Origin of the sequence: Actinomadura pelletieri DSM 43383 (assembly GCF_003634705.1) — a bacterium.
In the GTDB taxonomy this organism is placed as follows: Bacteria; Actinomycetota; Actinomycetes; order Streptosporangiales; family Streptosporangiaceae; genus Spirillospora; species Spirillospora pelletieri.
This window is the reverse complement of sequence record NZ_RBWU01000003.1, coordinates 570259-914577: the sequence shown is the minus strand read 5'-3', so window position 1 is coordinate 914577 and position 344319 is coordinate 570259. Positions and strand designations below refer to the sequence as shown.

Annotated in this window: 306 protein-coding genes, 2 tRNA genes and 5 pseudogenes (1 of these 313 only partly in view); 183 read left to right on the top strand and 130 right to left on the bottom strand. The window is 70.9% G+C overall.

All coding sequences use genetic code 11. The features are described 5' to 3' along the window. Positions 1-233: 233 nt before the first annotated feature. The 9 genes from smc to ffh all read left to right on the top strand — a co-directional run bounded on the left by smc (position 234) and on the right by ffh (position 15388). On the top strand, positions 234-3890 hold the full coding sequence (gene smc / locus BZB76_RS17395) for a chromosome segregation protein SMC (RefSeq protein WP_121435559.1): 3657 nt from the start codon (positions 234-236) through the stop codon (positions 3888-3890). A gap of 862 nt (positions 3891-4752) precedes the next feature. Next, on the top strand, positions 4753-5124 hold the full coding sequence (locus BZB76_RS17390; protein ID WP_246007030.1) for a globin domain-containing protein: 372 nt from the start codon (positions 4753-4755) through the stop codon (positions 5122-5124). Positions 5125-5130: 6 nt separating this feature from the next. Beyond that, positions 5131-6333, top strand: coding sequence for a globin domain-containing protein (locus BZB76_RS17385; protein WP_121435362.1), 1203 nt, complete (start codon positions 5131-5133; stop codon positions 6331-6333). A gap of 5 nt (positions 6334-6338) precedes the next feature. Continuing rightward, a complete protein-coding gene (locus BZB76_RS17380) occupies positions 6339-7013 on the top strand; it encodes a DivIVA domain-containing protein (RefSeq protein WP_170180658.1) in 675 nt (224 codons plus the stop codon). Between the two features lie 1412 nt (positions 7014-8425). Next, entirely contained in the window at positions 8426-9577 is a 1152-nt protein-coding gene (gene ftsY, locus BZB76_RS17375; protein ID WP_121435360.1) for a signal recognition particle-docking protein FtsY, read from the top strand. A gap of 149 nt (positions 9578-9726) precedes the next feature. Then, positions 9727-11052 carry an ammonium transporter gene (locus tag BZB76_RS17370; RefSeq protein ID WP_121435359.1) on the top strand — a complete coding sequence of 442 codons (1326 nt, stop codon included), beginning with the start codon at positions 9727-9729 and terminating at the stop codon, positions 11050-11052. Then, positions 11049-11387 (top strand): P-II family nitrogen regulator, encoded by a 339-nt coding sequence (locus tag BZB76_RS17365; RefSeq protein WP_121435358.1) that lies wholly within the window; start codon positions 11049-11051, stop codon positions 11385-11387. Before BZB76_RS17370 ends, BZB76_RS17365 begins: the two co-directional genes overlap by 4 nt. Before the next feature lie 9 nt (positions 11388-11396). Next, positions 11397-13658, top strand: coding sequence for a [protein-PII] uridylyltransferase (locus BZB76_RS17360; RefSeq protein ID WP_121435357.1), 2262 nt, complete (start codon positions 11397-11399; stop codon positions 13656-13658). Between the two features lie 146 nt (positions 13659-13804). Continuing rightward, on the top strand, positions 13805-15388 hold the full coding sequence (gene ffh / locus BZB76_RS17355; RefSeq protein ID WP_121435356.1) for a signal recognition particle protein: 1584 nt from the start codon (positions 13805-13807) through the stop codon (positions 15386-15388). A 71-nt stretch (positions 15389-15459) separates the two neighbouring features. On the opposite strand, the gene BZB76_RS34815 is transcribed toward ffh, so the two are convergent. Beyond that, entirely contained in the window at positions 15460-15633 is a 174-nt protein-coding gene (locus BZB76_RS34815) for a hypothetical protein (RefSeq protein WP_170180626.1), read from the bottom strand. Positions 15634-16446: 813 nt separating this feature from the next. Between BZB76_RS34815 and rpsP the strand changes: the two genes are divergently transcribed. From rpsP to BZB76_RS17310, 8 genes are all read left to right on the top strand, one after another. Continuing rightward, entirely contained in the window at positions 16447-16896 is a 450-nt protein-coding gene (gene rpsP, locus BZB76_RS17345) for a 30S ribosomal protein S16 (protein WP_121435354.1), read from the top strand. A 1-nt stretch (position 16897) separates the two neighbouring features. Further along, complete coding sequence (locus BZB76_RS17340; protein WP_117399600.1) at positions 16898-17140, top strand: RNA-binding protein; 243 nt, start codon at positions 16898-16900, stop codon at positions 17138-17140. A gap of 11 nt (positions 17141-17151) precedes the next feature. Then, positions 17152-17664: a ribosome maturation factor RimM gene (gene rimM, locus BZB76_RS17335; protein ID WP_121435353.1), complete on the top strand. Its 513-nt coding sequence runs from the start codon at positions 17152-17154 to the stop codon at positions 17662-17664. Next, positions 17661-18449: a tRNA (guanosine(37)-N1)-methyltransferase TrmD gene (gene trmD / locus BZB76_RS17330; protein ID WP_121435352.1), complete on the top strand. Its 789-nt coding sequence runs from the start codon at positions 17661-17663 to the stop codon at positions 18447-18449. The genes rimM and trmD overlap by 4 nt, the downstream gene beginning before the upstream one ends. A gap of 118 nt (positions 18450-18567) precedes the next feature. After that, positions 18568-18918, top strand: coding sequence for a 50S ribosomal protein L19 (gene rplS, locus BZB76_RS17325; RefSeq protein WP_089312872.1), 351 nt, complete (start codon positions 18568-18570; stop codon positions 18916-18918). Positions 18919-19080: 162 nt separating this feature from the next. After that, positions 19081-19989: a signal peptidase I gene (gene lepB / locus BZB76_RS17320; protein WP_121435351.1), complete on the top strand. Its 909-nt coding sequence runs from the start codon at positions 19081-19083 to the stop codon at positions 19987-19989. A 1087-nt stretch (positions 19990-21076) separates the two neighbouring features. Beyond that, positions 21077-21802, top strand: a complete 726-nt coding sequence (locus BZB76_RS17315) for a ribonuclease HII (protein WP_121435350.1) — start codon at positions 21077-21079, stop codon at positions 21800-21802. Further along, the gene (locus BZB76_RS17310) at positions 21799-22113 is read left to right on the top strand and encodes a DUF2469 domain-containing protein (protein WP_121435349.1); all 315 of its coding nucleotides are present in this window, start codon (positions 21799-21801) and stop codon (positions 22111-22113) included. Before BZB76_RS17315 ends, BZB76_RS17310 begins: the two co-directional genes overlap by 4 nt. A gap of 905 nt (positions 22114-23018) precedes the next feature. Here BZB76_RS17310 and dprA read toward each other — a convergent pair. Genes dprA through BZB76_RS17295 form a run of 3 tightly spaced genes read right to left on the bottom strand, consistent with a single transcriptional unit; the run spans position 23019 to position 26094 of the window. Beyond that, positions 23019-24191 carry a DNA-processing protein DprA gene (gene dprA / locus BZB76_RS17305; RefSeq protein WP_121435558.1) on the bottom strand — a complete coding sequence of 391 codons (1173 nt, stop codon included), beginning with the start codon at positions 24189-24191 and terminating at the stop codon, positions 23019-23021. Further along, positions 24188-25741, bottom strand: a complete 1554-nt coding sequence (locus tag BZB76_RS17300; RefSeq protein WP_121435557.1) for a YifB family Mg chelatase-like AAA ATPase — start codon at positions 25739-25741, stop codon at positions 24188-24190. The genes dprA and BZB76_RS17300 overlap by 4 nt, the downstream gene beginning before the upstream one ends. Beyond that, a complete protein-coding gene (locus BZB76_RS17295) occupies positions 25741-26094 on the bottom strand; it encodes a YraN family protein (RefSeq protein WP_420534786.1) in 354 nt (117 codons plus the stop codon). The genes BZB76_RS17300 and BZB76_RS17295 overlap by 1 nt, the downstream gene beginning before the upstream one ends. 155 nt (positions 26095-26249) lie before the next feature. Between BZB76_RS17295 and BZB76_RS17290 the strand changes: the two genes are divergently transcribed. Continuing rightward, on the top strand, positions 26250-27164 hold the full coding sequence (locus BZB76_RS17290; protein WP_337959756.1) for a tyrosine recombinase XerC: 915 nt from the start codon (positions 26250-26252) through the stop codon (positions 27162-27164). Between the two features lie 1211 nt (positions 27165-28375). On the opposite strand, the gene BZB76_RS17285 is transcribed toward BZB76_RS17290, so the two are convergent. Then, a complete protein-coding gene (locus BZB76_RS17285; protein WP_121435347.1) occupies positions 28376-29077 on the bottom strand; it encodes a M23 family metallopeptidase in 702 nt (233 codons plus the stop codon). Between the two features lie 386 nt (positions 29078-29463). Here BZB76_RS17285 and rpsB point away from each other — a divergent pair, with 386 nt between their 5' ends. The 5 genes from rpsB to BZB76_RS17260 all read left to right on the top strand — a co-directional run bounded on the left by rpsB (position 29464) and on the right by BZB76_RS17260 (position 34083). Further along, on the top strand, positions 29464-30414 hold the full coding sequence (gene rpsB, locus BZB76_RS17280) for a 30S ribosomal protein S2 (protein ID WP_121435346.1): 951 nt from the start codon (positions 29464-29466) through the stop codon (positions 30412-30414). Positions 30415-30499: 85 nt separating this feature from the next. Continuing rightward, a complete protein-coding gene (gene tsf / locus BZB76_RS17275) occupies positions 30500-31336 on the top strand; it encodes a translation elongation factor Ts (protein WP_121435345.1) in 837 nt (278 codons plus the stop codon). A gap of 255 nt (positions 31337-31591) precedes the next feature. Next, positions 31592-32290 (top strand): UMP kinase, encoded by a 699-nt coding sequence (gene pyrH, locus BZB76_RS17270; protein ID WP_121435555.1) that lies wholly within the window; start codon positions 31592-31594, stop codon positions 32288-32290. Positions 32291-32380: 90 nt separating this feature from the next. After that, positions 32381-32938, top strand: coding sequence for a ribosome recycling factor (gene frr / locus BZB76_RS17265; RefSeq protein ID WP_121435554.1), 558 nt, complete (start codon positions 32381-32383; stop codon positions 32936-32938). Continuing rightward, positions 32938-34083: a phosphatidate cytidylyltransferase gene (locus BZB76_RS17260; RefSeq protein ID WP_246007006.1), complete on the top strand. Its 1146-nt coding sequence runs from the start codon at positions 32938-32940 to the stop codon at positions 34081-34083. The genes frr and BZB76_RS17260 overlap by 1 nt, the downstream gene beginning before the upstream one ends. 51 nt (positions 34084-34134) lie before the next feature. On the opposite strand, the gene BZB76_RS17255 is transcribed toward BZB76_RS17260, so the two are convergent. Next, positions 34135-35280: a suppressor of fused domain protein gene (locus BZB76_RS17255; protein ID WP_121435344.1), complete on the bottom strand. Its 1146-nt coding sequence runs from the start codon at positions 35278-35280 to the stop codon at positions 34135-34137. A gap of 114 nt (positions 35281-35394) precedes the next feature. On the opposite strand from BZB76_RS17255, the gene rlmN reads away from it, so the two are divergent. The 4 genes from rlmN to BZB76_RS17235 all read left to right on the top strand — a co-directional run bounded on the left by rlmN (position 35395) and on the right by BZB76_RS17235 (position 39132). Next, positions 35395-36540, top strand: coding sequence for a dual-specificity RNA methyltransferase RlmN (gene rlmN, locus BZB76_RS17250; RefSeq protein WP_121435343.1), 1146 nt, complete (start codon positions 35395-35397; stop codon positions 36538-36540). A gap of 168 nt (positions 36541-36708) precedes the next feature. Next, on the top strand, positions 36709-37110 hold the full coding sequence (locus tag BZB76_RS17245; protein ID WP_121435552.1) for a DivIVA domain-containing protein: 402 nt from the start codon (positions 36709-36711) through the stop codon (positions 37108-37110). 63 nt (positions 37111-37173) lie between these two features. Further along, a complete protein-coding gene (locus BZB76_RS17240; protein ID WP_170180657.1) occupies positions 37174-38001 on the top strand; it encodes a DUF1963 domain-containing protein in 828 nt (275 codons plus the stop codon). A 729-nt stretch (positions 38002-38730) separates the two neighbouring features. Further along, entirely contained in the window at positions 38731-39132 is a 402-nt protein-coding gene (locus BZB76_RS17235; RefSeq protein WP_246007005.1) for an HIT family protein, read from the top strand. On the opposite strand, the gene BZB76_RS17230 is transcribed toward BZB76_RS17235, so the two are convergent. After that, positions 39133-39390, bottom strand: coding sequence for a type II toxin -antitoxin system TacA 1-like antitoxin (locus BZB76_RS17230; protein ID WP_170180656.1), 258 nt, complete (start codon positions 39388-39390; stop codon positions 39133-39135). Positions 39391-39821: 431 nt separating this feature from the next. After that, on the bottom strand, positions 39822-40340 hold the full coding sequence (locus BZB76_RS17225) for a PH domain-containing protein (protein WP_246007004.1): 519 nt from the start codon (positions 40338-40340) through the stop codon (positions 39822-39824). Between the two features lie 81 nt (positions 40341-40421). Here BZB76_RS17225 and BZB76_RS17220 point away from each other — a divergent pair, with 81 nt between their 5' ends. After that, a complete protein-coding gene (locus tag BZB76_RS17220) occupies positions 40422-41030 on the top strand; it encodes a hypothetical protein (protein WP_246007003.1) in 609 nt (202 codons plus the stop codon). Positions 41031-41107: 77 nt separating this feature from the next. On the opposite strand, the gene BZB76_RS17215 is transcribed toward BZB76_RS17220, so the two are convergent. The 8 genes from BZB76_RS17215 to BZB76_RS17180 all read right to left on the bottom strand — a co-directional run bounded on the left by BZB76_RS17215 (position 41108) and on the right by BZB76_RS17180 (position 51784). Continuing rightward, positions 41108-42247: a hypothetical protein gene (locus BZB76_RS17215; RefSeq protein ID WP_121435340.1), complete on the bottom strand. Its 1140-nt coding sequence runs from the start codon at positions 42245-42247 to the stop codon at positions 41108-41110. Between the two features lie 162 nt (positions 42248-42409). After that, positions 42410-43249 carry a glutamate ABC transporter substrate-binding protein gene (locus BZB76_RS17210; RefSeq protein ID WP_121435339.1) on the bottom strand — a complete coding sequence of 280 codons (840 nt, stop codon included), beginning with the start codon at positions 43247-43249 and terminating at the stop codon, positions 42410-42412. Then, on the bottom strand, positions 43237-44781 hold the full coding sequence (locus BZB76_RS17205) for a hypothetical protein (protein WP_246007002.1): 1545 nt from the start codon (positions 44779-44781) through the stop codon (positions 43237-43239). The genes BZB76_RS17210 and BZB76_RS17205 overlap by 13 nt, the downstream gene beginning before the upstream one ends. Next, the gene (locus BZB76_RS17200; RefSeq protein WP_121435338.1) at positions 44778-45578 is read right to left on the bottom strand and encodes an FHA domain-containing protein; all 801 of its coding nucleotides are present in this window, start codon (positions 45576-45578) and stop codon (positions 44778-44780) included. The genes BZB76_RS17205 and BZB76_RS17200 overlap by 4 nt, the downstream gene beginning before the upstream one ends. A gap of 2 nt (positions 45579-45580) precedes the next feature. After that, a complete protein-coding gene (locus BZB76_RS17195) occupies positions 45581-46918 on the bottom strand; it encodes a vWA domain-containing protein (protein ID WP_121435337.1) in 1338 nt (445 codons plus the stop codon). Next, entirely contained in the window at positions 46915-48150 is a 1236-nt protein-coding gene (locus BZB76_RS17190; protein WP_121435336.1) for a PP2C family protein-serine/threonine phosphatase, read from the bottom strand. The genes BZB76_RS17195 and BZB76_RS17190 overlap by 4 nt, the downstream gene beginning before the upstream one ends. Beyond that, entirely contained in the window at positions 48147-50582 is a 2436-nt protein-coding gene (locus BZB76_RS17185; RefSeq protein ID WP_121435335.1) for a serine/threonine-protein kinase, read from the bottom strand. Before BZB76_RS17185 ends, BZB76_RS17190 begins: the two co-directional genes overlap by 4 nt. Beyond that, entirely contained in the window at positions 50579-51784 is a 1206-nt protein-coding gene (locus BZB76_RS17180) for a hypothetical protein (protein WP_121435334.1), read from the bottom strand. The genes BZB76_RS17185 and BZB76_RS17180 overlap by 4 nt, the downstream gene beginning before the upstream one ends. Positions 51785-52004: 220 nt before the next feature. Here BZB76_RS17180 and BZB76_RS17175 point away from each other — a divergent pair, with 220 nt between their 5' ends. Next, positions 52005-52493, top strand: coding sequence for a helix-turn-helix transcriptional regulator (locus tag BZB76_RS17175; RefSeq protein WP_121435333.1), 489 nt, complete (start codon positions 52005-52007; stop codon positions 52491-52493). Positions 52494-52562: 69 nt separating this feature from the next. Here the strand turns inward: BZB76_RS17175 and BZB76_RS17170 are convergent, their stop codons facing one another. From BZB76_RS17170 to BZB76_RS17160, 3 genes are all read right to left on the bottom strand, one after another. Continuing rightward, positions 52563-53693: a glutamate--cysteine ligase gene (locus BZB76_RS17170; RefSeq protein WP_211343032.1), complete on the bottom strand. Its 1131-nt coding sequence runs from the start codon at positions 53691-53693 to the stop codon at positions 52563-52565. A 201-nt stretch (positions 53694-53894) separates the two neighbouring features. Then, positions 53895-54554 carry a Uma2 family endonuclease gene (locus BZB76_RS17165; RefSeq protein WP_246007001.1) on the bottom strand — a complete coding sequence of 220 codons (660 nt, stop codon included), beginning with the start codon at positions 54552-54554 and terminating at the stop codon, positions 53895-53897. Between the two features lie 113 nt (positions 54555-54667). Then, positions 54668-56284 carry a PucR family transcriptional regulator gene (locus BZB76_RS17160; RefSeq protein ID WP_121435331.1) on the bottom strand — a complete coding sequence of 539 codons (1617 nt, stop codon included), beginning with the start codon at positions 56282-56284 and terminating at the stop codon, positions 54668-54670. A 146-nt stretch (positions 56285-56430) separates the two neighbouring features. Between BZB76_RS17160 and BZB76_RS17155 the strand changes: the two genes are divergently transcribed. The 15 genes and pseudogenes from BZB76_RS17155 to BZB76_RS17085 all read left to right on the top strand — a co-directional run bounded on the left by BZB76_RS17155 (position 56431) and on the right by BZB76_RS17085 (position 76427). Then, complete coding sequence (locus BZB76_RS17155) at positions 56431-57735, top strand: aspartate aminotransferase family protein (RefSeq protein ID WP_121435330.1); 1305 nt, start codon at positions 56431-56433, stop codon at positions 57733-57735. Further along, on the top strand, positions 57735-59234 hold the full coding sequence (locus BZB76_RS17150) for a CoA-acylating methylmalonate-semialdehyde dehydrogenase (protein WP_121435329.1): 1500 nt from the start codon (positions 57735-57737) through the stop codon (positions 59232-59234). Before BZB76_RS17155 ends, BZB76_RS17150 begins: the two co-directional genes overlap by 1 nt. Positions 59235-59452: 218 nt before the next feature. After that, positions 59453-59815: a hypothetical protein gene (locus BZB76_RS17145; RefSeq protein ID WP_121435328.1), complete on the top strand. Its 363-nt coding sequence runs from the start codon at positions 59453-59455 to the stop codon at positions 59813-59815. A 524-nt stretch (positions 59816-60339) separates the two neighbouring features. After that, positions 60340-61560 carry an ABC transporter substrate-binding protein gene (locus BZB76_RS17140; protein ID WP_121435327.1) on the top strand — a complete coding sequence of 407 codons (1221 nt, stop codon included), beginning with the start codon at positions 60340-60342 and terminating at the stop codon, positions 61558-61560. 608 nt (positions 61561-62168) lie between these two features. Further along, positions 62169-62834 (top strand): annotated as a pseudogene (locus BZB76_RS36830) (histidine kinase dimerization/phospho-acceptor domain-containing protein); the annotation flags it as partial. 138 nt (positions 62835-62972) lie between these two features. Continuing rightward, positions 62973-63290 (top strand): annotated as a pseudogene (locus BZB76_RS36825) (sensor histidine kinase); the annotation flags it as partial. Between the two features lie 426 nt (positions 63291-63716). Then, on the top strand, positions 63717-64949 hold the full coding sequence (gene dxr / locus BZB76_RS17125) for a 1-deoxy-D-xylulose-5-phosphate reductoisomerase (RefSeq protein ID WP_246007000.1): 1233 nt from the start codon (positions 63717-63719) through the stop codon (positions 64947-64949). A 42-nt stretch (positions 64950-64991) separates the two neighbouring features. After that, positions 64992-66194, top strand: coding sequence for a M50 family metallopeptidase (locus BZB76_RS17120; protein WP_121435323.1), 1203 nt, complete (start codon positions 64992-64994; stop codon positions 66192-66194). A 115-nt stretch (positions 66195-66309) separates the two neighbouring features. Continuing rightward, positions 66310-67497: a flavodoxin-dependent (E)-4-hydroxy-3-methylbut-2-enyl-diphosphate synthase gene (ispG, locus tag BZB76_RS17115; RefSeq protein ID WP_420534785.1), complete on the top strand. Its 1188-nt coding sequence runs from the start codon at positions 66310-66312 to the stop codon at positions 67495-67497. A 240-nt stretch (positions 67498-67737) separates the two neighbouring features. Then, on the top strand, positions 67738-69399 hold the full coding sequence (locus BZB76_RS17110; RefSeq protein WP_170180654.1) for an alpha/beta fold hydrolase: 1662 nt from the start codon (positions 67738-67740) through the stop codon (positions 69397-69399). A 263-nt stretch (positions 69400-69662) separates the two neighbouring features. Continuing rightward, entirely contained in the window at positions 69663-71264 is a 1602-nt protein-coding gene (locus tag BZB76_RS17105; protein ID WP_246006999.1) for an alpha/beta fold hydrolase, read from the top strand. Between the two features lie 171 nt (positions 71265-71435). Then, a complete protein-coding gene (locus BZB76_RS17100; protein ID WP_121435320.1) occupies positions 71436-73028 on the top strand; it encodes an alpha/beta hydrolase in 1593 nt (530 codons plus the stop codon). Positions 73029-73220: 192 nt separating this feature from the next. After that, positions 73221-74063 carry a GNAT family N-acetyltransferase gene (locus BZB76_RS17095; protein WP_121435319.1) on the top strand — a complete coding sequence of 281 codons (843 nt, stop codon included), beginning with the start codon at positions 73221-73223 and terminating at the stop codon, positions 74061-74063. A gap of 91 nt (positions 74064-74154) precedes the next feature. Beyond that, entirely contained in the window at positions 74155-75270 is a 1116-nt protein-coding gene (locus tag BZB76_RS17090) for a helix-turn-helix domain-containing protein (protein WP_121435318.1), read from the top strand. Positions 75271-75518: 248 nt separating this feature from the next. Beyond that, positions 75519-76427: a hypothetical protein gene (locus BZB76_RS17085; RefSeq protein WP_147449456.1), complete on the top strand. Its 909-nt coding sequence runs from the start codon at positions 75519-75521 to the stop codon at positions 76425-76427. Between the two features lie 45 nt (positions 76428-76472). Here the strand turns inward: BZB76_RS17085 and BZB76_RS17080 are convergent, their stop codons facing one another. Together BZB76_RS17080 and BZB76_RS17075 are read right to left on the bottom strand one after the other, a co-directional pair. Beyond that, a complete protein-coding gene (locus tag BZB76_RS17080; RefSeq protein ID WP_121435316.1) occupies positions 76473-76874 on the bottom strand; it encodes a DUF3037 domain-containing protein in 402 nt (133 codons plus the stop codon). Further along, on the bottom strand, positions 76871-77698 hold the full coding sequence (locus BZB76_RS17075; RefSeq protein WP_121435315.1) for a HipA family kinase: 828 nt from the start codon (positions 77696-77698) through the stop codon (positions 76871-76873). Before BZB76_RS17075 ends, BZB76_RS17080 begins: the two co-directional genes overlap by 4 nt. Before the next feature lie 43 nt (positions 77699-77741). Here BZB76_RS17075 and BZB76_RS17070 point away from each other — a divergent pair, with 43 nt between their 5' ends. Together BZB76_RS17070 and BZB76_RS17065 are read left to right on the top strand one after the other, a co-directional pair. Next, positions 77742-78440, top strand: a complete 699-nt coding sequence (locus BZB76_RS17070; RefSeq protein ID WP_337959755.1) for a cyclase family protein — start codon at positions 77742-77744, stop codon at positions 78438-78440. A 93-nt stretch (positions 78441-78533) separates the two neighbouring features. After that, entirely contained in the window at positions 78534-79325 is a 792-nt protein-coding gene (locus BZB76_RS17065; protein ID WP_147449455.1) for a hypothetical protein, read from the top strand. A 4-nt stretch (positions 79326-79329) separates the two neighbouring features. Here BZB76_RS17065 and BZB76_RS35905 read toward each other — a convergent pair whose 3' ends face one another. Continuing rightward, positions 79330-79794, bottom strand: a complete 465-nt coding sequence (locus tag BZB76_RS35905) for a DUF4870 domain-containing protein (protein WP_246006998.1) — start codon at positions 79792-79794, stop codon at positions 79330-79332. Between the two features lie 406 nt (positions 79795-80200). Between BZB76_RS35905 and BZB76_RS17055 the strand changes: the two genes are divergently transcribed. After that, positions 80201-81190, top strand: a complete 990-nt coding sequence (locus tag BZB76_RS17055; RefSeq protein WP_121435312.1) for a DUF8017 domain-containing protein — start codon at positions 80201-80203, stop codon at positions 81188-81190. A gap of 108 nt (positions 81191-81298) precedes the next feature. Continuing rightward, complete coding sequence (locus BZB76_RS17050) at positions 81299-81967, top strand: PaaI family thioesterase (RefSeq protein ID WP_170180653.1); 669 nt, start codon at positions 81299-81301, stop codon at positions 81965-81967. Here BZB76_RS17050 and BZB76_RS17045 read toward each other — a convergent pair. Beyond that, the gene (locus tag BZB76_RS17045) at positions 81955-82461 is read right to left on the bottom strand and encodes a hypothetical protein (protein WP_147449454.1); all 507 of its coding nucleotides are present in this window, start codon (positions 82459-82461) and stop codon (positions 81955-81957) included. The genes BZB76_RS17050 and BZB76_RS17045 overlap by 13 nt on opposite strands. Positions 82462-82488: 27 nt before the next feature. On the opposite strand from BZB76_RS17045, the gene BZB76_RS17040 reads away from it, so the two are divergent. After that, positions 82489-83175: a response regulator transcription factor gene (locus BZB76_RS17040; protein WP_117399553.1), complete on the top strand. Its 687-nt coding sequence runs from the start codon at positions 82489-82491 to the stop codon at positions 83173-83175. Further along, positions 83172-84509 carry a sensor histidine kinase gene (locus BZB76_RS17035; protein WP_121435309.1) on the top strand — a complete coding sequence of 446 codons (1338 nt, stop codon included), beginning with the start codon at positions 83172-83174 and terminating at the stop codon, positions 84507-84509. The genes BZB76_RS17040 and BZB76_RS17035 overlap by 4 nt, the downstream gene beginning before the upstream one ends. A gap of 24 nt (positions 84510-84533) precedes the next feature. Here the strand turns inward: BZB76_RS17035 and BZB76_RS17030 are convergent, their stop codons facing one another. The 4 genes from BZB76_RS17030 to nfi all read right to left on the bottom strand — a co-directional run bounded on the left by BZB76_RS17030 (position 84534) and on the right by nfi (position 88263). Then, complete coding sequence (locus tag BZB76_RS17030) at positions 84534-85913, bottom strand: MFS transporter (RefSeq protein WP_246006997.1); 1380 nt, start codon at positions 85911-85913, stop codon at positions 84534-84536. A 31-nt stretch (positions 85914-85944) separates the two neighbouring features. Then, positions 85945-86163 (bottom strand): hypothetical protein, encoded by a 219-nt coding sequence (locus BZB76_RS34240; protein ID WP_147449453.1) that lies wholly within the window; start codon positions 86161-86163, stop codon positions 85945-85947. A gap of 740 nt (positions 86164-86903) precedes the next feature. After that, positions 86904-87500 (bottom strand): TetR/AcrR family transcriptional regulator, encoded by a 597-nt coding sequence (locus BZB76_RS17020; protein ID WP_211343030.1) that lies wholly within the window; start codon positions 87498-87500, stop codon positions 86904-86906. Positions 87501-87582: 82 nt separating this feature from the next. Further along, positions 87583-88263, bottom strand: coding sequence for a deoxyribonuclease V (nfi, locus tag BZB76_RS17015; protein ID WP_121435307.1), 681 nt, complete (start codon positions 88261-88263; stop codon positions 87583-87585). A gap of 202 nt (positions 88264-88465) precedes the next feature. Here nfi and BZB76_RS17010 point away from each other — a divergent pair, with 202 nt between their 5' ends. The 3 genes and pseudogenes from BZB76_RS17010 to BZB76_RS36685 form a co-directional block, all read left to right on the top strand. Further along, the gene (locus BZB76_RS17010; RefSeq protein WP_121435306.1) at positions 88466-88921 is read left to right on the top strand and encodes a flavodoxin family protein; all 456 of its coding nucleotides are present in this window, start codon (positions 88466-88468) and stop codon (positions 88919-88921) included. 16 nt (positions 88922-88937) lie between these two features. Further along, complete coding sequence (locus tag BZB76_RS17005; RefSeq protein ID WP_121435305.1) at positions 88938-89237, top strand: Dabb family protein; 300 nt, start codon at positions 88938-88940, stop codon at positions 89235-89237. A gap of 327 nt (positions 89238-89564) precedes the next feature. Then, positions 89565-89741 (top strand): annotated as a pseudogene (locus BZB76_RS36685) (helix-turn-helix domain-containing protein); the annotation flags it as partial. Here BZB76_RS36685 and BZB76_RS16995 read toward each other — a convergent pair. Beyond that, on the bottom strand, positions 89716-89946 hold the full coding sequence (locus BZB76_RS16995) for a hypothetical protein (RefSeq protein ID WP_121435304.1): 231 nt from the start codon (positions 89944-89946) through the stop codon (positions 89716-89718). The pseudogene BZB76_RS36685 and the gene BZB76_RS16995 sit on opposite strands and share 26 nt — an antisense overlap. 406 nt (positions 89947-90352) lie before the next feature. Here BZB76_RS16995 and BZB76_RS16990 point away from each other — a divergent pair, with 406 nt between their 5' ends. From BZB76_RS16990 to BZB76_RS34235, 5 genes are all read left to right on the top strand, one after another. Then, positions 90353-92488, top strand: coding sequence for an MMPL family transporter (locus tag BZB76_RS16990; RefSeq protein ID WP_121435303.1), 2136 nt, complete (start codon positions 90353-90355; stop codon positions 92486-92488). 94 nt (positions 92489-92582) lie between these two features. Further along, a complete protein-coding gene (locus BZB76_RS16985) occupies positions 92583-93167 on the top strand; it encodes an HAD family hydrolase (protein ID WP_121435302.1) in 585 nt (194 codons plus the stop codon). Between the two features lie 816 nt (positions 93168-93983). Further along, on the top strand, positions 93984-94298 hold the full coding sequence (locus BZB76_RS16975) for a type VII secretion target (protein ID WP_170180652.1): 315 nt from the start codon (positions 93984-93986) through the stop codon (positions 94296-94298). Positions 94299-94319: 21 nt separating this feature from the next. Beyond that, positions 94320-95042: a hypothetical protein gene (locus BZB76_RS16970; protein WP_121435299.1), complete on the top strand. Its 723-nt coding sequence runs from the start codon at positions 94320-94322 to the stop codon at positions 95040-95042. A gap of 155 nt (positions 95043-95197) precedes the next feature. Continuing rightward, positions 95198-95449: a hypothetical protein gene (locus tag BZB76_RS34235; RefSeq protein WP_147449452.1), complete on the top strand. Its 252-nt coding sequence runs from the start codon at positions 95198-95200 to the stop codon at positions 95447-95449. Here BZB76_RS34235 and BZB76_RS16960 read toward each other — a convergent pair. Further along, positions 95446-96516, bottom strand: coding sequence for a hypothetical protein (locus BZB76_RS16960; RefSeq protein ID WP_121435297.1), 1071 nt, complete (start codon positions 96514-96516; stop codon positions 95446-95448). The two genes, BZB76_RS34235 and BZB76_RS16960, sit on opposite strands and share 4 nt — an antisense overlap. Before the next feature lie 155 nt (positions 96517-96671). Here BZB76_RS16960 and BZB76_RS16955 point away from each other — a divergent pair, with 155 nt between their 5' ends. Then, on the top strand, positions 96672-97346 hold the full coding sequence (locus tag BZB76_RS16955) for an aminoacyl-tRNA hydrolase (protein ID WP_121435296.1): 675 nt from the start codon (positions 96672-96674) through the stop codon (positions 97344-97346). Positions 97347-97383: 37 nt separating this feature from the next. On the opposite strand, the gene BZB76_RS16950 is transcribed toward BZB76_RS16955, so the two are convergent. Next, the gene (locus BZB76_RS16950) at positions 97384-99900 is read right to left on the bottom strand and encodes a M14 family zinc carboxypeptidase (RefSeq protein WP_121435295.1); all 2517 of its coding nucleotides are present in this window, start codon (positions 99898-99900) and stop codon (positions 97384-97386) included. Positions 99901-99954: 54 nt separating this feature from the next. Further along, on the bottom strand, positions 99955-100587 hold the full coding sequence (locus BZB76_RS16945) for a hypothetical protein (RefSeq protein WP_147449451.1): 633 nt from the start codon (positions 100585-100587) through the stop codon (positions 99955-99957). A 182-nt stretch (positions 100588-100769) separates the two neighbouring features. Here BZB76_RS16945 and BZB76_RS16940 point away from each other — a divergent pair, with 182 nt between their 5' ends. The 6 genes from BZB76_RS16940 to BZB76_RS16910 all read left to right on the top strand — a co-directional run bounded on the left by BZB76_RS16940 (position 100770) and on the right by BZB76_RS16910 (position 107125). Continuing rightward, a complete protein-coding gene (locus BZB76_RS16940; RefSeq protein ID WP_121435293.1) occupies positions 100770-101066 on the top strand; it encodes a hypothetical protein in 297 nt (98 codons plus the stop codon). A gap of 737 nt (positions 101067-101803) precedes the next feature. Beyond that, positions 101804-102880, top strand: coding sequence for a sugar ABC transporter substrate-binding protein (locus BZB76_RS16930; protein ID WP_121435291.1), 1077 nt, complete (start codon positions 101804-101806; stop codon positions 102878-102880). Between the two features lie 14 nt (positions 102881-102894). Beyond that, positions 102895-103674, top strand: coding sequence for an ATP-binding cassette domain-containing protein (locus BZB76_RS16925; RefSeq protein ID WP_246006996.1), 780 nt, complete (start codon positions 102895-102897; stop codon positions 103672-103674). 10 nt (positions 103675-103684) lie between these two features. Next, positions 103685-104968, top strand: a complete 1284-nt coding sequence (locus BZB76_RS16920; protein WP_246006995.1) for a sugar ABC transporter permease — start codon at positions 103685-103687, stop codon at positions 104966-104968. 172 nt (positions 104969-105140) lie between these two features. Continuing rightward, entirely contained in the window at positions 105141-105899 is a 759-nt protein-coding gene (locus tag BZB76_RS16915) for an ATP-binding cassette domain-containing protein (RefSeq protein WP_121435541.1), read from the top strand. Beyond that, entirely contained in the window at positions 105899-107125 is a 1227-nt protein-coding gene (locus BZB76_RS16910; RefSeq protein ID WP_121435289.1) for an ROK family transcriptional regulator, read from the top strand. The genes BZB76_RS16915 and BZB76_RS16910 overlap by 1 nt, the downstream gene beginning before the upstream one ends. Before the next feature lie 12 nt (positions 107126-107137). On the opposite strand, the gene BZB76_RS16905 is transcribed toward BZB76_RS16910, so the two are convergent. Next, positions 107138-107410 (bottom strand): hypothetical protein, encoded by a 273-nt coding sequence (locus tag BZB76_RS16905; RefSeq protein ID WP_121435288.1) that lies wholly within the window; start codon positions 107408-107410, stop codon positions 107138-107140. Between the two features lie 105 nt (positions 107411-107515). Between BZB76_RS16905 and BZB76_RS16900 the strand changes: the two genes are divergently transcribed. After that, positions 107516-108217, top strand: a complete 702-nt coding sequence (locus tag BZB76_RS16900; protein ID WP_121435287.1) for an HAD family hydrolase — start codon at positions 107516-107518, stop codon at positions 108215-108217. 11 nt (positions 108218-108228) lie between these two features. On the opposite strand, the gene BZB76_RS16895 is transcribed toward BZB76_RS16900, so the two are convergent. The 3 genes from BZB76_RS16895 to BZB76_RS35900 form a co-directional block, all read right to left on the bottom strand. Next, positions 108229-109302 carry a TRM11 family SAM-dependent methyltransferase gene (locus tag BZB76_RS16895; protein WP_121435286.1) on the bottom strand — a complete coding sequence of 358 codons (1074 nt, stop codon included), beginning with the start codon at positions 109300-109302 and terminating at the stop codon, positions 108229-108231. A 203-nt stretch (positions 109303-109505) separates the two neighbouring features. Continuing rightward, positions 109506-109808: a hypothetical protein gene (locus BZB76_RS16890; RefSeq protein WP_121435285.1), complete on the bottom strand. Its 303-nt coding sequence runs from the start codon at positions 109806-109808 to the stop codon at positions 109506-109508. Positions 109809-109903: 95 nt separating this feature from the next. After that, complete coding sequence (locus BZB76_RS35900) at positions 109904-110902, bottom strand: ferritin-like domain-containing protein (RefSeq protein ID WP_246006994.1); 999 nt, start codon at positions 110900-110902, stop codon at positions 109904-109906. A 214-nt stretch (positions 110903-111116) separates the two neighbouring features. Here BZB76_RS35900 and rimP point away from each other — a divergent pair, with 214 nt between their 5' ends. The 15 genes from rimP (at position 111117) to dapB (ending at position 128565) form a co-directional block, all read left to right on the top strand. Continuing rightward, positions 111117-111830: a ribosome maturation factor RimP gene (rimP, locus tag BZB76_RS16875; RefSeq protein ID WP_121435284.1), complete on the top strand. Its 714-nt coding sequence runs from the start codon at positions 111117-111119 to the stop codon at positions 111828-111830. A 25-nt stretch (positions 111831-111855) separates the two neighbouring features. Beyond that, on the top strand, positions 111856-112977 hold the full coding sequence (nusA, locus tag BZB76_RS16870) for a transcription termination factor NusA (protein ID WP_246007028.1): 1122 nt from the start codon (positions 111856-111858) through the stop codon (positions 112975-112977). Next, positions 112943-113284 (top strand): YlxR family protein, encoded by a 342-nt coding sequence (locus BZB76_RS16865; RefSeq protein ID WP_337959754.1) that lies wholly within the window; start codon positions 112943-112945, stop codon positions 113282-113284. The genes nusA and BZB76_RS16865 overlap by 35 nt, the downstream gene beginning before the upstream one ends. A gap of 109 nt (positions 113285-113393) precedes the next feature. Further along, positions 113394-116426, top strand: a complete 3033-nt coding sequence (gene infB / locus BZB76_RS16860) for a translation initiation factor IF-2 (protein WP_121435281.1) — start codon at positions 113394-113396, stop codon at positions 116424-116426. Positions 116427-116741: 315 nt separating this feature from the next. After that, entirely contained in the window at positions 116742-117050 is a 309-nt protein-coding gene (locus BZB76_RS16855; RefSeq protein ID WP_233525981.1) for a DUF503 domain-containing protein, read from the top strand. A gap of 81 nt (positions 117051-117131) precedes the next feature. Then, positions 117132-117671 (top strand): 30S ribosome-binding factor RbfA, encoded by a 540-nt coding sequence (gene rbfA / locus BZB76_RS16850; protein WP_121435280.1) that lies wholly within the window; start codon positions 117132-117134, stop codon positions 117669-117671. Further along, positions 117668-118873, top strand: a complete 1206-nt coding sequence (locus BZB76_RS16845; protein WP_246006993.1) for a DHH family phosphoesterase — start codon at positions 117668-117670, stop codon at positions 118871-118873. Before rbfA ends, BZB76_RS16845 begins: the two co-directional genes overlap by 4 nt. Positions 118874-118890: 17 nt before the next feature. Further along, a complete protein-coding gene (gene truB, locus BZB76_RS16840; RefSeq protein ID WP_121435279.1) occupies positions 118891-119763 on the top strand; it encodes a tRNA pseudouridine(55) synthase TruB in 873 nt (290 codons plus the stop codon). 130 nt (positions 119764-119893) lie between these two features. Continuing rightward, positions 119894-120562, top strand: coding sequence for a PAQR family membrane homeostasis protein TrhA (gene trhA / locus BZB76_RS16835; RefSeq protein ID WP_246006992.1), 669 nt, complete (start codon positions 119894-119896; stop codon positions 120560-120562). 87 nt (positions 120563-120649) lie between these two features. Then, positions 120650-121594: a bifunctional riboflavin kinase/FAD synthetase gene (locus BZB76_RS16830; protein WP_121435537.1), complete on the top strand. Its 945-nt coding sequence runs from the start codon at positions 120650-120652 to the stop codon at positions 121592-121594. 211 nt (positions 121595-121805) lie between these two features. Next, positions 121806-122075, top strand: coding sequence for a 30S ribosomal protein S15 (gene rpsO, locus BZB76_RS16825; RefSeq protein ID WP_117399522.1), 270 nt, complete (start codon positions 121806-121808; stop codon positions 122073-122075). Between the two features lie 373 nt (positions 122076-122448). Continuing rightward, complete coding sequence (locus tag BZB76_RS16820) at positions 122449-124773, top strand: polyribonucleotide nucleotidyltransferase (RefSeq protein WP_121435536.1); 2325 nt, start codon at positions 122449-122451, stop codon at positions 124771-124773. 73 nt (positions 124774-124846) lie between these two features. Further along, positions 124847-126151 carry a M16 family metallopeptidase gene (locus tag BZB76_RS16815; protein ID WP_121435278.1) on the top strand — a complete coding sequence of 435 codons (1305 nt, stop codon included), beginning with the start codon at positions 124847-124849 and terminating at the stop codon, positions 126149-126151. Between the two features lie 1013 nt (positions 126152-127164). Further along, complete coding sequence (locus BZB76_RS16810; RefSeq protein ID WP_121435277.1) at positions 127165-127788, top strand: FMN-dependent NADH-azoreductase; 624 nt, start codon at positions 127165-127167, stop codon at positions 127786-127788. A gap of 39 nt (positions 127789-127827) precedes the next feature. After that, entirely contained in the window at positions 127828-128565 is a 738-nt protein-coding gene (dapB, locus tag BZB76_RS16805) for a 4-hydroxy-tetrahydrodipicolinate reductase (protein WP_121435276.1), read from the top strand. A 6-nt stretch (positions 128566-128571) separates the two neighbouring features. Here dapB and sigJ read toward each other — a convergent pair whose 3' ends face one another. The 3 genes from sigJ to modA form a co-directional block, all read right to left on the bottom strand. After that, positions 128572-129444, bottom strand: a complete 873-nt coding sequence (sigJ, locus tag BZB76_RS16800) for an RNA polymerase sigma factor SigJ (RefSeq protein ID WP_121435275.1) — start codon at positions 129442-129444, stop codon at positions 128572-128574. Between the two features lie 75 nt (positions 129445-129519). Next, a complete protein-coding gene (locus BZB76_RS16795; protein WP_121435274.1) occupies positions 129520-130203 on the bottom strand; it encodes a Uma2 family endonuclease in 684 nt (227 codons plus the stop codon). A 76-nt stretch (positions 130204-130279) separates the two neighbouring features. Continuing rightward, positions 130280-131059, bottom strand: a complete 780-nt coding sequence (gene modA / locus BZB76_RS16790) for a molybdate ABC transporter substrate-binding protein (protein WP_121435273.1) — start codon at positions 131057-131059, stop codon at positions 130280-130282. Positions 131060-131174: 115 nt separating this feature from the next. On the opposite strand from modA, the gene BZB76_RS16785 reads away from it, so the two are divergent. Together BZB76_RS16785 and BZB76_RS16780 are read left to right on the top strand one after the other, a co-directional pair. Beyond that, positions 131175-131867, top strand: a complete 693-nt coding sequence (locus tag BZB76_RS16785; protein WP_121435272.1) for a uracil-DNA glycosylase — start codon at positions 131175-131177, stop codon at positions 131865-131867. A 91-nt stretch (positions 131868-131958) separates the two neighbouring features. Next, positions 131959-132981, top strand: coding sequence for a hypothetical protein (locus BZB76_RS16780; protein WP_147449449.1), 1023 nt, complete (start codon positions 131959-131961; stop codon positions 132979-132981). On the opposite strand, the gene BZB76_RS16775 is transcribed toward BZB76_RS16780, so the two are convergent. The 5 genes from BZB76_RS16775 to BZB76_RS16755 all read right to left on the bottom strand — a co-directional run bounded on the left by BZB76_RS16775 (position 132945) and on the right by BZB76_RS16755 (position 138147). After that, on the bottom strand, positions 132945-133811 hold the full coding sequence (locus BZB76_RS16775; RefSeq protein WP_121435270.1) for a 1,4-dihydroxy-2-naphthoate polyprenyltransferase: 867 nt from the start codon (positions 133809-133811) through the stop codon (positions 132945-132947). The genes BZB76_RS16780 and BZB76_RS16775 overlap by 37 nt on opposite strands. A 2-nt stretch (positions 133812-133813) precedes the next feature. Further along, complete coding sequence (locus BZB76_RS16770) at positions 133814-135502, bottom strand: MFS transporter (RefSeq protein WP_246006991.1); 1689 nt, start codon at positions 135500-135502, stop codon at positions 133814-133816. 48 nt (positions 135503-135550) lie between these two features. Continuing rightward, complete coding sequence (locus tag BZB76_RS16765; RefSeq protein WP_121435268.1) at positions 135551-136090, bottom strand: GNAT family N-acetyltransferase; 540 nt, start codon at positions 136088-136090, stop codon at positions 135551-135553. 77 nt (positions 136091-136167) lie between these two features. Next, positions 136168-136722: a CGNR zinc finger domain-containing protein gene (locus BZB76_RS16760; RefSeq protein WP_121435267.1), complete on the bottom strand. Its 555-nt coding sequence runs from the start codon at positions 136720-136722 to the stop codon at positions 136168-136170. A 24-nt stretch (positions 136723-136746) separates the two neighbouring features. After that, positions 136747-138147 carry an aminotransferase-like domain-containing protein gene (locus tag BZB76_RS16755; protein WP_121435266.1) on the bottom strand — a complete coding sequence of 467 codons (1401 nt, stop codon included), beginning with the start codon at positions 138145-138147 and terminating at the stop codon, positions 136747-136749. Here BZB76_RS16755 and BZB76_RS16750 point away from each other — a divergent pair. Continuing rightward, on the top strand, positions 138146-139246 hold the full coding sequence (locus BZB76_RS16750; RefSeq protein WP_121435265.1) for a DMT family transporter: 1101 nt from the start codon (positions 138146-138148) through the stop codon (positions 139244-139246). The genes BZB76_RS16755 and BZB76_RS16750 overlap by 2 nt on opposite strands. On the opposite strand, the gene BZB76_RS34810 is transcribed toward BZB76_RS16750, so the two are convergent. Next, the gene (locus BZB76_RS34810) at positions 139215-139391 is read right to left on the bottom strand and encodes a hypothetical protein (protein WP_170180651.1); all 177 of its coding nucleotides are present in this window, start codon (positions 139389-139391) and stop codon (positions 139215-139217) included. The two genes, BZB76_RS16750 and BZB76_RS34810, sit on opposite strands and share 32 nt — an antisense overlap. 221 nt (positions 139392-139612) lie before the next feature. Between BZB76_RS34810 and BZB76_RS16745 the strand changes: the two genes are divergently transcribed. The 11 genes from BZB76_RS16745 to BZB76_RS16695 all read left to right on the top strand — a co-directional run bounded on the left by BZB76_RS16745 (position 139613) and on the right by BZB76_RS16695 (position 152868). Next, positions 139613-140644, top strand: coding sequence for a glycoside hydrolase family 18 protein (locus BZB76_RS16745; protein ID WP_246006990.1), 1032 nt, complete (start codon positions 139613-139615; stop codon positions 140642-140644). 235 nt (positions 140645-140879) lie between these two features. Further along, on the top strand, positions 140880-141818 hold the full coding sequence (gene dapA, locus BZB76_RS16740) for a 4-hydroxy-tetrahydrodipicolinate synthase (protein ID WP_121435264.1): 939 nt from the start codon (positions 140880-140882) through the stop codon (positions 141816-141818). Further along, positions 141815-143500, top strand: coding sequence for a ribonuclease J (locus BZB76_RS16735; RefSeq protein WP_121435263.1), 1686 nt, complete (start codon positions 141815-141817; stop codon positions 143498-143500). The genes dapA and BZB76_RS16735 overlap by 4 nt, the downstream gene beginning before the upstream one ends. A gap of 93 nt (positions 143501-143593) precedes the next feature. Further along, positions 143594-146278 carry a DNA translocase FtsK gene (locus BZB76_RS16730; RefSeq protein ID WP_121435534.1) on the top strand — a complete coding sequence of 895 codons (2685 nt, stop codon included), beginning with the start codon at positions 143594-143596 and terminating at the stop codon, positions 146276-146278. Positions 146279-146454: 176 nt separating this feature from the next. Continuing rightward, a complete protein-coding gene (locus tag BZB76_RS16725) occupies positions 146455-147210 on the top strand; it encodes a helix-turn-helix domain-containing protein (RefSeq protein ID WP_121435262.1) in 756 nt (251 codons plus the stop codon). A gap of 93 nt (positions 147211-147303) precedes the next feature. Then, the gene (rimO, locus tag BZB76_RS16720; RefSeq protein WP_121435261.1) at positions 147304-148734 is read left to right on the top strand and encodes a 30S ribosomal protein S12 methylthiotransferase RimO; all 1431 of its coding nucleotides are present in this window, start codon (positions 147304-147306) and stop codon (positions 148732-148734) included. Continuing rightward, positions 148731-149360, top strand: a complete 630-nt coding sequence (locus BZB76_RS16715; RefSeq protein ID WP_121435260.1) for a CDP-alcohol phosphatidyltransferase family protein — start codon at positions 148731-148733, stop codon at positions 149358-149360. The genes rimO and BZB76_RS16715 overlap by 4 nt, the downstream gene beginning before the upstream one ends. 403 nt (positions 149361-149763) lie before the next feature. Then, complete coding sequence (locus BZB76_RS16710) at positions 149764-151065, top strand: CinA family nicotinamide mononucleotide deamidase-related protein (protein ID WP_246006989.1); 1302 nt, start codon at positions 149764-149766, stop codon at positions 151063-151065. 117 nt (positions 151066-151182) lie between these two features. Then, complete coding sequence (locus BZB76_RS16705; RefSeq protein ID WP_117399503.1) at positions 151183-151536, top strand: helix-turn-helix domain-containing protein; 354 nt, start codon at positions 151183-151185, stop codon at positions 151534-151536. Between the two features lie 144 nt (positions 151537-151680). Beyond that, positions 151681-152148: a Dps family protein gene (locus tag BZB76_RS16700; protein WP_121435532.1), complete on the top strand. Its 468-nt coding sequence runs from the start codon at positions 151681-151683 to the stop codon at positions 152146-152148. 204 nt (positions 152149-152352) lie between these two features. Next, positions 152353-152868 carry a hypothetical protein gene (locus tag BZB76_RS16695; protein ID WP_121435259.1) on the top strand — a complete coding sequence of 172 codons (516 nt, stop codon included), beginning with the start codon at positions 152353-152355 and terminating at the stop codon, positions 152866-152868. Here the strand turns inward: BZB76_RS16695 and BZB76_RS16690 are convergent. The 6 genes from BZB76_RS16690 to BZB76_RS16665 all read right to left on the bottom strand — a co-directional run bounded on the left by BZB76_RS16690 (position 152843) and on the right by BZB76_RS16665 (position 158843). Further along, positions 152843-153649, bottom strand: coding sequence for a DNA-formamidopyrimidine glycosylase family protein (locus BZB76_RS16690; RefSeq protein WP_121435258.1), 807 nt, complete (start codon positions 153647-153649; stop codon positions 152843-152845). The genes BZB76_RS16695 and BZB76_RS16690 overlap by 26 nt on opposite strands. Before the next feature lie 9 nt (positions 153650-153658). Then, positions 153659-154123 (bottom strand): RrF2 family transcriptional regulator, encoded by a 465-nt coding sequence (locus BZB76_RS16685; protein ID WP_121435257.1) that lies wholly within the window; start codon positions 154121-154123, stop codon positions 153659-153661. 104 nt (positions 154124-154227) lie between these two features. Next, entirely contained in the window at positions 154228-155694 is a 1467-nt protein-coding gene (locus BZB76_RS16680) for a glycoside hydrolase family 3 protein (RefSeq protein WP_121435256.1), read from the bottom strand. After that, positions 155691-156587: a carbohydrate ABC transporter permease gene (locus tag BZB76_RS16675; protein WP_170180650.1), complete on the bottom strand. Its 897-nt coding sequence runs from the start codon at positions 156585-156587 to the stop codon at positions 155691-155693. The genes BZB76_RS16680 and BZB76_RS16675 overlap by 4 nt, the downstream gene beginning before the upstream one ends. Further along, the gene (locus BZB76_RS16670; RefSeq protein ID WP_121435255.1) at positions 156584-157555 is read right to left on the bottom strand and encodes a carbohydrate ABC transporter permease; all 972 of its coding nucleotides are present in this window, start codon (positions 157553-157555) and stop codon (positions 156584-156586) included. The genes BZB76_RS16675 and BZB76_RS16670 overlap by 4 nt, the downstream gene beginning before the upstream one ends. Positions 157556-157577: 22 nt before the next feature. Next, the gene (locus BZB76_RS16665) at positions 157578-158843 is read right to left on the bottom strand and encodes an extracellular solute-binding protein (protein ID WP_121435254.1); all 1266 of its coding nucleotides are present in this window, start codon (positions 158841-158843) and stop codon (positions 157578-157580) included. A gap of 261 nt (positions 158844-159104) precedes the next feature. Here BZB76_RS16665 and BZB76_RS16660 point away from each other — a divergent pair, with 261 nt between their 5' ends. Further along, positions 159105-160331: an ROK family transcriptional regulator gene (locus BZB76_RS16660; RefSeq protein ID WP_121435253.1), complete on the top strand. Its 1227-nt coding sequence runs from the start codon at positions 159105-159107 to the stop codon at positions 160329-160331. 130 nt (positions 160332-160461) lie between these two features. Here BZB76_RS16660 and BZB76_RS36385 read toward each other — a convergent pair whose 3' ends face one another. Continuing rightward, positions 160462-160593, bottom strand: coding sequence for a hypothetical protein (locus tag BZB76_RS36385; RefSeq protein WP_281273874.1), 132 nt, complete (start codon positions 160591-160593; stop codon positions 160462-160464). A gap of 230 nt (positions 160594-160823) precedes the next feature. Between BZB76_RS36385 and secA2 the strand changes: the two genes are divergently transcribed. Next, on the top strand, positions 160824-163166 hold the full coding sequence (gene secA2, locus BZB76_RS16655) for an accessory Sec system translocase SecA2 (RefSeq protein ID WP_121435252.1): 2343 nt from the start codon (positions 160824-160826) through the stop codon (positions 163164-163166). Between the two features lie 188 nt (positions 163167-163354). On the opposite strand, the gene BZB76_RS16650 is transcribed toward secA2, so the two are convergent. Beyond that, a complete protein-coding gene (locus BZB76_RS16650) occupies positions 163355-167941 on the bottom strand; it encodes an ATP-dependent helicase (RefSeq protein WP_121435251.1) in 4587 nt (1528 codons plus the stop codon). A 52-nt stretch (positions 167942-167993) separates the two neighbouring features. Here BZB76_RS16650 and BZB76_RS16645 point away from each other — a divergent pair, with 52 nt between their 5' ends. Next, on the top strand, positions 167994-168188 hold the full coding sequence (locus BZB76_RS16645) for a DUF3046 domain-containing protein (RefSeq protein WP_117399493.1): 195 nt from the start codon (positions 167994-167996) through the stop codon (positions 168186-168188). A gap of 3 nt (positions 168189-168191) precedes the next feature. On the opposite strand, the gene BZB76_RS16640 is transcribed toward BZB76_RS16645, so the two are convergent. Continuing rightward, positions 168192-169061, bottom strand: coding sequence for an ATP-grasp domain-containing protein (locus BZB76_RS16640; RefSeq protein WP_121435250.1), 870 nt, complete (start codon positions 169059-169061; stop codon positions 168192-168194). Between the two features lie 244 nt (positions 169062-169305). Here BZB76_RS16640 and recA point away from each other — a divergent pair, with 244 nt between their 5' ends. From recA to rny, 3 genes are all read left to right on the top strand, one after another. After that, positions 169306-170412: a recombinase RecA gene (recA, locus tag BZB76_RS16635; RefSeq protein WP_121435249.1), complete on the top strand. Its 1107-nt coding sequence runs from the start codon at positions 169306-169308 to the stop codon at positions 170410-170412. Between the two features lie 130 nt (positions 170413-170542). Further along, positions 170543-171052 carry a regulatory protein RecX gene (locus BZB76_RS16630; protein WP_211343029.1) on the top strand — a complete coding sequence of 170 codons (510 nt, stop codon included), beginning with the start codon at positions 170543-170545 and terminating at the stop codon, positions 171050-171052. 1103 nt (positions 171053-172155) lie between these two features. Further along, on the top strand, positions 172156-173703 hold the full coding sequence (gene rny / locus BZB76_RS16620) for a ribonuclease Y (protein ID WP_121435247.1): 1548 nt from the start codon (positions 172156-172158) through the stop codon (positions 173701-173703). Positions 173704-173707: 4 nt separating this feature from the next. Here rny and BZB76_RS16615 read toward each other — a convergent pair whose 3' ends face one another. The 5 genes from BZB76_RS16615 to BZB76_RS16595 form a co-directional block, all read right to left on the bottom strand. Then, positions 173708-175771, bottom strand: a complete 2064-nt coding sequence (locus BZB76_RS16615; RefSeq protein ID WP_121435246.1) for a S9 family peptidase — start codon at positions 175769-175771, stop codon at positions 173708-173710. 246 nt (positions 175772-176017) lie between these two features. Then, the gene (locus tag BZB76_RS16610; RefSeq protein WP_121435245.1) at positions 176018-177001 is read right to left on the bottom strand and encodes an amino acid ABC transporter permease; all 984 of its coding nucleotides are present in this window, start codon (positions 176999-177001) and stop codon (positions 176018-176020) included. Then, positions 176998-177681, bottom strand: a complete 684-nt coding sequence (locus BZB76_RS16605; protein WP_121435244.1) for an amino acid ABC transporter permease — start codon at positions 177679-177681, stop codon at positions 176998-177000. Before BZB76_RS16605 ends, BZB76_RS16610 begins: the two co-directional genes overlap by 4 nt. A gap of 237 nt (positions 177682-177918) precedes the next feature. Beyond that, positions 177919-178788: a glutamate ABC transporter substrate-binding protein gene (locus BZB76_RS16600; RefSeq protein ID WP_121435243.1), complete on the bottom strand. Its 870-nt coding sequence runs from the start codon at positions 178786-178788 to the stop codon at positions 177919-177921. 99 nt (positions 178789-178887) lie between these two features. Beyond that, positions 178888-179700 (bottom strand): amino acid ABC transporter ATP-binding protein, encoded by an 813-nt coding sequence (locus BZB76_RS16595; RefSeq protein ID WP_121435242.1) that lies wholly within the window; start codon positions 179698-179700, stop codon positions 178888-178890. A gap of 179 nt (positions 179701-179879) precedes the next feature. Here BZB76_RS16595 and miaB point away from each other — a divergent pair, with 179 nt between their 5' ends. Both miaB and BZB76_RS16585 read left to right on the top strand, forming a co-directional pair. After that, complete coding sequence (gene miaB, locus BZB76_RS16590; protein WP_121435241.1) at positions 179880-181439, top strand: tRNA (N6-isopentenyl adenosine(37)-C2)-methylthiotransferase MiaB; 1560 nt, start codon at positions 179880-179882, stop codon at positions 181437-181439. A 78-nt stretch (positions 181440-181517) separates the two neighbouring features. Next, positions 181518-182246, top strand: coding sequence for a class III extradiol dioxygenase subunit B-like domain-containing protein (locus tag BZB76_RS16585; RefSeq protein WP_121435240.1), 729 nt, complete (start codon positions 181518-181520; stop codon positions 182244-182246). Here BZB76_RS16585 and BZB76_RS16580 read toward each other — a convergent pair. Then, complete coding sequence (locus BZB76_RS16580; protein ID WP_121435239.1) at positions 182234-182515, bottom strand: antitoxin; 282 nt, start codon at positions 182513-182515, stop codon at positions 182234-182236. The genes BZB76_RS16585 and BZB76_RS16580 overlap by 13 nt on opposite strands. A 122-nt stretch (positions 182516-182637) precedes the next feature. On the opposite strand from BZB76_RS16580, the gene miaA reads away from it, so the two are divergent. After that, the gene (gene miaA, locus BZB76_RS16575) at positions 182638-183549 is read left to right on the top strand and encodes a tRNA (adenosine(37)-N6)-dimethylallyltransferase MiaA (protein WP_121435238.1); all 912 of its coding nucleotides are present in this window, start codon (positions 182638-182640) and stop codon (positions 183547-183549) included. 9 nt (positions 183550-183558) lie between these two features. After that, on the top strand, positions 183559-184395 hold the full coding sequence (gene dapF / locus BZB76_RS16570; RefSeq protein WP_121435237.1) for a diaminopimelate epimerase: 837 nt from the start codon (positions 183559-183561) through the stop codon (positions 184393-184395). 316 nt (positions 184396-184711) lie between these two features. Here dapF and BZB76_RS16565 read toward each other — a convergent pair whose 3' ends face one another. From BZB76_RS16565 to aceB, 5 genes are all read right to left on the bottom strand, one after another. Then, the gene (locus BZB76_RS16565) at positions 184712-186676 is read right to left on the bottom strand and encodes a sensor histidine kinase (protein WP_121435236.1); all 1965 of its coding nucleotides are present in this window, start codon (positions 186674-186676) and stop codon (positions 184712-184714) included. Between the two features lie 455 nt (positions 186677-187131). Beyond that, positions 187132-188430 (bottom strand): (Fe-S)-binding protein, encoded by a 1299-nt coding sequence (locus BZB76_RS16560; protein WP_121435235.1) that lies wholly within the window; start codon positions 188428-188430, stop codon positions 187132-187134. Next, entirely contained in the window at positions 188430-189626 is a 1197-nt protein-coding gene (locus tag BZB76_RS16555; RefSeq protein ID WP_121435234.1) for an FAD-binding oxidoreductase, read from the bottom strand. Before BZB76_RS16555 ends, BZB76_RS16560 begins: the two co-directional genes overlap by 1 nt. Then, a complete protein-coding gene (locus tag BZB76_RS16550; protein ID WP_121435233.1) occupies positions 189626-191074 on the bottom strand; it encodes an FAD-linked oxidase C-terminal domain-containing protein in 1449 nt (482 codons plus the stop codon). Before BZB76_RS16550 ends, BZB76_RS16555 begins: the two co-directional genes overlap by 1 nt. A gap of 55 nt (positions 191075-191129) precedes the next feature. Then, complete coding sequence (aceB, locus tag BZB76_RS16545) at positions 191130-192737, bottom strand: malate synthase A (RefSeq protein ID WP_121435232.1); 1608 nt, start codon at positions 192735-192737, stop codon at positions 191130-191132. A gap of 291 nt (positions 192738-193028) precedes the next feature. Between aceB and hflX the strand changes: the two genes are divergently transcribed. From hflX to holA, 5 genes are all read left to right on the top strand, one after another. Continuing rightward, positions 193029-194471, top strand: a complete 1443-nt coding sequence (hflX, locus tag BZB76_RS16540) for a GTPase HflX (RefSeq protein WP_121435231.1) — start codon at positions 193029-193031, stop codon at positions 194469-194471. Between the two features lie 536 nt (positions 194472-195007). Then, entirely contained in the window at positions 195008-196222 is a 1215-nt protein-coding gene (hutI, locus tag BZB76_RS16535) for an imidazolonepropionase (RefSeq protein WP_121435230.1), read from the top strand. Positions 196223-196651: 429 nt separating this feature from the next. After that, on the top strand, positions 196652-197329 hold the full coding sequence (locus BZB76_RS16520; protein WP_121435229.1) for a ComEA family DNA-binding protein: 678 nt from the start codon (positions 196652-196654) through the stop codon (positions 197327-197329). A 1073-nt stretch (positions 197330-198402) separates the two neighbouring features. Next, positions 198403-200376: a ComEC/Rec2 family competence protein gene (locus BZB76_RS16510; protein ID WP_246006988.1), complete on the top strand. Its 1974-nt coding sequence runs from the start codon at positions 198403-198405 to the stop codon at positions 200374-200376. A gap of 364 nt (positions 200377-200740) precedes the next feature. Beyond that, complete coding sequence (gene holA, locus BZB76_RS16505; protein ID WP_246006987.1) at positions 200741-201709, top strand: DNA polymerase III subunit delta; 969 nt, start codon at positions 200741-200743, stop codon at positions 201707-201709. A gap of 692 nt (positions 201710-202401) precedes the next feature. Here holA and BZB76_RS16500 read toward each other — a convergent pair. Then, positions 202402-202821, bottom strand: coding sequence for an SRPBCC family protein (locus tag BZB76_RS16500; RefSeq protein ID WP_121435227.1), 420 nt, complete (start codon positions 202819-202821; stop codon positions 202402-202404). Continuing rightward, on the bottom strand, positions 202761-203681 hold the full coding sequence (locus BZB76_RS16495) for a LysR family transcriptional regulator (RefSeq protein WP_121435226.1): 921 nt from the start codon (positions 203679-203681) through the stop codon (positions 202761-202763). Before BZB76_RS16495 ends, BZB76_RS16500 begins: the two co-directional genes overlap by 61 nt. A 69-nt stretch (positions 203682-203750) precedes the next feature. On the opposite strand from BZB76_RS16495, the gene BZB76_RS16490 reads away from it, so the two are divergent. Next, on the top strand, positions 203751-204278 hold the full coding sequence (locus BZB76_RS16490; RefSeq protein ID WP_121435225.1) for a hypothetical protein: 528 nt from the start codon (positions 203751-203753) through the stop codon (positions 204276-204278). Here BZB76_RS16490 and BZB76_RS16485 read toward each other — a convergent pair. Further along, positions 204220-204756: an RNA 2'-phosphotransferase gene (locus tag BZB76_RS16485; protein WP_121435224.1), complete on the bottom strand. Its 537-nt coding sequence runs from the start codon at positions 204754-204756 to the stop codon at positions 204220-204222. The two genes, BZB76_RS16490 and BZB76_RS16485, sit on opposite strands and share 59 nt — an antisense overlap. A gap of 51 nt (positions 204757-204807) precedes the next feature. Then, the gene (gene rpsT / locus BZB76_RS16480) at positions 204808-205077 is read right to left on the bottom strand and encodes a 30S ribosomal protein S20 (RefSeq protein WP_121435528.1); all 270 of its coding nucleotides are present in this window, start codon (positions 205075-205077) and stop codon (positions 204808-204810) included. A 236-nt stretch (positions 205078-205313) separates the two neighbouring features. Between rpsT and lepA the strand changes: the two genes are divergently transcribed. Continuing rightward, entirely contained in the window at positions 205314-207149 is a 1836-nt protein-coding gene (gene lepA, locus BZB76_RS16475) for a translation elongation factor 4 (protein WP_121435223.1), read from the top strand. A gap of 34 nt (positions 207150-207183) precedes the next feature. Here the strand turns inward: lepA and BZB76_RS35300 are convergent, their stop codons facing one another. Then, entirely contained in the window at positions 207184-207651 is a 468-nt protein-coding gene (locus BZB76_RS35300) for a DUF4870 domain-containing protein (RefSeq protein WP_211343028.1), read from the bottom strand. 293 nt (positions 207652-207944) lie between these two features. Between BZB76_RS35300 and hemW the strand changes: the two genes are divergently transcribed. Further along, a complete protein-coding gene (gene hemW / locus BZB76_RS16465; RefSeq protein ID WP_121435222.1) occupies positions 207945-209153 on the top strand; it encodes a radical SAM family heme chaperone HemW in 1209 nt (402 codons plus the stop codon). On the opposite strand, the gene BZB76_RS16460 is transcribed toward hemW, so the two are convergent. Further along, positions 209150-209965: a DUF3097 domain-containing protein gene (locus BZB76_RS16460; RefSeq protein WP_246006986.1), complete on the bottom strand. Its 816-nt coding sequence runs from the start codon at positions 209963-209965 to the stop codon at positions 209150-209152. The genes hemW and BZB76_RS16460 overlap by 4 nt on opposite strands. 281 nt (positions 209966-210246) lie before the next feature. On the opposite strand from BZB76_RS16460, the gene hrcA reads away from it, so the two are divergent. The 3 genes from hrcA (at position 210247) to BZB76_RS16445 (ending at position 213207) form a co-directional block, all read left to right on the top strand. Next, entirely contained in the window at positions 210247-211260 is a 1014-nt protein-coding gene (gene hrcA / locus BZB76_RS16455; protein WP_121435220.1) for a heat-inducible transcriptional repressor HrcA, read from the top strand. Further along, on the top strand, positions 211261-212394 hold the full coding sequence (dnaJ, locus tag BZB76_RS16450; protein ID WP_121435219.1) for a molecular chaperone DnaJ: 1134 nt from the start codon (positions 211261-211263) through the stop codon (positions 212392-212394). A 69-nt stretch (positions 212395-212463) separates the two neighbouring features. After that, positions 212464-213207, top strand: coding sequence for a 16S rRNA (uracil(1498)-N(3))-methyltransferase (locus BZB76_RS16445; RefSeq protein ID WP_121435218.1), 744 nt, complete (start codon positions 212464-212466; stop codon positions 213205-213207). Positions 213208-213590: 383 nt separating this feature from the next. Here the strand turns inward: BZB76_RS16445 and BZB76_RS16440 are convergent, their stop codons facing one another. After that, positions 213591-214298 (bottom strand): hypothetical protein, encoded by a 708-nt coding sequence (locus BZB76_RS16440; protein WP_121435217.1) that lies wholly within the window; start codon positions 214296-214298, stop codon positions 213591-213593. Beyond that, positions 214295-214882: a SigE family RNA polymerase sigma factor gene (locus BZB76_RS16435; RefSeq protein ID WP_117399458.1), complete on the bottom strand. Its 588-nt coding sequence runs from the start codon at positions 214880-214882 to the stop codon at positions 214295-214297. Before BZB76_RS16435 ends, BZB76_RS16440 begins: the two co-directional genes overlap by 4 nt. Before the next feature lie 299 nt (positions 214883-215181). Between BZB76_RS16435 and BZB76_RS16430 the strand changes: the two genes are divergently transcribed. From BZB76_RS16430 to BZB76_RS16415, 4 genes are all read left to right on the top strand, one after another. Beyond that, positions 215182-215526, top strand: coding sequence for a histidine triad nucleotide-binding protein (locus tag BZB76_RS16430; protein WP_121435216.1), 345 nt, complete (start codon positions 215182-215184; stop codon positions 215524-215526). Positions 215527-215679: 153 nt separating this feature from the next. Next, on the top strand, positions 215680-216768 hold the full coding sequence (locus BZB76_RS16425) for a PhoH family protein (RefSeq protein ID WP_121435215.1): 1089 nt from the start codon (positions 215680-215682) through the stop codon (positions 216766-216768). After that, complete coding sequence (gene ybeY / locus BZB76_RS16420; RefSeq protein ID WP_121435214.1) at positions 216768-217241, top strand: rRNA maturation RNase YbeY; 474 nt, start codon at positions 216768-216770, stop codon at positions 217239-217241. The genes BZB76_RS16425 and ybeY overlap by 1 nt, the downstream gene beginning before the upstream one ends. After that, positions 217241-218581: a hemolysin family protein gene (locus BZB76_RS16415; protein ID WP_211343027.1), complete on the top strand. Its 1341-nt coding sequence runs from the start codon at positions 217241-217243 to the stop codon at positions 218579-218581. Before ybeY ends, BZB76_RS16415 begins: the two co-directional genes overlap by 1 nt. A gap of 296 nt (positions 218582-218877) precedes the next feature. Here the strand turns inward: BZB76_RS16415 and BZB76_RS16410 are convergent, their stop codons facing one another. Further along, positions 218878-219213, bottom strand: a complete 336-nt coding sequence (locus tag BZB76_RS16410) for a cytidine/deoxycytidylate deaminase family protein (RefSeq protein ID WP_211343026.1) — start codon at positions 219211-219213, stop codon at positions 218878-218880. 525 nt (positions 219214-219738) lie between these two features. Here BZB76_RS16410 and BZB76_RS35295 point away from each other — a divergent pair. Together BZB76_RS35295 and era are read left to right on the top strand one after the other, a co-directional pair. Further along, the gene (locus BZB76_RS35295; RefSeq protein WP_211343025.1) at positions 219739-223107 is read left to right on the top strand and encodes an ATP-binding protein; all 3369 of its coding nucleotides are present in this window, start codon (positions 219739-219741) and stop codon (positions 223105-223107) included. Positions 223108-223150: 43 nt separating this feature from the next. Next, entirely contained in the window at positions 223151-224074 is a 924-nt protein-coding gene (era, locus tag BZB76_RS16400; protein WP_121435525.1) for a GTPase Era, read from the top strand. Here era and BZB76_RS16395 read toward each other — a convergent pair. Beyond that, positions 224065-224763 (bottom strand): hypothetical protein, encoded by a 699-nt coding sequence (locus tag BZB76_RS16395; RefSeq protein ID WP_121435213.1) that lies wholly within the window; start codon positions 224761-224763, stop codon positions 224065-224067. The two genes, era and BZB76_RS16395, sit on opposite strands and share 10 nt — an antisense overlap. A gap of 99 nt (positions 224764-224862) precedes the next feature. On the opposite strand from BZB76_RS16395, the gene BZB76_RS16390 reads away from it, so the two are divergent. After that, the gene (locus BZB76_RS16390; RefSeq protein ID WP_121435212.1) at positions 224863-225474 is read left to right on the top strand and encodes a hypothetical protein; all 612 of its coding nucleotides are present in this window, start codon (positions 224863-224865) and stop codon (positions 225472-225474) included. A gap of 224 nt (positions 225475-225698) precedes the next feature. Then, entirely contained in the window at positions 225699-227432 is a 1734-nt protein-coding gene (gene leuA / locus BZB76_RS16385; protein ID WP_121435211.1) for a 2-isopropylmalate synthase, read from the top strand. Between the two features lie 404 nt (positions 227433-227836). On the opposite strand, the gene BZB76_RS16380 is transcribed toward leuA, so the two are convergent. Both BZB76_RS16380 and BZB76_RS16375 read right to left on the bottom strand, forming a co-directional pair. Further along, complete coding sequence (locus BZB76_RS16380) at positions 227837-228088, bottom strand: protealysin inhibitor emfourin (protein ID WP_246006985.1); 252 nt, start codon at positions 228086-228088, stop codon at positions 227837-227839. A 4-nt stretch (positions 228089-228092) separates the two neighbouring features. Continuing rightward, positions 228093-229133, bottom strand: a complete 1041-nt coding sequence (locus tag BZB76_RS16375; RefSeq protein WP_121435209.1) for a M4 family metallopeptidase — start codon at positions 229131-229133, stop codon at positions 228093-228095. Positions 229134-229318: 185 nt separating this feature from the next. On the opposite strand from BZB76_RS16375, the gene recO reads away from it, so the two are divergent. Together recO and BZB76_RS16365 are read left to right on the top strand one after the other, a co-directional pair. Continuing rightward, positions 229319-230086, top strand: a complete 768-nt coding sequence (gene recO / locus BZB76_RS16370) for a DNA repair protein RecO (RefSeq protein ID WP_121435208.1) — start codon at positions 229319-229321, stop codon at positions 230084-230086. Further along, on the top strand, positions 230083-230898 hold the full coding sequence (locus tag BZB76_RS16365) for an isoprenyl transferase (protein ID WP_121435207.1): 816 nt from the start codon (positions 230083-230085) through the stop codon (positions 230896-230898). Before recO ends, BZB76_RS16365 begins: the two co-directional genes overlap by 4 nt. 436 nt (positions 230899-231334) lie before the next feature. Here the strand turns inward: BZB76_RS16365 and BZB76_RS16360 are convergent, their stop codons facing one another. Genes BZB76_RS16360 through BZB76_RS16335 form a run of 6 tightly spaced genes read right to left on the bottom strand, consistent with a single transcriptional unit; the run spans position 231335 to position 235094 of the window. Continuing rightward, entirely contained in the window at positions 231335-231760 is a 426-nt protein-coding gene (locus BZB76_RS16360) for an OsmC family protein (protein WP_121435206.1), read from the bottom strand. Between the two features lie 59 nt (positions 231761-231819). Beyond that, entirely contained in the window at positions 231820-232206 is a 387-nt protein-coding gene (locus BZB76_RS16355) for a Fur family transcriptional regulator (RefSeq protein WP_117399444.1), read from the bottom strand. Further along, entirely contained in the window at positions 232203-233108 is a 906-nt protein-coding gene (locus BZB76_RS16350; protein WP_121435205.1) for a metal ABC transporter permease, read from the bottom strand. The genes BZB76_RS16355 and BZB76_RS16350 overlap by 4 nt, the downstream gene beginning before the upstream one ends. Beyond that, the gene (locus BZB76_RS16345; protein WP_121435524.1) at positions 233105-233797 is read right to left on the bottom strand and encodes a metal ABC transporter ATP-binding protein; all 693 of its coding nucleotides are present in this window, start codon (positions 233795-233797) and stop codon (positions 233105-233107) included. The genes BZB76_RS16350 and BZB76_RS16345 overlap by 4 nt, the downstream gene beginning before the upstream one ends. Next, positions 233794-234756: a metal ABC transporter substrate-binding protein gene (locus BZB76_RS16340; protein ID WP_246006984.1), complete on the bottom strand. Its 963-nt coding sequence runs from the start codon at positions 234754-234756 to the stop codon at positions 233794-233796. Before BZB76_RS16340 ends, BZB76_RS16345 begins: the two co-directional genes overlap by 4 nt. Positions 234757-234788: 32 nt before the next feature. Further along, a complete protein-coding gene (locus tag BZB76_RS16335; protein ID WP_121435204.1) occupies positions 234789-235094 on the bottom strand; it encodes a DUF6703 family protein in 306 nt (101 codons plus the stop codon). A 46-nt stretch (positions 235095-235140) separates the two neighbouring features. On the opposite strand from BZB76_RS16335, the gene BZB76_RS16330 reads away from it, so the two are divergent. The 5 genes from BZB76_RS16330 to secD all read left to right on the top strand — a co-directional run bounded on the left by BZB76_RS16330 (position 235141) and on the right by secD (position 241344). Then, positions 235141-235425, top strand: coding sequence for an antibiotic biosynthesis monooxygenase family protein (locus BZB76_RS16330; RefSeq protein WP_121435203.1), 285 nt, complete (start codon positions 235141-235143; stop codon positions 235423-235425). Positions 235426-235471: 46 nt separating this feature from the next. Beyond that, entirely contained in the window at positions 235472-236815 is a 1344-nt protein-coding gene (locus tag BZB76_RS16325; RefSeq protein WP_121435202.1) for a DUF1906 domain-containing protein, read from the top strand. A gap of 164 nt (positions 236816-236979) precedes the next feature. Then, the gene (locus BZB76_RS16320; protein ID WP_121435201.1) at positions 236980-238368 is read left to right on the top strand and encodes a glycine--tRNA ligase; all 1389 of its coding nucleotides are present in this window, start codon (positions 236980-236982) and stop codon (positions 238366-238368) included. A 237-nt stretch (positions 238369-238605) separates the two neighbouring features. Next, on the top strand, positions 238606-239013 hold the full coding sequence (locus BZB76_RS16315; RefSeq protein ID WP_121435200.1) for a hypothetical protein: 408 nt from the start codon (positions 238606-238608) through the stop codon (positions 239011-239013). A 60-nt stretch (positions 239014-239073) separates the two neighbouring features. After that, a complete protein-coding gene (gene secD, locus BZB76_RS16310) occupies positions 239074-241344 on the top strand; it encodes a protein translocase subunit SecD (RefSeq protein WP_121435199.1) in 2271 nt (756 codons plus the stop codon). Between the two features lie 64 nt (positions 241345-241408). Here secD and BZB76_RS16305 read toward each other — a convergent pair whose 3' ends face one another. The 3 genes from BZB76_RS16305 to BZB76_RS16295 form a co-directional block, all read right to left on the bottom strand. After that, complete coding sequence (locus tag BZB76_RS16305) at positions 241409-242563, bottom strand: septum formation family protein (RefSeq protein WP_121435198.1); 1155 nt, start codon at positions 242561-242563, stop codon at positions 241409-241411. Next, positions 242560-243615, bottom strand: a complete 1056-nt coding sequence (locus tag BZB76_RS16300) for a septum formation family protein (RefSeq protein WP_147449448.1) — start codon at positions 243613-243615, stop codon at positions 242560-242562. Before BZB76_RS16300 ends, BZB76_RS16305 begins: the two co-directional genes overlap by 4 nt. An 86-nt stretch (positions 243616-243701) precedes the next feature. After that, complete coding sequence (locus BZB76_RS16295; protein ID WP_246006983.1) at positions 243702-245588, bottom strand: glycoside hydrolase family 15 protein; 1887 nt, start codon at positions 245586-245588, stop codon at positions 243702-243704. Positions 245589-245881: 293 nt separating this feature from the next. Between BZB76_RS16295 and ppdK the strand changes: the two genes are divergently transcribed. From ppdK to BZB76_RS16270, 5 genes are all read left to right on the top strand, one after another. Further along, positions 245882-248548 carry a pyruvate, phosphate dikinase gene (ppdK, locus tag BZB76_RS16290; protein ID WP_121435196.1) on the top strand — a complete coding sequence of 889 codons (2667 nt, stop codon included), beginning with the start codon at positions 245882-245884 and terminating at the stop codon, positions 248546-248548. Positions 248549-248624: 76 nt separating this feature from the next. Next, the gene (locus BZB76_RS16285) at positions 248625-249314 is read left to right on the top strand and encodes a YdcF family protein (RefSeq protein WP_121435521.1); all 690 of its coding nucleotides are present in this window, start codon (positions 248625-248627) and stop codon (positions 249312-249314) included. A gap of 37 nt (positions 249315-249351) precedes the next feature. Beyond that, a complete protein-coding gene (locus BZB76_RS16280; protein WP_121435195.1) occupies positions 249352-250635 on the top strand; it encodes a deoxyguanosinetriphosphate triphosphohydrolase in 1284 nt (427 codons plus the stop codon). A 92-nt stretch (positions 250636-250727) separates the two neighbouring features. After that, positions 250728-251954: an NAD(P)/FAD-dependent oxidoreductase gene (locus tag BZB76_RS16275; RefSeq protein WP_121435194.1), complete on the top strand. Its 1227-nt coding sequence runs from the start codon at positions 250728-250730 to the stop codon at positions 251952-251954. A gap of 94 nt (positions 251955-252048) precedes the next feature. Continuing rightward, entirely contained in the window at positions 252049-252498 is a 450-nt protein-coding gene (locus BZB76_RS16270; protein ID WP_121435193.1) for a GtrA family protein, read from the top strand. A gap of 22 nt (positions 252499-252520) precedes the next feature. On the opposite strand, the gene BZB76_RS16265 is transcribed toward BZB76_RS16270, so the two are convergent. Then, positions 252521-253888, bottom strand: a complete 1368-nt coding sequence (locus tag BZB76_RS16265) for an ABC transporter ATP-binding protein (protein WP_121435192.1) — start codon at positions 253886-253888, stop codon at positions 252521-252523. 227 nt (positions 253889-254115) lie between these two features. Here BZB76_RS16265 and dnaG point away from each other — a divergent pair, with 227 nt between their 5' ends. From dnaG to BZB76_RS16250, 3 genes are all read left to right on the top strand, one after another. Continuing rightward, entirely contained in the window at positions 254116-256059 is a 1944-nt protein-coding gene (gene dnaG / locus BZB76_RS16260; RefSeq protein ID WP_121435520.1) for a DNA primase, read from the top strand. Positions 256060-256130: 71 nt separating this feature from the next. Beyond that, the gene (gene rpoD, locus BZB76_RS16255) at positions 256131-257276 is read left to right on the top strand and encodes an RNA polymerase sigma factor RpoD (protein WP_121435191.1); all 1146 of its coding nucleotides are present in this window, start codon (positions 256131-256133) and stop codon (positions 257274-257276) included. Between the two features lie 162 nt (positions 257277-257438). Continuing rightward, complete coding sequence (locus BZB76_RS16250; protein ID WP_121435190.1) at positions 257439-257906, top strand: YbjQ family protein; 468 nt, start codon at positions 257439-257441, stop codon at positions 257904-257906. Between the two features lie 668 nt (positions 257907-258574). Here the strand turns inward: BZB76_RS16250 and BZB76_RS16245 are convergent. Continuing rightward, complete coding sequence (locus BZB76_RS16245) at positions 258575-259822, bottom strand: molecular chaperone DnaJ (protein WP_121435189.1); 1248 nt, start codon at positions 259820-259822, stop codon at positions 258575-258577. 213 nt (positions 259823-260035) lie between these two features. On the opposite strand from BZB76_RS16245, the gene BZB76_RS16240 reads away from it, so the two are divergent. The 10 genes from BZB76_RS16240 to BZB76_RS16200 all read left to right on the top strand — a co-directional run bounded on the left by BZB76_RS16240 (position 260036) and on the right by BZB76_RS16200 (position 269603). Further along, complete coding sequence (locus tag BZB76_RS16240; RefSeq protein WP_121435188.1) at positions 260036-260611, top strand: TerD family protein; 576 nt, start codon at positions 260036-260038, stop codon at positions 260609-260611. Positions 260612-260654: 43 nt separating this feature from the next. Further along, positions 260655-261233: a TerD family protein gene (locus BZB76_RS16235; protein WP_121435187.1), complete on the top strand. Its 579-nt coding sequence runs from the start codon at positions 260655-260657 to the stop codon at positions 261231-261233. 66 nt (positions 261234-261299) lie between these two features. Next, positions 261300-262451 carry a DUF475 domain-containing protein gene (locus tag BZB76_RS16230; protein WP_121435186.1) on the top strand — a complete coding sequence of 384 codons (1152 nt, stop codon included), beginning with the start codon at positions 261300-261302 and terminating at the stop codon, positions 262449-262451. Between the two features lie 74 nt (positions 262452-262525). Beyond that, positions 262526-263104, top strand: coding sequence for a TerD family protein (locus BZB76_RS16225; RefSeq protein ID WP_121435185.1), 579 nt, complete (start codon positions 262526-262528; stop codon positions 263102-263104). Between the two features lie 21 nt (positions 263105-263125). Beyond that, positions 263126-264352 (top strand): HpcH/HpaI aldolase/citrate lyase family protein, encoded by a 1227-nt coding sequence (locus tag BZB76_RS16220; protein ID WP_121435184.1) that lies wholly within the window; start codon positions 263126-263128, stop codon positions 264350-264352. Continuing rightward, positions 264349-265728: a phosphoribosyltransferase family protein gene (locus tag BZB76_RS34805; RefSeq protein WP_170180646.1), complete on the top strand. Its 1380-nt coding sequence runs from the start codon at positions 264349-264351 to the stop codon at positions 265726-265728. The genes BZB76_RS16220 and BZB76_RS34805 overlap by 4 nt, the downstream gene beginning before the upstream one ends. Beyond that, positions 265725-266837: a cysteine protease StiP family protein gene (locus BZB76_RS34800; RefSeq protein ID WP_170180645.1), complete on the top strand. Its 1113-nt coding sequence runs from the start codon at positions 265725-265727 to the stop codon at positions 266835-266837. Before BZB76_RS34805 ends, BZB76_RS34800 begins: the two co-directional genes overlap by 4 nt. Beyond that, on the top strand, positions 266834-267640 hold the full coding sequence (locus BZB76_RS16210; RefSeq protein ID WP_121435183.1) for an HAD family hydrolase: 807 nt from the start codon (positions 266834-266836) through the stop codon (positions 267638-267640). Before BZB76_RS34800 ends, BZB76_RS16210 begins: the two co-directional genes overlap by 4 nt. A 140-nt stretch (positions 267641-267780) precedes the next feature. Further along, the gene (locus BZB76_RS16205; RefSeq protein ID WP_121435182.1) at positions 267781-269100 is read left to right on the top strand and encodes an MGH1-like glycoside hydrolase domain-containing protein; all 1320 of its coding nucleotides are present in this window, start codon (positions 267781-267783) and stop codon (positions 269098-269100) included. A gap of 17 nt (positions 269101-269117) precedes the next feature. Then, a complete protein-coding gene (locus BZB76_RS16200) occupies positions 269118-269603 on the top strand; it encodes a hypothetical protein (RefSeq protein ID WP_121435181.1) in 486 nt (161 codons plus the stop codon). Here BZB76_RS16200 and BZB76_RS16195 read toward each other — a convergent pair. Further along, on the bottom strand, positions 269600-269866 hold the full coding sequence (locus BZB76_RS16195) for a YtxH domain-containing protein (protein WP_147449447.1): 267 nt from the start codon (positions 269864-269866) through the stop codon (positions 269600-269602). The genes BZB76_RS16200 and BZB76_RS16195 overlap by 4 nt on opposite strands. Before the next feature lie 156 nt (positions 269867-270022). Between BZB76_RS16195 and BZB76_RS16190 the strand changes: the two genes are divergently transcribed. The 7 genes from BZB76_RS16190 to mnhG all read left to right on the top strand — a co-directional run bounded on the left by BZB76_RS16190 (position 270023) and on the right by mnhG (position 276720). Then, positions 270023-270095: transfer RNA gene (locus BZB76_RS16190), tRNA-Asn, on the top strand. Positions 270096-270971: 876 nt separating this feature from the next. Next, on the top strand, positions 270972-273722 hold the full coding sequence (gene mbhE / locus BZB76_RS36380; RefSeq protein WP_121435179.1) for a hydrogen gas-evolving membrane-bound hydrogenase subunit E: 2751 nt from the start codon (positions 270972-270974) through the stop codon (positions 273720-273722). Next, positions 273719-274075 (top strand): Na(+)/H(+) antiporter subunit C, encoded by a 357-nt coding sequence (locus BZB76_RS16180; protein ID WP_121435178.1) that lies wholly within the window; start codon positions 273719-273721, stop codon positions 274073-274075. The genes mbhE and BZB76_RS16180 overlap by 4 nt, the downstream gene beginning before the upstream one ends. Next, positions 274072-275592 carry a Na+/H+ antiporter subunit D gene (locus BZB76_RS16175; RefSeq protein ID WP_121435177.1) on the top strand — a complete coding sequence of 507 codons (1521 nt, stop codon included), beginning with the start codon at positions 274072-274074 and terminating at the stop codon, positions 275590-275592. Before BZB76_RS16180 ends, BZB76_RS16175 begins: the two co-directional genes overlap by 4 nt. Beyond that, entirely contained in the window at positions 275589-276128 is a 540-nt protein-coding gene (locus BZB76_RS16170) for a Na+/H+ antiporter subunit E (RefSeq protein ID WP_121435176.1), read from the top strand. The genes BZB76_RS16175 and BZB76_RS16170 overlap by 4 nt, the downstream gene beginning before the upstream one ends. Next, positions 276125-276394 carry an MrpF/PhaF family protein gene (locus BZB76_RS16165; RefSeq protein ID WP_121435175.1) on the top strand — a complete coding sequence of 90 codons (270 nt, stop codon included), beginning with the start codon at positions 276125-276127 and terminating at the stop codon, positions 276392-276394. Before BZB76_RS16170 ends, BZB76_RS16165 begins: the two co-directional genes overlap by 4 nt. Next, positions 276391-276720 (top strand): monovalent cation/H(+) antiporter subunit G, encoded by a 330-nt coding sequence (mnhG, locus tag BZB76_RS16160; protein WP_211343024.1) that lies wholly within the window; start codon positions 276391-276393, stop codon positions 276718-276720. The genes BZB76_RS16165 and mnhG overlap by 4 nt, the downstream gene beginning before the upstream one ends. A gap of 1 nt (position 276721) precedes the next feature. Here the strand turns inward: mnhG and BZB76_RS16155 are convergent, their stop codons facing one another. Continuing rightward, positions 276722-277570, bottom strand: coding sequence for a siderophore-interacting protein (locus tag BZB76_RS16155; RefSeq protein ID WP_246006981.1), 849 nt, complete (start codon positions 277568-277570; stop codon positions 276722-276724). An 11-nt stretch (positions 277571-277581) separates the two neighbouring features. Continuing rightward, positions 277582-278619: an ABC transporter substrate-binding protein gene (locus BZB76_RS16150; protein ID WP_121435174.1), complete on the bottom strand. Its 1038-nt coding sequence runs from the start codon at positions 278617-278619 to the stop codon at positions 277582-277584. 107 nt (positions 278620-278726) lie between these two features. Between BZB76_RS16150 and BZB76_RS16145 the strand changes: the two genes are divergently transcribed. From BZB76_RS16145 to BZB76_RS35885, 6 genes and pseudogenes are all read left to right on the top strand, one after another. Beyond that, positions 278727-279764, top strand: coding sequence for a FecCD family ABC transporter permease (locus BZB76_RS16145; RefSeq protein ID WP_170180644.1), 1038 nt, complete (start codon positions 278727-278729; stop codon positions 279762-279764). Beyond that, complete coding sequence (locus BZB76_RS16140; protein WP_121435173.1) at positions 279761-280792, top strand: FecCD family ABC transporter permease; 1032 nt, start codon at positions 279761-279763, stop codon at positions 280790-280792. The genes BZB76_RS16145 and BZB76_RS16140 overlap by 4 nt, the downstream gene beginning before the upstream one ends. A gap of 3 nt (positions 280793-280795) precedes the next feature. Then, positions 280796-281593, top strand: coding sequence for an ABC transporter ATP-binding protein (locus tag BZB76_RS16135; RefSeq protein WP_121435172.1), 798 nt, complete (start codon positions 280796-280798; stop codon positions 281591-281593). A 60-nt stretch (positions 281594-281653) separates the two neighbouring features. Further along, positions 281654-283105, top strand: a complete 1452-nt coding sequence (locus BZB76_RS16130) for an MFS transporter (RefSeq protein WP_121435171.1) — start codon at positions 281654-281656, stop codon at positions 283103-283105. Beyond that, positions 283102-283563: a MarR family winged helix-turn-helix transcriptional regulator gene (locus tag BZB76_RS16125; RefSeq protein WP_121435170.1), complete on the top strand. Its 462-nt coding sequence runs from the start codon at positions 283102-283104 to the stop codon at positions 283561-283563. Before BZB76_RS16130 ends, BZB76_RS16125 begins: the two co-directional genes overlap by 4 nt. Before the next feature lie 39 nt (positions 283564-283602). Beyond that, positions 283603-284280, top strand: a pseudogene (locus tag BZB76_RS35885) (neutral zinc metallopeptidase); the annotation flags it as partial. A gap of 27 nt (positions 284281-284307) precedes the next feature. On the opposite strand, the gene BZB76_RS16115 reads toward BZB76_RS35885, so the two are convergent. Beyond that, complete coding sequence (locus BZB76_RS16115; protein ID WP_121435516.1) at positions 284308-284601, bottom strand: MTH1187 family thiamine-binding protein; 294 nt, start codon at positions 284599-284601, stop codon at positions 284308-284310. Positions 284602-284609: 8 nt separating this feature from the next. Next, complete coding sequence (locus tag BZB76_RS16110; RefSeq protein ID WP_121435515.1) at positions 284610-284996, bottom strand: DUF7715 family protein; 387 nt, start codon at positions 284994-284996, stop codon at positions 284610-284612. Between the two features lie 67 nt (positions 284997-285063). Between BZB76_RS16110 and BZB76_RS16105 the strand changes: the two genes are divergently transcribed. Continuing rightward, positions 285064-285834: an enoyl-CoA hydratase-related protein gene (locus tag BZB76_RS16105; protein WP_121435169.1), complete on the top strand. Its 771-nt coding sequence runs from the start codon at positions 285064-285066 to the stop codon at positions 285832-285834. 604 nt (positions 285835-286438) lie between these two features. On the opposite strand, the gene BZB76_RS16100 is transcribed toward BZB76_RS16105, so the two are convergent. Further along, a tRNA-Ile gene (locus BZB76_RS16100) sits at positions 286439-286512 on the bottom strand. A 160-nt stretch (positions 286513-286672) separates the two neighbouring features. Here BZB76_RS16100 and BZB76_RS16095 point away from each other — a divergent pair. The 3 genes from BZB76_RS16095 to BZB76_RS16085 are packed head-to-tail and all read left to right on the top strand — an operon-like array spanning position 286673 to position 289627. Next, complete coding sequence (locus BZB76_RS16095; protein ID WP_246006980.1) at positions 286673-287359, top strand: LppX_LprAFG lipoprotein; 687 nt, start codon at positions 286673-286675, stop codon at positions 287357-287359. Next, entirely contained in the window at positions 287356-288963 is a 1608-nt protein-coding gene (locus BZB76_RS16090) for an MFS transporter (RefSeq protein ID WP_121435168.1), read from the top strand. The genes BZB76_RS16095 and BZB76_RS16090 overlap by 4 nt, the downstream gene beginning before the upstream one ends. 49 nt (positions 288964-289012) lie before the next feature. Continuing rightward, positions 289013-289627, top strand: coding sequence for an Rv1733c family protein (locus BZB76_RS16085; RefSeq protein WP_121435167.1), 615 nt, complete (start codon positions 289013-289015; stop codon positions 289625-289627). A 13-nt stretch (positions 289628-289640) separates the two neighbouring features. On the opposite strand, the gene BZB76_RS16080 is transcribed toward BZB76_RS16085, so the two are convergent. From BZB76_RS16080 to BZB76_RS16055, 6 genes are all read right to left on the bottom strand, one after another. Beyond that, a complete protein-coding gene (locus BZB76_RS16080; RefSeq protein WP_121435166.1) occupies positions 289641-290345 on the bottom strand; it encodes a 3-keto-5-aminohexanoate cleavage protein in 705 nt (234 codons plus the stop codon). A gap of 7 nt (positions 290346-290352) precedes the next feature. Next, positions 290353-291675: an adenylosuccinate synthetase gene (locus BZB76_RS16075; RefSeq protein ID WP_121435165.1), complete on the bottom strand. Its 1323-nt coding sequence runs from the start codon at positions 291673-291675 to the stop codon at positions 290353-290355. 2 nt (positions 291676-291677) lie between these two features. Next, complete coding sequence (locus tag BZB76_RS16070) at positions 291678-292649, bottom strand: hypothetical protein (protein WP_121435164.1); 972 nt, start codon at positions 292647-292649, stop codon at positions 291678-291680. A gap of 10 nt (positions 292650-292659) precedes the next feature. Then, a complete protein-coding gene (locus tag BZB76_RS16065) occupies positions 292660-293688 on the bottom strand; it encodes a serine/threonine-protein kinase (RefSeq protein WP_121435163.1) in 1029 nt (342 codons plus the stop codon). Beyond that, positions 293685-294518 (bottom strand): NUDIX hydrolase, encoded by an 834-nt coding sequence (locus BZB76_RS16060; RefSeq protein ID WP_121435162.1) that lies wholly within the window; start codon positions 294516-294518, stop codon positions 293685-293687. Before BZB76_RS16060 ends, BZB76_RS16065 begins: the two co-directional genes overlap by 4 nt. Positions 294519-294713: 195 nt before the next feature. Beyond that, positions 294714-296906: an amino acid permease gene (locus BZB76_RS16055; RefSeq protein ID WP_246006979.1), complete on the bottom strand. Its 2193-nt coding sequence runs from the start codon at positions 296904-296906 to the stop codon at positions 294714-294716. Positions 296907-297277: 371 nt separating this feature from the next. Here BZB76_RS16055 and ggt point away from each other — a divergent pair, with 371 nt between their 5' ends. Together ggt and cutA are read left to right on the top strand one after the other, a co-directional pair. Then, the gene (gene ggt / locus BZB76_RS16050; RefSeq protein ID WP_121435161.1) at positions 297278-299185 is read left to right on the top strand and encodes a gamma-glutamyltransferase; all 1908 of its coding nucleotides are present in this window, start codon (positions 297278-297280) and stop codon (positions 299183-299185) included. A 52-nt stretch (positions 299186-299237) separates the two neighbouring features. Further along, a complete protein-coding gene (gene cutA, locus BZB76_RS16045) occupies positions 299238-299600 on the top strand; it encodes a divalent-cation tolerance protein CutA (RefSeq protein ID WP_121435160.1) in 363 nt (120 codons plus the stop codon). Positions 299601-299633: 33 nt separating this feature from the next. Here cutA and BZB76_RS16040 read toward each other — a convergent pair whose 3' ends face one another. Continuing rightward, positions 299634-301169 carry a DHA2 family efflux MFS transporter permease subunit gene (locus BZB76_RS16040; RefSeq protein WP_121435159.1) on the bottom strand — a complete coding sequence of 512 codons (1536 nt, stop codon included), beginning with the start codon at positions 301167-301169 and terminating at the stop codon, positions 299634-299636. Between the two features lie 80 nt (positions 301170-301249). Between BZB76_RS16040 and BZB76_RS16035 the strand changes: the two genes are divergently transcribed. Further along, a complete protein-coding gene (locus BZB76_RS16035) occupies positions 301250-301795 on the top strand; it encodes a MarR family winged helix-turn-helix transcriptional regulator (protein WP_121435158.1) in 546 nt (181 codons plus the stop codon). A gap of 17 nt (positions 301796-301812) precedes the next feature. Here the strand turns inward: BZB76_RS16035 and BZB76_RS16030 are convergent, their stop codons facing one another. Continuing rightward, on the bottom strand, positions 301813-302112 hold the full coding sequence (locus BZB76_RS16030) for a metal-sensitive transcriptional regulator (RefSeq protein ID WP_067631628.1): 300 nt from the start codon (positions 302110-302112) through the stop codon (positions 301813-301815). Positions 302113-302180: 68 nt separating this feature from the next. Further along, positions 302181-303296: an alanine dehydrogenase gene (gene ald, locus BZB76_RS16025; protein WP_121435157.1), complete on the bottom strand. Its 1116-nt coding sequence runs from the start codon at positions 303294-303296 to the stop codon at positions 302181-302183. A 1232-nt stretch (positions 303297-304528) separates the two neighbouring features. Here ald and BZB76_RS16020 point away from each other — a divergent pair. Beyond that, positions 304529-304861, top strand: a complete 333-nt coding sequence (locus tag BZB76_RS16020) for a hypothetical protein (RefSeq protein ID WP_121435156.1) — start codon at positions 304529-304531, stop codon at positions 304859-304861. A 255-nt stretch (positions 304862-305116) separates the two neighbouring features. Here BZB76_RS16020 and BZB76_RS16015 read toward each other — a convergent pair whose 3' ends face one another. From BZB76_RS16015 to BZB76_RS16000, 4 genes are all read right to left on the bottom strand, one after another. Continuing rightward, on the bottom strand, positions 305117-305383 hold the full coding sequence (locus tag BZB76_RS16015; protein ID WP_147449446.1) for a hypothetical protein: 267 nt from the start codon (positions 305381-305383) through the stop codon (positions 305117-305119). A gap of 120 nt (positions 305384-305503) precedes the next feature. After that, entirely contained in the window at positions 305504-306004 is a 501-nt protein-coding gene (locus BZB76_RS16010; protein WP_121435154.1) for a hypothetical protein, read from the bottom strand. 257 nt (positions 306005-306261) lie between these two features. After that, a complete protein-coding gene (locus BZB76_RS16005) occupies positions 306262-307428 on the bottom strand; it encodes a glycerate kinase (protein WP_420534782.1) in 1167 nt (388 codons plus the stop codon). 143 nt (positions 307429-307571) lie between these two features. Further along, positions 307572-309017: an NCS2 family permease gene (locus tag BZB76_RS16000; protein ID WP_121435153.1), complete on the bottom strand. Its 1446-nt coding sequence runs from the start codon at positions 309015-309017 to the stop codon at positions 307572-307574. 169 nt (positions 309018-309186) lie between these two features. Between BZB76_RS16000 and BZB76_RS15995 the strand changes: the two genes are divergently transcribed. The 4 genes from BZB76_RS15995 to BZB76_RS15980 all read left to right on the top strand — a co-directional run bounded on the left by BZB76_RS15995 (position 309187) and on the right by BZB76_RS15980 (position 314674). Next, positions 309187-310485, top strand: coding sequence for a helix-turn-helix domain-containing protein (locus BZB76_RS15995; protein WP_121435152.1), 1299 nt, complete (start codon positions 309187-309189; stop codon positions 310483-310485). A gap of 163 nt (positions 310486-310648) precedes the next feature. Further along, the gene (locus BZB76_RS15990) at positions 310649-312721 is read left to right on the top strand and encodes a cytochrome c oxidase assembly protein (protein WP_121435151.1); all 2073 of its coding nucleotides are present in this window, start codon (positions 310649-310651) and stop codon (positions 312719-312721) included. A 61-nt stretch (positions 312722-312782) separates the two neighbouring features. Further along, on the top strand, positions 312783-314018 hold the full coding sequence (locus BZB76_RS15985; protein ID WP_246006977.1) for a sensor histidine kinase: 1236 nt from the start codon (positions 312783-312785) through the stop codon (positions 314016-314018). Then, a complete protein-coding gene (locus tag BZB76_RS15980) occupies positions 314015-314674 on the top strand; it encodes a response regulator (protein WP_121435150.1) in 660 nt (219 codons plus the stop codon). The genes BZB76_RS15985 and BZB76_RS15980 overlap by 4 nt, the downstream gene beginning before the upstream one ends. A gap of 70 nt (positions 314675-314744) precedes the next feature. Here BZB76_RS15980 and BZB76_RS15975 read toward each other — a convergent pair whose 3' ends face one another. Then, a complete protein-coding gene (locus tag BZB76_RS15975; protein ID WP_121435149.1) occupies positions 314745-316196 on the bottom strand; it encodes a hypothetical protein in 1452 nt (483 codons plus the stop codon). Positions 316197-316297: 101 nt separating this feature from the next. Here BZB76_RS15975 and BZB76_RS15970 point away from each other — a divergent pair, with 101 nt between their 5' ends. The 3 genes from BZB76_RS15970 to BZB76_RS15960 are packed head-to-tail and all read left to right on the top strand — an operon-like array spanning position 316298 to position 318938. Continuing rightward, positions 316298-316972, top strand: a complete 675-nt coding sequence (locus BZB76_RS15970) for a response regulator transcription factor (protein WP_121435148.1) — start codon at positions 316298-316300, stop codon at positions 316970-316972. Further along, positions 316969-318411, top strand: a complete 1443-nt coding sequence (locus tag BZB76_RS15965) for a sensor histidine kinase (RefSeq protein ID WP_211343023.1) — start codon at positions 316969-316971, stop codon at positions 318409-318411. Before BZB76_RS15970 ends, BZB76_RS15965 begins: the two co-directional genes overlap by 4 nt. Further along, positions 318408-318938 (top strand): hypothetical protein, encoded by a 531-nt coding sequence (locus BZB76_RS15960; RefSeq protein WP_121435147.1) that lies wholly within the window; start codon positions 318408-318410, stop codon positions 318936-318938. The genes BZB76_RS15965 and BZB76_RS15960 overlap by 4 nt, the downstream gene beginning before the upstream one ends. A gap of 10 nt (positions 318939-318948) precedes the next feature. Here the strand turns inward: BZB76_RS15960 and BZB76_RS15955 are convergent, their stop codons facing one another. Further along, the gene (locus tag BZB76_RS15955; RefSeq protein ID WP_211343022.1) at positions 318949-319665 is read right to left on the bottom strand and encodes a metal-dependent hydrolase; all 717 of its coding nucleotides are present in this window, start codon (positions 319663-319665) and stop codon (positions 318949-318951) included. 175 nt (positions 319666-319840) lie between these two features. Continuing rightward, on the bottom strand, positions 319841-320191 hold the full coding sequence (locus BZB76_RS15950; protein ID WP_121435146.1) for a winged helix-turn-helix transcriptional regulator: 351 nt from the start codon (positions 320189-320191) through the stop codon (positions 319841-319843). Positions 320192-320279: 88 nt separating this feature from the next. Here BZB76_RS15950 and BZB76_RS15945 point away from each other — a divergent pair, with 88 nt between their 5' ends. Next, positions 320280-320903, top strand: a complete 624-nt coding sequence (locus BZB76_RS15945; protein ID WP_121435145.1) for an NAD(P)-dependent oxidoreductase — start codon at positions 320280-320282, stop codon at positions 320901-320903. Here the strand turns inward: BZB76_RS15945 and BZB76_RS15940 are convergent. Genes BZB76_RS15940 through map form a run of 3 tightly spaced genes read right to left on the bottom strand, consistent with a single transcriptional unit; the run spans position 320887 to position 323597 of the window. Beyond that, positions 320887-321978, bottom strand: a complete 1092-nt coding sequence (locus tag BZB76_RS15940) for a DNA polymerase ligase N-terminal domain-containing protein (protein WP_121435144.1) — start codon at positions 321976-321978, stop codon at positions 320887-320889. The two genes, BZB76_RS15945 and BZB76_RS15940, sit on opposite strands and share 17 nt — an antisense overlap. 19 nt (positions 321979-321997) lie before the next feature. After that, positions 321998-322687, bottom strand: coding sequence for a ComEA family DNA-binding protein (locus BZB76_RS15935; protein WP_121435143.1), 690 nt, complete (start codon positions 322685-322687; stop codon positions 321998-322000). A gap of 58 nt (positions 322688-322745) precedes the next feature. After that, complete coding sequence (map, locus tag BZB76_RS15930; protein ID WP_121435142.1) at positions 322746-323597, bottom strand: type I methionyl aminopeptidase; 852 nt, start codon at positions 323595-323597, stop codon at positions 322746-322748. A gap of 68 nt (positions 323598-323665) precedes the next feature. On the opposite strand from map, the gene BZB76_RS15925 reads away from it, so the two are divergent. Further along, positions 323666-323845 carry a hypothetical protein gene (locus tag BZB76_RS15925; protein WP_121435141.1) on the top strand — a complete coding sequence of 60 codons (180 nt, stop codon included), beginning with the start codon at positions 323666-323668 and terminating at the stop codon, positions 323843-323845. Positions 323846-323864: 19 nt separating this feature from the next. Here BZB76_RS15925 and BZB76_RS15920 read toward each other — a convergent pair whose 3' ends face one another. Next, positions 323865-324461, bottom strand: coding sequence for a hypothetical protein (locus tag BZB76_RS15920; RefSeq protein ID WP_121435140.1), 597 nt, complete (start codon positions 324459-324461; stop codon positions 323865-323867). 106 nt (positions 324462-324567) lie between these two features. Between BZB76_RS15920 and npdG the strand changes: the two genes are divergently transcribed. Together npdG and BZB76_RS15910 are read left to right on the top strand one after the other, a co-directional pair. After that, positions 324568-325272: an NADPH-dependent F420 reductase gene (npdG, locus tag BZB76_RS15915; protein ID WP_121435139.1), complete on the top strand. Its 705-nt coding sequence runs from the start codon at positions 324568-324570 to the stop codon at positions 325270-325272. Positions 325273-325288: 16 nt separating this feature from the next. After that, positions 325289-326374, top strand: a complete 1086-nt coding sequence (locus BZB76_RS15910; protein ID WP_121435138.1) for a potassium channel family protein — start codon at positions 325289-325291, stop codon at positions 326372-326374. Between the two features lie 6 nt (positions 326375-326380). Here BZB76_RS15910 and panB read toward each other — a convergent pair whose 3' ends face one another. Further along, the gene (gene panB, locus BZB76_RS15905) at positions 326381-327232 is read right to left on the bottom strand and encodes a 3-methyl-2-oxobutanoate hydroxymethyltransferase (RefSeq protein WP_121435137.1); all 852 of its coding nucleotides are present in this window, start codon (positions 327230-327232) and stop codon (positions 326381-326383) included. A gap of 281 nt (positions 327233-327513) precedes the next feature. Between panB and BZB76_RS15900 the strand changes: the two genes are divergently transcribed. Further along, entirely contained in the window at positions 327514-329631 is a 2118-nt protein-coding gene (locus BZB76_RS15900) for a SpoIIE family protein phosphatase (protein WP_121435136.1), read from the top strand. Between the two features lie 3 nt (positions 329632-329634). Here BZB76_RS15900 and BZB76_RS15895 read toward each other — a convergent pair whose 3' ends face one another. The 5 genes from BZB76_RS15895 to BZB76_RS15875 form a co-directional block, all read right to left on the bottom strand. Further along, positions 329635-330501, bottom strand: a complete 867-nt coding sequence (locus BZB76_RS15895; protein WP_121435135.1) for a DUF6177 family protein — start codon at positions 330499-330501, stop codon at positions 329635-329637. Beyond that, the gene (locus BZB76_RS15890) at positions 330498-330875 is read right to left on the bottom strand and encodes a hypothetical protein (RefSeq protein ID WP_147449445.1); all 378 of its coding nucleotides are present in this window, start codon (positions 330873-330875) and stop codon (positions 330498-330500) included. The genes BZB76_RS15895 and BZB76_RS15890 overlap by 4 nt, the downstream gene beginning before the upstream one ends. A 54-nt stretch (positions 330876-330929) precedes the next feature. Continuing rightward, a complete protein-coding gene (locus BZB76_RS15885; RefSeq protein ID WP_121435133.1) occupies positions 330930-331949 on the bottom strand; it encodes a hypothetical protein in 1020 nt (339 codons plus the stop codon). Between the two features lie 112 nt (positions 331950-332061). Further along, the gene (locus BZB76_RS15880) at positions 332062-334428 is read right to left on the bottom strand and encodes an ADP-ribosyltransferase (protein WP_121435132.1); all 2367 of its coding nucleotides are present in this window, start codon (positions 334426-334428) and stop codon (positions 332062-332064) included. Further along, the gene (locus BZB76_RS15875; protein ID WP_121435131.1) at positions 334425-334724 is read right to left on the bottom strand and encodes a DUF6507 family protein; all 300 of its coding nucleotides are present in this window, start codon (positions 334722-334724) and stop codon (positions 334425-334427) included. The genes BZB76_RS15880 and BZB76_RS15875 overlap by 4 nt, the downstream gene beginning before the upstream one ends. A 565-nt stretch (positions 334725-335289) precedes the next feature. Here BZB76_RS15875 and BZB76_RS15870 point away from each other — a divergent pair. Continuing rightward, positions 335290-335667: an IS3 family transposase gene (locus BZB76_RS15870; RefSeq protein ID WP_281273873.1), complete on the top strand. Its 378-nt coding sequence runs from the start codon at positions 335290-335292 to the stop codon at positions 335665-335667. On the opposite strand, the pseudogene BZB76_RS36680 reads toward BZB76_RS15870, so the two are convergent. The 11 genes and pseudogenes from BZB76_RS36680 to eccCa all read right to left on the bottom strand — a co-directional run. Beyond that, positions 335624-336218 (bottom strand): annotated as a pseudogene (locus BZB76_RS36680) (DUF6177 family protein). The gene BZB76_RS15870 and the pseudogene BZB76_RS36680 sit on opposite strands and share 44 nt — an antisense overlap. A gap of 401 nt (positions 336219-336619) precedes the next feature. Further along, complete coding sequence (locus tag BZB76_RS15865; protein ID WP_147449444.1) at positions 336620-337642, bottom strand: hypothetical protein; 1023 nt, start codon at positions 337640-337642, stop codon at positions 336620-336622. A gap of 195 nt (positions 337643-337837) precedes the next feature. Continuing rightward, positions 337838-338128: a YrhB domain-containing protein gene (locus BZB76_RS15860; protein WP_121435128.1), complete on the bottom strand. Its 291-nt coding sequence runs from the start codon at positions 338126-338128 to the stop codon at positions 337838-337840. A 733-nt stretch (positions 338129-338861) separates the two neighbouring features. Beyond that, positions 338862-339521 (bottom strand): hypothetical protein, encoded by a 660-nt coding sequence (locus tag BZB76_RS34230; RefSeq protein ID WP_147449443.1) that lies wholly within the window; start codon positions 339519-339521, stop codon positions 338862-338864. Between the two features lie 14 nt (positions 339522-339535). After that, entirely contained in the window at positions 339536-339844 is a 309-nt protein-coding gene (locus BZB76_RS34225; RefSeq protein WP_147449442.1) for a hypothetical protein, read from the bottom strand. A gap of 110 nt (positions 339845-339954) precedes the next feature. Then, on the bottom strand, positions 339955-340179 hold the full coding sequence (locus tag BZB76_RS15855) for a hypothetical protein (RefSeq protein ID WP_246006976.1): 225 nt from the start codon (positions 340177-340179) through the stop codon (positions 339955-339957). Between the two features lie 209 nt (positions 340180-340388). Continuing rightward, complete coding sequence (locus BZB76_RS35880; protein ID WP_121435127.1) at positions 340389-340871, bottom strand: hypothetical protein; 483 nt, start codon at positions 340869-340871, stop codon at positions 340389-340391. Positions 340872-341171: 300 nt separating this feature from the next. After that, on the bottom strand, positions 341172-341471 hold the full coding sequence (locus BZB76_RS15845) for a DUF6507 family protein (protein ID WP_121435126.1): 300 nt from the start codon (positions 341469-341471) through the stop codon (positions 341172-341174). A 104-nt stretch (positions 341472-341575) separates the two neighbouring features. Beyond that, entirely contained in the window at positions 341576-342583 is a 1008-nt protein-coding gene (locus tag BZB76_RS15840; RefSeq protein WP_121435125.1) for a DUF6177 family protein, read from the bottom strand. Beyond that, a complete protein-coding gene (locus BZB76_RS15835; RefSeq protein ID WP_121435124.1) occupies positions 342580-342942 on the bottom strand; it encodes a hypothetical protein in 363 nt (120 codons plus the stop codon). The genes BZB76_RS15840 and BZB76_RS15835 overlap by 4 nt, the downstream gene beginning before the upstream one ends. Further along, on the bottom strand, positions 342939-344319 hold the end of the coding sequence (gene eccCa, locus BZB76_RS15830; protein ID WP_121435123.1) for a type VII secretion protein EccCa. The gene runs 2618 nt beyond the window's last position; 1381 of the gene's 3999 nt are visible here — the last part of the coding sequence; its start codon lies beyond the right edge, outside the window — the gene reads right to left on this strand; its stop codon occupies positions 342939-342941. Before eccCa ends, BZB76_RS15835 begins: the two co-directional genes overlap by 4 nt.

The following is a 344319-nucleotide window of genomic DNA, read 5'->3' as shown; positions in this document are numbered from 1 at the left end:
TCCGCAACCCCGCAACGACCTCGACCCCTGCGATCGCGTCCGAAGGCAGGTTTCGAGCCTGCGAGAAACCTGATCGCGCAGCGAGCCGTAAGGCGAGCCGAAGCGATGCCAGCGATCGCCCGCAGTTCACGACGATGGAGGCCCGCCAGGGCCGAAGGAGGAGTGATCTGCAATAAACACAGTATCGTTCGACGGATGTTGTCGGCCGGCTCGTGGAGGGGGACGGGGAGCGCGTGTATCTGAAGAATCTGACGTTGCGCGGCTTCAAGTCCTTCGCGTCGTCGACCACGTTGAAGTTCGAGCCTGGGATCACGGCGGTCGTGGGGCCGAACGGGTCGGGCAAGTCCAATGTGGTGGACGCGTTGGCCTGGGTGATGGGGGAGCAGGGCGCGAAGTCGCTGCGCGGCGGCAAGATGGAGGATGTCATCTTCGCCGGGACGGCGAGTCGGGCGCCGCTGGGCCGTGCCGAGGTCGTGTTGACGATCGACAACTCCGATGGGGCGTTGCCGATCGACTACTCCGAGGTCACGATCAGCCGGTTGATGTTCCGGTCGGGGTCCAGCGAGTACGCGATCAACGGGGACGCGTGTCGGCTGCTGGACATCCAGGAGTTGCTGTCGGACTCGGGCATCGGCCGCGAGATGCACGTGATCATCGGGCAGGGGCAGTTGGACCGCGTCCTGCATTCGGGGCCGGAGGGGCGCCGCGCGGTGATCGAGGAGGCGGCGGGCGTCCTCAAGCATCGGAAGCGGAAGGAGAAGGCGCTCCGCAAGCTGGACGCGATGCAGGGCAACCTGACGCGGGTGCAGGATCTGACCGGTGAGCTGCGGCGCCAGTTGAAGCCGCTGGGGAGGCAGGCGGAGATCGCCCGGAAGGCGGCCGTGATCCAGGCCGATCTGCGGGACGCGCGGCTCCGGTTGTTGGCGGACGACCTGGTCACGTTGCGGACGAGGCTGGAGCAGGAGGCCGCGGACGAGGCGGCGGTCCGGGAGCGGCGTACGGAGACGGAGCGGGCGCTGGCGGAGGCGCAGGAGCGCGAGGGTCTGCTGGAGGCGGAGGAGGCCGAGCAGGCGCCGCGGCTCGCGCAGGTCCAGGACACGTGGTTCCGGTTGTCGGCGTTGAAGGAGCGGCTGCGGGGTGTCGCCGATCTCGCGGCGGAGCGGCATCGCAATGCCAGTGAGGCGCGGGCGGAGGAGCGGCGGGGCCGCGATCCGGAGGACATGGAGCGCGAGGCCGCCGAGATCCGCGAGCAGGAGGAGATGCTGCGGGCCGCGCTGGAGGAGGCGCAGGACGGGCTGTCCAGGGCCGTGGAGGAGCGGTCGGGGACGGAGGACGCGCTCGCGGCGGAGGAGCGCCGGTCGCAGGCGGCGGCCAGGGCCGCGGCCGATCGTCGTGAGGAGTTGGCGCGGCTGCGCGGGCGGGTGGAGGCGCTGCGGAGCAAGGCGCAGGCGGGACGGTCGGAGATCGGGCGGCTCGCCGACGCGCGTGAGGAGGCCGCGCAGCGGGCCGAGTCGGCTCGGGCGGAGTTCGAGGCGTTCGAGGCGGAGGTCGTCGAGGATCCGGTGCTCGCGGCGGAGCATGAGACCGTCCAGGAGGCGCTCGCCGCGGCGAAGGACGCCGCGGAGGCCGCGCGCGCCGCGGTGGACGGTCCGCGCCGTGCGTTGAAGGAGGCCCGGTCGGCGGTGGCGTCGGCCCGTTCGGCCGATCAGGCGGCGCAGAAGAAGGTCACGGCGTTGCAGGCGCGGATCGAGGCGCTCAACCTGACGCTGGCCAGCGCCGCCGATGGCGGCGAGGCCCTGCTGGCGGCGGGGTCCGACGGTTCGCTGGACGGCGTTCTCGGAACGGTCGCGTCGATGCTGAACGTCCGTCCCGGATACGAGACCGCGGTCGCCGCGGCCCTCGGCAACGCCGCGGAGGCGATCGCCGTGGGGTCGCTCGACACGGCCGAGGCCGCGCTGACCCTGCTGCGTTCCCGTGCCGCCGGACGTGCGGGGCTGCTCGTCGGGGGCGGGACGGCCGCGTCGTGGAACCGTGTCCCGGGCGTCGACTACGCGGTCGACGCGGTGCACGTCCCGGATTCGTTGCGTCCCGCCGTGGAGCATCTACTGCGCGATGTGGCCGTGGTGGACGACGTTCCGTCCGCCGCCGCGCTCGTGAGGGGACGCCCGTCTCTGCGCGCCGTCACCCGGGACGGGGAACTCGTCGGCGCCCACTGGGCGCAGGGCGGCGGGGCCGACGGCGGTCAGAGTCTTCTGCGGATGCGCGCGACCCTCGACGAGGCCACCGAGGACCTCGCTGCCGCCGAGACGGCTGCGGCCGCGGCCGCCGAAGACCTCACGGCCTGCCTGGAGCGCGAGCAGTCCGCACAGGCGACGGTGGAGGCCGCCGAGGCCGCGGCCGCCGAAGCGCAGTCGAGCGTGAACCACGCACAGGCGGAGTTGGACCGCGTCCGCGCGCGCGTGCGCGAGTTCGAAGCGCAGGCCGCGCAGGAGGCGAAGCGCGCCGCGCGTCTGGAAGCCGACGTCCGCGCCGCCCGAGGCGAAGCGGAACGGCTGACGAAGGCGCTGGACGCGGCCAACGAGTCCGTAGAGCGCGACACGGAGGCGGCAGCGGAACTCGCGCTGCGGCTCGCCGAGGCGGAGGAGGCCGCGGAGGTCGCCGACGAGGCCGGGCACGACACCGAGGCCCGCGACGAGCTGAACGCCCGCTGCCAGGAACTGCGGGCCGTCGAGATGGAGGCGCGGCTGACGGTCCGCACCGCCGAGGAACGCGTCCAGGCCATCGCCGGACGCGCCGACGCGCTCGAACGCGGCGCGCAACGCGAACGCGAGGAACGGGCCCGTGCCGCGCGGCGCCGCGCCCGCCGCGAAGAGCAGGCCAGGGTCGCCGACGCCGTCCTCAGAGGCGCCAGAACGGCTTTGATGCGCATCGACCACTCCCTGGACGCGGCCGTGCGACGACGCGAGGCCGCCGAGCAGGCAAAGGCCGCCCGCGAAGCGGAGCTGAAGGTCGTCCGGACGCAGGTGCGGGAACTGTCCGCCACCCTCGAACGGCTCGTCAACGTCGTCCACGGCAACGAGGTCGCCCGCGCCGAACAGCGGCTCCGCCTGGAGCAGTTGGAACAGCGGGCCCTGGACGAGTTCGGCCTGGAAGTCGAGTCCCTGGTCTCGGAATACGGGCCGGACCAGCCCGTCCCGCCCGACGCCGACAAAGGGGAGGACGCGCAACCCGTCCCCTACGACCGAGCCGTTCAGGAAAAGCGCGCGAAAGTGGCGGAACGGCAGCTGAACCAGCTCGGCAAGGTCAATCCGCTGGCGCTGGAGGAGTTCGCGGCACTGGAAGAACGGCACGCCTTCCTCACCTCACAGCTGGAAGACCTGAAGAAGACCCAGCGGGAACTCCTCGGCTTGGTCAAAGAGGTGGACGACCGAGTCCAGCAGGTGTTCGCCGCCGCCTACGAGGACACCGCCCGCGAATTCGAACGCATTTTCGCCCGCCTGTTCCCCGGCGGCGAAGGGAGCCTCTCGCTCACCGAACCCGGCGACATGCTCACCACCGGCGTGGACGTCGCCGCCCGCCCACCCGGCAAGAAGGTCAAACGGCTGTCGCTCCTGTCGGGCGGCGAACGCTCCCTCGTCGCGATCGCCTTCCTCGTCGCCGTCTTCAAGGCCCGCCCGTCACCGTTCTATGTCCTGGACGAGGTCGAGGCCGCGCTGGACGACACCAACACCCAACGGCTCATCACCGTCTTCGAGGAACTCCGCGAATCGTCCCAGCTCATCGTGATCACCCACCAGAAGCGCACCATGGAAGGCGCCGACGCGCTCTACGGCGTCAGCATGCGCGGTGACGGCGTCACCCAGGTGGTCAGCCAACGGTTGCGGGATTAAAAGGCAGTGTTGATTGCAGTGCACTCCTCCTTCGGCCCTGGCGGGCCTCCATCGTCGTGAACTGCGTGCGATCGCTGGCATCGCTTCGTCTCGCCTGGAGGCTCGCTGCGCGATCAGGTTCTCGCTTCGCTTGAACCTGTCTTCGGACGCGATGACAGTGGTCGAGGTCGTTCTGGGGTTGCGGTGACGGGCTTGAGGCCGGCTCGTAGGGATGGCTTCGAGGTTGGGGCGTACCTCAGCCCTTGGCGGGGCTCTGGCGTCGTGCACCGCTGTGCGGTCGGTGGCATCGTTTCGGCTCGCTGCGCTTGTGCCTAGGGCGTGTCCCACAGTGGCCTTCGGGCACGTGCCGGCGTCCGAGCGGGCGACCGGAAGCGGGCGCCCTGCGAGGGGCGTCGACCTTGCCGGCGGCTTGCCCGCGGCGTGAGTCGGGACGCTCCAGCGGGGTTTTGAGACATGTCCTAAGTCCCCGGCGGGACCTTCGGACGTGATCACGGTCGTGGAGGTCGGGCGGGCGCTTATAGCGGTCGCTCACCTGCTGATGTGGGGATTTTAGATAGTTGTTATGTCTGTCACTCTTTGTTGGATCGGTGCATCGAACGGCGTTCCGTATTCGAGGTGGTGGTCATGATTTTTATGTCCTATAACGGTTTGGCTTCGGTGACATTCGCGCCGGTGACCGGGTTGGTCATCGACTGAACGTGACTGAGCGGCGACGCTGGCGGGCTTGTGCCTCCCGCACCTATCCACTACGCATATGCACCGTGGATCTCCGGCTCCCCTACCCGGCGCCCCGCCCGTTACGGAGATCCCCTGGAAGGTGGTGCCCATGGATGCGCGAAAACTTAAAGAGAATTTTACCTTGGTGGCCGCGAACGGTGTGGACGTCGCCGAATATTTCTACGCCGACCTTTTCAACACCGAGCCGGGGCTGAGGTCGATGTTCCCCGCCTCCATGAGCAGGCAGCACGACGTCCTGCTCGGCGCCCTCTCCCAGATCGTGTCGTCCGTCGACGACCCCGACACGCTCGTCCCGTACCTTGAGGACCTCGGTAGACGGCACTACCGCTTCGGCGTCCTTGGCGAGCACTATGTCCCCGTTGGAGCCAGCCTCATCGCGACCCTGGCCTACTTCAGCGGCACCGAATGGAACGAGGACCTCGAGCGTGACTGGCGGGCGGCCTACGGCCTCGTCGCCAGTGTCATGCACGGGGCCGCCGCGGAACTCGTCTCCTGAGGCGACGTGGACGTTCAGCGCCTCAAGGACAACTTCGCGCACGTCGCCGAGCAGGGCGACGCGGTCGCGCTGTTCTTCTATTCCGATCTGTTCGTGCGCAACCCCCACCTGCGCGACATGTTCCCGATCGGGATGAGCATCCAGCGTGACAGGTTGCTGCGCGCACTCGGCCACATCGTCGCCCGGGTCGACGACCTCGGCACACTCGTCCCGTTCCTCCAGCAGTTGGGCCGCGACCACCGCAGGTTCGGGATCATCGCCGAGCACTATCCGCACGTCGGGGCCAGCCTCATCGCCACCCTCCGGCACTTCTCCGGCCCGGCCTGGAACGACGACATCGAAGGCGACTGGACGGCCGCCTACACCCTCGTCGCGAAGGTCATGCTGGAAGCGGCCGACGAGGACGCCCTCACCCGTCCCGCCTGGTGGGACGGCCAGGTCATCGCGGTGGAACGACGCCGATTCGACATCACCGTCCTGCGCGTCCAACCGGACCGGCCGCTGCCCTACCAGCCGGGCCAGTCCGTCGCGGTCGAGACGATGGCCCGTCCGCGTCTCTGGCGGTACTACTCGATGGCGAACGCCCCACGCCCCGACCACACCATCGACTTCCACGTCCGACTCGTGGACGGCGGTCCCGTCAGTCCCGTTTTGGTACGCACCACCGAAACCGGTGACCGCGTCAGGATGGGAGCCCCCGTCGGCACCCTCACCCTCGACGAGACCTCCCAACGGGACGTCCTACTCGTCGCGGGCAGCACCGGACTCGCCCCGCTCAAGGCCATCCTCGAACAGATCGCCGGCCGTCCGGCACCACCCCGCGTCCACCTGTTCTTCGGCGCCCGCACGCGCGACGGACTGTACGACCTTGAATCCCTCATCAAACTCGCCAGCGAGTTCGAGTGGCTCACGGTCATCCCCGCCGTGTCCGAGGAAGCCGGCGGACACGGCTTCTCCGCCCTCCTCCAGGCGGGACCCGGCCCCGTACGGCGCCCGGGCAGCTGGTTCGAGCCGGTACCGCGGACGGACGGCGACGTCGAATACGGCAACCTGTCCGACGTCGTGGCCAGACACGGCCCTTGGAACGATCACGACGCCTATGTGTGTGGGTCGTCGGCTATGGTCGGGCACACTGTCGAGCAGCTCGTGCAGCTCGGTGTGCCACGCGAGCAGATCCGGTTGGAAACCTTCGCAGACGCCCAGAGGTGAGCGCGTTGAACTCTCCTGACCTTCCCGCCTCCTCCGAGGGCCCCCGGCGGCTGACACCCGGCGAACTCCAGTCGGTCGCATTCGCCAGGGCCGCCCTCGGACGCCGCGGATTCGACGAGGAACAGGTCCGCAACTTCCTGGCCTACGTCGAACGGGAGTTCGTCCAACTCCTCAGCGAACGGGCCGCCCTCGCCGACGAGGTCAACCGACTACGGGCCCAAGGCGCCCAAGGCGCCAAGGGCGCGTCCAACGTCATGGCGCCCGAGGACGCCCACTTCCAAGCCGTCCGGATCCTGTCGCAGGCCCAACAGACCGCCGACATGTACGTCGCCGACGCGGAACGTTACACCCGGGAACTCTCCCACGAGGCCCGCCTACACCGCGAAGCGATCCTGTCCGACGCCAAGGGACGCGCCGAACACATCCTGGAGGACGCCCACCGCAAGGCCGCCGCCGTCGCCGACACGGCCGTCCGCACCACCGAACAGACCGCACGACCCGTTCCCCACCAAAGCGGCCTACCGGACACCGAACGGCACACCCTGGAACTGGAGCGCGAAGTCGCCTACCTGCGCACCTACAGCGACGTCTACCGCACCCACCTGCGCTCCTACCTGGAAGCGCTCCTCCGCAACGTCGACGAATGGGAAGCCTCCGAACGCGCATCCCTGCCGCGTTAATATTGTATTTCTCTCCTCCTTCGGCCCTGGCGGGCCTCCATCGTCGAGAAACACGGTGCGATCGCTGGCATCGCTCCGACTCGCCTAACGGCTCGCTGCGCGATCAGGTTCTCGCTTCGCTTGAACCTGCCTTCGGACGCGATCGCAGGGGCCCGGGTTGTCGCGGGGTTGCGGAGGCGGGCTGAGGTCGTTGCGTCCGCCGGCTGCGGCACGTGTACTGAGCCGCTGACGTTGGTGTGGTTTGCTGCGTGGTCGGTTCCATGTGGGCTTTGGACCAGACCGCGCCGGTCAGGCGGGTTGCGGCGCGGCTGGTGTCGTCGCGTCCGCCGGTAGCGGCTCGGTGCGCGATCAGGTTCTCGCTTCGCTTGAACCTGCCTTCGGACGCGATCGCAGGGGCCCGGGTTGTCGCGGGGTTGCGGAGGCGGGCTGAGGTCGTTGCGTCCGCCGGCTGCGGCACGTGTACTGAGCCGCTGACGTTGGTGTGGTTTGCTGCGTGGTCGGTTCCATGTGGGCTTTGGACCAGACCGCGCCGGTCAGGCTGGTGGCGGGTTGCGGCGCGGCTGGTGTCGTCGCGTCCGCCGGTAGCGGCTCGGTTCGCGATCAGGTTCTTGCTTCGCTTAAACCTGCTTTCGGACGCGATCGCAGTGGTCGAGGTTGTTGCGGGGTTGCGGAGGCGGGCTGAGGTTGGTGCGTCCGCGGCTGCGGCACGCGTACCGAGCCGCTGACGTTGGTGTGGACCGCTGCGTGGTCAGTTCCATGTGGGCTCTGGACCAGACCGCGCCGGTCAGGCAGTCGCGGGTTGCGGCGCGGCTGGTGTCGTCGCGTCCGCTGGTAGCGGCACGTGTGCCTGGCCGGTGGGGTGCTCCGGCTCACCGCACCCAAGTTAAGTTGTCGCCAGAGAAGTCTGCCTTCAGTACACCATCGTGGCGGGGGGCCGGTTGCCGCTTGGCCGCTGACTTCCGCTCGGTTGTTGCGGTGCTCGGTCGCTGGCGGGTTCGCGGGGATCGTGAGTTGACTCACGGTCCTCGTGCGGGGATGATGCGCCGATCAACAACGGTCTGGGGCTCGGGCTCGCCGCTGGTGGGTGGTTGTGTCGCCGCGTGGGCGGGTGCGGTGTCCGATTGTTGGGTAGCCGTGCAGGTGGACGTGGCGCTCGGTAGGGGACGCGCGAGTGATAACGCACGTCCGGACGCAACTACCTCAGCCCGTCACCGCAACCACGCAACAACCTGAGCCACTGCGATCGCGTCCGAAGGCAGGTACAAGCGAAGCAAGAACCTGATCGCGCAGCGAGCCGCAAGGCGAGCCGGAGCGATGCCAGCGATCGCACGCAGTTCACGACGATGGAGGGCCGCCAGGCCCGAAGGAGGAGTGCACTGCAATAGAACTCGCATGCGAAACTGGGGGGCGCTATGGAATATGTGATCATCATTGCCGCGCTGGTCGTCGTCGGGTTGGTCATCGGCGGTGTGCTGTTGGTGCGGCCGCGGGTCGGACGGCCGCGGCCGCCTGTCGAGGGGCCGCCGGCGGAGCGGGGAGGGGGCGCGACCGCCGTTGATGAGGCGGGGGCGCCCACGGTGGAGCGGGCGCCGCCGGTGGAGGTGCCGCCGCAGCGGCCTACCGTCGAGATCGAGAGGCCGCCGCCGGGGGCGGGTCGGCTGGTTCGGCTGCGGGCGCGGCTGGCCCGTTCGCAGAACACCTTCGGGAAGACGCTGCTCGGGCTGCTGTCGCGGGACACGCTCGACGAGGACGCCTGGGAGGAGATCGAGGACACGCTGATCAGCGCCGACATGGGCACGGCCGTGGCGCGTCAGGTGACCGATGACCTACGGACGCGGGTACAGGTACTCGGGACGCGCAGTCCGGACGAGGTGCGCGGGCTGCTGAAGGAGGAGCTGCTCAAGCAGATCGGGCCGGATCTCGACCGGTCGTTGCGGACGGAGACGGCGGGTGACCGTCCCGCGGTGATGATGGTCGTCGGTGTCAACGGGACCGGGAAGACCACGACCTGCGGAAAGCTCGGCCGTGTTCTCGTCGGGGACGGCAGGACGGTGCTGCTCGGCGCGGCCGACACGTTCCGCGCCGCGGCGGCCGACCAGCTGGAGACGTGGGGGAGTCGGGTCGGGGCGCAGGTCGTCCGTAAGGACGAGGGCGCCGATCCGGCCAGTGTCGCGTTCGACGCGGTGAAGCAGGGCATCGACGCCAAGGTCGACGTGGTGATCGTCGACACGGCGGGACGGTTGCACACCAAGACCGGGCTGATGGACGAGCTGGGCAAGGTCAAGCGGGTCGTGGAGAAGCAGGCCACGGTCGACGAGGTCCTGCTGGTCCTGGACGCGACCACCGGGCAGAACGGGATGCAGCAGGCCCGCGTGTTCGCCGAGGTCGTCAACGTCACGGGCGTGGTGCTGACCAAGCTGGACGGCACCGCGAAGGGCGGCATCGTCGTCCAGGTGCAGCGGGAGCTCGGTGTCCCGGTGAAGCTGGTCGGGCTGGGGGAGGGGCCGGACGATCTCGCCCCGTTCGAGCCGGAGGCCTTCGTGGACGCCATCCTGGGTGACTGAAAAGTGGGCCATTGTGGTGAAGAAACACCGGTGAAACACATCCGGCGCCGGTTTCACGCCACGGAAACATAGGAGGCCGTCAGGCGAAACCGCCGCGTCCGAGTCTCTGAGCAGTCACGTTCCCCTGTTGAGGAGGGACTCTCTCGGAGATGAAGATCGACAGCGGTAGTACCGCCTGGATGCTGACGAGCACCGCGCTCGTCCTGCTGATGACGCCCGGACTCGCCTTCTTCTATGGGGGGATGAGCCGGGCGAAGAGCGTGCTCAACATGATGATGATGAGCTTCGTCAGCATCGCCGTCGTCGGAATGGCGTGGGTCGTGTACGGCTACTCGCTCACTTTCGGCGACGGCGGCGGGCTCAGTTCGTTCATCGGCGGGTTCGGTGACTGGGGGCTGCTCGGCCTGGAGGACGCCGCGACGGCCGGCGACGGCACGGGTGTCCCGCAGCTGGTCTTCGTCGCGTTCCAGGCGACGTTCGCCATCATCACCGTCGCCCTGATCAGCGGCGCGATCGCGGACCGTGCCAAGTTCGGCGCCTGGGTCCTGTTCGCGCTCGTGTGGATGACGCTCGTGTACGTCCCGGTCGCGCACTGGGTGTGGTGGTCGGACGGCGACGACGCCGGATGGCTCTTCGACCTTGGTGCGCTCGACTTCGCGGGCGGCACGGTCGTCCACATCAACGCGGGGGCCGCGGCGCTCGCGCTGGTCCTCGTCCTCGGCAGGCGCAAGGGCTGGCCGAAGGAGCCGATGCGGCCGCACAACCTGCCGTTCGTCCTGCTCGGCGCGGGGCTGCTGTGGTTCGGCTGGTTCGGGTTCAACGCCGGGTCGGCGCTGTCGTCCGGCGCCACCGCGGCCGTCGCGTTCGTGAACACGCTCGCGGCGACCTGCGCCGCCGCGTTCGCGTGGATCGTGGTGGAGAAGCTGCGCGACGGGTCGTCCACCACCCTCGGCATCGCGTCCGGCATCGTCGCCGGGCTCGTCGCCGTCACCCCGGCCTGCGCGTTCGTCACGCCGCTCGGCGCCATCGGCCTGGGGCTCGTCGCGGGCGCGGTGTGCGCGTTCGCGGTCGGCCTGAAGTACCGGCTCGGTTACGACGACTCGTTGGACGTCGTCGGCGTCCACATGGTCGGCGGAATCGTCGGCGCGCTCCTCATCGGTGTCCTGGCGACCACGTCCGTGAACGACGCGGGCGCGGACGGGCTGCTCACGGGCGGCGGGTTCGCGCTGCTGGGCAAGCAGGCGGTGGCCGTTCTGGCGACTCTCGCCTACTCCTTCACCGTCACCTATGTGATCGCCAAGGTCATCGACCTGGTGATGGGCTTCCGGATCGACGCGGACGACGAGGCCGCCGGTATCGACAGCACGGCGCACGCCGAGACGGCCTACGACTTCGGCGCCATCCGCGCCGGGATCGGTTCGGGGGCGACCGCGGCGGTGCCCGCCCCGGCGACGAAGGTGGAGGCGCAGCCATGAAACTGATCACCGCGGTGATCAAGCCGTTCAAACTGGACGAGGTCAAGCAGGCCCTGGAGGCGTTCGGGGTCAGGGGGATGACCGTCAGCGAGGCCAGCGGCTACGGACGCCAGAAGGGGCACACCGAGGTCTACCGGGGCGCCGAGTACCAGGTCGACCTCGTGCCCAAGCTCCGTGTGGAGGTCCTGGTCGAGGCCGAGGACGCCGACGACATCATCGACGTGATCGTCAAGGCGGCCCGCACCGACAAGATCGGTGACGGGAAGGTGTGGGCGGTGCCGGTCGACACGGTCGTCCGGGTCCGCACCGGCGAGACCGGCCCGGAAGCCCTCTAGGCACCGTCGATGCCGACGCACGTTGAGACGGCCCGCGCCGCCCTTGCCGCGGCGCGGGCCGCTCGAGCCGCCGAACTGGACCGGTGGTTGGAGTCCCTGCTGGCGTCCGGCCCGGGATCGGCGGACGTCGCGCTGCTCGCGGTCGGCGGCCACGCCCGGCGCGAACTGACGCCCGGCGGCGACCTCGACCTCGTCCTGGTGCACCGGGGCGACACGGACGTCGCCGGGGTCGCCGACCGGATCTGGTACCCGGTGTGGGACTCGGGGCTGCGGCTCGACCACTCGGTCCGCACCGTCCCCGAGGCCCGGACGGTCGCGCGCCGCGACCTGAAGGCCGCGCTCGGACTGCTGTCGGCGCGCCTGATCGCGGGCGAGCGCTCCCTCGCCGACGATCTGCGCGCCGCCGTCCTCGCCGACTGGCGCGCCGACGCGCGGACCCGCCTCGCCGAACTGGCGGACCTGTGCCGGCAGCGCTGGGAAACCCATGGTGAGCTGGCCTTCCTTCTGGAACCCGATCTGAAGGAGGCGCGCGGCGGGCTGCGGGACGTCCAGGTCATGCGGGCCGTCGCCGCGTCCTGGACGACGTCCGGGCCCGGGAACGCGGTGCGCGCCGCCCATGACCTGCTCCTCGACATCCGGCACGCGTTGCACCAGGTCACGGGACGTTCCGCTGACCGTCTCGTCCTCCAGGAACAGGACGCGGTCGCCCAGGCCCTCGGTCTCGGCGACGCCGACGTCCTGCAACGCGCGACCGCGGAGGCCGCCCGGACGATCGCCTACGCGTCCGCCCACACCTGGCACCGGGTGAAGCGCCTGACCAGGGCCCGGAAGAGCGTCGAGCGGCGCCCCGTCGGGGACGGCGCCGTCGAACACGACGGCGAGGTCGTCCTCGCCCGCGGCGCCGATCTCGACGACCCGGCGATCGTGCCCCGCGTCGCCGCTGCCGCCGCCCAGGCGGGCCTGCCACTGGCCCCCGCCACCGTCGCCCGCCTCGCGGACCACGCGGCCCTGCCGGGAACGCCGTGGCCCGCCGCCGCCCGCGACGCCCTGGTGTCCCTGCTCGGCGCCGGTCCCGCGGCCATCGGCGTCTGGGAGGCCCTCGACCAGGCCGGGCTGATCGTCCGGCTGCTGCCCGGCTGGGAACACGTCCGCAACCGTCCCCAGCGGAACCCCGTCCACCGCTTCACCGTCGACCGGCACCTCGTGGAGACCGCCGCCGGCGCCGCCGCCCTCACCCGCGAGGTCGCCCGCCCCGACCTCCTCCTCATCGGCGCCCTCCTCCACGACATCGGCAAGGGCCGTCCCGGCGACCACAGCACCGCGGGCGCCGTCGTCACCCGCGACATGGGCGCCCGACTGGGCTTCCCCGAGGAGGACGTGCGCGTGCTGGAGACGCTCGTCCGCCACCACCTGCTCTTCCCCGAGACCGCCACCCGCCGCGACATCGACGACCCGGTCACCGTGCGGACCGTCATCGCCGCCGTCTCGGAGGTGCCGGGCCGCGAACGCGAGACCCTCGACCTGCTCGCCGCGCTCGCCGTCGCCGACGGCCACGCCACCGGCCCCGCCGCCTGGGGCCCCTGGAAGGCGGGCCTCGTCGCCGACCTCGCCCGTCGCGCGGCCGCCGCCCTCTCCGGCGGCACCCCGCCACCCGTCCCCACCATCGCCCCCGAGCACGCCGGACTCGCCCGCCACGACGGCGCCGCCGTCCGCGTCGCCGGCTCCCGCATCACCATCGCCGCCCCCGACCGTCCCGGACTCCTCTGGCGCGCCGCCGGCGTCCTCGCCCTCCACCGCCTGGACGTGAAGACCGCCCGCACCGTCTCCGCCGCCCCGGGCGGCGGAACCGCCGTCCTGGACTTCACGGCCGTGCCCGACTACGGCACGCCACCGGACCCGGCCGGGCTGGAGGCCGACCTGCGGCGCATGCTCGCGGACCGCCTCGACGTCGCCGACCGCCTCGACCGGCGTGCCCGGTCCCGGCGCGCGCGTCCCGGCGCGGCGGTACCCCCGCCACGGGTGATGATCGTGGACGACGCGTCCCGCACCGCGACGGTCGTCGAGGTGCGCGCACACGACCGGCCGGGCCTGCTCTGGCGCATCGGACAGGCGCTGGGAGCCTGCGGCCTGCACGTCCTCGCCGCCCGAGTCGACACTTTGGGCGCCGAGGCCGTGGACGTCTTCTACGTGGTCGACGCGGAGGGCCGTCCCCTGGACGATCCCGCCGCGCTCGCGACCGTCCGCGCCCGCGTCCTGACCGCCCTCCGCTGACAGATACACGACACCGCCGCCCCTTCCGGCCGCATGACGGACGGGACGCTCCCCGAGGACGGTCCGGTCAGAGGGGGTGGGGCTTCGCCGACGACCCGATACGCTGATAGGCGATCCCAGACGCTTTCCAAGGACGGTCCAGACACGTGTTCGAGACGCTCTCCGACCGGTTGACGACGGTCTTCTCGTCGCTGCGCAGCAAGGGCCGGCTCTCCGAGGCCGACATCAACGCCACGGCCCGGGAGATCCGGATCGCCCTGCTCGAGGCCGACGTCGCGCTGCCCGTCGTCAAGGACTTCATCGCGCAGATCAAGGAGCGGGCGCGCGGCGCGGAGGTCTCGCAGGCGCTGAACCCGGCGCAGCAGGTCGTCAAGATCGTCAACGAGGAGCTCATCAACATCCTCGGCGGCGAGACCCGCCGGATCAGACTGGCCAAGACCCCACCGACCGTGATCATGCTCGCGGGTCTGCAGGGCGCCGGTAAGACGACCCTCGCGGGGAAACTGGCCCGGTGGCTGAAGCAGGAGGGGCACGCGCCGATGCTCGTCGCGGCCGACCTGCAGCGTCCCAACGCCGTCCAGCAGCTGCAGGTCGTCGGGGAGCGGGCCGGGGTGCCGGTGTTCGCGCCCGAACCGGGCAGCGGCGTCGGCGACCCGGTGGACGTGGCCCGCCGCTCCATCGACCAGGCACGGCACGCCCAGCACGACGTCGTCGTGATCGACACCGCCGGTCGTCTCGGCATCGACGCCGAGATGATGCGGCAGGCCATCGACATCCGCGACGCCGTCCGGCCCGACGACGTCCTGTTCGTCGTCGACGCGATGGTCGGCCAGGACGCGGTCAACACCGCACAGGCGTTCATGGACGGCGTCGGCTTCGACGGTGTCGTCCTCACCAAACTCGACGGCGACGCGCGCGGTGGCGCGGCCCTGTCCGTCCGGCACATCACCGGCCGTCCGATCATGTTCGCGTCGACGGGCGAGAAGCTCGAGGACTTCAGCGTCTTCCACCCGGACCGCATGGCGGGCCGCATCCTCGACATGGGCGACATCCTCACCCTGATCGAGCAGGCCGAGCAGGCGTTCGACGCCGAGCAGGCCGAGAAGATGTCCAGCAAGTTCGCCTCGGGCGAGGACTTCACCCTCGAGGACTTCCTCGAGCAGATGATGATGATCCGCAAGCTCGGCCCGATCGGCAACCTGCTCGGCATGATGCCCGGAATGGGACAGGTCAGGGAGCAGGTCAACCAGATCGACGACCGGGACCTGGACCGCATCGCCGCGATCATCCGCTCGATGACCCCGCAGGAACGCACCCAGCCCAAGATCATCAACGGCTCCCGGCGGGCCCGGATCGCCACCGGTTCCGGCGTGAGCGTGGGCGAGGTCAACAGCCTCGTCACCCGGTTCTTCGACGCGCAGAAGATGATGCGGCAGATGGCCGGCGGAATGGGCCTGCCCGGCATGCCCGGCGGACGCAAGAAGACCAAGGCCGCGAAGGCCGCCAAGAACAAGAAGGGCAAGCAGCGCAGCGGCGACCCGCGCAAGCGCGCCGCCGGAGGCAAGGGCCGCCAGGAACAGCAGCCCGCGGTCGACGGAACGCCCCAGGGCCTCCCACCCGGCCTCGGCGGCCCCGGCGCCCCCGGAGGCCTCCCCCCGGGCCTCGGCAAGCTTCCCCCCGGCTTCCAGATGCCCGACCTCAACAACCTCCAGACCCGCAAGAAGAAGTAGCAGGGCCCCGCCGCGGCCGATCCACGCCGCGGCGGCCCACCGACCCCCCAAGCACCCCACCCAAACCGCACCTACTGCCACAGGGGCCGCAGGCCGAGGCTCTCCGCGAGGTTGTCGGCGCGGACGAGCGCGGTCAGGCCGGGCTCGGTGTCGGGCCCAGCCCCCGGCTGGCAGCCGCGCGCCAGTCCTGCGCCTTCGTACTGCACCTTCGTCCCACCCCGCCGCGCCCACCCGAAGTCACCCATGGCGCAGCGCTTCTGGGGGCGCCTGGCGTGCATGCGCCAGGTCGCCTGTAGGTGGGCACCCGGCGCCGCGCCTTCGGGCCCGCCTCGCGCCTGCCGAAGTCGCTTCGCACAAGCTCGTGCATGGCGCTGCGCTTCTGGGGGCGCCTGGCGTGCATGCGCCGAGTCGCCTGTAGGTGGGCACCTGGCGCCGCGCCATCGGTGGCGCCTCGCGTCCGCCCGAAGTCACCCGCACAAGGCCGCGCTGGCGCGGCGCCTTCGGGCCCGCCTCGCGCCTGCCCGAAGTCGCTTCGCACAAGCTCATGCATGGCGCTGCGCTTCTGGGGGCGCCTGGCGTGCATGCGCCAGGTCGCCTGTAGGTGGGCACCCGGCGCCGCGCCATCGGTGGCGCCCCGCGTCCGCCCGAAGTCACCCGCACAAGGCCGCGCTGGCGCCGCGCCTTCGGGCCCGCCGGGGTCCACCCGAAGCCGCCCTGCACAAACTGTGCATGGCGGATCTCGGCCGCCGGACGGACTTCGTCGTCCGCCTCAATGAACAGAGAGGGCAATCACCGCATCACGGTGCGACAATTCGCGACGGATCCGCTCGCCGTCCCCCTCGTTTCGTGCGATCGTGGCGGTCGCGGACGGCAACACGGCAGCGCGCGATTGCGCGTTTCCAGGAATCGTCTGGCAGAATGACAGGCTGGAAACCCCGGATTCGCCAGGCGCCCTCTCACGTCCTGGGCGACCGGAGTCCTCGGACGGCCGTGAGCCGGTGTTCCCCACCTGGCCCGGGCCCGTCCACCCGTAATGAAGTCTGGAGTACACCACACCCGTGGCAGTCAAGATCAAACTCAAGCGTCTGGGGAAGATCCGGAACCCGCAGTACCGGATCGTCGTCGCGGACGCCCGCACCAAGCGTGACGGGCGTGCCATCGAAGAGATCGGGATCTACCAGCCCAAGCAGGAGCCCTCGCTCATCAAGATCGACTCTGAGCGGGCGCAGTACTGGCTCGGCAAGGGCGCGCAGCCGACCGATCCCGTCCGCAACCTGCTGAAGATCACCGGCGACTGGCAGAAGTTCAAGGGTGAGCCGGGTGCCGAGGGCACGCTCAAGGTCGCCGAGCCCAAGCCCGACAAGAAGGCCGCGTTCGAGGCCGCCGTGAAGGAGTCGCTCGGCGACGACGAGGCCGCCGGCGCCGCGACGACCCGCAAGAAGAAGGCCGAGCCGAAGAAGTCCGAGGCGAAGGCCGCCGAGACGACCGAAGCTAAGAGCGAGGGCTGACGTGCTCGAAGAAGCGCTCGAGCACCTGGTCCGCGGGATCGTGGAGAACCCGGACGACGTCCGGGTCCGCGCCCGTCGGATCAGGGGCGGCCGGGTGCTCGAGGTGCGAGTGCACCCCGAGGATCTCGGCAAGGTCATCGGCCGCAGCGGACGCACCGCCAAGGCCCTTCGCACGGTGATCAGCGCCCTCTCCGGTGGCCGCTACGTGCGCGTTGACCTCCTCGACGTCAACGAGGCCCGCTGAGTGGCGTCCCGATGAGCGAACCGCTCGTGGTGGGGCGGATCGGACGGCCACACGGGATCCGCGGTGAGATCACCATCGATGTCCGCACGGACGACCCGGACACCCGGTTCGCCGCGGGCACGGAGATCGCCACCGACCCCGCGTCCGCCGGACCCCTCACCGTCGAGCGAACCCGCTGGCATTCGGGACGCCTGCTCGTGCGTTTCGCCGGGGTCGCCGACCGGACCGCCGCCGAGGAGCTTCGCGGCGTCTGGCTGGTCGTCGACCCCGGGGAGATCTCCCCGTCCGCCGACCCGGACGACTTCCACGACCGTGAACTGATCGGGCTCGCCGTCGTCACCGCCGACGGCACCGACGTCGGCCGTGTCGCCGACGTCCTCCATCACGGTCAAGACCTCCTGGTCGTGGACGGGCCCCGCGGGGAGACGCTGGTCCCCTTCGTGACCGCGCTCGTCCCCGAGGTGGACGTCACCGGGGGGCGGCTCGTCATCGATCCGCCCCCCGGCCTGCTCGACGAATCATGAGAATCGACCTCGTCACGATCTTCCCCGAGTACTTCGCCGCCCTCGACATCTCCCTTCTCGGTAAGGCGCGGCGAACCGGGATCCTGGACGTCCACGTCCACGACCTACGCGACTGGACCCACGACCGGCACCGCACCGTCGACGACACCCCGTACGGCGGCGGCCCCGGCATGGTCATGAAACCGGAGCCGTGGGGCGAGGCGCTGGACGCGATCGTCCCGCCGCACCACGCCGACCCGCCTCGGCTGCTCATCCCCACGCCCAGCGGACGGCCGTTCACGCAGGCGCTCGCGGCGTCGTACGCGACCGAACCATGGCTGGTCGTCGCCTGCGGACGGTACGAGGGCATCGACTACCGCGTCGTCGAGGACGCCCGCACGCGAATGCCCGTGGACGAGATCAGTCTCGGCGACTTCGTGCTCGCCGGAGGAGAGGTCGCCGCCCTCGTCATGATCGAGGCGATCGGACGGCTGCTACCCGGCGTCCTCGGCAACGCCGCGTCGGTCACCGACGACTCGTTCGCGCCCGGCGCCATGGAGACGTTCCTGGAGGGCCCCGTCTACACCAAGCCTCCGGTCTGGCGCGAACGACCTGTACCGGACATCCTTCTGTCCGGACACCACGGCGCGATCGCCCGCTGGCGGCGCGACGAGGCCCTTCGCCGCACCGCGCGATACCGCCCCGACCTGCTAGGACGCCTCGCCCCCGAGGACCTCGACAAGCAAGATCGGGCGGTCCTGCGCGAGGCCGGTTTTCCGGTTGACGGCGAAGATATGGCAGACTAGAGCGTCCGTGCGTCCAGACCGCACGGCACCCCACGACCACTTCCCGCGGCGCGACGCCCCCACGGCAGAAACTCCGGGGCCTCTCGACGCCCGCGTTCGACCATGAGGAACCGCTGCGATGCACACCCTGATCCAGGAGATCGAGAAGGCCGCCATGCGCGCCGACGTCCCGGACTTCCGTCCGGGCGACACGCTGAAGGTGCACGTGCGTGTCACCGAGGGCAACCGGAGCCGTATCCAGGTCTTCCAGGGAGTGGTGATCCGGCGCCAGGGCGGCGGCGCCCGCGAGACCTTCACCGTCCGCAAGGTCAGCTACAGCGTCGGCGTCGAGCGGACGTTCCCGATCAACAGCCCCTCGATCGACAAGATCGAAGTCGTCACCCGCGGTGACGTCCGCCGCGCCAAGCTCTACTACCTGCGCAATCTGCGGGGCAAGGCCGCGCGCATCAAGGAGAAGCGCGACCACTGAGCCTTCGCCGTCGAGAACAAGGCCAATGAACGCCATCGCCCCGGGAACCCTTAACGGTGACCGGGGCGTTGCCCGTTTCGGGCGGACATGGTCGGCTTGGTCCCCGGCGACACGCCCACGAGCGGTCTCCGGCGACCCCGGCGACGCTAGGCTTTCGCTCTGATGACTGACGAGGACGATCGGAGAGACGTGCGATCCGAGGCCGAGGGCGCGGTGCCCGAAGAAAAGGAGCCTGTGGACTCGACCGACGAGACGGCCGACGACTCCGACGATGGCAAGGACGAGAAGAAGAAACAGGGCTCTTTCTGGAAAGAGCTGCCCATTCTCATCGTTGTCGCCGTGGTCCTCGCCCTGATCATCAAGACGTTCGCGGTCCAGGCCTTCTACATCCCTTCCGGCTCCATGGAGAACACCCTCCAAGTCGGTGACCGCGTCCTCGTCAACAAGATCGTCTACCACACCCGTGACATCGCCCGCGGTGACGTGATCGTCTTCAACGGCCTCGACTCCTGGGACCCGGAGATCCAGGTCAACGAGCCCGGCAACCCCCTCTCCAAGGCCCTGCGCGCCGTGGGCACCGCCTTCGGCGTGGCGCCCAACGAGAAGGACTACATCAAACGCGTCATCGGCATCCCCGGCGACCACGTCAAATGCTGCGACGCCCAAGGCCGCGTCACGGTCAACGGCGTTCCCATCGACGAGGACTCCTACCTCTACACCGACCCGGTCACGCACGAGCGGAACAAGCCGTCCAACGACCCCTTCGACGTCACGATCAAACCGGGCCAACTGTGGGTCATGGGCGACCACCGTGAGCTCTCCCACGACTCCCGCTCCCACCGCGGCGACCCGGGCGGCGGCACCATCCCGGTCGACCGCGTCATCGGCCGCGCCTTCGTCGTCGTCTGGCCCCTGGACCGCATCGACACCCTTCCGATCCCCAAGACCTTCAAACAGTCCGCCTTGAAGAAATCGGCCGCCGCCGCCCTCCCCGCCACCCCCTTCGCCCTCGGCGCATTCGGCACCCTCCCCCTCGCCTACATCCTGAGACGCCGCCGCCTCAAACCCTGACCATCACACTTGCAAGCCGCACGACCGGCCCCTGCACGCCCGTCTCGGGACCGGGGCGTGCACCCGCTTCCCCAGCGCGAGACCCAGGAGCCGACACCGCTGCGATGACCGCGCAGGCCGCCTACGGCCTTCCGCGGGCCGTGAGCGGCCCTGTGCGCACGCCTGCAGCTCTCCGCTCATCCGGTAGCTCCTCCCGCCACGCGACCACCCAACCCACATACTCCCGTCAGTCGGAAACCGGGCCATCAGCGTGGCGGCTGGCTATCGTGACGCCGGCCTTTTCCGTGTGAGCGCATGGTGTGCGGGCTATTGCATAGGTCATCTGGCTCGTTGGTGTTGTGGACGGTCTCAGGTTGCTAGCGCAAGACCCTCTCGTGCGAGCACGAAGCGCGCGGGCCTTCAAGACATGGGTCGAGTGGCTTGCCGGTGCGTCGGGCGGTCACTGGCTGCCGGCGCAACAGGCCCCCTCGTGAGAACGCAGCGTGCGGACCTTTAGTGGGTGCGTCGAGTGGCTTTCGGCGTGGCGACCCGCTTACTGGCTGCTTGGGCGCCAGCCTTCTCGTGTGTGCGTAGTGTGCGGGCCTTCGTGGCGTGGGTCGAGTGGCTTGTAGGTGTGGTGGGCGGTCGCTGGCTGTTTGGGCGACTGTCTCTCGCTTGTGTGCGTGGTGTGCGGGTCTTCATTACGTGGGTCGACGGCTCGTCGGAGTGATCATCGTCCGTTCGGTGGTCGGTGCGGTTGCCTTTGCAGGGCGCGCGCTCGGCTTCTAGCGCTTGTCGCGTGGAGGAGGATGCGGGCGGCGCGGGGCCTGGTGCTGCGTGTGGGGCGGACGGCCCAGCCGACTGCAGATGCAGGGTCGGCGCCCGTTCGGTGGCGTTCTTCCTCCTCGGCGGGCGGCCGCTCGCCGCGAGCCCGTCCGTGGTGCGCCCGCCCGTGTTCGCCGAGGGCGGCGCGGCGCCGGCGCGTTGCGGGCGGCCGGTACGCCGTTGCCTGGTCATGGCATGTTCGGCCCGGGGGTGATCGGGGACATGGTGGGAACGGTCGCGTTCGGGGAGCGGTGGGCGGGCGTGGCGACGTACGCTGCGGAGCATGAGGGGTCGTCCACTTCGCTTCACGCCGCGCCGTGACGCCGGGCTGCACGCCTACGAGCGTGCGCTGGCACATGCGGGGCTCAGCCCGGTCGCCGGGGTCGATGAGGCTGGGCGGGGAGCGTGCGCGGGTCCGATGGTCGTCGCGGCGGTGATCCTTCAGGGCGGACGGGGCAGAATCGACGGCCTCACCGACTCCAAGCTGCTGACTCCGGCGCGACGCGAGGCGCTCTACGAGGAGATCACCGAGCGCGCGTACGCCTGGAGCGCGGTCGTCATCCCGTGCCATGACATCGACCGGATCGGTCTGCACCGGTGCAACATCACCGGGATGCGGCGGGCCCTCGCCATCCTGGACAAGCGGCCCGCCTATGTGATCAGCGACGGGTTCCGGGTGCCGGGGTTGGACGTCCCCGCACTCGCGATGATCAAAGGAGACCAGACGGCGGCGTGCGTGGCGGCGGCGTCCATCGTCGCGAAGGTCACCCGAGATCGAATCATGGTGGCTCTCCACGAGCGGTACCCCGAGTACGGTTTCGACCTCCACAAGGGGTATGTCACCCGTGCGCACGGTAAGGCGCTCGCCGCGTACGGTCCCTGTCCGGAACATCGGTTCTCCTACGTCAACGTGGGGCGTGCCTTGCGTAACAATGGAGAGGTGGCCTTGGTGGAGGAGACCGAAGGGGAGGTCCCTGGCGAGGGCCGCACGGAAGGGGCACGAGCGTGAGCGCCGAGGATCTCGAAAAGTACGAGACCGAGATGGAGCTGCAGCTCTATCGCGAGTACCGCGATGTCCTCGGGCTCTTCACCTATGTCGTCGAGACTGAGCGCCGCTTCTATCTCACCAACTCGGTCGACCTTCAGGTGCGCAGCGTCGACAACGGCGAGGTTTTCTTCGAGGTGACGATGCAGGACGCCTGGGTCTGGGACATGTACCGTCCCGCCCGCTTCGTCAAAAACGTTCGGGTCGTCACGTTCAAAGACGTCAACGTCGAAGAACTCGCCAAGAGCGATCTCGAACTCCCTTCGAACGACTAGGACGCATTCCCGCGCCAACCATGATCTTCTTGGGTTTGAGTATTGGGTCGCCCTCCTTTCTTACGCAGTTTCGGGGCCGTTAGGCGGAAAGTGGGCAAGGCGAGGTGAGAAGGCGCCTCCGCTGCTTTAGGGCGTGTTTCGAGGTGCCGCCAGAGCACTCGCCTGACGGCTCACGCCCTCAGAGGGTGTCGGAGAGCTTGACGTTGCTGCGAAGAGCGCCCTCTCTCATACCCGCTTTCTCGTTGCTGGATGGGCGGAGGCCCGCATGTGGGGGCCATGTTGGGACGTGGCTGAAGGTGCGGGTCGGGAGTCGTCGCCTGTGGGATCGCGGGGGCCTCACCCGCCTTGCTATGGCTTCCGCCGCTGTTGGGTCGTTGCTGAGAGTGACGTCACTTCGGAGGTGCTCTGATGCCCGTTCTCCATTGCTGGACGGGGCGGTCGGGGGCTGTGCGTGGGTTGGCACCGGGGGGGGCACGGGGGGTCGTCCCCCCGAAAAAGCGAAGGATCGCCACGGAAAGGTGCAAAGCGCCGACCATGGGGACCCCAGAAAGGCCGTGCGGGGTCTGTCAGGGGTGCGGCTCGGGAGTTGTCGTCAGGCCGCGGTTTGGTTGTTGGTGGGCTTGACGTCGCTTCGGAGGTGCCTCTATGCCCATTCTTCGCTGTTGGAAGGAGGTTGCCGGGGGGCTGTGCCAGCTGGAGGCTGGGCTGAGACATGCCTGAGGGTGCGGGCCCAGGGGCGTCCACCTGAAGGAGCCTCAAGGGGTCCTGTTCGCCTTGGTCGTCATACGCTGCGGTTTGACCGTTGTGAGGTTGACGTCGCTTCGAAAGGTGTCCTTTGATGTCGCTCCCCCATGCTGGGTGGGGCAGGTGGGGTGTGCGTTGCTGGAACCGCATTGAGGCGTGGTTCATGGGGTTGGTCGCTGGGTGTCGCTGGTGGGGCCCTCGGCGGACTTGCCCGCCTTGGTGAGGCGCCAGCCTGAGGACGTGCGTTCGACGAAGCCGGCGGCGGCAAGGAGGCCCAGTTTGGCGTTGATCGTTGTCAGGTCGACGCCCGCCTTGACGGCGAGTTGTGCGGGGCCCGCCGTGCCGCGGGCGGGGAAGGCCTCCAGGACGGACCGTGTGACCGGTTCCAGGCGGTCGCGGGGGAGCACCGGGGTGTGCGGTGGTGGGGCGAGGTCGGCGCCGAGTCGACCCACGGCCTCGACGATCTCCTCGACGCGGGTGACGAGGATCGCGCCGTCCTCGCGCAGCAGCCGGTGACAGCCCACCGAGGCCCGGCTGGTGATCGGACCGGGCACGGCCATGACCATGCGGCCGAGTTTGGACGCCCAGCCCGCGGTGTTGAGGGCGCCGCTGCGGGCCTCCGCTTCCACGACGACCGTGCCGCGGGAGAGGGCGGCGATCACCCGGTTGCGGACGAGGAACCGGAGACGGTGCGGGTGCGTGCCCGGCGGGGACTCGCTCACCAGGACGCACCGGTGGGCCATCTCCGCGAAAAGACCCTCGTTGGACGCCGGATACGGGACGTCGACGCCGTTGGCGAGGACGCCGACGGTCGGGCCCTCGGCGGCGAGGGCGCCCCGGTGGGCCGCCGCGTCGACGCCCAGCGCACCGCCGGAGATCACCGTCCAGCCGTCGTCGGCCAGTTCGAAGGCGAAGTCGCTCGCGGCGCGCAGGCCGTAAGGGGAGGCGGCGCGGGAACCGACGAGAGCGACCGAACGTAGGCAGCTGTATCTCAGGTCGAGGGGGCCTCGTAGCCAGAGCGCGTAGGGGCGTCCGCTTCCGAGGTCGTCGAGCGTTGTCGGCCATTCGGAATCTCCTGGGCAGACGAGGCGTCCGCGGAACTGGGCGCAGACGGCCATGTCCTGGTCGGGTTCGGCGGCGATCAGACGGATCCGCCACTGTTCGAGGCGTTGGATCTCCTTCGGGGAGGCGGACAGGCCGTCGGGCAGCCGACCGGTCCGTATCGATTCGAGTGCCTGTTCCGGGCCGGAGCGGTCGATGATCCGGTTGAGGAAGGCGTCGCCGGGTTCGGCGACCGCGGTGAGCGTGGCGCGGGCGGTGCGTTCGTCGCTCATTGGCGCCCCGCCGACCACAGGGTGAGGGCGCCGCCGACGTCATCCGCGTTGGGTTCGTCGTGTCCTGCCAGGTCGGCGATCGTCCACGCGACGCGCAGGATGCGGTCGAGGCCGCGTGCGCTGAGCGCTCCTCGTTGGAGGGCCTCGTCGGCGCTCACCATCGCGTCCGACGGCGGAGTGAACCGGCGGCGCAGTTCCGGCCCGGGAATCTCGGCGTTGGAACGCCACGCGGTCCCGGCCAGGCGTCTGAGCGTTCGTTCTCTGGCGAGTTGGACGCGTTCGGCCACCACCTGACTGGATTCGGCGAACTCCAGATCGAAGCGGAGTTCGGCACGACTGGCCGGTGTCAGTTCGAGTTTCAGGTCGATGCGGTCGAGGAGTGGCCCGGACAGGCGGGAGGTGTACTTGCGGCGTGTGCCCGGCGCACATGAACAGTCGATCTGTTTGGCCGCGGCGCACGGACACGGGTTCGCCGCCAGCACGAGTGTGAAGCGGGCGGGGAAACGCGCCATCCCCTCGATGCGGGTGATTCTCACCTCGCCCTCTTCGAGGGGCTGGCGGAGGGCGTCGAGCGTTCCCACCGCGAACTCCGGAGCCTCGTCCAGGAAGAGGATCCCCCGGTGGGCGAGGGACACGGCGCCCGGTTGGAGGACGCGGCCCGAGCCGCCGCCGACCATCGAGGCGCGGGAGGCGGTGTGATGGGGTGCGTAGAAGGGCGGTTGGGTGATGAGAGGCTGGCCCGGCCGAAGCGTTCCCGCGACGGAGTGGATCGCCGTGACCTCAAGCGCCGTGTCGGGTTCCAGCGGAGGCATCAGCGTCGGCAGCCGCTCCGCGAGCATCGTCTTGCCGCAGCCCGGCGGGCCCGCGAAGAAGAGGTGATGCCCTCCCGCGGCGCTGATCTCCAAAGCCTTGCGGGCCTCCGCCTGCCCGCGGACGTCGGCCAGGTCCAGGTCTTGCGAGTAGTCCTGTTGTCGGAGGGCGAACCCGTCGGCGGGGGAGCGGGGACCGTCGTCCTCGTCCTCCTCGACGGGCGGGGGTTCGTTCCGCAGGAGGCACAGGAGGCCGCGAAGGGTGGCGGCCGACACGACCTTCATCCCCGGGACGAGTTCCGCCTCGGCGGCGTTCGCGCGGGGAACGACGACCGTTTGGCAGCCTTGGTTCGCCGCGGCCAGCACGGCGGGCAGGACGCCCTGGATGGGGCGCACGCGTCCGTCCAGGCCGAGTTCGCCGATCAGGACGAGATCCGCGCAGGCCTGTGCCGGGACGGCCTCCGCCGCCGCGAGCAAGGCCACGGCGATGCTCAGATCGAAGGTCGAGCCCTTCTTCGGCATGCTCGCCGGGCACAGCGAGACCGTGACGTGGCGGTTGGGATAGTCCTCACCCGAATTGAAGATCGCGGCGCGGACCCGGTCGCGGGCCTCACTGAGCGCCGTGTCCGGAAGGCCGACAAGGTGGAGGCCGGGGACGCCGCTGGTGATGGCGGCCTCCACATCGACCACCCAGCCGTCCACTCCCACCAGGGAGACCGAGCGTGTCCTCGCGAGCGTCATCAGCACACCTCCGGCAGGTGATCGACCAGGAAGCCTTCGCCGTCCGAGATCAGGCCGAGGACGTCCACCCGCACGAGCGTTCCGCTGACGCCGTGCGCGGCCGCCCACCGCCAGGCCAGTCGCCGTAACCGGGCCGCCTTGGCCGCGGTGATCGCCTCCATGGGGTCGCCGAAGCGGTTCGAACCCCGGGTCTTGACCTCGCAGACGACATGCCTTCTGCCGTCATGGGCGACGATGTCGAGCTCGCCTTCGCGGCAGCGCCAGTTGCGGTCGAGAATCGTCCAGCCGAGACCGACCAGGTAGTCGGCGGCGGCGTCCTCACCCCGGCGGCCGAGGCTGATATGGGCGTTCAAGGGCCTCACCTCCGGTTCCCGACGATGCCGCGCGGTGACAGTGCGTCGTCGAGAAATCGCTCCTTGTGGATAACTTCGGGGAACATTCGCGGCGAGTCAGTGCAAACCGGCATCCGGTGCTTGCTTCGGCGGGGCGGTTGACGCACCGTGACGCTGTGGCCAACGCGATGGAGGACGCCGTCGCCGGGTTCGGGCGTCATCTGCGCGCCGAACGCGGCGTCTCACCGCACACCCTGCGGGCCTACCTCGGTGATCTGAACGACCTCACCGGTTACGCCGCCGACCTCGGAGTCACGGACCCGGCGGCGCTGGAAATCTCGCTGCTACGGGCCTGGCTCGCCCGTCAGCACGCACTCGGCCGCTCCCGCGCCACCCTGGCCCGCCGTACCGCGGCCGTGCGTGCGTTCACGCGATACCTGCACCGGCGAGGCGTGCTCCAGGACGATCCAGGGCTGCTGCTCGGCACCCCTAGACGGCAGCGCGACCTGCCAGGGGTGATCACCCAGGACGAGGCAGCGCGCCTTCTCGACACGATGGACGCCCAAGGTCCGCTGGGTCTTCGTGACCTCGCGGTGCTGGAGACGTGCTACGCGACGGGCGTGCGAGTCAGCGAACTGTGCGGTCTCGACATCGATGACCTGGACACGGAACGCGGCACGGTCCGCGTCCTCGGCAAGGGTGGACGTGAACGAACCGTCCCCATGGGACAACCGGCGGCCCGCGCGATCCAGGACTGGCTACGGGCGGGGCGTCCGGCGCTGGCGAACGACCGTAGCGGCCCGGCCCTCTTCCTCGGCGCCCGTGGTGGACGTCTCCACCCGACGAGCGCGCGCCGCATCGTCCACACACGTATAGCCGAGGTCGGCCAGGTACCCGACCTGAGCCCGCACGGTCTCCGCCACAGCGCCGCCACACACCTGCTTGAGGGCGGTGCCGACCTTCGAAGCGTCCAAGAGATCCTCGGACACGCCTCTCTGCAAACGACCCAGCTCTACACCCATGTCTCGGTCGAACGACTCAAACACGTCCACCGCCAGGCCCACCCCCGCGGCACCCGATCCGATAAGTAGCCAAGCGGGTAGGCGACGCCGATAGCGCTACGCCAATGCGGTGTAAGGGAGGAGGAGCAAGCCATCTTCGGCGGGCGGGCGCGGCTTGTGCCTGCAGGCCTACCTGAGGTGGGCCCCAAGGCCGGATGCGGCCGAGCGGCTTGGCGCTTCCACCGGCAAGCGCACTCCCGTATACCCGGCCTGGTCAGTAGCTCTGCGGGGGTGGTCGTAGGCGACGGAGGCGTCAAGGTGGTGTAACCGGCGGCGATACCGGGTTCGGCGGGCGGCGGTCTCCCCTGCGGCATTGAGTTCACCGGTGGGAAGGTCGCGGCTGGGCGGCTCGAGTACGTCCTGCGGGCACACCTACGTGGCACCTGGGCGGATCAGTAGCTCTGCGGGTGGTCGTAGGTGATGGTGAGACGTCAAGGTGGTGTAATCGGCGGCGAAGCCCAGTGCAGTGGGCGTGGGTGGTCAGTCCGCCCCGGGTTGCGCGGGTGGGAAGGTTGCGGCTGGGCGGCTCGAGTACGTCCTGCGGGCACACCTACGTGGCACCTGGGCGGATCAGTAGCTCTGCGGGTGGTCGTAGGTGATGGTGAGACGTCAAGGTGGTGTAATCGGCGGCGAAGCCCAGTGCAGTGGGCGTGGGTGGTCAGTCCGCCCCGGGTTGCGCGGGTGGGAAGGTCGAGGCTGGACGGCCCGAGTCCGTCCTGTAGGCACACCTACGTGGCACCTAAGCCGATCAGTAGCCCTGCGGATGGTCGTAGGTGACGGCGAGACGTCAAGGTGGTTTAACCGGCGGCGAGTCCAGTGCAGTGGGCGTGGGTGGTCAGTCCGCCCCGGGTTGCGCGGGTAGGAAGGCTGCAGCCGGGCGGCTCGAACACGTCCGGTAGGCACACCGACGCGGTATCCCGGACCGATCATTGACCCCTTCGAGTAGTCGGACGCAATAGTCGTACGCCAGGGCGGCGTCGCGGGCGGGAATGTTGGGTTTGGTGGGTGGACGTTGTTTGCCTGCAGCGCCTGGCTGGGCGGCTGGCGCGTTTGCTGGCAAGCGCATCGCCGGTGGAACTGGCTTGGTCGGGTGTCCTGCAGATGGGCGAGGGGGATGGTCGGTGTGGCAAGGTGGGGCAGCTTGTGGGAAAGCGGGGGTGGGTCTGATCCCTATGCCTGCCGCCCTGGGTGGATGGCAGGCATGGGGGGCGGACGGTGACGTGTCGGCGCTGTCGCCCCCGTTAGGGGGTGCGGCGTAGGCGGCGTTCGTGGGACAGGTCTATGACGCCCGGTGGTGGGCGGCGGCGCCGGTGCCGGAGCGCGCGGGTGCGTGTGCGGCGCCAGACGAAGGCCGTGGTGAAGGTGAGAGCCATGCCGGTCAGGGCCCCGCCCGTCGCGTCGCGTAGGGCGATGCCGGGCTCGCCTTGAGGGACGGGGCGCTTCTCGGGCGGCGACGGGCGTTCCCAGTGGGGAAGCAGGCGCAACTCGCGCTGCACCAGGCTGAGCGGGTTCAGGTAGAGAGACCCGTGCAACAGGCCCCAGTGGAGGCATGTCATCGGGCAGTGTGGCAGGCCGTCCTCCACGGTGCCGATGCGGCTGCCGGACGTGACCCGGTGCCCCACACGGACGTTGGCCCGAACGGGCAGGTACGTCGTTCGCAGCACGCCATGGCCGATGGCGACCACACCGCGTCCCGACAGACGGTCGGCGTAGGTGACGCGTCCCGGACCGGCGGCGTACACGGGCTGCCCCGGACGGGCCGCGAGGTCGACGCCGCGGTGGCCCGGACCCCACGGGAACGTCGGCGGGCTGAAGCCCCGGACGACCTGTGGAGGCGGCGGCCCCAGCGGCCAGCGCCAGCTCTCCGGAGCCGGGCCGGGGCTGTTCGGGCCGGGCGTCACGACGGCGAACACGCAGGTGAGGAGCAGTGTCAGCAAGCTCATGCACGGCAGCCTGCCGCGGTCGCGAACCGCCTGCCCGAAGGTCGTCCAACTGTGGATAACCGGCTCCGCCGGTGATTCCCGGACGCGTCCGCGCCCTGATAATCTGTGACCGTGCTCGAAAGGGCATCGGCCAGGCCAGGCCGTCGACGATCTCTCCGAGGAGGATCGCCGGGAAGCCGCCGCGAGCGGAGAGGTCACCAGACCCGGAAACGGGTCACAGCCGCTAGGGGTGTCCCGGCGGCTGATTTCACGCGTCCGCATGCCACCGCACTTCTGGTGGGGCGCCGCCCCTCGGTCCGTCGCCATGGCGACGGTGGGACGACACCCGGGCGTAGGCAGACAACCAAATGCGGCCCGGCAAGGGCCAGAGAAGGAGAGCACGGGCAATGGCACCCGTCGTCACCATGCGGCAGCTCCTGGAGAGCGGCGTCCACTTCGGCCACCAGACCCGTCGGTGGAACCCGAAGATGAAGCGCTTCATCCTCACCGAGCGCAACGGCATCTACATCATCGACCTGCAGCAGTCGCTGTCCTACATCGACCGGGCCTTCGAGTTCGTCAAGGCCACGGTCGCCCACGGCGGGACGATCCTGTTCGTCGGCACCAAGAAGCAGGCTCAGGAGTCCATCGCCGAGCAGGCCACCAGGGTCGGCATGCCCTACGTCAACCAGCGTTGGCTCGGCGGCATGCTCACCAACTTCTCCACCGTCCACAAGCGGCTCACCCGGCTCAAGGAGCTGGAGGAGATCAACTACGACGATGTGGCCGGTTCCGGCATGACCAAGAAGGAACTTCTCGGCCTGCGTCGTGAGAAGGACAAGCTGGAGCGCACCCTCGGCGGCATCCGCGACATGGCGAAGGTTCCGAGCGCCATCTGGATCGTGGACACCAAGAAGGAGCACATCGCGGTCAACGAGGCCAAGAAGCTCGGCATCCCGGTCGTGGCGATCCTGGACACGAACTGCGACCCCGACGAGGTCGACTACCCGGTCCCGGGCAACGACGACGCCATCCGCAGCGTCAGCCTCCTGACCCGCGTCGTCGCCGACTCCGTCGCGGACGGCCTCATCGCCCGCGCGGGCGCGTCCGGCGGGGACAGCAAGCCCGCCGAGGGCACCGCGGCCGCGGGCTCGGAGGAGCCGCTGGCCGAATGGGAGCGCGACCTGCTCAAGCCGAGCGAGAACGCCGCCGAGGCGCCCGCCGAGGCTCCGGCCGAGGCCCCGGCGGAGGCCCCCGCGCAGGCCGAGGCGGAGGCTCCGGCGGAGTCCGCCGAGAGCCCGCAGGCGGCGGACGAGGGCCAGGAGGCCCCGAAGCCCACCGAGGCCGAGCAGGCTTGATCCCGCGGTCCCGGCGACGGCCCCCGCGGGGCGTCGCCGGGACTGTCGCGGGTCCCACGACCAACGACGAGAGAAGCGAAGAGCGATGGCTAACTTCACCGCCGCTGACGTCAAGCGGCTACGCGACCTGACCGGCTCCGGCATGATGGCCGTGAAGAACGCCCTCACCGAGGCGGACGGCGACTTCGAGAAGGCCACCGAACTGTTGCGCCTCAAGGGCGCCAAGGACGTCGGCAAGCGCGCCGAGCGCACCGCCGCCAACGGCCTGGTCGCCGAGTACTTTGCGAACTCCGGCGACGGTGCCCTCCTGGAACTCAACTGCGAGACCGACTTCGTCGCCAAGAACGAGCAGTTCATCCAGCTGGCGAACCGGCTCGTCGAGTTCGCCGTGAGCAGCGGCGCCGCCGACGCTCCGGCCCTGCTGGGCACCGAGATCGAGGCGGGCAAGACCGTCCAGGCCCTGATCGAGGAGAACAGCGCCAAGATCGGGGAGAAGCTGGAACTGCGCCGCTTCGCGCACTTCCAGGGCGCCTATGTGGCCAGCTACCTGCACAAGTCCGACCCGTCCCTGCCGCCGACCACCGGTGTGCTGGTCGAGCTGGACGTGGAGAACCCGCAGGTCGCCAAGGACATCGCCCAGCAGATCGCGGCGATGGCCCCCCAGTACCTGACCCGCGAGGAGATCCCCGCCGAGGTGGTCGAGAAGGAGCGGGCGATCGCCGAGCAGCGCACCCGCGACGAGGGCAAGCCCGAGCAGGCGATCCCGAAGATCGTGGAGGGCCGGGTGAACGCCTACTTCCGCGACCTCGTCCTGCTCGAGCAGGAGTTCGTGAAGGACCCCAAGAAGAACATCACGAAGGTCCTGGACGAGGCCGGCGTGAGGGTTGTCCGCTTTGCCCGGTTTAAGGTCGGGCAGGCTTAGGGGCACTCTGGAGACGGGTACCCAGACAGAACGCGAACCTACGAGGAGGCCGCCGACGTGCCGGACAAGACGACAACTAGCGCGACGGCGGCCTCGTCGTCTGATCGGGACGGCACGGAACCGGGTTCGTCCGAGGGGAAAGCGACGTCCGGTACGAGCTCGTCCACGGGCGCGACGGCCGGGGGCGCCGAGACCGGGCGGCGGGAACGGAGCGCGGACGGTCGGCACGGTCCCCGCGCCGGCTGGAAGCGGGTCCTGCTGAAGCTTTCGGGCGAGGCCTTCGCCGGACGTGACCCGCTCGGCATCGACCCCGAGGTCGTCCAGCATGTGGCCGAGGCCATCGCCGAGGCCGTGCGGGACGGCGTCCAGGTCGCGGTCGTCTGCGGCGGTGGCAACATGTTCCGCGGCGTGGTCATGGCCGAACGCGGAATGGACCGCGGCCGCGCCGACTACATGGGCATGATCGGCACGGTCATCAACTGTCTGGCCCTCCAGGACTTCCTGGAGAAACTGGGTCTCGACACGCGCGTCCAGACGGCCATCACCATGAGCCAGGTGGCCGAACCGTACATTCCACGGCGTGCCATCCGGCACCTGGAGAAGGGCCGCGTCGTCATCTTCGGCGCGGGGCTTGGCCAGCCGTTCTTCTCGACCGACACCACCGCCGCCCAGCGCGCGTTGGAGATCGGTGCCGAGGCCGTACTGAAGGCCACGCAAGTGGACGGTGTCTACGACGCCGATCCGCGCAAGAATCCAGACGCGGTCAAGTTCGACCGTTTGGAATACGGTGAGGTTCTACAGCGGGGTCTGAAGGTCATGGACGCCACGGCCATCAGCCTCTGCATGGACAACGCGCTCCCCATCGTGGTGTTCGACCTCATGGGGCAGGGCAACATCGTCCGGGCGGTCCGGGGTGAGAAGATCGGCACGCTGGTCAGCCCGGAGGAGGGCTGACCACAGCCCACGACCGCGGTGCGTGTCGCGCACACGGAACGCATCGCGGAACCGTACGACCAGGGCCGACCAGATGACATGGGAGTCACAGTGATCGACGAGACTCTCCTCGAGGCAGAGGAGAAAATGGAGAAGGCGGTCGCGGTCGCCAAGGAGGACTTCCAGGCCATCCGCACCGGACGGGTCACCCCCGCGATGTTCAACAAGATCACCGCCGAGTACTACGGTACGCCGACGCCGATCAACCAGCTCGCGTCGTTCACGCTGCCGGAGCCCCGGATGGTCATCGTCCAGGTCTTCGACAAGTCGTCCATGCAGGCGGTGGAGCGGGCGATCCGTGACAGCGACCTCGGGGTGAATCCCAGCAACGACGGCAACGTCATCCGGGTCGTCTTCCCCGAACTGTCCGAGGAACGCCGCAAGGAGTTCATCAAGGTCGCGGGCCACAAGGCTGAGGAGAGCCGGGTCTCGATCCGCAACGTCCGGCGGCGTGCCAAGGACACCCTCGACAAACTCGCCAAGGACGGCGAGGCGGGCGAGGACGATGTCAGGCGTGCCGAGAAGGAACTCGACGACGTCACCCACCGCTACGTGGCGCAGATCGACGAGTTGCTTGAGCACAAGAAGGCAGAGCTGCTCGAAGTTTGATGGAACTCGACGACGCCGGGGAGACCTCGCACTCCCCGGATGAGCCGGAGACCGACATGGCCGGGCACGCACCGGACACCTCCAGCGAGGACGTCTCCTCCTCCGGCACCACACCTCCCGTCGGCGCGCGCGCACACGCCCCGCCGTCAGACCTGTCATCGTCCGACGCGTTCCCCGCGGGCTCCTCGCGCGACGGCGAGCCCTCCGGGGGCGCGTCGCGTGCCGGGGCCGCCCGCGCGGAGCCGTCCTCCGCGAACGACGACCCCACAGGCGCGTCCTCCGCGGACAAGCCCTCCGCGGGCTCGTCCGGTGGGACGTCCGGGGCCAAGCCCACCGGCAGGACGGGACGCAACCTTCCGCTCGCCATCGGAGTGGGACTGGGGCTCGGCTCCCTGGTGCTGCTCTCCGTCTACACGGTCAGGGAAATCTTCCTTGCCGTGATGGTCGTGTTTCTCTTCATCGGCATGCGGGAACTGACCGAGGCGTTCAAGAGCCGCGACCTGCACGTCCCGTTCATCCCGGTCGCGACGGGCATGGTCGGTACACCGGTCGTCGCGTACGTGTGGGGGCCCACCGCCACGGTCGCCGCCGTGGGGCTGACGGTTCTCGCCCTGCTGATGACGCGGATGCTCGAAGGCGCCGACGGCTATGTGCGGGACGTGTCCGCCGGCGCGTTCGTCGTCGGCTACCTGGTCCTGGTCGGTGGGATCGTGGCGCTGCTGATGCGTCCCGACGACGGCGACCACCGCATCATCATCTTCATCGCCACCACCGTGGCCAGCGACACCGGCGGCTTCTTCGCCGGCTCGTTCCTCGGCAGGCACAAGCTCGCGCCCACGATCAGTCCGAAGAAGACCTGGGAGGGAGTGACCGGCTCCGCCCTCATGTGCATGCTCGTCGGCGGCTGGCTGGTCTGGTGGCTGCTGGACGGCGGCACCGTCTGGCAGGGCGTGCTGGTCGGTCTCGCCGCCGTGGTCACCGCGACCGCGGGCGACCTCGTCGAATCGATGATCAAGCGCGACCTCGGCATCAAGGACCTGGGAACGATCCTTCCCGGGCACGGTGGCGTGATGGACCGCCTCGACTCCCTCGTCGTCACGGCCCCCGTCGTCTGGCTGCTCCTGGAACTCTTCGTCCCGAGCTAGCACGGCGCCGCGCCTCTGGACGGGCCGTGCGGGTTCAGGGGCGTGGGCCGGTCATGAGACGACCCAGGAGCGGCCCTGCTGGGCGAGACGCCGGATGAGCGCGTCCGAGCCCTCGTTCTTGGCGAAACGGTGCTCTTCACCGGTGATGGGAACCAGCCACAGCCACCGGACGGGGTCGCCGCCCAGTGTCAGGCCGGTCAGCTCAGGTGACTCGGGACCCGCCAGACGGCTCGGGTCGTCCAGGAGAAGCACGCCCTCCCAGACGGACTCACCGCTGCGCAACGGGAACGTGCGGGCCTCGTGGTACCACTTGACGACGTCTCCCGGCGCGAACCACGTCACCGACCGCCACGGGTACTGCGCGAGCCACGGGAAGATGCTGCCCGCGCGCTGACTGGGCAGGGTGCTCGCCACAGCCAGTTCGATACGTCCGTACGGGGTGACGTCGTCCTCGTACAGTTCGACCGTCGGCATTCGTTGACGGCACATCCCGACCGTGCTCAGGACGGTGAACTCCCGGCCGCCTCGTGCGGGACGTTCCGAAACCCCTACCGTCGGAGCCACACCGCTTCGGCCACTTCCCAGCTGCCGTCCCACGTCGTGCCAGTAGTGGCCGCCCGGTCCTAGCCGTTGGAGCAGGTGACCGAGCACCGACTGCTGGAACTCCGCCCACGAGCCGTCCGCGCGGCACATCTTCCAGTGTTCACGCGCCCGGTCGATCCGCGGGCCGAAGTCGTCGATCTCCTCCTCCAGCGGGAACGCGAAGGGGCTCTGGCGTGTGGCGTCACGGGCGTATCCGGGGATACCGCGTCCCATGTCGGACCAGCCGGGGATCACGAACAGCAGGTCACCCGCGTCGAGGACGGCCACACCGTCGCCCTCCTCGAACCACACGACCTCCAGGCTCTCTGGATCCAGGGCCTCGCGGCCCGCCGATCGACGCACATGGGACTCGGGCAGGAGAGGGGCACGACCGGAGTTCAACCGGGTCTGGTCGAAGTCGGCGGGTGCCTTGCGGTGGTTCGCGACCCACACCGCGCCGACCACCGAGTCCCGCGCGTCCTTCAGGTAGGCCGCGGTGACGTCGCCGTCGGTCTCGATCACGAGCCGCCGACTGCCGTACGGGCTGGCCGTCGCGTGGACGACCGTGGCCGTGGATCCCTGGGGCGAGGCGGCGCCCCTGCGCAATACCGGCATGATCGAGACCTTAGTCGCACACAAGGTCATGTGCAGGAATGTCGTCCCTCAGGTCAGGGCTCGTGTCCGCAGACGGACGATGCACAGGCCCGCGTTTGCGACACTGGAAGGACCATGTCTACCACCCAGCCCGCCGTCACCGGTCCCGCGCCCGGTAAGACCCCGGCGAAACTCGTCTTCGCGGCGCCGAGACGCGGTAAGCCGCCCAGGCATCTCGCCGACCTCACCCACGCGGAACGCCGTGACGCGGTCGCGCAGCTGGGTGAGAAGCCGTTCCGGGCCGACCAACTGTCCCGGCACTACTTCGCGCGTCTGGTCGACGACCCGGCGCAGATGACCGACCTGCCCGCCGCCGTCCGCGAGCGGCTCGTGTCCGAGCTGCTGCCCTCGCTGCTCACCCCCGTCCGCGAGTTGGACTGTGACGGCGGAAGAACGCTGAAGACCGTCTGGAAGGCGTTCGACGGTGTTCTGTTCGAATCGGTGCTGATGCGGTACCCGGACCGGGCCACGATGTGCGTCTCGTCCCAGGCGGGGTGCGGCATGAACTGCCCCTTCTGCGCGACGGGCCAGGCAGGGCTGACCCGTAACCTTTCCACCGCCGAGATAGTCGAACAGGTCACCGCAGGGGCACGCGCACTCGCCCGCGGGCGTATTCCGGGCGGTCCAGGCCGTGTCTCCAACATCGTCTTCATGGGCATGGGGGAGCCGCTGGCCAACTACAAGGCGGTATTGGGCGCGGTCCGGCGTATCACCGACCCGGCACCCGCCGGCCTGGGCATTTCGCAGCGCGCCGTCACCGTCTCGACGGTCGGGCTCGTCCCGGCGATCGAGAAGCTCGCCGCCGAGGACATGTCCGTGCGCCTCGCCGTGTCCCTGCACGCGCCCGACGACGAGCTCCGCGACGAGCTCGTCCCCGTCAACAACCGGTGGAAGGTCGCCGAGGTCCTGGACGCCGCATGGGCCTACGCCGACCGCAGCGGTCGCCGGGTCTCGATCGAGTACGCACTCATCAAGGACGTCAACGATCAGGCATGGCGGGCCGATCTTCTCGGCAAGCTCTTGCGCGGGCATCTCGTACACGTCAATCTGATCCCGTTGAACCCGACGCCGGGTTCCAGGTGGACCGCTTCACGGCCCGAGGACGAGCGCGAATTCGTCCGGCGGCTGGAGGCCCACGGGGTTCCGGTCACGGTGCGCGACACTCGGGGCAGGGAGATCGACGGGGCCTGTGGCCAACTGGCCGCGTCGACCGAGAACTGACGTTCCACGGGCGTTCCCCGGCGCCCGGCGGGCGAGGGGACACGGCTGAGGAGCAGGTGCGCGGTGACAAAGGGTCCGCGGCTGCCGGTGGTCTTGCGCGGCTATGACAGACGCCAGGTGGACGGCTTGCTACGACGGATCTCGCAAGCCTTGAACGGCGGGCCTCCGATGTCCGCCGACGAGGTGCGCAAGACCCGGTTCGACATCGTTCTACGCGGCTACGAACCGCTCACCGTCGACCGGCTGGTGCGCGAGTGCATCATGGAACTCGAAGCGAAGGCGCCACTCGCCGATCGGCTCGGGCGTCCGCGCGCACACCCGGCCTGGCTCGTCAACTGGATCCAGAACGCCCGCTTCTCGGGCGCGGGTCTGCGTCCCGGCTACGACGTCCGCGACGTGGACGCGTTCCTCGACCGTGTGATCGCCGGCCTGCGCGGCGCCGCCCCACCGGTCACCGCCCGGGACGTGCGCGACAGCGTTTTCCGCGTCGTCCGGCTCGCGCCCGGCTACGACGAGCAGGAGGTCGACCGCTTCCTGCTGCAGCTCGCGGGCGCCCTCGAACGCCGCTGACGAAGTTATCCACATTCTCGGGGGATGCTGCGACCGGGACCCGGCGCGCGTAACCCTACGTACATGGATCATCTCAAGGCGCAGTACCGGCGGCTCCGATCGTTCCTCACGATCTTTCTACCCCCCGACTTCACCACCGTTCTGATGTCCCTGACCAGGCCCGCGCTGCGACTGGGCACCGACGGGCAGGTGCCCGTCCACCTCGGCGGTGCTCCGCTGCTGCCGCCGGGCGAGCCCTGGCCACGCTGGAACGGGCGCCTCCTCGGCTTCCTCGGCGCCGTCGACTTCGCCGAACTCGCCCACTTCGGCGACATCCCCGGGCTGCCGGCGTCCGGGCGTGCCGCGTTCTACTACGCCGACGAGACACCCCGACCATGGGGCGACGCGGCCGCACAGCGGGACGGCTGGCGCGTCTTCACCGGCGCCCTCACCCGAGCCGTCCCGCCCGCCGGCGCGTCCCTCTACCCCCGAACCCGCCTGTACGCCGCCCCCTTCCTCTCCCTGCCATCACCGCAGGAGGCGCCCATACGACGCCTGGAGGCGGCCTGTAGCGGCTTCGTGACCGTCTACGAGCAACTGCACGCCGTCTGGTCGCAGCACATCTGGCCGGACGACTCGCCCGCGCACCAGTTGGGCGGCTGGCCCGCTCTCGTCCAGCGTCCCCTCGGCCCCGACTGCCTGTACGCGTCGACGGGCCGTCCCCTGGAATCCGTCGGCTCCCCACCCCTGACCCCGGACGAGCAACAGGCTGTGGAGGAGTGGCGCCTCCTCCTCCAACTCGACTCCGACGAGCGCCTCGGCTGGTACTGGGGCGACCCCGGCCGCGTCTACTTCTGCGCACGTCCGAACGATCCCCCAGATCAATCGTGGCTAGCCCTCCAAGCCGCCTAGCCCCAACCTGCCCCGCAGACCTGCACGCAGCACGCCAACCTCAGCTGATAACGGGGACACCGAACGCCGTACGACCCGAACAGCAAACACACCGACAAACCCCCCGCCCCGGTTTGCTGCGCAGCCGAGGAGTCTCCCCGACATCGGCTGCCACGGCCCAGGGCACCCGTCGTAGGCCACGCACTCCCAGCACCCATCCCACCCGCAAGCCATGCGAACGGATGGAGCGCACCCCCGCCGAGACCGGCAACGGACTGCTCGACAACCGCGAACAAGCCGAGCGTCCGCACCCACGGGACAATCCGGTCCGAGCACCGTCGTTCGTCGAACCGGTTGCCGTGTCCCGACTGGACGTCGGACTAGTTGGAACGCGGTAGCGACGGCCTGAGGAGGTGGTCGAGCGCCGGATGTTCGTCATGGGCTTGGACGTCACGTGGCGGGTTGGTCGTCAAGCTCGTGGGACGCGGTAACGGTAGTCCTGCGGAAGCAGGGCTGGCCGAGAGTTGGACGGTCGTTGTCGGGTTGGCTGCTGCCTTTCCGACTGGTGGGCAAGCCTGTCGGACGCTGTGGCGGCCGACTCGGCTGTTTGGCGGGGGATCGCTGGCCGGGGTGCCCTGCGTTGGGTTGACACCAGATCCGTCCGACGTGACCTGGTGGGTAGCGGTGGGGTTCGAGTGGGTGGATGGTGGTGGGAGAGTGTTCGGTATGGCTGGGACTCGTCAGGAGTGCGTGTTCTGTGAGGTCGTCGCGGGGGAACGGGCCGCACACCTGGTGATCGACGCGCCGGAGGTGGTGGCGTTTCTCGATGTGCGGCCGCTGTTCAAGGGGCATACGTTGCTGGTACCGCGTGTGCACTACGAGACGCTCACAGATCTGCCCGGCGAGTTTCTCGGGCCGTTCTTCGAGCACGCCCAGCGCCTGGCGGCCACCATGGAGTCGGTGCTCGGAGCGGCCGGATCGTTCGTGGCGATGAACAACCGGGTGAGTCAGAGCGTCCCGCATCTGCACGTCCATGTCGTGCCGCGTAATCGGAAGGACGGGCTTCGCGGGTTTTTCTGGCCTCGTCAGAAGTACGAGTCCGATGACGAAGCGGCGGCCTACGCGGCGCGTTTGTCAGCCGGCCTCACCTGATCATGGCATGGCCATCAGGAGAGCCGTGTAAGGCATGACAGGGGCCGTTTCACTGGAAGCTGCGACCTCCACCTCCAGGGCGGCGGCGTGTTCGTACAGGTCTCGTTCGGCCCTGTCCAGCACCGTGGACAGGACGAAGTCGGTGACGGTCCAGCCGATCAGCTCGGCAGCCCTCCGGATCACGAGGAGTTGTTCCGCGGAGGGATGGACGGTGATCTCGTCGGTGGTGGGAAGGTCCTGGCGAACCGACTCAGACATGGCCGGTCTCCTTCCTTGCGGCATCTAAAAGTACGACGCGAGGTCTCACTGAGACATCCTCAGAGAGAACGAGAATCTCCGATCTTCGGGAGGGGGTGCCCGTACCGCAGAAGCAAATTGTTCGCTCGATTTCAGGTCGGCGAATTTTCGATGGAGATGGCCGAGGATACAGCATGGCTTCGGGCGAGAATTTTCCGAAAGTGGGCGTCACGCTCGTGGCTGTGGCTGGAGTGTGGAGCCCGGCGGTGGGACGCCGGCATGCGGCACGGGTGGCCCGAGGGCACCGCGCCCGCGTGCGGCGCCGAAGGCTGGCGGAATCCGCGTGGGCGACGCTCACACGCCGAGAGCGGCCTGAGCGCGCGGACGATCCGCTGCGGCCTTCCGCGCGTCGGGCGAACAGCCCGACTTGCGGCTCTTCGCGGAGACAGGTCCTAGTCGGGGGACTCGTCGATGGTGCCGAAGATGACGGACGAGACCTCCAGGTAAAGCTGCTCCGGGTACGGCATGAAGCCGACGTTGCGGAGCGCTTGTTTCTGGCCAGCGGACTCCATCACGAACTCGCCGTATCCAAGGATGCGTCCGGTCATGGAGCGGTTCAGGGCGATGTCGGTGACCTTGGCGAGCGGCATCATCGCCACATCGCGGTTGAGGACGCCGCTGATCACCATGACCCGGTGCTCGGTGACGAGGAAGAACTCGACCGACCAGGCGATGACCTTCCAGACCAGGTAGCCGATGGCGACCAGCCAGAGCCACCAGATCCAGGCGACGCCGACGATCGCGCTGACCGCGGCGCAGACGATGAGGCCGGCGACGGCGATCGAGACGGGAAGGAGAAGGACGGCGGGGTGCCGCCGGACGGCGATGACCCGTCCCTCGTGGGACATCAGGTACTTGTCGACGGTGCGCGACGAAGTGTCGTGCTGCACCATCATGTCCTGCAGGTTCACGGCGGCGTCCTCGTCATGATCCGGGTGGTTCAAAGGTAGCCGACGCGGTGCGCCGGTGCATGAGGCCGCACGGTAAGGCCCTTGCCGGAGGGGGAACCGCGGCTGATGATGGTCGGCATGGAGGCCGTTCGGGAGTCGCGGAGCGAGTTCGTCGTGGACGTCATGAGGCGTCCCATCTGGCGGCTGTTACTGCGGGGCCTCGGCGTGTACCTGCCCGGGTGGGAACTGCCCGCGGGCGCGGTGCGGGTCCGGAGTGGTGTCGCTGACGGGTTCGGTCCGCCCGCGTATGTGGACGAGGACACCGGGTTCGGTGTCCAGGTCCGTGACCGGCGGCGGGGGTTGGAACCCGACCGGGAGATCTATGTGCGGGGTCGTGAGAATCCGAGCTTCGGGCTCGTTGTCGCGGGTCCTGCGGCGGCGATCGGGAGCCGGGTGGTGGATGCCGACGCGCTGATGCGGTTCGCGCGGAGGCTGACGTTCGAGGAACTGTTCGACACCGGGGACGCAGACTCCGTCCCGTACGCGGTTCGAGGCGCGCGGGCGGTGGAGAACGCGGTGTTCCTCGACCGGGAGGCCGGGATCGGGCTGTGCGTGGAGGCCGACCCGGTGACAAGGGCCGTGGCGTGCCCGCTGTATGTCAGGTTCGGCGGTTCGGCGGGCCGCACCGTGCGGGCCTATGGAGTGGCTTAGCGGGTGAGATTCGGCAGTTGCCGGGACGGTACCTGCCGGAGCCGCATGGCTGCGATGGACGGTACTGGCACATTCCGTTATGTGGTGGACCAGGGGGTTAGGTCCCAGAGTTGATGGGGTGGGAGGCGGCGGAGGCGGACGGCGGCGGCGGACGGGTCCCAGAAGGCCTCGTCGTTCGCCAGGGACTGCTCGGCGGTGAGGACGCCGCAGAGGAGTTCGTCGCGGGTGCGGACGGTCAGGAGCGGTCCGATCTGTGCGACGGCGCCGGAGCTTTCCGAGAGGGTGCGCAGGAGGGCCTTGAGGGCGGCTTCGTCCTCGGGGGGACGGGGTGGTTCGGCGCGGGCGAGGCCATGGCCGGGTCCGTTCGGCAATTCTGCGCCGGTGGAGATCAGGAGTGCGGTGAAGGCGCCCGCGAGGTCCTCGGGGTCCTGCCCGCCGAGGAAGTAGCGGCGGCGTTCGGGTGAGCCGGGGCCGTTCTGGCCCTCCACCGTCCGGAATCGGACGTTCAGCCTGCTGGCCCGTACGCACCGTTCGTACATTTCGCCGAGGATGTCGTCGAGTTGGTCGTCGCGTGTCCACAGGCGGCCGGTGGTGGTGACGGTGTGGCCGTTGGCGGTGGGACGGCCGGTGAGAGTGGCGGTGACGGTGTCGTCCAGCTCGCCCTCGGTGAACTGGAGGAGTTCGGTGACGACGTCCTCGACGCCCTCCAGGGTGCGGGTGAGGGAGCGCTGGAGTTCGAGGATCTCCGTGCCGCCGCGTTCCAGGTCGTCCAGGCGGCCGAGGGCCAGGTCGACCCTGCCCTCGATCGCCTCGGCGCCGGTCCGGGTGACGGCGCGGACGGACGTCTCCACCTCGGTCAGTTTGCGGCGGAGCGCCGTGAGGGTGATCCGCTGCTGTTCGAGGTCGCGTAGCCGGTCGGCCTGTTTCCGCAGGAAGTCGTCGGCCTGGTGGACGAGGCCCGCGAGTTCCTCGACCTGCCCGGTGTTCTGCCGGAGGCGGGTGTCGAGCGCGGGCAGCACGTCCTGTTTGACGCGGGTGAGGTCGGCGCTGAGCCGTTCGCCCACCGTGACGAGGACGTTGTTCTGCTTGGTGACCTGCTCGTTCAGTTCTTCGATCCGCCGGGAGAAGGCGTTCGCCTGGTCCCGGCTCTGCTTGCCCGCGTAGAGTTCGAGCGCCCCCACCACGACGCACATCACCACCAGGATGACCGTCGTCATTGCACTCCTGTGCTTACCGGAACGGGTTTTGTTCGCGACCATAACTTACGATCACGCGCGCCTTCCGGCACTTACGTAACCGACTGATCTCAGTGGCCGACCGGTCTCACTGAGCCCGGCGGTGCCGTTCGGTAGTTGAATATGTGCGCTTGGTGATGTGATTCAGACGCAGCCCTCGAATTGGGGGACGGTCGTGGTGACCTTGAGGCCGACGGGGGCGAACCATTTGGTCAGCAGCCGGGGGGCGGTGCCGTCCTGGTACATCTGCGTGATGGCCTTGTTGACGGCCTCGCAGCCCTCCACGTCGGACTTCCGGATGCCGACCCCGTACGGCTCGTCGGTGAACGGGGCGTTAACGATCCGCAGGTCGCGGCCGTTCCCGGACGCCTTCGCCGCGAGGCCCGCGAGGATCAGGTCGTCGGTGGAGACGGCGTCCAGGGTCCCGGCGGTCAGTCCGGTGAGGCAGTCGGAGTAGCCGACCGCGTCGACGGGCCGCGCGGCGATGCCCTGCTCGTCGTGGACGCGGGGGAACGAGACCGAGCCGGGCACCCGGCAGAGTCGCCGGCCCGCCAGGTCATGGATGCTCCGGATCGCGGCGTCGGACCCGCGGACGAGGACATCCTGGTGCGCGACGTAGTAGGGGCCCGCGAACGACACCTTCACCTTGCGTTCGGGCGTCACGGAGTAGCTGGCCACGACGAGGTCGACGGTACCGTCCTGGATCATCTGCTCCCGTGTCGCCGAGGTGACCCGGGTGAAGGTGACGTCGGTGACGCCGAGACGCTTGGCGATCTCGCGGGCGATGTCGATGTCGAAGCCCTCGTGCGAGCCGCTCTCGGTGCGTTCGGCGACGCCCGGCTGGTCGGTGTTGACGCCGATGACCAGCGCGTCCTTGGTGGCGACGGAGGTTTCGTTCGCGTCGGCGATGCCGCAGGCGGTGGCCGACGCCAGGACGATCGCCGTGAGCGGCGCCGCGATGACCCGGCGCTTCACTTGGACCACCGGTATTCCGCCAGGCGGGGGCGGACGCCGACGAGCACGAGCAGGGCGATGGCGGCGCCCGCGATCGGCAGCACGGTGTACCAGCCGCGCGTCCCGTCGTCGCCGTCCTTCACGGCCTCGTCGAACGCCTTCTGGTGGATGCCCGCCAGCGCCAGCAAAGACCGGTCGTATTCGGTGAAGTCGGCCGCGGACGTTCCACGGGCGGCGACAGCCTCAGCGCGTTTTCGGCTGTGGACGAGGTTCCTCATCTGACGGTCGTTCGCCTGAACCTTCTGGTAGTTCTTCAGCACCTTGTTCAGGGCGTCGACCAGCTGCGCGCGTCGTTCGTCCGACTCGGTCGGTCTGTTGGCCTCCGTGCCCAGGAAACCGAGGAACGGTGCGCGCCCCGGCTCGAATGACAGGTTCTTCTGCACGGCCGCGTTGTACTCGGTCAGATTGCCCGCCTTCAGGTACAGCACGGTCTGGGACTTGCTCAGATAGACCTGTTCGTAGGCGTCGGCCCGTCCGGGGTCGAGCAGGAACCGGGTCTCGTCGGCGGCGGCGCTGTTGCTGATGGCGCGGGTCCGGGACAGCGCCAGGATCGAGTCGAAGCCTTCCTGCTTGGCCTTGCGGAGGTGGCTCGCCTGGCCGGACAGCATCGCGGCGCCCGCGACGACGAGCAGGAGGGTGCCGAGTGTGGCCGCCGCCAATGGGACGTTCAGCAGCCTGCGGAAGCGTCTCGCCAGGAACAACTGGAGACCGGCGAGGACGGCGAGCAGCGCCGTCCCGGTGACGAGGACCCAGGTGCGGCCCGTGCGGACGGCCGACCGTTTGTCCTCGTAGGTGTGCCGGACGAGGGTGCCGTTGTCGAGCGTGAGGTTGTACGCCTTGGGCAGCAGGTCCAGTTTCATCAGGTCGGACGCCTGCCGGTAGAGGTCGATGACCCGCTGCGACGGCGGTCCGGACGCGTGCGGGGACTGCCGGTCCAGCAGCAGCGCCTGCCCGGCGAGGCGCTCGTAGCGGCCCAGTGCGTCGAGGACGTCGCGGGCCGTGTTGTCCTCGGTCCGCTCGTCGGCGAGTTTGGTGGCCTTGAGCAGCGCGTCGCCCGCCTTCCGCCGGTTCTCGTCGTAGCGGGCGAGGGCCTGGTCGCGCCCGCCGCCCGCGGCGTCGCCGATCAGCAGCGCGTTGGCCAGTTGCGCGTCCATGTCGGTGAGCCGGGAGTACAGGTCGCCGGTCGCGACGACCTGCGGGCCCGCGTCGTGTCCGATCACCCGGACGCCCTCACGGGCGTTCGCGATCGCCCACCACGCGATGGCCAGCAGCGCCACGAGCAGGACGGCCGCGACCGCCGTCAACGTCCGGACGCGGGCCGCGACCGTGCGGGGGAGCAGCCGCGCGACGCCGGTCGGGGACTGTTCGGGCGTCCGCCACAGCCGGCCGGAGGACCGCCGGTGCGCGAGCGAGCCGGATCGCCCGGGCGCGGACGGGTCGGGTCGCCCGGGCGCGGACGGGTCGGGTCGCCCTGCCGGGGGGACCTGCGGAACGGCCGTCATGTCGCCTCGCCTCGGATGAGCGTGATCGTGGTCCACGCGCCCACATGGATCCGGTCACCGTCGGAGACGGGGACCTCCACGTTGTTCGGAATCGGCTCCATCGAACCGTTCATGCACGTCCCGTTGGTGGAGCCGGGGTCGACGAGCGTCCAGGTGCCGTCCGGCTTGGCGAGCAGGACGGCATGGACGTGGGAGATGCCCGGATCCTCGGGCGGCTCGCGCAGGTCGATCTCGGGCGGGGACGGCTGTGACGAGCCGCGCCGTCCGATGCGCACCTGCTGCCCGGTGAGCGTGATCCGCCGCTCGGGCGCGTACGGCGGGAACGTGAGGGACGCCGAGTCGGGGCCCTCCTCGGCGATGATCGAGTCGTAGTAGTCACGGTCGGCCGTGACGACCGCCGTCCACACGGTCGCGGGCGCCGCGGGGGCGGGCCGGGCCTGGGGCTCCGGCGGCGAAGGCGGGGCCGAAGGCGGCGGCGAAGGCGGAGGCGAAAGCGGAGGGACGGGTGGGGCCGGGTTGGCCGGGGCCGTCCGTGGTGTGGGCCGTCCGCCGCCGGTCGCGAAGTCGTAGCCGCACGCCTCGCAGAAACGGTCGGTGCCGGGCGTTCCGCAGTCGGGACACGGCCGCGGCCCGCCCTGCCCGCTCGCCGGTGGCGGCGGCGCGTACGGCGGCCGCGGCTCCGAGGCGCTCATGCCCTCGCCGGCCGGGGACGCGGGGGAGGACGGGACCATGCGTTCGCCGCAGACGTCGCAGTAGTCGGCCGCCCGCGAGGAGTGTCCGTTGGGGCAGGTCGACATGCTCAGCCCTCGCCCCGAAGGGTCGTCACGGTCTCGTCCTTGCGCGTCCGGACGGTCTTGCTGGACCGGGTGTCCAGTTCCATCTCGTCGGCCTTGTTGACCTCGCGCTTCAGCCGGACGGTGCCGGTCCCCGGGTCGACGACGTCCACGACCCGGCGCAGCATCGAGGTGATCTCGTCGTTACCGGCCTCGTTCGCCAGCACCACGGCCCGGCCGAGCCGCGCGGTCGCGGTGTCGAAGTCGCCGTCCTTGCGGGCCTGCAGTCCCTCCTGGATGGCGGCGGCCAGTTCCGCCTGGCCCGTGTAGTGCGCCACCCGGGCGTTGATCTTCGTGGACCGCGCCTCGTCGTCCGTCCACTGCGCCAGGACGTTGCCGGTCGCGAGGACCCGCGCCTCCTCGCCGGGCGCCCCGGGGACGACGAGCTTCACCCAGGCGGCGCGCAGCTCCTTGCCGACCTCGCCGGGTGTCACCTCCACGCAGATGTGGTAGTCACGGGCCTCGGCGCCCCACGCGCCGAGCGGGTAGTCGCCCGCCTGCGGAGCCGACTCGACGCGCCTGCCGGTCAGGTCCTCCACCGACGGCAGGACCTGCTTGACGAACTTCAGGTTCGCGGTCTGCGGCGTCCACACCCGCAGCGCGACGTCCGCGACGGACTTGCCCATCGCCGCCTCCGTCATCGCCTGGAAGTCGGCGACGAGACCGGCCGGGTCGGCGACGATGTCGACCGTGCCGAGCAGCGCGGAGGCGACCTTGCGGAGTTCGGCGACCTCCCAGTCGGTGCCGACGCCGCGGCAGTCGCACACGAACCGGCGCTCGCAGCGGGCCAGCACGGCGTCGAGTTCCTCGGGCGTCTCGTGCTGGTTCTTGCCGTCCGTCAGCAGGATCGCGTGCCGGATGCCGCCCTGCTCGTCGTCGAACAGCTCGTCGGCGAGGCGCAGCCACGATCCGATCGCGGTTCCGCCGGACGCCTTCAGCCTGTTCAACGCGACCTTCGCCTGCTCCCGGCTCTGCGGGGTCGCGGCGACCAGTCCGGGCCGGGCCGGGAAGACCATCTTGGCGTCGTTGGAACCGGACACGACCGCGAACTCGACGCCGTCGCGCAGCGTGTCGATCGCGACCTTCGCCGCCGCGATCGCCGACCGCAGCTTCGTGTCGGGGTAGGACATCGAACCCGAGGTGTCGATGATGATGACCTCGGACGCCCGGGTGGACGCCGAGACGGGCGCGGCTCCCTCGGCCGCGGTCGCCTCGACGGACACGATGGCGTGCACCTCGCGGCCGCCCTCGGGCAGGTACTTGTTCTGGTCGATCCTGACGGTGAACTGTGGCTGCTCGCTCATCGGGGCTGCTCCGTGCTCGGCGACGTGCTCTGAGGGATGCTGCTCTGCGGGGCGGCGGGGGACGGAAGCGGGATGACGGCGACCGTGATGTTGTCGCGACCGCCCGCGTCCAGGGCGTGACGGACGAGCGTCCGCGCGGCGCCGAGCGGATCGGTCGCCGGATCGGTCGCGGTGGACATGTCGGACCCGTCGGCGGGGAGCTCGGGGTCGCGGGTCAGGAGCGCGGCGAGGTCGTGGGCCTCCGGGAAGTAGTTCCACAGGCCGTCGCTGCACACCAGCAGCGTGCCGGGCCCGGCGGGACGGAACGAGGCGACGTGCGGGCGGACCTCCCCGGCGTCCGCGCCCAGCCAGGCCGTGATGACGTGCGCGTTCGGGTGCGCCTCGGCCTCGGCCTCGGTCAGCGACCCCTCGGCCACCATGAACGCGGCCCACGAGTCGTCGTCGGTGAGCCTGCGGGACGGGCCCAGCTCCGCCATGTCCCCGGTGCTGACCTCGGCGGCATCGACGTCCTCGAGCTCCTCGGCGGACTCGACGGCGCCGTCCGCGGACAGCCAGTACGCGCGGCTGTCGCCGACCCAGCCGATGGTGACCGCCGCGCCCCGCGTCACCGCCGACACGTACGTGCAGGACGGCGCGTCGCCCGGGGACGTGCCCAGCGCGGCGACGGCGGCGGCGGCCCGCAACGCCGCGAGCCGGGTGGCGTCCTCCGGGTCCTCGCCCGCGTCCAGACGCGCCACCAGTTCGGCGACGCCCGTCTCGGCGGCCGTGCGGGAGGCGTCGTCGGGACGCTGCGACGAGCCGACGCCATCGGACACCACGGCCGCGACCCCGGTGGTGTGCGCGACGATGGCGAGCGCGTCCTCGTTACGGCTGTAACGCCGGCCGCGGTCGCTCGCGCCCGCCGCGAGCACCGGCCGTGTCCCGTTGGTCCCGCCCCGGGCGGCGGTGACCGTCATCTCGACGTGGTCGCGTTCGGCGGGCTGGCGCAGCCCGCACGAACCGCAGTAACCGTCCGCGTCGATCACCGTCCCGCCGCACCCCGGGCAGGGACGTCCGGCCGGGCCGGCGACCGCCTCCGCGACGGGGGCAGGTTCGGCGGGTGGTTCCGGGGGCGGCGCCTCGGTGAGCCGGTGCCCGCACTCCTCGCAGAAGACCTCGCCCGCGAACACGATCTCCCCGCAGGCGGGGCAGGCCAGCTCCGCCGCCTTCGCGGCGTTCGGGTCGCCGGTCACAGCAGCGTCCTCGGCCGGACGGCGTTCGCCGAGTCCACGAGCCGCCGGCACTCGTCCCGGTCCCGGGTGCGTCGCGCCAGCTCCCGGTACGTCGACTCCAGCAGGCGGCGCAGCTTCGGCTCGGCCAGCGGCGTGCCGAGGACGGAGCCGCCCCGCGCTCCGGTCGCCGCGCCCGGCCCGTCCAGGAGCCAGTCGAGCGCGGCCTCCAGCACCTCGGCGGCGAGCCGGTCGCGCCGCTCGGCGTCCAGGTCGAGGGCGGTGAGACGGTCTCCCGCGCCGACCAGGTCGGCGGCCGTCAGCTCCGCGGGGTTGCGGCCGCGCACCACCGTCGCGATCGCCGCCACCTGCGCCGGCACGTACTGGATCGAGATCTTCGGCACCGAGTCCAGCGCGGCGACCGCCGCGCGGCGGTCACCCGCCGCCAGATGCACGCGGGCGAGGCCGAACGCCGCGTTGATGTAACTCTGGTCGGTGCGCCACACCATCTCGTACAGGCGGACCGCGTCCCGCGGCGCCGTATGTTCTCGGCAGTAGGCGAGCGCCAGCTTGGGCGCGGCCTCGCCGGGCAGCAGCTCGTACAGCCGATCGAACCAGGGCTCGGCCTCGGCCGTGCGTCCCTGTGCCAGGAGCCCGGCGGCCCGGTACCAGTCGACCCGCCAGTCGCCGGGACGTTCGGCGGTCAGCTCGTCCAGCAGGTCCGTGGCCTCGACCGTCGCGCCCAGCTCGATCTTCACGCGGGCGAGCGTCAACCTGACCTCGGGCGTGCGCTCCGGCGCGTTCTTCACCGCCTCCACGACCTGCTCCGGCTCCAGCGCGCTCAATCCGGAGACGAACGCGGCGGCCGGGTCGGACCCGTCGGCCAGCGGCACCGGCAGCGCCGCCGCGGCCACCTCGGGCGGGACGGGCGGCAGCGCCGACACCTCCGACTCGCCGCCCGCCATCCGGGTCGTGAACCGTTCGGGGCCGAACAGCCCGGAGGGGGCGGGACGCGGCGTCCCGTCCTCGGCGGCCAGCACCTCCCGCAGCACGCCGGTGAGCTGCTCCGCCATCTCCGCCGCGTCCTGGAACCGCCGCTCCGGGTCGGGGTGCGTCGCCCTGCGCAGGAAACGGTCGAACGACTCGAACCGCTGGAGGACCGGCACGTCCGAGCGCGGCGGGAGCGAGGTGCTGAACGTCCGGGTGAAGCCGCGGAACGGGAAGCTCAGCACGGCCAGCGACCGGCCGACCGTGTACAGGTCGGACGAGATCGACGGCCCGGCGTCGGCGATCTCGGGCGCCTGGTAGCCGACGGTGCCGTAGATGGCGCCGCTCGGATCGTCCAGCCGCCGGACACCGCCGAGGTCGATCAGCCGGAGCTGCTCCTCGGACTGGATCACGTTGTCCGGTTTGAAGTCGCAGTAGACGAGTCCCTGCGCGTGCAGGTACTCGAACGCGCGCAGCACCTCCAGCCCGTACGCGATGGCCTGCGCGAGCGGCAGGTGCTTCTCGCCCGCGGGCTGCGGCTGATCGAGCAGGATGTCCTTCAACGACCGGCCGCCCACGTACTCCATGACGATGTAGCCGTCGCCGTCGTGCTGGACGAAGTTGTAGATCTTGACGATGTTCGGGTGCTCGACCTCGGCGAGGAAGGCCCGCTCGGCCGCCGCGGCGGCGCTGGCGTCGGCGTCACCGCTGTCCAGCAGGCCCTTGAGCACCACCCACCGGTCGCTGACGTTGCGGTCCTTGGCCAGGTAGATCCAGCCGAGGCCGCCGTGCGCGAGGCAGCCGAGCACGTCGTACTGCCCGCCGACGAGATCGCCCGGACGGAGCTTCGGGGTGAAGGAGAACCGGGCGCCGCACTTGGGACAGAAGCCCTCGGTGCGGCCCGGCTGCCCGCCGCGTCCACGCCCGACCGGATGGTCGCAGTTGCTGCAGAACCGCTTGCCCTCGGCGACCTGCGGATCGCTCAGCACCGCCGTGGACGGGTCGCGGTACGGGACGCGCGGCACCTCGACCAGCCCGGCGCCGAGCATCCCGCGACGGCCGGACGAGCGCCCCGACCCGGTGCGGGTGCTGCCCGTCCGCACGGACGAGCCGGTTCCCATCGAACCCGAGCGGCCCGACGCCTCGGCCCTGGACGTGAGGGTCGTGTGGGCGGGCGGCGCGCCGCAGACGTCGCAGTAGCCGTCCATGATCGTCCCGGTGCAGCCGGGCATGGGGCAGGAGTCGTCGGGCACGGCGACCGGCGGCCGGGGCGCGGGCACGCTCGGGACGCTCGCCGGGGGACTGCCGCAGACGTCGCAGTAGCCGTCGGAGATCCTCCCGGCGCATCCCGGTCGCGTGCACGCGCCGGGTGCGGGCGGGGCGGGGGACGAGGAGGCGGCCACGCCGCACAGGACGCAGTAACCGCCGTCGATCGTCCCGGTACAGCCCGGCTCGGCGCACTGGCTCATCGGTCGGCTCCCTTCACCCGGGCGTTGATGGCCTGCTGGTATCCGGACAGTGTCACGGTCGCCTTCCGAAGATCGCAGGGGGACGTCCACAGCAGCTCGCGGACCCGCTCGTACATGTCGACAAGCTCGGCGTCCTCGGCGTGGCCGAGTCTCGCGGCCTTCATGCGGTATCCCTCCAGCCGGCCGCGTAGTTCCTCGCGCCGGTCCAGGAGGCCGCTGATCATGGTGACGGCGTCCCGCGCCCGGTCCAGCGCGTGGTTCGCCGCCTTCTCCAGGTCGAGGATCCGCGCCGAGACGTCGTGCCAACCGTGGCCGCGCTCCGGACGTCCCACGGCGGCGAGCCTGTCGGCCAGCGCGGCGGACACCTCGGGCAACTCGGGCAGCGTCGGCTTGACGATCTTCGCGAGGACCTCGTCCCGGACCCGGCGGGCCTCCGCCTCCGTGTCGCGCAGCCGCTCCAGGACGCCGGCGACGCCGCGGATCCGGTCGGCGAACCCGTCCCGGAGCCGCTCCGCCTCCTCCAACCCGCGACGGACCTCCGCGAGCCCGGTCAGAATCGCGTCCAGTTTGGCGGTGTCGGCCCGGCCGCCGCGCGCCAGGGCCATCGGATCGCCGCGGACGACGACGGCGACGGCCTCGAGATCGGCGCGGAGCCGGTCGAGTTCCGGCTCGGTGCCGCCGAGGGACTCCAGCAGCTCCTCCGCCGCCCGCCGCTCCGCCTCCACCTCGGCGAGCCGCGACAGCAGCGCCGACCACACCTCGTCCAGCGCGGCGATCGCCTGGGCGGCCGCCTCGTACAGCGGCGTCATCCGCTCGACGGCGGCCCGGAGCGTCAGCTTCTCGCCGGACGGGACCGACAGCAGCGTCCGCCGCCGGAGCGGCACCTCCTCGGCGGGCAGTTCGACCGAGGGACCCGAGAGCAGCCAGGTCAGCTCCTTGAGCTGAGCCTGCCCCGGCTTGGCATGGCGAGCCCGAAGATCCTCCGCCGCGTCGAGCGCCCGCCCGTACACGTCGAACAGGGCCCACAGCGACGCCACTCCCGCGCGCACCTCGGACTGGACGCGTCGCGTCTCACCGTCCAGCGACGCGCCGTCCAGCAACTGGTAGCCCTGGTGGGCCTCCAGTTCGAGCAGTGCCGCGCCGATGCGTTCCCTCTCCTCTTTGAGCCGCGCCAACGCGCGGTCCGCCTCGTCTCGGCTCATCGGGGGCCGGTCCAGCCGCGCCTCACTCAACGCCGGTCCACGATCGGCCCATGCTCGCCCCCGATTCGCCCGATTAGAGCCTGTTTTGCGGCCCAAGTTTTCCGCATGGAAGGTCGCCTTCTCAAGCGATCAGGCCGGGCGGCCCCGCTGTGCGTCACGTGACTCGATCGGAGCGTCCACGGCCCTCCAGAATGTCGGCACTCGAACATATAATCGAACCATGGCGAACGTTGCGACGCACCCACACACCACGCCCACCGCACTCTCCGCCGCGGAGATCGCCGCACTCGCGCTCTCCCTCGCCCACCTCGGCACCGGCCCCCAGGCCACCACCGCGCGCCGCGCCCTGCACACCCTCCTCGACGCCACGCCCCACGACGATGTGGTCACCACCACGCTCGCCACCCTCACCACGCCCCTGGAGGCGGCCACCTCCGACCGGGCCCGCGTGATCGCCGCCGCCATCACCGAACACCGCGTCGTCCGGCTCTGCTACGGCGACGTCCACGCCAATGTCACCATCCGCGAGGTGGAGCCCGTCACCTGCCTCGTCCACCGCGACCACTGGTACCTCGTCGGCTGGTGCCGAATGCGCCGCGGCGTCCGCGCCTTCCGCTTCGACCGCATCCTCGCCGTCGAGTCCACCGGCCTCCTCGCCCGCCACCGCCGCGCCGACCGCTACCTCCCCTTCCAGAAACGCCACCGCTGACACCTCGCCCCAGGCCCAACGCGCCGTGCGCCCTCCCCAAGAGCCCACGACGCGTTGGGCGGGCTTGGGTCACACCGTGACGGTTCGGGTGACGGCGGTCGCGACAACGGCGGTGACGTCGTGGGCGCGGCTGTAGGCGGCGCGCTGGAACTGGGCGCCGTTGCCGCGTTCGAGGACGCCGTGCAAGAGCCCGGTGACCGTCTCCAGATCGCCTGACCGGTCGAGGGCGGGGGCGAGGTGCTCCAGGAGGGCGGCGACGACCTGGTGCGCGGGCGCGGCGCGGAGGGTGGTCGGGTGGACGAGGTCGTTGCGCAGCCCCGACCGTCCGGCGCGCCACATCGCCAGCCGCATCAGGTCGGCGCGCACCGGGTCGGGCGGTTCGCCGTCGCGCCAGGCGCCCGCGGCGGTGTCGACCAGGGCCCGGACGAGCGCGGCCATCAGCACGGCGTCGTCGGCGTCCAGGCACACGTCCGGGACGCGGATCTCCACGGTCGGGTAGCGCCGGGACAGCCGCGCGTCGAAGTAGATCATTCCCTCGTCGATGAGCGCGCCGGTGGCGAGCAGCGCCTCGACCGTCGCCCGGTACGCCTTGGCGGAGCCGAACAGCTCGGTCGGGCCGCTGGACGGCCAGCGTCCCCACACCTGGTGCCGCCAGCTGTCGTAGCCGGTGTCGGCGCCCTGCCAGAACGGGGAGTTCGCGCTGAGCGCCAGGAGCGGCGGCAGCCACGGCCGGATCCGGTCGAGGACGGCGACGCCCTCGTCCGGCGACTCGATGCCGACATGGACGTGGCAACCGCAGGTGAGCTGCTCGGCGGCGGCGGGCCCGTAGGCGTTCGCCATCCGCAGGTAGCGGTGCGACGGGGTCAGCGACGGGCGGACCGCGACCGGCGACGTCGCGAGCGCCGCCACCGAGACGCCGACCCCGGCCGCCGACTGCGCCGCGGCGAGCCGCGCCGACCTGACGTGCTCGGAGATCTCGGTGAGCGAGGTGCACACCGGGGTGGCGGTCTCCAGCTGCTCGCGCTGCAACTCGGGCTCCAGAGGCTTCGAGCGGCGCCCACGGGTGAGGAACAGCTCGTCGTGGCGGCGGGCGTACCGGATGACCGAGCCCGACACGGCCTGCGGCGCGCCGGTCTCGGGGGCGACGAGGAGCAGCTCCTCCTCCACCCCGAAGGTGCGCGGACTTTGACGACGTCCCACCTGATGGTTCTGCCCGGCGCCGCGCCGACCTACATCCCCCGCGCCCCATGTCCTGCCCGAAATCCCCTGCTCACCCGCATGCCCTTGACCGAGTGCTTGGTTGGGTGACCTGTGCCGTGTGCCTGAGGTCCAGAGCCCGCGCACGCGTCCATGCCACCGGATCAGCGGAATGCCGTCGCCGCGCGGTGCGCGAGACCCGGGTCAGAGCCGGTCGATCTCGGTCAGGTCGATGTCGATGTCGAACGGCACCGTCAGCTTCAGCCGATCATGGTGGATCCCGGTCGCCACATACTTCCTGGTGCCAGCGTCGAGTTCGAAGACACAGACCATGGGCCGGCCGGCGCTGTTCTCCACACGCCAGAAATGAGGGATGCCCGCCTCGGCGTACAGCTGGGGTTTGCGCTCCCTGTCTCGTATCTCGGACTCCTGCGACACGACCTCGACGGCGAGAACCACGTGCTCAGGTTTGTACGAGGTCTGATCTCGCCCGGTCACGCCCTTGGCGTCCACGACGAGGATGTCGGGCTCCGGTCGCTGCCGGTCGGCCAGCGTGACCGTCATCTCGCGGCTGACACGCAGCCCTTCAGGAACCTGAAGGCGAAGAGCCCCTTCGAGCAGCGAAACCGTCAGCATGTGGAAGAAGGACTGGGGGCTCACGAGGACGATGCTGCCATCGATCAACTCTGCGTGAGAGGGCAATTGCGGAAGGTGGTCAAGATCTTCTGCCTTGAAGCCTTCCGCGGGAGGAATGATCCAAGGCGGCAGAGGCTCGTCGCGTCGGTGATCTTCATTCCGTCCGTGGACGTCGGCTCGCCGGAGGCTGGAAGGCCGCTCGGGGTCAGGCATGTCGTCCGCCGGCATTGCCCTCATGGTGTCCTCCCAGCCGAGCGGGTCTGAACTCCGCGTCCCCAATGCAGATGAGCCTAGCAACCTGGTCCCTACTGTAGGGACCAGGTTACGGATTGTGAGGGGTTTCAGGGGCGTTCCCAGCGGACGGAGCTCAGGGCCAGGAGGGCCACGTGGAAGGAGACGCAGGACTCGACGTCGTCGAGGTCGGCGTCCAGGACGCGTTCGATGCGGCGGAGGCGTTCGTAGAAGGCTGGGCGGGACAGGTGCGCCTGTTGGGCGGCGACGGCCTTGTTGCGGCCGGACTCCAGGTACAGCTCCAGGATGCGGGTGAGGTCGCTGCCGCGCTGGGCGTCGTACTCCAGGAGCGGGCCGAGTTCGCGTTCGACGAAGGTCTGGACGCGGGCGTCGTCGCGGAGGAGGTGGAGGAGGCCGCGCAGGCGCAGGTCGGGGAGGCGGTAGAAGAGGCGGGCGCCGGAGCCGCGGGCGGCGACGTCGGCGACCTGTTCGGCCTCCAGGAAGGAGCGGCGGACGTCGCGGATCGTCTCGACGACGGAGCCGGCGGCCATGACGGTGTCGCCGCACTGCTTGCGGATGCGGGTGGCGACGTCGGTGAGGGCCGTCTCGACGTCGGTGCGGGCGGGCAGGGAGGCCAGGACGCCGACGCGGGCGTGCGGGCCGCCCTCGTCCAGGACGCCGACGAGGGCGGCGAGGCGGGCGTCCTTGCAGGCGGCGGCGGCCGACTCGGCGAGCGCGGAGAGTTCACCGACGGGCGGCGCGGACGTGCCGGGGCCGCGGTGTCGCAGCACCACGCCGAGGAGACGGCGGCCGGACAGGGGGACGCCGAGGGCCCGGGCGCGGGCGGCGGCCTCCTGCGGGTCGGAGTAGGCGTGCGCGAGGATCCGGGCGATGATCGTCCCGTGGGCCTGGCGTTCGACGCTCTCGGCGTGCCGGTCGAGCAGGCGGCCGAGGGCGAGGGTGGTGGCGGCCCGCTCGATCAGGACCGTCTCGCGGGCCGACGGCGGCGCGCCGAGGTCGATGATGAGCCGCCCCCAGTCCTCGCCGCGGGCGCCGACCATGGTGACCAGCCAGCCGGACGCCTCGTCGTAGCCGGTGCGGCGGCCGGGACGGACGGCGCGGGAACGGGTCTCCCACGCCGACAACAGCTCCGAGGGGTCGGCGCCGCTCGCGTCGGCGGCGAGGACCTGGTGGGCGAGGTTCTCCAGGACGACCGGATGCCCGCCGAGCGAGGCGACCTGCCGGACGACCTCGTCGGTGGAGGCGCCCTCGACGGAGAGCTGGGTGAAGATCTCGTGGAGCCGCTCCGAGGCGCGCAGCTCGGCGAACTGGTCCTGGACGATCCGGGCGTGCACCGACTCGGTGATGTCGACGAACGCGGGCTCGTGGGCCAGGACGATCACGGGGAGGCCGTGGTCCTCGGCCGCGCCGATCAGGGCGGGCGGCAGGACGCTGAGGTAGCGGCGGCCGAGCTCGATCATCAGGCCGCTCACCCCGACCTCGGCGAGGTCGGTGATGTAGGCGCGCAGCCGCTCCGGCTCGTCCGGCAGCGCGATCCCGGTGGTGAGGACGAGTTCGCCGCCGTGCAGCAGATGCGCGATGTCGGTGACCTCGGCGACGTGCACCCAGCGGACCCGGTTGCCGGTGCGGTCCGCGCCCGCGACGACATGCGGTTGCCCGCGGCGTACCGCGTCGAGCTGGAGGACGTCGTCGACTGTGGGCAGCATCACCCGCGATGATATCCGGACAGGGTGTCAAGGCTGATGATCAATTGGTGACAGGGTGTCGGGCGCGAGCAGAGCGTTAACGGGAGACGCCCGGTCGTGACACTCTGCGGGTTTCCGCGCCGTCCGAACGGTATGAGACTGGACACATGTCGGAACACGCGAAACTGCTCGCGCGCCACCGGGCGGTCATGCCGTCCTGGTTGGCGCTCAACTACCAGGACCCCATCGAGATCGTCGGCGGCAAGGGGAACCGTGTGACCGACGCCGAGGGGAAGGGCTACCTCGACTTCTTCACCGGCATCCTCACGAACATGCTCGGCTACGACGTGCCCGAGGTGCGCGAGGCGGTGGAACGGCAGCTCGCCACCGGCGTCGTGCACACCTCCACCGCGTACCTGCTGCGCGGGCAGATCGAGCTGGCCGAGAAGATCGCCCGCCTGTCCGGCATTCCGGACGCGAAGGTGTTCTTCACCAACTCCGGGACGGAGGCCAACGAGACGGCGCTGCTGCTGGCCGCGTACGCGCGACGCAGCCAGCAGGTTCTCGCGATGCGGCAGAGCTACCACGGCCGGTCGTTCGCCGCGACGGGCGTCACCGGGAACCGCGCGTGGACGAACGTGTCGTTCTCGCCGCTGGACGTCCACTTCCTGCACGGCGCCGACCGGCACCTCCCGCAGTTCGCGGGCATGTCGGACGAGCGCTACATCGACGTGTGCGTGCAGGACCTGCGGCACGTGCTCGCGACCGCGACCAGCGGGGACGTCGCCGCGCTGATCGCCGAGCCGATCCAGGGCGTCGGCGGGTTCACGATGCCGCCGGACGGTCTGTTCGCCGCCTACAAGAGCGTCCTGGACGAGTCCGGCGTCCTGTTCATCTCCGACGAGGTCCAGACGGGCTGGGGACGCACCGGCCAGAGCTTCTGGGGCATCGGCGGCCACGGCGTCACCCCGGACATGATGACGTTCGCCAAGGGCCTCGGGAACGGGTTCGCGGTCGGCGGGGTCGTGGCGCGCGGCGACCTGATGGACGGTCTGCACGCCGTCGGGATCTCCACGTTCGGCGGCAACCCGATCTCGATGGCCGCCGCGAACGCGACCCTGGACTACGTCCTGGACCACGACCTTCAGGCCAACGCGGCCCGGCAGGGCGCGACGATCATCGGCGGGCTGGCGTCGGCGCGCGAGCGGCTGCCGATCGTCCGGGACGTGCGGGGCAAGGGCCTCATGTTCGCGGTCGAGCTGGGCGACCCGCGCACCGGGGAGCCGAGCGCGCCGCTGGCGGCCGCCGTGATGGAGGCGACCCGTGAGCGGGGACTGCTCGTCGGCAAGGGCGGCCTCTACGGCAATGTGGTGCGCATGGCGCCGCCGATGACCCTGACCGACGCCGAGGCCGTCGAGGGCCTCGGCATCCTGGTCGCGTCCCTGGAAGCCGTCGACGAGGAAGCCGCCTGATGAGCAAGCACGTCACGCACTGGATCGGCGGGAAGCCGTTCGACGGGGAGGCCGCGCGGAGCGGCGACATCTACGAGCCCGCGTCCGGACGCGTCGTTGGAACGGTCGATTTCGCCGGGCGGCCGGAGGTGGACGCCGCCGTGGCGGCCGCGAAGGCCGCGTTCCCCGGCTGGCGGGACGCCTCGCTCTCCAAGCGCACAAGGGTCCTGTTCAGGTTCCGCGAGCTGGTGCACGAGCACCGGGACGAGCTGGCCCGGCTGATCTCGTCCGAGCACGGCAAGGTCGTCTCGGACGCGGCGGGCGAGGTGGCCCGCGGCCTGGACGTCGTCGAGTTCGCCTGTGGCATACCGCACCTGCTCAAGGGCGGGTTCTCCGAGAACGTCTCGACACGCGTGGACGCCTACTCGATCCTGCAACCGCTCGGCGTGGCGGCCGGGATCACCCCGTTCAACTTCCCGGCGATGGTGCCGATGTGGATGTTCCCGGTGGCGATCGCGTGCGGGAACACGTTCGTCCTGAAGCCGTCGGAGAAGGACCCGTCGGCGTCGGTCCGGATCGCCGAGCTGTGGGCGGAGGCGGGCCTGCCCGACGGCGTGTTCAACGTCGTCCACGGCGACAAGACGGCGGTGGACGGGCTGCTGCACCATCCGGACGTCAAGGCCGTCAGCTTCGTCGGCTCCACCCCGATCGCCCGGTACATCTACGCGACGGCGGCGGAGAACGGCAAGCGCGTCCAGGCCCTCGGCGGCGCGAAGAACCACATGCTCGTCCTGCCGGACGCCGACCTTGACCTCGCCGCCGACGCGGCCGTTTCGGCGGGGTTCGGCTCGGCGGGGGAGCGGTGCATGGCGATCTCGGTGATCGTGGCCGTCGACCCGGTCGGGGACGAGCTGCTGGCGAAGATCAAGGAGCGGGTCGCGGGGCTCAGGGTCGGCCCCGGCGACGACCCGGAGTCGGAGATGGGACCGCTGGTGACCCGGGCGCACCGCGACAAGGTGGCGTCGTACGTGGACAGCGGTGTCGCGCAGGGCGCCACGCTCGCCGTCGACGGACGCGACCCGCAGGTCCTCGGCGGCGCCGGGGACGGGTTCTGGCTCGGCCCGACCGTCCTCGACCATGTCACCCCGGAGATGGACGCCTACAAGGACGAGATCTTCGGCCCGGTGCTGTCGATCGTGCGGGCCGGGTCGTACGAGGAGGGCATGGAGCTGATCTCCGCCAACCCCTACGGCAACGGCACCGCGATCTTCACCAACGACGGCGGGGCGGCGCGCCGCTTCCAGAACGAGGTGGAGGTCGGCATGGTCGGCGTCAATGTGCCGATCCCGGTCCCGATGGCCTACTACTCCTTCGGCGGCTGGAAGGACTCGCTGTTCGGCGACAGCCACGCGCACGGGATGGAGGGCGTCCACTTCTACACCCGGACGAAGGCCGTCACGTCCCGTTGGCTCGATCCAAGTCACGGCGGGGTGAACCTGGGTTTCCCCACCGGCGGCTGACCCCGCCCGTCGCACCCGCTCCACCGTTCCCGTCGTTTATTTTCGTCGCGCGGCGGTGGACGAATAATGCCAACATCCATTGACGGCCCCAGGGTCCGGCGACACAATCTGACTGTCTCAATTAATTGAGATGAATTAAATGTCAGGGTTCGTCGTAGAAAACACCAGGTCCGGAGCCGCAGGGTTCGGTGGAGCGGGATGTGCAGGAGAGTCGCGCGATGACCGGGTTCGACCACACCGCAGAGGCGGACGCGCTCGGAAGGCGATTTCCGGGCTGGACCATTTGGTTCGGCCCGTTCACCGGCCACTGGTGGGCACTGCCGCCGAGGGGCCGCGACCTCGGCGACTTCCTGGAGGCCGACACGCCGCAGCGGCTCATCGCACGGATCGAGGTGGTCACGCTCTCCGCTTTCTCCTCGGCCTCCGCCGAGCCCGGCCGGCCCCGACCGCACCGGCCGTCCAGCGAAGACCCCCGGCCTGACGTGCGACGTCCTTCGAATCTCCTCCTTCTCGAAGGCGTCACACCGTCGCCGTCCGGTCGGGTGCCGGCGATCGCGTGGCCAGGCAGCACTGCAAGGTGATCCGCTGTTCCCCAACCTCGCCACGCCCGCCGGTGACCGCCGCGACCCCCGGGAAGGGCGGCAGCCCGCGCCATATCCCTCTCCAGCAACCTCCGTGTATGGCGCGGACGCCAGCACCCGCCGTCCCTCGGGGGTCGCGGTGGTTTCTCCGTTAACAACGCGTCCGAAAATCGTCCGACTCCCTCGGTCATGCAATTCTCACTCCAATCGCGTGCCAATAGGCAAGCCTGTTCTCACCTTCAAGAGATGGAACGGAGCGGTGAGGCGACGCGATCCCTGGTAATCTCCGGCCGTTTCGCCTCGCGGTCGGCGGAGAAATGCCGCGATACCGGCGAACAACTCGTGCGCGGTCGCCGGGGCGGACGGGAATGGCTGTGCGACCGGGTCGCGCGGCGCCGTAGGGGTGACCACACGGGCGTGCGGGCGGGTCCGGCGCCCCCGCGGTGATCGGAGACGCTACGCTCGCCGGACGGGGCCCCGCACGCGGGCGCGGGGTCGTCCGGAGCGCGAACTCGGGGAGCGGGATGCGGCTGAAGACCACGATGCGGGTGAAGGTGGGCGCGGCCGTGGTGGTCGCCCTCGCGTTGACCGCCGCGGGTCTCGGCGTCCGCGGCGGCGACGAGGAGGAGCCGGTCGGCCTCGCCCAGGTGGCGAGCACCCTCGGTCCCGGCGAGGGGATGCTCAACCTCCTGACGCTGCCCGGAGTGGTCGAGAGCGGCAGGACCGACCCGCGCGTCGACTGGGTCACGCCGTTCCAGGAGCGCACGGGCTGCGAGGTCGGCCTGAAGGTCGTCAAGACGCCCGAGGAGATGGCCGAGCTCATGCGCGACGAGGACCGCCGGTACGACGGCGTCGCCGCGCCCCCCGAGGTGGCCGGACGGCTCATCGCCGAGAATCAGGTGGCCCCCGTCAATCCCGACCTCGTGGACGGCTACAAGAAGCTGGAACCGAAGCTGCGCGGCCTGCTCAGGCGCGACGGCAAGCACTACGGCATCCCGTACGTGTGGGGCGTCAACCTCCTCATGTACGACACCAGGGCCGTCCAGGCGCCCGGCAGCTGGGCCGCGCTGTTCGACCCCGACGAGGCGCGCCGGTACTCCGGCAAGCTGGTCATGCGGGACAGCCCGCTCGCCATCGCCGAGGCCGCGCTCTACCTCAAGCGTGAGCGGCGCAAGCTGAAGATCCGCGACCCGTACTCGCTGACCCCGAAGCAGCTCGCGGCGGCCGGACGCGTCCTGGCCGCGCAGCGCCCGCACGTCGGGCAGTACTGGGAGAGGCCCGCCGACGCCGTCAGCGCGTTCGCGGGCGGCCGGGCCGTGCTGGGCCAGGCCTGGCCGTACCAGGTGGACGTTTTGAACCGAGCCTCCCGTCCCGTGCAGGGCGTCATCCCGTCCGAGGGCGTGACCGGCTGGATGGACGCCTGGATGATCGGGGCGAGGGTGCAGCACCCGAACTGCATGTACCAGTGGTTGCAGTGGACCGCGTCCCCGGACGTCCAGCAGCAGGTGGCCGAGTGGACGGGGGTGGCGCCCGCCAACCCGCAGGCCTGCTCCGGAGACCGCCTCAAACCGGGCTTCTGCGCCGCCTACCATGTCGGCGACCGCGACTACCTCGACGAGATCATCTTCGCGCACGCGCCGGCGAAGGCCTGCGGGGTCGAGCCCAAGGAGTCCGACAAGAAGGACTGCACCGACTACGCCGAGTGGACGCGGACATGGATCCAGTCCACGAAGATGAACACGTAGCGGCGGGAGAGGGCTCTCCGGCGCGCCCGACCGCCCCCAGCCGGACGCGCCTCACGGGTGGTCCCGGACTTCCCCCCGAACGCCCGGGTCACCCTTTCCCTGGAGAGACCTCCACGACGGCGGCGTCCGTCCATGACGGTGGCACCGTCGTCATCGCCGACGGCCGCTCCCCGACGGGCCGTCCGGCGTTCGTGCGCGACCCCCGAGAGCCCCGCCGTGCGCGGGGTACCGGCGGAGTGGGTGCGCAGTCGTCGCACGCGAACACCCCGGTCGAGTCCGGCAGGCGGCCGACGCGAACGCGCGGCCGGGGCCACCTCTTGCGGCAGACGACGCAGGCGTCGCCGAGGCGCTGAGCCGGGCTCAGCCCACCCGGGTCCACAGTCGGCTCGTCCGTCTGGCCCATGTCCCCATCCCCCTGGCGGGAGTCGTCGTCACGTGACTCCTTTATAGGCGGGCAAGGGTGTTGTCACCCTTGGCGCATGTGAAAAGCGTGGCAAAGCCTCCCGTGTCGCCGGGCCGTCCGGGGACGCCCACGCTAGGCCCCTGGTGGGAGGGGCCACCTGGCGGGTCGGACGGCCGCCGGACCGGGCCGGGCACGGACCGGGGAAATGCGATCGCCCCCCAAGGGCTTTGCCATTCATTGGACAGATATTGCGTACAAAGGAGGCATGTCGGTCCGGAACGCCGAAACGCGTGTCCGGCCGCACCGGCCCCATCGGCCCCACCGGTTTCGTTCCGCGCGGGCCCGCGCGATGCCGGCCGCGATCGGCGCGGCCGGCTCCCTGCTGGTGGTCGCGGTGGCCGTGGCGGCCGTCGCGCTGTCCCTGCTCGCCGACGCCCGGCCCGCCGGGATCCTCGCGACGGTCATGGCGCTGCTCGGCCTCACCGGCGTCGGCCTGATCGCCTGGGCGGTCCGCCGGGCCATGCGGTGGGCCCTACGGCCCGTGACACGGCTCCAGGCGGACATGGCCGTGATCGGCGACGCCGAGCTCGACCGCCGGGTCCCGGTGCCGTCCACCGGCGACGACGTCGAGCGGCTCGCCGGCCACGTCAACACGCTCCTCGGCAAGCTGGAAAGCGCGGCCCTGCAACGGCGCTCGTTCATCGCCGACGCGTCCCACGAGCTGCGCACCCCCATCACCGCGCTACGGGCGCGCATCGAACTGGCCCTCCACGCCCCGGACGACGGCGACCCCGTCGACACGCTCCGCAGCTCCCTGAACGACGTCGACCGCCTGCACCACATCGTCGAAGACCTGCTCATCCTCGCCCGCCTCGACTCCGGCGACCTCGCCCACCGCGAGCGCCTCGACCTCGGCGCCCTGGTGGAGTCGGTGGCGGCGGGCCGCGCCCCACCCGTCCCGACCACCGTCAAGGCCGAGTCCGGGGTGCTGGTCTACGCGAACCCGCCCCGGCTCGGCCGCGTCCTGCTCAACCTGCTCGCCAACGCCGAACGGCACGCCGCCGGCATGATCGAGGTGGCCGTGCGGACCGAGCCGGGGGAGGCGGTCGTCGAGGTCCGCGACGACGGTCCCGGCATCCCGCCCGCCGACCGCGAACGGATCTTCGAGCGGTTCGCCCGGGTCGACACCGCCCGCAGCCGCGCCGACGGCGGCAGCGGCCTCGGCCTCGCCATCGCGAGGCAGATCGCGGTCCTGCACGGCGGACGCCTCTATGTCGGCGACGGCGCGTACGGCGCCCGCCTGGTCCTCCGCCTCCCGCTGTGTTGATTGCAGGCCCGGCCCACTCCGCTCGCCTGGCGGCTCGCTGTGTTGATTGCAGGCCCGGCCCACTGCGCTCGCCTGGCGGCTCGCTGTGTTGATTGCAGAACCGGCCCACTCCGCTCGCCTGGCGGCTCGCTACGTGACCGTCCCTGGGCGAACGCGCATCGCTTCGCGATCCGCCCGGCTGCGCTCGCCTCCGGCGTCGCTGCGCCGGGCGGGTAACGCGTTCGGGTGCGGGCTGAGGTTGTGTTGATTGCAGGACGGGCCCACTGCGCTTGCTTGGCGGTTCGTTGCGTGACCGTTCCTGTGCGAACGCGACATCGCTTTGCGGTCCGTTCGGTTCAGTCGGGCGGGGCACGCGTTCGCGCGGGGGTGTGTTGAGACAGGAACTTGGTACGGGTGTGGGGTGAGCCTGTGGGCGACAATGGGGCGGTGTCGTCTTTCTCAAGCGTGAACGCGCCCACCCGTGAGGTGGTGGTGCTCGGCTCCACCGGCTCGATCGGAACCCAGGCGCTGGACGTCATCCGCCGCAACCCCGGCAGGTTTCGGGTCGCCGGTCTCGCCGCGGGCGGCGGACGGGTCGGACTGCTGGCCGAGCAGGCCCTGGAGTTCCGGCCCGATGTCGTCGCCGTCGCCAAGGCGTCCGCGGCGCAGGAACTCCAGCTCGCCTTCTACGCCGAGGCCAAGCGGCGCGGCTACGCCTCCGGCGACTTCCCCCTCCCCAAGATCGTCGCCGGTCCGGACGCGGTCGCGGAGACCGCGGCGTGGCCGTGCGACGTGGTGTTGAACGGGGTGACCGGCGCGCTCGGCCTCGCCTCCACGCTGGCCGCGCTGGACGCCGGGCGGACGCTCGCGCTCGCCAACAAGGAGTCGCTCATCGTCGGCGGCCCCCTCGTGAAGGAGCGGGCGCGGCCGGGGCAGATCGTTCCGGTCGACTCCGAGCACTCGGCGCTCGCCCAGTGCCTGCGCGGCGGGCGCGCCGACGAGGTGCGCAGGCTCGTGCTGACCGCGAGCGGCGGTCCGTTCCGCGGCCGGAGCCGCGCCGAACTGGCCGATGTCACGCCCGAGCAGGCGATGAACCATCCGACGTGGGACATGGGCCCCGTCATCACGATCAACTCCGCGACCCTGGTCAACAAGGGGCTGGAGGTCATCGAGGCGCATCTGCTGTTCGACGTCCCCATGGACCGGATCGGCGTGATGGTCCATCCGCAGTCGGTGATCCACTCGATGGTCGAGTTCACCGACGGGTCCACGCTGGCGCAGGCGAGCCCACCCGACATGCGGCTGCCGATCGCGCTCGGCATCGACTGGCCGGACCGCGTCCCGGACGCCGCGCCCGCCGTCGACTGGACCCGGGCGCACACCTGGGAGCTGTTCCCGCTCGACGACGAGGCGTTCCCCGCGGTGGCGCTCGCCCGGCGCGCCGGTGAGCTGGGCGGGACGTTCCCGGCCGTTTACAACGCCGCGAACGAGGAATGTGTGGACGCGTTCCGCGCGGGGCGGCTGCCGTTCCTCGGGATCGTCGACACGATCGCGCGGGTACTGGACGCCCACGGTCCGGACACCGCCGGGGCGTTGACGCTGGACGACGTCCTGGCGGCGGACGGATGGGCGCGGACGAAGGCGAGGGAGCTGACCGCCGAACTGACCGGGACCGACTGACGTCCCCGGGGCCCTCCCCGGGGTGAGCCCCGAGGAGGGCCGATGGCCTTCATTCTCGGCGCGGCGGCGTTCGTCGTCGCGCTGCTGCTGTCGGTGATGCTCCATGAGGGCGGGCACCTGCTGACCGCCAAACGGTTCGGGATGAAGGCCACGCAGTACTTCGTGGGTTTCGGGCCGACCCTGTGGTCCGTGCGCCGGGGCGAGACCGAGTACGGCGTGAAGGCGATCCCGCTCGGCGGCTTCGTCAAGATCGTCGGATATACGCCGCTGGAGAGGATCGACGCGGCGGACCGTCCGCGCGCCTTCTACCGGCAGCCCGCGGGCCGCCGCGCCATCGTGATCGTGGCGGGCGTCGTCGCCAACCTCGTGTTCGCGTTCCTGCTGCTGATGGTGATGGCGATGGCGGTCGGCGTGCCGCAGTCCGGCACGGTGACCAGCACGGTCGAGGAGGTCACGCCGTGCGTCCCCGCCGGGATCCGGGCCGAGTGCGAGCGGGGCCGCCCGCGTTCCCCGGCGGCCGCGGCCGGGCTGCGCGCGGGCGACCGGGTCGTGTCGTTCGGCGGCACGCCCGTCTCCGACTGGGCGGGCCTCACCCGGGCCATCGACAAGGCGGAGCCCGGCCAGACCGTCCGCGTCGTCGTGCAAAGGCCCGGCGCGCCGGGGCCGGTGACGCTGCCGATCCGGCTCGCGGAGGTGGACGGGCGGCCGTTCGTCGGCATGTCCGCGAAGGTCGTCGGCGGAACTTATGAGCGGACCGGGCCGCTGAACGGCGCGGTTTTCGCCGGACGGGCCGTCGGCCGCACCTTCGCGGGCATCGGCGAGGTCGTCGTGGATCTTCCGTCGGCGATCCCGCGACTGTTCTCACCGGAGCGGGAGAGCACGCCCGGTGGGCAGGTCGGCAGCGTGGTGGGCGCGACGGACGTGTCCGGCCAGATCTTCGCCTCCGAGACGAACTCCGCCCGCGACAAGGTCGCGCTGTTCCTGTCGCTGGTCGTCTCGCTGAACATCTTCCTCGGGGCGATGAACGTGCTGCCGCTGCTGCCGCTGGACGGGGGCCATCTCGCGGTGGTCGGCTACGAGCGCGCCCGCGCCCACGTCAACCGGATCCGGGGCCGTCCGGATCCGGGCACGGTCGACCTGACCCGGCTGCTGCCCCTGACCTACCTGGCGGTCCTGCTGCTGGTGGGACTCGGGGTCTTGTTGATCCTCGCCGACGTGTTCAACCCGCTTCGGCTACCCGAATGACACAAACTGTTCACATGGCGCGACCGAATGGTCACGCGATGACCGCAGGGTCGCCGTCATGGCAACCGTCCACTGCGCTTAGGCTTTGTCTGGGGCTGCGAGTATGAGGAGAGGGATGAGCGTTTCACTGGGAATGCCGAACATCCGCGGCGAGGGGCGGGACGCGCCGGGGCCGAGCACTCCCCGCCGCGCGTCCCGGCAGATCATGGTCGGGAACGTTCCGGTCGGCGGTGACGCCCCGGTGTCGGTGCAGTCCATGACCACGACCCTCACCGCCGACGTGAACTCCACACTCCAGCAGATCGCGGAGTTGACCGCGTCCGGATGCCAGATCGTCCGCGTCGCGGTGCCCTCGCAGGACGACGCCGACGCGCTGCCCGCGATCGCCCGCAAGTCGCCGATCCCCGTCATCGCCGACATCCACTTCCAGCCCAAGTACGTGTTCGCGGCGATCGACGCGGGCTGCGCGGCGGTCCGGGTCAACCCGGGCAACATCAAGAAGTTCGACGACCGGGTCGGTGAGATCGCCCGCGCGGCCAAGGACGCGGGCGTCCCGATCCGGATCGGCGTGAACGCCGGGTCGCTCGACAAGCGGCTGCTGGAGAAGCACGGGAAGGCCACCCCCGAGGCGCTGGTCGAGTCGGCGCTGTGGGAGTGCTCGCTGTTCGAGGAGCACGACTTCCGCGACATCAAGATCTCGGTCAAGCACAACGACCCGGTCGTCATGATCGACGCGTACCGGCGGCTGGCCGCCGCCTGCGACTACCCGCTGCACCTCGGCGTGACCGAGGCGGGCCCGGCGTTCCAGGGCACGATCAAGTCGGCGGTGGCGTTCGGGGCGCTGCTCGCCGAGGGCATCGGCGACACGATCCGGGTGTCGCTGTCGGCGCCTCCGGTGGAGGAGGTCAAGGTCGGCACCGCGATCCTGGAGTCGTTGGGGCTGCGGCAGCGCGGTCTGGAGATCGTGTCGTGCCCGTCGTGCGGGCGCGCGCAGGTGGACGTGTACACGCTGGCCGAGCAGGTCACGGCCGGGCTGAAGGACTTCCCCGTCCCGCTGCGCGTGGCGGTGATGGGCTGCGTGGTGAACGGACCCGGCGAGGCGCGCGAGGCCGACCTCGGTGTCGCGTCCGGCAACGGCAAGGGCCAGATCTTCGTCAAGGGTCAGGTCGTCAAGACCGTCCCCGAGTCGCAGATCGTGGAGACCCTGATCGAGGAGGCCATGCGCATCGCCGACGAGATGGGCATCGAGATCGGTGAGGACGGTTCGGTGTCCGGCCCCGGCGCCGAAGTCGTGGTCTCCTGACGGTCTTCTGACACCGACGCGAACGCGCGAAGGGCCCCGGGTGTGAACCCGGGGCCCTTTCGCATGCGTGACACACCCGATCCGGAACGAACGGACCTGATCACGAAGTTCCGTTGATCTTGTCACGATTGCGCATCATCCGTGAACGCACCCTGTCCGGCCCTCTTTCCCCGACGCCACAATTTCCCCGCCATTACCCATATGTCTGACTCGACCGGAGTCGGCACCTTAGGGGGAAATGTGAAACGGATCGTCGTCGTGGCCGCGGTGGCCGGCCTCGGTCTCACCGGTCTGGGCGCCACAAGCGCGCAGGCCGCGAGCCCCTCCGCCGGAACGGCCGGAGGCTTCAACCCCGCCCCGCTCAAGTGGCACGACTGTCCCGCGGACTTCGTCAAGACGGTGCACGACCTCTATGACGTCATCTACCCGGTCTCCGAGATCGTGCAGTGCGCCGAGCTGTCGGTGCCGCTGGATCACGCCAAGCCCCGTGGCAAGAAGATCACGCTCCAGCTCACCAAGACGCCGCATCTCGGGAAGGGCCCGGCCAAGGGCGACATCGTCGTCAACCCGGGCGGTCCCGGTGGCGGCGGCGCGCTGTTCGGGCCGCGCGTGTTCGCGCAGAACTCCCCGGCGATGCGCAAGGAGTACAACGTCATCGGGTTCGACCCGCGCGGCGTCGGGATGAGCGTCCCGGCCCTCAACTGCGACCTGAAGTACAACAACGCGCCGCGTCCCGACTACGGCAGGGGCGACGACAGGTCCGTGCGCGTCTGGCGGGAGAAGACCGAGGCCTACGCCGAGGCCTGCGCCAAGAACGACAAGATCGGACTGCTGGACCACATCAAGACCATCGACTCGGTCCACGACCTGGAGTCGATCCGGCGGGCCCTGGGCAACGACAAGCTCGACTACTACGGCGCGTCCTACGGCACCTACCTCGGCTCGGCGTACGCCACGACGTACCCGAAGAACGTCGACAAGATGGCGCTGGACGGAGCCGTCGGCCCGTCGGACGTCTGGTACGACGCCAACCTCAAGCAGGACGTCCAGTTCGACAAGAACATCGACTACTACTTCGGCTGGATCGCCAAGTACGACTCCGTCTACCACCTGGGCACCAAGCAGCGCCAGGTCCGCGACTTCTTCTACGACCTGCGCGACAAGCTGAAGCACAAGCCGGTCCACTACACCGACCCGGACAGCGGCCAGACGGTCGCCGTCGGATCGGCGGAGCTGAGCGACGTGATCCTCAACGCCGGGTACCGGCGCAGCCAGGCCCTCTGGCACGCCTACGCCGCCGGACTGGCCGCCTACAAGAAGGGCGACACCGCCACGTTCGCGCAGACCTACGGCGCGCAGACCACCGGCGAGTCCGACGACAACGGCTACGCGGTCTACCTGGCCGTGGAATGCACCGACGTCCAGTGGCCGCAGAGCTGGCGCAAGTGGCACCGCGACAACTCGCGCATCGACCGCAAGCACCCCTTCTACGCCTGGGCCAACGCCTGGTTCAACGCGCCGTGCCTGAACTGGTCCGCCAAGGCCGGCGAGCCGGTCGACATCGGTCGTAACCGGGACCTGCCGCGCAACATCCTCATCTTCCAGTCGACCGAGGACGCCGCCACCCCGTACGGGGGCGCGCTGGACATGCAGCGCAGGCTCAAGGGCTCGCGCCTCGTCGTCCAGGACGGTGACCGCACGCACTGCATCGTCCACCGCGGCTCGGCCGAGGTGGACGCCTACTTCGACGCCTACTTCCTGCGGGGAGAGCGTCCGGAGGAGCGGACGGTCCACGTTCCGCAGCTCGGTGACCCGACCCCGCCGGAGGGGGCGTCCGCCAGGTCGCTGACCGGCCCCGGGTCGTTGGAGGCCGCGCGGCTGAAGGCGGACGTCATCCGCTGACCGAAGGGGCCCGGCCGAACCCGGCCGACGGCCCGCCCGCGAAAGGCCCCGGGGACGGCGAACGATCCCGGGGCCTTTCGTGAACATCACGAAGATTCGGTGATCTTGTCACGATTGAGTATCCACTCTGATCAGGCTCTGCCGTCATAACCGGCATTAACGACAGAATCGCCGCGCAAATCCGCATCCGCTACGCATCGGTGCCGCTCCCCGCCGGTCTCTTCTCGTCCGGGCATCCGGAGCCACCGATCTGAGGGGGACAGGTGAAAAGGATCCTTCTCGTCACGACCGCGGCGGTCGTGGCGGTCGGCGGCACCGGCGCCGCCGTCTCCATGAGCGCGGGCACCGGCGCGACCGGTGCCACCGCCGTCGCGGCCACGGGCATCGACTGGGGCGAATGCGAGGTCAGCGGCCCGACGGACCCCATGAACAACGCCCAGTGCGCGATGGTCGAGGTGCCGCTCGACCATGACAGGCCGGGCGGCCGGAAGATCTCCATCGCGGTGTCGCGGTTCAAGCACACCGACGAGAAGAACTACCAGGGCGTCCTGTTCGTGAACCCGGGCGGCCCCGGCGGCTCCGGTCTGCCGTACGCGCCCGCGCTCGCCCGCTGGATCGGCGGCACCGGGCACGCCGACGTCGCCGCCAAGTACGACATCATCGGCTTCGACCCCCGCGGCGTCGGCTCCAGCCGGCCCGCGCTGAGCTGCGACCCGCACTACTCCGACCCGATCCGGCCGGACTACGTCCCGTCCTCCCCGAAGGAGGAGAAGGCCTGGATCGCCAAGTCGAAGAAGTACGCGAAGGACTGCGCGGACAAGTTCGGCTGGCTGCTGCCGCACCTGCGCACCACCGACGCCGCGCGTGACGTCGACGCGATCCGCGCCGCCCTCGGCCAGGACAAGATCAGCTGGTACGGCTTCTCCTACGGCACGTACCTCGGCGCCACCTACGCCACGCTCTTCCCCAAGCGCGTCCACCGGATGGTGATGGACGGCAACGTCAACCCGAAGACCGTCTGGTACGACGCCCAACTCGAACAGAACAAGGCGTTCCAGCGCAACATGGAGTCCTGGTGGGCCTGGATCGCCGAGTGGAACTCGGTCTTCCACCTCGGCCAGACCGGGAAGGCCGTCGAGGACGCTTACTACAAGGTCCGGGAGGCGGCGAAGAAGGCGCCGATCGGCGGCAGGATCGGACCGTCCGAGCTGGACGACATCGTCCTGTCCGCCGGGTACAACACCGGCTTCTACATCCCGTTCGCGCAGGCGCTGTCGTCATGGGTCAACGACAAGGACCCCGCGCGCCTGCTCGCCTGGCTCAACCCGGGCGGCGAGGACAACGGCTTCGCCGTGTACAACGCCGTCCAGGCCGCCGACGCCGAGTGGCCGCGCGACTGGAAGACGTGGCACCGCGACGCCGAGCGGCTCCACCGGCAGGGCTACCGGTTCAACACCTGGAACAACGTCTGGTTCAACGCGCCGATCGCGTTCTGGCCCTTCGAGGGCGATCGCGCGTTCCGGCTGCGGGACAGCAGGCACCTGCCGGGCATGCTCCTCGTCCAGTCCACGCAGGACGGGGCGACGCCGGTCGAGGGCGGGCTGGAAATGCACGAGGTCTTCCGGTCCTCGCGCCTGGTGTTCGAACTCGGCGGCAAGACGCACTCCAACACCCTCAACGGCAACGCGTGCCTGGACGACCAGGTCGCCGCGTACCTGGACACGGGTGCGCTGCCGGAGAGCCGCCGCGGCCCCGACGCCTACTGCAAGGCCGTGCCGGAGCTGAACGACCCGAACCCGACGGGCGCGCGCGCGAAGTCCGCCGGCGCCCCCACGGGCAAGGACCTTCCGGTCGGACGCCCGTGACCTCCTGAAACCGAACACACAGCACGACGTGACAACCGTGGCGTGCCCGTCCCGAGCGGCGGGCACGCCACGCGTCGTTCGCCGGAGTTTCGGGATGCGTCCGAACTAGGCAGGAATCGCGCGATTTCCGTGTTCACGCAGGTCGCCGCGTCCCTCCGATAGAAAGCCGGAGTGCTGAACGACGCTGGAAAGAAGGTCGCGGCGGGAACGGCCGCCGCCGCGGTCACGCTCGGAATCGTCGGGGCCGCGGCGACGGGCGCGCCCGCCGACACGGCCCGTCCCGAACCCGCCCCGCGGCCCGCGAACCTCGCCTGGAAGCCGTGCCCCGCCGACGACCCGGTCGAGGGGACGCGCCTCAAGGGGCTCCAGTGCGCGTCCCTCCAGGTTCCGCTCGACCACGCCCGTCCAGACGGCCGCCGTATCACTCTCGCGCTCACCCGCGCGCCGCACACCGCGCCCCGGTCGCAGGGCGTGGTGCTGCTGAACCGCGGCGGGCCCGGCGCGCACGGCCGCGACCTGGCGGGCTACTTCAGGAAGAAGATGCCCGCGAACGTCGCCGCCGCCTACGACTGGATCGGGTTCGACCCGCGCGGCGTCGGCGCCAGCAGGCCCTCGCTGATCTGCGACACGCGCTACCAGAACCCCGGACGCGCGCGTCCCGACACCGTCCCCGCGAACGCGCGCGAGGAACGGGCCTGGGCGGCCCGCGCCAAGGCGTACGCCGACGACTGCGCGAGAAAGTACCGGACGGTCCTGCCGCACATGGGCACCGCCGACTGGGCCCGCGACATGGAGGAGATCCGCAAGGCCCTCGGCCAGCCCCGGCTCAACTACTTCGGCTACTCGTACGGCGCCTACCTGGGCGCGGTGTACGCGACGATGTACCCCGGACGGGTCCGCCGCATGGTGTTCGACAGCGTCCCCCGTCCGAGCGGGGTCTGGTACGAGAACAACCTCGACCAGAACGTCGCCTTCGAGCAGCGCATCCGCGCGTACTTCGCCTGGATCGCCCGCCACCACAAGACCTACGGGCTCGGGACGTCGCGGCGGCAGGTCGCCGCCGCGTACACCAAGGCGCGGACCGCGCTCAAGGCCGCGCCCATCGACGGGAAGGTCGGGCCCGCCGAGCTGGACGACCTGTTCCTCGCCGACGGCTACTCCGACTACAGATGGGCCGCGCACGCCCAGGCCCTGTCGGCGTTCGTCGTCCGGCACGACCCGGCCCCGCTCCGGAAGGCGTGGCAGCCGCCGACCCGGCTCGACCAGAACAACTACGCCGTCTACAGCGCCGTCGAGTGCCGCGACGCGCCCTGGCCGCGCGACTGGAACCGCTGGCACGCCGACAGCGAGCGCCTCTACCGCCAGGGCTACCGTTTCGAGACCTGGGGCAACACCTGGTACAACGCGCCGTGCGCGTTCTGGGCCGCGCAGGGCGGCCCGGTCCCGCGGGTGCGGGGTGCCGCGTCGCTGCCGCCGATCCTGCTCGTCCAGGCGTCCCGGGACGCCGCGACACCGTACCGGGGCGCGGTGGAGACCCACCGCAGGTTCCCCACGTCCCGGCTGCTGGTGCAGGTGGACGGGCACAACCACGGTGTGGCGCTGTCCGGTGACCGGTGCGTCGACCGGGCCGTCGCCGCCTACTTCGGCGACGGCACGGTGCCCGCGAGCCGGCCCGGACCCGACGCCGAGTGCGCCGCCGGACCGGCGCCCGTGCCGACTGCCGCCACCCGGGCGGACCACGCGAAGCACGCCGCCCACCACTGAGCGGTGCGTCCGCCCGGTCGCCTGGAAGCGTTCTCCGAGCCTGTGGGGGTGCATGGGCCCTGGACGGCATAGGCTGGTGCACGTGGTGCTTTCAGTGCTGAGGGCCGAACGGGAGCCGTTCCCGTCGAGTCTTCCGTGGGAGGACGACCTCCCACGCCCCGCGGAACGGCGCGGAGGCGGGTAGCGGTGCGCATGCTGGGCTCGATCCCGGTGCGCGTACTGGACGACCGGCACCGGGCGGAGGCCCTCGCGATCCTGGACGCCGACCCGGTGTCCAACGTGTTCGTCAGCTCGCGCGTCCACGCGGCGGGGCTCGACCCGCGCCGCCTCGGCGCCCAGATGTGGGGCTACCTGCACGACGGCCGGCTCGTCTCGCTGTGCTACTCCGGTGCCAACCTCATCCCGGTGGCGGCGGGGCCCGGGGCCGTCCGTGCGTTCGCCGAACGGGCCCAGGCGCAGGGACGGCGCTGCTCGTCGATCGTCGGACCGGTCGGCGCGGTCTCGGAGCTGTGGGAGATCCTCGCGCCGTACTGGGGGCCGCCGCGGGCCGTCCGCGCCGCCCAGCCGGTCATGGCCACCTCCACCGTCCCGGACGTGGCGCCCGACCCGGACGTCCGGCGCGTCCGGATGGAGGAGTTCGACGTCGTCTATCCCGCCTGCGTGGCGATGTTCACCGAAGAGGTCGGCGTCTCCCCGGACGGTGGAGACGGCGGGGTGCTGTACCGCGCCCGCGTCGCCGAACTGATCCGCGACGGCCGGGCGTTCGCCCGCATCGAGGACGGCCGGGTCGTGTTCAAGGCGGAGGTCGGCGCCGTCACGCCGGGGGCCTGCCAGGTGCAGGGTGTCTGGGTGCCGCCCGATCTGCGCGGGCAGGGCCGGGCCGTGGCCGGAATGTCGGCCGTGGTGCGGGAGGCGCTGCACGGCATCGCGCCGACGGTGTCACTCTATGTGAACGACTACAACACGCGCGCGCGGGCGGTGTACCGGCGAGTCGGATTCCTCGAAACCGGTTCCTTTATGTCCATATTGTTCTAAGATCGTCCGGCTCGGCCAATCATCCTTGTCATTGCCTGCCTGGTCTGACACAACCTATGAATCAGGCTTCCAGGACAGGTACCATCCGGCCGTGGAATTCGCCGGGGCGTTACGGCAGGCCATCCAGGCCAGCGGGCTGACCTTGGAACGGATCCGGCACCGGCTCGGGCGCCGCGGCCTGACCGTCAGCGTGGCCACGCTGAGCTACTGGCAGCGGGGTCGTAGTCGCCCGCGCTCCCGCACGGTCGTCGTCGCGCTGGAGGAGATCCTCCAGGTTCCGCCGGGTACCCTGACCGACCTGCTCGACGATCCCGCGCCCACCGCGACCCCGGTCCGCGGCGGTCTGACCGCCGGCGCGCCGGGGCCGGGGGAGCGCGGTCGCCCGGTGCGTGACCTGTGGCCCGACCCGGAGCGGTACACGAACCTCGTCGGGCAGCTCGACCGGTCCGGTGACCACCGGCTCGAACGGCTCAGCATCCACGACGTGTTCCGGCTCGACGAGGCCCGCCGCTCGTGGACGCTGTCGGTGCGCAGCGTCCTGCGCGCCGCCGGCGACGACATCGACCGGGTCGTGTGCGTCCACCAGACAGGTGGGGTCCAGCAGCCCGGCAACACCGGCGGCCCGGCGACCTCGGGCGGCTCCGGCGACCTCGCGGTCCCGGGCGATCACAAGCCGGACGGCGCCGCCGAAGCGGGCGCGACGGCCGGGGCCAACGCGGCCGGTGCCGCCGCCGGTGTCGCCGCCGTTGCCGGCGCGGCGACCGGTGTCGCCGCCGTGACCGGCACCGTCGCCGGGGCCGAGCGCGCCGCCGCGTCCGGTGCCGGGACGGCCGGTCTCGCGGACGTGCGGTACTGCCGCCCCGGCCGCATCCGCGCCGAGGGCGGGCTGATGGCGTTCGAGCTGGTCTTCGACCGTGTCCTGTCGGCGGGCGACACGGCCGTCGTCGAGTACGAGATCGGTCCCATCGACGAACTCGCCCACGACAGCTACGACCGGCGCTTCTCCCATCCCGTCCACGACTACGTCGCGATCATCCAGTTCGACGGCGAACGGCTGCCCGCGCGCTGCTACGGCTTCACCGCCGAGAGCTCCCAGTCGCCGCGCCAGCGGCTCGGTGAGCTGTGGATCGGGACGTCCGGCAGCGCGAACCTCGCGGTCGGCGCCGTCCGGCGCGGCATCGTCGGCATCGAATGGGAGTGGCACTGATCTGTTGGCATCGAAATCACATTGAACTCGTCCGCGAAACGCAAGACCGGCGGCCCGAGCGCGGCTACACTCCATGAACCCGGAGTAGCCGCCGGGTGGAGCGGGAGTGACGAGAGGGAAGGGAGAGACGTCAAAAGTTGCCTGTTGGCATAGTGCCAGACGGGGCTTACAGTGAGCATTGAAAGTGCAATTGCAGTTGTCAAGGCCGTTGTGCGGGGGCCGGCCGGAGCTGATCCGGAGGCCGAAAAGTGCAGAGTGTCGCAGAAGACGATCTTCTACAGGTCTTGCAGTACGGGCCGTTCAATGTCGCCTTGCACGCGGCGATCCAGGCGCGGGGCCTCAGCCTCGACTCCCTGCGGCGCCGTCTCGACGAGCAGGGCATCGCCGTCAGCCTGTCCACGCTGAGCTACTGGCAGCGCGGTCGGACACGGCCCGAGCGCGCCGACTCGATGCGCGCCGTCCGCGGTCTCGAGGTCATCCTCGAACTGCCGCGCCATTCACTGCTGACCCTCCTCAAGCCCACCGCCGAGCGCGCCACGGGACCGTGGTTGCCGGTGGAGGAGCTGTGTCCCGAGCCCGGCGTCCGCGATCTGCTGGACGAGATCGGCGATCGCGGCGAGCGCCAGCTCACCGGGCTCAGCATGCATGACCAGTACATCATCGGACGCCGCAGGGAGCTGAGCGAGGTCCGGGTCCGGGCCGTGTTCCAGGCGCAGCAGCGCGGCGTCGACCGCTGGATCGCGGTCTACCACCATCCGCAGGGCGTCCTGCCGTCGTCCCGCACCGTCCGCGGCTGCCGCTTCGGGCGCGTCCGGATGGACGAGGCGAGCGGCCTCATCGCCGCCGAGCTGCTGTTCGACCGGGCCCTCGGCCGTGGCGAGACGTACCTGCTGGAATACGGCTTCGGATTCGACGAGGCCAGCCCACCCGCCAACGAGGAGGGACGCGGATTCCGCGCCCCCCAGCACGAATACCTCATCGAGGTCAGATTCCATCCGTCCGCGCTCCCCGCCCGCTGCTATCGAACGTGGCGTCCCGACGGCCACACCGCGCTGAAGGACTCCGCGGACCTGCGGCTCTCCAGTTACCACAGCGTTCATTTCATCGAGTTCGGCATGGCCGCCGGATATCACGGCATCCGCTGGGAATGGGATTGACCCTTCCGCGTTATCCGGTCAGTCGGACGCGTTTTCGGGTCGGCATCATTTGACGAGCAGATCGAGGAGACGTTCCAGCTCGGCCTCCGGGTCGTCGGTCAGCCCGGCGTGCACGGGGCCGGGCTGGACGATCGTGCTGCGCGGCGCCGTCAGCCAGCGAAAACGCGTGCCCGGCGCCTCGTGCGCGGCCTGACCCGCCCGTTCTCCGCCGCAGCAGACGGCCTCCACCCCCCGGAGCGCCTTGCGGACCCCCTCGACGTTCAGCAGCGGATCCAGGGCCATGAGGCGCTGTTCGTCCAGGTGCGTGCGGCAGCCCAGGTAGTCGCGCGCCCGGCAGTACACCACCACGCCCACGTTCATGGTCTCGCCGCGTTCGACACGCGGCACGACCCGCAGCGCCGCGTACTCGAAGACCGTGGGTTCCGCGGCCGTCCTGATGTTGCTCATGAGGCGCCACCGAGCCGGCCGGGACGGTTCTCGCCACGCCGTGCCGTCGTGTCCGGCGCGCGACCGCCGACGGTCGGGTCGGGCAGCCAGTCACGCGGCTTCCCGGCGCGGGGGAGCAGGATGTCGACATAGGCGTCCCGTAGCTCCTGAGGACCGGCGAACCCCGGTTCGCCTTCCAGCCAGAGATCGGGCACCAGGGCGGTCACCTCGCGCAACAACCCTTCCGTGATCTTGGGTGCGAGTTCGGCCTCGGCCTCCTCCAGCCGGGTCGCGTAGGGGGTGAGGACATGGTCGGCCACGTCGTACGGGCCGGAGAACAGCCGCGTCGCGTTCGTCCACGCGTGGTGGAAGATGAGACTCGCGCCATGGTCGATCAGCCACACGTCGCCGTGCCACACCAGCATGTTCGGGTTCCGCCAGCTGCGATCCACATTGCCGGTGAACGCGTCGAACCACAGCACGCGGGACGCGAAACCGGGGTCGGGCCGCCAGCCGAGCGGATCGAACCCGAGGGAGCCGGGCAGAAAGTCGATGCCGAGGTTGCAGCCCGGGCTCGCCTTCAACAGGTCCTGCACGTCGGGGTCGGGTTCGTGGCGTCCGATGGCCGGGTCCAGGTCGATGAGCACCTGGTCGGGCACCCGGAAACCGAGCCTGCGGGCCAGTTCACCGGTGACGACCTCGGCGATCAGCGCCTTGCGTCCCTGCCCGGCGCCATGAAATTTCATGACATAAGTGCCGAGGTCGTCGGCCTCGACGACGCCCGGCAGTGACCCGCCCTCGCGCAGCGGCGTCACGTAGCGGATGGCTGTCACGTGTGGCAACACAACGCAACGCTATCGGGTACGACGCCCCGGGATAATCGAATTCATGGGCATGGAGACCACCGAAGCGGAGCTGCTCGACCTGTCGGTACCGATCGTCACGGGCATGCCCGTCTACCCGGGCGACCCACAGGTCGAGGCCGTTCCCGCGCTCACGGTGGAGGGGGACGGCGTGAACGTCCTGCGCCTGCACATGGGCTCCCAGTCCGGCACCCACGTGGACGCGCCGTTCCACATCGACGACTCGCTGCCGCGCCTGGACGAGCTGCCCCTGTCCCGTTTCACCGGACCGGCCGTCGTGATGGACGCCCGCGGGTTGCCGCCGCGCTCGTCCATCGGCCCGGAGCTGCTGCCGCGCGGGCTCGCGCCGGGCGTCGTCCTGCTCATCGCGACGGGCTGGTCGCGGCACTGGGGCACCGACGCCTACCTCGCCCATCCGTATCCCGCGCCCGAGACGGCCGAGGCGATCGTCGCGGCGGGTGTCCGGACGGTGGCCGTCGACGCGCTCAGCGTCGACCGCACCCCGCCGCCCGGGTCCGCGGAGTTCTCCCTGGACGTCCATCGCGTCCTCTGCGAGGCGGGCGCGGTGATCGGCGAGAACCTCACCGGCCTCGACCGGGTCCTCGACGCGCAGAACGCGGGTCGCGCGATCGAGGTGTCCCTCTTCCCGATCGCCCTCGCGGGCGCGGACGGTGCGCCCGTCCGCGCCGTGGCCCGGGTCGACCCCCGGGCCGTCCTGGCCTGACGGCGACGCGGCCGAGCGCAACCGCCGTGTCGGTCGGCGTGGCACCGCGTCGGTTCGGGCGTGCCGCAGCGTGGTCGGTCCACCCTCATACTGGTGGCGGGCGACGGAGGGGCGGGTGCGATGCGGGTGTCGTGGGCGACCGACCAGGGCAGTGTCGAGCGCGGGAACGAGGACTTCGTCGCCGCGGCCGCCGGGGCCGTGGTGGTGCTCGACGGGTGTGGCCTGCCGCTCGGCACCGACCTCGGCTGCGCGCACGGGACGGCCTGGTACGCGCGGTCGCTCGGCACCCGGTTGCTCGCGCGGATGCTGGACGGGACCCACCCGCCCGGTGTCCCTCCAGCCGGCCCGCCGGTGGGGCCGCCCGAGGGCGTCCACACGCCGGGGCGGCGGCCGCTGGTGGCGCGGCTCGCGGGCGCGATCGCGGACGTGGCCGCGGCGCACCGCGCGACCTGCGACCTGCGGGCGCCGACCACGCCCGCCGCGACCGTGCTGGCCCTGCGGCTGCGGGGCGGGCTGGTCGACTATCTCGTCCTGGCCGACTCGACCGTGCTGCTCGACGGCCCGTCCGGGGTCCGGGAGATCACGGGAGGCCACCACTACGCCGCGGCCGACCCGGCGGTGACCGACGCCGCGGTCACGGGAACGGTGCCGATGGACGAACTGCGCCACGTCCTGCTGTTGACGGACGGCGCGACACGGCTCGTGGACATGTTCGGCGCCACCGACTGGGCCGGGCTGGCCGCGCTCGCCGTCAACTCCGGGCCCACCGCGCTGATCGAGCGGACCCGGGACATCGAGCGCACCGACCCGCAGGCCGTCCGGTGGCCGCGTGGGAAGGTGCACGACGACGCGACCGTGGCGGTCTGCGCCTTCCCACCCGCCTGACCGGCTACTTGATCATTCGGAAGCAGAAGAAGGTAGGGAACCGGACGTACTGCCCCTTTCCCGCCTTCACCGCCCCCAGGATGATGAACACCCACTGGCCGATCAGCAACTCCAGGTACGGGAGGGCGAACAGCGCCAGGAAGGCGGGCGTGTCGAGCAGGATCGCCGGAGGCACACAGACGGCCGCCACCACGAGGGCGTGGATCAGCAGGGTGAGCTGGAAGTTCATCGCCTGCGCCGCGTGGTAGCGGGTGAACGGTTCGGTGCGCCGCTTCACGAAGTAGATGATCAGTGGCGCCAGAAAGCCGATCAGGATGATCCCGACATAGGAGAAGATCGCCCAGGTCGTCTCCTGCGGAGGGGACTGCGGCGTTCCATACGGGACCCCCGGCGGCCCGTACCCCCAACGAGGGTCGTAGGGCCCGCCCCCGGGCGGCGCCTGCCCGGGCGGCGCCTGCCCTGGAGGCACTTGTCCGGGCGGCACCTGTCCGGGCGGCGGCTGCCCGGGAGGGGGCGTGCCCGGGATCTCGCCATAGGGACTCGAGTGCGGAGGAGGCCGGTCGTCCGCCGGGTCGGCGGGAGGGAGAAACCCCGGTGCGGCGGCGGCCGGTGGTGTGTCGACGGGCGGCGTGTCGACCGGTGGTGTGTCAACGGGGGGTGTGTCGACGGGTGGCGGGGCGGCCGAGGGGGGCTCGTCAGGTGGCGGGGGCTGGTCCGTCACGGCTGGTTCCTTAGGTACAGACGGGGGTCCATGGGAGGTACTGCAGGAATCTATCGGAACCCGGATCAGACGCCTTCTGAACGCATCGGATTCCTTGTCCGCCGGGACGCCGTACCGGATCTGGAACCGTCCGCCGTGCGCTACGGTCACGATCATGAAGGGCGACGACGCCGCGGGCGGCATCGACCGTGAGGGCCGGCGGAACCCTTATCCGCTGCCGGGACAGGACGGGGACGCGCCCAAGGACGACCCGCACCCGTACCCGCTGCCGGGTCAGGAGCGGAACGCGCCCGAAGACGATCAGCCGCCCCTACCTGCGGATCTCCCGGCGCAGGAGGGCGCCTCCTCGGCCGGCCCGCGCCGCGGCCGTTCCCCGCGGGTCGTGCGGCGACGGCCCGGCCAGGCGCTCCTCGCCACGGTCGCCCTCGTCCTGCTGCTCGTCCTCGCTTGGAACGGTCTCCAGATCGACGACCTCGGCCGGGACGACGGCGACGACGAGATCGGCACGTCGACGACGTCTCCGCCGAGGTCGCCGGAGCCGGAACCGACCAGCACGGTTCGGCCGAAGGTGAAGGGCTGGGACGCCGTCAGCAGCGCCAAGTACGGGCTGACCTACGACGTCCCCAAGTCGTGGCGCATCCTTCGGTCGGGAGTCCTGCACGGCTACGAGAGCATCGACGGCGGGAAACCGGTCGCGATGAGCGCCGGGGCCGTGTACCTCGACGACGCGTGTAAGGACGGCGACGACGAGTTCAGCCGTGGTCGCACCGGGTTCCAGCAGTACGTCGAGGACGATGTCACGGGAGTTGCGAAACACGCGGCGAAAAGGTGGGCGACGCTCGGCTTCACCGAGAAGGGCCAACCGGCTCCGGTGGTGACCGTGGGCGCCCCGCGGACCGTCCGGGTCGGGCGCGCCGGCGCGGTGCACGTCCGCGCCGACGTCGTCGTGAAGGCCAGGGGAAAGTGCGTCACACCGGCCGGCGTCGTCCACGCGGTGGCCATACCGGGGGTGGCGCCCGACCTGACGACGACCTTCGTCCTGGTGGCCGGCCGGGGCTTTCCGGAGGCGCTGCCCGACACGGTGATCGAGAAGGTGGTCGGCAGCCTCCGGCCCAACCCGACCTCGCATATCACCGGCTCCTGAAAATGCCGGACATCGACCCCGGTGTCCGGGACATTGAGACTCCCTGCTTAGAATCACGTTCGGCTGATCGGGAGGCGCGGGGACGTTCCGCAAGGAGGCTGGGCGAGCGTGACGGTGCAACGGGACCTGCTGGAGGAGGACGAGGCGGCGGCGCTGGCGGGGCTCGCCGCCCGTGTCCGTGAACTGGCGGACGCGGCCCTCCTCACCGGCGTCGGCGCCGCCGCGGCCGACGCGGTGGCGGACGAGGTCAGGGCGCTGACGGCACGGCTCACGGCGCGGCGTCGGAACGATCCACCCTATGCCGCCGCCACGGAGTCCGCCGCGGACGGCCCCATCGACCGGCAGCTCGGCAACCCGGTCACCGGGCATCTCAACCCGCTCGCGCCGCCCGTCGACCTGGAGACCACCCCGGACGGCCTCGTCCGCGGCGAGTTCACGCTCGGCGCCGTCCACGAGGGCCCGCCGTCGTACGCGCACGGCGGCGTCACCGCGGCGATCCTCGACCAGGTGCTCGGCGTGGCCGCGGCCGCGACCGGCACGTCCGGCATGACCGCGACCCTGGAACTGCGGTATGTGCGTCCCACCCCGCTCGGCGTGCCGCTCCTCGCCGAGGCCAAGGCGTGCCGTGTGGAGGGACGCAAGGTCTACGCGTCCGGGACGATCGCGGCACCGGACGGACTGGTGACCGTCGAGGCCACCGCGATCTTCGTGACGCCGCAGCGGTTCGTCACCTCGCCGTACCGTTCCAACGCGACCGGCGAAGGTCAGTACTCGTAGACCTTGACCGTCGGATCCCGCCCGTACCACGACGCGACGACCGACGACGTCCGCTCGTCGGACAGGAAGTCGACGCGGAGCCACCCCTCGGCCTGCGTCACGCGCGTCTCGTAGCCGGGGTTGGGCGTCGCCGACACCAGCCGCACCCGGTTCTTCTCGACCGACATCGCCGCGCGACCGCCACGGGTGGCGTAGCTGCGCACATTGTCGGGCGGCTTCGGGGGCGGATCGTTCCGGTCCGGCGACCGCGACGAAGGCCGCGGCTTCTCGTCCGCACCGTCCGGCGAACTCGGCCGGGACGTCGGTGAGCCGATCGACGACGGTCCCGGAGGCGCGGACGGGCTGGAGTGGATGATGGGACCGGCGATCGGCGGCGGCGCCGACCGTTCCGACACCGCGCCGCGCACGACGTCGCGCACCCCCAGCCACGAGAGCGTGACCGCGAGCGTTGTCACCGCCGCCCATGGGGCAACATACGACATCGCGCGACGCATGGGCACATGGTGGCATACGGTTCCGCCATGGCGAGTGTTCTGGTGGTGGAGGACGACGCGAACGTCCGCACCGCTCTGATCAGGGAGCTGAGCGCGCGATCGCATGTCGTGCGCAGTGTCGGCACCGCTATGGACGCGCTCCGCGAGGTCACCCAGGCGCCGCCCGACGTCGTCGTCCTCGACCTCGGGCTGCCCGACCTCGACGGCGCGGAGGTGCTGAAGATGCTGCGCGGCGTCTCCGACGTGCCCGTCATCATCGCGACCGCCCGCGACGACGAACCCGAGATCGTCCGGTTACTGAACGCCGGCGCCGACGACTACCTCATCAAACCGTTCTCCATCGAGCATCTCAGCGCCCGGCTCGCCGCCGTGCTGCGCAGGTCGGCGCGGTCCGGCCCGACCGCCGAACTCAGCGTCGGCGGTCTGCACATCGACCTCGACCGGCGGCAGGCGACCCTGGACGGCGAGCCCCTCGAACTGACCCGCCGCGAGTTCGACCTGCTGGCCTACCTCGCCGCCCGCCCGGGCCGGGTCGTCGCCCGCCGGGAGCTGCTCGCCGAGGTGTGGCGGCAGGCCTACGGCGACGACCAGACCATCGACGTGCACCTGTCGTGGCTGCGCCGCAAACTCGGCGAGACCGCCGCCGCGCCCCGCTACCTGCACACCGTACGGGGCGTGGGCGTCCGGCTGGCCGAACCCGACCCGAGACCATGAGACGGACCCTGGTCCTGGTGTCGCTGGCGGTCACCTCGATGGTGGCGCTGGCGTTCCTCATCCCGCTCGCGCTGACCGTCCGGGAGATCGCCAGGGACCGTGCGCTCACCACCGCCGAACGCCAGGCCAGCGCGCTCGGACCCGTCCTCGTCGTCACCGAGGATCCCGCAGCCCTCGAACGCGCCGTCGCCAGCACCCAGGCGGGCGCCGCCGGGCGGATGACCGTCCACATGCCGGACGGCGGGATCGTCCCCCGGAACCCCCGCGGCGGCGCCGACCCCGGAGAACTCGCCGAGGCGGGACGGCGCGGACGCTCCCACACCGCCCGCGTCGGCGGCGGGTACGCGCTGCTCCAGCCGGTGTCGCTGGACGCGGGCCGCACCGCCGTCGTCGAGGTGTACCTGCCCGACGAGGACCTGTCCCGCGGCGTGTGGAAGGCGTGGCTGGTCATGACGACCGTCGCCGCCGCCCTCGTCGCCGGGTCCGTCGCCGTCGCCGACCGGCTCGGCAACCGCATGATCCGCTCCACCCGCCGTCTCGCCGAGGCCGCGGCCGCGTTCGGGGACGGGGAGATGTCGGTCCGCATCGAACCGGACGGACCGCCCGAACTGGTCGAGGCCGGGCTGGCGTTCAACGCGATGGCCGACCATGTCGTCCAACTCCTGTCGGCGGAACGGGAGATGGCCGCGGACCTGTCGCACCGGCTGCGCACCCCGCTCGCCGCGCTCCGCCTCAACGTCGAGGCGCTCGGCGACGGCCCGGTCGTCGAGCAGACCCGCGAGGCCGTCGACCGTCTCGAACGCGAGGTCGACCAGATCATCCGGACGGTGCGGCGGCCCACCGGACGCGGTAGCTGCGACGCGTCCAAGGTGCTGCGGGACCGGGTCGCGTTCTGGTCCGTCCTCGCCGAGGACGAGGGCCGTTCCTGCGAGCTGATCGGCGCGGAACGTCCGGCGCCGCTGCCGCTGCCCGGCACCGAACTCGCCGCCGCCGTGGACGCGCTGCTCGGCAACGTCTTCCGGCACACGTCCGAGGGCACCGGTTTCGTCGTCACCCTCCACCAGGGGCAGGGCGTCACCGGCATCCTCGTCGCCGACGGGGGCCCCGGCATCACCGACCCGGACGCCGCGCTGGAACGCGGCAGCAGCAGCGGCGGGTCCACCGGCCTCGGCCTGGACATCGCCCGCCGCGCCGCCGAGTCAACCGGCGGCTACCTGCGCATCCACCGCAGCGTCCTCGGCGGCGCCCAGGTCCAGATGTGGTTCCGCACCAGGTGGCTGCCGCCCGCCCGCCGCTCCCGACGCCTCGTCCGCCGCCGCCACTCCCGCACCTAGCCCTAACCCCGCCTCAACTCCGCCTTAACGACCCCGCTCGCCCTCCGGCTCCGCCCTACCGTGACCGCCATGAAGCGCCGATACGTGGCCGCCGGCCTGGTCGGCGTCGTCGGCCTCGCTGTCGCCGTCCTGATCGCCGTGCTCGGCCTCCTCGCGAGCGGCTACGTCCCCACCGTGCCCGGCTCGTACAGCATCGGCGCCGCGGGGCAGCAGAAGCGGGGTGGCCAGCATGAGAACACCGCCCACCGCGATCGCGGAACGCGCCCCGACGACACTGCCGAGCAGACCCCACAAAGCAGTCATGACCGCGACGACCGCGTTGTCGCTGATCGACCACGCGGACAGCACCCGGGCCACCGACCCCTCCTTGGTCCGCGTGAGCCGGTAGGTGGCGAACACCGGCGTGAACACGCCCATACAGGTGACCATGCCGAGCTCGACGACGACCACGACCAGTAGCCCGGCGACGCCCGGCCCGACGAACGCGAGCCCGACCAGCCACCCCGCCCGCAACGTCCCGGCGGCGAGCAAGACCCTGTGCCTCCCGAACCGCGCGACGAGCGGCCCCGCCAGGCGCGACCCGACCAGCCCTCCAAGACACGGCAACGTGAACACCAGCCCGTACTGCCACGGCGCGAACCCGAGCTCCCCGATCATCAGCACGACGAGCAGCGGGGACGTCGCCATGATGAAACCCTTGACCAGGACCGTGTTAGAGAACAGCGAGCGCAGCACCGGCTCGCCCAGCACGTACCGCCACCCCTCGAGCAGGTCACCGGCCCGGAATCTCGGCGCACCGCCACGTTCGGGCCGCGGCTCCGTCCCCCCGATCGCTCTGACGCCCGCCGCCGAGAGCAGATAGCTGACCGCGTCCGCGACCACCGTCGTGACCGGCCCGAACAACCCGATCGCGGCCCCGCCGAGCGGCGGCCCGAGCATGGTCGTCGTCCACGTCGAGGCCTCGAACCGCCCATTGGCGACCACGAGGTCCTCGGGCCGCACGAGCGCCTTCAAGTACGCCCCGCTCGCCGCCCTGAACGCGATCCCGGCCGCGGCGACCACGACTGACACGACGACCAACTGCACGAACCCGAGCCGCCCCACCACGAAAGCGACGGGCACGCTCAGCAACGCCACGAACCGCACCAGGTCCATGGCCACCATCACCGACCGCTTGCGGCGGAACTCCACCCAGGGCCCGAGCGGCACGGCGACCACCGCCCCCACCGCGAGCCCCGCGGCGGCCAACGCCGACACCTGCGCCGGCCCGGCGTCCAACACCAGGACCGCGATCAGCGAGAACGCGTCAAGCGCGAGCCACGTGCCGAACGCACTGACGGTATAAGCCGCCCACAACCACCCGAACCGCCGCCCCAGCGAACGCCGACCGGCGAAGATCCCCACGCCGCCCGAAGCTACCAGCGGCCCCCCGGGGTCACCGACAACTGGCGTACTTCACGTACCACTTACCGTTGCCGTCACCGAGCTTGTAGTCGGCGATCCAGTTGCCGCCCCGAAGCGGCGCCCACAGGTACCCGTCCTTGCGGACGATGCCACCCCAGTCGGTGCTGACGCGCTTCCCCCTCTGAAGCCCGCTCCCCACCTTCCGATACGCCAGCCCCGGCCCTTCCCGAACCGTCAGAAGCGAGACCACGACCGTCCCATCGCACCACCGAGCACGCTGAACGCTGCGGTGGACCCGCCCTTCCGCCCGCGCGGCCCCCACGGCCCCCACAAAGATGGCCCCGGGCCCAGACCCCTCCTCGCCCCTCGGCCCCGACGACGACTCCACCGCCCCAGCAGAGGACCCCACACTCACGAAGCTCCCAACCATCAGGGCCCCAACGACCCCGACCCCGACCGTGCGCCGCACACCCATGTCCACCTCCAGGCAGTCCCGACCGACGTCACTGAGATACTACTCTAAGTAGTCACATGAACACCTAATGAAGCAGGCCTTTGAGCCGACCACACCTTCCGGAGCACGGCACAAGATCCCTCCCGCCTGGGTTCGAACGGGGCGAGCGCACCGCCACCAGGACGAGCGCTGAACTGATCCGAACAAAGCGGCCGCTCACCTCCCAGCACGGGTCCCCACCCGCGCCATCGCAGGTAAGCGACTCCCGACTCGACTTCCCCGAACCTCTCCGGACGCGCGCTGAATAAGGGGTGCTCAGGGATTCCCTAAGTGAGGGTTAAGGGTGTTCTGGTGGGGGTGGTGGCGGCTTAGCGTTACGGGTGTCACATCGGAGACACGCCGGAGGTGCACAGGCGGAGAGCAGAGCGAAGTCGGCAGAGGTTCCGACTGAGGTTCCTGATTGAGACAGGTTTCTGGCCCGCACGGCCCCGTTTACCCCGCTCTGGGGCCGTGCGGGTCAGAAGTCTTTTGGTGGGTCAGCGGGTGCGGAGGCCGTCGAAGAGGAGGGCGAGCATGCGGTCGGCGTAGGCGCCGGGGTCGGTGGTGCGTTCGGCGGCGGCGCCGATGGCGTTGGTGAGGCGGAGCAGGTCGCGGGGGTCGATCCCGGTGTGGACGGCGCCCGCGCGTTGGGCGCGGTTCAGCAGGCGTCCGAGGGCGTCGCAGATCGCGGTGGCGGCCGCGCCGAGGCCGGTGTCGGCCCACTCCGCCGACATCGCCTCGATGATCACTGTGGAGGTGCCGCGTGGGGTGTCGGCGCCGGTGAGGTAGGTGCGCAGCCAGCGGTCCAGGGCGGCCTGCGCGTTGAGGGCCTCGGTGTCGGGGTCCGGCGCGGGCTCGGACAGCAGTTCCTCCGCGTGGGCGAGCAGGCCGTCGATCCGCTCGCGTAGGACGGCGTGGAGCAGCGCGTCCCGGGTGGGGAAGTGGCGGTACAGCGTCCCCGAGCCGACGCCCGCGCGTTTGGCGATGTCGTCGAGGGACGCGCCCGTGCCGTGCTCCATGAAGGCGATGCGGGCCGTCGTGATCAGGCGTTCATAGTTGCGGCGGGCGTCGGCCCGCATCGGCCGGGTGTCCATGGGCACCGTCCAGCGGCGTCGCGGATGACCTGGGTGTCTCCGTCTGCTTCTGGATGAGGGTGCCATCTTCGGCAAGGACGCGCTACCCGGCGAGCGCATCCCGGGACAGGCGGTCGGCCTTGCGCGTCGTTTCGGGGAGGCGATAGTGAGGCGTCAGGTCGAGGACGTTCCGGCACGCGGTGTCGAGGTCGGTGCGATGGCCGACGGACACGAACACCGGCTTCACGTTGTCCTGGGTTCTGAGTACTCGGCCGATGGTCTCGTCGGCGTCGAGGAGGGGGCTCGTGTCGCCGCGGTGGGGGCCGGGGTCGGTGTGGGTGCCGATGAACGCCGTCTTGCCCACGCCGATGGTCGGCAGGTCGGTGAGGACGCCCAGATGGCACGCCAGCCCGAACCGGCGGGGATGCGCCACGCCGAAGCCGTCGCAGACGAGCAGGTCGGGTGTTGTCGTGAGGTCGTTGAGCGCGGTGAGAAGAGTGGGCAATTCCCGGAAAGCGAACAGGCCCGGGACGTAGGGGAAGGTGGCTGTGCCCGTGGCTACTGATTCCTCGATCACGGTCAGCGTTGTCGCGTCCAGGACGACCACTGCCGCAGCCAGGCGTGTGCCGGTGCCGTCGCTGGTGTAGGAGACGTCCAGGCCCGCGACGGTGCGTGGTGTCGTCGGGCCGGGGACGTCCAGGTGGAGGAGTGGGCGCAGCCGGTCCTGGATCGCTTCGGCCTCCTTGGGGGTGGACGGCCAGTCGTGCAGGTCACGCACCTTCATAGGCCGCACCCTATCCGTGGGTACGAGTGCATTTTGGTTGAGGTGAGTGGTTGTGACTGGTGCTCGCGTTTGAATTCGTTGATGAGGCGGCGGAATAGTTTGCTGGGTGCAGTTTGGATTGTTCGAGTTGAGGTTGATTTGCGGGTGGCCGTGACGGAGTTCTGGCCGTGAACAGGGTCTTGGGCGGGTTAGGGTCGGGGTGATGAAGCGGTTGCTGATCGTTCACCACACGCCGTCGCCGTCCGTCCAGGCGATGTTCGAGGCGGTGCGCGCGGGGGCGTCCACGGACGAGGTCGAAGGCGTGGACGTGGTGGCCCGGCCGGCGCTGGTGGCCACCGCCGTGGACGTCCTGGAGGCGGACGGTTACCTTCTTGGGTCGCCTGTCAATCTCGGCTACCTCTCCGGAGCGCTCAAGCACTTCTTCGACCAGATCTACTATCCGTGCCTTGAGGCGACCGTCCGGCGGCCGTTCGGGGCGTTTCTGCACGGCAACAACGACGCGACAGGTGGGCTGCGGGCCCTGGAGTCCATCACCACGGGGTTGAAGTGGAAGGCCGTCCAGCCACCTGTGACCGTCATGGGCGAGCCGTCGAAATCCGATCTGGAGGCGTGCTGGGAACTCGGCGCGGTCACGGCGGCGGAACTCGGGACCGGTTGAGCTGTAGCGTGCCGCCATGAACGGTTTCCGGCACGTGGTGATGTTCAAGTGGGCCGAGGGGACGACGACCGGCCAGCAGGACGAGGTCGCGGCGCGGCTGGGCGAGCTGCCCGCCGTGATCCCGGAGATTCGGGAGTACAGCCTCGGCGCCGACGCCGGGGTGAATCCCGCCGCCTATGACTTCGCGGTCGTCGCGGACTTCGCCGACCGGGAAGGCTACCTGGCCTATCGCGACCACCCGGCCCACCGGGCGGTGGTCGACCGGTACATCACGCCGATCACGGCTGAGCGCGCGTCCATCCAGTACGAGACGTGACCGCGACGGCCTCCGGCCGTGTACGGAACGACCGTGAGCCGCGTCCTGCCGGCCCCACGGAGACATCAGATGGTCGGGCAGCGAACTGATCCGTGCGCTGCGGCCGGACGTCGTCAATGCCCGAGTTTGACGGGCTGGCCGGCACCCGACGGATCGTGCCCGACCCTCATTTAAGGACGTGCCACGACCTACACCGACGACTCGTGTATCCGGCGTTGCGGGCAGGTGCGTCCGGGTTCCTGGTCAAGGACATCGAGCCGGATGATCCGCCGGCCGTGCGGGCGTCATCGCGGGCTTCGTCTCATGACGGTCTGAAAGCGGGAACGTCAGATCGTTCGGCTGGTCGGACGCGGCCTGTCCAAGGATGAGATCGCGGGCCTGCTGCCGCTCAGCCCGTTCATGGTGAAGACACACGTCAGCCGCGCCTTGGGTCAGCTTGGTGCGCGGCTCGTGGTGTTCGCCCACGAGTCGGGGCTCGTCATCTCCGGCTCCGCAGGCTCATGATCTCCTCGCGAAGTTCCTGCGGTGTGGGGGCCTCCACCAGCCGCGGGCCGGTGCGCATCGGCACCATGGCCCACCAGGATCCGGTCGCCTCGCCGAACCAGACGCGCACACCGGGGAACTGGTCCTGCAGGCCCCGCGCGGTGGCGGCCCGCAGGGCGGCGGGAGTGGGCTCGTCGCGACCGGCGGCGCCCCGCTGAGCCGTCATGTCACGATCCCCCCTGCCGGCCCCCGCCCTCCGTCGATCAATCGCCCTGGTCCGGCGCCGTTCGCTGGACGAGCGATGCGCGGCTCCGCGTCCTCCGGCCCCCGTCCAACACCATCCGCTCGACGAACCTCGTGCGGCTCGTCGACGGTTCCAGTAACAGCGTCCCCATGGACCAAGGCGTCACCCCTACTCGGTATTCGTGACTAAGCACACTATGGGGGGTACGGGACTCGCACAGTGGGATACCGCGCCGGATGTACTCCAAAGGATGTATCCGGTTCGCCGGATGACACCGTGCGATCGATGTGCGAGACCCGTACACCGACCACGCTGGAACCGCCGACGCGTTCCCGGTGCCCGGACGTCACCTCGTCAGGGGCAACTTATACAACGAAGGTGGTCTGCCATGAGGTTGCCCCTGCTTGCCCGGTTCTGTTACCGAAGGCGGCGCCTGACGGTCGCGGCGTGGATCGCCGGCACGATCACGGTGTTGGTGCTCGGTTTCGGCTTCGCCGCCGAGCCGCTGAACGACTTCTCCGGCGGGGACTCGGGGTCGGCGAAGGCCACCGACCTGCTGGAAGAACACTTCGCGGACCAGAGCGGCGACACGATCACGCTGGCGGTCCAGGCCGATGCCGGTGTGCGGAGCGCGGAGGTCAGGCCCCGGGTCGAGCGGGCGATCGAACGGTTCGCCAGTACACCGCATGTGGTGTCGGTGTCCTCGCCCTACGCGACACCGGGGCAGATCTCACCGGACGGGAAGACGGCGTTCGCCACCGGCAGCCTCGACGTGCCGTCCGAGGAGATGTCCAAGGAGGACGTGAACGCCCTGCTGGACGACGTCCGCTCCGACACCGGGCCCGTGGAGATCCAATTCGGTGGAACGGCCGTGGACGCCGCCGAGACGCCCGGGGGAGGGCCGTCCGAGGCCATCGGCGTGCTCGCCGCCATCGTGATCCTCCTGGTCGCGTTCGGGTCGGTGCTGGCGATGGGGCTGCCCATCCTGACCGCGCTGTTCGGCATCGGATCCGGGCTCTCGCTGATCATGCTGCTCGGGCATCCGCTGCCCGCGCCGTCGTTCAGTCCGATCGTCGCCGCGCTCATCGGGCTCGGTGTCGGCATCGACTACGCGCTGTTCATCGTGACCCGCTTCCGTGAGGAGCTGCACGCCGGGAACGATCCAGAGGAGGCGGCCGTCACGGCCGTCGCCACCGCCGGACGTGCCGTGCTGTTCGCCGGTACCACCGTGGTGATCGCGTTGATGGGGCTGTTCGTCATGCAGCAGAGCCTCCTCAACGCCGTCGCGGTCGCGGCCGCGGTCACCGTGCTGATGACCATGCTCGGCGCGGTGACGTTGCTGCCCGCGCTGCTCGGCTTCGCCGGACGGTCCATCGACCGGCTCCGTGTCCCCGGGGTCGGCCGGCAACGCGGTCGTCCCCTCGCCGAACGGTGGGCGCGGGTCGTCCAGGCGCATCCGATCGTCGCGGGGCTGGCGGCGGTCGCCGTCCTGCTGGTGCTGGCCGTGCCCGCGCTGTCGATGCGGCTGAGCCTGCCCGACTCCAGCACCCAGCCGCACGACCACAGCGGGTACCGCGCGAGCCAGATCATGGCGGAGGGCTTCGGACCTGGAACGGCCGCGCCGCTGATCCTTGTCACCGAGGGCGGGACCGGCGCGGACCAGGGGCGGCTCGCCGCGGCCGTCCGCGACACGCCCGGGGTCGCCGCCGTCCAGCCTCCGCGCACCAGCCAGGACGGCGCCGCGTCCATCCTCGTCGCGTTCCCGACGACCGGGGCGCAGGACGAGGCGACGCCGGAACTCGTCCACACGCTGCGGGACGACGTCATTCCCCGCGCCATGGACGGCACCGGAGCGCAGACCTATGTCGGCGGGCAGAACGCGGCCTCGATCGACTTCGCCGACGAGGTGAGCACCCGGCTGCCATGGCTGATCGCCGTCGTCGTCGGCCTGTCGCTGTTGTTGCTGGTCGCGCTCGTCCGGTCGGTGACGGTGGCGTTGCAGGCCGCGGTGATGAACCTGCTGTCGATCGCCGCCGCCTACGGGGTGCTGACCGCGGTGGTCCAGTGGGGCTGGGCGGGCGGCGTGCTCGGGTTCCCGACCGACATGCCGGTGACGACCTGGGTGCCGCTGATGATGTTCCCGATCCTGTTCGGGCTCTCGATGGACTACGAGGTGTTCCTCGTGTCCCGCATCCGGGAGAACTACGAGACGGGGGTGCCGACTCGGGAGGCCGTCGCGCTCGGCCTGTCCCGCACCGCCCGCGTCATCACCGCCGCCGCGGCGATCATGGTGATGGTGTTCCTGTCGGTGCTGCTCGGCGCGGACGTCGCCGTGAAGCAGATGGGCCTCGGCATGGGCATCGCCATCCTGATCGACGCGACGATCGTGCGGCTGGTGCTCGTCCCGGCGCTGATGGAGTTGTTCGGCGAGGCGAACTGGTGGCTCCCGCGCCCCCTGGCCCGCCTCCTGCCGTCCCGCCGGACGCCCACCGCCGAGGCGACCCGCGAAAGCCTGCGCGCTTGACGCACTCGATTTCGTCGAACGTCACCTGAGGTGATGTTCGCTCAGACCGTCCGGTTCCTGTCGGGTGGCTCCGTGGCCGCATAGGGTCGGGGACATGTCCGATGTGATCGTTTTCGACCTGTTCGGAGTCATCGCCCGCCGCCAGACCCCCGAAGCCGTACAGAGAATCGAGGAGACCGCAGGTGTCTCCGGTGCCCGATTCTGGGACGCCTACTGGTCCTGCCGCCCCGCCTACGACTCCGGCCAGGAGAGCCCCGAGTACTGGGCGAACGTGGCCGATCGCCTCGGCACCACCTTTTCCGACGTCCCCGCGCTGATCGAGGCCGATCTGGACAGTTGGACGGAGGCGGACGACGCCATGGTCGCCCTCGTCCACGAACTCGCCGGCCAGGGACGCACCCTCGGCCTGCTGTCGAACATCATCGGCGACCTGGTTCCCCGCTTCGAGGCACGCCACCGTGACTGGCTGTCCCGCTTCGACGCCCTCGTCTACTCCTGCGACATCGGCGTCGCCAAGCCCGACGCCCGCGCCTACGAGATCTGCGCCGACCGCCTGGGCGCCAAGCTCACCGACGTCCTCTTCTTCGACGACACCGAACGCAACGTCGTCGCCGCCCGCAAGACCGGCATGCGCGCCGAACTCTTCACCACCATCGACCAGGTCCGCGCCATTCTCTGACCCCGCCCCGGCGGTGACTCGGCCACCCAGGATCCTTTGCCTGCACTGTCGGCTCAAGGGTGTCGGTGGCGTCGCCAAGCGAATTCAAGGGACGAGTGCGCCCACCTCCGGAGAGATGGTCCATTGGACTGAGCCTTCCTCCGAAATCGTGCCACAGTGACACATTTCTCTCGCTCTTGCGTGGCCGCATCCGGCCACGGTTCTATTATTGTCGTTGGACGGGCATGAAAACGGTCGCCGAATCCGAACTCCATTACGGTCGGCATCAATCGTGATTTATGTACGTCCGATGTTGCAGAACCTGGGCTGCCAGGTTGTTCGAACAGGGAACGGGCCGCCGATGGCGCATATGAGACTGTCCGTATCCCTGACTCGGTGGGTGTAGTAATTGCCGAGGTGTCCGGTCGTCTTGGATACCGGGCAACCTCTATAGTCCTGACAAACGGCTAAGAAGGCCCCCCAAGAGGGACATGACCGTTACGACGCTCAAGCCGACTAACAGGAAACCGGCCAGACGTTTTCCGGTGAAGGACGCCGAGCGGTAGATCAAGTAGCCGCCGACCATCCAGCCCGTGGTCGAGATGAGCTGGATTAGCAAACGAGGCTCTTCGAAGATTATGCTGAAAGCGATCGCGGTGGGCAAGAAGAATATGCCCGTCCCCAGGATCATTCCGCCGACGAAGCGTAGGCGCCAAAGATGAGCGTGCATTATCCCCTCTTTGTTCGGAACAGGTGATCACGATCTAGATTGTGGCACTGGAAGCGGGGGAGTGCAAGCGATAACCGAGACCACGGCATCTGCTGAAAGGAATGGTTGTGTCGTTCCGTGTCGAACCGGCCGCGTTGGAATCTTTCGCGCAGGCCATGGACGCGCTTGCCGGGGATTGTGAGAAGGCGAAGAGTTATGTCCAGAGCCATCAAGAAGTGGTAGCCGACGGCAGGGGGATAATCTTCGGCTTGTTATACGCCGTCGGTGTGCTGCGCCTCGGTGAACAGGTGCAGAAGAATATCGAGCGACTGGACGGCCTCAGTTCAGGGTCGGCGAGGGAACTGCGCAAATGTGCCGAGGTGTATCGAAATACTGAGAAGAAGGTCGCCGAACGTATCGACCAGACCTACCCGATGAAGTAGGCCCGTCCAGGAAGGACATGCATGACCACGACGCCCGCCGCCAAGCTGGTTCCTCCGACGACGAAGGAGCCCATGCCCAAGGTGGTAGACGTATCACTCTCGCTTACCGACTTCGTCAGCCCCAGTCACTGGTTACTCTGGGCGATCGACAAGATCTGTGGGGTCAATCCGGCGGAATGGCTGGCGCGGCAATTCGCCGGGGACTGGGAGTCGATCTCGAAGTTCTCCACCGCACTTGAGCATGTCAGTGAGTTCTACACAGAGTACGCCAAGGGGGTGCGGGAAGGTCAGGCCACGATGCTGAAGAGCTGGGACGGCAATGCGGCGGACGCCTGCGACAAATACTTCACGGAGTTCGCGAACGCCATTGACAAGCAGGTCGAGCCTGTTCAGCGGGTAGCAGGGGAGGTGCGGTCCACGGCGTTCGGTGCGTGGTCGTCGGCCAAGGCGGCGGTGAGCGGGCTGGAGGCGGTCCTCGATCTGGCCGTCATGGTCGCCATCACCGCCGCCGCCTCGGCCGCGACCAGCTGGACCGTCGTGGGACCGTCCGTGGGCATGGCCGCGATCATGGCGCAGATCGGTCTGGCCATCCAAAAATGGCTGAAAGTCATCTCGTACGTAGGGCTGGCCATCGCCGCCGTCATGGGGACGATCGGCGTTCTCGTTGGCGCTTTGGCCTCCATATGTGGATTGGACTCTCAGCCCTACCCCAAGGGCTCCTACGACAACCTGGTGGTCGCGTGATGGCGGAGTTCGACGATGACGGGCTTCCGATGATGGATATCGCGCGGGGAGACCAGAGCGCCTCCAGGGCGGTCCGCAAAAATCTTGAGATTCTTCGTGACAAGTCCGAGAACCCTCAGTTCCAGCGGTTCGTCCAGGAGGTTTTGGACGGTCGGATGTCCCTTCGGGAAGCGGCGCGCAGTCCGCTCTTCGACGCCGAGTTGTCCCCGCACATCGACAAGTTCAAGGAGAAGTGGGACGAGACGATGGCCGAGGGGCAGGAGGTCGTCGACGCCGAGGAGGTCGATCGGCTGGCGGGCCTGCAGGCCGAGGTGCGGCGGGCGATGGCGGAGATCACGGAGAAGGTGCAGGAGCTGCAGCGGCTCAAGGACGAGTTGGACGACCTGGACGCCGAACGGCCGAACTAAGAGTGCGGAGGGAGTTCGTTGGCGGCTTCGGCGGCCTGGGAGAGGCGGTCGCGGAGGGTGCGGACGAGTTCGTCGCCCTGCTCGGTCAGGCGCTCGATCGCGGGGAGGGCCAGGTCGTCGCGGACGGTGTCGGCGAGCAGTTCGTCGTACTCGTGCGCCTTCTCCGCGATGGCCTCCAGATGCCGTTGGGCGTGCAGGACCTCGTCCGCCGCTTTGGCGCGTTCCGCGTAGCGTTCGAGGGCCTCCACGCGGCGGGTCACGGCCTGGACGGAGAGGTCGAGTTTGGCGCGCAGCGGACGCAACGCCGACTCGACCTCCGGGAGCGTGGAGGCCCCCTCCATCTCGGCGTGGTCCGCGCGGAGCTTCGACTGCCTGGCCAGAACCTGGGCGATCTCCCATTCCTGGCGCGGCAGCGTGACGGCGTTGTCGACCGCGTCCAGCAGCCCCTCGCGGTTGACGGCGGAGTCGCGGACGGCGTCCACCGCGGCCTGAGCGCGCACCAGCATCGCGCGGCCCTCGTCGTCGAAGTCCTCGGGGGTGAGGTAGCGGTCGCGGCGCCGCTGGAGTTCGCGGGCGCGGCGCAGGTCAAGGGACACCGACGGGGTGCCGAGCGCGACCAGGATCGCGAGCATCCCGAGGCCGATCAGCCACAGCGAGCCGAGCAGCGGGGAGCCGAGCAGGCCGAGGCCGAGGACCGTCAGCGGCGCCAGCCACATCAGCGGTCTGCGGCGGGCGACGATCGTGTCGAGTTCGGCGCGCAGGCCCGGGTCGGCGACGGGACGGGGCTCGGCGGGCGCGCCGTCCTCGGGCGCGCGGGGCGGCGCGACCCGCCGCCAGTACGTCGACACGTGCGTCTCGAACGCGAAGTCGGTCCGTGCGATCTCGATCTCGGTGGGACCGGGGGGCAGCGGCCACGAACCGACCGGATCGCCCCCGCCCGGGCCGGTGAAACGCACCCACCAGCCGCCCTTGCCGTCGTCGCACCGGTAGCGGCCCGGGGCGACGTCGATCCCCACGAAGAACGTCCCGACACCCGGTATGGAATCACTCCACGTGCCACTGGTCACCGGCGACCTCCGACCCGACCGTTCCGCCGTGTCCCCCCGCCGTCTCCGGCGAGGGCCGTCCAGCCCGCAACAGGAGAAACGTCCGAGGGACGGCACAAGTTGCAGTACCCACATCCGTGTCCGGAAAGCCGCTCCGGGTTTGGAATACTCCTCGCGTGCGACCCGACTACGACCCCCGCGACGATCCGCCGTGGGCCATGCAACTGGTGGTACGCGCCGAGAAGGCCGAACCGCCCAATCACCGCGCGGTCTGCGAGGCGACGGCGACGGCGGTCGTCCGGCTCCTCACCGACCCCCGGGCGGTGGAGCCCGACGGGGAGTGGCGTGCGGCCGTCCGCGAGTGGGAGTCACGCCGCATACGTAAGGTGACGCGACGTGCGCGGGGCGTGCGGTGGCCGCAGGCGCAGGCGTTGCCCGGTGTGACCGTCGAGCACGCGGGCGCCCAAGTGCGGGCGTTCCCGCCCGGTCCGATGTCGGACGTCCCGCCGGAGCTGGCGAAACTGCAGGTCGCCGGGCTCGACCTCGCGGACGCCGAAGGGCCCGCCCCGCCGCCCGAACCCCCGTACGCGGTGATCGCGATCAACCCTGACGTGACGATCACGACGGGCAAGGCCGCCGCCCAGTGCGGGCACGCGGCGCAGCTGCTGCTGCGTCAGGGGCGCCGCAAGGATGTGAAGGCGTGGGTGGACGGCGGCGCCCGCGTCCACCTGGCGCGCGAAATCCCCTGGGACCGTTGTGTGAAGAACGCGACGGTGGCGGTCCGTGACGGCGGGTTCACCGAGGTCCCGCCCGGCACGATGACCGCCATCGCCTGGATCGTCCGCAAGTAGAGGCGGCGTGCCGGGACGCCCCGGCACGCCGCTCTCGTCAGGGAAGGGTGACGGCGATCGGCGCGATCCCCGCCTTACGGATGAGGGACGGGAGTCGTCCCGCGAACGGATGGTGATCGGTCGGCAGCCCGCGCGGGTTGTCGATCACGTAGTGGACGACGTCGCCGCCGCGCCTCTCGGCCCACGCCGCGCCGACCGACCGCAGGACGGCCGCCGCCTTCGCCGCGTCGGCCGTCTTCACCGAGACGCGGATCGGCGACTCGTACGACGGCAGCGCCGCGGCCTGCTGCGCCGCCTTCGCGGTCGCGTCCGCCCGGGGGGCCTGCGCGCCGGCCGGATCCGGCCCGAGAATCGCGTTGGCGAGCAGTTTCGCCGTCCCGTCGGTGAACGCGCGGAAGTTCGGTTCCGCGGCGAACAGCACGGAACGGCCCGCGCCGACGGGCTGGTCGACGACCGCGGCGGTGCCGCCAAGCTCGGCCGCGCCCCGCTCGAACCCGGACACGAACCAGTCCGGCGAATCGGGCCGCGGGTACGACACGACGACGCCCGAGGACGCCCGCATCACCAGGTCATAGGACGTGAAGTTCCAGGCCGTCGCGCCGACGCCCTTCGACAGGGGGCTCGCCCCGTCCACCTTCACGCGCAGCAGTGTGCCGGGAATGTCGGATGTCGGCTCGGCCAGCGTGGCGGTCGTCAACCCGAGCAACGCCGCGAGTTCGGTGCCGCCCTGCCAGCCGACGTAGCGGCCGCCGTCCCGCGTCCATTCCCGGAGCGCGGCCCGCCCGGTGTCGCCGAGCGCCTCGTGGGCGATCTTCGCCGAGCCGTTCGGCGCCACCAGGACCTCGATGCCGGCCAACCTGCCGGCGGCCACGTCGGCGGCGCTCAGCAGCGTGAACGGCAGTTTCCACTCCCGGTCGAGACGGTGCCGCAACCAACCCGTCGATTCGAAGGCCGACGACGTATCCGACAACTGCAAGACGCCGATTTTCGGGGCCTTGCCGTCATGGCGGGGACGCGGAGCGGGCGGCGTTCCCACCGGGACCGCACGCGGACGCAGCACGGCACCGGACGACCCGCCGGACACGTTCCCGAGCAGCGGCAGGCTCCACGCCGTCACGTCGTAGAAGTACGGGAACGGCGTGTAGGCGTCCTCGTTCAGCATCGCCTGGATCCAGTGCTTCTGACCTTGGGCCATCGAGATCCAGTACGTGCCCGCGGGGAGCGTCGCCTTCGCCTCGGGACGCCCGTACGCCTTGAGATCCGGGACGGTCAGCGGCTTCACCAGCTTCTCGACGCGCACACCCATCCGCAGGAGCCGCCGCACGATGAGCCGCACCTCGGCACGTTTGGCCGGGTCGTCGTCCCGCAGGAAGTAGCTCCGCACCTTCCGGTCAGGGACCGGACGGTCGATCTGGTTCGGCGGGTTGTAGATCTGGTTGGGCTCCAGTTTCCCCGTCTCGCCTTGTTCGTGGGCGTCCACGGTCATCCGGCGCCACTTGCTCAGGACGTCCTGCCGGTTGCGGGCCGCCGCCGACAACGTCACCCACTGCGTGAGGTACTGCTCCCGCACCCGCTCCGGGTACGGGCTCACCGCGCCCTTCTCGAACGTCATCCCCGCCGCGTGGAACGCGGTCGTCGGCACCGAGTCGCCGTAGCCCTGGTAGAAGAGGTCGTAGACGTCGCGGTTGAAGAAGTCGATGCCCTGCCGCCGGAACTCGGCCGCCATCGCCGCGCCGTACAGGTCGTTGATCCAGCCGATCGCCTGCTCGGGCGTCTCGTGGTAGATCGGGTCGGCGTTCGGCGGGAAGAAGTACGAGTCCCCGCCCATCTCGTGCGCGTCGATGTACAGGGCGGGCGGGTACTCGTTCAGCAGGGCGAGCTTGCCGTCGGTCTCCGGCTGGGTGCGCGCGAACCAGTCGCGGTTCATGTCGAAGCCGTAAGAGTTCTGGCGCGTTCCCGCCTCCCGGCCGTCCGGGTTCTGCGACGGCAGGACGATCACCAGCGCGTTGGTCAGGATCGTCGTGGCCGCGCAGTCGGTGCGGTCGCCGAGGTCGCGCAGCACCTTCAGCGCCGCGTCCGTCCCACTCGGCTCGTTGCCGTGCACGTTCCCGCTCACCCACAGGATGGGCACGCCCCGCTCGGTGATCCGCCTGGCGAGATGCTCGGGCGTGCTCGGATCGCGCAGCCTCCCGGCGTCCCGCCGCACCCTGGCCAGCCCCGCCTTCGACAGCAGCTCCGGGCGCCCGACGACGGCGTACCGCAGCGGACGGCCCCGCGCCGTCGTGGCCAGCGTCCCGGAGATCACCCGATCGCTCTTCGCCGCGACCGTCTCCAGATACCTGTCGGACTCGGCGACGCCGACCTGCCGCTCACCGAGATCGAAACCGAGAACGTCCTTGGGGGACGGGACCTTGCCGCGATAGACCGGCTCGGTCCCCATCGGATCGCAGGCGGCCGCCGGGGCCGCGGGCGGCCGCGCGACGGCGGGCGCCGCGAGCGCGGCGGGCACCGCCAGGGACGCCACCACGGTCGCCACCAGTTTTCGGGCTCTCATGAGGCACAACGTGACACCGACCCGAACGGGCGACCAGGGCAACTTCTGCCAAGATCAGCCGGGCCGTCCGGGGCGGGACCGCGCATTCTTCAGCGCCGCCGCCCGGTTGATCGCCTGCAACGCGAACTCCTGCGTCCGGGTGAGCCCGCCGGGACCGCGCACCGAACCGGGCTCCGCGTCCTTCGGCGCCGCCGCGAGCTGGGCCTTCGTACTCAACCCGTACGACACGAACAGCAGGATCACGAACGCCGCCAGATACAGCAGGTGCTGCAGCAGCCCGCCCCACCTCGCCGTGAACACGTCCAGGACACCGAACATCGCGAATCCCGCCATCCACCCCGCCATCGCGGGCACGAACAGCAGATCCCGGCGCAGCGCCATCCCCGCCGCCGCGCACAGCAGGAGCGCCGCCTCGACCAGCTTCACCAGCACGAGAACGGCCACCGCCGGACCCGAGCCGAAGTACCCCTCGACCTCGTCCCGCCGATCGCCCCACAGCAGGACGGCACTGGCCAGATTCGTCACCCCGTACGCGACGAGGAACACCCCGACCGCGTAGTGGAACCGATGCCACGTCCGCGCACCGGACGGCCCACCCGCCCGTGTGGCCCCCGGGGCGGCGCCCGTCGCGACACCGAACACCGGAGTGGCGTCCGGGTCGGCTGCTGGATCCGGCCCCAGCGTCATACTCGCCCCCAAGCTCCCGTTGAACTGCTCTGCGAAAGATATCCCGGATGGGGCACCACGGCTCGAACCGTCCACCGTCCGCCGCGCCACGCCCCGGCTGACCAGCCGAAGTGCTTGCACACAAACGGAAGAAGCGCAAGGCTGGACCCGTCGGGCCGCGCGGAGTCCGTGAGGAACTGAGGATGACGCCTGACGATACGGGAACCACCGCGCCCTCGAAGACGCGGATCGAATATCTCGAAGAACTCGGCGACGAGCTGGTCGCACGCGGCCTCCGCGCCCGCCTCGTCCTGCCCCGAGGCCAGTCGCCCACGCTGCACGTCCTGAACCCCGACGTGTCCGCGCTCACCGAGAACATCCTCGCCGAACAGGCCGCGGACGGCTGGTGGTACTGGTGGTCCTGGGCCGAACGCATCGCCCCCGCCACCGAACCCACCACCGCCGCCGACCGCATAAGCCGAGTGTTGTTCGTTTTTTAATGGCATTTCTCTCCTCCTTCGGCCCTGGCGGGCCTCCATCGTCGAGAAACGCGGTGCGATCGCCGGCATCGCTTCGTCTCGCCTTGCGGCTCGCTGCGCGATCAGGTTCTCGCAGGCTCGAACCTGCCTTCGGACGCGATCGCAGTGGCTCAGGTCGTCACGGGGTTGCGGGGGCGGGCTGGGGTCGTTGTGTTCATTGCAGTGCACCCCTCCTTCGGGCGCTGCACGCCCTCCGTCGTCGTGAACTGCGGGCGATTGCTGGCATCGCTTCGGCTCGCCTGGCGGCTCGCTGCGCGATCGGGTTCTTGCTTCGCTTAGAGCGGCCTTCGGACGCGATCGCCCTGAGGTTGTTGCGGGTTGCGGAGGCGGGCTGGGGTCGGTTCGCCCGGATGGGCGGGGTGTTTGCCGACAGTGCGCTCCTTCTTCGGGCCTGGCGGCCCTCGATCGTCTGTACCTGGCTTTGGACGTTGTCCGGTGGCGGGTTGAGGTTGTTGTGGGGGTGATTGGTCCGGGTTGTCTGAATGTTGGGGCGGTGAACATTTGGGCAGAGGGTGGGGAGTGGGGGTGGGGGCGATGGCGTCGGGGGAGTTGGTCGTTGGGTGTGGGTGGCCGGTGTTATGTGATTGTTACTGCGTCCAACAAATTCGGGGCGTGGTGGGTCTGGTGTTGGGGGTGGGGGCGGCATAAGGTGCGGGGCACAACATTCGTTGGTGGCCCACCCAGAAAGGACCCGGGCTATGCGCAAGGGGTTCCTTGGCCTGATGGCTCTTACTGTCGCCGCGGGGCTCGTGCTCGGGGCGTGCGGGGACGATTCCGGCTCCGGTGGTGAGGCGGAGGCGGCCAAGGGCAAGGTCGGTGTGATCCTGCCTGACACGACCTCGTCCGTTCGTTACGAGAGCTTCGACCGGCCGTACTTGGAGCAGGCGTTCAAGGCGGCGGGCGTCGAGTACGACATCCAGAACGCCGAGGGGTCGGCGCAGCGGTTCCAGACGATCGCCGACCAGATGCTCACCAGCGGGGTCACCGTCCTGGTCGTGGACGGTCTGGACTCCAACTCCGCCGCCGCCGTCCAGCGCAAGGCGCAGGCGCAGGGCGTCAAGACCATCGACTACGACCGGCTCACCCTGGGCGGTGTCGCCGACTACTACGTGTCGTTCGACAACGTGAAGGTCGGGGAGGAGCTCGGCAGGGGACTGCGGAAGTGCCTGGGCGCTGAGAAGTCGAACATCGTGTACCTGAACGGGGCGCCCACGGACAACAACGCGACCTTGTTCTCCCAGGGGGCGCACAGCGTCCTCGACAAGGAGGCCGGGTACACGAAGGTGGCCGAGCAGGCCGTGCCGGAGTGGAAGGCCGAGCGGGCCGCCACGATCTTCGAGCAGATGTGGACCGGGCAGCAGGGCCGCATCGACGGTGTGGTCGCCGCAAACGACGCGCTCGGCAACGCGGTCGTGTCGATCCTCAAGAAGAACAAGCAGGCCGGTGAGGTCGCCGTGACCGGGCAGGACGCGACCCTCCAGGGCCTGCAGAACATCCTGGACGGCAACCAGTGCATGACCGTGTACAAGCCCGTCAAGCAGGAGGCCGACGCCGCCGCCCGGCTCGCCGTGTCCCTGATCAAGGGGGAGAAGGGCGTGACCAACGGCACCGTGCATGACCCCACCGGGAAGCGGGACGTCCCGTCGGTGCTGCTGACCCCGATCCCTGTCTACAAGGACGGCGTCAAGCGCGTCGTCGACGACGGGTTCGTCAAGAAGGCGGACCTGTGCAAGGGCGCGTACGCCGCCAAATGCAAGGACGCGGGCGTCCAGTAGCCGGGAGGAGACACGTGGCGGACAACCCCGTCCTCCGAGTGACCGGGCTCAACAAGAGCTTCGGCGCCGTCCATGTGCTGCACGACGTGGACTTCACGGTGCGGCTCGGTGAGGTCATGGCCCTCGTCGGCGACAACGGCGCGGGCAAGTCGACGTTGATCAAGTGCATCGCCGGGACCCATCCCTTCGACTCCGGACGGATCGAGTTCGACGGACGGCAGGTGTCCGTCGACGGGCCGCGCGTCGCGTCCGCGCTCGGCATCGAGGTCGTCTACCAGGACCTCGCGCTCGCCGACAACCTCGACATCGTGCAGAACATGTTCCTCGGCAGGGAGCGCCGCAGAGGGCTCGTGCTGGACGAGCCGTCGATGGAGCAGGCGGCCAGGGAGACCCTCGCGCGGCTGTCGATCCGCACCGTCAAGTCCGTGCGGCAGCAGGTGGCGAGCCTGTCGGGCGGGCAGCGGCAGACCGTCGCGATCGCGAAGGCCGCGCTGTGGGAGTCGAAGGTCGTGATCCTGGACGAGCCCACCGCCGCGCTCGGCGTCGCCCAGACCCAACAGGTCCTCAACCTCGTCCGGCGGCTCGCCGACACCGGGCACGCGGTCGTGCTCATCTCCCACAACCTGAACGACGTGTTCGCGGTGGCCGACCGCATCACCGCGCTGTACCTCGGCCGGGTCGCGGCGGACGTCGCCCGCTCCGAGGTCACCCACGGCCAGATCGTGGAACTCATCACCTCCGGCCGCTCCGGCGACCTCGGCCTCGCGCCGCGGACCGCCGCCGAGAACATCTGAGGGGGAACAGGTGTCCACCGACATCCCGGGCGGTGAGAAGACCGCCATGACGCTGGCGGAGTCGGACTTCGCGGCCGACCGGCGCGTCCACGACATGGGCTCCGCGCTGCGGGACTACCGGGACCGGATCAGGGCGGGCGAACTCGGCGCGCTGCCCGCCGTTCTCGGCCTGATCTCCCTGGTCGTCCTGTTCACCGCGCTGAAGCCCGACACGTTCCTCAGCAAGGGGAACATGGCGAACCTGTCCGTGCAGGCGCTGCCCATCACGATCCTCGCGATGGGGCTGGTGTTCGTCCTGCTGCTCGGGGAGATCGACCTGTCGGCGGGTGTGGCGAGCGGGCTGTGCGCGGCCGTCCTCGCGAAACTCATCACCGACGCCGGGCAGCCCTGGTACGTCGCGGTCCTCAGCGCCGTCGCGATCGGCATCGTCATCGGGACCACCATCGGTTGGCTCGTGTCCGTGCTGCGCATCCCGTCGTTCGTCGTCACGCTGGCGTTCTTCCTCGGGTTGCAGGGGGTGACGCTCCGGCTGATCGGCGAGGGCGGCACCGTCGCCGTCCGCGATGACGTGATCGTGGCGCTGTCCAACAAAAACATGCCGATCTGGCTCGGTTGGACGCTCGCCGCCGCGTGCGTCGCCGGATACACCGTGACGCAGCTGGTTCGGTGGCGGCGCCGGCACGTCCGCGACCTGCACTCCAAGCCGATCGGGTTCGTCCTCGCGCAGTGCGCCGTCGTCGCGGCGGCCCTGCTGGTCGGCACCTATGTGCTCAGCCTGGACCGGGCGCCGAGCCCGCTGATCACGCTCGGCGGCATCCCGTGGGGCGTGCCGCTGGTCGGCGTCCTGCTGATCGTCTGCACATTCGTGCTCGGCCGCACCGCCTACGGGCGGCACATCTACGCGGTCGGCGGCAACGCCGAGGCCGCCCGCCGCGCCGGGATCAACGTCGCCCGCATCCGGATCTCCGTCTTCATGATCGGTTCCGGGTTGGCCGCGGTCAGCGGGATCGTCGCCGCGTCCCGGCTGAACTCCGTCGCCACCGACGCGGGCGGCGGGAACACCCTGCTGTACGCGGTCGGCGCCGCCGTCATCGGCGGGACGAGCCTGTTCGGCGGACGCGGCAAGGCCCGCGACGCCGTCCTCGGCGGGCTCGTCATCGCGCTCATCGACAACGGGCTCGGACTGCTCGGCACCAGCGCCTACCTCAGCTACCTGATCACCGGCCTGGTGCTGCTGCTCGCCGCCGCCATCGACGCCCTGGCCAGGCGACGCCGGTCGAACGTGGGGAGATGAGCCCGTGAACGCGACCGGGGGCGCGGGGGAGCCGATGGCCCGGACCATCGGCTCCCCCGCCCGGCCCCCCGGCCCGACCGGCGGTGCCGGGCCGCCGAACGCTGCTGGTACGCTCGCGGATCACGGCCGCCTGGCGCGCGGCGGCGGTGTGGCACGGTGGGAGCCCCTCGGCATGTCAGTGACGCCAGCACTGGATCTGCGCGGCATCGACAAGAGCTTCGGTTCCGTGAAGGTCCTGCACGACGTCGACTTCCGCGCCTACCCGGGCGAGGTCACCGCGCTCGTCGGCGACAACGGCGCCGGAAAGACCACCCTGGTGAGATGCATCGGCGGCATCCACCCGTTCGACGCGGGCGAGTACCGCTTCGAGGGCATTCCCGTCCGGGTCGGCGGCCCCCGGGACGCCGGCCGGCTCGGCATCGAGATCGTCCACCAGGACCTCGCGCTCTGCGACAACCTCGACATCGTGCAGAACCTCTTCCTCGGACGGGAACAGAGCCGCGGCCTCGCGCTCGACGAGGACACGATGGAGGAGATGGCGCGTACCACGTTGTCCCGGCTCTCCGTGCGCGCGATCGGGTCGGTCCGGCAGCGGGTCTCGACGCTGTCCGGCGGGCAGCGGCAGACCGTCGCGATCGCCCGCGCCGTCCTGCGGGACAGCAAGGTCGTGATCCTGGACGAGCCCGCCGCCGCGCTCGGCGTCGCCCAGACCCAGCAGGTGCTGGAGATCGTCCGGCGGCTCGCCGACCGGGGCCTGGCCGTCGTGCTGATCTCCCACAACATGAACGACGTGTTCGCGGTCTCCGACCGGATCGCCGCGCTGTACCTCGGCCGGATGGTCGCCCAGGTCAGGACCTCGGACGTCACGCACCGGGAGGTCGTGGAACTGATCACCTCGGGGACGGGCGGCGCGCCGGGGCCACGCCGATGATGAAGGCCGGCCCGTCGCAGGAGGACATCCGGCGGCACAACCTCGGGACGCTGCTGCGCTTCGTGCATCTGCGCGGGCCCGCGTCCCGGGCCACGCTCGCCGAGTCACTCGGCCTCAACCGCAGCACGATCATGGCGTTGACGGCCGACCTCACCGCCGCCGGGCTCGTCCGCGAGGAGCTGCCCCGCGGGCCCGGACGCCGCGCCGGACGGCCCTCGCTCGTCGTCCGACCCGAGTCCACCCGCGTGTACGTGCTGGCGTTCGAGGTCGGCGTCGACCGGATCGCCGTGGCCCGCGTCGGGCTCGGTGGCGTCGTCCTGGATCGCCGCGAGGGCGTCAGGGCCCGCGACGCCGACCCCGGCGACCTGCTCGGCGTCCTCGCCGCGGGCGCCCGCTCCCTCGTCCGCAAGGCGGGCCGGGACGCGGTGTGCGTGGGCGCCGCCGTCGGGTTCCCCGGCGTCGTCCGCCGCTCCGACGGCGCCATCATGGTCGGCCCCAACCTCGACGTCGGCGACCCGCGGCTCGGCGACGCCCTGGCCCGGCGGCTCGGCCTCGGCATCCCCGTCTCCGTCTGCAACGACGCGAACCTCGGCGCGCTCGCCGAACACGAGCGCGGCGTCGGCGTCGGCTACGACAACCTCATCTACCTGCACGGCGACGTCGGTGTCGGCGGCGGCATCATCGCGCACGGGCGGCTGCTCGGCGGCGAGGAGGGCTACGGCGGCGAGATCGGCCACATGATCGTCAACCCGGGCGGGCGGCCCTGCGCCTGCGGCTCGCGGGGCTGTCTGGAGGCCGAGGTGGGGGAGCGGACACTGCTCGCCTACGCCGGCCGCGAGGAGATCCCCGGGCAGCCGGGCCGCGACGCCGTCCGCGACGTGGTCGTGTCCGCCGACGCCGGTGACATCGACGCGCGCGACGCGCTCCACCGCGTCGGCAACTGGCTCGGCCTCGGCGTCGCCAACCTCGTCAACGTCTTCAATCCCGGCCTCGTCGTCTTCGGCGGAACGCTCCGCGACATCTATCTCGGCGCCGCCGCGCAGGTCCGCAGCGTCCTCGCGACCGGCGCGCTCGCGGCGCCCCGCGAGAAGGTCAAGCTCCGCACCGCCGCGCTCGGCGACGACACCACCCTCGTCGGCGCCGCCGAGTTCGCGTTCGCCGACGTCCTGGCCGACCCGGTCCAGGTCCTCGCCCGGTTGAAGGCGCCCGAGGACAGTCCCGTCTGAGGCCGATTCCGGTCAGGGCCTTCGGGTCGGGTTCACCGCGTCGGACTCCGCGGGGGTGTCCGGGCGGGGTCGTTCCTCTTCGTCCTCCCGGGCCGTCTGCCGTTCGTAGTCGGTGATGCCGAGCCCGTCCCTGCTCTGGTCGGGCTCCTCCCGGACGAGTTCCTCGGCCGGCGGATCCGTCACGTACTCCTCCGTCAGACGGATCTGCTCGTCCTGCGTGTTGTCGCCCATGTCGTCGATGTCGTCGTGGAAGTCCCTGTCCTCACCGGGCTCGCGCGCCCTCATGACTCCTCCCGGATTGTTGTGGTTTGCACTGATCGAACCGATATCCCCGCTGACCGGTCGCCTACTCCCGGTGGCGCCTTCCGGATCAGGAATTACGATCCGGTCATGGGCGTACAAGCTGTGATCTTCGACTGGGGCGGCACGCTGACCCCCTGGCACGACATCGAACTGGCCGACATGTGGCGCACGATCTGCACCGCCCACCTCCCCCCGGACGACGTCGAGCGGGCCGCCGCCGCGCTCGCCGCCGCCGAACTCGACCTGTGGCGACGCGGTGACGAGGAGCACCGCAGCGCCACCCTCGCCGAACTCTTCGAGATCGCCGGGATCGAGCCCACCGAGGAGCTCCTCGCCACCCACTTCGAGACATGGACACCGCACACCCACACCGACCCGGCCGTTCCCGACCTGTTCCACGCGCTCCGCGACCGCGACATCAGGATCGGGGTTCTGTCCAACACCATCTGGTCACGTGACCTGCACGAACGCATCTTCGCCCGTGACGACGTCCTGCACCTGCTCGACGGCGCCGTCTACTCCAGCGAGATCCCCTGGACCAAGCCGCACGCCGAGGCGTTCCGCGCGGCCATGGACGCCGTCGGCGTCACCGACCCCGCGTCCTGCGTCTTCGTCGGCGACCGCCCCTACGACGACATCCACGGCGCCAAGTCCGCAGGGCTGCGCGCCGTCCAGATCCGGCACCAGACCACCCACGCCTTCGAACGTCCCGGCCTCACGCCCCCCGACGCCCTCATCCACGACCTGACCGAACTGCTCCCGCACGTCGAACGCTGGCACGCTCCATGACCGGGTGACGGTCAGGGCTTGCGGGCGGTGACGAGGTCGCGGGTGATGGCCTGGTCCACGCGGTGGCGGAAGCCCCGGTGGGCCTCGGAGTCCTGGACGACCAGTCCGTTGGACGCCAGGATCCCCGCGATCTCGTCACGACCGCCCACGAACGTGTTCCAGGAGATGCCGACGGCACCGCCGCGACGAAGGAGGCGCACCCACTCGGGGACGGCCGCGGTCAGCAGCTCGACGGGGCTGCGCGACAGATGCGGCTTACCCTTGCGACCTTTGTCGCCCTGGGAGCCGGGCCGCCCGCCCCTGGGGCGACTGCCGTGCTGGACGCCGTACGGCGCGTCGGTCACGATCATGTCGAACGAGGCGGGCCTGAAGAACTTGGCGGCGTCGAGGGAGTCGGCGTTCACCACGGTGATCTCCATGGTCTCGCCGCTCTTGTACCGCTCCTTGGACGCCCCGTACGTCACGTGCAGGCGGCGCCCCAGCACGGACCTCTCCCGGCGGATGTTGGTGATCTCGGCCTGGTGCTTGACCCGGTTGTTGCGCAGCCAGGTCTTGATGAAGGCCGCGTAGGCGTCGAAGTCCTTGCCGTCGATGTCGATCCCGGCGGCGTCGAACCCGTACATCATGGCCTGGTTCAGGGTCGTCCCACGTCCGCACATCGGGTCGAGGACGCGCGGACGGCCGGTGACCAGATCCATCGGGGAGTCCATCGCCATCGCGGTGACGTTCAACAGCAGCTTGGTGAAGTACTCGTTCGTCTTGCCGGCGTACTTCTGGATGGTGAGCAGGTCGCTGCCGAACAGGTCGAGGGGCCGGAGCGTGACCGGCCGGAGAAGGTCACCCTCGATCCGGAAGAGCGCGTACAACGACGACAGGTTCGACAGGAGCCGGACGTCCTGCTCCGACAGATCGCCCGAGAACGTGACGTACGGGACGCCACCGATCTCGGTCTCCTGGATGTCGTGGACCCGCCCGTCCAGGGCCCGCTCGCCGAACACCTCCAGCTCCGCCTTCACCAGGCCGGCCGCCGCCTGCGCGTAGACCCGGTTGTGCGAGGGAGAAACGAGGAGTCCGTACGCGGTCATCCGCTTGACCCTACAGCCCTCGACACAAGGCGCTCCCATGGAACCGCTGTTCCGGCACGGCGCGGGTGGCGGCGTCACCGCTTAGCGCGGCGACGGCCTGGACGAACGGCTGCCACCCACGCTCGCCACGCCCCGCAGGTCCAGTTCCGTTACGTCCACCAGCCCCTCAACACACCGTTGAGGCGCGGGCGGCGGCCCGCCGGTCAGGCCGCTCGGGCCGGGCGCTCCTCGGCGGCGGCGGGCAGGGCCCGCTGCGGGGCCGGACGTTCCGGGGTGTCCGGAGCCTCCAGGGCCGGCAGATCAGGAAGGTGCCGCGCGGCGGCGTTCAGCAACTCGGCGACCCGGCTCTTCAGGCTGGCGAGGTCGGCCCGCGCCACATCGGCCTGCGCCTGCGCCCTGCGCGCCTGCCGACGCGCGGCGTCGCGCTCGGCGGCGAGACGCGTCAGCTGCTCGTGGTAGGCGGCCCGCAGTTCGTCGAGAGCGCTGCCGTGCGGTGTGGTGGTCATGCTGTCCGTACTCCTCCCCCGAGTCGTCCTTTCGGTGGTCCCTGACAAAGGATCAACGCGACATGACGGACGCTTCGTTCCCCGCGTGCGGAAGATCACTCACCCGGTTGTGGGCGAGGGGACACCGCCGTCGCGGGCAGCCCGGGGAACGCGTTCCGCGGCGCGGGCTCGTTCGCCCGCACCCGCCAGGCCGCCGCCCGCGCCATGGCACGGCGCGCGCCGTCGGCGGCGAAGGCGCGCAGCTCGGGGGACGAGGCGCCGGCGAGACCGACGTAGACGGGGACCAGATCCTCCTCCAGCACCGCGGCGAGCCGGGCGGCGGCCCTGGGCGAGGTGACCGGGAACGGCAGCCGGTAGGCGGGCGCGGCCGCGACCGGCGCCACCGGCAGGGCCGAGACCAACTCGTCCCGCCGGGCCCGATGCGCGTTCCAGACGGCCTTCGCCGTCTCGCGCGGCGCGCCGCCCAGCCGGGCGCCGAGCACCCCGTACCCGTACACGGTCGCGTGCTCGGCGGCCAGCACCCGCTGGACCGCCTCCGTGTCGGCCTTCGACCGGACGGGCGGAACCTGGTCCCGCACGGCCCGCCGCACCACCATCGCGTGGCCCGCCTCGCAGGCGCCGATGCTCGCCAACAGTTGCGCCAGGCCCGGCGCCGCCTTCGCGGCGGCGGCCGCGCGTTCCCGGGCAGCCCGGTCCTCCGCGTCGCGCAACGCCGCGAGCGCCGCACCGCCGCCGGGGACCGGAAGGACGCTCGGGGACGGGATCGCCCCGCCCTCGTCGGCACGGTCGCCCGACCCGGGCACATAGTGCCGCCTCAGGACGGCGAGATGCTCCCGGTGCCGCGCGAGGACGGGTTCGAGCCGTCCGGCCAGGGAGGGGTTCGCCGCCCGCGCCGCCGCATACGTGGCGACCAGGTTCTGCTCGGACGCGATCGCCGCGACCAGCGTCGGCACGTCCTGGCGCGGAGCCTCCGCCCGCGCCGCGCAGCCCGCCGCCCACGGCAGGACGAGCGCGCCCCCGCCGAGCACGACGCCCCGGCCGAGCAGCGCGCGGCGCGACACGGTCTCCGGCGGGCTCGGCATGGCCTCTGGCAAAGGGGTCTCCTCACCGGACGATGGGGGTTGCGGCGGCCCGCTCGCGGCCCGTGTCCCCGGACACGATCGTCGGGCCCGCCCAAGCATTCCACACTCGCCGCGCCGGTGAGCCGTCCGAAAATCCGCCGCGGTCTCCGGCTGTCGATAGTCTTGAGGGTGTCAACGGACGAGCGGCGACACCGCGACCGCAGGCGACACAACACGAGGAGGGCCCATGAGCGTCGAGTCCCGCGGCGGCCGCGCTCAAGGGAGGCGCGGCCAGGGCGGGCGCGGTGACGTGCCCTCGCGTCCGGCGCGCCAGACGCGGACCGCCACCGCCGCCGAACTGACCCGGCTGCTCGCGCCCGCGGTGGACGAGGCCGGCTTCGACCTCGAGGAGGTCGATGTGCGGCCCGCCGGCAGGCGCCGCCTCGTGCGGGTGGTCGTGGACGCCGACGGCGGCGTCGACCTCGACGACATCGCCACGATCAGCGAGACGGCCTCCGAACTCCTCGACACCACCGAGGTCATGGGGACCGCCCCGTACGTGCTGGAGGTGACCTCCCCGGGCGTCGACCGCCCCCTCACCGAGCCGCGGCACTGGCGCCGTGCCGTCGGCCGGCTGGTCGTCGTCCCGCTGGCCGAGGGAGGCCAGATCGAGGGCCGGGTGGTCGCGGCCGACGACGAGACCGTCGAGATCGACGTCGTCCAGAAGCGCCGGGGCAAGGGAGCCGGTGGCGGGGGCGGCGGGTCCGCGGGGTCGCGGCCCGCGTCGAAGGGCGCCGCGAAAGGCGCCTCGAAGGGCGCCGCGAAGGGCACGGGGCCCGAGACGGTGCGGCGCCGGTTCGGCCTCGGCGAGCTGGGGCGCGGCCGCGTGCAGGTGGAGTTCAAGCCCGCTCCGTCCGAACGCGGGGCCGACGATACGCGTTCTCCGGCTGAGCCGGACTAGAGGGGGGAACCTCGTGGACATCGACATGACCGCCCTGCGGGGCCTGGAGAGCGAGAAGGACATCTCGCTCGACGTGGCCGTCAAGGCCATCGAAGACGCACTTCTGATCGCCTACCACCGCACGGAGGGCGCGGCGCCCAAGGCGCGCGTCGAACTGGACCGCCAGAGCGGCCACGTCACCGTGTGGGCCACCGAGACCGACGACGAGGGCAACCCCGTCGGCGAGTACGACGACACCCCGACCGGGTTCGGCCGCATCGCGGCGACCACCGCCAAGCAGGTCATCCTGCAGCGCCTCAGGGACGCCGAGGACGAGCTGACGTTCGGCGAGTACGCCGGGCGCGAGGGCGACATCGTCTCCGGCATCATCCAGCAGGGCAAGGATCCGCGGAACGTGCTGGTCGACCTCGGCAAGATCGAGGCCGTGCTGCCGCCGCAGGAGCAGGTGCCCGGTGAGAACTACGACCACGGCGAACGGCTGCGCGCCTATGTGGTGCAGGTCCGCAAGGGCCACCGCGGGCCGTCGATCCAGCTGTCGCGCACGCACCCGAACCTCGTGCGGAAACTGTTCGCGCTGGAGGTCCCGGAGATCGCGGACGGCACGGTGGAGATCGCGGCGATCGCCCGTGAGGCCGGCCACCGCACCAAGATCGCGGTGCGCTCCCGCAAGTCGGGGGTGAACGCCAAGGGGGCCTGTATCGGTCCGCTCGGCAGCCGGGTCCGCAACGTGATGGCCGAACTGCACGGCGAGAAGATCGACATCGTGGACTGGTCCGAGGAGCCCGCGGACTTCGTCAAGAACGCGCTGTCGCCCGCGAAGGCCTCCCATGTGGAGGTGGTCGACGCCGACGCCCGGGTCGCCCGGGTCGTGGTGCCCGACTACCAACTGTCGCTCGCGATCGGCAAGGAAGGCCAGAACGCGCGGCTGGCGGCCCGGCTCACCGGCTGGCGGATCGACATCCGGTCCGACACCGACACCACCGCCGCCACGGACACCACGGACACCGCCGGAGGCACCGGGACGGCCGGCACCGAGTCCGAACGGACGACGCCGAAGACGGCCGAGCCGGGTGAAACCGGATCTTCTTCGCGATCTTCTACACCGGGGGCGCATGCGACAGGTCCCGCCGACGCGTCGGCACGGTAGACTCATGACACGTGGCCGAGAGGTCCCTGTCCGCACGTGTGTGGGATGTCGGGTTCGCTCGGTCAAGTCCGACTTGCTGCGCCTGGTGGTGGTCGAGGGCGTTATCGTTCCCGACCCGTGTGGGCGGCTGCCGGGACGGGGTGCGTATCTGCACCCCGATCTGGCGTGTCTCGAGCTCGCAGAGCGGCGTCGGGCGTTCCCGAGGGCGTTCCGCGTGCCGGGGCCGCTCGACGGCGGCGCCCTGCGGGAGCGGCTTGCGGCACCCGCCGCGCGGCAGCAGGATGGCCGAATGGTAAGCGACGTCTAGTCGGAAGCAGGTCGAGATTGCTATGAGCGCTCGATGAGCACGCCGCGATGAGTACGGCAAGTTAGCGACGGTCCGGAGGCCGCACCCCCGGACCGAGTTAGGGAGTGCAGTGGCGAAGGTCCGGGTGTACGAACTCGCCAAGGAGTTCGGTGTCGAGAGCAAGGTCGTCATGGCCAAGCTCCAGGAAATGGGCGAGTTCGTAAGGTCGGCGTCCTCCACGATCGAGGCGCCGGTCGTACGTAGGCTGACAGAAGCCTTCTCAAATTCGTCTTCCTCCTCCAAGCAGGGGGAGAAGCGGGTCGCGCCGAAGCGTCCTTCGGCTCCGCGGCCCGCCGCGCCGCGTCCGGGACCTCCCGGCGGCGCCCCAGATTCTCAGGGCGGACGCAGGCAGGGGCAGGGGCAGGGGCCGCGTCCCGGTCCCGCCGCGCCGCGTCCCGCCGCGCCCAAGCCGGGCCCCGGCGGCCCGGCCGGTCCGGCTGGACCGGCCGGGCCAGGTGGCGCGGGCGGCCCCGGCGGCGGTCCGAAGCCGGGCCCGCCCCGGCCGGTCCCCCCGGCGCCGAGCCAGCCGGTGAGCGCGCCCGCGGCGCAGGGCCCGAGCGCCCCGCCCGCGGCCGGTCCCGGCGGCGCCGGCCCCGGTGGCCGCGCGCCCGCGGGCCCGAAGCCGGGTCCCCGCGCGCCCAAGCCGGGCCCGCGTCCCGGCCCGCGCCAGGGCGGCGGAGGCGGCCGTGGAGGGGGCGCTCCGCGTCCCGGTAACAACCCGTTCAGCTCGAACGCCAGCGGCATGGGCCAGGCGCCCAAGCCCGGCCCGCGTCCCGGGCCCCGCCAGGGCGGCGACCGCCCCGGCGGCGGCGCCGGTGGAGCGGGTCCGCGTCCCGGGCCGAGGCCCGGCGGTCCCGCCGGTGCCGGCGGCCCGCGGCCGAGTCCCGGAAGCATGCCGCCCCGTCCGGGCGGCGGCCCGCGTCCCAGCCCGATGAACATGCCGTCCTCGCGGCCGTCCGGCGCTCCCGGGCGCGGCGGTCCCGGCGGAGGCGGCGGCGGTCGTGGTCCCGGCGGCGGTGGCCGCGGTCCGGGCGGCGGCGGTCGCGGTCCCGGCGGTGGCGGCGGCGGTCGTCCCGGCGGCTTCGGCGGCCCGCGCACGGCCGGTGGTGGCGGCGGTGGCCGTCCCGGCGGCTTCGGCGGTCCCCGTCCCGGTGGCGGCGGTCGCGGACGCGGCGGCACCCAGGGCGCCTTCGGCCGTCCCGGCGGACGTCCCCAGCGTGGCCGCAAGTCCAAGCGGGCGCGCCGTCAGGAGTTCGAGAGCATGCAGGCGCCCGCCGCCGGTGGCGTCTCGGCTCCGCGCGGCAACGGCAAGACCATCCGGTTGCCGCAGGGCGCGACCCTGACCGACTTCGCCGAGAAGATCGGCGCCAACCCGGCGTCGCTCGTCGCGATCATGATGCATCTCGGCAAGATGGTCACCGCGACCCAGTCCGTCGACCCCGACGACCTGATGGCGCTCGGGCTCGAACTGGACTTCGACGTCCAGGTCGTCAGCCCCGAGGACGAGGACCGCGCGCTGCTCGAGTCGTTCGACATCGAGTACGGCGAGGACGAGGGCGGCGAGGAGCTCCTCCAGTCGCGCCCGCCGGTGGTCACCGTCATGGGTCACGTCGACCACGGCAAGACCAAGCTGCTGGACGCCGTCCGGCAGGCCAACGTGCAGGCGGGCGAGGCCGGCGGCATCACCCAGCACATCGGCGCCTACCAGGTCGAGACCGAGGTCGACGGCGAGGAGCGCCGGATCACCTTCATCGACACCCCGGGTCACGAGGCGTTCACCGCCATGCGCGCCCGTGGTGCCGACACCACCGACCTGGTGGTGCTGGTGGTCGCCGCGGACGACGGCGTCAAGCCGCAGACCACCGAGGCGATCGACCACGCCACCGCGGCCGGGGTCCCGATCGTCGTCGCGGTCAACAAGATCGACGTCGAGGGCGCCGACCCGAACAAGGTGCGCGCGCAGCTCACCGAGTACGGGCTGGTCGCCGAGGAGTTCGGCGGCCAGACCCAGTTCGTCGACGTGTCGGCCAAGCAGGGCCTCAACATCGACGGGCTGCTGGAGGCGATCATCCTGACCGCCGACGCCGAGCTCGACCTGAAGGCCAACCCCGACATGCCCGCCCAGGGCTCGGCCATCGAGGCCCACCTGGACAAGGGCCGGGGCGCCGTGGCGACCGTGCTGGTGCAGCGCGGCACGCTGCGGGTCGGCGACTCGATCGTCTGCGGCGTGGCCAACGGTCGCGTCCGGGCGATGCTCGACGAGAACTTCGAACCGGTCGAGGAGGCGGGCCCGTCCCGTCCGGTGCAGGTGCTCGGCCTCGCCGCCGTGCCCGGCGCGGGCGACAACTTCCTGGTCGTCGACGACGACCGGGTCGCCCGGCAGATCGCCGACAAGCGGGTCGCGCGCAAGCGCAACGCCGAACTGCTCAAGAGCCGCAAGAGCAGCTCCCTCGAAGAGCTGTTCAAGGACCTGGAGCGGGGCGACCGGCAGGAGCTGCTGCTCATCCTCAAGGGCGACGTGTCCGGTTCCGTCGAGGCGCTGGAGGACTCCCTCCTCAAGATCGACGTGGGCGAGGAGGTCAACCTGCGGATCATCCGTCGCGGTGTCGGCGCGATCACGCAGGACGACGTGAACCTGTCGCTGGCGTCCGAGGGCGCGGTCATCATCGGCTTCAACGTGCGGCCGGAGCGCAACGCGCAGGAGCTGGCCGACCGCGAGGGCGTCGACATCCGGTACTACTCGATCATCTACCAGGCGATCGAGGAGATCGAGGCGGCCCTCAAGGGCATGCTCAAGCCGGAGTTCGAGGAGGTCCAGCTCGGCACCGCCGAGATCCGGGAGATCTTCCGGGTGCCGCGGATCGGCAACGTCGCGGGCTCGATGGTCACCTCCGGCGTCATCCAGCGCAACGCCAAGGCCCGGCTCGTCCGCGACGGCGTCGTGGTCGCCGACAACCTCACGGTGACGTCGCTGCGCCGCTTCAAGGACGACGCGACCGAGGTCCGCGAGGGCTTCGAGTGCGGTATCGGCGTGGGCTACAACGACGTCAAGCTCGGCGACGTCATCGAGTGTTTCGAGATGCGGGAGAAGCCCCGCGACTGACGGGAGTTCGCCGCATCGCCTCGATCCGGCCGGGAAGGCCCGCCCTCGGCGGTCCCTTCCCGGCCGGACGACGCGGTCTCGTGACGGTCGCGGCCCGCGACTCGGGGAACCCGGGCCGGGGCGGTCGGAGCGCGGAACGCCGCCGCGTCCCGCTCTCCACGGCTTTCGGCGGTGTGATCGTTTAAACGGGTGACACGGCGCCAGGTGGATCTTCTAGCCTGGCGTCTGTCATGTCCGGTCCGTCCCTGAATCGGGGGTGGCCGGCCGGGAACACGGCGGGTGACCACCGCCGTTCCATCTTCTGAGAATCCCGAGGTGATCGACCAGGTGTATGTGGGTGCGCTGACGCTCGACCTGCTGCTGGGGGACGTCCGGTCGCTGAAACAGAAGCGGTCCGTCCTGCGGCCCGTCATCGCCGAGGTGCGCAAGCACTTCCCGGCCGTGGCGGTCGCCGAGACCGGCGACAACGACCTGCACCGCAGGGCGGAGATCGGGGTGGCGGTGGTCTCGGGCACCGCCGCGAACTGCACCCAGGTGCTCGACCGGTGCGAACGGCTCGTGGCCGGTCGACCGGAGATCGAGCTGCTGTCCGCGCGGCGGCGGCTCTTCAACGACGACGACTGAGCGGCCCCGGACGGGAGCGCCGGGCGGGAGGCGTCGACAGACCACGGACGGGTCGTGAGACCACAGAAAGGGAGTGCGATCATGGTGGACGCAGCTCGGGCGCGTAAGCTCGCCGACCGCATCCAGCAGATCGTGGCCGAGATGCTGGAGAGGCGGATCAAGGATCCGCGGCTCGGCTTCGTGACCGTGACGGACACCCGCATCACCAACGACCTGCGTGACGCGACCGTGTACTACACGGTGTACGGGTCCGACGGCGAACGCGCCGAGACGGCCGCCGCGCTGGAGAGCGCCAAGGGCGTCATCCGGTCGGAGGTGGGCAGGAAGACGGGAGTCCGCCACACGCCCAGCATCACCTTCGTCATGGACTCGCTGATGGAGAACGTGGCGCACATCGACGACCTGCTGGCCCAGGCCCGCGCGAAGGACGCGGAGGTGGCCAGGAGCGCGCAGAACGCGTCCCCGGCCGGTGACGCGAACCCGTACCGCGTGGTCGACGAGGACGAGGACGAGGACGAGGACGAGGACGACGTCGAGGACGAGGACGAGGACCTCGACGAGGACGACCGGGACGCCGCGGGGGACGGTGAGGACGGCCGTTCGGGACGCCCGTCGCCGTGAGCGCCCCCGAGGGGCGTGCGGACGCACCGCGCGCCGGCTGGAACGGACATCGCCTCCCGCGCGACGCGGGCGGGCATTCCGCGAACGGCCATGACGCCGGGCCCCGCGCCGGTGGCCCGTCCCCGGCCGTCGAGCCGCCCGCGCCGGTGGAGCAACCGGCACCGCTGGAGCAGCCGGCGCCGGGCGTGCCCGGCGGGGGCACCAGGGCCGTCAAGGAGCTGGAGTGGGACCGGGCCGTCCAGCTGATCGACGCCGCGGGGGAGGTGTGGCTCGCCTGCCACGTCGCCCCGGACGGTGACGCGCTCGGTTCGATGCTGGCGCTCGCGCGGGCCCTGCGCGCGCTGGGCAAACGTTGCCTGGCGTCGTTCGGGGAGCCGTTCACCGTGCCCGCGATCCTCCGGTTCCTGCCGGGGCAGGAGATGCTGGTCGAGCCCACCCGGGTGCCCGAGGCCCCGCAGCTCATGATCTCGCTGGACGCGGCCGGACGGTCACGGCTCGGCGCGCTCGCCGGGCCCGCGGGCCGGGCCGGCGCCCTGATCGTGATCGACCATCACGCGTCCAACATCGGGTTCGGCGGCGTGCGGATCGTCGACCCGGACGCGGCCGCCACGGCCGTGCTGGTCGAGGAGCTGATCCGCAGGCTCGGCGTCCCCTTGGACCGGGACATGGCGCAGGGCCTGTACGCGGGGCTGGCGAGCGACACCGGCTCGTTCAAGTACCCGTGCACGACACCCGAGGTGCACGACCTGGCGGGACGGCTGCTCACGGCGGGAGTCCGGCCCGAGGCGGTCAGCAGGGAACTGTGGGACCGCGCCCCGTTCGGCTACCTTCAGGTTCTCGCGGGCGCGCTGGCGAGGGCCAGGCTGGAACGCGACGCCGCCGGTGGCCGCGGGCTGGTGTGGACGACCGTGGCGCGGTCCGACCGGGTCGCCCGCGACGTCGAGTACGACCAGCTCGAGGGCGTCATCGACCAGCTCAGACGCACCGACGAGGCGGAGGTCGCGGTCGTGTGCAAGGAGAACGACCGGGGCGAGTGGTACGTGTCGACCCGGTCGAAGGGCTCGGTCGACGTCGGCCGCGCCTGTGTCGAGCTCGGCGGCGGTGGGCACCGCACCGCGGCCGCGTTCACCATGGGCGGCGAGCCCGCCTCGATCATCGACCGGTTGCGCGCCGCGCTGCGCGTGCCCGGCGACCTGGACTGAAATCAATCGGAGCGGGTGTGGAGAACTCGGGACTCGTCATCGTGGACAAGCCGTCCGGCTGGACGTCCCACGACGTGGTCGGCAGGATGCGGCGGCTGGCGAAGACCCGCCGGGTCGGGCACGCGGGCACGCTCGACCCGATGGCGACGGGTGTCCTCGTCCTCGGGATCGGCAAGGCCACGCGTCTCCTCGGGCATCTCGCGCTGACGGAGAAGGGCTATGACGCCACGATCCGGCTCGGCGTGTCGACCAACACCGACGACGCCGAGGGCGAGGTCACCGCGACGGCGTCCGCCGCGTCCGTCACCGACGAGGCGCTCGAGGCCGGGATCGCGGCGCTGACCGGGCCGATCCAGCAGGTCCCGCCGCAGGTCAGCGCGATCAAGGTGAACGGTGAGCGGGCCTACCGGATGGCCCGCAAGGGCGAGGAGGTCGAACTCGCCGCTCGGCCGGTGACCGTGCACGACTTCACCGTCCTTGACGTCCGGCGCGACGGCGAGGTGATCGACGTGGACGCCTCCATCGGCTGCTCGTCCGGCACCTACATCAGGGCCCTGGCCCGCGATCTCGGCGCGTCCCTCGGCTGCGGCGCCCATCTCACCGCGCTGCGCCGCACCCGCGTCGGCCCCTACGACCTGGGCATGGCCCGGACGCTCGACCGGCTCGCCGAAGAACTGGAGATCCTCCCGATGGGCGAGGCGGTCGCCGCGGCGTTCCCGCGCCGGGACGTCTCGGCCGACGACGCCCGCAAGGTCGCCCACGGCGGGCGCCTCCCCGCGGCGGGACTGGGCCCGGGACCCGTCGGGGTCTTCGCGCCCGACGGTGCCCTGCTGGCGCTCGTCGAGGAGCGCGGCGCCGTCGCCCGTCCCCTCGCCGTGTTCACCTCCTGATCGCCTACCGATCACCCACGGGGGCCTGGACGAACCTGTCCACCGGTGGCCATCATCACCGGAGAAACCGGTGCGTTCCAACCTACGGTCACGTAACCTACTAGTGCGTAGGCTTTGTGAGGAGGTGCCCGTGACCACCGTGAAGCACGACGCCCCGGTGGCGTCCCCGACCCGTCCCCGGCTGCGCGGGTGGCTGCACATCGGCGCGTTCCCCGCGGTGCTCGTCGCCGGACTCGTGCTGGTCGCGCTCGGCCCGAGCGTGCAGGCGCGGCTCGCGTCGGCGGTGTACGTGGCGACGTCGGCGATGCTGTTCGGAATCTCGGGGACCTACCACCGCCAGACCTCACACCGGCTGCTGGAGGTCCTGCGCCGCTTCGACCACGCCAACATCTACCTGATCATCGCGGGGACGTACACGCCCTTCGCCGTCCTCGCGCTGGACGGAGGCGTCCGGCTCACCGTCCTGATCACCGTGTGGACGGGCGCCGTCCTCGGCGTCGTGTTCCGGACGGTCTGGATCGGCGCGCCGCGCGCCCTCTACGTCACGCTCTACATCGTGCTCGGCTGGGTCGCGGTGTTCTTCATGCCGCAACTCCTGTCCGGCGCGGGCGTCGCCGCCTGTGTCATGGTCGCGGCCGGTGGCATCTGCTACAGCGTCGGGGGAGTGGTGTACGGGTTGCGCCGCCCGGACCCGTCACCGCGCTGGTTCGGTTACCACGAGGTCTTCCACGCCTGCACGCTCGCCGCCTACATCCTGCAGTACATCGCCGTGTCGTTCGTGGTGTACCAGTCGGGGTGAACCCGGGTGCCGCCCCACCCGCCCGCGCATGGCACTCTTAGGACGGCAGCAAGAACGGGCAGGCACGTCCTACGCAGGGAGTGAATGGTGCGGCGCTGGAATGGCCTCGACGAGGTTCCCGCAGACTGGGGCCGTTCTGTCATCACGATCGGGGTGTTCGACGGTGTGCACCGCGGCCACCAGCGGATCGTCGCATCCGCCGCGGAGGAGGCGCGCCGCCGTGGCCAGCGGTCCGTGGTGATCACGTTCGACCCGCATCCGGACGAGGTCGTCCGGCCCGGCACGCATCCGCCGGTCCTCGCCACCACCCGCCGCCGGATCCAACTGCTCGAGGGGCTCGGCACCGACGCCGTGGTCGTCGTGCCGTTCACGCTGGAGCTGTCGAAGATGGCGCCGGACGAGTTCGTCCAGTCGGTCCTGGTCGACCGGCTGCACGCGGCGCACGTCGTCGTCGGCGAGGACTTCCGGTTCGGGCACAAGGCCAAGGGCGATGTGGCGCTGCTGCGGGAACTCGGCGCGAAGTACGACTTCACCGCCGAGGGCGTGCCGCTGGTCGCGAACGGCGACACGATCTCGTCCAGCTACATCCGCGGGCGGCTCGACGCGGGCGACGTCGAGACCGCGGCGCGGGCGCTCGGCCGTCCGCACCGCGTCGAGGGCGTCGTCGTGCGGGGTCACATGCGCGGCCGCGCGCTCGGCTTCCCCACGGCCAACCTGGAGACGCCGCCGCACACGGCGATCCCCGCGGACGGGGTGTACGCGGGCCGGCTGGTCTGCGACTCGGGCCGCTATCCCGACTTCAGCTGGCCCGCCGCGATCTCCATCGGAACGAACCCGACGTTCGAGGGCACGGGCGAGCGGACCGTCGAGGCGTACGCGCTGGACCGTGACGACCTCGACCTTTACGGCGAGCACATGGCCGTCGACTTCGTCGCGCGGATCCGGGACACGCTCAAGTTCGAGTCGGTCGAGGCGCTGATCGAGGAGATGCACCGGGACGTGGCCCGTGCCCGGGAGATCACCTCCGCTTAGATTTCGGCGGAATGCGTACCCTGCGACAACGTGGCTTTCCTCTTCGTGACCGAGGGCCTTTCCGACATGGTACGGTGAATAGTCGCCGGGAAGAGTTCCGGCGCGGCTGGCTGCACCCTCATGCGGCCCGCCAATCTCTTCACGCACCAAGCGGACCGGCCCGCTCGACGGGTTTCGGATCTGCGGGTGACGATCGCATCGAAGGAGCCACGTGTCGCTCGACACCGCCACCAAGAACAAGATCATCTCGGAGTACGCGACCACTGAGGGTGACACCGGATCCCCGGAGGTCCAGGTCGCGCTGCTCACGCGTCGGATCAACGATCTGACCGAGCACCTCAAGGAGCACAAGCACGACCACCACAGCCGCCGCGGCCTTCTGCTGCTGGTCGGCCGTCGTCGCCGCCTCCTGAAGTACCTCGCCAACAAGGACATCAACCGTTACCGGCAGCTGATCGAGCGACTCGGTCTGCGCCGCTAGGACGGTGAGGGAGTGGCCCGCCGGGCCACTCCCTTCCTTTATGGCCCGCCGTGGGCCGAGCGCCCATGGCCGGACGGGGTGAGCGACGCGCCGTCCGAGACGCGCCGGGTCCTGCTGGACGGGCCGCCACCGGCGCACCGGCCGTCCGACCGCCCCGGCAGGCGCGGACGAGCCGTACAACTGTAGACAAGCCTCGCGGACACCGCTGGTGCGGGCCGGTCCTCGGTAGTGGCTTCCGGATCCGTTCCGCCGCATCGGCGGACATCTCGATCCGGGCGCTTCGATCGAAGACCGGCAGCGTGAAACCACGGGAAACGGCCGCGAGGACCGATATGGAACCCTGAGGAGGTTTCCCGTGACAGAAGCCGTGCGCATCGACGGCGCCCACAGCACCGAGGCCGTCATCGACAACGGCGACTTCGGCACCCGCACCATTCGCTTCGAGACGGGCCGGCTGGCCCGCCAGGCCGCCGGCTCCGCCGTCGCCTATCTCGACGACGAGACGATGGTGCTGTCGGCGACCACCGCGTCGAAGAAGCCGAAGGAGAATCTCGACTTCTTCCCGCTGACCGTGGACGTCGAGGAGCGGATGTACGCGGCCGGGCGCATCCCCGGCTCGTTCTTCCGCCGGGAGGGTCGTCCGTCCGAGGACGCGATCCTGACCTGTCGCCTGATCGACCGGCCGCTGCGCCCGTCGTTCGTCAAGGGCCTGCGCAACGAGATCCAGGTCGTTGAGACGATCATGGCGTTGCATCCCGACCACCTGTACGACGTCGTCGCGATCAACGCGGCCTCGATGTCCACGCAGCTGGCCGGCCTGCCGTTCTCCGGCCCGATCGGCGGCGTCCGCGTCGCGCTGATCGAGGGCCGCTGGATCGGCTTCCCGACCCACCCCGAGCTGGAGAACGCCACCTTCGACATGGTGGTCGCCGGACGCGTCCTGGAGGACGGCGACGTCGCGATCATGATGGTGGAGGCCGAGTCCACCCGCGACACCCTCAAGCTCGTCGGCGAGGGCGCCACCGCCCCCACCGAGGAGACCGTCGCCGAGGGCCTGGAGGCGGCCAAGCCGTTCATCAAGGCCCTCTGCCAGGCGCAGAGCGAACTCGCCGCCGTCGCCGCCAAGGAGACCGCCGAGTACCCGATCTTCCTGGACTACCAGGACGACGTGTACTCCGCCGTCTCCGACGCCGCCACCGAGGACCTCACGCAGGCCCTCACGATCGTCGGCAAGCAGGAGCGCGAGACCCGGCTGGACGAGATCAAGGCGGCCGTCGCGGAGAAGCTCGCCGAGACCTTCGAGGGCCGCGAGAAGGAGATCTCCGCCGCGTACCGCGCCGTGACCAAGAAGCTCGTCCGCGAGCGGGTCGCCCGCGACGGGCTGCGCATCGACGGCCGCGGCCCGAAGGACATCCGGCAGCTCACCGCCGAGGCGCACGTCGTCCCGCGGGTGCACGGGTCGGCGCTGTTCGAGCGCGGTGAGACGCAGATCCTCGGCGTGACCACGCTGAACATGCTCCGCATGGAGCAGATGATCGACACGCTCAACCCCGAGCGCACCAAGCGGTACATGCACAACTACAACTTCCCGCCGTACTCCACCGGTGAGACCGGCCGCGTCGGGTCGCCGAAGCGTCGCGAGATCGGACACGGCGCCCTCGCCGAGCGCGCCCTGATCCCGGTGCTGCCGAGCCGCGAGGAGTTCCCGTACGCGATCCGGCAGGTGTCGGAGGCGCTCGGGTCGAACGGCTCCACGTCGATGGGCTCGGTGTGCGCGTCCACCATGTCGCTGCTGGACGCGGGCGTCCCGCTCAAGCAGATGGTGGCGGGCATCGCCATGGGCCTCATCAACGAGGGTGACGAGTACGTCACGCTGACCGACATCCTCGGCGCCGAGGACGCCTTCGGCGACATGGACTTCAAGGTCGCCGGCACCCGTGACGTGATCACCGCGCTCCAGCTCGACACCAAGCTCGACGGCATTCCCGCCTCCGTGCTGGCCGCCGCGCTGAAGCAGGCCAAGGGCGCCCGCCTCGCGATCCTCGACGTCATGCAGGAGGCCATCGAGGCGCCCGCCGAGATGAGCCCGAACGCGCCGCGGATCATCACCATCAAGGTCCCGGTCGACAAGATCGGCGAGGTCATCGGCCCCAAGGGCAAGATGATCAACTCGATCCAGGACGACACCGGCGCCGACATCACGATCGAGGACGACGGCACGATCTACGTCGGCGCCACCGACGGCCCGTCCGCCGAGGCGGCCCGGCAGGCGATCAACTCGATCGCGAACCCGCACATGCCGGAGGTCGGCGAGCGGTTCCTCGGCACCGTCGTCAAGACCACCACGTTCGGCGCGTTCGTGTCGCTGCTGCCCGGCAAGGACGGCCTGCTGCACGTCTCGCAGATCCGCAAGCTGCACGGCGGCGCCCGGATCGAGAACGTCGAGGACGTGATGGGCGTCGGCGAGAAGATCCAGGTGGAGGTCACCGAGATCGACCAGCGCGGCAAGCTGTCGCTGGTGCCGGTCGAGGTGATCGAACGTGAGGGCGCGGACAAGGCCGACTCCGGCGAGGGCGACGCCCCCGCCGCCGAGGCCTCCGGTGAGCGCCGGGAACGCCGCGACGACGACGGCGAGCGCCGCCCGCGCCGCCGCCGCACCCGCCGTGGCGGCGACGACGCAGGCCAGCGCAACTCCTGACCCCGGCCGATGACCGACCGGCCGTCCCCGCGCGGGACGGCTGGTCGGCCGCATCTGGAAATGTGAGCGACACGTGACCCTGCCGGCGAGGGCGCAGGAGCCCGGCACCACCACCACGATCCACACCGACGGAGCCGGCGCGGTGCGCCGCACCATCCTGCCCGGCGGACTGCGGATCATCACCGAGACGATGCCGACCGTCCGGTCCGCCGCGTTCGGCATCTGGTCCGCGGTCGGCTCCCGCGACGAGGCCCCCGCCGACGCCGGTGCCAGCCACTACCTCGAACACGTGCTCTTCAAGGGCACGAAACGGCGATCCGCCCTGGAGATCTCCGCGGCGATCGACGCGGTCGGCGGCGACCTCAACGCGTTCACCGCGAAGGAGTACACCTGCTACTACGCGCGGGTCCTTGACGCCGACCTGCCGCTCGCCGTGGACGTCGTCTCCGACATGGTCGCCGCGTCGGTGAACCGTCCCGAGGACGTCGAGGCCGAACGCGGCGTGATCCTCGAAGAGATCCACATGCGCGACGACGACCCCGGCGACCTGATCCACGACGAGTTCGCCACCGCCCTGTACGGCGACACCCCCCTCGGACGTCCCATCCTCGGCACCGAGGACTCCATCAACGCGCTGTCCCGGGACCGCATCCACGGCTACTACCTCCGGCACTACGTCCCGTCCAACCTGGTGGTGTCGGTGGCGGGCAACATCGACCACGACGAGGTCGTCGGCCTGGTGACCCGCGCCTTCGAACCGCACCTCACCGGCGACGCCGAACCCGCCCCGCCCCGCCTCGACGGAACCGCCGTCCCGATCGACCCCCGCCGCGTCGTGATCGAGAAGGACACCGAACAGGCCCACATCATCCTCGGCGGCGCCGGCGTCTCCCGCACCGACGACCGCCGCTTCGCCCTCGGCGTCCTGAACGCGGCACTCGGCGGCGGCATGTCGTCCCGCCTCTTCCAGGAGATCCGCGAGAAGCGCGGCCTGGCGTACTCGGTGTACAGCTACACCGCCCAGTACGCCGACTCCGGCATCTTCGGCGTCTACGCGGGCTGCCAGCCCGCCAAGGCCGAGGAGGTCCTCTCCATCTGCCGCGACGAACTCGACAAGGCCGTCACCACCGGCCTCACCGCCGAAGAACTGGAACGCGGAAAGGGCCAACTCCGCGGCGCGATGGTCCTCGGCCTGGAGGACACCGGCTCCCGCATGAGCCGCATCGGCAAGAGCGAACTGGTCTACGAGTCCCTCCTACCCGTAGACGAGGTTCTGGCCCGCATCGAGTCAGTCACCCTCGACGACGTCCGCACAGTCGCCCAGGAAATCCTCACCACCCCCCAAGCCCTCACAGTCATAGGGCCGGTGTCTATTTAATTTTTCTCCTCCTTCGGCCCTAGCGGGCCTCCATCGTCGAAAAATTGATGCGATCGCTGGCATCGCTCCGGCTCGCCTTACGGCTCGCTGCGCGATCAGGTTCTCGCAAGCTCGAACCTGCCTTCGGACGCGATCGCAGGGGTTGGGGTAGTTGCGGGGTTGCGGAGGCGGGCTGGGGTCGCTGTGTTTATTGCAGTGCACTCCTCCTTCGGGCCCGGGGGGCCCTCCATCGTCGTGAACTGCGGGCGATCGCTGGCATCGCTTCGGCTCGCCTGGCGGCTCGCTGCGCGATCAGGTTCTCGCTTCGCTTGAACCTGCCTTCGGACGCGATCGCAGGGGTTGGGGTAGTTGCGGGGTTGCGGAGGCGGGCTGGGGTCGCTGTGTTTATTGCAGTGCACTCCTCCTTCGGGCCCGGGGGGCCCTCCATCGTCGTGAACTGCGGGCGATCGCTGGCATCGCTTCGGCTCGCCTGGCGGCTCGCTGCGCGATCAGGTTCTCGCTTCGCTTGAACCTGCCTTCGGACGCGATCGCAGGGGTTGGGGTAGTTGCGGGGTTGCGGAGGCGGGCTGGGGTCGCTGTGTTTATTGCAGTGCACTCCTCCTTCGGGCCTGGCGGCCCTCCATCGTCGTGGACTGCGTGTGATCGCTGGCATCGCTTCGGCTCGCCTTGCGGCTCGCTGCGCGATCAGGTTCTCGCAGGCTCGAACCTGCCTTCGGACGCGATCACAACGGCTGGGGTTGTTGCGGGTTGCGGTGACGGGCTGAGGTCGGCGCCTCCCTGGTGTCACCAACTTGCCCATCTGTGCTCACTGCCGGTCTGAGGGCCTTCGTCGTTGCGCGCTCAGGTTTTGCGTCGGCTCGTTGGCCCGTCAGGTTCTTGGGGCGGGTTTCAGTCTCTGGGTGGGAGTCCTTGGCGACCATGGCGGGGACGTGCGGCTTGCTAAGCGGACTGGGGTCCGTTAATCTTCCTTCATCGGCAAGTGGACCTTGGTCCGTATTCTTGGAGGGGTATTCGTGTCTCGTCTGCTGCATGTTTCTGCTTCGCCGCGGGGGATCGCGTCGGAGTCGTTGGCGCTCGCCGGGGTGTTCGTGGACGCCTACCGCGACGTTCATGGCGATGTCGTCGACCACTACGACCTGTGGGACGGCACGCTCCCCGAGTTCGGGCCCGCGGCGGCGGGGGCCAAGATGGCCGTCTTCGCGGGGAACGAGCTGTCCGGTGAGCAGGCCGCCGCCTGGGAGGCCCTTCGCAGGGTCTTCGAGCGCTTCGACTCCTATGACCGTTACCTGTTCAGCGTTCCCATGTGGAACACGAGCGTTCCGTACATCCTGAAGCAGTTCGTCGATGTGGTGTCCCAGCCGGGGTGGGTGTTCACCTTCGATCCCGAGAAGGGCTACAGCGGTCTGTTGAGCGGCAAGAAGGCCGCCGTCGTCTACACCAGTGCCGTCTACGGAGAGGGGCGGCCGCCCGCGTTCGGGGCCGACCATCAGGCGCCGTTCCTGGACGGGTGGCTGCGCTGGGCCGGGATCGACGACATCAGCACCGTCACGTTCCGCCCGAACCTGGCGACCGCCGACGCCGAGGCCGGGCGCCGGGCCGCCCACGCCGAGGCGCGAGAGCTCGGCAAGCGTTTCTGAGCGATAGGCTCGGCGGGACGCCAACCGGGAGGAACACACGTGATCAAGGTCGGGGTGCTGGGCGCGCGGGGCCGGATGGGCATCGAGGTGTGCCGTGCCGTGGAGGGGGCCGACGACATGGAGCTCGTCGCCGCCGTCGACCAGGGTGACGCGCTCGACAAGCTGGCCGTCGCCGAGGTCGTCGTCGACTTCACTCACCCCGGCGTCGTCATGGACAACCTCAAGTGGTGCGTCGAGCACGGCCTGCACGCCGTCGTCGGTACCAGCGGGTTCGATCCGTCGCGGGTCGACACGGTCCGGTCCTGGCTGACCGACGACTCGGCGGGCAATGTCATCATCGCCCCCAACTTCGGCATCGGCGCGGTGCTGATGATGCACTTCGCGCAGAAGGCGGCGCCGTTCTTCGAGTCCGTCGAGATCGTCGAGACGCACCATCCGAACAAGGCCGACGCCCCGTCCGGCACCGCCTACCGCACCGCCGAACTCGTCGCCGCCGCCCGTGCCGAGGCCGGGGTGGCACCGTCCCCGGACGCCACCACGTCCGAGATCGCCGGCGCGCGCGGCGCCGACGTGGACGGGGTCCGCGTCCACGCGGTCCGCATGTCCGGTGCCGTCGCCCATCAGGAGGTCGTTCTCGGCGGGCACGGTGAGTTGTTCACCATCCGGCACGACTCGATGAACCGCGAGTCGTTCATGCCGGGCGTCCTTCTCGCCGTCCGCAAGGTCGGGGAGCTCGACCGCCTCACCCTGGGAATCGAGACCCTGCTCGGGCTGTGACCCCGGTCAGTCGAGGACGCTGAGGTCGAGGTCGGCCAGACGGTCGGGGTCGGCGAGGATGTCGATGGCGGCCACCCTGCCGTTCACGATCACGAAGGACAGCACGGACGTCGTCCGTCCGTTGATGGACCCGATCATCCCGGCCGTGCCGTTGACCAGCGCGGGCCGCGACTCGCCGCCCACCCGGCGGAACAGGAGGGCCTGACCGGCGACGGCCTCCGCGCCGCGGACGACCTTCCGGCCGCCGGCCCCGAGGTCGGCGCGCAGCACCACGTCGGGATCCAGGACGGCGAGGAGGGCCTGGAAGTCGCCGCCGCGCGCCGCCGCCTGGAACGCGTCGACGACCTCGCGCTGGCGGGCCCGGTCGCGTTCGGGATCGGGCGCGGCGCCCCGCACGCGGCGGCGGGCCCGGCTGGCGAGCTGCCGCGCCGCGGCCGGGGTCCGTCCGACGATGGGGGCGATGTCCTCGAACGGTATGGCGAAGGTGTCGTGCAGAACGAACGCGAGCCGCTCGGCGGGAGTAAGGGACTCCAGGACCACCAACAGCGCGAGGCCGACCGAATCGGCCATGAGCGCCTCGTGCTCGGGGTCGACACCGGACGCCGGGCCGATGATCGGGTCCGGGAGGCGTTCCTCCAGGGGTTCCTCGCGGCGTGCGGTACGGGAGCGGAGCATGTCCAGGCAGAGGCGGCCCACGACCGTGGTCAGCCAGCCGCCCAGGTTGTCGATACCGTCCGCGTCGGAGCGGTTGAGCCTCAGCCACGCCTCCTGGACGGCGTCCTCCGCCTCACTGAGTGAGCCGAGCATCCGGTAGGCCACCGCCTTGAGGTGCACCCGGTGCTTCTCGAACTCGTCCGCCAGGAACTCGCGCTGCTCCATCACATCCCCCTCGCCGGTCACGTCACAGCACTGACGGATCGCACGGAGGGGATGTGACAGGGCCCGGAGAAGTCCTCAGCTCCGCTGCCACGGCTCCCATTCGTCCGTGGCAATCCCCAGACCGAACGGCTCGGGAAGTTTGATGGGCTCCCCGAAATCCCAGCTCACGGCCTGTCGATACTCGCCGTCGCCGGTTCGGGGTTCGGCGAACAGCGTTGTTCGCGCCTCCCGCGGGTCGCGATCGACCAGCAGGTAGTACGGGACGCCCACACGGGCGTACCCGATCCATTTCGTGAGAGCGGGATGGCGGCGACGAGGTTCCCGGTCAACGAACGCGTTGTTCGGCGAGGTGACTTCGACGACGAGTTCCAGCGACCGGGGAGGCAGCTTCTTGAGCTGCGCAGTCCGTGCTTGCTTGTCGTTCTCCACGCTCAGCACGCACAGGTCGGGAATGTAGCCATCGTGAATGTCGCTCAGCTTCACGTCCTGGGTGGTGATGCAGCGCCATGGGAACGAGGGGTCCGTCAGTTCCGCGGCGAAGAATCGCTGCTGGATGCTGCGGATGACGGCGTTGTGGCCATAGTCAGGCCCTGGTGACACGATCATCTCCCCACCGATGATTTCGACACGAGTGCCGTCGTGGGGGAGTTCCAGTGCATCGGCGAGTTCGTCCCGCATCCAAAGGTTGTAGGGGGTGTCGGGGAGCTCGTGATAGCGGTGGGCAGCGGCAACAATGCTCACTTTGGGTGATTCCTCCATCACGTTCGGCTCCCGGCATCGTAGAGGACCGTGTGTAGTCAGCGTACCCGGATTCGGTGATCGGCTCTGGTGAGCCTTACTGGGGGGAGGTGGGGGTGGCGAAGCCGTACTTGTTGAGTAGCTTCTGGGCGGCCGGGGTCACCAGCCATGAGACGAACGCGCTCGCGGTCTCTTTGTGGTCGCTGTCTCCGATGGCGGCGGCGGGGAAGGTGACGGTGACGTTCTGGTCCGCCGGGATGGGGACGCTGCTCACGGCGACCCCCGCCGAGCGCAGGTCGGTGACGTAGACGAGTCCGGCGTCCGCCTCGCCGGAGCGGACGCGGTCCAGGACGGCGCGGGCGCTGATCTCCTGGGAGTTCCACCGGACGGTCAGTCCCGCCTTGGCGAGAGCCTGGCGGGTGTAGCGGCCCACGGGGACGGTGTCGGCGCCGACCGCGACGCGCAGCCGGGGGCGTGTGAGGTCGTCCAGGCCGCGGAGGCGGTGCGGGTTGCCGGTTGCGACGGCGATGGTCAGGGACGTGTGCGCGATGGTCCTGCGCCGTCCGGTGAGGGCGTCGTCGGAGTCGTTCAGGCTCACATGGTCGGCCGTCACCACCACGTCGCCGGGATGGTGGCCGGACAGCCGGGCGGCGATCCGGGGCGCGTCGCCGAACTCGAAGCGGAGCCTGACGTCGGGGTGTTTGTGGTGGTAGGCCGTGCCGATCTCGTCGAGCGCCTCGGTCAGCGACGAGGAGGCGAGGACGGTGAGCGTGGTCGGCCCGGACGAGCCGCCGCAGCCCGTGCCGACGGCGAGGACGGTGAGCGCGGTGAGCGGAACGGACGTGAGGAGCCGCCGCCGACGGGGGGAATCGGGCATATGGCTTCATCCTAGGGTCGGGAGGGTTTCGCTCCCGGATTTCCGCCCTGGCGTGTCAGTGCCGCGGGCTAGGGTGAGCCGCACTGGCGATCACGTCCTCGGAGGCCCGAAACCAATGTCCCTCGACCTGATGGAAATGCTGCCCGGCGGCTGGCGGGAGCGGCTCGATCCGCTGCTCGACCCGATCGCCACCGCCGCGCTGGGAGCGTTCGTCGCGGGGGAGTACGCGCAGCAGACCGTCTACCCGCCGCGCGAGGACCTCTTCAGCGCGTTCCGCCATTGCCCGTTCGACGGTGCGCGCGTCCTGATCCTCGGGCAGGACCCCTACCACGGGCCCGGCCAGGCGCACGGGCTCAGCTTCAGCGTGCGCGACGGGGTCCGGCTGCCTCCGTCGCTGCGCAACATCTACAAGGAACTGGCCACCGATCTCGACGTGCCGGTCGCGAAATCCGGCGACCTGACCCGGTGGGCGTCGCAGGGCGTCCTGCTGCTCAACGCGGTCCTGACCGTTCGGGCCGGTGAGGCGAACTCGCACGCCGGTAAGGGCTGGGAGGACTTCACCGACGCGGCGATCCGGGCGCTGAACGACAAGACCGAACGCGTGGTGTTCGTGCTGTGGGGCGCCTACGCCCGTAAGAAGGCGCGTCTCATCACCGGGCCGCAGCACACCGTGATCGAGTCGGCGCATCCGAGTCCGCTCAGCGCCAAGAAGTTCTTCGGGACGCGTCCGTTCAGCGCCGTGAACAAGGCACTGGTCGACGCCGGTCTCCCGGAGATCGACTGGGGGGCGGAGACGGCGGCGCCCTGAGTGTTCGCCTCCCCCTCGCGGGGGAGTGACGGCGTTCATTTCACCCGGCGGCGGGAAGATGGCGCGGGGCTCGCCGCGCCATCTTCTGGGCATGACCGTTTCAGTTCTCAACCGGTGGGCGTCGACCGCGCGCCGGGAGCCGGGGCGTCTTCGGCCGGCCGTGTGCGCGGTGACCGTCGCCGCCTGCGTCCCCTACCTCACGATCAAGCTCGCCTGGCTGTCCGGCAGCACGGTGGGCTGGAACGACGTGGAGGCGGCCAAGTCCTCCGCGCTCTATGTGGGCAACGCGATCACCATGGGCATGGACGCGGTGGCCGTGCTGGTCGCGCTGGCGTTCACCTTCCCCTGGGGGCGGCGGGTTCCGGCGTGGCTGGTGCTGACCCCGATCTGGATCGGCGCGGGGCTGCTCGCGCCGATCGGCCTGGCGGTCCCGATCGGTGTCACCGTGCAGACACTGTACTCCGACGAGCCGCTGACCCAGTCCGGGGCCGGTGACGAGCTACAGACCTGGGTGTACGGCGTCGTGTACACGGGGTTCACGGTGCAGGGGGTCGGGCTGCTCGTCGCCTTCCTCCTGTACGCGAGGGACCGGTGGCCGGACGTGTTCACCGTCCGCACCAGGGACGTCGCCCGGGGCGCGACACACGGGTTGCAGGTGCTCATGGCGCGTACGGCGGGAGTGTTCGCCGCCGTCTTCGCGGCCGTGCAGTTCTACTGGGCGCTCGGCGGGACGGCCGGAATCCGCGCCGAGGAACTCGCCCGTCGGGGGCCGGCCCACCAGACGATCGACGGCGTGACGGGCCTGATGGCGGTCGTGGGAGCGGTGGCGTTGCTGTTGATCGTCCAGCGCGGCCGCCGTCCGGCGCGGTTCGTGGGGCCGCTGGCGGGCGCCTGGATCGGGACGGGCGCCACGTTCACCTGGTCGCTGTACGAACTCATCACGGTGCTCAGCCGGCCTGAGTTCCTCGACTCGAGTTCGACGAGCGCGCTGAACCTGACGGTCCTGTGCGGGTTGCTCGCCGGGCTGCTCATGGGCGTCACCGGGGCCGTCCTGCTCGCCGAGCGGGGCGCGAACGCTCAGAGCGCCAGGCCCACCGCCAGCAGCGCGCCGTAGGCGACCTGCAACCGGCCGGTCTCGCCCAGCACGGGGATCAGGGCGGGACCGGTCGCGCCGCCCAGCACCTTCTGCGTCGGCGGCAGTGACAGCGGCGCCGCGAGCAGCGCGATCAGCGCCCACGGATGCGGGGCCCCCAGCGCCAGGACGACCATGAACGGCAGCGCGGTGCACGCCGCGTACAGGACACGGGTCCAGGGGTCGCCGAGCAGCACGGCGAGGGTCCGCTTTCCCGCCTCGCGGTCGGTGGGGATGTCACGCAGATTGTTGGCGGCGAGCAGCCCGCAGGCCAGCAGCCCGACCGGGACGGCGGCGGCCCACGCCTCCCACGGCAGGCCCTCCACCTGCACGTACGTCGTCCCGACGACGGCGACGAGGCCGAAGAAGACGAACACCGAGACCTCGCCGAGCGCCCGGTAGCCGTACGGGGTGCTCCCGCCCGTGTAGAACCAGGCCGCGAGGATCGCGGCCGCCCCGACGAGCAGCAGCCACCAGGTCGTCACGGCGGCGAGGACGAGCCCGGCGACGGCGGCGGCGAAGAAGCAGCCGAGCGCGGCGGCGAGGACCTGTCTCGGCGGCGCGACCTTCGACCCGACGAGACGGAGCGGGCCGACGCGGGCCTCGTCCGTGCCGCGAACTCCGTCGCTGTAGTCGTTGGAGTAGTTCACGCCGACCTGCAGGGCGACGGACACGAACCCGGCGAGCGCGGCGCGCCACCAGACGGCGCCGCCCTCGCCCACGGCGACACCGGTGCCGACGACGACGGGGACGAGGGACGCGGGCAGGGTGCGGGGCCGGGATCCGGCGACCCATTGGGAAAGCGTGGCCACGGTTACCGCTTGTTCTCCTGGGCTGACAGGGGCGTTGTCCCTCCGGATTCTGCCGTACGGCGATCACCGCCGGGACGCAGCCGCAACGTCATGGCGAGGCCGAGCGTGAGGATCGCGGCGGTGGCGAGCGCGGCGTGCCTGGTCGCCACGGCGAGGCTCGCGTCGGCGGCGCGCGCCTCGGCGGCGCGTGCGGGTGTGGCGTGCAGCTCGCGCCCGTAGGTCCCGGCGCTCTGACGCAGGTCGTGGACGATCGCGGCGCGCTCCTCGGGAGGCAGCGCGGAGCCGGAGATCCGGTCGGTCATGGCGTGTCCGAGGCTCGTCGCGAACACCGTCCCGACGGCGGCGATGCCGAGCGCGGCGCCGACCTGCCGGGCCGTGGACTGGGTGCCGGACGCCTGCCCGGCCCGCGCGTGCGGGACGTCCGCCAGCGACACGTTCGTCAGCTGCGCGGACGTCAGACCGAGACCGAACCCGTACAGCAGCATCCACGGCGCGAGCCCGAGCCCGCCCGTGGACGCCGACACGGTGAGGCCCAGCGCGATGACCGCGGCGACCTCCAGCACCATCCCGATCTGCACGACACGGTGGGCACCGTGCCGGTCGGCGAGCCTGCCCGCGTAGCCGCCGGAGAGGAACGCGCCCACGGCGAGCGGCAGGATCGCGACGCTGATCTGCAGGGGGGACGTACCGTGCACGCCGAGCAGGAACAGCGGCAGGACGAACAGGAGCCCGAGCTCTCCGACGTTGACGAGGGCCGACGCCAGGTTTCCCCGGCGGAAGTTCGGGATGCGGAACAGGTCGAGGTCGAGCATCACGGCCCGTCCGGCCGCCGCCCGCGACCGTTCGACGACGACCAGCGCAGCGAGCAGCAGGACGCCCAGCGCGAGGACGACAGGGACGGGCGAGAGCCCCGACTCCGGCCAGTCGAACCCGCCGAGCGAGAACGGACGCGTCACGGCCCACCAGCCGTAGCCGGGCCCCTCGATGATCCCGCAGACCAGCGCGCCGAGGCCGAGCGCGGCCAGCAGCCCGCCCGTCCAGTCGATGTCGCGCCGCGCGTTCGCGGGCAGGCCCTGGCGGGTCTCGGGCATCAACCGCAGCGCCCCGACGATCAACGCCGCGCCGAGCGGCAGGTTGATCGCGAAGGCCCAGCGCCAGCCGCCCCCGGCGGCCAGGGCACCGCCCGCGAGCGGGCCGAGCGCCGCCATGCCGCTGATCATCGAGCCCCAGATCCCGAACGCGACGGCGCGGTCCCGTCCGGTGAACACGGTGTGCACCGTCGACAACGTCGCGGGCAGGATCATCGACGCGCCGACGCCCTGGAGCGCCCGCGCGCCGATCAGCGCCGAACCGGCGCCCGCGAGCGCGGCGACGACGCTCGCCGCCGCGAACACGCCCACGCCGAGCACGAACATCCGGCGCCGTCCGAACAGGTCACCGGCGCGCCCGAACGGGATCAGCAGCGCGGCGAACACCAGCGCGTAGACCGAGGTGACCCATTCGGCGTCGGACGTCGTCAGGCCCAGTTCGGTGACGATCTGCGGCAGCAGCACCCCGACGATCGTCGCGTCCACCACGACCAGGGAGACGCCGAGGCTCATCACGACCATGGCGAGCCAGCGGCGGCGGCCTCCGGAGGCGGGTTCGGCCGCCGGGGCACGCGGCGGCGACAGGGAGGTGGACTCGGGCACGGACTCAAAGATATGGCCGGGACCGTAGTGGCCCTCACCGGCCCCTGCTCAACCGCTGATGTCGGTGTGCAGGCGGATCTGCCGGACGGGCTCGCCCATGTCGAGGGTCCGGGACGTGCCGTCCGGCGCCCATCCGGCGGAGCCGAGGAACGTCCGCGTCACCTCGTCGTCCTCGAACACCCAGGTGATCAGGGTGACGAAGCCGTCCTCGCGCAACAGGTCGGCGGTGGCGGCGAGCAGCCGGCTGCCGTGCCCGGCGCGGGCGTGCGCCGGGTCGACCAGCAACGTGATCAGTTCGGCGGTCCGCTCCGGGTCGAGGTCGGGGTCCTCGGCCGGTCCGTGCGCGGCGAACCCGACGACGAGGTCGGACGCCACCGCGACGAGCAGCCGGTGCCGCGGGCTCGGCGGCGCCGTCGCCGCGTCCGCCCACCTGTCCCGCCACACCTCCAGCGCGGCGGGCGCGGTCACCTCGGCGAGGACGTCCGCGGGCAGCAGATCGCGGTAGCCGTGCCGCCACGCCCGCACCTGGACGTCGGCGACCGCGGCGGCGTCCGCACGCCGCGCGGGCCGCACTCCGACATCGGCCATGACGTGGCACGTCCTCTCGTTCGGGGATCATCGCCCACCCTAGAGCCCGCGGCGCTGCGGGCCGGCGGCGGGCACGGTCAGGCTCTGCGCCGGGCCCGGTAGGCGCGCGTCTTGGTGCGGTTGCCGCAGACCCTCATCGAACACCAGGCCCGGGACCGGTTCTTGGACGTGTCCAGGAACGCCCACCGGCAGGTGTCCTCCTGGCAGACCTTCAGCCGCGGCCACGTCCCGGCGGCGACCGTGTCCATGATCGCGGCGGTGAGTCGGGCCAGCGCGGCGGCGGACGTCGCGGGCGGATCGAGGGGAACGAGCCCGGGAGACCCTCCGGAGAGGGTGAGCCGCAGCGGCAGCGCGGCCAGGGCGTCCTCCAGATCGTCGGGAAGGTCGGCCGGAAGGTCGGCGGGGCGCGGCGCGTGGTGGGCGGTCCACGCCGCGCGCAGGCCCTCCCGGAGCGTGATCGCGGTGGCCAGGTCGAGGTCGGTGGCCGTCGCGCCGGCCGGGGCGAGACGGCGCCCGGCGAGCCATCCGGCGAGCGCGGCGGGGGTCGCGAGCTCGTCCGCGCCCTCCTCGACGTTGAGCGTGTTGACGAAGTCCCTCAGCAGCAGCGCGGGGTCGTCCCGAGCGTCGGCCATCACCCCTCCCGCCTGTTCGCGATCTCAGCCTAGTCGTGACCGCAGGACGGCGCCGAGACGCCGGACGCCCTCCACAAGCTCCGCCTCCGACGCCGCCGTCCCGTAGCTGATCCGCAGGTGCGGGGCGGGGGCCTCGGCGGGGAAGAACGGCCGTCCGGCGCTGACCAGGACACCGGCGCGCAGGGCGGCCTCGGTGAGGGCGGTGTCGTCGACGCCGTCCGGCAGGCGCGCCCACAGGTGCAGCCCGCCGCCCGGCCGGTTCACCCGCAGCTCGGGCAGCTCCCGGGCGAGGGCGGTGAGCAGCGCGTCCCGGCGCGAGCGCAGGGCCGCGCGGACGGCGCGCAGATGCCGTGGCCACCCGGGCGAGCTGACCAGCTCCAGCAGCGTCTCCTGCAACGGCCTGGCCGGGAAGAACTCCTCGACGAGCTGGGTCGCGCGGATCCGCTCGGCGACCGGGCCGCGGGCGGTCACCGCCGCGACGCGCAGGCTCGGCGCCGTGGCCTTCGTCAGGGACGCGATGTGCACGACGCGCCCGTCGGTGTCCCGCGCGACCAGCGGCGGCGGGGGCGGGGTGATCCCGAGGTGCCGCGCGAAGTCGTCCTCGATCACGAAGGCGCCCGCCGCGCGCGCGATGTCGAGGACCCGCGCGCGCCGTTCCTCGCCCAGCACGGTCCCGGTCGGGTTGTGGAACGCGGGCTGGCAGTAGAAGACCCGGGCCCCGCTCATCGCGAACGCCTCGGCCAGCAGGTCGGGCCGGACCCCGTCCTGGTCCACCGGGACGGGCACCGGATGCAGCCCGCTCGCCCGCGCGATGGCGAGGACGCCCAGGTACGTCGGCGACTCGACCAGCAGCGGCGCGCCCGGCGGGAGCAGCGCCCGCAGGACGGTCGTCAGCGACTGCTGCCCGCCGTTGGTGATCACCACGTCGGCGGGGGAGACCGCGCCGCCGACCGTGCGGGCCACCCAGGCGCGCAACTCCGGCATCCCGCCGAGCCTGGGCATCTCCCAGGCGTCCGGGCGCCGCGCCGCCCGCGCCGCCGCCGTGGCGAGCGCCCGCGTCGGCTGCAGCGTCGGATGCAGGTAGCCGCCGCTCAGCGCGACCACGCCTTCCGGCGGCGGGGTGAGCAGCCACGACACCCCGGCCGAGTCGACGGACCTGTCGCCGAGCGTCACGGCCTGCCAGCCGAAGTCGGCCGGTTCGGTGACGGTCTCGCGGCGCCCCACGGCGAACGCGCCGCTGCCGGGCCGTGTCACCACCAGGCCCTCGGCGGCCAGCAGGGCCAGCGCCCGCGACACCGTCGCCGGGCCGACCCGGTGCCGCTCGACCAGGCTCCGGCTCGACGGCAGCCGCTCACCGGGGCTCATCCGGCGGACGTCGGCACGCAGCGCGTCGGCAAGCGCGATCGCACTGCTATCGTGTTTCATGAGAGACCACAGTAGCGCTACTGTTCCCGAGCCGATAGCGGTCGCCGGTCTCGGATCGGGCCTCTGGCTCGCCGGAATCGGTGTCCTGATCTTCTCCTTCACCCTTCCCAGCACGGTCTTCGGGCTGGAGGGCCTCGACCCCTACCTCATCGGCGTCGGCCGCGCCGCCGCCGCGAGCGTTCTGGCCGCCATCGCACTGCTATCGGTGCGGGCCCGTCCACCGCGTCGCGACCAGCTTCCGGCGTTCGCGGTCGCCGTGGTCGGTGTCGTGTTCGGTTTCCCGGTCCTCAGCACGCTCGCGCTCGACCACGGCGCGTCCTCCTCCCACTCCGCCGTCGTGGTCGGGCTGCTGCCCGCCGCCACCGCTGTGTTCGGCGCCGTCCGCGCCGGGGAGCGGCCGTCCCGCGCGTTCTGGCTCGCGGGCGCGGCGGGCGCCGTCTGTGTCACCGGCTTCGCGCTCCTGCGCGGCGCGGGCCACCTCACGCCCGCCGACCTGCTGCTGTTCGGCGCGCTCCTCGCCGCGGCGGCCGGCTACACCGAGGGCGCGCGGCTGACCCGCGACATGCCGGGCTGGCGCGTCATCTCCTGGGCGCTCGTGCTGGCCACGCCCGTCACCGTCCCGGTCACCGTGTGGCTGCTCGCCACGACCGGGCCCGACTGGACGGGACGCGCCGTCCTCGGCTTCGGCTACGTCTCCGCCTTCTCCGCCTACATCGGCTTCTTCGCCTGGTACGAGGGCCTGGCACGGGCCGGGATCGCGCGGGCCAGCCAGCTCCAGCTCGGCCAGCCGCTGCTGACCCTGGTCTGGTCGGGGATCCTCCTCTTCGAACGGATCGACGCCACCACCGCGCTCGCGGCCGTCGCGGTGCTGGTCTGCGTGGCCCTGACCCAGCGCGCCCGCGTCCGGCAGGCCCCGGGCCCGGTGCCCGCGTCCGTGTCTCCGTCCCCGGCTCCGTCTCCGTCCCCGGCTCCGTCTCCGTCCCCGGCTCCGTCTCCGTCCCCGGCTCCGTCTCCGTCCCCGGCTCCGTCTCCGTTCCCGGATCCGTCTCCGTCGAAGGCGCCCGAGGTCAGTCCCGGACGATCTGGGCGAGGAGCGTGACGACCCCGACGCCCACCCCGATCGGAATCGCCGCCCGCGGGGCCAGGGCGGCGAGGACGGCGGCGCCGACCGCCGTCAGGATGATCACAAGGGCACGGGTGCTGATCAGCGGTCGTGGTTCGGCCTGATCCGGTCGTACTCGCATGTCGGTTCGACCTCCATCCCGATGGACGGTTGGACCTCTGTCATCACAGGGTTCCCCCGATGTCAACCGTCGTGGCGCGCGGCGCGCGATCACATCCCAATCATGATCGTTCCATGGGCGGCGGAAGGGCCGGGCGAGGGCCGAACACGGTGCGACGCGTCCGCTTCGCCCGTTCGATCCGGGATCATTGCGGGATGGCGAAGAGCGGGCGGGTTCGTGGGATGCCGGGCAGAATCCTGCGCTGGACGGGCTGGACCGTGGCCTACGTGCTCGGGCTCGTCGCGCTCGCGTTCGCCGGGGCGTGGGTGTGGTGGCAGCAGGAGCCGGAGGCGCGCGGCACCGAGGTGAACGCCCTGTGGGCCCGGCACCAGTGGGTGGGCGAGCCGCACACCGACGCCGAGTACCGCGAACTCGGGGAACGGCTACGCCGCAACCGCATCACCGACGTGTACTTCCACACCGGGCCGTTCGAGGCCGACGGGACGGTGCCACCGCACAAGTACCGCTACGCGCGGCAGTTGATCGAGGCCGTCCGCAGGTACGCGCCCGGCGTGCGCGCCCAGGCGTATCTCGGACAGATCCGGATCGTGGACGGCGACGGCGTCATCGAACTGGACGACCCGAAGGTCCGCGCGCGGGTGCTCAAGACCGACGCGGCCTTCCTCGACCTCGGGTTCGACGGCATCCACTACGACTTCGAACCGATCTACCCCGACGACGCCGCGTTCATGACGCTCATGCGGCAGACCCGCGAGCTCACCCGGTCCCGGGGACGGCTGCTGTCGGTGGCGCTGGAGCAGGCGACGCTGGTGGAGACCGCCCAACCCGTCTACAAGGCCCTGCTGCCGCGCGGCGGCAGGTACCACGAGCCGCCGCGTCCGAACGGCGACTTTCTGCGCGCCGTCGCGGACCTCGCCGACCAGGTCGCGATCATGACCTATGACACGGCGCTGCCGACCGAAGCGCTGGCCGGATGGCACTTCGCCCGGCACACCCGCACGACGCTGGAGCTCATCGGCGACCGCACGACCGTCTTCATCGGCGTCCCCACGTACCGTCCCCTGGTGCACTGGGCCGAGGATCTGGACGTCGCGCTGCGCGGCGTCAGACGCGGCATCGACGATCTGGAACGCCCGCCGAAACGTCCCTACGGCGTCGGCGTGTACGCGGACTGGACCACCGGGCCGGACGAATGGGCGCGCTATCGCGCCGCCTGGCTCCCCCGAACCGCCGCGTCCGGTGCACGAACATGACCAATGGGTCACGTTATCCAACCGAGTCCGGGAAGTGGCCGGACTGACCCCGTAACGCCCCATTTGCGTGCGACGATGTGGAGATGGAGCCGTCGCCACGCGTACCCCCGAGCGTGTGGCGGCGGCTTCCTCCACACATTCCTTCGCCCGCGCGCCGGCGCGGCGCCCGTTTCGGGTGAAGGTCACTGGGACCTGCGGGTCCACCTGACACGGCCGGAACGGTACCGTTCGATGCATGGCACCCAGCACAACACCTGACGCTCCGTTCGGGCGGATGCTGACCGCTATGGTCACCCCGTTCCTGCCGGACGGCGGCGTCGACTATGACGGCGCCGCGCGCCTCGCGACCCATCTGGTCGACGAGCGGCGCCACGACGGCCTCGTCGTCAACGGGACCACGGGCGAGTCGCCGACCACGAGCGACGACGAGAAACAGCAGCTTCTGCGCGCGGTCATCGAGGCGGTCGGCGACCGCGCCGTGGTCGTCGCCGGTGCCGGAACCAACCACACGGAGCACACCCTGAAACTCGCGCGGCAGGCCGAGGCCGCGGGCGCGGACGGACTGCTGGTGGTCACGCCGTACTACAACAAACCTCCGCAGGAAGGCCTCATCCGCCACTTCACCGCGGTGGCCGACGCGACGGACCTGCCGGCCATGCTGTACGACATCCCGGGCCGCGCCGGGGTGCCGATCCAGAACGACACGCTCATCCAGCTCGCCGAACACCCGCGGATCATCGCCGTCAAGGACGCCAAGGGCGACCTGTTCGGCGCGTCCATGGTCATGGCGGAGACCGACCTCGTCTGGTACTCCGGTGACGACAACCTGAACCTGCCCTGGCTGTCGGTCGGCGCGGCCGGGTTCGTCAGCGTGATCGGACATGTCGTCGGCGTCGAACTGCATGAGATGATCGATGCGTATCGCGCCGGCGAGACCGCGCGTGCGCTGGACATCCACCGGCGACTGCTGCCCGTGGTCGCCGCCATCATGACCCGTACGCAGGGCGCCATCGCCGTCAAGGCAGCGCTGAACCTGCTCGGTCTCCCCGGAGGCGGCCCGCTCCGCGCGCCGCTCGTGGAGGCCACGCCCGAGTTCGCGGCGCGCCTGCGTGAAGACCTGACGATAGGGGGAGTCAAAGTGCCGGAGGTCGCGATCTCGGAGGGCGCCCGGTGAGTCATCCTCACCCGGAGCTCTCGGACCCGCCCGAGCCGCCCGAGGGGGGCCTGCGCATCGTCGCGCTCGGCGGGCTCGGGGAGATCGGTCGCAACATGACGGTGTTCGAGCACGGCGGTCGCCTGCTCGTCATCGACTGCGGCGTCCTGTTCCCCGAGACCGAGCAGCCCGGAATCGACCTGATACTGCCCGACTTCGAGTACATCAGGGATCGGCTCGACGACATCGAGGCCGTCATCCTCACCCACGGCCACGAGGACCACATCGGCGCCGTCCCGTACCTGCTGCGGGAGCGCCGCGACATCCCGCTGGTCGGCTCGAAACTGACGCTCGCGCTGCTGGAGGCCAAGCTCGCCGAGCACCGCATCAAACCCGTCACCGACATGGTCGTGGAGGGCGAGCGCCGGAGCTTCGGACCGTTCGACTGCGAGTTCCTCGCCGTCAACCACTCGATCCCCGACGCGCTCGCCGTCGCCGTCCGCACGTCCGCCGGGCTCGTCCTGCACACCGGCGACTTCAAGATGGACCAGCTTCCGCTGGACGGACGGCTCACCGACCTGCCCGGCTTCGCGCGGCTCGGCGCCGAGGGCGTCGACCTGCTGATGTCCGACTCGACCAACGCCGAGGTGCCCGGCTTCGTCACCAGCGAGCGCACCATCGGCCCGGTCGTGGACGAGGTGTTCCGCACCGCGCAGGAACGGCTCATCGTCGCCTGCTTCGCCTCGCACGTCCACCGCGTCCAGCAGGTCCTCGACGCCGCGGTCGCCAACGGCCGCAAGGTCTGCTTCGTCGGACGATCGATGGTCCGCAACATGGGCGTGGCGCGCGAACTCGGCTACCTCGACGTCCCCGACGGCATCATGGTCGACCAGAAGGAGCTGGACGACATCCCCGGCGACCGGCTGGTGCTGGTGTGCACCGGGTCGCAGGGCGAGCCGATGTCGGCGCTGTCGCGGATGGCGAACCGCGACCACTCCATCCGGATCACCGAACGCGACACCGTGATCCTGGCGTCCTCGCTGATCCCCGGCAACGAGAACGCGGTCAACCGCGTCATCAACGGCCTCACCCGGTGGGGCGCCCGCGTCGTGCACAAGGCCAACGCGCTCGTGCACGTGTCCGGGCACGCGCCCGCGGGCGAGCTGCTGTACGTGCTGAACGTGACGAAACCGGCCAACTTCGTGCCGATCCACGGCGAGTGGCGGCATCTGCGCGCCCACGCCAAGCTCGCCGCGCTGACCGGCGTCCCCGAGGAAGGCATCGTCATCGCCGAGGACGGCGTCGTCGTCGACCTCGTCGACGGCCGCGCCAAGATCGTCGGAGCGGTGCCCGCCGGATACGTGTACGTCGACGGCCTCTCGGTCGGGGAGGTCACCGAGACGTCGCTGAAGGACCGGCGCATCCTCGGCGAGGAGGGCTTCGTGTCCATCGTCGTCGGCATCGACTCCACGTCCGGCAAGGTCGTCGCCGGACCGGAGGTGCACGCCCGCGGCGCCGGCATCGTCAACGAGGACTTCGAAGAGGTCATCGAGCGGATCGAGGGCGTGCTGCGGGATGCCGCCGGCGACGGCGTCAACGACCTGCACCAGATCAGCCAGCTCATCCGCCGTACGGTCGGCAAGTGGGTGAGCGACAACTACCGCCGCCGCCCGATGATCGTTCCCGTGGTCGTCGAGGTGTAGCGGTCCACGGTTCCGACGGGACGCGGGCGGACGTGTCAACACGCCCCGCCCGCATCCCTGGAACCTCTTGGGTCCTTGGTTACTCTCATGACCATGGCCACACGTGCGTCTGGGGGTGCGAGAACCTCTTCGCGTGCGGGGGGCAACACGGCTCGTAAGCCCGCAGGGTCGTCCCCCCGGAAGCGCTCCAGCGGCGGTCCCAAGGGGGGCCGCGGTTCGGGTCGGGGGCGTGCCCCGCAGAAGCCCGACCCGATCTCCCAGACGGTCCTCGGGTTCTTCAAGCTGCTGTTCAAGCTGTACCTGCTCGCGGCCGTCGCGGTCGGCTCGATCTTCCGCGCCTACGGGCAGGGCGCCCGCAACCTCGACCCCGAACACCGGCGCGACGGGCTCGGGCTCGCCCTGCTCGGCTCGTCCATCGTGCTGGCCTCGGTCACCTGGTTCCGCCCGGAGGGCGTCGTCACGATCGCGCTGGAGAAGGTCGTGCGGGGCGGTCTCGGGCTGCCCGCGATGGCGCTGCCCGTCCTGCTGGCCCTGCTGGCGTGGCGGACGCTGCGCCACCCCGAGCAGCACGAGGACACCGGACGCGTCGTCATCGGCATGACCGCCCTCGGGGTCGGCGTGCTCGGCATCCTGCACATCGCGGCGGGCGTCCCCTCGCCCGCCAAGGACATGGACGGCGTCCGAGCGTCGGGCGGCGTCGTCGGCTGGGTCGTGTCGGCCCCGCTGGAGGCGGCGCTGAGCGGATGGGTGGCGGTCCCGCTGCTGCTGCTCCTGTCCGGCTTCGGGGTGCTGGTCGTGACCGCGACACCGATCAACCGGGTGCCCGAGCGGGTCTCCGAACTCTGGGCCGTGGCGACATTGCAGGGCCGCACCCCGCGGCCGGCCGCGGACGACAAGGACAAGGACGCCGCCGGGGACGACGCCGCGCCGAAGAAGCGCCGCCGCCGGAAGAAGCCCGAGAGCGGCGACGGCGACGAGTTGGAGGTCGGTGAGCACTCCCGGCCGTACGACTCCCCGTTGCTGGAGGATGCCCCGAAGAAGGCCGCCCGCCCTCGGCGCGAACTGGCCGACGACCTCTTCGAGGCGGACCCGTTCCAGGCCGACGTCCCCCCGCCCGCGCCGCCGGTCGACGAGGAGGCGCCGCCGGACGCCCCGGACCCGCACGACGACCGCGCCGACATCGCCGATCACGACGACCCCACCATCCAGGACGAACTCGTCGCGGGCGCGTCCGCGACGCGGACGACCGACGTCCCGGACCCGACGCCCGCGCCGCGCAGCTCCGAGCAGTTGCCGCTGTCGTCGTCCGGTGAGATCTACGTCCTGCCCGACCCGTCGGCGCTGCGGCCCGGCAGTGTCGCCAAGCCCCGCACCAAGGCCAACGACACGGTCGTCAACGCGCTCACCGGGGTGCTGGAGCAGTTCGACATCGACGCGCAGGTGACCGGGTTCACCCGCGGCCCGACGATCACCCGGTACGAGATCGAACTGGGCCCGGCGGTGAAGGTCGAGAAGGTCATCGCGCTGACCAAGAACATCGCCTACGCGGTGAAGAGCGCGGACGTGCGGATCATCTCCCCGATCCCCGGCAAGTCCGCGATCGGGGTGGAGATCCCCAACACCGACAAGGACATCGTCAGCCTCGGTGACGTGCTCCGCTCGCCCGCCGCGACCAACGAGCACCATCCGATGATCGTCGGGCTCGGCAAGGACGTCGAGGGACGCACCGTCGTGGCGAACCTGGCGAAGATGCCGCACATCCTCATCGCGGGGGCCACCGGGGCGGGCAAGTCGACGTGCATCAACGGGCTCATCACGTCCGTGCTGATGCGCGCGACGCCCGACGAGGTGCGCATGATCCTCGTCGATCCCAAGCGGGTCGAGTTGACGATGTACCAGGGCATCCCACACCTGATCACGCCGATCATCACCAACCCGAAGAAGGCGGCCGAAGCACTGGACTGGGTCGTCGGTGAGATGGACCGCCGTTACGACGACCTGGCGGCGTCGGGCTACCGGCACATCGACGACTTCAACAAGGCCGTCAAGGCCGGGAAGCTGAAGCCGCCGCCGGGCAGCGAACGGGTGTACACCCCGTACCCGTACATGCTGGTCATCGTGGACGAGCTGGCCGACCTGATGATGGTCGCGCCCCGCGACGTCGAGGACTCGGTCGTGCGCATCACCCAGCTCGCGCGTGCGGCCGGGATCCATCTGGTGCTGGCGACGCAGCGCCCGTCGGTGGACGTGGTGACCGGGCTCATCAAGGCGAACGTGCCGTCCCGGCTGGCGTTCGCGACCTCGTCGCTGGCCGACAGCCGGGTCATCCTCGACCAGCCGGGCGCCGAGAAGCTCGTCGGGCAGGGCGACGCGCTGTTCCTGCCGATGGGCGCGAGCAAGCCGATGCGGATCCAGAACGCCTATGTGGCGGAGAAGGAGATCCACGGCATCGTCGACCACTGCAAGAAGCAGATGGAGGCGAACTACCGGGAGGACGTCGGCGCCGCCGCCGGGCCGAAGAAGGAGATCGACGAGGAGATCGGCGACGACATGGACCTGCTCGTCCAGGCCATCGAGCTGGTCGTGTCCACCCAGTTCGGCTCGACGTCGATGCTCCAGCGCAAGCTCCGCGTCGGGTTCGCCAAGGCGGGCCGTCTCATGGACCTGATGGAGAGCCGCGACATCGTCGGGCCCAGCGAGGGCTCCAAGGCACGGGACGTGCTGACCAAGCCGGACGACCTCCCCGGGGTGCTCGCGGAACTGCGCGGCGAGGCCTGAACCGGCGGCCCGTCCGAACGTGCCCGTTCGGACGGGCCCGAACGGGGCGGGGCATTGCGGAATGATGCGAAATCTTGCCCTGTTTCGAACGTGTTGGCTGTCGCACTGAGGGCATTGCCGTTTCTAGACTGGTGGAGCAGGAGATCGGCGACGAGTGCCCTCAAGGGAGGCCCGGCGTGAGCATCGGTGAGACCTTGGCGGAGGAGCGTCAGCGGGCAGGTCTCTCGGTGACACAGGTGAGTCTCCAGACGCGGATACGCGAAACGGTGATCCGCGGCATCGAGGCCGACGATTTCGCCGCCTGCGGCGGCAATTTCTACGCCCGCGGGCATATTCGCAGCATCAGCCGTGTCATCGGCATCGACCCGGAGCCTCTCGTCGCCGAGTTCGACGCGACGCACGGCGGCGCGCCGCAGCCCGTCTCGGCCGTGTCGGCGTTCGAGCCGGAGCAGCCCGTCGCGTTCCGCGAGCGCAGGTCGCCGAACTGGAGCGCCGCGATGGCCCTGGCCCTCGCCGCGGTGGTGATCTACGGGGTCTTCCATGTGGTCGGGCAGGGCGGTGGGCCCGAGCAGCGCACCGCGCGGCAGGTCGCCGGGACGCCCGCGCCGACGACGTCGGCGCCCGCCACGACCGCGCCGCCGAAGAGCGGCGCCCCCGTCGCGGTCGCGCCGCGCACCAAGGTCGAGGTGCGGGTCGAGGCCAAGTTCACGACCTGGCTGAACGTTCGCGGTGACGACGGTAGAACGCTGTTCAGCGGCATGCTCCGCAAGGGCGACCAGAAGGACTTCACCGCCAAGAAGAAGGTCAAGCTCGTGATCGGCGTCGGCGGCAGCGTCGACCTGACCGTCAACGGCAAGGACCTCGGCTCACCCGGCAAGGGCAAGGGCGTCCAGCGGCTGAGCTTCGACCGGGACGACCCCGAGACCGCCTGACCGAGGCGCGGGCGGTCGTCCCGTCCGCGACGACCCGCCCGACGGGCGAGGGCGCTGGTCTGCAAGAGAGCCCGGGGCCATTACCTTAGGGGGATGTCCACTCGCCGTAAGGTTTCGCTCATCACGCTCGGCTGCGCACGCAACGAGGTCGATTCCGAGGAGCTCGCCGCGCGCATCGAGGACGCGGGCTGGGACCTGGCCGACGGCGCGGACGGCGCGGACGTGGTCGTCGTCAACACCTGCGGGTTCATCGAGGCCGCCAAGAAGGACTCCATCGACACGCTGCTCGCCGCGCACGACTCCGGCGCGAAGGTCGTCGCGGCGGGCTGCATGGCCGAGCGGTACGGCAGGGAACTGGCGGAGGCGCTGCCGGAGGCCGACGCGATCCTGAGCTTCGACGACTACGCGGGCATCGGTGACCGGCTCGACGACGTCATGGCGGGACGCCGGCGCGACGCGCACGTCCCGCGCGACCGCCGGACCCTGCTACCGATCTCCCCGGTCGAGCGTTCCGCGTCCGGTGTCGCGACCCCGGGCCACGCCTCGTTCGAGGGACGTTCCGCGCCGGACGACCTTCCGGACGGGCTGGCACCGGCGTCCGGGCCGAGGGTGCTGCGCCGGCGGCTCGGCGGCGGTCCGGTCGCGCCGCTGAAGCTGGCGTCCGGCTGCGACCGGCGCTGCGCGTTCTGCGCCATCCCGGCGTTCCGCGGCGCGTACGTGTCGCGGCCACCGGAGGAGGTGCTGGAGGAGGCTCGGTGGCTCGCCGGGCACGGCGTCCGCGAACTGGTGCTGGTGAGCGAGAACTCGACGTCCTACGGCAAGGACCTCGGCGATCTGAGGGCGCTGGAGAAGCTGCTGCCGCGACTCGCCGCCGTCGACGGCATCGAACGCGTCCGCGTCAGCTACCTCCAGCCCGCCGAGACGCGTCCAGGGCTGATCGAGGCGATCTGCGGCACGCCCGGTGTCGCTCCGTACTTCGACCTGTCCTTCCAGCACGCGAGCGGTCCCGTGCTGCGGTCGATGCGGCGGTTCGGCGACCGGGAGCGGTTCCTGGGCCTGCTCGACCAGATCCGCGCGCTCGCCCCGGACGCCGGCGTCCGGTCGAACTTCATCGTCGGGTTCCCCGGCGAGTCCGAGGACGACGTCGACGAACTGGCGGAGTTCCTGTCCGCCGCGCGCCTGGACGCGGTCGGCGTGTTCGGCTACTCCGACGAGGACGGAACCGAGGCCGCGACCCTGGACGGCAAGCTCGACCCCGCCGAGGTCGCCGCCCGCGTCGAGGAACTGACGAGCCTCGCCGACGAGCTGACCGCGCAGCGCGCCGAGGACCGGATCGGCACGCGCGTCCGTGTTCTGCTGGAGGGCGAGTCCGACGACGGCGAGCCGGAGGGCCGCGCCGAACACCAGGCGCCGGAGGTGGACGGGACGGTCCGAGTCCGCGGCGCCGCCCCGGCCGCCGGCGAGTTCGTCACCGCCCGCGTCACCGGGAGCGACGGCGTGGACCTCGTCGCGGACCTGACATGATCGCGGGTGCTCCGGATCCGGTGGCGGGCTCGCACGACCCGCCGCCGGCCGGTGTGTGGAACGTCGCGAACGCGCTGACGATCGTCCGGATCGCGCTGGTGCCCGTCTTCGTCTGGCTGTTCTTCCTGGACGGCACCGGCTGGCGCCTCGCCGCGTTCGCCGTGTTCGCGGTCGCCTCGATCACCGACAAGATCGACGGTGACATCGCGCGGGCCCGGGGGCTGGTCACCGACTTCGGCAAGATCGCCGACCCGATCGCCGACAAGGCGCTCACCGGCGGTGCGCTGGTCAGCCTGTCCGTCATGGGGGAGCTGTGGTGGTGGGTGACGGCGGCCATCATGGTCCGCGAGATCGGTGTCACCGTGCTGCGGTTCGTCGTGATCCGGCGCGGGGTGATCCCGGCGAGCAAGGGCGGCAAGCTGAAGACGATGCTCCAGGTCGTCGCGATCGGCCTGTACATCCTGCCCGGCCCGCTCGACCCGCTGCGCTGGGTCACCATGGGGGCGGCGGTGGTCGTCACGGTCGTGACGGGCGTCGACTACGTCGTCCGGGCGTGGCGGATGTGGAACGCGTCCGACGGGACGGAGGACGGGTGGGCTGCGGGACCACGCCCACCCCGGTCGTAGTCCCGCAGCCCCGCTCGTCGGCGCCGCGGTAGCGATTATCCCCGTGAATCCCCGGGCGGACGAATCGTGCGGCTGAGGTTTGACTCACATTGTGACCTGCGCCTCTGGGAATTGGTGGACGCGCCGGCCGGTGCGCGCGGCGACGATCCACGCCCCGGTCGCGGCGTTCACCGCACGCTGCGGCGGGACAAGATCCACAGCGGGCTACAAAACGCGGCCCGCCCTTTTCCCGGGCGAGCGAAAAGGGAAACCCGATTGGACCGATACGATCTGCGGGCATCCGCCACGTCCTCATTCGGTCGTTTTCTCCGTCAACCGGGCGGTGGCCGGGCCCGTCCGATGGGCTCGCTACCGGTAGATTTCGGGACGCGGTGCCGGCGAGAAGCGGCCGGTGAGGAGCGGGATGGGGGACGTGATGCGGGTCGAACTGCTCACCGTCGGGGACGAGCTGCTGCTCGGCGACACGGTCAACGGGAACGCGGCATGGCTCGGGCGCCGGCTCGCCGACCACGGCCTGGACGTGACCCGCAGCGTCGTGGTCGGCGACCGACTCGACGTGATCATCGAGGCGGTGACGGCCGCGCTGGAACGCGCCGACGCGCTGATCACCACCGGTGGGCTCGGTCCCACCTACGACGATCTGACCCGGGACGCGCTGGCCGCGGCGGCGGGTGTCGCCCTCGTCCGGGACCCGGACCTGGAGCGTCGGCTCCGTGACCGGGTCGCGCGGGCCGGACGGGAACTGCGGCCGATGGCACTGCGCATGGCGGACGTTCCGGAGGGCGCGAAGATCCTGCGCAACTCCGCGGGCTCGGCGCCGGGGCTGCGCGTCGAGCTGCCCGGCGGGATCGTGTACGCGCTGCCCGGCGTCCCGCACGAGATGCGCACGATCATGGACGAGACGGTGCTGCCCGAACTGGCGGGTCTGGGCGGGCCGCCCGCCGTCGCGCGCCGCACGCTGCGCACCGCGCGGATGTGGGAGTCGGATGTCGCGACGCGGCTCGCCGAGGTCGAGGCGATGGACGGGGTGCGCCTGGCCTACCTGCCCGAACCGGCCCAGGTGAAGATCCGGATCACCGTCACGGGACCCGGTGCCGCCGCCCGGCTCGCGGAGGTGGAGACGCGCGTGCGGGACCTGCTCGGCTCGGCCGTGTACGGGACCGGGGACGAGTCGCTCGACCGGGTCGTCCACCGGCTGCTCGCCGAGCGCGGCGCGACCGTCGCCACCGCCGAGTCGCTGACCGGCGGGCTCATCGGCGCGGAACTGACCTCTATGCCGGGCTCATCCGTGGCGTACGGGGGCGGCCTGGTGACCTACGCGACCGAGGCCAAGCGAGAGCTCCTCGGCGTCCCGGCGGATCTGCTGGCCGAGCACGGCGCCGTCCACCCGGACGTGGCCGCCGCGATGGCCGCCGGGGCACGGGACGCGCTCGGCGCGACCTACGGGCTCGCCGTGACGGGTGTGGCCGGTCCCGACCCGCAGGACGGCCGTCCGGTGGGCACGATCTTCATCGGATTGGCCGGACCCGGAGAACTCTCCATCGTGATCGGTCCGCGACTCCCCGTGCCGGGCACGGGGCTCGAGGTCCGCGACGTGATCCGGCGGATGACCGTCGTGCACGCCCTTGAGCTGCTCAGACGCGTTCTTCTCGGGCTCGATGTCGACGATCGGGACGACGCGGGCCAGGCGGATCGGGAAGAGTGAGGCTGATTACAGCGTTACGTTCCGAGCGAACACGAATTCAACGGTCTGCCATGCCCACCGTCAAGGCGGGTACGGTGGAACCGGCAGATGGTCCGAACTGAGGGAGGGAGCGAGACGATGGTCCTGCTTCGCCAGCTGCTCGGTGACGTACTGCGGCAGCTGCGGCTGCGCCAGGGACGCACCCTCCGTGAGGTGTCCGCGGCGGCGCGGGTGTCACTCGGCTACCTGTCCGAGGTCGAACGAGGGCAGAAAGAGGCCTCGTCCGAACTGCTGTCCTCGATCTGCAAGGCGCTCGGTGTTCCGCTGTCCCATGTGCTGAGGGACGTGGCGGACCAACTGGCCCTCGCCGAGCTGCAGCACGAGCCCGTCATGGCGGGCGCGCCGGAGCACGAGCGCATCACGACCGAGAACATTCCCGAGACGCCCGAGGAGATCACCGGGGAGTTCCGCGCCGACATGGTCGCGGCCTGACCGGGGCTCATCCGCATCGAGCGCCCAGCGTTCATGCCCGATCGGGGGCCGCGGGTGTGCGCGGTCTCACGCATGAACGCGGCATTCGCGGGGAGGGTCCCGTGTTGTAACGGATATCCCGTAACGATGCGGAAGGAGCCCACCATGGCGGCGGTCAAGAGCCCGCTCAACGACGAGGCACTGAAGGTCGCGGGGGAGGCTCTTCAGGGGTCCCTCATCGACCTGATCGACCTTTCGCTGTTCGCCAAGCAGGCGCACTGGAACCTCACCGGGCGCAACTTCAAGGTCGTGCACGAGCATCTGGACGAGATCGTCGCGCTGGCCCGCACGGGGCAGGACGATGTCGCCGAACGTGCCGTGGCGATCGGAGTGAACCCGGACGGGCGCGCCCGTACGGTCGCCGACCGGACGAAGATCCCGCAGCTGGAGGCCGGTTACCTCGACGACGACAAGGTCGTCGCCGCGGTCACCGACGTCCTGGCGCAGCTCATCACGCGGTTCCGGGAGCGCATCAGCGCCACCGACGAACCGGACCAGGTGACCCAGGACCTGCTCATCAGCATCACCGGCGAACTCGAGAAGCAGCACTGGATGTTCCAGGCACAGATCTGAGCGGTCCCGCTCGGAACCGAGCGGGACCGACCCGAGCCGATCCCTCGGCCCGGCACTCCCGGCGGTGCGCTCACAGCGATCCCGGCGCCCCGACCCGGAGACCGGCCCCGGCCCGACCGTTTACGGCGGGCCGGGGCCGTCTGCTGTGCGAGACCGTTTTCCGGTTTCTCGTGGGGTGTGTCCACATTCGGGTGATCATGGACCATGGACGTCCCGCTCCTGAGATCCGCGGCACTCGGCGCCGCGCTGTTCGCCCTCGCCGCGTGCGGCGTCCTGGGGAACGGCGCGGGACGGTGCGCGGCGGCCGGGTCACGGCCCGGCCTCAGCGTCGACATCCCGGCCCCGGACGCCGCCCGCGTGTCGTCGGCGTCCCTGCGGGTGTGCTGGGACCACACGTGCCGTGAGACGCCGGTCAGGTTCAGGCCGTCGTCCCGGGGCCTGCCCATGGACTGTCAGCGCGACGACCCCGCCGACTCCGCCGACTCCTGCGACGCCGCCGCCGAGTCCGACGGAGCCAAGCACGGCTTCGCCTACGTCGAGGACCTGCCGACGTCGATCGTCCGGGTCACCCTCAGGCTGCGCGACGCCCAGGGCCGGACGTTCCTCAGCCGGCGGATCGAACTCATCCCCGAGGCCACGTTCCCGAACGGCCCGGACTGCGACGAAGGCGCCCCTCAGGCCGGCCTGACCATCGTCAACGGCGCGCTGGTGGTGCGGTAGGCGGTTGGCAGTGGGGACACCAGTAGGTGGTGCGCTCGGCGCCCTGCGACGGTTGTGAGGCGCGCTCGACACGGGTGCCGCAGCGCCGGCAGGGACGGGACGCCCGGCCGTAGACCCAGTGCTCACGGCCCCGCGCCAGGTCGCCGGTGGTGATGTGGCCGTGCCGATCCTTGTTGAGGTCCAAAAGCCTGTGAGAAAGCTCCACGAGCCCGTCGAGGTCGGGGACGCGTCCAACGGGCGTCCACGGGTGAACGCCCCGCAGGAACAGGATCTCGGCCTTGTAGACGTTGCCGATCCCCGCCAGCCGGGTCTGGTCGAGCAGCGCCTCGCCGATCGGTCGTTCCGGGTCGTCGGTCAGGCGGGCGACCGCCCGCGCGACCATGTCCGGACCCCAGGCGGCGTCGAGCAGGTCGGGGCCGAGATGGCCGACGGCGCGCGCCTCGTCGGCCGTGCGCAGCAACTCGACCAGGCCGAGCGAGTAGCCGACGGCCTGCCATTCGGCGTTCGCGAGAACCAGCCGGACACGGTGGTCACGCGGCGGCGGACCGGTGCGCCGGATGTGCCAGCGTCCCTCCATCATCAGGTGCGTGTGGACGGTCAGGCCGCCCTCGACGCGAATGAGGAGGTGCTTGCCGCGGGAGACGGCTTCCAGGACCGTCCGTCCGCGCAGGTCCGCGGTCGCCAGCCGGGGCACGCGGAAGTCGGAGCGCGTCAGCGGCCGCCCGGCGAGCGCCTCTGCGAGGCGCCGGGCGGTCAGCCAGACGACGTCACCTTCCGGCATGGAAGGGCCTCAGATGAACGAGGGGCTTTCCCAGGCGGACGGGTCCTCGGTGAGCTTGCGGACGGGGTCGGGCAGTTCGCCCGTGGCGATGTGCGCGAGCTTGACCTGCTCCAGGATGGCGCGCTCGCTGGCGCGTAGCGCGATCCAGACGTCCTGCAGCGAACGGGCGGGCCCCTCGTACCCGACGTGCTCGGGGCGTTCGCCCCGCACGCCGAGCAGCGGTCCGTCGATGGCGCGGATGATGTCGGCGAGGGAGATCTGGTCGGCCGGACGGGCCAGCCAGTAGCCGCCCTCGGGTCCCCGCTGGCTCCGGACGAGGCCGGACCGGCGCAGTTGGCCGAGGATGTTCTCCAGGAATTTGGGCGGGATCTGCTGCGCTTCGGCGAGCTGTACCGCGGTCACCGGGCGGCTCCCGGCGACCGCCAGCTCGGCGGCGGCGCGCAACGCGTAGTCGACCCGGGCGGACAATCTCATACGACCATTATCCCTTGCCGATCAGACCGCTCCGCCCCGGCACGACGCGCCCGCCGGAACCGGGCTCTGTGTCCGGCGGGCGCGTCGCGGGTTCTCCGGCGACCTCAGGCGGCGGATGTCAGCCCCAGCAGCTCCGCGGCGGCCTGGGCGTTGGCGGCGGCGGCCCCGTAGGTGGCCATGTAGACGGCGGAGCTCGGACGCCAGACGGGCAGGCCCATCTCCACGACGACCGTGTCGGGACGGGCCCGCAGCAGCGCCGTGGCGAGCGCTCGCTGACCCGCGTGCCGGTGGGCGTCGCGCAGTACGACGACCAGGCCGCGTCCGCGGGCGCGGGCCAAGGCCTGGTCCTCGGCCCCGTCCGTGCCGTCCGCGTGGATCGCGTCGGGCGCCCAGGGGCTCAGGCCCCACGGGGTCGGACCGACCGCGATGTTGCCGGTGGCCTCCGACTCGACGACGAGCGGCGCCGACTCCCAGCCGGGCAGCGAGCCCGACACCCGGATGGCGCGGCGGGCGGCCTCCAGTCCGGCGGCGCGGTCGGCGACGGCGGGGGAGGGGCCCGCGAGCCACTCCTTGAGCCGCCTGGTCCGCTCCGCCGAGGCCCGCAGCCGGTCCGGGGACAACCGCCCGGTCTGTACGGCCTCGCTGATGGCGGCGAGCGTCGCCTGAAGGGTCTCGGCGTGCTCGTTCGGGCCGAGGCACAGCAGGTCGGCGCCCGCGATGAGGGCCCGCACGGACGCCTCGGGAATGCCGATCGCGCCGCTGGCGCCCTCCATGTCGAGCGCGTCGGTGACGATCACACCCTCGTAGCCGAGCCGTTCCCGGAGCAGCCCGGTGATGGCGGCGGGGGAGAGGGTCGCCGGCACACCGCGGGTGATGGTGGGCAGGTTGAGATGCCCGGTCATCACCGCGCGGGTGCCGGCCTCGATCGCCGCCCGGAACGGAACCAGCTCGCGCCGGTCCAACAAATCCAGGTCGGCGTCGACGAGTGGGATCGACAGGTGGGAGTCGTCCACGGTCGCGCCGTGGCCGGGGAAGTGCTTCGCGCAGGCCGCGACGCCCGCCTCCTGCGTCCCGGTGACGGACGCGGCGGCGTGCCGGGCGACGAGGTCCGGGTCGGAGCCGAACGAGCGGGTGCCGATCACCGGGTTGTCGTCGGCGGTGTTGACGTCCACGGACGGCGCGAAGTTGAAGTTGACGCCGACCTCGGCCAGCTCCGCGCCGAGGGAGCGGTAGATCCGCCGGGTCAGCTCCGGGTCGTCCACGGCGCCGAGCGCCGCGTTGCCCGGGTAGGGGCTGCCGGTCTGGTGACCGCCGAGGCGGGTGACGTCGCCGCCCTCCTCGTCGATCGTGACGAACGGGTCGCCGGCCTTGCGCATCTGCGCGGTGAGCGCGGCCAGGGACTCGGGGCTCTGCACGTTGCCGGTGAGGGCGAACAGGGTGACGCCGGCGAGGCCGGCCTCCAGTTCGTCCAGCAGCCAGCGCGGCGCGGTCGGGCCGGGGAAGGAGGGGAGCAGGGTGCCGCGGGCCAGGCGGCCGAGTTCGGTGGCGGTGGTGAGGTCGTCGGTCGTCACCCCTTCACCGCCCCGGCGGTCAGCCCGGACACCATGCGGCGCTGGACGATGAGGAAGAACGCGATGACGGGAATGGTGAGCAGCGTGGACGCTGCCATGATGGGCCCCCAAGCGTTGCCGCTGCGTCCGAAGAAGAACTGCAGCATGATCGGGAGGGTGTACTTGTTCTGGTCGTCGAGGAACGTGAACGCGAAGATGAACTCGTTCCAGGCGGTGATGAAGGAGAAGATGCTGGTCGCCACCAGCCCGGGAGCGACCAGCGGGAGCAGGACGGTGAAGAACGTCCGGATGGGGCCGGCGCCGTCGATGGCGGCGGCCTCCTCCAGTTCGGGGGGTACCGCGGCGACGAATCCCCGCAGCATCCAGATCGCGAACGGTACGGCGAAGCCGATGTAGACGAGGGCCAGCCCGGAAAGGCTGTTCAGCAGGTCGAGCTGTTTCAGGTCGAGGAACAGCGGGATGACCAGCGCCTCCAGCGGTACCATCTGCACGATCAGCAGCATGATCAGGAAGGTGGTGCGGAACCGGAAGCGGAACCGGGCCACCGCGACGGCGGCCATCAGCGCCAGCAGGCTCGACGCCACGACGGTGACGATCGCCAGGATGGCGCTGTTGCGGAAGTACTCCCAGAAACTGACCTCCGCGATGCCGCCGTTCAGGACCAGGTCGAAGTGGTCCAGCGTCGGGTTGGACGGGAACGGTTTCGGTGTCGTGCTGAAGATCTCGGTGTTGGGCTTGAAGGCGGTGGACGCCATCCAGAAGACCGGGAACACGGCGAGGAAGAAGACCAGCACCCCCGCGCCGTTCAGCAGGATCTTGCGCCGCAGGCGGTGCGGTCCGGCGGGACGGCCATGGCCCGCGCCCCCGCGCCGCCTCGTGGTCGCGAACGTCATTTCGTCTCCCCCTGACGCACCATGACCCGCACGTAGAGGGCGGTGACGATGAGCAGGATCGCCGTGAGCACCAGCGCGATCGCCGAGCCCATGCCGAGCTTCGGATTCAGCGAGCCGAACGCCTCGGAGTAGGCGTACAGCGACAGGTTGAAGGCGTCACGGTTCGCCATTCCGGACATGATGAACAGCTGGGTGAAGACCTTGAAGTCCCAGATGATCGACATGACCAGCAGCACGAGGAAGATCGGCTTGAGCATCGGGTAGGTGAGGCTCCAGAACGTCCGCCACGGGCCCGAGCCGTCCACCCGCGCCGCCTCGTACAGTTCGCCGGGGATGCTCTTCAGCCCGGCCAGCACGGACACGGCGATGAACGGGCACGCCTGCCAGACCACGCACACCGTGAGGACGGTGTAGGTGGACAGCGGGGTGGCGAACCAGTTGTAGTCGGACCAGCCGCCGCCGACGAGGAAGTTCGGCAGCAGGTCGAGGAACCAGTTGACGACGCCGCCCGTGGAGCCGAACAGCCAGGTGAAGATGATGGCCGCGGTGACGGGCGGGGTGGCCCAGGCGACCATCACGCCGCCCGCGACGAAGGACGACATCCTCTTGCCGAGCCTGTTCAGCAGGAGCCCGATGAGCGTCCCGACGACCAGCGTCAGTGACACCGCCACGATCGCGAACAGCACGGTGTGCCGGACGGTCTGCCAGAAGAACGGGTCCTTGAGGATCTTGTCGAAGTTCTCGGTGCCGACCGACTCCGCCGGCTCGCCGCGCAACTGGCGGTTGCCGACCTTCTGGAACGACATGATCCCGATCTGGATCATCGGCCAGAACATCAGGACGGCGATCACGATCACGGTGGGCGTGATCAGCAGGTAGGGACCGAGACGGGGCCTGCGGCGGGACCGCGCCCGGCCGGACGATCTCCGGCCGGGCGCCTTCCCCACCGCCGGTGCGGTGTCGAGCATGGACGTTCCGATCAGCCGAGGACTACTGGTTCAGCAGGGTGTTGGCCTGCTCGTTCGCCTTCTTCATCTCCTCATCGGCGGACTTGCCCTGCACGATGGCCTTGAGCGCGTTCGGCAGCACCTTCTTGGCCTGCTCGAACTCGCCCCAGCCCGTGCTGATCGGCGCGAACTTGGTGTTCGTGGCGATGCTGGTGAAGGCGGCCAGCTGCGGGTCGGTGAACGCCACGTCCGAACGCATCGACGAGAAGCCGCTCTGGTCGGCCCAGGCCTTGGCGTTCTTCGCGTTGTTGAGGACGGTGACGTAGTCGAACGCCGCCTTCTTGGCCTTGGTGTCCTTCCAGACGCCCAGGTCGGAACCGCCCGCGAGGACGGGCGCGTTACCGCCGCTCTTGCTCGGGATCGGGAAGACGGCCCACTGGGCGGCGTCCTTCTCGGAGATCTTCTTCAGCTGCTTCAGGGACCAGCTGCCGTCGATGTACATCCCGAGCTTGCCGAGCGCGAAGTCGCGCTGCGGGCCCTCCAGCTCGTCCAGGCCGATGTACTTCTCGGGCGCGACCTTCTCCTTGGAGATGAGGCCCGCGACGAAGTTCACCGCCTCGACGGCCTGCGGCTGGTCGAGCTTGCCGACCCACTTGTCGCCCTCCTTGACGGCGACCTCGCCCTGGTTGCCCCAGATGAAGCTGAGCAGCGCGTTGGTCTGGTCGGTCGGCACCCCGATGCCGGGGACCTTCTTCTCGTCCTGGATCTTCTTCGCCGCCGCGACGAGCTCGGCCCAGTTCTTCGGCTGCTGGATGCCGAGCTCCTGGAACCAGTCCTTGCGGTACCAGATGGCCCGGACGCCGCCGTACCACGGCACGGCGTAGGTCTTGCCGTCCGCCTGGTCGTTGGCGAGCGCCGTCTTGTTCAGGGTCTTGGAGTCGGCCCAGTCGTTGTACTCGTCGGTGATGTCGGCCAGGTTTCCCTGCTCGATGTGGGACTGGACGTCGGTGTTGCCCAGCTCCGTGACGTCGGGCCCCTCACCTCCGGCCGCCGCCTTTTGGAACGTTGTAGCCACCTGCGGCCAGGGAACGTACTTGATCTGTACGTCCGTCTTGGGGTGCTTGGTCTTGAATTCCGCTTCGACGTCGTCGAGGAACTTCGTCTGCTCCGGGGTTCCCTCGCCCATCATCCACACTTTGAGTTGCGCCGGGTCCTTGCCCGCGCCTTCCTCGCCGTCACCGTCGCCCCCGCAGGCCGTGGCGGCCAGGGCGATCGCGGCCGCGACGGCCGCAACCTTGATGTACTTCACTGGAGATCCTTTCCGGCATCGCCTCGCGCGGCCTTGTGGCCTGCGGTGCAAGGGGAGATGGCGACCCTTTAGGGTCCAGCCATGCTCCTCTTGCGGTCGCAACGCTCGCGGGCGCCCTGCTCGCCAGTCCGCGCTCTGCGCGCGCCCCCGGTCCGGGGTACCGGACCGGTCGGCGCTTGGGCGTAAACTAACAAGAAACTTTCCTAAACAAAACTGCCGTTAGCGGATTGAGACACTGAAGACAATCGAGGGGTAGCCAGCATGGTCGCCAACCGCCCGGGGACGCCGAGGCTCCTGCGCGAGCTCAACGATCGCGCGGCGCTGGACCTGCTCGTCCGGCAGGGCCCGCTGACCCGCGCCCAGATCGGTGAGCACACCGGTCTGTCCAAGGTCACCGCCTCCCAGCTGCTGTCCAGGCTGGAGACCCGGGGCCTGGTCTCGGTCGTCGGATCACAGGCCGGGGGACGCGGACCCAACGCCGCACTGTACGCGGTCGTCCCTTCGAGCGCCTATGTCGCGGGGCTGGAGGTGGGCCCCGACGGGGTCACCGCAGGTGTCGCCGACATCACCGGGCAGATCGTCGCCCAGGTCACCGTCGACCCGAACAGCGCCGACGAACCGGTCAGGATGGTCCACAGCGCAGTTGTCAAAGCGTGCCGTTCCGCCAAGGTCGCGCTGTCCAGACTGAGCGCGTTCGTCATCGGCACTCCCGGCGTCGTCGACCCCCGCACCGGCGACGTCCAGTTCTCCTTCGACCTGCCCTCCTGGCACGAGGGCGTCCTCGCCGCCCTGCGGACCGACCTGCGGCGTCCGGTGACGATCGAGAACGACGTCAACCTCGCCGCCATCGCCGAACGCGCCTACGGCGCCGCGCAGGGCGCCGACGACTTCGCCCTCATGTGGCTCGACCGCGGCATGGGCCTGTCGGTGATGCTGGGCGGACGGCTGCACCGCGGGCGGTCCGGCGGCGCCGGGGAGATCGGCTACCTGCCGGTGCCCGGCGCGCCGCTGCCGCTCGGCGCCGCCCGCCGCGCCCCGCAGGACGAGGGCGTCACCGAGTCGACGACCTGGGGCATTCCGACCCTGGCGGGCGGCTACGGCGCGCTGGTCGGCGCGGACGCGGTCCGCGCCCTCGCCCACGAGTACGGCGTCACCGAGCCGACGGCCGTGGACTGCGTCCGCGCGGCCGCCGCCGACCCGGAGCGCGGCGGCGCGTTCCTCGACGATCTCGCCCGCCGCATCTCCTACGGCGTGACCTCGGTCAACATCGTCCTGGACCCGGGACTCGTGGTGCTGTCGGGCAATCTCGGCCGCGCCGGCGGCCGCCCGCTCGCCACCCGCATCGAGGAGATCGTCGGCCGGATCAGCCCCACCCGTCCGACCGTGGCCATGACCGAGGTGGAAGGGAACCCCGTCCTGCGCGGCGCCCTGCACGCCGCGCTGGAACAGGCCCGCGACGACGTGTTCTCGGCGGCCGGTGCGTCCTAGGACCCCGGAAACCGTCAGCGCCCCCGCCGGACGGCGGAGGCGCTCGTTGAAGTGTGTCCTGATTGGCGGTTGCCGCTTACTCAGCGGACATTGTTTACTTGGCGGGCGCTGTTCACCTGGCGGGCGTAGTTCACTTGGCGGGTGCGGCGACGACCTCTTCCCGGTGGCGCCGCGGGTCGTTCAGCGCACGGTCGATGACCGTCCGGCTGATGATCTGCCGCTTGCGCCGGAGCGCCGCGGCCTTGCGAGCGGTAGGTGTCATGACGAACCCCGTTCCGCGGTGACGTTTCCCCTCGCCACCGCAAACCCCGTGATGACCTCATCGTCCCAAACGCGAGGCCGAGAGGGATCCGTCCAGGGAATGAATTCGAGGTCAGCCCCAATGGGGAGGAGATCCGGGACGACCCGGGGATCCGCCCTGGGATCATGGTGGGAACGCAGTCCCGCACCAGCCCGTTGGGGGAGTCGTGACCGTAGAACCTAGGGGACGTCATGGCGCTGCGTGACCGGTTTCGCAGACTCGTCCAGAAGCCGGGCAGCGTCGATCTCGCGCCGTTCCGCGCCCTGGTGGCCGAGGCCGGCGAGCGGGAGTCACGCGTCCGGAAACTGACCGATGACGAACTGACCGCGGCCGCGTCCGACCTCCGCCGCGAGGAGGACCTCGCCGAACTGTGCGCCCTCGGCCGGGAGGCCGCGCGCCGGGCGCTCGGCGAACGGCCGTTCGACGTGCAGCTCATCGGGACGCTCGCCCTGCTGTCCGGGCATGTCGCCGAGATGGCCACCGGCGAGGGCAAGACCCTGTCGGGGGCGCTGGCCGCCGCCGGGCACGCGCTGCGCGGCGACCAGGTCCACGTCATGTCGGTGAACGACTACCTCGCGCGCCGCGACGCCGAGTGGATGGGGCCGCTGTACGCGCTGCTCGGCGTGTCGGTCGCATGGGTCGGGCAGTCGTCCACCCCCGACGAGCGCCGCGCCGCGTACCGGGCGGACGTCACCTACGCGCCCGTCAGCGAGATCGGCTTCGACCTGCTGCGCGACCGGCTCGCCACGAGCGCCGACGCCGTCGTCCAGCCCGAGCCGTCCGTCGCGCTGATCGACGAGGCCGACTCGGTGCTCGTGGACGAGGCGATGGTGCCGCTCGTCCTCGCGGGCGCCACCGACCTCGACAGCGCCGACCCGCGGTACGCCGACCTGGTCCGCCGGTTGCGGCCCGGGCTGCACTACGCCACCGACGACGAGGCGCGCAGCGTCCAGCTCACCCCGGCGGGGGCGCAGGAGGTGGAACGCGTCCTCGGCGGCGAGGACGGCATCGACCTCTACGCGCCCGACCAGCTGCGCACCCTCACCGCCGTGAACGTCGCCCTGCACGCCGAGGTGCTGCTGCACCGCGACGTCGACTACATCGTCCGCGACGGCGAGGTGAAGCTGATCAGCGAGTCACGGGGACGCGTCGCGCTGCTGCAGCGGTGGCCGGACGGGCTCCAGGCCGCCGTGGAGGCGAAGGAGGCGCTGGAGGCGTCCCCGAGCGGCGAGATCCTCGACTCGATCACCGTCCAGGAGCTGGTCGGGCGCTACCCGGTCCGCTGCGGAATGACCGGCACGGCGATGGCCGTCGCGGGGCAGCTCACCGAGTTCTACGACCTGCAGATCGCCGTCGTCCCGCCGAACCGGCCCTGCGTCCGCGTCGACGAACCCGACCGCCTCTACGCGACCTCCGCCGACAAGGAGGTCGCGATCGTCGAGGAGATCGCCGCCGCGCACGCCACCGGACGTCCCGTGCTGGTCGGCACGGCCGACGTCGCCGAGTCCGAACGCCTCGCGCGCCGTCTCGCCCGCGCCGGACTCGACCGCGTCGTCCTCAACGCCAAGAACGACGCCGAGGAGGCGGCGATCATCGCCGAGGCCGGGGCCCACGGGGCGATCACCGTCTCCACGCAGATGGCCGGCCGCGGCACCGACATCCGGCTCGGCGGCAACCCGTCCGCCGCGCCCGGCACCGCCCCCGCCGACGCGTCCGGCTCCGACCACGACCGGGTCGTCGAGGCCGGCGGCCTGCTGGTCATCGGCACCGGCCGCTACCACAGCAGCCGCCTCGACGACCAGCTCAGAGGCCGCGCCGGACGGCAGGGCGACCCCGGCGGGTCGGTGTTCTTCACCAGCCTCCAGGACGACCTCGTCACCCGGTTCGCGCCCGACGAGAGGTCGAAGGCGCCCGCCGACGACGACGGCCTCGTCACCGACAAGGGCGCGCACTGGATCGTCGGCCACGCGCAGCGCGTCGCCGAGGGCGTCGACCTCGAACTGCACCGCAACACCTGGCGCTACAACCAGCTGATCGGCCTGCAACGGCAGGCAGTCCTCGCCGAGCGCGACGCCGTGCTGCGCGGCGACGCCGCCGACCGCGCCATGGCCGCGGGCGCCCCCGAACGGCACGCCGAACTCACCAAGATCGCGGGTGCGGAGGCGGTGGCCGCGGCCGCCCGCCAGATCGTCCTGTACCAGCTGGACCGCTGCTGGTCCGAGCATCTCGCCTACCTCGCCGACCTGCGCGAGGGCATCCATCTGCGGTCGCTCGGCCGGGGCCTCGACCCGCTCGTCGAGTTCAACCGGGAGGCCGTCCCGGCGGGCAAGCGGCTGCTGTCCGACGCGCGGGAACGTTCGATCGCGGCGTTCGAGGCCCTCACCGCGTCCGAGGACGGCATCGACCTCGACGCCGCCGGTCTCCAGCGCCCCTCGGCGACCTGGACGTACCTCGTCCACGACAACCCGTTCGGCTCCCTCGACGAACGCGCCCTGCGCGGCCTGATCACCATGTTCAAGGGCCGCCGCCGCTGACCCGCGTAGGGCCTGGTCAGGCGCGCAGGCGTAGGCCGCGGGGCGTCGGATGGAACCCGGCGGACTCCAGCGCCGCCGCCAGCGGCGAGTCGTTGATCGCGGCGCCGTCGGCGCGTTCGACGGTGAGCTTGCCGAGCGCGGCCTGATCACCATGTAGAAGGGCCGCCGCTGACCCGCGTGGGGCCTGGTCAGGCGCGCAGGCGTAGGCCGCGGGGCGTCGGATGGAACCCGGCGGACTCCAGTGCCGCCGCCAGCGGCGAGTCGTTGATCGCGGCGCCGTCGGCGCGTTCGACGGTGAGCTTGCCGAGCGCGCCCTCCCGGACGGCCAAGGCCAGCGCGTCGACCGCCGGTTGCAGGACGTTCGGGTCGTCGTCCCAGGTCAGCAGCGTCCGGCCGCCGCGTTCGACATAGAGGACCAGTCGGCCCTCGACCAGCGCGACCAGCGCCCCCGCCTTGCGGCCCGGCTTGTGCCCCGAGGCCGTCTCGTCGCCGCGTTCCGGCCAGGGCAGCGCGGCCCCGTAGGGGTTGGCGGGGTCGGTCGCGGCCAGGACGAGGGCCCGGTTCGTCGGCTTACGGGGTGTCTCCCACAGCGCCGAGATGTCGTCCGGCGGCGCCGCCGTCGGACGGAGCGCGCGGAGCCGGTCGACGGCCCCGGGGAGCGCGAACTGGGCCGCGCCGAGCCCCTCCACGAAGTAGCCCCGGCGGCAACGGCCGGTCTCCTCGAACGCGCGCAGCACCGGGTAGACGGCGGAGAACCCGCCGGGGGTGCGTTCGGCGGCGACGGCGCCGCGGATGACGATGCCGTACCGCTCCAGCAGCGCCTCGGCGAGGGCGTGCGATCGGACGGTGACGCCCGCCTCCCTTTCTGGGAGCGGCCACCAGCGGCCTGCGACGGTCGGCGGGCCCGTCCGGGACGGCAGGACGGGCCGTCCCCGGCGCGTCGTCCGGGACCGGTGCGTGGGACGACCGGACCCGAGCGCGGCGCGCAGCGGGGCCATCGTGTCGTTCGTGAGGTGCCCGGCCCACACCAGATCCCACACGGCGGTGACCAGATCGGCGTCACCGGCCGTGACGTGCCGGTTGACCCGGTCGGAGAGCGTCCGGAAGAACAACGCGCCGCCGTCGCCGAGCGTGTCCAGGACGGCCTCGTGCACGGGCGTCAGGGTGATCTCCGCGGGTTCCGGCATCAGCAGCGGCGCGGTGTCGGCCAGGTAGAGCGACACCCAGCCGTCCCCGCCCGGCAGCGCGCCCTGACCCGCCCACACGACCTCGCCCGCGGACGTCAGCTCGTCCAGCATCGCCGGTGAGTAACCCGCGACCCGCGCCGGCAGGACCAGCGACTCCAGCGCCGACGCGGGCACCGCCGCGCCCTGGAGCTGCTCGATCGCCTGGACGAGCGCGTCCATCCCGCGCAGCCGGGAGCCGCCGGAGATGCCGTGCCAGGCCGGCAGGAAGATCCCGAGCGACTCCGGCGGGGACGGTTCGACCTCGGCGCGCAGCCTGGCCAGGGAACGGCGGCGCAGCGTCCGCAGCACCCCCGCGTCGCACCATTCGGTGGTGAGCGGGCCGGACACGGCCTCCACGGGCAGGAACTCGCCCTCGACGACGCGTCCCGCGCCCGACAGCCGCCGCAGCGTCTCCAGGACCACGGCGGCGCCGAGCCCGAACCGCGTCGCCGGGTCGCCCACCCGGAAGGGTCCGTGCGTGCGCGCGTACCGGGAGACCAGGTCGCCGAGCGGGTCGGCGACCGGTTCGAGGAACGCCTCCGGAACGCCCACGGGCAACGGCGCGCCGAGCGCGTCTCTGAGCCTGCCGGCGTCCTCCACCGCGGCCCAGTGCTCCGCGCCGGCGATCCTGACGCGGATCGCCCGCCGCGTCCCCTCCAGCTCCGCCAGCCACCGCGACACGCGCACGAGCACGTCGTCGTCCGTCCCGTCGCCGGTGGAAAGCGTCCGCTCCGCGACCTCGGCCGTGGTGAGGGGACCGAGGGTCCGCAGCAGGTCGGCGACACCCTCCAGGTCGCGGGCGCGGCGATCGGCGGGGAGGCGCTGGAGTTCGCGTTCGATCTCGGCGACCGCGTCCGGATCGAGCAGCTCCCGCAGATCGGCCTGGCCGAGCAGCTCGGCGAGCAGCGCGGAGTCCAGCGCCAACGCCTGCGCGCGGCGCTCGGCGAGAGGCGAGTCGCCCTCGTACATGAACGCGCCGATGTAACGGAACAGCAGAGAACGCGCGTACGGCGACGGCTCGGGCGTCTCCACCTCGACCATGCGGACCTTGCGTCCCGCCATGTCACGCATCAACTGCACCAGGCCCGGGACGTCGAACACGTCCTGGAGGCACTCCCGCATCGTCTCCAGCACGATCGGGAACGACGGGTACTTGCTCGCCACCGCCAGCAGCTGCGCGGCCCGTTGGCGCTGCTGCCAGAGCGGCATCCGCTTGTCCGGGCGGCGGCGGGGGAGCAGCAGCGAACGCGCCGCGCACTCGCGGAACCGGGCCGCGAACAGCGCCGAGCCGCCCAACTCGTCCACCACGACCCGTTCGATGTCGTCGGCGTCGAAGACGGCCAGGTCGAGCCCGGGCGGCTCGTCCATGTCGGGGATGCGGATGACGATGCCGTCGTCGGCGTGCATCGCCTGCGCGTCGACGCCGTACCGTTCGCGCAGGCGACCCGCGATGGCCAGTGCCCACGGCGCGTGCAGCCGGGCGCCCAGCGGCGAATGGACGACCACGCGCCAGTCGCCGAGTTCGTCACGGAACCGTTCGACGACCAGTGTGCGGTCGTCGGGGACGTGCCCGGTGGCCTCCCGCTGCTCGGTCACGTACGACACGAGGTTCGCGGCGGCCCAGTCGTCCAACCCGGCGGCGGACACCTGTGCGCGGGCCTCCTCGGCGGGCAGCCCGGCCAACCTGCGGGTGAACGAGCCGAGGGCCCGGCCCAGCTCGGCGGGACGCCCCAGCGTGTCGCCGTGCCAGAACGGCAGCTTGCCGGGCTGACCCGGCGCGGGCGAGACGAGCACACGGTCGGGCGTGATGTCCTCGATGCGCCACGAACTGGCGCCGAGCACGAACACGTCCCCGACCCGGGACTCGTACACCATCTCCTCGTCGAGCTCGCCGACCCGCGACGCCTTCTCACCGACGAGGAACACGCCGAACAGGCCGCGGTCCGGGATCGTGCCGCCGCTGGTCACCGCGAGGCGCTGCGCCCCTGGACGGTCGCGCAGGACGCCCGTCACACGGTCCCAGACCAGGCGGGGGCGCAGCTCCCCGAACTCGTCGCTGGGGTAACGCCCGGCGAGCATGTCCAGGGTTGCCTCCAGCGCCGAACGAGGCAGCGTGGCGTAGGGCGCGGCCCGCCTGACCAGGGACTCCAGCTCGTCGACCGACCACTCGTCCATCGAGACCATCGCGACGATCTGCTGGGCGAGGACGTCCAGCGGGTTGCGCGGATAGCGCAGCTCCTCGATCTCGCCGCCGCGCATCCGTTCGGCCACCACCGCCGTCTGGACGAGGTCACCCCGGTACTTGGGGAAGATGACGCCCTTGGACACGGCGCCGACCTGGTGACCCGCCCGTCCGACGCGCTGGAGCCCGTTGGCCACCGACGGCGGCGACTCCACCTGCACGACCAGATCGACCGCGCCCATGTCGATGCCCAACTCCAGGCTGGAGGTCGCCACGACCGCAGGGAGCCGCCCCTCCTTCAGGGCGTTCTCGATGCCCGCCCGCTCCTCCTTGGACACGGAACCGTGGTGCGCGCGGGCGATCTCCCGCGGCGCGCCCCTGGACGACTCCGCCTCGGCCATCATCTCCGCGGGGGAGTGGTCCTCCGGCAGGGGCCCGCCGGTCGCGCGTTCGTAGGCCAGTTCGTTCAACCGGCCGCAGAGCCGCTCGGCCAACCGCCGCGAGTTGGCGAACACGAGCGTCGACCGGTGCGCTTCGATGAGGTCGAGCAGACGGTCTTCGACATGCGGCCAGATACTGCGCTGGCGCGGATCGGCCGTCCCCGCCTCATCGACGAACCCGCCCACCTCGCCCATGTCCTCCACGGGAACGACGATGTCGAGGTCGAAGACCTTGTCGGCGCGCGGCTGGACGACCGTCGCGGGCCTCGTCCCACCGAGGAACGCCGCCACCTCGTCGGTGGGACGGACGGTCGCCGACAGCCCGATCCGCTGCGCGGGCCGGTCGAGTAGCGCGTCGAGACGTTCCAGGGACAGGGCCAGGTGCGCCCCGCGCTTGGTGCCCGCCACGGCGTGCACCTCGTCCACGATGACCGTCTCCACGCCGCGCAGCGACTCCCGCGCCCGCGACGTGAGGATCAGGAACAGCGACTCCGGCGTCGTGATCAGGATGTCGGGCGGTTTGACGGCCAGCCGCCGCCGTTCGTCGGCCGGGGTGTCGCCCGACCGCATCCCGACGCGAACGCCCGGCTCCGGCAGGTCGAGCCGCCGCGCCGCCTGCCGGATGCCCGTCAACGGGGCGCGCAGATTCCGCTCCACGTCCACGGCGAGCGCCTTCAGCGGCGACACGTACAGGACGCGGCAGCGCCGCAGCGGATCCGCCACGGCCGCCTCCGTGGCGAGCCGGTCGAGGGACCACAGGAACGCCGCGAGCGTCTTACCGGACCCGGTCGGCGCCACCACGAGCGTGTTGTCACCGCTCGAGATCGACTCCCACGCCCCCGCCTGGGCCGGCGTGGGCGCGGCGAAGGCCCCCGAGAACCAGGCCCGGGTCGCCGGGGAGAAGCGTTCGAGCACGTCACCACGCATGCACCCATACTGCCTCGCCGGTCCGACAGTCCCGGTCGGATAGCGTGGACGGGTGCGGCTCACAGTCTTCTGGGATCGGATGCGGCAGCAGTTCGGCGAGGCCTACGCCGAGAGCGTCGCCAAGGACTACGTCATGGCCGAACTGGACGGCCGCACCATCGAACAGGCCCTGGCCGACGGAGAATCCGCCAAGCGGGTCTGGCAGGCCGTCGTCGCGACCTTCGACGTTCCCTCGACGCTGCGCTGACGGTCAGTCCGGGACGGGCAGGTGCGCGTACAGGTCCATCGCATCCACCGATGAAGGCAGATCACTGACCTGGCCGTCACCGACCTCCACGACCCGCCACGCGCCGTCCGCCCGGCGGGCGAGATCGGTCGTGATGAAACGACATCCCAGCGCACGCACGGCCGGGGCGACCTCCGTCAGGTCCGGATCGGGTTCCACACCCGGGCTGTCCGGATGGGGCCCGATCAGGGCGGGCTCGCCGTCCACCCACCACACGCGCGCCTCACCGTCACCGTCGTACTCCTCGAACTCGCGGACGACGAGCCCGCCCGCGAGATGGTCGTCCCGGAGCGCCACCATCTTCGACGCGACGTTGTGGAGTTGGGCGAGGTTCTTCACGTCGGGGACGTAACACGCCTCCTCCCACTCGTGCTTGCACGACTTCACGTAGTCCTTGACCACGCCGGGCCCGCTCCGCAACGGCCGGACCAGTTCCGCCAGCACGCTCAGGTCGCCGGGATCCTCACGGACGCGCAGGGGCCGCCACACGCTGTGCGGCGTCAGCCCCGCGAAGGTGTCGTGCCAGCCGGGCAGTTCATGGGCGCGCCGATAGTCGTCCGGGTGCGTGAGCAGCGACGTCCCCCGCCGCTTCAACTCGGCGGCGACGGCCGCGTACTCCTCGCCCGTCAACATCCAGCCGCGATACCAGACGGGCCCCAGATCGGCCGGCACCCCGCGCACCGCGTCGTCCAGATCACCCCGCCGCAGGGCGTCATGGTCGATCAGGGCGATCTCTCCGTAGTGGTCGCGGACGGCCGCGGCCTCGCCGGAGAAATGGGGGTCAACGCGCCGAGGGTGGAGCGGATCGACGCAGAAGAGAACGGTCAGCGTCATGATGGAACCCTCCGTGGACGGCGCCAGCGTACGGGGTCGAGACCATGGAGCGCACGGAGAATCCGTCCCGAAATCGCCGTACCGGACGATGATCGAACTTATGTTCGGTACGCTGATGCGGGCACACCGGCGTCGTCCACAGTTCCGCCGGAGTCTCGAAAGTGTCGGAGGCCCGCCGTAACGTCGCCGTCGACATCGCAAGCAGCGGCCGAGAGCCGACATCACGACGAGAAGGAAAGCTCACATGGCAGCGAACGACCGGGAGAAGGCTCTCGAGACCGCACTCGCCCAGATCGAGCGGCAGTTCGGCAAGGGTTCGGTCATGCGGATGGGCGAGGAGGCGCGCGCCCCCGTCGAGGTCATCCCGACCGGCGCGATCTCCCTCGACATCGCGCTCGGCATCGGCGGCCTGCCGCGCGGCCGTGTCGTCGAGGTGTACGGCCCGGAGGGCTCCGGCAAGACCTCCATCGCCCTGCACGCCGTGGCCAGCGTCCAGAAGAAGGGCGGCATCGCCGCGTTCGTGGACGCCGAGCACGCGCTCGACCCCGAGTACGCCGCCAAGCTCGGCGTCGACATCGACGCCCTGCTCGTCTCCCAGCCCGACACCGGCGAGCAGGCCCTGGAGATCACCGACATGCTGATCCGCTCCGGCGCGATCGACATCGTCGTCATCGACTCCGTCGCCGCGCTCGTCCCGCGCGCGGAGATCGAGGGTGAGATGGGCGACAGTCACGTCGGCCTCCAGGCCCGCCTCATGTCGCAGGCGCTGCGCAAGCTCACCGGTGCCATCAACCAGACCAAGACCACCGCCATCTTCATCAACCAGCTCCGCGAGAAGGTCGGCGTGATGTTCGGCTCCCCGGAGACCACCACCGGCGGCCGGGCGCTGAAGTTCTACGCCTCCGTCCGGCTGGACGTCCGCCGCATCGAGACCCTCAAGGACGGCACCGAGGCCGTCGGCAACCGCGTCCGCGTCAAGGTCGTCAAGAACAAGATGGCCCCGCCGTTCCGCGTCGCCGACTTCGACCTGCTCTACGGCCAGGGCATCAGCCGTGAGGGCGGCCTGATCGACCTCGGTGTGGAGCACGGCTTCGTCCGCAAGTCCGGTGCCTGGTACACCTACGACGGCGACCAGCTCGGCCAGGGCAAGGAGAACGCCCGCAACTTCCTCAAGGCCAACCCCGACCTCGCCGACGGCATCGAGAAGAAGATCAAGGAGAAGCTCGGCATCGGCCCCAAGGTCGACCAGGAGGCCGAGTCCCCCGCCCCCGATGCCGCCCCCGCGCCCCTGTCCGCCGCCCCCAAGCCCGCCGGGCGCAAGACCGCCAAGGCCAAGGCGGGTGATTCCTGACCGGGAATCACCCGATAAGGGTGACTCTTGACGACGAGTAAGCGATGATCTCGTATGCAGGGCGGCGGCGCCTTACCCGGCACCCCGGTGCGCGGACCTTCCCCGATGGCGCCGCCGCTCCCACGGCAACATGAACGACCCCGAATCTCTCGCCCGCGAGACCTGCCTCCGCATGCTCGCGACCTCCCCCCGCACCCGAGCCCAACTCGCGGACGCGCTCCGCCGCAAGAACGTCCCCGACGACGTCGCCGAACAGGTCCTAGACCGCTTCGGCGACGTGGGCCTCATCGACGACGAGGCGTTCGCCCAGGCCTGGGTCCAGTCCCGCCACAGGGGCCGAGGCCTGGCCAAACGAGCCCTGGCCGCCGAACTCCGCCACCGCGGCGTCGCCGAGGAGACCGTCAACGAGGCCGTCGAGTCCCTGGATCCCACCCAGGAAGAACAAACGGCCCGAGCCCTGGTAGCCCGCAAACTCCCGTCCACCGCAGGCCTGGACCCCACCAAACGCATGCGCCGCCTGGTAGGCATGCTCGCCCGCAAGGGCTACTCCCCAGCCCTCGCCTACCGCATAACCAAAGAGGCCCTGACCAACGAGGGCACACCCCCTGAAACCCTCCCCGAAGCCCCATCCCCCGACTAACACCCCCGCGGACCAACGCCTAGCGCACGCCCGCCAAATGCCAGTCCGCAATACCGCCACGATCACATCCAATGGCAGTTCCAAGCCCACGAAACCTCGGTCACACAGAGACCCACCAGGCGACACGTTCACTGTGACCAGCAACCTGCTCGCCACGGAACGCCACCAACCTCACCCCACGCCGCAACATCCTTGCCCACCACGATCGCGTCCGAAGGCAGGTTGTTGCGAAGCGACACCACAATCACACCGCAGTTCACGCCGATGGAAGGCCGCCAGGCCTCGAAAGAGGAGTGCACTGCTATAAGTGCCGCAACCATCCGTGCGAGCCGACCTGAGCCCGTCTCGGCCCCACGCGACGACCTCAGGATTTGCGATCGCGTAGCGATCGCACCCTGTGCACGACGGTGGAGGTCGCCAGAACCGTGGGAGGGCATTGCCCATAGAAACCGCAACAGCCGTGAGAGCCGACCTCAACCTGCCTCCGCAACCCCGCAACAACCTCGACCACTGCGATCGCGTCCGAAGGCAGGTTCAAGCGAAGCGAGAACCTGATCGCGTAGGGAGCCGTTAGGCGAGTCGGAGTCGATGCCAGCGATCGCATCGCAGTTCACGACGATGGAGGCCCGCCAGGGCCGGAGGAGTGCACTGCCATGACACAACGACCCCAGCCCGCCTCCGCAACCCCGCGACGACCTCGGCCACTGCGATCGCGTCCGAAGGCAGGTTCGAGCGAAGCGAGAACTTGATCGCGTAGGGAGCCGTTAGGCGAGTCGGAGTCGATGCCAGCGATCGCCCGCAGTTCACGACGATGGAGGCCCGCCAGGGCCGAAGGAGGAGTGCACTGCAATAAACATTGCTTGCTCAATACCTCTGTGCCGCTTACCGTTACGGCAGTGAGGAGTTACTCCGCATCTTGCGGATTTTCATACGATCGAGCACGTTCCAGCAGCTGAGAGGCATACAGGACAGGTTCGTCGACCGGACTGGGCGGGCGCGCGGGGCGCGGTCCGGGGGTTCGGCCGTCCGCTGGTGCGAGTAAATCCTCGCTAGGCAGGGTTCCGTACTCCGGACGGGCCCGCGGCGAGGAAGGATTCTGCCTCATGGAGAGCGTCCTGCTGGGGGCGGCGCTGCTGGTGACCCTGGTCGCTCTCGTTCTCGTCCTGCGGCGTCCGGGCGCGCCGGGCCGGGCCGCGGCGGAGATGGCGCGGGCGCGGAGCGAGGCCGACGAGATCAGGGCGAAGGTGGAGCGGGACGCGGCGGCCATTGTGGAGGAGGCCGAGCGGGAGGCGCGGCGGATCGTGGCGCGGGCGCGGACGGACGTCGAGGAGGAGGGGCGGTCCCAGCGGGAGGATCTGGAACGTCGGGAGGCGCGGCTCGCGGAGCGGGAGCAGCGGCTGGACGACGAGATGCGGCGGTTGGAGGAGTGGTCCGGGCGGCTCGCCGGGACGAAGCGGGAGTTGGAGGCGCGTGGGGAGGAGCTCGCCGGGGCCGAGGAGGAGCGGCGGAAGGTTCTGGAGCGGGCGGCGGGGTTGACCGCGGAGCAGGCGAAGAGCGAGTTGGTCGCGGCGATCGAGAACCAGGCGAAGCGGGAGTCCATTCCGATCGTGCGGGAGATCGAGAACGCGGCGCGGGCGGAGGGCGACAAGCGGGCCCGCAAGATCGTGACGTTGGCGATCCAGCGGGTGGCGAGTGAGCAGACCGCGGAGTCGGTGGTGTCGGTGCTGCATCTGCCGAGCGATGAGATGAAGGGTCGCATCATCGGGCGGGAGGGGCGCAACATCCGGGCGTTCGAGACGACGACCGGGGTGAACCTGATCATCGATGACACGCCGGAGGCGGTGCTGCTGAGCTGCTTCGATCCGGTGCGGCGCGAGGTGGGGCGGTTGACGTTGGAGAAGCTCGTCCTGGACGGGCGGATCCATCCGCAGCGGATCGAGGAGATCTACGAGCGCAGCAAGAGCGAGGTGGAGCAGCTGTGCGTGCGGGCCGGTGAGGACGCGTTGGTCGAGGTCGGCATCGGTGACATGCATCCGGAGCTGATCGCGCTGCTGGGGCAGTTGCGGTACCGGACGTCCTATGGGCAGAACGTGCTGAAGCATCTGATCGAGTCCGCGCACATCGCGGGGATCATGGCGAGTGAGCTGGGGTTGCCGGTGGAGAGCGCGAAGCGGTGCACGCTGCTGCACGACATCGGCAAGGCGCTCACCCACGAGGTGGAGGGCAGCCACGCGCTGATCGGTGCGGAGATCGCGCGCCGGTACGGCGAGCACGAGGACGTCGTGCACGCGATCGAGGCCCATCACAACGAGGTCGAGGTCCGGACGGTCGAGGCGGTGTTGACGCAGGCCGCCGACGCGATCAGCGGGAGCCGGCCGGGCGCGCGCAGGGAGTCGTTGGAGGCGTACGTCAAGCGGCTCGAACGGTTGGAGGAGATCGCGCGCGGCAGGCATGAGGGCGTGGAGAAGGTCTTCGCGATGCAGGCCGGGCGGGAGATCCGGGTGATGGTGAAGCCCGACTCCGTGGACGACATTCAGGCGCAGGTCATCGCGCGGGACATCGCCAAGCAGGTCGAGGACGAGTTGACGTATCCCGGGCAGATCCGCGTCACCGTCGTCCGGGAGTCCCGGGCGATCGAGTTCGCGCGCTGAGCGGTCAGCCGACGGTCAGGTCGATGGGTTCGACGCCGCGTGGCTCGAATCCGAGGGTCTGACCGTAGAAGGCGAGTTCGGCCTCCAGGCAGCGGATGACGGTGTCGGCCCGGCGGAACCCGTGCGATTCGCCTTCGAAGGTCAGGTACGCGTACGGCACCTTCTTCGCGGCCAACGCCAGCGCGAACTGTTCCGACTGGTCCGGTGGGACCACCGGGTCGTTGAGGCCCTGGAGGAGCAGGACGGGGCAGGCCGTCTTGTCGGCGCTGCTCAGCGGTGAGCGTTCCTCGTAGGCGCGTTCGAAGCCGGGCAGGGGGCCGATGAGACCGAACAGGTACTGCGACTCGAAGTCGTGGGTGGCCTCGATGAAGCTCTGTAGGTCGCTGACCCCGTAGTAGGACGTGGCGGCCTTGAACACGTCGGTCTGGGTGACGCAGGCGAGTGTGGTCCAGCCGCCCGCGGAGCCGCCGCGGATGGCGAGGCGGGCCGGGTCGGCGATGCCGCCGTCCACGAGGGCGCGGGCGGCGGCGACGGCGTCCTCGACGTCCACGATGCCCCACTGGCGGCGGAGCCGTTCGCGGTAGGCGCGGCCGTAGCCGGTGGAGCCGCCGTAGTTGACGTCGATGACGCCGATGCCGCGGCTGGTGAAGTACGCCCGTTCCAGGTCGAGGAGCGTGGAGGCGCGGCCGGTCGGACCGCCGTGCACGAACACCACGTACGGCGGCAGTTCGTCGTCCGGCCCGGCGGCGTCCGGGTTGGCGGGCGGGTAGACGTAGGCGTGGACGGGACGTCCGAACGGCCCGTCCAGCCGTTCGGCGCGGGGCCTGGACAGGTACGCGACGTCGGGAAGGTCGGCCAGTTCCCTGCGCAGCCCCTCGACCCGGCCCGTCGCGGTGTCGACCCTGACCACGGACGTCGGCACGTCGGGACCGCCCGCGACGCCGACGATCGTGGTGCCGTCCGTGGAGAGCTGCGTCTGCCAGTGCTCGTACGGCACCTCAAGGTCGACGAGTTCCAACGTCTCGGGGTCGTACACGCCGAGGCGCAGGTTCCCCTCACCGTGCAGGACGGCGAGCCGGCCGTCGCCGAGCAGTCCGTAGGGCATGCCGCCGAGCTGCCACAGCGGGCCCGCGAACTCCTCCTCCGCCGGGTACAGCGCCTGCGGCGACTCGCCGTGCAGGCCGACCTGGTAGACGTTCCACCAGCCGGGCCAGTCGGAGATGACGTACAGGGACTCGTCGTCGCGCCACAGCGGCGCCAGCGCCGACTCGGTGAGCCCGCCCTTGACGGTGCGGGGCGCGACGGTCGTGCCGTCCTCGATCGCGGCGACGCGCAGTTCGGTGCCGTCCCAGGGCATGCGCGGGTGGTTCCACTGCACCCACGCCAGGTGCCCGCCGCTCGGGGACGGGGCGGGGGAGGCGTAGAAGTCGGCGCCGGTGACGAGTTCGCGGATCGCGCCCGCGTTCTCGGCGGCGCTGCCGTCGAGGGGGACGGCGACGATCGCGCGTCGGATGCCCACCACGGGCGGCGCGCTCGCCTGGTCCGCCGCGTCCGCCTCGTACTCCCCAGCCGGTTCGCCCGGGTCGCTCTCCGGGGCGTCCGCGGGTTCGGAGGGTGCGGCGATGTGGCCTTCGCACACGCACCAGATCTCCGTCCCGTCGGGGGACAGCACGAAGTCGGCGTACCGCAGCCCCGCGGGAACGGCCGGTTCGGGGGTCAGCGGGTACGGTTTCGCGTCGCCCTCGTCGAGCCGGTGGAGCCGCTGGTCCTCATAGTTGGCGAACACGATCGACGTGCCGCGCTCGCCGCTGACCGGCAGGTACGACCGCCCGCCGTACTCGTGGACGCGGGTTCGCGCGTCCCAGGGCGCCGGGAGCAGCTCGGTGCGATGCCCGCCCTTGAGATGGATGACCGTCGTCCGCCCGCCCTCCTCGGGTCGGGTCTCCTGCCACCACACGTCGTTGCCCGCGACGGTGGGGAAGCTGAGGCGCAGCCGGGCGCGGGCGACATCGGCCGCAGAGATGGGTGAAGGCCATGAGCCGTAGGGGAGGGTCGCACGAGCGGTCATACCAGGAATCGTCCCGCATACGGGGACGTGTTGGGGCCATGACAGGCGGTTTGAATTCGGAAAGATACAAGTGGACGACCAGGCGGCCCGCGGGTGACACCCGTGTTCACGGCTTGCTCGTCCCGAACGTCCATCGGTGCCCGTATACCTCCTGGACGCCGCGCCGAAACGCAACGTCGCACGAAGACGGCGTAGGGGCGCCGCCGAACATTTTCGGCGGCGCCCCTACGCGGTGGCGAGGTCCGGCTAGACGGTCTGCTGGGTGACCCCCACGCCGGCGACCGGCGGAGGGCCGCCCGCGCCGAGGGTCTTGGCCTGCGTCCGGCGGCTGCGGCGGCTGCGCTTCTCCAGCCAGGTCGCGAACCGGCTCAGCGACATGTTGATCGCGATGTAGATGATCGCGACGACGATGCCCGCCTGCAGCACGTTGTTGTGGTAGTTGGCGGGGATCGTCCGGAAGCCCGCGGACAGCAGTTCGCCGTAGGCGATGATGAACCCGAGCGCGGTGTCCTTGAGCAGGACGACGATCTGGCTCACGATCGCGGGCATCATCGCGGTGACGGCCTGCGGCAGGAGCACGAGCCGCATCACGCCGTTCTTGCGCAGGCCGATCGAGTAGGCGGCCTCCGACTGCCCCTTCGGGATCGACAGGACGCCGGCGCGCACGACCTCGGCGAGCACCGAGCCGTTGTACATGGTGAGACCGAACACCACCGCGGCGAACGCCGGCACGGTGACCGTCCCGGCGTTGATCTCCACCCCGAAGATCGAGAAGAAGTAGTCCACCGACAGCCGCTGGGCCTGCCCGAACGGCGACTCGGCGATCTGCGGGCTGATCTTGTTCGGGACGAAGAACGCCAGGAAGATCAGGATCAGCAGCGGGATGCCGCGGAAGAACTCGACGACGACGCCGGCGGGCACGCGGATCCACCAGTGGTCCGACAGGCGGGCCAGGCCGAACACGGCGCCGAACAGCAGCGCGAGCACCGTCGCCACCGCGGCGGCCTTCAGCGTGTTCGCCAGGCCGGGCAGGAGCAGGCCCCGCCAGACCTCCCACTCGGTGAAGGGCGTCCAGAGCTTCTCCTCGAACTGCCCCTTGTCGTTCAGCCGCCAGACCAGCGCGGCGACGATGGCGGCGAACACCACCGACACCACGACGGTGAGCAGCCTGTTCCGGGCGCGCGCCCGCGGCCCGGGAACGTCGAAGAGGACGCTCGCCTCCTTGCTCATCGCGCCACCGCCATCCGCTTGGCGAGCCAGCCGAAGAAGTATCCGGTCGGCAGGGTGAGGATCAGGAAGCCGATGGCCACCCCGAGGAACAGCGGGATGACGCCGTCGGCGAACGTGGGCTTGTCCACGATCGTCTTGGTGACCAGCGCCACCTCGGCGTAGCTCGCCGCGGCCGCCACCGTCGTGTTCTTGATCATCGCGATGAGGACGCTGCCCAGCGGCGCGATGATCGCGCGGAACGCCTGCGGCAGGATGATGATGCGCAGTGACTGGGTGAAGGTCAGCCCGATCGAGCGCGCCGCCTCCGCCTGCCCCAGCGGGACGGTGTTGACCCCGGCCCGGAGCGTCTCGCAGACGAAGGCCCCCGTGTACGCCGAGAGGCCGAGGACCGCCCACCAGTAGTACGAGGTGGACGTGGTGTCCGAGAACTTCAGCGCGAGGATGTCGTTGAGGCCGAGGCTGCACATCAGCAGCACCAGGGTGAGCGGCGTGTTCCGGAGGACGCTGACGTAGCCCGTGCCGAAGGCGCGCAGCACGGGGACGGGAGAGACCCGGAAGCTCGCCAGGAGCGTGCCGATGATCAGGGAGAGCACGGCGGCGGCGGCCGCCAGGCGCAGGGTCGCCGCGAACCCGTTGAGGATCTCGTCGAAGTTGTCGAAGAACGGGTCGAAGTCAAACATGGCTCGGCTGTTTCATGGCGTTCCAGCAGTGTGGTGTGTCATCCGGCCTGTCCGCTGAGGCACGGTACGGCCCTCGGCCGACCGAGGATGAGGAGATGGTGGTGGTTCAGGCCAGGCCGGCGCGTCCCCGGGAACTCCCGCGGGGCCGCGCCGACATGACGAACGCCGGGCGTCACGCGTCGGCGTGACGGGCGCCGTACGTGACGGGCGTCATGACGCGCGTCACCCGGCCCGCGATCAGGCGCACCCCTCCAGCGGCGGGACGGTCTTGACGAGCTGCAGCCCCGTGCCCGCGAAGTGCTTGTCGAGCAGCTTCGCCGCGGTGCCGTCGGAGTACATCTGGGTGATGGCCTTGTTGACGGCCTCGCAGGTCTCGGTGTCGCCCTTCTTGATGCCGACGCCGTACTTCTCTTCGGTGAAGGGGTCGTTGATGACCTTGAAGGCGCCCTTCTGCTGGTTGGCGAACCCGGCCAGGATCAGGTCGTCGGTGCTGACCGCGTCCAGGGCGCCCGCCTTCAGCTTGCTCACGCACTCGGAGTAGCTGCCGGCGTCCACCAGGGTGACGCCCTTGATGTTGAGCTTGCCGTCCGGCGGCGGCTCGGTGATGCGGCGGAACGAGTTGGACCCCGCCGCCTTGCAGAGCTTCCGGCCCTTGAGGTCCTTCGCCGACTTGATGTCGTTGTTGCCGACGGTGACCATCGTGTCCTGGTGCGCCACGTAGTAGGGGCCGCCGAAGGTCACCTGCGCCTTGCGCGCCTCCGTGATGGAGTACGTGGCGAAGATCAGGTCGACCTGGCCGCCGCCGATGAACGCCTCGCGGTTGGCGGAGGTCGTCTCCTTGAACGTGATGCCGCTCTCGGGGACGCCGAGCTGCTTCGCGACGTACTTGGCGACGTCGACGTCGAAGCCGTCGTAGGTGCCGTCGGGCTTCTTCAGACCGAGGGCCGGCTGGTCGTACTTGATGCCGACCGTCAGCTTCTTGTCCTCCTTGGCCTTCTGCACGACCGTCTTGGCCTCGGTCTTCTCCGTGTCGCTGCCGCACGCGGCGAGGGCCAGTGACAACGCCATGCCCGCCCCGATCAGGGCGCCGAAACGACGTACTCGCATTTCTCGTCCTACCTCTGCTCTCTGCCGGGGTCCCGCGGCTCGGTGAATCATTTCGTGCCTTGATCCAGGTCCGTGGGAGCACGCCGCACGGTCAATGACTCAGTGGGTGAGGATCTTGGAAAGGAAGTCTTTGGCGCGCTCGGTGCGCGCATTGGTGAAGAACTCGTCGGGCGTGTTCTCCTCCACGATCTGGCCGTCGGCCATGAACACGACCTTCTGCGCCGCCCGCCGCGCGAACCCCATCTCGTGCGTGACGACGATCATCGTCATGCCCTCGCGGGCCAGGCCGGTCATGACGTCGAGGACCTCGTTGACCATTTCCGGGTCGAGCGCCGAGGTCGGCTCGTCGAAGAGCATCACCTTGGGTCGCATCGCGAGGGAACGCGCGATCGCGGCCCGCTGCTGCTGGCCGCCCGACAGCTGGGCGGGGTACTTGTGCGCCTGGTCGGCGATGCCGACCCGCTCCAGCAGCTCCATCGCGTGCTTCTCGGACTCCTGCTTGCGCTGCCTGCGGACCTTGATCGGCCCGAGCGTGACGTTCTCCAGGATCGATTTGTGGGCGAAGAGGTTGAACGCCTGGAACACCATGCCCACGTCGGCGCGGAGCCTCGCCAGCTCCTTGCCTTCCTTGGGCAGTTCCTTCCCGTCCACGAGGATTGTTCCGCTGTCGATTGGTTCCAGCCGATTTATCGAACGGCACAGGGTCGACTTACCGCCGCCGGACGGGCCGATGACGACGACGACCTCGCCGGGATCAACGGTGAGGTTGATGTCCTTGAGGACGTGCAGCTCCCCGAAATGCTTGTTGACGTTCTCGACCACGACGAGTGGCCGGTCACCGGAGGCGGCCGGCGCGATGGTGTCCTCCGGCCCGTCCTTGGAGAGGTCGGGCCCGCCTTCGCTGTCGGTCATGCGGTCGGACTTTACGTCATCGGCGGCGAAGCGAAAGTCGCCGCGCGGTACCGATACGATCACGAAAACCCATGTCGGACAGGGTCTGTCGTGGCGCAGTGTGATCAACGGTGCTGGGGGCGCGCGAGGGTTAACCCGTTCCGTGATGTCGGGTCAGACCCGTACCCTTGATAACCGTCATGAATGCGCCTATCGAGACGGCTCCCCGTACGTACGAGATCCGTACCTACGGGTGCCAGATGAACGTCCACGACTCCGAGCGACTGTCCGGGCTCCTGGAGTCGGCCGGATATGTGCGCGCCGGGGACGCCGAACCCGACGTGGTCGTGTTCAACACCTGCGCGGTGCGGGAGAACGCGGACAACCGGCTGTACGGCAACCTGGGGCATCTGCGGCCCGTCAAGGACGGCCGTCCCGGCATGCAGATCGCCGTCGGCGGCTGCCTCGCGCAGAAGGACCGCGACACCATCGTCAGGCGCGCCCCCTGGGTGGACGTGGTGTTCGGCACCCACAACATCGGGTCGCTGCCCGCGTTGCTGGAGCGTGCCCGCGTCCAGAACGAGGCGCAGGTCGAGATCGAAGAGTCGCTGGTGACGTTCCCGTCGACGCTGCCGACGCGCCGGGAGTCCCCGTACGCGGCATGGGTGTCGATCTCGGTCGGCTGCAACAACACGTGCACGTTCTGCATCGTCCCGTCGCTGCGCGGCAAGGAGAGGGACCGCCGGCCCGGCGAGATCCTCGCCGAGGTGGAGGCCCTTGTCGGCGACGGCGTCCTGGAGATCACGCTGCTCGGCCAGAACGTCAACGCCTACGGCTCCGGATTCGGGGCCCTGGCGGACGCGCCGGACGAGGTCCGTGCGATGACGTCCGGCGGCCAGTCGGCCTTCGCGGGGCTGCTGCGGGCGTGCGGCGGTGTCGAGGGATTGGAGCGGGTCCGGTTCACCTCGCCGCACCCGAAGGACTTCACCGACGACGTCATCGCCGCCATGGCCGAGACGCCGAACGTGACGCCGTCGCTGCACATGCCGCTCCAGTCCGGGTCGGACGCGGTGCTGCGGGCGATGCGCCGGTCGTACCGGCAGGACCGCTACCTCGGCATCATCGAGAAGGTCCGGGCGGCGATCCCCGACGCGGCGATCACCACCGACATCATCGTGGGCTTCCCCGGCGAGACCGACGCCGACTTCGAGGAGACCCTGCACGTGGTGCGTGAGGCGCGGTTCGCGTCGGCGTTCACGTTCCAGTACTCCAAGCGTCCGGGCACGCCCGCCGCGACCATGGACGGTCAGCTGCCGAAGGAGGTCGTCCAGGAACGGTACGAGCGGCTCGTCGCCCTCCAGGAGGAGATCTCCTGGGCGGAGAACAAGAAGCAGCTCGGCCGCACCCTGGAGGTCCTGGTCGCCGAGGGCGAGGGCCGCAAGGACGAGGCGACCCGCCGCCTGTCGGGCCGGGCGCGCGACAACCGGCTGGTCCACTTCGGCGTGCCCGACGAGCCGGTGCGGCCCGGCGACATGGTGACCGTCGAGGTCACCTACGCCGCGCCGCATCACCTGGTCGCCGACAAGCCGGTCCTGGACGTCCGCCGGACGCGTGCCGGTGACGCCTGGGAGGCCCGCCAGGGCGGTACCGGCGGCGCGGGCGGCGCGAAGGGCGTTTCGCTCGGAATGCCGACCATCGGACGGCCCACGGTGCCCTCCGCGGCCGACGCGCCCGTGTCGGGCTGCGCCGTCCACCCCTGACCTCCGGCATCATCGGGGGAGTTCCGCGCGTGTTCCCTCGTGGTTCCCTCATGCGCGGCCCCGGTCTCAGGAGGCAGTGTGCTCGTATCGGCTGCGGTGTGCCCGCATCCGCCCGTCCTCGTGCCCGAGATGGCGGGAGAGGCCGCACCGGAGCTGGACGCGGTGCGCGCCGCGTGCGAAGAGGCCGTTCGACGCCTCCGGGACGGCGACGCGCTGGTCGTCGTCGGCGGCGGCCCTGAGACGCGCTCCTACGGCCCGGACGCCTACGCCACCCTTCAGCCCTATGGCCTGGCCTGGGCGAGCCCTGAGGAGCCCCACGAGGGCGCTGAGGCGCTGCCGCTGTCACTCACCATCGGACGCTGGCTGCTCCAGCGGCAGGACAACGTGCCCGCGATGGACGCCGCGCGCTTCGAGGCGATCGCGTTCGACGCCTCACCGGAGGAGTGCCTGGCGCTCGGCCGGGAACTCGCGGCAACGGCCGACCGGGTCGCGCTGCTGGTGATGGGCGACGGGTCGGCGTGCCGGTCGGAACAGGCGCCCGGCTACTTCGACGACCGGGCGCGTCCCCATGACGAGGCGGTGGCGCGGGCGCTCGGAGACGCCGACACCGCCGCCCTGGCCGCACTGGACCCGAAGACGTCATGGGAGATCCGGGCGGCCGGTCGCGCGGCGTGGCAGGTACTGGCCGGCGCGGCCCGCGGCGACGCCGGGCGGGCCCGCTTCACGGCGGAACTGCTCGCCGACGAGGCGCCGTACGGGGTCGGCTACCTCGTGGCGGCCTGGTCGGTCACGGGTCAGAGCTGGTGACCGCCGCCCGGCTCGTCGCCGTGCGCCGAGCCGCCGCCCATGCCACCGGGCCGGTCGCCCATGCCCCCGGGCTGGTCGCCCATGCCGCCGGTCTGGCCGCCGCCTTCGCGGTCGATGTAGTCGCCCGCCTTGTTCTGCGCCTTGTCGACCTTGTCGGAGTACTTGCCGCCGGTGCGTTCGTCGAACTTGTCACCGGCCTTGTCGACGCCGTGCTTCGCCTTGTCCGGGTGCTGCCCGAGCATCTGCTTGACCTTGTCGACGATGGACATACGACCATCCCCCCGGATCCCTCGTCTGTCTTCGGTGGCGACGCGCGAAAAACGCGCCGACACCCGTACAACCCGGCTATACCCGTTCTGTTGCCACAATTAAGCCTGTGACCTCACCAGATGTGATCGCGGTGGTCGGTGCGACGGCCGCGGGAAAGTCCGATCTCGCCGTGGAACTGGCCCTCAGGCTGGGCGGGGAGGCGGTCAACGCCGACTCCATGCAGCTGTACCGCGGCATGGACATCGGCACCGCCAAACTGTCCCGCGCCGAGATGCGCGGCGTCCGGCACCATCTGCTCGACGTCTGGGACGTGACCGTGACCGCGAACGTGGCCGAGTACCAGCGGCTCGGCGCCGACGCCATCGCGGACGTCCGAGGTCGGGGACGGCTGCCGATCCTCGTCGGCGGGTCGGGCCTGTACGTCCGGGCCGCGCTCGACGAGCTGGAGTTCCCGGGGACGGATCCGGCCGTCCGGGCACGCCTCGACGGCGAGCTGGCGGAGGTCGGGCCCGGCGCGCTGCACGAGCGGCTGCGCGGCCTCGACCCGGCCGCCGCGGCGGCGATCCTGCCGAGCAACGGCCGCCGGATCGTCCGGGCGCTGGAGGTCATCGAGATCACCGGCCGCCCGTTCACGGCGTCGCTGCCCGAGTACCGGTACCGCTATGGCGCCGTGACGCAGATCGGGCTGAGCGTTCCCAGGGACGTGCTCGACGAACGCATCGCAACCCGGGTGCAACGGATGTGGGACGCGGGACTGGTCGAGGAGGTCCGTGAACTGGAGAAACAAGGCCTGCGGGACGGGCTGACCGCCGGCCGCGCCCTCGGTTACGCGCAGGTGCTGAGGTTCCTGTCGGGGGAGTGCACGCAGGAGGAGGCCCGCGACGACACCGTCCGGACGACGCGGCGGTTCGCCCGTAGGCAGGAGTCGTGGTTCCGCCGCGACCCGCGCGTCCAGTGGCTGCCCTACGACATCCCTGACCTGGTCGAACGTGCCCTGGCTCTGGTCGATCGAGGAGCCGGGACGGACAACTAGGATCGAGGGATGCGGTTCGTCAAGGGACATGGCACCGAGAACGACTTCGTGATTCTTCCCGATCCGGACGGCGTCCTGGATCTCACGCCGGACGCCGTGGCGCGGTTGTGCGACCGGCGGGCCGGGATCGGCGCCGACGGCATCCTGCGGGTCGTCCGGACGAAGGTCGCGGGCCCGGACGCGGAGCCGTACTCCGACACCGAGTGGTTCATGGACTACCGCAACGCCGACGGGAGCGTCGCCGAGATGTGCGGCAACGGCCTGCGCGTCTTCGCCCGCTACCTGGTCGAGGCGGGGCTCGCCGCGCCCGGCGAGTGGGACGTGGCGACCCGGGCGGGGCTGCGTCGGGTGACGCTCGGCCCGTCCGGGGACGTGAGCGTGCAGATGGGCCGGGTCGAGCTGCTCGGGCCGAGCGAGGCGTCCGTGGCGGGGACGGTGTTCACGGGAGAGCGCGTCTCCGTGGGGAATCCGCATCTGGCGTGCCGGACGGACGCTCCGGTCGCGGCGCTGGACCTGTCGCGCGCCCCGGGCTTCGATCCCGCCGCCTTCCCGGAGGGCGTGAACGTCGAGTTCTACCGCTTCGTGGGGGAACGGCACGTGGAGATGCGGGTGTTCGAGCGGGGCTCCGGTGAGACGCGTTCGTGCGGCACCGGAACGGTCGCGGTCGCCGCCGCCGCGAGGGCCGAGTCCAGGGCCGGGTCCACCGGGGCGGGCCTCGACGTGTCCGAGTGGACGGTGGACGTCCCCGGCGGACGGGTGACGGTCGCGCTCGACGGGACGTCCAGCCGGCTGACGGGGCCCGCGGTCCTCGTCGCCGACGGCGAGACACGGCCCGGCTGGCTCTGACGGATTCCCGGTCCGACCAGGGCGAGATCGGCATCAGGGGTGGTCCCGGATCGATCGGGACAGGTGTCCCTCATCAACGGGACCTTCCGCCGAATAACTTCTTTCTTGCACACCCTCTGGTGAATGGCCCGTACGGATCGGGATGGGAGCCCCGGTGCCGTACGGAGCCCGAGGGCCGGTGGCGACCTTCTTGGCGGGGGGCGGTCACCGGCCCTCCCACCGGGTGACGTCGGGCGATGCGGGGGCTCCGGCGACGGGCGGGGGTCCGGTGATGGCTCAGCGGTCGTTATGTTCGTCGTGTCACGTGTACGACGCGTCAAGGATGAAAGCCGTTGACGGGCAGCCTGGCGCGAACGAGGGTCCCGCCCTGTGGGCCGGGCCCGACGGTGCACGATCCGCCCAGTTCTGCCGCGCGTTCCCGCATCGAGGACATGCCGATGCCGGAACGCACCCGCGAAGGCAACCCCACACCGTCGTCGTCGACCGTGACGTGCAGGTCACCGTTCAGATGCAGCCGTACGACCGCGGAGTCGGCGTTGGCGTGCCGGTGGACGTTGGTCAGCGCCTCCTGCACGATCCGGTACGCGGCGACCTCGGCGGCCGCGGGCAGGCCCTTCAGGTCGCCGTCCACCTGAACGTCGACCTTCGGGCCGTCGCCGGTCGCGACGACACCGCCGAGGGCCTGGATCGCGCCCTCCAACCCAAGATCGTCCAGCGCGGGCGGGCGCAGCCCGTAGACGAGGTCCCTGATGTCGCCGATGGTGCGGCCCATCGTCGCCCGCAGGTTCTCCAGGAGGGCGTCGACGGCCTCGGGGTCGCTCTTCAGCGTGATGCGCGCCGCGTCGACCGTCATGGCGAGGCTCGCCAGCGTCGGGCCGAGCCCGTCGTGCAGGTCGCGCCGCAGCCGCCGCCGCTCCTCCTCCCGGGTCCGCAGGATGTGCTCCCTGGAGCGCTGCACGTCGGCGGCCAACCGCGCCGCGTTCGCCAGTTCGGCGAGGTTGCGGGCCAGGATCCCCGACAGCCGGGCGTCGGGCGTGCGGGTGACGCCGAACAGCAGCCGGCCCACGGGCTCGCCGTGCCACACCAGCGGGATGAGCTGCGGTCGCCGGCCGAGGACGCCGTCCTCCGCGGAGATCGTCCGGCCGTCACGGTCCAGGACCTCGATGGTGACGCCGGTGGCGTGCAGGGCGGACCGCGCGACCTCGGCGGCGACGGCGAGCGCGGCGCCCGGGTCGGCGGCGGTCTGCAACCGCCGGTTGAGCCGGTCGGCGATCCGGTACGGATCGCGCTCGCCGTGGATGAGCCCGTCCACGGCCCGCTGGAGGCGCCGCCGGGCGGGTTCGAAGAACGCGCCCGCGACGATCGCGCCCGCCAGCCCGGCGAGCGCGCCCTGGCCGTGCGCGAGCAGGCTCGCGGCTCCGACCAGCGCGAAGTAGACACCGGTGATGACGGCGACGAGGCCCGCGTAGACGAGTGTTCTGCTGACGACGAGGTCGATGTCGTAGAGCCGATACCGGGTGATCGCGAAGGCGATGCAGATCGGGACGGCGACGATGGTGAGGTTGCGCAACGGATCTCCGATCGGGCCGTTCTCTCCGATGTAGATGATCCCCTCGGCGACCAGACCGGGATACACCACCCAGCCGATCTGCCGGCGAACGTCCGGCGGCGACTGGACGAACCGGACCGCCAAGGAGAACAGGGCCGCGGCCAAGGTGGAGAGGATGACCACGGTGATCGGCAGCGGAATCGTCTCGAACGGGTAGACCGACACGCCGTTGTGCCAGCGCCGCACGCCCGGATCGATCGTCAGATGGACGCAGACGATGACCGGGACGAGGCAGGCGAGCACGAGCACCGGGCGGAACCAGCGCGACACGAGCCGTCCGTTCGGGAAGATCAGCGGAAGGATGAGCGTCAGGGTGTAGGTGTCAATGGCCCACAGCCAGGTGGCGAGCCATCTGACGAACCCGGCCGCGGGCCAGCCGTGCAGCTCGAACCAGGGGGCCAGGTTGAGGGCGAGGACGTAGAGCGAGGCGTTGAACCCGGAGCCGAGCATCAGCCAGCCGACGGTCAGCCCGCGCCGGTGCCGGAGCAGGATCGCGCCGACCGGTGTCCAGGCGAGCGCCACGAGGATCTCCGGGTGCCACCAGACCATCCGCAGGTCACCGGGTAGCCGGGTGCCGAGGACGAGGGACGCGGCGACGATGAGCACGGCGCCGAGCGCGAGCGGGAACGCGACGGGGCCCGCCCCGCGGTCGTGTTCTGCCGTCTCCACCATGCGCTCCTCGGACCGAAGGTAATGGAATGTTAAAGCTTGCGGCTTCCTGTCCAGCAGTCTCGGGGGCGTCTTTCTCGGGGCACCGCCCACCGGTTCGATCCGGACCACGTCGTCACGGACGTACTGGTATGTGCCGTGATGTTAACCGTGGAATCGGACGGTGAGAATGGAATCTCCCTGGTCACGGTCATCGGGTCGGGCCGTGGTACGCCGCTCGGGGCGCCGTCCGCCGGCCGGATGACCGGGTACGGCGCGGGTGATGGTCCCGTCGTGGGGGGTTGAAAGATCAAGGATCTTCTGTCCAAGTGTCCGGTGAACCGGGCGACCGAAAGCCGCCGATTCGGCCGCCCTGTAGAGATCATGTGACCGGGTCGTGATCATGTGCGCGTCAGGTCGCCCGAGTCAACCCGCCGTAGCGGCGGCCTCGGCCCCCAGGTCGTCGGCTAGGTCGTCGGCTAGGTCGTCGCCCGTGGGACGTCCGCCACGAGGGCGTCGCGTCCCAGGCCTCGGAGGGAGGCGTCCAGGACCTGCGCGGTGTGCGCGACGGCGAGGACGGCGCCGCGCCGGCGCAGCGCGGTGGCGATCTGCATCGAGCAGCCGGGATTGGCGGCGACCAGCAGCTCGGCTCCGGTCGCGGCCACGTTCACCGCCTTGCGGTCGCCGATCTCCGCGGCGGCCTCCGGCTGGAACAGGTTGTAGGTTCCGGCGGAGCCGCAGCACAGGTCCGGTTCGGCGATCTCGCGGACGGTCAGTTCGGGGATCCCGGCCAGCAGGGCCCGGGGCTGGACACGGACGCCCTGCGCGTGGGAGAGGTGACAGGCGTCGTGGTAGGCGACGGTCACCGGGAGCGGCTGACGTTCCGCGCGGGGCCCTAGCTCCACGAGGAACTCGGCCAGGTCACGGGTCTTGGCCGACAGCGCGTCCGCGCGGCCCGACCAGGCGGGATCGTCGGCGAGCAGGGCGCGGTACTCCTTCATCGCCGACCCGCAACCCGCGGAGTTCACCACGATCACGTCGACGCCCTCGAACGTCTCGACCGTCCGGCGGGCGAACGCGCGGGCCTCGTCCTCCCGTCCGGAATGCAGGGACAGCGCCCCACAGCACCCCTGGCCGGACGGGATCACCACGTCACAGCCCTCCATGGCCAGGACGCGGGCCGTGGCCGCGTTGACTCCGGGGAAGAACTCCGCCTGCACGCAACCCGTCAGCATCCCGACCGTGGCACGGCGCTCACCGCGGGCGGCGACCCGTTCCGGCAGTCGCGGTGCCTTGCCGAGGGGCGGCGCGAGCCGTTCCATGGCCGCGATGGACGGCGAGACGCGTTCCAGTACGCCACTGCGCCGGACGAGCCGCTCCAGACCCGACTTCTGGTACGCGCGCAGAGGCCCGCGCAGCGCACGGAGCCGCCGCCTGTACGGGAACAGTTGGAAGACCAGTTCCCGAATGGCACGTTCCTTCATCGAGCGCGGGTGTTCGCGTTCGACGTCGGCCCGTGTCATCTCGATGAGGCGGTCGTACTGAACACCCGACGGGCAGGACGTCACACACGCCATGCACCCCAGGCAGCGGTCGAAATGCTCCACCATCGGATCGCTGAGAGGCGTCCCATCGGCGTGCTGCTGCATGAGGTGGATGCGGCCCCTGGGGGAGTCCATCTCCTCGCCCCACAGCACGTAGGTCGGGCACGTCGGCAGGCAGAAACCGCAGTGCACGCAGTCACTGAGGAGTTTCGGGAGATCGTCCTGGTCGCTCATCAGATGCCTCCCGCGAAACGGCCGGGGGAAAGCCGGTGTTGCGGATCGAACTGGTCCTTCACGCGCCGCATGAGTGCGAGCGCGGGGACGGGCCCCCACAGGTCGATCTCGTCGCGCGTCTTCTGCGGGGCGTACCGGACGATCGCGCTGCCACGGTGCCCGCCGAGCACGTCCCGTAGACGGTTCACGACATCCGCCACCTCACCGGGCGATGACCCGGCGGGAAGGGCCACATGGCCGTGCCCGCTGCCGCTCCAGGTGGCGGCGGTGTCCGGGCCGAGCGTGGTGAGAAGGTCACGCAGAGCGGGCGGCGGGGCGGTGACGTCGACGAGAGTGGTGCCGTCCGGGTACCGGCCCCAGCCGTTCGGGGCGGTCTCGGTGATTTCCGCGTCCTCGCCGAGGAGTTCCGCCGTCTGCCGGGCGCGTGCGGCGACACCATCGGGAACGCCCTCCAAGAGGATCGCGACCGTGCCCGGACTGATGTACTCCACCGCGCTCGGTGCGACAGCCGAGTGAAGGATCCGTTGGACGGTGTCGTGCGCGTCCTCTGGGCCGTTGACGGAACGCGTCACATGAGCGGTCGACGCTGGCGCGGGATGCAGCCGGAACGTCGCTTCCACGATGAGACCCAGAGTTCCGAACGAGCCGCAGAAGAGCCGTCCGAGGTCGTATCCGGCGACGTTCTTGACGACCTTCCCGCCGGAACGCGCGATCTGCCCGTCCGCCCGGACGATCGTCAGCCCGATGACCAGGTTGCGCGGCGTCCCGTACAGCGCACGCAGGGGACCGGCCACTCCCGCGGCGATCGTGCCGCCGACCGTGGAACCGGGCAGGGGAACGTCCAGCGCGAGCCGCTGCCCCCGTTCGGCGAGCATCTCACCGAGGCGTTCCACGGGCAGGCCGGCCTGGACCGTCGCCACCAGGTCTCCGGCGGCGTGCTCGATGAGACCGTCCAGCCGATGCGTGTCGACGAGCAGGTCGCACCGTTCCGGGGGCGCGCCCCAGTCCAGGCGGGTCTCGGCGCCGCGGGGGACGACCGCCAGGCCGTTCTCCGCGGCGACGCGCATGACGTCCGCGGCCTCGGCCACGTTCCGGGGCGCGGCGACCACGGCGGGCTCCACGCCGAGCACGCCGTCGGCCGGGTCACCGGGCCGCACGTCGCCGCAGACCTTCGCCAGGGCGTCCAGGGGCCGCATCAGAAGAGGTCCGCCTTTCCCTCGAACGGGTGGGCGCCCCGGCGCACGCCGGGCACCTCACCGCACAGGCGCGGTGTGGGGAACACCTTGCCCGGGTTGCACAGGCCCGCTGGGTCGAAACCGCACCGCACCATCTGCATCGTGTCGAGGTCGGCGTCGGTGAACATGCGGGGCATGTACCGGGACTTGTCCACGCCCACGCCGTGCTCGCCGGTGATGGAACCGCCGTGCTCGATGCACAGGTCGAGGATCGCGCCCGACACCTCCTCGGCGCGCTGTTCCGCGCCCGGTTCGGCGTCGTCGAACAGCACCAGCGGATGCAGGTTGCCGTCTCCCGCGTGGAACACGTTCGCGACCCGCACGCCCGACTCGGCCGACATCGCGTCGATCCTGGCCAGGACGTGCGGCAGCGCCGTACGCGGGATCACGCCGTCCTGGACGATGTAGGCCGGGCTGATCCGGCCGACCGCCGCGAACGCCGACTTGCGGCCCTTCCAGATCAGCGCCCGCTCCGCGTCGTCCGCGGCGACCCGGATCTCGAACGCGCCCGCGTCCCGGCACAGCCGTTCCACCTCGGCGAACTGCGCCGCGACCTCCGGCTCGGGACCGTCCAGCTCCACGATCAGCACCGCGCCCGCCCCCGGCGGGTACTCGCAGCGCACCGCGGCCTCCGCCGCCTCGATCGACAGCGCGTCCATCATCTCGATCGCCGCCGGCACGACACCCGCCGCGATGATCGCCGACACCGCGCCGCCGCCCGCCTCGATCGAGTCGAACGCCGCCAGCAGCGTCCGCACGGTCTGCGGCACCCGCGTCAGCCGAACCGTGATCTTGGTGGTGATGCCGAGCGTGCCCTCCGCGCCGACGAACACGCCCAGCAGGTCGTAGCCGGGCCCGTCGGCCGTCAGCTCCACCAGTTCGCCGTCCGGCGTGACGACCTCGCAGGCCAGCACGTGGTGCGCGGTGAACCCGTACTTCAGGCAGTGCGCGCCGCCGGAGTTCTCCGCGACGTTCCCGCCGACCGAGCAGATCTGCTGGCTGGACGGGTCGGGCGCGAAATGGTAGCCGTACGGCAGGACGGCCCGCGTCACGTCCAGGTTGATCACCCCGGGCTCCACCACGGCCCGCTGCCCCGGGATGTCGATCTCCAGGATCCGGCGCATCCGGGACGTCACGATCAGGACGCCGTCCGCGTGCGGCAGCGCACCGCCCGACAGGCCCGTCCCCGACCCGCGCGCCACGTACGGCACCCCGGCCGCCGCGCACTCCCGCACGATCGCGGCGACCTGCTCGGCGTTGTCGGGCAGCACGACGATCGCGGGCGTCGACCGGTGACTGGTCAGCCCGTCGCACTCGTACGTGCGCAGCCGCACCGGATCGGTGATCACCCGCTCGGCCCCGAGCAGTCCGTGCAGTCGATCCGCCAGCACGGTGAGTCGTGCGTCCATCACCCCACCCTCCTCCGCGCCCGAGGCCGCCGCAAGGGCGCCCGCCGGAGTGGGATCACGGCATCCGCTGGTAGGCGGGGGTGGTGAGGAACTCGGAGTACTCGTCGGCGAGGGTGACCTCCTTGAACAGCGTCACCGCCTGGTCGAACCGGGGCTCGTTGTACGCCTGTCCCAGCTCCGCGCGGATCTTCGCGAGCTCCTCGTCCAGCAGCTCCTCGACCCATTCCTTGGTGATCTTGCGGCCGTCGGCGGTGGGCACCCCGTTGTAGATCCACTGCCAGACCTGGGAGCGGGCGATCTCGGCGGTGGCGGCGTCCTCCATCAGGTTGTGGATCGCGACGGCGCCGGCACCGTCCAGCCAGGTGGCGAGGTAGCGCAGCGCCACGTCGATGTCGTTGCGCAGGCCCGCCTCGGTGATCTCGCCCGGCGTGGACTTGATGTCGAGCAGGTCGGCGGCGGTGACCCGCACGTCCTCGCGCAGCCGGTCGCGCTGGTTCGGCCGCTCGCCGAGGACGCCGTCGAACACCTCCCGGCAGACCGGCACGAGGTCGGGGTGCGCGACCCAGGAGCCGTCGAAACCGTCGCCGGACTCGCGGGTCTTGTCGGCGCGGACCTTCTCCAGCGCGACCTTGTTGACCTCCTCGTCGCGGCGGGACGGGATGAACGCGGCCATGCCGCCGATCGCGTGCGCGCCGCGCTTGTGACACGTCCGGACGAGCAGCTCGGTGTAGGCCCGCATGAACGGCGCGGTCATCGTGATCGAGTTCCGTTCGGGCAGGACGAAGTCCGCGCCCCGGTCCCGGAACTTCTTGATCACGGAGAACAGGTAGTCCCAGCGGCCCGCGTTCAGACCGGCGGAGTGGTCGCGCAGCTCGTAGAGGATCTCCTCCATCTCGAACGCGGCCGGGATCGTCTCGATCAGCACGGTCGCGCGGATGGTGCCGCGCGGGACGTCCAGGGCGTCCTGCGCCAGGTTGAACGCGTCGTTCCACAGGCGAGCCTCAAGGTGGCTCTCCAGCTTCGGCAGGTAGAAATAGGGCCCCTTGCCCTTGGCCAGTTGCCGCCGGGCGCAGTGGAAGAAGTACAGCCCGAAGTCGAACAGCGACCCGGACATGGGTTCGCCGTCGACGAGGAGGTGCTTCTCCTCCAGGTGCCATCCGCGCGGACGGACGACGATGGTCGCCAGTTCGGAGTCGTCCTTGAGCGCGTAGGTCTTCCCGCTCTTGGGGTCGGTGAAGTCGACGGTGCGGTCGAGGGCGTCCCGAAGGTTGAGCTGCCCCTCGATCATGTTGTTCCACAGCGGGGTGTTGGCGTCCTCGAAGTCGGCGAGCCACACCTTGGCGCCGGAGTTCAGCGCGTTGATCGTCATCTTCCGGTCGGTGGGGCCGGTGATCTCGACGCGTCGGTCCTCCAGCCCGGGGGCCGGATCGGCGACGCGCCAGGAGTCGTCCTCCCTGATGTGCGCGGTCTCGGGAAGGAAATCGAGCGTGCCGCCCTGGGAGAGCGCGCGCTGGCGTTCGGCGCGGGCGTCCAGCAGTTCCCGGCGCCGGGCGCCGAGTTCGCGCTGGAGGGAGGCGAGCAGGCCGAGCGCCTCGGGGGTCAGGATCTCCTCGTACCGGTCGCCGAGGGGGCCCTTGATCTCGACACCGTCAGGTCCAGCCATCGGCCTTCCTTTCGTATAGCGAAATTTCACTTCTGTTATGTGGAGAACGGTACTCGGCGGCGCTGAGACCGGTCAAAGCGGGACACGGGTTTCGGGACACGTCCTTCCTTCGCCCACGTCCCCGTCCCCGCCTGCGTCAACCCGGTGGGCGGGGTCTCGGCGCGGCGACCGCTCGTCCCGCTCCGGGACGCGCTCGTCCCGACCACGGAAATTCCGCGTGACCTCCGTGGACGCCGCGTGAGACGATCGGTGGGAAGACACGGCCGCGCCGCGGCGTTGCACAGAGGACATATGACTCAACCTTTCTCTGCAGACCAGACCGAGTTCGAGACTCAGGACCCGACCGACGAGGAGCCCCTGACGGGCGCCCTCGACCTTGAAGACCGGCGGGCACTGCGCCGGGTCGCGGGCCTGTCGACCGAACTGACCGACGTCACCGAAGTCGAATACCGGGCGCTCCGGCTGGAACGCGTCGTCCTCGTCGGCGTCTGGACGGACGGCACCGCCGAGGCCGCCGAGAACTCCCTGCGCGAACTGGCGCTCCTCGCCGAGACGGCGGGATCCCATGTTCTTGAGGGGCTCGTCCAGCGGCGCTCCCGCCCCGACCCGGCGACCTACATCGGCTCCGGCAAGGCCGCGGAGCTGCGCGACATCGTCATCGCCACCGGCGCCGACACCGTCATCTGCGACGGCGAGCTGGCCCCGAGCCAGCTGCGGCACCTGGAGGAGACCGTCCAGGTCAAGGTCATCGACCGGACCGCGCTGATCCTGGACATCTTCGCCCAGCACGCCAAGAGCCGCGAGGGCAAGGCCCAGGTGGAGCTCGCCCAACTCGAGTACCTGCTGCCACGGCTGCGCGGCTGGGGTGGCAACCTGTCCCGGCAGGTCGGTGGGCGCGCCGCCGGCGGCGTCGGGATCGGCGGCCGCGGCCCCGGTGAGACCAAGATCGAGCTGGACCGGCGGCGGATCCGCACCCGGATGGCCAAGCTGCGCCGGCAGCTCGCCGAGATGTCCAAGTCGCGCGACACCAAGCGCGGCGAGCGGCGCCGTCACGCGGTGCCCGCCGTCGCGATCGCGGGCTACACCAACGCGGGCAAGTCGTCGCTGCTCAACCGGCTCACCGGCGCGGGGGTCCTGGTGGAGGACGCGCTGTTCGCCACCCTCGACCCCACCGTCCGGAGGGCGGAGACGTCCGCCGGGCGCGTCTACACCCTCGCCGACACCGTCGGGTTCGTCCGGCACCTGCCGCACCAGCTCGTCGAGGCGTTCCGGTCGACGCTGGAGGAGGTCACCGACGCGGGGCTCGTCCTGCACGTCGTGGACGGCTCCGACGCCGACCCCGAGGCGCAGATCGACGCCGTCCGGGAGGTCCTACGGGAGATCGGCGCGGACGGCATCCCCGAGATCATCGTGATCAACAAGGCCGACGCCGCCGACGATCTCACGATCGCCCGTCTCCAGCGCCGGGAGCCGCACAGCGTCGTCGTGTCCGCCCGCACCGGGCACGGCATCGAGGAGCTGCGCGCGGTCATCGAGGCGGAGCTGCCCGGACTGGAGAGCGAGCTGCGCGTCCTCGTGCCCTACGAGCGCGGCGACCTCGTCGCGCAGGTGCACGAGCGCGGCGAGGTGCTCACCCAGGAGCACCTGGCCGAGGGGACCATGCTCCACGCCAGGATGCCTGCGGACCTCGCGGGAGAACTTTCCCGGTACGAGACCGCGGCACCGACCGTCTGACGACACCCGTCAGGCCGGGCCTGCCATGGCCCGGCCCGGCGGGTGTTCGCGGCTTTTGGCGCTTTCGCGTGGCTCTTTCGCGGACTCGTTCGAGGTCGCGCCAATAATCGAATTACGGACCGGCATACGGACCTGTTCGATAGTGTCCGAAAGCCGTTCGCGGGGCGAACCCGGTCGCCGAACGGTGACAGCTTTCCCATTCGGCTTGACGGCGGGGTGGGAATCCGTACGGTCGTAGAGCTAAGGGGCGGGGTGATGGCTGTCGATGTGCTGCGATCAGAGGTTGTCGGACAGGCCTTCAGTGCACTACCGTGACGAAACCGATATCTCCGGTCTCGTTGCCAATGGTGGTCCCCCGATCACCCGACCCACCCAGGTGAGCCGTCGGCACCCAGTCGGCGTTTCGGATCGAGAGCAGGTGGCGCAGTCCATGGTAGGTCCGAACACTGGAACGAGGGCGGGCGGCCCGCACCCATGCCCCACGGCGCCCACCACCGCGTTGAAGCACGTCCCGCCCCACCTGGGCCGGTGACCCTATGACCGTGAGGCTGTTGACGAACATCGGCAGGCTCTGGACGGGTACCGACGTCTGCAGCAACGCCGCCGTGCTCATCCACGAGGACCGGATCGTCTGGGCCGGGCCCGCGTCCGACCTGCCCCAGCGCGTCCCCGGCATCATCGACGACATCGTCGACGTCGACCATGTCGAGAACCTCGGCGGCGGACTCGTCACACCCGGCCTCATCGACGCCCACTCCCACCCCGTCTACGCGGGCAACCGATGGGCGGAACTCGCGATGCGCACCAGCGGATCGTCCCACTCCGCCATCACCGCCGCGGGCGGCGGCGTCAACTCCACCGTGACCGTCACCCGTGGAACCGACCCGTGGACGCTGTGCAACGGCGTCCGGGAACGGCTCCGCCAGTGGATCCTCGCCGGGACCACCACCGTCGAGGCCAAGACCGGTTACCACCTCACCCGCGACGGCGAGCTCGCCGACATCAGGATGCTGCGCTCGCTGGAGGGCGAGCCGTCCATGCCGCGCATCCACGCGACCTTCCTCGCCGCGCACATCCTGCCGCCCGAGTTCTTCGGCCGTCGCCGCGACTACATCGAGGCCGTCCGCCTGTGGGCGGGCGACGCGGCCGTGGCCGGAGCGGACTCGATCGACGTGTACTGCGACGAGGGCCACTTCAGCGCCGAGGAGGCCCGCGCCCTGCTGCTCACCGGCAAACGCGCCGGTCTGAAGGCGCGGATGCACGCCTGCGCCAACGAGCGCGTCGGCGCCGCGCAGGTCGCCGCCGAGGTCGGCTGCGCGTCCGCCGACCTGCTCACCCAGGCCAACGACGACGACATCAAGGCCCTCGCCCACGCCGGTGTCACCGCCACCGTCTGTCCTGGCAGCGCCCTCAACAGCAGCCGCGCGCCCGCGCCCGTCCGGCAGATGATCGACCGCGGTGTCACCGTCGCGCTCGGCACCGACCACAACCCCGGCCAGTGCGGCATCACGTCCATGCCGCTCGTCATCGGGCTGTCGGTCGCGATGTTCGGCCTCAGCGTCACCGAGGCCCTCCGCGCCGCCACCCTCGGCGGCGCCGCGGCCCTGCGCGTCGGCGACCGCGGCTCCCTCGCGCCCGGCATGCTCGCCGACATCGTCCTGTGGGACGCCGACCACGAGGGCGCCTTCGCCTGGGCGTTCGGGCTCCGCGCGCTGCGGATCTGGCGCGGCGGCGTCCCCGTCCAACCCTGACGCGGTCAAGACGTGGGGCCGGACGTGCACTGACCAGGACGCAAGAGGCGCCGGAGGACGGCGGGTGGATGCCCCGTCTCCGCCTTCACCGTCCGGGTCGGCTGCGCGTGGTCCGCGAACCCGAGATCCACCGCCCTCCCCGCCGCCGCGGTCGCAGCCGAACGCTCGCCAGTGCGGCGGATGAGGAGTTCGGTGGTGGTGCCGACGAGGCCGTCGCAGGAGAAGGCAGCACTGCCGACAGGCTTTGGAAGCGGCACAGCTGGTGCGGCGCGGTCTGACCGGCACGGTCGCGGTCGTCACCCGATACTTCGGCGGGGGTGAAGCTCGGCGCGGGCGGCCTGGTCCGTGCCTACGGCCGCTGACCGAGAGTTATCCACAATCACCAATGCGTACGCTTCGCCCTGCGGGACCGACCTACCGTCTTGCGCCATGAGCCCCGATGCCCGAGACCGCCTACACGCCGTTACCGACCGCCTGCCTCCACCCTCGTCCCGCCTCCGCGCGAGCCCCGACCGGTCGAACATCCGCGTCCTCGTCATCATCGGCGTGATCGCCGCGGCCGTAGCCGCCGGCTACCTGTGGCTGGCCCGTCCCCGCCCCGGACCCACCGCCCCGCTCCCCACCGCGACCGTCGCCCACACCCGCCCCACCGCGCCGCTGAACCCGGCCGCCTCCTCCTCGGTGGTCGTACACGTCCTGGGCAAGGTGAAGCACCCGGGAGTGGTCACCCTGCCGTCCGGCTCCCGGGTAGCCGAAGCGATCAAGGCGGCGGGCGGGGTGCGCCCCGGCACCCAGACCGGCCCCCTCAACCTCGCCCGCAAACTGGTAGACGGCGAACAAATCCCCGTGGGCGTAACCCGCCCCACCCCGACCCCCGCCCCGGGGCCCGTCCCATCCCCACCTAACGACCCCGGCGCCCCACTCGATCTCAACACCGCGACCGTCGACCAACTGGACGACCTCCCCGGCGTAGGCCCCGTCCTCGCCCAACGCATCGTCGACTTCCGCGCCCAGCACGGCCGGTTCCGCTCGGTCGAGCAACTCCAGGACGTCAGCGGCATAGGCGCCCGCCGCTTCGCCGACCTGAAACCCAAGGTCCGCGTATGAACCACGACCTCCGCCTCCTGGCCCCCGCCCTCGCCACCTGGCTAACGGCCGCCACGACCCTGGGCCTCCCCACCGCCGCCACCTTCGCCCTAGCCGCCACCACCGCCCTAGCAGCCACCTACCTCCTAACCCGCCTTCCACCTCAGGACCCCGCACCCCCGCATCCCCCCACCACCCGCCAGACCCCCAGCCAATCCCCAGACTCCCGGCAAGGAGCACCCCCGACCCACACTGTCCCAACGAGCCAAACCCCACCCAACCCCGCGCCCCAACAGCACACGACCGCTGACAGGCGCCGCATCCGCAGCCAATCCGCAGAGCGCAGAGCACCGGCGAGCCGCACTGTCCCAACGGACCGAAACCCAGCCATACCCATGGCTCAATGGCGTGCGGCCGCTGTCAGGCGCCTTATCCACCGCCGGGCTTCGAGCCTCCGGCAGGGAGCATCCCCGAACGGAGACACCCCATCGCGGCGAGTTCCAGACATGCGGATGGTCCGCTGGTGCGCGGCCGCCTTCAAGGGTCTCATTCGCTGCCGAGCCCCGAGGGGTGGGCAAGGAGCACCAGCGAACCGGGCCGTCCCAACGGGCCGAACCTCAGCGAACCCCGTGGCCCGATGGCGCGTGGGTATCCACAACCAGGCTTCGAGTCCCTGGCAGGGAGCATCCCCGAACGGAGACACCCCATCGCGGCGAGTAACAGATACGCGCGTGGCCCGCTGGTGCGCGGCCGCTGTCAGGCGACTTACCCGCAGGCGAGCCCCGGGGGCTTGGCAAGGAGCACCAGCGAGCCGGGTTGCTACAACGGACCGAGACCCAGCCATACCCGTGGCTCAATGGCACGCGGTGGCGGCATTACGGGCTCTGACGCGACGTCTCGCTCTCAGCTTCGGCCGGCGGTCGGGTTTCGGTGGTGCCGCTCGCACGACCGCGGCCCGGCGGCGGCTGGTGGGAGTCGCCCTCGTCTGCGCTGCCGCGTCCGCGACCGGGGTGGGGCTTCGTGCCACGGCCGTCGACACCGGGCCGGTACGAGACCTTGCCCGTCTCGGCCGCTCCGCCGTCGCGGAGACGGTCGTGACCGCAGACCCGTACGCCAAGCCTCGGCAGCACCGGCCGATGATCATCGTCCGAGCCCGGATGGAGATGGTCTCCCGGACCAGGGTCCGTGTCCCCGTCCTGCTGATCGCCGACGACGTCCGTTGGCACCGCCTGATCCCGAGCCAGCGGGTCCGGTTCCACGGTCGGTTCGTGCCGCCCGGGGGTGCCGCCCTGCTCGCCGCCGTGGTGATCGTGCGGGGGCCACCGGCCGTCCTCGGACCCCCGTCCCGGATCCAGCGCGCGGCCGAGCATATACGGGCGAGGCTGCGGGCCGCGTCGGCGAGACTCCCACCCGACCAGCGCGGCGTCCTGCCAGGCATGGTCGTCGGCGACACGTCCCGCCTCGACCCGGCCCTGGCGGACGACTTCCGCACCGCCGGGCTCACCCACCTCCTGGTCGTCTCGGGCGCGAACCTGGCGATCGTCATCGGCGCCGTGCTCGGACTGTGCCGTCTCGTCGGGCTCGGACGGCGCCGTGCCCCGCCCATCGCCGTCCTCGCGGTGCTCGCGTTCGTCGTGGTGGCCCGCCCGGAGCCGAGCGTCCTCAGAGCGGCGCTCATGGGCCTCATCGGCATGCTGGCGCTGTTCACCGGACGGCGACGCCAGGGCGTGCCCGCGCTGGCCGCCGCCGTCCTGCTCCTCGTGCTGATCGATCCTGAACTGGCCCGCTCCTACGGGTTCACGCTGTCGGTCCTGGCGACCGCGGGCCTGCTCGTCCTCGCGCCCCCGTGGCGCGAGCGGCTGGCACGCCACCTGCCGGGCCCCCTAGCCGATGCCCTCGCCGTCGCTGCCGCCGCCCAGTTCGCCGTGGCCCCGGTCCTGGTGATGCTCTCCGGCGAGGTGGGCGTCGTCTCGGTGTTCGCGAACCTGCTGGCCGCCCCGGCCGTCGCACCCGCCACCCTCCTCGGCGCCCTCGCCGCCGTCACCGCGCCCTTCTCCCTACCGCTCGCCCAACTGGTCGCATGGCCCGCCGGATTCACCGTCGGCTGGATCATCCGGGTCGCCAGGACCGCCGCCGCCCTGCCCTACGCCACGATCCCCTGGACGAACGGCGGCGTCGGCGCCGCCACCCTCCTGCTGGCCGTCGGGATCACCATCCTTGTCCTGCGCAGCCGCCGCCTGCGCCTGCTCGCGGCCGCCGCGATGACCGGCATCCTGATCGCGGTCATCGCCCAACGCGTCACCGCCCCCGGCTGGCCGCCACCGAACTGGCATATGGTCGCCTGCGACGTCGGCCAGGGCGACGCCCTGGCCCTGTCCACCGGCCCCGGCCAGGCCGTCGTCGTCGACACCGGCCCCGACCCCGCACCGATCGACCGGTGCCTGCGCCGCCTCCACGTCCACGATGTGCCGCTGCTCATCCTGACCCACCCGCACGCCGACCACATCAACGGCACGTCCGGTGTCCTGCGCGGCCGGAACGTCCACACGATCCTCACGACTCCCCGCACGTCCGGCCGCGAGGCGGGCCTCGTCCGCGACTTTCTGCCCCGTCCCGCCCTGGCGGGTCAGCAGTGGCGCATCGGCCCCCTGACCCTCTCGGTCCTCGCCCCGCTGACCGTCGGCCCGACCCTCTCACCCAAGGACGACGGCTCCACGATCAACAACGCGAGCGTGGTCCTCGTCGCCCGCAAACCGGGCTTCAGCGCCCTCCTCACGGGCGATGTCGAAGCAGAGGCGCAACGCGCTCTGGAGGGCGACGTCCCACCCGTCCAGGTTCTGAAGGTTCCCCACCACGGTTCCCGCAGCCAGGCGCCCGGCTTCCTCGCCGCCGCCCGCGCCTCCGTCTCCTTGATCTCCGCGGGAAAGGACAACGACTACGGCCACCCGTCCCCGGCCACCCTCAGTCTCCTCCGCGGCCTCCGCACCCAGATCCACCGCACCGACCGGGAGGGAGACATCGCCATAATCCGCACCACCGCCGGCATAGCCGCCGTCCCCCACCACTGACCACGCATAGAACCCCAGGACCGTTTTGATGACGAAGTGGCCTCCGGTCAGTCGGGCAGGTGATTACCAGGTAGAAGTGCTGCACAGGTGTTGCGACGCGGTGTTTCGCGCTTGGACGCTCTGATTGGTGTCGCCATGGTCCCCTCTAACGGTTGGGCAGGCGTCGCGGCGATGTTGAACATCTGTCAGGTAGCTCCGGGGTGCTCGTCCGGTGGCGGAGGGAGCTTCTGCGGGCGCGTCGATGCCGATCCGCTGGGGCGGTCGTGCGGATCGGGCGCTGGCGTGTGTTGAGTCGAGAAGTGGATGCCTCGCGGGCTGGGGGACTTGGTCGTTGGGAGACCCTGGGGCGTGGCATGCTGCTGGGGTGTCGGTTGAGCCCATCATTGTGATCGTCGGTGACGAAGAGCTGCTCGTGGAACGGGCGATCGGGGACGTCGTCGCGTCCGTGCGGGCGGACGATCCGGAGACCGAGGTGATCGACCTCGGACCGGGCGGGTTGGAGCCCGGGCGGATCGCGGAGTTGACGTCGCCGTCGTTGTTCGGGGGCACGAAGGTCATCGTGGTGCGGTCGGCGCAGGACCTGGGGAAGGACCTGACGGCCGAGGTCCTGAAGTACGCGAAGGCACCCGCGGACGATGTCGTGTTCGTGGCCGTCCACCACGGCGGCGCCAAAGGCAAGGCGCTGGTGGACGGGCTGACCAAGCTCAAAGCGCGGAAGATCTCGTGCCCCAAGGTCACCAAGGCGGGGGAGCGGATCGACTTCGTCCGGGCCGAGATGCGCCGCGCGGGCGGGAAGATCTCGGCGGACGCCGCGCGAGGGCTGGTCGACGCGGTCGGAAGCGACCTGCGCGAACTCGCGGCGGCGTGCAGCCAGCTGGTCGCCGACACCGGAGGCAAGATCGACGACGCCGCGGTGGCGCGGTACTACCGGGGACGCGCCGAGGTCACCGGGTTCGCGGTGGCGGACAGGGCCATCGATGGGCAGCTCGCCGAAGCGCTCGAACAGCTGCGGTGGGCCCTGGCGACGGGAGTGGCGCCGCTGTTGATCGTCAGCGCGCTCGCCACGGGCATTCGGGGCCTGGCGAAGGTCGGCGGCGCCCCCCGAGGCGCGCGCGGCGCGGCACTGGCGAAGGAACTCGGCATGCCGCCGTGGAAGATCGAGCGGGTGCAGAGGCAACTGCGAGGCTGGTCGGGTGCCGGAGTCGCACGGGCGTTGACGGTGGTCGCCGAGGCCGATGAGCAGGTCAAGGGTGGTGCGGCCGACACGACCTATGCGTTGGAGAAGGCCATCACCGAGATCGTCGCCGCCCGCTCCCTGAGGAGCGCGTCATAGGTCGGTGCGTGTAGCGGTGGCTGTGGGGTTGTTGGGTGGGAGGCGCTGTGAGTCTCAACTATCGCCAACAACGCTCACCCCCAAGCCGCCGCAACAACGTCGGACCACGAAACGCTCGTCAACGCACGAGCAACAACAATGTTAAGGATCGCTATCCCCAACACATGGACACGTTGACCTTGCCGCCCCCAACCTGCTCACCACCTCAATCATCACTGCGATGCATATATCGCACCCGCCACATCCTTCTCGCCTCACTATGTGCTGATGAGTTAAGGGGTGTCGTGAGCTTGTCCGGGAAGACCAGCGTGGCGAGGATGGACTCGGCGGACTTCGGTCCGTGTCCATCCAGACGGCGAGCCGGTCGCTGGGACGCGCGCCGAGGCTGAAAATTTCGGCGGACTTCAGGGCCACGGGGGCGTAGAGCTCTCTTTAGGAGATCGTCCGCCGTCGAGGGTGGGCGTGCCGCGTGCTCGGGGCACCGGCGCCATCGCGATCGTCTCGATGGTGCGGGTCGCAATTGTGGCGTTGATGCGTTCGGCGGTATTGATGTCGAGGCTGGTGACGATTCCGGTGGCGTTCTCCGTGGGTCGTTCGGTTGGTGGTATGGGCGCCAACTGGCACCTTTGGGTGGACGGATGTTGGGCAGGGTTATTGGGTTTGTTGGTGCTGGTTTGTTGGTGGGTGGTTGGTTAGGGGTTTTCGGCCTTGGATTTTAGGCCGGTGGCTTCCAGGGTGACGTAGCGGCGGGTCAGGCGGGCGGTGAGGAGGGAGAGGATGGGGGCCAGGGGGCCCTTTTGGGACAGGGTCAGGCGGACGGAGGCCGTGCCGTTGGGGTTGGGAATGATGTCGTGTGTTGCGGTGGTGGTGACTCCGGGGGCGTGGGACTTCCAGGTGAATGTTTTGTTCTCTTCGAAGGCTGTGACGGTCCAGAGGGCGGGCGGGAGTTTTGGTTGGTGGACGCGGGCGCGGCTGGAGAGGGTGAAGGGTTTGTCGAGAAGTTCGACGCGGGTGATCGAGGGCGTCATTTCGGGCCAGCGTTCGACGTCCTTTAGGAGGTTCCAGACGGTTTCGGGTGGGGCTTTGATGTCGACGGAGATTTCGAAGTGCATGGTGTTCCCTGGAGTGTGGTGCGGATGGTGGTCAGGAGGGTGGTGACCAGGGGGTCGGTGGCGCGGTCTGGGAGGTGGAGGGCGTAGTAGGGGACGGCGGGGAGGTCGGTGATCTCGCGTTGGACCAGGCCGGGTGGGCGGACGACGCATCCGTTGACGACGGCCAGGCCGACGCGTAGGGAGACGAAGTGCAGGAGTAGGGGCCAGCCCTCGGCCTCGACGGCGAGTGACCAGGGGACGTCCGCGGCGCGGAGGGCGCGTTCGAGGGTGATGCGGTGCGGGCCGGTGGGTGGGGGGACGACCAGGGACGCGCCCGCCAGGTCGGCGAGGGTGAGGTGGGGCCGGTCGGCCAGGGGATGGTCGTCCGGCATGACCAGGACCTGCGGGTAGGTGGCGAGGAGGACCGACTCGACGTCGGTGGGCAGGACGTCCAGTACGGCGACGCCGAGGTCGGCGCGGCCGGTGCGGACGGCGGTGAGGGTGCGGGTCCGGTCGCCGTTGATGAGGCGGATGCCGGGGCGGACGACGTCGCCGAGCAGGTACAGGTAGGCGCCCTCGCCGGCGGCGAGGGTCGGGACGCGGGTGGGTGCGGTGCCGTGGACGTCCGCGAGGAACGTCGTCATGCGGGCGTCGAGTTCGTGGGCGAAACGGGCGACGTGTTCGCCGGCGGGGGTGAGGGCGAGTCGGCGGCCGTGCCGGGTGTAGAGGGGGCGGCCGAGGGTGTCGGCGAGTTTGCGCACCTTGATGTGGAGGGCGGGCTGCGAGATGTGCAGTTCCTCGGCGGCGCGGGTGAAGTTGAGGTGCTTGGCGAAGACCGCGAACGAGGCGAGCGCGTCGGTTGAGAGACGGGCCAGGTCCATAGGTAGAGACTATAGGTGCGAGTAGATCTTATAGTTCTGTTTTAGGGGAGTGGCGGTCAGAGTTGGGGCATGGACAGGGAACCTCGGCTCGGCGTCGATTTTGGGCGGGTCATTCATGGCGGGCTGCTCGCGCCGGGCGATGACGACACGGCGTTTCTCGGTGGGAGTTTCGAGGAGGCGCTCGCCTCGCCGGCGACCGCGGGTGTGTACGAGGTGCTGCCGGGCCTGGTCGAGGCGTTCGACGGGCGGGTCTGGATCATCTCCAAGTGCGGTGACCGGGTGCGGAGGCGGACGCTGGCCTGGCTCGACCATCATGACTTCTACGAAAGGACCGGGCTGAGCAAGGAGAACGTCCGGTTCTGCCGGAAGCGGGCGGAGAAGGCGGGGCATTGCCGGGAACTCGGCATCACCCACATGATCGACGACCGGCTGGACGTTCACCAGGCCATTCGTGACATCGTGCCGTACCGGTACCTGTTCGGGCCGAAGCCGGGTCCGGAATGGGTGCGGCACCTGCCGAACTGGGCGGCCGCCGAGGTCATTCGCGAAGATATTCCGGCGGGACGGAATCGACCAGCCACACCTCATTGGAGCTGACGCGGAATTCGTGCCCGTCGGCGGCCATCCGTCCGGACTGCACGGTGAGGACGACGGGTGCGCCGCGGCGGGCGCCGACACGCCGGGCCGTGGCGCGGTCGGGGGAGAGGTGCACGGCGTGCCTGCCCATGGGCTTCAGCCCGTTGCGCAGGATCGACTTCAGGGACCGGCGCACCGTCCCGTGGTAGAGGAACTCCGGTGGCGGCGTCGGAGGAAGGTTCAACTCGACGGGTATCGAATGCCCCTGGACGGCGCGGATCCGGTCGCCGTCCAACTCGAAGCGCTTCTTGTCGTTGTTCGCGACGGCGTGTTCGAGTTCGGCGCGGGTGAACGTGAACCCGTGACTCGCGGCGGCCTCGAGTAGTTCGGTGACGTCGGCCCATCCTTCGGCGTCGACCGTGAGACCGATCCGTTCAGGGCGATGCCGCAGATGCAGGGCGAGGTACTTCGAGATCCTGACCGTGCGGCGTTCGTCCATCGGGGGAGGGCGGGGCCGGCTCTCGCGCGCCGGCCCCGGCGTGCGACGGGCCTACTTGGCCTCGAGGGCGGCGGCGCGCTTGGCGATCGCCGACTTGCGGTTGGCGGCCTGGTTCTTGTGGATGACGCCCTTGCTGACGGCCTTGTCCAGCTTGCGGGCGGCGTGGCGCTGCAGGGCGACGGCGTCCTCGACGCGGCCCTCGTCGGCGGCCTCGCGGAACTTGCGGATCGCCGTCTTCAGCTCCGACTTGACGGCCTTGTTGCGCAGGCGAGCCTTCTCGTTCTGCTTGTTGCGCTTGATCTGGGACTTGATGTTAGCCACGTCGTAGTGCCTCAGCTTGGTCGCGATACTCGCCTGCTCGGCGCAGGCCCTGACGAATGTCTGAACGGGGGCGGGACGGTGCCCCCGGGGCACGACGCTACGCCACACGCAGTCGCACAGCCTACCAATCACCGGGGGCCGCCCCAAACCAGGCCGTGCACGGAGCATCGGGCGCGGCATGGGACCATGGAGGTACACATTCATGTCCACCAGTGAGTTTTGCGAAACGGACCACGGTGCCAGCGCCTGACAAGACCGACCCCGCGATCATCCGCAACTTCTGCATCATCGCGCACATCGACCACGGCAAGTCGACGCTCGCGGACCGGATGCTGCAGTTGACCGGTGTGGTCGAGGAGCGCCAGATGCGCGCGCAGTACCTCGACCGGATGGACATCGAACGCGAGCGCGGCATCACGATCAAGAGCCAGGCGGTGCGGCTGCCGTGGAAGTCCGGCGGCGTCGACCATGTCCTCAACCTGATCGACACGCCGGGGCACGTGGACTTCTCCTACGAGGTGTCGCGGTCGCTGGCGGCGTGCGAGGGCGCCGTCCTGCTGGTGGACGCGGCGCAGGGCATCGAGGCGCAGACGCTCGCCAACCTGTACCTGGCGCTGGAGGCCGACCTCCACCTGATCCCCGTCCTCAACAAGATCGACCTGCCGGCGGCGCAGCCGGACAAGTACGCCGAGGAGCTGGCCGGGATCATCGGCTGCGAGCCCGGTGACGTGCTGCGGGTGTCCGGTAAGACGGGCGAGGGCGTCCGCGAGCTGCTCGACAAGATCGTCGAGGAGGTGCCGGCGCCGCAGGGCGACCCGGACGGCCCGGCCCGTGCGCTGATCTTCGACTCGGTGTACGACACCTACCGGGGCGTGGTGACCTACGTCCGGATCATGGACGGGCATCTGTCGCGGCGCGAGAAGAGCCTGATGATGTCCACCGGCGCCGCGCACGAGACGCTGGAGGTCGGGGTGATCTCCCCCGAGCCGAAGCCGGTCCAGGGCCTCGGCGTCGGCGAGGTCGGATACCTGATCACCGGGGTGAAGGACGTCCGGCAGGCGCGGGTCGGCGACACCGTGACCGGCGCGTCCCGGCAGGCGCCCGAGGCGCTCGGCGGCTACCGCGACCCGAAGCCGATGGTGTTCTCCGGCCTGTACCCGGTGGACGGCGACCAGTACCCCGAGCTGCGGGACGCGCTCGACAAGCTGCGCCTCAACGACGCCGCGCTGGTCTACGAGCCGGAGACGTCGGCGGCGCTCGGGTTCGGGTTCCGCTGCGGGTTCCTCGGGCTGCTGCACATGGAGATCGTCCGGGAGCGGCTCGAGCGCGAGTTCGACCTGTCGCTGATCTCGACCGCGCCGAACGTGGTGTACCGGGTGGTCATGGAGGACGGGACGGAGCACACCGTCACCAACCCCAGCGAGTTCCCCGAGGGCAAGATCGGGAACGTGTACGAGCCGGTGGTGAAGGCGACGCTGCTGACCCCGTCGGAGCACATCGGCGCGATCATGGAGCTGTGTCAGGGCCGCCGCGGCGCGCTGCTCGGCATGGACTACCTGTCGGAGGACCGGGTCGAGATCCGCTACACCCTGCCCCTCGCCGAGATCATCTTCGACTTCTTCGACCAGCTGAAGTCGCGCACCCGAGGGTACGCGTCGCTGGACTACGAGCCGAGCGGCGAGCTGGAGGCCGACCTGGTCAAGGTCGACATCCTGCTCCAGGGCGAGTCGGTGGACGCGTTCAGCCAGATCGTCCACCGCGACAAGTCCCGCGAGTACGGGCTGATGATGACGTCCAAGCTCAAGGAACTGATTCCGCGCCAGCAGTACGAGGTGCCGATCCAGGCGGCGATCGGCGCGCGGATCATCGCGCGGGAGAACATCCGCGCCATCCGCAAGGACGTCCTCGCCAAGTGCTACGGCGGCGACATCTCCCGTAAGCGCAAGCTGCTGGAGAAGCAGAAGGAGGGCAAGAAGCGGATGAAGACCATCGGGCGGGTCGACGTCCCGCAGGAGGCCTTCGTCGCGGCGCTGTCCACCGGCGGCGAACCCGCGGACAAGGGCAAGAAGTAGCCGCCCGCCCCCGGCACGTCCGCCGGCGGCGCGGTTACTTCTTCAGCAGCGGCCAGGCGACCACGGTCGGGACGCGTCGGAACTCGCCCCGGTTGGCGGCCCGTCCGGCGTAGACGAGGAAGAACATCACGACGGCCGTGAAGAGCAGCGGCACCCAGATGAGCACGTCGACGACCAGCGACAGCACGCCGCCGACGATCCAGACGGCGATGGCCGCGAGCGCCATGTTGAGGCCTTGGACCGCGTGCTTGCGCACGAACGGCGTCCGCGCCTTGCCGAGGTAGACGACGGCAGGTGCGATCGCGCCGACGAGGAACTGCCCCACGTAGGCCATGAGCGACCACGTGCGCTCGTCATTGGTGACCGGACCCTGCTGTCCGGGCTGCGGGCTCGGCATCTGGACGGTGCCCCCGCCCTGAGGCTGAGGCTGAGGCGGCGGCTGCTGCCAGCCCATCCCACCGGGCTGCTGCGGCGGCGGAGGCTGCTGTGGCTGCTGCCACATGTTTCCAGATTGCTGCCAGGGGGCCTGCTGCTGACCGGGCTGCTGCCCTGGGCCGGGCGACGGGGGAGGCCCGTAGGCCATGGCGGAAGTCCTCTCCTGGTTCGCTGCGCGTGCTGTGGACCGCGAGCTGTGGACAAAGTGTATGACTCTTACGACGTTTACGAAGTTCGCATCGGTTCCGCCTTCGCCCTGACCGTGGCCGTTTCACGCCACCCATCTCAAGCCACCCACCTCAAGCCACCCACTCAGGCCACCCGGACGGGGCACAGGGGGAGGAATGCGAAACTGAGAGCGTGCCTTCGACGCTTCCTGATGGTGATCCCGTACCGGTGGACGGTGCCCTGCCCGGTACCGCCCTGGACGGGTTGGGGTCGAGGCCGTTCGCGTTCTACGTCCACGTGCCCTTCTGCGTGACCCGCTGCGGGTACTGCGACTTCAACACGTACACGGCGACGGAACTGGGCCCGGGAGCGAGCCGCGATTCCTACGCGGACACCGCCATCGCCGAGGTGCGGACGGCCCGGCGGGTCCTCGGCGACGTGGATCTGCCCGTGGAGACGGTCTTCGTGGGCGGCGGTACCCCCACGTTGCTGCCGGCCGACGATCTGGGACGCGTCCTGGACGCGATCGACGCGGAGTTCGGGCTCGTCCCGGGCGCGGAGGTCACGACGGAGGCCAACCCCGAGTCGGTCGACGAGGCCTACGTGGGACGCCTGAGAGAGGTCGGGTTCACGCGCGTCTCCTACGGCATGCAGAGCGCCCGCGAGCATGTGCTGGCCGTCCTGGAACGCACCCATACGCCCGGACGTGTCCCGCAGGTGGTGGAGTGGACGCGCAAGGCGGGGTTCGAGCACGTCAACCTCGACCTCATCTACGGCACGCCGGGGGAGACCGACGACGACTGGCGGGCGTCCGTGGAGGCGGCCCTGATGGCCGAGCCCGACCACGTGTCGGCGTACGCGCTGATCGTCGAGGACGGCACCCGGCTGGCGGCGCAGGTCCGGCGGGGCGAACTCGCGGCGCCCGACGACGACGCCATGGCCGACCGCTACCTGGTCGCGGACGCGCTGCTGTCCGCGCACGGCCTGCACTGGTACGAGATCTCCAACTGGGCCGCCGACCCGCGCGCCGCCTGCCGCCACAACCTGCTGTACTGGACGGGCGCCGACTGGTGGGGCGTCGGGCCGGGCGCGCACAGCCATGTCGGCGGCACCCGCTGGTGGAACGTCAAACACCCCGCCGCGTACGCGGCGCGCCTCGCCGAGGGGGCGAGCCCCGCGCACGCCCGGGAGATCCTGGGCGAGGACGACCGGCGCGTCGAGCGCGTCATGCTCGAACTGCGGCTCGCCGAGGGCTGCCCCACGGACCTTCTGGACGACAAGGCCGTCCGCCGGGCGATCGACGACGGCCTGATCGAGCCCGCCCCCTACGAGCGGGGCCGTGCGGTGCTCACGCTGCGAGGACGGCTCCTGGCCGACGCCGTCGTCCGGGACCTGGTCTAGGGGACGGTGACGAAGTCGATGAGTTCCTCGACGCGCCCGAGAAGGGCGGGCTCCAGGTCCGTGTAGCTGTTGACGCGGCTCAGGATGTGTTTCCACGCGGCACCCGTGTCGTCGCCCCAGCCGAGTTCGGCGAGGACGCCCTCCTTCCACGGGACGCCACGGGGAACGCGGGGCCAGGCACGGATGCCGACGGACGCGGGTTTGACCGCCTCCCAGATGTCGATGAACGGATGTCCGGTGACCAGGACGTGCGGTGAGGAGATCCGCGCGGCGATCCGGGACTCCTTGGAGCCGTCCACGAGATGGTCGACGAGGACGCCGAGGCGGCGGTCGTCGTCCGGCCCGAACTCCTCGACGATCGCCGGTAGGTCGTCCACGCCTTCGAGGTACTCCACGACGACACCCTCGACCCGCAGGTCGTGGCCCCAGATCTTCTCGACCAGCTCCGCGTCGTGGACGCCCTCCACGTAGATGCGGCTCTCCTTGGCGACCCGGGCCCGCAGACCCTGGACGGCGATGGACCCGGACGCGGACCGCGCGGGCCCCCGGGGCGCGGCACTCGGCCGGACGAGCGTGACGGGCTTGCCGTCGATGAGGAACCCGGACGCGGTCAGCGGGAACACGCGCCGCTTGCCGAACCGGTCCTCCAGGGTGACGCCGACCTTGTCGCAGCCGACGACGGCGCCGCAGAAGCCGCTGTCGGGGTCTTCGGCGACGAGGCCGGGTTCGGCCGGGACCTCGGGGATCCGGCCCTTGCGAGGCCTGCGCCAGTCACCGGCCAGTACGTCGTTTCCGTAGTCCTTACTCCGCACGGATCCGCACATTAATCCGCCCGGACGCCCGTACGACATCGCCCCTCGTCACTTCGGCGTGGCGCGTCGACCACCAAATGGATTTGGGAGAAATGGGAGGGTGTGTCCGGAACATATAGGATCACGCAGCCGCACCGGGGAGGGCGCGGGCCCTCCAAGGTGGGGCCTCAGGGCCGTACACTTGGCACTCGGGAGTAAGGAGTGCCAGCGGCGTGAGAACGACGCCGGGGGCGCCGCCCGCGCCGACCGAACGGGCCCGGCGGGACGAAGGAGGTGAACGGGTGCTGGACGACCGGAAACTCGCGGTGCTGCGCGCCATCGTGGAGGACTACGTCTCCACCAACGAGCCGGTGGGCTCCAAGGCCCTGACCGACCGGCACAACCTCGGCGTTTCCCCGGCCACCATCCGCAACGACATGGCGGTGCTGGAGGAGCAGGGGTACATCACCCAGCCGCACACCAGCGCCGGACGTGTCCCCACCGACAAGGGCTACCGGCTGTTCGTCGACCGGCTGTCCACCATCAAGCCGCTGTCGGTCGCCGAGCGGCGCGCGATCGAGACGTTCCTGTCCGGCGCCTACGACCTCGACGACGTCGTCGGCCGGACGGTCCGGCTCCTCGCGCAGCTCACCCGGCAGGTCGCCGTCGTGCAGTACCCGTCGCTGACCCGCTCGTCGGTGCGGCACGTCGAACTGGTGCCGGTCGCCGAGGGGCGGCTGCTGCTCGTTCTCATCACCAACACCGGACGGGTCGAGCAGCGCGTCATCGAGACGGGCGGCGACGTCTCGGAGGAGTCGATCGGGCACCTGCGGGCGCTGCTCAACACCTGCCTGGACGGGCTCGGCCTCGGCGATGTGCCGACGGCGATCGCCGACCTGCCGGAGAAGGTGAGCCGGGACGACCGCCCGCTCGCCGCGGCGGTGCTGTCGGTGCTGCTGGAGACCCTCGTCGAGAAGCACGAGGAGAAGATCGTCTTCGCGGGCGCGGCGAACCTGGCCGCGGTGGACTTCTCCCAGAGCCTCCGAGAGGTGCTCGTGGCCCTCGAAGAGCAGGTCGTGTTGATGCGGCTGCTCGGCGAGACCGGCGACTCCTCTAAAGTTACGGTGCGGATCGGCACCGAGAACCCCGACGCGGGGCTCCGATCGACCTCGGTCGTCGCCGCCGACTACGGCGTCGGCGACCTCACCCTGGCCCGACTGGGAGTGCTCGGGCCTACACGCATGGATTACCCCAGCACGATGGGAGCGGTACGGGCAGTGGCACGCTACGTGGGACAGATCCTGGCGGGGTCGTAAGTGGCCAACGACTACTACGCGGTTCTGGGCGTACGGCGGGACGCCAGCCCCGACGAGGTCAAGAAGGCCTACCGGCGGCTCGCGCGGGAGCTCCACCCGGACGTCAACCCGGATCCGGAGACCCAGGACAGGTTCAAGGAGATCACCCAGGCCTACGAGGTGCTCTCCGACCCGAAGAAGCGCGAGATGTACGACCTCGGCGCGGACCCGTTCGCGCCCGGCGGCGGCGCGGGCGCCGGCGGTTTCGGCGGCGCCGGGTTCCCGTTCAGCGACATCATGGACGCGTTCTTCGGCACGGCGACGTCCCGGGGCCCGCGGTCCCGGGCGCGGCGCGGCCGGAACGCGACCCTGCGGGTGGAACTCGACCTCGCCGAGACGGCGTTCGGCACGACCCGCGAGCTGTCCATCGACACCGCGGTCGTCTGCACCGGCTGCGAGGGGTCGGGCTGCGCGCCCGGCACCCACCCGGAGACGTGCGAGACCTGCCGGGGCCGCGGCGAGGTGCAGCAGGTGCAGCGGTCGTTCCTCGGCCAGGTCATGACGGCCCGGCCGTGCCCGGCGTGCGGCGGGTTCGGCTCGGTGATCCGCAACCCGTGCACCGAGTGCTCCGGCGACGGCCGGGTCCGCACCCGCCGGACCGTCAAGGTCAAGATCCCGGCGGGCGTGGAGAACGGCATCCACATCCAGCTCGCCGGGGAGGGCGAGGTCGGCCCCGGCGGCGGACCGCCCGGCGACCTGTTCCTGGAGATCGTGGAGAAGGCGCACCCGATCTTCGAGCGGGAGGGCGACGACCTGCACTGCACGGTCGAGATCCCGATGACGGCGGCGGCGCTCGGCACCAGCGTCACCATCGAGACCCTGGACGCGACCGAGAGCGTCGACATCAAGCCCGGCACCCAGTCCGGGCAGGTCATCACGCTGTACAACCGCGGCGTCCGGCATCTCAACGAGAGCGGCCGCGGCGACCTGATGATCCATGTGAACGTGGAGACACCGAACCGGCTCGACGAGGAGCAGGAGGAGCTGCTGCGGCGGCTCGCCGCGCTGCGCGGGGAGGAACGCCCGCCCGGCAAGTTCGCGCCGGGTCAGCGCGGCATGTTCTCCCGTCTCAAGGACGTCTTCAACCAGCACTGAAGAGCAGTGGCGGAGGCCTACGAGGAGGGCCTCCGCGGCACCTCAGAGCGCGGCGACTAGGAAGGCCATATGAGCCCGCCGGTGTTCCTCGCCGACACGGACGCGCTGGCGTCCGACCGCGTCGTCCTCGACGGCCCCGAGGGGCGGCACGCCGCGACCGTGCGGCGGCTGCGACCCGGTGAGCGCGTCGACCTGACCGACGGCGCCGGCCTGCTCGCCGAATGCGTCGTCACCGACGCCGTCACCGCGAAGGGCGGCGCGTCCCTGACGTTGGACGTGCTGACCCGGCACCGGACGCCGCCGCCGTCGCCCCGCATCGTGGTCGTCCAGGCCCTTCCGAAGGGCGACCGGGGCGAGTTGGCCGTCGAGACCATGACCGAGGTCGGGGTGGACGAGATCGTCCCGTGGTCGGCGGCGCGCTGCGTCACCCAGTGGCGTCCGGAACGCCGCGACAAGGCGCTCGCCCGCTGGCGCGGCACGGCCCGCGAGGCGGGGAAGCAGGCACGACGCAGCCGCCTGCCGGAGGTCGCCGATCCGGCGTCCACCGACGACGTGGCCGGGCGGATCGCCACCGCGTCCCTGGCGATCGTCCTGCACGAGGAGGCGGACGCGCCGCTCAGCGCCGTCCGACCGCCCGCCGACGGCGACATCGTGGTCGTGGTCGGCCCCGAGGGCGGGATCACCGACGACGAGCTGGAGCGTTTCACCGCCGCAGGCGGAAGTCCCACCCGCCTCGGCCCGACCGTACTGCGCACGTCAACGGCCGGGGTCGCCGCCACCGCGGTCCTGCTGGCCGCCACCGGCCGCTGGTGACAGGCCGCTTCCACCGGGCCGCCGTTGGCGACCGGCCACCCGTGTCGACGAGGAGTCCGGCAGAACGATCAGCCGGCTCGGGCATCTCCCTCGGCTACGGAGATTCGAGGTCTCCCCGTCCCACACCGCCCCTCCGGCACCCCGTACGACACCACCGCCTCGTGGTACCGCCGCAACAACCGTCCAACGTCCCTGAGCGCCTCCTCCGACGCCGCATACTCAGGCAACGGCTGCGCAACGATGGCGCCTCACTCGTCCACCGTGCCGCGGGCGGTCCTGTTCCGAACCGGCGTGCTCCCGATCGACGTTGAAACGGTCCTGGCAGGGGAGGCGGGTTGACGAGACGCCGGGAACGCCGCGCCGTCCCGCCGGCCGGACGTTCGTCAGGGGCCGCCGCCCGAGGGGGCGCCTTCCTCACCGTTGGAGGTCCGGGGCTCCTCGCTGGTGGTGGACGGCGTCGGCTGCTCCGTGGGATCGGGGTCGGGCGGCGTGGGCGTGGCCGGGGGCGGCGACGTGGTCGGCGTCTGCGACGGGGACTGGCTCGGGCACAGCGTGACCGGAGGCGCGGCCGCGGACTGCGTTCCCGGCGACGCGGCGGGCGTGGGCGTGCCCGCCGGCGGGATGCGGCAGGCCGACATCCCCGGCGAGGTGGTCGACGTCGGTGTCGGCGAGGTGCTCGGCGCGCCGGCCCCGCTGACGCCCGGTGACGGCGGGGCGGGGAACTGCGGGTCGCCCTCGGGTGAGGTGTGCTCTCCCTCGGCGGCGTCGCGTCCCTCGCCGGCGGGTCCGTTGCTGCCGACGGACTGCTGGATGAGGTCGATGGTCTGCGGTGCGGTGACGCCCAGCCCGGCGATCACCATGGCGGCCGCCACGGCGAGGACGGGACGCGCCCAGTCGACGGTCAACCGTTCGAAGTTCATCCCATAGCGGGCGAGGCCGAACCGTCCGAGACCGAACCGGCGGCCGTGGCCGTCGGCTATGCGGGCCCGGATGCGCTCCAGGCCGTCGCCCACGGGGGTGACCGTCTCCGCCTCCGCGTGCAGGGCGCGGCGGAGGGTCTCGCCGTGCTCGTCGTCGGGGTGGGTGGTCATGAGAACTGCTCCAGGACGTTGCGTAGCGCGGTCATTCCGCGCGCCGTATGGCTCTTCACGGCGCCACGGGAGATGCCCATCGCGTTGGCGATCTCCGCTTCGGACAGGTCGGCGTAGTAACGCAGGACGAGCGCCTCCCGCTGGCGCGCGGGCAGTCGGGACAGCGCGTCGATCACCGCCGAGCGCTCCAGCTCCCCGATGGCCCCGGCCTCCGCGCTCGGCGCGTCCGGCAGGCCCTTCGGGGCGTACTTCTCGACGACGGCGCGGTGCCGGAGCACCGAGCGCGACCGGTTCACCACCGACTGCCGCAGGTAGGACAGGGCCTTGTCCGGGTCGCGCAGACGGCGCCAGCCGCCGTGCATCGCGACGAACGCGTCCTGGACGACCTCCTCGGCCGTTCCCGCGTCCCGGACGAGCATGGCCGCCAGCCGGACCAGCGACCGGTAGTTGGCGCTGTAGAGCGCGGTCACCGCTTGGTCGGCGTCCCAGGCGACGGCCACCGCGCCCGCCGTGCCCCTGGCCACGAGGGTCTCGGTCACGTCAGTGGGACGCGTACCCTCGTCGTTCGGTTTACGAAAGGGCATGTCCTGGTTTGCCTCGGTCACCTATCCGCCGCCTTTGCCGTCCCCCAGCCGTCCATTCGGACGCTCCATCGGAGCGGCGTGGATGTCGACGCGCCCGGCCGCCGGGCACACCGAAATGCCTTGCGAACCGGGGAGCACGCCTGAGGTCACAACCTTAACCATTGGTCGGTCCGGATGCCGCCCGGAAGCGAAGGTTGATCGGCGACGGACCTCGACCGGTACGGGGCGCCGCGAGCCGTTTCCGCGCGAAGTCTCGGTAGGATCTCCGGGCGGTCGAGGCCGCCTGCGAGGGGAGACAGATGACCGACTGCCTGTTCTGCAAGATCGTTTCCGGGGACGTGCCCGCCACGATCGTCCGGGAGTCGGCGGGCGCGGTGGCGTTCCGCGACATCAACCCGCAGGCGCCGACACATGTGCTGGTCATCCCCAGGGAACACCACCCGACGGTCGGCGAGCTCGCCGCGTCCGACGCCGAGCTCCTCGCCGAGCTGCTGCGCGAGGCCCACGGGGTCGCGGTCGACGAGGGCGTCGCCGAGACCGGCTACCGGGTCGTGTTCAACACCGGCGCGCAGGCGGGCCAGACCGTCTTCCACGTCCACGCGCACGTGCTCGGCGGCCGTGGCCTCAACTGGCCTCCCGGCTGACCGACGTCCGCGCCCGGGGCCTCGCCCACCGTCGATCCGCACGCGAAAAAATGCGTCGGCGTCGTGCCGGGGTCGGCCAGTACGATGGAACCGGTACACCAGGACACCAGGAGCAGACAGAAGGCAGGTCAGAGAGGCCGCAAGGCCGGGCTGATGGTCGAATCAACTCACACGAGGTCCACCCCCACCTCCACCCAGACGGGGCGCGGCGACCGGGGAGACTCGCACTCCCAAATCAAGATCGTGGTGCCGGACGACCATTCGATGGTGAGCCTGCTCGGCTCCCGGGACGAGCTGCTCCACGTGATCGAGCGCGCGTTCGCCGACGGCATCGACATCCACGTCCGCGGCAACGAGATCACCGTGACCGGCCCCGAGACCGAGACCGACCTTGTCTCCCGGCTCTTCACCGAGATGTTCGAGCTGCTGAAGGGCGGTACACAGCTCACCCCCGACGCCGTCGAGCGCAGCCTGGCGATGCTGCGCGGCGCGTCCGGTGAGCGTCCCGCCGAGGTCCTCACGCTGGACGTGCTGTCCAGCCGGGGCCGGACGATCCGTCCGAAGACCCTGAACCAGCGCCGCTATGTCGACGCGATCGACAAGCACACGATCGTGTTCGGCATCGGCCCCGCCGGTACCGGCAAGACGTATCTGGCGATGGCGAAGGCCGTCCGCGCGCTGCAGGACAAACAGGTCAACAGGATCATCCTCACCCGTCCGGCCGTCGAGGCGGGGGAGCGGCTCGGGTTCCTGCCCGGAACGCTCTACGAGAAGATCGACCCGTATCTGCGGCCCCTGTACGACGCGCTGCACGACATGGTCGACCCCGACTCGATCCCCCGCCTGATGGCCGCCGGGACGATCGAGGTCGCGCCCCTGGCGTACATGCGGGGCCGGACGCTGAACGACTCGTTCATCATCCTGGACGAGGCGCAGAACACCTCGCCCGAGCAGATGAAGATGTTCCTGACGCGGCTCGGATTCGGGTCGAAGGTCGTGGTCACCGGCGACGTCACCCAGGTCGACCTGCCGAACGGGCAGCTGAGCGGGCTGCGCGTCGTCCAGGAGATCCTCGACGGCGTGCAGGACATCCACTTCTCCCGGCTGGACAGCCGCGACGTCGTCCGGCACAAGCTCGTCACCGACATCGTCGACGCCTACAACCGCTACGACGAGGCCCGCGTCCCGCAGATCAAGCAGGGCGCGGCCGACCGCGGCGGGTCCCGCAAGCGGAGGCGGTAGTGACCATCGAGGTGCTGAACGAGTCGGGCGTGCCCGTGGACGAGAAGGCCCTCGCGGGCCTGTCCCGGCACGTCCTCGACGGGATGCGCGTCCACCCGCTCGCGGAGCTTTCGGTGCTGCTGGTCGACGAGGCCGCGATGACGAAGCTGCACGAGGAGTGGATGGACGAGCCCGGCCCCACCGACGTGCTGTCGTTCCCGATGGACGAGCTGCGCCCCGGGCACATGTCCGGCGGCGACGAGGACGACGAAGCCGACACCGGGGTGCTCGGCGACGTCGTCCTGTGCCCGGCGGTCGCCGAGCGGCAGGCGCGGGAGGCCGGACACAGCGCCGGGGACGAGCTGGAGCTGCTGTGCACGCACGGCATCCTGCACCTCCTCGGCTTCGACCACGCCGAGCCGGAGGAGCATCGGGAGATGTTCGGCCTGCAGGCCGAGCTCCTGGCCTCCTGGCGGGAGAAACGCGGCGGCTGATGAGCACCGCGCAGGCGTGGCTGGCGGCCCTGGCGGTGGGGCTGATCCTCATGGCGGGGCTGCTGGCCGGCACCGAGGCGGCGCTCGCCCGCGTGTCCCGCGTCACCGTCGACGAGGTCGTCCGGGAGGGACGGCGCGGCGCGAGGCGGCTCGCCGAGGTCGTCGCCGACCCGGCCCGCTACGTCAACATGGTGCTGCTGCTGCGCATCGGCTGCGAACTGGTCGCCACCGTGATCGTCGCGGACCTGTGCATCTCCTGGCTGGACGAGACCTGGCGCGCCTATGTCACCGCCGCCGCGATCATGATCGTGGTCAGCTATGTCGTGATCGGGGTCGGACCCCGCACCCTCGGCATCCAGCACGCCGACCGGATCGCGCTGACCGGCGCCGCCGTGATCCACCCGGTGACCCGGGTGTTCGGCCCGCTGCCGCGCCTGCTGATCCTGCTCGGCAACGCCCTCACCCCCGGCAAGGGCTTCCGGGAGGGCCCGTTCGCGTCCGAGGCGGAACTGCGCGACCTGGTCGACCTCGCCGAGCAGCGCAGCCTGATCGAACCGGTCGAGCGGGAGATGATCCACTCGGTGTTCGAACTGGGCGACACCCTCGTCCGCGAGGTGATGGTGCCGCGCACCGACATCGCGTTCGTCGAACGCGGCAAGACGTTGCGGCAGGCGATGTCGCTCGCGCTGCGCAGCGGTTTCTCCCGCATCCCGGTCGTCGGTGAGAACGAGGACGACGTCGTCGGTATCGCCTACCTCAAGGACATCGTCCGCCGCAGCCAGGAGCACCGCGAGGGCGAGTCGGTCGAGACCGTCGACTCCGTCATGCGCCCCGCCACCTATGTGCCCGACTCCAAGCCGATCGACGAACTCCTCCGCGAGATGCAGGCCCGCCGCATCCATCTGGCGATCGTCATCGACGAGTACGGCGGCACCGCGGGCCTCGTCACCATCGAGGACATCCTGGAGGAGATCGTCGGTGAGATCACCGACGAGTACGACCGGGAGACCCCACCGGTCACCTGGCTCCGCGACGGCGCCGCCCGCGTCACCGCCCGCCTGCCCGTCGAGGACCTCGCCGAACTCTTCGACGTCGAGCTGGACGTCGAGGAGGTCGAGACCGTCGGCGGCCTGCTCGCCCACGCGCTCGGCCGTGTCCCGATCGAAGGCTCCACCGCCGAGATCACGACCGGCGAGGACGGCCCGGTCCTCTCCCTCAAGGCCGAGACCATCGCGGGCCGCCGCAACCGGGTCGGCACCGTCCTCATCCGGGTGGGCGACCCCCCGAACCACCCGACACAAGCCAGTCGATCCTCACGCCACGGCTCAGCTTCCTCGTGACCGCGCGGATGTGACGTGCCGCCGCGTCGACCGGCTCGGTGGGTCGGTTGAGGTCCCGCCCGAGTTAAAGGGGCGGGGCGGTTGTTGCAGGTTGTGGAGGCGCCGTCGCCGTCCAGGTGTTGTGGGTTGCTTCGGATGGCTTCCGGGCATCCGTCGTGAGCCCGGCGGTCCTGGTGTCCCGGCTCGGGTTCCTCGTGACCGTGCGGGGAGCGACGTGGCGCTGCGGTCGAGCGGCTCGGTGGGTCGTGCGACCTTTGGCGCGGGGTGTTCGTGGTCGCACGACCCGTGAAGCTCGGTCAGTTGAGGGTTGTGTGGACGGTGCCGTTGGGGGCCGCGATGAGGATGGGGGCCTTGGGGCCCAGGTCGCGGACGGTGGTGACGTCCGAGGGCTGTGCGGTCTCCGCGGTGGTGACGAGGGCGGCGGCCTCCAGGCTCTCGGCGCCGCTGGACACGGCCATCGCGACGGCCAGCTGGAGGGCGGAGAGTTTGAGGGACGGCAGGTCGACGCTCGTCGCCGCGTAGGTGCGGCCCGTCTGGTCGCGGACGGCGGCGCCCTCGGCGGCGCCCGTCCGGGCCCGGGCGGACCTGGCCAGAGTGATGATCTTCGCGTCCTCGGGGTTCAACTCGCTCACATCCCAAGCGTACGGGCAGGCGCTCGCAAGTGAGCGGCAAGTGAACCGCATGGTCGTCCGGAGATGCTCGGAAGCGTTGGACCCCGTGGAGATGAACTGATGTTCCGTTCGCTTCACGACACGGGGAAGGTAGACCGGACGGGGGCGGCGGCGTACGGGGGTCGGGGGATACGCCGACGCGTCGCCGAGTGGTCGGTGATCTTCACGGGGTCCATGGCGATGCCCGCGTTGTGCGGGGCGGAGCCGGCACGGGATCCCGGTCGTCGCGACCAGAGGGATTCAGGACCGGGTCCGGTCGTCGTGATCATCCGGCCGTCGGCGGTAAGGGGGCTCGCCGGCCGCGCGGATGCCCCGTCGCGACGACCGGCCCGTCCCCGCGACGGGCCGTGTGCGGTGTGACCTGGCGGTTGTCGGTCGAGCCGGCTTCGGGTCGGTGCTGATCATGCTGAGGGCGGGAGGCCGGGCACGCGGAAAAGAGAGAGATGATCCACACGGTCTGCCATGTGCCGGTTAGTCTGGCGGCAAATGTCGACCGTGGTACGCGTGCTCGGGGCCTTCGGCGCCGAGGTGGCGGGCGCTCCCGCCGACCTCGGTGGCCCTCGCCAGCGCTCGGTTCTGGCCCGTCTCGTCGCCGCACGGGGTCAGATGGTTCCCGCCGACCGGCTCGTCGAGGACCTCTGGCCGGGGACGGCGCCGCCCCGCGCCGCCGCGGGCCTCCAGTCGTTCGTGTCGCACCTGCGCCGTGCGCTGGAGCCTGACCGTCCGCCCCGCACCCCGGCGCTGGTCCTCGTCACCGAGCCGCCGGGGTACGCGTTACGGCTGCCGGACGGCAATGTCGACGCCTGGCGGTTCGACGCGCTCATCGACGAGGCCGCCGACCTGCTGGACGCCGACCCGGCGCAGGCCCGCCGCCGCGCGGAGCGGGCGCTCGACGAATGGCGCGGGCCCGCCTACGCGGAGTTCGCCGACCTGCCGTGGGCCGCCGCCGAGGCCGCCCGGCTGGACGAACGCCGCCGTATCGCCGTGGAGATGCGCGCCGAGGCGATTCTCAAGGAGCGGCCCCGGCGGCGCGCGTCCGCCGCCGAGGCGGTCCCCGACCTGGAGGCGTACGCCGCGGCCAACCCGCTGCGGGAGGAGGCGTGGCGGCTGCTGGCCCTCGCCCTCTACCGCGCCGGGCGCCAGGGCGACGCGCTCGCCGCCTTGCGCCGCGCCCGCGCGACGCTGACCGAGGAACTCGGCATCGACCCCGGGCCCGCGCTGCGCCGCCTTGAAACCGACATTCTGGCCCAGTCGCCCGCGCTGGGTGAGCCCGATCGCGTCGAGGAGCCGGTCCGGCTCCGTCCGTTCCTCCGGCCGGTGCCCGAACCCGTCGACACTCCCGACGCCGTGTTCGTCGGGCGGGTCCACGAACTGGCGCGGCTGGAGGACGCGGCCCAGGCCGCGGTCACCGGCCGGGGCGGCCTCGTCCTCATCGCCGCGGAGGCGGGCATGGGCAAGACCGCGCTCGCCGAACGGTTCGCCCGGGGCCTCGCCGAACGGAACTGGACGTGCGCGTGGGGCCGTGCCTCGGAGACCGGTTGGGCACCGGCCGCCTGGCCGTGGGCCGAGCTGCTGCGCGAACTCACCGCCGCCGCGCCGCCCGAGCCCGCCCTCGCCGCGCGTCTCGGGCCGCTGCTGGACGACACCGTCACCGGACGGACCGACGAGGACGCCACCACCGGACGGTTCCGGCTCCACCTCGCGGTCGGCGACTATCTCAGCGGCCTCGCCGACACCGCGCCGCTTCTCCTCGTCCTGGACGACCTGCACTGGGCGGACGACGAGACCCTCGCGCTGCTCGCCCGGCTCGCCGAGCGGCTGAGGGACCGTCCCGTCCTGCTGGTCGCCACGTTCCGGCAGACCGAGGTCCCCGGCCGGCTCGCCACCGCGCTGGCCGCGCTCGCCCGGCACGAGCCGGTCCGCATCGATCTGGGCGGGCTGTCGGTGCCCGAGGTCGCCGTCCTGGTCCGCGGCCACTGCGCCGCCGACGTCGACGACGCGGACCTGTCCTTCATCGCCGAGCGGACCGGCGGCAACCCGTTCTTCACCCGGGAGACGGCCCGGCTCCTCGACGCCGAGGGGCTGCACGCCGCCGTCCGCCGGGTGCCCGCCGGTGTCGGGGACGTGCTGCGCCGCCGGATCGCCCGGTTACCGGAGTCCGCGCAGGCCGTCCTGCGGGACGCCGCCGTCGTCGGCCGGCGCGCCGACCTGCGTGTGCTCGTCGAACTCGCCGGAGACGAGGACTTCGTCATCGACGCCGTGGAGGCGGGCCTCGCGGGCGGCCTGGTCACCGAACCCGGGCCCGGCCAGATGCGGTTCACCCACGCCCTCGTCCGCGACACGCTCTACGACGGGATCTCCCAGGCCCGCCGGACCCGCCTGCACGGACGGGTCGCCGCGGCACTCGAACGGCACGCTCCGGAAGAGGTCGCCGCGATCGCGCACCACTACCTGGAGTCGGGCGGGAACCCGGCGAAGGCCGTCCGGTACGCGCGCCGCGCCGCCGAGGCCGCCGAGGCCCGCTACGCCCACCGCACGGCCGCCGACCTCTGGATCCGTGTCGTCGAGACGCTCCGCGCGGAGGGGCCGGAGGCGATCGGCGACCGGCTCGCGGCGGAGGTGTCCGCGATCCGCGCCTGCGCGCTCGCCGGGAACATCATGGACGCGCGGGAGTGGCGGCTCGCCTCCATCGCCGACGCGCGCGCCTACGGCGACGTCCGGCTGCTCGCCCGGATCATCGCGAGCTTCGACGTTCCCACCCTGTGGACCGGCCGTGAGTACGGCATCCTCGACGACGCCGTCGTCGACGCCGTGGAGGAGGCGCTCGCCCGGCTCCCGGACGACGAGCCGGAGCTGCGCGTCCGGCTGCTGACCGCCCTGGCGATCGAGTTGGAGGGCGAGCCGCACGACCGCGGGATCACCGTGTCCAGGGAGGCTGTCCGGCAGGCCCGCGTCATCGGCGATCCGGAACTCATCGCCGTCGCGTTGAACGGTGCCTACACCAACGCCTACCGGACCGCGGACGACCTGGCGGAGCGACGGCGGATCGCCGCCGAGATTCTCGAGCTCGCCACCGAGCACGACCTGGGCGTCTACCGCGTCCTCGCGCACCTGCAGATGCAGCAGACCTCGGTCGCCTCGCTCGACAAGGCCGCCGCGCACCGGCATCTGCGGGAGGGGGCGCTGCTCGCCGAGCAGTACGGTCTGCCCCTGCTGGCGGCGATCGCCCGCTGGGAGACCGGGTTGCTCCGCGCGTTCGGCGCCCCCGCCGACGTGGCGGAACGGGAGTACGCGCGGCTGGGCGAGAACAGGGGCAAGATCCAGATCTGGTCCAGCGAGCACAGCATGACGCTTCTCGGCACGTTCTGCCTGCGGCTCCTGGAGGGACGGGCCGGGGAGATGGTGGAGCAGACCGCCTGGCTGCGGCAGCGGTGGGCGCATGTCGGGTCAACCGCGGACGTGCACGCGCTCGCGCTCATCGGTCGTGGCCGCGTCGCGGAGGCCAGGAACGTCGTCGCCACGGCGGAACCGCTCCGCCCCGACTACTTCTTCGACCTGAACATGCCGTTGCGCGGCATGCGCGCCATGGCGCTCGGCGACCGCGACCTGGCCGAGGAGGCGTACACGGGGCTGCTCCCGTACGCGGGCCAGGTCAGTGGCGGCGCCACCGCCGGGGCCACGCTGGGCCCCGTCGCGCAGATCCTCGGTGACCTCGCCCGGTTCCTCGAACGTCCCACCGAGGTCGCCGCCGCCCACTACCGTCAGGCCGCCGACGTGGCGACACGCTTCGGCGCCCCGCACTGGACCGAGACGGCGAAGGCCGCCCTGAACCGTCCCGGCAGCCCCGCCGCCTGACCGAAATGGCGGAAGCCCACCGGCGGTGGGCGACAATGAGGGGGTGACGGCTCTGGGAGAAGGGGCGCCCGAGGGATACCGGGCGGGGTTCGCGTGCTTCATCGGTCGGCCGAACGTCGGCAAGTCGACCCTGATGAACGCCCTGGTGGGGACCAAGGTGGCGATCACCAGCAGCCGCCCGCAGACGACGCGGCGGGCCATCCGGGGGATCGTGCACCGCCCGGACGCGCAGCTCGTCGTCGTCGACACCCCGGGCCTGCACCGGCCTCGGACGCTGCTCGGCGAACGGCTCGACAGCCTCGTCCGGTCCACGCTGACCGAGGTCGACGCGATCGGTTTCTGCGTGCCCGCCGACCAGCCCGTCGGCCCCGGCGACCGGTACATCGCGCGGGAGTTGGCGTCGGTGCGCAAGACACCGGTCGTCGCGATCGTGACCAAGACCGACCTCGTCGCGCCCGAGCGGGTGGCCGAGCAGCTCCTCGCGGTCGGACGGCTCGGCGAGTTCGCCGACATCGTGCCGTGCTCCGCGGAGCGCGGCTTCCAGGTCGACCTGGTCGGCGACCTGCTGATCTCCCACCTGCCAGACGGGATGCCGCTGTACCCGGAGGGCGACCTCACCGACGAGCCCGAGCAGCTCCTCATCGGCGAGCTGATCCGGGAGGCGGCGCTGGAGGGCGTGCGGGACGAGCTGCCCCACTCCATCGCCGTGGTCGTGGACGAGATGACGCCCCGCGAGGGACGCGACGACCTCATCGACGTCTACGCGCACCTGTACGTGGAACGTCCCAGCCAGAAGGGCATCATCATCGGGCACAAGGGCGCCCGGTTGCGGGAGGTCGGCGCCGCGGCCCGGCGGCAGATCGAGGCGCTGCTCGGCAGCAGGGTGTTCCTCGACCTGCGCGTCAGCGTCCTCAAGGACTGGCAGCGCGACCCCAAACAGCTACGGCGGCTCGGGTTCTACGACTGACCCTGCCCGGGGTCGTCCGCCGGCGGTCGCTCGGCGTAGTACTGCCGGCCCGTGTAGTACTGCCGGCCCGCGTGGTACTGCGCGTGCGGCTGCTCAGGTCGGGGGCGGGTTCTCGAGACCCGTTCGCTGATGGGACGGGCCAGGCTGAACCCGATCACCATGAGCGACGCGATGACCGCGAGATACCAGCCGTAGCGGACGGTGATCTGGTAGCCGACGTCCAAACCGGTGCGCGGCAGGTCGTCGCGGACATCGCCGAGGCGGAGCACGAACAGGCCGCAGACCAGCAGGGCGAGCGTGCCGGGGATCGCGGCGAGGCCCCCGATCCGCGGGTCGCGTCCGGCCAGATCGCCGCAGGCCAGCGCGATCGCCACCACCCCGAGCACCGGGACGGCGAGGACCAGGTCGTCGGCGTCGATGCCCGCCACGCTGCCGAGGTCGCGGCCGATCGGCCGGCCGAACAGCTCGACGACGATCTCCGCCCGCGCCCACGGCATGAACGCCGACACCAGCAGCGCCGAGGCCGCGACGATCATGGCCGCGATCCAGGGCGCGCCGCGTCCCGGTGGCGTGACCAGGGGCGCGACGGGTGCGGTGTCCCCGGCGGGTGGCGGGTAGCCGTCGACGGGTGGCAGGAAGGACGGTCGCGCCCGCGCGCGTCCCGCGTCGGAACCGAGGTCACCGGTCATGGACCCAGCGTAAAGGCACCGCGCGCGTGGACGACGAAGGCCACGGCGGGCCGGGCGGTCGGTAGTTTGGAACGAGTCCGTTATGGGAGGAGAACCCCGGTGTTGCTCGTTTTCGGCCTGACGGCGGTGTTCCGTACGGTCAGCGAGGGCACATTCCACTGCCCGCGGTGCGGGGGTGACCGCGCCTACCGCCGGCGAACCGGACGACGCTGGGTGTCGGTGTTCTTCGTCCCGGTGGTACCGCTGTGGCGGCTCGGACCGTCGGTGGCGTGCCGGACGTGCCGCGGCCGGTTCCCGGTCTCGGTGCTGCGGACGCCGACCGCGCGGCACATGGCGGAGGCCCTCGCCACGGGGATGCGGGCGGCGGCGGCCCTGGTCCTGCGCGCCGGTGACCCCGCCGACGCGGCCGCCCGCGCCCGGGCCGCCGAGACGGTCACCGGCTACGGCGACCCCGGGTACGGCGGGAACGACATCGACGCCGACCTCACGCTGCGACGGACGTTCCTGGAGCGGGACGTCGCCACCGCCGGCGCCCACCTCGGCGTGGAGGCCAAGGAGTGGTTCCTCGCCCAGGCCGTCCGGATCGGCCTCGCGGGCGGGTCGCTCCGCGACGGGCAGCGGCGGGAACTGCACGGCATCGCGGACCTGCTCGGCATGTCTCCCGCCTACGCGCTGGGTGTGATCGTGACCACCGAGGGAGCGGCCCGCTGACCGCGGAACCCGCCCCGACGGCCGCGTGACCTGCGAGTCCGTCGTCTCACCATCCGGACGCCGCGTTACCGCACCGCCGTTGCGATCTGTTAACTTGGCGAGCGTGTCGTGTGAGCTGCTCCTCCTTAGCGGCCGCAGCGGGGGCCAGTAACAGGCCGGCTCCCTCGCTGCGGGACTGCGTCGTGCACGTCGGCCGCGAGGTTCGAGCAGAAAGATCTCCACGGATGTATCCGCAACAGCAACCCTCCGGTATGCCCGTCCACCGCTACCGCCCGTTCACCCCGGTCAAGCTCACCGACCGCACCTGGCCTGACACCGTCATCACCGAGGCGCCGCGCTGGTGCGCGGTCGACCTGCGCGACGGCAACCAGGCCCTGATCGATCCGATGGACGCCGACCGCAAACTGCGGATGTTCGAGCTGCTCGTCCGGATGGGCTACAAGGAGATCGAGGTCGGATTCCCGGCGGCCAGCCAGACCGACTTCGACTTCGTCCGGCAGATCATCGAGGAGGACCGCGTCCCCGACGACGTGGTGATCCAGGTGCTGACCCAGGCCCGTCCCGAGCTGATCGAGCGGACCTTCGAGTCGCTGCGCGGCGCCGGGCAGGCGATCGTCCACCTGTACAACTCCACCAGCACGCTGCAACGCCGCGTCGTGTTCGGGCAGGACCGCGACGGCATCACCGCGATCGCCGTCGAGGGCGCGAAGCTGTGCGCCAAGCTCGCCGAGGACATGGGCGACACGCGGATCCACTTCCAGTACTCGCCCGAGTCGTTCACCGGCACCGAACTGGAGTACGCCGTCGAGGTCTGCAACGCCGTCAACGACGTGTGGCGTCCCACCACCGACCGCAAGGTCATCGTGAACCTGCCCGCCACCGTCGAGATGGCCACCCCGAACGTCTACGCCGACCAGATCGAGTGGATGAGCCGGAACCTGGCCTACCGCGACTCGGTGATCCTGTCCCTGCACCCGCACAACGACCGCGGCACCGCCGTCGCCGCCGCCGAGCTGGGCTACCTGGCGGGCGCCGACCGCATCGAGGGCTGCCTGTTCGGCAACGGCGAGCGCACCGGGAACGTGTGCCTGGTCACGCTGGGCCTGAACCTGTTCACCCAGGGCGTCGACCCGCAGATCGACTTCTCCGACATCGACGAGATCCGCCGCACCGTCGAGTACTGCAACCAGCTGCCCGTCCACGAACGGCACCCCTACGGCGGCGACCTGGTGTACACCGCGTTCTCCGGCTCCCACCAGGACGCCATCAACAAGGGCCTGGACCATCTGCGGCGCGACGCCGAGTCGGCCGGCGTACCGGTGGACGAGTACCGCTGGGAGGTCCCGTACCTGCCGATCGACCCGCACGACGTCGGCCGGACGTACGAGGCCGTGATCCGCGTCAACAGCCAGTCCGGCAAGGGCGGCGTCGCCTACATCATGAAGACCGAGCACTCCCTGGAGCTGCCGCGCCGCCTCCAGATCGAGTTCTCCCGGGTCGTCCAGCGGCACACCGACGACGAGGGCGGCGAGGTCACCGCCGAGCTGATGTGGGACATCTTCCAGGAGGAGTTCCTGACCGGCGGCCCCCGCGTCGGCCTGCTGGCCCACCGCACCACGTCACGGGTGGACGAGAAGGACGCCCTGAGCTGCGACATCCGCCTGGACGGTGAGATCCGCGAGATCGCGGGCGTCGGCAACGGCCCCGTCTCGGCGTTCGAGGACGCCCTCGCCGGCGTCGGAATCGGCGTCCGCGTCCTGGACTACGCCGAACACGCCATGAGCGCCGGCGGCGACGCCCGCGCCGCCGCCTACGTCGAATGCGACGTCCGCTTCGGTGACGGCGACGGCGACGGCACCACCGTCTGGGGCGTGGGAATCGACGGCAACATCGTCACCGCCTCCCTGAAGGCGATCCTGTCCGCCGTCAACCGCGTAGCCCGCACCCAGTCAACCTGACAGAACCGGACCCGAGGGCCGCGAGCAACACCCCGCCCGCGGCCCTCCCGCCGGGTCGTGGCAAGACCGGTCTTGCCGCCCGCGTCCTGACGATGTGACCAACCGGCCAGCGCTGAGGGCCGCGAGCAGCGACTTGCGCGCGGCCCGTCCTGGACTGCCTTGTCTGAGTAGTCGTTGGATCTTCGGGATGGTCTTGTCGTTCGTGTCTTGGTGATGTGACCTGGGACGTCGGGTCGCAGAGCCGCGAGGAGCAACTCGCTGCGGCCCCCCGAACTGCCTTCGGGAGTGGGCCGCGCGGCGGGCGGGTGCCGAGTGCGTGTTCGGCTTGCCGTGTCCGTGCGGGCCGGGAGTCGCTGCGAGCGGCGCGCCGGGCGTGCCGCTCGCAGCTCGACGTGGTCGTGTGGTCAGACGCGGCCGAGGACGTGGTGGACGAGTTCGCGCAGCGGGCCGTGGAGTTGGGCCTCGCCGACGGTGGTGCGGTCGCCGTCGATGTCGATCTCGTACAGGAACTGGTCGGGGATTCGGCCCGGTGGCGGGATCGCCCTCAGGTCCACGCGGCCGACGAGTCGGGTGAGCATGGGATCACTGGCGCTGTCGGATTCGGCGCGCCGTTCGATCCCCGCGAATCCCCCGCTGCGGACGACTGTCACTCTCACTGTGCTATCCGTTCGCCTCCATGGGGACACCTACCCCCGTCCAGGCCCGGCTCACCGCCTTCGTCTCGACCGAGTCCGTCCCGTACAGGCGGGTCGCGGAGCGAACCGTCGCGGCGGCGAACCCGGCGAAGTCGACGTCGGTGGCCAGAGCACCGCCGGTGAGAGTGTCGTACCAGATCCGGCCCGCGTTCTCCCATGCGTTGCCGCCGATCGCGGTTGCGGCGAGGTAGAAGGCACGGTTAGGGATGCCCGAATTGAGATGGACTCCTCCGTTGTCGCGGTAGGTCTCCACATAGTGGTCCATGTGGGCCGGCTGTGGGTCCTTGCCGAGGGCCGGGTCGTCGTAGGCGGTGCCGGGCTCCTTCAGGGAGCGAAGCGCGACGCCGTGGACGCCCGGTGCGAGCAGGCCCTCACCGATGAGCCAGTCGGCCCGGTCGGCGGTGTGCCCGAGGTGCCACTGCTTGATGAGGGAGCCGAACACGTCCGAGACGGACTCGTTGAGGGCGCCGGACTGGCCGTAGTACTCCAGGTTCGCGGTGTACTGCGTGATGCCGTGGGTGAGTTCGTGGCCGGTGACGTCGAGCGGCCCGGTGAACGCGGTGAACACGGTTCCGTCGCCGTCCCCGTAGACCATCTGTTCGCCGTTCCAGAACGCGTTGCCGTAGTCGTCGCCGTAGTGGACGGTCGAGACCAGCGGCAGGCCCGCGCCGTCGATGGAGTCGCGCCGGTACGCGGCCTCGAAGAAGTCGAAGGTGACGCCGAGCCAGTCGTAGGCCTGGTCGACGCTCTCGTCTCCGGTGGCGGGCGCTCCCTCGGCCCGGACCGTCCGGCCGGGCAGCCGCTCGCGATGCTCCGCGTCGTTGATCGTCCGGTGGGGGACGAAGTCCTCGCTGGGGGAGGGAGCGGTGGCGGGAGCGGTCCGGCGCTCGATGGCCTGCGCCGAACTGAGGGCCAGGGTACGGCGGGCGCGGTCGCGCAGGGCCGGATCGTCGGCGTCGCGGGCGAGGCGCTCAAGCATGTGCGGCGGCACGATGTGGCATCTCATGCCACAACGCTGCCAGGCCGGTGGGGTTCCGGCCACGCCTTCTCTCATGACGCCGCGGCCGAATCCGGTCACGATACGTGATCGTATTGCCACGCGCGGGAGGCGGCGGGGAGACTTGTGGAGATCGTGGGGAGATGCCCCGACTCGACGCCGGGGCATGGGGTGACGTGCGTCAGAATGAACGGGTGACCCTCTACCGCGACGAAGGCATCGTCCTGCGCACCCAGAAGCTGGGCGAGGCCGATCGCATCGTGACGGTGCTGACCCGGCGCGGCGGCCGGATCCGCGCCGCGGCGAAGGGAGTCCGTAAGACCAGATCCCGGTTCGGGGCGCGCCTGGAGCCGTTCACGCACGTGGACCTCCAACTGTACGAGCGGCGCTCCCTCGACCTGATCACGCAGGCGGAGACGGTGCGCCCGTACGGGGAGGCGCTCGTCTCCGACTATCCCCGCTACACCGCGGGGACGGCGATGCTGGAGACCGCGGAGAAGCTCACCAGCGAGGAGGGCGAGCCCGCGCTGCGGCAGTTCCTCCTCCTCGTCGGCGGGCTGCGCACGCTCGCCGAACGCGGCCACGACCCGCGGCTCGTCCTGGACGCGTTCCTGCTGCGCTCGCTGTCGGTCGCCGGGTGGGCGCCCGCGCTCGACGAGTGCTGCCGCTGCGGCGACCGCGGCGGCCTGCGCGGGTTCGCCATCGCGGCGGGCGGCGCGGTCTGCGCGAACTGCCGCCAGCCGGGCGCCGCGACCCCGGCGCCTCCGACGTTCGCCCTGATGCTGGCGCTGCTGCGCGGCGACTGGGAGTACGCCGACGCCAGCGAGCAGCGCCACCGGACGGAGACCAGCGGCCTCATCGCCGCCTACCTCCAGTGGCATCTGGAGCACGGGATCCGCTCCCTGCGCCATGTGGAGCGCGAGGAGACGATCGAGGACGACACCACCAGGGAGAGAGTTTGAGAAGGGCCGTTTCGCCTCCGGAGCCGCATCAGGACGGCGCCGTCCCACCCCCGATCCCGGCGGACCTGGTGCCGCGGCACGTCGCCATCGTCATGGACGGCAACGGCCGGTGGGCCAAGGAGCGCGGGCTGCCCCGCACCGAGGGGCACAAGCGCGGCGAGGACTCGCTCTTCGACGTGATCATGGGGGCGATCGAACTCGGCGTCCCCTACCTGTCTGCGTACGCGTTCTCCACCGAGAACTGGAAGCGGTCGCCGGACGAGGTGCGTTTTCTCATGGGCTTCAACCGTGAGGTGATCCGCCGCCGCCGCGACCAGCTCCACTCGATGGGCGTCCGCGTCCGCTGGGCGGGCCGCCGCCCGCGGCTGTGGCGCAGCGTCATCAGGGAACTGGAGACGGCGGAGGAGATGACGCGCGACAACGACGTCCTGACCCTCCAGTTCTGCGTGAACTACGGCGGCCGCGCCGAGATCGCCGACGCCGCCGCGGCCCTCGCCCGCGACGTCCGGGCCGGCCGGCTCAACCCCGACAAGATCACCGAGAAGGTGTTCGCCCGCTACCTGGACGAACCCGGCATCCCCGACGTGGACCTGTTCCTGCGCTCGTCCGGGGAGCAGCGCACGTCCAACTTCCTGCTGTGGCAGTCGGCGTACGCGGAGATGGTCTTCCTCGACACGCTCTGGCCCGACTTCGACCGCCGCCACCTCTGGCACGCCTGCGAAATCTACGCCTCCAGAGACCGCCGCTACGGGGGAGCTGTGCCCAATGCAGTGCACTCCTCCTTCGGGCCTGGCGGCCCTCCATTGTCGTGAACTGCGTGCGATCGCTGGCATCGCTCCGACTCGCCCTGCGGCTCGCTGCTGTGTTTATTGCAGTGCACTCCTCCTTCGGGCCTGGCGGCCCTCCATCGTCGTGAACTGCGGTGCGATCGCTGGCATCGACTCCGACTCGCCTAGCGGCTCGCTGCGCGATCAGGTTCTCGCTTCGCTTGAACCTGCCTTCGGACGCGATCGCAGTGGTCGAGGTTGTTGCGGGGTTGCGGAGGCGGGCTGGGGTGGGTGCGTTTGTTGGGAGGCTTGGTTGGCAGGCCTCCATCGTTGTGAACTGCGTGTGAGGGCTGGCGTCGCAGGTTCTTGCTCTGGTCGCGCCTGAACCCCTGGTGGGCTTTCAGCGCGGTCGCGGTGGTTCGGGTGGTTGCGTGGCCGGGGAGGCGGGTTGCGGTCGTCTCCCCAGGCCACGCTTATGGGCTCAGACCAGAGCTGCGTCCAGGGTGATGGTCGTGCCGGTGAGGGCCTTGCTCACGGGGCAGTTGGTCTTGGCGGTCTCGGCGGCCTTTTCGAAGTCGGCGGCGGAGATGCCGGGGACGCTCGCCCGGACGGTCAGGTGCACGCCGGTGATGCCCTCGCCCGGCTGGAACGTCACCTCGGCCTTGGTGTCCACCTTCTCCGGCGGGGTCCCGGCGCCGGCGAGGCCGTGTGAGAGCGCCATCGAGTAGCAGGTGGAGTGCGCGGCGGCGATGAGCTCCTCCGGGCTTGTCCGGCCGCCCGGCTCCTCGGACCGCGATGCCCAGGTCACGTCATAGGTGCCGAGCTTCGAGGAGTCCAGCGAGACGGTCCCCTGACCGCTGAGGAGCGGCCCTTCCCAGTGCGCGTTTGCGGTACGTGTCGTAGCCATGCATCCGATTCTTCACCATGGCCGGACCGCCGGATCACCGAACCTCGCCGTTGACGTGGTCAGCGGGTCTTGGCGGCGCATTCGCGGCAGGTGCCGAAGACCTCGACGGTGTGCGTGATGTCGCTGAAGCCGTGTTCGGCGGCGATCGCGTCCGCCCAGCGTTCCACGGCCGGGCCCTCGACCTCGATCGTCCGGCCGCAGTCGCGGCACACGAGGTGGTGGTGGTGCTGCTCGGTGCGGCAGGCACGGTACACGGCCTCGCCGTCGTCGGTGCGCAGCACGTCGACCTCACCGGCGTCGCTGAGCGCCTGGAGCGCCCGGTACACCGTGGTGAGGCCGATCTTGGAGCCGTCCGCGCGCAGATCGGCGTAGATGTCCTGTGCGCTGCGGAAGCTCTCGCAGTCGGCCAGGACCTGCCGTACCGCGTCCCGGCGCGCCGTCGTCATCCTCCAAGTACCTCCGCCTCGGCGTCCACGCGCGCCTCGACGCCGGGACCGGCCGTGGGGGAGAGGCTCTCCCCGGCCGCGCCGGCCCGTGCGCGTCTACGACGCACCAGTGTGCCCCCGGCGACCGCGGCGACGAATACTGCGAGCGCCAACAGCACGATCGAGGGGCCCGGAGGCAGATCGTACTGGAAGGAACCCGCCAGGCCCGCCACGGCCGACAGTACACCGATCGCCATCGCGGCCAGCATCGTGCCACGGAAGCCCCGGGTGAGCTGCTGCGCCGCCGCCACCGGGACGATCATCAGCGCGCTGACGAGCAGCAGCCCGATCGCGCGCATCGCGATCACGACGGTGACGGCGGCCGTCGCGGCGATCAGCACGCTGAGGAACCGGACGGGCAGTCCGGCGGCCCGTGCCACCTCCTCGTCCTGGCACAGCAGGAACAGCTCCCGGCCGAACAGCGCGACGATCCCGAGCACCGCGACGGCGAGGCCCACGACGATGTACAGGTCGGTGGTCGTCACGCTGGTGATCGAACCGAAGAGGTAGGACTGGAGGCTCGCGCCGCTGCCACCACTGGCGCTGTTGAGGATGACGCCGCCCGCGAGCCCGCCGTAGAACAGCAGTGCCAGCGCGACGTCCGCGCCGCTGCGGCTGCGGGCCCGCACGACCTCGATCGCCACCGCGCCGAGGACCGACACCACCAGGGCGCCGAGGACGGGCGAGGTGCTCGTGAGCAGCCCGAGCCCGATGCCGGTCAGCGCGATGTGGCCGATGCCGTCGCCGAGCAGCGACAGCCTGCGCTGGACGAGGAACGTGCCGACGGCCGGGGCGGTCAGCCCGATCAGCACCGCCATCACCAGGGCGACGCGCATGAACTCGTACTGCAGCATCTCGTTCATCCCGTGATCGCCCCATCGACGACGCGGCCACGTCCCAGCTCGACGGTGCGGGTGATGAGCGGTTCCATCGGGCCCAGTTCGTGTGCCACCAGGACCACCGTCTTCCCGGCTTCGGCCAGGCCGCGCAGTGCCGTGGCGAGTGCCGTCTGGCTGCGGGCGTCGACGCCCGCCGTGGGTTCGTCCATCACGAACACGTCGGGTTCGCCGGCGAGGGCGCGGGCGATCAGTACGCGCTGCTGCTGGCCGCCCGACAGCAGGTGCGCCGAGTCGCGGGCGCGGTCGGTGAGGCCGACCGTCGCCAGGGCCCGGTCGACGGCGGCCCGGTCGGCCGCCCGGTCGCCGAGGACCGCGGGACGCCAGCGGGACGTTCGGGCGACGCGGCCCGACGCGACGACCTCCCGGACGGTCGCGGGCACCCCGCCGCCCATCGGCAGCCGCTGCGGGACGTACCCGATCCGCTTCCAGTCGCGGAACCGTGTGGGTGGCGAACCGTAGATCTCGGTCCGGCCGCCCGCCAGCGGGACAAGCCCGAGCAGCGCCTTGACCAGCGTGGACTTGCCCGCGCCGTTCGGCCCGAGGACCGCGAGCACCTCGCCGGCCCCCACCCGCAGGTCGACGCCGGTGAGGATGTCGCGGCCGTCCCGGCGGACGAGTCCGTCCGTCATCGCGAACGGTGGGGCGTCCTTCATGAGCACTCCAGCGCGGCGCGCAGCGTCCGCAGGTTTCCCTGCATGATCGTCAGGTAGTCGTCGGACGAGCCGTCCTCGACGCCCTCGGCCGGGTCCAGGACGGCGGTCCGCACGCCCGCCTCCCGGGCCAGCGACCGTGCCACCTTCGGGCTGGCGAGGGTCTCGGTGAAGATCGTGGTCGCGCCGGTGGCGACGACCCGGCGGGACAGGTCGGCCATCCGTCGCGGGGACGGCTCGCTCGCCGGGTCGACGCCCGCGACGGGGATCTGGCGCAGCGCGTAGCGGTCGGCGAGGTAGCCGAACGCGGCGTGCGCGGTGATGATGTCCCGGCGCGCGCAGGACGCCAGCCCGGCGGTGAACCGGCGGTCGAGCGCGGTCAGTTCGGCGGCGGTGGACGCGGCGCGTCGCCGGTGGTCCGCGGCGTGGGCGGGGTCGGCGGCGGCGAGCCGGGCGCCGAGCGCGGTCGCGACGGTCGCCATGCGGCTCGGGTCGAGCCAGACGTGCGGGTCGTGGGACGCCTCGTCGTGGCGTATCCCGTCGTGCGCCTCCTCGTCGTCGGTCTCGTCCGGGGGCGGCAGCGTCTTCACCAGGCTCGTCGCGTCCAGCGACCTGCCCTTGGCGTGCCCCCGGACGGCCTCGTCCACGGCGGGCTGAACGCCCCTGACGTAGACGGCGAGGTCGGCGTCCTCGACCCGGGCGACCTGCCGGGCCGTCAGTTCCAGGTCGTGGGGTTCGGCCCCGGGCTCGGTGAGCGTCCGCACGTGCACGGCGTCGCCGCCGACGCGCTCGGCGAGCCACGCCACCGGGTAGAAGGACGCGATCACCGCGGTCTTGCCGGGCGGAACCTCGGCGCCCGCGCCGGCGCAGCCCGCCAGACCGGCCGCGAGCCCGGTCGCCAGTCCGGCGGTCGCGAGGACCTTCGCGGGGGAGGCGCGCGTGTGGTTCCGGAAGCGGGACACCCGTCGATTATGGACGACGGTGAAAATGATTGTCAAAGTCGCCCGATACCGCGCCCCAGCGCGAACGCCAGCAGGATCGCCAGCGCGACGATCCGCAGCGCCCGGCCCGAGCCGTCCAGCGCGGGCCAGTTGAGATAGGCGAACCAGGCCAGCGCCGCCGCCAGGACCAGCAGCCCGGCCGCCGCCACCCAGCCGCTCCCGGCCATCCCGACCACCAGCAGCGCGAACACCGCGACCAGCAGCGTCCACCGCGGCAGCCGGTGCAGGAACACCACCGGCGCCGCGCTGCGCCGCTCGATCGCGGCCCGCAGCCCACCGGGCCCACCCTTCGTTCGCACGGGCCCACGGTAACGGAAATCCCCTGGCCCGCGAGAGGATGGACACATGATCGCGATAACCCGGTACCGGGTGCCCGGCGAGGACGCCGACGACTTCGCCGACCGCATGACCGCGGTGTTGGCGACCCTGTCCGAGTGCCCCGGCTTCCGCTCCGGACGGCTCGGCAGGACCGTCGACGACCCCGGGCTGTGGGCCCTGGTCACCGAGTGGGACGGCGCGGGCCACTACCGCCGCGCGCTCGGCGGCCACGAACTGCGGATGCGGTTCATGCCGCTCGCCGCGCTGGCCGTGGACGAACCCGGCGCCTACGAGGTCGTCGCCGCCCACTGATCAACGGGCGCGTCTCGGTAGGGCAAGGGACCGGGCAAGAAGCGGCGTGGCCGGTTTCGGTGCTCCGACCAAGGTCATCTTTGCGGCGTCGATCATGCCGTGCCCGTTCGGGGGAGATCTGATGCGCCGCGCCTTCCTGCTGCCCTGCGCCGTCCTGTCCGGCGCCGTCCTGGCCACCGGACCGTCCGTCGCGGCGGTCCCGCCGCCCGCCCACGCCGCCCCGCGTGTCGTCGAGTATCTCGGGCTGCGGATACCCGTGCCGGTGGGTTGGGAGGTCCACCGGCTCGATCGGGAGCCGTCCCGCTGTGTCCGTTTCGACCGGCACGCCCTCTACCTCGGCCGTCCCGGACCGCAGCAGGACTGCCCGCCCCGGCTCGTCGGCCGCACCGAGGCTCTCCACGTCCGGCCCGAAGAGCGGGCGCGGCCGTCCGCCGAGGGGCACCGCGCGTCCGGGAGGGTCGTGCGCGCCGACGGGCTCGCCACGCTCACCGTCCCGCCGACCGTCGACCACGAGGCGCGGCTCACCGTCCCCGAGGCCGGGGCCGCCATCACCGGCGTGTACGGGACGGATCCGGCACCTCTCCAGCGGATCCTGCGCGGCACCCGGCTGGACTCAAGGCGCGCCACCGGGACCCGTTCGCCTGCTCCGCCCATCCCGGACCAGCGGCCCGGACGCGCCCGCGGCGACCTTCCGCCGGACCCGGCGAATCCGTGGGTGCGCGGCAGGGGGTTCGACAGCTGCACGGCGCCGTCCCTGGCGACCATGCGGGCGTGGCGGCCGTCCTTCGAGGTCACGAACATCTACATCGGCGGCGCGGCGCGCGGATGCGCGCAACCCAACCTCACCGAGGCCTGGCTGAGCGCGGTCCGCGACATGGGCTACCGAGTCACGCCCACCTACGTCGGGCTCCAGGCGCCGTGCGGGAGCCGCCGGCAGCGCTTCACCGCCAAGAACGCCGCGTCGCAGGGCGCCGTGGCCGCCGAGGACGCCGCCGCCAAGGCCCGGGCGCTCGGCATTCCGCAGGGCGCGCCGATCTACTACGACATGGAGGCCTACGACAGCCGCAACCGCGGCTGCAAGGCCGCCGTCCTGCGGTTCGTGGACAACTGGGTCCGGCGGCTGGCGAGTCTCGGGTACGACCCGTGCCTCTACAGCAGCGTCAAGTCCGGCATCCGGGACGTCGGCGACGCCGAGGGAATCAGCAAGCCCGTCGCCATCTGGTTCGCCCACTGGAACGGCAGGGCCGAGCTGTACGGCGACCCCTTCGTCCCGGACCACTGGTGGCATCCGCACGCCCGCATCAAGCAGTACCGGGGCGGCCACAAGGAGAGTCACGGCGGGGTCACCCTCAACATCGACAGCAATGTTGTGGACGGTCGCGTCCTCTAGCCGGTTAACTGACCCCACCCGTGCCCTAAGCTGGGCACTGCCCGCGGGCGCCGAGCAAGATCGCGCCGTGGGATCACCGGGGAACACCACTCGCCGCCGCCCGCGGGAGCGGGACCGGGGCGTACGCACTGTCCCGCCGACCGCCAGCCGGATGGAGAATACTCATGGCACGCCGTTCCGATGTGTTGGACAAGATCGTCAACCTCGCCAAACGCCGGGGGCTGGTCTACCCGTCGAGCGAGATCTACGGCGGGCTCCGCGCCTCCTGGGACTACGGTCCGCTGGGCGTCGAACTGAAGAACAACGTCAAGCGCCAGTGGTGGAAGTCCATGGTGCAGGGCCGTGACGACATCGTCGGCCTCGACTCGTGCGTCATCCTCGCGCGCGAGGTGTGGGAGGCCAGCGGCCACGTCCAGGCGTTCGTCGACCCGCTCACCGAATGCCAGTCCTGCCACAAGCGCTTCCGGGGCGACCACCTCGAAGAGGCCTACGAGGCCAAGCACGGCCGGCCGCCCGCGAACGGTCTCGCCGATATCGCCTGCCCGAACTGCGGCGTCAAGGGCTCCTTCACCGAGCCGAAGATGTTCAACGGCCTCCTCAAGACCTACCTCGGCCCGGTCGAGGACGAGTCGGGCCTGGCCTACCTGCGTCCCGAGACGGCGCAGGGCATCTTCGTCAACTACCTGAACGTCCAGCAGTCCGCGCGCCGCAAGGTGCCGTTCGGCATCGGTCAGATCGGCAAGTCGTTCCGCAACGAGATCACGCCCGGCAACTTCATCTTCCGGACCCGCGAGTTCGAGCAGATGGAGATGGAGTTCTTCGTCAAGCCGGGCACCGACGAGGAGTGGCACCAGTACTGGATCGACGAGCGCATGCAGTGGTACGTCGACCTCGGTGTCAGCAAGGAGAACCTGCGGCTGTACGAGCACCCGCAGGAGAAGCTGTCGCACTACTCCAAGCGGACCGTGGACGTGGAGTACCGGTTCGACTTCGTCGGCGGTGAGTGGGGCGAGCTGGAGGGCGTCGCCAACCGCACCGACTACGACCTGACGACGCACTCCAAGGCGTCGGGCGCCGACCTGTCGTTCTTCGACCAGGAGTCCGGTGAACGGTTCGTCCCGTACGTGATCGAGCCCGCGGCGGGCGTCGACCGGTGCACGCTCACGTTCATGATGGACTCCTACGCCGAGGACGAGGCGCCCAACGCCAAGGGCAAGATGGAGAAGCGCGCCGTCATGCGGCTCGACCGGCGGCTCGCCCCGGTGAAGTGCGCGGTGCTGCCGCTGTCGCGCAACGCCGACCTGTCCCCGAAGGCCCGTGACCTCGCGGCGCGGCTCCGCAAGAACTGGAACGTCGACTTCGACGACGCCGGCGCCATCGGCCGCCGCTACCGCCGTCAGGACGAGATCGGCACCCCGTTCTGCGTCACCGTCGACTTCGACACCCTGGAGGACGACGCGGTCACCGTCCGGGAACGCGACTCGATGTCCCAGGAGCGGATCGCGATCAGCCAGGTGGAGTCTTTCCTCGCCGCCCAACTCGTGGGCTGCTGAGTTCCGACGGTTCACGACGATGGGGGTCCCGGCGGGCCTCCATCGTCGTGGCCTGCGGATTGATCGCCGTATCGCTCCGCTCGTGCCCCTCCTCCCGAACGCGATCGCGAACCTTGGGGTTGTCGCGGGGTCGCCGTGGTGGCCGGTGTGGGCGCGGATCGTGACACTATGAGGGTCGGTGACGTGAACCGCTCGTGAGTCCGGCGACCGGTCGGTGAGCCCGAGAGGAGGGGCGGGATGCGCGAGGCGCACTGGCCTGCCCGCCCTGTCGCCCGGCTGCTGGTCGTCGCGCTGGGCCTGCTCGGCATCGTGGTCGGCCCCGCCGGTACCGGGGCCCACGGCGGGACGTCCCCCACCGGCACGATCTCCGGCGTCCGGAACGGGGCCGCGCAGCAGGCGCCCGCCCGCACCCGCTCGTCCACCAAGCACCGCCCGAGCCCCCACGAGCATGCGGTCGTGGCGTCCCCGGACGTCCGCTCGGCGCCCGCGGTCCAGCCGTCGCTCGTGGTGCTGCCCGCGACCGTCGGCGAGGTGCGGCCGCCGTCCCGGCGCGCCGTCCGCGCCGTTCCCGCCCGCGTCCCCCCGGACATCGCGCCGAGAGGCGTCCCGCGCGGGCGCGCCCCACCCTCCCTCCCACGGATCTGAGGTCTCTGTCCGCGGTGCCGCGCGCACGCCCGGCGCCGGAGTTCCGTGTGGAGGTTCCCTTTGACTCGCGCCAACCTGGTGCGGGCGGTACTGGCCTTGGCCGTACTCGCCACATCGTTCTACTTCGCCTATTCCAAACCCGCCCGCCTCGGCCTTGACCTGCGCGGCGGCACCCAGATCGTGCTGGAGACCCAGAACTCGCCGACGGTGAAGGCCGACCGGGAGTCCACCGACCGCGCCAGGGAGGTGCTGGGGCGCCGCATCGACGCGCTCGGCGTCGCCGAGTCGTCGATCACCCGGTCCGGTGACCGGCGGCTGATCGTCGAACTGCCCGACGTTCAGGACCCGGCCGGGGCGACCGCGGCGATCGGCAAGACCGCGCAGCTCACCGCCCATCCGGTGCTGCCCAATGACGGCACGCCCGACAAGGGCCAGCAGCTGATCCAGGACGAGAGCGGGCAGCCGATCCTGATCGGCCCCGCCGCCCTCACCGGTGACGGCATCGGCTCCGCCGACGCCACCTACGACCCGCAGAACCTCGGCGGCTGGGCCGTGAACGTCGACTTCAAGGGCGACGGCGGCAAGACCTGGGAGCGGCTGACCGCCAAGGCCGCCTGCGCGGCGGGCGACGAACGGCGGATCGCGATCGTCCTGGACGGCAAGGTGATCTCCTCCCCGGGCGTCACCGAGAGCGTCGCGTGCGGTGTCGGCATCACCGGCGGGTCGACGCAGATCACCGGGGACTTCAGCGCCGGCGAGGCCAAGGACCTCGCCGCGCTGATCGAGGGCGGTTCACTGCCCGTTCCGGTGAAGATCATCGAGCAGCGGGTGGTGGGGCCGACGCTCGGTGACGAGGCGATCGACGCCAGCGCCCGCGCCGCGGTCATCGGCGTCATCCTGACCGGGCTGTTCATCGTGGCCGTCTACCGCATCGTCGGCTTCCTCGCCACCGTCGCGCTGACCGGCTACGCGCTGATCTCCTACGCGGCGCTCGTCGCGGTCGGCGCGACCCTGACCCTGCCCGGACTCGCCGGTTTCGTCCTCGCCATCGGCATGGCCATCGACGCCAACGTGCTGGCCTTCGAACGCGCGAGGGAGGAACGGGCGGCGGCGCCCGGACGCAGCGCCCGGACGGCCCTCGCCGTCGGCTTCGACAAGGCGTGGTCGGCGATCGCCGACACGGCCGTCACCACGCTGCTCGCCGGCGCCCTGCTGTTCTTCCTCGCCTCCGGGCCGGTGAAGGGATTCGGTGTCACCCTGACCATCGGCGTCCTCGCCTCCCTCGTGTCCGCGATGCTGCTGAGCCGCGTCCTCACCGACGCCGCCGCCGCGCGGTTCCCGAAGCTCACCAAGGGCAGGGCGGGCGGGCTCGCCGGCGCCGGACGGATCCGGCGGTGGCTGGAGGAAAGCGGCCCCGACCTGATGAAACACAGCCGGCTCTGGCTCGGGATCTCCGCGCTCGCCGTCGTCATCGCCATCACCGGGATCGCCACCCGCGGCCTCAACTTCGGTGTCGAGTTCACCGGGGGACGGCTCGTCGAGTACTCCACGAACCGTCCGGTGGACATCGACGTGGCCCGCTCCGCCGTCGCCGACGCCGGGTTCCCGCGCGCGGTCGTCCAGACGTCCGGGCAGGACGACATCTCCGTCCGGACCGTCGACCTCACCAACGAGGAGGAGAAACGCGTCCAGGAGGCGCTGGCCAAGGAGGGCGGCGGCGCCACCAAGCAGCGCGACGAGCTGATCGGCCCGAGCCTGGGCGACGAACTGAGAACCAAGGCGCTGATCGCCCTCGGCGTCGCGCTGCTGGTCCAGCTGGCCTATCTGACGATCAGGTTCCGCTGGACGTTCGCGGCCGGCTCGGTCATCGCCATGTTCCACGACATCACGATCGTCACGGGGATCTTCGCCTGGCTCGGCAAACCCATCGACGGGGTGTTCCTCGCCGCGCTGCTCACCATCATCGGGTACTCGGTCAACGACTCCGTCGTCGTGTTCGACCGCGTCCGGGAGATGTGGGGCGAGAACCCGAAGGGACGGTTCGCGACGATCGCGAACCGGGGCGTCCTGCAGACCGTCCCGCGGACGATCAACACCGGAATGGGCGCGCTGTTCATCCTGACGGCCCTGGCGTTCCTCGGCGGCGACTCCCTGACCGATTTCGCCATCGCCCTGCTGATCGGCATCGTGGTCGGCACGTACTCCAGCGTGTTCACGGCGACGCCGATGGCGATCGTCCTGGAGCGGTTCGCGAAGGCGCCGCCGCCGCAGCGCAAGTCGAAGTCGCGCCCGGCCCGCCGTTCCTCGCAGGACTCGGGCGCGGTCGTCTGACCGCAGGTCGCGGGCCTCGCCCCGTCCCGTCCTTCGGGCGGGCGGGCGGGGCCCGCCACCCGGGTCAGGACGGCAGCATCGGTCTCTTCAGCGGGCGGTCCTCGCTCACGCCGAAGCAGACGACGGTGCGGATCCCGCCGTCCCACTCGTGCTTCTCGGGGTAGAAGTACGAGTACTGGTCGGGGTAGGGGTGGCGACCGAAGGCCTTCTGGAGCAGCCTCTCGCAGCGCACCTGCCCCTTGCGCTCGATCGTCTCCGTGCCCGGGTACGGGCCGGCTTCCAGGGTGAAGACCCCGTACACCTGGTTCCAGTACGGGGTGGTGCAGGACACGACGCGCTGGGCCAGGCTCGTGGGGTCCCACTTGCCGAAGCAGTCGCCGCGGGTCATCTCGCTCCAGTACCTCTGGTCCGGGTCCACGGTCGTGGCGAGCGGCGCGGCGAGGGCACCCGGGCCGGTGTAGCGGAGCAGGCAGAGCACCCTGCGGTCCCCGGAGCGCCAGCTCGTCCGGGTCGGTGTGACGGCGTAGGGCTCCAGGAACTTGGCGTGCCGGCTCCGCTGCAGCCGGAACGCCTTCTTGAAACAGGCGTTGGTCGCCTGTTCGAGGGTCTTCTCGTCGCCCGGGTAGGTCTTGCCGGGCAGCCGCAGCTGGGCGACGACCTCGCCGTCGTGCGGCTCGGCGCAGGGCAGCGCCGTCAGCGGGCCGATCGTGTAGTCGCCGCGGATGCCGGTGAAGCAGTCACCGACGCGCAGCGCCGCGGGCAGGACCTTGTCCTTGTGGATGACGCGGCCGGACGCGTCGCGCTCGGCGGTGACCATCGAGCCCACGAGTCCCGCCACGGCGAGCGCCGCGACGAGGCTCCAGACCGCCGCCGCGGCCAGGCCGCCGACGGCCAGGCCCCGGCCCCGCTCGCCGCGCCGCCCGGCCTGGACGAGCGCCGCGACGCACAGCAGGACCGTCAGCGGGACCAGCCCGAAGATCCCGGTGACGAGGGCGGAGACCGCGAGCCGGTTCGTCCGGGGCAGGACCGTGGTCGACGGTGGCGCCGGGCCGTGCCGGTGGACGTCCTGCGGCGGCCACCGGGAGGGGACGTCCGGCGCGGCGGCGACCGGGTCGGGCCCGCCCGTGTCACCGGGCGGGGCCCAGGCCGCCCAGGCGGGCTGGACGGGTCTCGGGACGTGGTCGCCGTGGTCGTCTCGGGACGGTGGTGGCGTGGTCACGATCGCCTCTTCCTCAGCAGGGTCCGCTGCAGCGGTCTCCCGGTGCTCTTGGCCAGGCAGTAGAGCAGGCGGTCGCCGGCGGCCCAGGACTCCTCGGACGGCCCCACGTAGATCAGCTCGACCCGCTTCGGCAGCCGCTTCTCCAGTACCGCCAGGCTCCGCCCGAAGCAGCGCGCGTTGGACACCTCGTCCAGCTTCCGGTCGCCCGGATACCGGACGCCCCTCAGCGTGAACTTGGCGTACAGCTGCGCCTCGTGCGGCTCGGTGCAGTCGGTGACGCGCTGATCGTCGACCCGAGAGTTCCAGCGTTCGATGCAGGTGCCGGGTTCCATCTCCGGCAGGTGCCCCGTCCGGGTCTTCGTGCTGGTGGCGAGGGACCCGGTCAGCCCGCCGGGGCCGGTGTGGACGAGCAGGCACGTCACCTCGCGGTTCCCGCGCGTCCAGTCGGCCTCGTCGGGCATGTCGATCCGGAGGTCGAGCGCGCTCGCGGCGGGACGGTCGGCGAGGAACGCGGTGCGCTCCTTGCACTGGTACGTCGCCTCCGCGAGGAGCCGCTCCTCGTCCGGGAAGGGGCCGGGGCGCAGTGTCGCCTTGGCCCCGACCTCACCGCCATGGCGGCGGTCACAGGGCGTGCGCATCGCCGCGGGCTCGGCGTACTCCTCGGTGTACCCGCTGAAACAGGCTCCGGCCTCCAGCGTCGAGACCGCGACCAGGCCCGCGGGCGGCGGCGGACGGGTCTCGTCCTCCGCGGCGAACGGCGAGCCGCCGGACTCGACCACCACGAGGCCGGTTCCGAGCGAGATCACGGCGAACAGGCCCGTGATGACGGCGATGATCGCGAGACGGGTCCGCCGGCCCGGAACGGGGACGGGCGGCGGTCCGGTCATACGCGCGGCTACGTGCGGCGGTCCGGTCGTGCGCGCGGCTACGTGCGGCGGCCCGGGGACGTGGACGGGTAACCGCGACGGCGCGTCCCGCGCGGGGACGCGGCCGTCCGGCGGGCTCCACGCGGGAGCGTCCGGGCCGCCGTCGGTGGGCGGTGGGGTCGTCACGGCCGAGAAAATAGCCGGGATTGCCACCAAAAGGAGCAATTCCGGCGCTTGTCGTCAACTTGTGATCAAGGCCGTGCCGGTCGATTTCAGGCCAGCGGCGGCTGGGGTTCGTCGTTCTCCGCCCTGATCACGTGCATGACCGCGTTGATCAGGGAGAGATGGGTGAACGCCTGCGGGAAGTTGCCGAGGTGACGCCCGGTGTGCGGATCGATCTCCTCCGAGTACAGCTGCAACGGGCTGGCGTACGACAGCAGCTTCTCGCACAGCGCCCGCGCCCGGTCCAGCTCCCCGATCATCACCAGCGTGCTGACCATCCAGAACGAGCAGATGGTGAAGCTGCCCTCGTCGGTGTCGAAACCGTCGTCGGTCTCCGCGGGCCGGTAGCGCAGGACGAGATCGTCCTCCGACAGCTCGTCGGCGATGGCGAGAACGGTCTCCCGGACGCGCTTGTCGTCGGCGGGCAGGAACCCGAGCAGCGGGATCAGCAGCGCCGACGCGTCCAGCGTGGTCGCGCCGTAGTGGGCGGTGAAGACGCCCCGCTCGTCCAGCGCGTTGGCGAGCACGTCGGCGTGGATCTCGTCGGCGGCGGCCTGCCAGCGCGCGGCCCGCTCCCGGTCGCCCCGGATCCGGGCCAGCCGGGCGCCGCGCTCGGCCGCGACCCAGCAGAACACCTTGGACGAGGTGAAGTGCTGCGGTTCGCCGCGCACCTCCCACATGCCGCAGTCCGGTACGCGCCAGTTGGCGAGCGCGTCCTCCACCTGCTTGATGATGATCTTCCAGAGCCGGTCGTCCAGCCGGTCGCGTTTGCGCACGAACAGGTAGATGGAGCCGATGATGGCGCCCCACACGTCGTGCTGCGCCTGCATGTACGCCTCGTTGCCGATCCGCACCGGGCGCGCGTTGTCGTAGCCGCTGAGGTGGTCCAGCGTGGACTCGGGCAACTCCGCCCGGCCGTCCAGCCCGTACATGATCTGGAGTTTGCCCTCGGCGGCCTCGGCGACGTCGGTGATGAAGTAGAAGAAGTCGTTGGCCTCCCAGTCGTAGCCGAGCGTGTAGAACGCCCACAGCGCCATCGTGGAGTCGCGGATCCAGGTGTAGCGGTAGTCCCAGTTCCGGTCGCCGCCGGGCGCCTCGGGCAGCGATGTCGTCGCCGCGGCCGCCACCGCGCCGGACGGCGCGAACGTCAGGCCCTTCAAGGTGAGGGCGCTGCGCTGGAGGTGGCTGCGCCACGGGTGGTCGGGGAAGCGGCCCCGGTCGAGCCAGTGCTGCCAGTGGTGGACGGTCCACACCAGCCGTTCCTGCGCCTCCTGCCAGGACGACGGTGCCGCGTGCTCACTCCACGACAGCGCCACGAACCGGGACTCGCCCTGCTTCAGCAGCGTCCGGGCCGTGGCGAGCGACCCCTCGAACCCGACGTTCAGGTCGGTGGTGAGCCGCAGCCCGATGTCGCTCCCGCGCGCCACGGCCTCGTGGTACCCGGAGCCGGTGTGCTCCCAGCGGGCGGGCGTCCGGCCGTAGTCGAACACCGGCATGCAGTCGAGCCGGACCTGGACCTGCCCGTTCACGCACCGCACCATCCGCAGCAGGACGTGGTCGGCGTCGTAGTCGGTCGGCGCCCTGCGGTGGGTGTGGGACCGTTCCGTCTCGTGGTGCCACGGCCCCATCAGCAAAGCGTCCGTCACCACGAGCCAGCCGCCGTGCACCCACCAGGTGGTCTCCATGACCATGGTGCCGGGGATGTAGCGCTGCGCGGCGGGCACCTCCACGCCCGCCGGGCCGACCCGGAAGTATCCGGCGTCGCGGTCCAGGATGGAGCCGAACACGCTGGGGGAGTCCATCCGGGGCAGGCACATCCACTCGATGTTCCCGCTGGGCGCGACCAGGGCGGTCGTCTCGCAGTCGGACAGGAACCCGAAATCGGCGATCGGGGCGAACGGATCTCCCGCCCTGCCGCCGGCGACCTTCGGCCTCACACTCTCACCTCCGTGATCCATCATTCCCTCTTCCATGGAGCGGGTAAGTCACCGGTGCGGGGAGACCGCCCGGAAGATCCCCGTTGGTCCGAATTGGAATAGACCACTATTGGGGGTCTGACCTGCGAAAACGCCAACTCGCGCACCGGGCGCCGAGTAGCGGCGGGACACGCAGGTACAGTCCCGGCAAACAGGGCAGCGGATCCGCCGCTCGGGGGTTCGCGACGTCGCGTCCACACCGCGGCGGTTCCGGCACTGCCGCTGTGTGGAACCGGAGCGAGAAGGAGCTCCCCGTGCCGAAGTTCGTGTACGACTTCACCGAGGGAAACAAGAACCTCAAGGAACTGCTGGGCGGCAAAGGCGCCAACCTCGCCGAGATGACCAACCTCGGACTGCCCGTGCCACCAGGCTTCACGATCACCACGGAGGCCTGCCGGCACTACCTGGAGCACGGGAACCCGCCCGAGGGCCTCGCGGACGAGGTGGACCGCCACCTCGCCGCGCTGGAGTCCGCGATGGGCAAGAAGCTCGGCCAGAGCGACGATCCGCTCCTGGTCAGCGTGCGTTCCGGCGCCAAGTTCAGCATGCCGGGGATGATGGAGACCGTCCTCAACGTCGGGCTGAACGACGAGTCGGTGCTGGGCCTCGCCGCGCAGGCGGGGGACGAGCGGTTCGCGTGGGACTCCTACCGCCGCCTGATCCAGATGTTCGGCAAGACCGTCCTCGGCATCGACGGCGACCTGTTCGAGGACGCCGTCGAGGACGTCAAGCGCGCCCGCGGCAGCGACCACGACGGCGACCTCGTGGCCGAGGACTTCAAGGCCCTCGTCGACCGGTTCAAGGTGATCGTCCGGGACCGGGCGGGCCGGGACTTCCCGACCGACCCGCGCGAGCAGATGGACCTCGCCGTCAAGGCGGTGTTCGACTCCTGGAACGCCCCCCGCGCCGTCCTGTACCGGCGGCAGGAGCGCATCCCCGTCGACCTCGGCACCGCCGTCAACATCTGCGCGATGGTCTTCGGCAACATGGGCCTGGACTCCGGGACGGGCGTCGCGTTCACCCGCGACCCGGCGTCCGGACAGCAGGGCATCTACGGCGACTACCTGCAGAACGCGCAGGGCGAGGACGTCGTCGCCGGGATCCGCAACACCGTCCCGCTGACCGAGCTCGAACGGATCGACAAGGCGTCCTACGACCGGCTGCTCGACATCATGGAGACGCTGGAGAACCACTACCGCGACATGTGCGACATCGAGTTCACGATCGAGCGCGGGAAGCTGTGGATGCTCCAGACCCGGGTGGGCAAGCGGACCGCCGCCGCGGCGTTCCGCATCGCCTGCCAGCTCCTCGACCAGGGGCTCATCGACGCCGACGAGGCGACCCGCCGCGTCACCGGCGACCAGCTCGCCCAGCTCATGTTCCCCCGCTTCGCCAGCAAGGTGGACGGCGTCAAGAAACTCACCCGGGGAATGAACGCCTCGCCGGGCGCGGCCGTGGGCAAGGTCGTGTTCACCTCCGAGCGGGCCGTGGAGCTCGCCGGGCGCGGCGAGGACGTGATCCTCGTCCGCCGGGAGACCAACCCCGACGACCTCGCCGGGATGGTCGCCGCCAGGGGCGTGCTGACGTCCCGCGGCGGCAAGACCTCGCACGCCGCCGTCGTCGCCCGCGGCATGGGCAAGACATGCGTGTGCGGCGCCGAGGAACTGGACGTCGACGTCAAGAACGGGCGCTTCACCGCGCCCGGCGGCGTGACGGTCGGCGAGGGCGACGTGATCTCGATCGACGGGTCGTCCGGGGACGTCTACCTCGGCGAGGTACCCGTCGAGGACTCGCCCGTCGTCCGGTACTTCGAGGGCGAGCTGTCCGTGGAGGACGGCGACGAACTCGTGAAGGCCGTGCACCGGGTCATGGAGCACGCCGACGCGCGGGCGGCGCTCAAGGTCCGCGCGAACGCCGACACGCCCGAGGACTCGGGACGGGCCCGCCGGTTCGGCGCGACCGGCATCGGGCTGTGCCGCACCGAGCACATGTTCCTCGGCGACCGGCGGCAGCTCGTCGAGCAGCTCATCCTCGCCGACGACGACCGCGGGCGGCAGGCCGCGCTGGACGCCCTGGAGCCCCTCCAGCGGCAGGACTTCGAGGGCATCTTCGAGGCGATGGACGGGTTGCCGGTCACCATCCGGCTCATCGACCCGCCCCTGCACGAATTCCTCCCCGACATCACCGAGCTGTCGGTCAGGATCGCGCTCGCGGGCGACGAGGCCGATGCGGAAGACCGGAGACTGCTCGAAGCAGTCAACCGACTGCACGAGCAGAACCCTATGCTGGGCCTGCGCGGCGTGCGGCTCGGTTTGGTGATTCCGGGTCTTTTCGGAATGCAGGTCCGTGCCATCGCCGAGGCCGCGGCGGCGCGCAAGGCCGCGGGCGGCGACCCGCGTCCCGAGATCATGATCCCGTTGGTCGGGGCGGTGCAGGAGTTGGAGGCCGTCCGCGACGAGGCCCGCGCCATCCTGGCCGAGGTCGGGTCCGCCACCGGGGTCGACGTACCGGCCCTGATCGGCACCATGATCGAGCTGCCGAGGGCCGCGCTGACCGCGGGCCAGATCGCCGAGGCGGCCGAGTTCTTCTCCTTCGGCACCAACGACCTCACGCAGACGACCTGGGGCTTCTCCCGCGACGACGTCGAGGCGGCGTTCTTCTCCCAGTACCTGGACCTCGGGATCTTCGGGGTGTCGCCGTTCGAGACCCTCGACCGGGACGGCGTCGGGCGGCTCGTCCGCATCGCCGTGGAGGAGGGCCGCAGGGCCCGGCCCGAGCTGCACCTCGGCATCTGCGGCGAGCACGGGGGCGACCCCGACTCGGTGCACTTCTGCCACGAGGTCGGCCTCGACTACGTGTCCTGCTCGCCGTTCCGCGTCCCGGTGGCGCGGCTGGAGGCGGGACGGGCCGCGATCGGCTGAAAAAGGATCGGGCCGGCACGGCTTACCCGCGAACCCGGCGCACGTCGCGGACCATCTCACTAGTGTGTCCGAAGCGATGACGTTGGAACTTGAAGTACCGGGGCGCGGGCCCGAGGACGACGACGAGACGCCCGAGAACAACGAGCAGGAGAGGCGGCGCAGGTCGCCCTGGTTCACGATCTCGGTGGGCGTCGTCCTCGGGCTGCTGGCCATCGTCGTCCTGACGCCCCTGACCGTGGGAACGCGGGTCTGGTACCAGGCCCGCCAGGACGAGCGGCCGCGCTCCGACGCGATCATCGTCCTCGGCGCGGCGCAGTACAACGGCGTGCCGTCCCCGACGCTCAGGTGGCGGCTCCAGCACGCCCTCGACCTCTACCGGGCCGGGGTCGCGCCCGCCATCGTCACCGTCGGCGGCAAGGCGCCCGGCGACAACTACACCGAGGCGGGCTCGGGCCGCGCCTGGCTGATCAAGAAGGGCGGGGTGCCCGCGTCGAAGGTCTTCGCGGTGCCCGTCGGACGGGACACCCTGGAGAGCATGGCGGCCGTGGGCAAGGAGTTCGAACGGCACCACTGGAAGTCCGGGGTGATCGTCACCGATCCCTGGCACGGGCTGCGCTCCAAGAAGATGGGCGAGGACCACGGCATCACGTCCGCCGCGTCCCCGACCCGCAGCGGGCCCAGCGTCCAGACCCGCAAGACGCAGTTCCGCTACATCGTCCGCGAGACCGGCGGTTACCTGTCGTACGTCCTGCGGGGCGAACGGTGAGCGGTGCCCAGCGCGCCCGCTTACTCTGGATAGGGCCATGACGACCCACCTCGACCACGGGAGTTCCGGCGGCTACACGGCCCGGGACCTGCACCGCTGGGCACCCGAACCCGCCAAACGGCGCGACCGGACGGCGTTCGAACGCGACCGCGCCCGCGTCCTGCACAGCGCGGCCCTGCGCCGGCTCGCCGCGAAGACGCAGGTCGCCTCGCCCGGCGCGGACGCCGCCGGCGGCACCGTGCAGAGCCTGCGCACCCGGCTGACCCACTCGCTCGAATGCGCCCAGGTCGGCCGTGAGCTGGGCAAGTCCCTCGGCTGCGACCCCGACCTGGTGGAGGCGGCGTGCCTGGCCCACGACATCGGGCACCCGCCGTTCGGTCACAACGGCGAGGCCGCCCTCGACGTGTTCGCCCAGGACTGCGGCGGCTTCGAGGGCAACGCGCAGAGCCTGCGCGTGCTGACCCGGCTGGAACCCAAGTCGTTCGCGGCGGACGGCCCGCCGCTGCACGGCCGCAGCGTCGGCCTCAACCTGACCCGCGCCGCGCTGGACGCCGCGATGAAGTACCCCTGGTCCCAGGCCGAGGCGGTCAACGGGAAATTCGGCATCTACCCCGACGACCTCGACGTCGCCGACTGGGTGCGCGAGGGCGTCGAACCGGGCCGGACGTGCTTCGAGGCCCAGGTCATGGACTGGAGCGACGACGTCGCCTACTCCGTCCACGACCTGGAGGACGCGCTGGTCGCCGGGCACATCGACTTCGCGCGGCTCGCCGACCCGACCGAACGCCGCCTCGTCGCCGCCACCGCGACCAAGCTGTACTGCCCGGACGCCGACCTGGCCGAGCTGGAGGAGCGGTTCGCCGAGCTGCTCGCCGAGCCGTACTGGCCCGACCGCTACGACGGCACCCCGCGCAGCCTCGCCGCGCTGAAGAACCTCACCAGCACCCTGATCGGACGGTTCTGCCTGGCGGCCGAGACCGCGACCCGCGACGCCTACGGCGACCGTCCGCTGACCCGCTACGCCGCGGAGCTGATCGTCCCGCGCGCCCAACGGCTGGAGAACGCGCTGCTCAAGGGCATCACGGCGCACTATGTGTGGATCAGTCACGAGGAGGTCAGGGCCCGGCAGCGGACGCTGATCATCGAACTGGCCGAGATGACGCTGGCCGGCGCCCCGGACACGCTCGAACCCGGTTTCCGCGCCGCCTTCGAGGACGCCGCCGACGACACGGCCCGGCTCCGCGCCGTCGTCGACCAGATCGCGTCGCTGACCGACCTGTCCGCCATGGCCCGCCACCGCGCTCTGGAGGGGGCCGCCTGAGGCCCGTGATCTGAAACGCGCGATGATGACTCGTGTGTCTCGTTACAGAGGCCGCAGTACGGATAACTACCGGTTGAGCACAGGAGGTCGTCATGCCCCAGGAGACGTTCGTCATCGCCGGTGCCAGCCTGGCGGGCGCCAAGGCGGCGGAGACGCTCCGCGCGGAGGGCTTCACCGGCCGACTGCTGCTGATCGGTGACGAGATCGAACGACCGTACGAGCGGCCCCCGCTGTCCAAGGGGTTCCTGCTGGACAAGGAGCCGCGCGAGAAGGCCCACGTCCACGAGGCCGACTGGTACGACGAGCACGATGTTGAGCTGCGGCTCGGCGTCTCGGTCACGTCCATCGACCGGACCGCGCGCGAGGTGCGGCTGTCCACGGGCGAGCCGATCGGCTACGACAAGCTGCTGCTGGCGACCGGCGCGTCCCCGAGGCGGCTGGACGTGCCCGGCGCCAAGCTGGAGGGCATCCACTACCTGCGGACCATGGCCGACTCGGCGGCCCTGAAACAGGCCCTCGCGCACGGCGGTCGCCGGGTCGTCGTCGCCGGCGCCGGCTGGATCGGCCTGGAGACGGCCGCCGCCGCCCGCGCCCACGGCAACGAGGTGACGATCATCGATCCGGGGACGACGCCGCTGCACGCCGCCCTCGGCCCCGAACTCGGTGGGCTCTTCGCCGACCTGCACCGCGAGCACGGCGTCGACCTGCGGCTCGGCCAGGGCGTCGCCGGGTTCTGGGGCGCCGGTCAGGTGTCGGCGGTGGTGACCTCCGGTGGCGCCGAGGTGCCCGCGGACGTCGTGATCGTCGGGATCGGGGTGCGGCCCAACGTGCGGCTCGCCGAGGAGGCCGGGCTCGAGGTGTCCGACGGGATCCTCGTGGACGCCTCGCTGCGCACGTCCGACCCCGACATCTACGCGGCCGGGGACGTCGCCAACGCCCACAACCCGCTGCTCGGACGGCGTGTCCGCGTGGAGCACTGGGCGAACGCGCTGAACGGCGGACCGGCCGCCGCCCGCGCCATGCTCGGGCAGGACGTCGTCTACGACCGCGTCCCGTACTTCTTCAGCGACCAGTACGACCTCGGCATGGAGTTCTCCGGTGTCGCGACGCCGGGGGAGTACGACGAGGTCGTGTACCGGGGTGACGTCGCCGGCCGCGAGTTCGTCGCGTTCTGGCTGTCGGACGGCCGGGTCGTCGCGGGGATGAACGTCAACGTGTGGGACGTCACCGGCGACGTGCAGGCGCTGATCCGCTCCGGACGGCCCGTGGACACCGCCCGGCTCACCGACCCGGAGGTTCCGCTCGCCGAACTCGTCTGAGCCCGTCGTTGATCTTTGGGTGGGTTGTGACTCTGGTATATGGCCTCCTCAGGTAAGGTCTGGGCGAGTGAACACCATCCAGCGGTCAAGACCGATGAGAACGGTCGCGTCCGCCCCGGTTTACGGCCCCTTCCATCGCGGCGGCTTCCTGGGCGAACTGCTCAGCTTCGGCTTCGTCGGCGTCGTGGGCACGCTGATCATGATCTTCGGCGCCAACCTGATGCGGGCCCTGCTCGGCGGCAGTCCCGTCACGAGCGTCGTCGTTCCGACCGTGGTGTCCACGCTGGCGTCGTACCTGCTCAACCGGTTCTGGGTGTTCCGTCACCGCGACAGCGACGGATCGAGCCGCGAGGTCGCGATCTTCTTCGCGTTGAACGGTGTCGGGCTGCTCATCACGGTGGTGTGCACCGGATTCACCTACTACACCCTCGGTCTGCACGGCGGTGTCGCCTACAACGTCGGGCTGCTTGCCGGGGTCGCGTTCGGCGCCGCGTTCCGCTACTGGTCGTACAAGAAGTGGGTGTTCACCCCGGCGACGGCCTGACGAACCGCGGGTTCGCGGCGGGTCAGCGCCGGCCGGGGCCGTCGTGGGCGTGCGGAGCCTCCTGGCCCGCGTGCTCGGGCCGGTGAACCCGGGGCGGTGCCGTCTGGTGCCGGTGGACGGGGGTGACGCGGCGTCCGTCGGCGCCGAAGAACAGGATCCGGTCGAGGTCGACGGCCAGCGCGACGCGGTCACCGCGGTTCGGGCGGTCGCCGGGCGCGATGCGGAACATCAGGTCGGGCCGCCGGTGATGGCCGCCGACGTGCTCCTCGACCGCCTGCTCCTGCTCCTGCCGCTGGGGCGGGCCGAGCAGCGTCCGGAGCCTCTCGCGCAGCGTGGGCCGTTCGGGCTGCGGCGGTGTGGCCGGGGCGGGCCGTCCCACCGTGTTCGGGTCGACCGTGGTGATCCCGGCCTCGGCGTAGGCGAGCCACTCGTGCCCGTGGAACTCCAGCGCCCTGACCTGGCCGGACAGGACGGTGCCTGGCTTCGCGGGGGAGCCGGGGGCGACGGGAATGAGGTTGTCCGGGCGGATCGCGACCGTGACGGGACGGCCCTGGTGACTGATCAGCGAGGACGTCCGCGGGTCGTCCCAGGGGATCATCAGCCGCTGCGCGCCGAAGTCGATCAGCAGTCCCTCGTCCTCCACGGTCCACAGCGTGCCCTGGAGCAGGTTGATCGGCGGTGAGCTGAGGAACGCGGCCACGAACACGGTCGCCGGGTCCTGGTAGATCTGCTCGGGGGTGCCGACGTCCTCCAGGACGCCGTCGCGCAGCACCGCCATCCGGTCGGCCATCGTCATGGCCTCCACCTGGTCGTGGGTCACGTAGACGGTGGTGGTGCCGGTCGAGCGCACCAGCGCGGAGATCTCCACGCGCAGTTCGGTGCGCAGGCCGGCGTCGAGGCTGGACAGCGGCTCGTCCAGCAGGAACAGCGACGGCTCGCGGACCAGCGCCCGGCCGATCGCGGCCCGCTGCCGCTGACCGCCCGACAGCGTGCGCGGCAGCCGGTCGATCATCGAGTTGATCCCGAGGGCGCGCGCGAGTTCCTGGACCTTCGCGTTCGCCTCGACGCGGTCGTCCCCGGAGACCTGCAGGGGGAACAGCATGTTGCCCTTGACCGTGCGGTGCGGGTAGAGGGCACCCTCCTGGAACACCATGGCGACGTTCCGTTCCCGGGGAGGCAGGTCGTTGGCGATCGCGCCGTTCAGCCAGATGTCGCCGTTCGTGATCTCCTCCAACCCCGCGATCATGCGCAGGATCGTGGACTTGCCGCAGCCGGACGGGCCGAGCAGCACGAACAGCTCACCGTCGTTGATCTTCAAACGGATATTTCGGACGGCGGCCACCCCGCCCGGATACACCTTGTCGACACCGTCGAGTACAACATCCGTCATTTCGGGTCCGCCTGGAGTGGAGCAATTGGGGTGTCCGCCATCACATCGCGCGACGGTCCATGTTGTAAAGAGTAGTTTTCCGGATGTCGGTGCCGAGTCGGCCGAGACCGGTCAAAATCTCTGGATTTTTGGACATCGACGAACGGGCGCCGGCCCGGTCGTCCGGGCTGGCGCCGGGTTCGGGCTCCCGGTCCCGGATGTCAGGGCACCGCCGTAGACTCCTCGTCGTGGCAGGCCGGATTCGCAATGAGGACATCGCGCTCGTGCGGGAGCGGTCGTCGGTCGACGCCGTGATCGGCGAGTACCTGCAGCTGCGCAACGCGGGCGGTGGGAATCTCAAGGGCCTCTGCCCGTTCCACGACGAGAAGTCGCCCTCGTTCAACGTGACGCCGTCGCGCGGGCTGTACCACTGCTTCGGCTGCGGGGCGGGCGGCGATGTCATCAAGTTCGTCCAGGAGATCGAGCACCTGTCCTTCACCGAGGCGGTGGAGCGGCTCGCCGCGCAGGCGGGCGTCCAGCTGCGCTACGAGGACGGCGGCGGGCGCGGCCCCCGCCAGGACGGCGGGCAGCGCGCCCGGCTACTCGAGGCGCACCGGGCCGCCGCCGAGTACTACGCCGAGCGGTTGAACTCACCGGACGGCGCGATCGGCCGCACGTTCCTGTCCGAGCGCGGCTTCGAGCCCGCCGACGCCGAGCGGTTCGGTGTCGGGTTCGCGCCACGCGAGTGGGAGGGCCTGGTCGGGCACCTGCGCCGACGCGGCTTCGCCGACCGCGACATCATCGCGGGCGGGCTCGCCAAGGAGGGGCGGCGCGGCCCGATGGACCGGTTCCGCGGACGGCTGATGTGGCCGATCCGCGACCTGTCCGGCGACGTCATCGGGTTCGGCGCGCGGCGGCTCTACGAGGACGACGACGGCCCCAAGTACCTGAACACCCCCGAGTCGCCGCTCTTCCACAAGGGCTCGGTCCTGTACGGGGCCGACCTGGCGAAAAGGGAGATCGCCAAACGCCGCCAGGCCGTGGTGGTGGAGGGCTACACCGACGTGATGGCCTGCCATCTGGCGGGCGTCCCGACCGCGATCGCGACATGCGGCACCTCCTTCGGCGACGACCACATCAAGGTGCTGCGCCGGCTGCTGATGGACCAGGACGAGTTCCGCGGCGAGGTGATCTTCACCTTCGACGGCGACGCGGCCGGGCGGAAGGCGGCGCTGCGCGCGTTCGACGACGAGCAGAAGTTCGTCTCGCAGACCTTCGTCGCCGTCCAGCCCGACGGTCTGGACCCGTGCGACCTGCGCATCCGGCACGGCGACGCGGCGGTACGCGACCTGATCGCCTCCCGGCTGCCGCTGTTCGAGTTCGCGGTCCGCAGCGCGATCGAGCAGCACGACCTCGACACCGTGGAGGGACGGCTCAGCGCCCTGGACGCCGCGGCCCCCGTCGTCGCCGCCATCAAGGACCGGTCGCGCCGCCATCTGTACGCGGTCAACCTCGACCGCTGGCTCGGGTTCATGAACGAGCAGTTCGTGCTGCGCCGCGTCCGCGAGCTGGCCAACCGGCGGCACGGCCGCGCCCAGAACGGGAACCAGCGGGCCGGAAACGGACGGGCCGAAAACGGCGGGGCACGTAACGGCGCCGGCGGCGACGGCCGGCCCGGGGCCGGGGATCAGGCGGCGGCGCGGCCGGCGTTCGATCCGAGCGACCCGGAGGTCCAGCGCGAGCGTGAGCTGCTGAAACTCGCCGTCCAGCGGCCGGCGATGCTCGGGCCCGCCTTCGACGAGGTCCCGGCGGAGGCGTTCATCGCCCCGCCGCACGCGGCGGTGCGCGCGGTCATCGCGGACGCGGGCGGCGTGGCGACGGCGGAGAATGTCGCCGAGTGGGTCGCGCGCCTGCTGGAACTGGCCCCCGACGACCAGGTCAGAGACCTGATCACCAGGCTCGGCGTGGAACCCGCACGGGCGGCCGATGATTCGGGCGACCGATACGCGGTGGAATTGCTTTCCCGAATTCAGGAACGCCAGCTCACCCGGATGATCGCCGACGCGAAGTCTAAACTCGAGCGGCTGAATCCGGTCGAGGCCCCCGAGGAGTACCCCCGCCTCTTCGGCGATCTTGTCGCGCTTGAGCAGCAGAGACGGGTGTTGCGGGAGCGAGGTCTCGGAGCACAGTGAGTCAAGGGACCGCAAAATAGGTCCTGTGATCTTGGCCCCACTTGACGCAAACTGTCTTCGTGGGCCCTTCGGTGCTGCCAAGCGAGGCGCCATCGGTTGATCAGGTGGCGGACCTCGTCGCACGTGGTAGAGAACGCGGCGGCGTGACCGTCGAGGACGTCGCTGCCGCGCTCGATCGCTCGGACTTGCCGGACGACTCCCTCGAACGGGTCGTCCGGATGCTCGCGGAGCAGGGGGTGGAGGTCCTCGAGTCTCAGCAGGAGACCGAGGACGTCGCGCGAGCGGACGAGGGAGACCTCGGCAAGCGGGCGCCGACGAGCGACCTGGTTCGGATCTACCTGAGAGAGATCGGTCGCGTACCGCTGCTCACGGCAGAAGATGAAGTAGAACTCGCGAAATCGATCGAGGCGGGCCTGTTCGCCGAGGAGAAGATGGCGCGTACCGCCGTCCTCAGTCGCGGCGAACTCCTGGACCTCGAACTGCTCTCCCGCGAGGGGACGCGGGCGAAGCAACGCCTGATCGAGGCCAACCTCCGGTTGGTGGTCTCGATCGCGAAACGCTACGTCGGGCGGGGAATGCTGTTCCTCGACCTGATCCAGGAGGGAAATCTCGGACTGATCCGTGCGGTCGAGAAATTCGACTACACCAAGGGTTTCAAGTTCTCCACGTACGCCACCTGGTGGATCCGGCAGGCCATCACCAGGGCGATCGCCGACCAGGCCAGGACCATCCGGATCCCGGTGCACATGGTCGAGACGATCAACAAGCTGGTCCGGGTGCAGCGCCAACTCCACCAGGACCTCGGCCGTGAACCGACCCCCGAGGAGATCGGCCTGGAGATGGGCCTTTCCCCGATCCGGGTCGTGGAGATCCAGCGGATAGCGCAGGAACCGGTCTCGCTCCAGTCGCCGATCGGGGAGGAAGACTCCGACCTCGGCGACTTCATCGAGGACGCGGACGCCGTCGTGCCGATCGAGGCCGCGGCGTTCATCCTTCTGCAGGACCAACTGGAGGACATCCTGGGCACGCTGTCGGAACGGGAACAGCGCATCATCCAGCTGCGCTTCGGCCTGACCGACGGTCATCCGCGCACCCTGGAGGAGGTCGGCAGGGAGTTCGGCGTGACGCGGGAACGGATCCGCCAGATCGAGTCGAAGACCCTGGCGAAACTGCGTCACCCGTCCCGCGCGCAGATGCTCCGCGAATATCTCGACTGACGGCGGACGTCACCGCGCGGGCACGGCGGGTCGCCCGGCCTGATCGCGCGCCTCCCGGCCGGGTCGCCGGGAGGCCGGCCGGTGTGCTCCGAAACCGCGGTCAAGGACGGCCGTCGAAGGATTGCGTCCCATTCCGTCCGGGCGGTGAATTACCGTGGTGTCATGCTGATCGTGACGACTGACGGCGTGGCGGGGTACGAGATCAGGAGTGTGCTCGGCGAGGTCCACGGATCCGCCGCGCAGACCGACCAGATCGTCGCGCCGCAGCCCGGACACGGCGGAAGCAGCGCCACGTTCCGGGTGACGGGGGAGCAGCCGGCGTCCGGTCTGGCGGGCGCGCGGCGCGAGGCGGTGGACCGGCTCGGCGAAGAGGCGCGCCGCAAGGGCGCCAACGCCGTGGTCGGGATGCGGTTCGACACGGTCGCGGCCGGCGGCGGCCTGGAGATCTGCGCGTACGGGACGGCCGTGTGGGTGGAGCCCGCGCAGGCGCAGCAGCGCGAGCAGACGCCGCACCAACAGCCCTACCCCCAGCAACAGACGCCGCCCCCGCCGTACGGGGAGCCGCAGCCCGGCGGCCCACCGATGGTCGCCCGCAACCTCACAATGGGCCTGCACGACCGCCCACGCTGATCTGTGTTGATGGCAGGCGTGTTTATTGCAGGACCGGCCCACTGCGCTCGCCTTGCGGCTCGCTACGTGACCGTTCCTGGTGCGAACGCGCATCGCTTCGCGATCCGCCCGGCTCCGCTCGCCTCCGGCTTCGCTGCGCCGGGCGGGTAACGCGTTCGCGCGCGGGCTGAGGTCGCTGTGTTGATTTCAGGCTCGGCGCACTTTGCTCGTCTGGCGGTTTGCTGCGTGACCGGGCCTGGGCGAAGGCGCATTGCTTCGCGATGCGCCCGGTTCCGCTCGTCTTTGGGCGCTGCTGCGCCGGGTGGGTCGCGTGTTCGCGTGCGGGGCTGTGTTTATTGCAGGCTCGGCCCACTTCGCTCGCCTGGCGGCTCGCTGCGTGACCGTTCCTGGGGCGAACGCGCATCGCTTCGCGATCCGCCCGGCTTCGCTTGCCTTCGGCTTCGCTTCGCCGGGCGGGTAACGCGTTCGCGCGCGGGCTGAGGTCGCTGTACTTGTTGCAGGCTCGGCGCACTTTGCTCGTCTGGCGGTTTGCTGCGTGACCGGGCCTGGGGCGAGCGTGGCATCGCTTTGCGATGCGTGCGGGTTTGCTCGTCTTCGGCGTTGCTGCGCCGGGTGGGTGCGTGTTCGCGTGCGGGCAGGGTGAAACGGGCCTGGGTGCTTGGGCTTGGTTAGCCTTGGGCGGCGCGTTCTGCGCGGATTCGTGTGACGACGTCGCCGGCGGCGGTCTTGATGGACTCCAGTTCCCGCAGGTAGGCCCAGTAGTCCGGGTGGGCGCCGGTGAGGCGCTTGGGTGCCTCCTCCAGGCGTGCCACGAGCGCGTCGAGCGCCCGGGCGTGCTGTGGTGCCGCTCCGCCCGGCTGGGCCATGGCGAGTCGCTGCGCGTCCCGCACGGCGAACCGGACGCGCTCCGCCGGCCCCTCCGGGTCGGCGGCGACGGCCCGCAGCTCCTCGACCCGGCCGGTGACCTGGCCGGCGCGGCGGTCGGCGGCGTTCAGCTCGGTGCGGGCGGCGGTGAGCGCCCGCTGCGCTTCCTTCCATTCGGCGCGGGACGTGTGGGCGGACGCCTCGTTCAGCCGTTCCCGCGCCCGCGTCACGGCCGCCTCGATCGACTCCGGCGCGCCCTTCAGGTCCTGCCAGCACGCCTGCGAGTAGCCGCGCAGCAGGACCTTCATCGCCTCCTTGACCGGGCCGACACGGTTCGCGACGACGTCCACGCGGGTCCGGACGGACGCGAGCGAGTTGCGGACCTTCTGCGCCATCTGCGGCAGCTCCGCGGCGGCCTCGCGCGCCCGCTCGGCGATCTCGTGGACCTCCTCGGCCTTGCGCAGGGCCCCGTCCAGCCCGAGCCCGCCCAGGCCCTGCGAGCCGAGCTGTGCGAGGATCTGCCTGGCCTGGGCCAGCTCCGCCTCCGGGTCGGAGGCGTCCATTCCGGCGTCCGCGGCGGCCCGGACGGCGGCGTCGGCGGCTGCCACGGCGTCGCGGGCGGCGGTCAGCCGCGGCGGGAGCTGATCGAGGGCGCTCTCCAGCCGGGCCATCTTCGGGGCGAGCCGCTCGGCGAACCCGTTCAGGTTCCGGGTGACCTGCTGAAGCCGTTCGGTGGACGCGACGAACGCGCGCCGCGCGGCGTCGTACTCGGCCGGTGTCCGGTCCTGGTCACCGAGGTCATGCGCGTCGAGAACGGAGATGTAGGCGACCGCGGCGGCGTCGGCGGACTCGGCCAGCCCCGTGAACTCACGCCGCACGGGCTCGGCCGCCCTGGCGTCCAGGTCCTCGAACACGGTGACGCGGCCGTCGATGTACTTCTGCGCCTGGTCCATGTCGTAGAAGGCGGTCGCCGCCGCCTCCCTGGCCTCGGTGGCCGCGGCGGCCCCCTGTGCCCCCCGGCCCCGGCGGCGCTGGTCACCCGCTCCCCGCAACGCTGCCTCCCTTCGTCCCTGACCAGTCTGGCGCAGACGGACCCGTTTTGCCCGTCCGGCCGTCCCGCGTGTACGCCCGGTGGCGCACAGGTTCCACGTCAGGTGGCGTTCATGCCTCCGTTCGGAATGGAACGGATAGCATCGCTGCTACGTCGATATGGCTGGGCGCCGGGGCGGCGTCCGAACACCGGCATGCGATCTTGGAGGCCCATCGTGGGTGTCAGTCTCAGCAAGGGCGGCAACGTCTCGCTCACCAAGCAGGCCCCCGGCCTGTCGGCGGTGACCGTCGGTCTGGGCTGGGACCTGCGCACCACCACCGGCACCGACTTCGACCTGGACGCCTCCGCCCTGGTCCTGGACGCCTCCGGAAAGATCATCACCGACCAGCACTTCGTCTTCTTCAACAACCTGCGTACCCCGGACGGCGCCGTCGAGCACAGCGGCGACAACAAGACCGGCGCGGGCGAGGGCGACGACGAGCAGCTCAAGGTGAACTTCGGCGCGATGCCCGCCACGGCGGAGCGGGTCGCCTTCGCCGTGTCGATCTACGAGGCCGACGGCCGGGGCCAGAACTTCGGACAGGTTCGTAACGCGTACATCCGCGTCCTGAACCAGGGCGACGGATCGGAGATGGCGCGCTACGACCTGAGCGAGGACGCCTCGATGGAGACGGCGATGGTCTTCGGCGAGCTCTACCGCTCCGGAGCGGAATGGAAGTTCCGCGCCGTCGGGCAGGGCTACGCCTCGGGCCTCGCCGGCATCGCGACGGACTTCGGCGTCAACCTCTGAGATTCACCCCCCAGAACGCAGACCCACAGGAAGGGAGTGGCCCATGGGAGTTTCACTCGCCAAGGGCGGCAATGTCTCACTGACGAAGGCCGCCCCCAACCTCACGGCGGTCACCGTCGGCCTCGGCTGGGACGTCCGCGCCACCACCGGCGCCGACTTCGACCTCGACGCCTCCGCGTTGATGCTCGCGTCCACCGGCAAGGTCATGTCCGACCAGCACTTCGTGTTCTTCAACAACCTGAAGAGCCCGGACGGCTCGGTCGAGCACACGGGGGACAACCTGACCGGTGAGGGTGAGGGCGACGACGAGTCCATCAACGTCGACCTTGGTGCGGTGCCCGCCGAATGCGAACGCATCGTCTTCCCCGTGTCGATCTACGACGCCGACAACCGGCAGCAGAGCTTCGGGCAGGTTCGCAACGCCTTCATCCGTATCGTCAACCGGACCGACGGCAACGAACTCGCCCGCTTCGACCTGACCGAGGACGCCTCCACGGAGACGGCGATGGTCTTCGGGGAGCTGTACCGGCACGGCGGCGAATGGAAGTTCAGAGCGGTGGGTCAGGGGTACGCCTCGGGTCTGGCCGGTATCGCGATGGACTTCGGCGTGAACGTCGGCTAGCAGCCGGCGGCCTCCGCATCTCGGCCGCACGCACGCCCGGCCGTCCTTCCTAGCAGAAATACGCGCATGATTCTTCGCACCTTCGGGTGGTCCTTCGGCGTCACGGCCGCTGGCCTGCTCCTCGCCCTGTTGTACGGCGGGCCGACCGGGTTCGCGCTGGTCGCCGTGCTGGCCGTTCTCGAGATCTCGCTGTCGTTCGACAACGCCGTGGTCAACGCCAAGGTGCTCGACCGCATGAGCCCCTTCTGGCAGAAGATCTTCCTGACGGTCGGCATCGCGATCGCGGTGTTCGGCATGCGGTTGATCTTCCCGCTGTTGATCGTGGGACTGACGGCGAAGCTGAACCCGTACGAGGCGTTCGACCTGGCATTGAACGACTCCGACCGCTACCACGACCTGATGAACGACGCCTATCCGATGATCGCGGCGTTCGGCGGGATGTTCCTGTTGATGCTGTTCCTCGACTTCGTGTTCGAGGAGCGCGCCGACAAGTGGCTGCCGTGGTTGGAGCGGCCGCTCGCCCGCATCGGCAAGCTCGACCAGCTCGCCGTGGTCGTCGCGGGTGGCGCGCTGGCGTTCGTGTCGTGGCTGTCGGCCGACGACCCGGGTCAGGTCATGATCGCCGGCGTGCTCGGCATGGTGACCTACATCCTGGTCAACGGGCTCGGTGAGCTGTTCTCGGAGGCGGGCGAGGACGACGACGAGGACGACGGGGGCGCGGAGGACGAGGACGGGACGGCCGGGGAGAAGGCCGCCGGTCGGTCGGGTCCGAGTTCGCTCGCACTGGCCACCGGCAAGGCCGGGTTCTTCCTGTTCCTGTACCTGGAGGTGCTGGACGCCTCGTTCAGCTTCGACGGCGTCATCGGCGCGTTCGCGATCAGCACCGACCCGATCGTCATCGCCCTGGGCCTCGGCATCGGCGCCATGTACATCCGGTCGCTGACCGTCTTCCTGGTCCGCAAGGGCACCCTGCACGAGTACGTCTACCTGGAGCACGGCGCGCACTGGGCGATCGGCGCGCTCGCCGTGTGCATGCTGGTCAGCATCGGGCACCATGTCCCCGAGTGGATCACGGGTGGGCTCGGCGCCGGGCTGATCATCGCCGCGTTCGTCAGTTCGGTCGTCCGCAACCGGGGCGGGGACGGGGAATCCCCCGCGGCCGGTTCGGGCGAGGACGGCACGCCACTCCATTCGACAAGCTCGACGAGCAAGGTCTGACCCGCGGCAGATCCGGCGTTGTCCGAGTCCCCTGAAGTCCGACCCCACCGCATCGACCATCGAAGGAGCCGACGATGTCCATCTCGCTGCAGAAGGGACAGAAGGTCTCGCTGACCAAGCCGGGTGGCGGGACGCTCACCCGGGTCAAGATGGGCCTCGGCTGGGACGCCGTCGCCAAGAGGGGCCTGTTCGGGAAGGGCAAGACCCAGTCCATCGACCTGGACGCCTCGTGCCTGCTGTTCGACGCCGCCGGCAACCTCGCCGACCAGGTGTGGTTCCGGCAGCTGCGCAGCAAGGACGGGTCCGTCCTGCACACCGGCGACAACCTGACCGGGGAGGGCGAGGGCGACGACGAGGTCATCAACGTCGACCTGCAGAACGTCCCGGCGAACGTCACCCAGCTGGTGTTCACGGTGAACTCCTTCACCGGCCAGGACTTCTCCCAGATCGCGAACGCGTTCTGCCGGCTGGTGGACGAGACCACCGGTCAGGAGATCGCCCGCTACGACCTGAGCGGCGCGGGGCAGCACAACGCGCAGATCATGGCGAAGGTGTCGCGGGACGGTGACGGCTGGTCGATGACGGCGATCGGCGCGACGGCGACGGGCCGGACGTTCCAGCATCTGTTGCCCGCCGTGGCGACGCACCTGTGACCAGCGTCTGACGGGGCGTCCATGCGGCATTTCGACCACGTTGACGCCGCGCGTCGCAAGCACCTGTTCTACCGGCATCCGCGGCCCTTCGACCGGCACGACGACCCGGCGGTGCTGGGCGTGGCGCTGGGCGCGACGCTGTACAGCCCCGCGACGCGGCCCGCCCTCGCGGGCGACATCGTGCGCGCGGCGCGGGGCGGCGTGATGAGCATGGTGGTGTGCCTGGAGGACGCGATCGCCGACGACGAGGTCGAGGCGGGCGAGGCGAACCTGGTGGCGCAGCTGCGCGAGCTGCACGCCGGCGGCCGGGCCGCCGGTGTGGCCGTCCCCGCGGACACCGACTCCGAGAGCCTCGAAGTGGAGGACGCCGCGCGGCGGGACGTCCCGCTGCTGTTCATCCGCGTCCGCGACCCCCGCCAGATCGGCGACCTGATCGGGCGGCTGGGTGACGCGGCGGCGTTGGTCAGCGGGTTCGTGCTGCCGAAGTTCACGGCGACCTCGGGTGGACCGTTCCTGGACGCGGTGGAGGACGCCGCGGCCCGGTCGGGACGGCGCCTGCTGGCGATGCCGGTGATCGAGAGCCCGGAGGCGGTGTACGCCGAGACCCGCACGGAGATGCTGAACGACGTCGCGCGGCTGCTCGCCAAGCACCGGCCGCGGATCCTCGCCGTCCGGATCGGGGCGACGGACATGTCCGCGGCGTACGGGCTGCGCCGTCCGCCCGACCTCACGATCTACGACATCCGGCCGGTCGCGGGCGTGATCTGCGACGTGGTGAACATCCTGGGCCGCGCGGACGGCACCGGATACGTGGTCACCGGCCCGGTCTGGGAGTACTTCTCGGCGGGCGAGCGGATGTTCAAGCCGCAGCTGCGGCAGTCGCCGTTCGAGGCGCAGCGGGCGGCTCCGCTGCGGCAGCGGCTGATCACGTCCGACCTGGACGGGCTGATCCGCGAGGTGCATCTGGACAAGGCGAACGGCCTCACCGGCAAGACCGTGATCCATCCGAGTCATGTCGCGGCCGTGCACGCGCTCTCGGTGGTGACGCACGAGGAGTACTGCGACGCCGCCGATATCCTGGATGTCTCCGGGGGAGGCGCGATGGCCAGCTCCTACGCCAACAAGATGAACGAGGCCAAGCCGCATCGGGCGTGGGCGCGGCGGCTGATGCTGCGCGCGCGGGTGTTCGGCGTGGCGGCGGAGGGCGTCACGTTCGTCGAACTGCTGGAAGCGGCGGGCAGCCGGTGACGGCGTCCGAGTCCGCCTGGGCCGGTTCGTGGGTGGCGTCACGGCTCGGTGTGCGCCTGTCGGACGCGGCCCGTCCGGTCGGGGTGGGCCTGAGGGATCTTGTCGGGCTGGCGGTACGGCGCAATCCCCGGCGCGCCCACCTGCTGGTCTCCACGGTGCTGGGCAAGCACGTCCCGACCGACCCCTGGCTGGTGTACGGGTCGGGGCTGCTGCTCGGTCAGCTCGTCCGTGCGCGCCTGCGCGACGAGAAGCCGTTCGAGCCGGGTGGTCTGTTCTCGGACGCGCTGCGGGACGTGCCGGGCGCTTCGACCGGAATGCGTGACCTTCTTCGCGCGCCGCGGGTCCCGGTGGACGCGGTCGTGCTCGGCTACGCGGAGACGGCCACGGCCCTGGGCCACTCGGTGGCGGACGCGCTCGGCGGCGCCTACTACCTGCACTCCACGCGCCGCCCGGTCAGGGGGTTCGCCACGTACGGGGGGTTCGAGGAGGAGCACAGCCACGCCACGAGCCATCTGCTGCTCCCGTCCGACTTCGCGGCGCTCGACCGTGATGTACCGGTCGTGCTCGTGGATGACGAACTGTCCACCGGTCGCACCGTCCTGAACACCGTCCAGGCGTTGCACGCCGTCCGGCCCAGGGGTCACTACGTCATCGCGGCCCTGGTGGACCTGCGCGGGCCCGCCGAGTCGGCCCGCATGTCCGAGCTGGCCGATCGCCTGGGCACCCGCATCGACACGGTGGCGCTGGCGGGTGGGAGCGTCGAACTCCCGGACGACATTCTGGACGCCGGGCAGGCGCTCGTCGCCCGGCTACCGGCGCCCGCCGCCGCTCCGGACTCGGCCGTCGGCTCGTTCCCGGTGTCGAGGGCCGCGTTGGAGTGGCCCGCCGGGTTGCCGGACGGCGGCCGCCACGGCTTCCTCCCCGAACACCGCGAACGCCTGGAGGAAGAGCTGCCGGACATGGCGGAGACCGTCGCCGCGGGCCTCGGAGGCGGCTTCTCCCGCGTCCTCGTGCTGGGGTTCGAGGAACTCATGTACACGCCGTTGCGGCTGGCCGAGACGCTCGGATACACGCTGCCGGACGTCGATGTCCGGTACTCGACGACGACGCGGTCACCGGTGCTCGCCGTCGACGACCCGGGCTACGCGATCAGGACGCGCCTGGTCTTCCCGTCCCACGACGAGCCCGCCGACGGGCCGGGGGAGCGGTACGCCTACAACGTCCTCCCCCCGACCGGACAGCCCGGTTTCGACCGGATCGTTCTTGTCGTCGACGACATCGGAGACACTCCCGCGCTCGCCGACGGGCTGCTGCGTCGGTTGCGCGCGGTCGCGCCCGTGCTGGTCGCGACCGTCCCGGCGAGGAGGAGCGCGTGAAACCGCTGTACGGGCCGTCCTTCGGCAGCTACCCGGCGGAAGACGTCACGTGGCTGCTCAAGGACCTCTCGCATGTGCGGCTCGAAGCGCCCACGGAGGAACGCGAGGCGGCGATCCAGGCGGGCCGCGCCCACTACGCGGAGTCGCTGCCGGTGGAGTACCAGCCGGGTCCCGAGTACCGGCGGCTGTTCCACCGGGCCCTCGACGCGTCGGCGGAACGGCTCGCCCACGCGACCGGCCTGGTCACCGAGATGATCCTCGCCGAGCGCGGCCCGGACACGGTCCTGGTGTCCCTGGCCCGCGCCGGAACCCCGGTCGGGATCCTGATGCGCCGCTGGGCGCGATTCGCGCACGGCCTGGACGTCCCGCACTACACGCTCAGCATCGTCCGGGGCCGGGGCATCGACACGGTGGCGTTGCGGTATCTCGCCGAGCACCACGACCCGTCCTCCGTCATGTTCGTGGACGGCTGGACGGGCAAAGGCGCGATCACCCGCGAACTGACCGCCGCGCTCGCCCCCCATCCGTTCCCCGCCGACCTCGCGGTCCTGGCCGACCCGGGGCGGTGCACGTCCCTCTTCGGGACCCGGGACGACTACCTGATCCCGTCGGCGTGCCTCAACTCGACGGTCTCCGGACTGGTCAGCCGCACCGTCCTGAACGACGACCTGATCGGGCCCGGTGACTTCCACGGCGCCAAGTTCTACGCCGACCTCGCCGCCGACGACGTGTCCGGGCTGTTCCTCGACACCGTCTGCGCGCGTTTCGGGGACGTCGCGGAACGCGTCGCGAAGGACCTGCCGGATCTGCGGGCCGCCGACCGCACTCCCGACTGGTCGGGGTGGGAGGCCGTCCGCCGCTGCGCCCATGCCGAGGGGATCGATGACCTGAATCTCGTCAAACCCGGCATCGGTGAGACGACCCGGGTGCTGCTGCGCCGCGTTCCGTGGAAGGTCCTCGTCCGGGACGACGCGGGCGCCGAGACGGCTCACATCAGATTGCTCGCCGAGGAACGCGGCGTCCCCGTCATCGACGTGGAACCCGACCGGTTCCCCTACGCCTGCATGGGGTTCATCCACCCGCGATACGGCAAGGGGGCCGTCCAGTGACCGTGCTTGTGTGTTCCGACCTCGATCGGACGCTCATCTACTCCACCGCCGCGTTCGCCTTGGACGGCCCAGACGAAACGATGCCGCGTCTGTTGTGCGTGGAGTTCTACCAGGGCGCACCGCTCTCCTACATGACGGAGGCGTCCGCGCGCACACTGGAGGCCCTTGCGGAGACGGCGACGTTCGTCCCGACGACGACACGCACCCCGCAGCAGTACAACCGTGTGAACCTCCTGGAGAAACCCGCCCCCTACGCCATCTGCTCCAACGGCGGTCACATACTCGTCGACGGCGTGGACGACGCGGAGTGGGCGGCGGCCGTCCGGGCGCGCGTCACCGAGAACTGCGCGGCGCTCGCGGACGTCCAGGAGCATCTCGTCCAGACCAGTGGCGACTTCGTGTTCAAGCGGCGCGCCGCGTCCGACCTGTTCGCCTACCTGGTCGTCGACCGCGCCGCCCTCCCGCCCGCCTGGGTGGAGGACCTCACCGGCTGGTGCGCCGAACGCGGCTGGCGGACGTCCCTCCAGGGCCGCAAGGTGTACTGCCTGCCCGCGGGTCTGACGAAGGCCGCAGCCGCGACCGAGATCACCCACCGGACGGGCGCGTCCACGACCCTCGCCGCAGGTGACTCGCTCCTCGACATCGAACTCCTCGAAACCGCCGACCTGTCCATCCGCCCGGCGCACGGTGAGCTGCACGACACCGGCTGGACGTCGCCCACCACGGCCGTCACCACCGCCCGCGGCGTCCGCGCCGGCGAAGAGATCGCCGACTGGCTTCTGGAACGCGCAACAGCCTTGTAAAGGCGAAGAGTAAATATTTACTGCCGTGTGCCCTCGCCCGTTGGGAAACGACCTGCCCCAAGGGGTCGCAGCGACCGCGTTCTGAGGCCACAATTCACGGTGAGCCCCTCTCCAGCTCAGGAGGAGGTCACCCTGACCACATGAGCGTCCGTCTGACCGGCGACGAGACCGCGCTGTGGAAGGCCGCGGCCAGGGTCCTCGACGCGAACTGGACCGGGACGTCCACCGCGGCGTCCCCCGGCCTGTACCCGCACCAGTGGAGCTGGGACTCGGCGTTCATCAGCCTCGGCCTCGCCCGCCACCGCCGCGACCGCGCCGAGGCCGAACTGCTCTCCCTGTTCCGCGGCCAATGGGCCGACGGGATGCTGCCCCACATCGTGTTCAACACCAGCCTCGCCCGCCACGCGTTCTTCCCCGGCCCCGAACTGTGGCGCAGCGAACGGCACCCCGCCGCGCCCCGCGGCGTCCACACCTCCGGCCTCACCCAGCCGCCCCTGCACGCCCTCGCCGCGCTGCGCCTGCACGAGTGCGCCACCGACGGGGAGAGCAGCCGGGCGTTCCTCGCCCGCCTCTACCCGATGCTGACCGCCCAGCACCGCTACTTCGCCCAGGCCCGCGACCTGGCCTCCAGCGGCCTCATCGCGATCTGCCACCCGTGGGAGTCGGGCCTGGACAACAGCCCCGCCTGGGACAGGCCCCTCGGCGCCCTCCAACTGCCGCCCACCGCGTACGCGCCCGCGCAACGCGCCCACACCCTCCCCACCGGCGAGGACTACGACCGCTACGTCCGGCTCGTCGCCCTCATGCGCGACGCCGGACACCGCCCCGGCTACCTGCGCGACGAACACCCGTTCGCCGTCGAAGACCCGCTGGTCAACGCCATCTACCTGGCCTCGACCCACGCCCTCGCCGAGATCGCCGTCCTCGTCGGCGCCGACCCCGCCCCACACCGCGACCTCGCGCGACGCGTCCACGAAGCCCTCCTCGACCGGCTGTGGGACCCCGAAACCGGCTGCTTCCGCGCCCGCGACCTCCGCGCCGACCGGCTCCTGCCCATCATCACCGTCGGCGCGTTCGGGCCGCTCCTCGACCCCGAACTGCCGTCCCCGAAGGTCCGCGGCCTCGTCGACCTCCTCCTGTCGGCCCGCTTCGCCGGCGCCGCCGGATACCCCGTCCCCACCTGCGACATCCAGGCCCCCGCCTTCGACCGCGGCGGCTACTGGCGCGGCCCCACCTGGATCAGCACCAACTGGCTCGTCTGGTACGGCGCCGTCGGCCACGACCTGCCCGTCGTCGCGGACCTCGTCTACGGCTCCACGATGCGGCTCGTCCGCCAGTCCGGATTCCGCGAATTCTTCGACCCCTTCGACGGCACCGGCCGCGGCAGCCACGACTACGCCTGGTCCGCCGCGCTCGTCCTCGACCTCCTCGGGGCCCGCCGCGCCCCCCAGGCAGCCTGATCGCCTACCGTTGGGGCATGCGCCGACTCCGGGGACGACCCTCACTCCGCGCCGCGCTCACCCTCGAACGGGGCGAACGCGTCCTCGCCACCGCCCCCACCCGCGGCGGCTCCCACGTGGCCACCACCACCACGGCCCTGCACATCCCGACCCCCGAAGGCGGGTTCACCCGCATCCCCTGGGAACGCGTCGAGCACGCCACCTGGAAGGACGGGTGGCTCCACGTCACCGAGACCTCCCGCGCCGAACACCACGTCCGCCTCACCGACCCGGGCTCGGTCCCGGAAACCGTCCGGGAACGCGTCACCGCCACCATCGCCGTCACCCACCAGGCCGCCCTCCCCGGCGGCGGCAAGGTCCGCATCGCCGGCCGCCGCCCCGCCACCGGCGGCGACGTCCGCTGGACCTTCGTCTTCGAGGCGGGCCTGGACCCGTCCGACCCGGGCCTACGCGCCCAGGCCGAACAGGTCCTCGAAGACCTACGCCGCCAGACCGGCCTCTAACCCGGAAACACCGGCGGCTGCTCCTCGGCCGTACGATGCCCCTGCTCCGGCACCCGCTCCTTCCGATGCACCGCCTTCTCCCGCGCCGCACCGGCGAACTCCTCGCCCTTCGCCCGCAGCTTCCCAGCCGCATCCTGGACGTTCGGGTTCTCCGACACCTGCTGCGACAGCCGCTTGATCTGCTCGAACCGCTCCCGGCCCGCCTTCGTCCCGAAGACGTACCCGATCGCGGCGCCTGCCATGAACATCATGCGAGCTTTCATGTCCAACTCCCACTGACGGCGGATTCGTCCCACCCCCATACCCGCCAACACGCCCCCCATCCGTGCCGGCACGGGAATAAGACGTGCGCGAACAGCTCCGCACATGCGCTAACCTAGACCCGCCGCAGTGCCCCACACCCAGGGCACCAAGCACGATCCCGCGTAGCTCAATCGGCAGAGCAGCCGGCTGTTAACCGGCAGGTTATTGGTTCGAGTCCAATCGCGGGAGCCGAGGCGGGGGTGGTGTGCTCGTTGAGCCTTGGCTCAACTTCGCCGGGGCCCGCAATGTCTTTCCGGGGGGCGACCCCCGGACCCCCGATGTGGGGGCTCCGCCCCCAACGCCCCCTGCCGGTTGCGCCTTGTGGTTCTGTGCGGGGTGTGCTCGGTGAGCTTGTGCTCACCTTTCTGGGTCTGCTGTGTGTTCGCCCGGGTTCCGGACTGTCGATGTGGGGCTTCGCCCCTATGCCCCTTGCCGGTTGTGTTTTGTGGTTGTGTGCGGGTGCTCGGTGAGCTTGGGCTCACCTTTGTTGGGGTCCGCCGTTTCTCCGGGTCCCCGATGTGGGGGCTCCGCCTCGAGGCTCCTGGTGGTCGTGGTTTCGGTCGTGTGTTTGCTCGGGTTGCTGAGGGGCTGGATCGTTGGGTGCGCCTTGCGTTTTCTTTCTGGTTGCTTCGGGGCGGCGAACTGTCGGTGGGCCGTCAACCTCGGCTTTTGCGTGTGGAGCGATTTCACGGGTGCGCTCAGCCCTTCTCTCCGGAGACCGTGCGGGTGGCGTCCGGTATGAGGTGCTCGGGCGTGCCATCGAGTGTCGACGTGGTGTGACCCGGTTCCTGGCCTCGGCTCTCGTCGGGCACGGTTTGGTGGCGGGTGCGGGTTCAGGTTAGTTGGTGCCATCACGCCGCACGGGATTGGATCCGGGCCGTTCAGCGACGGCGCCGTCGACGCCTCGTCCGGCACCGCCCCGACACCCCGAACGTCGGCGCGCGGGAAGTACTCCGGATGCCGACACGGTGGGGGTAGGCGTTATCGGGGGCTTGTGGACGTTTCGGGGGCGGTCATCGGGTAGATCGGCTGCGACGTGCCTGGCGGAGGGGGGCTGCGGGCGGCATGGTGACGCTCGTTCTGGCCTACGCCGTCGTCGCGGTCGGCGTGCCCTGGGCGCTTGGGCGGCATCGGCGGGTGATGGCGTGTGCGGCCGCGGTGCTTCCGGCGGTGACGGTGGGGTGGGCGCTCGCGCGGGCCGGGGACGATGTCACGGAGACGGTGGGGTGGGCGTCCGAGCTCGGGTTGGCCGTCGATCTGCGGCTCGACGCGTTGGCGGTCGTCATGCTGGTGCTCGTCGGCGGGGTCGGGGCGGTGGTGCTGTGCTACTCCGGCTGGTACTTCGAGCGGGCCGAACGGTTGATGACCGGGACGTTGGTGGCGTTCGCGGGGGCGATGACCGGGCTGGTGCTTGCCGACAACCTGCTCGTGCTCTACGTGTTCTGGGAGCTGACGACCGTCAGTTCGTTCATTCTGATCGGCGCTCCTCGGCCGGATCTGGCGGAGTCGCGGCGGGCGGCGACCCAGGCGCTGTTGACGACCACGGCGTTCGGGCTGGTCATGCTGGTCGGGTTCGTGCTGCTCGGGCAGGCCGGGGGGACGTACCGGATCTCCGTGTTGGTGCACGAACCGCCCGGCGGTGCGGCGGCGGACGCGGGTGTCGTGCTGGTGCTGTTGGGTGCGTTCGCCAAGTCGGCGCAGGTGCCGTTGCACGCGTGGCTTCCGGCGGCGATGGTGGCGCCTACGCCGGTGAGCGCGTACCTGCACGCCGCGGCGATGGTGAAGGCGGGTGTCTACCTGGTGGCGCGGCTCGCGCCCGGGTTCGCCGAGACCGGTGTGTGGCGGCCGATGGTGGTGGTGGCGGGGCTGGTGAGTCTGGTCGTCGGAGGGCTGGTCGCGTTGCGGCAGGACGATCTGAAGCGGCTTCTCGCCTACGGGACGGTGAGTCAGCTCGGCCTCCTGATGGTCCTGTTGGGACATGGGACGCCGACGGCGGCTCTTGCGGGCATCGCCTTGTTGCTCGGGCACGGCTTGTTCAAGGCGCCGCTGTTCCTGGCGGCCGGTGCGCTGGAGCACCAGACGGGGACGCGGCGCGCCGAATGCCTGTCGGGGGCGGGACGGCGCCTGCCGGTGCTCGCGGTCGCCGGAACGGCCGCGGTCGCGTCCATGATCGGGTTGCCGCCGTTCCTCGGGTTCGTCGCGAAGGAGGCGGCGTTCGAGGCGTTCGCCCATGGTGGGGTGGACGCCGCCGTTCTCGGTGGGGTGGTGGCGGGGTCGGCGTTGACCGTGGCCTACGGTGTGCGGTTCCTGCATGGGGCGTTCGGTGGGGCGTCGGACGGGACGCCGGGTGGAGAACCGTGGGGGCTCGTGCTACCGGTGGTGGTGCTGGCTGTCGCCGGGTTCGCCCTGGGCGTGTACCCGGGGCCGGTGCGGAGCTTGATTGAGCCGTATGTGGGAGTGGCCGATTACGAGCTGGCCTTGTGGCATGGGCTCGGGCTGCCGATCGGGTTGTCGGTGCTTGCATTCGTGGTGGGTGCGGGACTGTACGTCATGTTCGGGCGGTCGTTTCCGGCGAAGCCGGTGTGGAGGTCGGTTCCAGACGCTCAACGGGTTTATGACGGTGTGATCGAGGGCGTGTACGGCGTCGCGCACGCGGTGACGAAACGCCTGCAGATCGGGTCGTTGCCGGTCTATCTCGCGGTGATCGGGGTCATGGTGCTGGTCCTGCCCGGGACGGCGCTGGTGGTGGGCCTGATCGGTGGGGATGGCCCCTCCTCGGGGACGCTTCGGGCCTGGGACGACCCGGTGCAGCCCGTGCTGGCCGCGGTGGTGGGCGGGTGCGCGATCGCGGTTGTGCGGGCGCGGCGCAGGTTGTCGGCGGCGTTGCTGCTCGCCGGAGTCGGCTACGGGATGGGCGGCCTGTTCGTGGTGCACGGCGGGCCGGACCTCGCGCTCACGCTGCTGGTCGTGGAGACCCTGTCGTTGATCATGCTCGTGCTGGTGTTGCGGCGGTTTCCGGACCGGTTTCCGCCGCGTCGCCGCCGGGCGCCCGCCGGTGTGATCAGCCTGTGCCTCGGCGGGTTCGTCGCGACGTTCCTGGTGATGGCGGCGCTGAGCCGGAACACCGCGCCGGTCGGGCCGCGCTACGAGACTCCCGCGGCCGAGGAGGAGGCGAACAATGTCGTGAACTTGATCCTGGTCGAGTTGCGGGCCCTGGACACGCTCGGCGAGATCACGGTGCTGGCCGTCGTGGCGATGGGCGTGTCGGGGCTGATGTTGTCCCGGCCGGGGGGATGGCGGCCGGTCCGTCCGCCCACGGCGGGGGAGGAGGCCGCGCGGGAACCTCGGAAACGGTGGCTCGCGACGCCGGGCCGTCCGCCGCTGGGCGGGTCGTCGGTGGTGCTGGAGGCGGCGGCGCGGCTGCTGGGGCCGACGATCCTGGTGTTCTCGTTGTACCTGCTGATCGCGGGGCACGGTCGTCCCGGCGGCGGGTTCGTGGGCGGGCTCGTGGCGGGCATGGCGTATGTGCTGCGCTACCTGCCGGGCGGGCGGCGGGAGCTCGCCACCGCGGTGCCCGTGCGTCCCAGCGTGCTGCTCGGCGGTGGCCTCGGGCTCGCGGTCGCGACCGGCGCGGCGGCGTGGACGTCCGGCGGCCAGTTCCTTCAGGGGGACGTCTGGGACGCGACGGTACCGGTCCTCGGGGAGGTCAAGGTCCCGACGAGCCTGTTCTTCGACGCCGGGGTGTACCTGCTGGTGCTCGGGCTGGTGCTGACGATCCTCGCCACGCTTGGCGCGAGTTTGGAGGACGACACGTGAACGAGCCAGCGCTGGTTCTCGTCGTGCTCGTCGCGGTGCTGTTCGCCGCCGGGTTCGACCTGCTGATGGAACGGTCGCTCATCCGCGTCGTGGTCGGCTTCATGCTGCTCGGGCACGGCGCGAACCTCGTCCTGCTGCTGGCGGGCGGGGCCGCCGGGACGTCGCCGATCCTCGGGGAGGGCGAGGGGCGCTCGGCGGACCCGCTGCCACAGGCGATGGCGCTGACCGCGATCGTGATCACGTTCGGGGTGACGGCGTTCCTGCTGGCCCTGGCCTACCGGAGCCGGGTGCTGCTCGGCGAGGACGAGGTCATGGACGATGTCGAGGACCGCCGGATCTGCGAGGACCGATGAACGTGCTCGTGCCGCTGCCGTTCGTGCTGCCGTTGGCGGGCGCGGCGCTGGCGATGATCAGCCGCCGGCGGGAGGCGTGGCTGCGCGTCCTCGCCCCGCTGGTCGTCGCGGGCGTGGTCGCCGCCGCGGGCGGGCTGGTGGCGGTCGTCGCCCGTGACGGGGTGACCGCCGTGCAGATGGGCGGCTGGGCCGCGCCGCTCGGCATCACGCTCGTCGCGGACCGGCTGTCGGCGCTGCTGCTGGTGGTGTCCGCCGCCGTCCTGCTCGCGATCATGCTGCACGCGGTGGCGGAGGGCGCCGGTGGGCTCGGGCCGCACGAACCGGGCGTGTTCTATCCGGCGTACCTCGCGCTGACCGCCGGGGTGTGCCTGCTGTTCCTCGCCGGCGACCTGTTCAACCTGTTCGTCGCGTTCGAGGTCATGCTCGCGTCGAGTTACGTGCTGATGACGCTCACCCCGACGGCGGAGCGGATGCGGGCCGGAATGACGTACACGGTGGTGAGCCTGACGTCGTCCATCCTGTTCCTGACCGCGCTCGGCGTGACCTACGCGGCGGCGGGCACGGTGAATCTGGCCGACCTGTCGGTGCGGGTGGAGGGTCTGCCGTCCGGGACGCGTTCGGCGCTCGGCCTGCTGTTCCTCGTCGTGTTCGGCATCAAGGGCGCGATCGCCCCGATGCACCTGTGGCTGCCCGACAGCTATCCGGTCGCGCTCACCAAGGTCACGGCCGTGTTCGCGGCGCTGCTGACCAAGGCCGCCATCTACGCGCTGATCCGCGTCCAGACGCTGGTGTTCCCCCGTGACCAGATGTCGTGGGTCATGTTGGGGCTGGCGGCGGCGACGATGCTCGTCGGCACGCTCGGCGCGCTGACGCACGACGACGTCCACCGGGTGTTCTCGTTCACGCTCGTCGGTCACATCGGCTACATGCTCTTCGGGTTGGGGCTGTTCAGCGTGGCCGGGCTCACCGGGGCGATCCTGTACCTCGTCCACCACATCGTGGTTCAGGCGACGTTGTTCCTGGTCAGCGATCTGATGCAGGGACGCGCCGGGGAGATCTCACTGAACCGGCTCGGGGGGCTCGCGCAGCTGTCGGCGGTCGTCGCCGTGCTGTTCTTCGTGCCCGCGTTGAGCGTGAGCGGGGTGCCTCCGACGTCCGGGTTCGTCGCCAAGCTCGCCTTGTTCCAGGCGGGGCTCGGTGAGGGACGCCCGCTCGCGTACGTCGTCACCGGGGTGGCGGTCGCGGCGAGCGTCCTCACGCTCATGGCGATGGCGCGCATCTGGACGCTGGGGTTCTGGCGGCCGAAACCGCGGGACGCCGCCGAGCCGCCCGCGGAGGAGGCCTACACGCGGGGCGGTGTGCGGGTCATGCAGTCGGTGACCGCCGTGATGCTCGTGGGCGGGCTGCTCATCTCGGTGTTCGCGGGGCCGCTGTCGGTGTGGAGCCGCCACGCCGCGAGCGATCTGCTCGACCCGGCCCCCTACCGGAACGCGGTGCTGGACGGGGCGGCGCGATGAACGACGGGTTGCGGCGAGCCGGTGCGCGACTCGGCATGGCCACCTGGCTGCTCGGCGTGTGGCTGCTGCTGTGGGGACGCGTCGACGCCCTCACCCTGGCCGGCGGGGTCGTCGCCGTCCTCGTCGCCTACGTGGTGAGCAGGCTGCCCACGGTGCCGATGGTCACACGGATCCGGCCGCTGCGGCTCGCCGTGGCGGCCGGGGAGTTCGCGTGGGACCTGCTCGTGTCGAGCCTCGTCATCGGTTGGCACGCGCTGCGCGCACCGGGACGGGTCAGGGGCGCGATCGTCGAGGTCGAGGCGCGGTCGCGGTCCGAACTCGTGCTGCTCGCCGTCACCACCAGCGTGTCCCTGCGGCCCGGCACGCTGCTCGTCGACCTCGACTGGGACCGCTCCCTTCTGCGCATCCACGGCATGCCCGTCCGCGACCCCGAGGAGGCGGACGCCATGCGGGAGAGCGTGCTGCGCACCGAACGGCGGCTGATGCGGGCCCTCGTGGCACCGGACGACGCACGACGAACGGAGGACGACCGATGAGCATCGTGTACGCCGTGACGATGGCGCTGCTGGGCGCCGCCGTCCTGATGACGACCGCGCGGCTGGTCCGCGGACGGACGCCCTTCGACCGCATCATGGCGGTGGACGTCCTGACCGTGCTGCTCGTCAGCGGCATCGCGGTCCGCGCCGCCGCCGTCGACGAACCCGCCAACGCCACCCTTCTCGTGGTGATCGCGCTGCTCGGCTTCGTCGGGTCGGTGACGGCCGCCCGGCTCGCGGCGGAACGGGCGGAGGACCGCACATGATCGCCGGTGACATCGTCACGGCGGTGCTGCTGCCCGCGGGCGCGGCGTTCTCCGCCGTGGGCGCGCTCGGCGTGCTGCGGTTCCCCGACCTGCTCACGCGGCTGCACGCGGCGACGAAACCGCAGACGATCGGGCTGCTGCTCATCCTCGCGGGCGTGGCGCCGCAGGCCGATTCCGTCGCGGCCGCCACCCCGCTGCTACTCGTCGCGATCTTCCAGCTGATCACCGCGCCCGTCGCCGCGCAGACGATCGGCGCCGCCGCCTACCGGGCGGGCGCGATCGACCCCGACACCCTCACGCTGGACGAATCCGACGGCCGGAGATGAGTCACTCCACGGTGGCGGGGCTCTCCCCGGCGATGTACTCGGCGAGCAGGTCCTCCTCGGAGGCGCCGCGCCGCCAGTAGCCGGTGAACTCGACGGCACGGCGGTCCATGCCGCGGTCCTTCACCAGGTGGCGGCGCAGCGTCCTGACGACCGACGACTCGCCCGCGATCCACGCGTAGGCGCCGTCCGGGACCTCCGCCGCCCGGACGGCGTCCGCCAGCCCGCCGGGGGACACCCAGGTGATCTCCGCGTCGGCGGCGGTCGGCAGGTCCTGCCGGTCGTCCGGGTGCGGGACCTCGATCCAGACGCGGGCCGGGGTACCGGCGGGCAGCCACGCGAGGTTGCCGGCGATGGCGGGCAGCGCGGTCAGGTCGCCGGCCATCAGCACCGGGGCGCCGGTCGGCGGCCGGAAGTCGTAGCCGCCGTTGTCGGGACCGGTCGGGCCGAGGGCGGCGACCCGGTCGCCGGGACGGGCCGCCGCGGCCCAGGCGGCGGCCCGGCCGGAGCCGCCGTCGTGGTGCAGCGCGAAGTCGACGTCGAGTTCGCCGGGACGCTGCTCGCGCACGGTGTAGGACCGCATGACGCCGCGTTCGGCCGGGTCCAGGGCGCGCCAGTCGGCGAACCACGTGTCGCCGCCCCGGCCGTCCGGCATCACGGGCGCGTCCTGGTGCGGGTGGGGGAAGAACAGCTTGATGCGCTGGTCGCGGCCGGCGGAGACGAACCGGTCGCCGGGAGTGTCCGCGTCGAGTCCCGTCCCGCCGTAGGTGACGCGGACCATGGACGGACCGAGCCGCTCCGTCCGCACGACGTGCAGGTCGAAAAAGGCGTAGGGATGTGCGGGCGTGGTCACTTCGCTGCCTTTCAGCCGGTCTTCTTGGCGGACTTGACGGACGCGGCGAGCGCCTCCAGGATCGGCGCGCACCCCTCGTAGGAGAAACGCGGCTCCGGCTGCCACGGGATGACCTGGCCGGCCTGCACCGCGGGCAGGTCCTTCCAGGACGGTTTGCCGCCGAGGTCCTTCGGCTGCAGCGCCTGGGTGCGGGAGTCGAGCATGATGACGTCGGCCCTGTACTTGCCCGCGTTCTCCCAGCTCAGCTCCTCGAAGTAGCCGTTCTGGCCCGGCTTGTCCGGAACGATGAGCTCGACGCCCAGCTCCTTGAAGTAGATGAGGTCGGTGTTCTTGTTCGGGCTGGAGGCGTAGAAGAGGTCGGGGCTCGCGGACGCGGCCAGCACCTTCAGGCCCTTGTTCTCCGCGGCCGCCGCGCGCAGCGCCGCGGCCGCCTTCTCGAACCGGGCCTTCGCGGCGGTGACCTTCGGGGAGTTCAGATCGGCGCCGAGCGCGGCCGCGAGCGCGGCGGTCCGCTCGATCGGCTTGGGCAGCGCGACGGCGCCGCTGGCGATGGCGACGCTCGGCGCCAGCGCGTAGATCTTGTCCTTGCTTTCCACGGGGACGTAGAAGAGCTCGTTCTCCACGAACATGTTGTCGACCAGGAGTTCGGGACGGAGCGCCGCGTACTTCTCGATGTTGAACTCGCCGAACGCGTTCCCGATGATCTCCAGCCGGTCGACGGGCAGGTTTCCGGCCTGTGGGTCGGGCCCGCCGTCCTTCAGCTTCGTCGGACCGAACACGCCGACGAGCTGCCGGTCGACGCCGAAGTCGTGGAGGGCGGCGGCGGTGCCGACGTAACCGACGACGCGTTTCGGTCGCGCCTTGAGTTCGACCTTCGTGCCGCGGTCGTCGGTGAACGTCCAGGCGCCGCCCGACGACGCCGAGCCGCCGCCGTTGTCGCCGCCGCACGCGCTGATCAGCGCGCCGACGGCGAGAGCGCCGCCCGCGCTGAGCAGCCCCCGCCGGGTGAGGCCGTTCCGGGAAAGCTGACGGAGATCGGACTTCGACATTTAGGACGCACTCCAGGGATCAACTACGATGGCCGTATTCCGGTCGAACGGGGCTTAGGTTAACCTAACCTAAGTTTGCTTTCCCACGTCCCCCCGGAGCACGCCAGGTGTTGCTGACCAAACCGTCGTCGCGCGCGCCCGCCGTCGAGCGGTCACCCGGCGCACGGCGGGCGGCCGGGCTCATCGGCGCGTCGTTGTTCCTGCTCACCGCGTGCGCGCTCAGCCTTGCGGTCGGCGCCAAGCCGCTGTCGTTGGGGGAGGCCTGGGACGGGCTTTTCCACGGCGACTCGTCCGCGTACACGATCGTCCACGAGATGCGGCTCCCACGGACCCTGCTCGGGCTGCTCGCGGGCACGGCGCTCGGACTCGCGGGCGCGGTCATGCAGTCGCTGACCCGGAACCCGCTCGCCGACCCCGGGCTCCTCGGCATCAACGCGGGCGCCGCCGCGGCGGTCGTGTCGGCGATCTCGTTCCTCGGCATCACCTCGTTCACCGGGTTCGTGTGGTTCGCGTTCGCGGGCGCCGGATCGGTCGCGGTGCTGCTCTACGCGGTCGGCGGCGGGCGCGGCGCGACCCCGGCGCGGCTCGCCCTGGCCGGGTCCGCGCTGAACGCCGCGCTGTTCTCCTACGTGAACGCGGTGCAGCTTCTCGACACCTCGTCCCTCGACCGGATGCGCTTCTGGACGGTCGGGTCGCTCGCCGCCGCGCAGGACCACACGATCGTGCGCGTCGCGCCGTTCGTTCTCGTCGGGCTCGTCGCGGCGCTGCTGCTGGCGCGTCCGCTGAACGCGATGGCGATGGGCGAGGACACCGCCCGCTCCCTCGGCGCCGACCCCGCGCGTGTCCGGATCGTCGCGATCGTCACGGTGACCCTGCTGTGCGGCGCGGCGACGGCGGCATGCGGGCCGATCATCTTCGTCGGGCTGATGGTGCCGCACTTCGTCCGCGCGCTGACCGGGCCCGACCTTCGCTGGCTGCTGCCGTACTGCGCGGTCATCGCCCCGGGGCTGATGCTGGCGGCGGACGTCCTCGGACGCGTCGTCGTACGCCCGTCCGAACTCCAGGTCGGGATCGTGACGGTCGTGGCGGGTGGGCCGGTGTTCCTGTACTTCGTCCGGCGGCGGCGCGGGGCGGTGTCCTCGTGAGCGTCATCAGGACCCCGGGCGGGCTCTCGTTCCGCTTCCGCACGCGCGCGTTCGTCGTCTCGGCCGTGTTCCTCGCCGTGGCGCTCGGCACGGGCGTGCTCCTCATCGGCAGCGGCGACTTCCCGATGAGCCCGGCCGACGTCGTCCGGACGCTGCTCGGGCGGGGCACGCCCGCCGACTCCCTGATCGTGAACCAGATCAGGCTCCCACGCGTCGTGGCGGGGCTCGCGGTCGGCGCGGCGCTCGGCCTCGCCGGGGCGATCTTCCAGTCGCTGGTCCGGAACCCGCTCGGCAGTCCCGACGTCCTGGGCTTCGTGCAGGGCGCCGCCACCGGCGTCCTCGCCGTGATCGTGCTGACCGGCGCGGGCAGCGTCGCGGTCGCGGCCGGGGCGGCGGGCGGCGGGCTCGCCACCGGACTGGTCGTGTACCTCGTGGCCGGCCGGCGCCACGCCCACGGCCAGCGGCTGATCCTCGTCGGCATCGGCGTCTCCGCGATCCTCACCGGCGTGAACGGCTACCTGCTCACCCAGGCGCACATCACCGACGCGGCCCGCGCCGTCCTGTGGCTGACCGGCAGCCTGGACGGCCGCGACTGGGCCGACTCCGCGCCGGTGCTCGTCGCGCTCGCCGTCCTCGGACCGCTCGTCCTCGTCGGCTGCGGGCGGGCGCTGCGGATGCTGGAGATGGGCGACGACGCGGCGCACGGGCTCGGCGTGCCCATCGAACGGGTCCGGCTCATCATGCTCGCGGCGGCGGTGCTGCTCACCTCGTTCGCCGCGGCGGCGGCCGGGCCGGTCGCGTTCGTCGCGCTGACCGCGCCGCAGCTCGCCCGGCGCCTCAGCCGCACCCCGGGCCCGAACCTGCTGCCCGCGGCGTGCATGGGCGCCGCGCTGCTCGTGGTCGCCGACTGGACGGCTCAGCGGGCCTTCCCCGGCCACCAGCTCCCGGTCGGTGTCGTGACCGGGCTCCTCGGCGGCGCGTACCTGGTCTGGCTCCTGGTGACCGAACGCAAGACGGGACGGATCTGAGAAATGGCTCGACTCACCGGCACCGGGCTCAGGCTCGGCTACGACGGACGCACCATCGTCGAGAACCTCGACGTGGTCGTCCCCGACGGGTCGTTCACCGTGATCGTGGGTCCGAACGCGTGCGGGAAGTCGACTCTGCTGCGGGCCCTCGCCCGGATCCTGCGGCCGTCCGGCGGGGCCGTCGTCCTGGACGGCCGTCCGATCGTCGACTGGCCCGCCAAGAAGCTGGCGCGCACGCTCGGGCTGCTTCCGCAGTCGTCGATCGCGCCCGAGGGGATCACGGTCGCCGACCTGGTCTCCCGGGGCCGGTACCCGCACCAGAGCCTGCTGCGGCAGTGGTCGACGGAGGACGAGCGGATCGTCACCGAGTCGATGGAGGCGACCGGCGTCCAGGACCTCGCCGAGCGGACGGTCGACGAGCTGTCGGGCGGGCAGCGGCAGCGGGTCTGGATCGCGATGGCGCTGGCCCAGCAGACCCCGCTGCTCCTTCTGGACGAGCCGACGACCTACCTGGACATCGCGCACCAGATCGAGGTCCTCGACCTGTGCGCGCGGCTCCACGAGGAGGGCCGCACGGTCGTCGCCGTCCTGCACGACCTCAACTCCGCCGCCCGCTACGCCACGCACCTGATCGCCATGCGGGACGGCCGGATCGTCGCCGAGGGCGACCCCGGCTCGGTCGTGACCGCTCAACTGGTCGAGGAGGTGTTCGGGCTGCCGTGCCGGGTCATCGACTGCCCGGAGACCGGAAGCCCGCTCGTCGTCCCGGCGGCGCGCACCCGGATCAACGCGGTGGGCTGAGCACCCCGGGAATGGTTGTAGCCTTCCAATGGTTGTAGGCATACAACGATTGGAGGCGGGATGCCAGAGCTCACCCCCGGGCGCCGCATCGCGGTGCTGGCCATCTGTTGTATGAGCCTGCTCATCGTCAGCCTCGACAACACGATCCTCAACGTCGCGCTGCCGACGCTCCAGGACGACTTCGACAGTTCCCTCTCCGGACTCCAGTGGACGATCGACGCCTACCTGATCACCCTGGCGTCGCTCTTGATCCTGTCCGGCTCCACCGGCGACCGGATCGGCCGCCGTCGTGTGTTCCAGACCGGGCTCACGCTGTTCGTCACCGGGTCCGTGCTGTGCAGCCTCGCGCCGTCCCTCGACCTGCTCGTCGCCGCCCGGGTCGTCCAGGCGGTCGGCGGGTCGATGCTCAACCCCGTCGCCATGTCGATCATCACGAACGTGTTCACCGAGCCGCGCGAGCGGGCCCGCGCCATCGGCGTCTGGGGCGGTGTCGTCGGCATCAGCATGGCGATGGGGCCGCTCGTCGGCGGGCTGCTCGTCGAGTCCGTCGGCTGGCGTGCCATCTTCTGGCTGAACGTGCCGATCGGGGTGACCGCGTTCGTGTTGACCGCGTTGTTCGTCCCCGAGTCCCGGGCGCCGCGCCCGCGCCGTCCCGACCCGCTCGGCCAGGCCCTGCTGATCGTCTTGCTCGGGTCGCTGACGTTCGCCATCATCGAGGTCCCCGGACACGGCTTCGGCCACCCGATCGTCTACGGCGCCGCCCTCGTCGCCGCCGCGTCGCTCATCGGGTTCGCCCGGCACGCGGTCCGCGCCCGCGAACCCCTCATCGACCTGCGCTTCTTCCGCAGCGTCCCGTTCGCCGGCGCGACCGTCATCGCCGTCAGCAGCTTCGCGGCGCTCGGCGGGTTCATGTTCCTCAACACCCTCTACCTGCAGAACGTCCGCGGGCTGTCGGCGCTCGAAGCCGGGCTGTACCTGTTGCCGATGGCCGCGATGACGGCCGTGTCCGCGCCGCTGTCGGGACGGCTCGTCGGCCGGCGCGGCCCGCGCCTGCCACTCCAGATCGCCGGTGCGGCGATGCTCGGCAGCGGGCTGCTGTTCGCCGTGTTCGACGGCGAGACCCGCGACATCACCCTGTTCGCCGCGTACGTGCTGTTCGGCATCGGGTTCGGCGCCGTGAACTCCCCGGTCACCAACACCGCCGTGTCGGGGATGCCGCGCGCGCAGGCGGGGGTGGCCGCGGCGGTCGCGTCGACCAGCAGGCAGGTCGGGCAGGCGCTCGGCGTCGCCGTCTTCGGCGCCGTGCTCGCCGCCGGGATGTCCGGCGCCTTCGCCGCGTCCGCGTTCGAGTCCGCCGCCCGCCCGGCATACTGGGTCCTGGTCGGGTGCGCCGCCGCGGTCCTCGTCCTCGGAACGGCCACCACCGGCCGCCGGGCCGCCCGCAGCGCCGCGCGCACGGCCGGTCTGTTCGACGCGGAGGAACGTCACGTGACGGGAGCGAGCGCCCCATGACCGAGCCCGCCACCCAATCCACCGAGGCGCCGGACCCGCGCTCCGAGATGGCGGCGCGGGCCTGGCACAACCTGCGGATCCTGATGCACGAACGCGCCGACCGGCGGCATGAGGCCACCGAGGCGCTCGGCATGAGCTTCATCCGGATCAAGGCGCTGCGCCATATCGTCGCCGCCAAGGAGCCGATGACGCTGCGCGACCTCGCCGACGACCTGCTCACCGACCGCCCCTACACCACCCTCGTCGTGGACGACCTGGTCGGTCGCGGCCTGGTCGAACGGTCCACGAACCCCGCCGACCGCCGCTCCAAGATCGTCACGGTGACCGAGGCGGGACGTGCCGCCGCGGCCAGGGCCGAACGCATCCTGGACAGCCCGCCGCCGATCCTGCGCGACCTTCCGGCGGAGGAACTGGTCGTCCTCGACCGCGTCGCCGCCCGCCTCGTCGCCGACGCCTGACGTTCATCCTCTCCGCGCCGCGCATACGTATGTCCGGGCATGACGGAGTCGGCACCGCACCTCCCGAAACGTCCCCTGACCACCCTCGCCCTCGCCTGCGCACTGGCCCTCACCAGCGCGTGCGCGCTCGACCCCTCCCCACAGCACACCAAGCCCGCCGTTCCTCGCGCCGCCGCGTTCGACGAGGACGAGTTCCGAGAGGATCTCCGCACGGCTGAGACGATCACCGACGACTACTGGCGGCGGCACTGGAACCGGCTGTTCACCGGCCGGTACAGGTCACCGCGCGTCGTCGGACTCTACGACGGCCGCGATCTCCGGACGGTGCCGCGATGCGACGGCGAGCCCCTGGCCCGGGACAACGCGGCCTACTGCCCGTCCGGGGACTTCGTCGCGTGGGACGCGCACCTGATGCGGTCGGGGTACGCGCGCGGCGACGCCTGGGTCTACCTCGTGATCGCGCACGAGTGGGGACACGCCGTCCAGAACCGGCTGCGCCGCGGCCTGGTGTCGCCCGCCGCCGAACTCCAGGCCGACTGTCTCGCCGGCGCCGTGCTGTACGGGTCGTCGGACGACGGCACCCTGCGTTTCGAGGACGGCGACGAGCAGGAACTCGTCGACGCCTTCCAGCTCATCGGGGACGAGGCGCCGTGGACGAAGCCCGGCGACCACGGCACGGCCGTCGAGCGCCTACGGAACTTCGCCAGAGGCGGCACGAACGGCGCACAGGCCTGTTTCACGGAATCACGAACGCAGGTGCCGTTCCACGGACTCGACCTTGGCGTCGAGCGCCCCGGTCACACCGGGCCGCAGGTCGGCCTTGACGACCAGGCTCACCCGCGGCGCCCTGGCCGCGACGGCGTCGGCGGCGGCCTTCACCACGGCCATCACCTCGTCCCACTCGCCCTCCACGGTCGTGAACATCGCGTCGGTACGGTTCGGCAGCCCGCTCTCGCGCACCACCCGCACCGCCTCCGCGACGTACTCTCCGACCTCCTCGCCCACGCCGAGCGGGGTCACCGAGAACGCGACGAGCATGAACCCTCCTAGGGCTGAAGGACGTGCCGTACCACGATCTCATCCAGCCTGCGCTCGACGATCGCCCCCACCGGCCAGTCGCGGACCAGGCACCGCATCAGCGCCGCCTCGTGCTCGGCGAACGCCGGGTCGCAGCCCTGCTGTTCGAGACTCGATCTGATCGCCAGGACGTAGTCGTCGCCGGTGAACCCGGGGATCTCCCGAACCATCGCGGTGGTGGTGGCGCGATGGGAGTTGAGCCCGGCGAACGAACGGCCGCAGCCGCAGCCGCCGTCCGGGTCGTCCTGGTCACGGGCGCAGACCATCCCGATATGGACCAGTTCACCTTCGACGCACCAGTCGAAGTCGTTGTCGCGGAATCCCTGGGTGGAGTTGGTCGCGGTGAGCAGCTTCATGGCCATACCCCCTCGGCACGTCCGGTGGCCCCACCGTACGACGAGGGTCTGACGTAACGTCGGGAGCATGAGCGAAGACGACGTTCTGGTCCGGCGCGACGGAGCCTTCACCACGATCACGATGAACCGTCCGCGCCGCCGTAACGCACTGTCCCGGGCGTTCCTGCTCACTCTCACCGAAGCGTTCCGCGAGGTGGGAGCCACCGACGCCCGCGGCGTCATCCTCGCGGCGAACGGCCCGGTCTTCTCCGCCGGGCACGATTTCGCCGACATGACGGGCGCCTCCCACGCCGACGTCCGCGACCTGCTCCAGGTGTGCACCGAGCTGATGCGGACGATCCAGTCCGTCCCCCAGGTGGTCGTGGCGCGCGTGCACGGTCTCGCCACGGCCGCGGGCTGCCAACTCGTCGCGAGCTGCGACCTGGCCGTCGCGGCGACCAGCGCGGGCTTCGCGACCCCCGGCGGAAAGGGCGGCTGGTTCTGCCACACCCCCCTGGTCGCGATCTCCCACAACATCGGCCGCAAACGCGCCGCCGAGATGGCCCTCACCGGCGAGATCTTCGACGCCGCCACCGCCGCCGACTGGGGCCTGATCAACTACGCCGTCCCCGACGACGACCTGGACAAGGCGACCCACGACCTGCTCCAACGCGCCACCCAGGGCAGCCCCCGCAGCAAGGCCCTGGGCAAACAGGCCATGTACGCCCAGTTCGACCGCCCAGAATCCGACGCCTACACCTACGCGATCGAGGTGATGGCCGCGTCCGCCCTGACCCCCGAGGCCCAGGAGGGCATGACCGCCTTCCTCCAAAAACGCCCCCCAACCTGGCCCGCCTGACCCTCCGCTGAGCCACCCCGCCAGATGGGCGTATGAAAGAGGTTCGGTTCAGCTCTCCCCGCATCTGCCCTGACAGTGAGGCTGACTTCGGACCAGGGCCCCCAGAGGGGGTGCCCCGCTATGTGTTCAGGCGCACCGACATGCGAACGTTTCGAGAGAGTCCTACAGCTCTCCCCGCATCTGCCCTGACAGTGAGGTTGCTCCCGAACCTCCCAAGGGGGCGGAGCCCTTCATCGCGAGTCCCGGGGTGTCGTCAGGCGGGCGTTTCGAGAGAGCCTTGTCGCTTGCCGCCAGGGTGCAGAGCCCCGCGATGCGTGTTCAGGCGAGCGTTCGAAGATGCACTCTCGGCTTTCCCCGCATCCGCGCCGACGGCAAGGCCAACCGCAAACCCTAGCCGCAGGGGGAGCCCCCACATCGAGGCCCTGGAGTCACCCCCCTCGGCTTTTCCCGTATCCGCGCCGACAGCAAGGTTGACCGCAAACCCCAGCCGCAGGGGGCGTGGGGGCGGAGCCCCCACATCGGGGGTCTGGGGGTCGCCCCCCAGAAAGACATGGCGAAGGACCCCCGGTCCGCGCTCTCCGCGGACACACCTCGCCTAGGTCCGTAGGGCGGGCGGGACTCGAACCCGCGACCCAGAGATTATGAGTCTCCTGCTCTGACCGGCTGAGCTACCGCCCCGGGCGTCCCCCGGTGACGGTGGGGGCGTGGCCGGTTGTCATCTTAGCGGCGGGTCGTTCGGAGGGGCCACCGAGATTGGGGCGGGTCCTACTTGAGGAGCAGCGAAGTCATCCTCGGTACCGAGTGACGGTTACGGGTACCCGTCGGTAGGGTCCGGCGTATGTCCAAGCGCATTCTCGTTCTCGTTCTTTTGTTGCCGGGGTTGTTGTTCGCCGCGGCGTGTGACGGGGGCGGGTCGGATGAGCCCGGGAAGAAGGCGGACTTCGTCGCCGCGCGGACGTTGCGGGATGCGGCGCAGGCGATGGGGAACGTGAAGAGCGTGGCGTTCACGATGAAGTCGGACGGCAGGACGCCGGTCATCGTGAAGGGCGGCGACATGAAGCTGCTCCGCGCCGGGGACGCGGAGGGAACGTTGACGGTCGAGCAGCAGGGCCAGAACGTCGAGATGAAGGTCGTCGCGTTGGGCGACAGCATCTATATCAACGCGGCGACGGGCGGGTGGCGCAAGCTTCCGAAGGCTTTGGCGGCGACCATGTACGACCCGTCGGCGGTGTTGGATCCGCGGCGAGGGATCGCGGGGTTGTTGACGTCGGCGGCGGAGCCGCGGGCGGAGGCGGTCGAGAAGGTGGACGGTAAGGAGACGAACCGGGTCGCGGCGCGGTTGCCTCGGGAGCAGGCGGCGGCCTTGATCCCGGGGATCGACACCGACCTTGAGGGGCAGGTGTGGGTGAGCCGGACGGATCATCGGCTGGTGAAGGTGCGCGGCCGGTTCCCGAAGGAGCGGGGCACGGTGACGATCTCGTTCACGGAGTTCGACGCGCCCTACAAGTTCAGCGCGCCGCGGTGAGGGGGCGCCGCCGGGTCGCGGTGGGGGCGGGCGGCGCGGTGGTGCTGCTGGCCGCGCTGGACGCCTATGTCGTCACGACGATCCTGGTGCCGGTCGTCCGGGATCTCGACATTCCGATCAACCGGCTGGAGCGGGTGACGCCGGTTCTGACCGGGTTTCTGCTGGGGTATGTGGCGGCGATGCCGTTGCTGGGGCAGTTGTCGGACCGGTTCGGTCGGCGGCCGTTGATTCAGGCGTGTCTGCTGTTCTTCGCGGTGGGGTCGGTGGTGACGGCGCTGGCGGACGGTGTGCCGGTGCTGACGGCGGGACGGGTGGTGCAGGGCGTCGCGGGCGGGGCGCTGTTGCCGGTGACGATGGCGCTGGCCGGTGATCTGTGGGACGCGCGGCAGCGGCCGGTGGTGCTCGGCGCGGTGGGGGCGGCGCAGGAGTTGGGGAGTGTGCTCGGTCCGCTGTACGGGGCGGGTGTGGCGGCCGTCGCGGACTGGCGGATGATCTTCTGGGTGAACGTACCGCTGGTGGCGGTGGCGATGGTGGCCGTCCAGTACGCGGTTCCGGGCGGGCGTGTGGAGGGGCCGCGGCCCGGGGTGGACGTGGTGGGCGGGCTGCTGCTGGCGGTGGGGCTCGGGCTGCTGGTCGCCGGGGTGTACAACCCGGAGCCGGAGGAGTCGGCGCTGCCGCCCTGGGGGCTGCCCGTGCTGGTGGCCGGTGTGGTCGTGCTGGTGGTCTTCGTGCTCTGGGAGATCAGGGCGAGGACGAGGCTGCTCGACCTGTCGGGTGTGCGGCGGGGGCCGTTGCTGGCGACGTTGGGCGTGAGTCTGCTGTCGGGCGCGGCGCTGATGGTGACGTTGGTGGACGTCGTGCTGGTGGCGCAGACCGTGCTGCGCAAGGACGCCACGGACGGCGCCCTGCTGTTGACCCGGTTCCTGGTGGCGTTGCCGGTCGCGGCGGTCGCCGGCGGGGTGATCGCGAGGCGGGTGGGGGAGCGGTGGCCGATGGCGGCGGGCATGGCGATCGCCGCCGTGGGCTATCTGCTGATCGCGGGGTGGCCCGCGAATCTGGCGGACGCGTCGTACGGGCCGCTGCCGAGGATGGACGTCGATCTCGTCGTCACCGGGTTCGGGCTCGGGCTGGTGATCGCGCCGGTGTCGTCGGCGGCGCTGGCGTTCGTCCCGGCGGCCCGGCACGGTGTGGCGTCGGCCGCCGTGGTCGTGGCACGGATGATGGGGATGCTGCTCGGCATCTCCGCGCTGTCGGCGTGGGGGTTCCACCGGTTCCACGCGTTGACGGCCGATCTGCGGCCGCCGCTGCCGTTCCTGATGCCGAAGGACGAGTTCGCCCGGCAGTTGAAGATCTACAACGCGGCGGTCCAGGACGCGCTGCGCACCGAGTACCAGGAGATCTTCTGGATCACCGCCGGGCTGTGCGTCCTCGGGGCCCTGCTCGCGTTGGCCGTCCACGGCACCGACCAGGATCAAAACCGAAACCATGGCCGAAAGTGGACATCAATCCCGCATGGCGGGCGTGATTCCGGAAAGGATTCGGCCAGCGGTCAGGTGCCGATCAACGGACTCGGGAATATCCTGGGAAAAGATGGCCGAAGATGAAGGCTGAGGGCCTCTTGCCGGGAGGGAACTCCCCGGGGAGGTGACGCAAGTGCGCAGGTCCGGCAACGGGCGCGGCGACTCGCCGCTCGTCAGGGCGCGCAGGCGGCTCGGTCTGGAGCGCAACGCGCTGCGCCGCCGGGTCGACCGCGTGCAGCGGGCGATCGCGTTCGCGCTGCTCATGCTGCTGCTCGTCATGGCGCCGCCGCTGGCGGCCCTGACCGGGTCCTGGTCCTATGACGCGGGGATGCGCGCGGAGAAGGCCGAACGCGCCGACCGCCGCCAGGTCGTCGCGACGGTCACCTCGACGGGCGGGATCGGTACGTCCGGTGACCGGTACGTCCACGAGACCGTCCAGGCCTCCTGGCAGGCCCCGGACGGCAAGGTCCGCTCCGGAACGCTGCCGAGCTGGAAGAACGCCAAGGTCGGCGCGCAACGGGTCATCTGGGTCGACCGGTCGGGCGACCCGACCGTCCGTCCCCGCCCGCACAGCCGCACGGTGACCGACGCCGCCTACGCCGGCGCCGCGACGGTCCTCGGCGCGGCGATTCCGCTGGGGATCGCCTACCTGCTCGTCCGGCGACGCTGCGACCGGCACCGGGACGAGATGTGGGAGGCCGACTGGGCGCGGATGGACGCCGACGCCGGGCAGAATCCGCGTTCCTGAAGGCGAGCCCTGTTCAGGGAGTGAGCAGGGCCCGGGCGGTCTGGACGAGGGCGGCGTTGTCGGCGGCGGGCGCCCCATCGGGAAGGACGAGCGTGTCCTCCAGCCCGATACGGACGTCCAGGTTCAGCCGGACGGCGAGCCGCAGGACGGGCCACGCGCCGCCGTCCTCCCCGTGCAACAGGACCGGACGGCCGTGCCGGGTGCCGAGGTCGTGCAGCAGGGCCTTCGCCGTCCCGGTCGCCGTCTCCGGGTCGGGGTCGGTGACCTCGGCGAGGACCCGCAGCACATGGTGGGCGTGCGGCCAGCGCAGGAACCGTTCGGCGCCGTCGGTGCCGGAGAAGATCCCGGCCTCGATGGCGACGCCGCGTTCGAAGAGCGCCTCGGCGACGAGGTCGGCGCCGTCCTCGTGGAAGTTCACCGACGCGTGGTCGGGCAGGACGGTCCAGGCGCGGATCTGGGCGGCGCGTTCGATCGGGTCGGGCGTCGTCCACGCGCCGGTGGTCACCCCGATCTGGATGGACGGTGTCGACGCGCGCACGGCGTCGACGGCGGCGGCGACATGGACCGGGTCCACGGTGTCGGCGCCCGTGTCGTCCCGCGGATGCACGTGCGCGTCCTGCGCGCCGACGTCGACGGCGGCGCGGACCGCGACCGCGATCTCCTCCGGCGAGACGGGTACGCCCTCGGTCCGGCGTCCGTTCGGGCAGACCTGAAGCATGTCCCGATCATGTCAGGTCGGTGCCGGCGCCCGCCGACGCAGGGTCCCGTTCCCGTAGCGGCCGAATCGTCTTGTCGGCCGAGGTGGGGCCGAAGGAGCGGAGGACGACCGGGGTCTCCAGCACGTCCTCGATCGTCTCGTCCGCGCGTCCGAGCGACGCGTAGACGGGACGGGCGGTACGCAGGAGGCGGGTGAGGGCGGCCTGCCTGTCCAGGTCGGGCGGCCCGGTCTCCAGACGCCCGACCCGTTCGCCGCCGATGGTGTAGGCCTCGCAGATCCGCAGGTCCGGACGCGCCCCCGCGACGTCCAGATGCGTGACCGCGAGGCCGTCCACACCGCCCGTCACGTCCAGCGCGTAGCGGAGCGCGACCGCGTCGAGATGGCCGACGCGGAAGGCGCCCTGCCAGCGGCCCGCGGCGTTGTGCGGGTCGGGCAGGTCCGCGGTCAGCGCCGGGTCCTCGGTCACGAACGGGCCGGGGCCGTGGCGGGTCGCGTACGCGCGCAGCACCCCGAGCCGCGCCGCGGCCCCGCCCGCCTCCGCCAGCAGCGTCTCCGCGTTGGCGAACGTGGTCGTCGACCACGTCGTGTACGGGTGGAAGCCGTGCCACTCGTCCAGCAGGACGCCCTGCGCGCCCTCGAACACCACGGTCCCGGCGTGGAGCAGGCGCCGCAGGTGGTCGCCGCCGACGATCTCGACGCGGTCGCCGAAGGCGGTGAACGCGTCCACGCAGGCGTCGACGTCCGGGACGCGGGCGCCGGACGGGAACGTGTCGCGGTACCAGTCGCGCAGCGCGGCCAGCCGCCGCCGCAGCCGCGCCGGTGACCGGCAGTCGCCGACCCGGGGCGCGTCGTCGTGCGCGAGCGCGTAGGACGCGGTCTCCCCGATGCCCATGCCGCACGACCCGTGGCGTGCCGCGCCGCGCGCGGACTCCCGCGCGCGGTTCGCGGCCCGATGGTACGGCGTCGTCAGCAGGGCGTCGTGGTCGACGGTCAGCCGGTCCAGGGCGTCGCCGACGCCGACCTCCCGGAGGTGGTCGGCCTCGGCGGCGAGCGCCAGCGGGTCGACGAGCATGAACCGCGACAGGTGCGTCCGGACGCCCGGTGTGAACGTCCCCGACCCGAACTGGGCGAACGTGTGGTGGCGTCCGTCCGGGGTCACGACGTTGTGCGCCGCCTGGGCGCCGCCGTTGAACCGGACGACGGCCTTCACCCCTCTCTGACCGGAGGGTCGTCCGCCCAGGGAGGGAGGGTTCGCCGAGCACAGGTGGTCGACGACCGTGCCCTTGCCCGCGTCCCCGAAGCCGAGGTCGACGACGATCACGTGGTCCATGGTCAGAGGCGCGTGGTCGACGACGGGCGCGAGCCGTCCAGCCCGGGAGGCGTGGACGACACCGCGACGGGTGCCCGGGACGCGTCCAGCCGGGCCAGCGCCCGCGACACCGACGCGCCCGCGTCCGAACCGGTCTCCGCCAGGTGGTCCAGGCCCTCCCCGAGATCGATGGCGTCCTCGCCCAGCCCGACCGTCAGCGCGATCGTCTCGGACACGGCGTCGAGATCGTCCAGGTAGATCACGTTCTGGCCGAGCAGGTCGTGCCAGAAGTCCTTCAGCTCGCGGCTGCCGGCGTGGTAGGCCCCCTCCGGGATGATGTAGTACACGTCGTACATCCGCTGGACCTCGCGGACGATTTTGGCGACCGGAATGTCCGCCCGCAGTTCGTCGCCGATGACGTTCGCGACCTCGTGCCGCTTGACCTTCGGGTACGCCAGCTCGTCACCGATCATGAACAGGTAGCCGCGCCGTCCGCGCTTCTCGAAGCAGTCGATCGCGGTGTGCCGGGCCATGAAGTACAGGGCCAGCTCGTAGGACTCGGTCATCTGACCGCCGCCCCCGCCCTCGAGGAGGATCTTGCCGAGGTCGTCCTCCATCCGGTTGTCGGCCTCGAACTGGCCGATCTGGAGGGGCGCCCGGTCGCAGGTCGCGTCGCCGATCGCGCCGAACAGGATGTGCGGGTGCTCGACGTATCCCTTGCGCAGCAGCAGTCCGAGCAGGTCGGGCAGCCTGGACTGGAGCGTCCGCGGCACCCTCCGCATCGAGCCGGTCACGTCGAACAGGACGCCGATCGCCAGTGATTCGGGGTGGTCGTCGGAGTCCCGGCTCTCCCGGACGGTCACCCCGGACGGGTCCAGGTCGGCGTGGACGGTGGTGGCGCCGCCGTCGGAGTAGGCGAACGCGCTGGCGCCGGTGGACGCGCGGTAGCTGGCGCGCGCGGCGTAGACGTCGGTGGACCAGTGTCCGCTTCCCATGGTCGTCTCCTCAGTGTGCGGTGGGCAGGTGGAAGGGGCGGAAACGCCGCGGGCCGTAGAGCCGCGCCAGCAGCTCGTCCAGTTCGGCCAGCAGGCGCCAGGCGTCCGAGGGGCGCCGGTTCCGCGCGGGGAGCAGGCAGCCGCGCGCGAAGGTGCGCATCGCCTTCGGGGCCTTGTCGCCCATCAGGTCGAGCATGCAGCGGGTGGCCATGAAGATGTCGGTGGCCGGGCCGGCCGCCTGCCGTCCCGGCACCTCCGGCGGGTACCGGTCGGCGTAACGGTCGACCATCGCCGGGACGCGGGCGGCCCCGTCGGTCGCGTGCCGGCCGGGAACGGAGTAGCACCAGTCGACCAGGACGAGCCCGTGCTTCTCCGGGTGGATGAGCACATGGTCGGGCAGGACGGCGCCGTGCAGCACGCCGGCCCGGTGCGCGAACCCGAGGGCGACGAGCAGCCGCCGCCACATCCAGGCCGCGTCGCGGGGGTCGAGGCCGTCCGGGAACGCCCGCCGAACCTCGGTCAGGGTGTGGCAGCCGTCCAGCGCGGCGATCACGTTGACCTGCCGCTGCGCGCCCGTCGAGGCGTCCCGGTGCCGGAACGACTCGATCAGGCACGGCACGTACGGCAGGAACCGTTCGTCGCCGTCCCGGGAGAGTTGCCGCAGTGCCTCGGCCTCGCGTTCCAGCAGGTCACCGTCGCGGGGGTCGCGCGGCATCTTCAGCAGCACGGCGCTCCCCCCGGCGTCCGGGATCGCCGTGTACAGCTCGGCGAGGTCGCCGCCGATCGCGTCGCCGTCGAGCCGGTAGGCGTGGCGGCGGGTCGTGATCGTGGTGGTGTCGTCTCGGGTGTAGGCGCGCCACAGCGCGTTCAGCCTGACGAACGCGTCGCGGGTGCGGCCGCCGGTCGCGTCGGGGTGGACGAGCCGCGCCAGCCGCCGGTACCGCCGCGCCGCCTCGACCTCGTCCTCCCCGAACAGGTCGGCGGGGACGCGCACCCGGTCGAGCCGCGCCAGCGCGTCGTCGAGCGCCCGGTCGTTCATCGGATCTCCTCCTCCCGGCTGGGCCGCAGCAGCGCGGGGTGCAGGAGGCGGGCGTCACCGGCCCGGTACAGGCGGGGCCGCGGACCGCCGCGCCGCCCGCCACGGTCGGACGTCTCGCCGGTGCTCTCCACGAACCCGGGCACCGACAGCACCTTCCGGTGGAAGTTCCCGGCGTGCAGTTCCTCGCCCCACACCGCCTCGTAGACCGCGCGCAGCTCCGGGATCGTGAACTCGGCGCCGCAGAACGCGGTGGCGAGCGGCGTGTACTCGAGCTTGCCGCGCGCCCGCTCCAGGCCGTCCGACAGGATCCGCGCGTGGTCGAACGCCAGCCGGCGGGTCGTTCCCGGGCGCTGGTCCCCGGACTCGGTGAGGCCGAGGGCGTCGACCGGCACCCAGGCCGCGTCGGCGGCGTCGCCGCCCGCCTCGGGGTCGGGCAGCTCCGGCGCGAACGCCAGGTAGGCGACGGAGATGACGCGCATCCGCGGGTCGCGGCCGGGGGAGCCGTAGGTGGCGAGCTGTTCCAGGTGCATGCGGCCGAGCGCGCCGCCCTTGGCGCTGAGTCCGGTCTCCTCGGCGAGTTCGCGGACGGCCGCGTTGCTGAGGTCCTCGGCGTCGGTGCCCTGGAGCGGCCCGCCCGCCTGGACGAAACCGCCCGGCAGCGCCCACATCCCGGCGTACGGGGCGTTCCCGCGCCGCACCAGCAGCACGTGCAGGGCTCCGTCCCGGATGGTGAGGGCGACGACGTCCACCGTCACGGAGACCGGGTCGTAGTCGCGCGGGTCATAGTTCGCGAGGAACTCGCTCTCGTCGCGCGCCGGATCCGGAGTCATCCGTGCCTCCTCCTGTCACTCTCGAACTGAGTAAGTCTCAGTATGAGTTCATCTCAAGTTGAGTACAACGTAGCGCGGAGGGATGCCGGTGTCCAGCCCTTTCGCCGGGACGAACGAGCGCGGGCGCCGCTCCGGGGGAGCGACGCCCGCTAAGTTCGGCGGAATCTTACAAAACTGAATCTTCGGGAATCGGCCTCAGCGGCGGTGCCGTCCGCCGGGGTACGGGGGCTCCTCGTGCCGCTCCTCATCGTGTGGACGCGCGCTCTCCCGTGGATCCGTCGGGTAGGAGCCGGAAGCGTGCGGCTCGGAGGGATACGGCCCGGACGCCGCCGGCCGACCCGGGCCCGGCTGGTACGACCCGTACTGGCCGCTTCCGTACAGGTCGGACGTGTACTGGCCGCTCCCGTGCTGGTCGCTCTCGTATTGACCGCTTCCGTACTGGCTCCCGTACTGGTCGCTCCCGTATTGACCGCTCCCGTGCCGGTCGGACGTGTAATGGCCGCTCCCGTACTGGTCCGACCCGGGCTGCTGCTCAGCGCGGGACGAATACTGTCCGGACTCCTGCGGGCCGGACGGATGGGAGCCGGAGCCGTACGGGTACGAGGCACTGCCGAACAGGTTCGTGGACGTCTCGCTCTCCCGGGAGAACTGGCCGGTCGACTGCCGTCCGGTCGAGTACCGCCCGGACGCGTACGGGTCCTCCGGTGCCCCCGGCCGCGGGTCGGACGGCCAGGTGCCGGACTGGCCCGGGTACTCGCCGCTCGGCGCCGCGTCCCGGTACGGGAACGACCGCGGGTCATGGTGCGGCGCGGGCAGGACGGGCACGCCCGGGGGCGGCGCCACGGACTGCTGGGAGGCCGGGGGTTGCCGGGACGGCGGCTCGTCCAGCAGGAGCTTCAACTGGCTCTTCTGCCGCCCGTACACCAGGTACAGCAGCACCCCGAGGACCATCCAGATCCCGAAGTACGCCCAGGTCTCGACCTTCAGGTTCAGCATCAGCCAGCCCACCGCGATGATCGTCACGACGGCGGTGAACGGCGCGGCTGGCACCCGGAACGGACGGTGCAGGTCGGGCCGGCTGCGCCGCAGCGCCAGCATCGCGGCCGGGACGAACAGGAACGCGAACAGCGTCCCGATCACCACGAGCTGCTCCAGCGTGAGCACGTCGATCGTCTGGGACGTCACCAGCGCCGCGCCGCCCGACACCAGCGTGGCCCGGGACGGCACCTTGTAGCGGCGGCTCATCGACGCCAGCGGACGCGGCAGCAGCCCGTCGCGCGACATCGAGAACACCACCCGCGTCAGACTGATCACCAGAACCAGGATCACGGTGGTCAGCGCCACCATCACGCCCACGTTGACGAGCTTGCCCATCGCGCCGGCCCCGACCGAGTCGAACGCCGCGGCGATCAGCAGCTTGTCGGGGTTGAGCCGGGCGAAGCCGTCCATGCCGACCATGCCGACCAGTACGACCGCCACGGCCGCGTACAGCACGACCGCGGTGACCAGGGCCGTGAGGATGCCGCGCGGCACCTTGCGGGGCGCGTCCTCGGTCTCCTCGGCGGAGGTCGCGATCAGGTCGAAGCCCACATAGGCGAACGCGATCGCGGGCGCCGCCGCGAACAGGCCCCAGACGCCGAACACCTCGGGACTGCCGCCGCCGACCGCCCCGAGGAGGGCGTCCAGGGCCGTCTTGTCGCCCTCGGGAGCCGGTCGGGCGGGCGGGAGGAAAGGGGTGACGTTGTCGGGGCTGAAGAACTTCAGCCCGGTGGCGATGACCAGCCCGACGACGATGAGCTTGGCCATCACCATGAACCACAGCGTCCGCAGGCTCATCCGGCTGCCGGTGGCGAGCATCAGCACGACCAGCAACAGGATGACGAACGCGAACAGGTCGGGGCCCTTCTGCTGACCGATCAGGTCACCGAGCCACCCGGGTATCGGAACCCCGAAGTCGTTGAGCGTCTGCGCCGCGTACAGCGACCAGACCCGTGCCAGCACCGACGCGGCGAGCAGCAGCTCCATCACCAGCGCCCAGCCGACGATCCACGCCCATACCTCGCCGAACGCGACGTAGCTGAAGGAGTAGGCGCTGCCCGCCACCGGAATGATCGAGGACAGCTCGGCGAGGGCGAGCGCGACGAGCAGACACACGGCACCGGCGATGAGAAAGGACAGGATCACGCCGGGACCGGCGGTCGAGACGGCCTGCTCACCCGCGATCTTGAAGATGCCGGAGCCGATCATCACACCGAGACCGAGGACGACGAGATCTCGGGTCCGGTACACCACGCGAAGCCGATGCCGGCCACCGTAGATCTTGCCGGTCGCCTGCTCCACGGGCAGGCGCCGGAACATGTTGTTGCGCATGCGCATGTCCCAGGTCATAGGTATCCCCCCAGGCCCTGAACCCGCGCCGCTGTTCGCGAGGTGACGGCTTGTCGAATCCCTAAGAATTCACCAGGTATGAGCATAATCGCAACGTTTTCCGGGTGATCCACGTCATAGAGCTGTTGGCGAATCCTGCCAAACCGGCAGGTAGGCGACGTGCCGCAGCGCCGCCCTCACGGACGGCGCACGCTTGATTGAGTTTCTCGTGGAACGTTCCGGGCGAAATCGCCTAAATGGCCGGACGGAAAGCGCTTTACGATCTTTGTGCGCCGTCCCGGGACACCGCGTCCGGGGTCGGCCGGTGCGGACGGTGGCATCCGGCGAAGATCGGTGAAACCGTAGGGGCGCCGTGTTCCCTTGGAGGCCCGATGCCGCGCTCCCCATCGTCCTCGAAGACAGCGAGTCCGAGCCCGAGTTCGAGGCCGCTACCGAGGTCCGGGCCGTTCCGCGCCCGGCGCCGCGCGGCCGTCCTCGTGCTCGCGCTCGCCGCCACCGCGTCCCTGACCGTGCCCGCGGCGGCGATCGCGCTGGACCAAACGCATCCCCGGCCGCCGGTCAAGCAACCGGTCGCGACCGGTTTCGGTGGCGCGGTGTCGACGGTCGACCCGGACGCGAGCCGCACGGCGCTCGAGGTGCTCCGCCAGGGCGGCAACGCCATGGACGCGGCCGTCGCCGCCGGCGCGACGCTCGGCGTCACCGAGCCCTATGTGGCGGCGATCGGCGGGGGCGGCTATCTCACCTACTACGACGCGAAGACCCGCCGCGTGCACGCCATCGACGGACGCGAGTTCGCGCCGAAGCGGATGGGCCCGGACGCCTTCGTCGACCCGGCGACCGGCGCGCCGCTCCCGTTCGACCAGGCCGTCACCAGCGGGCTCGGCGTCGGCGTGCCCGGCACGCTCGCGCAGTGGGATCTCGGGCTGCGCCGCTTCGGCACCCGCGACCTGGACGACCTGCTGCGCCCCGCCATCAGGATCGCCGACCGCGGCTTCGTCGTGGACCAGGAGTTCCACGACCAGACGGCGGCGAACGCGGCCCGCTTCCGCGACATCGTCCCGACCCGCGAGCTGTTCCTGCCGGACGGGAGACCGCCCGCGGTCGGCTCGGTGTTCCGCAACCCCGACCTCGCCGACACCTACCGGCAGGTGGCGAAACGCGGCACCGACTGGTTCTACGAGGGACGGCTCGGCAAGGAGATCGTCCGGACGGTCGCCGGGCCGCCGGTGGACCCGTCCTCGACCCGGAACGTCCGGCCCGGCCTGATGACACGCGACGACCTGGCCGCCTACCGGGCGCTGGTCCGCGAACCCACCCATGTCGCCTACCGGGGGATGGACGTGTACGGGATGCCGCCGTCGTCGTCCGGCGGCGCGACGGTGGGGGAGGCGCTGAACATCCTCGGCAACTTCCGGCTCGACCGGCGCGACCCGGTCACCGCCCTGCACTACTACCTGGAGGCGTCGAAGCTCGCCTACGCCGACCGCGCCCGCTACCTGGGCGACGCCGACAAGGTGAACGTGCCGCTGGCCGAGCTGCTGGCACCCGGTTTCGCCCGCGAACGCGCCTGCCTGATCAAGCCGAACGAGGCCGCCGCCGCGCCCGTCGCGCCCGGTTCGCCGGACGGCGCCTACGAGCCATGCGTCCCGCCCGGAACCCAGACCAGGGCGCTGGCCTTCGAGGGTCCGCAGACCACCCATCTCGTCATCGCCGACAAGTGGGGCAACGTCGTCGCCTACACGATCTCGATCGAGCAGTTCGGCGGCAGCGGCCTCACCGTCCCCGGACGCGGGTTCCTCCTCAACAACCAGCTGACCGACTTCTCCTTCCAGCCGCCCCCGCCCGGGAGCCCGCCGGACCCCAACCTTCCGGGGCCGCGCAAGCGCCCGCGGAGCAGCATGGCGCCGACGCTCGTCCTCAAGGACGGCAGTCCGCGGCTGGCCCTCGGGACGCCCGGCGGGTCGACGATCATCACGACCGTGCTGCAGATCCTGATCAACCGTCTCGACCTCGGCATGGCCCTGCCCGCCGCGTTGAACGCCCCGCGCGCGACGCAGCGCAACACCCCGCAGGTCTTCGCCGAGCAGGCGTTCATCGACGCCTACGGGCGGGAGCTGGCCGCACGTGGTCACCGGTTGGAGCCGTTCCCGGGCCCGCCCGCGGGCGTCATCGGCGCCGCCACGGCGCTGGAGATCCTGCGGCCGGGGCTCGTCCAGGCGGTCGCGGAGCCGACGCGGCGGGGCGGCGGCAGCGCCCTGGTCGTCCGCCCGGTCGAGTAGCCGGTGCCGGGTCCGGGGCGTGTCCGGACGGCGAACGGGAAGGAGTCGTGCCATGGCCCACGCTTACGTGCAGGTGACGACCACGACCGACTCCCGGGCCGAGGCCGCCGAGCTGGCGAAGTCCGCGGTCGCCGGGCGGCTGGCGGCATGCGCGCAGCTCGTCGGCCCGATCGCGAGCACCTACTGGTGGGAGGACGAGATCGAGTCGGCGGAGGAATGGATGGTGCTGTTCAAGACCTCCGCGGACCGGTTCGACGAGCTGGCCTCGCTGATCACCGAGCTGCACTCCTACGACACCCCGGAGATCATCGCGACGGCGGTGGTGGCGGGCAGCATGGACTATCTCGCCTGGATCACCGAGCAGACCGAGCCGGGTGAACGCGACGAGGCCGTGGCCGACGACACCGACGTGTGACCGACGGCGATCGCCGTCGCGTGCCGCCGGACGTCACGCCATCGGCGGCGCGTCCAGGTCGTCCTGCGCGCGGGCGGCGTGCCGGGGCAGCAACAGCGCCGGAACGATCAGTACGGCGGTGAGGGCGAGCGCCACCCAGAACGCGTGCCCGAACGCCTCCGCGAGCTGCGGCGCCACCTGCTCCCTGACCTTTTCGGGGAGCCCCTCCACGCCGCCCGCGCCGCCGTCGCCCGGCGCCTGCGGAATTCGGTCGCTGATCTGGCGGGACAGCACGACCGCGAGCAGCGCGGTACCGACCGCCCCGCCGAGCTGCAGGATGATGTTCAGGGTGCTGCTGGCCCGCGACACCACGGCACGGCGCAGCGTCGTCAATGCCGCCGACATCGTCGGCATCATCGTGCAGCCGAGGCCGAGCCCCCGCACGTAGAGCATGGCGCCGAGCAGCCAGTAGGAGGTGTCCGCCTTCACCAGCGCGAACGGGAGCGTGCCGATGACCAGCAGCACGATGCCGAACGGCACGATCCGTCCCGCGCCGAACTTGTCGGTGATCACGCCGCCGATCGGCATGGCGGTCGCGGCGCCGAGGCCCTGCGGCGCCAGCAGCAGACCCGCCGCGAGCGCGCCCTCACCGCGCGCCGTCTGGTAGTACAGCGGGATCAGCAGCATCGAGGCCATCAGCGCGACGCCGACGAAGAACACCCCGACGGACGCGGTCGCGAACGTCCGGTCGGTGAACAGCCGCACGTCGATCAGTGACCGTTCGCCGCGCCTCAGACTGTGCAGCGCGAACAGGCCCACCAGGACCACGCCGCCGGTCAGCCAGCCGATCGTCGAGGCGTTTCCGAAGCCGCCGTGACTCGTCGCCGTGGACAGGCCGTAGATCAGCAGGACGAATCCGGGCGGCAGCAGGATCAGCCCCCGCAGGTCGAGTTCGGAGGGGGTGCGCTCCCCGGAGTCGCCCGGCACCCTCCGCCAGGCCAGGGCGAGGGCGAGCGCGCCGACCGGCAGGTTCACGAAGAAGATCCAGCGCCAGTCGACGTCCTCGACCAGCCAGCCCCCGAGGACCGGCCCGAGGACGGGACCGAGCAGCATCGGAACGCCGATGATGCTCATGATCCGGCCCATCCGGTGCGCTCCGGCCGCCATCGTCAGGATCGCCATGCCGGTCGGCATCAGCATCCCGCCGCCGAGGCCCTGGAGCACCCGGAACAGGATCAGGGACTCGATGTTCCAGGCCGCGCCGGACAGCCCGGAGCCGATGACGAACAGCGTGATCGACGTCATCCACACGAGGCGTCCGCCGAACCGGTCGATGGCCCACCCGGTGAGCGGGATGACCGTGCCCATGGCCAGCATGTAGCCGGTGACCACCCACTGGATGGTCGACAGCCCGGTGTCGAAGTCGCGGCCGAGGGTCTCCAGCGCGACGTTGACGATCGTGGTGTCCAGGATCGCCATCACCGCGCCCGACACGATCACCAGGCCGAGCAGGATGGTCTGCCGGTCCAGCCGTTCGCCGCGCGCCGCGCCGCCGGACGGCGCCGTCGTGGTCGACGGGACTTCGGCCATGATCGGCCTCCTTGAAGCGGAGACGTCGCGACGTTCCGTACGTTTTGCAGTGCACCACGAAATATGTTGAACTTCAAGGTATGTCCGAGGAGTCGAGCTCCGCCGACGCGTCGATCGACGCGGGGATCGACGCGGGGATCGACGCGGGGATCGACGCGGGGATCGACGCGGACCTGGAGACGATCGTCCAGCTCATGGGACGGCTGGTGCGCAGCCTGAAAGGCTCGGGAGGGCACGAGGACGCGCACGAGCTGATCGGACACGTGCGGGCCGCCGGGCTCAACCCGCGTCATGTCCCCGTGCTGATGAGCCTCGTTCTGCACGGGCCGTCGCCCGTGGGGGTCCTCGCCGGGCACATGGGCCTCAGCCCCGCCACGGTCAGCCAGCTCGTCGGGGAACTCCAGCGCGGCGGGTTCGTGGAGCGGCGCCCCGACGAACACGACCGCCGACGCATGATCGTCAGTCTGGCCGAGACGCACCGCGCCGTCATCGAGCGGTTCGCCTGGCGGCGGCTCCGCCCCATGCGGAGGACGCTGGCGGCGCTCACACCCGTGGAACGGGCCTACTTCCTGCACGGCTGGCGCACGCTCGTGGAGAACATGGAACGTGCCGGACCGCGCGGGTGATCGTTTCGGCCGCAGCTTCAGCCGCGGCGCATGAGCCGTCCGACGGCCGCCATCAGCTCGGTCGACATCGCGTCGCCCTTGCCCTCCTCGGCGCCCTCCGCCACGCAGTGCCGCACATGCCCGTCCAGCAGCCCGAGCGCCACCTTGTCCAGCGCGGCCTGGACGGCGCTGATCTGGGTGAGGATGTCGATGCAGTAGCGGTCGTCCTCGACCATCCGGTCGATGCCGCGCACCTGGCCCTCGATCCGGGCCAGCCGGGTCTGCAGCTGGTCCTTGGTGGCGGTGTACCCGCGGGTGGGGGTCTCGCTCGTCGCCATCACCGTCCTCGCAATCCTCGGGGGACGTCCCCTATGGGTACTTTATGCGCTGGCGGTGCTCCCGGCGCCTACTCCAGGATCGAGGAGAGGGGAGTGTGGGGGAGGTTGTGGGCCTCCGCCACGTGCTCGTAGACGAGCGTGCCCGCGTGGGTGTTGAGGCCGCGGGCCAGGGCCGCGTTGGACCGCAGGGCCCCTTCCCAGCCCTTGTCGGCGATCTGGACGGCGTAGGGGAGCGTGACCCCGGTGAGGGCGTACGTGGACGTGTTCGGGACGGAACCGGGCATGTTCGCCACGCAGTAGAACAGCGACTCGTGCACCTTGTAGGTGGGGTCGGCGTGGGTGGTCGGGCGGGAGTCCTCGAAGCAGCCGCCCTGGTCGATGGCGATGTCGACGAGGACGGACCCCGGCTTCATGCTTGCGACGAGGTCGTTGGAGACCAGCTTGGGGGCCTTGGCGCCCGGGATCAGCACGGCGCCGATGACGAGGTCGGCGGCGCGGGCCTCCTGCTCGAGGGAGTAGGCGCTGGACACCAGCGTGCGAAGGCGGCCCTGGTAGATGGCGTCGATGTGGCGGAGGCGGTCGACGTTGACGTCCAGGACGGTCACGTCCGCGCCCATGCCGACGGCGATCTGCGCCGCGTTGAGACCGGACACGCCGCCGCCGATCACGACGACCTTGGCCGGGGCCACCCCGGGCACCCCGCCCGGAAGGACACCGCGGCCCCCGTTGGACGCCATCAGGTTGTAGGCGCCGACCTGCGGGGCGAGGCGGCCGGCGACCTCCGACATGGGGGCCAGCAACGGCAGGGAGCGGTCGGGGAGCTGGACGGTCTCGTACGCGATCGCGGTCACTCCGGCGGACAGCAGCGCGTCGGTGCAGGCCCTGGACGCGGCCAGGTGCAGGTACGTGAACAGGACCTGACCCTCGCGCATCCGCGGGTACTCGGGCTCGATCGGCTCCTTGACCTTGAGAATCAGGTCGCCCTCGGCCCAGACCTCGTCCGGTCCGTCCAGGATCTTGGCGCCCGCGGCGACATAGTCGTCGTCGGGCACGGCGGAGCCGAGCCCGGCGCCGCGTTCGACGAACACCTCGTGGTCGTGGCGGGTCAGCTCGTGGACACCCGCCGGGGTGATGGCCACGCGGTACTCGTGGTTCTTGACCTCGCGCGGGACGCCGATCTTCACGGGAGCCTCCGTTGACGGTGACCGGTGGTACGTCTGGTGGTGCGTCAGGTGGTGCGTCGGGTGGTACGTCTCCAGCGTGGTGGCCGGACGACGTCGTGCCCACTTGCAGTGTGTAAGTTCCTCCCCGGTCCTGATGACAGGGTGTAATTCCCGCAGGGAGTTAGGGGCGGCGCGGCGGGCGACGGCGGGCGAGCGCGGCGGACGAACGGTGGCGCCACACGACGAGAGGCCCTCAGTGCACGGGAACTGAGGGCCTCTCGGTATTCGCCGACCGGTCGCTACCTGGGAGTGAGCCCGAAATCGGCGTCTCGGCCGGTAATCGGGTCCGCCGAGCCTCTGTGACGGGCCCCGGTTTCCCGGTGAGACATGAGTAAGTTACATGGGCTAATCCTTCTCGGCAAGCGCTCTGGCCATGTAATCCAGGGCTTTCGCTTGAGATTGCACGCTGTTGTTACGTGGGCTATAGTCGTTCTCGCCCGGTCCGGAGATCGGACCGGGCGGGTGTGATGGCCGCACCGTGGTGATGGGACCGGCCTGTCCCTTCTTCGGGGGGAGAGGGGGCAGGCCGGTTCGGCCGGATTCTCGCCGTGGAGCCACCGTGCCGGTTCGCCGTGCCGGCACGGTCCGCGGGTGCGCGTCCGCTCACGGGGGGACCCGGCAGTGCCGCCGCGCTGCCGGTTGGAGCCGGACGCCCCGCCGATACGCACCCCCCGGCCTCGCGCCGGGGGGTGCGCCGCTTTCCGGAAGTCGCCTGTCCGGCGTCGTGTCGAACAACGGGGTATTTCGCATGCCCTCACCCGATCCCCGGGTGGATCGGGTTCATTGGTCATGCGCTGATTCTCCTTTTTCGTCCCCGGGCATGCGTTCCATCGCCAAAGTAAAAGAGATGTTCCTGTGACCTGTGGAGTCTTTAGCCCATGTAACAATAGGCTCCGCATCGCGACCGTGGCCGGGCTCATTCCAGGCCCCCGGCCGGGAGAGAGGAGCCATGGAGGGTAACGCCATCATTCTCGGCTTCGAGCGGATCCATGGCGGTGCCGATTCGGCGCTTTCGGCGCTGCTCGCGGCGCTGCTCATCTGCTCGCTCGCGATCCTGCTGGAGCGCTGGCGAGACGGTCGGCGCAGGTCGTGCGCCTGCGGGTGTGGAAGCCCGCTGAGGCGCTGCGAGACACCGGCGTCCGCGCCCGAGCGGGCCGCGCGACGCGGACGTGGACGTCACAGGGGAGGCAGGCATGCACGAACAGGACAGCCACGAAAAGGGCGGGCACGAACAGGACGGGCACGAACAGGACCGGTGCGAGGGGCCCCAGCGGGGCTGCGCGCAGCTCCCCACGCTGGAGATCATCCTCGGACGGCTGGCGGATCGGTCGCTCCTGGAGCCGCTGCGGGTGTGCTCCCAGTGCGGCGCCTGCCTGCTGACGGTGCACGGGGTGTGGCCGGAGGGGGCGCCCAGCCCGTTCCGGGTCGTGCGCCTGGGCGTGCTCCAGAGGCGGGTGCCCGCCCACGGCACGGCGCGGTATCCGTCGCGGCCCCGCCGCGCGGTTGAGGCCGCCCGTCCGGCATAACAGGAGAGCACAACGAGATAACACCGTGAAATAGCACGGCGAGGGCCCTCGGCGAGGGCTCGCACGGCGAGGGACCGGGGCACGCGGGGGCGGCCCCGGTCCCTTCTTTCGCGGCCCGGAGACCGGGACCGACCACGGCGGAAGAAACGGGAGAACCGGCGGAGCCGGAGAACCGAGGGTGGAGCCGTCCGGGCCGCCGGGCCGCGCGGCTTTCAGGCAATTCCAGAAGGACGTGGACCGTCCGCGCGGCGCGCGTCAGTCGTGGTCGGGCAGTTGCAACGTCCAGTAACGCCAGCCCGCGAGTTCACCCTCGTCGATATGACAGGGCGGCGGCAGTTCGGTCACGCCGTAACCGTCCAATACCTCGTCCAACCAGGCATTGTCCTGTTCGGTGATGTCGTCCGGGCGGTCGCAGGCGATGAGCATTCCGCTCGCCACGAAGACGATCGCGCCGCCCGCGGGTGAGATGAGTTTCGCGTCGGCGATCTCCCGCGCGAAGGCCACTGACCCGATATCGCTCACCCTGCCTCTCCCAACCCCGGCGTGGTAGCGCGCTTCCCTTAAGGATGCCTTCCAAACACAAACGTACAAGAGTGACCCCGCTGACAACAGGGCAACATGGGGTCCAATGTGTTTTGTGTTCTACCCGTGCCGGGCCGCGTAGGATTCTTTCGGCTCGGAGATCCGTTCGTACTGCGGATCGGCCAGCGCCTCTTCCGGGGTGCGGCTCGACCGGTACAGCCCGCATTCCGGGTCGTACCGGATGATTTGATTGTCGGCGCGTAGGTTGCGCACGGCGGTCACGTACATGTCGCGGATCGACCCGGCGAGGTTCTCGACACCGAGCTGCCGGGCCCGCGCATGGTATTCCAGCAGCCGGTAGAGGCTTTGATTGCGCTCCTGGCGCGGCAGGTTCGGCCACGCCTCGAATTCGCGGTCGGCGCGGACATGACGCGCCCCGACGGTGATTCCGTACTCCGATCGGAGGCGGTCGCGGTTACGCTGCACCCAGACCCGGACGTAGCTTTCCGTCACCTCGTCGTCGACGAGCACGCTCAGCCGCTGGGCGTACCCCCGCCACGGCAGTTCCTTCCCGTGTTCGCGCCACAGGAGCAGGAAGTCCTCATCGCGAATTCTGCCCATGCCGATTCTCTCCAGTGCTCACTCCCAGGCCCCAAGTGTAGGGCCGCCGACCAGCCCAGACCACCGGTACTGGACTCGCCCGATCACGGACGGTGGCGGCCGCGGCGCGCGCCCCGAACCCCGGCGCCGCGTATCTCTCACGCCCCTATTACCAGTAAACCCCGCGAATCGGACATGATAGGGGAACGGCCACGCGGCGAATTGAATGTCGATCACGATTGCCCGGTTCGCTCGGCCCCGTCCGGTTCGGGCCAGTCTCATGGTGGTGGCGGCGGAAGCCATTCGTCGGCGATCGCGACCGTCAGTTGCTCCAGCAGCGGCCCCGCCCGGCGGACGCGGCGTTCGGGGTCCGGCTCGATGTCGGCCAGCGCGTACGCCGCCTGGATCCGCGCCTTGCGCAGCTGCTCGCCGGTGAGGCCGCGTCTGCCCGCCACGGCGATGACCGGCGCGCCCGCGCGCGCCGCGGCGCGGGCCACCCCGACCGGCGCGGTGCCCCGCAGCGAACGCGCGTCGAGCGAGCCCTCGCCGGTGACGACCAGATGCGCGCCGCGCGCCTTCTCGGCGAAACCGAGCAGGTCGAGCATGAAGGAGGCGCCCGGCTCGATCGTGGCGCCGAGGAACGTGAGCGCGGCGAAGGCGACGCCGCCCGCCGTCCCCGCCCCGGGAACGTCGCGGGCGGTCTTCCGGGACGCCGCCTCGGCCAGATCGGCCCAGCGGCGCAGCCCGGCGTCCAGCACCCGGACCTCGTCGCGGGACGCGCCGCGCCGGGGCCCGTCCACGGCGGCGGCGCCGGAACGGCCCAGCAGCGGCCCCGCGGGATCGCCCGCCACCACGACCTCGATGCCCGACATGTCGGGCAGGCCGCGCAGGTCGAGGGCGTGCAGGGAGCGCAGCGCGGCGCCGCCGGGCGGCAGGTCCTTGCCGAGGGCGTCCAGCAGGCGTCCGCCGAGCCCCTGCACCAGGCCCGCGCCGCCGTCGGTGCAGGCGCCGCCGCCGAGCCCGAGGACGATCCGGCGGGCGCCGAGCCGCACCGCGTGCGCGAGCAGCTGGCCCGTCCCGACGCTGGACGCGACGAGCGGACGCGGCCTGCCGTCCGGCAACCGCCGCACCCCCGACGCCTCGGCCAGCTCCACGACGGCGCTGCGCCCGTTCACCGCCAGGTGCGCGGTGACGGGAAGGCCGGTCGGCCCGCACACCTCGACCTCCACCCGCCGCCATCCGGCCGCCACCGCCGCGTCGACCGTGCCCTCCCCGCCGTCCGCCACGGGCAGTTCCACCAGGGGCACGTCCGGCCGGATCCGGCGCAGTCCGGCCGCCAGATGGCCCGCCGCCTGCGCCGCGGTCAACGCTCCCTGGAACCTGTCGGGCGCCAGGAGGACATGACCTGGCGGAGACGGGTGGGGGGGAGAGTCCGCGGACACCACAGCCACGCCTTTCGCGCCGGGGGGTAAGGCCCTACCTTCTGCTTACGTCATGTCGGCACTATTTGACACCCGACGGCGGCTCCGGAACCGCGAAATGAACGGAGAGTTACCCGGAAACGTTCCGGGACCATGAGACGCGGCCGCTACCGGACGCCGAGCCACCCCTCGATCGGCTCGATCGCGAAGAAGATCAGGAACAGCGCCACCACCGGCCACAGCCAGACCGAGACCTCGCGCCACCGGCCCCGCGCCGATTTGATCAGCGCGTAGCTCACCATCCCGCCGCCGATCCCGATCGTGATCGAGAAGGTGAACGGCATCAGCACGATCGTGAGGAACGCCGGGATGGTGAGGTCCGGATCGGTCCAGTCGACCTTGGCGACCTGCGTCATCATCAGCGCGCCGACGACGACCAGCGCGGGCGCCGCGGCCTGCGCCGGGACGGTCGCGGCGAGCGGCGTGAGGAACAGCGTCACCGTGAACAGCGCGCCCGTGGCGAGGTTGGCCAGGCCCGTCCGCGCGCCCTCCCCGACACCGGCCGCCGACTCCACGAACACGGTGTTGGCGGACGAGCTGGTGACACCGCCGAACGCGGCGGACACGCCGTCCACCGACAGGATCCGGCCGAGCCGCGGCACCTCGCCCTTCTCGTTCAGCAGGCCCGCCTCGTCGCTGACCCCGAGGATCGTGCCCATCGCGTCGAAGAACCCCGACAGCACCAGCGTGAACAGCACGACCAGCGCGGTGATCATCCCGGCCTCGGCGAACCCGCCGAACAGGTCGAACTCGCCGAACAGCCCGAAGTCGGGGACGGCGAACAACTCGTCCGGCATGTTCGGCGTGACGACGCCCCAGCCGCCCTGCTTGACGGACGCGTTCTCCTGGATGACCACGGCCGCGACCGTCCCGACCACGATGCTGAGCAGGATGGCGCCCGGCACCCGCCGCACGTACAGGACGATCATCAGCAGCAGGGTGAGGACGAACACCAGCGCGGGCCATGTCGCCAGATGACCTCCGGTGCCGAGGGACAGCGGCGGGCTCGTGGCGCTGGAGGTGACGAACCCCGCGTCGTAGAAGCCGACCAGCGCGATGAACGCGCCGATGCCGACCGCGATCGCGTGCTTGAGCGCCAGCGGGATCGAGTTCATGATCCGCTCGCGGATGCCGGTGAGCGCCAGCACCACGATCACCGCGCCCTCGATCACCACCAGGCCCATCGCCTGCGGCCAGGTCATCACCGGCGCCGCCTGGAACGCCACGACCGCGTTGATGCCGAGGCCCGCGGCGAGCGCGAGCGGCGCGTTCCCCACCAGCCCCATGATCACCGTGGCGATCGCCGCCGACAGCGCCGTCATCGTCGTGAGCTGCGGAATCGACAGCGTCGCCCCGGTGACGTCCTTCGCCCCGCCGAGGATGATCGGGTTCAGCAGGATGATGTAGGCCATCGCGAAGAACGTGGTCACACCGCCGCGCAGCTCACGCGCCACGCTCGTCCGGCGCGCGGCGAGGCCGAACAGCCGTTCCAGCGGTCCACCTCCGCCCGGCGGCCGTGATTCGTCGGTCGCGGCGGCGTTGGTCTCGGGCATGAAGGGAGCTCCGCCTTCCACAGCGCGTTCTCGAAATGGCGTGCACAGGTTAGCCGGTATAGCCTGCTGACCGGCCGTGATCTCGGCACACTGAGGATCGAGTCGACTTCATCCTCGTCCTGCGCGCGCTCGCGCAGTCGGCGAGCATTCCGTAGGCGGTGGTCAAACGATGGATCGGGAGACACTGGGGCAGCGCATCCGCGCCCTGCGAATCCGGCAGGGCGTGAGCCAGGCGCAGCTCGCCTTCCCCGAGCTGTCCGACAGCTACATCTCGCTGATCGAGTCCGACAAGCGCGTCCCGGCCCCGAGCGTCGTGGAGCTCCTCGCGGCGAAGCTGAACTGCTCGGCGACCTACCTCGTCAGCGGTGTCAGCGAGGACGTCGTGGACGAGCTGCGCGTCACGCTCGACTACGCGGAGATCGCGCTGAGCAACGGCGCGGCGGCCGAGGCACGGGCCCGGTTCGCCGAGGTCCTCGCCAGCGCGGACGCGGTCGCCCTGCCGGAGATGCTGCACCAGGCGCGGTGGGGGCACGCCCTCGCGCTGGAGGCGGCGGGCGAGCTCGAGCGGGCCATCGCCGAGCTGACGGCGCTGACCGAGGAGGCGTCCGCCGAGACCGACCTCGACCACTGGGCGAAGGTGCATGTGGCGCTGAGCCGCTGCCTGCGTGAGCGCGGCGACATCAGCGCGGGCGTGCGGGCCGCCGAGAACGCGCTGCGGCACCTCATCGCGACCGGCGCCGACTCCACCGACGCCGCCGTGCACATCGGCGCGGCGCTGCTCGCCGCGTTCATCGAGCGCGGCGACCTCGTCCGCGCCCGGCAGCTCGCGACGCAGCTCGTCGAGCGGGCCGAGCGGATCGGCGGCGCCCGCGCCCGGATGGTCGCCTTCTGGGAGGCGGCGTACGTCGCCGAGATCCGCGGCGAGTACGAGGACGGTGTCGCCCTCGCCGAACGCGCGCTCATGCTCGCCGGTGACGGCGAGGACCCCCGCAACCTCAGCCGGCTGCGCGTCATCTACGCCGGGCTGCTGCTGCGCGCCCGGCCCGACCAGGCCGTCCGCGCCCGTGAGCTGCTCGGCCGGGTCCGGGACGAGATCAACGCCAGCGCGTCCGGGGAGATCGACGTCGCCTGGTGCCTGACCGAGCTGGCCCGCGCGGAGCTGGCGCTCGGCCGTCCCGCCGAGGCGGTCCGGCTCGCCGAAGAGGCCCTCGACCTGCTCGGGGACGCGCCGCGCCGCGCCACCGCCGGGGCCCTGACCGTGCTCGGCGAGGCGTCGGTGCGGCTCGGCCGCCGCGACCGCGCCGTGGAGGTCCTGACCCGCGCCGCCACCTGCCTGGAGGAGATGGAGTCCTCCAGGGAGGCCGCGCAGGCGTGGTTCGACCTCGCCGAGGTGCTGGCCGAGACGGGCACCGCCGAGGAGCCCCGCATGGCCGCCTACCGCCGCGCCCTGACCTGCGTCGGCGTGTGACCGGACGGCCCCGGCGCGGCGGCCGGAGCCCGGCACGAGGTCTGGCATCGGGCCGGGCGCCGGGCCGGGCGCCGGGCCGGGCGCGAACCCGGGCGTGACCGGTGCCGTGGGCTCAGTAGGGTAGGGGCCAGCCCCCGTCACCCCGCAGAGAACCCGGCCGATCATGACCACCCAAGGACCCACGGACGCGCACAGGAACAACGTCCTGCGCGTCCTGCGGGCCGCCGCGATCGCGGCGGCCGCGGCAGGCACCGTCCTCGTCACCGGGCTCGTCGTCGGCGGCTCGGTCACCGAGAAGGTCATTCCCGGGCTCGGCGACGCCGGTGAGCTCACCCGGTGGGGCCTGCCCGCGTCCCGGACCGCGATGGACCTGCTGTCCGCGCTGACCGTCGGCGCGCTGCTGGCCGCCGCCGCGCTACTGCCCATCGAGGGCGGCGGGCGCGGGCCCGGCCGCCTGTCCAAGGACGCGGTCGGCTACCTGCACGCCGCGTCCTGGTTCGCCGCCGCCTGGGCCGCCGCCGCCGCGGCGACCCTGGTCTTCACCGTCGCGGACGTTCTCGGCCAGCCCGTCGAGCAGGTCCTCACCGGCAGCGAGCTGAGCAGCTACGTCGGGTCATTGCCCCAGGGCACCGCGCTGATGATCGTGGTGCTGCTCGCGGTCGTCGTGGCGCTGCTGGCCCGCACCACCACCACGCCCGCCGCCGCGTTCGGGCTGCTCGCGATGGCCGGGATCGCGCTGCTGCCCGCGCCGCTGACCGGGCACTCCGCCTCGGCCGCCAACCACACCGTCGCGACGACCGGGGTCGCGCTGCACGTCGCCGCGGTCGCGCCGTGGGTCGGCGGTCTCGCCATCGTCGGTGTGCACGCCCTGCTCCGCCGCGACCGGCTGCCCGTCATGGCGGACCGGTTCAGCCGCATGGCCCTGTGGTGCTACGTCGCCGTCGGCGCCAGCGGTCTGGTGAACGTGATCGCCCGGCTGCCCGACCCGGTCGAACTGGTCGAGACGAACTACGGCAGGCTCGCCCTCGGCAAGATGCTCGCGTTCGCCGCGCTGGGCTGGTTCGGTCACCTGCACCGGACCCGGACGCTGCCCGCGCTCGCGGACGGCAGGCCCTGGGCGTTCGCGCGGTTCGCGTCCGGCGAGATCGTCGTGATGGCCTCCGCCATCGGCCTCGCCGTCGCGCTGGCCCGCACCGCGCCGCCCGCCCCGGCCGAGCCGGAGTCGGTGGTCAAGGCGCTGCTCGGCTACGAGATGCCCCCGGAGATCACCCCGGCGCGGCTGGCGACGCTGTGGCAGCTCGACCTGTTCTTCGCCGCGCTGGTCCTCGTCCTCGGCGGGCTCTACCTCGCGGCCCTCGTCCGGCTGCGCAGGCGCGGCGACAGCTGGCCGATGGCGCGCGCCGTCTCCTGGTTCATCGGGCTGCTGACCATCGTCGTGGCCACCCAGACCGGTGTCGCCAAGTACGCGCCGATCCTGTTCAGCGTGCACATGGTGCAGCACATGGTGCTGAACATGCTGACGCCGATCTTCCTGGTCGTCGGCGCGCCGGTGACGCTGGCGCTGCGCGCCCTCAAACCGGCCCGTGTCCGCGGCGACCGTGGCCCGCGCGAATGGCTGACCGCGATGCTGCACAGCCGGGTCGCCGCGGTCGTCGCGCATCCGGCGGTGGCGACGTTCATCTTCGTGGTGAGCACGTTCGCGCTGTACTTCACGCCGCTGTTCGAGTCCGCGATGCGCAACCATCTCGGGCACATCGCGATGACGGCGCACTTCCTGCTCGCCGGGTTCCTGTTCTTCTGGGTGCTGCTCGGCGTCGACCCCGCGCCGAAGAAGCTGCCCTACCCGGGGCGGCTCCTGCTGCTGTTCGTCACGATGCCGTTCCACGCGTTCTTCGGCATCGCGCTGATGAACCTGAGCCAGGCTCTGGCACGCGGCTGGTACGCGTCCGTGGACCCGCCGTGGGGCACCACGATCCTGGAGGACCAGCACACCGGCGGCGGGATCGCGTGGGCGTTCGGCGAGATCCCGACGTTCATCGTCCTGATCGTCCTGGCGGTCCAGTGGTACATGGACGACCAGCGGCAGGCGCGGCGCGGCGACCGCAAGGCCGACCGTGCCGCGAAGGGCGGCGGACGTCCCGAGGACGACGAGCTCGCCGCCTACAACGCCCGCCTCGCCAAGCTGGCCGAACGCGACCGCGCCGCCGAGGAGCAGGACGACGGCGCCTCGTCCTGAGCCGGCGACTCCCTCTCGCGGGGGAGGGGCCCGGGATGCCTGATCTGCGAGGATCGGTTCCGTGACACGCGTGCTGCGGCCGCTGATCGAGCGGACGACCTGGCTGCGCTGGTCCCACCTCGTCGTGGGCGGCGCCCTGCTGATGCCGTACTGGTTCCTCGGGATCACCCTCGGCTCGGTGCTGCCGGTCGCCAACCAGGTCGTCAACGCCGTGCTGATGTTGCTGGTGTTCCCGGCGGTGGCGACGTTCGTCACCGGGCTCGTGCCGACGGTGCGGCTGCTGGAGGGCTCGCTCGCCAGGGAACTGCTCAGGGGCCCGGCCACGGCGATCGTGCCGGCGCCCGCGCGGTCGTGGGAGAGGCGCGCCCGGACGGGCGCGTGGTTCGCCGTCCACCTGGGCGCCGGGGTGGTGGTCAGCGGGCTGAGCCTCGCCGTCCCGCCGTTCGCGATCGTGCTGATCCTCGCGCCGACGGTGAACTGGGACACGACGTTCCTCGCCGCCTGGGGGTGGGCGGAGACCTGGCCGCAGTGGCCCGCACCGCTCGCCGGGCTGGCGTCGCTCGCCGTGCTGCTCGCGCTGATCGTCGGCGCGGGCGCGCTGCTGTCCCGGCTGGCGCCGCGGCTTCTCGGGCCGTCCGCCGCGGACCGGCTCGCCGAGATGGAGGCCAGGGCCGTCAAGCTCGCCGAACGCAACCGGCTGGCGAGGGAGCTGCACGACTCGGTGGGGCACGCCCTCAGCGTGGTGACGTTGCAGGCCGCCGCGGCGGGCCGGGTGCTGGACGCCGACCCGGAGTTCGCCCGGGAGGCGCTCGGCGCCATCGAGGAGTCCGCCCGCGCCGCGCTGGAGGATCTCGACCATGTGCTCGGACTGCTGCGGGAGGACGCCTCCAGGGCCGCCGCACCGCAGGCCACGCTGAAGGACCTCGGACGGCTGCTGGAGCAGACGAGGATCGCCGGGGTGAAGCTCGACGCGGACGTCGGCGCGGAGGTGGAGCACGTCCCGGCGGCCGTGTCGCGGGAGGCGTACCGGATCGTCCAGGAGGGCCTCACGAACGCGCTGCGGCACGCGGGCAAGGTCCCGGTACGGCTGCGGCTCGGGGTGGAGCGCGAACGGCTGGAGGTGGAGATGAGCAACCCGCTCGGCGCGCCGGGCGGCGCCGCCGCGGGTCACGGCGGCGGGCGCGGGCTCGGCGGCGTCCGTGAGCGCGTCACGGTGCTGCGCGGCGAGATGACGGCCGGGCCGGACGGAGACCACTGGCGGTTCCGTGTCTCGTTGCCGCTAAGGTCCGGAACATGACGATCAAGGTTCTGCTGGTCGACGACGAGCGGTTGATCAGAGCGGGGCTCGCGGCCATCGTCGAGGCCGAGGACGACCTGACCGTGGTCGGGGAGGCCGCGGACGGCGCGGAGGTGCCCGACGCGGTGCGGCGGCTGCGCCCCGACGTGATCCTCATGGACGTGCGGATGCCGCGCCTCGACGGCATCCAGGCCACCCGCCACATCCTGGCCACCGTGCCGGAGCCGCCCCGCATCATCGTCGTCACGACGTTCGAGAACGACGAGTACGTGTACGACGCGTTGAAGGCGGGCGCGAACGGCTTCCTGCTCAAACGGACGAGGCCCGAGGAGATCCTCCAGGCGATCCGGATGGTGACGCACGGGGAGAGCCTGCTGTTCCCGGCGGCGATCCGGGAGCTGGCCGCCCAGCACGGGCCGTCCGACGGCGGGACGGCGAGCGGGGCGGCCTGGCACGGGCAGCTCACCGAGCGGGAGGGCGACGTGCTGCGGCTGATGGCCAAGGGGCACTCCAACGCCGAGATCGCCCAGGAGCTGTTCGTGAGCCCGCAGACGGTGAAGACGCACGTCGGGAACATCCTCGCCAAGCTCCAGGCCCGCGACCGCACCCAGGCCGTGATCTTCGCCTACGAGACGTCCTTCATCACCCCCGGCTGACCGCTACGGCGGCCGCCCGCCCCATCAGAACCGGTCAGCCCATCAGAACCGGTCAGCCCATCAGAACCGGTCAGCCCATCAGGAACGTCATCGCCGCGACGTTGACCCCGGCCAGGGCGGCGGCCACGGCCGCCGCGGCATGGCGTTGTTCCCTCAGCCTGGACAGGGCCAGCAGGCCGCAGAGCAGGACGCTCGCGGCGAGCGCCGCCTCGTGCAAGTGCAACGCGGTGCGGTCGCCGGTCAGGAACATGGTCTCGGGGAAGTCGAACCCGATGAACTTGTGGGTGCGGAGCCGCTCACCCGCGTGGAGGAGGACCCACAGCCCGGTGACCTGGATCGCGAGGGCGGACGCCGCCACGAGCGTCAGGGCCGTCCGGCCGCCCGACCGGACGAGCGCCGCCGCGCCGACCAGGGTGTAGACGAGGGCGAGGCAGGACAGGTAGCGGCCGTAGGCGAAGTTGCCCACCCGGTGCTCGTCCGGCAGGGCGCCCGACGAGGCGTACGCGATCCCGAAGGTCACGGCGAGCAGCACGGCGGGCATGACCTTCTCCGCGGCCGGGGTACCGCGCCGGGACAGCGCCGCCGCGACGACGACGAGCCCGATGCCCGCCAGCCCCCATGTGGAGACGATCAGATACCAGATCTGCCCGGCGGCGCCCGCCCACGTCCACCCCTGCCCCGAGAGGGTGGTGAGCCGCGACTCCAGGATCCCGGCGAGGTCCCGGATGCCGCCCGGATACAGCGCGTCGCGGATCTGCGCGTTGAGCGCGGCGGCCGCCGCGTACCCGGCGAGCGTGACGCCGACGCCCGCGACCGCCGCCCGGACCTTCCGGCGGTCGATCGCCGCGACGGCGACGAGGGCGATGACGTGGACGGCGAGGACGACCATCCCGCGCGTGTGGACCGCCACCGCGTACGACGCGACGAGGCTCCCGAACATCGCGGCCCAGTGGGCCTTCGCCGGGGGGCGGGGGATGTCGCCTTCCGTAGGAGAATCGCCGCGACCGGCGCGGGCGAACCGGTCGAGGGCCAGCAGCCACGCCAGGACGAGCGTCGGCAGGACGGCGTCCACGAGCGCGAAGCAGCCGAAGAACGTCGTGGCGGGCAGCAGCGTGGCGGCGAAGGCCAGGGGCGCCGCCGTGTGGCGGGTGAGGCCGAGCCGCCGCGCCGCCGCGTATCCGAGCGGGAACAGCGCCGCGCCGGCCACGGCGTTGATCAGCATGACGATCCGGTAGACCGTCACCGGGTCGTCCGCCAGCCAGTACGCGGGCGTCAGCAGCAGGGAGTAGCCGCCCTGGTAGAAGGTCTGGCCGGAGAAGTCGCCGCCGGGTCCTCCGGTCAGCCACCGCGCGGCCGTCAGGTAGCCGTTCTCGTCCGGGTTGGCGGCGGAGCCGGTCCTGTCCCGGGCGAACCACAGCCGGACGACCACCTGGACGAGGGCACCCACCACGAGCAGGAGCGTCATGCGGCGCGGGGGAGCGGGCCGGCCGGTCCGGACGGGCCGGAGGAGTGTGGTCGTCATGGCGCCGACGGTTCCACCGGTCTGTCAAGGTCTTGCGAGAGCCATGTCCGGATCCTGTGACAGAACCCGGTTGGTACTCGTGTGTGGCGAATAATGGGCGCGTGGCGAGCATTCTGTTCATCGAGGACGATCCGTCCGCGCGGGTGGCGCTGGAGCTGGCGCTCACCCGGCAGGGCCACGGCGTGACGTCCCGGGCCAGCGGGGAGGACGGCCTGGAGGCCCTGCGCGCCCGCCGGCCCGAGATCGCGATCCTGGACGTGATGCTGCCCGGCATCGACGGCATCGAGGTGTGCCGCCGTATCCGCCGCACGGACTCGCTGCCCGTGATCCTGCTGACGGCACGCGGCGACGACCTGGACGTCGTCCTCGGTCTGGAGGCGGGCGCGGACGACTACGTGGTGAAGCCCGTGGAGCCGCGCGTACTGGACGCCCGTATCCGCGCCGTCCTACGCCGCGCCGACCAGACCCGCCTCGACCGCTCCGTCTACGGCGACCTCGTCATCGACCGGAGCTCCCTCAAGGTCACCAAGGCCGCCAAGGACCTGCGGCTCACCCCGACCGAGCTGCGGCTCCTGCTGGAGCTGACCCGCCGTCCCGGCCAGGCCCTCACCCGGCAGCACCTGCTGTCGGAGGTCTGGGAGCACACCTATCCGGGCGACTCGCGGCTGGTGGACGCCTGCGTCCAGCGTGTCCGCGCGAAGATCGAGGACGAGCCCGCCGAGCCACGCCTGATCGAGACCGTCCGGGGCTTCGGCTACCGGTTCGCGCCGCCGTGATCGGCCTGCGGCCACGGCTGACGGCGGCGTTCACGGCGGTCGCGTTGCTGGCGGCGCTGCTGGCGTCCGGCATCTCCTACGTCCTGCTCAGGCGCGTGATGCTGCACCGCGCCCAGGACACCGTGTTGACCGACGTCCGCAAGACCCTCACCCGGCAGGTCCCGGCCGAGCTGCCACCGGACGTGACCCCGCTGATCGGCGCTCAACTGGAGGAGGCCCTGGAGGCGGTCCCGGGGCGCAAGGCGGCGGCCGTGCCCATGCGCCTGGACGGCGGTGTCGACCTGCCGCCCCGGAACAAGCTGGACGTTCCCGTCACCACCGAGTTCGCCAGACGCGCGATGAACAAGGTGGTCTTCCAGCGCGTCCTCCGGGACGGAGTGCCGTACCTGCTGGTCGGCGCGCGCCTCGACGGCTATGTGACGACCGCCGACGAGCCGCGCCGGACCGTGCCGCCGATGGTGTACGTCTCCGCGAGCCTGAGCCGGGAGGCCGCCGACCTGCGCCTGCTCACCAACGCGCTGGTGGTCGCGGACGCGCTGGCGCTGGCGTCGGCGGTCGTCCTCGCGCTGCTCGCCACCCGCGGCGTGCTGCGTCCGGTGCGGCGGCTCGGCGTCGCCGCCCGCGCTCTCGGCGAAGGCGACCTGGAGACGCGTGTGGAGGTACGGGGCCGCGGCGAGCTCGCCGACCTCGCCCGCACGTTCAACGGAACGGCCGACGCGCTGGAGCGGACGGTGACCGAGCTGCGCGCGATGGAGGCCGCGTCCCGTCGGTTCGTCGCCGACGTGTCCCATGAACTGCGCACCCCGCTGACCTCGATGATCGCCGCGACCGACGTCCTGGCGGAACAGGCGTCCGCGGACGGGGACGCGGACGGCGGCGCGGCGAGGCTGGTCGCGGACGAGACCCGCAGGCTGGGCCGGCTCGTCGAGCACCTCATCGAGATCAGCCGCTTCGACGCGGGCGCCGCCGTGCTCGTCCTCGACGACGTGAACGTCCTCGACGCGGTCGTCGCGACCCTGGCCGCGCGCGGATGGCGCGAGCGGGTGACGGTCGAAGGCCCGGCGGACCTGTTCGCCCGGCTGGACCCGCGGCGGTTCGACGTCGTCCTCGCCAACCTCGCCGGGAACGCGCTCAAGCACGGACGACCGCCCGTGTCGCTGCGGTTCGACCGCGTCGGGCGCGCGGGCGTCGAGGGCGTGGAGGTCGTCGTCACCGACCGCGGACCCGGCCTCCCGGACGACCTGATCGCCGTGGTGTTCGACCGGTTCGTCAAGGCGGAGGCCGCGCGCTCGCGCAGCGACGGCAGCGGCCTCGGACTGTCCATCGCCCGCGAGAACGCCGTGCTGCACGGCGGAACCCTGGAGGCCGCCAACGACCCGGACGGCGGCGCGGTGTTCACGCTCTGGCTGCCCGCCGGTCCCGAGGAGGAACCCGCATGATCCGAGTCCGTGCCGCGCGGTGGACGGCGCTCACGGCGCTGGCGGTCGTGCTGACCGCGTCCGGCTGCGGCATCCGGCCGACCGGGATCGTCGACGCGGGCGACCCGCCCTTCGCCCGCGGGTACGCCGACACGATCACCATCTATCTCGTGCGCGGCGGGATGCTGCGGCCGGTCACGAGGCCCGGCGTCCCCGGACGGCCGTATCTGGCGGTCGAGCAACTGCACGTCCCGACGACGCCCCGGGAACGGGCCCTGGGACTGCGCACCGAGGTGCGTCGCGCATTGACCGTCCAGGCCGTCAGCGACGGTCTCGGGTCGACTTCCGACGGGCATTCTCCGCTGGCCGTCCAGGGGACCGGCCGGTCGTTGTCGCCGGCCTGGTCACGGACGGCGCTCGCGCAGATCGCGTGCACCGCGGAGGCCGTCCCCGGCATCGAAGGCGTCATTCTGGTCCAGGCCACGAACACGGGCGGTGGAGGGGGAAGGCTCGTGTACTGCCGCCAGTTCGCCGATCTGCTGCCCTGACCGCCGCCGCTCAGCCCCGGGTCAGCCACTGGGCGCTGACGTCGCCGAGAACCGATCGGACGGCGAGGACGGCGATGCCGAGGGTGAGGACGGGCATCACGACCCAGCGCTCCACCTTGCCGTCCGTTCTCGGGATGACCGGGACGTCGAGCCGGTACGGAAGCGGCCAGAACACCGGACATCCCCTAGGCGTCAGACAGTCGCCGACGACATGCGCGAAGCACCCGAGCCCGACCGCGAAACCGACGAAACTCATGTCGATCTTGTGCATGAGCCAGACGGCGATGAGGGCGAGGGCACAGTCGGCCAGCGCCGACTGTGGCTCCTTGCCCTCGAAGTCGAGGCCGATGCCCCGCAGCCCCAAGCCGACGATCATGAACAGGCAGGCCCACCAGACGTACTCGTAGTCGGTCGCGAGGAAGTCCATCAACAGACCCATCGCGACCGCGAACACCAGGGAGTGGGTCGCCTGCCGGTGCCCGCCCGACAGCTTTCCGATCCACTTGCACATGTGCTGGGTGATGGGCCCGAACGTGTTGGCGATGCGCCCGTTGTGATGGTCGATGTCGGGCAGGATCGCCGCGCCCGCGCACACCACGGCGCCCGCCGCGACCTGTTCCGCCGACAGCGACACCGCGTAGTCGCCGAGCAGCCGCTCCTGCGCGATCACCGGCACGGCGGCCAGCCATGCCAGCGCGCCGCTGAGGGCGTGCGTCTTGCCCATCATGGTGCCCGTCCCCGCCTTCCAGCACGCCCTTCCGGCACGTCCCGCCGCCGTGTCCGAGCGGGACTCTAACCCGCGACCGGTGGATTTCGACGGCGACGCGCCGAACCGGGCGCTATGCCCATTTGATGCGGGACGCTCGGTGCCGGTTCCGCGCCGCCTTCGTGCCGGTTCCGGGTCAGACGGGGGTGCGTTCGCGGGCCGCGATGACGGCCTCGACGTTCTCCTCCGCCCACTCCGCGATGGCGCCGATCGGGGTCCGGAGGGACTGGCCGAGCGGTGTCAGCGAGTACTCCACCCGCGGCGGGACCTCGGCGAACACCCGTCGCGTGAGGAGGCCGTCGCGTTCCATCGCGCGCAGGGTCTGGGTGAGGACCTTCGGGGTGACACCGCCGATCATGTCGCGGAGCTGGGTGAATCGGCGGGGCCCGTCGCTCAGGCTGAGCACCACCAGTACAGACCACTTGTCGCCGATGCGATCCAGGACGAGCCGGGTCGGGCAGTTGGGGTCGAAAGCGTTGCCCTTCATGGTTTCCAGAGGGTACCGGTGGAACGTTGAAGTAACCAGTTTCTCGTGGATACCGTCACTCGCGATCCACGACGTCCGAGGAGGTCACATGAAGATTCTGTTGATCGGCGCCACCGGAATGATCGGGCGGCGGATCGCGGACGAGGCCCGCCGCCGCGGCCACGAGGTCACCGGCGTCACCCGCGGCGGGAACGAGGGCACGGCCAAGGCCGAGGCGGGCGACGCCGAGGCGATCGCCGGGCTCGCCAAGGGCCACGACGCCGTCGTCCTGGCCGTCGCGCCCCCGCGGGACGGGTCGGACCCCGCCGGCCCGCTGCTGGAGGCCGGGCGCGGCGTGCTCGACGCGCTGCGGCGGGCGGGCGTGCGGCGTCTCGTCGTGGTCGGCGGCGCGGGCAGCCTGCGGGTCGCGGGCGGCGGTCGACACGTCGACTCGCCCTCCTTCCCCGACGCGTACAAGCCCGAGGCGCTGGCGCAGGGCGAACTTCTGGAGCTCGTCCGGGCCGAGGCCGCCGACCTCGACTGGACCTACATCTCGCCCGCCGCCCTGATCCAGCCCGGCGAGCGCACCGGCACCTTCCGGCTGGGCGGTGACGAACTGCTCACCGACGACGAGGGCAACAGCACCATCAGCGCCGAGGACTACGCCGTCGCGCTCGTGGACGAGCTGGAGAAGAACCAGGCCGTCCGGCGCCGCATCACCGTCGCCTACTAGGCCGCCCACCAGGTCGTCCAGTAGGCGAGCCGGGCACGAAACGCCAGGCGTCGGACTCCTCGCCCGGCTCGTACCCCGAGTCGAGGCGCTTGGCGACCACACCCGGGAGCCCCTGCCCGGCGGCGGCGTCGCGCACCGCGTCGCCGTCGCCGGGAAACCACGGCGCGGTCTGCCACCGCGCTCCGGACAGTTCAAGGGCGTCGAGCCGCTCCCGCCGCTCCCGGTACGGCACCTCCAGCAGCGACCGTCCGTCCAGATGCCCCATGTCGTAGATCATGTAGATCTCGCGGCCCTCCAGGACGGCGAGTTCCCCGTCCAGCAGCGCGGGCCGGGCGCCGAGCGCGGCGCCGAGCCGTGACCCCAGCCCGCCGGGACCGTCGACGGCGCGGCCCCGGTCGTCGGTGAACCGCGTCCGGCCGCCCTCGACGTAGGCGACCAACCGCCGGCCACCCCAGGCGAACTCGAAGGCCCACGCGTCCTGGTCGCGGGGCAGCCGGTTCCGCTCCACCGGACGCATCGGGCGCAGTGCCTCCGGCAGCGGCTCGGCCTCCGGGTCCGCGGGCGGGTCCATCCGGTGGATCATCCAGTTCTTGCCGCCCGTCCGGAACAGCACGTACCGGCCCGAGACCCGCGCGCCATGAATGACGATCTTCACCTCGCGCTCGGACCACTTCTCCGTCTCGTACGTGCCCGAGTCCCAGATGGTCATCGTTCCGGCGCCGTACTCGCCGCGCGGGATCTCGCCCTCGAACGTCGCGTACTCCAGCGGGTGGTCCTCGGTGTGCACGGCGAGATGGTTCGTGTCGGGGCTCCACGGCAGGCCCTTCGGCACGGCCCACGACACGAGCACGCCGTCGCGTTCCAGCCGCAGATCCCAGTGCAGGCTGCTCGCGTGATGCTCCTGGACGACGAACGTGTCGTCGTCGCCGCGCGGCACCGCCGCCTCACGCGGCACGGGCTCCGGCGTCCTCCCCGGGTCGCGCCTGCCCCGGTACTCGGCGAGCCGATCTCGCTCGGCGTCCTTTTCGTCCTTTTCGTCGTCTACGTCAGTGCTCTTGCGCTTCTTCGGGGTCACGCCCGGTTCGTACCCGAGATCAGCGGATGAAGACGGCGTGGTCGACGAGGCCGCCGGTGAGGTCCGGGGGCAGGCCCGCCACCGCGGACAGCTCCTCGGCGGACATGAACCCGCCCGTCTCGGCCCGCACCCGCTCGATCTTCGCCGCCAGCTCCGGAGTGATGCCGGGCAGCAGCGTCAGCGCCTCCGCCGGAGCGTGGTTGACGTCGACGAGCCCGCCGTCGTTGTACTGGCGCGGCAGGTCGGGACGTCCGATCCGCAGCTCCTTAGCCAGGCCCGGATCGGTCTCCGCCAGCTCCCGCGCCTTGTCCCGCAGCAGCCGCCGCCGCTTGACCTGCTCCACGACGGCCTCGTTGTCGACGGCCGACAGCCCGTGCGGGTCGAACACCCGGCGGCGGATGAGGAAGGCGTGCGCGCATCCCACCACGGCCAGGATGAACAGCAGCACCCCGACCATGCCCTCGGCGCCGCCGTCCTTCCGGAGGTCGGGGAGCAGGAACAGCATCACCACGAAGACGCCGAGGTAGGCGGCGGTGGAGACCAGCAGATGGACGCTGCGCCGCCACAGCGCCGCCGCCGCGAACGTGAACGGGGTGGCGTAGCCGAGGGTCAGGAACGGCAGCGCCGCCCATGTCACGCTGAGCGCCGCGCGCCCCGGCGGCATACTGTCGGACGGGATCCTCGGCTCGTACGGCGCTGGGGCGTTCATCTCTTGAGGGTCTCCCGACCGGCAGTGGGACGAATCGGACTCTAGATCAAGAGGTCTGTCACGGCAGGGTGAGTATTTCGTGGCCGTCCTCGGTCACCAGCAGCGTGTGCTCGAACTGCGCCGTGCGCCTGCGGTCCTTGGTGACGACCGTCCAGCCGTCCTTCCAGATCTCGTAGTCGTGCGTGCCGAGCGTCAGCATCGGCTCGATCGTGAACGTCATCCCCGGCTCGATGATCGTGGTGGCGTGGGGGTCGTCGTAGTGCGGGACGACCAGCCCGGAATGGAACGTCGTGCCGATCCCGTGCCCGGTGAAGTCGCGGACGACCCCGTACCCGAACCGTTTCGCGTACGACTCGATCACCCGTCCGATCACGTTCAGCGCCCGGCCCGGCCGCACCGCCCGGATGCCGCGCATCATGGCCTCCCGGGTCCGCTCCACCAGCAGCCGCGACTCCTCGTCCACGTCACCGCACAGGAACGTGGCGTCGGTGTCACCGTGCACGCCGCCGATGAACGCGGTGATGTCGACGTTGACGATGTCGCCGTCGCGCAGGACCGTGTCGTCCGGGATGCCGTGGCAGATCACCTCGTTGATCGACGTGCACAGCGACTTGGGGAAGCCGCGGTAGCCCAGCGTGGACGGGTAGGCGCCGTGGTCGAGGAGGAACTCGTGCCCGATGACGTCCAGTTCGTCGGTCGTGACGCCCGGCCGGACGTGCCGCCCGACCTCCTCCAGCGCCTGTGCGGCGATTTTCCCGGCCACCCGCATCCGCTCGATGATCTCGGGCGTCTTCACGTCGGGCTCGCCGGTCTTCGGGCGCTTCTTCCCCACGTACTCGGGCCGCGGAATGTTCGACGGGACCTTGCGCATGGGGGAAACGTGTCCGGGCCGGAGAAGCTGGGTCGTCATGGTGAAAGTGTAGTCAGCGGGATCGCGGCAACGAATCCCGAGCCGACGCAAGATCGAAAGGAGCGCCGATGGCCGGTGACGACGGTGACTGGTGGTTCTGCCTGAAGCACATGAAGGTCGAGCACGGGCCCGGCTGCCCTGGCAAGGACCGCATGGGCCCCTACGAGTCCGAAGGCGCCGCCGCGGGCGCCCTCGACCGGGCGCGCGAACGCAACGAGGCCTGGCGCGAACAGAACGCCGACGACTAGGGCGAGGGGCCGGAGCCGTTCAGTCGACGACGGGCCCGGACACCGCGTCGAGCAGTCTTGCGAGGCGGCTGCGCAGCCCCCGCGGGGTCCGCGCCGGCTCCTGCCCGGCCGCCGCGCTGACCAGATGCTGCGCGCCGTCGAACGACAGGAGCGTCTCCTCCGGCGGGACGGTCAGCGCCTCGTGGGCCAGGCCCCGCAACTCGCGGTCGCCGCCCTCCAGGGCCAGGATGGTCGCCCCCACGCGGCGGGCGTCGTCCACCCGCTCCAGCAACGGGACGGGCGCGTCGTCCTCCGCGACGACCAGCAGCGTCTCGCCGCGCCGCGCCGCCTCCAGCCGCGCCGGACCGATCCGCAGGTGCGGGGGCGCGTCCGGGGGCGGCGCCCAGCGCACCAGCGTCGGCGCGAGGCCGGGGGCGTCGCCGAGCCGGCTCTCGTCGTCCAGATGCGCCGCCAGATGCCAGGGATCGTCGCCGGGCGTGCCGACGAGGAGTAACCCGCCCGGTGTACGGGACGTGACCCGCAACGCGCGGCCGAACTCAGCGGTCCGCTCCAGCCAGCCCGTCGTCGACAGGACCTCGCGCAACATGACGATCTGCTCGGCGTCCACGGTGACCATGGTGCCCCACCAGGCCGTCGTGACAGGCCCCTTTCCGTGATGTACGCGGTGATGTACGCGGCCCCGGCGCGCGCCGCCGACCGGCCCGCCTGGCAGACTCGGCGGCATGACGGAGCAGCAGAAGACGGCTCACGACCTCCCCGACGTGAGCGGCCTGACGATCGGCATCCTCGGCGGCACCGGGGACCAGGGCAAGGGGCTCGCGCGCCGGTTCGCGCTCGCCGGACACCGGGTGACGCTCGGCTCGCGCAAGGCCGAACGCGCCCAGGCCGCGGCCGACGAACTCACCTCCGGGGCGGACACGGACCTGCCCGTCTCCGGCGCCGACAACGCGGAGGCCGCCGGACGGTCCGACGTCGTCATCGTCGCGGTGCCATGGGACGGGCACCGGGCCACGCTGGAGTCGCTGCGCGCAGAACTCATCGGCAAGATCGTCGTCGACTGCGTGAACCCGCTCGGCTTCGAGAAGGGCAAGGGCGCGTTCGCGCTGCCCGTCGAGGAGGGCAGCGCCGCCGAGCAGGCCGCCGCCGTCCTGCCCGACAGCCGCGTCGTCGCCGCGTTCCACCACGTCTCCGCGAAGCTGCTGCTCGACCCGGGCGTGGCCGAGATGGAACTGGACGTCCTCGTCCTCGGAAACGACCGGGAGGCGACGGACCTCGTCCAGGCCCTCGCGGGCCGCGTCCCCGGCATGCGCGGCGTCTACGGCGGGCGCCTGCACAACGCCCACCAGGTCGAGGCGCTCACCGCCAACCTCATCTCCATCAACCGTCGCTACAAGGCCCACGCGGGCCTGCGCGTCACCGACGTCTGAGCGTTCCGGGCCGAGGATGAACGATCCGGACACGGCCAAGGGCCCCCTCGTCCTGCTGCCGTCGGCCGGGGCGGGCCCGCTGCGCGCGGTCGGCAGGCGGGTCGGTGTCGCCCTGCTGCTGCTCTTCGCCGTGGTGGCCGTCGTGTACGTCGACCGCGACGGCTACCGCGACAGCTCGGGCGGGACCCTGTCGCTGCTCGACGCCTTCTACTACGCCACCGTGACCGTCTCCACCACCGGGTACGGCGACATCACCCCGGTCGGCGACGCCGCCCGGTTCGTCAACATCGTCTTCATCACGCCCGTACGGGTACTGTTCCTCATCGTCCTCGTCGGCACCACACTCGAGGTGCTCGCGGAACGCACCCGCCAGGACTGGCGCAGATCCCGTTGGAGGACGCGCGTGCGCGACCACATCGTGGTGGCCGGCTACGGCACGAAGGGCCGCAGCGCCATCAAGACCCTGCTGAGCACCGGCGTCGACCGCGGCTCGATCGTCGTCGTCGACCCCGATCCGCGTGTCGTGGCGGAGGCGACGGAGGCCGGCTTCGTCGGCATCGTCGGGGACGCGACGCGCAGCTCCGTGCTCCGTCAGGCCGCCGTCCAGCGCGCCCGGGAGGTCGTGGTCGCCAGCGCCCGCGACGACACCGCCGTCCTGATCACCCTGACGGCGCGGCAGCTCAACCCCACCGCCGGAATCCAGGCGGCGGTGCGCGAGTCGGAGAACGTCCCGCTGCTGCGGCAGTCCGGCGCCGACCATGTGGTGACGTCCTCGGAGGCGGCCGGACGGCTGCTCGGGGTGTCCACCGTCCAGCCCGCCGTCAGCGGGGTCATCGAGGACCTGCTGGAACGCGGCAGCGGCCTCGATCTCGCCGAACGCGAGGTGGACCGGGACGAGATCGGCGGCCCGATCGGCGCGGTCGGCCAGCCGGCACTCGCGATCGTCCGCGGCGGCCGGACGTTCCCGTTCGACCACCCCGAATGCGCGAAGCTCCACGCCGGCGACCGGCTGATCGTCGTGCGTTCCACCCACCGCGCGGGGACGGAAGCCGGCACGGGTGACGGGCCTCCCGGTCAGGAACCCCGGGAGGCCGGTTCCTGACGGCGCTCAGCGGTAGGTGTGCTCGGGCGCCGGGTAGACGCCGCTCACCACCTCGTCGGCGTAGCTGCGGGCCGCCTCACTGAGCAGCGTGTTCATGTCCGCGAACCGCTTGACGAACTTCGCGGTGCGGGGGGTGAGCCCCGCCATGTCCTGCCACACGAGGACCTGCGCGTCGGTCTGGTTTCCGCCGCCGATGCCGATCGTCGGGATGGCCAGCGACGCCGTCACCCGGGCGGCGAGATCCTCGGGCACGCATTCCAGCACGACGGAGAACGCGCCGGCCGCCTGCAACGCCTTCGCGTCCGCCATCAGCTCGTCGCCGTCCTGCCCGCGGCCCTGCACCCGGTAGCCGCCGAAGGCGTTCACCGACTGCGGAGTGAGGCCGAGATGACCCATCACCGGGATCCCGGCGGCGACCATCGCCTCCACCTGCGGGATGATCCGGCGGCCGCCCTCCAGCTTCACCGCGTGCGCGCCGGTCTCCTTGAGGAACCGGGTCGCGGCGGACAGCGCCTCGGGGACGCCCGTCTGGTACGAGCCGAACGGCAGGTCCGCGACCACCATGGCCCGCTTGGAGCCGCGGACGACCGCCGCGGTGAGCGGGATCAGATCGTCCACGGTGACGGGGATGGTCGAGTCGTAGCCGTACACGACCATCGCGGCGGAGTCGCCGACGAGCAGCACGGGGATGCCGGCCTCGTCGAAGATCCGCGCCGTGAGCGCGTCGTACGCGGTGAGCATCGGCCACTTCTCGTGCCGCTCCTTGGCGGCGGCGATGTCGCGTACGGTCACCCTGCGTCCGCTCGTACCGCCGTACAGTGCGGTCGGACGGCTGGAGGGTGCGACAGAAGAAGACATGCGAACCTCCGGTCTTGAGGCGCCACGGTGGCGTACCCAGACGGAACCGATCGTGCCACTTCCCCAACGATTCGGGTAGTCCCGCCATTCCCGTACGGACCCCACGGGGAGGGGCGATCCGACCGTCGGGCGTCCGGAATGTGGCTCGGAGAGACATTCACGGAAGGGATTTCGGCGTGGTAAGCGTGATCTTCTCCCCTTGAAACGGTGTCATGCCCCATACTGTCGCTGGGTAGGGCTCAAACGATCGGCTGTCTGGAGCGCGTCAGGTGAGATCCGTCATGGCGCCGCGAGGCGAAGCCCCCGCGACCGATTCCGCGTCCCGGACCCTGGTGCTGGGCATCGACGGTGCCCGGCGGATCGTGCAGTGCGGGCCGAACGCCAGGGCCGTCATCGGCCGTGCCCCCGAGGACCTGATCGGCCATCCCGCCACCGCGCTGGTGAGCGAGGACGCCAAGGCCGAACTCGACGCGCTCCTGGAGAAGGGCGACGGCGGGCAGGAACGCAACGGCGTGATCACGGTACTGCGCGGCGACGGTACCTCCACCGAGGCCGTCGTGACCGCGCAGCCCCTTGTCGGCGGCGACTCCGGCGCCGCGCCCGCGACGCTGCTGTTCGTCCGTGTCGCGCTGCCGCCGAGCGAGCGCTACCAGGACCCGGCGCTCATGCGGCGCGCCCTGATGGACGACCAGCTCACCAGGTTCGGCGCGTCCCTCGACCTCGACCAGTCGGCGCGCGGACTCGTCGACGTCGTCGTCCCGCACTACTGCAACGCCGCGTCCGTCCTCGTGCTGGAGAGCCTCGTCGCCGCGGACGAGGTGCACGCCGAGTCCGGGTCGGCGGTGCTGCGCCGCGTCGCCGTCAGTTCCGACGACGGGAACGCGGCGTGGACGTCGACGTTCCCCGTCGGCGAGGTCCTGGTGTTCCCCGAGGGCACCCCGTACCGGCAGGTGATGGACACGGCACGGCCCGTCCATCTGCCGCACATCGACGTGGACGAGGCGTCCGAGATCGGACGGCTCTGGCGGCGCGGCCCGGCGGGCGAACTGCTGACCGGCGTGTCGATGGTGCTGCTGCCGATGATCGCGCGGGACACGCTGCTCGGCTTCATCGCCTGCACCCGCGTCCCCGGGTTCCGCAAGTTCGACCGCTACGACGTCGAGATCGGCATGGAGTTCGCGACCCGCGCCGCGATCGTCATCGACAACGCGCGACGGTTCAGCCGCGAACGCGCCACCGCGCTCGCCCTGCAACGCAGCCTCCTGCCGAACCGGCTGTCGGCACCGTCGTCGGTCGAGGTCAGGCACCGCTACCTGCCCGGCAGCAAGCTCGTCGAGGTCGGCGGCGACTGGTACGAGTCGATCGCGCTGCCCGGCGCCCGCGTCGCCCTCATCGTCGGCGACGTCGCCGGGCACGGTGTCCGCGCCGCCGTCACCATGGGACGGCTACGCACCGCGCTCCACACGCTCGCGAACCTCGAACTGCCGCCCGCCGACGCCCTGCACGTCATGCACGAGCTGATGATCGAGCTGGGCGAGCAGGAGCCGCACTTCGCGACCTGCGTGTACGCGGTGTACGACGCGACGACCGGCACCATCGAGATCGCGTCCGCCGGGCATCTGCCGCCGCTGCTCGCCGGCCCGAACGGCGACAACGACTACCTCAAGGTCCCGCCCGCGCCGCCGCTCGGCGTCGCGGGCGGCGCCGCGATCGAGAGCCGCGAGTTCACCGTCGAGGACGGCAGCCTGTTCGTCATCTACACCGACGGCCTGGTGGAGAACCGGGGCCGCGACATCGACGACGGCCTCGCCCGCCTCCAGACGATCTTCGGCCCCGACTCGGTCGACCACTCGATGGACGACCTCGCGAAGGCCACCCTCGCGGGCGTGTACGCCGACCAGCACCGCGACGACATCGCCGTCCTCATCGCCCGGCTGCGCCGCCTCCCCGAGGACCGTTTCGCCTCCTGGACGCTGCCCGCCGACCCGGCCGCCGTCCGCCGCGCCCGCGGCCTCGTCCGCAGCAAGCTCGCCGAGTGGGACCTGGAGGAGCTCGACTACACCACCCAGCTCCTGGCGTCCGAGTTGATTACGAACGCGTTCCGCTACGCGCCGGGCCCGATCGAACTTCGGCTCCTCCTGGAGCGCACCCTGGTCTGCGAGGTGCTGGACCGGTCCGCGGCGCTGCCTCGCCTGCGCCGCGCCGAGGACGACGACGAGAACGGTCGCGGGCTCCTCGTCGTCAGCCAGCTCGCGCACCGCTGGGGCACCCGCCGCACCGCCGCCGGAAAGGTCGTGTGGTGCGAGCAGATCGTCCCCGGCGTCGACCCGGACGCGTCCGAGCAGGTCGAGGGCTGGCCCGGCGAGTCCTGGCCCGGCGAGAACCACCACCGGGAGTAGGGATCACCCCCGGAGGATCCGGGCGAACTCCGCCCACCCCTCGGGCCCGGCGCTCAACTCGACCCAGTCGGCCCTGCCGGTGACGGGCATCCCGGCCTCCGCCTGCGCCTCCGGCCCGACCGCCATACCGACCGGCACCGGCGGCCCCGACCACCGCGGCTCCACCGTGAGGTCGGCCCGTCCCGGCACCTTCTGCGCCACCACCGACACCAGCGAGAACCCGGCGTCCAACCGCTCCACGAGCCCCCGCACGTCAACCTCGCGCCCCACCCCCGCGGTGACCGTCTCCTGCACACCCGACGTCGTCCGCCGCACCGTCATCGTGCCGACGACCCCATCTCCCACGAACACCAGCCACGTCGGCCGCGGGGCCCGGTCACGGCACAACTTCGTCAGCCGCTCCACGTCCCACGCGATCCCCGCAGGCTCCGACGTCCCCCACCCCGCCGGCGGAGCCCCACCCAACTCCTCGCACATCACCTGCGCGACGACCCCCACGGTCAACGTGTCGTACGCCGTGTGCCGGACGGACGCGGCGACGACGAGCTGCGTCCCGTCCGGGCCCGCCTCCTTGAAAGCCTCGGCCGTCCCCCCATCCGGCGAAAAGGCCCCACCGTCCCACGCCAACGTCGCCCCATTGAACCCGTCGTAATAACCACCCGCCGGGTCCGTCACCACCCAACGGCACTCGGGCCCCGTGAGCGCCAGCCGCAGCGGCAACGTCAACCGCGAATGCGCGGGCGTGACGACCTGAAGCCCCTTACCCGCCTCGGCGCACGCCCGGATCGCCTCCGCCGTCCACGACGACAGCGCCACCACGGGCCGGTTCTGCATCACCACCCCCACCCGCTCCGCCATCACGTCGATCACGTCACACCCCTGACGTACTCCGGGTCCCCGACCCAGACCTTCCCTCCGAGCCGCTCCACGAGCCGCGCCGCGAACCGCAACGCCACCACCTCCGACCCGGCCCTGAACTCGTCCCCCCGCGCCTCCACCCACCACACCGGCGTCTCCACCTCCCCGACCTCACGCCCCAGCAACCGGGTCAACTCCCCGGCAACCTCGACCATCACAGGAGTCTCGATCGTCACCACCGCCCGCCCATCGTCATCGCACAACCGCACAGCCCCACCGTCCGCCACCCTCTCCACCCGCCACTCACTCCCGGCGGCCACCATCCCCGCCACCACAGCCCCCAGATCCGGCTCACCCCCCACCAACGCCACCACGTCCTTAGTCATCTGCTCCCTTTCACTGCGGATCACCCAAGACAACGGTCACGCTCAAACACCCCCCTACTCGTTCGCGATGTTTTCCAGGGCCTGAAGGCTGGGTGCCAGCTGCTCCTCCTTCTCCCCGGGAATGGCTCCGCCGCGCGGGTCCTCTGGGGCGCCGCACCATTTCCGCACGGCCTGCAACGGCGTGAGCGCATCCAGGACCGCTTCATGCAACCGCTGCTCCCACACGCTCCGCGCGTCCTCCCCATCGGCCCCCGCATCCGGACGCGCCAGATAGGACGCCGCATCGTCGGGCACCGATGCCCACAGATAACCGATCGTCTTCCCACGGAGCCGGACCGGGTAATACCGCACCGCCTGATCGGTGGACGCGGCATAGTCCCCGGTGAGCTCCCGCAGCGCCCGCAGGCTCGGCGCCTCCCGCTCCTCGGCGTCCGCCGGAATCGCTCCGCCGCGCGGATCCTCGGGCGCGCCCTTCCATTTCCGCAGCGCTTGCAGCGGAGTCAGACCCTGTGCGCCCGCCTCACGCAGCCGCATCACCCACGGCACGCCCGCGTTGTAGCCGAGCGCTCCGGCATCCCCGCGATCCTGCCAATAGGCCGCGTCATCGTTCACCGACGCCCACAGATAACCGACCACCTTGCCCTGAAGGACCACCGAAAAGTAGCGCACCGGCCCATCGGTCGACGCGGGATAGTCGGTCTCCGGAACCTTTATCGGCCCCAGCGTCTCCCGCACCTTCCTACGGTCGATGGGCGTCCCATCCGGCCAGGTCGGCTCTTGGGCGAAGAAGTCCTTGAGCGGGTCCACGTATCCAGGATTGGCCAGTTCCTCCAGCGCATCCCGGCTCTCCGCCTCGCTCTCAGGCGCGTCCGCGGCGATCGCTCCACCTTCCGGATCCTCGGGCGCGCCCCGCCACCTCTGCAACGCCTCCTCGGGATCAAGTCCGTCCGTGCAGGCTTCCGTCAATCTCTCCGACCACACCACAGGCGCGCGAAACGCCATGTCCATCACCTCCCGCCGCCGAACGAAACCGGCCGCGAATTCGGGAAGGGACACGTACAGGTAGCCGATCACCTCCCCTCTGAGTGTCACCGGAACGTACCGAATCGGCCCCAGTGGAATGATTTGATACGACGATTCGAACGGCTTTGGATATCCACTCATGAGATCCCGGGCTTTCGCTCCGTCATAGTCCGTTGTTGACGGGGGTATCTAGGACCTCGGCCTCGATATGCCATATACCATCCTTCTTATAGACGTTGTTGATCCGATAACGGGTGTTTCGGGGTAAGATCAGTTCACGTTGTGCCGGGTAATTGCTCTCGCGGCCCATCCACAGTCCGCGTGAACCCGGTGGCACATCCAGATGCATGACGATCGGATGGGAATTGCCGTCGATCTCCGGAGGTTTTTCACCCAGTGCCGTCGACATGAACGAACGTTCGGTCTCGATGCTTCCCCTCAACGATGTCATCGTACCGTTGTAACCATCCATGAAGCTTACGTCATGGAGCCCGCGCTGGACTTGGATACCCTCGGGCAGGTGGTGGCTGAGCGCCTGATCGATCAGGCGGATACGCTCCCTGAAATCCGCAACGGTGGGAAAGCCGTCGAAGGTCCTCGCGACTATTCCTCGAGAGCCTGATGCGCGGATCCACTCTTCCAGCCGCTTGTGTGGATCTCCGGCTTGGACGATGTCATCGACGATCCGGCGTTGGTCCGGAGTCAGGTCAGTTCGCCTTGTGGCATCGAAGATGTCGCTGACAGATGGCGGCCTGCCGCCGTTCATTTCGAAAATGGGCCAGCCTGGACCAACGTTGTTGTACCACGTCCGCAGGCTGTCTTGGATGTTCGCGAGGCCGCGCAGGTGTGGGTTGTACGGCCAGGAGTGACGTGTGTATTCCCTGATCGCGTGCGCCTGGTCCGGTGGCAGGTTGCGGTACTGATCGCTTAGGTGGCGATCGCCGTATTCCTGGCCGGCGTCATCGGTGTCGAAGCGGCGGATGCCGTCCGGGTCCATGTGCCCGGGAAGCGGATTCGTGTTGTTGCTGTCCGGGCCATCCGGGGACGAGCCGTCACCGTCCGGGGTCTGATCAGGGGTGCCCTGCCCGCCCTGCTGCGGCCCTTGCTGATCGAATCCATCGCCGTTACGGTCCGGTGGCGGCGGGTCACCCGGGCCGCTACCGGCGCCCTCGCCCGCGGGCGTCGCATCGGGCTGGCCTCCCTCGGGCGCCCTGACGCCGGGCGAGCCGTTGCCCGGGGCGCGGTCGCCGGGAGGCGTTGGACCGCCCGGAGAGTCCTGGACGGTGGTGGGCTGGCCGGTGCGGGCGCCGACCAGGTCGGGGGTGTGGGCGGCGCGGACCTGGGCTGCGGCTTCTGCGCCGTCGCGGCGGAGGACCCAGTCGGGGATTCGGTCGGGGATGTTCGCGGTCTTGCTGAGGGCGTAGGCCTTCAGGTCGATGGCGGGTTTGATGACGAATCTGTCGAGGTTGAGTTTGGTGGCGGTGGTGAAGTCGCCGATCTTGCCGGAGAGGGCGGCGGTGATGTCGGCGACCTTGGGGAGGGTGACGGAGGCGCGGACGGTGAGGCCGACCGGGTCGACGGCTTCGCCGACCTTTGCGGCGCCGTGGCTGAACTTGCCGAGTTTGCCGGCGCTGCCCGCCTTGCCGATGGGGATGATCGAGGTGACGACGTTGTAGGCGGTGTTGCCGAAGGCGCGGGCGGGGTCTTGTTTCCAGCGGTCCCAGGCGACGAAGGACTTGCCGAAGCCCTTCCAGGTTTCGTGGACCTTGCGCCGGACGGAGGGGACCAGCATTGCGAAAGGCGCGACGATCGGGTTGAGGGGCAGGGTCAGCGCCATCAGGCTTTTGTAGGACTCGAACCATTTGCCGGGGGAGGTGACCAGGTCCCAGATGCCGGACACGTCGCCCCAGAAGCCGTCGCCGAAGAAGCCCTTGAGGAGGGAGGTGCCGCCGTTCCAGGCGTCGTGGTACCAGGGGAGATCGGCTTCTTCGGGGGTTCCCCACGGGCGTTCCTGGTCACCGCCGCCGCCGGTGGGGAGGGCGGGGGCGGTTTCGCCGTAGGCGGCGTAGATGGTGTGGGTGGCCTTTTCCTGCGCGTTGTGAAAGGCCATGGCCTGGGCGTCGACGGCGGCGATGAGGGTGTTGTTCTCGCGGACGAGATCCTCGTTCTTTTGCCAGTCGTCTTTTTCGGCGTAGGTCTTGTTCACGAAGGTCACGGCCCGCATGTAGAGGTCCGTGAGCTTGTGCTTGATGACGCGTGTCTCAGCCGCGTAGGTCGTCAGGGCGCCGGTGACCTTTTCTAATTGGCCGGCGAACATCGCGGAGTCGTCGCGGACGGGGGCGGTCGCGGCGAAGAGTTGACCGGCTTCGGGGGCCTTGTAGAAGGCGGATAACCCTTGCCAGGTCGTGTGGACGTCCGAGCCGGCCTCGCGGATGCCCGTGGCGGCCTTGCGTAAGTCGTGGGCCTCGGCCTCCACCGCGTCGGGGTGGACCTTGGCCATGATGCCGAGAACCTCGTCGGGGACGATCATCGGCGGCCCGGGGTCTGCGCGGCCATCTGCTCGTCGCCGTGTACGTAGGCCATGGTGGCGTCGGCGGCGGCCTGGAGGGTGCGGTTGGTGCGGCGGGCGATACCGGTCAACGTCGGCTGGTGGTGCTGCACGAAGCCCTGGAGGGCCTGCGCCACGCGGGGACTGCCGGTGGCCTCGGTTGCGTCACGGGAACTGGTCACGAAGGTCTTGACGTGTGCCTCGACCGGCTTGAACGCACCCACCGTCCGGTTAATCACGTTCTTCACCCCGTATGGCTTGATGTCCCATGCGGTCACCGGAACCTCCGTCCTTGATCGTCGATATCGCCACTCTAGGACCTAGATCAGACCAACGTGGGGCATGTTGGAAAAAAGGACGGAAGGTTATTGCCGTCGGGTATCACCCCTATCTGACCAGTGAGTCAGATTCGTCGTGCGACCCCACGGCCAGAATGAGCGGTGTAGGAGGGCATCGAAGCGCTCCCAAGGTCGATCCTTGGCGAAAGGGTACCTGAGACGCCCGAGCATTCCGGACAGTGACCCGACTAGAATGGGGTGGTCCGGAAAGGTGGTGATTGGCTCGTCTGAAGAGGAACTTCTCCCCTGAATAGCGGGAAGAGGCACTGAAGCTGGTGATCGAGACTTCGCGTCCGGTCTCACAGGTTGGCAAAGAACTCGAGATCGACGCGGACACATTGGCGAATCAGGTGAACGCGTACGGGCGTTCGCATAACGGGCGGCGTACTTTGCGAAACAGCAACGGTGATCTCGAAGTACGAGGTCATCGACGCGGAGTACGCCAGACCTTCCGTGTGCGTTGACGGCGCCACCCCCAGCATCGTCCGGATGCGTTAATGGCTGGGTGTCCCGCTCCGGCTTCTATGATCGGCGGTGGCGCCCGGAATCGGCGACCTCGCAGCGGCGCGAAGAGCTCAAGGTCTTGGTGCGGCATTTTTTCGATGCCTCTGACGGCACCTACGGGTACCGGCGGATCCACGCCGAGCTCGCCGGGGCCGGGGCGCCCGCCAGCCCGGAGCTGGTCCGCGACATTCTGCGGGAACTGGGCCTGGCGCCATGCCAGCCGCGGCCGTGGCGGGCGAGCCTGACCGAGCAGGACGGCACCGCAGGCCCGATCCCCGACCTGGTCCGCCGTGACTTCACCGCCGGCGTGCCCGGGCATTTCCCCAGGTCACCCGCTATGCCACGTACCCCGTCCGACTTCGTGACGGGCGTGCTCTAACTGAGGCCCGCTCCCGCCGTGACGGCCTCCTGGACGCCCGACGGCGTCCGCCGCACCGTCGTCGTGCCGACCAACCCGTCGCCCACGACACCAGCCACGTCGGTCGCGGAGTCCGGTCACGGCACAGCTCGGCCAGCCGCTCCACGTCCCAGAGGTTTCCCGCGGACTCGAACGTGCCCCACCCGACCGGCGGACCCGCGCCCAACTCCTGACACATCACCTGTGCGACGACCCCGACGGTCAACGTGTCGCACGCGGTGTGCCGACCGGTCGCGCTGACGATGAACTGCCTCCCGGCCGGGCCTGCCTCCGTCCGGTAAGAAGGCCCCACCGTCCCACGCGAGCCTCGCACCGGAGAACCCGTCGTAGTAGCAGCCGGCCAGATCCGTCACCACCCATCGGCAGTCCTGCCCGGTGAGCGCCGGCCGCAGCGGCAGCGTCAGCCGAGAGTGCGTGGGCGTGACGACCTCAAGCCCTTTGCCTGTCTCAGCGCACAGCCGGGCCGCCTCCGCCATCCACGACGACAGCGACACGACGGGCCGACTCTGCATCACACGCCCACCCTCTCGGACACGACGTCGATCGTCGCCTGCGTCAGGTCGCGCGCCTGACGTACTCCGGGTCTCCCGTCCACACCACTCCGCCGAGCCGCGCCGCGAACCGCTACGCCACCACCTCCGACCCGGCCCTGAACTCGTCCCCACCCACCACACCGGCGTCTCCACCTCCCCGACCTCGACCCCAAGCAACCGGGTCAAATCCCCGGCCACATCCACCAGAACGGGCGTCACCACCACCTGCCCGTCCTCCTCACACAACCGCAGCGCCCCACCACCTGCCACCCCTCGCACCCGCCACTCACTCCCGGCGGCCACCATCCCCGCCACCACAGCGCCCAAATCCGGCTCGACCCTCACCAACGCCACCACATCCTTAGTCACCCTCCACCCCCTCACCCGTCGTTCGCGATGTCTTCCAACGCCCGAAGACTCGGCGCAACCCGCTCCTCGTTCTCCCCGGGAATGGCGCCGCCGCGTGGGTCCTCTGGGGCGCCGCACCATTTCCGCACGGCCCGCAACGGCAGGAGCGCGTCCAGGACCGCTTCGTGCAACCGCTGCTCCCACACGCTCCGCGCGTTCTCCCCATCGGCCCCCGCAGCCGGACGCGCCAGATAGGACGCCGCATCGTCGGGCACCGATGCCCACAGATAACCGATCGTCTTCCCACGGAGCCGGACCGGGTAATACCGCACCGCCTGATCGGTCGACGCGGCATAGTCCCCGGTGAGCTCCCGCAGCGCCCGCAGGCTCGGGGCCTCCCGCTCCTCGGCGTCCGCCGGAATCGCTCCGCCGCGCGGATCCTCGGGCGCGCCCTTCCACTTGCGCAGCGCTTGCAGCGGAGTCAGACCCTGTGCGCCCGCCTCACGCAGCCGCATCACCCACGGCACGCCCGCGTTGTAGCCGAGCGCTCCGGCATCCCCGCGATCCTGCCAATGGGCCGCGTCATCGTTTACCGACGCCCACAGGTAACCGACCACCTTGCCCTGAAGAACCACCGGGTAGTACCGCACCGGCCCATCGGTCGACGCGGGATAGTCGGTCTCCGGAACCTTCATCGGCGACAGTGGACCCCAGCCCTTCCTTCGGTCGATGGGGGTCCCGTCCGGCCAGGTCGGCTCTTGGGCGAAAAAGTCCTTGAGCGGGTCCACGTATCCAGGATTGGCCAGTTCCTCCAGCACATCCAGACTCTCCGCCTCGCTCTCAGGCGCGTCCGCGGCGATCGCTCCGCCTTCCGGATCCTCGGGCGCGCCCCGCCACCTCTGCAACGCCTCCAGCGCTTCAAGTCCGGCTGTGCAGGCTTCGGTCAGACGTTTCGACCAGACCCAGGGCGCATAAAAAGCCGTGTCGATGAGCTCCAGCCGCCGAACAAACCCGGCAGCGGATTCGGACGTGCCCGCATACAGGTAGCCGATCACCTCTCCCCTTAGCGTCACCGGAACGTACGTGACCGCACCCAGTGGCATGGTCGGGTATGACGACTCGAACCGCTTCGGGTGCCCGCTCATGAGTTCGCCGGGATGGGGCGGGCATGTCCCCCGGATAGGCGATGTAAAGCTCGACCGTGCTGCTCGCGGCCTGCCTTTCCGCGCATGTGAACCTTCTCGCCTAATCTAGGCTGCATGCGCCCGGCGATACTCGGCCAGTTGCTCCTCGAAGGGCGGGCTACTGGCCAGCATCCACACTGCGCCAGTGGACTTCACCACCACGACCGGCCCGGCCCCGGGACCCATCGAATCCAAAAGCACCCGGGTCTCGACGTACTTCGCCGTGTTCCACGGGAAGACGTAGCACCACTCCTTGTCCTCAGCGAGATCGTTCTCGAACAGTGCCAGCGGACGGGCGGGCGAGGCGAATTCAGCGAGGTATGCCACTGCGCTCTCTCTGGCTCGATCAATATCCATTGACTAATTCCGCTCCCATTGAAACTTTGTCCGGTCCGGGATCCCAGCAGGCTCCCGTAGGGCGGGCGCCCCGGTCACCGCAACACGGTATACCCGGGCGGCTTCGGTCTCCGCGTGGCCCGGAATGCGCCCTGTTCCTGAGTCCTGGCTTCGGCACTCCGGGCCCCTCAGTTGGTCCGGAGGAGCTCGAACGCCGAGAAATTCTTCATCGCGGAGAATTTTCCTGCATGCGTCCGCTGCTGTTGACGACATTGAACACATGGCCGGACAGGTAGGTCCCGTCCTTGGCGAGCCGCATTCCATGGACGATTGCCCCGCGCAGTCGTTTCGACCAGACCCAGGGCGCATGAACGCCGTGTCGATGAGTTCCAGCCGCCGAACAAACCCGGCAGCGGAGTCGGACGTGCCCGCATACAGGTAGCCGATCACCTCTCCCCTTAGCATCACCGGAACGTACGTGACCGCCCCCAAACGGCTTGGTCGGGTATGAGGACTCTAACCGCTTCGGCTGCCCGGTCATGAGGTCACTGCCCTTCTCGCCATCACAGCCCGCTGTTCCTGAGGTCTCCAGGACCTCGATGGAAGTGGCGGGAAGCATCAGGCTGATCAACTCCACAGTCGCATCTACCGTGTATCGATTCTGACCAGCCGTTCGAGGCTACGGGGAAAAGATACTTTTCCAACTTCATGTACGTGGTGCCCTCGCTCCGCTCGGTGCATACGTTGGACGACTTCACTCATTGATTCCCGTTGAACTCCGCAGTCGGACAGTCTTGATCAAACAGAGAAGAGCTTCTCCGATAATCTGATCGTCCCAGGATCGGGAATCGTTTACCGCCAATTCATCGATTGACGTTCCCTGCGTGACACCCGTAGTCGATCCAAGGTGCGGAACGCGCGGGATCGCGATGAGTGACTGACCGGTCAACTCAAGGTCGACCGACACCGCCGATCGTGAGAACTGCTCGACGTTGAGACGAGGGATACCGGTCACCCATGACCAGGGGTCCGTTTCCTCGACGAGATCGACTTGCCCTGACCTGCCGAGGGCCTCCGCCAAGGTGCGTCCGAACACCAACGGGTCCACGCTTTCGCGCATGGACGCAACAGGAGCCACAGCGTGACTGCGATCAGCCGTGTCGCGTACGCGCGGCACGACTTGTATGAGCCCGTCCGTCTCGAAAACTGACAGGGAGCCGCTGGGCGGAGTCGACCGATCGGGGCTCGGTGAGAGTTCCGCGTCCGGGCCGTGAAGTGCCGGCTCGTACCAGGTGTCCCGATCTCGCTTGTCCCAGGATGTGCCCAAAGGGAATTCTCGCACCCCCCGACCCGGAAGATGGTCGGCGACAATGTTCGTATCGTCACCGATAGCGAGTGAATAGTCGAGCTTCATCGAGAGGTCCAATATCAGCCGACCGGAGCGCCCCAGCATCTCGCCGCGGAGGGGGCGGGAACATTGCGCAGTTCGATAGTGAGCTCATGGTTGTACGCTTGAAACGCAGCACACAGATCCGGGTCGTCTTCGTCCCAGTCATTGTCGGAGAGATAGAGCGTCGCGACTCCGGAGCCGTGAAGCAATGGTGTCGAGCTTATCGTGTACGTGTATCCATACTCGCGGTAGAAGTGTCCGGGTGCGCGAATCGCCATCGCAATCTGATGGGAGACGGCTGGTGTGTCATGTGGAGCCGCGATGTAGACGGCCACGGTGCTGCTCACCGGCGATCTCCTGTCTGGCGGTGACCGGACTCTCGTGATGCTTCGTCTCGTCGTTTGAGACTAGACCGGAGGCGCTTCTCTTTTATGTGACATTCCGCTTCGGCGCCCGCTCATTCCTTGGCTTCGTTGAGCTTCTGACGCAGCCACGTGGGGATGTACTCCTCGTCGCGAGGAAAGTACTTCATCTCGTTGGCGTACGTCTTTGTATCGATCTCGAAACCAAAATCCGGTTCGTTGTCGTAGTCGAAATCGACGCTGTATCGGCCGGGGTGGACGATGACGTACTCGGCTGTGAACCAGGTGCCTTTGCCTTGCGTGTACATTCTCGTGCGCAACTCTTGGAGTCTTCTTCGTGGAGTGTCCGGTGCGCTTAGATGGACAGTGGAACCATCCTCCAACTTCGCCTCGAATCTGTTCCTCGCCAATTCGGCGGTAGCGACCAATCGGAAGCGTAGTTCGGTCCATCTGTCTGGCGCCGCTGCGAGTACCTCGCTGCCAACGTTTCGCAGGACGGCTTCTTGTTCTTCTGGTGTTATGGGCCCGCTCACTCTTCCGCTTCTTTGATCTTTTGGCGGAGCCAGGTGGGGATGTGGTCGTCGTCGCGCGGGAAGGCCTTCAGGTCATTGGTGTAGGTCTGGGGTACCGGTTGAAAACCGATGTCCATGCCGAAATCAGGTTCGTTGTCGAAGTCGAAGTCGACGCTGTATCGGGTAGGACGCTGGATCACATACCGTGCTGTGAACCAGGTGCCTTTGCCTGGATGGTACATTCCGGCGCGCAGTTCTCGCAGTTTTATTCGCGGCGAGTTCGGAGGGGCGATTTCGATGACCTCTCCGTTGTCGAGTACGGCTTCGAGTTGGGTGCTGGTCAGTTCTGCCGTCACTCCCATCGTAAAGCGTATTTCCGTCCAGTCGGCGGGTACCACCTGTAGAAGGGCGCCGCCGACCTCGCGCAGAATCTGCTGCTGTTCCTCTGGCAGCATCCCACCCCTACGGGTCATGATCCGCTCCAATCGGTCGACGGCCACTCGTGGGATGGCATGTCATCTTAGGTGAGTGTCCGTAATGGTAGGTCGCCGACCTTGTGTATTTACGGTGATTACTGTGGGGACTCTGCTGTAAGTAGCCGAAATAGCTTTCCGGCTTCCTGTAGTCGTTGAGTGGGGGGGTCCCCTTCTGCGCCTGATCGAACTTTTCCAGCGTGCCCACCAGCTTGATTCGCTCGCCGGGACCTCCGAATGCGGTTCCGATGAGGTGACCGCCGTTCCAGCTGACCCGGTGGTAAAGCTTGACCTCGTGTTCGAGAGGAAGGACCTCGTCGGGGACGATCATCGGTGGCGCGGGGTCTGCGCGGCCATCTGGTCGTCGCCGTTCACGTAGGCCATGGTGGCGTCGGCGGCGGCCTGGAGGGTGCGGTTGGTGCGGCGGGCGATGCCGGTCAACGTCGGCTGGTGGTGCTGGACGAAGCCCTGGAGGGCCTGCGCCACGCGGGGGCTGCCGGTGGCCTCGGCCGCGTCACGGGAACTGGTCACGAAGGTCTTGACGTGTTTCTCGATCGGTTTGAACGCCCCCACCGTCCGGTTGAGCACCCCTTGGACCCCTAACGGGTCGATGTCCCACGCGGTCATGCGCACCCCCATAGTCGTCGACCGGATCAACGTCCACGCTAGGGGGCGAGTACGACAAATGCGGGAAAAGGCGGAAATTGGACGGTGCGCAAATGCCTATTGTGTCAGGGGCGTTTGACCGTTCCCTGGAGGGTGCGGAGGAGGTCGCCGAAATGCTGCCATGCTTCCGGGTCGTCGTCGGCGAACGGGTACCACATGCCCGGTTCGTCGGGGGCGCCGATCGGGTGGCCGCCGGAGTCCGTGGCGCGGGCGGAGCCGATCTCCGCGACGCCGGCGGGGCCCACGGCGAGGGCGAGGGGCAGCGGGCGGCCGCACCAGTGGGCCGGGAACGTCAGGTCCGTCCGGCCGGGGGACCAGCGGGCGACCAGCGTGCCGAGGGTTCCGTCGCGGGCGAGGTCGGCCGCGAGGCTCTCGAGGTCGTCCAGCGGACGGGACGCGCCCGGGGGCAGCGCCACGGCGAAGCTGATCGTCTCCTTGACGCCCGACGTCACCCGGGAGACCCGGACCGTGCCACCGAAGGCGGGCGCGTCGGTGCCGTGCGGGCCCATGAACACCAGGTAGGTGGCGTGGGGGGTGCGGCGGCGGCACAGTTCCGTCACCGCGGTGGGGGACCAGCGTGACAGGGCGGGCTCGGCCGTTCCCCAGGACGCCGGGCGGGCGCCGGCCAGGGTTTCGGCCAGCCGCTCCACGGTCCCGCCGAGTTCCAGTTCGTGCGTGGCCGGGTGGACGACCTGGAGGCTGACCGCCAGATGGTGGCCGAGGTCGGTGTGCGGCTCGCGCAGGAACGTGCCGGACGGCCCGCGCGGCGCCGCCTCCCGGTCGACGATGAACGCCGAACCGTCCCAGGTGAGCGGAAGGCCGCTGAACCCGTCGTAGTAGCCGTCGCCCGGCTCCTGGACGACCCAGCGGGTGTCCTTGCCGTCGAGCGCCAGCCGCAGCGGCAGCGTGAGCCGCGCGTCGTGCGGGGCGAGCACCTGCACGGTCTGGCCGATGGCCGCGCACCGGCCCATCACGTCGGTGAGCCAGCTCGACAGGGGGACGAGCGGACGGTCCTGGATCACCACGGCGCTCGTGCGGGTGACGATGTCGACCGCCGGGTGAACCGCCGTCATCGCTCCTCCGAACGCCACACCGCGCCGCCGAGCCGTTTCACCATGGCGGCCGCGAACCGGTCCGCGGCCTCCGGGCCGCGCGGGTCGGCGCCGGTCGCCCGAGCCTCCACCCACCAGTACGGGACGGTCAACCCGGCGGTGACGGCAGTGCCGAGCAGCCGTTCGACCTCGCCGGCGACGTCGACGCGCTGCGCGGACTCGATGCTGACCAGGGGAAGGTCGGAATCGTCGCACAGCTGGATCAGGGCCCCGTCGCCGGAGCCGCGCACCCGCAGCGTCTCACCCGCGTCCACCATGGAGTCCACGATGGCGCGCACGTTGGGGGCACGTCTGGTCAGCACGACCAGGTCGTAGGTCACCGGTTCTCCTCCTTCGACAGGGCAGCCTGCACGAGCCGCGGACCCTCGCCGCGCCTGATCCACTTGCCGCGTCCCGGCGGCAGCGGGTCGGCGTGGACGCGGGGGAAGATCTGGCCCTCGGAACGGTCCCCGGACATCAGCAGCGCCCCGGTGCCGATCTCGCGCATCGACTGCACCAGCGGGTCGTACAGGCCGCGGCTGGAGCCCGCGACCCGGCGGGTCACCACGAAATGCAGCCCGATGTCCGGCCCGTTGGGGACGAACGGGACGAACGGCGCCATCGGCTGCTGGCCCGCGGTGGTGAGCAGGTCGTAGTCGTCGACGAGGACCACGATGCGCGGGCCCGCCGTGGCGGCGTCGGGCGCGGCCTCCTCGTCGTCCGGTTCGGGCATGCGTCCCTCGAGTTCCTTGGCCACGCCCGCCGCGAGGCCCGCGCAGACCCGTGGCGTCGTCGCGTACCCGCCGAGGTACGGTTCGGGCACGATGTCCCGGCCCAGCGAGCGGCGCGGGTCCATCACCGCGAACACGACCTGCTCGGGCGTGTACCGCTCGACCAGGCTCCGGGCGATGAGGCGTACCAGGGCGGACTTGCCGCACCCGCCGTCCCCGAGGACGAGCAGGTTCTGGTCGGTGCCGAACAGGTCGAGCAGGACGGGCTCGAAGGAACGCTCCTCCAGCCCGATCGGCACGAGCCGCGGTTGCTCGGCGGGGCCGGGCAGCTCGGCCGCGTCCAGGCGGTGCGGCAGCACGCGGACCGGCGGGGCGACCGGGCCCGTCCACGCCGACCGGACCGCGCCGACCGCCGTCTCCACCGCGGCGCCCAGCCCGGCCGGGTCGGGGACGTGCCCCAACGCGGGCACCGCCACCTGCGCGAACAGCTTGTCGTCGGTCAGTGCCCGACCCGGCTGGCTCGCCCCGATGGTCTGCGCGAGCTTGCGTTCGACGGTGGAGTCGGCCGGGTCGTTCAGCCGCAGCTCGACGCGGCGGCCGAACATCGACTGCGCGGACATGCGCACGTCGTTCCAGCGGAGCATGCCGGCCACCAGGTGCACGCCGTATCCGCCGCCACGGGTGAGGATGTCGGTGATCATCTCGTCGATCTCCTCGAAGTCGGCGCGGATCGCGCCGAACCCGTCCACGACCAGGACCACGTCCGCCGAAGGAAGCTCCGGCACCTGCCCGTCCGCGTGCATCGACCGGAGCCGTTGCACGCTGTCGATGCCGTGCCGCCGGAACACCTCCTGGCGGTGGTCCAGCATCCCGTGGACCTCCTCGACGGTGCGGCGCACGCGCTCGCGGTCGCTGCGGCCCGCGATGCCGCCGACATTGGGCAGTCCGGCCAGGGCCTGGAGCCCGCCGCCGAGCAGGTCCAGCCCG

Bases quoted from the DNA above. Each gene is read 5' to 3' on its own strand.
- BZB76_RS16600 (WP_121435243.1), bottom strand. From the start codon at position 178,788: ATGCGAGTACGTCGTTTCGGCGCCCTGATCGGGGCGGGCATGGCGTTG.
- BZB76_RS16320 (WP_121435201.1), top strand. From the start codon at position 236,980: ATGGCACGCCGTTCCGATGTGTTGGACAAGATCGTCAACCTCGCCAAA.
- BZB76_RS16395 (WP_121435213.1), bottom strand. From the start codon at position 224,763: ATGACCGGTGACCTCGGTTCCGACGCGGGACGCGCGCGGGCGCGACCG.
- BZB76_RS15975 (WP_121435149.1), bottom strand. From the start codon at position 316,196: ATGACGACCACACTCCTCCGGCCCGTCCGGACCGGCCGGCCCGCTCCC.
- BZB76_RS17095 (WP_121435319.1), top strand. From the start codon at position 73,221: ATGCTGGGCTCGATCCCGGTGCGCGTACTGGACGACCGGCACCGGGCG.
- BZB76_RS16760 (WP_121435267.1), bottom strand. From the start codon at position 136,722: ATGGCCGACGCTCGGGACGACCCCGCGCTGCTGCTGAGGGACTTCGTC.
- BZB76_RS15840 (WP_121435125.1), bottom strand. From the start codon at position 342,583: ATGACGGCGGTTCACCCGGCGGTCGACATCGTCACCCGCACGAGCGCC.
- BZB76_RS16065 (WP_121435163.1), bottom strand. From the start codon at position 293,688: ATGAACGACCGGGCGCTCGACGACGCGCTGGCGCGGCTCGACCGGGTG.
- mbhE (WP_121435179.1), top strand. From the start codon at position 270,972: ATGGTGACGCTCGTTCTGGCCTACGCCGTCGTCGCGGTCGGCGTGCCC.
- dprA (WP_121435558.1), bottom strand. From the start codon at position 24,191: ATGAGCGACGAACGCACCGCCCGCGCCACGCTCACCGCGGTCGCCGAA.
- BZB76_RS16485 (WP_121435224.1), bottom strand. From the start codon at position 204,756: ATGGACGAACGCCGCACGGTCAGGATCTCGAAGTACCTCGCCCTGCAT.
- BZB76_RS16350 (WP_121435205.1), bottom strand. From the start codon at position 233,108: ATGAACGAGATGCTGCAGTACGAGTTCATGCGCGTCGCCCTGGTGATG.
- BZB76_RS16695 (WP_121435259.1), top strand. From the start codon at position 152,353: ATGGACGTCCCGCTCCTGAGATCCGCGGCACTCGGCGCCGCGCTGTTC.
- rpsB (WP_121435346.1), top strand. From the start codon at position 29,464: ATGGCACCCGTCGTCACCATGCGGCAGCTCCTGGAGAGCGGCGTCCAC.
- BZB76_RS16345 (WP_121435524.1), bottom strand. From the start codon at position 233,797: ATGAAGGACGCCCCACCGTTCGCGATGACGGACGGACTCGTCCGCCGG.
- BZB76_RS16675 (WP_170180650.1), bottom strand. From the start codon at position 156,587: ATGACGTTCGCGACCACGAGGCGGCGCGGGGGCGCGGGCCATGGCCGT.
- BZB76_RS16330 (WP_121435203.1), top strand. From the start codon at position 235,141: ATGATCGCGATAACCCGGTACCGGGTGCCCGGCGAGGACGCCGACGAC.
- rimM (WP_121435353.1), top strand. From the start codon at position 17,152: ATGAGCGAACCGCTCGTGGTGGGGCGGATCGGACGGCCACACGGGATC.
- BZB76_RS17260 (WP_246007006.1), top strand. From the start codon at position 32,938: ATGGAACTCGACGACGCCGGGGAGACCTCGCACTCCCCGGATGAGCCG.
- hflX (WP_121435231.1), top strand. From the start codon at position 193,029: ATGACTCAACCTTTCTCTGCAGACCAGACCGAGTTCGAGACTCAGGAC.
- BZB76_RS16360 (WP_121435206.1), bottom strand. From the start codon at position 231,760: ATGGCTACGACACGTACCGCAAACGCGCACTGGGAAGGGCCGCTCCTC.
- panB (WP_121435137.1), bottom strand. From the start codon at position 327,232: ATGTCTTCTTCTGTCGCACCCTCCAGCCGTCCGACCGCACTGTACGGC.
- BZB76_RS16125 (WP_121435170.1), top strand. From the start codon at position 283,102: ATGACCGAGCCCGCCACCCAATCCACCGAGGCGCCGGACCCGCGCTCC.
- BZB76_RS16985 (WP_121435302.1), top strand. From the start codon at position 92,583: ATGTCCGATGTGATCGTTTTCGACCTGTTCGGAGTCATCGCCCGCCGC.
- BZB76_RS16990 (WP_121435303.1), top strand. From the start codon at position 90,353: ATGAGGTTGCCCCTGCTTGCCCGGTTCTGTTACCGAAGGCGGCGCCTG.
- BZB76_RS16565 (WP_121435236.1), bottom strand. From the start codon at position 186,676: ATGGTGGAGACGGCAGAACACGACCGCGGGGCGGGCCCCGTCGCGTTC.
- BZB76_RS16995 (WP_121435304.1), bottom strand. From the start codon at position 89,946: ATGACGGCTCAGCGGGGCGCCGCCGGTCGCGACGAGCCCACTCCCGCC.
- BZB76_RS16150 (WP_121435174.1), bottom strand. From the start codon at position 278,619: ATGTCGAAGTCCGATCTCCGTCAGCTTTCCCGGAACGGCCTCACCCGG.
- BZB76_RS17035 (WP_121435309.1), top strand. From the start codon at position 83,172: ATGAGACGGACCCTGGTCCTGGTGTCGCTGGCGGTCACCTCGATGGTG.
- BZB76_RS15925 (WP_121435141.1), top strand. From the start codon at position 323,666: ATGGCCGGTGACGACGGTGACTGGTGGTTCTGCCTGAAGCACATGAAG.
- BZB76_RS34810 (WP_170180651.1), bottom strand. From the start codon at position 139,391: ATGCGAGTACGACCGGATCAGGCCGAACCACGACCGCTGATCAGCACC.
- BZB76_RS16930 (WP_121435291.1), top strand. From the start codon at position 101,804: ATGCGCAAGGGGTTCCTTGGCCTGATGGCTCTTACTGTCGCCGCGGGG.
- BZB76_RS16250 (WP_121435190.1), top strand. From the start codon at position 257,439: ATGCTGATCGTGACGACTGACGGCGTGGCGGGGTACGAGATCAGGAGT.
- BZB76_RS16895 (WP_121435286.1), bottom strand. From the start codon at position 109,302: ATGACCGCGTACGGACTCCTCGTTTCTCCCTCGCACAACCGGGTCTAC.
- BZB76_RS16280 (WP_121435195.1), top strand. From the start codon at position 249,352: ATGACGACCCACCTCGACCACGGGAGTTCCGGCGGCTACACGGCCCGG.
- BZB76_RS16650 (WP_121435251.1), bottom strand. From the start codon at position 167,941: ATGCGTGGTGACGTGCTCGAACGCTTCTCCCCGGCGACCCGGGCCTGG.
- cutA (WP_121435160.1), top strand. From the start codon at position 299,238: ATGGCCCACGCTTACGTGCAGGTGACGACCACGACCGACTCCCGGGCC.
- BZB76_RS16060 (WP_121435162.1), bottom strand. From the start codon at position 294,518: ATGACTCCGGATCCGGCGCGCGACGAGAGCGAGTTCCTCGCGAACTAT.
- BZB76_RS16200 (WP_121435181.1), top strand. From the start codon at position 269,118: ATGCGCCGACTCCGGGGACGACCCTCACTCCGCGCCGCGCTCACCCTC.
- BZB76_RS16550 (WP_121435233.1), bottom strand. From the start codon at position 191,074: ATGGACGCACGACTCACCGTGCTGGCGGATCGACTGCACGGACTGCTC.
- BZB76_RS17140 (WP_121435327.1), top strand. From the start codon at position 60,340: ATGCGGCTGAAGACCACGATGCGGGTGAAGGTGGGCGCGGCCGTGGTG.
- BZB76_RS17180 (WP_121435334.1), bottom strand. From the start codon at position 51,784: ATGAGCCGAGACGAGGCGGACCGCGCGTTGGCGCGGCTCAAAGAGGAG.
- BZB76_RS17240 (WP_170180657.1), top strand. From the start codon at position 37,174: ATGGATCATCTCAAGGCGCAGTACCGGCGGCTCCGATCGTTCCTCACG.
- BZB76_RS17245 (WP_121435552.1), top strand. From the start codon at position 36,709: ATGTCCGCCGACGAGGTGCGCAAGACCCGGTTCGACATCGTTCTACGC.
- BZB76_RS16900 (WP_121435287.1), top strand. From the start codon at position 107,516: ATGGGCGTACAAGCTGTGATCTTCGACTGGGGCGGCACGCTGACCCCC.
- BZB76_RS17055 (WP_121435312.1), top strand. From the start codon at position 80,201: ATGAAGGGCGACGACGCCGCGGGCGGCATCGACCGTGAGGGCCGGCGG.
- BZB76_RS16375 (WP_121435209.1), bottom strand. From the start codon at position 229,133: ATGAGATGCCACATCGTGCCGCCGCACATGCTTGAGCGCCTCGCCCGC.
- BZB76_RS16270 (WP_121435193.1), top strand. From the start codon at position 252,049: ATGAGAACGGTCGCGTCCGCCCCGGTTTACGGCCCCTTCCATCGCGGC.
- secA2 (WP_121435252.1), top strand. From the start codon at position 160,824: ATGGCGCTGCGTGACCGGTTTCGCAGACTCGTCCAGAAGCCGGGCAGC.
- BZB76_RS16495 (WP_121435226.1), bottom strand. From the start codon at position 203,681: ATGGACCTGGCCCGTCTCTCAACCGACGCGCTCGCCTCGTTCGCGGTC.
- nusA (WP_246007028.1), top strand. From the start codon at position 111,856: ATGACCGCCCTGCGGGGCCTGGAGAGCGAGAAGGACATCTCGCTCGAC.
- BZB76_RS16610 (WP_121435245.1), bottom strand. From the start codon at position 177,001: ATGAGCAAGGAGGCGAGCGTCCTCTTCGACGTTCCCGGGCCGCGGGCG.
- BZB76_RS15900 (WP_121435136.1), top strand. From the start codon at position 327,514: ATGGCGCCGCGAGGCGAAGCCCCCGCGACCGATTCCGCGTCCCGGACC.
- rlmN (WP_121435343.1), top strand. From the start codon at position 35,395: ATGTCTACCACCCAGCCCGCCGTCACCGGTCCCGCGCCCGGTAAGACC.
- BZB76_RS15845 (WP_121435126.1), bottom strand. From the start codon at position 341,471: ATGACCGCGTGGGACATCGACCCGTTAGGGGTCCAAGGGGTGCTCAAC.
- nfi (WP_121435307.1), bottom strand. From the start codon at position 88,263: ATGAAGGTGCGTGACCTGCACGACTGGCCGTCCACCCCCAAGGAGGCC.
- hutI (WP_121435230.1), top strand. From the start codon at position 195,008: ATGACCGTGAGGCTGTTGACGAACATCGGCAGGCTCTGGACGGGTACC.
- BZB76_RS15980 (WP_121435150.1), top strand. From the start codon at position 314,015: ATGACGATCAAGGTTCTGCTGGTCGACGACGAGCGGTTGATCAGAGCG.
- BZB76_RS16355 (WP_117399444.1), bottom strand. From the start codon at position 232,206: ATGACGACGGCGCGCCGGGACGCGGTACGGCAGGTCCTGGCCGACTGC.
- BZB76_RS16755 (WP_121435266.1), bottom strand. From the start codon at position 138,147: ATGAAACACGATAGCAGTGCGATCGCGCTTGCCGACGCGCTGCGTGCC.
- BZB76_RS16715 (WP_121435260.1), top strand. From the start codon at position 148,731: ATGATCGCGGGTGCTCCGGATCCGGTGGCGGGCTCGCACGACCCGCCG.
- BZB76_RS16225 (WP_121435185.1), top strand. From the start codon at position 262,526: ATGTCCATCTCGCTGCAGAAGGGACAGAAGGTCTCGCTGACCAAGCCG.
- BZB76_RS16205 (WP_121435182.1), top strand. From the start codon at position 267,781: ATGAGCGTCCGTCTGACCGGCGACGAGACCGCGCTGTGGAAGGCCGCG.
- BZB76_RS17205 (WP_246007002.1), bottom strand. From the start codon at position 44,781: ATGACGGCCGTTCCGCAGGTCCCCCCGGCAGGGCGACCCGACCCGTCC.
- rny (WP_121435247.1), top strand. From the start codon at position 172,156: ATGGAGAGCGTCCTGCTGGGGGCGGCGCTGCTGGTGACCCTGGTCGCT.
- rimO (WP_121435261.1), top strand. From the start codon at position 147,304: ATGTCCACTCGCCGTAAGGTTTCGCTCATCACGCTCGGCTGCGCACGC.
- BZB76_RS16490 (WP_121435225.1), top strand. From the start codon at position 203,751: ATGGACAGGGAACCTCGGCTCGGCGTCGATTTTGGGCGGGTCATTCAT.
- BZB76_RS34815 (WP_170180626.1), bottom strand. From the start codon at position 15,633: ATGGGTGACTTCGGGTGGGCGCGGCGGGGTGGGACGAAGGTGCAGTAC.
- BZB76_RS16500 (WP_121435227.1), bottom strand. From the start codon at position 202,821: ATGCACTTCGAAATCTCCGTCGACATCAAAGCCCCACCCGAAACCGTC.
- BZB76_RS16170 (WP_121435176.1), top strand. From the start codon at position 275,589: ATGAACGACGGGTTGCGGCGAGCCGGTGCGCGACTCGGCATGGCCACC.
- sigJ (WP_121435275.1), bottom strand. From the start codon at position 129,444: ATGGAGCAGCGCGAGTTCCTGGCGGACGAGTTCGAGAAGCACCGGGTG.
- BZB76_RS17230 (WP_170180656.1), bottom strand. From the start codon at position 39,390: ATGTCTGAGTCGGTTCGCCAGGACCTTCCCACCACCGACGAGATCACC.
- BZB76_RS17195 (WP_121435337.1), bottom strand. From the start codon at position 46,918: ATGAGCGAGCAGCCACAGTTCACCGTCAGGATCGACCAGAACAAGTAC.
- map (WP_121435142.1), bottom strand. From the start codon at position 323,597: ATGACGACCCAGCTTCTCCGGCCCGGACACGTTTCCCCCATGCGCAAG.
- BZB76_RS16630 (WP_211343029.1), top strand. From the start codon at position 170,543: ATGAACGACCCCGAATCTCTCGCCCGCGAGACCTGCCTCCGCATGCTC.
- BZB76_RS16230 (WP_121435186.1), top strand. From the start codon at position 261,300: ATGATTCTTCGCACCTTCGGGTGGTCCTTCGGCGTCACGGCCGCTGGC.
- BZB76_RS15950 (WP_121435146.1), bottom strand. From the start codon at position 320,191: ATGAAGGGCAACGCTTTCGACCCCAACTGCCCGACCCGGCTCGTCCTG.
- BZB76_RS15860 (WP_121435128.1), bottom strand. From the start codon at position 338,128: ATGGATATTGATCGAGCCAGAGAGAGCGCAGTGGCATACCTCGCTGAA.
- BZB76_RS16115 (WP_121435516.1), bottom strand. From the start codon at position 284,601: ATGCTCGTCGCGTTCTCGGTGACCCCGCTCGGCGTGGGCGAGGAGGTC.
- BZB76_RS17175 (WP_121435333.1), top strand. From the start codon at position 52,005: ATGGCGAACGTTGCGACGCACCCACACACCACGCCCACCGCACTCTCC.
- BZB76_RS16950 (WP_121435295.1), bottom strand. From the start codon at position 99,900: ATGAGAGCCCGAAAACTGGTGGCGACCGTGGTGGCGTCCCTGGCGGTG.
- BZB76_RS16785 (WP_121435272.1), top strand. From the start codon at position 131,175: ATGTCCCTCGACCTGATGGAAATGCTGCCCGGCGGCTGGCGGGAGCGG.
- BZB76_RS17045 (WP_147449454.1), bottom strand. From the start codon at position 82,461: ATGCGTCGCGCGATGTCGTATGTTGCCCCATGGGCGGCGGTGACAACG.
- lepB (WP_121435351.1), top strand. From the start codon at position 19,081: ATGACTGACGAGGACGATCGGAGAGACGTGCGATCCGAGGCCGAGGGC.
- BZB76_RS16685 (WP_121435257.1), bottom strand. From the start codon at position 154,123: ATGAGATTGTCCGCCCGGGTCGACTACGCGTTGCGCGCCGCCGCCGAG.
- BZB76_RS16035 (WP_121435158.1), top strand. From the start codon at position 301,250: ATGTCCGAGGAGTCGAGCTCCGCCGACGCGTCGATCGACGCGGGGATC.
- BZB76_RS17020 (WP_211343030.1), bottom strand. From the start codon at position 87,500: ATGGACACCCGGCCGATGCGGGCCGACGCCCGCCGCAACTATGAACGC.
- BZB76_RS15990 (WP_121435151.1), top strand. From the start codon at position 310,649: ATGACCACCCAAGGACCCACGGACGCGCACAGGAACAACGTCCTGCGC.
- BZB76_RS16710 (WP_246006989.1), top strand. From the start codon at position 149,764: ATGGGGGACGTGATGCGGGTCGAACTGCTCACCGTCGGGGACGAGCTG.
- mnhG (WP_211343024.1), top strand. From the start codon at position 276,391: ATGATCGCCGGTGACATCGTCACGGCGGTGCTGCTGCCCGCGGGCGCG.
- modA (WP_121435273.1), bottom strand. From the start codon at position 131,059: ATGCCCGATTCCCCCCGTCGGCGGCGGCTCCTCACGTCCGTTCCGCTC.
- BZB76_RS16580 (WP_121435239.1), bottom strand. From the start codon at position 182,515: ATGTCCATCGTCGACAAGGTCAAGCAGATGCTCGGGCAGCACCCGGAC.
- BZB76_RS16440 (WP_121435217.1), bottom strand. From the start codon at position 214,298: ATGACCACCCACCCCGACGACGAGCACGGCGAGACCCTCCGCCGCGCC.
- leuA (WP_121435211.1), top strand. From the start codon at position 225,699: ATGTATCCGCAACAGCAACCCTCCGGTATGCCCGTCCACCGCTACCGC.
- BZB76_RS16175 (WP_121435177.1), top strand. From the start codon at position 274,072: ATGAACGTGCTCGTGCCGCTGCCGTTCGTGCTGCCGTTGGCGGGCGCG.
- BZB76_RS16555 (WP_121435234.1), bottom strand. From the start codon at position 189,626: ATGCGGCCCCTGGACGCCCTGGCGAAGGTCTGCGGCGACGTGCGGCCC.
- BZB76_RS16220 (WP_121435184.1), top strand. From the start codon at position 263,126: ATGCGGCATTTCGACCACGTTGACGCCGCGCGTCGCAAGCACCTGTTC.
- BZB76_RS16700 (WP_121435532.1), top strand. From the start codon at position 151,681: ATGGCGGCGGTCAAGAGCCCGCTCAACGACGAGGCACTGAAGGTCGCG.
- BZB76_RS16605 (WP_121435244.1), bottom strand. From the start codon at position 177,681: ATGTTTGACTTCGACCCGTTCTTCGACAACTTCGACGAGATCCTCAAC.
- BZB76_RS15960 (WP_121435147.1), top strand. From the start codon at position 318,408: ATGATCCGAGTCCGTGCCGCGCGGTGGACGGCGCTCACGGCGCTGGCG.
- BZB76_RS16095 (WP_246006980.1), top strand. From the start codon at position 286,673: ATGTCCAAGCGCATTCTCGTTCTCGTTCTTTTGTTGCCGGGGTTGTTG.
- BZB76_RS17165 (WP_246007001.1), bottom strand. From the start codon at position 54,554: ATGCCGGCGGACGACATGCCTGACCCCGAGCGGCCTTCCAGCCTCCGG.
- BZB76_RS16415 (WP_211343027.1), top strand. From the start codon at position 217,241: ATGAGCACCGCGCAGGCGTGGCTGGCGGCCCTGGCGGTGGGGCTGATC.
- BZB76_RS16915 (WP_121435541.1), top strand. From the start codon at position 105,141: ATGTCAGTGACGCCAGCACTGGATCTGCGCGGCATCGACAAGAGCTTC.
- BZB76_RS16265 (WP_121435192.1), bottom strand. From the start codon at position 253,888: ATGACGGATGTTGTACTCGACGGTGTCGACAAGGTGTATCCGGGCGGG.
- BZB76_RS16750 (WP_121435265.1), top strand. From the start codon at position 138,146: ATGAGAGACCACAGTAGCGCTACTGTTCCCGAGCCGATAGCGGTCGCC.
- BZB76_RS17150 (WP_121435329.1), top strand. From the start codon at position 57,735: ATGAGCAAGCACGTCACGCACTGGATCGGCGGGAAGCCGTTCGACGGG.
- ispG (WP_420534785.1), top strand. From the start codon at position 66,310: ATGAGCGTTTCACTGGGAATGCCGAACATCCGCGGCGAGGGGCGGGAC.
- BZB76_RS16905 (WP_121435288.1), bottom strand. From the start codon at position 107,410: ATGAGGGCGCGCGAGCCCGGTGAGGACAGGGACTTCCACGACGACATC.
- BZB76_RS17145 (WP_121435328.1), top strand. From the start codon at position 59,453: ATGACCGGGTTCGACCACACCGCAGAGGCGGACGCGCTCGGAAGGCGA.
- BZB76_RS16730 (WP_121435534.1), top strand. From the start codon at position 143,594: ATGGCCACACGTGCGTCTGGGGGTGCGAGAACCTCTTCGCGTGCGGGG.
- dapA (WP_121435264.1), top strand. From the start codon at position 140,880: ATGGCACCCAGCACAACACCTGACGCTCCGTTCGGGCGGATGCTGACC.
- BZB76_RS16670 (WP_121435255.1), bottom strand. From the start codon at position 157,555: ATGCTCGACACCGCACCGGCGGTGGGGAAGGCGCCCGGCCGGAGATCG.
- BZB76_RS34230 (WP_147449443.1), bottom strand. From the start codon at position 339,521: ATGAAGCTCGACTATTCACTCGCTATCGGTGACGATACGAACATTGTC.
- recA (WP_121435249.1), top strand. From the start codon at position 169,306: ATGGCAGCGAACGACCGGGAGAAGGCTCTCGAGACCGCACTCGCCCAG.
- BZB76_RS15995 (WP_121435152.1), top strand. From the start codon at position 309,187: ATGGATCGGGAGACACTGGGGCAGCGCATCCGCGCCCTGCGAATCCGG.
- BZB76_RS15910 (WP_121435138.1), top strand. From the start codon at position 325,289: ATGAACGATCCGGACACGGCCAAGGGCCCCCTCGTCCTGCTGCCGTCG.
- rbfA (WP_121435280.1), top strand. From the start codon at position 117,132: ATGGTGGACGCAGCTCGGGCGCGTAAGCTCGCCGACCGCATCCAGCAG.
- BZB76_RS16075 (WP_121435165.1), bottom strand. From the start codon at position 291,675: ATGGACCACGTGATCGTCGTCGACCTCGGCTTCGGGGACGCGGGCAAG.
- aceB (WP_121435232.1), bottom strand. From the start codon at position 192,737: ATGGCTGGACCTGACGGTGTCGAGATCAAGGGCCCCCTCGGCGACCGG.
- BZB76_RS16690 (WP_121435258.1), bottom strand. From the start codon at position 153,649: ATGCCGGAAGGTGACGTCGTCTGGCTGACCGCCCGGCGCCTCGCAGAG.
- BZB76_RS16425 (WP_121435215.1), top strand. From the start codon at position 215,680: ATGGTCGAATCAACTCACACGAGGTCCACCCCCACCTCCACCCAGACG.
- BZB76_RS16315 (WP_121435200.1), top strand. From the start codon at position 238,606: ATGCGCGAGGCGCACTGGCCTGCCCGCCCTGTCGCCCGGCTGCTGGTC.
- BZB76_RS15955 (WP_211343022.1), bottom strand. From the start codon at position 319,665: ATGATGGGCAAGACGCACGCCCTCAGCGGCGCGCTGGCATGGCTGGCC.
- BZB76_RS35300 (WP_211343028.1), bottom strand. From the start codon at position 207,651: ATGTGGCAGCAGCCACAGCAGCCTCCGCCGCCGCAGCAGCCCGGTGGG.
- BZB76_RS17070 (WP_337959755.1), top strand. From the start codon at position 77,742: ATGGGCATGGAGACCACCGAAGCGGAGCTGCTCGACCTGTCGGTACCG.
- BZB76_RS17215 (WP_121435340.1), bottom strand. From the start codon at position 42,247: ATGACGACGGTCATCCTGGTGGTGATGTGCGTCGTGGTGGGGGCGCTC.
- BZB76_RS16135 (WP_121435172.1), top strand. From the start codon at position 280,796: ATGGCTCGACTCACCGGCACCGGGCTCAGGCTCGGCTACGACGGACGC.
- BZB76_RS35295 (WP_211343025.1), top strand. From the start codon at position 219,739: ATGTCGACCGTGGTACGCGTGCTCGGGGCCTTCGGCGCCGAGGTGGCG.
- BZB76_RS17160 (WP_121435331.1), bottom strand. From the start codon at position 56,284: ATGCTGCCCACAGTCGACGACGTCCTCCAGCTCGACGCGGTACGCCGC.
- BZB76_RS16165 (WP_121435175.1), top strand. From the start codon at position 276,125: ATGAGCATCGTGTACGCCGTGACGATGGCGCTGCTGGGCGCCGCCGTC.
- BZB76_RS17120 (WP_121435323.1), top strand. From the start codon at position 64,992: ATGGCCTTCATTCTCGGCGCGGCGGCGTTCGTCGTCGCGCTGCTGCTG.
- BZB76_RS17360 (WP_121435357.1), top strand. From the start codon at position 11,397: ATGCCGACGCACGTTGAGACGGCCCGCGCCGCCCTTGCCGCGGCGCGG.
- BZB76_RS15935 (WP_121435143.1), bottom strand. From the start codon at position 322,687: ATGAACGCCCCAGCGCCGTACGAGCCGAGGATCCCGTCCGACAGTATG.
- BZB76_RS17370 (WP_121435359.1), top strand. From the start codon at position 9,727: ATGAAGATCGACAGCGGTAGTACCGCCTGGATGCTGACGAGCACCGCG.
- BZB76_RS16520 (WP_121435229.1), top strand. From the start codon at position 196,652: ATGAGCCCCGATGCCCGAGACCGCCTACACGCCGTTACCGACCGCCTG.
- BZB76_RS16080 (WP_121435166.1), bottom strand. From the start codon at position 290,345: ATGCTTCAGGTCTGCCCGAACGGACGCCGGACCGAGGGCGTACCCGTC.
- BZB76_RS16705 (WP_117399503.1), top strand. From the start codon at position 151,183: ATGGTCCTGCTTCGCCAGCTGCTCGGTGACGTACTGCGGCAGCTGCGG.
- tsf (WP_121435345.1), top strand. From the start codon at position 30,500: ATGGCTAACTTCACCGCCGCTGACGTCAAGCGGCTACGCGACCTGACC.
- BZB76_RS16780 (WP_147449449.1), top strand. From the start codon at position 131,959: ATGACCGTTTCAGTTCTCAACCGGTGGGCGTCGACCGCGCGCCGGGAG.
- BZB76_RS16430 (WP_121435216.1), top strand. From the start codon at position 215,182: ATGACCGACTGCCTGTTCTGCAAGATCGTTTCCGGGGACGTGCCCGCC.
- BZB76_RS17315 (WP_121435350.1), top strand. From the start codon at position 21,077: ATGAGGGGTCGTCCACTTCGCTTCACGCCGCGCCGTGACGCCGGGCTG.
- BZB76_RS17300 (WP_121435557.1), bottom strand. From the start codon at position 25,741: ATGACGCTCGCGAGGACACGCTCGGTCTCCCTGGTGGGAGTGGACGGC.
- BZB76_RS16970 (WP_121435299.1), top strand. From the start codon at position 94,320: ATGACCACGACGCCCGCCGCCAAGCTGGTTCCTCCGACGACGAAGGAG.
- BZB76_RS16110 (WP_121435515.1), bottom strand. From the start codon at position 284,996: ATGAAGCTGCTCACCGCGACCAACTCCACCCAGGGATTCCGCGACAAC.
- BZB76_RS16940 (WP_121435293.1), top strand. From the start codon at position 100,770: ATGACGCCTGACGATACGGGAACCACCGCGCCCTCGAAGACGCGGATC.
- BZB76_RS16010 (WP_121435154.1), bottom strand. From the start codon at position 306,004: ATGGGCAGAATTCGCGATGAGGACTTCCTGCTCCTGTGGCGCGAACAC.
- BZB76_RS15920 (WP_121435140.1), bottom strand. From the start codon at position 324,461: ATGGTCACCGTGGACGCCGAGCAGATCGTCATGTTGCGCGAGGTCCTG.
- BZB76_RS16765 (WP_121435268.1), bottom strand. From the start codon at position 136,090: ATGGCCGATGTCGGAGTGCGGCCCGCGCGGCGTGCGGACGCCGCCGCG.
- BZB76_RS16865 (WP_337959754.1), top strand. From the start codon at position 112,943: ATGCGACAGGTCCCGCCGACGCGTCGGCACGGTAGACTCATGACACGT.
- BZB76_RS16445 (WP_121435218.1), top strand. From the start codon at position 212,464: ATGAGCCCGCCGGTGTTCCTCGCCGACACGGACGCGCTGGCGTCCGAC.
- BZB76_RS16595 (WP_121435242.1), bottom strand. From the start codon at position 179,700: ATGACCGACAGCGAAGGCGGGCCCGACCTCTCCAAGGACGGGCCGGAG.
- BZB76_RS16055 (WP_246006979.1), bottom strand. From the start codon at position 296,906: ATGACCTGGGACATGCGCATGCGCAACAACATGTTCCGGCGCCTGCCC.
- BZB76_RS16560 (WP_121435235.1), bottom strand. From the start codon at position 188,430: ATGAGCGACCAGGACGATCTCCCGAAACTCCTCAGTGACTGCGTGCAC.
- BZB76_RS16030 (WP_067631628.1), bottom strand. From the start codon at position 302,112: ATGGCGACGAGCGAGACCCCCACCCGCGGGTACACCGCCACCAAGGAC.
- rplS (WP_089312872.1), top strand. From the start codon at position 18,568: ATGCACACCCTGATCCAGGAGATCGAGAAGGCCGCCATGCGCGCCGAC.
- BZB76_RS16000 (WP_121435153.1), bottom strand. From the start codon at position 309,017: ATGCCCGAGACCAACGCCGCCGCGACCGACGAATCACGGCCGCCGGGC.
- BZB76_RS17005 (WP_121435305.1), top strand. From the start codon at position 88,938: ATGAACGGTTTCCGGCACGTGGTGATGTTCAAGTGGGCCGAGGGGACG.
- BZB76_RS16945 (WP_147449451.1), bottom strand. From the start codon at position 100,587: ATGACGCTGGGGCCGGATCCAGCAGCCGACCCGGACGCCACTCCGGTG.
- BZB76_RS16795 (WP_121435274.1), bottom strand. From the start codon at position 130,203: ATGGAGGAATCACCCAAAGTGAGCATTGTTGCCGCTGCCCACCGCTAT.
- BZB76_RS15890 (WP_147449445.1), bottom strand. From the start codon at position 330,875: ATGACTAAGGACGTGGTGGCGTTGGTGGGGGGTGAGCCGGATCTGGGG.
- BZB76_RS16020 (WP_121435156.1), top strand. From the start codon at position 304,529: ATGCACGAACAGGACAGCCACGAAAAGGGCGGGCACGAACAGGACGGG.
- BZB76_RS16195 (WP_147449447.1), bottom strand. From the start codon at position 269,866: ATGAAAGCTCGCATGATGTTCATGGCAGGCGCCGCGATCGGGTACGTC.
- BZB76_RS16890 (WP_121435285.1), bottom strand. From the start codon at position 109,808: ATGACCACCACACCGCACGGCAGCGCTCTCGACGAACTGCGGGCCGCC.
- BZB76_RS16275 (WP_121435194.1), top strand. From the start codon at position 250,728: ATGCCCCAGGAGACGTTCGTCATCGCCGGTGCCAGCCTGGCGGGCGCC.
- ftsY (WP_121435360.1), top strand. From the start codon at position 8,426: ATGGAATATGTGATCATCATTGCCGCGCTGGTCGTCGTCGGGTTGGTC.
- BZB76_RS17040 (WP_117399553.1), top strand. From the start codon at position 82,489: ATGGCGAGTGTTCTGGTGGTGGAGGACGACGCGAACGTCCGCACCGCT.
- BZB76_RS16285 (WP_121435521.1), top strand. From the start codon at position 248,625: ATGACGTTGGAACTTGAAGTACCGGGGCGCGGGCCCGAGGACGACGAC.
- BZB76_RS17285 (WP_121435347.1), bottom strand. From the start codon at position 29,077: ATGAGCTTGCTGACACTGCTCCTCACCTGCGTGTTCGCCGTCGTGACG.
- BZB76_RS34235 (WP_147449452.1), top strand. From the start codon at position 95,198: ATGTCCCTTCGGGAAGCGGCGCGCAGTCCGCTCTTCGACGCCGAGTTG.
- rimP (WP_121435284.1), top strand. From the start codon at position 111,117: ATGAGCGTCGAGTCCCGCGGCGGCCGCGCTCAAGGGAGGCGCGGCCAG.
- dapF (WP_121435237.1), top strand. From the start codon at position 183,559: ATGCGGTTCGTCAAGGGACATGGCACCGAGAACGACTTCGTGATTCTT.
- BZB76_RS16745 (WP_246006990.1), top strand. From the start codon at position 139,613: ATGCCGGGCAGAATCCTGCGCTGGACGGGCTGGACCGTGGCCTACGTG.
- BZB76_RS17185 (WP_121435335.1), bottom strand. From the start codon at position 50,582: ATGAGCCAGTGCGCCGAGCCGGGCTGTACCGGGACGATCGACGGCGGT.
- BZB76_RS16660 (WP_121435253.1), top strand. From the start codon at position 159,105: ATGGTCGCCAACCGCCCGGGGACGCCGAGGCTCCTGCGCGAGCTCAAC.
- BZB76_RS16615 (WP_121435246.1), bottom strand. From the start codon at position 175,771: ATGACCGCTCGTGCGACCCTCCCCTACGGCTCATGGCCTTCACCCATC.
- BZB76_RS17365 (WP_121435358.1), top strand. From the start codon at position 11,049: ATGAAACTGATCACCGCGGTGATCAAGCCGTTCAAACTGGACGAGGTC.
- miaB (WP_121435241.1), top strand. From the start codon at position 179,880: ATGAATGCGCCTATCGAGACGGCTCCCCGTACGTACGAGATCCGTACC.
- BZB76_RS17255 (WP_121435344.1), bottom strand. From the start codon at position 35,280: ATGCCGGTATTGCGCAGGGGCGCCGCCTCGCCCCAGGGATCCACGGCC.
- BZB76_RS17155 (WP_121435330.1), top strand. From the start codon at position 56,431: ATGTCGGAACACGCGAAACTGCTCGCGCGCCACCGGGCGGTCATGCCG.
- BZB76_RS16105 (WP_121435169.1), top strand. From the start codon at position 285,064: ATGAGCGAAGACGACGTTCTGGTCCGGCGCGACGGAGCCTTCACCACG.
- BZB76_RS17200 (WP_121435338.1), bottom strand. From the start codon at position 45,578: ATGTCGACCTGCCCCAACGGACACTCCTCGCGGGCGGCCGACTACTGC.
- BZB76_RS17010 (WP_121435306.1), top strand. From the start codon at position 88,466: ATGAAGCGGTTGCTGATCGTTCACCACACGCCGTCGCCGTCCGTCCAG.
- BZB76_RS17080 (WP_121435316.1), bottom strand. From the start codon at position 76,874: ATGAGCAACATCAGGACGGCCGCGGAACCCACGGTCTTCGAGTACGCG.
- npdG (WP_121435139.1), top strand. From the start codon at position 324,568: ATGACGGAGCAGCAGAAGACGGCTCACGACCTCCCCGACGTGAGCGGC.
- BZB76_RS16070 (WP_121435164.1), bottom strand. From the start codon at position 292,649: ATGGGAAGCGGACACTGGTCCACCGACGTCTACGCCGCGCGCGCCAGC.
- BZB76_RS16910 (WP_121435289.1), top strand. From the start codon at position 105,899: ATGAAGGCCGGCCCGTCGCAGGAGGACATCCGGCGGCACAACCTCGGG.
- BZB76_RS15945 (WP_121435145.1), top strand. From the start codon at position 320,280: ATGAAGATTCTGTTGATCGGCGCCACCGGAATGATCGGGCGGCGGATC.
- BZB76_RS16040 (WP_121435159.1), bottom strand. From the start codon at position 301,169: ATGGCCGAAGTCCCGTCGACCACGACGGCGCCGTCCGGCGGCGCGGCG.
- BZB76_RS36385 (WP_281273874.1), bottom strand. From the start codon at position 160,593: ATGACACCTACCGCTCGCAAGGCCGCGGCGCTCCGGCGCAAGCGGCAG.
- BZB76_RS16235 (WP_121435187.1), top strand. From the start codon at position 260,655: ATGGGAGTTTCACTCGCCAAGGGCGGCAATGTCTCACTGACGAAGGCC.
- BZB76_RS16130 (WP_121435171.1), top strand. From the start codon at position 281,654: ATGCCAGAGCTCACCCCCGGGCGCCGCATCGCGGTGCTGGCCATCTGT.
- ggt (WP_121435161.1), top strand. From the start codon at position 297,278: ATGCCGCGCTCCCCATCGTCCTCGAAGACAGCGAGTCCGAGCCCGAGT.
- trmD (WP_121435352.1), top strand. From the start codon at position 17,661: ATGAGAATCGACCTCGTCACGATCTTCCCCGAGTACTTCGCCGCCCTC.
- BZB76_RS16640 (WP_121435250.1), bottom strand. From the start codon at position 169,061: ATGACGCTGACCGTTCTCTTCTGCGTCGATCCGCTCCACCCTCGGCGC.
- BZB76_RS16435 (WP_117399458.1), bottom strand. From the start codon at position 214,882: ATGCCCTTTCGTAAACCGAACGACGAGGGTACGCGTCCCACTGACGTG.
- BZB76_RS15880 (WP_121435132.1), bottom strand. From the start codon at position 334,428: ATGATCGTCCCCGACGAGGTTCTCGGCATCATGGCCAAGGTCCACCCC.